The sequence below is a fragment of the Xenophilus sp. Marseille-Q4582 genome (assembly GCF_916700565.1).
Classification (GTDB): Bacteria; Pseudomonadota; Gammaproteobacteria; order Burkholderiales; family Burkholderiaceae_C; genus Xenophilus.
Genome location: NZ_CAKAKO010000006.1, coordinates 56258 through 494148, shown reverse-complemented (window position 1 = coordinate 494148; position 437891 = coordinate 56258). Strand labels below are relative to the sequence as shown.

At 66.4% G+C, this 437891-nt stretch carries 448 protein-coding genes, 18 tRNA genes, 11 pseudogenes and 2 other annotated features (1 of these 479 cut by a window edge); of the genes and pseudogenes, 261 read left to right on the top strand and 216 right to left on the bottom strand.

Going from position 1 to position 437891, the window contains the following annotated elements:
• Positions 1-8 precede the first annotated feature (8 nt).
• Positions 9-872: pseudogene (locus LG388_RS22540) on the top strand (class I SAM-dependent DNA methyltransferase); the annotation flags it as partial.
• Between the two features lie 410 nt (positions 873-1282).
• Here the strand turns inward: LG388_RS22540 and istB are convergent.
• Positions 1283-2098 carry an IS21-like element helper ATPase IstB gene (gene istB / locus LG388_RS22535; protein ID WP_225782451.1) on the bottom strand — a complete coding sequence of 272 codons (816 nt, stop codon included), beginning with the start codon at positions 2096-2098 and terminating at the stop codon, positions 1283-1285.
• Positions 2091-3617, bottom strand: a complete 1527-nt coding sequence (istA, locus tag LG388_RS22530; RefSeq protein ID WP_225782461.1) for an IS21 family transposase — start codon at positions 3615-3617, stop codon at positions 2091-2093. Before istA ends, istB begins: the two co-directional genes overlap by 8 nt.
• A gap of 157 nt (positions 3618-3774) precedes the next feature.
• Between istA and LG388_RS26735 the strand changes: the two genes are divergently transcribed.
• The 9 genes from LG388_RS26735 to LG388_RS22490 all read left to right on the top strand — a co-directional run bounded on the left by LG388_RS26735 (position 3775) and on the right by LG388_RS22490 (position 10918).
• A complete protein-coding gene (locus LG388_RS26735) occupies positions 3775-3897 on the top strand; it encodes a restriction endonuclease subunit S (protein ID WP_255632200.1) in 123 nt (40 codons plus the stop codon).
• A complete protein-coding gene (locus tag LG388_RS22525; protein ID WP_225784444.1) occupies positions 3894-4790 on the top strand; it encodes a GIY-YIG nuclease family protein in 897 nt (298 codons plus the stop codon). The genes LG388_RS26735 and LG388_RS22525 overlap by 4 nt, the downstream gene beginning before the upstream one ends.
• Before the next feature lie 127 nt (positions 4791-4917).
• On the top strand, positions 4918-5172 hold the full coding sequence (locus LG388_RS22520) for a type II toxin-antitoxin system ParD family antitoxin (protein ID WP_225784443.1): 255 nt from the start codon (positions 4918-4920) through the stop codon (positions 5170-5172).
• Complete coding sequence (locus LG388_RS22515) at positions 5169-5480, top strand: type II toxin-antitoxin system RelE/ParE family toxin (protein WP_225784442.1); 312 nt, start codon at positions 5169-5171, stop codon at positions 5478-5480. The genes LG388_RS22520 and LG388_RS22515 overlap by 4 nt, the downstream gene beginning before the upstream one ends.
• Before the next feature lie 382 nt (positions 5481-5862).
• Complete coding sequence (locus tag LG388_RS22510) at positions 5863-6417, top strand: hypothetical protein (protein ID WP_225784794.1); 555 nt, start codon at positions 5863-5865, stop codon at positions 6415-6417.
• Positions 6404-7087, top strand: a complete 684-nt coding sequence (locus LG388_RS22505; protein ID WP_225784793.1) for a hypothetical protein — start codon at positions 6404-6406, stop codon at positions 7085-7087. Before LG388_RS22510 ends, LG388_RS22505 begins: the two co-directional genes overlap by 14 nt.
• The gene (locus LG388_RS22500; RefSeq protein ID WP_225784792.1) at positions 7084-10200 is read left to right on the top strand and encodes a type I restriction endonuclease subunit R; all 3117 of its coding nucleotides are present in this window, start codon (positions 7084-7086) and stop codon (positions 10198-10200) included. Before LG388_RS22505 ends, LG388_RS22500 begins: the two co-directional genes overlap by 4 nt.
• The gene (locus LG388_RS22495; protein ID WP_225784791.1) at positions 10197-10349 is read left to right on the top strand and encodes a hypothetical protein; all 153 of its coding nucleotides are present in this window, start codon (positions 10197-10199) and stop codon (positions 10347-10349) included. Before LG388_RS22500 ends, LG388_RS22495 begins: the two co-directional genes overlap by 4 nt.
• 287 nt (positions 10350-10636) lie before the next feature.
• On the top strand, positions 10637-10918 hold the full coding sequence (locus LG388_RS22490; RefSeq protein WP_225784790.1) for a hypothetical protein: 282 nt from the start codon (positions 10637-10639) through the stop codon (positions 10916-10918).
• Positions 10919-10949: 31 nt separating this feature from the next.
• Here LG388_RS22490 and LG388_RS22485 read toward each other — a convergent pair whose 3' ends face one another.
• Complete coding sequence (locus tag LG388_RS22485) at positions 10950-12347, bottom strand: NAD(P)/FAD-dependent oxidoreductase (RefSeq protein ID WP_225784789.1); 1398 nt, start codon at positions 12345-12347, stop codon at positions 10950-10952.
• A 194-nt stretch (positions 12348-12541) separates the two neighbouring features.
• Between LG388_RS22485 and egtB the strand changes: the two genes are divergently transcribed.
• The 5 genes from egtB (at position 12542) to LG388_RS22460 (ending at position 16586) form a co-directional block, all read left to right on the top strand.
• The gene (gene egtB, locus LG388_RS22480) at positions 12542-13765 is read left to right on the top strand and encodes an ergothioneine biosynthesis protein EgtB (RefSeq protein WP_225785173.1); all 1224 of its coding nucleotides are present in this window, start codon (positions 12542-12544) and stop codon (positions 13763-13765) included.
• Positions 13765-14748 (top strand): L-histidine N(alpha)-methyltransferase, encoded by a 984-nt coding sequence (gene egtD, locus LG388_RS22475; protein WP_225784788.1) that lies wholly within the window; start codon positions 13765-13767, stop codon positions 14746-14748. The genes egtB and egtD overlap by 1 nt, the downstream gene beginning before the upstream one ends.
• 117 nt (positions 14749-14865) lie before the next feature.
• Entirely contained in the window at positions 14866-15150 is a 285-nt protein-coding gene (locus LG388_RS22470; protein WP_225784787.1) for a DUF427 domain-containing protein, read from the top strand.
• Positions 15151-15239: 89 nt separating this feature from the next.
• The gene (locus LG388_RS22465) at positions 15240-15986 is read left to right on the top strand and encodes a 2OG-Fe dioxygenase family protein (protein WP_225784786.1); all 747 of its coding nucleotides are present in this window, start codon (positions 15240-15242) and stop codon (positions 15984-15986) included.
• 156 nt (positions 15987-16142) lie between these two features.
• Positions 16143-16586, top strand: a complete 444-nt coding sequence (locus LG388_RS22460) for a universal stress protein (RefSeq protein ID WP_225784785.1) — start codon at positions 16143-16145, stop codon at positions 16584-16586.
• 31 nt (positions 16587-16617) lie between these two features.
• Here the strand turns inward: LG388_RS22460 and LG388_RS22455 are convergent, their stop codons facing one another.
• On the bottom strand, positions 16618-17292 hold the full coding sequence (locus tag LG388_RS22455; RefSeq protein ID WP_225784784.1) for an RluA family pseudouridine synthase: 675 nt from the start codon (positions 17290-17292) through the stop codon (positions 16618-16620).
• A 165-nt stretch (positions 17293-17457) separates the two neighbouring features.
• Here LG388_RS22455 and LG388_RS22450 point away from each other — a divergent pair, with 165 nt between their 5' ends.
• Positions 17458-18705 carry an MFS transporter gene (locus LG388_RS22450; protein WP_225784783.1) on the top strand — a complete coding sequence of 416 codons (1248 nt, stop codon included), beginning with the start codon at positions 17458-17460 and terminating at the stop codon, positions 18703-18705.
• A gap of 25 nt (positions 18706-18730) precedes the next feature.
• Here the strand turns inward: LG388_RS22450 and LG388_RS22445 are convergent, their stop codons facing one another.
• On the bottom strand, positions 18731-19912 hold the full coding sequence (locus LG388_RS22445; protein WP_225784782.1) for a hypothetical protein: 1182 nt from the start codon (positions 19910-19912) through the stop codon (positions 18731-18733).
• Between the two features lie 24 nt (positions 19913-19936).
• On the bottom strand, positions 19937-20218 hold the full coding sequence (locus LG388_RS22440; RefSeq protein WP_225785172.1) for a 2Fe-2S iron-sulfur cluster-binding protein: 282 nt from the start codon (positions 20216-20218) through the stop codon (positions 19937-19939).
• A gap of 122 nt (positions 20219-20340) precedes the next feature.
• On the opposite strand from LG388_RS22440, the gene LG388_RS22435 reads away from it, so the two are divergent.
• Entirely contained in the window at positions 20341-20862 is a 522-nt protein-coding gene (locus LG388_RS22435; RefSeq protein ID WP_225784781.1) for a GNAT family N-acetyltransferase, read from the top strand.
• A gap of 101 nt (positions 20863-20963) precedes the next feature.
• Positions 20964-21884, top strand: a complete 921-nt coding sequence (locus tag LG388_RS22430) for a DUF808 domain-containing protein (protein WP_225784780.1) — start codon at positions 20964-20966, stop codon at positions 21882-21884.
• Positions 21885-21920: 36 nt separating this feature from the next.
• On the opposite strand, the gene LG388_RS22425 is transcribed toward LG388_RS22430, so the two are convergent.
• Positions 21921-22121, bottom strand: a complete 201-nt coding sequence (locus LG388_RS22425; protein WP_225784779.1) for a hypothetical protein — start codon at positions 22119-22121, stop codon at positions 21921-21923.
• A 90-nt stretch (positions 22122-22211) separates the two neighbouring features.
• Positions 22212-22370, bottom strand: coding sequence for a hypothetical protein (locus LG388_RS22420; protein ID WP_225784778.1), 159 nt, complete (start codon positions 22368-22370; stop codon positions 22212-22214).
• A 290-nt stretch (positions 22371-22660) separates the two neighbouring features.
• Here LG388_RS22420 and LG388_RS22415 point away from each other — a divergent pair, with 290 nt between their 5' ends.
• The 5 genes from LG388_RS22415 (at position 22661) to LG388_RS22395 (ending at position 26884) form a co-directional block, all read left to right on the top strand.
• Positions 22661-23014: a hypothetical protein gene (locus LG388_RS22415; RefSeq protein WP_225784777.1), complete on the top strand. Its 354-nt coding sequence runs from the start codon at positions 22661-22663 to the stop codon at positions 23012-23014.
• Positions 23015-23053: 39 nt separating this feature from the next.
• Complete coding sequence (locus LG388_RS22410; protein ID WP_225784776.1) at positions 23054-23719, top strand: alpha/beta hydrolase; 666 nt, start codon at positions 23054-23056, stop codon at positions 23717-23719.
• Between the two features lie 263 nt (positions 23720-23982).
• Positions 23983-25542: a glutamate--cysteine ligase gene (gene gshA / locus LG388_RS22405; protein ID WP_225784775.1), complete on the top strand. Its 1560-nt coding sequence runs from the start codon at positions 23983-23985 to the stop codon at positions 25540-25542.
• Between the two features lie 104 nt (positions 25543-25646).
• A complete protein-coding gene (locus tag LG388_RS22400) occupies positions 25647-25955 on the top strand; it encodes a putative quinol monooxygenase (RefSeq protein ID WP_225784774.1) in 309 nt (102 codons plus the stop codon).
• Positions 25956-25975: 20 nt separating this feature from the next.
• The gene (locus tag LG388_RS22395; RefSeq protein WP_225784773.1) at positions 25976-26884 is read left to right on the top strand and encodes an SDR family oxidoreductase; all 909 of its coding nucleotides are present in this window, start codon (positions 25976-25978) and stop codon (positions 26882-26884) included.
• A 107-nt stretch (positions 26885-26991) separates the two neighbouring features.
• On the opposite strand, the gene LG388_RS22390 is transcribed toward LG388_RS22395, so the two are convergent.
• From LG388_RS22390 to LG388_RS22380, 3 genes are all read right to left on the bottom strand, one after another.
• Positions 26992-27531: a hypothetical protein gene (locus LG388_RS22390; protein ID WP_225784772.1), complete on the bottom strand. Its 540-nt coding sequence runs from the start codon at positions 27529-27531 to the stop codon at positions 26992-26994.
• Between the two features lie 217 nt (positions 27532-27748).
• Positions 27749-28579 (bottom strand): siderophore-interacting protein, encoded by an 831-nt coding sequence (locus LG388_RS22385; protein WP_225784771.1) that lies wholly within the window; start codon positions 28577-28579, stop codon positions 27749-27751.
• A gap of 4 nt (positions 28580-28583) precedes the next feature.
• On the bottom strand, positions 28584-29117 hold the full coding sequence (locus tag LG388_RS22380; RefSeq protein ID WP_225784770.1) for a PadR family transcriptional regulator: 534 nt from the start codon (positions 29115-29117) through the stop codon (positions 28584-28586).
• 159 nt (positions 29118-29276) lie between these two features.
• Between LG388_RS22380 and LG388_RS26875 the strand changes: the two genes are divergently transcribed.
• Together LG388_RS26875 and LG388_RS22370 are read left to right on the top strand one after the other, a co-directional pair.
• Positions 29277-29456: a hypothetical protein gene (locus LG388_RS26875; protein ID WP_370630223.1), complete on the top strand. Its 180-nt coding sequence runs from the start codon at positions 29277-29279 to the stop codon at positions 29454-29456.
• Positions 29457-29484: 28 nt separating this feature from the next.
• A complete protein-coding gene (locus tag LG388_RS22370; RefSeq protein ID WP_225784769.1) occupies positions 29485-30225 on the top strand; it encodes an SDR family oxidoreductase in 741 nt (246 codons plus the stop codon).
• Positions 30226-30406: 181 nt separating this feature from the next.
• Here LG388_RS22370 and LG388_RS22365 read toward each other — a convergent pair whose 3' ends face one another.
• From LG388_RS22365 to LG388_RS22355, 3 genes are all read right to left on the bottom strand, one after another.
• The gene (locus tag LG388_RS22365) at positions 30407-31735 is read right to left on the bottom strand and encodes a sulfatase (protein WP_225784768.1); all 1329 of its coding nucleotides are present in this window, start codon (positions 31733-31735) and stop codon (positions 30407-30409) included.
• Entirely contained in the window at positions 31732-32709 is a 978-nt protein-coding gene (locus LG388_RS22360; RefSeq protein ID WP_225784767.1) for a Bug family tripartite tricarboxylate transporter substrate binding protein, read from the bottom strand. The genes LG388_RS22365 and LG388_RS22360 overlap by 4 nt, the downstream gene beginning before the upstream one ends.
• Positions 32710-32851: 142 nt before the next feature.
• On the bottom strand, positions 32852-33886 hold the full coding sequence (locus LG388_RS22355) for an IS630 family transposase (protein WP_225784766.1): 1035 nt from the start codon (positions 33884-33886) through the stop codon (positions 32852-32854).
• A gap of 61 nt (positions 33887-33947) precedes the next feature.
• Here LG388_RS22355 and LG388_RS22350 point away from each other — a divergent pair, with 61 nt between their 5' ends.
• Positions 33948-34466: a MarR family winged helix-turn-helix transcriptional regulator gene (locus LG388_RS22350; protein ID WP_225784765.1), complete on the top strand. Its 519-nt coding sequence runs from the start codon at positions 33948-33950 to the stop codon at positions 34464-34466.
• Positions 34467-34498: 32 nt separating this feature from the next.
• Here LG388_RS22350 and LG388_RS22345 read toward each other — a convergent pair whose 3' ends face one another.
• The 3 genes from LG388_RS22345 to LG388_RS22335 all read right to left on the bottom strand — a co-directional run bounded on the left by LG388_RS22345 (position 34499) and on the right by LG388_RS22335 (position 39094).
• Positions 34499-35605 (bottom strand): mechanosensitive ion channel family protein, encoded by a 1107-nt coding sequence (locus LG388_RS22345; RefSeq protein ID WP_225784764.1) that lies wholly within the window; start codon positions 35603-35605, stop codon positions 34499-34501.
• An 85-nt stretch (positions 35606-35690) separates the two neighbouring features.
• The gene (locus LG388_RS22340) at positions 35691-38006 is read right to left on the bottom strand and encodes an FUSC family membrane protein (protein WP_370630222.1); all 2316 of its coding nucleotides are present in this window, start codon (positions 38004-38006) and stop codon (positions 35691-35693) included.
• Positions 38003-39094, bottom strand: a complete 1092-nt coding sequence (locus tag LG388_RS22335; RefSeq protein ID WP_225784763.1) for an inositol monophosphatase family protein — start codon at positions 39092-39094, stop codon at positions 38003-38005. Before LG388_RS22335 ends, LG388_RS22340 begins: the two co-directional genes overlap by 4 nt.
• Positions 39095-39322: 228 nt before the next feature.
• Here LG388_RS22335 and LG388_RS22330 point away from each other — a divergent pair, with 228 nt between their 5' ends.
• The 4 genes from LG388_RS22330 to LG388_RS22315 all read left to right on the top strand — a co-directional run bounded on the left by LG388_RS22330 (position 39323) and on the right by LG388_RS22315 (position 42941).
• Complete coding sequence (locus tag LG388_RS22330; RefSeq protein WP_225785170.1) at positions 39323-39634, top strand: DUF3649 domain-containing protein; 312 nt, start codon at positions 39323-39325, stop codon at positions 39632-39634.
• An 89-nt stretch (positions 39635-39723) separates the two neighbouring features.
• Positions 39724-41379 carry a PepSY domain-containing protein gene (locus LG388_RS22325; RefSeq protein WP_225785169.1) on the top strand — a complete coding sequence of 552 codons (1656 nt, stop codon included), beginning with the start codon at positions 39724-39726 and terminating at the stop codon, positions 41377-41379.
• On the top strand, positions 41376-41687 hold the full coding sequence (locus LG388_RS22320; RefSeq protein WP_225784762.1) for a DUF3325 domain-containing protein: 312 nt from the start codon (positions 41376-41378) through the stop codon (positions 41685-41687). Before LG388_RS22325 ends, LG388_RS22320 begins: the two co-directional genes overlap by 4 nt.
• A gap of 90 nt (positions 41688-41777) precedes the next feature.
• Entirely contained in the window at positions 41778-42941 is a 1164-nt protein-coding gene (locus LG388_RS22315) for a YncE family protein (RefSeq protein ID WP_225784761.1), read from the top strand.
• A 150-nt stretch (positions 42942-43091) separates the two neighbouring features.
• On the opposite strand, the gene LG388_RS22310 is transcribed toward LG388_RS22315, so the two are convergent.
• Entirely contained in the window at positions 43092-44180 is a 1089-nt protein-coding gene (locus LG388_RS22310) for an IS5 family transposase (RefSeq protein WP_225784760.1), read from the bottom strand.
• Positions 44181-44319: 139 nt separating this feature from the next.
• Between LG388_RS22310 and LG388_RS22305 the strand changes: the two genes are divergently transcribed.
• The 4 genes from LG388_RS22305 (at position 44320) to LG388_RS22290 (ending at position 49888) form a co-directional block, all read left to right on the top strand.
• Positions 44320-45354 carry an IS630 family transposase gene (locus tag LG388_RS22305; RefSeq protein WP_225784759.1) on the top strand — a complete coding sequence of 345 codons (1035 nt, stop codon included), beginning with the start codon at positions 44320-44322 and terminating at the stop codon, positions 45352-45354.
• A 238-nt stretch (positions 45355-45592) separates the two neighbouring features.
• Entirely contained in the window at positions 45593-46321 is a 729-nt protein-coding gene (locus tag LG388_RS22300) for an RNA methyltransferase (RefSeq protein WP_225784758.1), read from the top strand.
• Positions 46322-46671: 350 nt separating this feature from the next.
• Positions 46672-49038 carry a catecholate siderophore receptor Fiu gene (locus LG388_RS22295; protein ID WP_225784757.1) on the top strand — a complete coding sequence of 789 codons (2367 nt, stop codon included), beginning with the start codon at positions 46672-46674 and terminating at the stop codon, positions 49036-49038.
• Positions 49039-49207: 169 nt separating this feature from the next.
• Positions 49208-49888 carry a Fe2+-dependent dioxygenase gene (locus LG388_RS22290; RefSeq protein ID WP_225784756.1) on the top strand — a complete coding sequence of 227 codons (681 nt, stop codon included), beginning with the start codon at positions 49208-49210 and terminating at the stop codon, positions 49886-49888.
• Positions 49889-50086: 198 nt separating this feature from the next.
• On the opposite strand, the gene LG388_RS22285 is transcribed toward LG388_RS22290, so the two are convergent.
• The 6 genes from LG388_RS22285 to LG388_RS22260 all read right to left on the bottom strand — a co-directional run bounded on the left by LG388_RS22285 (position 50087) and on the right by LG388_RS22260 (position 53965).
• Complete coding sequence (locus LG388_RS22285) at positions 50087-51022, bottom strand: class I SAM-dependent methyltransferase (protein ID WP_225784755.1); 936 nt, start codon at positions 51020-51022, stop codon at positions 50087-50089.
• Positions 51023-51055: 33 nt separating this feature from the next.
• Positions 51056-51535 carry a DUF2269 domain-containing protein gene (locus LG388_RS22280; protein ID WP_225784754.1) on the bottom strand — a complete coding sequence of 160 codons (480 nt, stop codon included), beginning with the start codon at positions 51533-51535 and terminating at the stop codon, positions 51056-51058.
• Positions 51532-51945 carry a DoxX-like family protein gene (locus LG388_RS22275; protein ID WP_225784753.1) on the bottom strand — a complete coding sequence of 138 codons (414 nt, stop codon included), beginning with the start codon at positions 51943-51945 and terminating at the stop codon, positions 51532-51534. The genes LG388_RS22280 and LG388_RS22275 overlap by 4 nt, the downstream gene beginning before the upstream one ends.
• Positions 51942-52832 (bottom strand): NAD-dependent epimerase/dehydratase family protein, encoded by an 891-nt coding sequence (locus LG388_RS22270; RefSeq protein WP_225784752.1) that lies wholly within the window; start codon positions 52830-52832, stop codon positions 51942-51944. The genes LG388_RS22275 and LG388_RS22270 overlap by 4 nt, the downstream gene beginning before the upstream one ends.
• Positions 52832-53314, bottom strand: a complete 483-nt coding sequence (locus LG388_RS22265) for a thiol-disulfide oxidoreductase DCC family protein (protein ID WP_225784751.1) — start codon at positions 53312-53314, stop codon at positions 52832-52834. Before LG388_RS22265 ends, LG388_RS22270 begins: the two co-directional genes overlap by 1 nt.
• A 66-nt stretch (positions 53315-53380) precedes the next feature.
• A complete protein-coding gene (locus LG388_RS22260; protein WP_225784750.1) occupies positions 53381-53965 on the bottom strand; it encodes a GbsR/MarR family transcriptional regulator in 585 nt (194 codons plus the stop codon).
• Between the two features lie 218 nt (positions 53966-54183).
• On the opposite strand from LG388_RS22260, the gene aroC reads away from it, so the two are divergent.
• The 4 genes from aroC to LG388_RS22240 all read left to right on the top strand — a co-directional run bounded on the left by aroC (position 54184) and on the right by LG388_RS22240 (position 58338).
• Positions 54184-55323: a chorismate synthase gene (gene aroC, locus LG388_RS22255; RefSeq protein WP_225784749.1), complete on the top strand. Its 1140-nt coding sequence runs from the start codon at positions 54184-54186 to the stop codon at positions 55321-55323.
• Positions 55320-56522, top strand: coding sequence for an MFS transporter (locus LG388_RS22250; RefSeq protein ID WP_225784748.1), 1203 nt, complete (start codon positions 55320-55322; stop codon positions 56520-56522). The genes aroC and LG388_RS22250 overlap by 4 nt, the downstream gene beginning before the upstream one ends.
• A 66-nt stretch (positions 56523-56588) precedes the next feature.
• Entirely contained in the window at positions 56589-57614 is a 1026-nt protein-coding gene (locus LG388_RS22245) for an aldo/keto reductase (RefSeq protein WP_225784747.1), read from the top strand.
• Between the two features lie 34 nt (positions 57615-57648).
• Positions 57649-58338, top strand: a complete 690-nt coding sequence (locus LG388_RS22240; protein ID WP_225784746.1) for a DsbA family oxidoreductase — start codon at positions 57649-57651, stop codon at positions 58336-58338.
• Positions 58339-58362: 24 nt separating this feature from the next.
• On the opposite strand, the gene opgC is transcribed toward LG388_RS22240, so the two are convergent.
• Positions 58363-59544, bottom strand: coding sequence for an OpgC domain-containing protein (gene opgC / locus LG388_RS22235; RefSeq protein ID WP_225784745.1), 1182 nt, complete (start codon positions 59542-59544; stop codon positions 58363-58365).
• Between the two features lie 151 nt (positions 59545-59695).
• Here opgC and LG388_RS22230 point away from each other — a divergent pair, with 151 nt between their 5' ends.
• Both LG388_RS22230 and LG388_RS22225 read left to right on the top strand, forming a co-directional pair.
• Positions 59696-60748: a nitronate monooxygenase family protein gene (locus LG388_RS22230; RefSeq protein WP_225784744.1), complete on the top strand. Its 1053-nt coding sequence runs from the start codon at positions 59696-59698 to the stop codon at positions 60746-60748.
• Positions 60749-60799: 51 nt separating this feature from the next.
• Positions 60800-61912 carry a mandelate racemase/muconate lactonizing enzyme family protein gene (locus LG388_RS22225; protein WP_225784743.1) on the top strand — a complete coding sequence of 371 codons (1113 nt, stop codon included), beginning with the start codon at positions 60800-60802 and terminating at the stop codon, positions 61910-61912.
• A 75-nt stretch (positions 61913-61987) separates the two neighbouring features.
• Here LG388_RS22225 and LG388_RS22220 read toward each other — a convergent pair whose 3' ends face one another.
• The 17 genes from LG388_RS22220 to LG388_RS22140 form a co-directional block, all read right to left on the bottom strand.
• Positions 61988-63556 carry a SpoVR family protein gene (locus LG388_RS22220; protein WP_225784742.1) on the bottom strand — a complete coding sequence of 523 codons (1569 nt, stop codon included), beginning with the start codon at positions 63554-63556 and terminating at the stop codon, positions 61988-61990.
• Positions 63553-64845: a YeaH/YhbH family protein gene (locus LG388_RS22215; protein ID WP_225784741.1), complete on the bottom strand. Its 1293-nt coding sequence runs from the start codon at positions 64843-64845 to the stop codon at positions 63553-63555. The genes LG388_RS22220 and LG388_RS22215 overlap by 4 nt, the downstream gene beginning before the upstream one ends.
• A gap of 33 nt (positions 64846-64878) precedes the next feature.
• Positions 64879-66801 (bottom strand): PrkA family serine protein kinase, encoded by a 1923-nt coding sequence (locus LG388_RS22210; RefSeq protein WP_225784740.1) that lies wholly within the window; start codon positions 66799-66801, stop codon positions 64879-64881.
• Between the two features lie 756 nt (positions 66802-67557).
• A complete protein-coding gene (gene dnaJ, locus LG388_RS22205; protein ID WP_225784739.1) occupies positions 67558-68691 on the bottom strand; it encodes a molecular chaperone DnaJ in 1134 nt (377 codons plus the stop codon).
• Between the two features lie 120 nt (positions 68692-68811).
• On the bottom strand, positions 68812-70752 hold the full coding sequence (gene dnaK, locus LG388_RS22200; protein ID WP_225784738.1) for a molecular chaperone DnaK: 1941 nt from the start codon (positions 70750-70752) through the stop codon (positions 68812-68814).
• A gap of 114 nt (positions 70753-70866) precedes the next feature.
• Positions 70867-71448: a nucleotide exchange factor GrpE gene (gene grpE / locus LG388_RS22195; RefSeq protein ID WP_225784737.1), complete on the bottom strand. Its 582-nt coding sequence runs from the start codon at positions 71446-71448 to the stop codon at positions 70867-70869.
• Between the two features lie 214 nt (positions 71449-71662).
• Positions 71663-72013, bottom strand: a complete 351-nt coding sequence (locus LG388_RS22190) for an FKBP-type peptidyl-prolyl cis-trans isomerase (protein WP_225784736.1) — start codon at positions 72011-72013, stop codon at positions 71663-71665.
• A 133-nt stretch (positions 72014-72146) separates the two neighbouring features.
• Positions 72147-72494, bottom strand: coding sequence for a helix-turn-helix domain-containing protein (locus tag LG388_RS22185; protein WP_225784735.1), 348 nt, complete (start codon positions 72492-72494; stop codon positions 72147-72149).
• Between the two features lie 115 nt (positions 72495-72609).
• On the bottom strand, positions 72610-73485 hold the full coding sequence (gene asd / locus LG388_RS22180) for an archaetidylserine decarboxylase (protein ID WP_225784734.1): 876 nt from the start codon (positions 73483-73485) through the stop codon (positions 72610-72612).
• 94 nt (positions 73486-73579) lie between these two features.
• The gene (locus LG388_RS22175; RefSeq protein WP_225784733.1) at positions 73580-74584 is read right to left on the bottom strand and encodes a tripartite tricarboxylate transporter substrate binding protein; all 1005 of its coding nucleotides are present in this window, start codon (positions 74582-74584) and stop codon (positions 73580-73582) included.
• Between the two features lie 131 nt (positions 74585-74715).
• Complete coding sequence (locus tag LG388_RS22170) at positions 74716-75696, bottom strand: tripartite tricarboxylate transporter substrate binding protein (RefSeq protein ID WP_370630234.1); 981 nt, start codon at positions 75694-75696, stop codon at positions 74716-74718.
• Between the two features lie 243 nt (positions 75697-75939).
• Positions 75940-77517 carry a galactarate dehydratase gene (garD, locus tag LG388_RS22165; RefSeq protein WP_225784732.1) on the bottom strand — a complete coding sequence of 526 codons (1578 nt, stop codon included), beginning with the start codon at positions 77515-77517 and terminating at the stop codon, positions 75940-75942.
• Between the two features lie 43 nt (positions 77518-77560).
• Entirely contained in the window at positions 77561-78862 is a 1302-nt protein-coding gene (locus LG388_RS22160) for a TRAP transporter large permease (protein WP_225784731.1), read from the bottom strand.
• Positions 78863-78910: 48 nt separating this feature from the next.
• Positions 78911-79342 (bottom strand): TRAP transporter small permease, encoded by a 432-nt coding sequence (locus LG388_RS22155; protein ID WP_225785167.1) that lies wholly within the window; start codon positions 79340-79342, stop codon positions 78911-78913.
• A 125-nt stretch (positions 79343-79467) separates the two neighbouring features.
• Positions 79468-80433 carry a TRAP transporter substrate-binding protein gene (locus LG388_RS22150; protein ID WP_225784730.1) on the bottom strand — a complete coding sequence of 322 codons (966 nt, stop codon included), beginning with the start codon at positions 80431-80433 and terminating at the stop codon, positions 79468-79470.
• 57 nt (positions 80434-80490) lie between these two features.
• A complete protein-coding gene (locus tag LG388_RS22145; RefSeq protein WP_225784729.1) occupies positions 80491-81372 on the bottom strand; it encodes an SMP-30/gluconolactonase/LRE family protein in 882 nt (293 codons plus the stop codon).
• 17 nt (positions 81373-81389) lie between these two features.
• Positions 81390-82235, bottom strand: a complete 846-nt coding sequence (locus LG388_RS22140; RefSeq protein ID WP_225784728.1) for an NAD(P)-dependent oxidoreductase — start codon at positions 82233-82235, stop codon at positions 81390-81392.
• A 170-nt stretch (positions 82236-82405) separates the two neighbouring features.
• Here LG388_RS22140 and LG388_RS22135 point away from each other — a divergent pair, with 170 nt between their 5' ends.
• The 9 genes and pseudogenes from LG388_RS22135 (at position 82406) to LG388_RS22095 (ending at position 90593) form a co-directional block, all read left to right on the top strand.
• Positions 82406-83164 (top strand): FadR/GntR family transcriptional regulator, encoded by a 759-nt coding sequence (locus tag LG388_RS22135; protein WP_225784727.1) that lies wholly within the window; start codon positions 82406-82408, stop codon positions 83162-83164.
• A 139-nt stretch (positions 83165-83303) separates the two neighbouring features.
• The gene (locus LG388_RS22130) at positions 83304-84293 is read left to right on the top strand and encodes a tripartite tricarboxylate transporter substrate binding protein (protein WP_225784726.1); all 990 of its coding nucleotides are present in this window, start codon (positions 83304-83306) and stop codon (positions 84291-84293) included.
• Positions 84294-84356: 63 nt separating this feature from the next.
• Positions 84357-85274 carry a 5-dehydro-4-deoxyglucarate dehydratase gene (kdgD, locus tag LG388_RS22125; protein ID WP_225784725.1) on the top strand — a complete coding sequence of 306 codons (918 nt, stop codon included), beginning with the start codon at positions 84357-84359 and terminating at the stop codon, positions 85272-85274.
• A 66-nt stretch (positions 85275-85340) separates the two neighbouring features.
• Positions 85341-85697, top strand: a pseudogene (locus LG388_RS22120) (Bug family tripartite tricarboxylate transporter substrate binding protein); the annotation flags it as partial.
• Positions 85698-85719: 22 nt separating this feature from the next.
• A pseudogene (locus LG388_RS22115) lies at positions 85720-85914 on the top strand (2-hydroxyacid dehydrogenase); the annotation flags it as partial.
• 46 nt (positions 85915-85960) lie between these two features.
• Positions 85961-87298, top strand: a complete 1338-nt coding sequence (locus LG388_RS22110) for an enolase C-terminal domain-like protein (protein WP_225784724.1) — start codon at positions 85961-85963, stop codon at positions 87296-87298.
• A 55-nt stretch (positions 87299-87353) separates the two neighbouring features.
• A complete protein-coding gene (locus LG388_RS22105) occupies positions 87354-88457 on the top strand; it encodes an SMP-30/gluconolactonase/LRE family protein (RefSeq protein ID WP_225784723.1) in 1104 nt (367 codons plus the stop codon).
• A gap of 42 nt (positions 88458-88499) precedes the next feature.
• The gene (locus LG388_RS22100) at positions 88500-89936 is read left to right on the top strand and encodes an aldehyde dehydrogenase family protein (protein ID WP_225784722.1); all 1437 of its coding nucleotides are present in this window, start codon (positions 88500-88502) and stop codon (positions 89934-89936) included.
• Between the two features lie 66 nt (positions 89937-90002).
• A complete protein-coding gene (locus tag LG388_RS22095) occupies positions 90003-90593 on the top strand; it encodes an NADPH-dependent FMN reductase (RefSeq protein ID WP_225784721.1) in 591 nt (196 codons plus the stop codon).
• Positions 90594-90632: 39 nt separating this feature from the next.
• Here LG388_RS22095 and LG388_RS22090 read toward each other — a convergent pair whose 3' ends face one another.
• From LG388_RS22090 to LG388_RS22070, 5 genes are all read right to left on the bottom strand, one after another.
• Positions 90633-92093 (bottom strand): MFS transporter, encoded by a 1461-nt coding sequence (locus LG388_RS22090; protein WP_225784720.1) that lies wholly within the window; start codon positions 92091-92093, stop codon positions 90633-90635.
• A 55-nt stretch (positions 92094-92148) separates the two neighbouring features.
• Positions 92149-92613 carry an SRPBCC domain-containing protein gene (locus LG388_RS22085; RefSeq protein ID WP_225784719.1) on the bottom strand — a complete coding sequence of 155 codons (465 nt, stop codon included), beginning with the start codon at positions 92611-92613 and terminating at the stop codon, positions 92149-92151.
• Positions 92614-92718: 105 nt separating this feature from the next.
• Positions 92719-94260 carry a glycine betaine ABC transporter substrate-binding protein gene (locus LG388_RS22080; RefSeq protein ID WP_225784718.1) on the bottom strand — a complete coding sequence of 514 codons (1542 nt, stop codon included), beginning with the start codon at positions 94258-94260 and terminating at the stop codon, positions 92719-92721.
• A 35-nt stretch (positions 94261-94295) separates the two neighbouring features.
• Positions 94296-95771, bottom strand: coding sequence for an APC family permease (locus LG388_RS22075; protein ID WP_225784717.1), 1476 nt, complete (start codon positions 95769-95771; stop codon positions 94296-94298).
• 25 nt (positions 95772-95796) lie between these two features.
• The gene (locus LG388_RS22070) at positions 95797-96729 is read right to left on the bottom strand and encodes a class I SAM-dependent methyltransferase (RefSeq protein WP_225784716.1); all 933 of its coding nucleotides are present in this window, start codon (positions 96727-96729) and stop codon (positions 95797-95799) included.
• 334 nt (positions 96730-97063) lie between these two features.
• Here LG388_RS22070 and LG388_RS22065 point away from each other — a divergent pair, with 334 nt between their 5' ends.
• From LG388_RS22065 to ispF, 3 genes are all read left to right on the top strand, one after another.
• On the top strand, positions 97064-98119 hold the full coding sequence (locus LG388_RS22065) for an ROK family protein (RefSeq protein WP_225784715.1): 1056 nt from the start codon (positions 97064-97066) through the stop codon (positions 98117-98119).
• A 113-nt stretch (positions 98120-98232) separates the two neighbouring features.
• Positions 98233-98997, top strand: coding sequence for a 2-C-methyl-D-erythritol 4-phosphate cytidylyltransferase (gene ispD / locus LG388_RS22060; protein WP_225784714.1), 765 nt, complete (start codon positions 98233-98235; stop codon positions 98995-98997).
• Positions 98998-99004: 7 nt separating this feature from the next.
• Entirely contained in the window at positions 99005-99517 is a 513-nt protein-coding gene (gene ispF, locus LG388_RS22055) for a 2-C-methyl-D-erythritol 2,4-cyclodiphosphate synthase (protein ID WP_225784713.1), read from the top strand.
• 94 nt (positions 99518-99611) lie between these two features.
• Here the strand turns inward: ispF and LG388_RS22050 are convergent, their stop codons facing one another.
• Both LG388_RS22050 and ompR read right to left on the bottom strand, forming a co-directional pair.
• Positions 99612-101150 carry an ATP-binding protein gene (locus LG388_RS22050; protein ID WP_370630221.1) on the bottom strand — a complete coding sequence of 513 codons (1539 nt, stop codon included), beginning with the start codon at positions 101148-101150 and terminating at the stop codon, positions 99612-99614.
• A 4-nt stretch (positions 101151-101154) separates the two neighbouring features.
• Positions 101155-101886, bottom strand: a complete 732-nt coding sequence (ompR, locus tag LG388_RS22045; protein ID WP_225784712.1) for a two-component system response regulator OmpR — start codon at positions 101884-101886, stop codon at positions 101155-101157.
• Positions 101887-102052: 166 nt separating this feature from the next.
• Between ompR and LG388_RS22040 the strand changes: the two genes are divergently transcribed.
• Together LG388_RS22040 and LG388_RS22035 are read left to right on the top strand one after the other, a co-directional pair.
• Positions 102053-102421: a hypothetical protein gene (locus LG388_RS22040; protein ID WP_225784711.1), complete on the top strand. Its 369-nt coding sequence runs from the start codon at positions 102053-102055 to the stop codon at positions 102419-102421.
• Between the two features lie 146 nt (positions 102422-102567).
• On the top strand, positions 102568-103239 hold the full coding sequence (locus LG388_RS22035; RefSeq protein WP_225785165.1) for an SIMPL domain-containing protein: 672 nt from the start codon (positions 102568-102570) through the stop codon (positions 103237-103239).
• A gap of 123 nt (positions 103240-103362) precedes the next feature.
• Here LG388_RS22035 and LG388_RS22030 read toward each other — a convergent pair whose 3' ends face one another.
• Complete coding sequence (locus LG388_RS22030; RefSeq protein WP_225785164.1) at positions 103363-104136, bottom strand: 3-hydroxybutyrate dehydrogenase; 774 nt, start codon at positions 104134-104136, stop codon at positions 103363-103365.
• A 63-nt stretch (positions 104137-104199) separates the two neighbouring features.
• On the opposite strand from LG388_RS22030, the gene LG388_RS22025 reads away from it, so the two are divergent.
• From LG388_RS22025 to LG388_RS22015, 3 genes are all read left to right on the top strand, one after another.
• On the top strand, positions 104200-105147 hold the full coding sequence (locus tag LG388_RS22025) for an alpha/beta fold hydrolase (RefSeq protein ID WP_225784710.1): 948 nt from the start codon (positions 104200-104202) through the stop codon (positions 105145-105147).
• An 87-nt stretch (positions 105148-105234) separates the two neighbouring features.
• Positions 105235-107364 (top strand): bifunctional (p)ppGpp synthetase/guanosine-3',5'-bis(diphosphate) 3'-pyrophosphohydrolase, encoded by a 2130-nt coding sequence (locus LG388_RS22020; RefSeq protein WP_225785163.1) that lies wholly within the window; start codon positions 105235-105237, stop codon positions 107362-107364.
• Positions 107365-107419: 55 nt separating this feature from the next.
• Positions 107420-107496 (top strand) — tRNA-Val (locus tag LG388_RS22015).
• Between the two features lie 25 nt (positions 107497-107521).
• On the opposite strand, the gene LG388_RS22010 is transcribed toward LG388_RS22015, so the two are convergent.
• Both LG388_RS22010 and LG388_RS22005 read right to left on the bottom strand, forming a co-directional pair.
• Positions 107522-108724: a tyrosine-type recombinase/integrase gene (locus LG388_RS22010; protein ID WP_225784709.1), complete on the bottom strand. Its 1203-nt coding sequence runs from the start codon at positions 108722-108724 to the stop codon at positions 107522-107524.
• On the bottom strand, positions 108700-109008 hold the full coding sequence (locus LG388_RS22005; RefSeq protein ID WP_370630220.1) for a hypothetical protein: 309 nt from the start codon (positions 109006-109008) through the stop codon (positions 108700-108702). Before LG388_RS22005 ends, LG388_RS22010 begins: the two co-directional genes overlap by 25 nt.
• Positions 109009-109019: 11 nt before the next feature.
• On the opposite strand from LG388_RS22005, the gene LG388_RS22000 reads away from it, so the two are divergent.
• Positions 109020-109262 carry a hypothetical protein gene (locus tag LG388_RS22000; protein ID WP_225784708.1) on the top strand — a complete coding sequence of 81 codons (243 nt, stop codon included), beginning with the start codon at positions 109020-109022 and terminating at the stop codon, positions 109260-109262.
• Positions 109263-109319: 57 nt separating this feature from the next.
• Positions 109320-109562, top strand: a complete 243-nt coding sequence (locus tag LG388_RS21995) for a hypothetical protein (protein ID WP_225784707.1) — start codon at positions 109320-109322, stop codon at positions 109560-109562.
• A gap of 29 nt (positions 109563-109591) precedes the next feature.
• On the opposite strand, the gene LG388_RS21990 is transcribed toward LG388_RS21995, so the two are convergent.
• From LG388_RS21990 to LG388_RS21935, 12 genes are all read right to left on the bottom strand, one after another.
• Positions 109592-109774 carry a hypothetical protein gene (locus LG388_RS21990; RefSeq protein ID WP_225784706.1) on the bottom strand — a complete coding sequence of 61 codons (183 nt, stop codon included), beginning with the start codon at positions 109772-109774 and terminating at the stop codon, positions 109592-109594.
• On the bottom strand, positions 109774-110607 hold the full coding sequence (locus LG388_RS21985) for a DUF2303 family protein (protein WP_225784705.1): 834 nt from the start codon (positions 110605-110607) through the stop codon (positions 109774-109776). The genes LG388_RS21990 and LG388_RS21985 overlap by 1 nt, the downstream gene beginning before the upstream one ends.
• A gap of 51 nt (positions 110608-110658) precedes the next feature.
• Complete coding sequence (locus LG388_RS21980; RefSeq protein WP_225784704.1) at positions 110659-111030, bottom strand: hypothetical protein; 372 nt, start codon at positions 111028-111030, stop codon at positions 110659-110661.
• Between the two features lie 37 nt (positions 111031-111067).
• Positions 111068-111382: a KTSC domain-containing protein gene (locus LG388_RS21975; protein ID WP_225784703.1), complete on the bottom strand. Its 315-nt coding sequence runs from the start codon at positions 111380-111382 to the stop codon at positions 111068-111070.
• Positions 111383-111407: 25 nt separating this feature from the next.
• Entirely contained in the window at positions 111408-113243 is a 1836-nt protein-coding gene (locus tag LG388_RS21970; protein ID WP_225784702.1) for a lambda-exonuclease family protein, read from the bottom strand.
• Positions 113244-113253: 10 nt separating this feature from the next.
• Positions 113254-114234 carry a hypothetical protein gene (locus LG388_RS21965; RefSeq protein WP_225784701.1) on the bottom strand — a complete coding sequence of 327 codons (981 nt, stop codon included), beginning with the start codon at positions 114232-114234 and terminating at the stop codon, positions 113254-113256.
• Positions 114235-114236: 2 nt separating this feature from the next.
• Positions 114237-114590 (bottom strand): hypothetical protein, encoded by a 354-nt coding sequence (locus LG388_RS21960; RefSeq protein ID WP_225784700.1) that lies wholly within the window; start codon positions 114588-114590, stop codon positions 114237-114239.
• A complete protein-coding gene (locus LG388_RS21955; protein ID WP_225784699.1) occupies positions 114587-114982 on the bottom strand; it encodes a hypothetical protein in 396 nt (131 codons plus the stop codon). The genes LG388_RS21960 and LG388_RS21955 overlap by 4 nt, the downstream gene beginning before the upstream one ends.
• On the bottom strand, positions 114979-115443 hold the full coding sequence (locus tag LG388_RS21950) for a hypothetical protein (RefSeq protein WP_225784698.1): 465 nt from the start codon (positions 115441-115443) through the stop codon (positions 114979-114981). Before LG388_RS21950 ends, LG388_RS21955 begins: the two co-directional genes overlap by 4 nt.
• Positions 115444-115605: 162 nt before the next feature.
• Positions 115606-115917, bottom strand: coding sequence for a hypothetical protein (locus LG388_RS21945; RefSeq protein WP_225784697.1), 312 nt, complete (start codon positions 115915-115917; stop codon positions 115606-115608).
• A 1-nt stretch (position 115918) separates the two neighbouring features.
• Entirely contained in the window at positions 115919-116194 is a 276-nt protein-coding gene (locus tag LG388_RS21940) for a hypothetical protein (RefSeq protein ID WP_225784696.1), read from the bottom strand.
• Positions 116195-116215: 21 nt separating this feature from the next.
• Positions 116216-116935 (bottom strand): LexA family transcriptional regulator, encoded by a 720-nt coding sequence (locus tag LG388_RS21935; protein ID WP_225784695.1) that lies wholly within the window; start codon positions 116933-116935, stop codon positions 116216-116218.
• Between the two features lie 71 nt (positions 116936-117006).
• Here LG388_RS21935 and LG388_RS21930 point away from each other — a divergent pair, with 71 nt between their 5' ends.
• From LG388_RS21930 to LG388_RS21680, 52 genes are all read left to right on the top strand, one after another.
• A complete protein-coding gene (locus tag LG388_RS21930; RefSeq protein WP_225784694.1) occupies positions 117007-117318 on the top strand; it encodes a YdaS family helix-turn-helix protein in 312 nt (103 codons plus the stop codon).
• The gene (locus LG388_RS21925) at positions 117318-117494 is read left to right on the top strand and encodes a hypothetical protein (protein ID WP_225784693.1); all 177 of its coding nucleotides are present in this window, start codon (positions 117318-117320) and stop codon (positions 117492-117494) included. The genes LG388_RS21930 and LG388_RS21925 overlap by 1 nt, the downstream gene beginning before the upstream one ends.
• A gap of 27 nt (positions 117495-117521) precedes the next feature.
• Positions 117522-117806, top strand: coding sequence for a hypothetical protein (locus LG388_RS21920; RefSeq protein WP_225784692.1), 285 nt, complete (start codon positions 117522-117524; stop codon positions 117804-117806).
• Positions 117806-118063, top strand: coding sequence for a hypothetical protein (locus tag LG388_RS21915; protein WP_225784691.1), 258 nt, complete (start codon positions 117806-117808; stop codon positions 118061-118063). The genes LG388_RS21920 and LG388_RS21915 overlap by 1 nt, the downstream gene beginning before the upstream one ends.
• Positions 118063-118734 carry an NUMOD4 motif-containing HNH endonuclease gene (locus tag LG388_RS21910; protein WP_225784690.1) on the top strand — a complete coding sequence of 224 codons (672 nt, stop codon included), beginning with the start codon at positions 118063-118065 and terminating at the stop codon, positions 118732-118734. Before LG388_RS21915 ends, LG388_RS21910 begins: the two co-directional genes overlap by 1 nt.
• Positions 118731-119063, top strand: a complete 333-nt coding sequence (locus tag LG388_RS21905) for a DUF4406 domain-containing protein (RefSeq protein ID WP_225784689.1) — start codon at positions 118731-118733, stop codon at positions 119061-119063. Before LG388_RS21910 ends, LG388_RS21905 begins: the two co-directional genes overlap by 4 nt.
• Positions 119060-119347 (top strand): hypothetical protein, encoded by a 288-nt coding sequence (locus tag LG388_RS21900; RefSeq protein ID WP_225784688.1) that lies wholly within the window; start codon positions 119060-119062, stop codon positions 119345-119347. Before LG388_RS21905 ends, LG388_RS21900 begins: the two co-directional genes overlap by 4 nt.
• A gap of 29 nt (positions 119348-119376) precedes the next feature.
• Positions 119377-119859: a phage N-6-adenine-methyltransferase gene (locus LG388_RS21895; protein WP_225784687.1), complete on the top strand. Its 483-nt coding sequence runs from the start codon at positions 119377-119379 to the stop codon at positions 119857-119859.
• A gap of 26 nt (positions 119860-119885) precedes the next feature.
• Positions 119886-120746 (top strand): hypothetical protein, encoded by an 861-nt coding sequence (locus tag LG388_RS21890; RefSeq protein WP_225784686.1) that lies wholly within the window; start codon positions 119886-119888, stop codon positions 120744-120746.
• A complete protein-coding gene (locus tag LG388_RS21885) occupies positions 120743-121198 on the top strand; it encodes a hypothetical protein (RefSeq protein ID WP_225784685.1) in 456 nt (151 codons plus the stop codon). Before LG388_RS21890 ends, LG388_RS21885 begins: the two co-directional genes overlap by 4 nt.
• Entirely contained in the window at positions 121192-121407 is a 216-nt protein-coding gene (locus LG388_RS21880) for a hypothetical protein (RefSeq protein WP_225784684.1), read from the top strand. The genes LG388_RS21885 and LG388_RS21880 overlap by 7 nt, the downstream gene beginning before the upstream one ends.
• Positions 121404-121592, top strand: coding sequence for a hypothetical protein (locus tag LG388_RS21875; RefSeq protein WP_225784683.1), 189 nt, complete (start codon positions 121404-121406; stop codon positions 121590-121592). Before LG388_RS21880 ends, LG388_RS21875 begins: the two co-directional genes overlap by 4 nt.
• A complete protein-coding gene (locus LG388_RS21870) occupies positions 121585-122043 on the top strand; it encodes a hypothetical protein (protein WP_225784682.1) in 459 nt (152 codons plus the stop codon). Before LG388_RS21875 ends, LG388_RS21870 begins: the two co-directional genes overlap by 8 nt.
• Positions 122040-122258 (top strand): hypothetical protein, encoded by a 219-nt coding sequence (locus LG388_RS21865; RefSeq protein WP_225784681.1) that lies wholly within the window; start codon positions 122040-122042, stop codon positions 122256-122258. Before LG388_RS21870 ends, LG388_RS21865 begins: the two co-directional genes overlap by 4 nt.
• The gene (locus tag LG388_RS21860) at positions 122255-122632 is read left to right on the top strand and encodes a hypothetical protein (protein ID WP_225784680.1); all 378 of its coding nucleotides are present in this window, start codon (positions 122255-122257) and stop codon (positions 122630-122632) included. Before LG388_RS21865 ends, LG388_RS21860 begins: the two co-directional genes overlap by 4 nt.
• Positions 122619-123389, top strand: coding sequence for a metallophosphoesterase (locus LG388_RS21855; RefSeq protein WP_225784679.1), 771 nt, complete (start codon positions 122619-122621; stop codon positions 123387-123389). Before LG388_RS21860 ends, LG388_RS21855 begins: the two co-directional genes overlap by 14 nt.
• A gap of 5 nt (positions 123390-123394) precedes the next feature.
• Positions 123395-123838, top strand: coding sequence for a DUF1367 family protein (locus LG388_RS21850; protein ID WP_225784678.1), 444 nt, complete (start codon positions 123395-123397; stop codon positions 123836-123838).
• Between the two features lie 28 nt (positions 123839-123866).
• A complete protein-coding gene (locus LG388_RS21845; RefSeq protein ID WP_225784677.1) occupies positions 123867-124361 on the top strand; it encodes a nuclease domain-containing protein in 495 nt (164 codons plus the stop codon).
• Positions 124362-124382: 21 nt separating this feature from the next.
• Positions 124383-124458, top strand: a tRNA-Ile gene (locus tag LG388_RS21840).
• 397 nt (positions 124459-124855) lie between these two features.
• Positions 124856-124932, top strand: a tRNA-Thr gene (locus LG388_RS21835).
• Positions 124933-124955: 23 nt separating this feature from the next.
• Complete coding sequence (locus LG388_RS21830; protein WP_225784676.1) at positions 124956-125255, top strand: hypothetical protein; 300 nt, start codon at positions 124956-124958, stop codon at positions 125253-125255.
• A 112-nt stretch (positions 125256-125367) separates the two neighbouring features.
• The gene (locus LG388_RS21825; protein WP_225784675.1) at positions 125368-126102 is read left to right on the top strand and encodes a hypothetical protein; all 735 of its coding nucleotides are present in this window, start codon (positions 125368-125370) and stop codon (positions 126100-126102) included.
• Positions 126095-127618: a terminase large subunit domain-containing protein gene (locus tag LG388_RS21820; RefSeq protein WP_225784674.1), complete on the top strand. Its 1524-nt coding sequence runs from the start codon at positions 126095-126097 to the stop codon at positions 127616-127618. The genes LG388_RS21825 and LG388_RS21820 overlap by 8 nt, the downstream gene beginning before the upstream one ends.
• The gene (locus LG388_RS21815; RefSeq protein WP_225784673.1) at positions 127615-128103 is read left to right on the top strand and encodes a hypothetical protein; all 489 of its coding nucleotides are present in this window, start codon (positions 127615-127617) and stop codon (positions 128101-128103) included. Before LG388_RS21820 ends, LG388_RS21815 begins: the two co-directional genes overlap by 4 nt.
• Positions 128103-130439, top strand: a complete 2337-nt coding sequence (locus LG388_RS21810) for a hypothetical protein (protein ID WP_225784672.1) — start codon at positions 128103-128105, stop codon at positions 130437-130439. The genes LG388_RS21815 and LG388_RS21810 overlap by 1 nt, the downstream gene beginning before the upstream one ends.
• Positions 130440-130458: 19 nt before the next feature.
• A complete protein-coding gene (locus LG388_RS21805; RefSeq protein ID WP_225784671.1) occupies positions 130459-130707 on the top strand; it encodes a hypothetical protein in 249 nt (82 codons plus the stop codon).
• Positions 130708-130732: 25 nt separating this feature from the next.
• Entirely contained in the window at positions 130733-131719 is a 987-nt protein-coding gene (locus LG388_RS21800) for a hypothetical protein (RefSeq protein ID WP_225784670.1), read from the top strand.
• A gap of 2 nt (positions 131720-131721) precedes the next feature.
• A complete protein-coding gene (locus tag LG388_RS21795; protein WP_225784669.1) occupies positions 131722-131934 on the top strand; it encodes a hypothetical protein in 213 nt (70 codons plus the stop codon).
• 128 nt (positions 131935-132062) lie between these two features.
• The gene (locus tag LG388_RS21790) at positions 132063-133187 is read left to right on the top strand and encodes a N4-gp56 family major capsid protein (RefSeq protein WP_225784668.1); all 1125 of its coding nucleotides are present in this window, start codon (positions 132063-132065) and stop codon (positions 133185-133187) included.
• Between the two features lie 65 nt (positions 133188-133252).
• The gene (locus LG388_RS21785) at positions 133253-133699 is read left to right on the top strand and encodes a hypothetical protein (RefSeq protein ID WP_225784667.1); all 447 of its coding nucleotides are present in this window, start codon (positions 133253-133255) and stop codon (positions 133697-133699) included.
• A gap of 92 nt (positions 133700-133791) precedes the next feature.
• On the top strand, positions 133792-134505 hold the full coding sequence (locus tag LG388_RS21780; RefSeq protein ID WP_225784666.1) for a hypothetical protein: 714 nt from the start codon (positions 133792-133794) through the stop codon (positions 134503-134505).
• A 3-nt stretch (positions 134506-134508) separates the two neighbouring features.
• On the top strand, positions 134509-135195 hold the full coding sequence (locus LG388_RS21775) for a DUF6682 family protein (RefSeq protein ID WP_225784665.1): 687 nt from the start codon (positions 134509-134511) through the stop codon (positions 135193-135195).
• Positions 135192-135755 carry a hypothetical protein gene (locus LG388_RS21770; RefSeq protein ID WP_225784664.1) on the top strand — a complete coding sequence of 188 codons (564 nt, stop codon included), beginning with the start codon at positions 135192-135194 and terminating at the stop codon, positions 135753-135755. The genes LG388_RS21775 and LG388_RS21770 overlap by 4 nt, the downstream gene beginning before the upstream one ends.
• 2 nt (positions 135756-135757) lie before the next feature.
• Positions 135758-136102 carry a phage baseplate upper protein gene (locus LG388_RS21765; RefSeq protein ID WP_225784663.1) on the top strand — a complete coding sequence of 115 codons (345 nt, stop codon included), beginning with the start codon at positions 135758-135760 and terminating at the stop codon, positions 136100-136102.
• A complete protein-coding gene (locus tag LG388_RS21760) occupies positions 136099-136992 on the top strand; it encodes a hypothetical protein (RefSeq protein WP_225784662.1) in 894 nt (297 codons plus the stop codon). Before LG388_RS21765 ends, LG388_RS21760 begins: the two co-directional genes overlap by 4 nt.
• 10 nt (positions 136993-137002) lie before the next feature.
• Positions 137003-137449, top strand: a complete 447-nt coding sequence (locus tag LG388_RS21755; RefSeq protein WP_225784661.1) for a phage tail protein — start codon at positions 137003-137005, stop codon at positions 137447-137449.
• Between the two features lie 4 nt (positions 137450-137453).
• Positions 137454-138209: a phage neck protein fibritin gene (locus LG388_RS21750; protein WP_225784660.1), complete on the top strand. Its 756-nt coding sequence runs from the start codon at positions 137454-137456 to the stop codon at positions 138207-138209.
• A 2-nt stretch (positions 138210-138211) separates the two neighbouring features.
• On the top strand, positions 138212-138625 hold the full coding sequence (locus tag LG388_RS21745; RefSeq protein ID WP_225784659.1) for a hypothetical protein: 414 nt from the start codon (positions 138212-138214) through the stop codon (positions 138623-138625).
• Positions 138622-139329, top strand: a complete 708-nt coding sequence (locus tag LG388_RS21740; RefSeq protein WP_225784658.1) for an SGNH/GDSL hydrolase family protein — start codon at positions 138622-138624, stop codon at positions 139327-139329. The genes LG388_RS21745 and LG388_RS21740 overlap by 4 nt, the downstream gene beginning before the upstream one ends.
• On the top strand, positions 139329-140486 hold the full coding sequence (locus tag LG388_RS21735) for a hypothetical protein (protein WP_225784657.1): 1158 nt from the start codon (positions 139329-139331) through the stop codon (positions 140484-140486). Before LG388_RS21740 ends, LG388_RS21735 begins: the two co-directional genes overlap by 1 nt.
• Entirely contained in the window at positions 140483-140899 is a 417-nt protein-coding gene (locus tag LG388_RS21730) for a hypothetical protein (protein ID WP_225784656.1), read from the top strand. Before LG388_RS21735 ends, LG388_RS21730 begins: the two co-directional genes overlap by 4 nt.
• On the top strand, positions 140886-141920 hold the full coding sequence (locus LG388_RS21725) for an IS630 family transposase (RefSeq protein WP_225781239.1): 1035 nt from the start codon (positions 140886-140888) through the stop codon (positions 141918-141920). The genes LG388_RS21730 and LG388_RS21725 overlap by 14 nt, the downstream gene beginning before the upstream one ends.
• Before the next feature lie 80 nt (positions 141921-142000).
• Entirely contained in the window at positions 142001-143233 is a 1233-nt protein-coding gene (locus LG388_RS21720) for a hypothetical protein (RefSeq protein WP_225784655.1), read from the top strand.
• On the top strand, positions 143230-146025 hold the full coding sequence (locus LG388_RS21715) for a hypothetical protein (protein WP_370630219.1): 2796 nt from the start codon (positions 143230-143232) through the stop codon (positions 146023-146025). Before LG388_RS21720 ends, LG388_RS21715 begins: the two co-directional genes overlap by 4 nt.
• Positions 146026-146116: 91 nt before the next feature.
• On the top strand, positions 146117-146692 hold the full coding sequence (locus LG388_RS21710; RefSeq protein ID WP_225784654.1) for a GNAT family N-acetyltransferase: 576 nt from the start codon (positions 146117-146119) through the stop codon (positions 146690-146692).
• Complete coding sequence (locus tag LG388_RS21705) at positions 146689-147576, top strand: hypothetical protein (RefSeq protein WP_225784653.1); 888 nt, start codon at positions 146689-146691, stop codon at positions 147574-147576. The genes LG388_RS21710 and LG388_RS21705 overlap by 4 nt, the downstream gene beginning before the upstream one ends.
• Positions 147577-147581: 5 nt before the next feature.
• Positions 147582-148994, top strand: coding sequence for a methyltransferase domain-containing protein (locus tag LG388_RS21700; protein WP_225784652.1), 1413 nt, complete (start codon positions 147582-147584; stop codon positions 148992-148994).
• Between the two features lies 1 nt (position 148995).
• A complete protein-coding gene (locus LG388_RS21695; RefSeq protein ID WP_225784651.1) occupies positions 148996-150813 on the top strand; it encodes a transglycosylase SLT domain-containing protein in 1818 nt (605 codons plus the stop codon).
• A gap of 17 nt (positions 150814-150830) precedes the next feature.
• Positions 150831-165650 carry a PLxRFG domain-containing protein gene (locus LG388_RS21690; RefSeq protein ID WP_225784650.1) on the top strand — a complete coding sequence of 4940 codons (14820 nt, stop codon included), beginning with the start codon at positions 150831-150833 and terminating at the stop codon, positions 165648-165650.
• Entirely contained in the window at positions 165647-165769 is a 123-nt protein-coding gene (locus LG388_RS26730; RefSeq protein WP_255632212.1) for a hypothetical protein, read from the top strand. The genes LG388_RS21690 and LG388_RS26730 overlap by 4 nt, the downstream gene beginning before the upstream one ends.
• 81 nt (positions 165770-165850) lie before the next feature.
• Complete coding sequence (locus tag LG388_RS26870; protein WP_370630218.1) at positions 165851-165976, top strand: YHYH domain-containing protein; 126 nt, start codon at positions 165851-165853, stop codon at positions 165974-165976.
• 50 nt (positions 165977-166026) lie between these two features.
• Complete coding sequence (locus tag LG388_RS21680) at positions 166027-166740, top strand: SOS response-associated peptidase (RefSeq protein ID WP_225784649.1); 714 nt, start codon at positions 166027-166029, stop codon at positions 166738-166740.
• On the opposite strand, the gene LG388_RS21675 is transcribed toward LG388_RS21680, so the two are convergent.
• From LG388_RS21675 to LG388_RS21665, 3 genes are all read right to left on the bottom strand, one after another.
• Positions 166737-166991 carry a hypothetical protein gene (locus LG388_RS21675; RefSeq protein WP_225784648.1) on the bottom strand — a complete coding sequence of 85 codons (255 nt, stop codon included), beginning with the start codon at positions 166989-166991 and terminating at the stop codon, positions 166737-166739. The genes LG388_RS21680 and LG388_RS21675 overlap by 4 nt on opposite strands.
• Positions 166991-167191 (bottom strand): hypothetical protein, encoded by a 201-nt coding sequence (locus LG388_RS21670; RefSeq protein ID WP_225784647.1) that lies wholly within the window; start codon positions 167189-167191, stop codon positions 166991-166993. The genes LG388_RS21675 and LG388_RS21670 overlap by 1 nt, the downstream gene beginning before the upstream one ends.
• Before the next feature lie 73 nt (positions 167192-167264).
• Entirely contained in the window at positions 167265-167825 is a 561-nt protein-coding gene (locus LG388_RS21665; RefSeq protein ID WP_225784646.1) for a hypothetical protein, read from the bottom strand.
• A gap of 272 nt (positions 167826-168097) precedes the next feature.
• Between LG388_RS21665 and LG388_RS21660 the strand changes: the two genes are divergently transcribed.
• From LG388_RS21660 to LG388_RS21645, 4 genes are all read left to right on the top strand, one after another.
• Positions 168098-168703 (top strand): Rha family transcriptional regulator, encoded by a 606-nt coding sequence (locus tag LG388_RS21660; protein ID WP_225784645.1) that lies wholly within the window; start codon positions 168098-168100, stop codon positions 168701-168703.
• 78 nt (positions 168704-168781) lie between these two features.
• Complete coding sequence (locus LG388_RS21655; protein ID WP_225784644.1) at positions 168782-169099, top strand: hypothetical protein; 318 nt, start codon at positions 168782-168784, stop codon at positions 169097-169099.
• A complete protein-coding gene (locus tag LG388_RS21650) occupies positions 169096-169665 on the top strand; it encodes a lysozyme (RefSeq protein ID WP_225784643.1) in 570 nt (189 codons plus the stop codon). The genes LG388_RS21655 and LG388_RS21650 overlap by 4 nt, the downstream gene beginning before the upstream one ends.
• Positions 169658-170200 (top strand): hypothetical protein, encoded by a 543-nt coding sequence (locus LG388_RS21645; RefSeq protein ID WP_225784642.1) that lies wholly within the window; start codon positions 169658-169660, stop codon positions 170198-170200. The genes LG388_RS21650 and LG388_RS21645 overlap by 8 nt, the downstream gene beginning before the upstream one ends.
• Positions 170201-170214: 14 nt before the next feature.
• On the opposite strand, the gene LG388_RS21640 is transcribed toward LG388_RS21645, so the two are convergent.
• Positions 170215-170520, bottom strand: a complete 306-nt coding sequence (locus tag LG388_RS21640) for a hypothetical protein (protein WP_225784641.1) — start codon at positions 170518-170520, stop codon at positions 170215-170217.
• A 126-nt stretch (positions 170521-170646) separates the two neighbouring features.
• Between LG388_RS21640 and LG388_RS21635 the strand changes: the two genes are divergently transcribed.
• The 4 genes from LG388_RS21635 (at position 170647) to rimO (ending at position 174049) form a co-directional block, all read left to right on the top strand.
• A complete protein-coding gene (locus tag LG388_RS21635) occupies positions 170647-170991 on the top strand; it encodes a hypothetical protein (RefSeq protein WP_225784640.1) in 345 nt (114 codons plus the stop codon).
• Between the two features lie 604 nt (positions 170992-171595).
• Positions 171596-171979 (top strand): hypothetical protein, encoded by a 384-nt coding sequence (locus LG388_RS21630; protein WP_225784639.1) that lies wholly within the window; start codon positions 171596-171598, stop codon positions 171977-171979.
• Positions 171980-172073: 94 nt separating this feature from the next.
• Positions 172074-172607, top strand: a complete 534-nt coding sequence (phaR, locus tag LG388_RS21625) for a polyhydroxyalkanoate synthesis repressor PhaR (RefSeq protein WP_225784638.1) — start codon at positions 172074-172076, stop codon at positions 172605-172607.
• Between the two features lie 53 nt (positions 172608-172660).
• Positions 172661-174049, top strand: a complete 1389-nt coding sequence (gene rimO / locus LG388_RS21620) for a 30S ribosomal protein S12 methylthiotransferase RimO (RefSeq protein ID WP_225784637.1) — start codon at positions 172661-172663, stop codon at positions 174047-174049.
• Positions 174050-174191: 142 nt separating this feature from the next.
• On the opposite strand, the gene LG388_RS21615 is transcribed toward rimO, so the two are convergent.
• Positions 174192-174276, bottom strand: a tRNA-Leu gene (locus LG388_RS21615).
• A gap of 226 nt (positions 174277-174502) precedes the next feature.
• Positions 174503-174587, bottom strand: a tRNA-Leu gene (locus LG388_RS21610).
• A gap of 115 nt (positions 174588-174702) precedes the next feature.
• On the opposite strand from LG388_RS21610, the gene rnr reads away from it, so the two are divergent.
• Together rnr and LG388_RS21600 are read left to right on the top strand one after the other, a co-directional pair.
• Complete coding sequence (gene rnr / locus LG388_RS21605) at positions 174703-176985, top strand: ribonuclease R (protein ID WP_225785159.1); 2283 nt, start codon at positions 174703-174705, stop codon at positions 176983-176985.
• 35 nt (positions 176986-177020) lie between these two features.
• Positions 177021-177779: an SDR family oxidoreductase gene (locus tag LG388_RS21600; protein WP_225784636.1), complete on the top strand. Its 759-nt coding sequence runs from the start codon at positions 177021-177023 to the stop codon at positions 177777-177779.
• A gap of 71 nt (positions 177780-177850) precedes the next feature.
• Here LG388_RS21600 and LG388_RS21595 read toward each other — a convergent pair whose 3' ends face one another.
• The 3 genes from LG388_RS21595 to LG388_RS21585 form a co-directional block, all read right to left on the bottom strand.
• A complete protein-coding gene (locus LG388_RS21595; protein WP_225784635.1) occupies positions 177851-179320 on the bottom strand; it encodes an NAD(P)H-hydrate dehydratase in 1470 nt (489 codons plus the stop codon).
• A gap of 28 nt (positions 179321-179348) precedes the next feature.
• Positions 179349-180605, bottom strand: coding sequence for a D-amino acid dehydrogenase (locus tag LG388_RS21590; protein ID WP_225784634.1), 1257 nt, complete (start codon positions 180603-180605; stop codon positions 179349-179351).
• Between the two features lie 122 nt (positions 180606-180727).
• Positions 180728-182068, bottom strand: a complete 1341-nt coding sequence (locus tag LG388_RS21585) for an amidase (protein WP_225784633.1) — start codon at positions 182066-182068, stop codon at positions 180728-180730.
• 255 nt (positions 182069-182323) lie between these two features.
• Here LG388_RS21585 and rpsB point away from each other — a divergent pair, with 255 nt between their 5' ends.
• The 22 genes from rpsB (at position 182324) to LG388_RS21475 (ending at position 205952) form a co-directional block, all read left to right on the top strand.
• The gene (gene rpsB, locus LG388_RS21580; RefSeq protein WP_225784632.1) at positions 182324-183079 is read left to right on the top strand and encodes a 30S ribosomal protein S2; all 756 of its coding nucleotides are present in this window, start codon (positions 182324-182326) and stop codon (positions 183077-183079) included.
• 82 nt (positions 183080-183161) lie between these two features.
• Positions 183162-184085: a translation elongation factor Ts gene (gene tsf, locus LG388_RS21575; protein ID WP_225784631.1), complete on the top strand. Its 924-nt coding sequence runs from the start codon at positions 183162-183164 to the stop codon at positions 184083-184085.
• A 186-nt stretch (positions 184086-184271) separates the two neighbouring features.
• Positions 184272-184994, top strand: a complete 723-nt coding sequence (pyrH, locus tag LG388_RS21570; protein ID WP_225784630.1) for a UMP kinase — start codon at positions 184272-184274, stop codon at positions 184992-184994.
• Positions 184995-185081: 87 nt separating this feature from the next.
• Positions 185082-185642 carry a ribosome recycling factor gene (gene frr / locus LG388_RS21565; RefSeq protein ID WP_225784629.1) on the top strand — a complete coding sequence of 187 codons (561 nt, stop codon included), beginning with the start codon at positions 185082-185084 and terminating at the stop codon, positions 185640-185642.
• Between the two features lie 51 nt (positions 185643-185693).
• Positions 185694-186473 (top strand): polyprenyl diphosphate synthase, encoded by a 780-nt coding sequence (gene uppS, locus LG388_RS21560; RefSeq protein WP_255632235.1) that lies wholly within the window; start codon positions 185694-185696, stop codon positions 186471-186473.
• Between the two features lie 16 nt (positions 186474-186489).
• Positions 186490-187341, top strand: coding sequence for a phosphatidate cytidylyltransferase (locus LG388_RS21555; RefSeq protein WP_225784627.1), 852 nt, complete (start codon positions 186490-186492; stop codon positions 187339-187341).
• The gene (gene ispC, locus LG388_RS21550) at positions 187338-188525 is read left to right on the top strand and encodes a 1-deoxy-D-xylulose-5-phosphate reductoisomerase (protein WP_225784626.1); all 1188 of its coding nucleotides are present in this window, start codon (positions 187338-187340) and stop codon (positions 188523-188525) included. The genes LG388_RS21555 and ispC overlap by 4 nt, the downstream gene beginning before the upstream one ends.
• Before the next feature lie 29 nt (positions 188526-188554).
• Positions 188555-189982, top strand: a complete 1428-nt coding sequence (gene rseP / locus LG388_RS21545) for an RIP metalloprotease RseP (protein ID WP_225784625.1) — start codon at positions 188555-188557, stop codon at positions 189980-189982.
• A 37-nt stretch (positions 189983-190019) separates the two neighbouring features.
• Complete coding sequence (bamA, locus tag LG388_RS21540) at positions 190020-192503, top strand: outer membrane protein assembly factor BamA (RefSeq protein WP_225784624.1); 2484 nt, start codon at positions 190020-190022, stop codon at positions 192501-192503.
• Positions 192503-193021: an OmpH family outer membrane protein gene (locus LG388_RS21535; RefSeq protein ID WP_225784623.1), complete on the top strand. Its 519-nt coding sequence runs from the start codon at positions 192503-192505 to the stop codon at positions 193019-193021. The genes bamA and LG388_RS21535 overlap by 1 nt, the downstream gene beginning before the upstream one ends.
• A 12-nt stretch (positions 193022-193033) precedes the next feature.
• Entirely contained in the window at positions 193034-194026 is a 993-nt protein-coding gene (gene lpxD / locus LG388_RS21530) for a UDP-3-O-(3-hydroxymyristoyl)glucosamine N-acyltransferase (RefSeq protein ID WP_225784622.1), read from the top strand.
• Positions 194027-194059: 33 nt separating this feature from the next.
• Positions 194060-194521 carry a 3-hydroxyacyl-ACP dehydratase FabZ gene (gene fabZ, locus LG388_RS21525; protein ID WP_225784621.1) on the top strand — a complete coding sequence of 154 codons (462 nt, stop codon included), beginning with the start codon at positions 194060-194062 and terminating at the stop codon, positions 194519-194521.
• Between the two features lie 8 nt (positions 194522-194529).
• Positions 194530-195318 carry an acyl-ACP--UDP-N-acetylglucosamine O-acyltransferase gene (gene lpxA, locus LG388_RS21520; protein WP_225784620.1) on the top strand — a complete coding sequence of 263 codons (789 nt, stop codon included), beginning with the start codon at positions 194530-194532 and terminating at the stop codon, positions 195316-195318.
• Positions 195319-195389: 71 nt separating this feature from the next.
• Positions 195390-196508 carry a lipid-A-disaccharide synthase gene (lpxB, locus tag LG388_RS21515; protein ID WP_225785158.1) on the top strand — a complete coding sequence of 373 codons (1119 nt, stop codon included), beginning with the start codon at positions 195390-195392 and terminating at the stop codon, positions 196506-196508.
• Positions 196509-196564: 56 nt separating this feature from the next.
• Entirely contained in the window at positions 196565-197260 is a 696-nt protein-coding gene (gene rnhB, locus LG388_RS21510; protein WP_225785157.1) for a ribonuclease HII, read from the top strand.
• Positions 197257-198045 carry an RNA methyltransferase gene (locus LG388_RS21505; RefSeq protein WP_225784619.1) on the top strand — a complete coding sequence of 263 codons (789 nt, stop codon included), beginning with the start codon at positions 197257-197259 and terminating at the stop codon, positions 198043-198045. Before rnhB ends, LG388_RS21505 begins: the two co-directional genes overlap by 4 nt.
• A gap of 443 nt (positions 198046-198488) precedes the next feature.
• On the top strand, positions 198489-199298 hold the full coding sequence (locus LG388_RS21500) for a DNA/RNA non-specific endonuclease (RefSeq protein WP_225784618.1): 810 nt from the start codon (positions 198489-198491) through the stop codon (positions 199296-199298).
• A gap of 192 nt (positions 199299-199490) precedes the next feature.
• Entirely contained in the window at positions 199491-200675 is a 1185-nt protein-coding gene (carA, locus tag LG388_RS21495) for a glutamine-hydrolyzing carbamoyl-phosphate synthase small subunit (protein ID WP_225784617.1), read from the top strand.
• Positions 200668-203907: a carbamoyl-phosphate synthase large subunit gene (gene carB, locus LG388_RS21490; RefSeq protein WP_225784616.1), complete on the top strand. Its 3240-nt coding sequence runs from the start codon at positions 200668-200670 to the stop codon at positions 203905-203907. Before carA ends, carB begins: the two co-directional genes overlap by 8 nt.
• A 163-nt stretch (positions 203908-204070) precedes the next feature.
• Positions 204071-204550, top strand: a complete 480-nt coding sequence (greA, locus tag LG388_RS21485) for a transcription elongation factor GreA (protein ID WP_225784615.1) — start codon at positions 204071-204073, stop codon at positions 204548-204550.
• A 14-nt stretch (positions 204551-204564) separates the two neighbouring features.
• Positions 204565-204990, top strand: coding sequence for a DUF4149 domain-containing protein (locus LG388_RS21480; protein ID WP_225784614.1), 426 nt, complete (start codon positions 204565-204567; stop codon positions 204988-204990).
• 71 nt (positions 204991-205061) lie between these two features.
• Entirely contained in the window at positions 205062-205952 is an 891-nt protein-coding gene (locus tag LG388_RS21475; protein WP_225784613.1) for a Kdo hydroxylase family protein, read from the top strand.
• Positions 205953-205989: 37 nt separating this feature from the next.
• Here the strand turns inward: LG388_RS21475 and LG388_RS21470 are convergent, their stop codons facing one another.
• Both LG388_RS21470 and LG388_RS21465 read right to left on the bottom strand, forming a co-directional pair.
• The gene (locus tag LG388_RS21470) at positions 205990-206712 is read right to left on the bottom strand and encodes a glycosyltransferase (RefSeq protein WP_225785156.1); all 723 of its coding nucleotides are present in this window, start codon (positions 206710-206712) and stop codon (positions 205990-205992) included.
• 45 nt (positions 206713-206757) lie between these two features.
• Positions 206758-207228, bottom strand: a complete 471-nt coding sequence (locus LG388_RS21465) for a YhbY family RNA-binding protein (RefSeq protein ID WP_225784612.1) — start codon at positions 207226-207228, stop codon at positions 206758-206760.
• A gap of 20 nt (positions 207229-207248) precedes the next feature.
• Here LG388_RS21465 and LG388_RS21460 point away from each other — a divergent pair, with 20 nt between their 5' ends.
• The 6 genes from LG388_RS21460 to LG388_RS21435 all read left to right on the top strand — a co-directional run bounded on the left by LG388_RS21460 (position 207249) and on the right by LG388_RS21435 (position 213782).
• Positions 207249-207911: an RlmE family RNA methyltransferase gene (locus LG388_RS21460; RefSeq protein WP_225784611.1), complete on the top strand. Its 663-nt coding sequence runs from the start codon at positions 207249-207251 to the stop codon at positions 207909-207911.
• A gap of 443 nt (positions 207912-208354) precedes the next feature.
• Positions 208355-210271 carry an ATP-dependent zinc metalloprotease FtsH gene (gene ftsH, locus LG388_RS21455; protein ID WP_225784610.1) on the top strand — a complete coding sequence of 639 codons (1917 nt, stop codon included), beginning with the start codon at positions 208355-208357 and terminating at the stop codon, positions 210269-210271.
• A gap of 97 nt (positions 210272-210368) precedes the next feature.
• Positions 210369-211268 (top strand): dihydropteroate synthase, encoded by a 900-nt coding sequence (gene folP / locus LG388_RS21450; protein WP_225784609.1) that lies wholly within the window; start codon positions 210369-210371, stop codon positions 211266-211268.
• A gap of 75 nt (positions 211269-211343) precedes the next feature.
• The gene (glmM, locus tag LG388_RS21445) at positions 211344-212678 is read left to right on the top strand and encodes a phosphoglucosamine mutase (protein WP_225784608.1); all 1335 of its coding nucleotides are present in this window, start codon (positions 211344-211346) and stop codon (positions 212676-212678) included.
• Positions 212679-212736: 58 nt separating this feature from the next.
• Entirely contained in the window at positions 212737-213144 is a 408-nt protein-coding gene (locus LG388_RS21440; protein WP_370630217.1) for an MOSC domain-containing protein, read from the top strand.
• Positions 213145-213302: 158 nt separating this feature from the next.
• A complete protein-coding gene (locus LG388_RS21435; RefSeq protein ID WP_225784607.1) occupies positions 213303-213782 on the top strand; it encodes a GNAT family N-acetyltransferase in 480 nt (159 codons plus the stop codon).
• Positions 213783-214068: 286 nt separating this feature from the next.
• Here the strand turns inward: LG388_RS21435 and LG388_RS21430 are convergent, their stop codons facing one another.
• Positions 214069-214467 carry a DUF488 domain-containing protein gene (locus LG388_RS21430; RefSeq protein WP_225784606.1) on the bottom strand — a complete coding sequence of 133 codons (399 nt, stop codon included), beginning with the start codon at positions 214465-214467 and terminating at the stop codon, positions 214069-214071.
• Between the two features lie 119 nt (positions 214468-214586).
• Here LG388_RS21430 and LG388_RS21425 point away from each other — a divergent pair, with 119 nt between their 5' ends.
• Complete coding sequence (locus tag LG388_RS21425; RefSeq protein WP_225784605.1) at positions 214587-215381, top strand: crotonase/enoyl-CoA hydratase family protein; 795 nt, start codon at positions 214587-214589, stop codon at positions 215379-215381.
• Positions 215382-215523: 142 nt separating this feature from the next.
• On the top strand, positions 215524-216642 hold the full coding sequence (locus LG388_RS21420; protein ID WP_225784604.1) for a mechanosensitive ion channel family protein: 1119 nt from the start codon (positions 215524-215526) through the stop codon (positions 216640-216642).
• 32 nt (positions 216643-216674) lie between these two features.
• Here LG388_RS21420 and ilvB read toward each other — a convergent pair whose 3' ends face one another.
• Complete coding sequence (gene ilvB, locus LG388_RS21415; RefSeq protein WP_225784603.1) at positions 216675-218483, bottom strand: biosynthetic-type acetolactate synthase large subunit; 1809 nt, start codon at positions 218481-218483, stop codon at positions 216675-216677.
• Positions 218484-218573: 90 nt separating this feature from the next.
• On the opposite strand from ilvB, the gene LG388_RS21410 reads away from it, so the two are divergent.
• On the top strand, positions 218574-219038 hold the full coding sequence (locus tag LG388_RS21410) for an Lrp/AsnC family transcriptional regulator (protein ID WP_225784602.1): 465 nt from the start codon (positions 218574-218576) through the stop codon (positions 219036-219038).
• Between the two features lie 55 nt (positions 219039-219093).
• Here LG388_RS21410 and LG388_RS21405 read toward each other — a convergent pair whose 3' ends face one another.
• From LG388_RS21405 to LG388_RS21385, 5 genes are all read right to left on the bottom strand, one after another.
• Positions 219094-219780 carry a nitroreductase gene (locus LG388_RS21405; RefSeq protein WP_225784601.1) on the bottom strand — a complete coding sequence of 229 codons (687 nt, stop codon included), beginning with the start codon at positions 219778-219780 and terminating at the stop codon, positions 219094-219096.
• Between the two features lie 140 nt (positions 219781-219920).
• Positions 219921-220379, bottom strand: coding sequence for a PA2169 family four-helix-bundle protein (locus LG388_RS21400; protein WP_225784600.1), 459 nt, complete (start codon positions 220377-220379; stop codon positions 219921-219923).
• 232 nt (positions 220380-220611) lie between these two features.
• On the bottom strand, positions 220612-221055 hold the full coding sequence (locus LG388_RS21395) for an RNA-binding S4 domain-containing protein (protein WP_225784599.1): 444 nt from the start codon (positions 221053-221055) through the stop codon (positions 220612-220614).
• 52 nt (positions 221056-221107) lie between these two features.
• On the bottom strand, positions 221108-222523 hold the full coding sequence (locus tag LG388_RS21390; RefSeq protein WP_225784598.1) for a sensor histidine kinase: 1416 nt from the start codon (positions 222521-222523) through the stop codon (positions 221108-221110).
• 25 nt (positions 222524-222548) lie between these two features.
• The gene (locus tag LG388_RS21385) at positions 222549-223313 is read right to left on the bottom strand and encodes a response regulator (protein ID WP_225784597.1); all 765 of its coding nucleotides are present in this window, start codon (positions 223311-223313) and stop codon (positions 222549-222551) included.
• Positions 223314-223476: 163 nt separating this feature from the next.
• Between LG388_RS21385 and LG388_RS21380 the strand changes: the two genes are divergently transcribed.
• From LG388_RS21380 to LG388_RS21350, 7 genes are all read left to right on the top strand, one after another.
• The gene (locus LG388_RS21380) at positions 223477-224439 is read left to right on the top strand and encodes a tripartite tricarboxylate transporter substrate binding protein (protein ID WP_225784596.1); all 963 of its coding nucleotides are present in this window, start codon (positions 223477-223479) and stop codon (positions 224437-224439) included.
• Positions 224440-224618: 179 nt separating this feature from the next.
• Positions 224619-225161 (top strand): tripartite tricarboxylate transporter TctB family protein, encoded by a 543-nt coding sequence (locus tag LG388_RS21375; protein ID WP_225784595.1) that lies wholly within the window; start codon positions 224619-224621, stop codon positions 225159-225161.
• A 10-nt stretch (positions 225162-225171) separates the two neighbouring features.
• A complete protein-coding gene (locus tag LG388_RS21370; RefSeq protein WP_225784594.1) occupies positions 225172-226695 on the top strand; it encodes a tripartite tricarboxylate transporter permease in 1524 nt (507 codons plus the stop codon).
• A gap of 221 nt (positions 226696-226916) precedes the next feature.
• Positions 226917-228644, top strand: a complete 1728-nt coding sequence (locus LG388_RS21365; RefSeq protein WP_225784593.1) for a class I SAM-dependent DNA methyltransferase — start codon at positions 226917-226919, stop codon at positions 228642-228644.
• A 16-nt stretch (positions 228645-228660) separates the two neighbouring features.
• Positions 228661-230031, top strand: coding sequence for a restriction endonuclease subunit S (locus tag LG388_RS21360; protein WP_225784592.1), 1371 nt, complete (start codon positions 228661-228663; stop codon positions 230029-230031).
• On the top strand, positions 230028-231032 hold the full coding sequence (gene rhuM / locus LG388_RS21355) for a virulence protein RhuM/Fic/DOC family protein (RefSeq protein ID WP_225784591.1): 1005 nt from the start codon (positions 230028-230030) through the stop codon (positions 231030-231032). The genes LG388_RS21360 and rhuM overlap by 4 nt, the downstream gene beginning before the upstream one ends.
• Positions 231029-234181 (top strand): type I restriction endonuclease subunit R, encoded by a 3153-nt coding sequence (locus LG388_RS21350; RefSeq protein ID WP_225784590.1) that lies wholly within the window; start codon positions 231029-231031, stop codon positions 234179-234181. Before rhuM ends, LG388_RS21350 begins: the two co-directional genes overlap by 4 nt.
• Positions 234182-234195: 14 nt before the next feature.
• On the opposite strand, the gene LG388_RS21345 is transcribed toward LG388_RS21350, so the two are convergent.
• Positions 234196-235008, bottom strand: a complete 813-nt coding sequence (locus LG388_RS21345; RefSeq protein ID WP_225784589.1) for a PPK2 family polyphosphate kinase — start codon at positions 235006-235008, stop codon at positions 234196-234198.
• A 62-nt stretch (positions 235009-235070) separates the two neighbouring features.
• Positions 235071-236042 (bottom strand): LysR substrate-binding domain-containing protein, encoded by a 972-nt coding sequence (locus tag LG388_RS21340; protein WP_225784588.1) that lies wholly within the window; start codon positions 236040-236042, stop codon positions 235071-235073.
• A gap of 90 nt (positions 236043-236132) precedes the next feature.
• On the opposite strand from LG388_RS21340, the gene LG388_RS21335 reads away from it, so the two are divergent.
• The 4 genes from LG388_RS21335 to LG388_RS21320 are packed head-to-tail and all read left to right on the top strand — an operon-like array spanning position 236133 to position 241405.
• Positions 236133-237341 carry a CaiB/BaiF CoA-transferase family protein gene (locus LG388_RS21335; protein WP_225784587.1) on the top strand — a complete coding sequence of 403 codons (1209 nt, stop codon included), beginning with the start codon at positions 236133-236135 and terminating at the stop codon, positions 237339-237341.
• 23 nt (positions 237342-237364) lie between these two features.
• The gene (locus LG388_RS21330; RefSeq protein WP_225784586.1) at positions 237365-238636 is read left to right on the top strand and encodes a DUF1254 domain-containing protein; all 1272 of its coding nucleotides are present in this window, start codon (positions 237365-237367) and stop codon (positions 238634-238636) included.
• 34 nt (positions 238637-238670) lie between these two features.
• Positions 238671-239648 (top strand): tripartite tricarboxylate transporter substrate binding protein, encoded by a 978-nt coding sequence (locus LG388_RS21325; protein WP_225784585.1) that lies wholly within the window; start codon positions 238671-238673, stop codon positions 239646-239648.
• Positions 239645-241405, top strand: coding sequence for a carboxylesterase/lipase family protein (locus LG388_RS21320; protein WP_225784584.1), 1761 nt, complete (start codon positions 239645-239647; stop codon positions 241403-241405). Before LG388_RS21325 ends, LG388_RS21320 begins: the two co-directional genes overlap by 4 nt.
• 28 nt (positions 241406-241433) lie before the next feature.
• On the opposite strand, the gene LG388_RS21315 is transcribed toward LG388_RS21320, so the two are convergent.
• The 4 genes and pseudogenes from LG388_RS21315 to LG388_RS26750 all read right to left on the bottom strand — a co-directional run.
• Entirely contained in the window at positions 241434-244562 is a 3129-nt protein-coding gene (locus LG388_RS21315; protein ID WP_225784583.1) for an efflux RND transporter permease subunit, read from the bottom strand.
• A 49-nt stretch (positions 244563-244611) separates the two neighbouring features.
• Positions 244612-245889: an efflux RND transporter periplasmic adaptor subunit gene (locus LG388_RS21310; protein ID WP_225785155.1), complete on the bottom strand. Its 1278-nt coding sequence runs from the start codon at positions 245887-245889 to the stop codon at positions 244612-244614.
• Positions 245890-245921: 32 nt separating this feature from the next.
• A complete protein-coding gene (locus LG388_RS21305) occupies positions 245922-247523 on the bottom strand; it encodes an efflux transporter outer membrane subunit (protein ID WP_225784582.1) in 1602 nt (533 codons plus the stop codon).
• A gap of 112 nt (positions 247524-247635) precedes the next feature.
• Positions 247636-248334, bottom strand: a pseudogene (locus LG388_RS26750) (CerR family C-terminal domain-containing protein); the annotation flags it as partial.
• Between the two features lie 125 nt (positions 248335-248459).
• Between LG388_RS26750 and LG388_RS21290 the strand changes: the two are divergent.
• The 8 genes from LG388_RS21290 (at position 248460) to LG388_RS21255 (ending at position 256366) form a co-directional block, all read left to right on the top strand.
• Complete coding sequence (locus tag LG388_RS21290) at positions 248460-250025, top strand: sigma-54-dependent Fis family transcriptional regulator (RefSeq protein ID WP_304956862.1); 1566 nt, start codon at positions 248460-248462, stop codon at positions 250023-250025.
• A gap of 148 nt (positions 250026-250173) precedes the next feature.
• The gene (locus tag LG388_RS21285; RefSeq protein ID WP_225784581.1) at positions 250174-251361 is read left to right on the top strand and encodes a substrate-binding domain-containing protein; all 1188 of its coding nucleotides are present in this window, start codon (positions 250174-250176) and stop codon (positions 251359-251361) included.
• Positions 251362-251530: 169 nt separating this feature from the next.
• A complete protein-coding gene (locus LG388_RS21280; RefSeq protein ID WP_225784580.1) occupies positions 251531-252295 on the top strand; it encodes an ABC transporter ATP-binding protein in 765 nt (254 codons plus the stop codon).
• Positions 252292-253017: an ABC transporter ATP-binding protein gene (locus tag LG388_RS21275; RefSeq protein ID WP_225784579.1), complete on the top strand. Its 726-nt coding sequence runs from the start codon at positions 252292-252294 to the stop codon at positions 253015-253017. The genes LG388_RS21280 and LG388_RS21275 overlap by 4 nt, the downstream gene beginning before the upstream one ends.
• Positions 253014-254006, top strand: coding sequence for a branched-chain amino acid ABC transporter permease (locus LG388_RS21270; protein WP_225784578.1), 993 nt, complete (start codon positions 253014-253016; stop codon positions 254004-254006). The genes LG388_RS21275 and LG388_RS21270 overlap by 4 nt, the downstream gene beginning before the upstream one ends.
• A gap of 19 nt (positions 254007-254025) precedes the next feature.
• A complete protein-coding gene (locus LG388_RS21265) occupies positions 254026-255090 on the top strand; it encodes a branched-chain amino acid ABC transporter permease (protein WP_225784577.1) in 1065 nt (354 codons plus the stop codon).
• Positions 255087-255986 carry an alpha/beta fold hydrolase gene (locus LG388_RS21260; RefSeq protein WP_225784576.1) on the top strand — a complete coding sequence of 300 codons (900 nt, stop codon included), beginning with the start codon at positions 255087-255089 and terminating at the stop codon, positions 255984-255986. The genes LG388_RS21265 and LG388_RS21260 overlap by 4 nt, the downstream gene beginning before the upstream one ends.
• Positions 255983-256366, top strand: coding sequence for a phage integrase family protein (locus LG388_RS21255; RefSeq protein WP_225784575.1), 384 nt, complete (start codon positions 255983-255985; stop codon positions 256364-256366). Before LG388_RS21260 ends, LG388_RS21255 begins: the two co-directional genes overlap by 4 nt.
• On the opposite strand, the gene LG388_RS21250 is transcribed toward LG388_RS21255, so the two are convergent.
• Genes LG388_RS21250 through LG388_RS21240 form a run of 3 tightly spaced genes read right to left on the bottom strand, consistent with a single transcriptional unit; the run spans position 256310 to position 258164 of the window.
• Positions 256310-257128, bottom strand: a complete 819-nt coding sequence (locus LG388_RS21250) for a DUF2145 domain-containing protein (protein WP_225784574.1) — start codon at positions 257126-257128, stop codon at positions 256310-256312. The genes LG388_RS21255 and LG388_RS21250 overlap by 57 nt on opposite strands.
• Positions 257128-257616 (bottom strand): hypothetical protein, encoded by a 489-nt coding sequence (locus LG388_RS21245; RefSeq protein WP_225784573.1) that lies wholly within the window; start codon positions 257614-257616, stop codon positions 257128-257130. The genes LG388_RS21250 and LG388_RS21245 overlap by 1 nt, the downstream gene beginning before the upstream one ends.
• A 32-nt stretch (positions 257617-257648) precedes the next feature.
• On the bottom strand, positions 257649-258164 hold the full coding sequence (locus LG388_RS21240; protein ID WP_370630216.1) for a YiaA/YiaB family inner membrane protein: 516 nt from the start codon (positions 258162-258164) through the stop codon (positions 257649-257651).
• A gap of 325 nt (positions 258165-258489) precedes the next feature.
• On the opposite strand from LG388_RS21240, the gene LG388_RS26865 reads away from it, so the two are divergent.
• Positions 258490-258732 carry a hypothetical protein gene (locus LG388_RS26865; RefSeq protein WP_370630215.1) on the top strand — a complete coding sequence of 81 codons (243 nt, stop codon included), beginning with the start codon at positions 258490-258492 and terminating at the stop codon, positions 258730-258732.
• Between the two features lie 31 nt (positions 258733-258763).
• Here the strand turns inward: LG388_RS26865 and hemH are convergent, their stop codons facing one another.
• The gene (gene hemH / locus LG388_RS21230; RefSeq protein ID WP_225784572.1) at positions 258764-259837 is read right to left on the bottom strand and encodes a ferrochelatase; all 1074 of its coding nucleotides are present in this window, start codon (positions 259835-259837) and stop codon (positions 258764-258766) included.
• A gap of 15 nt (positions 259838-259852) precedes the next feature.
• Here hemH and LG388_RS21225 point away from each other — a divergent pair, with 15 nt between their 5' ends.
• Both LG388_RS21225 and LG388_RS21220 read left to right on the top strand, forming a co-directional pair.
• Positions 259853-260581 carry an HAD family hydrolase gene (locus LG388_RS21225; protein WP_225784571.1) on the top strand — a complete coding sequence of 243 codons (729 nt, stop codon included), beginning with the start codon at positions 259853-259855 and terminating at the stop codon, positions 260579-260581.
• 172 nt (positions 260582-260753) lie between these two features.
• A complete protein-coding gene (locus LG388_RS21220; RefSeq protein WP_225784570.1) occupies positions 260754-261212 on the top strand; it encodes an SH3 domain-containing protein in 459 nt (152 codons plus the stop codon).
• Positions 261213-261236: 24 nt separating this feature from the next.
• Here the strand turns inward: LG388_RS21220 and hpnE are convergent, their stop codons facing one another.
• From hpnE to hpnC, 3 genes are all read right to left on the bottom strand, one after another.
• A complete protein-coding gene (hpnE, locus tag LG388_RS21215; RefSeq protein WP_225784569.1) occupies positions 261237-262496 on the bottom strand; it encodes a hydroxysqualene dehydroxylase HpnE in 1260 nt (419 codons plus the stop codon).
• Between the two features lie 26 nt (positions 262497-262522).
• Complete coding sequence (hpnD, locus tag LG388_RS21210; RefSeq protein ID WP_225784568.1) at positions 262523-263365, bottom strand: presqualene diphosphate synthase HpnD; 843 nt, start codon at positions 263363-263365, stop codon at positions 262523-262525.
• A gap of 68 nt (positions 263366-263433) precedes the next feature.
• Positions 263434-264330 (bottom strand): squalene synthase HpnC, encoded by an 897-nt coding sequence (hpnC, locus tag LG388_RS21205; RefSeq protein WP_225784567.1) that lies wholly within the window; start codon positions 264328-264330, stop codon positions 263434-263436.
• Between the two features lie 167 nt (positions 264331-264497).
• Here hpnC and LG388_RS21200 point away from each other — a divergent pair, with 167 nt between their 5' ends.
• From LG388_RS21200 to LG388_RS21155, 10 genes are all read left to right on the top strand, one after another.
• On the top strand, positions 264498-265706 hold the full coding sequence (locus tag LG388_RS21200) for an efflux RND transporter periplasmic adaptor subunit (protein WP_225784566.1): 1209 nt from the start codon (positions 264498-264500) through the stop codon (positions 265704-265706).
• Positions 265706-268954 carry an efflux RND transporter permease subunit gene (locus tag LG388_RS21195; protein ID WP_225784565.1) on the top strand — a complete coding sequence of 1083 codons (3249 nt, stop codon included), beginning with the start codon at positions 265706-265708 and terminating at the stop codon, positions 268952-268954. Before LG388_RS21200 ends, LG388_RS21195 begins: the two co-directional genes overlap by 1 nt.
• Positions 268955-269087: 133 nt before the next feature.
• A tRNA-Leu gene (locus tag LG388_RS21190) sits at positions 269088-269174 on the top strand.
• A gap of 37 nt (positions 269175-269211) precedes the next feature.
• Entirely contained in the window at positions 269212-270525 is a 1314-nt protein-coding gene (tig, locus tag LG388_RS21185; protein WP_225784564.1) for a trigger factor, read from the top strand.
• A 114-nt stretch (positions 270526-270639) separates the two neighbouring features.
• Complete coding sequence (clpP, locus tag LG388_RS21180; RefSeq protein ID WP_225784563.1) at positions 270640-271248, top strand: ATP-dependent Clp endopeptidase proteolytic subunit ClpP; 609 nt, start codon at positions 270640-270642, stop codon at positions 271246-271248.
• A gap of 212 nt (positions 271249-271460) precedes the next feature.
• Positions 271461-272732: an ATP-dependent Clp protease ATP-binding subunit ClpX gene (gene clpX, locus LG388_RS21175; RefSeq protein WP_225784562.1), complete on the top strand. Its 1272-nt coding sequence runs from the start codon at positions 271461-271463 to the stop codon at positions 272730-272732.
• Between the two features lie 172 nt (positions 272733-272904).
• The gene (lon, locus tag LG388_RS21170; RefSeq protein ID WP_225784561.1) at positions 272905-275346 is read left to right on the top strand and encodes an endopeptidase La; all 2442 of its coding nucleotides are present in this window, start codon (positions 272905-272907) and stop codon (positions 275344-275346) included.
• Positions 275347-275462: 116 nt separating this feature from the next.
• Positions 275463-275538, top strand: a tRNA-Gly gene (locus LG388_RS21165).
• Between the two features lie 21 nt (positions 275539-275559).
• Positions 275560-275635, top strand: a tRNA-Gly gene (locus LG388_RS21160).
• Positions 275636-275861: 226 nt separating this feature from the next.
• Positions 275862-277805 carry an integrase arm-type DNA-binding domain-containing protein gene (locus LG388_RS21155; RefSeq protein ID WP_012614046.1) on the top strand — a complete coding sequence of 648 codons (1944 nt, stop codon included), beginning with the start codon at positions 275862-275864 and terminating at the stop codon, positions 277803-277805.
• 66 nt (positions 277806-277871) lie between these two features.
• On the opposite strand, the gene LG388_RS21150 is transcribed toward LG388_RS21155, so the two are convergent.
• Positions 277872-278513: a LysR substrate-binding domain-containing protein gene (locus tag LG388_RS21150; RefSeq protein WP_012614047.1), complete on the bottom strand. Its 642-nt coding sequence runs from the start codon at positions 278511-278513 to the stop codon at positions 277872-277874.
• Between the two features lie 104 nt (positions 278514-278617).
• Here LG388_RS21150 and LG388_RS21145 point away from each other — a divergent pair, with 104 nt between their 5' ends.
• Positions 278618-278911, top strand: a complete 294-nt coding sequence (locus tag LG388_RS21145; protein WP_024082527.1) for a helix-turn-helix domain-containing protein — start codon at positions 278618-278620, stop codon at positions 278909-278911.
• 26 nt (positions 278912-278937) lie between these two features.
• Here the strand turns inward: LG388_RS21145 and LG388_RS21140 are convergent, their stop codons facing one another.
• On the bottom strand, positions 278938-279831 hold the full coding sequence (locus tag LG388_RS21140; RefSeq protein ID WP_012614048.1) for a LysR family transcriptional regulator: 894 nt from the start codon (positions 279829-279831) through the stop codon (positions 278938-278940).
• A gap of 320 nt (positions 279832-280151) precedes the next feature.
• Positions 280152-280720 (bottom strand): annotated as a pseudogene (locus tag LG388_RS21135) (4-hydroxyphenylpyruvate dioxygenase family protein); the annotation flags it as partial.
• On the opposite strand from LG388_RS21135, the pseudogene LG388_RS21130 reads away from it, so the two are divergent.
• Positions 280716-280964 (top strand): annotated as a pseudogene (locus LG388_RS21130) (Lrp/AsnC ligand binding domain-containing protein); the annotation flags it as partial. The pseudogenes LG388_RS21135 and LG388_RS21130 sit on opposite strands and share 5 nt — an antisense overlap.
• Before the next feature lie 100 nt (positions 280965-281064).
• Positions 281065-281259, top strand: a complete 195-nt coding sequence (locus LG388_RS21125) for a heavy-metal-associated domain-containing protein (RefSeq protein WP_012614049.1) — start codon at positions 281065-281067, stop codon at positions 281257-281259.
• 74 nt (positions 281260-281333) lie between these two features.
• Here the strand turns inward: LG388_RS21125 and LG388_RS26860 are convergent.
• The 4 genes and pseudogenes from LG388_RS26860 to LG388_RS21100 all read right to left on the bottom strand — a co-directional run bounded on the left by LG388_RS26860 (position 281334) and on the right by LG388_RS21100 (position 285638).
• Positions 281334-282070, bottom strand: a pseudogene (locus LG388_RS26860) (MauE/DoxX family redox-associated membrane protein).
• Between the two features lie 223 nt (positions 282071-282293).
• On the bottom strand, positions 282294-282632 hold the full coding sequence (fdx, locus tag LG388_RS21110; protein WP_012614051.1) for an ISC system 2Fe-2S type ferredoxin: 339 nt from the start codon (positions 282630-282632) through the stop codon (positions 282294-282296).
• Between the two features lie 15 nt (positions 282633-282647).
• Complete coding sequence (gene cueR, locus LG388_RS21105) at positions 282648-283127, bottom strand: Cu(I)-responsive transcriptional regulator (protein WP_012614052.1); 480 nt, start codon at positions 283125-283127, stop codon at positions 282648-282650.
• Between the two features lie 15 nt (positions 283128-283142).
• Positions 283143-285638: a heavy metal translocating P-type ATPase gene (locus LG388_RS21100; RefSeq protein WP_017511447.1), complete on the bottom strand. Its 2496-nt coding sequence runs from the start codon at positions 285636-285638 to the stop codon at positions 283143-283145.
• A gap of 235 nt (positions 285639-285873) precedes the next feature.
• On the opposite strand from LG388_RS21100, the gene LG388_RS21095 reads away from it, so the two are divergent.
• Positions 285874-286230, top strand: a complete 357-nt coding sequence (locus LG388_RS21095) for a metalloregulator ArsR/SmtB family transcription factor (RefSeq protein WP_015912826.1) — start codon at positions 285874-285876, stop codon at positions 286228-286230.
• A 109-nt stretch (positions 286231-286339) separates the two neighbouring features.
• On the opposite strand, the gene lpdA is transcribed toward LG388_RS21095, so the two are convergent.
• The 6 genes from lpdA to LG388_RS21065 all read right to left on the bottom strand — a co-directional run bounded on the left by lpdA (position 286340) and on the right by LG388_RS21065 (position 294511).
• Positions 286340-287767: a dihydrolipoyl dehydrogenase gene (gene lpdA, locus LG388_RS21090; RefSeq protein WP_015912827.1), complete on the bottom strand. Its 1428-nt coding sequence runs from the start codon at positions 287765-287767 to the stop codon at positions 286340-286342.
• A gap of 105 nt (positions 287768-287872) precedes the next feature.
• The gene (locus LG388_RS21085) at positions 287873-288271 is read right to left on the bottom strand and encodes a hypothetical protein (RefSeq protein WP_015912828.1); all 399 of its coding nucleotides are present in this window, start codon (positions 288269-288271) and stop codon (positions 287873-287875) included.
• A 53-nt stretch (positions 288272-288324) separates the two neighbouring features.
• Positions 288325-291471 (bottom strand): efflux RND transporter permease subunit, encoded by a 3147-nt coding sequence (locus LG388_RS21080; RefSeq protein ID WP_012614056.1) that lies wholly within the window; start codon positions 291469-291471, stop codon positions 288325-288327.
• Between the two features lie 13 nt (positions 291472-291484).
• Positions 291485-292600, bottom strand: coding sequence for an efflux RND transporter periplasmic adaptor subunit (locus tag LG388_RS21075; protein ID WP_003821159.1), 1116 nt, complete (start codon positions 292598-292600; stop codon positions 291485-291487).
• Entirely contained in the window at positions 292597-293148 is a 552-nt protein-coding gene (locus tag LG388_RS21070; protein ID WP_225784560.1) for a hypothetical protein, read from the bottom strand. The genes LG388_RS21075 and LG388_RS21070 overlap by 4 nt, the downstream gene beginning before the upstream one ends.
• Positions 293149-293182: 34 nt before the next feature.
• Positions 293183-294511 (bottom strand): TolC family protein, encoded by a 1329-nt coding sequence (locus tag LG388_RS21065; protein ID WP_003821158.1) that lies wholly within the window; start codon positions 294509-294511, stop codon positions 293183-293185.
• 281 nt (positions 294512-294792) lie between these two features.
• Between LG388_RS21065 and LG388_RS21060 the strand changes: the two genes are divergently transcribed.
• The 10 genes and pseudogenes from LG388_RS21060 to LG388_RS21005 form a co-directional block, all read left to right on the top strand.
• On the top strand, positions 294793-295050 hold the full coding sequence (locus LG388_RS21060) for a metal-sensing transcriptional repressor (RefSeq protein WP_304956861.1): 258 nt from the start codon (positions 294793-294795) through the stop codon (positions 295048-295050).
• A gap of 9 nt (positions 295051-295059) precedes the next feature.
• Positions 295060-295672 (top strand): annotated as a pseudogene (locus LG388_RS21055) (MFS transporter); the annotation flags it as partial.
• Positions 295673-295734: 62 nt separating this feature from the next.
• The gene (locus LG388_RS21050; protein WP_003458619.1) at positions 295735-297108 is read left to right on the top strand and encodes an IS1182 family transposase; all 1374 of its coding nucleotides are present in this window, start codon (positions 295735-295737) and stop codon (positions 297106-297108) included.
• 65 nt (positions 297109-297173) lie between these two features.
• The gene (locus LG388_RS21045; protein WP_225784559.1) at positions 297174-297812 is read left to right on the top strand and encodes an MFS transporter; all 639 of its coding nucleotides are present in this window, start codon (positions 297174-297176) and stop codon (positions 297810-297812) included.
• Positions 297813-297945: 133 nt separating this feature from the next.
• The gene (locus tag LG388_RS21040) at positions 297946-298974 is read left to right on the top strand and encodes a cation diffusion facilitator family transporter (RefSeq protein ID WP_021205762.1); all 1029 of its coding nucleotides are present in this window, start codon (positions 297946-297948) and stop codon (positions 298972-298974) included.
• A 43-nt stretch (positions 298975-299017) separates the two neighbouring features.
• A complete protein-coding gene (locus LG388_RS21035; protein WP_058160189.1) occupies positions 299018-299395 on the top strand; it encodes a helix-turn-helix transcriptional regulator in 378 nt (125 codons plus the stop codon).
• A gap of 231 nt (positions 299396-299626) precedes the next feature.
• Complete coding sequence (locus LG388_RS21030; RefSeq protein ID WP_021204993.1) at positions 299627-300196, top strand: DUF4148 domain-containing protein; 570 nt, start codon at positions 299627-299629, stop codon at positions 300194-300196.
• 166 nt (positions 300197-300362) lie between these two features.
• Positions 300363-303107 carry a heavy metal translocating P-type ATPase gene (locus LG388_RS21015; RefSeq protein ID WP_082138084.1) on the top strand — a complete coding sequence of 915 codons (2745 nt, stop codon included), beginning with the start codon at positions 300363-300365 and terminating at the stop codon, positions 303105-303107.
• A gap of 111 nt (positions 303108-303218) precedes the next feature.
• Positions 303219-304457: an efflux RND transporter periplasmic adaptor subunit gene (locus tag LG388_RS21010; protein ID WP_225784558.1), complete on the top strand. Its 1239-nt coding sequence runs from the start codon at positions 303219-303221 to the stop codon at positions 304455-304457.
• A pseudogene (locus tag LG388_RS21005) lies at positions 304454-305422 on the top strand (efflux RND transporter permease subunit); the annotation flags it as partial. The gene LG388_RS21010 and the pseudogene LG388_RS21005, both read left to right, overlap by 4 nt.
• Before the next feature lie 8 nt (positions 305423-305430).
• Here the strand turns inward: LG388_RS21005 and LG388_RS21000 are convergent.
• On the bottom strand, positions 305431-306465 hold the full coding sequence (locus tag LG388_RS21000) for an IS630 family transposase (RefSeq protein ID WP_225781239.1): 1035 nt from the start codon (positions 306463-306465) through the stop codon (positions 305431-305433).
• 58 nt (positions 306466-306523) lie between these two features.
• On the opposite strand from LG388_RS21000, the pseudogene LG388_RS20995 reads away from it, so the two are divergent.
• The 4 genes and pseudogenes from LG388_RS20995 to LG388_RS20980 all read left to right on the top strand — a co-directional run.
• Positions 306524-308746: pseudogene (locus LG388_RS20995) on the top strand (efflux RND transporter permease subunit); the annotation flags it as partial.
• Positions 308747-308766: 20 nt separating this feature from the next.
• The gene (locus LG388_RS20990) at positions 308767-310272 is read left to right on the top strand and encodes an efflux transporter outer membrane subunit (protein WP_225784557.1); all 1506 of its coding nucleotides are present in this window, start codon (positions 308767-308769) and stop codon (positions 310270-310272) included.
• Positions 310273-310322: 50 nt separating this feature from the next.
• Positions 310323-310715, top strand: a complete 393-nt coding sequence (locus tag LG388_RS20985; RefSeq protein ID WP_019396549.1) for a MerR family transcriptional regulator — start codon at positions 310323-310325, stop codon at positions 310713-310715.
• Positions 310716-310806: 91 nt separating this feature from the next.
• Positions 310807-311988, top strand: coding sequence for an MFS transporter (locus LG388_RS20980; protein WP_225784556.1), 1182 nt, complete (start codon positions 310807-310809; stop codon positions 311986-311988).
• Positions 311989-312151: 163 nt separating this feature from the next.
• On the opposite strand, the gene LG388_RS20975 is transcribed toward LG388_RS20980, so the two are convergent.
• Complete coding sequence (locus tag LG388_RS20975; protein ID WP_017638772.1) at positions 312152-312724, bottom strand: TetR/AcrR family transcriptional regulator; 573 nt, start codon at positions 312722-312724, stop codon at positions 312152-312154.
• Positions 312725-312759: 35 nt separating this feature from the next.
• Between LG388_RS20975 and merA the strand changes: the two genes are divergently transcribed.
• Positions 312760-314301, top strand: coding sequence for a mercury(II) reductase (merA, locus tag LG388_RS20970; RefSeq protein WP_223656231.1), 1542 nt, complete (start codon positions 312760-312762; stop codon positions 314299-314301).
• A 382-nt stretch (positions 314302-314683) separates the two neighbouring features.
• On the opposite strand, the gene LG388_RS20965 is transcribed toward merA, so the two are convergent.
• Complete coding sequence (locus LG388_RS20965) at positions 314684-314872, bottom strand: hypothetical protein (protein ID WP_225784555.1); 189 nt, start codon at positions 314870-314872, stop codon at positions 314684-314686.
• 3 nt (positions 314873-314875) lie between these two features.
• Entirely contained in the window at positions 314876-315964 is a 1089-nt protein-coding gene (locus LG388_RS20960; RefSeq protein WP_225784554.1) for an IS5 family transposase, read from the bottom strand.
• Between the two features lie 81 nt (positions 315965-316045).
• Here LG388_RS20960 and LG388_RS20955 point away from each other — a divergent pair.
• Positions 316046-316849: pseudogene (locus LG388_RS20955) on the top strand (MFS transporter); the annotation flags it as partial.
• A 46-nt stretch (positions 316850-316895) separates the two neighbouring features.
• Here LG388_RS20955 and LG388_RS20950 read toward each other — a convergent pair.
• Positions 316896-317399 (bottom strand): ClbS/DfsB family four-helix bundle protein, encoded by a 504-nt coding sequence (locus LG388_RS20950; protein ID WP_003821138.1) that lies wholly within the window; start codon positions 317397-317399, stop codon positions 316896-316898.
• Between the two features lie 181 nt (positions 317400-317580).
• On the bottom strand, positions 317581-318123 hold the full coding sequence (locus tag LG388_RS20945) for a nuclear transport factor 2 family protein (RefSeq protein WP_015912832.1): 543 nt from the start codon (positions 318121-318123) through the stop codon (positions 317581-317583).
• A gap of 199 nt (positions 318124-318322) precedes the next feature.
• Between LG388_RS20945 and LG388_RS20940 the strand changes: the two genes are divergently transcribed.
• A complete protein-coding gene (locus LG388_RS20940; protein ID WP_003821135.1) occupies positions 318323-319018 on the top strand; it encodes a FadR/GntR family transcriptional regulator in 696 nt (231 codons plus the stop codon).
• A 155-nt stretch (positions 319019-319173) separates the two neighbouring features.
• On the opposite strand, the gene LG388_RS20935 is transcribed toward LG388_RS20940, so the two are convergent.
• Positions 319174-319584 carry a hypothetical protein gene (locus LG388_RS20935; protein ID WP_012614065.1) on the bottom strand — a complete coding sequence of 137 codons (411 nt, stop codon included), beginning with the start codon at positions 319582-319584 and terminating at the stop codon, positions 319174-319176.
• A gap of 180 nt (positions 319585-319764) precedes the next feature.
• On the opposite strand from LG388_RS20935, the gene LG388_RS20930 reads away from it, so the two are divergent.
• The 3 genes from LG388_RS20930 to kdsA all read left to right on the top strand — a co-directional run bounded on the left by LG388_RS20930 (position 319765) and on the right by kdsA (position 321781).
• Positions 319765-320466: a DUF305 domain-containing protein gene (locus LG388_RS20930; RefSeq protein ID WP_003821133.1), complete on the top strand. Its 702-nt coding sequence runs from the start codon at positions 319765-319767 to the stop codon at positions 320464-320466.
• 10 nt (positions 320467-320476) lie between these two features.
• Entirely contained in the window at positions 320477-320734 is a 258-nt protein-coding gene (locus LG388_RS20925) for a glutaredoxin family protein (RefSeq protein WP_003821132.1), read from the top strand.
• A gap of 201 nt (positions 320735-320935) precedes the next feature.
• Positions 320936-321781 (top strand): 3-deoxy-8-phosphooctulonate synthase, encoded by an 846-nt coding sequence (gene kdsA, locus LG388_RS20920; RefSeq protein WP_225785151.1) that lies wholly within the window; start codon positions 320936-320938, stop codon positions 321779-321781.
• A 50-nt stretch (positions 321782-321831) separates the two neighbouring features.
• On the opposite strand, the gene mobH is transcribed toward kdsA, so the two are convergent.
• Entirely contained in the window at positions 321832-323703 is a 1872-nt protein-coding gene (gene mobH, locus LG388_RS20915; RefSeq protein ID WP_003821130.1) for a MobH family relaxase, read from the bottom strand.
• 316 nt (positions 323704-324019) lie between these two features.
• Here mobH and LG388_RS20910 point away from each other — a divergent pair, with 316 nt between their 5' ends.
• From LG388_RS20910 to LG388_RS20900, 3 genes are all read left to right on the top strand, one after another.
• A complete protein-coding gene (locus tag LG388_RS20910; RefSeq protein ID WP_003821129.1) occupies positions 324020-324646 on the top strand; it encodes an integrase in 627 nt (208 codons plus the stop codon).
• Positions 324647-324658: 12 nt separating this feature from the next.
• On the top strand, positions 324659-325291 hold the full coding sequence (locus LG388_RS20905) for an RES family NAD+ phosphorylase (protein WP_012614066.1): 633 nt from the start codon (positions 324659-324661) through the stop codon (positions 325289-325291).
• Between the two features lie 84 nt (positions 325292-325375).
• Positions 325376-325741 (top strand): DUF3742 family protein, encoded by a 366-nt coding sequence (locus tag LG388_RS20900; RefSeq protein WP_003821127.1) that lies wholly within the window; start codon positions 325376-325378, stop codon positions 325739-325741.
• Between the two features lie 11 nt (positions 325742-325752).
• On the opposite strand, the gene LG388_RS20895 is transcribed toward LG388_RS20900, so the two are convergent.
• The 16 genes from LG388_RS20895 to LG388_RS20820 all read right to left on the bottom strand — a co-directional run bounded on the left by LG388_RS20895 (position 325753) and on the right by LG388_RS20820 (position 339810).
• Complete coding sequence (locus tag LG388_RS20895; RefSeq protein ID WP_003821126.1) at positions 325753-327273, bottom strand: conjugal transfer protein TraG N-terminal domain-containing protein; 1521 nt, start codon at positions 327271-327273, stop codon at positions 325753-325755.
• A 15-nt stretch (positions 327274-327288) separates the two neighbouring features.
• Complete coding sequence (locus tag LG388_RS20890) at positions 327289-327660, bottom strand: hypothetical protein (protein ID WP_003821125.1); 372 nt, start codon at positions 327658-327660, stop codon at positions 327289-327291.
• The gene (locus tag LG388_RS20885) at positions 327657-329054 is read right to left on the bottom strand and encodes an integrating conjugative element protein (RefSeq protein WP_003821123.1); all 1398 of its coding nucleotides are present in this window, start codon (positions 329052-329054) and stop codon (positions 327657-327659) included. The genes LG388_RS20890 and LG388_RS20885 overlap by 4 nt, the downstream gene beginning before the upstream one ends.
• Positions 329055-329063: 9 nt before the next feature.
• Positions 329064-330011, bottom strand: a complete 948-nt coding sequence (locus LG388_RS20880) for a TIGR03756 family integrating conjugative element protein (RefSeq protein ID WP_012614067.1) — start codon at positions 330009-330011, stop codon at positions 329064-329066.
• Positions 330008-330454, bottom strand: coding sequence for a TIGR03757 family integrating conjugative element protein (locus LG388_RS20875; RefSeq protein ID WP_003821119.1), 447 nt, complete (start codon positions 330452-330454; stop codon positions 330008-330010). The genes LG388_RS20880 and LG388_RS20875 overlap by 4 nt, the downstream gene beginning before the upstream one ends.
• A 162-nt stretch (positions 330455-330616) precedes the next feature.
• Positions 330617-331111: a JAB domain-containing protein gene (locus LG388_RS20870; RefSeq protein WP_003821118.1), complete on the bottom strand. Its 495-nt coding sequence runs from the start codon at positions 331109-331111 to the stop codon at positions 330617-330619.
• Between the two features lie 182 nt (positions 331112-331293).
• Positions 331294-332079, bottom strand: a complete 786-nt coding sequence (locus LG388_RS20865; RefSeq protein WP_012614069.1) for a thioredoxin domain-containing protein — start codon at positions 332077-332079, stop codon at positions 331294-331296.
• A gap of 13 nt (positions 332080-332092) precedes the next feature.
• A complete protein-coding gene (locus LG388_RS20860) occupies positions 332093-334969 on the bottom strand; it encodes a conjugative transfer ATPase (protein WP_003821116.1) in 2877 nt (958 codons plus the stop codon).
• Positions 334969-335409 carry a TIGR03751 family conjugal transfer lipoprotein gene (locus LG388_RS20855; protein ID WP_003821115.1) on the bottom strand — a complete coding sequence of 147 codons (441 nt, stop codon included), beginning with the start codon at positions 335407-335409 and terminating at the stop codon, positions 334969-334971. The genes LG388_RS20860 and LG388_RS20855 overlap by 1 nt, the downstream gene beginning before the upstream one ends.
• Entirely contained in the window at positions 335390-336808 is a 1419-nt protein-coding gene (locus tag LG388_RS20850) for a TIGR03752 family integrating conjugative element protein (protein ID WP_003821113.1), read from the bottom strand. The genes LG388_RS20855 and LG388_RS20850 overlap by 20 nt, the downstream gene beginning before the upstream one ends.
• Positions 336798-337715: a TIGR03749 family integrating conjugative element protein gene (locus LG388_RS20845; protein WP_003821112.1), complete on the bottom strand. Its 918-nt coding sequence runs from the start codon at positions 337713-337715 to the stop codon at positions 336798-336800. Before LG388_RS20845 ends, LG388_RS20850 begins: the two co-directional genes overlap by 11 nt.
• Positions 337712-338404, bottom strand: a complete 693-nt coding sequence (locus LG388_RS20840; protein ID WP_003821110.1) for a PFL_4703 family integrating conjugative element protein — start codon at positions 338402-338404, stop codon at positions 337712-337714. Before LG388_RS20840 ends, LG388_RS20845 begins: the two co-directional genes overlap by 4 nt.
• Positions 338401-338811, bottom strand: a complete 411-nt coding sequence (locus LG388_RS20835) for a TIGR03750 family conjugal transfer protein (RefSeq protein ID WP_003821108.1) — start codon at positions 338809-338811, stop codon at positions 338401-338403. The genes LG388_RS20840 and LG388_RS20835 overlap by 4 nt, the downstream gene beginning before the upstream one ends.
• 12 nt (positions 338812-338823) lie before the next feature.
• Positions 338824-339183, bottom strand: a complete 360-nt coding sequence (locus tag LG388_RS20830; protein ID WP_003821107.1) for a TIGR03745 family integrating conjugative element membrane protein — start codon at positions 339181-339183, stop codon at positions 338824-338826.
• 16 nt (positions 339184-339199) lie between these two features.
• On the bottom strand, positions 339200-339433 hold the full coding sequence (locus tag LG388_RS20825; RefSeq protein WP_003821106.1) for a TIGR03758 family integrating conjugative element protein: 234 nt from the start codon (positions 339431-339433) through the stop codon (positions 339200-339202).
• Positions 339430-339810: an RAQPRD family integrative conjugative element protein gene (locus LG388_RS20820; protein ID WP_003821105.1), complete on the bottom strand. Its 381-nt coding sequence runs from the start codon at positions 339808-339810 to the stop codon at positions 339430-339432. The genes LG388_RS20825 and LG388_RS20820 overlap by 4 nt, the downstream gene beginning before the upstream one ends.
• A gap of 208 nt (positions 339811-340018) precedes the next feature.
• Here LG388_RS20820 and LG388_RS20815 point away from each other — a divergent pair, with 208 nt between their 5' ends.
• Positions 340019-340948, top strand: a complete 930-nt coding sequence (locus tag LG388_RS20815) for a hypothetical protein (protein WP_003821104.1) — start codon at positions 340019-340021, stop codon at positions 340946-340948.
• A gap of 46 nt (positions 340949-340994) precedes the next feature.
• Here LG388_RS20815 and LG388_RS20810 read toward each other — a convergent pair whose 3' ends face one another.
• The 37 genes from LG388_RS20810 to LG388_RS20630 all read right to left on the bottom strand — a co-directional run bounded on the left by LG388_RS20810 (position 340995) and on the right by LG388_RS20630 (position 373685).
• Positions 340995-341756, bottom strand: coding sequence for a TIGR03747 family integrating conjugative element membrane protein (locus LG388_RS20810; protein WP_003821103.1), 762 nt, complete (start codon positions 341754-341756; stop codon positions 340995-340997).
• Positions 341753-343945, bottom strand: a complete 2193-nt coding sequence (gene traD / locus LG388_RS20805) for a type IV conjugative transfer system coupling protein TraD (RefSeq protein ID WP_003821101.1) — start codon at positions 343943-343945, stop codon at positions 341753-341755. Before traD ends, LG388_RS20810 begins: the two co-directional genes overlap by 4 nt.
• A gap of 4 nt (positions 343946-343949) precedes the next feature.
• Positions 343950-344489 carry an integrating conjugative element protein gene (locus LG388_RS20800; RefSeq protein WP_003821097.1) on the bottom strand — a complete coding sequence of 180 codons (540 nt, stop codon included), beginning with the start codon at positions 344487-344489 and terminating at the stop codon, positions 343950-343952.
• Positions 344486-345076, bottom strand: a complete 591-nt coding sequence (locus LG388_RS20795; protein WP_003821096.1) for a transglycosylase SLT domain-containing protein — start codon at positions 345074-345076, stop codon at positions 344486-344488. Before LG388_RS20795 ends, LG388_RS20800 begins: the two co-directional genes overlap by 4 nt.
• Complete coding sequence (locus tag LG388_RS20790) at positions 345058-345783, bottom strand: TIGR03759 family integrating conjugative element protein (protein WP_003821095.1); 726 nt, start codon at positions 345781-345783, stop codon at positions 345058-345060. Before LG388_RS20790 ends, LG388_RS20795 begins: the two co-directional genes overlap by 19 nt.
• 14 nt (positions 345784-345797) lie before the next feature.
• Positions 345798-346439 carry a hypothetical protein gene (locus LG388_RS20785; RefSeq protein ID WP_003821094.1) on the bottom strand — a complete coding sequence of 214 codons (642 nt, stop codon included), beginning with the start codon at positions 346437-346439 and terminating at the stop codon, positions 345798-345800.
• Positions 346436-347035, bottom strand: coding sequence for a PilL N-terminal domain-containing protein (locus tag LG388_RS20780; protein ID WP_003821093.1), 600 nt, complete (start codon positions 347033-347035; stop codon positions 346436-346438). Before LG388_RS20780 ends, LG388_RS20785 begins: the two co-directional genes overlap by 4 nt.
• Before the next feature lie 158 nt (positions 347036-347193).
• The gene (locus tag LG388_RS20775) at positions 347194-348063 is read right to left on the bottom strand and encodes a hypothetical protein (RefSeq protein WP_003821092.1); all 870 of its coding nucleotides are present in this window, start codon (positions 348061-348063) and stop codon (positions 347194-347196) included.
• Between the two features lie 113 nt (positions 348064-348176).
• Complete coding sequence (locus LG388_RS20770; RefSeq protein ID WP_021205692.1) at positions 348177-350456, bottom strand: helicase-related protein; 2280 nt, start codon at positions 350454-350456, stop codon at positions 348177-348179.
• Positions 350457-350558: 102 nt separating this feature from the next.
• Entirely contained in the window at positions 350559-350870 is a 312-nt protein-coding gene (locus LG388_RS20765; RefSeq protein WP_003821089.1) for a hypothetical protein, read from the bottom strand.
• Between the two features lie 103 nt (positions 350871-350973).
• The gene (locus LG388_RS20760) at positions 350974-352107 is read right to left on the bottom strand and encodes a DUF6094 domain-containing protein (protein WP_255632234.1); all 1134 of its coding nucleotides are present in this window, start codon (positions 352105-352107) and stop codon (positions 350974-350976) included.
• Positions 352108-352147: 40 nt separating this feature from the next.
• A complete protein-coding gene (locus tag LG388_RS20755; RefSeq protein WP_003821087.1) occupies positions 352148-352798 on the bottom strand; it encodes a hypothetical protein in 651 nt (216 codons plus the stop codon).
• Positions 352799-352874: 76 nt separating this feature from the next.
• Positions 352875-353135, bottom strand: coding sequence for a hypothetical protein (locus LG388_RS20750; protein ID WP_003821086.1), 261 nt, complete (start codon positions 353133-353135; stop codon positions 352875-352877).
• A 16-nt stretch (positions 353136-353151) separates the two neighbouring features.
• Complete coding sequence (locus LG388_RS20745) at positions 353152-353559, bottom strand: hypothetical protein (RefSeq protein WP_003821084.1); 408 nt, start codon at positions 353557-353559, stop codon at positions 353152-353154.
• A gap of 100 nt (positions 353560-353659) precedes the next feature.
• Positions 353660-353983 carry a hypothetical protein gene (locus LG388_RS20740; RefSeq protein WP_003821078.1) on the bottom strand — a complete coding sequence of 108 codons (324 nt, stop codon included), beginning with the start codon at positions 353981-353983 and terminating at the stop codon, positions 353660-353662.
• Positions 353984-354077: 94 nt separating this feature from the next.
• A complete protein-coding gene (locus tag LG388_RS20735; RefSeq protein ID WP_003821074.1) occupies positions 354078-354767 on the bottom strand; it encodes a DUF3275 family protein in 690 nt (229 codons plus the stop codon).
• Between the two features lie 57 nt (positions 354768-354824).
• A complete protein-coding gene (locus tag LG388_RS20730) occupies positions 354825-355742 on the bottom strand; it encodes a DUF3577 domain-containing protein (protein WP_031692692.1) in 918 nt (305 codons plus the stop codon).
• Between the two features lie 361 nt (positions 355743-356103).
• Positions 356104-356457 carry a DUF3085 domain-containing protein gene (locus tag LG388_RS20725; protein WP_003821070.1) on the bottom strand — a complete coding sequence of 118 codons (354 nt, stop codon included), beginning with the start codon at positions 356455-356457 and terminating at the stop codon, positions 356104-356106.
• Between the two features lie 78 nt (positions 356458-356535).
• Positions 356536-357339 carry a hypothetical protein gene (locus tag LG388_RS20720; protein WP_003821069.1) on the bottom strand — a complete coding sequence of 268 codons (804 nt, stop codon included), beginning with the start codon at positions 357337-357339 and terminating at the stop codon, positions 356536-356538.
• A gap of 284 nt (positions 357340-357623) precedes the next feature.
• Entirely contained in the window at positions 357624-357902 is a 279-nt protein-coding gene (locus tag LG388_RS20715) for a hypothetical protein (RefSeq protein ID WP_003821068.1), read from the bottom strand.
• 94 nt (positions 357903-357996) lie between these two features.
• Complete coding sequence (locus LG388_RS20710) at positions 357997-358734, bottom strand: hypothetical protein (protein WP_003821067.1); 738 nt, start codon at positions 358732-358734, stop codon at positions 357997-357999.
• Positions 358735-358814: 80 nt separating this feature from the next.
• Positions 358815-359501 carry a hypothetical protein gene (locus tag LG388_RS20705; protein WP_003821066.1) on the bottom strand — a complete coding sequence of 229 codons (687 nt, stop codon included), beginning with the start codon at positions 359499-359501 and terminating at the stop codon, positions 358815-358817.
• A gap of 143 nt (positions 359502-359644) precedes the next feature.
• Positions 359645-360037, bottom strand: coding sequence for a hypothetical protein (locus LG388_RS20700; RefSeq protein ID WP_003821065.1), 393 nt, complete (start codon positions 360035-360037; stop codon positions 359645-359647).
• A 21-nt stretch (positions 360038-360058) separates the two neighbouring features.
• Positions 360059-360271, bottom strand: coding sequence for a hypothetical protein (locus LG388_RS20695; protein WP_017640405.1), 213 nt, complete (start codon positions 360269-360271; stop codon positions 360059-360061).
• A gap of 332 nt (positions 360272-360603) precedes the next feature.
• On the bottom strand, positions 360604-361161 hold the full coding sequence (locus tag LG388_RS20690; protein WP_225784552.1) for a hypothetical protein: 558 nt from the start codon (positions 361159-361161) through the stop codon (positions 360604-360606).
• Positions 361162-361404: 243 nt separating this feature from the next.
• Positions 361405-363015 carry a DNA cytosine methyltransferase gene (locus tag LG388_RS20685; RefSeq protein WP_225784551.1) on the bottom strand — a complete coding sequence of 537 codons (1611 nt, stop codon included), beginning with the start codon at positions 363013-363015 and terminating at the stop codon, positions 361405-361407.
• A 537-nt stretch (positions 363016-363552) separates the two neighbouring features.
• A complete protein-coding gene (locus tag LG388_RS20680) occupies positions 363553-365565 on the bottom strand; it encodes a DNA topoisomerase III (RefSeq protein ID WP_058130698.1) in 2013 nt (670 codons plus the stop codon).
• Between the two features lie 273 nt (positions 365566-365838).
• Positions 365839-366291 (bottom strand): single-stranded DNA-binding protein, encoded by a 453-nt coding sequence (locus tag LG388_RS20675; RefSeq protein WP_017640401.1) that lies wholly within the window; start codon positions 366289-366291, stop codon positions 365839-365841.
• A gap of 73 nt (positions 366292-366364) precedes the next feature.
• Positions 366365-366892 carry a DUF3158 family protein gene (locus tag LG388_RS20670; protein ID WP_026083766.1) on the bottom strand — a complete coding sequence of 176 codons (528 nt, stop codon included), beginning with the start codon at positions 366890-366892 and terminating at the stop codon, positions 366365-366367.
• A complete protein-coding gene (locus tag LG388_RS20665) occupies positions 366889-367671 on the bottom strand; it encodes a PFL_4669 family integrating conjugative element protein (protein ID WP_017640399.1) in 783 nt (260 codons plus the stop codon). The genes LG388_RS20670 and LG388_RS20665 overlap by 4 nt, the downstream gene beginning before the upstream one ends.
• Positions 367672-367986: 315 nt before the next feature.
• The gene (locus tag LG388_RS20660; protein ID WP_225784550.1) at positions 367987-369249 is read right to left on the bottom strand and encodes an STY4528 family pathogenicity island replication protein; all 1263 of its coding nucleotides are present in this window, start codon (positions 369247-369249) and stop codon (positions 367987-367989) included.
• 2 nt (positions 369250-369251) lie between these two features.
• A complete protein-coding gene (locus tag LG388_RS20655) occupies positions 369252-369812 on the bottom strand; it encodes a DUF2857 domain-containing protein (protein ID WP_003821054.1) in 561 nt (186 codons plus the stop codon).
• A gap of 15 nt (positions 369813-369827) precedes the next feature.
• On the bottom strand, positions 369828-371465 hold the full coding sequence (locus LG388_RS20650; protein WP_033470938.1) for a ParB family protein: 1638 nt from the start codon (positions 371463-371465) through the stop codon (positions 369828-369830).
• A complete protein-coding gene (locus LG388_RS20645) occupies positions 371458-371706 on the bottom strand; it encodes a hypothetical protein (protein ID WP_003821044.1) in 249 nt (82 codons plus the stop codon). Before LG388_RS20645 ends, LG388_RS20650 begins: the two co-directional genes overlap by 8 nt.
• On the bottom strand, positions 371690-372565 hold the full coding sequence (locus LG388_RS20640) for a ParA family protein (protein ID WP_003821043.1): 876 nt from the start codon (positions 372563-372565) through the stop codon (positions 371690-371692). Before LG388_RS20640 ends, LG388_RS20645 begins: the two co-directional genes overlap by 17 nt.
• Before the next feature lie 42 nt (positions 372566-372607).
• Positions 372608-372820, bottom strand: coding sequence for an AlpA family transcriptional regulator (locus tag LG388_RS20635; RefSeq protein WP_003821041.1), 213 nt, complete (start codon positions 372818-372820; stop codon positions 372608-372610).
• A 118-nt stretch (positions 372821-372938) separates the two neighbouring features.
• A complete protein-coding gene (locus tag LG388_RS20630; RefSeq protein ID WP_003821040.1) occupies positions 372939-373685 on the bottom strand; it encodes a hypothetical protein in 747 nt (248 codons plus the stop codon).
• A gap of 27 nt (positions 373686-373712) precedes the next feature.
• Here LG388_RS20630 and LG388_RS20625 point away from each other — a divergent pair, with 27 nt between their 5' ends.
• From LG388_RS20625 to LG388_RS20610, 4 genes are all read left to right on the top strand, one after another.
• On the top strand, positions 373713-373853 hold the full coding sequence (locus LG388_RS20625) for a hypothetical protein (protein WP_153573857.1): 141 nt from the start codon (positions 373713-373715) through the stop codon (positions 373851-373853).
• A gap of 300 nt (positions 373854-374153) precedes the next feature.
• Positions 374154-374474, top strand: a complete 321-nt coding sequence (locus LG388_RS20620; RefSeq protein ID WP_074167576.1) for a transposase — start codon at positions 374154-374156, stop codon at positions 374472-374474.
• A 281-nt stretch (positions 374475-374755) separates the two neighbouring features.
• Positions 374756-374829, top strand: a tRNA-Cys gene (locus LG388_RS20615).
• 192 nt (positions 374830-375021) lie between these two features.
• Complete coding sequence (locus tag LG388_RS20610) at positions 375022-376140, top strand: site-specific integrase (RefSeq protein WP_225784549.1); 1119 nt, start codon at positions 375022-375024, stop codon at positions 376138-376140.
• On the opposite strand, the gene LG388_RS20605 is transcribed toward LG388_RS20610, so the two are convergent.
• The 21 genes from LG388_RS20605 to LG388_RS20505 all read right to left on the bottom strand — a co-directional run bounded on the left by LG388_RS20605 (position 376123) and on the right by LG388_RS20505 (position 388128).
• Positions 376123-376428, bottom strand: a complete 306-nt coding sequence (locus LG388_RS20605; protein ID WP_225784548.1) for a helix-turn-helix domain-containing protein — start codon at positions 376426-376428, stop codon at positions 376123-376125. The two genes, LG388_RS20610 and LG388_RS20605, sit on opposite strands and share 18 nt — an antisense overlap.
• Positions 376425-376853, bottom strand: coding sequence for a DUF6876 family protein (locus LG388_RS20600; RefSeq protein ID WP_225784547.1), 429 nt, complete (start codon positions 376851-376853; stop codon positions 376425-376427). Before LG388_RS20600 ends, LG388_RS20605 begins: the two co-directional genes overlap by 4 nt.
• Positions 376854-376920: 67 nt before the next feature.
• Positions 376921-377292 (bottom strand): H-NS family nucleoid-associated regulatory protein, encoded by a 372-nt coding sequence (locus LG388_RS20595; protein WP_225784546.1) that lies wholly within the window; start codon positions 377290-377292, stop codon positions 376921-376923.
• Complete coding sequence (locus LG388_RS20590; protein ID WP_225784545.1) at positions 377279-377467, bottom strand: hypothetical protein; 189 nt, start codon at positions 377465-377467, stop codon at positions 377279-377281. Before LG388_RS20590 ends, LG388_RS20595 begins: the two co-directional genes overlap by 14 nt.
• Entirely contained in the window at positions 377467-378177 is a 711-nt protein-coding gene (locus tag LG388_RS20585; RefSeq protein WP_225784544.1) for an SGNH/GDSL hydrolase family protein, read from the bottom strand. Before LG388_RS20585 ends, LG388_RS20590 begins: the two co-directional genes overlap by 1 nt.
• A 60-nt stretch (positions 378178-378237) precedes the next feature.
• Positions 378238-379266, bottom strand: a complete 1029-nt coding sequence (locus LG388_RS20580) for an AAA family ATPase (protein WP_225784543.1) — start codon at positions 379264-379266, stop codon at positions 378238-378240.
• A gap of 75 nt (positions 379267-379341) precedes the next feature.
• Positions 379342-380145, bottom strand: coding sequence for an AAA family ATPase (locus LG388_RS20575; protein ID WP_225784542.1), 804 nt, complete (start codon positions 380143-380145; stop codon positions 379342-379344).
• A gap of 8 nt (positions 380146-380153) precedes the next feature.
• Positions 380154-380348: a hypothetical protein gene (locus LG388_RS20570; protein ID WP_225784541.1), complete on the bottom strand. Its 195-nt coding sequence runs from the start codon at positions 380346-380348 to the stop codon at positions 380154-380156.
• Positions 380345-380653, bottom strand: coding sequence for a hypothetical protein (locus tag LG388_RS20565; protein WP_225784540.1), 309 nt, complete (start codon positions 380651-380653; stop codon positions 380345-380347). Before LG388_RS20565 ends, LG388_RS20570 begins: the two co-directional genes overlap by 4 nt.
• Positions 380654-380704: 51 nt before the next feature.
• Positions 380705-381058, bottom strand: coding sequence for a hypothetical protein (locus tag LG388_RS20560; protein WP_225784539.1), 354 nt, complete (start codon positions 381056-381058; stop codon positions 380705-380707).
• Positions 381055-381342 (bottom strand): hypothetical protein, encoded by a 288-nt coding sequence (locus tag LG388_RS20555; protein ID WP_225784538.1) that lies wholly within the window; start codon positions 381340-381342, stop codon positions 381055-381057. Before LG388_RS20555 ends, LG388_RS20560 begins: the two co-directional genes overlap by 4 nt.
• A gap of 1 nt (position 381343) precedes the next feature.
• Positions 381344-381586, bottom strand: coding sequence for a hypothetical protein (locus tag LG388_RS20550; RefSeq protein WP_225784537.1), 243 nt, complete (start codon positions 381584-381586; stop codon positions 381344-381346).
• A 112-nt stretch (positions 381587-381698) separates the two neighbouring features.
• Positions 381699-382727, bottom strand: coding sequence for an RNA ligase family protein (locus tag LG388_RS20545; RefSeq protein ID WP_225784536.1), 1029 nt, complete (start codon positions 382725-382727; stop codon positions 381699-381701).
• Positions 382728-382892: 165 nt separating this feature from the next.
• On the bottom strand, positions 382893-384170 hold the full coding sequence (locus tag LG388_RS20540; RefSeq protein WP_225784535.1) for a DNA-directed RNA polymerase: 1278 nt from the start codon (positions 384168-384170) through the stop codon (positions 382893-382895).
• 24 nt (positions 384171-384194) lie between these two features.
• A complete protein-coding gene (locus LG388_RS20535) occupies positions 384195-385103 on the bottom strand; it encodes a hypothetical protein (protein ID WP_225784534.1) in 909 nt (302 codons plus the stop codon).
• An 8-nt stretch (positions 385104-385111) separates the two neighbouring features.
• The gene (locus tag LG388_RS20530) at positions 385112-385249 is read right to left on the bottom strand and encodes a hypothetical protein (RefSeq protein ID WP_225784533.1); all 138 of its coding nucleotides are present in this window, start codon (positions 385247-385249) and stop codon (positions 385112-385114) included.
• A gap of 56 nt (positions 385250-385305) precedes the next feature.
• Positions 385306-385854 carry a hypothetical protein gene (locus tag LG388_RS20525; RefSeq protein ID WP_225784532.1) on the bottom strand — a complete coding sequence of 183 codons (549 nt, stop codon included), beginning with the start codon at positions 385852-385854 and terminating at the stop codon, positions 385306-385308.
• Between the two features lie 14 nt (positions 385855-385868).
• On the bottom strand, positions 385869-386228 hold the full coding sequence (locus tag LG388_RS20520; RefSeq protein ID WP_225784531.1) for a DUF4326 domain-containing protein: 360 nt from the start codon (positions 386226-386228) through the stop codon (positions 385869-385871).
• Positions 386229-386516: 288 nt separating this feature from the next.
• Positions 386517-386795 carry a hypothetical protein gene (locus tag LG388_RS20515; RefSeq protein WP_225784530.1) on the bottom strand — a complete coding sequence of 93 codons (279 nt, stop codon included), beginning with the start codon at positions 386793-386795 and terminating at the stop codon, positions 386517-386519.
• Between the two features lie 322 nt (positions 386796-387117).
• Positions 387118-387363 carry a hypothetical protein gene (locus LG388_RS20510; RefSeq protein ID WP_225784529.1) on the bottom strand — a complete coding sequence of 82 codons (246 nt, stop codon included), beginning with the start codon at positions 387361-387363 and terminating at the stop codon, positions 387118-387120.
• A gap of 495 nt (positions 387364-387858) precedes the next feature.
• Positions 387859-388128, bottom strand: coding sequence for a hypothetical protein (locus LG388_RS20505; RefSeq protein WP_225784528.1), 270 nt, complete (start codon positions 388126-388128; stop codon positions 387859-387861).
• Positions 388129-388323: 195 nt separating this feature from the next.
• Here LG388_RS20505 and LG388_RS20500 point away from each other — a divergent pair.
• The 12 genes from LG388_RS20500 (at position 388324) to LG388_RS20445 (ending at position 394526) form a co-directional block, all read left to right on the top strand.
• A protein-coding gene (locus LG388_RS20500) for an IS3 family transposase (protein ID WP_225784527.1) occupies positions 388324-389549 on the top strand; the annotation gives its coding sequence in 2 pieces (ribosomal slippage) (positions 388324-388612 and positions 388612-389549; 1227 coding nt in all).
• Positions 388602-388718 (top strand) — a sequence feature (AL1L pseudoknot). It overlaps the preceding gene by 117 nt.
• 183 nt (positions 389550-389732) lie before the next feature.
• Positions 389733-389807 (top strand) — tRNA-Glu (locus LG388_RS20495).
• 93 nt (positions 389808-389900) lie between these two features.
• Positions 389901-389977 (top strand) — tRNA-Leu (locus LG388_RS20490).
• A 9-nt stretch (positions 389978-389986) separates the two neighbouring features.
• Positions 389987-390063 (top strand) — tRNA-Leu (locus LG388_RS20485).
• Between the two features lie 6 nt (positions 390064-390069).
• Positions 390070-390147 (top strand) — tRNA-Pro (locus tag LG388_RS20480).
• A gap of 6 nt (positions 390148-390153) precedes the next feature.
• Positions 390154-390229, top strand: a tRNA-Asn gene (locus LG388_RS20475).
• A 6-nt stretch (positions 390230-390235) separates the two neighbouring features.
• Positions 390236-390321: transfer RNA gene (locus LG388_RS20470), tRNA-OTHER, on the top strand.
• 46 nt (positions 390322-390367) lie between these two features.
• Positions 390368-390444, top strand: a tRNA-Met gene (locus tag LG388_RS20465).
• Between the two features lie 72 nt (positions 390445-390516).
• Entirely contained in the window at positions 390517-391272 is a 756-nt protein-coding gene (locus LG388_RS20460) for a hypothetical protein (RefSeq protein WP_225784526.1), read from the top strand.
• Between the two features lie 62 nt (positions 391273-391334).
• The gene (locus LG388_RS20455) at positions 391335-392144 is read left to right on the top strand and encodes a hypothetical protein (RefSeq protein WP_225784525.1); all 810 of its coding nucleotides are present in this window, start codon (positions 391335-391337) and stop codon (positions 392142-392144) included.
• Positions 392144-393769 carry a hypothetical protein gene (locus LG388_RS20450; RefSeq protein WP_225784524.1) on the top strand — a complete coding sequence of 542 codons (1626 nt, stop codon included), beginning with the start codon at positions 392144-392146 and terminating at the stop codon, positions 393767-393769. The genes LG388_RS20455 and LG388_RS20450 overlap by 1 nt, the downstream gene beginning before the upstream one ends.
• 10 nt (positions 393770-393779) lie before the next feature.
• Positions 393780-394526 (top strand): hypothetical protein, encoded by a 747-nt coding sequence (locus tag LG388_RS20445; protein ID WP_225784523.1) that lies wholly within the window; start codon positions 393780-393782, stop codon positions 394524-394526.
• A gap of 59 nt (positions 394527-394585) precedes the next feature.
• Here LG388_RS20445 and dut read toward each other — a convergent pair whose 3' ends face one another.
• The gene (gene dut / locus LG388_RS20440) at positions 394586-395023 is read right to left on the bottom strand and encodes a dUTP diphosphatase (RefSeq protein ID WP_225784522.1); all 438 of its coding nucleotides are present in this window, start codon (positions 395021-395023) and stop codon (positions 394586-394588) included.
• 38 nt (positions 395024-395061) lie between these two features.
• Between dut and LG388_RS20435 the strand changes: the two genes are divergently transcribed.
• From LG388_RS20435 to LG388_RS20370, 14 genes are all read left to right on the top strand, one after another.
• Positions 395062-395205, top strand: coding sequence for a hypothetical protein (locus tag LG388_RS20435; protein ID WP_225784521.1), 144 nt, complete (start codon positions 395062-395064; stop codon positions 395203-395205).
• A 50-nt stretch (positions 395206-395255) separates the two neighbouring features.
• A protein-coding gene (locus LG388_RS20430; protein ID WP_225784520.1) for an IS3 family transposase occupies positions 395256-396481 on the top strand; the annotation gives its coding sequence in 2 pieces (ribosomal slippage) (positions 395256-395544 and positions 395544-396481; 1227 coding nt in all).
• Positions 395534-395650: a sequence feature (AL1L pseudoknot), on the top strand. It overlaps the preceding gene by 117 nt.
• Positions 396482-396589: 108 nt before the next feature.
• A complete protein-coding gene (locus LG388_RS20425; protein WP_225784519.1) occupies positions 396590-398554 on the top strand; it encodes a hypothetical protein in 1965 nt (654 codons plus the stop codon).
• 62 nt (positions 398555-398616) lie between these two features.
• Positions 398617-398964, top strand: coding sequence for a hypothetical protein (locus LG388_RS20420; RefSeq protein ID WP_225784518.1), 348 nt, complete (start codon positions 398617-398619; stop codon positions 398962-398964).
• Positions 398957-400132: a hypothetical protein gene (locus LG388_RS20415; protein WP_225784517.1), complete on the top strand. Its 1176-nt coding sequence runs from the start codon at positions 398957-398959 to the stop codon at positions 400130-400132. The genes LG388_RS20420 and LG388_RS20415 overlap by 8 nt, the downstream gene beginning before the upstream one ends.
• 21 nt (positions 400133-400153) lie before the next feature.
• Entirely contained in the window at positions 400154-401548 is a 1395-nt protein-coding gene (locus LG388_RS20410; protein WP_225784516.1) for a N4-gp56 family major capsid protein, read from the top strand.
• 89 nt (positions 401549-401637) lie between these two features.
• The gene (locus tag LG388_RS20405) at positions 401638-402201 is read left to right on the top strand and encodes a hypothetical protein (RefSeq protein ID WP_225784515.1); all 564 of its coding nucleotides are present in this window, start codon (positions 401638-401640) and stop codon (positions 402199-402201) included.
• A 16-nt stretch (positions 402202-402217) separates the two neighbouring features.
• Complete coding sequence (locus tag LG388_RS20400; RefSeq protein ID WP_225784514.1) at positions 402218-403216, top strand: hypothetical protein; 999 nt, start codon at positions 402218-402220, stop codon at positions 403214-403216.
• A gap of 72 nt (positions 403217-403288) precedes the next feature.
• Positions 403289-405601, top strand: a complete 2313-nt coding sequence (locus tag LG388_RS20395; protein WP_225784513.1) for a hypothetical protein — start codon at positions 403289-403291, stop codon at positions 405599-405601.
• Entirely contained in the window at positions 405585-406115 is a 531-nt protein-coding gene (locus LG388_RS20390; protein WP_225784512.1) for a hypothetical protein, read from the top strand. The genes LG388_RS20395 and LG388_RS20390 overlap by 17 nt, the downstream gene beginning before the upstream one ends.
• 128 nt (positions 406116-406243) lie before the next feature.
• Positions 406244-406621 carry a hypothetical protein gene (locus tag LG388_RS20385; RefSeq protein WP_225784511.1) on the top strand — a complete coding sequence of 126 codons (378 nt, stop codon included), beginning with the start codon at positions 406244-406246 and terminating at the stop codon, positions 406619-406621.
• 12 nt (positions 406622-406633) lie between these two features.
• Entirely contained in the window at positions 406634-406990 is a 357-nt protein-coding gene (locus LG388_RS20380; RefSeq protein ID WP_225784510.1) for a hypothetical protein, read from the top strand.
• A 49-nt stretch (positions 406991-407039) separates the two neighbouring features.
• Complete coding sequence (locus LG388_RS20375) at positions 407040-408746, top strand: hypothetical protein (RefSeq protein WP_225784509.1); 1707 nt, start codon at positions 407040-407042, stop codon at positions 408744-408746.
• 42 nt (positions 408747-408788) lie between these two features.
• Positions 408789-413864, top strand: coding sequence for a hypothetical protein (locus LG388_RS20370; protein ID WP_225784508.1), 5076 nt, complete (start codon positions 408789-408791; stop codon positions 413862-413864).
• Here LG388_RS20370 and LG388_RS20365 read toward each other — a convergent pair.
• From LG388_RS20365 to LG388_RS20345, 5 genes are read right to left on the bottom strand one after another with little or no spacing between them, the layout of a single operon-like run.
• A complete protein-coding gene (locus LG388_RS20365) occupies positions 413781-414284 on the bottom strand; it encodes a hypothetical protein (RefSeq protein ID WP_225784507.1) in 504 nt (167 codons plus the stop codon). The genes LG388_RS20370 and LG388_RS20365 overlap by 84 nt on opposite strands.
• A 2-nt stretch (positions 414285-414286) precedes the next feature.
• Complete coding sequence (locus LG388_RS20360) at positions 414287-414799, bottom strand: hypothetical protein (RefSeq protein WP_225784506.1); 513 nt, start codon at positions 414797-414799, stop codon at positions 414287-414289.
• 18 nt (positions 414800-414817) lie between these two features.
• A complete protein-coding gene (locus LG388_RS20355; protein WP_225784505.1) occupies positions 414818-416134 on the bottom strand; it encodes an ATP-dependent RecD-like DNA helicase in 1317 nt (438 codons plus the stop codon).
• A gap of 3 nt (positions 416135-416137) precedes the next feature.
• A complete protein-coding gene (locus LG388_RS20350) occupies positions 416138-417289 on the bottom strand; it encodes a VWA-like domain-containing protein (protein WP_225784504.1) in 1152 nt (383 codons plus the stop codon).
• 17 nt (positions 417290-417306) lie between these two features.
• Positions 417307-417516: a hypothetical protein gene (locus LG388_RS20345; protein WP_225784503.1), complete on the bottom strand. Its 210-nt coding sequence runs from the start codon at positions 417514-417516 to the stop codon at positions 417307-417309.
• 108 nt (positions 417517-417624) lie between these two features.
• Between LG388_RS20345 and LG388_RS20340 the strand changes: the two genes are divergently transcribed.
• The 3 genes from LG388_RS20340 (at position 417625) to LG388_RS20330 (ending at position 419071) form a co-directional block, all read left to right on the top strand.
• Positions 417625-417723: transfer RNA gene (locus tag LG388_RS20340), tRNA-Cys, on the top strand.
• An 85-nt stretch (positions 417724-417808) separates the two neighbouring features.
• Positions 417809-417901, top strand: a tRNA-Leu gene (locus LG388_RS20335).
• 144 nt (positions 417902-418045) lie between these two features.
• A complete protein-coding gene (locus tag LG388_RS20330) occupies positions 418046-419071 on the top strand; it encodes a site-specific integrase (RefSeq protein ID WP_225784502.1) in 1026 nt (341 codons plus the stop codon).
• On the opposite strand, the gene LG388_RS20325 is transcribed toward LG388_RS20330, so the two are convergent.
• From LG388_RS20325 to LG388_RS20245, 17 genes are all read right to left on the bottom strand, one after another.
• A complete protein-coding gene (locus LG388_RS20325) occupies positions 419034-419264 on the bottom strand; it encodes a helix-turn-helix domain-containing protein (RefSeq protein ID WP_225784501.1) in 231 nt (76 codons plus the stop codon). The two genes, LG388_RS20330 and LG388_RS20325, sit on opposite strands and share 38 nt — an antisense overlap.
• Positions 419261-419689 carry a hypothetical protein gene (locus LG388_RS20320; RefSeq protein ID WP_225784500.1) on the bottom strand — a complete coding sequence of 143 codons (429 nt, stop codon included), beginning with the start codon at positions 419687-419689 and terminating at the stop codon, positions 419261-419263. Before LG388_RS20320 ends, LG388_RS20325 begins: the two co-directional genes overlap by 4 nt.
• A complete protein-coding gene (locus tag LG388_RS20315; protein ID WP_225784499.1) occupies positions 419649-420344 on the bottom strand; it encodes a hypothetical protein in 696 nt (231 codons plus the stop codon). The genes LG388_RS20320 and LG388_RS20315 overlap by 41 nt, the downstream gene beginning before the upstream one ends.
• Positions 420341-420547, bottom strand: a complete 207-nt coding sequence (locus LG388_RS20310; protein ID WP_225783386.1) for a hypothetical protein — start codon at positions 420545-420547, stop codon at positions 420341-420343. Before LG388_RS20310 ends, LG388_RS20315 begins: the two co-directional genes overlap by 4 nt.
• A complete protein-coding gene (locus LG388_RS20305; RefSeq protein WP_225784498.1) occupies positions 420544-421035 on the bottom strand; it encodes a hypothetical protein in 492 nt (163 codons plus the stop codon). Before LG388_RS20305 ends, LG388_RS20310 begins: the two co-directional genes overlap by 4 nt.
• Complete coding sequence (locus tag LG388_RS20300) at positions 421032-422357, bottom strand: hypothetical protein (RefSeq protein ID WP_225784497.1); 1326 nt, start codon at positions 422355-422357, stop codon at positions 421032-421034. The genes LG388_RS20305 and LG388_RS20300 overlap by 4 nt, the downstream gene beginning before the upstream one ends.
• The gene (locus LG388_RS20295) at positions 422354-422509 is read right to left on the bottom strand and encodes a hypothetical protein (protein WP_225784496.1); all 156 of its coding nucleotides are present in this window, start codon (positions 422507-422509) and stop codon (positions 422354-422356) included. Before LG388_RS20295 ends, LG388_RS20300 begins: the two co-directional genes overlap by 4 nt.
• Before the next feature lie 49 nt (positions 422510-422558).
• Positions 422559-423059, bottom strand: a complete 501-nt coding sequence (locus LG388_RS20290) for a hypothetical protein (RefSeq protein ID WP_225784495.1) — start codon at positions 423057-423059, stop codon at positions 422559-422561.
• Positions 423060-423063: 4 nt separating this feature from the next.
• On the bottom strand, positions 423064-423663 hold the full coding sequence (locus LG388_RS20285) for a hypothetical protein (protein WP_225784494.1): 600 nt from the start codon (positions 423661-423663) through the stop codon (positions 423064-423066).
• A gap of 101 nt (positions 423664-423764) precedes the next feature.
• Complete coding sequence (gene recT, locus LG388_RS20280) at positions 423765-424730, bottom strand: recombination protein RecT (RefSeq protein ID WP_225784493.1); 966 nt, start codon at positions 424728-424730, stop codon at positions 423765-423767.
• 26 nt (positions 424731-424756) lie between these two features.
• Positions 424757-425689: a YqaJ viral recombinase family protein gene (locus tag LG388_RS20275; RefSeq protein ID WP_225784492.1), complete on the bottom strand. Its 933-nt coding sequence runs from the start codon at positions 425687-425689 to the stop codon at positions 424757-424759.
• The gene (locus tag LG388_RS20270) at positions 425686-425904 is read right to left on the bottom strand and encodes a hypothetical protein (RefSeq protein WP_225784491.1); all 219 of its coding nucleotides are present in this window, start codon (positions 425902-425904) and stop codon (positions 425686-425688) included. The genes LG388_RS20275 and LG388_RS20270 overlap by 4 nt, the downstream gene beginning before the upstream one ends.
• Positions 425901-426161 carry a hypothetical protein gene (locus LG388_RS20265; RefSeq protein ID WP_225784490.1) on the bottom strand — a complete coding sequence of 87 codons (261 nt, stop codon included), beginning with the start codon at positions 426159-426161 and terminating at the stop codon, positions 425901-425903. Before LG388_RS20265 ends, LG388_RS20270 begins: the two co-directional genes overlap by 4 nt.
• A 2-nt stretch (positions 426162-426163) precedes the next feature.
• Positions 426164-426385 carry a hypothetical protein gene (locus tag LG388_RS20260; protein WP_225784489.1) on the bottom strand — a complete coding sequence of 74 codons (222 nt, stop codon included), beginning with the start codon at positions 426383-426385 and terminating at the stop codon, positions 426164-426166.
• Positions 426382-426600, bottom strand: coding sequence for a hypothetical protein (locus LG388_RS20255; RefSeq protein ID WP_225784488.1), 219 nt, complete (start codon positions 426598-426600; stop codon positions 426382-426384). The genes LG388_RS20260 and LG388_RS20255 overlap by 4 nt, the downstream gene beginning before the upstream one ends.
• A 2-nt stretch (positions 426601-426602) precedes the next feature.
• Complete coding sequence (locus LG388_RS20250; RefSeq protein WP_225784487.1) at positions 426603-427067, bottom strand: hypothetical protein; 465 nt, start codon at positions 427065-427067, stop codon at positions 426603-426605.
• The gene (locus tag LG388_RS20245) at positions 427064-427267 is read right to left on the bottom strand and encodes a hypothetical protein (protein WP_225784486.1); all 204 of its coding nucleotides are present in this window, start codon (positions 427265-427267) and stop codon (positions 427064-427066) included. Before LG388_RS20245 ends, LG388_RS20250 begins: the two co-directional genes overlap by 4 nt.
• A 300-nt stretch (positions 427268-427567) precedes the next feature.
• Here LG388_RS20245 and LG388_RS20240 point away from each other — a divergent pair, with 300 nt between their 5' ends.
• A complete protein-coding gene (locus LG388_RS20240; protein WP_225784485.1) occupies positions 427568-427807 on the top strand; it encodes a hypothetical protein in 240 nt (79 codons plus the stop codon).
• A gap of 179 nt (positions 427808-427986) precedes the next feature.
• Here the strand turns inward: LG388_RS20240 and LG388_RS20235 are convergent, their stop codons facing one another.
• A complete protein-coding gene (locus tag LG388_RS20235) occupies positions 427987-428193 on the bottom strand; it encodes a hypothetical protein (protein ID WP_225784484.1) in 207 nt (68 codons plus the stop codon).
• Positions 428194-428610: 417 nt separating this feature from the next.
• On the bottom strand, positions 428611-429405 hold the full coding sequence (locus LG388_RS20230; RefSeq protein ID WP_225784483.1) for a S24 family peptidase: 795 nt from the start codon (positions 429403-429405) through the stop codon (positions 428611-428613).
• Between the two features lie 82 nt (positions 429406-429487).
• On the opposite strand from LG388_RS20230, the gene LG388_RS20225 reads away from it, so the two are divergent.
• A complete protein-coding gene (locus tag LG388_RS20225) occupies positions 429488-429730 on the top strand; it encodes a DNA-binding transcriptional regulator (RefSeq protein WP_225784482.1) in 243 nt (80 codons plus the stop codon).
• Positions 429731-429858: 128 nt separating this feature from the next.
• On the opposite strand, the gene LG388_RS20220 is transcribed toward LG388_RS20225, so the two are convergent.
• Positions 429859-430116 carry a hypothetical protein gene (locus tag LG388_RS20220; RefSeq protein WP_225784481.1) on the bottom strand — a complete coding sequence of 86 codons (258 nt, stop codon included), beginning with the start codon at positions 430114-430116 and terminating at the stop codon, positions 429859-429861.
• A gap of 192 nt (positions 430117-430308) precedes the next feature.
• Between LG388_RS20220 and LG388_RS20215 the strand changes: the two genes are divergently transcribed.
• From LG388_RS20215 to LG388_RS20150, 14 genes are all read left to right on the top strand, one after another.
• Entirely contained in the window at positions 430309-430689 is a 381-nt protein-coding gene (locus tag LG388_RS20215; RefSeq protein WP_225784480.1) for a hypothetical protein, read from the top strand.
• On the top strand, positions 430686-430883 hold the full coding sequence (locus LG388_RS20210) for a hypothetical protein (protein ID WP_225784479.1): 198 nt from the start codon (positions 430686-430688) through the stop codon (positions 430881-430883). Before LG388_RS20215 ends, LG388_RS20210 begins: the two co-directional genes overlap by 4 nt.
• Positions 430880-431422, top strand: a complete 543-nt coding sequence (locus tag LG388_RS20205; protein WP_225784478.1) for an HNH endonuclease — start codon at positions 430880-430882, stop codon at positions 431420-431422. The genes LG388_RS20210 and LG388_RS20205 overlap by 4 nt, the downstream gene beginning before the upstream one ends.
• Positions 431422-432276, top strand: coding sequence for a hypothetical protein (locus LG388_RS20200; protein WP_225784477.1), 855 nt, complete (start codon positions 431422-431424; stop codon positions 432274-432276). Before LG388_RS20205 ends, LG388_RS20200 begins: the two co-directional genes overlap by 1 nt.
• Positions 432248-432727 carry a hypothetical protein gene (locus LG388_RS20195; protein ID WP_225784476.1) on the top strand — a complete coding sequence of 160 codons (480 nt, stop codon included), beginning with the start codon at positions 432248-432250 and terminating at the stop codon, positions 432725-432727. Before LG388_RS20200 ends, LG388_RS20195 begins: the two co-directional genes overlap by 29 nt.
• Positions 432724-432933, top strand: coding sequence for a hypothetical protein (locus LG388_RS20190; protein WP_225784475.1), 210 nt, complete (start codon positions 432724-432726; stop codon positions 432931-432933). Before LG388_RS20195 ends, LG388_RS20190 begins: the two co-directional genes overlap by 4 nt.
• Complete coding sequence (locus LG388_RS20185; RefSeq protein WP_225784474.1) at positions 432930-433520, top strand: hypothetical protein; 591 nt, start codon at positions 432930-432932, stop codon at positions 433518-433520. Before LG388_RS20190 ends, LG388_RS20185 begins: the two co-directional genes overlap by 4 nt.
• Positions 433517-433972, top strand: coding sequence for a RusA family crossover junction endodeoxyribonuclease (locus tag LG388_RS20180; protein ID WP_225784473.1), 456 nt, complete (start codon positions 433517-433519; stop codon positions 433970-433972). The genes LG388_RS20185 and LG388_RS20180 overlap by 4 nt, the downstream gene beginning before the upstream one ends.
• A 199-nt stretch (positions 433973-434171) precedes the next feature.
• Positions 434172-434525, top strand: a complete 354-nt coding sequence (locus LG388_RS20175; RefSeq protein WP_225784472.1) for a hypothetical protein — start codon at positions 434172-434174, stop codon at positions 434523-434525.
• A gap of 35 nt (positions 434526-434560) precedes the next feature.
• Positions 434561-434920 (top strand): hypothetical protein, encoded by a 360-nt coding sequence (locus LG388_RS20170; protein ID WP_225784471.1) that lies wholly within the window; start codon positions 434561-434563, stop codon positions 434918-434920.
• A 93-nt stretch (positions 434921-435013) separates the two neighbouring features.
• A complete protein-coding gene (locus LG388_RS20165) occupies positions 435014-435559 on the top strand; it encodes a hypothetical protein (protein ID WP_225784470.1) in 546 nt (181 codons plus the stop codon).
• A gap of 58 nt (positions 435560-435617) precedes the next feature.
• Positions 435618-436181, top strand: coding sequence for a hypothetical protein (locus LG388_RS20160; protein ID WP_225784469.1), 564 nt, complete (start codon positions 435618-435620; stop codon positions 436179-436181).
• Positions 436174-437565 (top strand): terminase large subunit domain-containing protein, encoded by a 1392-nt coding sequence (locus LG388_RS20155; RefSeq protein ID WP_225784468.1) that lies wholly within the window; start codon positions 436174-436176, stop codon positions 437563-437565. Before LG388_RS20160 ends, LG388_RS20155 begins: the two co-directional genes overlap by 8 nt.
• Positions 437565-437891, top strand: the 5' portion of a protein-coding gene (locus tag LG388_RS20150) for a hypothetical protein (RefSeq protein ID WP_225784467.1). 1824 nt of this gene lie beyond the right edge of the window; 327 of the gene's 2151 nt are visible here — the first part of the coding sequence; the start codon lies at positions 437565-437567; its stop codon lies off the right edge, out of view. The genes LG388_RS20155 and LG388_RS20150 overlap by 1 nt, the downstream gene beginning before the upstream one ends.

The window sequence follows — 437891 nt, the reverse complement described above, 5'->3', positions numbered from 1 at the left end:
CCGGATCAATAGCCAAGATGCGCCCCGCGCAGGAAGGCGGCAGCCGCTTCGGCATCGTGCTCAACGGCTCGCCCTTGTTCACGGGCGGCGCGGGCAGTGGCGAAAGCGAAATCCGCCGCTACGTGCTGGAGAACGACCTGGTGGAGGCCATCGTGGGCTTGCCCACCGACATGTTCTACAACACCGGCATTGCCACCTATGTGTGGATCCTGTCGAACAAGAAGCCGGCCGTGCGCAAGGGCAAGGTGCAACTCATCGACGCCAGCAGCTACTGGCAGAAGATGCGCAAGAGCCTGGGCAGCAAACGCAAGGAGATGAGCGATGCGCACATCGCCACCGTCACGCAGTTGTTTGGCAGCTTTGCCGAAGCCGAGCAGGTCAGCGTGTTCGACGCGCAAGGGCAGCCGATGGGCGAGCCACAACTGATCGTGGCCGGCGCCGCGTGGCCCGCCGAGTTCCAGAATCTGCCCGAAGGTGGCCGCCTCAAGCGCGTGCCCATCTCGCGCATCTTCAAAAACCAGGACTTCGGCTACACCACCCTGACCGTCGAACGCCCCCTGCGTGATGAGGCAGGCGCCGTGGTGCTGGGGCAGAAGGGCAAGCAGAAGGGCAAGCCGCAACCCGACAGCGCACTGCGCGACACCGAGAACGTGCCGCTGACGGAAGACATCGACGCCTACTTCCAGCGCGAAGTGCTGCCCCATGCACCCGACGCGTGGATCGACACGGAGAAAAGCAAGGTCGGCTATGAGATTCCCTTCAACCGCCACTTCTACGTCTTCGAGCCGCCGCGCAGCCTGCAGGCCATCGACGAGGAGCTGAAGACAGTAACGGCCCGCATCATGAAGATGTTGGGGGAGTTGGCGGAATGACGTTGCCGAGGTATGACGAGTATCGAGACAGTGGGGTGCCTTGGCTTGGGGCTCTGCCATCGCATTGGCAAGTTGGCCGCCTCAAGTTCTTGCTGTCGGGCATGGGCTCTGGAGGAACCCCGGATACCGACCAAGCGGACTATTGGTCGGACGATGACAGTGGGACGCCATGGGTCGCGATTGGCGACTTGTCTGATCGAACTCATGTGCGCTTTACCGCAAAGCGTCTTACGAGTTCGGGTATTGAGAGTAAGCGCCTGAAGGTTTGGCCCGAAGGCACTCTGTTGTTCTCCATGTATGCGAGCCTCGGCCATGCGGCGCTGCTCTCTGTGCCCGCTTGTTGATTCATCAGCACAACTGAGCCAGTGATCACGTTGAATATTGAGCCACTGGGTTGATGGATTCTTTGACTATTCGGTTGTGGATAAGTCTATCGGGTCTGCTGTTTTTCGATCTCCTTTCTGGCTCTTTGGGCGTTGCTTTGGGGGAGCCGCGCCAGCGGCACTGGAGTGCTTGAATCGCCAGCTCTCGTTGCCCGTCTCGACGATGTGGCAATGGTGCGTGAGCCGGTCAAGCAAGGCCGTGGTCATCTTGGCGTCTCCAAAGACGCTGCTCCACTCCGAGAAGGTGAGGTTGGTGGTGATCACCACGCTCGTTCGCTCATAGAGTTTGGAGAGCAGGTGGAACAGCATCGCGCCGCCCGACTGCGTGAATGGCAGGTAGCCCAGTTCATCCAGGATCACCAGATCGACGTACATCAGGCGGTGCGCCATTTGCCCGGCCTTGTTCTGCGCCTTCTCCAGCTCCAGGGCGTTGACCAGCTCCACCGTTGAGAAGAAGCGCACCCGCTTGCCATGCATGCGAATGGCCTCGATCCCCAGGCTCGTGGCCAGGTGGGTTTTACCCGTGCCGGGGCCACCAACCAGCACCACGTTGTGCGCCGACTCCACGAAGCGAAGGGTGTGCAACTGGCGCACCAGTGCTTCGTCGAGCTGCGCGTGGGCGAAGTCAAAGCCGGCGAGGTCACGGTGCGAAGGGAAGCGCGCCACGCGCATCTGGTAAGCCATGGAACGCACCTCACGCTGAGCGGTCTCGGCCTTGATGAGCTGGTGCAGCACGGCCTCATGATCCAGCGACTTCATGCGGGCGGTGCCCAGTACCTCCGGCCAGGCACTGGCCATGCCGTGCAGGCCCAGCGCTTTGAGGGCATCAATGACGTCATGCATGGTCGGACTCCGGTGATGCCTCATGAGGCTGGACGTTGCGCAGTGCGTCGTAGCGCTGCAGGTTGGCCAGTGGCGGCGTGTTGAGCTTGAGCATCGTGGCCACCGGTGGCTCGGGCACGCGCTGCTCCTTCAGACGCGAGAGCACGTTGAGCACGTGCTCGGCACTCACCCGCCCGGACTGCAGCGCCAGCTCTACCGCCACCACCACGGCCTCCAGTCCATGCAGGCTCACCCCCATGAGCACCTGCGCCATCACCCTGTCGCCACCGCTGTGGCGCAGCAACTGGCGCTGCATTTCCTGCAGTGGCTCGGGCATGGTCTTGAAGGGCGCGCCGTTGCGCAGCGCGCCGGGCTTTCGCTCGATGAGCGCGATGTAATGCATCCAGTCGTAGAGCGTCTGATCACGTTCGAAGCTGCGCGCCAGGCGCACCTGTCGCCCATCGGGCCCGACCACCAGCAGGCCATCCGCGTAGGCCCGCAGACTGACCACCGCATGAATCCATTCACACGGCACGCTGTAGCGGTTGCGCTGGAAGTGGATCAGTGCGGTCGCAGAGACCCGTACCGGCTGCTCCACGTAGCCATCAAACGCACGGGGGTTGGGCATGAGACGAGCACGTTCGTCCTGCCAGACATCGGCCACCGTGAGCTGAGTCCATTCCGGGTGACTCATCTCAGCCCAGGCCTTCACGCAGGCCTGCTGCAACCAGTCGTTGAGTTCACCAAGCGTCCCCCAGCGCCGCTCGCTGGCCTCACGCCAGATGTCCTTGCGCCGATCCTGAACGTTCTTCTCCACGACCCCCTTCTCCCAGCCGGCGGCCCGGTTGCAGAACTCCGGCTCGAACAGGTAGTGCCCGGTCATCGCCTCGAAGCGTGCATTGACGCTGCGCTGTTTGCCATGGCCGACCTTGTCCACAGCGGTCTTCATGTTGTCGTAGATGCCCCGCCGGGGCACGCCACCGAAGAGGGCGAACGCCCGTGCGTGCGCATCGAACAGCATCTCGTGCGCTTGGCTGTAGTACGCCACCAGGCAGAAGGCGCGACTGGCCGCCAGCTTGGTGTGTGCCACTTCCAGGCGGCGGCGCAGCCCGCCGATGAACAGGTACTCGCAGCTCCAGTCGAACTGGAACGCCTCGCCCAACTCGAAGCTCAGCGGCACGAACCCCGCACCACGCGCAGCGTTGCCTTGCTCTTGCTGCCAGCGCTGGGCAAAGGCGTAGACCGGCCCTCGGCTGCCGCTGTAGCCCTGCGCGCGCAGCGCCTCAAACATGGCCTTGATCCCGCGTCGATCGCGTTTGCTGCGATGGCTATCGGCCTTGAGCCATTGGCTCAACTGCTCCTTGTACGGATCCAGGATGCTGGGGCCCGACACCCGCTGCGGGTATCGGGGTTCGGCCATCTGCCCGTCTTTGAGCCACTTGGTGGCTGTGTTGCGCGAGATGCCCAGGCGCCGGCTGGCCTCGCGCACCGACACGTCCTGCCTCAGCACGAGGCGGCGTAACTTGCTCAATGTGCTCACGTTGATCACTCCTGCTCCCCCGTGCTGAAAAATTCAGCAGGATAGAGCGGCAACGTGGCTCAAATTTCAACGTGAATGCGTCCCGAAATGGCCCAGCTTTGGAAATGAATCAACAATCACAGCCGCACTCGTCAAGGCCACCGCCAAGATTGATGCATTGCGCGCCAGCGCCGAGCACGCCATTGGCTTGCTGCGCGAGCGCCGCTCCGCCCTCATCGCCGCCGCCGTCACCGGCCAGATCGACGTGCGCGGTGTCGTTTCTGCGAAGGAGCCTGCATGAGTCCCGTCAGCCCAAAAACCATCCAGGTCTTCCTGCCCACCGGTGAGCCCGCAGGCATCCGCGTGGCCGAGATGACCACGCGCATCGTGCAGGTGGTCGACGTGCCGCTCAATGGCTTGCAGTCCTTCTTCAAGATGCCCGAGAGCCAGCAGGTGGGCGTGTATTTCTTGCTGGCATTGCCCGACGATGGCAGCCTGCCGCAGGTCTACATCGGCCAGACTGGCGACCTGCGCACGCGGTTGGCCGAACACGCGAGCAAGAAGGACTTCTGGCAGCGCGCCGTGGTGCTGCTGTCACGCACGCAGTCGCTCACACAGACCCATGCGCTGTACCTGGAATGGCTGAGCATCGACACCGCGCGCCGGTTGGGGCGCTTTGCCGTGCTCAATGGCAATGCAGGCAGCCGGCCCTACACGCCTGCGCCCATGGAGGCCGACTGCCGCGAAGTGTTCGAGACAGGCGAGATCCTGCTGAACACGCTGGGCTACCCGCTGCTGTCGTCACCGATGGCGGCGCATTCGGGTCAGGGCAGCACCGCCGCCCCAACAGGCGCCGCTGACCTGTTCTTCTGCAAGGCCGGTGGCGCCGAGGGGCGGGGCGTGTTCACCGATGAGGGTCTTGAGGTGCAGGCCGGCTCGGTCGGCCGCCGGGCCAATGTGCCCTCCATCCAGAACACCAGCGACGGGGCCTTCCGTGAACGACTGATTGCCGACGGCGTGATGAAGGTGGAGGGCGACACCGTGGTGTTCACCCGCGACCATCTGTTTCGCTCGCCCAGCACGGCGGCGGTGGCGCTGCTGGGCCGCACGGCCAATGGCTGGCAGGAATGGAAGAACGCAGCCGGGCAGACGCTGGACGCGGTCAAGCGGCAGGGGGTCGGCGGCGTGGGCTGATGTATGCGGTCGTGGATCGCGAACAGTGAATGAGCCTGGTCGCCTTGGGGGTCAAGGCGGGTGCATGATGGCACCTCTGCGCGCCGAAGTTCTTGCCAATTTTTGCCATTCCCCGCAGACTGGCGCCATGAGCACCATGAACATTTCCCTGCCCGACCACCTCAAGGCCTTTGTGGATGCGCAGGTGGGGGAGCGCGGTTTTGGCACCAGCAGCGAGTACGTGCGTGAACTGATTCGCCGCGATCAGGATCGGGTACGGCTGCGGGAGCTGTTGCTGGCCGGCGCCGGGTCGCGGCCGGGCGAGCCTGCAACGGCCGACTACTTCGAGGGTTTGCGTGCCCGCGTCGGCACCGCGGGCAAAGGCGGGCGCGCGACCCGGTGAAGGCCAAGCCGGTCATTCCGCGTCAGGCCGCCCTGCGCGACGTGGAGGAGGCGCTGAGCTGGTATCTGGAGCAAGGCGCGCCGGCGGCAGCGCTGGGCTTCATCGACGCGCTGGAGCATGCCTATGGTCACATCGGCCGACATCCGGCCACCGGTTCGCCGCGCTATGCACACGAACTGAATCTTCCAGGCCTTCGCTTCTGGCCGCTGTCGCGCTACCCGCACCTTGCTTTCTATGTCGAACACAACGACCACGTGGATGTGTGGCGCGTGCTGTCCAGCGAGCGCGACTTGCCTGAGAAGGTGTGAACGAACCCCACATGCCCGCTCATCCCGCCCAGGTGCACGCCCTCATCGTTGCAAATGCTCGCCATAGCCCGAGCTATGGCTGCGCTTTGCGCCTCGATGGCGCACCCCTGGACGGTCTGCTCGGCCACGCGGGATTCATTCACACCTTCTGAGTGGTTGCGTGGAGCGTCCGGCCCGGAGGGCGAGCTTTGACAAAGCTGCTCCAGGAACACGACTTCGAGCGCGAGCGCTGCGCCCCCAGGGCGTCCCCTGGCTGGCTGCGGCACATTGCCGTCACGCTGGATGGACAGGCTGAGGCCCGTCTGTTCAGGCCGCATATCGCTTGCCAAGCGTGGTGACATCGGTGATATTCGCAATTCGCGAATACCGAATATGACCCCCCATGGAGCTCAAGCCCCAAGACTTGCTGGTGCTGCTGAAGGTGGCGGCCCATCCGCCGCAGCGCTGGACCTATGCCGCGCTGGGTGAGGCGCTGGCCATGAGCGCGTCGGAGGTGCATGCCTGCGTGCGGCGCGCCGTGGCCAGCGGCTTGGCGGTGGCGCCCGCGCGCGGCGAGTGGTCGCCGGTGCGGCCCAATCTGCTGGAATTCATGCTGCACGGCGTGCGCTACATCTGGCCCGCCACGCAGGGGCCGGCAAAGCGCGGCGTGCCCACCTCTTTCGGTGTCGAGCCGTTGGCCGGGAAGGTGACGGTGGCGCCGGGTGAGGCGCCCGTGTGGGCACACCCGGCGGGCCCTGCCAAGGGGCCGACGCTGTCACCGCTGTACCGCACGGCGCCGCAGGCGGCACTGACCGACCCGGCCTTGCACCGCCTACTGGCGCTGCTGGACGCATTGCGCACCGGCCGGGCCCGCGAGCGTGCGCTGGCCGCCCAGCTCTTGCAGGCGGCCCTGAGCGACGAGGCCGCCGAGCCGGAAGGTGCCGATGCGCGCGAATGACCCCAACTTGCCGCATCTGAGGCGCATTGCCGAGGCGCTGGGTGAACTGCGTGAGCAGGTGGTGTTTGTGGGCGGCGCCGTGGCCGGCCTGCTGGTGACCGACCCGTTGGCCGAAAGCGTGCGAGCCACGCGCGACGTGGATGCGGTGGTGAATGCGGATGGGCTGGCCTTTCACCGCATCGAGGAGCAGGTGGCGCAGCGCGGCTTTGTGCGCGACGCCAGCAGCGAAGTGATCTGCCGGTGGGTACACAAGCCCTCGGGCCTGTTGTTCGACCTGATGCCGGTGCAGCCTGAAGTGCTGGGCTTCTCCAACCGCTGGTATCCCTATGCCGTGGAGACGGCGGAGCGGGTCGATCTGGGTGAGGGCGTCACGATCCGGCTGGTCAGTGCGGCGGCCTTTGTGGCCACGAAGCTGGAGGCCTTTGCCAGCCGAGGCGGTGGCGACTTTTTGAGCAGCCATGACCTGGAGGATGTGCTCAACATCGTCGATGGCCGTGAGGAACTGGCTGATGAAGTGGCCGCCGCGCCGCGCGAACTGAAAGAGGCGGTGGCCGCAGCCTTTGCCCGACTGCTGGCGCACGCGGATTTCGCCAACGTGCTGCCCGGCCTGATTGCCGAACCGGAACGTGCGGGCCTGTTGATGGCGCGCCTGAGGAACCTGAGCCCATGAGCAACCTGCACCAGGAACACCACTTCGAGCGCGAGATCTGCGCCCACCTGGCCGCCCACGGCTGGCTGCATGCCGAGGGCGACGCGGCGCTGTTCGACCGCGCGAACGGCCTGTTCATGCCCGACCTGCTGGCCTGGCTGCAGGCCACTCAACCGCAGGCCTGTGACAAGCTGAGCGCCACGCATGGCCCGGCGCTGCAACAGGCGCTGGCCGAGCGGGTGCGCAAGAGCCTGAACGAGCGCGGCACGCTGGACGTGCTGCGCCGGGGCGTGGAGATGCTGGGCTTGAAGGAGCCGCTGATGTTGGCGCAGTTCAAGCCGGCGCTGGCGATCAACCCGGAGACGCAGGCGCGCTACGCGGCCAACCGGCTGCGCGTGGTGCAGCAGGTGGCCCATTCGCCCAACCGGCCGAAGGACGAACTGGACCTGGTGCTGTTCCTCAATGGGGTGGCGGTGGCGACCGCGGAGCTGAAGTCCGAGTTCACGCAGGGCGTGCAGGACGCGGTGGACCAGTACCGGCTGGACCGGCCGCCGCACCCCAAGGGCGGTGTGCCGGAGCCTCTGTTGGCCTTTCCTGGCGGGGCGCTGGTGCACTTTGCCGTGAGCCAGCGCGAGGTGATGATGAGCACGCGGCTGGAGGGCGCGACCACCTACTTTCTGCCCTTCAATCGGGGCAACGCGGGTGGCGCGGGCAATGCGCCCAACCCGCAGGGTTTCGCCACGGCCTACCTGTGGGAAGAGGTGTGGTCGCGCGAAAGCTGGCTGGACATCCTGCACCGCTACCTGATCGGCAAGCGCGACGACAAGAAGCGCCCGAAGGCGCTGATCTTCCCGCGCTACCACCAGTTGGACGCGACACGCCGACTGGTCGCCGATGTGCTGGCGCAGGGCGCGGGCCAGCGCTATTTGATCCAGCATTCGGCCGGCTCGGGCAAGACCAACTCCATCGCCTGGACGGCGCACTTTCTGGCCGACCTGCACGACGCGCAGCACCGCAAGGTGTTCGACAGTGTGCTGGTGGTGAGCGACCGCAATGTGCTGGACGCGCAGTTGCAGGAGGCGATCTTCGACTTCGAGCGCACCACCGGCGTGGTGGCCACCATCACGGGCGAACACGGCAGCAAGAGCGCGCAGCTGAGCGAGGCGCTGAAGGCCGGCAAGAAGATCATCGTTTGCACGATTCAGACCTTCCCCTTCGCGTTGGAGGCTGTGCAGAAGCTGGCGGCGGCGGAGGGCAAGCGCTTTGCGGTGATCGCCGACGAGGCGCACAGCTCGCAGACCGGCGAGGCGGCCTCCAAGCTCAAGCAACTGCTCAGTGCCAAGGAGTGGGCGGAGCTTCAGGACGGCGGCGAGGTCGATACCGAGGTGCTGCTGGCCGCGCAGATGGAAGCGCGCGCGGGCGCATCGAAGGGGCTGACCTACATCGCCTTCACGGCCACCCCCAAGGCCAAAACGCTGGAACTGTTCGGGCGGCCCGGCGCGGATGGTCTGCCGCAGCCGTTCCATGTGTACTCGATGCGGCAGGCCATCGAGGAGGGCTTCATCCTCGATGTGCTGAAGAACTACACCAGCTATCAGATGGCCTTCAAGCTGGCGCATGAGGGCCAGGAATGGACGGACCAGCAGGTCGAGCGCAGCACGGCCATGAAGGGCCTGATGCAGTGGGTGCGGCTGCATCCGTACAACATCGCCAGCAAGGTTCAGGTGGTGGTGGAGCACTACCGCGAGAACGTGCAGCCCTTGCTGCAAGGCCAGGCCAAGGCGATGGTGGTGGTGGGCAGCCGCAAGGAGGCGGTGCGCTGGCAGAAGGCGATCCGCGCCTACATCGAGCGAAAGGGCTACCCCTTGGGCGTGCTGGTCGCCTTTTCGGGCGAGGTGCTGGACGAAGACAGCTACCCGGAAGCCGTGACCGAGACGAGCGCGCAACTCAATCCGGGTTTGAAGGGGCGTGACATTCGCGAGGTGTTCAAGGAGCCCGAGCATCACCTGCTGCTGGTGGCCAACAAGTTCCAGACCGGCTTCGACCAGCCGCTGCTGTGCGGCATGTACGTGGACAAGCAACTCGGCGGCATCCAGGCGGTGCAGACCTTGTCCCGCCTGAACCGGGCGCATCCGGGCAAAGACACGACCTACGTGCTGGATTTCGTGAACGAACCGGCGGAAATCCTCCAGGCCTTCAAGACCTACCACGAGACGGCGGAGCTGGAGAGCACGACCGACCCGAATCTGGTGTACGACCTGCGCGCCAAGCTGGACGCGAGCGGGCACTACGACGAGTTCGAGGTGGAGCGGGTGGCCACGGTGGAACTGGGCGGCGCAGGCACGCAGAAGGCGCTGGACGCGGCCATCGCGCCCGTGGCTGACCGGCTGTTGAAGACCTACAAGGCGGCGCAGGCGGCGAAACAGGCCGCTGACGATGCGGGGGATGCGAAGGCGGCGCAGGCGGCCAAGGACACACTGGACGCCCTGCTGTTGTTCAAGAGTGACGTGGGCGCCTACCAGCGGCTGTACGCCTTTCTGGCTCAGATCTTCGACTATGGCAACACGGCCATCGAAAAGCGCTTCATCTTCTTCCGGCGCCTGCTGCCGCTGCTGGAATTCGGCCGCGAGCGCGATACCGTCGACCTGAGCAAGGTGGTGTTGACGCACCACACGCTGAAAGACCGGGGCCGCCAACCGATGGGGCTCAACGCCAACGGCAGCTACAAGCTGGCGCCGATGGACGGCGTGGGCAGCGGCAGTGTGCAGGAGAAGGAGCAGGCCTATCTGGCCGAGATCATCGAAAAGGTCAACGGCCTGTTCGAAGGCGATCTGAGCGAAGGCGACCAGTTGGTCTATGTGAACGGCGTGCTCAAGGGCAAGTTGCTGGAAAACGAGACGCTGGTGCAGCAGGCGGTGAGCAACAGCAAGGAGCAGTTCGCCAATTCGCCGGACCTGAAGACGGCGCTGGTGGACGCCATCATGGACACGCTGGAGGCCTATGGCTCGATGGGTTCTCAGGCACTGAATTCGGTACGCGTGCGCGATGGCTTGCAGGACGCCTTGCTGGGACCAGCGCAGTTGTATGAGTCGTTGCGCGCCCACCATCGTGCCGCAGGCGGGGCACGTGCATGAGTGAGATGGGCGCTTTCGACATCATCGGCGACATCTGCGTCTGCGGCCAGGCCAGCACGCTGCGGGTGCTGCGGTCCTTCCACGACAAGGACGGGCATGCGCGGCATGAGGTGCGCACGCAGTGGTCGCTGGCCTTCCACCGTCGATAGCCGAGCCGGCCACGGGCGTGCATCCGCCGCCCGGCCTGCTGCGGTGAGACGACGCAGGACCGACCTTCTCCGGCCACTGCGGGATAAAGGGAACCCCGCGCCTGCAGCCTGCAGTCGCCCCACCGGGCCTGCGTGAACCACAGCGCTCGCGGGGCCGAGGGCGTTCAGCAGTTGCGCAAAGCGTGAAATATCTGCAAGTCCTTCTTGCACAAGGTGTTGCGCGCCTACACGCGCATCCTTCGCGCGATTCCAGACTGGCTGCATTCCCACCCGTTCAGGAGGTTGCCATGTTCGACCACATCTTCAAGCCCGATCCCAACGCATACCTCAAGCGTGCGCAAACCATGCTCCACGAGGCCAACATGGCGCGCGTCGAGCACCAGGCTGCGGCAGAGCACCATGGCGCGCTGGCCCAGATGTACGCGGAACGCGTGGCGCGGCTGGAGCGCGAGATCTACGGCTCGCGCCCCATGCCCTGGCACGACGAACCGGTCGAGGAGCCGGCGGCCGCCTCCGAGAAGGTGCGCCATTACCCCTTTGGCGGCGACCGTCGCCTGGAGCGCGGCTGAGCCGTGGGCCGCGCGGGCGTGCGTCGGCCGGCTATTCGGACAGTGCGTCCAGGGGCGGGCGCGGCGCCTCCACGTCATGCACCACGCGCGCATGGCGGCGGAAGGTCCAGTAGGCGCTGGCCCAATCGGTGAGCACGATCATCCGGTTGCGGAAGCCGATCAGGAAGAAGATGTGCACGAAGAGCCAGAAGAGCCACGCCGGGTAGCCTGAGAAGCGCAGCGGCCCGAAAGGCGTGGGCACGTCGGCCACGGCCGAATGGCGCCCGATGGTGGCGAGGTTGCCCCAGTCCTTGTAGCGGAAGGGCCGCGTGGGCAGTTTGGACAGGCGCAGCAGCACGTTGGCCGCGGCGCACCGGCCCATCTGCTTGGCGCCCGGCGACACGCCGGGCACGGGCCGCGGCGGCTGGCCCGGCGCGTGGCTGAAGGCCGCGGCCAGGTCGCCGACCACGCTGATCTCCGGATGGCCGGCCAGGCTCAGGTCCGGCTCCACTTTCACGCGGCCGGCGCGGTCGCATTCGGCCCCGGTGGCCTGGGCCACCAGGCGGCCGAGCGGGGAGGCGGCGACGCCCGCGGCCCAGGTCACGCAGCGGCTCTCGATGAACTCGGTGCGCGCCTGCGGCGTGTCGGCGTCCAGCGCGATTTCCAGGCCGTGGCCGTCGATGCGGGTCACGCGCGCGTTCAGCCGCACGCGCACGCCCAGCGCCTCCAGTTGCTCGCGGGCCCGCTCGCTCAGGGCCTCGGGCATGGCCTGCAGCACACGGGCGCCGCCTTCCACCAGCAGCACCTGCGCATCGGCCGGGCGGATGCGGCGGAACTCGCCCGTGAGCGTGTGGCGCGCGATCTCGGCCAGCGTGCCGGCCATTTCCACGCCCGTGGGCCCGGCGCCGATGACCACGAAGGTCAGCAGCGCGGCCCGGCGCGCCGGGTCATGCTCGCGCTCGGCCGCTTCGAAGGCCAGCAGCACGCGGCGGCGGATCTCGAAGGCGTCGGCCAGCGTCTTGAGACCCGGCGCATGGGGCGCCCAGTCCTCATGGCCGAAGTAGCTGTGCGTGGCGCCGGCCGCCACGATGAGGTGGTCGTAAGGCAGGCTTTCGCCGTCGGCCAGCGTCACGCGCCGGGCCGCGGCATCGATCTGCGTCACCTCGCCGAGCAGCGTGGTCACGTTCGACTGGCGGCGAAACAGCATGCGCACGGGCGCGGCGATCGACGGGGCCGCCAGCCCGGCCGTGGCCACCTGGTAGAGCAGCGGCTGGAAGAGGTGGTGGTTGGTCTTTTCGACCACCGTGACGTCCACGTTCTCGCCCGCCAGGGCGCGGGCCGCCTCCAGGCCGCCGAAGCCGCAGCCCACGATGAGCACGCGCGGGCGGGTCGCGGCGTTGGGCGGGGCGGCGAAGGCCGCGGTCGAAGGGGCAGGGCTCGCATGGGGCATGGCCCATTATGGTCAGCGACCCGGTTCACGGTGCGCATGTCCTGGGCCGAGCCGGGGCGGTCTGCGTAAGAAAAGGTGGCCGGGCTTTCGTCCTACGCGGCGCGCCCCCGGCCTTGCCTACAACCGCGGTTGTGCCGCCGCCCACGCCCCTCGCCAGCTCCGCCGCCACCTCCTTGCCTGAAGCCCAGGTGCCGATGGCCCCGCTGCTGTCCCGCTGCCGCGCCGTGCGTGCACGCAGCCTCGCACTGGCGGCGCCGCTGTCGGAAGAAGACCAGGGCCTGCAGTCCATGCCCGATGCCAGCCCGACCAAGTGGCACCTGGCGCACACCACGTGGTTCTTCGAGGCCTTGCTGCTGGCGCGGGAGGCCTCGGGCTACGCGCTGTTCAACCGGCACTGGCACTACCTCTTCAACTCCTATTACGAGGCGCTGGGCCCGCGTCATCCGCGCGCGCAGCGCGGGCTGCTCAGCCGGCCCTCGCTGGCCGAAGTGATGGCCTGGCGCACGCACGTGGACGAAGGCATGCAGGCCTTTCTGGAAGGGGCCGACGGCCCGAAGCTGGCGGCCGTCGAGCCGCTGCTCACCCTGGGCCTGCATCACGAGGAGCAGCACCAGGAACTGCTGCTTACCGACATCCTGCATGCCTTTTCGTGCAATCCGTTGCTGCCCGCTTATCGCGCACCGGCCGCGCCGGCGCTGCGCGTGGCCACGCAGGCCGCAGCGCCGCAGTGGCTTGCGCACCCGGGCGGCGTGGTGGAAGTGGGCCATGACGGCACCGGTTTCGCCTTCGACAACGAAGGCCCGCGCCACCCGGTGCTGCTGCAGCCCTTCGCCATCGCCGACCGGCTCGTGAACTGCGGGGAATATGCGCAGTTCGTCGCCGACGGCGGCTACCAGCGGCCCGAGTTGTGGCTCTCCGATGGCTGGGCGATGGTGCAGGCGCAGGGCTGGCGCCATCCGGCCTATTGGCTGGCGCCGGACGATCCCCGGCTGGAGATGCATGGCATCGGCGGCGCGGCGGGGTGGCAGGTCTTCGGCCTCGACGGCTTGCGCCCGCTGCGGCCCGAGGCGCCTGTCATGCCATTGAGTTTCTACGAGGCGGCCGCCTATGCCGAATGGGCCGGCGCCCGCCTGCCGACCGAGTTCGAATGGGAGGCCGCGTGCACCTTGCCCGGCTTTGCCGAACGCGACGACCAGGCCTGGCAATGGACCCGCTCGGCCTACGCGCCTTACCCGGGCTTTCGCCCGCTGCCGGGCCTGGCGGCCGAATACAACGGCAAGTTCATGGTCGGCCAGATGGTGCTGCGCGGCGGCAGCCTGGCGACGCCGCCAGGCCACAGCCGGCCCAGCTATCGCAATTTCTTCCCGCCGGCCGCGCGCTGGCAGTTCAGCGGGCTGCGGCTCGCCAAGGAGCCCTGATGTCCGCACACCTGGCCTTGCAAGCGCCCTTTTTCGAGGGCGCCGGGGAGCAGGAGGAGGCCCGCCGTGCCTTTGCGCGCGACCTGGTCGCCGCGCTCGACGCCCGGCCGCGCCGCATCTCGCCCAAGTATTTCTACGACGCGGCGGGTTCACGGCTGTTCGACCGCATCTGCACGCTGCCGGAGTACTACCCGACGCGCACCGAGGCAGGCATCCTGCGCGAGCGGGCCGGCGAGATCGCCCGGCACATCGGGCCGGGCGCCGAGATCGTGGAGTTCGGCGCGGGCTCGCTGCACAAGGTGCGGTGGCTGCTCGATGCGCTGCAGGCGCCGCGCGGCTACCTGCCCATCGACATCTCGGGTGAACACCTGGCCGAGGCGGCGCGGCAGTTGCGCGAAGAGCGCCCGGGCCTGTCGGTGCACCCGGTGGTGGCGGACTACACGCAGCCCTTCGCGCTGCCGCAGCCGGCGCCCGGCGCAAGGCGCGTGGGTTTCTTTCCCGGCTCCACGCTGGGCAATTTCGACGAGGCCGAGGCTTTTTCGTTCCTGTCGCGCGCGGCGCAGCTGCTGCGCGGCGGCGGGCTGCTGCTGGGCGTGGACCTGGTCAAGGACCCGGCCGTGCTGCACGCCGCCTACAACGACAGCCAGGGCGTCACCGCGGCCTTCAACCGCAACCTGCTGGTGCGGGCCAACACCGAACTGGGCTGCGACTTCGACATCGACGGCTTCGCGCATGCGGCCTTCTACAACGCGCCGCTGCAGCGCATCGAGATGCACCTGCAGAGCCTGCGCGCGCAGACCGTGCACCTGGGCGGCGTGGCCTGGCGCTTCGAGGAGGGCGAGACGCTGCACACCGAGAACTCGCACAAGTTCAGCGTCGAGGGGCTGCGCGCGCTGGCGCTGCGCGCGGGCTTCGGCATCGGCCCGGTGTGGACCGACGCGGACCGCCTGTTCAGCGTGCACTGGCTGCCGGCTGCACAATAGCCGGTCCGTGGCGGGCCTTGTCGGGCCTCGCACGGATTGCCGCGCAGGGCCGCGCGCGCCGGACCTGCCGGGGGCAGCACGGCCGCGGCGGGCCCTTGTTTCCTCATGAGGTCCTGCATGAAAGCCATCTGGAAGGGCGTGACCATCGCCCAGAGCGACGACACCGTGCTCGTCGAAGGCAACCACTACTTTCCCGCGAGTTCGCTGAACCGCGACTACGTGAGCTTCAGCAACCACCGCACCACCTGCCCGTGGAAGGGCACGGCGAACTACTACTCGCTGCTGGTGGACGGTGAACTGAACGCCGATGCCGTCTGGTACTACGCCGATCCCAAGCCCGAAGCCGAGATGGTGCGCGACCGCGTGGCCTTCTGGAAGGGCGTGCAGGTGGTGGAGGGCTGAGATGTTGATCCCACGCTCTCCCGCTTCGCGCGGTCCGCTGCCTCCCGCGGTGGCGCCTCAGTGCCTTCGGGCGGCCGGGCACCCCTGAGATGGCGCACGAAGTCTTCAGCCCCCCCTACACGCCGCCCGAGGAACTGGGCCCCGCGCTCAGGCAGCAGGGCTATGCCGTGCTCAGCCCCAAGGGCACGGCCGACTGGCTGCAGCGCCCGCTGGACGAGCTGGACGCCCTGCGCGCCGACTGGGACGAGCTGCCGCCCGACGAATACCTCAAGGACGGCGGCCGCTACCGCCAGCGCCGGCATGCCTGCTTCATCGCCGAAGGCGGCGCGCTGATCGCCGCCCCGCACCGGGCGCACTGGCAGCCGGTGGAATACAACGCGCTGCACGGCGGCATGCAGCGCTGGTTCGCGCCGATGGAAGCGGCGACCGTGGCACTGCCCGTGTGGCGCGCGCTGCTGCTGCGCCTGGCCGGCGCGGCCAGCGCGCTGCGCGGCGAGCAGCGCTGGTACATCGAGGCGCACCAGTTCCGCATCGACACCGAAGGCGGCATCGGCCGGCCCACGCCCGAAGGCGCGCACCGCGACGGCGTGGACCTGGTGGCCGTGGCGCTGGTCGGGCGCCACAACATCAAGGGCGGCGAGACGCGGGTCTTCGAGGGCCGGCGCGGCGAGCGCTTCACCATGGACCAGCCCTGGGCGCTGATGCTGCTGGACGACGCGCGCGTGATCCACGAGTCCACCCCCATCCAGCCCCTGACCGAGGGCGAGCCGGGCTGGCGCGACACGCTGGTGCTGACCTGCCGCGCACGCGCCTTCCAGGGCGATCCCGAGCCCTGAGCCCATGCGCCGCGGCGGTGCCCGCGGGCCTGCGTGGCCGGCCGTCGCCCCCGCGCTTGCCGTGCTCGGTCGGCCCGGCCAAGGGGCGTCCTACAGGGCCCGGCGAAGGCTCAGGGTAAAGTGCGCAGGAATTCCAGACCAGAGAGAGGTACGTCCATGTTCAATCACATCCTCGTCCCCGTCGACGGTTCCGAAACTTCGATGCTGGCCGTGAGCAAGGCCAGCGGTCTCGCGCTGGCCTTCGGCAGCCGCATCACGCTGATCCACGTGATCGACAACTATCCCTTCATCGGCGTGGGGGCCGATTACGCCCTGGGCCAGAACGAATACCTGGCCGCCGCCACGTCGAGCGCCAATGCCGCGCTGGCGCGCGGCGTGGCGGCCCTGGCGGCCGAAGGCCTGCACAGCGACCAGCGCGTGATCGACGGCCACGTGGTCCATGAAGGCATCGTGGACACCGCCGTGGCGCTGAATGCCGATCTGATCGTCATGGGCTCGCACGGCCGCTCGGGCATCGAGAAGCTGCTGCTGGGCAGCGTGACCCAGCGCGTGCTGCAGGAAGCGCCAATGCCGGTGCTGGTGGTCAAGGCCGAGGGCTGAGCGCCGGACACGGACGCGACCCGGGCGCGGCTCAGAACGGCGCCGGGCTTTCGACGCGCAGCGCCGCCCCGGTGGCCGGGTGGCGCAGCTGCAGCACGGTGGCATGCAGCATCAGGCGCGGCGCGCGGGCCTGCACGCGCGCATCGCCGTACAGCGCGTCGCCGAGGATCGGGTGGCCGATGAAGGCCAGGTGCAGGCGCAACTGGTGCGAGCGGCCGGTGTGCGGCTCCAGCAACAGGCGGCTGGCGCAGGCTTCGCCGGGCGCCCCCTCCCGCACCTCCAGCGTGCGCCAGCGCGTGAGGCTGGGCTTGCCGGCCGCATCGATCTTCTGCAGCGGCCGCCGCGGCCAGTCGGCCATCATGGGCGCGTCGATGGTCTGCCAGTGCGCCTCGTCGGCGCGGCCGTCGACCAGGGCCTCGTAGCGCTTCCACACCTGCCGCGCGGCGAAGGCATCGCCCAGTGCGCGCTGCGTGGCCGCGTCGCGCGCCATCAGCACCAGGCCGCTGGTGCCCATGTCCAGCCGGTGCACCACCCGCGCCTCGGGCCAGCGGCGCTGCACGCGCGCGCTCAGGCAGTCCTGCTTGTCTGCCCCGCGGCCGGGCACGCACAGCAGGCCCGCGGGCTTGTCCAGCACCAGCAGGTGGGCGTCTTCGTGCAGCAGCGTGAGGGCGTCGGGCGACGTGGCGGGGGCGGCAAGGGGGGTCACGGCCGCCAGTGTAGAAAGACCCGCGCCAGCGCTTTGCGGCGGGGCTCGCTATGCTGGCGGCCCCGCTGCCGCGCCGATCCGCCCTGGGGGCGCCGCGCTTGGCCTGCCCGCCAGGCGCACCCCCGGACCGGCCATCCCTTGCACCGCAGCGCGCCGCGCCTTCCCATGACTCCCGACCCCTCGCCCTCCCACAGCTTCGCCGACCTGCGGCGGCAGCAGGCCTTCATGCGGCTGTGGGCCGCGCGCCTGGCGGGCACGGCCGCGCAGCAGATGCTGATGGTGGCGGTGGGCTGGCACATGTACGCGCTCACGGGCTCGGCCTGGGACCTGGGCCTGGTCGGCCTGTACCAGTTCGCGCCCGCGCTGTTGCTGGCGCTGTATGCGGGCCACGTGGTGGACCGCTACCACCGCGGCCGCATCCTGGCCGCCTGCCTGGCGGTGCAGGGCGCGGTCGCGCTGGCGCTGCTGGCGGCGCAGGCCGGTGGTGCGGATTCGCGCGGCCTGCTGCTGGGCCTGTCGCTGGTGCTGGGCGCGGTGCGGGCCTTCCAGATGCCGGCGCAGCAGTCGCTCACGCCGCTGCTGGTGCCACCCGTCATGCTGCCGCGCGCCATGGCCTTCAGCTCGGCCGGGCAGCAGGCGGCCGTGATCGGCGGGCCGGCGCTGGGCGGCTTGCTGTTCGTGGCCGGCATGGAGACGGTCTATGGCGTGAGCCTGGGCCTGTTCGTGCTGGCCTGCGTGCTGTCGGCGCTGCTGCGCTATGCGCACCAGCCGCCTGCGCGCGAGCCCGTCACGGCCGCCACGCTGCTGGCCGGGGTGCGTTTCATCTGGCTGCGCAAGCCGGTGCTGGGCGCCGTGTCGCTCGATCTGTTCGCGGTGCTGCTGGGCGGCGCGGTGGCGCTGCTGCCCATTTATGCCAAGGACATCCTGCACACGGGCGCCTGGGGCCTGGGCCTGCTGCGCGCCGCGCCGGCCGCGGGCGCGCTGGCGATGTCGATCTGGCTCACGCGCGCGCCCGTGGAGCGGCACGTGGGCCGCACGCTGCTCGTCGCCGTGGCGGTGTTCGGCCTGTGCATGGTGGTGTTCGGGCTGTCCACGAGCTTCTGGCTGTCGCTGGTGGCGCTGGCCCTCTCGGGCGCGGCCGACATGGTCAACGTGGTCATCCGCCAGACGCTGGTGCAACTGGAAACGCCCGACGCCATGCGCGGGCGCGTGAGTGCGGTGAACGGCATCTTCATCGGCGCGAGCAACCAGCTGGGCGAGTTCCGCTCGGGCGCCACGGCCGCGCTGATGGGACCGGTGGGGTCGGTCGTGCTGGGCGGCGTGGGCGCGGTGCTGGTGGCGCTGGCTTGGTTCCGCGTCTTTCCGGCGCTGGCGCGGCGCGACCGGATGTCCTCGCCGCCTTCCGGCGCTTGAGCGGGGCGGGCCGGCGCGCCGGGGCTCAGCCGGGCGGCAATCGCAGGTCGGCCGTGCCGGGGCACACCCAGCGCAGCTGTTCGCGCGTGCTGTCGACGCAGCCGCCGTCGGCATACACCCCGCGCGGGTCGCGATAGCGCTGCATGCGCGCCAGGATGCGCTGCATTCCCGCCGGGTCCTCGCGGGTGCGCGCCACGGCCTCGGCCACGCGCGCCTCGTCGATCTGCGCCTCGCCTTCGGCGTCATGCCACAGGCCGTCGCGCCAGTGGTAGACCTCCAGGCACTTGGCCTCGAAGTCGAAGGGCCGGTCCTTCTGCCAGAAGTTGCAGAAATGGCCGCCGCCCAGGTAGATCACCCAGGAGCCCTCGAAACCGGCCGCGTCGGCCGAGGCCTCGTCGGGGTTGCGGAACCACACGCGGTCGCCGGGCACGTAGTAGCGCGGCGGCAGCGGCGCCTCGGGGCTGCCGGTCTCGCGCAGGAAGACCTCGTGGAACTCGGCCGAGACGATGGCGCGGCGCTGCCACAGCGCCTCGAGCGCGGCATACAGCGGCGGATTGGCCTGCCGCAGCTCTTCGGCCAGGCCCAGCAGCAGCACGTATTCGGTGGCGCGGTAGCAGCTGAAGGCGTAGCGCCCGCCACTCACTTCGGGCTGGGTGGCCTGGCGCAGGGCGTCGACGAGCGACACGCCTTCGCGGATGTGGAAGCCGTGCGCCTCGTCATGTTTCCAGAAGGCCCAGGGCCGCTCCACGGCCTCGGTGTGGAAGTCGAGCATGGTGCGGGCCGCGGCGCGCGCGACGTTGGCGCGGATGCGCAGCGCGCTGGCCAGCTCGGCCGCGCTCGGGAAGAGCTGCCACTGCGGGCCGAGCAGCAGCGCGGCGGCGGTCTCGGGCGCATCGCCGGCCTCCTGGCCCGGGCGGGCGGCGGGCAGCCCCAGCCGCTCGCCCAGGCCCAGGGTGTCATGGCCGGGCGCCAGCGCCTGTTGCACCGACAGCGGCCAGCGCACCTGCACGCCGCGGGGGGTGCTGCGCAGATCCAGCTGCGCGGCCCGGGCATGGCCCTGGAAGGCCTGGTCCAGCACCTGCCGCACCGCGGCCAGGGCGCCTGGCCCGGTCTGTGCGACGTCGATGCCGCCGGGCGCCCAGCCCCCTGCGGGCGGGTGAACGGCTTCGCGGGCAGGGTGCGCAGGCTCGGGCGGAAGGGGGGCCATGCCCGCAGCATCTGCCATTTCGGCTCATTCGTCGAACAGGGCGAATGCCGATGGCGCGTCCAGCACCAGGTCGCTGCAGGCTTCGGCCACGCAGGGCAGCAGCCAGCCCTCGGCCTTTTCCTCGGCCGAAACACCGGGCCAGTCGATCAGGTGCCGCGCCTGGCCCTGGACGGCGCGGCACAGGCAGGTGCGGCAGGTGCCGTTGCGGCAGGAGCTGGGCAGCTCGATGCCCGCGTCTTCGGCCGCGCGCAGCAGCGACTGGCCGGGCGCCGCGGCAAAGCGCCGGCCCAGCGGCTGCACCCGCACGCTGTGGGCGGTCGGGACGGGGTGCGGATCGGGGCCGGCCGCCGCCTCGGGCGTTGGCGGTCCGGCGACAATGGCGCGCTCTTGCATTCCTGCATTGTCTTTTTTCCTGTCTGCATTCCCGCATGTCCCCCTACGAAGTTCTTCCCGCCGAACTGCGCGACGCCAAGGCCATCGCCGACCTCCATGCCGCCGCTGTGCGTGCCGCTTACCGGGGCATCGTGCCCGATGAGCAACTGGACGCGCTGGCACCGGCCACGCGCGAAGCGAAATGGCGCCAGGCCATCGAGTTCGCCGAGCCGCAGGTGCATGTGGCCGTGCAGGGCGACACGGTGGTCGGCTTCGTGGGCTTCGACCGCTCGCGCGACCCCAAGACCAAGCCCACCGACGGCGAGATCTGGTCGCTGTACGTGCACCCCGACCACTGGGGCAAGGGCGTGGCCCTGCAGCTGTGGGAAGCCGCCGAGGAGGGCCTGGAAGAGGAGGGCTGCACCACGGTGTCGGCATGGATTCCGCTGCGCAACGAGCGCGCGCTGCGCTTTTTCGAGCACCAGGCCGGCTTCAAGCGCGACCTGAAGACCGCGCGCACCACGCCCTGGGGCGCCGTGCGCATCGAAGAGGTGCGCGCCAAGCGCTCGCTGGGCTGAGAAGGCGGGGCGGCGGCTTCAAGGCGCGCCTTCCGACAGGGCCGCGTCCCCGCGCGCCGCTACCATCCGCCGCTTCCTGACTACACACTCAGAGGGAAACCATGGCCACCAGCCTGCTGCTGCTGCTCGACGACATCGCCACCGTGCTGGACGACGTGTCCGTGCTCACCAAGGTGGCGGCCAAGAAGACGGCCGGCGTGCTCGGCGACGACCTGGCGCTCAACGCGCAGCAGGTCACGGGCGTGAAGGCCGACCGCGAGCTGCCCGTGGTGTGGGCGGTCGCCAAGGGCTCGGCGCTGAACAAGGCCATCCTGGTCCCCGCCGCCCTGGCCATCGCCGCGTTCCTGCCCTGGCTCATCACGCCGCTGCTCATGGTCGGCGGCGCCTTCCTGTGCTTCGAAGGGGTGGAAAAGCTGCTGCACAAGTTCCTGCACAAGGAGGAAGCGCAAGCGGACACGGTGCGCCATGCGCAGGCCGTGGCCGACCCGGCCATCGACGTGGTGGCGATGGAAAAGGAAAAGGTCAAGGGCGCCATCCGCACCGACTTCATCCTCTCGGCCGAAATCATCGTGATCTCGCTGGGCGCCGTGACGGGCCAGCCCTTCGCCACGCAGCTGGGCGTGCTGGCGGCCATTTCGGTGGCCATGACGATCGGCGTCTACGGCCTGGTGGCCGGCATCGTGAAGCTGGACGACGCGGGCCTGTACCTGAGCCAGCGTGAAGGCAGCGGCGCCCGCGCCCTGGGCCGCGGCATCCTGGCCTTCGCGCCCTGGCTCATGAAGGCGCTGTCGGTGGTGGGCACCGCGGCCATGTTCCTGGTCGGCGGCGGCATCCTGGTGCATGGCGTGCCGGCCGTGGGCCATGCACTGGAAGACTGGGCCCGCGTGGCGGGCGGCGTGGTCGGCCCGCTGGGCACGATGGGTGCCAACCTCGGGGTCGGCATCATCGCGGGCGCGGTGGTGGTGGGCGTGGTGGAACTGTTCAAGCGCCTGCGCGGCCACAAGGGCGCCGCCGCGCATTGACGGGCAGGGCCGGGCGCAGCGCCGGCCCGTCCCGGCTCACTTGCGCGCCTTCATCCGGCGCACCAGCGCGACCCCCATCAGCGCCACCCCCAGCACCAGCGCGAACCAGCCCACGGTCTGCGCGCCGGCCACCATCTCGCGCCAGCCGGGCGAGCGCATCACGTGGGGCCCCAGCAGCACCGCCACGCCGATCAGGGCGCAGGCCATGCCACGCAGCAGCATCTGGTCGTTCTTCATTCGCGTCTCGCAAGCATCTCGGCCAAGAAGAAAAGGCGCCTCGCGGGCGCCTCGGCAGGTCCGGCAGCGGCAGGCACTGCCGGGCCGGCATCAACCCTGGTGGGCGCGCTTGCCGGGGTTCTTCTTGCTGCGCGTGGCGGTGCCGCGCTCCAGGCTGCGCTTCTGGCCGACGCCCTGACGGGCGACGGTGGCGCCCGGCAGGGGCTTGGTGGCTTTGCGGTCTGCTTCGGTGACGATCTTGTTGCCCATGACGGGTCTCCTTGAAGTGGGTGGAAAAGAAAGCGAAACCCCGTATTGGGCCACAGATGGAGCGCCTTTACGGCCGCGCCGGAGCGCGGGGGCGGTTTTTTTGCGCACACGCCCCGGTTCCGGGGCCGTTTTGCGCTCCAATCGGGGCCAGCAGCCCTGCGGCTGTGCCTGCTTCCGGCTTGTCGCACCGCTTGCTGCCTCCTTCCGATTCCCGCCGCCCGTCCCTCCGTCGCATGCCCGCTTTCCGCACCTTCCGCTTCCGTCCGGGTCCGGCCCTTGCCGGCGCTTGGATGGCCCTGGCCGTGTCGTCCGCATCGGCCCAGGCCGACCCGGCCGCCTTTCCTGCGGAGGCATCGCGTTTCGTCGAAACGGAATGGCCGGCCATGAGCGCGGCCGTGGCCGCGCGGGACCGCAGCTATTTCGAGGGCGCCATGGCCCGCACCGTGGACCTGGCCGAGCGCTGGGGCTTCAAGACGCGGGCCAATGCGGCGCTGGCGCCCTACGAGGCCTGCACGCAGGCGGTTTCCGACCTGGTGGTGGTGGGGCTGTGCCAGCTCACGCCCCAGGCCTCCGAATGCACGCCCCACCTGGCGAGCGGCTTCGAACGCCACCGCGCGCAATGCCGCGCGCTGGCCGGCCGCTGAGCCATCGCTGCGTCGCCCCTCGCTTCCTGCAGTCCTCCCATGTCCCTGCTTCCTGCCCTCGAATTCGAAACCGGCCCGCATCCACGCGCGGCCGTTCTCCTCATGCACGGCCTGGGGGCTGACGGCGGTGACTTCGCCCCCCTCGTTCCCGAGCTGGCGCCCGTGCTGGCGGCCGCCGGCGGCGTGCGCTTCGTGTTCCCCCATGCGCCGCAGCGGCCCGTGACCGTCAACGGCGGGTACGTGATGCCGGCCTGGTACGACATCCTGGGACCCGGCCGGCCCGAGGACGAGGCCGGCCTGCGCGCCTCGCGCCTCCAGGTCGAGGCGCTGATCGCGCGCGAGAAAGCGCGCGGCCTGGCCGCGAACCGCATCGTGCTGGCGGGTTTCTCGCAGGGCTGCGCCATGGCACTGCTGACCGGCCTGCGGCATGAGGAGCGGCTGGCGGGCATCGTCGGCCTCTCGGGCTACTTGCCATTGGCGGCCAGCACGGCGGCCGAGCGCCATCCGGCCAACGCGCAGACCCCGGTCTTCCTGGCGCATGGAAGCGAAGACGCGGTGGTGGTGCCGTCGCGCGCCGACGCCACGCGCGAGGCGCTGCAGGCGCTGGGCCAGCCCGTGGAATGGCACAGCTACCCCATGGGCCACAGCGTCTGCCCGCAGGAGATCGCCGACCTGGGCCGCTTCCTGGCACGGGTGCTCGGTTGAGGCGCGGCGCGCGTGCGCCCGGCGCCCGGCACCGCATCCAGCCGGTCGCGCGCATGCCCCGCCGCGCCTAGCGTGCGGCCCGGCGACCTGCCGGCGTAAGGGAAATGGCGGGTTGGAACCGAGGAATGCGGCTGCCGGAGCGCCGCCATTGCTTTGAAAATAGGAGCGTCGGATGCGGCTGCGCAGGTGGCGCCCCGGCGCAAGCAGAGCGGCGCCGGTGGTGTTACCGTGCGCCCCCACCCCAGAGCAAAGAGATTCGAAGCATGAGCACATTGCAAGAACGGCTGAAGGCCCTGCCGGCGTCGCGGATGCTGGGCATGCGCCGGGGCATCGAGCGCGAAAGCCTGCGCTCGCAGCCCGACGGCAAGCTGGCCCTCACGCCGCATCCGGCGGCGCTGGGCAGCGCGCTCACGCATCCGAACATCACGACCGACTTCAGCGAGTCGCAGCTGGAGCTGATCACGGGCGTGCATGCCGACGTCGAGGCCTGTCTGGCCGAGTTGCGCGAGGTGCACCAGTTCACCTACCGCACGCTGGCTGCGGCAGGCGATGAATCGATGTGGCTGGCCAGCATGCCCTGCGGCCTGCCCTCGGACGAAACCATCCCGCTGGGGCGCTATGGCACCTCCAACGTGGGCCGCGCCAAGAGCGTGTACCGCATGGGCCTGTCGCACCGCTATGGCCGGCGCATGCAGACCATCTCGGGCGTGCACTACAACTGGTCGCTGCCGGAGGTGACGAGCGAAGAGTACTTCGCGCTGATCCGCAACTTCCGCCGCCATGCCTTCCTGCCGCTGGTGCTGTTCGGCGCCTCGCCGGCCGTGTGCGCGAGCTTTGTCGAAGGCCGCCCGCACGAGCTGCAGCCCATCGGCGAGTACACCATGCACATGCCGCACGGCACCTCGCTGCGCATGGGCCGCCTGGGCTACCAGAGCGAGGCGCAGGCGTCGCTGGCCGTGAGCTACAACAGCCTGGACGGCTACGGCGCTTCGTTGGCCGACGCGCTCACACGGCCCTATCCGGCCTATGAAGCCATCGGCGTGCGCAACCTGGGCGGCGAGTACAACCAGCTGGCCACCACGCTGCTGCAGATCGAGAACGAGTTCTACGGCACCATCCGCCCCAAGCGCGTGATCTTCCCGGGCGAGCGCCCCCTGCATGCGCTGCGCGAACGCGGCGTGGAGTACGTGGAAGTGCGGCTGCTGGACCTGGACCCGTTCTCGGCCGTCGGCATCCAGGCGCAGACCATGCGCTGGCTGGACGTGTTCCTGCTGCATTGCCTGCTGGCCGACAGCCCGCCCGATTCGCGCGAGGAGATCGCGGAGATCGGCCACAACCAGCACCTCACGGCCGCGCGCGGCCGCGAACCCGGACTGCACCTGCACCGCCACGGCCAGGCCGTGCCGCTGGTGGCGTGGGGCGCGCAGATCCTGGCCGAATGCGAGCCCATTGCCGCGGCGCTGGACGCGGCCCATGGCGGGCATGCGCACCAGGAGGCCGTGGCCGCCGCCCAGGCGGCACTGGCCGCGCCCCAGACGCTGCCGTCGGCGCGCGTGCTGGCCGCCATGGCCGAGCGCCACGGCCACAGCTTCATCGACTTCACGCGCGAGCGCTCGAAGGCCGCGCGCGACGAGCTGCTGGCGCTGCCCTGGAGCCAGGCGCAGCAGCAGGACTGGGAGGCGCGCAGCGCCGAATCGGTGGCGGCGCAGGCGCGCATCGAGGCCGCGGACACGATGCCTTTCGAGCAGTACCGCGAGCAATACGTGTCGCCGGACCGCCTGGGCCTGCGGCCGTTGCGCGGCGAGGCGCTGCTGGCGATCTGAGCGCCGGGCGCGGCGGGCGGCGGGCCCTTGTCCGCCACCGGACAGGCGCGCCGGCGCGCTCGTGGAACACTGGCCGTTTTCACACGTTCAGGAGACCTTCCGCCATGATCCATGTCGTCGCCACCGTGGACCTCAACCCCGGCACCCGCGAAGCCTTCCTCGCCGAGTTCAACAAGCTCGTGCCCACCGTGAAGGCCGAGGCCGGCTGCATCGCCTACGTGCCGACGGTGGACTTCGAGCCCGCCATCCCGGGCCAGACCGCCATGGGCGCGGACCGCGTGGTCGTGGTCGAGCAGTGGGAGAGCATCGAGCACCTGGCCGCGCACGGGTCCGCGCCGCACATGAAGGACTACCGCCGCGCCGTGAAGCCGTACGTGAAAGGCATGGAACTGCGTATCCTCCGGGGCGCCTGATCAATTCTTACGGACACAGCATGAGCATCGATTTCAAGGGCCGCGTGGCCATCGTCACCGGCGCGGGCGGCGGCCTGGGCCGCCAGCATGCACTGGCCCTGGCCGCGCGCGGCGCCAAGGTGGTCGTCAACGACCTGGGCGGCGCGGTGGACGGGCAGGGCGGTTCGCTCACGGCCGCGCAGCAGGTGGTGGAAGAGATCCGCGCCGCGGGCGGCGAAGCCATCGCCAACGGCGCCTCGGTCACCGACTTCGCGGCCGTGCAGGCCATGGTGCAGCAGGCCGTGGATGCCTGGGGCCGCGTCGACATCCTGGTCAACAACGCCGGCATCCTGCGCGACAAGAGCTTCGCCAAGATGGAGCTGGCCGACTTCCAGCTGGTGGTGGACGTGCACCTGATGGGTGCCGTGAACTGCACCAAGGCCGTGTGGGCGCTCATGAACGAGCAGAAGTACGGCCGCATCGTGATGACCACCTCGTCCTCGGGCCTGTACGGCAACTTCGGCCAGAGCAACTACGGCGCCGCCAAGCTGGCGCTGGTGGGGCTGATGCAGACGCTGAGCCTGGAAGGCGCGAAGAACAACATCCACGTGAACTGCCTGGCGCCCACGGCCGCCACGCGCATGACCGAGGGGCTGATGCCGGCCGAAGTGCTGGCTGCGCTCAAGCCCGAAGCCGTGGTGCCGGCCATGCTGGTGCTGGCGCACGAAAGCGCGCCCACGCGCACCATCCTGTGCGCCGGCGCGGGCACCTTCGAGGCGGCCCACATCACGCTCACGCAGGGCCTGCACCTGGGGCTGGCGCCGGATACGCCCGAGCAGCTGGCGGCCCAGCTGGCCCAGGTGACCGACCGCAACGGCGAACAGGTGCCGCAAAGCGGCGCCGCGCAGGGCACCAACGAGGTGACGAAGGCGATGGCGGCACGCGGCTGAACGCATGCGGGAAGCCGGGCCGCGGGAAAGACCTGCGGCCCGCCATGCCCGGCGCCGCGGCACCGAGCGTCGGCCGCCGGGAGCGCCCGGTCTTTCACTCCGCAGGATCAGGCGCGGCGGCTGTCGAGCGCTTGCAGGTCGCTGTGCGATTCGCGGTGGCGCCGCGCCACGCGCACGGCGTCCACCCACTGGCCCAGGTTGAAGGCTTTGCCGGTGCGGTGGTTGCGCACTTCCACGATCCGCTCCAGCGGGTAGATGCGCGGGTCGTAGAGGCTGTTGCCCTTGGCCACGATGGCCTGGCGGTGCAGGTCCACGCGCTCCACCTCGATCACGCGCTCGGCCAGCTTGCCGTAGGCGTCGGTGTAGCGGATGCGCAGGGTGGGGTGCTCGTCCACCACCCGCGGCTTGCCGTCCTCATGGCCCAGGTTCGCCCAGCTGGTGGTGGGGTCGCCCAGGTCGCCGTGCGTGGTGGGAATGTCCAGCGGCACATGGCCGGAGCGCACGCGTGCGGCCACGATGCGCTTCTTCTGCTGCCGGCGCGCGTGCGTGCTGCTGGCCAGGCGGTAGAGCAGCGCCAGGGCGCCCACCGCCACGAGGGCGATGAGCATCCAATGCTGCCAGTTGGCAAAGTCGGTCGTGGTGCGCATCGTCAGCCTGCAGGTCGAGAACCGCCTTTCCATCCCCTGCGAACTTCGCGGTTCTCATGTAGTCATTAGAACTACAGGGGGCGCGATTCTGCGGCGACCGGCAGGCAGCGTCAATTCGTCCGGATGGCCGATCGGCGCGGGCGGTGGCGCACGGCGGGCCGGATGGCTGCGCGATCGCCGCCCGGCCGCATGGCCGGCGCCGGGCGGTGCCGCGCTTTCAGTCGCCGTGGCTGTCGTGCGTGCCGGCGGCTCCGCGGCGCCAGTAGCCCGAGGCACGGATCCATTGCGGGTTGGCCTGGCAGTCGTGCACCAGATGCGCACGCAGGGCCTTGGCCGCGGCCGATTCGCAGCCGATCCAGGCATGGAAGGCCCCGGTGGGCAAGGGCGTGCCGCGCAGCGCGGCCAGCAGCGGGAATTCGCCTTCGGCCGGGCTGCTGTCGCGGTGCACCCACACGACCTGGGCGCGCGCCGCCGTGGGCAGCGGCACCTGGTCGGCCGCACTGTCCACTTCGGCCAGCACCAGCACGCGGGCGTCGGCCGGCAGCTCGGCCAGGCGGCGCGCGATGGCCGGCAGGGCGGTGTCGTCGCCGATCAGCAGGTGCCAGTCGAAGTTCGTGGGCACGATGAAGGAGCCGCGCGGTCCGCCCACGCCCAGCAGGTCGCCGGGCCGGGCCTGGCGTGCCCAGGCGGTGGCGGGGCCGGCCTCGTGCAGCGCGAAGTCCACCTGCAGCGTGCCGGCCGCCGGGTCGTGATGGTGCGGCGTGTAGTCGCGCGCGATGGGCTTGGGGCCTTCGGGCCAAATCGGACCGTCGGGGCCGGCCGTGGGCAGTGTCAGCGCGCCGGTCTGCGGGTCGGGAAAGAACAGCTTCATGTGGTCGTCGAAGCCGGGGCTGGTGAAACCTTCCAGTTCCGGGCCGCCCAGCGTGATGCGGATCAGGTGCGGGGTGGGATGCTCGGTGCGCAGCACGGTCAGGCGCCGGAAGCGCAGGGTGTGGCGCACGCGCTGCGCGCGGCGTTCGGGGGAGGCGGTCAGGGTGTGATCGGTCATGGAATCAGATTCGTTCGATGTGTTGCGCGGCTTGGTCGAGCACGGCCGCAAACGCGTGCGCCTGTTCATCGCTGAGGGGTTCGCGCGCGAGCCGCATGCGCATCGCGAGCTTGAGGTTTTCGATGGCCCGTGCCACCTGCGGCGGCCGGCCGGCGCGCAGGCCCGCGCCGTCCACCCCCGCGTGCATGCGGGCCATCAGTTCATCGGCGGCCTGTCGTTGTTCGGCCAGGAAGGCCAGCCCGGCCGGGGTCACGCGGTAGCGCTTGCGCCCGCCGTGGTCGGGGGCGTCCACGATCACCAGCCCAGCTTCTTCCAGCCAGGTCAGCGTGGGGTAGACCACGCCCGGGCTGGGGCTGTAGCGGCCCCCCAGGCGCTCCTCGATGGCCTTGATCAGCTCGTAGCCGTGGCGAGGCGCATCGGCGATCAAGCGCAGCAGCACCAGCTTGAGGCCGCCGCGCCCGAAGATGCGGTGCCCCCCGCCGCCGCCGTGCCGTGCGCCGATCGTCGGGTCCTGGGGAAAGAGTTTCGTGGACGTCATGGCATCGATTTATATCTGGAATAGAAAAGATATATCGAAAAAGGTCTTGCGCAAGCCCTGGCCGACAAGGCCTGGTCCGGCCGTCACAGAGGGCTGCGCTGCCGCGTCTTGGGAGGGACACCGTTTAAACCTTCCCGATTCACTCCAGAGGACATCCCCATGAAACAACGTCTCAACGCCGGGCAGCAGGCCCCGAGCTTTTTCAAGAAGCCGGTCGAGTTCAGCCTGACCCGCAAACTGATGGGCATCCACGCCCGGAACCGCCTGAGCGTGGCCTTTCGCACCGCGCCCGGCTCGGCAGACCCGGCCTTCGGGTTGGACATGGCGCAGCTCGCCTGAGCCGCCCCTCTTTTCAGCAGGAGCTCTCATGAAGATCGTCGTCATTGGTGGCACGGGCCTGATCGGCCGGCAGCTGGTTCCCCTTCTGCAGCAGCGCGGTCACGAGGTGCTCGCGGCGTCGCCGAACACCGGCGTCAACACCCTCACCGGCGAGGGCCTGGCGGCCGCACTGGCCGGCGCGCAGGTGGTGGTGGACGTGGCGAACTCGCCGTCCTTCGAAGACGCTGCGGTGCTGGACTTCTTCCGCACCTCGGGCCGCAACCTGCTGGCGGCCGAAGCGCAGGCCGGGGTGCGGCACCATGTGGCGCTGTCGGTGGTGGGCACCGGCCGGCTCCAGGAAAGCGGCTATTTCCGGGCCAAGCAGGCGCAGGAGGACCTGATCGAAGCCGCCGGTGTGCCGTACACCCTCGTGCAGGCCACGCAGTTCCTGGAATTCCTGGGCGGCATCGCGCAATCCGCCGGCGCGGGCGACGAGATTCGCCTCTCGCCCGCCTTCATCCAGCCGATCAGCTCCGATGAGGTGGCCGCCATGCTGGCCGAGGTGGCGCTGGGCGCGCCGCGCAACGGCCGCGTGGAAATCGCCGGCCCCGAACGCTTTCGGCTGGCGGAGCTGGTGCAGCGCTACCTGGATCTGAAGCAGGATGGGCGGCGGGTGGTGGCCGACCCGCATGCCCTGTATTTCGGCGCGCCGCTGGACGATGCGACGCTGGTGCCCGCAGGCGCCGCGAGGCAGGGCCGCATCACTTTCGCGCAGTGGATGGCACGCTGAAGGCGGTGGCAGCGCTGGCTCAGAACGTGCGGATGAATCCGGCGTGGCCGAGCAGACCACCCAAAGGTGCGCCATCGAGGCGCAAAGCGCAGTCATAGCTCGGGCTATGGCAAGCATTTGCAACGATGAGGGCGTGCATTTGGGCGGGATGAGCGGCCATGTCGGATTCGTTTACAGCTTCTCAGCGCTGGGGCATGTCCTTAGCCGAGTAGCCCAGGCTCACCGTGGCTTCTTCCGGAATGGGCGGCATGCCGGCATTCCAGGCCTCCCAGTCCGCACGCATGCGCGCCAGCCGCTCGCTCTGCCGGCCTGCCAGGTTGGCGCGCTCGCGCTCGTCGGCCGGGAGGTTGAAGAGGTAGTCGTGGCCGTCCACCCGCAGGTACTTCCAGTCGCCCTCGCGCAGCGCGCGCTGGCCGCGGTGGTTCATGCGCCAGTGCAGCGGGCGCGCAAAGGTGTGGCCCGGTTGCTTCAGCACGCCGAGCAGCGACACGCCGTCGAGCGGGTAGTCCGGGTGCGCCGCCACGCCCGCGGCATCGAGCATCGTGGCCGACCAGTCCATGGTCATGCACAACTGGCGACTCTGCGTGCCCGGCGCGATCACGGCCGGCCAGTGCGCGATCCACGGCACGCGGATGCCGCCCTCGGTCAGGTCCATCTTGCCGCCCACCAGCGGCCAGTTGTCCGAGAAGCGTTCGCCGCCGTTGTCGCTGGTGAACACGATCAGCGTGTGGTCGAGCTGGCCGTTCCTGCGCAAGGCCTCGACGATCCAGCCGATGCCCTCGTCCATGTGGTGGATCATGCGGCGGTAGACGTGGATGTTGCCGCCGGCCAGATCGAAGAGGTTGTCCTTCACGGCCGGGGCGCGGTCCGCGTCCTCGCGCGTCTCCCAGGGCCAGTGGGGCGCGGTGTAGTGCAGGCTGAGGAAGAAGGGCCGATCCGCATCTTCGCCCTGGGCCATGCGGTCCACGTAGTCCACGGCGCGGCGCGAGAGCAGGTCGGTGAGGTAGCCCTCGGCCTTAGACGCCTCGGTGCCGTCGTACAGGTCGTGCGTGCCGCGCGAGTCGCAATGGGTGAAGTAGTCCACCCCGCCCGCCATCGGCCCGAAGAACTCCTCATAGCCCGAGCGCAGCGGGCCGAAGTGCGGCGGATGGCCCAGGTGCCACTTGCCGATGAGGGCGGTGCGGTAGCCCGCGTCCTTGAGCAGCGAGGGCAGCGTCGGGTGTTCGGGCGGCATGCCCAGGGTGTCGCTGCCGCGGCTCTTGCTGTTGATCGGCTCTTCGGCCGCGCCGCGCAGGCGGTACTGGTAGCGCCCGGTGATCATGCCGAAGCGCGTGGGCGAGCACACGGGCGAGTTGGCGTAGCCCTGCGTGAAGAGCGCGCCCTGCGCCGCCAGCCGGTCCAATACCGGCGAGACGGGGCCGAAGTTCGCCTCGCGGCCACCGTAGCAGCCCAGGTCGGCGTAGCCCAGGTCGTCCGCGACGATGAAGAGGATGTTGGGCCTGGCGCTCATGGGTTGTACCCCGAGGTCTTGACCACCGGCGCCCACTGCGCCCGGTAGGCCTTGAGCATGGCTTCGGTCTGTTCGCGCGTCGCGACCACCGGCACCAGCTTGCTGTCTGTGAAGCGGCGCTGCACTTCGGGCTCCTGCATCACCTCGCGGATCTCGCGCGCCAGGCGCTCGACCTTCTCGCGCGGCATCGAGGCCGGCGCGAAGAAGGTGTTCCAGCCCGAGGCGGCCAGGTCCAGCCCGGCCTCCTTGAAAGTCGGCACGTCGGGCGCGAAGGGCGAGCGCTTGACGCCCGACATCGCCAGGATGCGCATCTTGCCCGCCTGGTACTGCGGCAGCTGCACGTCGAAGGTGTCGACGGCGATCGGCACCTGGCCGCCGATCAGGTCGGTGATCACCGAGGCCGAGCCCTTGTAGCCCACCACCTCGGTCGGCACCTGGGCCTTCTGGCCCAGCATCAGCGCGAAGAAGTGCGGCAGGCTGCCCGTGGCCGGCACGCCGACGTTGGCCTGGGCCGGGTGGGCACGCATCCAGTCGAAGAGCTGCTTGAGGTCCTTGGCCGGCACCTGCGGGCTCACGGCCAGGCCGAAGTCGTAGTCGTTGACGTGCGCGACGGGCTGGAAGTCCTTCTCGGGGTCGTAGCCGTTGTCCTTGAAGACCAGCGGCGCCACCACCATCACGGCCGGGTTGGCGACCATCAGCACGTTCTGCCCGGCCGGTGCGGCCTTGACCTGCTGCGCCGCCAGGCGGCCGCCCGCGCCGGGCTTGTTGTCGACCAGCACCGGCACGCCGAGCTTCTGCGCCAGCCGGTCGCCCACGAAGCGCGCGACCATGTCCGTGGCGCCGCCGGGCGCGTAGCCGACGACCACGCGCAGCGGGCCGTCCAGCGGCTGGGCGGCGGCTGCGGCGACGGTGCCGATCAGGGTGGCCGCGATGGCGCTGTGCAGGGCCAGGCGGCGGGTCGGTGAGTGCTTCATGGGGGTGCTTGTCTCCGTCGTGTCGATGGTGCGCCCGTGCCGGACATGCGGCGGGCATCTGGCCGCGATTCTGGAAGTCCCACAATCGATTGTTCAAATCAACTGTTGTGCGGACTATTGATCCGGCCTCAATGAACTTGACTCAAGCCGCATAGCGTACCGTGGCGTGCTCGAAGTACTTGCGGATGCGCTCGGGCTGGCGTTGCACGCTGCGAAGGTGCTTGGCTGTGGCTTTGGCCAGTTGCAGCTTCGTTCGCGCCGGTGCCAGCTTCGTGACCGCCTGCTTGATATCCGCATTGGCCATCTCATCCGGGTTCAACTCCGGGCTATAGCTCGGTAGGTAGAACACCTCGATGGCATCGGCATGCTCGGCCAGCCAGGCCTTGACCGGTTTGGCATGATGCACCCGCAGGTTGTCCAGGATCAGGAACACCTTCTTGGTCTGTCCCTTGATCAGCCGGCGCAGGAAGTCGATCAGGATTGTGGTGTTGAGCGCCCCGTCAAAGATGCGCCAGCGCATCTGCCCTTTGTTGGTCACGGTGGAGATGACCGCCAGGCTGTGGCGCTTGTTGTTGACCCGCACCACCGGCGTCTGGCCCTTGGGCGCAAAACCACGGCCGCGTACATCGTCGCTGCGCAGTCCACTCTCGTCGCCCCAGTGAATTTCGGCTCCCTCGGCCTTGGCCCGCGCGGCAATGGCGGGGTAGTCCTCGTCGAGCCACTTCTTGACCGCCGCCGGTGACTGCTCGTAGGCCTTCTTCATCGGCTTTTGCGGCGTGAAGCCCCAGCGCGCCAGGTACTTGCCCATGGTGCGCACTTGCAGTCGCAGCCCAAAGCGCTGTTCGATGAGTTGGGCCACAGCGGCGCGGGTCCACAGCGCGTAGGGCATCTTGAGCTGATCGGGCGTCTTGTCGGCGATGAGCTTGCGCACCAGGGCCTCCTGGGCGGGGTCGAGCAAGCGGTTTTCGCCGAGCTTGCGCCCGCCAATGGCGTCGTGCAGCGCCTTGGCACCGAGCGCCTCATGGCGTTTGCAGATGTTGAAGACGCCTGTGCGACTCAGGCCGGTGAGCGCGGCGATCTTGTCGTAGGTGTTGCCGGCCTTGCGTAGCCGGATGACCTGAACCCGGCGCTCATGCCGCGCTTCGTGGCTCAACGATCTCATGTCAGTTGCTTGCATGAATCCGAGTTGGGGGCGGTGCAGATAAATTCAAGTGCACAAGGGCCGAATCAATAACCCCATGACCCTGTCGACCGTGCCGCCCCGTGAAGGCGAGGGCGCCCGCGCGCTGGACGACCTGCTGCTGTACCGCCTGAGCCGGCTGCTGGGCGTGGCGGGCAGCATGGTGATCCGGCTGTGCGAGGGCCGCTTCGGCATCACGCGGCGCGAATGGCGGCTGATCGCGACGCTGGCCAGCCGTGGGGCGCTCAGCTCCTCGCAGCTGGCGGCGCATGCGCAACTGGACCGCGCGCGGACCTCCAAGGCCGTGGGCTCGATGGTGGCCAAGCAACTGGTCTCGCGCACGCAGCCGGGCGGCGACCGGCGCCACGTGCTGCTCAGCCTCACGCCCGAAGGCCGGGCGCTGTACGACGCGCTCTATCCGCTGGTGACGGTCATCAACGCGGAACTGCTGGCCGTGCTGGACGATGCGCACGTGAAGGCGCTGGACGAGGCACTGGAGGCCCTGCAGCGCCGCGCCGAGACGCTGGTGGCGGCGGCGGAGCTGCCGAAGGCCGACCGGCGGCGCGGGCGCGGCTGAGCGCCGCCCGTCACCGCCGGCGGGGGGCGGCGTCAGGGGCTCGGGCTCGCCGGCACGGCCGTGAACGGCGCGCGCGTGGGCGAAGTTTCCGGGGTTTGCGGGCCGCCCTCGATGCGCAGGCGCGGCAGGTGCTCGGGATATTCGCGCTGCATGAAGTCGATGACGCCTTCACGCACGCGGCAGCGCAGGTCCCAGGCCAGGCCCGAACTGGCGGCCGTGCACAGGATGCGCAACTGCATGCTGCGCTCGGTGGCGTCGGTCACAACCAGATTGAAGAAGCGGCCGTCCCACTCGGGCGCGCTCTTGACGATGCGCTCCACCGCCTCGCGCAGCGGCGCCAGCGGCGTCGTGTAGTCCACGTACAGGAAGACCGAGCCCAGCAGCTGGGCGCTGTTGCGCGTCCAGTTCTGGAAGGGCTTTTCCATGAAGTAGTTCAGCGGAATGATCAGCCGCCGCTCGTCCCAGATGCGCAGCACGACGTAGGTGCCGGTGATCTCTTCCACGCGGCCCCATTCGCCTTCGACGATGAGCACGTCGTCGATGCGGATGGGCTGCGTGAGCGCGATCTGGATGCCTGCGATCAGGTTGCTGAACACCGGCTTGGCGGCCAGGCCGCCGACGATGCCGATCACGCCGGCCGAGGCCAGCAGGCTGGCACCCACCTGGCGCGCGCCCGGGAAGGTGATCAGCATCATGGCGGCGCCGATGATGCCCACGATCACCATCGCGGTGCGCGAGAGCACGCGCGTCTGCGTGTGGATGCGGCGCGCCTGCATGTTGTCTGCCACGTCGACCGGGTGGCGCCGCAGCACCGCGTCCGCAAAGCCGTTGATGAGCTGCAGCGCCAGCCAGGTGAAGCTGGCGATCAGCGCCAGCGCGTTGAGGTGGCGCAGGCCCGACAGCCCCGGCAGCCCTTCGGGCGCCGCCTGCCACACGCCCTGCAGCGCCAGCAGCGGCAGCAGGCAGCGCGCAGCCGGGCTGGCGGCCTGCACCAGCAGGTGGACGGTGGGCAGCGGGCGCGTCACGCGCAGCAGCACCAGCGAGCCGACGCGGTGCACGATGAGCGCGACGGTCAGCGCGATGAGCGCCGCCACGCCGGTGGCGAACCAGGGATGGGAGGTCAGGGTGTCGAAGGTCATGCAGGAATAAAGTCCTCGAGCGCGGGGGAAAAAGGGCGCCTGGGGCGCCCCCGGCGGCCGGCTGCCGCGTGCGAGCGCCGCGCCTTCAGCGCAGCGTCGTCGGGGGAGGGAGCCCCGCCCCGGCCGGAGGTTCCCCGGCTTGCGCCGGCAGTGCCGCATCGTCGGCCTTGTCCTGCAAGGCGCGCAGCGTCTGCTGCGCATCGCTGCCCAGCTGCTGGGCCAGCCCCACGGCCAGGTCGAGCCGGCGCAGCAGCCAGGGGCTGATGTCGTTCTCGAACGGGTCGGGCAGCCGCACGGGCCCGGTGGGCAGCGAGGGCATGGCGCCCGCGTCGGCTTGCGCGGCCGCGGCCGCCTCCGGGCCGGCGAGGCCGGCCGCGCCGATGGCCTGCTCGATGCGCTGCGCGGCGCGCTGCATCGGCCCTTCGACACTGGGCAGCGTGAGGCGGTCGCGCCGCTGCACCAGCATGGTCTTGACGGCACTGAGCTGCGCGAGCAGCTGGTAGCTGTGGGCCTGCAGGCGCTGCAGCAGGGCCAGCGGCGGCTGCACGGCGCGCGGCTCCGACAGCGCGCGCTGGGTGGCCTGCACCAGGGCCGAGAGGCTGTCGAAGGCCTCGCGGCGCGCCAGGCGCCAGGCCAGCTCGGGCGCGTTGTCCAGCGCCTGCAGCTGGCCCAGCGACAGCGCATGCCGCGCATGGCGCGCCTGCGCGGCGAGCGTGCGCTTGAGCAGCGAGGGCAGCTGCGTGCGTTCCCACGAGGGCAGCACGTAGCAAAAGCCCCAGGCCAGCGCCGCGCCGATCAGCGTGTCGGCGATGCGCTCCACGAGCGCGAAGGTGGGGGCCGCACCGGCATTGAGCAAATGCGCCTGGCCCAGGCCCAGCACGGTGGCGGCGATGGCCGTCCATACGTACTTGCGCACTGCGAAGCCATGCGCCACCGACTGCGCCAGCGCCATGATGAGCAGCATCTGCAGCGGCCCCGGGTGCGCGGACAGCACGGCCACCGCGAGCACGCTGCCCAGCAAGGTGCCGGCCACGCGCTCGTTGCGGCGCTCCAGCGTCTGCGCCAGGCTGCCGCGCAGCACCACCACGATGGTCAGCAGGATCCAGTAGTCGTGCGAGCCCCAGGGCATCAGCACCGCGATGAGGTAGCCCGTGCCCAGCGCCAGCGCGGCGCGGATGGCGTGGCGCAGCGGCGGCGCGTCCCAGTGCCACAGCGCGAGGAAGGGCGCGGGCGACCAGTCGGTGGGGCTGACGAACATCTGCCAGTTGGCGCGCACGATGGCGAGGTCGGGCGCGCGCTCGCCGCGCGCGAGTTCGGCCAGGCGCCGCACCTCGTCGTTGAGGTGGCCGATGCGGCTGGCCAGCCCGCGCGCCAGCATGGCCGGCGAGGGGCCGTGCAGCGCGGCATGGTCCTCGGCCTGCGCCGCGTGGATGGCGGCCAGCTGGGGGCGGCGGTCGGCCACCGCGTCGGGCCGGCGCAGCAGCAGCAAATGGTCGGCCATGGCCTCCACGTCCTCGGCCAACGCCTGCATCACCTCGCGCATGGTGGCCAGGGCGGCGGCGTGGCGCGGGTGCTCGCGCAGGCTGTCCAGGTCCAGTTCGCTGGCCAGCAGGTGGTCGCGCATCTCCAGCACGGTGATCAGCATGCCGGCCAGGCGCTGGCGTGCGGGTGTGCGCGGGGATTCGAGCACGAGGTCGCGCGCCGACTGCATCTGGTCGGCCAGCGCGGCCTGCGTGGCCAGCAGGCGGCCCAGCAGCGGCTCGGCCACCTCGCGCACGTCGCTGGATTCGTCGCGCGCGCTGAACTGCCGTGCCTCGGTGCGCATGAGCGCCGCCACCGAGAACAGCAGGTCGGCCATGGCCAGTTGCCGGTAGCGCGCGTTGAGCACCAGATTCACCAGCGTGGCCCAGAGGGCGTAGAGCGCCGCGCCCAGCGCCATGTGGCCGGTGCGCACCAGCGCCTCGTGCGCGCTGGCCGGCGCCGGCATCGCCATGGCGAAGACCATGGCCAGCATCACGGCGATGGCGACCGGGATGCCGCGCTTGCCCCAGGCCATGGCCAGGAAGGCGAGGAAGGTGGCTGGCACCAGCAGCAGGCCCAGCTGCCAGGGCATGCCGTGCAGCAGCTGCACGGCGAAGAAGAGCGGAATGCCCAGCAGCGGCGCCGGCAGCATCTGGCGCAGCTTGCCGCGCCGCGGGGCCGCGCGGTCGGGCGGGCTCGCCACGATCACGCCGGTGGAGGCGGCGGCGCCGGCCGCGGCGCCCAGCCACAGGTGCACGCCGCCCGAGATCAGCAGCAGCCCGAGGGCCACCGTGAGCCCGTTGAGCACGTCATGGCTCAGCGCCACGCGCAGCGCGGCGCGCGTGCGCTGCACGGCGGCACCGGGCTGCAAGGGGGTCACGACTCGGCGGTGGGCGGAACCGAGGGTTGCGCGTCGTCGGCCGCGGGGCGCTTGGCGCGGATCATCTTGCGCGGGGCCTTGGCGGGTGCCGGGGCGGCAGCCTCTTCCTGGCGGGAGGCGGCTTCTTCCTGCAGGCCCACGGTGGAGCGTGCGTACAGGTCGACCTCGCCGCCATCGGCCGCCACGCTGCTGCTGCTGATCGCGCCCGTCATGCGGCGCGAGCCCCCCGTGCCGCCCACGCTGCGCACGCGCTCGGTGGCGGCAAGCTTGTCGTCCACGCCCGCGAACTTGGAGTACTTGGTCAGGATGGGCACCAGCTGGCCGTAGATGCGGGGGCTGCCGGCCAGGCATTCGCGCTGCTCCAGGTACTCGCCTTCGCCCGTGAAGTTGCCGATCAGGCCGCCGGCCTCGGTCACCAGCAGCGAGCCGGCGGCCACGTCCCAGATGTTCAGCCCGGTCTCGAAGAAGGCGTCGGCATAGCCGGCGGCCACGTAGGCCAGGTCCAGCGCGGCGGCGCCCGGGCGGCGCAGGCCGGCGGCGCGCGGCATCAGGTCGGCCATGATGGCCAGGTACTGCTTGAAGTTGTCGCCGGCGCGGAAGGGGAAGCCGGTGGAAATCAGGCTCTGGTTGAGCTGCGTGCGCTTGGACACGCGGATGCGGCGTTCGTTGAGAAAGGCACCGCGGCCTTTGGAGGCCGTGAACAGGTCGTTGCGCGTGGGGTCGTAGACCACCGCCTGCTCGATCTTGCCGCGGAAGGCCAGCGCGATGGACACGCAGTAGACCGGGAAGCCATGGATGAAGTTGGTGGTGCCGTCCAGCGGATCGATGATCCACTGGTAGTCGGAGTCCTTGGCGCCATGCTCGCTGCCCGATTCCTCGGCCAGGATGCCATGGCCCGGGTAGGCCGTCAGCAGCGTCTCGATGATGGCCTGCTCGCTGGCGTGGTCCACCTCCGTCACGAAGTCGTTCACCTGCTTTTGCGACACGCGCACGGCCTCCACATCGAGGGCGGCGCGGTTGATGATGGCGCCGGCGGCGCGTGCGGCCTTGATGGCCACGTTGAGCATGGGGTGCAGGTTGGACGACATGAATTGTTTCGCGTGAAGGGAGCCGCGAAAGACGATCCGCGGGTCGGGACAGCAGCAGGAGCGGGAGGCGGCCCCCGCCTGGACGAGCCGGCGGGCCGTTGCCGCACGGCGATGCGCGCGGACGAAACCAGCGATTTTACCGGGAGTGCTGTTCTTGCGCCGCCGGCTGCAACTACAATGAGAATTGTTCTCAATGAGTTTGCCATGACTTCATCCTCTGCTGCGGCCATGGCCGCGGCGCCGCGGCGCGCGCTCGGAACGCTGCGGCGCACGGCGCCCCTGATCTCGCGCATCGTTGCGGCGCTCTTCGGCGGCTACGCGCTGGCGGCGCTGGGCAGCGTGGCGGCGCTGGCGCTGCCCATGGACAAGGTGCAGGCCGTGCTCACCGGCATGCAGGCCAGTTTCCTGATTTACACGCTGGCCGTGGTCTGGGTTTTCGCCGTGCGCTCGGCCCTGCACGCCTGGGCGGGCCTGTTGGCGGCGGCCGTGCCCCTGGGGCTGGCCGCGCTGTGGGCGTGGAAAGGGCAGGGGGCTGCATGAGCACCGCCGGGCCGCCCCCAGGTGCTCGCTCCGCAGCCGAAGGCGAAGGTACTCCAGTGAGCGACGCCACACCGCAGCGGGCCGAACCGATGCCGAAGAAAGCGCCGAAGGCGCCGGGCCTGCGCCAGACCATGTCGGACCTGCACATCTGGACCGGCCTGCTCATGGGCTGGTTCCTGTATGCGATGTTCCTCACGGGCACGGTGAGCTACTTCAAGGAAGAGATCTCGCAGTGGATGCAGCCCGAGCTGGCGCACCAGTCGCAGGTGCCGGAGCTGGCCGGCGTGGCGCAGCGCGTGATCGATACGCTGGCCGTGCAGGCCGCGGGCAGCCCGCAATGGAGCGTGGGCCTGCCCGACGAGCGCACCAACGTCGCTTCGGCCTTCTGGCGCAAGCCCCAGGTGGAAGGCCGCCGCGGCTTCGAGAACGCGCGCTTCGACCCCGCCACGGGCGAGAAGGTGAGCGCGCGCGAGACCGCGGGGGGCGAGTTCTTCTACCGCTTCCACTTCCAGTTCCACTACATGCCGGTGGCGTGGGGGCGCTGGCTGGCGGGCTTGGCGGCCATGTTCATGCTGGTGGCCATCGTCAGCGGCGTGATCACGCACAAGAAGATCTTCATCGACTTCTTCACCTTCCGCTGGGGCAAGGGCCAGCGCTCCTGGCTCGACGCGCACAACGCGCTGTCGGTGTTCGGGCTGCCCTTCCACCTCATGATCACTTACTCGGGCCTGATCACGCTGATGCTGATGTACATGCCCTGGGGCAACGACGTGGCCTTCAAGACACCGGCCGAGCGCCGCGAGATGACCTCGCAGATGAGCGCCTTCGTGCCGGCCGAGAAGCCCACCGGCCAGAAGGCGGCGCTGCTGCCCGTGGGCCCCTTCGTGCGCGAGGGCGAGGCCCGCTGGGGCGTGGGCAACGTCAACCGCATCACGGTCAACAACCCGGGCGACCGCAGCGCGCGCGTGATCGTCGCGCGCGGCGACGACGGCCGCGCCTCGTACAGCCCGCAGTACCTGCTGTTCGACGGCACCACGGGCGAGCTGATCGAGGCCAGGGACCAGGTGGGCGCCGCGGCCGAGACGCGCGGCGTGCTGTATGCGCTGCACCTGGGCCGCTTCGCCGACGATGCCTTGCGCTGGATGTACTTCCTCGTGAGCCTGGCGGGCACGGCGATGGTGGGCAGCGGGCTCGTCATGTGGACCGTCAAGCGCCGCGCCAGGCTGCCCGATCCCGACAAGCCGTACTTCGGTTTCTGGCTGGTGGAGCGGCTGAACATCGCGGCCATCGCGGGCCTGTCCATCGGCATGGCCGCCATGCTGGCCGCCAACCGCCTGCTGCCGCTGGAACTGGCGGGCCGCCGCGAATGGGAGATCCACGCCATGTTCATCGCCTGGGGCGCGGCGCTGCTGTGGGCCTTCGCGCGTCCGGCGAAGAAAGCCTGGATCGAGCTGCTGTGGGCCGGGGCGGCGCTGCTGGCGCTGCTGCCCGTGCTCAATGCCTGCACGACCGAACGGCCGCTGTGGTCCAGCCTGGCGGCCGGCGACTGGGTGTTCGCGGGCCTGGAGCTGAGCCTGCTGGCCCTGGCCCTGCTGCATGCCGCGCTGGCGATCCGCACGAAGCGGCACCAGCCCAAGGCGCGCCCGGTGCGCAGGGCGCCCGCCAAGGCAGGGCCGGCGGCGGCGCCTGAGCCGGTGCCGGCGGGTGTTGAGGCTCAGCCCGCGCTGCGGGAGGCCGCGCCGTGACCGCCGTCCACGGGCTGGCCCTGCTACTGTGCGTGCCGGGCTTCGCGGCCCTGGCCCTGGCCATGGAGCGCCACCAGGAAGACCTGTTCAAGGCTCCCCTGTCGCCTGCGCGGACGAAACTGCTGCGCTTGGCGGGCTGGGCGCTGCTGCTGCTGGCGCTGGTGCTGCTGGTGCGCACGCGCGGCTGGTCGCTGGGGCTGGTGTCCTTCTCGGGCCACACGAGCTTCGCCGCCGGCGTGGTCTTCCTGGCGCTGATTGGCACTGAGCGCTGGCGCCTGCGCCGCGCGGCTCCGCGTGGCGCGCGTTGAGCGGCGGCGCGTGCCCACTGTCTCTCTTTTCCGCACCCGGCCTGTGGGCCGGGCCCGTCCTTCTTTCCCTCTCCTGAAAGGTATTGCTACATGATGTTCCGATCCTCCCTGCTGGCCGCTGCGGCCCTGAGCGTGCTGCTGGCCGGTTGCGCAGGCAACGCCCCCACCGCGACGGGCGCCGCGTCCCAGGCGGCTGCCCAGCCGGCCCAGGCCCAGCGCCAGGCCGTGGCCCGCGGCATCTACGAGCTGGCCTACAGCCCGCGGCAGAACGCCGTGTTCGTGGCCTCGTCGGGGGGCTTCGGCGCCGATGCGGCCCCGGCCAAGGTGCTGCGCCTGAACCCGCAGACGCTGGCCGTCGAGCGCGAGATCCCGCTGGCGCGCAAGGGCTTCGGCGTGACGCTGGACGACGCGGCCGGCCGCCTGTACGTGGGCAACACCGTGGACCTGTCGGTCACGGTGGTGGACATCGTGAACAACCGCGTGGTCGGCGTGGTGCAACTCGAAGAGAAGGTCGCCGGCAAGGACCGCAACGGCAAGGACGTCCAGCGCTACGCGCGGGACCTGCGCGAGCTGGCCGTCGATCCGGTCAACAAGCGCCTGTTCCTGCAGGGCCACGGCGGCGGCGAGACCGCCAGCGTGTTGTACGTCGTGAACACCGAGACGCTCAAGGTGGACAAGGTCATCCCGGGCCTGGGCCTGGCCAAGGCGCCGGGCCTGGCCTTCGACGCGGCGGGCCAGCGCCTGTTCGTGACCAACCTGCTGGGCGAGCTGATCACGATCAGCACCCGCACGCTCGAAGTCACGCAGCGCATCCAGACCGACGCCGAGCAGCCGATGAACATCGCCTTCGACGCGGCGACGCAGCGCCTGTTCGTGACCGACCAGGGCGCGGAGAACATCCGCAAGTACCAGGGCAGCAGCATCCCGGGCTTCGTGTCCAAGCACCCGGGCAACCGCGTGGCCGTGTTCGACGCCAACACCGGCCGCCAGCTGCACAGCTTTGCGACCGGCGCGGGCCCGATGGGCATCCTGCTGGACGCGCCGCGCAAGCGCCTGTACGTGACCAACCGCGAAGCCGGCACCGTGAGCCTGTACGACAGCGCCAGCTATGCACCGCTGGGCACGGTGAGCCTGCCCACGCACCCGAACAGCCTGGCGCTGGACGCGCAGCGCAATGTGCTCTACGTGTCGGTCAAGAACGGCCAGAAGGACCCGAAGGACGCCGCCGAGAGCGTCGCCCGCATCGCGTTTTAACAGGCCGTTGAAAAAATGCTCATCGAACGCGCCAGGGTCGTGGATTTCGAAGAAACGGATCGCCCAAACTGGCCTGCGCAGCGATTGGAGCGGCCATTTCGGCCTGTTTGCAGGCCGTTTTGCCCGTTCCGGGCGCACGTATCCCATGGTTCACGCATGATGCGCGTCCCACCAGCCGCCCAGACTGCCCATGCGCACCAGGTTGTAGGTGGCAAAGCACAGCAGCGCCTGGCCCGCGAGCTTGGCCTGACCGATCAATTTGGTCTTGGCCAGACCACCCACTGTCTTGATCCAGCCAAAGGCCTCCTCGATGCGCTTGCGCACTTTGAGGCTGGTCTTGTAGCCCTCGTGGCGCCGGATGCGGCCATCGACCGCCGAGTGCTTGTCCTTGGCCGCCACGTGTGGCGTGACTTTGAGCTTTCGGCAGCCCTTGATGAAGGCCTGGCTGTCGTAACCTTTGTCGGCCCCGACCGTGGCCCGCTTGTTCTTGTTTCCCCGGCGTTTGAGCATCGCCAGCGCCGCCTCGCGCTCGGCGGGGCCACTGGCATGTGTGATCTCCACATCCACGATCAGCCCGTTGCGGTTCTCCATGAGGATGTGCCCCATGTGGCACAGGCGAGATTTGTCGCCCGCGCTCTTCTTGAACAGCCGGGCATCGGCATCGGTGGTGCTGGCGTGGGTGTCGTTGCAGCGCTCCTGCCCTTTGAAGTTCACCTCGGGGTTGCGTCCGGGTGGCGTGCCGCTGTCGTCGTCTTTGCGTTTGAAACTCTTGTGCGAGGCCCAGGCCTCAATCAGCGTGCCGTCCACGCTGAAGTGTTCGTCGCTGGCAAGCCGGCCCCACTGGGCGCTGAGCTTGACGCGCTCGAAGAAGGCGCGCGCCAGGTCTTCGTTGAAGAGGCGTTCGCGGTTGGCGCTGAAGGTGGAGTGGTCCCAGACCTTGTCTTCAATGTTCAGGCCCACGAACCAGCGGTACAGCAGGTTGTAGTTGACCGCCTCGACCAGCTGGCGTTCGCTGCGGATGGAGAACAGGATTTGCAGCAGCAAGGCCTTGAGCAGCATCTCCGGCGGCACCGAGGGGCGGCCACGGCGGGCGTACACCGCTTCGAACTCGCTGTTCATGCTCGACAGCAGCGCATCCACCACGGCGCGCAACTTGCGCAGCGGGTGTGCCGCTGGCACTCTTTCTTCAAGGCTGATGTAGCTAAACATCGCCCCCTGGAAGTCTTGGTTGCCTCTCATCTTTCTTGTCGCAGTTGTTCCGGGATGGCTTCAGATCGTAGCGGCCGACGCGGACGCTCGCAGGGGATTTTTCAACGGCCTGTTATTGATTCGGCCCTTGTGCACTTGAATTTATCTGCACCGCCCCCAACTCGGATTCATGCAAGCAACTGACATGAGATCGTTGAGCCACGAAGCGCGGCATGAGCGCCGGGTTCAGGTCATCCGGCTACGCAAGGCCGGCAACACCTACGACAAGATCGCCGCGCTCACCGGCCTGAGTCGCACAGGCGTCTTCAACATCTGCAAACGCCATGAGGCGCTCGGTGCCAAGGCGCTGCACGACGCCATTGGCGGGCGCAAGCTCGGCGAAAACCGCTTGCTCGACCCCGCCCAGGAGGCCCTGGTGCGCAAGCTCATCGCCGACAAGACGCCCGATCAGCTCAAGATGCCCTACGCGCTGTGGACCCGCGCCGCTGTGGCCCAACTCATCGAACAGCGCTTTGGGCTGCGACTGCAAGTGCGCACCATGGGCAAGTACCTGGCGCGCTGGGGCTTCACGCCGCAAAAGCCGATGAAGAAGGCCTACGAGCAGTCACCGGCGGCGGTCAAGAAGTGGCTCGACGAGGACTACCCCGCCATTGCCGCGCGGGCCAAGGCCGAGGGAGCCGAAATTCACTGGGGCGACGAGAGTGGACTGCGCAGCGACGATGTACGCGGCCGTGGTTTTGCGCCCAAGGGCCAGACGCCGGTGGTGCGGGTCAACAACACGCGCCACAACCCGTCGGTCATCTCCACCGTGACCAACAAAGGGCAGATGCGCTGGCGCATCTTTGACGGGGCGCTCAACACCACAATCCTGATCGACTTCCTGCGCCGGCTGATCAAGGGACAGACCAAGAAGGTGTTCCTGATCCTGGACAACCTGCGGGTGCATCATGCCAAACCGGTCAAGGCCTGGCTGGCCGAGCATGCCGATGCCATCGAGGTGTTCTACCTACCGAGCTATAGCCCGGAGTTGAACCCGGATGAGATGGCCAATGCGGATATCAAGCAGGCGGTCACGAAGCTGGCACCGGCGCGAACGAAGCTGCAACTGGCCAAAGCCACAGCCAAGCACCTTCGCAGCGTGCAACGCCAGCCCGAGCGCATCCGCAAGTACTTCGAGCACGCCACGGTACGCTATGCGGCTTGAGTCAAGTTCATTGAGGCCGGATCAATAAGCAAAGCAACCCCCAGGCGGCTTCGCCGCTCCCCCTTCTGCTGCGCGAAGGGGGCGCACCCAGTGGCCGGGCGAAGCCCGTTCCACGGGTGCCCTGAGGGTATCGCCGCAGTTTCCGGAGGGCGCCATGGCTGCGAGGGTCACGCGGCCTTCGCGGGGCCAGGGCAGGGCGACAATGCGCGGTTTCCTTCTGTCCCGCCGCGCGCCCCGCATGAAAACCCGCTTCATCCTGATCCAGACCAGCCATGCCGGCAACGTGGGCGCCGCGGCGCGCGCCATGCGCACCATGGGCTTCGACGATCTGGTGCTGGTGGCGCCGCGCTGGCCCAACGTGCTGCGGCGCGAGGAGACGATCCAGCGCGCCAGCGGGGCGCTGGATGTGCTGGAGAAGGCGCGCATCGTCGACACGCTGGACGAGGCGCTGGACGGCCTGACGCACCTGTGCGCCACCGCCATGGTGCCGCGCGACTTCGGCCCCCCCACGCGCGCGCCGCGCGCGCATTTCGAATCGCTGGTGGCGGCCGGCACGCCGCAGCATGTGGGGCTGCTCTTCGGTTCCGAGCGCTTCGGCATGCGCAACGAAGACGTCTACCGTTGCCATGTGGCGCTGTCCATTCCCACCGATCCGGCCTTCGGCTCGCTGAACCTGGGCGCGGCCATCCAGGTGCTGGCCTATGAATGGCGCACCGCGCTGGGCGGCTTTGCCGTGCGCGAGGCCGTGCCCGCACCGCAGGCGGCCGACGCCGCCGCGCTGGCGGGCATGCTGGCGCATTGGGAGCGCTCGCTGGTGGACATCGGCTTCCTCGACCCGAAGGCGCCCAAGAAACTGATGCCGCGTCTCGCGCAGCTGTTCAACCGCGCCCAGCCGACGGTGGAGGAGATCCACATCCTGCGCGGCATCGCCAAGGCGATGAGCGAGACCCGCACCCATCCGCGCTGAGGGGCCAGACGCTCGCGGGGGGCGCACATCGGCGCGGGAGCGCCGGTCCGCCCCTGTCTTTCTCATCCCCTTTTTTCGGTGATCGTGGCCGCCCGCATGCAGGGCGGCCCGACCGCGCAATCATTGCGTTGCGCTCAAGCGACATCTGCCTTCATTTGTCTTGCTGTGGCGCTTTGTGTCGCATTGTGTTTATGGATGCGAATCAATATCATTATTTCTCCTGAAATCGGCCCTGCTGAATTCACCGTCCGGTCACGCGCTTCCAACATGCGCGCCCAGCGCCTACGCCTGCGTCCGGCGCGGGCAGGCGAATCGAGGGCCGATTCCCATTCCTCGATCCCGGAGAAGAGATGTCCCATATCAAGAGCCGCAAGCACACCGTCGTGCGTGCGGCGCCGCCGCTGACCGCCGCTGCCACGTTCGTGGCGCTGGCCCTGCCCGCTGCCGCGCAGCAAGCCCCGAGCCTGCCGCCGGTCCAGGTGCAAGATTCGGCAGCGGCCGATTACAAGGTCGAGAAGTCCGCCAATCCCAAGTTCACGGCGCCGCTGGTCGACACGCCGCAGACCATCACCGTGATCCGCAAGGAAGTGCTGCAGGAGCAGGGCGCGGTCTCGCTGGGCGAAGCCCTGCGCAACACGCCGGGCATCACCTTCACCATGGGCGAGAACGGCAACACGCAGTCCGGCGACTCCATCACGATGCGCGGCTTCGACACGCAGGGGAGCATCTACATCGACGGCGTGCGCGACCTGGGCTCCGTGACGCGGGACACCTTCAACATCGAGCAGGTCGAAGTGGTCAAGGGCGCGTCGGGTGCCGACGTGGGCCGCGCTTCGGCATCGGGCTACATCAACCTCGTGTCCAAGGTGCCGCAGGCCGAGGACTTCTTCCTCGGCAGCGCTTCTTTCGGCTCGGCCGACCGCCACCGGCTGACGGCCGACCTGAACCGCAAGCTGTCGCTGGGCGGTGGCACCTCGGCCGTGCGGCTGAACCTGATGGAGCAGAACGGCGGCGTGCCGGGCCGCGACTGGGTCAAGAACAAGTCGGTCGGCATCGCGCCGTCCTTCGCCTGGGGCCTGGGCACGCCCACGCGCGTGTATGTGTCGCACCTCTACACCAAGCAGGACAACCGGCCCGACGGCGGCGTGCCCACGGTCGGCCTGCCGGGCTACTACTATTCGATCACGCCCAGCGGCGACGCGGCCAACCGCGCCCTGCAGGCCCGCCAGAGCTTCGCCGGCCTCACGGCGCCGGCACCGGACTCGTCGAACTTCTACGGCTCGCTGCAGGACTTCGACAAGATCGAGGCCAACATGTTCACGGCCCGCGTGGAGCATGACCTGGCCCCCGGCACCACGATCCGCAACACCTTCCGCTACGGCAAGACCGAGCAGTTCCGCATGGTGACCAGCGTGATCGGGCCGACCTTCACCGTACCGGGCAACCCCTTCACCTACACGGTCGCGCGCAACCGGTCCGACGGCCAGAACCGCGCCAGCGACGGCGGCCAGGGCCGCTTCCAGACCAACGAGATCCTGACCAACCAGACCAACCTCTCGACCGAATTCATGACCGGGTCGCTGAAGCACAACCTGAGCGTCGGTCTGGAGTTGATCCGTGAGAAGCAGGACAAGGACCACCTGATGTTCGCCACCGGCGGCACGGGCGCCAACAACGGCACCGTGCCAGCCGCGAACCTCTACAACCCCGACCCGAATTTCCCGCTGGTGGGTTACGCGCCCACGCGCAACGGCTCCTACGACAAGGGCGAGACGACGACGATCGGCCTGTACGCCTTCGACACGCTGAAGATCAGCGAGGCCTTCCAGCTGACCGGCGGCGTGCGCGTGGACAGGTACCGCACCACCTTCTCGAACCTGCGCATGCCCGTGGGCGCGGCGGGTACCACGCCCGCCACGCCGCTCACCACCGCGCGCATCAAGGACTCGGACACGCTGTTCAGCTGGAAGCTGGGTGCGGTCTACAAGCCGGCGCCGAACGGCAGCATCTACCTGTCCTATGCGGCCTCGCAGCGTCCGCCGGGCGGGGACGCCTTTACGCTGAGCACCAGCAACACCAGCGGCGACAACCCGATGTTCAATCCGCAGAAGGCCCGCAACATTGAGCTGGGCACGAAGTGGGACTTCCTGGACAGCCGCTTGGCGCTGACCGGCGCGATCTTCGACACCGTGAACCGCAACGAGAACGTGACCGACTCGGTGACGGGCCTGTCGGAGCAGATCGGCAAGCGCCGCGTGCGCGGGCTGGAACTGGGCGTCGTGGGCCAGATCACGCCAGCGTGGCAGGTCACGGCTGGCTATGCCCACCTGGACGCCAAGATTCTGCGCGGCACCGTCGGCAGCGCCACGGCCACCACCGACGGCCCGCTCCAGTGGACGCCCAAGAACGCTTTCACCGCCTGGACCACGTACCGCCTGCCCATGGGCCTGACCCTCGGCGGTGGCGCGCGCTACCAGGACGGCGTGACGCGCTCCAGCGCGGCCAATCCGGCCGCGGCCAACGGCATCTACAGCAGCGAAAGCTACTGGGTGGTCGACGCCATGATCGGCTACGAGATCAACAAGAACGTTTCGCTGCAGTTCAACGCTTACAACCTGTTCGACAAGAAGTACGTCGAGCGCTTCAACAACGGCGGCTCGCGCTACCAGCCGGGCGTGCCGCGCTCGTACATGCTGACGGCCAACGTCAAGTTCTGACGCAGCGCAGGGCCGGTGCGCCTGCGCGGCGCCGGCCGTGCGAGACTGGCGGCCCCGGCCTTCGAGCCGGGGCTTCTTTCGTTCGGGCCGCCCGCAGACGAAGGGAGCGGCGCCCCGCTGCGCGCGCCCGCCGTGGCGCGGGGCAGTTTCTTGCATGGAGTGAACTTCGATGATGCTGCATGTGCCGCAGGTGCTGACCGTCGAGGAGGTGGCGCGCGTGCGCACGCAGCTCGACGCGCAGCCCTGGGTCGACGGCCGGATCACCGTGGGCGCGCAGGGCGCCCAGGTCAAGAACAACCGGCAGATCGACGAGCATTCGCCGGTGGGGCGCGCCATCGGCGAGCAGATCGTGGCGCGCCTGATGAAGCACCCCCTGTTCTTCTCGGCCGCGCTGCCGCTGCGCATCGTGCCGCCGCTGTTCAACCGCTACGGCGTGGGCGAGACCTACGGCTTGCACGTGGACGGCTCGGTGCGCACGGTGCCGGGCACGCAGCAGCAACTGCGCACCGACCTGTCGTGCACGCTCTTCCTGTGCGAGCCCGAGGAATACGACGGCGGCGAGCTGGAGGTGGTGGACACCTACGGCAGCCACGAGGCGAAGCTGCCGGCCGGCGACCTGCTGCTCTACCCGGCCAGCAGCCTGCACCGGGTGCATCCTGTCACGCGCGGCGAGCGCGTGTGTTCCTTCTTCTGGGTGCAGAGCCTGGTGCGCAGCGACGCGCAGCGCGCCCTGTTGTTCGACATGGACCAGAGCATCCAGAAGCTGCGTGCGCGCCTCGGCGACGTCGAGGAGACGCTGTCGCTGACGAGCAATTACCACAACCTGCTGCGCATGTGGTCGCAGGTGTGAGCGGCCCCGACCGACCTGTCGGCCGGGCACGGCCCGCCGGTGACGCTGAACGGGGGGCTGGAAGCCCGGCGCCCCCTTCATCCCATCGCCTCGCGCACGCGCACGCCGGCGCCTTCCTCGGGCCGCAGCTCGGTCACGCCGTGCACGGGCATGGGCACGCCACCGGGGCAGGCGGGGCGGCCTGGCGGCTTTCGTCGCTCATCGGGGCTCCTTGTCGCGGCACCGCACGGCCGTGACCCTGCCGTAGGCGAAATCGCGCCAGAACATGCCGAGGGCCAGCGCGCAGTAGCTGGCCAGGATGTGCTTGCGCCGCCAGGGGCTCAGGCGGCCGCGGGCCTTCCACAACTCGGCGATGGCGAAGCGCGTGGCCAGGAAGGGCACGTGCAGCGCGCTGGGCGCGATGCGCCAGCGCAGCGAGCGGAACTGCACCTGCTCGAAGCCTTCGGCGCGCAGGGCGGCCAGCAGGTCGTCGCGCCGCGCCAGCGTGGGCACGGCCCAGCTGTCGGCCCACAGGCGGTGCAGCCAGCCGGCGACGCGGCCGGGCCGCTCGCGCAGCAGGAAGCCGTCGACCACCACCAGCCGCGCGCCGGGCTTGAGCAGCCGCGCGGCCTCGCGGCAGAAGGCGCGCTTGTCGAAGCCGGGCGCGTAGCAGGCGCTTTCCACCGCATACGCGCCGTCGGCCTGCGCGGCCGGCAGGCCGGTGCGCGTGAAGTCGGCCTCCAGGTGCACGGCGCGGTCGGCCACGCCAGCCTGGGCGTCCAGCGCGTGGGCGATGCCGTTCTGCACGGCGACATTGGTCACCGTGACGGCATGCAGATTCGGCCAGCGGCGAAGCAGCGAGCGGGTGGTGGCGCCGGCGCCGCAGCCCAGGTCCACCACGCAGGCGGCGGCCGACAAGTCCAGTTGCAGCGCGTCGCCCACCACCTGGTTCATGGCGTCCAGCATGGGCTCGCGGCGCATCGGATTCAGCCCCAGGCGCCAGTGGCCGAAGTGCATGTTGTAGGCCGGGCTCCAGGCGTGGTAGTCGTGCGCCACTTCGGTGAAGTAGGCCTGCGTGTCGCGCGGCGTGATCGCCGGGCCAGCGGCCTTCGGAGCAGGGGCGGCGCCCGGCAGCTTCAGGGATGAATGGGTCACGAGACAGCTCCTTTCACAGATGAGGGTCGTGCGTCATTGCGCCCACAACGCGGGCTTGTTCACCATGAGCGCATAGATGGCCAGCATGGCGACGAAGGCCGGGTAACCCAGCGCTTCCCAGAGGCGGGCGTAGCGCCGGTAGTCGCCGGGCAGGGCCTGGCCGCGGGCGGCGGCGTCCTCGGCCATGCGAGCCATGCGCACCTGCAGCCACAGCACGGGCAGCCAGCAGGCGCCGGCCAGCCCATACAGGCCCAGGGACAGCGCAAGCCAGGGCGTGGCCAGCGTCCAGCCCGCCAGGTGCATCAGCAGCAGGCCGCTAAGCGGCTGCACGAGGGCGGCCGGCGTGGTGAACCACAGGTCGGCGCGCACCACCAGCCGGCTGACCACGGCCTGCGCCTGCACGTTGTCGCTGCGGTTGGCGAAGAAGAGGTAGAAGGCCGAGCCGAAGCCGGTGCCCACCAGCAGCACGCTGGAGAGGATGTGCACGGTCTTGAGCAGCAGGTAGGTGTTCATGCATGTCTCCCGGGTGGCTGAGCGGGCTGCGTGCGCATCAGATGCAGCAGCGCGGCCGCGATCGGCAGATTCTTGAGCAGCGGCCCGAGCGGATGCAGCCACAGCGCGGGTTGCAGCACGGTGGCCGCCACGGTCATCACGGCCATCAGGCCCAGGGCCGCGGAGCCGCTGGCGCGGCCGGGGCGCCAGGCCAGCCACAGGCCGACGAGCAGGTCCGCCGCGCTGCCGCCTGCGATCAGCACGGCCTGCCAGCGCGGGTCGTGCAGGCCGGCGTCGGCCAGCAGCTGCACGCTCTGGCCGCGCAACTCCAGTGCGCTGACGGCGGCCGTGCCCAGCCAGACGGTGACCAAGCTGGCGTGCAGCCAGCGGTCGGCCGCAGCCACGGGGGTGTAGGCGAGGGCACGGGTCATGCGGCCTGGGTCCGTGCGTCATGGCCGCGCAGCGTGGCAAGCAGGGCGCCGGGCGGGCAGGGCGCACGGCCCAGCAGAGCGGCCAGGGCGCCGGGCGCGGCGACGTTGTCGGTGGCCAGCAGCGCCAGCGTTTCGCTGCACCAGGGCGAGACCGGTACCGCATCGCCCACGCGCGCGCTCAGCCGGGTCAGCCAGCCGGGCAGCGGCAGCGTGCGGGCCGGCGCCGCGCCGCGCTGCGCACGCAGGCTGGCGATGAAGTCGGCCAGGGTCAGGGCCTCGGGTCCGCCCAGTTCCATGAGGCCGCGGCGCGCGGGCTGCGCAATCAGCTGCGCCACGGCTTCGGCCAGCTCGGCCACGGCCAGCGGCTGCACGCGCGCCCGCAGCACCGGCCGCGGCAGCAGCAGCACGGGTAGCTGCGACAGGCCCACGAAGAGCTGGCTGCTGGCGCCGCCGGGGCCGAAGACCAGGCTGGGCCGCAGCACCAGGCCGTCGAGCCGGCCGGCCTGGTTCAGCCGCAGCAGGTGTTCGTCGGCGGCGCGCTTGGTGCGGGCGTAGCGGGTGGGGTTGGCCTCGATGCCCAAGGCGGAGATGTGCAGCACGCGGCGCACGCCGGCTTCGGCGCAGGCGTCGAAAAGCGCCTGCGGCACGGCTTCGTGCACGGCGGCCATGGGCGCGCGAGCCGAATCGCGCAGCACGCCGACGGCGTTGACCACGGCATCGATGCCGGCCAGGTGCGCACGCCAGTCGGCGGCGCGGGTGGCGCGGGCGAAGTCCAGGGCCGGCCTGCTGCGGCGGCTGCGTGCCACCATCTCGTGGCCGGCCGCCTGCAGGGCGAGGGCGATGGGGCGGCCGATGAAGCCGCTGGCGCCGCACAGCAGGATGCGCATCACCGGCCTCCTTCCGTGGGGCCCGCGGGCCGGGTGCAGGCGCCACCGTGGCAGGCCGCGCTGCGTTGCTGTGCACGCTCGGCGGCGCGGCGGCTGGCGCGCTCGAACAGGGGCTCGATCAGCCAGGCGGGCAGGCGGTAGCGGTTTCGCACCAGCACCGGGTAGGCGCGGGCGGCCCACTGGCGCACGCCGGGCAGGCCGAGCAGGGCGCTCAGGCCGTCCAGCCCGACGGCGGCGTAGGCCACGCGGAAGGTCGGCACGCCGACATAGACCTGCCCGGCGGCATCCACTGCGTGAATGGCGTCCATCAACGCCGCGCGCGGGGCCGGGCCGTGGGTGAAGCCTTCGGGCGAGCAGTCCACGAAGCGCAGGCGGCCGGCATGGTCGCGCGTCTGCAGGTTGCGGATCTCGGCCGAGCACAGGCGGCAACTGCCGTCGTAGTACAGCGTGAGCGGGTAGACGGGGATGGGCAAGGCTTGCATGACGTGTCTTCCGAAATTTCAGTCAAAACAGAAATAATCAGGCAAGAAAAAGGGGGCGCCATTCCCTCAGATCATCGGCAGGCTAGCATGGTGCGCGTCGTCGCCCTTGTCACCGGCGGGCGTGGCCGGGCCGCCGCGCACGAAGCGCTGCACGCTGGCGCCCAGGCTCAGCACCTTGTCCAGCGTGCCGGGCGACAGGCGCAGCATCTCGTCGGCCCAGCTGCCCAGCTTCTGCATCAGCTCCATCGTGGCGCGGATGCGGTCCTGCGCATCGGGCGCCTCGCGCGCGAAGTCGGGGCTGGCCACGATCTCCTGCAGCAGGCGGGTGGTGGGGTCGAACTCGCGTTCCTTGCGCTCGCGGATCACGGTGCGGAACAGTTCCCACACGTCCACGCTGGTCTCGAAGTAGTCGCGGCGGTCGCCCAGCACATGGGTCACGCGCACCAGGTTCCAGGACTGCAGTTCCTTGAGGCTGTTGCTCACGTTGGAGCGCGCGACGTTCAGCGTCTCGGACAGCGCCTCGGCATGCAGGGGCTTGCCGTGCACAAAGAGCAGGGCATGGATCTGCGAGACCGTGCGGTTCACGCCCCACAGCGAGCCCATCTCGCCCCAGTGCAGGACGAACTTGCGTTGCAGATCGGTGAGTTCCATGCGTTGCAGTGTATGACTTCCGATATTTCTGTCAACACGGAAATTTCGTCTCGAAGTGCCGAGTGCTCGAGGCACAGCGGGCCTTGCTCGGCCAGCGGCCCGGCCATCCGGCCTTTGTACGGATAATCCGGCGGCATGAGCGCCGTGCAGTTTCCCCCCCTGTTCCGTGCCGCCCCCGACGGCGGTTTCGTCCACGATCCAGCGCGGGGACCGGCGGCATGAGCGGCAACACCTTCGGCCAGCTGTTCGCCGTCACCAATTTCGGGGAATCGCACGGCCCGGCCATCGGCTGCGTCATCGACGGCTGCCCGCCCGGCCTGGCGCTGAGCGAAGCCGACATCCAGCCCGACCTGGATCGCCGCCGTCCCGGCACCAGCCGCCACGTCACGCAGCGCAACGAGCCCGATGCCGTGCAGATCCTGAGCGGCGTGTACGAAGGGCGCACCACGGGCACGCCGATCGCGCTGCTGATCCAGAACACCGACCAGCGCAGCAAGGACTACGGCAGCATCGCCCAGCAGTTCCGCCCCGGCCATGCGGACTACACGTACTGGAAGAAGTACGGCATCCGCGACCCGCGCGGCGGCGGGCGTTCGTCCGCCCGTCTCACGGCGCCCATGGTGGCGGCCGGCGCGGTGGCCAAGAAATGGCTGTTCGAGCAGTACGGCACCACCTTCCGCGGCTGCATGACGCAGATCGGCGAGCTCGAGATTCCCTTCTCGTCCTGGGACTACGTGAGCCAGAACCCCTTTTTCGCGCCCATCGCCGACGTGGGCCCGCTGGAGTCGTACATGGACGCGCTGCGCAAGGCCGGCGATTCCTGCGGCGCGCGCCTGCGCGTCACGGCTTTGGGCGTGCCGGCGGGCCTGGGCGAGCCGCTGTTCGACAGGCTCGACGCCGACATCGCCTACGCCATGATGGGCATCAACGCCGTCAAGGGCGTGGAGATCGGCGCGGGCTTCGCCAGCGTGTCGCAGCGCGGCACCACGCATGGCGACTCGATCACGCCCGGGGGCTTCCTCACCAACAACGCGGGCGGCGTGCTCGGCGGCATCAGCACCGGGCAGGACCTGGAAGTGAGCATCGCCATCAAGCCCACCAGCTCCATCATCAGCCCGCGCCAGTCGGTGGACGTGAACAACCAGCCGGTCGAGGTGGTCACCAAGGGCCGCCACGACCCCTGCGTGGGCATCCGCGCCACGCCCATCGCCGAGGCCATGCTGGCGCTGGTGGTGATGGAACACGCCCTGCGCCAGCGCGCGCAGTGCGGTGACGTGGGCGACGGCCTCGCGCGCCAGCGCGCCGCCGCGGCAGGCACTTCGGCCGCCTCCGAGGGCCCGCAGTCCTCCTTCCTGTGAGCGGCCCCGGGCCTGCTCCGGCCACGGCGCCCGCCACGCGCGGCTCGCTGCTGGCCTTCGCGGGCCTGTCGGCCAGCTATTTCGCGCACATCGGCTTTCTCAACCCCTACCTGCCGCTGTGGCTGCAGAGCCTGGGGCTGCCGCTGATCACCATCAGCCTGCTGACCTCGGTGCAGTCGCTCACGCGCGTGTTCGCGCCCTATGCCTGGGGCGCGCTCAGCGACCACCTGGGCGACCGGGTGCTGCTGCTGCGCATCAGCGCGGCGGTGGCGCTGGTCGCCTCGCTGGGCCTGTTCTGGAACGGCGGGCCGTGGTGGATCTTCCTCGTGCTGCTCGTGATGTTCATCCACACGGGCTCGATGATGTCGCTGACCGAGGCGGCGCTGGCCCAGCTGGTGGCCGGCGACTGGGGCCGCTATGGCCGCATCCGCATGTGCGGCTCGGCCGGTTTCCTCGTCACGGTGTTCGTGGCCGGCGTCTGGTTCGACCGCTTCGGCATGGGCCATTTCCCGGCCACCGCCCTGCTCACGCTGGGCCTGCTGCTGCTGGCGACGCTGCGCCTGCCCGCGATGCGCGAGCCGCGTGGTGCGCACAGCGGCCCGCGCGAGCCGGTGATGCCGGTGCTGCGCCAGCCGGCGGTGCGCTGGTTCTTCGCCTCGCTCTTCTTCCACGTCACGGCGCATTTCTCCGTCTACGGCTTCGTGTCGCTGTACCTCGATGCCCTGGGCTACAGCAAGGGCACCATCGGCTTGCTGTGGGCGGTGTCGGTTGTGGCCGAAGTGCTGTGGTTCTGGCTGCAGGGCCATGTGATCGGCCGGCTGCGCATGCCGCAATGGCTGCTGCTGTGCGGCGTGGCGGCGGTCCTGCGCCTGGGGCTGACGGCGGGGATGGCGCACTGGCTCTGGGCCGTGGTGCTCGCGCAGCTGCTGCATGCGCTGAGCTTCGCGGCCCATCACACCACCTGCGTGGCGCTGGTGTCGCGCCATTTCACGGGCCAGCTCAGAGGCCGTGGCCAGGCACTGTTTACCGTGATCGGCTATGGTTTCGGCGGTGTGATCGGCGTGCTGGCCGGCGGCGCCGCGGCGCAGCGCTTCGGCTTCGCCGCGATGTTCGGCGCCGCCACGGCGCTGGCCGCCATCGGCAGCCTGTGCGCCTGGCGCGTGCAGCGGCTGGAGCGGCCGGCGGCGCGGCATCGATGAGCCGCCGTCCAGCCGCCTGGGCTGCTGCCGGTCGACGCCATCCCTTCCGCTGTTCGGAGCAAACACATGAAGTACGTGAAGCTGGGCCGCACCGGCCTGACCGTCTCGCGCATCGCGCTGGGCATGATGACCTACGGCACGCCGAACTGGCGGCCCTGGGTGCTGGAAGAGGCGCCTTCGCGCGCGGTGGTGCGGCATGCGGTGGAGCAGGGCATCAACTTCTTCGACACGGCCGACATGTACTCGGCCGGCGAGTCCGAGGTGCTGACCGGGAAGTTCGTGCGCGAGTTCTGCCGCCGCGAAGAGGTGGTGATCGCCACCAAGGCCTACTACCCGGTGTCCCTGGACTTCAAGGGCGGCAACAGCGCGGCCGCCAAGCCCGACCGCGTGCCCAATGCCGACGGCCTGTCGCGCAAGCGCCTGTTCCATGCGGTGGACGAGTCGCTCAGGCGCCTGGGCACCGACTACATCGACCTCTGGCAGATCCATCGGCTGGACCACGACACACCCATCGAGGAGACGATGGAGGCGCTGCACGACATCGTCAAGAGCGGCAAGGTGCGCTACATCGGCGCCTCCAGCATGTTCGCCTGGCAGTTCGCCAAGGCGCAACAGGTGGCCAAGGAGAACCGCTGGACGCGCTTCGTCGCCATGCAGAACCACTACAACCTGGTCTACCGCGAGGAAGAGCGCGAGATGATCCCGCTGTGCCAGGATCAGGGCGTGGGCCTGATCCCCTGGAGCCCGCTGGCGCGCGGCTTCCTGGCCGGCAACCGCAAGGCGGACGATGCGAAGGCTGGCGAGACCCGACGTGCGCAGACCGACGACATCGCGCAGAAGTACTACTACGCCGACAGCGACTTCGCCGTGGTGCAGGCGCTGACCGGACTGGCGCAGGCGCGCGGCCTGAGCAATGCCACGCTGGCCTATGCCTGGCTGCTGCACAAGGGCATCACCGGCCCCATCGTGGGCGCGAGCAAGACCTGGCAGATCGACGAGGCCGTGGCGGCGCTGGACGTGGCGCTGAGCGCCGATGAGATCGCGAAGCTGGAAGCGCCGTACCGGCCGCATCCCATCCTGGGCCATGTCTGAAGGCTGGCTCCTTCACCCCACACCGGAGAGATTCATGAGCACCCCGCAGACCCCTGCCACCCTTCGCATCGACTTCGTTTCCGATGTGTCCTGCCCCTGGTGCGCCGTGGGCCTGGCCTCACTGCAGACCGCGCTGGAACGTGTGGCGCCCGCCATCACGGTCGACCTGCACTTCCAGCCCTTCGAGTTGAACCCGCAGATGGCGCCCGAGGGTGAAGATTCCATCGAACACCTGCAGCGCAAGTACGGCATCAGCGAGGAGCAGGTGCGCGCCAATGGCGAGGCGCTGCGCCAGCGCGGCGAGGCGGTGGGCTTTCCCTTCAACCTGGCCGTGCGCAAGCGCGTGTGGAACACCTTCGACGCGCACCGCCTGCTGCACTGGGCCGGCACGGTGGGCGCGGCGCAGCAACTGGCGCTCAAGAAGGCGCTGTTCAGCGCCTATTTCATCGAAGGCCTGAGCCCCGCGGATCACGCGGTGCTGCTGAACAAAGCCGAGGAAGCCGGCCTGGACGGGGGGCGCGCCCGGCAGATCCTGGACAGCGATGAATTCGCCGAGCAAGTGCGGCAGGACGAAGCGATGTTCACGCAGGCCGGCATCCATTCGGTGCCGGCCATCATCATCAACCGCCAACACCTCATTTCGGGCGGGCAGCCGCCCGAGGTCTTCGAGCGGGCGCTGCGCCAGATCGCCGGCGCCCAGCCGCCGGCCGTGATGACCGCCTGAGCGGCCGGCCTCACGCCGGACGGTTCAGCGTGCCGCCGCCCAGGGCGCGGGCGGCGCTGGCGGTCCGGCCCGGCCCGAGGCGGGCGGGCGGCGCTCCATGCGCAGCACCGCCCAGGCCACCGCATAGAGCGAGAGAAAGACCGCGCTCATCAGCAGCACGTCGCCCCACCAGGGCCGGGCCTGCGTGTCGCCGCCCCAGGCGAGCAGCACCAGCAGCACCACCACCAAGTGGGCGCAGAACACGGGCAGGGAGGCGCGGCCCAGCGTTTCGAGCGCACGCGGCCGGGGCAGGCGCCGCGCGAGCGCCGGGCCGTAGTGCACGGCGACGATGCCGATGGCCGCCAGGTCCAGCAGGCGCAGCGGGCCCAGGCGCCACTTGTCGAACAGCAGGTTCATCGACTGCCAGTCGCCGAAGGGCGCCTGGCCCGTCGGCCCCAGATGGCGCCACAGGAGAACGAAGGTGGCGATGCCCAAGGCCCCGCGCGCGAGACGGGGCGTGATTGGCAGCGGCTTCGCATCCGGCGCCTCGCGCCCCGCGCCCAGCGCCAGCCCGACCACCCACAGCAGCTGCCAGGCGAAGGTGTCGAAGGAGCCGGTCTCGTCGAAAGGCACCGGCAGGCGCAGCAGACCGCGCGCCTGCTCGTAGATCCATGGCGTGAAGCCGAACTGCGCCAGGGCCCACAGCAGCGCGCTCGCCGCCAGCGGCCCCCGCCATCCCCGCGCCATGCCCCAGGCCATCACCCAGGGACTCAGCAGCATGAACAGGATGTACAGCGGCAGGATGTCCAGCAGCGCCGGCTGGTAGACCAGCAGCAGCGAATAGACGAAGCCTTCGCGCGGATGGGTGAGGTAGAAGCCCAGCAGCTTGTGCACCACCGGGTTCTCGATGCGCAGGCTCAGCGCCGTGATCACCGTGAACAGGAAGAGCAGCGTCGCCGCCTGGCACATGTAGACGGTGAGGGCCCGGCGCCAGAAGGCGCGCCGCATGGCCGCGGGGCCCGCGCGGTGGCCGATGCGCGCGTACACGAGCCCGGAGACGAAGGCCGACAGCAGCACGAAGCCTTCGGCCGCCGACACGAAGCCGAAGGGCTGCCCGACCGGATCGGTCAGGCGGCTGGGCACGTGCGTGATGGTCATCAGCACCAGCATGAGCCCGCGAAGCGCGTCGATCTCCCACAGCCGGGTGGAGGGGGACGAGGAAGTCATCGTGCCCGACTGTGCGCGGTGCGGTGGCGCGGCCCCTGTCGTCCAAGGCCTTGTTTACATGGCGATGCAGGCGCCGCACCGCCTGCCGACAATGGGGCGGCCCGGGCGTCCCGTGCACGCTTTCAGGGCCCATTCGATGAAGGACCGCGTCATGACGAACGAACTGTGCACCCTGCTGGGTGTGAAGCTGCCCCTGATCCAGGCCCCGATGGCCGGCGTGCAGGGCAGCCGGCTGGCCATTGCCGTCGGGCAAACGGGCGCACTGGGCTCGCTGCCCTGCGCCATGCTGGCCCCCGATGCGTTGCGCGCCGAACTGGAAGCGCTGCGCGCCGGCCTGGGCGAGCTGCCCTGGAACCTCAACTTCTTCTGCCACGTGCCGCCGGTGCCCGATGCGGGCCGCGAGGCGGGCTGGCGCGCCGCCCTGGCGCCGTACTACGCCGAACATGGCATCGACGCCGCGAGCATCCCGGCCGGACCGGGCCGCCACCCCTTCAGCGCCGAGATCGCGGATCTGATCGAGCCCTTCCGCCCGCCCGTGCTCAGCTTCCACTTCGGCTTGCCCGAGGCCGGCCTGCTGCGCCGCGTGAAGGCCTGGGGCGCGCGCGTGCTGGCCTCGGCCACCACGGTGGAGGAGGGCCTGTGGCTGCAGGCGCACGGAGCGGACGCCGTGATCGCGCAGGGCCTGGAGGCTGGCGGCCACCGTGGCCATTTCCTGTCGCACGACCTGACGCGCCAGCTGGGCGTGTTCGCGCTCGTGCCTCAGCTCGCCGCGGCGCTGCGCGTGCCCGTCATCGCGGCGGGCGGCATCGCCGACGCCCAGGGCGTGACCGCGGCGCTGGCGCTGGGCGCCGCGGGCGTGCAGGTGGGCACGGCCTTCATGCTGTGCGACGAGGCCACGACCAGCCCCCTGCATCGCGCCGCGCTGCAAAGCGAAGCGGCGCGCCACACGGCCCTGACCACGCTGTTCACGGGCCGGCCGGCACGCGGCATCGTCAACCGCGTGATGCGCGAGCTGGGGCCGCTGAACCCGGCCGCGCCCGAGTTTCCGCTGGCCACTGCGGCCATCGCGCCGCTGCGCGCCAAGGCCGAAGCCGCCGGCAGCGGCGACTTCACCTCGATGTGGGCGGGGCAGAATGCCTCGGGCTGCCAACCGCAGCCGGCGGCGCAGCTGGTGCATGCGCTGGCCGCGGGTTTCCCGCGCTGACGCCGCGCGAAGGCCGCAGGCGCCCCAAAGAACGAGAAAGGAGACAACACCATGCAGATCACCCGGGTCACCCCCTTCATCCTGCACGTGCCCGTCACGGGTTCGCAGATCGCCGACAGCACGCACAGCATCACCCACTGGGGTGTGGTGGGCGCGAAGATCGACACGGCCGACGGCCTGTCGGGCTATGGCTTCACCGGCACGCATGCACATCTGCCCAGCGACCAGCTCATCACGCGCTGCATCGAGACCTGCCATGCGCCGCTTTTGATCGGCGAAGACGCCCATGATGTGCATCGCCTGTGGCGCAAGCTCGCGAGAGACCCGGCGCTGCAGTGGATCGGCCGCGCGGGCATCACCACGCTGTCGCTCGCGGCCATCGACGTGGCGCTGTGGGACCTGAAGGCCAAGGCCGCGGGCGTGCCGCTGTGCAAGCTCCTGGGCGGCCAGGTGCGCGAGAAGGTGCGGGCCTACAACACCGACATCGGCTGGCTCAGCATCGCCGACGGCCAACTGGTCGAAGGCGCGCGCCGCGCCGTGGACCAGGGCTTCACGGGCATCAAGATCAAGGTCGGCTCCACGGTGGAGCGCGACCTGCGCCGCCTGGCCGCCGTGCGCGAGGCCATCGGCCCCGACGTGACGCTGGCCGTCGACGGCAATGGCAAGTGGGACCTGGCGAGCTGCCTGCGCTTCTGCCGCGGCGCGGCGCCCTTCGACGTCTTCTGGTTCGAGGAGCCGCTGTGGCACGACGACGTCAAAGGCCATGCGCAGCTGGCGCGCAGCACGCACATCCCGGTCGCGCTGGGCGAGCAGCTCTACACCGCCGACGCCTTCAGCGAGTTCTTTGCGCAGCAGGCGATTCACTGGGTGCAGCCGGATTGCACGCGCATGGGCGGGCTCACGGAGGTGCTGCAGGTCTGCGAGGCCGCCCATGCCTTCCGCCTGCCCGTGGCGCCCCACGCCGGCGACATGAGCCAGGTGCACGTGCATCTGAGCTACGCCCATCCGGCCTGCGAGGTGCTGGAATACATCCCCTGGATCAAGGACTGCTTCACCGATCCGGCCGAGGTGGTGGACGGCCACTTCCGGCTGCCGCAGCGGCCCGGCGCCGGCACCACGCCCACGGACGCGGCCTGGTCGCGCTACCGGCAGCCGACGGCATAGAAGGGTGCCACCCGGCCGAGCCGGGTGCAGATGCGCCACGTGAACATGAGCGCGAGATTGCGGCCTCGCGCTCTCTCAGCCGCGCTTGGGACTCACGGTGCGGCGGGCGCTGGCCACGCCCTGCGCGTCCACGCTTTCGAGGTGAACGTCGAAGCCCCACAGCCGCGCCACGTGCTTGAGCACTTCGGGCGTGTCCTCATGCAGCGGGCGGCGGTCGCGCACCGTGTGGCGCAGCGTCAGCGAACGGTCGCCGCGCAGGTCCGCGTTCCAGACCTGGATGTCGGGCTCGCGGCTGGCGATGTCGTACTGGCGCGACAGCGATTCGCGCAGCGCGCGGTAGCCGCCCTCGTCGTGGATGGCCGAGACCTCCAGCTCGTCCTCGTCCTCGTGGTCGCGGATGGCGAACAGGCGGAAGTCGCGCATCACCTGCGGGCTCAGGAACTGGCCGATGAAGCTCTCGTCCTTGAAGTTGCGCATGGCCCAGTCCAGCGTCTGCACCCAGTTGCTGCCCGCGATGTCGGGGAACCAGTGGCGGTCTTCGTCGGTCGGCTTCTCGCAGATGCGGCGCAGGTCCGTGTACATCGCGAAGCCCAGCGCATAGGGGTTGATGCCGCTGTAGGCGCGGTGGCCGACGGGCGGCTGGTAGACCACGGCGGTGTGCGAGGCCAGCCATTCGACCATGAACCCGTCGGCCAGCAGTCCCTGGTCGTACAGCGAATTGAGCAGCGTGTAGTGCCAGAAGGTGGCCCAGCCCTCGTTCATGACCTGCGTCTGGCGCTGCGGGTAGAAGTACTGCGCGATCTTGCGCACGATACGCACCACCTCGCGCTGCCAGGGCTCGAGCAGCGCGGCGTTCTTCTCGATGAAGTACAGCAGGTTCTCCTGCGGCTCGGGGGGAAAGCGCCTGGCCGCGGCGGACTCGGCCTCGGCGCCGGTGCTGCCGCGCGGCACGGTGCGCCACAGGTCGTTCACTTGCTGCTGCAGGTGCCGCTCGCGTTCTTCGCGCAGCGCGATTTCCTGGGCGAGCGAGCGCTTCTGCGGGCGGCGGTACCGGTCCACCCCGTAGTTCATCAGTGCATGGCAGGAGTCCAGCAGCTCCTCCACCGCGTCGATGCCGTGCTTCTCCTCGCATTCGGCCACATAGTTCTTCGCATAAACCAGGTAGTCGATGATGGACGAGGCATCCGTCCACATGCGGAACAGGTAGTTGCCCTTGAAGAAGCTGTTGTGGCCGTAGGCGGCATGCGCGATCACCAGCGCCTGCATGGCCATCGTGTTCTCCTCCATGAGGTAGGAGATGCACGGGTCGGAGTTGATGACGATCTCGTAGGCCAGGCCCATGAAGCCGCGCCGGTAGTTCTTCTCGGTGGCGATGAACTGCTTGCCGTAGGACCAGTGGCGGTAGATCACGGGCATGCCCACGCTGGCGTAGGCGTCCATCATCTGCTCGGCCGTGATGATCTCGAGCTGGTTCGCATAGGTGTCCAGGCCGAAGGCGCGCGCCGTGCGCGCGATCTCGCCGTGGTAGGTCTCGATCAGCTCGAAGCTCCAGTCCGCCGGGCTGGGCAGGCGCTGCGGCGCGCGGGCGAAGACGGGCGGCAGCCCTTGTTGTGAGGCGCGCGGGCGCTCAAGAACGCTGCTCATGCGGGGCTCCCTTCCTTCTTGAACAGCTCGCGGAACACCGGGTAGATGTCCTGCGCGCCGTGGACCTTGCGCATCGCGAAGTGCCTGTGCTCGCCCTCGAGCTGCGCGTATTCCTGCCAGAGGTTCTGCTCGGCCTCGGCCACCTGCACGTAGGCGTAGTAGCGCACCAGCGGCAGGATGTCCTGCGCCAGCAGCTCGCGGCAGCGGCCGCTGTCTTGGTGCCAGTTGTCGCCGTCGCTGGCCTGCGCGCCGTAGATGTTCCACTCGCTGCTGGGGAAACGCGCGCGGATGATGTCCCGCATCAGCACCAGTGCGCTCGACACCACGGTGCCCCCCGTCTCCGTGGCGTGGAAGAAATCGTCCTCGCTGACTTCCTGCGCCTGCGTGTGGTGGCGGATGAAGACCAGCTCGATCTTCTCGTAGTGCCGCGTGAGAAAGAGGTACAGCAGCATGAAGAAGCGCTTGGACATGTCCTTGCGCGCCTCGTCCATCGAGCCCGACACGTCCATGAGGCAGAACATCACGGCCTTGGCGCTGGGCACCGGCGTGCGCACGCGGCTGCGGTAGCGCAGGTCGATGGGGTCGATGTAGGGCACGTGCCGCGCGTGTTTGCGCAGTTCGTCGATGGCCAGCTCGGTCTCGTGCCGCTCCTTGCGCAGCAGCGGGCTGTCGGCCTCCGGGTGCAGCTCCAGGGCCGTCAGGTGCTGCACCAGGCGGCGCAGTTCCTTGCGGTCTTCGCCGCCCAGCGCGATGCGCCGGGCCAGTGCGCCGCGCATGGAGCGCACCACGTGCAGGTTGTTGGGCGTGCCGTCGCTCGTGAAGCCCGCGCGGTGGCTCTTCCATTCCGGCACTTCGGCCAGCTGGGTGCGGATCAGGTGGGGCAGGGCGAGGTCTTCGAAGAAGACCTGCATGAATTCCTCGCGCGTGAGGCGGAAGACGAAGTCGTCCTCGCCTTCGCCGCCGTCGCTCGCTTCGCCGCTGCCCGAGCCGCCACCGGCCTGGCCCCTGGGCCGCTCGATGCGGTCGCCCTTGACGTACTCCTGGTTGCCCGGATGCACGTACTCGCGGTTGCCGCCCTGGGCATGGCCGAAGGTCGGCTCCGACACGTCCCGGCGGGGCAGGGTGACGTCCTCCCCCTGTTCCAGCTCGCGGATGTTGCGGCCCGCGACGGCCTTGCGCACCGCATCGCGGATCTGGACGCGGTAGCGGCGCAGGAAGCGCTCGCGGTTGCCCACCGACTTGTTCTTGCCCGAGAGGCGGCGGTCGATGATCTGCTGGAGCACGGCCATGTCAATCTCCCGATGCGCGCGAGGGAAAGAGGATCACGAACTCTTTCTCACGCGCAGGTACCACTCGCACAACAGCCGCACCTGCTTGGCCGTGTAGCCCTTCTCGACCATGCGCGTCACGAAGTCCTCGTGCTTCTTCTGCTCGTCGGCGCTGCTCTTGGCGTTGAAGCTGATCACGGGCAGCAGCTCCTCGGTGTTGGAGAACATCTTTTTCTCGATCACCGAGCGCAGCTTCTCGTAGCTGGTCCACAGCGGGTTCTTGCCCGCGTTGTTGGCGCGCGCGCGCAGCACGAAGTTCACGATCTCGTTGCGGAAGTCCTTGGGATTGGCGATGCCCGCGGGCTTCTCGATCTTCTCCAGCTCGGCATTGAGGGACGCGCGGTCGAAGACCTCGCCGGTGTCCACGTCGCGGTACTCCTGGTCCTGGATCCAGTAGTCGGCATAGGTCACGTAGCGGTCGAAGATGTTCTGGCCGTACTCCGAATAGCTCTCGAGGTAGGCGGTCTGGATCTCCTTGCCGATGAACTCCGCATAGCGCGGCGCCAGCAGCTCCTTGATGTAGCCGACGAACTTCTGCTCGGTCTCGGGCGGGAACTGCTCGCGTGCGATCTGCTGCTCCAGCACGTACATCAGGTGCACCGGATTGGCCGCGACTTCGGAGCTGTCGAAGTTGAAGACCTTGGAGATGATCTTGAAGGCGAAGCGCGTGGACACGCCGCTCATGCCTTCGTCGACGCCCGCGTAGTCGCGGTACTCCTGCAGCGACTTGGCCTTCGGGTCCGTGTCCTTGAGGCTCTCGCCGTCGTAGACCTGCATCTTGCTGAAGAGGTTGGAGTTCTCGGGTTCCTTCAGGCGCGTGAGCACCGAGAACTGGGCCATCATCTTCAGCGTGCCCGGGGCGCAGGGCGCGGCCGACAGCGAAGAGTTGCGCACCAGCTTGTCGTAGATGCGGATCTCTTCGGACACGCGCAGGCAGTAGGGCACCTTGACGATGTAGATGCGGTCGAGGAAGGCCTCGTTGTTCTTGTTGTTGCGGAAGGCCTTCCATTCGCTTTCGTTGCTGTGCGCGAGCACGATGCCGTCGAAAGGAATGGCGCCGAAGCCCTCGGTGCCCTTGAAGTTGCCTTCCTGGGTGGCCGTCAGCAGCGGGTGCAGCACCTTGATCGGTGCCTTGAACATCTCCACGAATTCCAGCAGGCCCTGGTTGGCCAGGCACAGGCCGCCCGAGTAGCTGTACGCGTCGGGGTCGTCCTGGGCATAGGTCTCCAGCTTGCGGATGTCCACCTTGCCGACCAGCGAGGAGATGTCCTGGTTGTTCTCGTCGCCGGGCTCCGTCTTGGCCACCGCGATCTGCCGCAGCACCGAGGGGTAGCGCTTGACCACCTTGAACTGGCGGATGTCGCCGCCGTACTCTTCCAGCCGCTTCACGGCCCAGGGCGAGAGGATGCGCTGCAGGTAGCGGCGCGGGATGCCGTATTCCTTCTCCAGGATCTCGCCGTCCTCGGCGGGGTCGAACAGGCCCAGCGGCGACTCGTTCACCGGCGAGCCCTGCAGCGCGTAGAAGGGCACCTGCTCCATGAGCTGCTTCAGGCGCTCGGCGATGGAACTCTTGCCGCCGCCCACCGGGCCCAGCAGGTAGAGGATCTGCTTCTTCTCCTCCAGGCCCTGCGCGGCATGGCGGAAGTACGAGACCACCTGCTCGATCGCGTCTTCCATGCCGTAGAACTCGCGGAAGGCCGGGTAGAGCTTGATGACCTTGTTGGCGAAGATGCGCGACAGGCGCGGATCGTTGCGCGTGTCGACCAGTTCGGGATCGCCGATGGCCTGGAGCATGCGCTCGGCCGCCGTGGCGTAGGCCGTGGCGTCCCGCTTGCAGATGTCCAGGTACTCCTGGAGCGAAAGAACCTCTTCACGGGTGCGCTCGTAACGCGCTGCGAAGTTGCTGATGACATCCATAGGGCACCTCCATCGGGTCAACAAGGCTCTGCGCCGGGTCCGGTGTCGGGCTGCCGCGTCGACTCTGGCGAGAGCACGCGCTCCGAAAAGCAGCGTGTGGCGGCGGCCTGTCCCCCGGATGAACTCCCCATCTGCAGATTTGGTGAGCCCAGCATAAGACAAATAACGCGGCAGTGTCATTGGCCGTTGGCGTGATTTGCGAATTTACAAATCCGATTTCACGCCGGCGCCAACGCTCTGCATCCCACCATCGGCAGCAAAAGACGTGCCGGGTTACAAATGGCGGGTTCCAAACCTGCAGCCGGCGCGCCGTGCAATTCGGTGCAAAAGGCCGCCGGGCGGCGCTGGCGGGGCCTCGCCGCCCAATGGCAGGGGGCCCCGGAGCGCGTTCGCGGCGGGCCTGCTCAGAAACCCGCCGATTTGATGTTACCGAATATTACCCGGCTAGAAGAAAAACAATCCGGATGAAATTGATTTGCTTCGCGGGTTTGGCCTATGCCCATGGATTGGACGCTCCGACAAGGCGCGTAGGAGGATCGCCCAATTCCGGCGGCAGCGGGGGCGCTGGGGCCAATTGGCCGCGCGTGCGCGCCGGGCGGCCGGGGCGGGCGCGCCAATTGGCCGCATGGGCCGGCGGAAAGGATTGCCGCAAAAGCGGCAGCCGCGGGCCCAAAGAAAAAGAGACCGCCGCGGCGGTCTCCATGCGGGGCGCGAAGCCGGCGGCCATGCGGCCGCAAGCCCCGGCAGGCGGCGGGGTCAGCTGAAGAACTCCTTCGCCTTGTCGAACCAGCCCTTGTCGTTGGGGCTGTGCTTCGTGCCCCCCTTCTTCAGCGATTCGTCCAGTTCCTTGAGCAGCTTGCGCTGGTGCTCGGTGAGCTTCACCGGCGTTTCCACGCGGATGTGGCAGTACAGGTCGCCCGGGTAGCTGGAGCGCACGCCCTTGATGCCCTTGCCGCGCAGGCGGAACTGCTTGCCGCTCTGCGTGCCATCGGGAATGTCGATGGCCGCATGCCCGCCCAGCGTGGGCACCTCGATCTCGCCCCCGAGCGCGGCCGTCGTCATGCTCACGGGCACCACGCAGTGCAGGTCGTCGCCGTCGCGCTCGAAGACCTCGTGCTTCTTGATGCGGATCTCGATGTACAGGTCGCCCGGCGGCCCGCCATTGGTGCCGGGCTCGCCATTGCCGGTGCTGCGGATGCGCATGCCGTCGTCGATGCCGGCCGGGATCTTCACTTCCAGGGTCTTGGTGTTCTTGATCTTGCCCTGGCCGTGGCAGGTGGTGCAGGGCTCGGGAATGATCTTGCCGGTGCCGCGGCACTGCGGGCAGGTCTGCTGCACGCTGAAGAAGCCCTGGCGCATCTGCACCGCGCCGGCGCCGTGGCAGGTGGTGCAGGTGATGGGCTTGGTGCCGGGCTTGGCGCCGCTGCCGTGGCAGGTGCCGCAGTCGTCCCAGCTCGGGATGCGGATCTGCGCGTCCTTGCCCTCGGCGGCTTCCTCGAGCGTGACCTCCATCGCATAGCTGAGGTCGTTGCCGCGGTAGACCTGGCGTCCGCCGCCGCGGCGGGCGCCGCCGCCGAACACGTCGCCGAAGATGTCGCCGAAAGCCTCGGCGAAGCCGCCGAAACCTTCCGCGCCGGGACCGCCGCGCATGTTCGGGTCCACCCCCGCGTGGCCGTACTGGTCGTAGGCGGCCCGCTTCTGGCCGTCAGAAAGCATCTCGTACGCTTCCTTGACTTCCTTGAACCTGGACTCGGCGTCCTTGGCCGCATCACCCTGGTTGCGGTCCGGGTGGTACTTCATGGCCAGCTTGCGATAGGCCTTCTTGATTTCGTCGTCCGAGGCGTTCTTGGGCACACCCAGGATTTCGTAGTAGTCGCGTTTGGTTGCCATGGATTTGCCTGTGAAGGGCGGTCAGCAATGCCTCGGGCCGAGGCAGAAACAGAGGGAGCACAAAGACGAAAGGCCGGAGCGCCCCTGCAGGTGCTCCAGCCTCGCGTCCGGGCCGGGCCGTCAGCCCTTCTTCACTTCCTTGACCTCGGCGTCCACGACGTTGTCGTCCGCGGGGGCGCTGGCGGCTTGCGCGCCGGCCGATGCACCGGCCGCATCGCCTGCCGCGCCGGCCGCGGCCTGGGCGTCGGCGTACATCTTCTCGCCCAGCTTCTGGCTGGCGGTCATCAGCGCCTCGGTCTTGCCGTCGATCGCGGCCTTGTCATCGCCCTTGAGCACGTCTTCCAGCTCCTTGGCGGCCGTCTCGATCTCGCTCTTCTCGGCCGGCGACAGCTTGTCGCCGTGCTCGGTGAGCGACTTGCGCACGCTGTGCACCAGCGCCTCGCCCTGGTTGCGCGACTGGGCCAGCTCGACCTTCTTCTTGTCCTCGGCGGCGTTGAGCTCGGCGTCCTTCACCATCTTCTGGATTTCCTCCTCGGAGATGCCCGAGTTGGCCTTGATGGTGATCTTGTTCTCTTTGCCCGTGGCCTTGTCCTTCGCGCCCACGTGCAGGATGCCGTTGGCGTCGATGTCGAAGCTCACCTCGATCTGCGGCGTGCCGCGCGGCGCCGGCGGGATGCCCTCGAGGTTGAACTCGCCCAGCAGCTTGTTGCCCGCGGCCACTTCGCGCTCGCCCTGGAACACCTTGATCGTCACGGCCGGCTGGTTGTCGTCGGCCGTCGAGAAGGTCTGCGCGAACTTCGTCGGGATCGTGGTGTTCTTGGTGATCATCTTGGTCATCACGCCGCCCATCGTCTCGATGCCGAGCGACAGCGGGGTCACGTCCAGCAGCAGCACGTCCTTGCGGTCGCCCGACAGCACCTGGCCCTGCACGGCCGCGCCCACGGCCACGGCTTCGTCCGGGTTCACGTCCTTGCGCGGCTCCTTGCCGAAGAACTCCTTGACCTTCTCCTGCACCTTGGGCATGCGGGTCTGGCCGCCGACCAGAATCACGTCGCTGATCTCGCTCACGCTCACGCCGGCGTCCTTGATGGCCGTGCGGCAGGGGGCGATGGTGCGCTCGATCAGGTCTTCGACCAGCGACTCCAGCTTGGCGCGGGTCAGCTTGATGTTCAGGTGCTTCGGACCCGTGGCGTCGGCCGTGATGTAGGGCAGGTTCACGTCGGTCGCCGCGCTGTTGGACAGCTCGATCTTGGCCTTCTCGGCCGCTTCCTTCAGGCGCTGCAGCGCGAGCACGTCCTTGGACAGGTCCACGCCCTGTTCCTTCTTGAACTCGCCGATGATGTAGTCGATCACGCGCTGGTCGAAGTCCTCGCCGCCCAGGAAGGTGTCGCCGTTGGTCGACAGCACCTCGAACTGCTTCTCGCCGTCGACGTCGGCGATCTCGATGATCGACACGTCGAAGGTGCCGCCGCCCAGGTCATACACGGCGATCTTGCGGTCGCCCTTGTCCTGCTTGTCCAGACCGAAGGCCAGCGCGGCCGCCGTGGGCTCGTTGATGATGCGCTTGACGTCCAGGCCGGCGATGCGGCCCGCGTCCTTGGTGGCCTGGCGCTGGCTGTCGTTGAAGTACGCGGGCACCGTGATCACGGCCTCGGTCACCGGCTCGCCCAGGTAGTCCTCGGCGGTCTTCTTCATCTTGCGCAGCACCTCGGCGCTGATCTGCGGCGGCGCCAGCTTCTTGCCGCGCACTTCCACCCAGGCGTCGCCGTTGTCGGCCTTGGTGATGGTGTAGGGCATCAGGTCGATGTCCTTTTGCACCTCTTTCTCTTCGAACTTGCGGCCGATCAGGCGCTTGACCGCATAGAGGGTGTTCTTGGGGTTGGTGACGGCCTGGCGCTTGGCCGAGGCGCCGACCAGCACCTCACCGTCTTCTTGGTACGCAATGATCGAAGGCGTGGTGCGCGCGCCTTCCGAGTTCTCGATCACGCGGGTGTTGTTGCCCTCCATGATCGCCACGCACGAGTTGGTCGTGCCCAGGTCGATGCCGATGATCTTGCCCATGTTGTGTACTCCTGAATCTGCAAAGAATCTTGTGCTTAACGTGTGGATAAGTCCGCCGGATTCAAGGGATCGAGCGGGGACTTCCTGTGTGTTTCTGCGAGCGGGGCGCGGGCCTCACTTGGGCGCGCTGACCGTGACCAGCGCGGGGCGCAGCACGCGTTCGGCGATGGTGTAGCCCTTTTGCAGCACAGACACGATGGTGTTCGCTTCCTGCTCGGAGGGCACGGCGGCGATGGCCTGGTGCTGGTGCGGATCGAACCGGTCTCCCACGGCCGGGCTCACGGCCAGCACCTTGTTGCGCTCCAGCGCGCTTTGCAGCTGGCGCAGCGTCGCTTCGGAGCCTTCGCGCAGCTGTTCCACCGTCGCTTCCTGCACGGCGAGGCCGGCCTCGAAACTGTCCAGCACGGGCAGCAGCGATTCGGCGAAGGCTTCGAGCGCGAACTTGCGGGCCTTGCTGACCTCCTCGTCGGCGCGGCGGCGCGCGTTCTGCACGTCCGCCTGCGCGCGCAGGTACTGGTCCGACAGTTCGGCGTTCTTCGCCTGCAGGGCGGCCAGTTCGGCTTCGAGGTTCTGCGCCTGGGCCTGGCTGGCTGCGGCATCGGCCGCGCTCGCGGCGGCCGCGGCTTCGAGTTCTTCGGGGCTGGGGGCGCCGGTCAGGGCGTCCGTTTGGCTCGGGGGAATGGGGTTCTCCGACATGTCCTTGAGTCAATGGGAAAAAGCTGCCTCGCAGCTAGGGCCCTGAAAGCCCTTTTCAAGACAGGGCGATCGTTCCGGGCACAAGAAATTCTCAATCGATCGCTGCTTGGCGATCAATTCCGGGATCCATGGAAGGCGCGGTGGGCCGGGCAGCCCGCAGGGGCCCTGCGGCCTGCCACCCGGGGGCCGCGCCCGGCCCAGGCGCGGCAGGGCGTCAGTGCGTGTCGAGCAGCTCGACGTCGAACTTGAGCGTGGCGTTCGGCGGAATCACGCCGCCGGCCCCGCGGGCGCCATAGCCCAGGGCGGCAGGGATGATCAGCGTGCGCTGGCCGCCCACCTTCATGCCGGCCACGCCCTCGTCCCAGCCCTTGATCACATGGCCCGCGCCCAGCGGGAAGGAAAAGGGCTGGCCGCGGTCCCGGCTGGAGTCGAACTTGGCGCCCTGCTGGCCGTCGTTGTAGAGCCAGCCCGTGTAGTGCACGTGCACATGGTGGCCGGCTTGCGCCTCGGCGCCTTCGCCGACGACGGTGTCTTCGTACTGCAGGCCGGAAGAAGTGGTGGGCATGGAAGCTCCTCAGGGAAGATGGGAAAGAGGCGGGCACACCGTCGGCGCGCCGCAAGGCCGGGCAGTGTAACGAGGGTGTTCCGGGGCGGCAGGCGCCGCGGGCTCGGCAGCCGCGGCGCGCACCTGCCGGGCTTCAGTCCGGCCGCCCGGGCGGGGGCGCACCGGGTGCCGCCGCGGGCCCCGCCGGCTGGCTGGCCCGCCAGCGGGTGGCGAAGGCCGGCAGGTCCGACAGGCGCCGGGCCAGGTCCAGCCCCGCCGGCGTGAGCACGTAACCGTCGGGCGCCCGCGTCAGCAGCCCGGCGGCGCGCAGTTCCTTGATGCGGGTGTTGAGCGTGTTGGGCGTGATGCCGCCTACGCTGTCCTGCAGCAGGCGGAAGGTTTGGGCATGGCTGTCGCGCAAGGCCCAGAGCACACGCAGCGCATAGCGCGCTTCGAGCAGGGCGAACAGGGCACTGATCGCAGCGTTGTCCTTGGAGCTCATGGCCAGTCCTTGCGAAGACGCGTGCGCCAGTCTATCCCCGCCGCGGGAGCGCCGGACACGGCCCCGGGGCGCGCGGTCCTGCGGGGCGGCCGGTCTCGCCGCGCTGGGCTGCCGCTCAGGCGGGCAGCTGCGTGTCGTAGGCCATGGCCTCGCCCAGCCGGATCGCGCGGCCGGGCGCCCAGTCGGGATGGAAGGCCAGCGCCGGGCGCGGGAACAGCATCACCACCGTGGAGCCCAGCAGGAAGCGGCCCATTTCCTCGCCCTGGCGCAGCACGATGGGCGCCTGGCCGGCGGCGTCATAGCGCCAGTCGCGCAACTGGCCCGTGCGCGGCGGGTTGACCACGCCGTGCCACACGGTCGCCATGCTGCCGACGATGGTGGCGCCCACCAGCACCAGCACGAAGGGCCCGCGCGCGGATTCGAAGACGCAGACCACGCGCTCGTTGCGCGCGAACAGGCCCGGCACGCCGCGCGCCGTGACCGGGTTGACCGAGAACAGCTCGCCCGGCACGTAGACCATGCGCATGAGCCGCCCGTCGCAGGGCATGTGGATGCGGTGGTAGTCGCGCGGGCTCAGGTACAGCGTGGCGAAGCTGCCGCCGGCGAAGCGCGCCGCCAGCTGCGCGTCGCCGCCCACCAGCGCCGTCGTGCTGTAGTGGTGGCCCTTGGCCTGGAAGACCTGGTCGCCCGCCGCGCCCGTGAGCGCGCCGAACTGGCTGATGGCGCCGTCGACCGGGCACACGAAGGGCGCCTCGGCGATGGGCCGCGCGCCGGGCTTGAGGGCGCGCGTGAAGAAGTCGTTGAAGCTGGTGTAGTGCGCGGCCTCGGGGTGCACCGCCTCGGCCATGTCCACGCCGTACCGGGCGATGAAGCGCTCGATGATCCAGGTGGTCAGCGCACCGCGTTCGCCGCGTGCCACCCATCCGGCGAAGGCCGTGAGGGCTTGTTTGGGATAGAGGTACTGCGGCAGGACGGCGAGGCGATCGGACAAGAAGGCTCCAGGCAGGGGCAGGACGGACGGCCTGCGATTCTAGGAGGCCGCCGCGGGCGCCATGGCCGTGCCGCGCGGCCGGGCGCCCTGCCGCTTACTCAGGCTTGATGTTCGCCGCCTTGATCACCTGCGCCCACTTGGCCACCTCGGCCTTCTGGAACGCCGCGATCTCGGCCGTCGTCATGTCGGCCGGCTGCATGCCGAAGCTCTTGAGCCGCTCCTGCATGTCGGGCTGGGCCAGGATGGTGCGGATCTCCTTGTGCAGGCGGTCGACGATCGGCGCCGGCGTGCCGGCCGGCACGAAGATCGCCTGCCAAGACAGCACCGAATAGTCCGCCAGGCCCGGCACGCCGGACTCGGCCACGGTCGGCACGTCGGGCAGCGACTCCAGCCGCTTGGGGGAGGTGACGGCGATGGCGCGCAGCTTGCCGCTGGCGATGTGCGGCGCGGCGACGACGGTGGTGTCGAACATCATGTCCACCTGGCCGCCGATCACGTCCTGGATCGCCGGGCCGCTGCCCTTGTACGGCACGTGGTTGAACTTCACGCCCGACTTGTAGGCCAGCAGTTCCAGCGACAGGTGCTGCGAGGTGCCGATGCCGGCCGAGGCCGAGGACAGGCCGCCGGCCTTGGCCTTGCTGGCCTCGACGACGTCCTTGAGCGTCTTGTAGGGGCTGTTGGCCGGCACGACGAGCACCGTGGGGTTGGTGCCGATCAGCGTCACGGGCGCGAAGGAGGTGACCGGGTCGTAGCCGATCTTGGGATACAGGCTCACGTTGATGGCATGCGAGCTGACGGTGCCGCCCAGCATCGTGTAGCCGTCGGGCGCTGCGCGCGAGGCGATCTCGGAGCCCACGCTGCCGCCGGCGCCGCCCTTGTTGTCGATGACCACGCTGGTGCCCAGCGCCGTGCCCAGCTTCTGGCTGATCAGGCGGCCCAGCACGTCGGTGGTGCCGCCGGCCGGGAAGGGCACCATGTAGGTGATGGCCTTGCCCGTGGGCCAGCTGCCCTGGGCGAAGGCGGTCGTGGCCGGCAGGGCGGCCGCGGCCATCAGGGTGCCCGTGACGAGGGCGCGTTGGAGGAGGGTACGGCGTTGCATGAAGGTCTCCAGATTGAAAGAAGAAGGACCCCGAAGGGCGCATGCCGCGCGGGCCTGTTGTCGTTGGAGTCGGCGGCGCGCGGACCGGGATTCGCCCTTGCACGGCCGTTCGGGCCGTGCGGGCGCGGCTTTCAGGGCTTGAGGTTGAGCTTGCCGATCAGGCCCTTGAAGTACACGTCGTCCTTGGCCAGCGTGTCCTTGAAGATCGCGCCGTCGGTGTAGACATAGCCCAGGTTCTGCTTGTCCATCACCTCGTGCATCAGCGGCTCGGCGGCGGTCTTGGCCGTGATCTCGCGCAGGCGCGCCATCACCTCGGGCGGCGTGTTCTTGGGCGCGCCCAGGCCGCGCCAGGTGCCGATGGCCAGGTCGATGCCCTTTTCCTTGGCGGTGGGCACCTTCTCGAAGCCCTTCACGCGTTTGTCGGCCATCACCATCAGCGTCTTGAGCTTGCCGGACTGCACATGGGTCGTGACCTCTGCCGGGCTCACCGTCACGGCCTCGATGTGGCCGCCCAGCAGCGCCAGCACGGCGGGCGCCGCGCCCTGGAAGGGGATGTGGTTGAACCGGGTGCCGGTCTTGTCCTCCAGCGCCGCGGCGGCCAGGTGCCAGATGGAGCCGTTGCCCGAGTTGCCGATGCGCATCTGCTCGGGCTTCTTCTTCGCATCGGCCAGGAACTCCTCGATCGTGTTCCAGGGCGCGTCGGCCTTCACGGTCACGGCGGCCGGGTCGGCGTTGAGCTGCGCGATGGGCTGGAAGTCGTCGTACTTGAACTTGGCCAGGCCCAGGTGCGGCAGCGTCAGCAGTTCCACCGTGAGCACGGCCAGCTTGTAGCCGTCGGGCCGGGCGTTGATCACTTCCTGCCAGCCGATGGCGCCGCCGGCGCCTGGGCGGTTGACGATCACGATGCTCTGGTCGATGTGCTTGCGGCTGGCGTCGGCAAAGGCACGGGCCAGGCCGTCGGTGCCGCCGCCGGGCTGGTAGGGCACCAGCAGTTCGATGGGCTTGCTGGGGAAGGTGCTCTGGGCCTGTGCACCGAAGGTCAAGCCCAGGCCGAGGCCCAGGGCGGCCAGCAGGACGGCGCGGCGGGCCGGTGCGAAGCGAAGGGAGGGGATGCTCACGGTTTTGTCTCTCTTGGGGTTGTGAATCTGGGGAACGCGTGACGAAAGAGGGGGGCAACTCAGTGCATGGACTTCAGGGTTTCCAGGTGTCTTCCTTGTGGCGGCGCGTGGGGACGGGGGCGCATGCAGGGGCGTGTGTTGGCGCGGGGGCACGCGTCCGTCGCGCGGGCGTGACCCCGCGCGAGGGCGCGCGCGCGGTGCGAACAGCGCTGCGAGGGCCGAGGGACTGCGGCCGTCTCATGTCACGGGCGCCGGGTTGAACAGCACGAGGGCGTTGTGCAGCTTCCACTGCTCGGCCCAGGTCTTCTTGCGGCCGCTGGCCACGTCCAGCATGAGCTGGAACATCTCCCAGCCCACGTCGGCGATGGTCTTCTCGCCCGTGGCGATGGTGCCGGCGTTGATGTCCATGAGGTCGTGCCAGCGGCGCGCCAGGTCGTCGCGCGTAGCCACCTTGATGACGGGCACCTCGGCCAGGCCGTAGGGCGTGCCGCGGCCCGTCGTGAACACGTGCAGGTTCATGCCGGCGGCCAGCTGCAGCGTGCCGCAGATGAAGTCCGATGCGGGCGTGGCGGCGTAGATCAGGCCCTTGTGCTGGAGTTTCTCGCCCGGCGCGATCACGCCCGAGATCGGCGAGGAGCCGCTCTTGACGATGGAGCCCATGGCCTTCTCGACGATGTTCGACAGCCCGCCCTTCTTGTTGCCGGGCGTGGTGTTGGCGCTGCGGTCCACGCGGCCCTTGTCGAGGTAGGCGTCGTACCAGGCCATCTCGCGGACCATGGCTTCGGCCACCTCGGGCGTGCTGGCGCGCGAGGTCAACTGGTCGATGCCGTCTCGCACCTCGGTCACCTCGCTGAACATCACGGTGGCGCCGGCGCGCACCAAGAGGTCGGTGCAGTAGCCCACGGCCGGATTGGCGGTCACGCCGCTGAAGGCATCGCTGCCGCCGCACTGCACGCCGACCACGAGCTCGCTGGCCGGCACGGTCTCGCGCCGGCGCGCGTTCAGGCGCTCGAGGTGCTCCTCGGCCTGGCGCATGATGGACTGCACCATGGACATGAAGCCCACGTGCGCATCGTCCTGCAGGCAGACCACGTCGAGCTTGGCCTCGGCCGTGTCGCCCACGTCGGCCACGTTGCGCTCGTCCACGATGGGAATCGACCCCGGGGGAAGAAGTCGTTCGGGCTGCAGCTTCTCGCAGCCCAGGCTCACCACCATCACCTCGCCGCCGAAGTTCGGGTTCAGGCTGATGTTGCGCAGCGTGCGGATCGGAATGATCGCGTCCGGCGCGTCAATGGCCACGCCGCAGCCGTAGGTGTGCGCGAGCGCCACCACGTCGTCCACGTTCGGGTACCTGGGCAGCAGTTCGGCCTTGATGAGCTGCACCGCGAAGTCGGTCACGCCGGCCACGCACTGCACGGTCTGCGTGATGGCCAGGATGTTGCGCGTGCCGACCGAGCCGTCCGCGTTGCGGTAGCCCTCGAAGGTGTAGCCTTCCAGCGGCGGCTGCGGCTCGGGCTTGACGGTGGCGATGGGCAGGCCTTCGAGCGCGCGCGCCTCGGGCAGGGTCAGCAGGCGCTCGTGCACCCAGCTGCCGCGCGGCAGCGGCTTGTTGGCGTAGCCGATGGTCACGTTGTAGCGCCGCACGGCGCCGCCCTCGGGAATGTCCTGCAGCGCGACCTTGTGCGCCTGCGGCACCTTGTCGACCAGGGTCAGGCCGTCCGGGAACACCGTGCCGGCCGGCAGGCCGCCGTCGTTGGCGACGATGGCCACGTTGTCGGCCGGGTGCATGGTGATGTAAAGCGGGGCGCTGCGCATCGGGGGAACGGGGGTGGATGGCGAGGGTGGAAGGCGTGCGCAGCTACTTCAGCGGAGCGTTCAGGAGCGTGGGCAGCCAGGTGGAGAACAGCGGCACGTAGGTGACCAGCATCAGGCACACGATCAGCGCGCCGTAGAAGGGCAGGATGGAGCGCATCACCTCGCCCACCGACACGCCGCCGATCGCGCACCCGATGAACTGCGTGGTGCCCACGGGCGGCGTGTTCAGCCCCAGCGCGCAGTTGATGAGCATGACGATGCCGAACTGCACCGGGCTCATGCCGAATTCCATCGCGATGGGCAGGAAGATGGGCGTGCAGATCAGGATCGTGGCCGCCATGTCCAGGAAGGTGCCCAGCAGGAAGAGCAGCACGTTGATCATCAGGAAGATGACCCAGGGGCTGCTGGAGACGCTGGTCATCAGCTCGCCGGTCTTCTGCGGCACTTCGTACAGCGCCATGAAATAGCCGAAGGCGGAACTGATGCCGATCAGGAGCAGCACCACGCCGGTGGTCTTGCAGGCCTTGGCGCAGGCCTTGAGGAAGTCCTTCCACGAGAGCGAGCGGTAGACCAGCACCGTGACCAGCAAGGCCCACATCACGGCCGTGGCGGCCGACTCGGTGGCCGTGAACACGCCCGACAGGATGCCGGCCAGGATGATGACCACGATCAGCAGCCCCGGCAGCGCGGCGATGAAGGCCGCCAGCACCTCGCCCCAGCCGGGGAAGGCGCCGCGGATCGGGTAGCCGCGCTGGATGGCCACCCAGTAGGCGGCCGCCAGGTTGCACACCGTGAGCAGCAGCGCCGGCACCAGCCCGGCGAGGATCAGGCTCAGGATGCTGACCGAGGCGATGCCCGTGGTCGCGAGCGTGAAGATGATCAGGTTGTGCGAGGTGGGCATCAGCGCGCCGACCAGAGCCGCGTGCGTGGTCACGTTCACCGCGTAGTCGGCGTCGTAGCCCTCCTTCTTCATCAGCGGGATCATCACGGAGCCCATGGCCGAGACGTCGGCCACGGGCGAGCCCGCCACGCCGCCGAACAGGGTGCAGCCCACCACGTTGCTCATGCCCAGGCCGCCGCGCACATGGCCCACCAGGCTGTTGGCGAAGCGCACGATGCGCTGCGCGATGCCGCCGTAGAGCATCAGCTCGCCCGCGAACACGAAGAAGGGGATGGCCAGGAAGGAGAAGATCTGCATGCCGCCGACCATCTTCTGGAACACCACCGCCACCGGAAGGTCGGCATAGAGCACGGTGGCCACCGAGGCCAGCCCGATCGAAAAGGCCACCGGCACGCCCAGCACCAGAAGGGCCAGGAAGCTCAGGGCAAGGATTGCCAGTTCCACTGCAATGTCTCCGCGTCTTGTCTTTTGTTATCGGTACGGAAGGGGTGATCAATGCCAGGACGGCTCGACGTCCTCGCCGCGCAGCAGCGCCACGATGTGCTCGATGGAGAACATCACGATCAGCGCGCCGGCTACCACCAGCGCAAGGTAGTCCATGCCCACGGGCACGTGCATCATGGGTTTCATGTCGCTCCACTTGAGCACGGTCCACTCCCAGCCGCTTTCGACCATGATGGCGCCGAAGAGCGCCACCAGCGCGTGGATCAGCACCTCCAGCTTCAGCCGCAGGCCCTCGGGCAGCAGCGAGACCAGCGATTCGAGCCCGATGTGGCCCGCGTCCCGCACGCCCACCGCCACGGCCAGCGCCGTGACGTAGAGCACCAGCTGCAGCGCCAAGCCTTCGGCCCAGGTGGGCGTGTCGTTGAAGATGTAGCGGCCCACCACCTGGTACTGCACGGCGAGGATGATGGCGATCAGCATCACCACCGCGAGCACCAGGCTGGCCTTGGACAGGGCGGCACACAGGCGCGTGTAGGCATGGCGCGCCGTGGGCCGCAACGACTCCGGCTCGGTGAGCCCGGCCGCCAGTTCCTCGATGGGATGGGTCACTTGTTGTCCTGCACGGCCTTCACCAGCCGCTTGAGGTCGGGCGTGGTGATGAACTTGTCATACACCGGCGTCATCACGGCCTTGAAGGAGGCCTTGTCCACGTCCTTGACGATGGTGGAGCCGGCCTTGACCACGATGTCCAGCGCCTTGGCTTCCTGCTCGTCCCACTTCTGGCGCTGGAAGGTCACCGATTCCTTGGCGGCCGCACGGAACAAGTCCTGGTCGGCCTGGGACATCTTGTCGAACACCTTCTTCGAGATCACTAGCACCTCGGGGGCCATCGAATGCTCGGTGTGCGAATAGAACTTCACCGCCTCGTAGTGCTTGAAGCCTTCGTAGGAGGGGATGTTGTTCTCGGCGGCGTCGATCAGACCGGTCTTGAGCGCGGTGTAGACCTCGCCGGCGGGCATGGGCGTGGCGTTGGCGCCCATGGCGGTGACCAGCGCCACCCACAGGTCGGACTGCTGCACGCGGATCTTCAGGCCCTTGGTGTCGGCCACGGTCTTGACCGGCTTCTTGGCGTAGATGGAGCGGGCGCCCGAGTCGTAAAAGGCCAGGCCGACCAGACCTTCGTGCTCGCAGCCCTTCAAGATCTCGTCGCCGATCGGGCCGTCCAGCGTCTTGCGCATGTGGGCGATCGAGTCGAAGAGGAAGGGCATGGTGGGCACCAGCGTCTTCGGGCAGATGGAGTTGAGCGCGCTGATGTTCACGCGGTTCATCTCCAGCGCGCCGATCTTCACCTGGTCCAGCGTCTCCTTCTCGGAGCCCAGCGCGCTCTTGTTGAAGACCTTGATCTTGTACTTGCCGTTGCTGCGCTGCTCGAGCAGCTGGCTCATGTGCTTGACGGCGGCCACCGTGGGGTAGTCGTCGCTGTTGTGCACGTCGGCGGAGCGGAAATCGCGCGCCTGCACGCCCAGGCAGCACGCGGCGGCGGCCAGGCCCATCAGAGTGGTCTTGAACATGGCTTTGTCGTCCTCTTTCTCTTGGTGGTGTGGATGTTTTCTTCTCTCGGGAGCCGCTCAGCCCGCGAAGGCCGGCTCGGGCAGCCCCTGCGTGCCCGGCCGCAGCGCGAACACGCCGCCGGCCAGCGGCTGGTCGCTCAGGTCGCCGCCCGGGCGGATCGACGTCACGTAGAGCGTGTCCAGCCGGGGGCCGCCGAAGGCGCACATGGCGGGCTTCTTCACGGGCACGGGCAGCGACTTGTCGAGCCGGCCGTCGGGCGTGAAGCGGTGCACCAGCCCGGCGTCGTTGCCGCAGATCCAGTAGCCGCCGTCCACGTCGATGGCGGCGCCGTCGGGGCGGCCGGGCAACGGATTCATGTCGACGAACAGGCGGCGGTTGCTCGGCGTGCCGCTGTCCGTGTCGTAGTCGAAGGCCCAGATGGCCTGCACGCTGGGATGCGAGTCCGACACATACATCGTGCGGCCGTCGGGGCTGAAGGCCAGGCCGTTGGGCACGATGAAGTCGTCGAGTTGTGCGGGCAGGGCGCTGTCGCCGGCGCCGAAGCGGTACCAGGCCCCCGCGCGGATGCCGGCCGCCATGTCCAGGCTCATGGTGCCGGCCCAGAAGCGGCCCTGGCGGTCGCAGCGGCCATCGTTGAAGCGCATGGCGGGCGCGGCATGCGCGACCGCGGCGCGCCGCGTGGCGCGGGCACGGCTTTCTTGCCCGAGGCTCAGCTCGAACAGCCCGCTTTCCATGCCTGCCAGCCAGCGCCCGGGCGTGGCCGTGGCGGCCAGGCAGGCCGGCATTTCTTCGGTGGCCCAGTGCCGGTGCCCCTCGGCTTGGGACCAGCGATGGATGGCGCGGCCGGGGATGTCGACCCAGTACAGCGCCTGTTCGGCGGCATGCCACACCGGGCTTTCGCCGGTGCCGTTGCGCGCATCGAGCACGAGTTCCGCCATACGGACTTCCTTGGCGTTCAGTCGCCGAAGGGGCCTTGCGCGGTGAAGGCGCCGCCCTGGTAGATGGCGTTCGGATCGGTGGCGGCCACGGGCGGCTGGGCTTCGACCCGCGCGCGGAAGGGCTCGGAGCTGTCCTTGGGCACGAAGCCCAGATGCGCGGCGGCATGGTTGTCCCACCAGACTTCGGCGTTGGCCGACATGCCGTAGACCACCGTGTGCTTCACGCCGGGCGTGAACAGCGACTTCTGGACCAGCTGCGTCAGATCGTCGTAGCTGAGCCAGGTGCTCATCATGCGGCGGTTGGCCGGCTCGGGGAAGGACGAGCCGATGCGGATGCTCACGGTCTCGATGCCGTAGCGGTCGAAATAGAACTGGGCCATGTCCTCGCCGAAGGACTTGGACAGGCCGTAGTAGCCGTCGGGCCTGCGCGGGGCGTGGGCGTCCAGTCTCTCGGTCTGCCGGTGAAAGCCGGTCACATGGTTGGAGCTGGCGAACACCACGCGCTTCACCCCCCGGCGGCGCGCCGCCTCGTAGATGTGGAAGACGCCCTTGATGTTGGCCTCCAGGATTTCCTCGAAGGGCCGCTCCACCGACACGCCGCCCAGATGCACGATGGCGTCGCAGCCCGCGACCAGCCCATCCACGGCCTGCTTGTCGGCCAGGTCGCAGGGCATCACTTCCTCGTGTGCGCCGCGCGCTTCGCCCAGCGCGGCGATGTCGGAGACACGCAGCACGCGGGCAAAGGCCGGCAGGCGTTCGCGCAGCACGCGCCCCAGGCCGCCGGCGGCGCCGGTCAGCAGCAGGCGGGGGATGGGCGAGGGCAGGGCGTCGGCGGGCGCTGCGGGAGGAAGCGGGGCGGGCAAGAGAAGTCTCCGGTGTTCTGGCTGTACGTCATCGGTTGTCGTACAACATGCGCGGCGATTATGATGAGCCCATGTCCAGCGTGTCAACGGGGATGCCCCCGCCCCCCGAATCTGGCGAGGCCTGGTCCGGTCCGGTCCGCCCGGCGGCCTCTGCGGGCGCGCCCGGTGGAATGCCCCGGCGCCGTGGCCGCAATTTGGCGCAGGGCCTGGTGGAGGACCTGGGCGACAAGATCCGCGGCCAGCAACTGCGTCCCGGCGACAAGTTGCCCACCGAATCGGCCATCATGCAGAGCTACGGCGTCAGCCGCACCGTGGTCCGGGAGGCGCTCTCCAAACTGCAGGCGGCCGGGCTGGTCGAAACGCACCATGGCATCGGCACCTTCGTGCTGCAGCCGCGCGGCGGCGGCATGGCCGGCATGTTCAGGCTGGAGGCGGCGGACATCGCCGCCACGGTGGACGTGCTCGCCGTGCTGGAACTGCGCATCAGCCTGGAAACCGAATCCGCCGGGCTGGCCGCGCTGCGCCGCACCGAAGAGCACCTGCTGGGCATGCGGGAGGCGCTGGACGAGTTCGAGCGCAACGTGGCGGCGGCCGGCGACACCGTGTCGCCCGACTTCCGTTTCCACCTGCAGATCGCGCAGGCCACGGGCAACCCGTATTTCGCGGACATCATGACGCACCTGGGGACCACCCTCATTCCGCGCACCCGCGTCAACGCCATCCGCAACCACCACCGGGGCGGGGAATACCTGAGTCGCGTGAACCGCGAGCACGAGGAGATCTTCGCCGCCATCGCACGGCGCGACCCCGATTCGGCCCGCGCGGCCATGCGCATCCACCTGACCAACAGCCGCGAGCGCCTGCGCTTGGCGCAGGAGGCCGCGCAACGCGAGGGTGCGCCGGGCGGCTCGGCGTCGGCGGCGCGCTGAACGTTCCCGCCCGCGCCGGGCGGCCTGGGCGTTTTTTCATGTGCAGGGGCTTGGCAAAGGGTCGTTCCTGGTTGTACGATGACTGACAATGAGTGGCGGTTGCGCTGCTCAGTTCCACCCGACAACTGGAGACAAGGCAATGACTCTGAACCGACGCCAATTGCTGGGCCGCGCGCTGGGCGGTGCCGTGGGCGCCGCCGCCGTGGCCGCGCCGTGGGCCGCACAGGCGGCCGACAACTGGCCCAGCAAGCCGATCCGCATCGTGGTGCCATACCCGCCGGGCGGCTCCTCGGACATCATTGCGCGCGCGATCAGCCAGCCGCTTTCGGACGCGCTCAAGCAGCCGATCGTGATCGACAACAAGCCCGGCGCCAACGGCAACCTGGGCGCGGACTTCGTCGCCAAGTCGGCCCCCGATGGCTACACGCTGCTGCTGTGCGACGTGGGCGCGCTGGCCATCAGCCCCTCGATCTACACCAAGCTGTCCTTCGACCCGTCCAAGGACCTGCGCGGCGTGACCATGCTCGCGTACTCGCCGCACCTACTGGTGGTACATCCCTCGGTCAAGGCCAACAATTTGCAGGAGCTGGTGGCGCTGTCCAGGAGCAGCGACCTGAACTTCGCCGTCACGGCCACCGGCAGTGCGCCGCATCTGGCCGGTGTGGCGGTGGAGCGCGCCACGGGCGCCAAGTGGGTCTACGTGCCCTACAAGGGCGGCGTGCAGTCCATCCAGGACACGGTGGCGGGCCAGACGCAGGTGCTGATGAACGGCATGCTGGCCACCTTGCCCCATGTGCAGAGCGGCAAGCTCAAGCTGCTGGGCGTGTCCAAGGCCACGCGCATGCCGCTGATCGGCAGCGTGCCCACCATCGCCGAGCAGGGCGTGCCCGGCTTCGAGTCCGGCACCTGGCAGGGCGTGCGGGCACCGCGTGGCACGCCCGACGCCATCGTCAACCGCCTGAACCGCGAACTGATCGCCGTGATCCGCTCGGCCGACATCCGCTCGCGCCTGGCGGGGCAGGGCGCCGAGGTCGTGACCATGGCGCCGGCCGAGGAAGAGCAGTTCTTCCACAAGGAACGCGCCCGCTGGGCGCAGCTGGTGAAGGACGCGAACCTGCGCATCGACTGAAACCCGGGGCGTCCGTCGGCGCCCTTGGCTCCCCTTTCAAGAAACCTTTCACGGAACACCCCCATGAGCTTCACCCCCCAGGAACTCAAGTCCATCATGAGCTCCGGCTTGCTGTCCTTCCCGATCACGGACTTCGATGCCCACGGCGACTTCGACCGCGACGGCTACGTCAGGCGCCTGGAGTGGCTGGGCCCCTACGGCGCCAGCGCGCTGTTCGCCGCCGGCGGCACGGGCGAATTCTTCTCGCTCACGCCCGAGGAATACCCCGAGATCATCCAGACGGCGGTGGACGTGTGCCGCGGCACGGTGCCCATCATTGCCGGCGCTGGCGGCCCCACGCGCCAGACCATCGCCTATGCCCAGGCGGCCGAGAAGGCCGGCGCGCACGGCATCCTGCTGATGCCGCACTACCTGACCGAGGCCAGCCAGGAAGGCCTGTTCCACCACGTGAAGGCGGTGTGCGACAGCGTCAAGTTCGGCGTGATCGTCTACAACCGCGCCCAGGCCAGGTACAAGCCCGACACGCTGGCCCGCCTGGCCGAGGCCTGTCCCAACCTGGTCGGCTTCAAGGACGGCGTGGGCGACATCGAGGCCATGGTCTCGGTGTTCCAGAAGATGGGCGACCGCTTCAGCTACTTGGGCGGCCTGCCCACGGCCGAGGTCTATGCCGCGGCCTACAAGGCGCTGGGCACGCCGGTGTATTCCTCGGCCGTCTTCAACTTCATCCCCAGGACGGCGATGAAGTTCTACGAAGCCGTGCGCGACGACGACCTGCCGACGCAGCACCGCCTGCTCAAGGACTTCTTCATGCCCTACCTGGACATCCGCAACAGGAAGCAGGGCTATGCCGTGAGCATCGTCAAGGCCGGCGCCCGGATCGTCGGCCACGGCGCGGGCCCGGTGCGCCCGCCGCTGTCGGACCTGAGCGACGCGGAAAGCCAGGAACTGGCGGCGCTGATCGAGAAGCTCGGCCCGCAGTAAGCCGCGCCGCCAAGAGGAAAGCGGCCGGCGTCCGAGCCGGCTGCGCCCATCCACCGGAGACAAGACATGCAACGACGCACCGCAGGCCTGGCCTCGCTGGCGGCGGCCCTGGCGCTGGCCGTTCCTTTCATCACGCAGGCGCAGGGCCGCTGGCCCGAAAAGCCCGTGACCATCGTCGTGCCCTTCCCGGCGGGCGGCTCCACCGACATGGTGGCGCGTGCCCTGGCGCAGGAAATGGGCCACCAGCTGGGCCAGAGCTTCGTGGTCGACAACCGGCCCGGCGCCACCGGCACGCTGGGCGCCGGCATGGTCAAGCGCGCGGCGCCCGACGGCTACACGCTGCTCGTGTCCTCGCTGGGCGCTTTCGTGGTCACGTCGCACCTGCTCAAGGGCGTAGCCTATGACGCGACCCAGGATTTCGACGGCACAGCATGGCAAGCTGCCGCTGCCCCAGCTCGAGGATGAGCCGCGCCCGCGGCCCGCACTGCTGACGCTGGAGAACGTGCTGCTGGCCCCGCACGTGGCCGGCGGCACGCACGAGACGCGCCGCGCCATGGCTGACCTGGTGCTGCGCAAGCTCGCATCCTTCCTGGCCACCGGCCGGCCCGAGGCCGAAGTGCCCGGGTCCGCCGCCCAATGACCCGGCAGCGATGATGCCTGCCCCCTGTACACCCCTGGATCCGACCATGTCCCACACGCCCACCATCACCCAGATCGAAGTCATTCCCGTGGCCGGCCGCGACGGCATGCTCATGAACCTGAGCGGCGCGCACGGCCCGTATTTCACGCGCAACGTGCTGCTGGTGCACGACAGCGCCGGCCGCACGGGCGTGGGCGAGGTGCCGGGCGGCGAGGGCATCCGCCAGGCGCTGGAAGACAGCCGGCCGCTGCTCGTCGGCCAATCGGTGGGCACGCACCTGCAACTGCTGCAGCGCGTGCAGCAGGCCCTGGCCGGGCGCGACCCGGGCGGGCGCGGCCTGCAGACCTTCGACCTGCGCATCGGCGTGCATGCGGTGACGGCCATCGAGTCGGCGCTGCTGGACCTGCTGGGCCAGCACCTGGGCGTGCCCGTGGCGGCGCTGCTGGGCGAGGGCCAGCAGCGCGAGCGCGTGGAAGTGCTGGGCTACCTGTTCTTCGTGGGACCGAGCGACAAGACCGGTCTGCCTTACCTCCAGCCCGGCGAGGATGCCACCGGCACCGACGACTGGACGCAGGTGCGCCACATGATGGCCATGACACCCGAAGCCATCGTGCGCCAGGCCGAGGCGGCGCATGTGCGCTACGGCTTCAGCGATTTCAAGCTCAAGGGCGGCGTGCTGGCCGGCGATGCGGAAGTCGATGCCGTGGTGGCGCTGCACGAGCGCTTTCCGCAGGCCCGCGTCACGCTGGACCCGAATGGCGGCTGGCTGCTCAAGGACGCGATCCGCCTGGGCCAGCGCATGCGCGGCGTGGTGGCCTATGCCGAGGACCCATGCGGTGCCGAAGGCGGCTTCTCGGGCCGCGAGGTGATGGCCGAGTTCCGCCGCGCCACGGGCCTGCCCACGGCCACCAACATGATCGCCACCGACTGGCGGCAGATGACGCATGCGCTCGCGCTGCAGTCGGTGGACATCCCGCTGGCCGACCCGCATTTCTGGACCATGGCCGGCTCGGTGCGCGTGGGCCAGACCTGCCGCGACTGGGGCCTGACCTGGGGTTCGCATTCGAACAACCACTTCGACATCTCGCTGGCCATGTTCACCCACGTGGCCGCCGCCGTGCCCGGCAAGGTCACGGCCATCGACACGCACTGGATCTGGCAGGACGGCCAGTTCCTGACGAAGAACCCGTTCCCGATCCGCGGCGGCTTCATCGACGTGCCCCAAACGCCGGGCCTGGGCGTGACGGTGGACCGAGAGGCGCTCAAGCGCGCCAATGCGCTGTACCTGGCGCACGGCCTGGGCGCGCGCGACGACGCCATCGCGATGCAATCCCTGATCCCGGGCTGGAAGTTCGACAACAAGCGGCCCTGCATGGTGCGCTGAAGATCCGCGCGCGGCGGCATCGGAAAAAGATCAACAACAGAAGGAGACAAGAGCCATGACACACAGAACCCTCAACCGCCGCCGCCTGCTGCAGAACGCAGGTGCGACGGCCCTGGGCGCGCTGGGCGCCGCCGCGGGCGCGCAGCAATTCGACTTCAAGCCGGCCCAGCGCTACCCCGACCCCAACGTCTTCATCCTCGACCCGAGCTTCGCCAAATACCGCATCTACAGCAGCACCCTCGAGCAGCTGGGCAGCGGCATGCGCTGGGCCGAGGGGCCGGCCTACTTCCCCGAGACCGGCACACTGATCCTGTCGGACATCCCGAACAACCGGCTCATGAAGTACGAGGAGAAGACCGGCAAGTTCTCGGTGCACAAGGAAGGCGTGAACTACGCCAACGGCAACACGCGCGACCGCCAGGGCCGGCTGATCAGCTGCGAGCATTCGGTCACGCGCCGCGTGGTGCGCACCGAGAAGGACGGCAGCCTCACGGTGCTGGCCGACCGCTTCGAGGGCAAGCGCCTGAACGCGCCCAACGACGTGGTCGTGAAGTCCGACGACAGCGTGTGGTTCACCGATCCGCTGTTCGGCATCAACGGCGAATGGGAAGGCGCGCGCGCCACGCCCGAGCAGGCCACCACCAACGTCTACCGCGTCGGCAAGGACGGCGCGGTCAAGGCCGTCGTCACCGACATCTTCAACCCCAATGGCCTGGCCTTCTCGCCCGACGAGAAATACCTCTATGTGGTGGAGTGGAAGGGCACGCCGAATCGCAGCATGTGGCGCTTCGAGGTCTCGGCTGACGGCACCACGCTGTCGAACAAGACCAAGCTGATCGATGCCGACGGCCCCGGCGCGCTGGACGGCTTTCGCGTGGACCGCGACGGCAACCTCTGGTGCGGCTGGGGCTTTTCCGGCGCCTTCGCGCCCGAGGCCACCGACATCGGCGGCGGCATGAAGGCACACTTGCCCCTGGCGCGGTCGGACGAGATGGATGGCGTGAAGGTGTTCAACAAGGACGGCAAGCCCATCGGCTTCATCCGCCTGCCCGAGCGCTGCGCCAACCTGGAATTCGGCGGCCCCAAGCGCAACCGGCTCTACATGGCCAGCAGCCACTCGCTCTACGCGCTCTATGTGGAAGCGCATGGGGCGGTGTGAGCAGGCGGACTCTGATCACTGCAACCTTCAAGGATCCTTCCGATGAGTGAATTCAAGAACCTGATCAACGGCGAATGGGTCGCCGGCAAGAGCTACAGCCCGAACGTCAACCCCAGCAACCTGGCCGACGTGCTGGGCCAGTACGCGCAGGGCGACGCGGCGCAGGTCGATGCGGCCGTGGCCGCTGCCGCCGCCGCCTTCCCGGCCTGGGCCACGGGCTCGGTGCAGGCGCGCAGCGACGCGCTGGACAAGATCGGCACCGAGATCCTGGCCCGCAAGGAAGAGCTGGGCACGCTGCTGGCCCGCGAGGAGGGCAAGACCCGCGCCGAAGGCATCGGCGAAGCGACCCGTGCCGGCCACATCTTCAAGTTCTTCGCGGGCGAATGCCTGCGCCTGGCCGGCGAGACGCTGCCTTCGGTGCGCCCGGGCATCGGCGTGGAGATCACGCGCGAGCCGGTCGGCGTGGTGGGCCTCATCACGCCCTGGAACTTTCCGATCGCCATTCCGGCCTGGAAGATCGCGCCGGCGCTGGCCTTCGGCAACTGCGTGGTCTTGAAGCCCGCCGACCTCGTGCCCGGCTGCGCCTGGGCGCTCGCGGAGATCATCAGCCGCTCGGGCATCCCTGCGGGCGTTTTCAACCTGGTCATGGGCCGCGGCAGCGTGATTGGCAATGCGCTGGTGCAGCATGCGGGCGTGCACGCGATCAGCTTCACGGGCTCGGTGGGCGTGGGCCGTGCGCTGGCGCTGGAATGCGTCAAGGGTGGCAAGAAGGTGCAGCTGGAGATGGGCGGCAAGAACCCGCAGGTCGTGCTGGACGACGCCAACCTGGACCAGGCCGTGGAGCTGAGCGTACAGAGCGCCTTCTACTCCACGGGCCAGCGCTGCACGGCGTCGAGCCGCCTGATCGTCACCGAAGGCATCTACCCGAAGTTCATCGAGGCGATGAAGGCCCGAATGGCCAGGATCAAGGTCGGTGACGCGCTGGCGCAGGGCACGGACATCGGCCCGGTCTCCAGCCAGAGCCAGCTCGACCAGGACCTGGCGTACGTGCAGATCGGCAAGGACGAGGGCGCCACGCTGGCCGTCGGCGGCGAGCGGCTGAAGCTGGAGACGGAGGGCTACTACATGAGCCCGGCGCTGTTCAGCGAAAGCGCCAAGACCATGCGCATCAACCGCGAGGAGATCTTCGGCCCGGTGGCCAGCGTGATCCGCGTGAAGAACTACGAGGAAGCGCTGGCCACGGCCAACGACACCGAGTTCGGCCTGTCCGCGGGCATTGCCACCACCAGCCTGAAGTACGCCACGCACTTCAAGCGCCACAGCCAGGCCGGCATGGTCATGGTGAACCTGCCCACGGCCGGCGTGGACTACCACGTGCCCTTCGGCGGCCGCAAGGGCAGCAGCTACGGCCCGCGCGAGCAGGGCCGGTACGCGCAGGAGTTCTTCACCACGGTGAAGACGGCCTACACGCAGGCCTGATTCCGCCGCACCCGCCCCGGGGCCCGATCAGGGATGATCGGGCCCTTCCTTTTTCCAGGAGCCCGCATGCCCGACAAGATCCTCGTCTTCTACGGTTCGTACCGCGCCGACCGCATGGGCATCCGCCTGGCGGACTTCATCGTGAAGGGCCTGCAGGCGCGCGGCGCCGAGCCGGAGCTCATCGACGCCAAAGCCGTCAACCTGCCCATGCTCGACCGCATGTACAAGGAGTATCCGAAGGGCGGCGCGCCCGAGGCGCTCGAGACCCTGGCGGGCAAGATCCGCGCGGCCGATGCCTTCGTCTTCGTCACCGGCGAATACAACTGGGGCGTGCAGCCGGGCCTGAAGAACCTCACCGACCATTTCCTCGAGGAATGGTTCTGGCGGCCGGCCGCCATCGCGAGCTATTCGGCGGGCCGCTTCTCGGGCGTGCGCGCGGGCACGGCCTGGCATTCGATCCTCTCGGAAATGGGCATGGTGGTGGTGTCGAGCACGCTCGCGGTGGGCCCGATCTCGCAGACCCTCGATGCGCAGGGCGAGCCCACGGGCGATGCGGGCGGCAGCCTCAAGCGCGCCTTTCCGCGTTGGGCCGACGACCTGGCCTGGTGGACGCAGGCCGCCCGCGCACAGCGCGCCGTGCAGGCGCCGCCGTACTGAGGCGGGCCGGGCGCGGCCAGCGCGCACCCGCCCGCTGCTTCAGTTGCCGGGCCGGTGCATGCCCAGCGGCGGCGCGATGTCCTCCAGCGCGCGCCGCTCGGCATTGACCGCGAAGCGCAGCGCCAGCAGGCCCGCGGCGATCACCAGCGCCGCGCCGATCGCGTAGCCCACGGCCACCGCGCCGCGGCTGCCGGTCTCGATCAGCGCGCCGAAGAGCCAGGGCGCCGCGAAGCCGCCAGCGCCCGTGCCCACCGCGTAGAAGAGCGAGATGGCCAGGGCGCGCATCTCCAGCGGGAACACCTCGCTCACCGTGAGATAGGCCGAGCTGGCCGCCGCCGAGGCCAGGAAGAAGACCGCCGACCAGGCCAGCGCCTGGCTGCGCGCGTCCAGCAGTCCGGCCATGAAGGCCCAGCCGGTGAGGCCCAGCCCGAGGCCGGCCCCGACGTAGGTCAGCGCGATCATGCGACGGCGGCCCACACGGTCGAACAGCGGGCCCAGCAGCAGGGGCCCCAGCACATTGCCCAGCGCGAACGGGAAGATGTACAGCGCCACCCGCGCGTCGGGCACGCCATGGAAGCGCGTGAGCACCAGCGCGTAGGTGAAGAAGATGGCGTTGTAGAAGAAGGCCTGCGACAGCATCAGCGCCAGGGCCACGGCGCTGCGCTGGCGGTAGTGCGTGAACAGCACGCGGGCGATCTCGCGCACCGACGGTGCGGCGCGCGACTGCAGCGACAGCCGCCCGCCGGCCGGTGGCAGCGGCCGGCGTTCGCGGCCGACCTCGGCCTCGATGGCCGAGACGATGCGCTCGGCTTCCTCCGCGCGGCCGTGCATCAGCAGCCAGCGTGGGCTTTCGGGCACGTGCCGGCGCACCAGCACGATGGCCACCGCGAGCAGCGCGCCGAGCGCGAAGCCGGCGCGCCAGCCCCACACGGGGCCCAGCACGGCCGGGTCCAGCAGCACCAGGCTCAGGCCCGCCCCCAGCGCGGCGCCGAGCCAGAAGCTGCCGTTGATCGCCAGGCTCACCCGCCCGCGAACGCGCGCCGGCACCAGCTCGTCGATGGCCGAGTTGATGGCGGCGTATTCACCGCCGATGCCCAGGCCGGTGAGGAAGCGGCAGGCGGCGAAGAAGGCGAAGCCCGGCGAGAAGGCCGTGGCGAAGGTGGCGGCCGCATAGAGCGCGAGCGTGATCATGAACAGCCGCTTGCGGCCCCAGCGGTCGGCCATGCGGCCGAACAGCAGCGCGCCCAGCACGGCCCCGCCCACGTAGAGCGAGCCGGCCAGGCCGATCTGGCTGGCGCTCAGCGCCAGGGTGTCGCCGCGCTCCAGCACGCCGCCCAGCGAGCCGACCAGCGTGACCTCCAGCCCGTCGAGCACCCAGGCTGTGCCCAGCGCCAGCACCACGCGCCAGTGCCAGGCCGACCAGGGCAGGCGGTCCAGCCGGGCCGGGATGTCGGAATGCAGGACGGCGGCGGCATCCGCCAAGCGCGCGCCGGCGGTCATGGGGACGTGCAGGCCTGGGGCCGGGGCCACACGCGCGGCAAGCCGGCCCGCGCCATCAATCCGCCTTCACCGCACAGTCGGCGAGCTTTTGCAGCACGCCGGCCCAGGCGGTGGTGCAGAAGGCCAGGAACCTCGAGCCCTGCGGCCATCCCTCGTGCGTGAAGCTCAGCACGGTCTGTACCGGGATGCGCCGGGCCCAGTCGGCGCGCGCGGCCGGCGAGGATTCCCGGGGGCCCAGGCGGAAGCTGATCGTGGTGCCGGTCCATTCGGAAGCCGGCGTCGCCGCATCGTGGGTGCTGATGCATGTCCATTGCAGCAGCGTGTTCGGCTCGCGGGCCACCACCCGCATGCGCACCGTGCCGTGCGCGGGGCCGGGGGTGTGTTCCCACACCGTGCCTTCCGGGGTTTCGCGCTCGGACTGGTGGTCCCACCAGCAGCTCACCCCCTCGGCGCTGCCCAGCAGCGCCCAGACTTGCTCGACGGGCGCATCGATCCAAAGCTCGTGCCGGATGGCGGCCATTGCATCCTCCAGGGTGTTGGGCCCGATCCTAGGCACGCCGGCGCGCGCGGCGGCGTAGGCCAAGCCCGCACGCGCAAGGCAGGCCGGTCGCGCAGCCCCGCCCGCTCAACGCGCGCGCCGCAGCAGGGCTTCCAGCCCCTCGAACAGGAGTTCGCTCAGCAGTGCCAGGGCAGCGGCCGGCAGGGCGCCGGCCAGCAGCAGGGCGCGGTCGTTGAGCGCGAGCCCGGTCACGATGCGCTCCCCGAAGCCGCCCGCGCCGATGAAGGCCGCAAGGGTCGCGGTGCCGATGGCGATGGCCGTGGCGGTGCGGATGCCCGCGACCAGCGTGGGCAGCGCCAGCGGAAGCTGCACCAGCCGCAGGTTCTGCCGCCGCGTCATGCCCAGCGCCGTGCCCGCCTGCTTCACGCCCCCGGGCACCTCGGCCAGTCCGGTGACGGCGTTGCGCATGATGGGCAGCAGCGAATACAGCGTGAGCGCGATCAGCGCGGGCAGCGTGCCGATGGCGCCCAGCAGCGAGATGAGGACGGCCAGCAGCGCGAGCGAGGGCACGGTCTGCAGCAGGCCCGTGAGGCCGAGCACGAAGGCGCGCAGCCGCAGGTGCGGAAAGACCCCGATGGCCAGCGGCACGCCGATCAGGGTCGCCAGGCCCACCGAGGCCGCCACCAGCATCAGGTGCTGGCGCGCGAGCCGCGGCAGGTCGGGCCCCAGCAGCTTGGCCACGAAGCCGGCCGAGGCGCCCGCAGGGGCCGCCGGCGCCGCGCCGCCTGCGGCGAGGAAATCGCGCGCGATGGCCGCGAAGCCCGCGCCCTGCAGTTCGGCCCGTGCATTCATGCCGATCATCGCGGCTTCGTCGATGCGGCCTTCGAGCTTCTGCAAGGCGGCCCAGGCCTGCGGAAGGCGCCGGGGCAGGTCGAGCCGGTGCAGCACCACCGCGTCATAGCGCGGGAAGTGGGCGAGGTCGTCCTCCAGCACGGTGAGGCCCAGATGGCCGATCTTCGCGTCGGTGGTGTAGATGTCGATCACGTCCACCTGGCCGGCCGCGATGGCGTCGTAGGCGATGCCATGGTCCAGCCCGGTCGGCGTCTGCGGCAGGCCATAGCGCGCCGCCACGCCGCGCCAGCCGTCGGCGCGGCCGATGAACTCGTTGCTCAGGCCCAGCCTGAGCCCGGGGTGCCTTGCCAGGTCGCTCAGCGTGCGGATGCCCAGGCGCCTGGCCTCGGCGGCGCGCATGGCGAAGGCATAGCCGTCGTTGAAGCCCAGCGGCACCGCCAGGCCCAGGCCCAGCGGCCGCAGGGCAGCCTGCATCGCCTCGCGCGTCAGCGGCTGCGGGCTCTTGAGGATCTCCAGCGCGATCGTGCCGGTGTATTCGGCGTACAGGTCGATGCTGCCGCTGCGCAGCGCCTCGTAGACGATGGCCGTGTTGCCCAGGCCCTGCCGCACGACAGGCGGCTGGCGCAGGTGCGGCGCGGCCGTTTGCGCCAGCACTTCGGCCAGGATGTACGACTCGGTGAAGCGCTTGGAGCCGATGCGCAGCGGGCCTTCGTCGGCGAAGGCGCCGCCCGCGGCCAGGACGGCCAGCAGCAGGGCCAGCCTTTGCAGCCAGCGCCGCAGGAGGGGCCGGGCCGGGAGCAGGAGCGTTCCGCGCATCGCGGCAGTGTAGGGGGCGGCGCGCCCCCGCACCTTCACGGCGGCGTGTCCCGCGGCAGCGGCTGCGAAGGCGCTGCCGGCCTGCCCATCAGGCGCATGAGCAGCAGGCCGCTGGCCAGCACGCCCACGCCGACCCAGGCCGCGTTGAGGCCGGCCACCTGGTGGCTGCCCACGAAGGCCAGGCTGGCCCCGAGCATGGCCAGGCTGCTGGCGCAGAACAGCAGCGGCACCCACGGATAGAGCGGCACGCGAAAAGGGCGGGGCACATGCGGCTCCAGCCGGCGCAGGCGGAACAGCGCCAGGCCGGTGAGAAAGAGGAACAGCCAGAACACCGGCGCCGTGTACTCCACCATGGCCGTGAAGCCGTCGTCGTAGACGGCGCCCAGCGCGATCAGCACCAGCGCCAGCGCGCACTGCAGCACGAAGCTGTTGCGCGGCACCCGGCGTTCGGGACACCAGGCGCCCAGCACGCGCAGCGCGGGCCAGTCGCGGCCCATGGCGCAGGCGGTGCGCGCGCCCACGATCAGCGTGGCGTTCATCGAGGCCAGTGCGGCGACCGCCACCAGCAGCGCGATCAGCTGGCCCGCCACGGGGCCCAGGCTCACCGCCAGCATCTCGGCCGCCACCGCATCGGCGCTGGCCATGCCGTCCAGGCCCAGCGTGGCCCAGTAGGCCCAGTTCACCAGCAGGTACAGCACGGTGATCAGTCCCACCGACAGCAGCAGCGCCCAGGCGATGGCGCGGCGGTGCGGCAGGTCGGCGCTGATGTAGGCGGCGTCGTTCCAGCCGCCGAAGGTGAGCAGCACGAAGACCATGGCCATGCCGATGCCCGCGAGGGACAGCGGCACGCTCGGGTTGCTGCCCTGGCCGCCGGCCCACGGCGGCGCCGCCGGGCCGGACGGGGCCGATGCCGTGGCCGCGAGGGCGTCCGTGCCGCCGCCCAGCCACAGCCAGGCGCCGGCGCCCACGATCAGCGCCAGCCCGGCCACGTCGAGCGAGGTGAGCCAGGTCTGCGCCCGTGCGCCTTCGCGCAGCCCGCGCACGTTGAGCGCCGTGAGCACCAGCACGGCCGCGGCCGCGTAGACCGCCGGTCCGTGCGGGCCCAGCGGCAGCAGCTGCGCCATGTAGTCGCCGAAGAGAAAGCCCAGCAGCGCGATGGAGCCCGTGGTGATGACCGAGAAGCGCGCCCAGGCATAGAGCAGGGCGGTGGCGCGGCCGAAGGCGCGCGAAAGGAAGTGGTACTCGCCGCCCTGGCTGGGGTAGGTGGTGGACAGCTCCGCATAGCACAGGGCGCCGATGATGCTGAAGAGCCCGCCGGCCAGCCAGACCGCGAACAGCCAGCCCGCCGAGGGCACGTGGGCCGCGACCATCGAAGGCGCCTTGAAGATGCCCGCGCCGATGGCCACGCCCAGGATGATGGCAATCGCATGCCACAGCCCGAGCGGGCTGCCGCCGGGTGCGGAATGCGCATCGCAGGACGCAGCGGGCGGGCGGCCGCGCCAGGCGCTCATCCGGCCATACCGCCTGGGCGCGGCCTCATGTGCCGCCCTCGACGTAGGCGCTGCCGACGATGGTGTCGGGCGGGCCCGTGCGCTCGGCCTCGAAAGGCTGCGGCGGCGCCGTGCCGCGCTGGTAGCTGCCGCGCAGGCGGTTGCCCTGCACTTCGGCGCGCAGCTTCACCGCGCGGCCGGCACTGTCGCGCAGGCCGAACTGCAGGGTGCGGCCGTCGATGCGCGGCTCGATGAGCGCGGCCGTGAGCGAGCCGTCGCTGGCCTCGGCCTGCAGCTTCTGGAAGGTCTGGCGCACCTGCATCGACTGCGGCAGGCCGCTGCCGGCCGCGGCGTTGAAGCGCCAGTGGCCTGAGACATTGGCCGGGATGCGCCACAGGAAGAGTTCGCCGCTGCCGATGCGCGAGCGCTCGTCGGGCTGCCATTCGCCCATGCCGAAGGAATGCGAGACCACGCGTGTGCCGGGCGGCAGCTCGAAGAGCCGGGGGCGCAGGCGCAGGTTCAGTTCGGGCAGCAGGTAGAGCGTGACCACCGTGGCCTTCGAGAAATCGGCTTCGAAGATGTCGGCCTTCTCGAAGCGCACGCGCTCGTGCACGCCGGCCTCGCGTGCCAGGCGGCGCGACAGCTCGACCATGCGCGGATCGAACTCCAGCCCCGTGGCCAGGGCGCCCGCGCGGCCGGCGGCAATGGCGATTTTGCCGTCGCCCGAGCCCAGGTCGTACACATGGTCGTCGGCCTGCACCTCGGCCATCTGCAGCATGCGCTGCACCAGCGCGTCGGGCGTGGGAATCCAGATCACGTCCTTGCCGGCCTGGCCCCGCGTGGGCTCCCAGCTGCCGCCATGGCCGGGCTCGCGCAGCTGCGCCAGGGCGGGTACGGGCAGCGCAGTTGCGGCGGCCAGACTGCCGAGCCGGCCCAGGCGCAACAGCGCCTGGCGGCGAAGGAGGAGATGTGGGCGCATGGGGCTCTCCGGCAGGGAGCGCGCCGCGCTGCACGCGCGCATGGCGCGGTGCGGACGCGGGGCGGCGTCAAGAAAGGGGACCACACGGCGTGGTGTGGCGGCCATTCTGCGCAGCCCGGGCCCCGCGCGCATGACACAGCCTTGCGCACCGTGGGTACTTGGAAGGGCGTGCGCCTACAGACGCTGCCGGTGCGTGCCGATGCGCGGCGTGCTCGAGCCCCGTCGGGCCGGGGCCGCGGGCGCTGGCATGCTGCGGCCAATGCCCAGGACCGCTGCCCCCGCACCCCCCGCCGCCGCCAGACGCAACCGGCGTGCCCCGCCTCCGCCGAGCATCGTGGGTGCGCACCACGGCGCCACCGAACTGGAACACGTGCAGATCGCGGGCTACAACCTGGAAGTGGAGGATGCCGACGGCTTCATCGGCGACCGCGCGAGCCAGACCGCCTTTCGCGCCTTACTCGACGAGTGGCGCCGGCGCTATCGCGAGAAAGGCCGGCCCGACCCGCTGGGCAAGCGCCCGTCCTCGGCCCTGGGCAAGAAGGTGCTCGACAAGGCCATCGCGGCCAGGAAGGCGTCGCCCGCGGCGGACATCGTGCACGGCGCGATCGAGGAGTTCGCCGTCGAGCTCGCGCAGGTCATCCAGCGCTTCATGCGCCAGAAGAGCTGGAAGGGCGTCAAGCGCATCGTGATCGGCGGCGGCTTTCCGGAAAGCGACGTGGGCGAGCGCGCCATCCTGCAGGCGGCGGCGCTGTGCGAGGCGGCGGAGCTGCCCGTGCATCTGGCGCGGCTGCGGCACGACGTGGACGACGGCGGCCTGATCGGCTGGGTGCATCTCGCGCCGCCCACGATCACCGAGCACCATGACGCGCTGCTGGCCGTCGACCTGGGCGGCACCAATGCCCGCTGCGGCATCGTGAGCTTTCGCCGCCACAAGGCCGCGGACTTCTCGCGCGCCCGCGTGGAGCGCCGGGTGAAATGGCGCCATGCCGACGACGACCCCAGCCGCACCGGCCTGGTCGCGGGCCTGGTGCGTCTGCTGGAGGAACAGATCGCCTGGGCCCAGCGCCACAAGCTGCGCCTGGCGCCCTTCGTGGGCATCGCCTGCCCGGGCCTGATCCGCGCCGACGGCAGCATTGCGCGCGGTGCGCAGAACCTGCCCGGGAACTGGGCCGCCGACAGCTTCCACCTGCCCACGGCGCTGCGCGATGCGCTGCCCGTCATCGACGGCCACGCGACCCAGGTGCTGATGCACAACGACGCGGTGGTGCAGGGCCTGAGCGAAGTGCCCTTCATGCGCGACGTCAAGCGCTGGGCGGTGCTGACCATCGGCACGGGGCTGGGCAATGCCAGCTACGTGAACCGCCGCGTGCAGGACCGCGCGGCCGACTGAGCCTGGCGTTCGCGCTCCTAGAATGGCGCCCCCCGCCGGGGCCGCGCTTGTGTTGCGGCACCGGCCCCATTGTTCCTTGTGGCCGCGCCGCAGCGCCGCGCCGCCTTCCCGCCGTGTCCCCTGCCGCATCCCCCCGTCTCCATGTGCTGATTCCCGCTGCCGGCGTGGGTGCGCGCGCGGGCGGCCACGGCCCCAAGCAGTACCAGCCGCTGGCCGGCCGCGCGCTGGTGGCGCACACGCTGGACGCCTTTCGCGCCCTGGGGGCGCAACTGAGCACGCTGGCGCTGGTGGTGGCGCCCGAAGACGCCCAGGCGGGCCACGCGCTGCCGGGCTTTCCTGCTACCGCCCAGGTCCAGGCGGGCTGCTGCGAGGAACTGCTGCTGCGCGCCGGCGGCGCCACGCGCGCCGACAGCGTGCGCCAGGGGCTGGCGGCACTGCAGGCGCGGGGCGCGGCGGCCGAAGACTGGGTGCTGGTGCATGACGCGGCGCGCTGCCTCGTGACGCCCGCGCAGATCCGCGCGCTGATTGCTGCCTGTCTGCCGGATCCTGTGGGCGGATTGCTGGCCCTGCCGCTGCCCGACACGCTCAAGCAGGCTGACGCGCAGCAGCGCGTGGCCGCCACCTTGCCCCGCGAACGGAAATGGCTGGCCCAGACGCCCCAGATGTTCCGCATCGGCCTGCTCGCGCGGGCGCTGGACGCGGCGCAGCATTCGGGCCTGCCGGTGACGGACGAGGCCAGCGCCGTCGAAGGCCTGGGCCTGGCGCCGCTGCTGGTGCCCGGCAGCGCGCGCAATTTCAAGATCACCTATCCCGACGATTTCGCCCTGGCCGAGGCCGTGCTGCAGGCACGGCAGGCGGCGGGCGCCTGCGTCCGCTGACTTCGCCATGGCCACTGCTTCCCACACCTCTTCCTCGCCTTCCTTTGCCATCCGCGTCGGGGAGGGCTGGGACGTTCACCAACTGGCCGCCGGCCGCAAGCTGATCCTCGGCGGGGTCGAGGTTCCGCACACCGTGGGCCTGCTCGGCCATTCGGACGCGGACGTGCTGCTGCACGCGATCACCGACGCGCTGCTGGGCGCGGCGGGGCTGGGGGACATCGGCCGCCACTTTCCCGACACCGATCCGCAGTTCCGCGGCGCCGATTCCACCGTGCTGCTGGCCGAGGCGGCGCGCCGCGTGCGCGCCCAGGGGTGGCAGATCGGCAATGTGGACAGCACGGTGATCGCGCAGGCGCCCAAGCTGGCGCCGCACATTCCGGCCATGTGCGCGCGCATCGCGCAGGCGCTGGACCTGCCCGTGGCGCAGGTCAACGTCAAGGCCAAGACGGCCGAGAAGCTGGGCCCGGTGGGCGAGGGCCGGGCGATGCAAGCGCGCGCCATCGCCCTGCTGCACCGCTGAGCGCACGGCCGCACGGGGATGAAGTGCGCCGCGCCGGTGCGCGCGGCAGCGGACATCCGCCTGCAGGCATTCCTGCGTGCAGGCGCTGCGGCTTTCAGGCGTGCGAGGGCTCGCCGTCCGCCGGCTCCGCGCCGGGGCCGGCGGCTGCCAGCGGCTGCGGCTGCGACTCGCTGGCCTCGAGCGGCATGTCGGCCGCGCGCTGCAGCCGGATGTGGGCCGCGAAGCCGCGCCCCGGCGTGCTGGTCAGCGCGAAGGTGCCGCCCATGCGCTCCACGTTCTTGGCCACGATGGACAGGCCCAGTCCGGCGCCGGCCGCCGAGGTGCGCGCCACGTCGCCGCGGAAGAAGGGCTTGGTGAGCTGGGCCAGCGTGGCCGGCGCCACGCCCGGGCCATGGTCGCGCACTTTGATCAGCACCGCGTCGCCGTGCGCATGGGCATGGATCATCAGCTCGGCCTGATCGGTGCCGGGCGTGCGGCCGTAGCGGCGCGCGTTCTCCAGCAGGTTCGAGATCACGCGCGTCAGTTCCACCTCGTCGGCCTGCACGGCCACCGAGTCGGGCATGTCCACCGTGATGACAACGTCGTCATGGTCCTGCACGGCATAGGCGCAGGAATTCACCACATCGCGCAGCCGCACCGGCGTGAGCTTCACGTGGTCGGGCCGCGCATAGTCCAGGAACTTGTCGATGATCGCGTCCAACTGCTGGATGTCGGCCGCCATGTGGGCGCGCGCGTCCTCGTCGGCCACGCTCATCTCGGTTTCCAGCCGCAGCCGGGCCAGCGGCGTGCGCAGGTCGTGCGAGATGCCGGCCAGCATCACGGCACGGTCCTGCTCGATCTTGGCCAGCTGGTCCGCCATGCGGTTGAAACCGATGTTCACCGCGCGGATCTCGTTGGTGCGCGCATGCTCGTCGAGCCGGTGCGCCTCGTACTCGCCTTCGCGCACCTGCGTGGTGGCACGCGACAGCTGCTTGAGCGGCCGGTTGATGAAGCGCGTGATCAACGCCGAGCCGGCCATCGACAGCACGATGGCCGTGACCAGCCAGGTCAGCCAGGTGCGCCCGCCCACGCGCGAGAAGCGCGTCGGGTCCAGCAGCAGCCAGTAGTTGTCGCTGTCGATGTTGAAGCCGATCCACAGGCCTGGCTCGTCATTGACCTGGCTCGCGATGGTCGTGCCTTCGCCGAGCCGGTCGACCAGCTCTTCGGTCACGCGCCGGTCCAGCGTGCCGCTGGTGTAGGGCTCGAAGCGGTCACCCGGCTCGCGCGGCAGGATCCGCACGCCTTCCTGGTCGGCCAGCGTCTTGATCAGCGACACGCGCGTGATGGCGTCCGAATACAGCAAGGCCGCGCGGGTCAGGTTGACCAGCGAGGCGATCTGGTGCGCGGTCTGCACGGCGCGCGGCTCGTCCTCGAACGCGCGGAAGGTCTGCAGCCATCCGAAGATGCAGACCATCAGCAACAGGGCCAGCAGGAAGAAAGTGCGCCAGAACAGGCTGAAGGCCACGCGCGGCCACCACCAGCCGCGGCGGTGCGCGCCGGTGCCCGATTCCAGCGGGCTCGCGAGCGTGACCGAGCCGCCGTCTTCCTCGAGCGGGCTGGGCTGCGTCGTGTCCCGTGTGGCGGTGGCAGTCACCCGCTCAGGCCGTACCGTCCGGTACGAAGACGTAGCCCACGCCCCACACCGTCTGGATGTAGCGCGGGGCCGCCGCGTCGGATTCGATCAGCTTGCGCAGGCGCGACACCTGCACGTCCAGGCTGCGGTCGAAGGGCTCGAATTCGCGGCCGCGGGCGAGCTGCGCGAGCTTTTCGCGCGACAGCGGCTGGCGCGGGTGGCGCACCAGCGCCTTGAGCATCGCGAACTCGCCGGTGGTCAGCGAAAGCTCCTCGCCGTCCTTCTTGAGCGTGCGCGATCCGAGGTCGAATTCGAAGGGGCCGAAGCTCACCGTCTCGTTCTCGGTGGAGGGGGCGCCGGGCGCCTCCTGCGGCGGACGGCGGCGCAGCACCGCATGCACGCGCGCCAGCAGTTCACGCGGGTTGAAGGGCTTGCCGAGGTAGTCGTCGGCCCCGACCTCCAGGCCCACGATGCGGTCCACGTCCTCGCCCTTGGCGGTGAGCATGATGATGGGCGTGCGGTCGTTGGCGGCGCGCAGCCGGCGGCAGATGGACAGGCCGTCCTCGCCGGGCATCATGAGGTCCAGCACGATCAGGTCGACCGTGTCGCGCAGCAGGATGCGGTTGAGCGCCTTGCCGTCCTCGGCCACGATCACCTCGAAGCCTTCCTGGGTCAGGTAGCGGCGCAGCAGGTCGCGGATGCGGGCGTCGTCATCGACGATCACGATCTTGTCGGTGCGGGCAGGTGTTTGTGTCATTGGGTCAGCACGGATGCCAGGAATTTGTAACAGCGACAGATTCTGGACCGGTTGAAAGCCGAAACTCTGCAAAAGAGCGGTTGTCTGACACTAAGTTACAGAACTTGCTCTCGCTCGCTCAAGGACAGACGGAACGACATGAAGCGGTGGCACAGTGCAGCCCGTGATGTCGAAGCGCTGCGTATCCCCCTTTCTGGCCTGGACCACCTGCCTGGTGGTCAGTGGCGTCCTGGCCGTGCCCGCCACGGCGCAGGCGCTGGGTCAGGACTCGTCCCGGCGCCAGCCGCCGCCCACGCGCGAGCAACTGCGCGAGGCGGTGAAGCTCCATCGGGCCGCCGAGCAGGAACAGATCCAGCGGGATGAAGCCCTGGCCGGACGGCGCCTGACGCCCGCGGAACGCGCCGAACTGCGCGAACAGCTGCGCCAGGAGTGGGCGCAGCGGCCGACCGCGGCGCCGCTGCCCGAGCCGCCGCCCGCCGCCACGGCGCAGAAGACCGGCTGGTCCTGGCGCGATATCCTGCCCTGGGGCCGCTAGGTCCTGCCGGGCCTGCGCCATCCGGACCGACCTGTGCCGGCCGGACTGCGCACATGGGTGTGCCGCGCGGGCACAGTCCGGTGTTTTCATTTTTTCTTGGGAGAGATGCATTGAATGTTCTGAAGCTCATCGTTGCCGGTGTCGCCATGGTGGTGGCGGGCTCGGCCCTGGCCCAGAACGGGGCCGCCCCCGTGCCGCAGAACGTGCTGCAGCTGTCGGCGCAGGGGAGTGTGGAGGTGCAGCAGGACCTGCTGCAGATGACGCTGGTCGCGACGCGCGATGGCGCCGATGCGGCCGTGGTGCAGTCGCAGCTCAAGGGCGCGCTCGACGCCGCGCTGCAGGAAGCCAAGAAGCAGGCGCAGGCCGGCCAGATGGACGTGCGTACGGGCAACTTCAACCTGTCGCCGCGCTACACGCGCGAGGGCAAGATCAATGGCTGGCAGGGGCGCGCCGAGCTGGTGCTGGAAGGGCGCGATTTCCCGCGCATCACGCAGGCGGCGGGCCGCATCACCACGCTGAACGTGGAGCACGTGGGCTTCGATCTCAGCCGCGAGCAGCGCCAGCGCTCGGCCTCCGAAGCGCAGAAGCTGGCCATCGACAGCTTCCGCCAGAAGGCGCAGGAGCTGGCACGCGGCTTCGGCTTTGCCGACTACACGCTGCGCGAGGTGTCGGTCAGCGACAGCCAGGACAGCATCGGCCGTCCGCGCATGATGGCGGCGGCGCAGGCCAAGTCCTTCGCCGCGGATGCGCCGGTGCCGGTCGAAGCGGGCAAGACCACCGTGGTGGTCACCGTCTCGGGCTCGGTGCAGTTGCGCTGAACGCTTCGTGATTCGAGAGGCCCGGCGGTGCCCTGAAGCGCGTCGCCGGGCTGCATTCCGTCCAGGCCCGTCCAGGACGCGTGCCGGTCTGCCGGCCGCACAGAGGGCAGGCCGGCAGCGCGCTTACTGGGCCGTCCAGCCGCCGTCCATGGCCCAGGCCACGCCGCGCACCTGATCGGCCGCCGGCGAGCACAGGAACACGGCCAGGCCGCCCAGCTGTTCCACGGTGGTGAACTGCAGCGAGGGCTGCTTCTCGCCCAGCAGCTCCTTGTTGGCCTGCGCCAGGCTGATGCCCTCGCGCGCGGCGCGGTCGTCGATCTGCTTTTGCACAAGCGGCGTCAGCACCCAGCCCGGGCAGATGGCATTGGCCGTCACGCCGGTGGTCGCCGTTTCCAGCGCCACCGCCTTGGTCAGGCCCACGATGCCGTGTTTGGCCGCCACGTAGGCCGACTTCTGGGCCGACGCCACGAGCCCATGCGCCGAGGCGATGTTGATGATGCGGCCCCAGTTGGCCGCGCGCATGGCGGGCAGCGCCAGGCGCGTGGTGTGGAAAGCGCTGGTCAGGTTGATGGCGATGATGGCGTCCCACTTCTCGACCGGGAAGTCCTCGACCGGCGCCACATGCTGGATGCCGGCGTTGTTGACCAGCACGTCGACCCGGCCGAAGGCCTGCGCGGCGGTCTTCATCAGGTCTTCGATCTGGTCCGGCTTGCTCATGTCGGCCCCGTGGTACGCGGTCTTCACGCCCAGGGCCTCCACTTCGGCCTGCGCGGCCTTCGCGTCGCCGAAACCGTTGAGCACGATGTTGGCGCCCTGCTGCGCCAGCGCCTTGGCGATGCCCAGCCCGATCCCGCTGGTGGAGCCGGTGACGAGTGCCGTTTTTCCTTTGAGCATGATGACCCTTGTTCCAATCAATTAGGATGAGACAGGACCATTATCTGCAGCCGCGTGCCGTCTTCCATGACCGATCCCGTGCTTGATTTCGTGCAGTGCCCGGACGCGGCGGGCGGCCACCGGATGGCTTTCTGGCAATGGGGCGCGCCCGACGCGGCGCATGCCGTGCTGTGCGTGCATGGGCTCACGCGCCAGGGGCGCGACTTCGACGTGCTGGCGCAGCGCCTGGTGGCCGATGCGCCGCATCCGCTGCGCGTGATCTGCCCCGACGTGGTGGGCCGCGGGCGCAGCGACTGGCTGGCCGATCCCATGGCCTACCAGGTGCCGCAGTATGCGAGCGACATGGTGGCCCTGCTGCAGCAGCTTCACGCGCGCCACCCCATCGCGCAGCTGGACCATGTGGGCACCAGCATGGGCGGGCTGATCGGCATGGTGCTGGCCGGCCATCGCGAGCTGCCGCTGCCCGTGTCGGTGCGGCGCCTGGTGCTCAACGATGTGGGGCCGGCCATCCAGGCGGCGGCGATCGCGCGCATCTCGGCCTATGTGGGGCAGGGCGCGGTCTACGAGAGCCTCGAAGCCGCGGCGGCGGCGATGTGGACCCTCTCCACCGGGTTCGGGCCGCACACCCCGGCGCAATGGCTGGCGCTCAGCGCGCCGATGGTGGTGCCGGCTTCGGCGCGTTCGGCCGATGGCCGCACGCGGCAGGCCCCGGTACCGGGCGACACGCGCGTGCGCCTGCACTACGACCCGGCGCTCGCCGTGCCGCTGCACGCCCTCACGCCCGAAGCGATCGTGCAGGCCGAACAGGCGGCCTGGGCCTTGTACGACGCCATCTCCGCCCCCACCTTGCTGATTCGCGGCGCCGAATCCGACCTTCTGTCGGCAGCCACGGCGGCGGCGATGCGCGAGCGCGGGCCCCGGGCCCGGCTCGTCGAGTTCGAAGGCGTGGGCCATGCGCCCACCTTCGTGCCACCCGCGCAGTCGGACGCCGTGAGCGCCTTCCTCCTGAACTGAACACAAGAAGAACGATCACCGGTGTCCGAGATTTCCGAACCTGCAGCTGCCACGCACGCCCTCTCGGTCGCGACGGCGTCCGCGCCCGTGACCGACCGCATGCTGGAGAAGGCGCGTGCCTTCGCCGTGCCATTGATCGCGGACGAGACGCTGGACAGCGGCGAGAACACCCTGGCGCATGCCGATGCCGTGGCGGGCATCGTCGCGGCCATGGGCGGCTCCGAGGCCATGCAGGCGGCCAGCTACCTGGTCTATGCCTGCCATCACTTGAACCGGCCGCAGGAGGTGATCGCCAAGGCCTTCGGCCAGAACTTCGCGCTGCTGGCGGTGGAAACCACCAAGCTGATCCAGGTCCAGAAGCAGACCCGCGCCGCCCATTCGGGCGAGGGCGCGGGCGCCCAGACGGAAAGCGTGCGCCGCATGCTGCTGGCCTTCTCCCGCGATCTGCGCGTGGTGATGCTGCGGCTGGCGTCGCGGCTGCAGACGCTGCGCTACGCGGCGGCGGTCAAGCAGCCCGTGATCGAGAGTGTGGCGCGCGAATCGCTGGAAGTGTTCGCGCCGCTCGCGAGCCGCCTGGGCATCTGGCAGGTGAAGTGGGAACTGGAAGACCTGTCCTTCCGCTTCCTGGAGCCCGAGACCTACAAGCTCATCGCCCGCCTGCTCGATGAGAAGCGCATCGAGCGCGAGGACTACGTGGCGCATCTGCGCACGCGGCTGGAGTCCGACCTCAAGGCGCAGGGCATCCATGCCACCGTGCAGGGCCGGCCCAAGAACATCTACAGCATCGTCAAGAAGATGCGCGGCAAGTCGCTGGACTTCGGCCAGGTCTTCGACATCCTGGCGCTGCGCGTGATCGTGCCCGACGTGAAGGATTGCTACGCGGTGCTGGCCTGGGTGCATTCGCACTTCCTGCCCATCGTGGAGGAGTTCGACGACTACATCGCGCGGCCCAAGGCCAACGGCTACCAGTCGCTCCATACCGTGGTGCGCGACGTGGAAAGCGGCCGGCCCGAGCGGCCCATCGAGATCCAGATCCGCACCGAGGAGATGCACGACCATGCCGAGCATGGCGTGGCGGCGCACTGGGCCTACAAGGAGGCCGGCACGCGCGGCTATGCCGGCGTGTGGGCAGGCGGGGAATACGACGCGAAGATCGCCGTGCTGCGCCAACTGCTGGCCTGGGAGCGCGACCTTTCGCATTCGCGTCAGGGCCAGGGCCTGTTCGAGGACCGCATCTATGTGCTCACGCCCGATGCCGCCATCGTCGAGCTGCCGCAGAACGCCACGCCCGTGGACTTTGCCTACACCGTGCACACGCAGCTGGGGCACCGCTGCCGCGGCGCGCGCGTGGACGGCGCCATGGTGCCCCTGAACACGCCCCTGCAGAACGGCCAGACCATCGAGATCATCGCGGCCAAGGAAGGCGGACCGTCGCGCGACTGGCTCAACCCGGACCTCGCCTACCTGGCCAGCCATCGGGCACGCGCGAAGGTGCGTGCCTGGTTCAATGCGCAGGCCACGCACGAAACGATCGCGCGCGGACGCGAAGCGGTCGAGAAGCTGCTGCAGCGCGAAGGCCGCACGGCCATCAAGCTGGAGGACCTGGCCGGCCAATTGGGCTTCCGCTCGGCGGACCACCTGTTCGAAGTGGTGGGCAAGGACGAGTTCTCGCTGCGCAACATCGAGAACCTGCTGCGCCCGCAGGAAGCGCCGAGCCCGGTCCACGAAGCCCCGCTGATCCGCAAGCCGTCCAAGGACGCGGCGGCGCGCGGGGGGGTGCTGGTGGTGGGCGTGTCGTCGCTCTTGACGCAGCTCGCCAAGTGCTGCCGGCCTGCGCCGCCGGACGCCATCCGCGGCTTCGTCACGCGCGGCCATGGTGTGAGCATCCACCGTGCGGATTGCAGCAACTTCCGCCAGATGGCCGCGCGCGAGGGCGAACGCGTGATCGAGGTGGAATGGGGGCGTCCCAAGGACGGTGCCGACGCGGTGTACGCCGTGGAGGTGGCCGTGGAGGCGGCTGACCGGCAGGGCCTGCTGCGCGACATCTCCGAAGTGTTCGCGCGCGAGAAGATGAACGTGATCGGCGTGCAGACCCAGTCCGTGAAAGGCACGGCCTGGATGACCTTCACCGTGGAAGTGGGGCACACGGGGCGGCTGGCGCAGGTGCTCGACACCGTGTCCGGCGTGGCCGGCGTGCGTTCCGCGAGAAGGCGCTGAACAAATTTCAGGGAGCCGTCGTTTCTCTGCTATCATTGCGGTCTCGAATGAATGCAGGCGCGTAGCTCAGCTGGTTAGAGCACCACCTTGACATGGTGGGGGTCGTTGGTTCGAGTCCAATCGCGCCTACCAAATTTCCCCTCTGAGGAAACCAGCCTCAGGATCTGGCGGGAGATTTGTGGGAGATAGCCCGGCCTTGCGCCGGGTTTTCTTTTTTCAGCGCCGCCTCGATCTTGGCGCGCTCGCGGCCCCGGTCGGCCCCGTCGATCCACTTCGCGTAGACGGTGAAGAGCATCTTCGCATTCTTGTGCCCCATCTGCCGCGCGATGTACGCCGGGTTGGCGCCGGCCATCAGCGCCGTGGCGGCGTAGGTGTGCCGAGTCTGGTATGCGCGCCGGTGCCGGATGCCCAGGCGCCGCAGGGTAGGCGCCCAGTAGTGGTCCCGCTGGCTGCGCTCGTCGTTCCATGGCCGGTTCGTCACCGGGTTCTGGAACACATAGCGGCCCATCAGCTCATCCTCCTTCGTCTCCCCGCCCAGCTGCGTCCAGGGCTTCATGACCAACAGCGCCTCCCGGGCCAGTTGCACGAGATCGACGTCCCGGGCGTTGTACGTCTTGAGGTCCTTCACCTCGTTCTTGGTGCGCGCGCGCTCGACGCGGATGGTCTGGTGGTTCCAGTCCACGTCGCCCCAGCGCAGCACGATCATTTCCTCGGGGCGTAGTCCCGTCGCGAACGCGAACGCGAAGTAGGCGTGGACGCGGGGGTCGAAGTTCTGGCGCATGTACGACAGGATGTCTGCCATCTCCGTCAGGCTGAGCGGATCAGGCGGCGGGGGCTGGTGCTTGCTGTTCTCGATTCCTTCCATCGGATCGCGAGCCAGATTGAGCTCCCGGCCGGCCAGTGCGAACACCCCTCGCAGAGGGATCAGGTAGTTGTTCAGCAACTTCGCCGACTTCCATGGGTGGTCGCCCACCGCCGCGGCGATGACCGCGTGCGTCAGCTGCTCCATCGGCTTGTCCTTGCCCAGCAGTTCCTTCCAAATCTCGAGCGCGTTCCTGTACTGGGCGAGGGTGTTCTTGGCCAGCCGTCCTTTGGTCTTGAGCCACAGGTCGCACCACTCGCCGAAGCTGTGCGCCGGCTTCGTCTTCTTGGCTTGGGGCGAGTCGGGGAAGTAGTCGGCCCACTCGAAGGTGCCGCGTGCCACGGCCTTGCGAACGCGGTCGACCAGCTTCTCGGCGTAGCGCTCGTTCGCCGGCGTGGGTGGGAGCGGCAGGCGCACGCGCTGCCATTTGCCGTCGAGGGTGAAATTCACCCGGATGGACTTCTCTCGCAGTTCTACCCCGCGGCCTTCTCGACCCATTTTTCGTATTCCTTGATGTCTATGAAGATGCCGCCGTCCTTGCGGCGGAAATGCTTGCCTTCCAGCCACACGCCGCGGGCGATCTTGCCCTCGATGGCGCGGACGGTCAGGCCGGTGATGTGGGCGGCCAGCTTGATCGTGACGAAGCGCGACGCGTTGACGGCCAGCAGTGGGCCGTTGGCGGCCTCGCGCTGGCGCAGCGCCGCGGGCATCGTCTGGACCTCGCCGACGGCCAGGCCCTGGGGCACGGCCGTGGCCGACGGGGTCAACTGGGCTGCGGGCATACTTGCCCCCCATGGCAAAGCCGACCCGTACAGCGAGACAGCTGAAAGAAATCCTGATCGAGCGCATTGAAGCGCTCCCCGGCATGCGCGGCCAGATCACGGACGTGCACACCGGGGGCGTGCGCTGGGTCGATGCCGAGCCCGGCAACCCCAACTGGTACGTGCCGGTGGGCGTGCAGCGGGAGGACTACCGGCTCGACGTGGCGCGCGTCATCAAGCAGACCCAGCTCGAATTCGACATGGACACGGACTGACTGCGCGGCGGCTGGCACGCGTCGGTCAACTTGCATTCCATTCTTTAGGAGCCCTTCATGGCTAGAACCCCGATCACCGCGGAGCGCATGGTGGCTGAGCTGAATGCTGCACTTGAAGCTCAGCCCGACTACGACGCCGAGAATCGCTTTCAGCCGTTCCCACAAAACGCGTCGGGCCAGGGCATCATGGGTATCACGACCCGGCATCTCTGGACAGCAGCGCACTTCCGGGCTCAGAACGACGTGTACGCGAAGTTCGAGTTTGATCCGGGGACAGAGCACGGGCCTGCGCCACAGTAGCCCAGAGCGGGGTGCGTCTAGGTTTCGCTTCACGCCCTCGCCTCGATGGTTTCCAGCGCCCAGCGCAGGGCGGCTGCCTCTGCGCGGTCGCGGTGGTGCTTGCCTGCGGTGTCGCTGGCCAGCCGCTGGTCCAGGTGGGCCAGCCGCCGGCGCAGGGCCGCGAGCCGCCGCGCCCGCAGGCGTGGGTTGATGAGCACGGCGGCGGCGTTCATCAGCTCGGCTGGCCGACCAGGATGGACAGACCGGTGCCGGCGGCGATCTTTTCGCGCAGGTCCTTCACCGCGGCTTCGATCACCTTGGCGGGGCGCACCAGCTCGTACCAGATGCTCAGCTTGCCGCCGTCGGCGATGCGGTAGCGCAGGCGGGCTTCCACGCGCCACAGGTCGCCGTTCTCGAACACCGGGATGGCCAGCACGAAGATCTCGGGCACCTTGAGCGCGCCCTTCTGTGCGGTGCCCTGGATGTCCTCCTCGTAGGTGAACTGGGTCGCGCCGTCGGACAGGCGGACGCTGCTGGCGAAGTTCACCTTCTTCTTCGCTTCCAGCGTGCGGGACACCTCCAGCACGTCGGCGCCGTTGGGCTCGGCGATGTCCGGCAGGTTCGTTTCGATGAACTGCGCGAAGTCGGACTGGGTCTGCGCCTTGCCGCTCTGGCCCAGCCACGTCTGCCATTCCGGCGACAGGGGCGCGTTGTAGACGGCCTGGTGATCACGCCAGCCGGCGATGGTCGCGTTGTCGTTGAACACCGCCAGGAACGTCGGTGGGTTGACCGTCGAGTAGAGGCGGGTTTCGTCCTTCTTCTGGTCGTTGACCACGGCGATGAAGCTGACCATGTCGTTCAGCGTCGTGCGGCCGCGCTTGCGCAGGGGCACGGGCAGGTGCTTTTCCAGCGCCTCGACCTTGTAGCCCGCGGGCAAAACGGCCACAGGCAGGGCGCCGTCGATCGCCAGCTTCTCGGGGCTGATCGACTGCAGTGCGGCGATGGCGCTGCCAGCGTCGATGGCTGCCTGTACGTCGCCGGTCAGGATGGTCTTGTCGTTGCTCATTGGGGTCTGAGGTTCGTTGCGGGAGGTGGATGGGCTGGCGGGGGCCAGGGCTCAGGAGACGGTCCGCAAGGCGCGCTGCTCTTCGGCGACAGACTTCACGCCGTCCAGCGAGCGCTGGCGGGGGTCTTCGCGCTGCAGGTTGTTGTCGGTGGTGGCGAACAGGATCTGCACCTCGCGCACCGGCTTCGGCTTCTTCACCTTGAGGTCGTTGGTGACTTCGATCTGCGAGCCCTTGCCGACCGGCTTGAACTTGAGCGTCAGGGTCAGCTCGCCGGCCTTGCCGGTCTCGGTGCAGGCGTGCACCAGTTCGTTCAGCTCGTTGGTGGCTTCGATCTCGACTTCGCCGTAGCCGAGCATGGCCAGGGTCTCGGCGAAGCTCTTGCGCTTCGCTTGCGGCGTGGGGGACTTGAGTGCTTCGGACATGGTCACCTTTCAGGGTGGTTGGGGGGAGGTGCAGCGCTCACTCGGCTGCCGCGGCTTCCGGCGCCGGCGCGGCGGCAGGCGGCGCGAACTTCTTGAACGGCAGCTTCTGGATGTGCATGCCGAAGAACTTGCCGATGGACTCGGCGCTGATGAAGGCCGCGTGCAGCTCCTTGGTCACGCCGGAGTAGTGGTAGACGGCGCCCACGCCGTGGTTGAAGGTGACGGCCAGCGTCTCGGTGGCCGGGTCGTGGCCGATGGCTTTGATTTGGTTGGACTGCACGGGCGTCATGGGGATGTCGCGGTAGTCCTCGGGCTTGTCGTAGGGCGCGGGGGCGGCGTACTGCTTGGGCATGCTGGTGCTCCTGGTGGTGGCGGGGTCAGGCGGCCATGCGCTGCGCGTGCGCGGCGGCGGCTTCGGTGGCGCGCTGCGCGATGGCGGCGCAGATTTGCGGGAACTGGTGCTCGTGGAAGAGCGTGGCGCCGCGCTCCTTGGCGGCGGGCTCGATGCCCAGGCCGCGCAGCTGCTCGGCGGTCATCGTCCAGCCCAGACGGTTGGCGATGTCGCCGATGCGCAGGGTGGGCACGGCGCCGGCCGAGGGCAGATCGTTGGAGGCAGGCGCTGCGGCGGCCACGGGCTGCAGCAAGGGGGCGGGCTGTAGCGCCGGGGCCGGCGCTGGCGCGGCCGGTTGCGCGGTCAGGCGGCGCTCGGCGTCGATGGCCTGCTGCGTGCGCTGGGCGCGCTCCTCTTCTTCGGCGCGGATGCGGGCGCGGTCGGCTTCCAGTTGGCGCTGGCGCTCTGCTTCGGCCGCGGCATTGATGCGGTCCTGCTCAGCGCGCGCGGCGGCTTCGGCCTTGGCACGCTCCTCGGCCGCGATGCGGGCGCGCAGCTGTTCCTGCGCCGCGCGTTGCTCTGCCTCGTGCTGAGCGATGCGCGACGAGATGACGGCGCGCAGGTCGTCAATCTGCTTCTGCACCAGCGCCTTCACGTCCGGGAACAGACCCGCGAACTCCTGGTGCTCTGCCAGCAGCTTGAGATTCGCGTCGATGCCGTCGGCGGCCTGGTTCGCCGCGATCTTGTACTGGGTCAGCACCGTGCCCACGGCGTCCTGCATGCTCTCCAGGTTGCGCTTGCCCTTCACCGCCCCGGCGAAGTCGGCGGGCAGGGCCGGCAGGTAGTCGCCGCCCAGGCGCTTCACCAGCGCTGCGGCGTGCTCGCGCTGCGCGGCGATCGCACGGTGCACGATGGCATCGCGGCGGGCCTCCTTCTCCGACTTCACCAGCTTCTCCAGTGCCAGGCCCTTCGCATCGAACGCCGTGGCGATCTCGCGCACCGTGCTGATGGCGGTGTTGATGTCGCCCATCTGACCCATGGCCTGCTCGATCGCCAGCTTCAGCTTCGAGGCCGACTCGCGGCAGAACTTGGCATCGGCGTCCGCGTCGGCGAAGTCCTGGTCGGTGATCAGGTCGGTGTTGATCGCGGCGATGTAGGCCAGGGCGGCGGGCTTGTACTGCTCCAGGTTGCAGGAGATCAGGCGGCCTTCGACGCGCATGTCCAGAACCACGGGCAGGCTGGCGACGACCTTGGCGACGGGGGCGGGCGCTGCGGCCGGCGCCGGCGCGTAGGCGGCCACGTCCTGCTCGAACTGCTCCCAGCCGGCAACGATGCGCGCGCGCAGCGCCAAGTTGGGCTCGTAGAAGCAGTGGCGCTCTTCGATCAGCGTGCCGTCGTCGGCCCACTTCGAAGCCATGAACAGCACGCGCTCGATGCTCGGGCACACCATGCACTGGTGCTCCATCTGCACCTGGTAGGGCATGGGAAGGTCGGCGCCGATGCAGCCTTCGACCATGGCGGCGCGCAGCGTGTCGTTCAGCGCCTTATGTTCAAACGCCTGGTCTTCCATCAGCGTCAGGCCGTCGAAGCTGGCCGAGTAGGGGCCTTCGTCGGCTACGCCCACCAGAGGTGACAGGTCTTCGCCCAGGATCTGCTCGGCCAGCGGGCGGGCCAGCGCCTCGGCGCGGTGGCCCACATCGAAGCGGCGCTGCTGCGATGCATCCACCTCGGCGGCGAGGCCGGTCGCGCGCTCGCGCACCAGCTCGGCGCGGGTCTTGTAGGGGCTGCAGCCCATCATGGCCGGCGCATCGCTGGCGTTCAGGAATTGCGCGCGGTGGGCGTGCCACTCGGCGCTGCCCTGGATCAGTTGAATGGTCTTCATGGTGGTAGGCTCAGTCGAAGGCGGGGAGCTCGTCGCGGCGCTGGTTGACCAGGGCGGCCAGCTCTTGGCGCTGCTGCGCGTCGGGCACGGCGCCGATGTGCTCGGCCAGGTCGTCCAGCTCGGCGTGCTTCTGGGCGGCGTTGATGCGCGCGGCGATCTGCGCGAACGTCAGCGCGGGCGCTGCGTTCTTGACCACGGCGTCCGTGGGCTGATCGGCAGGCCGCACCTTCACCGACAGCAGGCGCGCCTTCTGCTCTTCGGTGAGCGGGTTTCCCTTGGCCTCGATGAAGTGGATGAGGTCGGCCGGCTTCTTACGGCCACCGGCGATCACCTCGGACCACTTGGCGAAGTTGGCATCGAACTGGGCCTGGTCGTAACTGGCGGCCGGCGCCGTCGGCGCACCGACGACATCGGCCGTCCCCATGTTTCGCTCGACCGGAATGTCCATGACCTCTTCGGCACCGGGCAGGCCGCGCAGGAGGTCGCTGGCGGCATCACGGGCCGCGAACCAGAAGGCGCGCCAAGCCATCTGGCGCCACGGATAGTTGCGCCACGGACCTTCCTTGTTCCAGAGGCCGGCGGTCTTGGCGTTCTCGACCGAGAACGTGCGCTCGGTAGGGGGGCGGCCTGGGCGCGTGATCTTGCATCGGGCGCGGCCGTTGCTCTCCACCACTGCAATGTCGTCCTCTTCGATGACGCATCCTGCCGACAACAGCAGCGCTTTGCCTGCGTCTCCGTAGAGGCCGGGCTTGCCGTTGATCGTTGCGATGCTCTGCAGGGCCTGCAGCGGCTTCAACCCGACCTCGAAGCCCCATTGCATCGCGATCAGGCAGTCGCCGGGCTTGTTTCGGTAGGCCTTGGGCACCATCTCGCTGTCGGCGAGGTATTTGGCGAAGGTCAGCGCCTGGTCGAAGGTCTGCGGGCTCAGGTCGAACTGCTGCCGCGGCGCGACGGCGAGCGCGTTGTTTTCGGATTGCGTGGTGGCGTTCATGGTCAGGCGTTGGTGAAGGGCAGGGCGATGGAGAAGAAGTTGGTGGCCTCGGGCCAGAAAAAGACCAGCGCTGCGCCGGCGGCGGCGATGGCGCCGAAGAGCACGGCGAGCACGGGGCTGGCGTCGTAGAACTCGGGCGTGCGCCGGCGGGCCAGCAGCGCGGCCTGCAGACGCTCAGCGTGGAGGCCGATGTCGTCGGCCGGCTGCTCAGGGGTGCCTACGATCAGCGCACCGCTGCAGGTTTCCAGGCCGCGGCCCTTGGGGGTGGGCGGCGCGTAGTCGGCGCAGACGATGGCGCCGTTGGGAAGGCGACGCGCGGGCTGCTGCACAAAGGAGCGGCGGGCGAGGGTGTTCATGCAGCGCTCCCGGTGGTTTTGGCGATGGCGGCCCGCAGGTCGGCAAGGACGCTGGCCCGGCTCGATGCGTCATCGGGGTAGCCCCATCGACGAGCGATCAGCTCCTCGGCTGCCGACAAGGCGCTCAACAGTTCCTTGCGCTCGCTGCTGAGGTGGGCGATCTTGCGACTGAGCTTTTCAGGCGTGTTCGGGCCCGCTGATTTGGGAAGCTGGACTGCCTGTTCTTCGTAGGGCTCGCCGCGCACTGCGCGGTCCGCCCGCAGTTCGATCCAGCGCAGGCGGCGTGTCTGGCTGCGACTTTGACGCGCGGCCTTCGCGATGTGCTCCAGTGCGCCGCGCATCAGCTCGAAGTGCTCGGGGGAAGGTCCCAGCGGTGGACGACGGGCGCTCACGCTGCGCTCCCAGCCAGCAGCCCCAGGCGGAACTCCACCGGTGCGTACTCGTTCCAGATCGCGCCGTCCGTGTCCAGGCGCTTTCGCATGGCCTGCAGGCGGCCCAGCGAGTTCACGCCGGCGGTCCAGACACCGTGATCGTCGGAGCGCTCGAAGTGCCAGTCATGCACCGCCAGCGCGGCGCGGTATTCGGCTTCGGTGGCTACTGTGCTGTGCAGCACGCGCGCCGGAGCCGGAGCAGGGCGCGCGGCCGCGGCGGCGCGGGCCTTCGCGGCGCCACGAGCCTTGATCTCGTCGGCCATGCCCTGAGCCTCCGCGCACATCGCACGGAAGCCGGCGGCACGCTCATCGTTGGCCGCGACACGGGGATGGGGAACCACCTGCGCTTCGCCGCTGATCGCGGTCAGCGCCGGCAGGAATGCCGGGTGGATGTGGGCGCTGGGCCCATGGGGTTGCTGCATCTTGCGCTCCTTGAGGGCCGTTTGGTGGCCTGGAGCGAATTACAAATCAACTTGTATCCGGTGTCAACAAGAAGATTTGTAGAAATGCAGAACCGTTTGTAGAGGAAGCCGGCTGAGCTACAAAAACGCCCTCGTGTTGCGGGCGTTCTGGTCAGAGTGGGCTCATTGCCCGCGGCACTGAATCAATAGGTTGCGGCTCACTAGACCGCCCGCAGTGGCGGAAACAGCTGCGCCTGACGCGTTCGCATAGCCGTTGGAGACGCCGAATGGCGTCACGCTGCCGTTCTGGGAGATCACGTCGTAGCCCGCTGAGCCGCATGCGGCTCCCGCGTTCTCATAGCAGGTCGCCCAGCTGCGTGCGGCGCCGTGGCAGGTGAGGCTGTGGGCTTGCTTGCCGCTCGGACCGTAGGTCGGGGTGGAAGTGGCGCAGCCAGCCAGCGCGGCAACTGCAAGCAACGGTGCGAGAGCCTTCATTTCATTCGCACCTGAACTGCACTTCGGCAGAGGCGTAGCGACCGGACAGCGTCGCGTCCTCGCCCTTGGAGTTGACCGGCTTGAGCGCCTTGCCTTGCTTGGAGCAAAACTCGTTGGCTTCCTTGAACAGCTCGGCTTTGATGCCGCCCGACGACCAAGCCATGTAATCCATGTTGGACGCCATGTAGAGGCCGTCACCGATGGGGACGATGCCGGTCTTGCTGGCGCAGCCTGCGAGGCCCAGGGCCACGGCCGCGATGATCATGCTCTTACGCACGCTCTTCTCCATTCTTGGGTTTCAAACTGGGCGCCACGCGCTGGGCGGCACGATAGGGCCCACGGCCTGGATGCTGTCGAGATCAGCCTTCTCAACCGTGAACCTTTTGGCTTCATTCACCGACATGACTTCGAAGCTGCCAGGTCGCTCGAACAGCAGTTCCTTCAGCATCTTTCGGCCGTCGCGTAGCTTGATGAGGACGTACTCCCCCTCTGTCGGCCGGCGGTTCGGCTCGACCACCACATACCAGCCATCGCGCACTGCCGGGAACATGCTCATGCCGCGGCACCGTAGCCCGTAGGCGTTCGGATCCGCCGTTGCGATTTCGATGTGACCGTCTCCTGCGCCTGGGATGTCGCTGATCTCTTCGTAGAAGCCGTCGTCGCCCATCTTTGCTGTCCCCACGATAGGGATGCGCCGCACCTGAATCGGAGGCGGCGCGACCTCGGTTAAGTCATCCGGCGCGGGCGGCGCTGTGTCGATCGCATCCGGCGTTCCCTCTCCGGTGGCCAGCCAAACGGAATTCACTCTGAGCGCTGAGGCCAATGCGGCGACGTGCTTGCTGCCGGTGGCGGCCTTGGCGACATCGATGAGATGCTGGATCGCCTGCGGTTTGACGCCGATCTCTCGCGCCAAGGCGCTTTGATTCGTCTTGTTGGCCTTGTCCATGGCCCACCGCAGCCGGCCGGCCAGCGAAGACCAATCGGGCGTGCCATCGGGAAGTAGCAGGGTCAGGGACATGGCCTGATGCTACAAAGTCGTTTGTTGCCGGGGTTGCAAATTGGTTTGTAGTCATGTACAAACCGGCTTGTATGGACACCACATCCCACCCCCCTCGAACGGCCATCGACCGCGCCGTGAAGGTGCTCGGCAGCCAAACCGCGCTGGCGCAGGCCTGCGGAAAAGCGCAGGGCCACGTTTCGCACTGGCTCAAGGTCGGCCGCATTCCGCCGGAGTACTGCCCTGCGGTGGAGCTGGCGACGCACGCCCGGGGTGAGCTCGTTCCATGCGAGGACCTGTGCCAGGGTGAGCCGTGGCGCCGCATTCCCGACAAGTCCTGGCCTCACCCGAAGGGCCGCCCTGTTCTGGACTTCGCGTCTGCCGGCATGAAGGAGGCGGCCTGATGCACATCCGCCCCCTGACCGCGCTCACCCACGCCGAAGTCGTGGAACTGGCCGCCGCGGCTGCAGACCGCGGCGACCACCACCAGCGCGCCAACCCGTTCCCCCCGGACTGCTGGCGCCACCGCACCTTCAACGACGCATTCCAGGCCCGCGCTGCTGAGCTGCAGCCGGCTTGACCCATCCCCCTGCCAAACGAGTTCCCCATGAACCAGAGTGACCAAGACGGTGACCTCCCAGCGTTTGCCCGCTCCATCCTCGGCGGCAAGAAAACGTCCAAGCTGGAGGCACGCATCAGCGATGAGGTGAAGGAGGCGGTGCGCCGCCGCTGGGTGGACCTGGGCTTCGGCTCGGAGTCCGAATACCTCGAAACCCTCGTGACTGTGGACGTGTTCGGCAAAGCGCATGTCCGCATGGTGCAGGAACGCCGGCTCGCCATGGTCGGCGGCGCGTCTGACACGGGGCCGACGGGCCTGGGGGCGCTGTCGTGATGGCCGAAGCGATCCGAACCATCCACCTCGACCAGCCGCTGCCGGCCGAGATCCCCGCGCGCGCGGCCCAGCCCATCAGCCTGTACTCATGGTTCCGGCTGCCGAGCGGCCAGATCGTGGAGCTGCGCAAGATCACCGGCGACCGCAACCCCGAGGTCGTGGTGCGCAACGTCAACTTCGACGGCGAGATGGCCGCCGGGGAATACAGCCTCACGCTGCGCTTCCTGCGCACGCGCTGCGAACTGGTGGCGAAGTGATGGCCGCGTATCCGCTCCCCCACGCCCAGCGCGCTGCCACGGCGCGCAAGCTCAGCACTGAGGCCGCCAACGCGGCCGAGTTCTACGCAAGCGCGGCAAACGATCCGCGCTGGGCCGCCGTGCTTGGCTACGAAGGGCGCTACGACGTCTCCGAGCGAGGCCACGTTCGTTCCATCAGGTCAGGGCGCCTCATTGCTCAGCAGATCAGCAACAGCGGTTACCTGTACGTGAGCTTGTGGGCGCAAAACAAGGGCCGCGGATTGTTTGTGCATCGCCTAGTAGCAGGCGCATTTCTCCCCAAGGGCACTGATCCCGCACTGCAAGTAAATCACAAGGACGGCGACAAGCTGAACAACGCACTGGCGAACCTGGAGATGGTGACGCCAAGCGAGAACCGGAAGCATGCGGTGCATGTGCTGGGCTTCCGCCCGCCGGTGATGCGAGGGGTGGCGAATCCAAATGCCAAGCCCGTGGCCCGCTACTCGCTGGCGGGTGAGCTGCTCGAAATCTATGCCTGCCAGGCTGATGCAGTGGCGGTCGGGTTCCGGGCCTCGTGCATTACCGAATGCTGTCAAGGCACTCAGAAGACGCATGGCGGATATCGCTGGGCGTTCGCTGATGCTGCCGGCACCAGTGGCGGGAAGCTGTACGTGCGGGGGGACGACGCGTGACGGCCCGCTGGTACATCGCTGGCCCGATGACCGGGCTGCCCGAATTGAACTTCCCCGCCTTCCATGCGCGGGCCGCCGAGCTGCGCGCCGCTGGCTTCGAGGTGGAGAACCCCGCCGAGATCAACGCCGATCCGAAGGCCAAGTGGGAAGACTGCATGAAGGCCGACATCGCGCGCCTGGTGACGTGCGACGCCGTGCTGCTGCTGCCGGGCTGGGAGAAGTCTCGCGGCGCAAGGCTGGAGGCGCACATCGCCCAGGAGCTCGGGCTGCAGCTGGTGGCCTATCACCTGGAGGGCGCGGGCAGCCCGCGCGCGGAGGTGCCAGCGTGACCGTTCGCCACATCCTCCCCGTGGGCGCTGACCCACGCTGGCCCGCCGGCCGCCCGGCATCTGCGCGCAGCGCCTTCTTCCAGTCCCAGGACGGCAGCGTGATCGGCGGCGAGCTGGAGATCACCGAGCGCGCCCGCCGCCGGAGCACCCGCTCCGTCGAGCGCTTGCGCCGCCAGGGCCGCGACAACAGCACGATCGTGGGTCTGACGATGAAGCAGATCAAGCGCGAGATGGCTTCAGCCACGAAGACCGCCGCGGGCTACATGAGGAAAGCGGGGTCGTGATGGGCCTCAGTTCCCACCAGTCGGCGCGGATGAAGAACGATGAGTGGCTGACGCCGCCTGAGATCGTCCGCGCGCTCGGCCCATTCGACACAGATCCTTGTTCTCCTGTTGTTCGGCCATGGCCGACGGCCGGCGTGCACTTCACCCGTGAAGATGACGGATTGGCGCAAGCCTGGCGCGGACGTGTGTGGCTGAACCCGCCCTTTGGCCGCGAGGCCTCGAAGTGGCTGGCGCGCCTCGCGGATCACGGCAACGGCGTGGCGCTGATCCCCGCGCGCACCGAGACGGCAATGTTCCGCGACTACGTGTGGGCGCGTGCTGATGCTGTGCTGTTCATGCTGGGCCGCCCCCACTTCCACTTCGTGGACGGAGCTCGCGCTGCGGCCAACAGTGGCGCGCCGATCTGCCTGGTGGCCTACGGCCACGACAACGTGCGGGCGCTGCACAGTTCTGGCCTCGGGCCTGTCGTGAAGGGATGGCAGATGCCAGCGCTGCAGTCGGAGGTGGCGTGACACGACCCATCCCATACCCCGCCGACGTGCGCGCCAAGGGCTGGCGCTTCGAGATCGACTACGAGCAGGTGGAGCAGAGCGACACCTGGGACGTGGCATCGGAGGTGCCCATGGCCCAGCACGCGCTGCTGTTCATGTGGATGACTGCCTGGACGCAGGTGCCCTGCGGCTCGCTGCCGGCCGACGAAGACATCATCCGCGCGAAGTGCCGCATCCCTGCGAAGTTGTGGCCCGCCATGCGCCCCGTGCTGATGCGCGGCTGGTGGCAGGCCGAGGACGGCCGGCTGTACCACGACACCATCGTGAAGCGCGTGGGCGAGATGCTGGAGTACCGCCGGAAGGAGGCGGAACGCCGCAATCGGAACCGCGTGAAGCCATCGCCTGTCCCGCCAATGTCCCGCGGGACAAACGCGGGAGATGCACCGGACACCACCGGTACGCCCGACACCGGAACCGGAACCGGAACCTTACCTTCCACACTTCGTGCGGAAGGTAGCGCGCGCCCGACGCCGGGTGAGGCCTGCATCGCGATGAAGGGCGCGGGCATGGCCGTGGTCAGCCCATCGAGCCCGAAGCTGCTGGCGCTGCTGGAGGCCGGCATCACCCTGCCGGAACTGGTCGACGCGGCCCGCGATGCGGTGGCCATCGGCAAACCGTTCGCCTACGCCCTGGCGACAGCCGAGGGCCGCCGACGCGACGCCGCCGTGGCGCCTCTGCCCGCCGCCCGCCGCTCGGCGGCCAACGCGCAGTCCTTTGCCGAGCGTGACCGCGACGCCAGCATGGCCCGCTGGGAGGAGATGACGGGCCGCGTACACCCCGACCGTCAGCCGGGCGGCGCCGCCGTCATCGACATCACCCCCACACACCAACGCCTGGAGGCCCCATGAGCCTGCCCATCCAAGCCGTCGACCGCATCTTCATCCGCATGGCCGCCACCTACGGCGCCGCGTGGGACCGCAGCCTCGGCGCTGCGCCGCTCGGCGACGTGAAAGCCGCGTGGGCACACGAGCTGGCCGGCTTCTCGGATCGGCTGGGTCTGATCGCCTGGGCGCTGGAGAACCTGCCCGAGCAGGTGCCCAACGTGATCGTGTTTCGCAACCTCTGCCGCCGCGCGCCGGTGGAGGACGCGCCGCGCATCGAGCACCAGCCGGCGAGCCCGGAGCGCGTGGCCGCTGAGCTGCGCAAGCTGGGCCCGACGCTGGCACGGCCGCCGGCCAGTGCGAACAACCGCGCGTGGGCGCACCGGATCCTGTCGCGCCACGAGGGCGGCGCACGCATCACGCCCGCGGTGCTGGAGATGGCGCGCGACGCGGCCGGCAGGGGAGGCGCAGCATGCTGATCCGACAGATCGCCGACGTGGCCGTCGATGCTCAGCGCGAGCTGATGCAGGCCAACGATGTCGCCCGCTCGCCGCAGGTGCCGGCGGGCCCGCGCCAAACGCTGGCCCGGTATGCGGCGGTGCAGCGCGCCAGGCTCGCGGTGTGCGCCGAGCATTTCGCCGCGCTGCAGCCCGCCAACGATCCCGCGATGGAGGCGGTACCAGCATGACCCGCGCATACGCTGCACGCCAGTTGCTTCGCCTGGGACCGCTGACGCTGGGTGAGTTCGTCACCTGCACAGGCTGGCCCATCGCCGCCGCGCGCAAGACCCTGGCCGCGTTGGTGGAGGCCGGGCAGGTCGTCTACCGTGGCAACACCCAGCGCGGCGTCTATGAAGTGCCCGCCCATGGCTGATCGCAAACGCGCGGCCGCGCGCCGCCACCGCCCGCAGCGCCTGAGCCTGATCGAGCGCGCGCTGATCGAGAAGGAATGGCACGACACCGCCGTGCGCGCTCAGATCCACGCGATCCTGGGCGACGACGGCCACCAGTTCGTGAACGCTGCCGGCCGCGTGCTCTACGTGGTGCTGGGCGCGCTGGCCGCCGGCGAGGTGGATGGTGAGGTGCCGGAGGGCCGCATCATCCGCGGCGCGTGCAACGCGCTGTACGAGCAGGCAGGCCGTCCCGAGATCGACGACGCGCGCCGCGCGGCCATCAACTCTGGCCTGCAGGCCGCCGAGCGGCTTCTGCCCGCGCTGCGCCGCGGCAGCCTGATCGAGGCCGCCTGTGACCTCAAGCTCAAGCTGCGCTTCGGCCATGTGAACTGGAGCGACTTCCAGCAGGTGATGGAGGGCGCGCCGGCATGAGCACCTGCATCAACTGCGACCACTGGGATTTGAAGGGCTCGCCGCTTCGTAGCGAGGGCTTCGGGCACTGCAAGGTGGAACCGAACGACCTGCTGCGCAAGGCGAAGACGACCAGCGCGCAGAACGTGTGCCGCCTGGACCGCTTCAAGCCGGCGACGCAGCGCGCGATCGACAACCGCGTCAAGGCGCTGGCCGCGCAGGGGTCCGCATCGTGATCGCCGCCAGCGTGCCCCTGCGCACCACCAACGGCCAGAACGTGCGTGAGCACCACTTCACCCGCGCACGGCGCGTGAAGAAGGAGCGCGAGGCCGTGCTCTGGCGCCTGGCGCCCACGCGTCCGCCGGCCGGGCCCGTGCGCGTGCTGCTAGTGCGCGTGTCGCCGCCCAGCGCCACCGGCCGCTGGCAGCCGCTGGACGCGCACGACAACCTGCGCGGCGCGCTCAAGGCGCCCGTCGACGCTGTGGCCGAGTGGCTGCGCCGCGACGACGCCGACCCATCCATCACCTGGGACTACGGCCAGCGCCAGGGTGCGCGGGGCGAGTGGGCGGTGGAGATCCACATCACGGAGAGAGCAGATGAGCACCCATAGCACGACTGTCCGGCGCTTTGAGCGCAACACCCAAGGGCGAGACCTGATCATCGGGGACGTCCATGGCCACTTCACGAAGCTGCGTGCCGCGCTGGACGCGGTGGCCTTCGATCCTGCGGGCGGTGATCGCATCTTTTCCGTGGGCGACTTGGTCGACCGTGGGCCCGAGTCCGCACAGGCGCTCGAGTGGCTGGCGCAGCCGTGGTTCTTCGCAGTGCGCGGCAACCACGAGGACATGGCCATCGCCTACGACGACGGGGTCATGGACGGGCGCCTGTACGCGGCGAACGGCGGCGCTTGGAACCTGGATGCGACGTCAGCAGAGACTGCAGCCATCGCCGCGACATTCCGGATGCTCCCCATCGCCATGGAGTTGCAGACGGCGGCCGGCACGGTGGGCATCGTGCATGCCGACTGCCCGTGCCGCTCGTGGCCCGAGTTCGTCGCAGAGCTGGAGGGGCCGACGGGGCAGGGCGACTACGAACGGCAGCACGTCATCGAAATGGCGATCTGGAACCGGGCACGCATCGAGGAGGGCGTGACGGACGCCATCGAGGGAGTGCACGCCGTGGTGGTCGGCCACACCCCCGTTGAACGCGTCACCAGCTTGGGCAACGTGCACTACATCGACACGGGCGGCTGGCTGCCTGTTCACCAGGACGGGCACTTCACCGTGCTCAACGCCGAGACGCTGCAGCCCGAGCGGGGCCGCGTGGCGGCGAACGACGGCGCCGTGCTGTGGGAGGCTGCAGGATGAAGGCCATGCTCATCAAGACGCCCACCGGCCTGCGCGGCGCCACGCCGGCCGACCAAGACGCCTGGGCCAAGTTCCGCCGCCGGCTGGAGACGATGGCGCCGGGCAAGTGGCTGCGCTTCGAGTGGGCCAGCCCGCGCAACGGCGCGCACCATCGCAAGATGTTCGCCCTGCTGCAGCTCGTGGCCGAGAACAGCGAGCTGTACGAGACGCCGGAGAAGGCGCTCGTGGCGGTGAAGCTGGCCGCCGGCTTCTACGACCCCATCGTGGACCCGCGAACCGGCGAGATCGTGCCCAACCTGCACAGCATCAGCTACGAGAAGATGGGGCAGGAGGACTTCGAGCGCTTCTACAGCGCCGCGCTGGATGGCGTGCTGCAGGTGATCCTGCCAACGATGGACCGGGCCACGGCGGACCGGCTCATGGGCATGATCGTGGAAGGCTGGGCATGAAGCGCAGTGCCCCCTGAAGCGCACGCCTATGCAGCGCGCGCAACCCGTCGGCGAGCAGCGCCCCGAGCGCATCAAGCCCGTGGCCGTGCCGCTCACGCGCCCGCCGGTGTACTGGCACCCCGCCAATGAGCCGGTGCACGCCATCCCCAAGACCGAGCCCCAGCGCAACCGCGCGCTGCTCGACCTCGCGCGCGGCGCTCCCTGCCTGCTGCGCATCCCCCGCGTGTGCAACGACGACCGGGAGACGACCGTGGCCGCGCACAGCAACCTGGGTCAGCACGGCAAGGCCGGTGCGCGCAAGGCGGACGATCAGTACTCCGTTTTTGCGTGTGCGCGCTGCCATTCGTGGCTGGACGGCAGCTACAGCGCGACGCTCGAGCAGAAGCGCGAGGCCTTCCTGATGGGGCACGCCCGGCAGGTGCATGCCTGGCGGAAGGTGGCGGCGGACGCCGGCCGGCCTGAGCGAGACCGGGCTGCTGCGCGATGGGCGCTGGATCGCATCGACCCCCCTTGCACTCCCTGAATTCGCTGGCAATATTCCAGACGCGGTGTAGCTCAGACAGACGAGCACCGGGCTCATAACCCGACCGACGAGGGTGCGAGCACCTCCACCGCAACCAGACAACCGTAGAGAGAGTTCCCGAGAGGGCAAGCCGCCGCCGAAGGCCCCAACGTGGACACCTTCGGCGGCGCCGGGCGGCAACCGGCACCAAAACTCGTAGAGCGGAACTGCCGCACCTACCTGCATTCGACCCGGGCAACGGGTGAAGGGACCGGAGGAAGGAACAGGGAAAGCCGGCGAGCAGGCGCCGGCCCGAGGAAACCCCCGGGAGGGGCCCATCACGCATGGCGATGGCCGCAAAAGGGAGTTGGGCGTTCCTGCCCATTCCGTCGCCAGCCGTGATGGTGAATGCGCAGGCTGATGCGCAACACGTACGTGGGCCGCGACCTTTCTACGGGCGGGTCAAAGCCGTAGCCCATATGCCGGAGATCAGTGCCGGCCACCATCAGGTCATCGCCGCCATAGCTCAGCAGGCAGAGCATTCCCCCTGTAAGGGACAGGTCGCGGGTTCGAATCCATGCTGGCGGCACCAGACACCCGGGAGAGAATCCCGGCGTGCGCACCTCTGAACTTTCCGGAAAGGCCCTCGAGGCCCTGATCGCCCAGGCGCTGGGCGATCCCCCTGGCAGCCAGTACCTCACCCGCTGGCCCGACATGGACCAGGTGCTGGAGCGGTTCGCCATCCAGGTCGCGCCGATGGCTGGCAAGAACTGGATCTGGTGTGCGGTGGTGGTCGGCAAGCCCGGTACCGGCATCGAGGCCGGCCCATGGATCGAAGGCCAGACCATCCGCATCGCGGTAGGCCGGGCCATCGTCGCTGCGCGCTACGGCCGCGAGATACCCGACCCCCCTTGAATCCGAGCCTCCACACGGGCTAAATCCCACCGTCTCCAACGGTTGGGAAGCACGACCACCGCGTACCCAGCTTTCCCCCAGGGCGCTCCCCTGGGGGCTTTTCATTCCGGGATTGGCAGCACGCAAGACGTCGCGCGCAGAGAACGAGCAAAAGGCACCGACGCCGAAGGGCAAGGCCGCCGCAAAGAAGACGCCGCCGGCCGCGAAGAAGGCCAAGGCCAATCCCCCCACACCCCCGAAGAAGACAGGCGCCTCTCCATGGCGCACGGTCAAGCCTGAGCCCGAGAAGGCGCCAGAGCCTGGCCGCGCACTCATGGTGATCCCGCAGCCTGAGCCGCCGCCCCCAAAGACGCCGTGGCAAGAGTTCAAGGCCGGCCTCCCTGATTCCTTGAGTGACTTCCTCGGCTTCATTGTGCGCGGCGGACACATGGCCGCTTGGTGCGGCGAGCGTGGGATTCCGTACACCACGATGCTGACGTTCATCAGCTCCGACCCGCGCCGTTCCGAGATGTACCTGCGCGCGCGCGAGGACCGGGCCGACGTCTTGGCCGACGAGATCGTGGCGATCAGCGACGAAGACACGTTGGAAGTCAAGGAGTTGGCGCCGGGCGTGAAGGTTGCGGTATTCGACAAGACCGCAGTCGCCCGGAATCGCTTGCGGGTCGAAGCCCGCAAGTGGGTGGCCGCGAAGCTGCGCCCGCGCGTGTACGGCGACAAGCTGGAGGTCGAGAGCACCGTCAACCACAAGGCCGTGCCCGATGACGAGCTGCTGGCGCGCCTAGCTGCGCTGGGCGTGGTGCTGCCGAGCGTGATGCCGCAGCAGGGCGGGGAGGGCGGCAATGCTTGACCTCGCCACCCTGACCCACGATCAGCGCGTGGAGCTGACCGGCCTGCTGGCTGAGCTGGAGCGCCGGCGCAAGCAGCGCATGCTGCAGACGATGTTCCCGGACCGCGGCCCGCTGCGCCGCGAGCTGTACCCGAAGCACCTGGAGTTCTTCCGCTCGCTGGCCCCGAAGGCGCTGGGCACCCCGCCCGGGCAGAAGACCGGCGTGGCCCGGGCCAGCGAGCGCGTGTTTATGGCCGGCAACCGCGTGGGCAAGACCATGGCGGCCGGCACGGAGATCGCCTACCACCTGACCGGCCAGTACCCGGAATGGTGGGACGGCCACCGCTTCGACAAGCCCATCCGCGCGCTGGCCAGCGGCGACACGCACGAGACGACACGGGACATCATCCAGCTGAAGATGCTGGGGGCCACGACGGACCGGCCCGAGGCCTACGGCACCGGCCTGATCCCCGGCGAGTCCATCCTGGGCGTGGTGCCCCGCTCGCACGTCAAGGGCGCCGTCGAGAAGATCGTCGTGCGCCACGTCAGCGGCGGCGAGAGCGAGCTCTGGTTGCGCAGCTACGAGCAGGGCCGCGAGATCTTCCAGGGCTTCGAGCTGGACCTCTTCTGGGCGGACGAGGAATGCCCGCAGGACGTGTACGAGGAGGCGCTGGTGCGCCTCATGACGCGCAACGGCCTGTCCATCCTCACCTTCACGCCGCTGAACGGCCTGACGCCGCTGGTGCAGGAGCTGACGAAGCCCGCCGAGGCCTACACCGACGAGGACGACCCGGACGGGCTCAAGCGCCTTGCCGCGGCCGACCGCCTGATCGTGCAGTGCGGCTGGGAGGACGTGCCCCACCTGTCCGCCGAGGCCAAGGCGAAGTTGTTGGCCAAGCTGGCGCCGCACCAGCGCGAGGCGCGGACCAAAGGCGTTCCGGCGCTGGGCTCTGGCGCCATCTACCCCGTGCCCGAGGGCGACATCGTCGTTGACGACTTCCCCATCCCCGATCACTGGGTGCGCGCCTACGGCCTCGACGTGGGCTGGAACCGCACTGCTGCCGTGTGGGGCGCCCTGGACCGCGACACGGACGTGCTCTACCTCTACGCCGAGCACTACCGCGGCCAGGCCGAGCCCAGCATCCACGCCGCCGCCATCAAGGGCCGCGGCGACTGGATAGCCGGCGCGATCGACCCGGCCAGCCGGGGCCGCAGCCAGAAGGACGGCGAGCAGTTGCTGCAGAACTACCGCGATCTGGGCCTCGACGTGAACGAGGCCGACAACGGCGTGGAGAGCGGGATCTACGACGTGTGGGAGCGCATGTCCACCGGCCGCCTCAAGGTGTTCCGCAGTTGCCGCAACTGGGTCGACGAATACCGCATCTACCGGCGCGACGACAAGGGCCGGATCGTCAAGGAGCGCGACCACCTGATGGACGCGACCCGCTACCTCGTGAAGACGGGCATCTACATCGCCCGCGTCAAGCCGCGCGAGCGGTCCAACCGGGGCCGCACAGGCTCTTGGAGAGTTGCATGAGCGAAATTTCCCTACTCGGCCCGCGCGGCACGCCCCTGGTGGAACTGGGCGGCGAGCGCGCCTGGCGCAGCTTCACCAAGGGCGACATGGTGTGTAGTTTGCAATGGCTGGACCTGCAGGCCCACGATCCCGAGTTCCCCGAGGCCGGCCCGGTGCCCTGCATGGTGCTGTACCACGCATTCCGACGCGTGGAAACCGGCGCACACGTCATCCCTCAGCACTACGCCTACCTGTACGGCGCGCGCGAAGGCAAGCCGACCTTCCACTTCTTCCGCGGCGTGTGCGACGCCTGCGAGACGCTGGGCTTCGACCGCAACGACAAGGCGGCCCAACACCGCATGATGGACCTGGTGATCGAGGCCATGCCCGACCTGATCCTGATGCCGTCCGAGCAACCCAGCGCGCTCGAGGTGCAGCGCCACAAGCTGGGCATCGAGGTCAGCGTCAAGGCCGCCGGCCAGACCATGCACACGGAGGTGATGTGATGTTCGACGACGGGCACACCACCATCGCGCCCCCCAAGGACCGGCCGAAGCAGCAGGACATCCACGATCCTGCGGCGCTGGCCAACGACCCCACGGTCATGCAGGTGCATGGCCCCAGCGCCAAGGACGCCAGCGCCGAGGAAGCGAAGATGCACCGCCATCACGTCCTCATGGACCTGCTGGACTACGAGGCCGAGCGCCAGGCCGAGGAGCGCATGCAGGCGCAGATCGACGAGGACTACTACGACCATCTGCAGTGGCGGCCCGAGGATGCACAGGAGCTGATCCGGCGCGGGCAGGCCCCTTTGGTGTTCAACCAGTCGCGCCAGACCATCGACTGGCTGTCGGGCACCGAGAAGCGCATGCGCAAGGACTTCAAGATCCTGCCGCGCGAGCCGGGCGACGAGGCCGGCGCCGAGCTGAAGACGAAGCTCGTGAAGTACACCGACGACGCGAACCTCACGCAATGGCACCGCAGCCGCGCGTTCAAGCAGGCGGCCACGGCCGGCCTGTCCTGGCTGGAGGAGGGCGTCAACCCGGACCCCGAGGCCGAGATCGTCTACAGCGGCTGGGAGGACTGGCGCAACGTCTACCGCGACAGCCACAGCCGCAACATCGACATGAACGTGGATGCGCGCTACCTGTTCCGGGCCCGCGTGCTGGACCTGGACTATGCCAAGGCGCTGCTGCCGGGCAACGATGAGCACCTGAACGCCGTCGCCGGCCGCATGGACGAGGACGCCGAGGGCGACGACATCTGGTACATGGGGCAGAAGCTGACCGGCGCGAGCGAGACGGAGTGGGGCGGTCTCACCAGCCTGTCGAGCATGAGCGAGCGCGCGGCTTACATGGGCCGCAACGGCTACTACGACTTCTCCCGGCGGCGCAGCGTGCGCCTGATCGAGTGCTGGTACCGCGTGCCGGAGCGCGTGAAGGTTTTCGCGGGCGGACCGTTCCAGGGGCGCATCGTCAACCCCATGGTCACCGGGCACCAGCAGGCCCTGAACGACCATCAGCCGGTCTACGAGGCCGTGAAGATGCGCATGCGCGTCATGATCGCCACGAAGTACGCGGCGCTCAGGGACCAACCCAGCCCGTTCCGCCATGGCCGCTTCCTGCTGGTGCCGCTCTATGGCTACCGCCGGGCCCGGGACGGCGCCGCCTACGGCGTGATGCGCGGCATGCGCGACATCCAGGACGACCTGAACAAGCGCCGCAGCAAGGCGCTGTTCGCGCTGTCGTCCAACCGGGTCAAGGCTGAGGAGGGCGCGTTTGAAGACCCGGAAGAGGCGCGCGACGAGGCCGCCCGACCGGACATGCTGCTGATGTACAAGCGTGGGCACAAGGTTGAGTTCGAGAAGCCGGTGGGCGACTACCAAGGCAACCTTGAGCTGGCAGCGCAGAACGTGCAGCAGCTGCGCGAGGTCGGCGGCGTCACCGGGGAGAACCTGGGCTACGACACGCGCGCACAGTCGGGCAAGGCCATCATCGCCAAGCAGGACCAGGGCTCGCTCACCACGGGCGAGCTGTTCGACAACCTGCTGCTGGCAATCCGCCAGACCGGCCGGCTGCGCCTCTCCCACATCGAGCAGTTCTGGACCGAGGAAAAGGCCATCCGCATCGCTGGCGAAAACAAGCCGATCGAGTGGCTGGAGATCAACAAGTTCGACCCGGCCACGGGCCAGATCCTGAACGACATCACGGCGCGCGAGGCGGACTTCATCGTCGACACGCAGGACTACCGCTCCACGCTGGCGCAGGCCGCCCTGGAGCAGATGTTCGCGCTGCTGGGCCAGATCGCCACCTTCGCGCCGCAGGTGGTGTTGGCGGTGCTGGACCTGGTGGTGGACTCGGCCGAGATCAAGAACAAGGAGGAGTGGGTCAGCCGCATCCGCAAGCTGAACGGCCAACGCGACCCCACGAAGCCGCCCACGCCCGAGGAGCTGCAGGCCGAGCAGGAAGCCGCGGCGAAGCAGGCCGAGGCCGAGCAACTGCAGGTAGACACGGCGAAGGCTCAACTCGCGCAGATCCAGACCAACATCGACTTGATGCGCCAGCAGATGGGCAAGCTGGACGCCGAGGAAGTGCTCAAGCGCGTCGAGGTGATGTTCCAGTCGCTGCAGACCGCCCAGGCCGCCGCCACCACGCCGGGCCTGACGCCCGCCGCCGACGAGATCAGCAAGAGCGCGGGCGGCGTGGACAAGAACCCCGGAGGCATGCCCCCCATGCCGCCCGCGGCGCCCGCAGCCGAGGTGCCGCCAGAGGCGCCGCCGGACGCAGAGCCGGCGCTCCCCGCCGAACCTATCCCCCCGGCCGATCCGGCCATCCCTCAGTGACCACGAAAGGCAAGACGCCATGACGCAAGACAACGCTTCCGAGTTCAAGCTCAGCATCGACATCACCGTGACGGGCCTCGGCGACCGATACAAGGCCGATGTCGTGAACGACGTGCTGCAGGAGTTGACCAATCGCATTGAGTTCCGCAACGGGACGATCCAGCCCGGGCGAGTGATCGACCACCGGATGGATCACAACGCCGTCCGGGTGACGGTGGACCTCAACCGCCTCACCACGCAGCAGCTGACACCTGTGCACAGCTCGTAAGCCATTCGAACCAGGAGCCCATCTCATGACCATCGACCTGAACGACGACGACCTGCGCGGCCTGAGCGCCGCGGAGCGCGAAGCCCTGCTGCAGGCAGCCGAAGACGACGCCGACGGCGACATCGCCGAGGCCTTCGGCAAGACCGCGGGCACAGCGGCAGAAGCACCAGCGCCCGCAGCGCCGGGCGGCGACGAGGCCGAGACCGACGCGGAAGAGGATGCCGCTGCGGCGGCGGCAGCGGCCACAGCGGCGACGGCGGCTCCTGCTGCGCCCGCTCTTGCGCCGGCAGCCGAGCCCGCCCCGGCGCCCGCGCCCGAGGCGCCCGAAGAGCCGGCGCCCACCGCGCCGCGCGCCACGCCCGACGACATCGAGGACCAGCGCAAAGCCCTGAACGCCCGCGAGGACGAATCGCTGCAGAAGCTCATGGACGGCGAGATCACGCCCGAGGAGCACGGGAAGGTGAAGGCCGAGGTGCGCGCCGGCCTGGACAAGCTGCTGCTGGCCGAGGCGACGGACCGCGCCGCGGCCGAGGCGGACATGCGCGTCATGGTGCGCCAGTACGCGACCGACCGGGCCAGCACCGCAAAGGATGCCAAGGCGGCCGGCCTGGACTACTCGCCGACCAGCGACGCGGGCAAGGAGTTCGATGGCCTGGTGGCGATGTTCAGCAAGGAGCTGCTGGGCCGCGGCATCGCCGACACGCCGGGCAACCTCGCCAACAGCAAGGAGGCGCTGCGCCAGGCCCACCAAGTCATGCTGATGCGCCACGGCAAGGCCGCCTCTGCAGCGCCGGCCGCGCCTGCGGCTGCGCCCGTTCCGGCGAAGGGCCCGCGCCCGCCGGTGAACCGCAGCGAACTGCCGACGACGCTGGCCAACACGCCCGCGGCAGCCGACGCTTCGGTGGCTGGCAACAAGTTCGCGCATCTCGACGCGATCGAGAACCCGGCCGAGCTGGAGCGCGCCCTCGCGCGCCTGACGCCCGCCGAGCAAGAGGAATACCTGGGCGCCTGAGCATGTCGAAGACCATCAACCTGATCCGTGACCTCAAGGTGAACGAGTGCATCTCGTTCGATGGCGGCCGGCTGACCGTGTGCCTGCGCGAGAAGAGCGGCCGCAGCGCGCGCCTCAAGTTCACGCTGCAGGAGGCGGTGGTCATCGACAAGCCGCGCCAGGCCGCGAACGACGAGGGGCCGGCACCGACCCCCCTTGAAATCCCGCAATCGTGATATAGGCTTCCTCCACTGATTCCGCAGACGCGCGCACGACGTTGGGAGCGGAGCCAGGGCCACCGGGGGCCACACCCGGTTTATGAGCGCAAGACGTGCTCCATGCCGAAAGGCGAAGGAGTGCGTCTATGCGGACGTTCATCGGGGTCAACGATCCCCAAGCAGTGAAGAAGTGGTCCTCGCTGATGGCGGTGGCCATCAACAAGGCCAGCTACTGGGCCAAGAAGTTCATCGGCGAGGGCAAGGATTCCCGCTTGCCCATCCAGCGCATCGACGATCTCGAATCGGGCGCCGGCGACGAGGTCACCGTTGACCTGCTGATGCCGATGAACATGGAGCCGCTGATCGGCGACCAGACCCTCGACGGCAAGGAACAGCCGCTCAAGTACTTCACCGACCGGCTGCGCATCGACCAAGTGCGCGGCGGCGCGGACCTGGGCTCGCGCATGTCCAAGAAGCGCACCCTGCGCAACCTGCGCTCGGACGCCAAGCGCGCTCACACCGACTGGTGGAAGCGCCTCATGGATGAGCTCTATTTCATCTACCTGTCGGGCTCACGCGGCACCCAGGGCGGCTACGTGTGGAGCGCGAACAACCCGTTCTTCACCGTCAACCCCCTGACCGCCCCGGACGCCATGCACCAGATGTACGGCGGCACTGCCACGTCGGCGGCCTCCATCACGGCGGCCGACAGCTTCAAGCTGCGGCTCATCGACAAGGCCGTGGCCAAGTCCGAAACGATGGGCGGGGACGGCACCGACGAGCTGTCGATGATCCCGATCAACATCGAGGGCGGCGACCACTACGTCGCCCTGATGCACACGTTCCAGGCCGACTCGCTGCGCCAGGATGCGGGCACCGGCGGCTGGCTGGACATCCAGAAGGCCGCCGCTGCTGCCGAGGGCGCGAAGAACCCCATCTTCACCGGCGCCATGGGTATGTACAACGACGTGATCCTGCACAAGCACCGCAACGTCGTGCGCTTCAACAACTACGGCGCCGGCTCGAACCTGCCTGCCGCCCGTGCCCTGTTCCTGGGCTCGCAAGCCGCCTTCGTGGCCTACGGCGACAACGAGAGCGGCACCCGCTACCGCTGGACCGAAGAAACCAAGGACCACGGCAACAGCGTCGCCATCGGCACTCACTCCATCCTGGGCGTGAAGAAGGCCACCTACAAGTCCAAGGACGGCCAGACCGTGCGCGACTTCGGCGTGGTCGCGATGGACACCTACTGCGCTGACCCGAATGCCTGATGAGGCGCGCCCGGCTTCGGCCGGGCGCATCTCCGGTTCAACGCTCAACCTCAAGGAGTCCCCTCATGGCCCGCATCCTCTCCGAACAATGGACCGGCAAGAAGTCGGTCCCGCAACCGGCCAGCGCGTGCATCACGCTCGTGCCCATCACGGTCGTGCTGCCCGCCGCGGTGGCGCTGAACGACATCATCGCGCTGCATGAACTGCCGCCCGGTGTCGAGCTGGTCGACTACGACCTGATCGCGCCGCAGCTGGACAGCAACGCCACGCCCACGGCCACGTTCAGCCTGGGCGTCGAGAACGCCGCCGGCACCGACCTGGCCACGGTCTACGAAGCCGGCCTGGAGTTCGGCCGCACGGCGGGCGGCTCGATCGCTCGCGCGACGGCCGGCGCAGCTGCCGCTGCTGATGCCACCACGGCCCGCCGCATCGCCCTCAAGGTGACCGCGGCCTTCGCCACCTACGCCGGCTCGGGCAAGACCCTGCTGGCTGTCCTGCACCTCAAAGGCTGACCAACCGCGGCCCCGGTGTGTGCGAGGGGCGCTGCTGCGAGGTGGCGCCCCTCTTTTCTTACCCCAACAGCCCCATCCCCCAGGAGCGCAAGATGCAGATCCACGCCTACCGCCGCAAGGAGCCGACCCCCGTCGAACTGTTCGGGCTGAACTACGTGTTCGCCCCCAACGCACAGGGCCACTGCGTGGCGACCGTGGAAGACGAGCGCGCTGTTGCACGTCTCCTGGCGATCCCGGAGGCCTATCGCGAATACTCCGGCGCGCCGGCGGCGGGGCACTCGGCGCCCCAGTCGCACACCTTGCCAGTGACGGTCAACCCGGATGGGAGCACTTCGATAGCAGGCGTCAAGGTGCAGGCGCAAGCCCAGGCGGACGATGAAGACGACGCCGACGAGCTGCTCAAGGGCTCGGATGTGCAGCCGCCGCATGTGACGATCACCGAAGGCGCCGATCCGGTGCCGCTGGGCGAGATCGTGGCCGAGGCCTTCAAGCGCTCGGGCCTCAAGATCGCCGAGTGGAACGACAACGACGATGACGACCGCGAAGCCCTGATCCAAGGCGAGATCACGCGCCGCGTCATCGAAGCCGAGCAGGCGAAGAAGGACGCCGAAGCAGCCGCAGCCCCGGCGGAGCCCGAGAACCCGCTGATCCTGACCAACGGCGACCAGACCATCGACCTGTCCAATTGGACGGCCAAGCAGGTACGCGACTTCGCCGCCTCGAACGGCGTTGACCTGCCCAAGGGCAACAGCACCCCGGTTGGCGAGTTGCGCCTCCTGCTGGCCAAGGGCCTGCGCGGAGAGTAAGCCGTGGCGACGCCAGTGTCCCTCGTGCTGCGGCGCGCTATCGACATCCTGCAGGACACCACCAGCATCCGCTGGCCGGTGCCTGAGCTTGTGCGCTGGTACAACGCTGCGCTCAACGAGGTGATGCTGCATCGACCGGATGCATTCAACAAGTCGGCCACGATGGTTTGCGTGGCCGGCACGAAGCAACTTCTGCCGGAAGACGGCGTGAAGTTGATCGACGTGCAGCGCAACTCCAGCGGCAAGGCCGTGCGTTTGTGCAACCGCGAGATCCTGGATGCGCAGATCCCGGCATGGCACTCGCTGCCCCAGAAGGCCGAGATCGTGCATTTCATGTACGACGAGCGTGAGCCCCGGTCCTTCTGGGTGTACCCGCCAGCGACCTCGACCGCGTCCCTGATCATCAACTACGCGGCCGAGCCGGCACTGGCCACGGTTCCGGCCGAGGGCGCAGAGCTTTCGGCGGTCACCGGAGACATCCCGTGCGACGACGTTTACGGCAACGCTCTCACGGACTACGTGCTGTATCGCGCCTACAGCAAGGATGCTGAGTATGCGGGCAACGCTGAGCGCGCCGTCGCGCACTACACGGTGTTCGCGAACGCGCTGGGCATCGAACTGCAGCGCACGGTGGGCGTGGCGCCGCGCTCGCGCAACAACCCGAACGCCGCAGCGGCGCAATCCCAGTGAAGCCTTGGAGCACCTTCTTCCCGGACGTGCTGCCTGCAGTCGTGGGCCTGGGCCTGCCCGAGCCGACCGTGGAACACCAGATCAAGCGCGCTGCGCAGGAGTTCTGCCGTCGCACGCGCGCGTGGCGCGTGACGCTGGATGCGGTCTACACCAGCGCGAGCGGACGAGAGTACGACATCGAACTGGAGCCCCGCTCGGAACTGGTGCGCCTGGAGTCCGCCGCACTTGACGGTCACCGCATCGCGGTTTGGCGGGACCGGGATGGCCGCGGTCGCTTCGTATTCACGTCCGATGGGCGCACAGTGGCGTTCAGCGAACAGCCAGGGCAGGGTCAGCAGTTGGTGCTGACCGCATCATTGCGCCCCGCCGACAGCGCTACGGGCATTGAGGACGCATTGGCAGAGCGCTACAGCGAGGCCATCGCACGCGGCGCGGTGGCGCGGCTCAAGGGCGACCCCATTCTGCAGCAGTCCTTCGAGGGCGAGTGCGATCGCATCAAAGTTGCACTCTGGCGTGGCAACGCCCCCATCAATCCGCGCGTGCGCGCGCAATGGTTCTGACCATGGCCGACAAGATCAAGCTCGTCCAGCGCGACACGCGGCCCCAGCTCAGGGCAACGCTGACCTACGAAGGTGATGCGGACCCCGCAGTGCCGGTAGACATCACCGGCGGTACGCCGCGTCTGTACTTCCGTCGTGCCGGCGAGACGGCCCTGCTGGACACGTTGGTGGGCACGGTGCTGAACGGCCCGGCTGGAATCGTCGTGTTCGACTGGGGCCCGTCCACGCTGGACGTTGCGCCAGGCGCCTACGAAGGGCAGATTGAGGTGACGTTCGCCGACGGCGGTCGTCAGACGGTCTACGACATCCTGAAGTTCGCGGTGCGCGGGGAGTTCGACGCGCCATGAGCGTGCGCGGCACGATCATGGCCAGCGCCATCCAGGCGAGCATTGACGCGGCCGCCCTGCGCGCGGGAGTCAATGCCGCCCCGATCCGGGCCGCCGTTGAGGCGGGCCTGTTCCTGCGGTTGCTGCGCATCGAGGACGCCGTGATGGTGACCGATGTACTGGCCAAGAGCCTGGGCCTGTCCGCGCAGGACGCAGCCGTCGTCGTCGATGCCCTGGCCATGGCGCGAAGCCGCGACGTGGGCGATGCCGCTGGTGCATCCGATGCGCTGGCCCTGCTGCTGGCTCGAGGTCTGGGCGACAGCGCAGCCGCGGTCGATGCCACCAGCATCGCCATGCACAAGGCGGTTGCCGAAGCGGTGGCAGCCGACGATTCGGTGGCCTTCGTGTTGGAGCGCACCGTGAACGAGGCCTCGGCGGCGGCCGACGCCATCGACATCGCCCTGCAGCGAGGTGTGGCGGAAGAGGCGCAGGCTCTGGATGCAGTTGCCCGGGTGTTCCGCAAGGTCGTGCGGGATGCCGTGACCGCAACGGATGCGCTGTCCTTTGGCGACCTCACGAACATGGGCGAGGCCGACGAGGCTGGAGCCAGCGACTCGCTGGCGCTGCTGCTGCACCGATCCCTGGCGGACGTGGCAGCCGCCGCAGACGCCGCCTCGATCGCCGTGGCCCGCAGCTTGAGCGATGCCGCCACCGCAACGGACGCGATTGCCAAGCTGCTGCAGCGCGCCTTGGCCGACGCGAGCACAGCCAACGCTTCCCTGGCCCGGCTGACCGCGCGGCCCGTCTCCAACTCTGCCGCCGCTGCTGATGCCGGCCAACTCCGCGGGCAGGGCTACTCCGATTTCAGCTACTTCGCCGAGAACTACGTCGGCTACTCCGAAACCTTCTGAGGACCAACCCATGACCATCAAAGATCCCATCAAGGCCACCGGCGACGTGCTGCTGACCGTCATCGGTGCAGACGGCAAGCTGAAGGAGCGTCGCGAGATCAAGAATCTCGTGGTCACCGTTGGTCGCAACTTCATCGCCAGCCGCATGCGCGGCGCCACGCCTGCCGTGATGAGCCACATGGCCCTGGGTTCGGGCAACACTGCTGCAGCCGCAGGGAATACCGCGTTGGTCGCCGAACTGGGACGCGCGGCGTTGGACAGCACGGGCGGCACGGGCAACCAGGTGATCTACACCGCCACCTTCGGCCCGGGCGTGGGTACAGGCGCCGTCGCCGAGGCCGGCGTTTTCAACGCGGGCGCCGCGGGCGACATGCTCGCGCGCACGGTGTTCAGCGTGGTCAACAAGGCTGCCGACGACACCATCGTGCTGACCTGGACCGTGACGATCAACGGCTGATCCCATGGCGACTATCCTCACGCGCGCTGAGAAGGGCTCGCCTCTGAGCAACTCCGAGGTGGATGCCAACTTCACCAACCTGAACAGCGCCAAGATCGAAGACGCCCCCTCAGACGGCAAGCAGTACGCGAGAAAGGATGGGGCGTGGGATGAGATTGCTGAGGTGGCAAAGCGCCTCTACACCGTCTGGCTGACCAGCGGCACGACTTGGGTGGTCCCGCCTGGCTGCACGGAGATCGTGGCCGAGGGGGTCGGGGGTGGTGCATCGGGACGCAACAACAACAACACCAACGGCGGCGGCGGCGGGGGCTTCGGGGCGTACTTCCTGATCCGTCGTGAGGTCACTCCTGGGCAGGTGCTGAACTACAGCATCGGGGCCGGGGCGGCCGGAGTGCCTCTCGGCACGGCTGCGAACGGCAGCGACGGCGGAGACACCACACTGACCATCGGCGGCGACACGGCAATTGCGGGTGGCGGCAAACGGAACTCGTCCAGCAGCAACAACGGCAACGGCCCCGGCGGCACCGCCACGGGTGGGGACATCAATTTGCCCGGGCCGAATGGCCTTTTCGGTGGGTCGGCCGCCAATGGCGGGGCTGCGAATGTGTACGGGCATCTGGGTGGGTGGTGCGCTGGGCCGTGGGGCGATGCCACGCCGCGTAACGGTGGCCCCGGGGCCGGCGGCCACGCCGGCACGACGACTCTTGCGGGTGCCAACGGCACCAACGGCGCAATCAAGCTCACTTTCCTGGCGGCATGACCATGACCACAGCAGCAATCCTTGACGCCGCTGGCGTCGTGATCAACATCATCGTGGCCGATCCCGCAGAGGTGCCGGGTTCGGTGCCGGGCGAGGGTGGGGCCATCGGCGACACCTGGGACGGCTCCGGCTTCGTGCGCCCACCTCAGCCCGAGGCTGAGCCCGTGGTGCCCGAGAGCGTCACCCGGGCGCAGGGTAAGGCGGCGCTCGTGCAGGCGGGCCTGTGGGCGGGCGTGCTTGCCTACGTCGCGGGCATCGCTGACCCCACGCAGCAGGCCCTGGCCGAGATCGCGTTGCACGACACGCTGGAGTGGCGCCGCGACTCGCCATTCCTCGCGGCAGCGGCTGCTGGCCTGGGCCTGACATCGGCCCAGCTCGACGCGCTGTTCATCTCTGCTGTGGAGATCGTTCTGTGATCGCGCTCCTGTTGACCCGCCGCGTGTGGCTCCTCGCCTCTGCCGCGCTTGCTGCCTGTGGCGGTGGCGGTGGCTCGCCGGGCATGGCCCCCGTGCTGCCTGTTCCCACGCCAGAGCCCGCGCTGCCGCCGGCACCTGAGCCGCGCGAGGTGGTCTATGCCCATTACGGCGACAGCCTCACCGCTGGCGGCACCGTGCCGCGGATTCAGTCCCACATGCCGGGCACGTTTCACATCGATCGCTCGTATGGCGGCACGATGGTCCGCTATGTGCTCGACGGGCGCGAGCCCTGGGCGCGCGAGCCGTTCGCACAGGCGATCCAGCGTGATGGTGCGGACTGGATCGTGATGCGCTGGGGCGGCGAGGTCGGGCCGTTGCGCCTGCCGGTCGACATCGTCGCGGACGTGTCCGTCATGGTGGACATCGCCCTGGCGGCCGGCAAGCGCGTGGCGCTGGTGGGCGCGTTCGACGCGCCGCTGACCGACGCCATCACGCCGGAGATCCGGGCGCTCTACATGGAGGTCGATGAGCGGCTGCGCGTGCTGGCCGCCGAGCGCGCCATCACCTTCGTGGAGTTGCTCAGCATCCCCGTACCGCCCGAAGACATGTACGACACGGTGCATCCAGGCGCTGCGGCGCAGGAGCGGCATGCTCGGCACATCGCGCGGCAACTCGTCTCGCTACTTCCTCCGCGGAGCCACTGATGGCCGTGCTGCGCATCACCGCGTTCAAGGGCATTTTCCCCTCCGTGTCGCCGCGTGCGTTGCCCGACGACGCGGCGATGGTGGCCGAGAACATCAGCTCGCGCGTGGGCGAGTTCCTGCCGCGCGGCACTGACCAGGATCTCGCCGCGGGCCTGTTGGGAGCGAAGACGATCTACCGCCACTCGCGGACAGCGTCGGGCGGCTTCCATGCGGACCTGACGACCGGATGGCGCACGAACGGCAAGGCGATGAACATCGCCAAGGGCCAGATCAACGACAACACCGAGGACCGGCTGTACATGACGGCCATGGACGGGTCCGAGCCAACGAGCGTCATCACGGCGGCCGGCGCGTTCCGGCTGGTCGGGGTGCCTGCGCCGGCCGGCATTCCCGCGGCCACAGTCAATGTCGTCGACGAGCTCACCTGGGAGGAGCGCAACAGCGGGTACGAGACGGCGCTGACCGCGGCGGAGCAGGCAATCCGCGCCAATCTCTCTGAGAAATGGGTGGGCATTCCGCGGCCCGGCGTGGGCACGCCCGGCGTGGTGGACGTGAGCCTGACGCACTTCCCGGAGGCGGTTCCGTTCATGGTCGGCCGGCTCTACCGGCTGGCGAGCAGCGACGGCCAGATCAGCGACGCGTACACCGGCGCGGATCCCACGGTGATGTCTTGGGTGATGGATCCGATGCTCAAGGGCTTGAACGTGGGCGTGTTGACCAGCCCGCCGGCGTGGGCCGGATCGAGCCCGCACTACGGCCTGGGCCTGTACGCCTACGGCCGGGCCTACAGCATCGACAAGCCGGCCGCCGCCGCCGCGCTGGCCACCATCACGCTTCCGGGCGGGGAGACGATGTTCCCGCCTGACCAGATCGCCACCATCGTGAACGGCATCGAGTCCGTGCTGGACGACAACCAGGGCACGGTGCGCTCCAGCAAGGACGCGATCACCAACAAGATGAACGAGGTGCTGGGCCTGCTCGCGGGCGGCGCCCGGTCCAACCTCATCGCCGCGACGGCAGAGTTCTACGCGAAAGGCGACGTGGCGGGGGCGATCAATAGTGCGCTGGATACCTTCACCAGCGAGGTCTACAAGCAGGCCGTGCAAGTGTGGAGCACCCCGCCGACGCCGGTTTATGACCCGGGAGGGGCGCCGTGAGCGACGTATACGCAGGGGGGAATCAGGCGGTGGCGCGGGCCGCGATCAAGGCCGCCGCGCTGGCACGCATCACCACGGATGCCGATGGATCGAAGACGCTGGACGTCGAAGGCCTGGTGGCATGGCTGAACACCGAGTTCGCCAAGATGTACCCGGACGATGAAACGGACAGCCCGGACGCCTACACGCGGGTGCCAACGCGGGCGCTCGTCAATAACCTGTGGAACGCGATCCGCAAGGAGGCCTTCGAGGGCCGCGCCGACTACCCCAAGGCGGCCGAGATCCTCACCGGCACCGCACTGCTGACAGCGACCCGCGACGGCCAAGCAGAGCTGCAGCGCATTATTGATTCGGCCCTTGTGCACTTGAATTTATCTGCACCGCCCCCAACTCGGATTCATGCAAGCAACTGACATGAGATCGTTGAGCCACGAAGCGCGGCATGAGCGCCGGGTTCAGGTCATCCGGCTACGCAAGGCCGGCAACACCTACGACAAGATCGCCGCGCTCACCGGCCTGAGTCGCACAGGCGTCTTCAACATCTGCAAACGCCATGAGGCGCTCGGTGCCAAGGCGCTGCACGACGCCATTGGCGGGCGCAAGCTCGGCGAAAACCGCTTGCTCGACCCCGCCCAGGAGGCCCTGGTGCGCAAGCTCATCGCCGACAAGACGCCCGATCAGCTCAAGATGCCCTACGCGCTGTGGACCCGCGCCGCTGTGGCCCAACTCATCGAACAGCGCTTTGGGCTGCGACTGCAAGTGCGCACCATGGGCAAGTACCTGGCGCGCTGGGGCTTCACGCCGCAAAAGCCGATGAAGAAGGCCTACGAGCAGTCACCGGCGGCGGTCAAGAAGTGGCTCGACGAGGACTACCCCGCCATTGCCGCGCGGGCCAAGGCCGAGGGAGCCGAAATTCACTGGGGCGACGAGAGTGGACTGCGCAGCGACGATGTACGCGGCCGTGGTTTTGCGCCCAAGGGCCAGACGCCGGTGGTGCGGGTCAACAACAAGCGCCACAACCTGTCGGTCATCTCCACCGTGACCAACAAAGGGCAGATGCGCTGGCGCATCTTTGACGGGGCGCTCAACACCACAATCCTGATCGACTTCCTGCGCCGGCTGATCAAGGGACAGACCAAGAAGGTGTTCCTGATCCTGGACAACCTGCGGGTGCATCATGCCAAACCGGTCAAGGCCTGGCTGGCCGAGCATGCCGATGCCATCGAGGTGTTCTACCTACCGAGCTATAGCCCGGAGTTGAACCCGGATGAGATGGCCAATGCGGATATCAAGCAGGCGGTCACGAAGCTGGCACCGGCGCGAACGAAGCTGCAACTGGCCAAAGCCACAGCCAAGCACCTTCGCAGCGTGCAACGCCAGCCCGAGCGCATCCGCAAGTACTTCGAGCACGCCACGGTACGCTATGCGGCTTGAGTCAAGTTCATTGAGGCCGGATCAATAGCGAGGGCATCACAGCGCACTACGACGGCCTGCTGCGCATCCTCGGGCAGGAGGTGCGCCGCTTCGCGGTGCTCAACAGCACCGAGAAGCGCATGCCCGATGGTGTGGACCGTCTGGTGGACTCGCGCGTCTACCGGGCAACCTACGTCACCGACTGGGGCGAGGAATCGGCCCCGAGCGATGTGTCGGTGCTGGTGAACGTCGATCAGAACGACACCGTCACCATCTCCATCCCAGCGCCCCCGGCGGGCCGCAACATCACGAAGTGGCGCCTATACCGCAGCAACACGGGCACCGCGTCCGCCGCCTACCAGTTCGTGGCCGAGTACGACATTGGCACGCTGAGCGTGACCGACTCGAAGAAGGGGGAGCAACTGGGCGATGTGCTGAAGACGGAAGGATGGTTTGAGCCGCCGGCCGGCCTGGCGGGCCTGGTAGCCGTGCCGAACGGCATCATGGCGGGCTTCGTCGGGAACACGGTCTGTTTCAGCGACCCTTACCACCCCTACGCCTGGCCCATCGAGTTTCAGGTGACGCTTCCATACCCTGTGGTCGGCCTGGGCGTGATCGGCCAGGGCGTGCTGGCGCTGACGCGCGGCGGCGTGTACCTGCTGACCGGGGCTGACTCGTCCCAGATGACGGCTCAGGAGATCGATTCGGGTCAAGCCTGCGTGAACCCGCGCACGATCGTTTCGATGGATGCCGGCGTGATCTTCGCGACCCCTGACGGCCTGTGCTTCTGCGAGGGCACCAGCGTGCGTCTGCTGACCGAGCAGCACATCACGCGCGAGGACTGGCGCGCGCTGGGCCTATCCGACCCCGCTGCATTCGCTGTGGAGCACGAGGGCTGCTACTTCATCTTCTCGGCCACGGGCTGCTGGGTGTTCGACCTGGCGTCCAACCAGCTCATGAACGTCGGGGTGATCGCCACGGCCGCCTGGACGGACAAGGTGACGGACACCCTGTGCGCCGCGGTCGGCAACCGCATCCACGGCCTCTTCATCGGAGCCGGAAAGCGCACGGGGAAATGGCGAAGCAAGCTCGCCACGCTGCCCGCGCAGGCGCCGCTCGCCTGGATCACCGTGGCGAGCAACTTCGAGGCTGGCCCCGTCACCGTGCGCTGGTTCGGTGACGGCGTGTTGCGGTACACGGCGACCTTCACGAGCATCGAGCCGCAACGGCTGCCGCCGGGGCGGTGGCTGGAGCACCAGGTGGAGGTCGAGTCGCAATCCCGCGTCACGCTGGTGTTCCTGGCCAGCAGCACGCGCGAACTGCAGGCGGTGTGAGCATGGTGAGCCCATCTCGCGGACCCGCACGCCTTCCCGGCATTCCGCCGGCGCGCGACCTGCCGTCCGCTTTGCGCGCCATCGAGGCGCTGCGCGAGCATGCCGAAGCGCGGCAGGGCGCGCGCGGCGACCCTTACGAGCGCGTGCTGACCGTGCGCGACCTGACCGACGCAGGCCTCATGCGCATCGGAAAGCTGGCTCCCGGCGCCACGGGCGTGCTGACACTGCAGCCCGACGGCCGGTACCGGCTCTCCGACCCGGACGAATTCGCCAAGGGCATCATGAACTCGCGGCTCTTCCGCGACCTGATGAAGCGGCTGGACGACCCCACGCGCTTCGATCTGATGCCCGAGGAGGTGCAGAAGCTCCTGAAGATCGACTGGGCATCGGAGGCGGCGAAGCGCGGCGCAGACATCCGCCGCATCGAGTCGCTGGAGCAGAGCGCCAGCAAGTCGCTGGCCATCCTGTCCGAGCAGGTGACGGCGGCCGTGGACGGCGCCAACGCGGCCGTGCAGCAGCTGATCTACGCCTACGCCGCCCCTGGCATGGCCAGCGCCGCGATCGTGAACCAGATCCGCGTGCGGCTGGACGAGTTCGGCGGCGCGAATGTGACGCTGGAAGAGGTCATGCTGGGCTACGCCGACAACGCGGGCGTGCTCGGGCAGTGGACGCTCAAGATCAACGCGGGTGGGGCGGTGGCCGGCATCGGGCTGGCGGCCGAGGATGACCTGGCGGGCAACACCACCAGCAAATTCATCGTTGCGGCCGACAGCATCGCGTTTGTCGGCCCCGGCGAGACGATCGGCACAGGGCCCGGCCAGGTCGACCCTCAAAATCCAGGCGCCGGCCGCATCCCCTTCGGCGTGGACACCGTCAACGGCGTGGTCTACGTCAACGGCCAGTTGCGCGTGAATGCGAATGGTCCGCGCCTGGTGGACCTCGCCGCAGAGGCTGGCATTTCCATCACGGGCACGGCCGAGGCGTGGCGGGTCGACCAGACCGGCGCCAACATTAACACGGCCATCGTGCTGACCGCGAATCTCGCGGCGGGCCTGACTGGGAATGTGACGTGGAGCTACAGCGGCGGCAGCTACACGGGCAGCGTGCCGGGCGCCGGGACGACGAATAGCTGGGACATCTACGCCTCCTCTCAGCTCACCGACGTGGTGAGCTACACGGCCACTCTGGTGTCGGGCGGTGTGACCTACACCGACACAATCACCATCCCGCGGCTGAGAGATGGTGTCAGCGCAATTACCGCCCTACTCACGAACGAGACACACACCGTGCCAGCATCTGCTGCCGGCGTGCCCAGCAGCTTCACAGGGGCCAGCGGCAACATGCGGGTGTACCGTGGGACAACGCTGCTCAACACTGGCGTGGCCTACTCTGTCGCATCGAATCCTGATGGTGTGACGATCAGCATCAACGCGAGCAGCGGGGCCTACTCTGCGACTGCTGCGGGCACCTGGGCAGCATCGTCAAACACCACCGCTATCACGCTTCGGGCGACTGTCGGCGGCGTGCAGTACGACAAGATTTTCACGCTCACAAAGGCCTTGACTGGGGCGGCCGGGGCAGAAGGGCAGCGCGGCTCGCTGAACACGTATGGCGTGCTGGCCACGCTCATCAACTACCCGGCGCGGCCATCCGGGCTGGCGAAGTGGGCTAGCACGACGGCGAGCTCTGGCGGCGCCACTGCGGCCGACAACACAGCTCGCAATCTGGTGTGGACAGCGTTGGGCAATACCGGCACGCCTTCGAACAACGACCATCTGCGCATCGGCGATGAAGTGACCTTGTCCAACGGGGCGGGGACCGTCTCGGTCACTGGCTACTACGGAGGCGGTGGAGTTTGGCTCGATCCTGGCGTGGTGATCGACGGCAACCTGCTGGTGAAGGGCACTGTGAGCGCTGACACCTTCCGAGCCGGCACCACGGGGACTCTGGAAGGTGTGGAGATGACGCTGGGCGATGGTGCTGGCCTGTATGGCTACAAGGCGGGCGCCAGCTTCCGGGCAAACTCTGGCGCTGCCATCGGCTTGATGGGTCTGAACCGGCAACAGGGGTACGGTGTGGCTGCGGCCAATCTCCCGTCGGCTGGAGCGCCAGTTGGCGCGCTCATCGCCGTTGCGTCAAACAACAGCACCTTCACGGCATTTCGCACGGGCGCAGAGCTAGGGCGCTATGGCGAGGCGGGTCTGTTTCAGGGAAGCTCTACAGGTCAGCTTGGAACCGGGACGCTGCGGCAGTTGCGTGTTGCAACCAATGGCCGAGCGCTGGAGAACGTCGCTACAGAGGGTGCAGCCTACATCCCCGACGGATACCTGCCCTTCACGGGGTCGCACATCGGCATTGCGCCGGCGGGCGCCGAGTGGCAAGTCGGCATGATCGTGGTGGACGATGAACTGGTGGCCGCGACGGACATCAGCAACACCACCTTCACCTACAAGCCCAGCAGCGCCGCCAACGAGCGCGGCGCCGTGGGTGTGCTGGCGCGCTTTGAGGACATGGCCGGGCTGACCGACCTTCCCTACGAGTGCTGGTGGCAGCACTGCGATGGCCGGGCGGCTGTGGTGAACGCGGTGGGCGAAGGGCAGGTGCTGGTGTGCGGGCAGGGCGGCGACATCGAGCGCGGCGACCTGATCGTGGCCAGCGACATGCGCGGCATCGGCATGCGCCAGGATGACGACATCGTGCGCTCGCGCACGGTCGCCAAGGCGCGCATGGCCGTGCGCTTCGCATCGCCCGATCAGGTGCTGCTGGTGCCCTGCATCTACCTCTGCGGCTGACCCGACCCCCCTTGAACCGGGGATCGGGCGCCCGTAGGCTTGCCGGATGCGCGGAGCCCTTGCTGCATCGCTGGCGCAACGAGTCGGGCAGGTGCTCACGCTTGAGGCCGCCCGCCAGATCATGCGGGAGGTGCTGAACGGGGACGACCGTTCGATCTCGCCATCGGTGGTCCCAGCCGAGCCGTGGGGCCACTACCTCGTGCAGTGCGAGGCCATCGACCAGGTGCTGCCCGAGCTGGCGCGCCACCACGCCGCCTACCACGCCGAGGTGAACGCCGACGGCCCGCCTCTCGACTACGACTATCCCCGGCTGCTGGACATCTGGCGTGCGGGCCGAGCATTCCTGGTGACAGCGCGAGCCGACGGCGCCATGGTGGCGAGCCTGCTGGTGTTCGTCGGCCAGCGCATTGACACCCGCACCGCCATCACCCAGGACGACCGATTCTGGATCGACCCCGAGCACCGCGGCGGCATGCTCGCGGTGAGGGTGTGGCGTTTCGTTGAACGCGTGGTGCTGGCGCTGGGCATCCGCGAAGGCTGGATCGAGTCTCGTGACGCGAATGGCGCGGGCCGCATGGCCGAGTTCATGGGCTACCGCCGCGTGGCCACCAAGTATGTGAAAACGGCTGCGCAGGACGCTTGCGGCCCCGAAAGGAGCAAGCCATGAGCCGATGGCACAAGACCGAGTTCGACATGCTGCCCGAGCGGGCCTTTCAGCCGCGCGCAGGAGGCGGCATGACGCTCGAGGGCGGGGGAGGCGGCAGCAGCGCGATGGACCAGATGTCCATCATGACCGCCATGAGCCAGGCGAAGCTTTCTGCCGAGCAGTTGGCCTGGGCCAAGGAGTTGTACGCCGCCGAGGCGCCGGCACGGGACTATGCGACGGATCTTGCCAACCAAGTATCCGCGGCTCAACTGGCGCAATCGCAGTCTCAGACCCGGATGGCCGAAGAGGCCTACCAGGACTACAAGACGAACTACCAGCCGCTCGAACAGCAGCTGATCCAGGACGCGCGCAGCTACGACACCGAGGACCGCCGGGAAGCCGAGGCGGGCCGGGCCATGGCGGACGTGTCGCAGCAGTTCACGGCCGCCGGCGAGGCAGCCATCCGAGACATGCAGCGCTCGGGCGTGAATCCCAGTGACGGCAAGATGCTCGGGGCCCGGCAGGCGCTGGTCGCGCAGGAGGCGCTGGCGCGCACCGCGGCTGCGAACACCGCCCGCCGACAGGTCGAAACCGTGGGCGCCGCCAAGATGGCCGACGCTGCCAACCTCGGCCGAGGCATCGCATCGAGCCAAGCCACCAACGCATCGCTGGCGCTGCAGCAAGGCAATTCGGCTGTGGGCAACGCCTCGGCGGCGCTGGCGGCAGGCCAATCAGGCGCCGGCCTCGTGCAGGGCGCCTACGGCACGGCCATCCAGGGGATGGGCGCCGCGGGCAATGCCTTCGGGAACATCTCGGCGGCGCAGGGCGCTGCATCGGCGCAAAAGGGCGCGAACACCGCGGCGGGAGTGGGCGCTGTGGCGTCCGTGGCTGCCATCGCCATCTGAACGTGATGAAGACCCTCATGAACCCCGCCGCCGTGGACGCGGCCACCGAGCAGGTGCTGGCCCAAGACATCCGCGTGCTGAACGGCTCACTCTACGCGCCCGACGAGGCCGGCCATGTGGCGGTACTGCTGGCCGCGCTGGCGCCGCAGCAGGGCGCGCGCGTCATCGACGCCGGCTGCGGCTTGGGCGAGATGGCTCGACTGATGGCGCAGGCCCGGCCGGACCTGGACTTCCTGCTGGTCAACAGCAGCCAGGCGCAACTGGACCTGTGCCCCGCGCAGTTCGACCGCCTGCGCTGCGACTTCCACGACATGCCCTTGGTCGACGGCTGTGCTGACGCCATCGTGTTCAGCTACTCGCTATGCCACTCGCCCGACTGGCCGGCGGCGCTGCGCGAAGCGCGGCGCGTGCTTCGTGACGGCGGCGTGCTGCTGGTGAACGACATGGCGCGCGTGGCCGGTGACAACGCCGAGCTGGAGCGCGTGCTGGGTGCGCGCGCCCAGGCACCGGAGGATGTGATCGATTGGGCGGCGCGCGCCGGCTTCCGGCTGGACTCGGCCCAGGCCCCGGTCGCGGTGGTCGACCGGCTCGCCGACGTGCTGGTGCAGGACGGCGTGTCGCCGTCGATGCTGGACGACTGCGTGCCGATGGTGTGGCGCTTCATCGCTGTGCCGGCGGATGAGGCGCGCTGGCTGCGACACCGCGGCCGCGTGGGCTTCCAGTTCAGCGGCGGGCGCGACAGCACCGCCGCCCTGTACCTGCTGCGCGCGCGCTGGCCCGACATGACGGTCTACCACCTGGACACCGGCGACCAGTTCCCCGAGACGGGCGACATAGTGCGCCGCGTGCGCGAGGACGTCGAGGCTGCCGGCGGCGCGTTCATCACCGTGACGACCGACGTGAAGGCCTACCGCGCCACCGTGGGCTGGCCCAGCGACATCGTACCGACCTTCAACACCCCGCTGGGACGGCGCGTGAGCGGTGAGGCGCAGCCGCTGGTGGACCGCTACCAGTGCTGCTGGGACAACCTGATGTGGCCGATGTACGAGCGCATGCGCGCCGACGGCATCACGCTGCTGGTTCGCGGAACGCGCGACGACGAGTTTGCCGCCCCGGTGCTGCGCGACGGCGACGTGGCCGATGGCGTGGAGGCGCATTACCCCATCGGCGGCTGGACCGCAGCGCAGGTGGATGCGTACCTGGCCGCCGAAGGCCTACCGGTGGCCCCGTACTACGCGCGCGGGCTGACGCGGGCGCCGGAGTGCATGGGCTGCACGGCCTGGCTTGATGAGGGGCGGCTGCGCTACATGCGCGACCACCATCCGAAGCACTGGGGCTCCGTGGTTGAGCGCCTGGAGACGATCAACGACGAGGTGGGCCGGGCGGTTCACTGGCTCAAGCACGAGATGGAGGCCTGACATGGCAAAGGGATGGGGCTTTGCGCTGCAGAGCGCGGTGGACGGGTACATGCGAGGGCAACGCATCGTCGATGCTCAGGCTGATCGCGAATACCAATTGCAGCAACGCCAGCGGCTTACCAAAGAGCAGGCGGAGGCTGACGCACTGAAGCAGGGTCTCAAGGACGCAGCCCAGCCTGTGCAGGTACAAGAGACGGGTGGGCCAAACCAACTGCCGGACTGGGCGGACAGCCGGGACGCAGGATCCGCAGAAATGCAGGCGCTGCCAAACGCAGGCCTCGTCGACAAGCCCGTGGGCTTCTCGGTGGCTGGCCAGACCTACGCGGATCGCGCAGCGGCCGATGGCGCCGCTACCAAGGCGAATGCTCCGGAGGCGGTGGCAGCGCGCGCGGCGCAGGTCTACCGTCAGCACGGCCAGTTGGACAAGGCCGCAGCCCTGGAGTCCAACCAGCGCCAGGCCGAACTTCAGAAGATGCAGATCGAAGAGACGGCACGCACCCTGAAGAAGAACGGCGTGATGGATGCGCTGGCGCAGTTCCGAGCAACCGGCGATGCGGCTTCTGCGACCAAGGCGTTGGCCGGCGCTGGATTCCAGATCGACGGGGAGGTGAGCGTCGCGCCTGTGGAGCTTGACGTTCCCGGCCTGGGCAAGATCAAGACCTATGAGGCTTCCTTCGGCATGAAGGACGGCGACAAGGTCGTGCCCATCAAGCTGAATGCGCACCAGGCGACCATGGCCATGATGCCGTACGAGCAGGTGATGGCGCAGCAGGCGCGAGCGGCAGAGACGGGGCGGCAGCAGGCCAATGCCGACCGCAGCTTCTATGAGGGCGTGCGGCAGTTCAACATCAGCAACGATCGTGCGAACCGCACGGCAGACCGCCAGGACCGGCTGGCGGACACCCAGATCAAGACGGCTGAGCTCGCCCTCTCTGAGGCGCAGAACAACGCCAAGATCCCTGCCGCCGTCAAGACCCGCGTCGATGGTCTGCGCAAAGAAGCCGACACCATCGGCGCTGCGATCGTGAAAGCGCAGGCGGAGGGCTCTTGGTCTGCCGAAGCCCCGGGCGCTCGCCAGCTACTGGAGCGCCGCGCTGTCATCACCGAGCAGATTAACCAGGCGCTGGCGCCTTACATGCCCGAGAAGAAGGGCGAGGACGACGACCCGTTCCTGTTGCGCAAGGGCGGCGCGCCAGGCAAGGCAATCCCCTTCAATTCGCCGGCGTGGGACGGGGCGGAGGCTGCAGCTGCGAAGAAGGTCGGCGTGCCGGCCGAGGTGCTGCGCACGATCCGAACCGTGGGAGAGCGGAGCAACGGTGACCAGGTGTCGCCCAAGGGCGCACGCGGCGTCTACCAGTTCATCCCCGCCACCCGAGAGGCCTTCCAGAAGAAATACGGCGTCGACGCCTATTCCGACGACCCCAACGAGCAAGCACTTGCCGCGGCCTACCACCTGAAAGAGAGCTTTGACCGCACCGGCTCCTGGGACAAGGCGATGGCTGGCTACAACGGCGGCATCAGCGGGGAGCGGGGCACGAATCCAACGGCCGAGAACCGCAACTACTCCGCGCGAACGAGCGCCGCACTTGCCGCCGCAGCAACGGCCGCAGACCCGATGGAGGCCGTCTACCGGAAGCAGGTCGACGAGCTCAACAAGGGCACGCGCGTGGACCTGAGCAGCGACGTGAAGGACTGGATGAGGCGCCGCGACGACGACAAGAAGCAGCGCTTCAGCGCCGCACAGGCCGCCTATCTCCAGCAGGAGAAGGAGCGTGCACAGCGCGAATCCAAGGCCCTGGCTGCCCAGGCCCGTTCTTGAACCAGACCCGCACGCACATGGACATCAATCAGATCCGCCAGCAGAAGCCCGAGTGGAGCGACCTCGACGACACCCAGGTCGTGAGCGTGCTGCGGCAGGTGTACTACCCCGACATGGCAGACGCCGACATCGCAAAGGCGATCGGAGTTCAAGCCCCTAAAGCACCCGCGCCTGAGCGGACGGCGCTTGGCACTGCCGGCGATGTGGGCCTGTCGCTGGTCAAGGGCGCGATCAGCGTGCCTGAGGCGGCCATCGGGCTGATGGACATCCCGACCATGGGCCTCGCCGGCAAGGGCGCCGAGGCGCTGGGGTTCCGGCCGAAGGAGGCCAAGGCTTTCCTCGACGAACAGTACAGCGGTGCGCAGCAGGCAGCCAATCAGCGGTTGAACGAGGCTGAGGGCTTCGGCGGCAAGTTCGCCGCCGCTCTGCAGAACCCGTCCGTGATCGGGCATGCCGCCGTCGAGTCCCTGCCGCTGATGGGCGCAGGCGGGGTGGTGGGCCGCGGTGTCGCGGCACTTTCCCCTCGCGTGGCGCCGTGGGCAGCGGCTGCCGCAGGCGAGGGGGTCGTGGGTGCGGGCTCGGCCGCCGAGCAGATCCGGCAGGAAACGCCTGATGGCACGTTGACGGGTGGCCAGGTCGGCGCCGCGCTGGCCAGCGGCGCCGGCACTGCTGCTTTCGGGGCGTTGGGCGGCAAGATCGCGCGCTCGCTGGGCATCGCCGACGTGGACACCATGATCGTCCAGGCCGGGCGGAGCCAGGCCACCGGCAAGGGCGTGGTGCGCCGCGTGCTGGAGGGCGCTGTTGCCGAGGGTCTGCTGGAGGAGCTGCCGCAGTCGATCCACGAGCAAGTGATGCAGAACGCGGCGCTTGGCCGCCCCCTCGATGAGGGCGTTGACCAGGCTGCAGTGCTGGGCCTGCTGACCGGCGCGGCCATGGGCGGCGGCGCGAACGCGCTGGCGGGCAGCGGCCGGCCAGCAGCGGCGAATGATCCGAGCGATACCACCATTCCTGCCGCGAACGACCCTGCGGTTCCCACGCTTGCGCTTCCAGCACCAACCATTGCGGTCGGGCCGGACGGCGTGGCGGCCACCGCCGATCAGCGGCAGCAGGCGCGCAATGAACTTGCGGCGCGTCAAGGTCAGATCGTCGAGCGTGGGCCGCTGTCGCGCGCCACGGCAGCGGCGCTCGGCGCCGGAGGCGTGACGGACGTGGCCTTGAAGCCAGCGAGCGCTGCTGTCGCCGCTGCGGCCACCGATACGGGCTTTGCAGCGGCAGATCCCTTGGCCGGTCAGGTCACAGAGCCTGCCGAAGTGATGGCCGACCCGGAACCGCCGGTTCTTGACTATGCCGACCTGAGCGACGAAGACCGCTCGGCAGTCGATGACTACTACCGGCTGCTGGACGACCAGACGGCCGCTTCGCTGGGCGACGCACTGAGCGATGCCGACATCCCCGACTTCGGCGCGGCCAGCAACGTGTCCGAAGAAGACTTTTTGCGCGCTTTGGGCGCGAGCGAACAGGAGATTAAAGATGCCCTTTCAGCTTCCGCAAGACCCGACGGAGCGATCCAAGGTGCTGCAGGCGATGCTGCGACTCAAACGAATGTCACCGCTGGCGCGAGCCAACGTACTGAGCCAGAACCGGCCATTGCAGAACCAGCCGCCCGAAGCGGTCCTGCCGCCCGAGCCGAGCCCAAGCGAGCCCCTGAACCTGGTGCAGGTTCTGTAGCGCCTACCGCAGCCGTTGGCGGCGCCCAGGAGGGGGACATCACCAACAAGAAGGGCAAACCCTTCACGGTGCGCCTGCCGGCCATCAATGCCGCGAAGGCCGCAGGCCCCGGTCACGAGGTTGTTGCGGTGGAGGGCGGGTTCGTGGTGCGCAAGCCAGCGTCTGCCGCAGCACCTGCGATTGAAGGCGAGGACCGTGGCGACGGCTGGACGGCCTTCGCCAAGGAGTCCGGCACGTTGGGCGTGCCCCGCGCCGAGATGCCGCAGATCAAGGCCGAGCATCGCGGCGCCATGGCCAACTTCATGAACGCCCGCGGCGTGGCGCACGCGGAGGAGGAAGTCGCAGCGGACAGCCTCAAGCCGACTCAGGCCGAGTTCAGCCGCGAAAAGGTGGAGAAGGCCAAGGCGTTCACGGGCGGGAATCGTGCGATCCTGGTCTCCCGGGACGGCCATGTCCTCGATGGGCATCACCAGTGGATGGCCGCACGCGAGGCTGCACAGCCGGTGCGGGTCATCCGGCTTGACGCCCCCGTGCAGGACTTGCTGACGCTGGCTCGGGAGTTCCCCAGTTCCACGACCGATGCAGCAAGCGCCGGGCAGGAGGGAGAGCAGCCGCCGGCGATCGTTGAGCACACCACGGGCCGCGGCAAGGTGCTGCGCGGCGTGGTGCGCACTGACCTGGATGAGCCCGCTGCCAAGGCGATCGACCCCTACACCTTCAAGAAGGACGGTGGCTGGTTCATTCGCGAGAAGCACCTGGGCGAAGCCGGCGCTGCTGTTGAGCAGGAGCCGATGGGCGAGCGGCCCGCGCAGGCGTCCTCTGCGCAGGTCGAAGAGGTTGGATGGGAGGGCATGACGCCCAACCAGCGCCGCCGCTCTCGGCTGGAGCGCGAAATCGCCACGGGAGAGACGAACAATGGCGGCGTGACCGCCGCGCTGCGACCCGCGGCCATCGAGAAGCGCCGGCAGGAGCTGGCGGACATGGGTGACAAGGGCCAACTGCCCGCGGCAGCGCCCGCAGCGCCGCAGCCGGCCGTGAAGAAGGACACGCCGAAGCAGCGTGCGCAGGCGAAGCAGCAGGCCATCGCAGACCACTACGCCCCCGGCAACATCGTGCGCAGCTACGGCGGCGGGCATGACCGGGTATTGGCGTTCACCCCGCCAGATGCCGAGGGCCGCTGGTCCGTGCAGGTGCAGGCGGTGGAGCGCGATGGCGACGGCTGGCGCGAGGTTGCGGGCAGCCGGCCGCGCACGCATGGCACCGAGCCGAGCGCCCGCGAACTGACGGCCGGGCCGGTGGAGATGGCGCACGCGCCAGCCAATGAACCCCAATCGTCGACCAATCCGAGCACCAATGCGCAGCAGGTGACGCAAGAGCCGGCGCGGCCTACAAGCGAAGCGCCCGCCAACAGCGAGCCCGAATCAGGCCCAAATCCGCCCCAATCGTCGACCGCGGCACAAGCCAATGCGGAGCCGGCCGCGGCGCCCGCCGAATCCAGCGCCCCGCCGGCGGCGGTCGTTGAGCCCGTCACCTCGCTGCATACCGGCAAGCCCGACCCGGACAACAGTGGGGCCATGGCCGAGCTGGAGGGCTTCCAGCCGGGCGACGCGGTGGATGTGGAGGGCCGCACCATCGGCCGCAGCACCATCGAGGCGGTCTTCCGCCGGGCCATGAAGGGCATCGGCATGGTGGACATGGCGCGGGTGGTGGGGGCGGACGGCAAGAAGCTGGACGTGCTCATCAGCAACCTGCGCCGGCCGGATGTCGCCTCAGCCCCAGCGAAGGAAGCGCCAGCAGCGCCGGCACCCGACAAGGACGGCAACACCATCGTCGGGCGGCGCGCCGACGGCGTGATGATCCGCCAGGACGCGCGCGGCGTGCGCTGGTACGCGAAGGACGGCGTGCGCATCAGCGAGACGGTGAGCACGCGCCCGACGCGCGAAGGCATCCAGATCGTGCGCGGCGAACTGAAGCCGGAATTCATGACGGCCCAGGAGTTGGCCGAGTCTGGGCAGAACGACGAGCTGGACGCCGAGATGCGCAGCTACGAGGCCAAGGCCGACCAGCCGCAGGCCAAGCCTGGCACGGTGAGCGTTCCGCCTGCCGTGGACGCGGCCCTGACCGCCGACATGGAAAAGCAGCAGGCGCGCGTGAAGCGCCTGCGCACAGCCGCAGCGGCCGACGGCCTGACCCTGGATGAGAAGAAGGCCGCCCAACTCAAGGTGACGGCAGCGGAGACGACGCTGCGCGTGATGCGCACCAAGCGCTTCGACGCCGAGGACGCGGCCGTCAAGGCGGTGGCCGACAAGGATGCGCAGGCATTCGCCGAGTTCGCCGACCTGTTCCCTTCCGCAGCCGAGGCGGTGCAGGCGCTGATGCCGGCCAAGAAGCCTGCCACCAAGAAGAAGCCCAGCGCCGAAGAAACCCGCGCCAAAGCTGACTTGATGAACGCGCTGGCCGACCTGGGCGACATCCTGGGCAAGTCCACCCGCATGAACATCGTGCCGGAGCAGGAGCAGAAGCTGCTGCCCGTGCTCACGCGCGTGCTGGACGCGGCTTTTCGCCTGGGCTACCACAAGTTCAAGGACTCGGCGAAGTTCGCCCTGGACCAGATCCGCCAGCACCTGGGCGATGATGCGGCCGAGGCGCTGACACTGGACCACCTGCAAGGCGCCTACATCGCCATGGCCGGCGGCAAGCAGGGCGCGGACACCAAGCGCGCGGTCATCGACGTGGAGGAGAAGTCGGAGATCGAGCGGCACGAGGCCGTCGCAGTCGAAGAACAACCCTCGGAAGCTGAGCCGGCGGATACTCAGGCCGAATCGAAGGAGAGCAATGATGCAGCACGCCAACTGGATCGCGCAGGCGCGCGCCCACTGGAAGGAGCACCTGCCGAAGATGTACGCCCGGCTGGAGAAGGCCGGAGCGCTGGACAAGGCGCTGACGGAGGCCGCGGAGGCGACCAGCGCGGGCGTGCGAGCGCTGACGACGCAGGGGGCGACCTGGCAGGAAGCGTGGGAGCAAGTGCGCGAGCAGTACCTGTTCCTGCCGGAGGAGCCCGCGCAGACGCCGCGGATGCGAAAGAGCGCCGGGTTCCGCGCGCACGCCGACCTGATGCAGGGGCTGTCGGACTTCGACCCCAACAGCAAGGACTGATCCCCGAGGGTGGGCCCAATCCGGCCCCGAATGCGCCCGTCATCCCTGCGCCGCAGGCGACCGACTTCACCATCGACGCCGACTTCGCACTCGGCGAGGGCGGGCAGAAGACCAAGTTCAAGAACAACCTGGCGGCGATCCGCCTGGCCAAGGCGTTCGACGCCGACCCCGACCGCTGGGCCACGCCGGAAGAGCAGCGCACCCTGGCGCGCTACGTCGGCTGGGGCGGCCTGGCGCAAGCCTTCGACGCGAACAATGCCGACTGGGCACGGGAGCACGCCGAGCTCAAGGAACTGCTCACGCCTGAGGAATACGCCGACGCGGCCCGCTCCACGCGCTACGCCCACTACACGAGCCGCGAGGTGATCGTGGACGGCATCTACGCCGCGCTGCGCCGCTTCGGTTTCGCCGGCGGCAAGATCCTCGAGGCCGGCGCCGGCGTGGGCAACTTCCTGGGCTTGATGCCGGCCGACATGCGCAGCGCCACGCGGTTCACCGCCATCGAGCGGGACCGCCTTTCCAGCACCATCGCGCGCCAGCTGTACCCCAAGCAGAACGTTCAGCGCGCGGACTTCACCGAGTTCAAGGGCACCGACGCCTACTTCGACGCCGCGGTGGGAAACCCGCCGTTCGCCAGCGACCCGCAGACGGACACGAGCGGCCGGAAGCACCTGTCCGGCCTGAGCCTGCACAACTACTTCTTCGCCAAGGCGGTGGACATGCTGCGCGAGGGCGGCGTGCTGGCGCAGGTGGTGACGAACAGCTTCCTCGACGCCAAGGCGGACGCCGCGCGGCGCTACATCGCTGACCGCACGGTGTTCCTGGGCGCCATCCGGCTGCCGAACAACGCCTTCTCCAAGAACGCCGGCACCGAAGTGACGACGGACATCATCTTCCTGCAGAAGCGCCCCGACGGCGAGATCGGCGGCCGAGCCGCGAAGCAGGACGCCAAGAGGTGGCTGAACGTCGGCACCCACACGGATGCGAAGGGCCGCGAGGTGGCCCTCAACCAGTACTTCATCGACAACCCGGACATGATGCTGGGCGAGTTCGGCGCCTACGGGACCATGTACCGGGGCGACATGCCTGCGCTGGTGGCCCGCGAGGGGCAGGATACGGCTGCGCTGCTCCGCGAAGCGGTCCAGCGACTGCCGGAGGGCGTCTACACATCAATCGCCGACACTGCAAGCACGGGCCAGCAGCAGGCGGCCATCGTGGCGCTGCGCAATCCGACGGTGCAGGAGGGCGGCTACTACACAGCCGAGGACGGCAAGCTGATGCAGCGCCTGCCCGACCTGGGCGGCGAGGCGCGGGCGCAGGAGATCACGCCGGCCACCCAGTGGACCGAGAAGACGACGCTCGGCGACACCGGCTTCGCGCGCATCAAAGCGCTGTCCTCCATGCGCGCCACGTTGCGCGGGCTGATCGCGGCAGAGATGGCCGACGACGACAAGGGCATGGGCCAACTGCGTGCACGGCTCAACGAGCAGTACGACGGCTACCGAAAGGAGCACGGGCTCATCAACGACCCGAGCACCCTGCGGGTGTTCGAGGACGACCCCGATTACCCCCTGCTGGCCTCACTGGAGCACGGCTACACGCCGGGCGTCGGACCCGCCGCAGCGAAGCGACAGGGCATCAAGCCCACGAAGAGCAGCGCGAAGAAGGCGCCTATCTTTGATCGCCGCGTGGTGGCTGCGCGCAAGCCCGTGCGCAAGGTCGACTCGCCGGCCGATGCGCTGGCCGTTTCGATGGCCGAGCGCGGCAAGCTCGACGCCTCGTACATCGGCAAGCTGCTGGGCCGCGACCCCGACGATGTGCTGCGCGAACTGGCCAGCGGCGACAAGCCCGCCCTGTTCCGCGACCCCGCCACCGATGAGTACGTGCTGCGCGACGCCTACCTCTCGGGTAACGTGCGCGCAAAGCTCGCCCAGGCCCGCGCGGCTGGCGTCATGGCTAACATCCGCGCCCTCGAAGAGGTCCAGCCGGAGGATGTCGGCGCCGACCAGATCGTCGCCCGCGTGGGTTCGCCGTGGGTGCCCACGAAGGTGTACGAGGACTTCGCGAGCCAGTTGTTCGGCGACGGCACCGAGGCCCGGATCACGTACGTGCCGCTGAACAGCAGCTTCCAGGTAAGCGTGAAGCCGGGCAACAACGTGGCGTTCACCTCCACCTTCGGTACTGCCGCTGTAGACGGCGAGGCGCTGCTGGCCGCGTTGCTGAACAACCGCCCCATCAAGGTCACCTACAAGGATTCTGAGGGAAAGACACACGTCAACGCCGAGGCCACCGAGCAGGCGAACAACAAGGCGCAGGAGATCAAGGAGAAGTTCAGCGACTGGCTTTTCGCGGACAGCGACCGCTCCGAAATGTTGGTGCGTGCTTACAACGACACGAACAACAACTATGTGACCCGGGTGTACGACGGCAGCCTGATGGACTTCCCCGGCAAGGTGCCGGACGAGATCATCAAGTTCCGCCGCCACCAGCGCAACGCCATCGCCCGCACGGTGCAGGACCGGACTGTGCTCTACGACCACGTCGTCGGGGCCGGCAAGACCTTCACCGTGGTGGCCAGCGCGATGGAGTTGAAGCGCACCGGTCTGGCGCGCAAGCCGATGGTTGCCGTCCCGAATCACTTGGTGAAACAGTGGGCGGCTGACTTCTACCGCCTGTACCCCGGCGCGAACATCCTGACCGCCACCAAGAAGGACTTTGAGCGGGCGAACCGCCGCCGCTTCCTGGCCAAGATCGCCACCGGCGACTGGGACGCCGTGGTCATCGCCCACTCGTCGTTCGGCTTCATCAAGCCGGCGCCCGAGTTCGAGGCCGCGTTCAATCGCCAGGAGATTGCAAAGATCACCCGCACCATCGAGCAGGTGGGCGGCGGCACGGGCGATGCGGGCCAGAAGAAGCGCACGGTCAAGCAGCTGGAGGGCCTGAAAGAGCGGCTGGAGAACCGCATCAAGGCGCTGCGCGACAAGCCGATGGATGACCTGCTGGACTTCGAGCAGATCGGCGTCGACCAGCTCTTCGTGGACGAGTTCCACCTGTTCAAGAACCTGATGTTCAGCACGAAGATGCAGAACGTGCAGGGCCTGGGCGACAGCCAGGGCAGCCAGCGTGCCTACGACATGCTGGTGAAGATCAACCAGATCTTCGCAAAGAACGGCCGCGACCAGGGCTTCGTGGCGGCCACCGGCACGCCGGTGTCCAACTCGTTGGCCGAGATGTACCACATGATGCGGTACCTGATGCCGACCCAGATGCGCGAGCTGGGGTTCGAGTCGTTCGACGCCTGGGCCAACACCTTCGCCAGCGTCGATCAGGTGTGGATGCAGAAGCCCAGCGGCGACGGATTCAAGGCCTCGTCGCGGATGGCGAACTTCGTCAACACGCCCGAGCTGCTCAAGATGTTCGACCAGGTCTGCGACACGGTGACCATGGACGACATCAAGGCGGCGTATGCCGAGGAGAACGACGGCGCGACCTTCCCGCTGCCGCGCCTGAAAGGCGACCGCCGCACGCCCGTGTCGCTGGAGAAGACGCCGGCGCAGGAAGCCTACATGGAAGACCTCGCGCGCCGCGCCCAGGTGCTGGAGGCCAGGAAGGGCCCGCCGAAGAAGGGCGAGGACAACGTGCTGGTCATCATGGGCGACGGCCGCAAGGCGGCGATGGACATCCGACTGGTGGACCCGAAGGCGATCGAGCGCGAGCCCGGCGGACGCATCGACCGTGCCAGCGATGAAATCGTGGCGCGCTACCAGCGGTTTGCCCACGTCAAGGGCACGCAGTTGGTGTTCTCCGATCTGGGCACGCCCGTGAAGCACGCCAAGGCCGAGCTCAAGGAGTACGAGGCGCTGCAGGGCCGCATCACGGCGGCCAGCGAGGACATCCTGGCCAGCGCAACTCTCGGCAACGAGGCGGCGCAGGCGATCGCGGAAGACGCCGAGGCGGCACAGCAGGAGATGGACGCCAAGGGCGCCGACTGGCTGGATGCGGTGCGCGCGGCCGAGCGTGGGTTCAGCGTGTACGACGACCTGCGGGCGGCGCTCATCGAAAAGGGCGTGCCCGCCGAAGAAATCGCCTTCATCCACGACTTCAACACCGACGAACAGAAGGCCGCGCTGTTCCGCAAGGTCAACGCGGGCGACATCCGCGTGGTGATGGGCTCCACCCCGAAGATGGGCGCCGGCACCAACGTGCAGGAGCGCCTAGTGGCGCTGCACCACCTGGACGTGCCATGGAAGCCGTCGGATGTGGAGCAGCGCGAGGGCCGCATCATCCGGCAGGGCAACGTCCTGGCGCACGGCCCGGCCGCGCTGCCCGACTTTGAGGTCGAGGTGCTTGCCTACGTCACCAAGGACACGCTGGACATGCGCATGTGGCAGGTCCAGGAGACGAAGCTCAAGATGATCAACCAGCTTCGTGCCCGCAAGGTGGGCCGCGAGGTGGACAACGCCTTCGAGGATCTGGAACTGTCGGCCGGCGAGATGCAGGCCGCAGCGACGGGCAACATCGACCTGCTGCACGAGATCCAGCTGCGCACGGACGTGAAGAAGCTCGAGCAGCGCAAGCGCGCTTTCGATGCCAGCCGCAACGAACTGGAATCGCGCCGCCGACGCGCCGCCGAAGTGCTGCAGCGCCTGCCGGCGGAGATCGAGGCCGCCGCGCCGCTCGTTGAGCAAGTTCGCCAGTACCAGCAGGACGCCCAGGAACGCCTGGAGGCTTTCAGCGCAACGATCGATGGCCGCGAGTTCACGAACTGGCGCGAGGCTCAGACCTACCTGCACGAAATCGATTCCCGCAAGGTCACGACGCAGGACAAGGACGGCAAGGAGGTTGAGCGGGCCGCTCCCATCGATGTAACGATCGACGGGGAGCGCTACACGGCGCGCGCGCCCATGGCGGAGGCCTTCTCCGACCTGCGCGGCGACGTGGACCCGATCGTCTGGACTGTGGGCGGCGAGGAGTACCGCCGCCGTGCTCGCATTCAGACCGCCATCCGACAGCCGGTTGTCGACGCGATCGCCGACCAGACGCAGAAGCCGCTGGGAACCATCGGCGGCTTCGAGGTGACGGCGGAGGGCAATGTGGGCCGCGATGGCTCGAATCGCCTGGAAGTGACGCTGTCGCAGAGCGGCAAGGTCGTCGCGTCGCGCGATGGCGAGATCCTCGACTCCATGCAGGCGCCGGCCACCGTGGTCCGCTGGGTGGACGCAATGCTGAACGGCCTGGTGTCGGAGCACAGCTACCTGAGCGCACGCCTCCAGCGCGCCCAGAAGGAGCAGGCTGACCTGGACAAAACCGAGGCGGCCGGCGATTGGCCCGACATGGCGAAGCTGGAGGACGCCCGGGGCAAGCACAAGGCGGTGCTGGCGCGCCTGGCTGGGAAGGGCGCGAAGGATGCAGCAGCTGGTACTGACCCGGCATTCAGCCGCGGCGCGGGCGCCGGCATCGGCGTCGAGCAGGTGGCGAAGGCCGTCCAGTCGCTGGTGAAGGACTGGGCCAACGCGCCCAAGATCACGGTCGTGGCTTCGATGTCCGACCCCAAAGTGCCCGAGCGCGTCCGCGCGCACAACGAGGGGCAGAAGGCCCAGGGCGCAGAGGGGGAGCCGGAAGGCTTCTTCTACCGTGGCGAGGTGTTCATCGTGGCCGACCAGATGAACAGCACCGAGGACGTGACGCGGGTGCTGTTCCATGAGGTTCTGGGGCACTACGGCCTGCGCCACGTCTTCGGCGCGGACCTGCAGGCCATCCTTGCGCAGCTGGCCACCGTTCGGCGCGGCGAGGTGGCCGCGAAGGCACGTCAGTACGGCCTGGACATGGACAACGATGCTCAGCGACTGATGGCCGCGGAAGAGGTGCTGGCCGAGATGGCGCAGACCGCGCCGGAACTGGGCTTTGTGAAGCGGGCAATTGCGGCAGTGCGCACCTGGCTGCGCGAGCGTGTGCCGGCCTTGCGCGGCATGCGCATGACCGATGAAGAGATCGTGCGCAACTTCATCCTGCCGGCGCGGCGGTTCGTGCAGCGCGGCGGCCCAGGCGGCGGACCGCGCGGGGGCGTGCCAGCATTCAGCATGGCGGAAGACGGCGAAGCGGGCGCGCTGCGCGCGCTGGCCGAGGTGGACGACTTCTTCGCGCTGCCCAAGCCGGCAGGGACGACGCTGGAGGAGATCGTCGCCGAGGTGAACCCAGCCTTCAAGGTGCGCAAGATGCCAGCGTTCGCCGGCCGCACGGACTACCAGATCACCGCGCCGGACGGCATGACGGCCCGGCTGATGGTCCGCGCGCCCAATCCCTACGGCCCCCAGCTCTACGGCTACGACGTGGTGGACGGGGACATGTCGGGCCAGGTCACGCAGCGACCAGGGCTGAACCCGGAAGATGTTGAGCCGACGGGCGACGTGTGGATCGATGTGTCGTTGATGAGCGAGGGCCAGTACGGCGCCGAGGTCTACCAGATGGCTGCGGCTTTCGCGCACAACACGGGCCGCATCTTCATCGGCGATCCGGCGGGCCTGAGCACGGTTGCGCTGCGCCGCCGGCTGGAGCAGATGATCTCCAGCGCGCTGAAGTTCGGCACCACGGCGCACCTGGCCCCACACCCCGACCAAATCCGCGGCGGCGAGGGAGTGCCGCCGCTGACCTGGATCTACGGTGACCACGTTGGCAACGTGAGGCGCATGATTGCTGCGTCGGTGGCGGCTATGGATAATGCCTTCCCCGCCTCGCGCAACATCACTTTCGACCTCGCCAATGGACGTTTCCACCGCTCGGACACTGGAGCTGCAGTCTCGCTTGGACAGCTTGGTGGGAACGGCGCGCGAGAACGATCCACTCGAAGCCGCTCTGCGCAAGCGGCACAGGCTGGTTGGCGAACTGTGGCGCGCACAGCTGTCTTCCGAGCCCTTCTTCGCGAAGGAAGCGGCGGAAGCCGAGGCCAGGACGGGCGACCCGCTGCACTACTGGGTGGGCTACTCGCAAATGCACCCCAACTCAGTTCCCCTGACCGCTCCGGCCGGATTTTCTATTCCCGCTCTGCTGCAGCAGCTGATCGAGCAGGAACAGAGCGCACTGCCGGCCTGAACGATCCCCGCGACTTCCGCGCCAAGGCGCAGGACGCGGTCAATGACCTGTTTCGCTCCCCCGGGGTTGTTTCCTGGTGGCACAAGTCCGTCGGCACCATGCACGATCTGGCGCAGCGCGCGCCGGCGTTCAAGCGGGTGTACGACGCCGTGCAGGACTTCCTGCAGGACGTGAGCTTTTACGCCACCGAGGCCGCCGACCTGGCGCCGCGCATCCTGCCCAAGCTCGACAGCATCGCTGACCTGAAAAAGACGGCGCTGTCGGCTGAGGACACCAAGGCACTGAGCCGCCCAGTGTTCGAGGGCACGCTGATCTGGGCACGCGACGAGAGCGGCAAGCTCACCAAACTGGCGGACTTGGAGGCGCGCTACGCGCAACTGTCGACCCAAGACAAGGCGCAGATGCTGCTGCGCCGGCGCCGCGTGACGCCTGAGCAGCTGCAGCGCTGGCAGGCTTCTAAGCTGGACGTCTACGAGGGCGCGGTACGCAACCGTTTCGAAGCCGAATTCCTGCAGGCCGGCGTGGTGTTCACCGATGCCGAGCTGCGCCAGGAATTCGGCGCGACACCGCACCACATCAGCCTGTACCGCGAGTTTCGCGCGGCGGCCGACAAGAGCCTGAACCGCCTGGGCCAGGCCGAGATGCTGCGCTTCGGTGGCAAGGATGTGGCCGAGCTGCGCGACATGGTCATGGACGCCGCCAGCGCCTACGACGCAGCCGAGATCCTGCGAGATCACCTGCATCGCATGGCCGACGACCAGCCGCAGCGGCGCGACGTGCTGCTGGACACCGCGAACAAGATCATCGAGAAGGGCGATCGGATCAACGACTTGGTGCGGCGCGGCTACGCCCCGCTGTCTCGCTTCGGCTCCTACACGCTCGACGTGGTGGACGCCAACGGCGAGCGTGTGTACTTCGGGATGTTCGAAGGCCGGCTGGAGCGTGGAGCTATGGCGCGCCGCATGCGCCAGAACTTCCCGGGCGCGACGGTGACGATGGGCACGAACTCCGAGCAGTCCTACAAGCTCTTCAACGGGATCACGCCGGAGACGCTGGAACTGTTTGGCGAGATGGTGGGCCTGGAGGCCGAGGGCGACGACGCCCAGCACCAGATGTTCCAGCAGTACCTGAAGCTGGCCAAGTCGAACCGCAGCGCGATGAAGCGGCTGATCCAGCGCAAGGGCATCGCCGGGTTCAGCGAGGACGCCGGCCGCGTGCTGGCTGGCTTCGTCTACTCGAACGCGCGGCTGTCGTCGCAGAACCTGCACCAGGGCGAGATCACCCGGGCGACCAATGACATCCCGAAGAGCGACGGTCAGCTGAAAGACATGGCCGTGCGGCTCACCGACTACGTGCGCAACCCGCAGGAGGAGGCGCAGGCGCTGCGCGGCCTGCTGTTCACGCAATACCTGGGCGGCTCGCTGGCATCGGCCATGGTCAACATGACCCAGCCCTTCGCAGTCACCATGCCCTACCTGTCCCAGTGGGCCGGCGTGCGTGGCGCGGCCACCCAGATGAAAGACGCGCTGCGCGACGTGATGCGCGCGAGCACCGGGGACGCGAAGCTGGACGCGGCGCTGAAGAAGGCAGAAGGCGAAGGCATCGTTGCGCCGCAGGAGGTGCACCAGCTGCTGGCGCAGGCGCGCGGGCAGGCTGCGCTGAAATCCGGCGATGGGACCACGACCGGCAACGCCCGGGCCGCAGCGTCCAATGCGCTGAGCAAGCTGGCGCTGGCGTGGGGCAAACCGTTCAGCCTGGCCGAGCAGTTCAACCGGCGGGTCACCTTCATCGCGGCCTACCGCACGGCCGTTGCGAGCGGAATCGCCGAGCCGGCACAGTTCGCAGAGAAGGCGATCGCCGACACGCAATTCGTCTACAACAAGGGCAACAAGCCGCAGTGGGCACGCGGCCCGGTGGGCGCACTGGCCTTCACCTTCAAGCAGTACAGCATCAGCTACACGGAGCTGCTGCACCGGCTGGCCACGCGCGGCGGGCCCGAGGGCAAGCGCGCGGCGGCGTTCATGCTGGCGATGCTGTTCCTGATGGGTGGGGCCGGCGGCCTGCCGTTCGTGGAGGACGCCGAGGATCTTCTGGACGGGATCGCCCAGCGCCTGGGCTACTCGTTCAGTTCGAAGCAGGCGCGCCGGCAGTTCTTGGCCAGCGTACTGGGCGAGAGCGCGGGCGCGTTCGTGGAGCGCGGCGTGTCCGGCCTGCCGGGCGTGCCGATCGACGTTGCGGGCCGCCTGGGGATGGGCGACCTGCTGCCCGGCACGGGCCTGCTGACCAAGAAGGAGGACTACAGCCGCGACGTGGCCGAGTTCGTCGGCCCCTCGGCCGACCTGGCGCAGCGGATGTTCCAGGGCGCGGACAAGGCGCTGCAGGGCAGCCCGCTCCAAGGCGCACAGATGATGGCCCCGCGCGCCGCCGAGAACCTGCGTAAGGGCGTCGAAATGATGATCGACGGGGAGTACAAGGACACCCGCGGGCGCAAGGTGGTCGACACGACGCTGTCGGAAGCCATCACCAAAATGATCGGGTTCCAGCCCACTGATGTGTCGAAGGTCCAAGAGGCGACCTTCCAGACCCAGCGCATGGTGTCGCAAAATAGGCTGGCCAAGCAGGAGTTCGCGGACGAGATGGCCAAGGCTGTCTACGACCGGGACTACGCCAAGCAGCAGAAGGTGCGCGAATCCGTGCGCGAGTGGAACCGTCGGAATCCCCACTCTCCCATCACCATTGACATGGCGGCCGTCCGGCGCCGCGTCGTCGCGATGCGGGCGGACAAGGCTACACGGGTCGAACAGGCAGCGCCGAAGGCGATCCGTGCGGAAGTGCGCAAGCAGCTGCAGGAGAGCGGGTCATGAGATTGAGTGGAGCGTTCGTGGCGCTGGGGTTGGCAACCGTGGCGCTGGCCGACTGGCGCGCCGCGCTGGCACTGGCGGCCATCGGGGTAGGGGTCTGGGCCTGGCTGCGCCGACAGTAGCCTTTTTGCGAAGCCGGGGTTACCCCGTACCAATCGAAGACACAAACTGTCACAGTTGTGTCTTCACTACTGGAGAACTCCATGAAGAAGGTTGCGCTTTACTTGGCTCTGGCGATGGCGTGCGGGGCGGCGCTGGCTCACTCTGGCGGCACTGACAGGCAAGGTTGCCACGTCGACAGTCGGACGGGGGTACGCCACTGCCACTGAGCCCTTTGAGGAAAGGAGTTTGTCCAATTGAGGCGGCGTAGTATCCGCCCATGTGCAGCAACTACGAGCCCGTCACCCGCGCCGACCGCCTGTTGTCGTTCTTCGACGTGCTGCACAAGGATTCGCCCAGCATCGTGGCGTTTCCGACAGGGCTGGCGCCGTTCATCCGGCTTTCGGCGCTCGGCCACCGCGAGGCGCTGGATGGTCGGTTCGGCTTGCTGCCGTACTGGGCTAAGGAGGTGGCCTACGGCCGCCGTACCTACAACGCCCGATCGGAGACGGTGGCCACACTGCCGAGCTATCGGGCCGCGTGGAAGAAGGGCCAGCGGTGCATCGTGCCGGCCGAGACCATCTTCGAGCCCAGCTACGAGACGGGCAGGGCCGTCCGCTGGGGCATCCAGCAGCCCGGCCAGGTGCCTTTGGGCATCGCCGGCATCTACGAGAGCTGGAAGAACACCCAGACGCAGCAGGAGGAATTCAGTTTCTCCATGCTCACCGTCAACGCCGACGGGCACCCGGTCATGCAGCGCTTCCACAAGCCCGGCGACGAGAAGCGCATGGTCGTGATCCTGCACCCCGAGGACTACGACGACTGGCTCACATGCGCAGTCGACGAGGCGCCGAGGTATTTCAAGCAGTGGATGGGCCCGCTCGACACGTTTCCTGCGCCGCTTCCGCCGCGAGCACCCCGCACGAAGGCGGCCAACGACGAGCCGCCGCCCGTGGACAAGATCTCGGACGACGACGAGCCGCAGCTGTTCTAGAGGTCCAGCGGCACTTCCGTGCCATCGACGCTGACCAGCGCGGGCGCAGCGCCTTCCTGGCGCTCGATCTTGCAGCCGAGAAAGATGCCGGGGTTCACCGGCTCCATGCCCGCGCGCCCGATGGTCACGAGCCGCACCAGGTCGTCATGCTGGGCCGGCGTCAGCACGATGCGCTGCGGGTATTGGCCGTCGTGCGCCTGCCAGTGCGCGCGGATGGCCTGGGTCAGGACGTGATGAGTGCCGGCCGACATCAGGCGGGCACCACGGTGACGGGCCCGATGCCGCTGTAGACGGTCGCGCCCTTGGAGTCGGTGACGGTCCATCGCCCGTCGCGGCCGACGCCGGGAGTGACCTTGTAGTCGCCGACGCTCAGGGGGAGGGCGCGTTCTTCAAAAACGCTGTCGCTGTACCAGGTGGGGTGGCGGAGGGTGGCTGTGCCGAAGAGATCCATTTGACGATTGTCGCCCGCCAGACAACTGGCCCACCGCGATAGGCGAAAAAGCTCCCGACCGCGAACCGCGGGCTCAGATGCCGCGCACAAATTGCGCCTCAAGGGCGGCCGCTGTTGCCGTTTCCAGGGATGGGTAGCGCTCGATCATCTGTCTTGCAGTGATTCTCGAAATCACCGGCTCAATCATTCTCAGCTCTCGAATAGCGTTTGGGTCTATTGCCAACAGCTCGTCCGCGAGTTCGGCTGCGTGCTGATAGCTTGCTATCGTGGTGTTTATCTTGGCACCAAACACTTCGGAAACGTAATTGCGCGCGAAGCACGTAGCCAACCCTTCTTCAAGCACGTTCGCTTGAGAACTTCCGGTGGGCGACAAGAGATGAATGCACTCGTGCGCCAACTGGTAGCAGCCCAGAACCATGTCGTTTGCGGCATCGAAGCTGAGTTGGATCGCGATGAAATTGCAATTTCCAGGAAACCAAAGCTTAGGGCCTGATGCCTCGAATTCGATTCCCAGGATCGTATAGCTCATGTCGCGCGCTCCATGCGCTTGCTCTGCAAGCCTCAGCATATGCCCCAGCCGAGTGGTTAGCGTAAAGGAATAGCCGTTCTGAATCGGTTTGGCGATAAGCGTCATGCACCCAGTATGCAGGTTTTTGCGGGCAACTACGCGACCCCCCTTGAACCAGCCGCACCTCGCAACATAATGGGTCTCCGCCACGGGTCGCACCACGGCTTTTGACGGATCAGAGCCCTCAAGCTCTTGCAGTTCTGCCCCGAAAGGGGGTCATGGCTTTCCGTCATGCCGACCGCGACCCCGGAACTGCAAGACCTTGAGGGCTTTGTCGTTCCTGGCCGCTGCCCGCGGCGCTCGCGGGGTGATGCGCCTGTCGGCGCGAAGGAACGGCTTTGGACCAGATCGAAGACTTGACGATGTTCATCACGCGCGATGGCGCGGACCTCATTACCGATTCGCGCGCCGTGGCACTGGCGTTCAAGAAGCGACACAAAAACGTGCTGCAGACCATCGACCGGATGCGCGCCAGCGAGCATCCTGAGATCGCGGAGCATTACCGGCTGAATTTTCAGCCCACATCCTTTTCGGTCCCCGGGCCCAAGGGCGGCGTTCGCGTGGAGCCCATGTATCGGATGACCGCCAAGGGCATGTCCGAACTGGCGATGAGCTTCACGGGCGACGAGGCGCGCGTGGTGCGCATCCGGTTCGTGAACGCCTTCGAAGAGGTGGCGAACCGTTTGGCCCGAGCCGAACAGACGCTCACCGAACGCCTGCACGAGTTTGAGCGTCGCGCCATCCCTTCAGCGGCCAAGGGAAAGATCGGCTCGCGCCTGATGCACGAGCGCCGAAAGGAAAAGAAGGGCTTGGACCTCGAGGAGGCGATGCTCAAGGCGCAGGCACAGCCGGCCTTGCAGGGGCTGGCCCCGGCTCCTGACCTGGAGCGCCTGGGCCACGAACGCGCAGCGGCCAACGACGCGGAGAAGGACCAGCAGGCTTGACCCCCCTTGCCGCCTATGCGGGGCGGCCCGGACAATTCCGCTCGCACACACCGGGCTCGCGGTTCCCCAAGGAACCCCATGCCCACCCAATCGACGGCGCCGGCCGGACCCGGCAAATCCATCACCGCTACTGAGTTGGCGGTGATCCATGAGCGACTGGATGCCGGCGACAGCCGCATGCAGCGCATCGAGGAACGCATCGACGAGCAAGCTGCTGCTGCTCGCGCCAATGCCGAGAGCACCGCCGAACTGGTGGAGATGTTCAAGGCCTTCCAGGGCGCGTTCCGCGTTCTGCAGTACTTCGGCAAGCTGGCAAAGCCGTTGGGCGCCATCGTCGCGCTGCTGGCCGCCGTGGCCGGGCTCTGGACGGCGGCGAAGGGCGGTGGGCTGCGATGAGCGGCAAGCTGCGTTATTTCCCGCACCTGGCCGGCTCCCTTGTTCTGGTCGGGGCCGGAGTGCTGGGCCTGCTGAACAAGTGGGAGCCCGACCACGAGAACCCCGGCCTCGTCTACCCGGACACGCTGGCCGGCGGCCTGCCGACCGTCTGCAACGGCATCACCAAACACGTCACGGACGAGCCGCTGATCCTGGGCGACGTCTGGAGCGCGGAGCGCTGCGCCGAGGTGGAGGGCCGGGCGATCGAGAAAGGCCAGGTGGCGCTGGCGTGGTGCTTCAAGCGCCTGCCGCCCCAGTCGGTCTTCGACGCGGCCAGCTCGCACGCCCACAACGTGGGGATGGCCAATACCTGCGCGAGCCGCGCGATGGGGCTGTTCAACGAAGGCCGCTGGCGGGAGGGCTGCCTCGCATTGAGCCGCGCGCCCAACGGAACGCGCGTGTGGGCTTCGGTGAAGACCGGCAAGCGCCTGACCAATGGCAAGCCGGAGTACCGCGAGGTGCGCGGGCTGGGCCTGCGGCGCGACGACGAGACGGCGCACTGCTTGGGCGGCTTGGGCCATGCCTGACATCCGCAACCTGGCCATCTGGATCCTGCTCGCGCTGGCCGTGGCCGGCTGGGGCGGGGCCTGCGCTGAGCGCACGCGCGCGGGCGTGGTGACGAAGCAGCGCAACGATGCGCGCGAAGAGGCCAAGGGCCTGCGCGGCGCCATCGATGCCCAGAAGGCCGAGGCGGCAGCCACGCTGCGCACCCTGAACGCCAGCGTGCTGGCGCAGCAGAAGCGAATCGACGCCGCGCACGCGGCTCAGGAGAAGAACGATGCCCAGAACCTTGCGACTGTTGGCGCTCTGCGCGATCAGCTGCGCCGCGAGCGCATGCAACGTGGCGCCGAAGCAGCCGGACGTGGGGATGGTGGTGGTGGCGCCCCAGGCCAAGCCGGCGCCGGTGCCCACGCTGGTGCAGCAGGTGCAGCCCAAGCCGGTGGGCCACTTCCAGACGAGACTGCTGCAGAGGCGGAAGAGCGCGACGCCTACGACGCCGACGAACTGAACGAGGCCTATCGGTCGTGCCGCGTTCGGGTCATGCAACTTGCTGATCGGTAAGACAAAGGCCGCCATCAGAGATCAAGGATGTTGACATCGTGACCGCTTTTCGCGATCTCGACCTGAAGGGCCGCATCAACTATGTCAGCAACGCGCCTTGCAGAGACGGCGCAAGACCTTGAGGCGATAAAAGACAGCACGGTCAACACCGCAAAAGTTGGCGCGCCAAAGAGCCCCCATCCTTCCAGCGGCATTCTCCCGAAGGCCAGGCTCGCCACGAGCGATACCAAGCCCCCGATTGCCAGAGCATGCGACGCGTGTCGATTTCGGGTTTCGATAATGCCGAGGAGCACAACGAAGCGCTCGCTGTCCCTTGCCATTACGACTGCAGTCAGAAAATTAGCCTGCTTCGCCGCGGCGCGCGAGCTGCAGCGCAAGCCCGACCTGGCCGAGCTGCCGCCTGCGGACGCGGTTGCGCGGTGGCTCAAACCTGTGGAGGCACGACCATGCGGCTGACCGCGCCAGGTGCGACGCCTGAACAACTGGCCGCAGGCGAAGCCGCGGCCCGTGCCTATCTCGACGCCCAGGGCGTGACGCTGGAGCAAGTGTGCGAGGCCTGGGCGATCTACGAGAACTGGGTCACGGGGGCCCGGAAGCGGAGCGACCGGCCGCCCAAGGAGGGCGAGGACATCCGAGCCATCTTTGCAGAGGCCGGCCGCATCGCGGTCGACACCGCATTGCCGGAGCAGGCAGGTTCGGGTCACTGGCGCGGCCAGTTGGAGCCGTTCGAAGTGGGGCCGACTGTCGACCGGTGGCGGGGCTCGTTCGACCCGGACAGCGTGCCCTTCTGATGCGGAAGGGTGCACGCCGTGGGAGATTTCGGCGGGAGATTGGCGAGTATTCAGGGGTATCTCAGGGGGTCGAAGTGGCCTTGCCTCCCTGTAAGGCGTTGATGCGCAACGGGTGTCTCGTTGGTTCGAGTCCAATCGCGCCTACCAAGATTTCCGTTCTGAAACTGACCAGATTCAGACGCTGCAGGAAGTCTTGAAGAACTGAAAAGTTCGACTGCAGATAAAGCCGCCCTCACGGGGCGGCTTTTTCATTGGAGGTCCGAGTGGCATGCGCAATTCTTGGCATGCGTGCGATCGGTGTGCGGATGCCGGATATGCGCCGACAGCGCAACCGTTCAAGGCGCTCCATACTGCAGGTCTGTATGGACAAAGGAGCATTCCATGAAAAGAGTCCTTGCGCTGATTTCCGCTGTCTTGCTGATAGGGGGATGTGTGCATGTGCATGAAGGTCCTGGCGGCTATGGACCTTCCAAGCCCCATCCGCACGGTTGCCCGCCGGGACAGGCCAAGAAAGGCAACTGCTGAACGCAAGGCGGCGCCGGGCGGCGTGGACTCTGTGGTAGCTTGTGAACCGCTATCGTTTTTCTTGAGCAGGAAGCCGTTCATGGGTCCTGATGAAGAAGAGCCCGGCGTGTCAGCGGCCCCTGCGCAGGCCCGAGAGCGCTGGGTGGCGGCGCTGATGCGCCAGGCGCCGCTGGAGTTTGCGCGCGTGGTCTACGGGCTGGGTGACCGCGCGCATGGCCGCACGGGAACGGCGGCGGCAGCGGCCGTGCAGCGCGCGCAGCAGCAAGGCCTGAAGGTGACGCGCGAACGCGCAGAGCAGCGCGCGCGGGCGTATCTGCCGGTGGCGGGGCATGAGCACTGCCCGCGCTGCTGGGTGCTCGGCGGCGCCAAGAACCTGCTGCAAATGACCGTGGTGCGCCAGGAGGAAGGGCTGCAGACAGCGCGCTGCCCGCACTGCGCGGCGGAATACGTGAACGCGCCTTGAAGCGGTTCGCGCGCTCAGGGTAAACCTTGGCGCAGTGCAGCAATGCCGCTTCCTAGAATGAATCGAGCCCAACCCCGGTGCAGGAGTGTCGTAAGTGCAGAGCAAGAAGGCCGCTTCCAAATCGCCGATTCGCGTGATCAAGAAGTACCCGAACCGCCGGCTCTACGACACCGATTCCTCTGCCTACATCACGCTCGCCGAAGTCAAGCAACTGGTCATGGACCAGGCGCCTTTCGTGGTGCGCGACGCGAAGAGCGGCGATGACCTGACGCGCAGCATCCTGCTGCAGATCATCCTGGAGGAAGAGGCCGGCGGTGCGCCGATGTTCACCGAGCAGGCGCTGGCCGGCATCATCCGCTTCTACGGCCATGCCATGCAGAGCTTCATGGGACCGTACCTGGAGAAGAACATCCAGGCTATGGCCGAGGTGCAGAAGCAGCTGGCGCAGAACGCCCAGCCGCTGACGCCCGAGATATGGGCGCAGTTCATGACGCTGCAGTCGCCGGCATTGCAGGGGGCGCTGGGCACCTATGTCGAGCAGTCCAAGAGCATGTTCACGCAGCTGCAGGAGCAGATGCAGAAGAACGCCGATCAGATGCTTGGCGCGTTCGGCATCAAGCGGCCCTGAGTCGCGCGCAACGCCGCCGCCCGCTCCATGGGCGGAACTGGGACAATCAGGGGATGAGCGAAGTAGCCACCCCTGAACGAAGCCAAGCCGCCCCACGCGTGGGCTTCGTGAGCCTTGGATGCCCCAAGGCTCTGACCGATTCCGAACTGATCCTCACGCAGCTGAGCGCCGAGGGCTACCAGACCTCCAAGACCTTCGAAGGCGCCGATCTGGTGATCGTCAACACCTGCGGCTTCATCGACGACGCCGTGCGCGAGAGCCTGGACACGATCGGCGAGGCGCTGGCCGAGAACGGCCGCGTGATCGTCACGGGCTGCCTGGGGGCCAAGGCCGGCGAGGACGGCGGCAACCTGGTGCGCCAGATGCACCCGAGCGTGCTGGCCGTGACCGGTCCGCACGCCACGCAGGAAGTGATGGATGCCGTCCATGCCAACCTGCCGAAACCGCACGATCCCTTCGTGGACCTCGTGCCCCCCATGGGCATCAAGCTCACGCCCAAGCACTATGCCTATCTGAAGATCAGCGAGGGCTGCAACCACCGCTGCACCTTCTGCATCATTCCGTCGATGCGCGGCGACCTGGTGTCCAGGCCCGTGGGCGACGTGCTCAAGGAGGCGCACGCACTCTTCGAAGGCGGCGTGAAGGAACTGCTCGTCATCAGCCAGGACACCTCGGCCTATGGCGTGGACGTGAAGTACCGCACCGGATTCTGGGAGGGCAAGCCCGTCAAGACGCGCATGCTGGAACTGGTGCGCACGCTGGGCGAGATCGCCGAGCCGTACGGCGCCTGGGTGCGGCTGCATTACGTCTATCCCTATCCCAGCGTCGACGAGATCCTTCCCCTCATGGCCGAGGGCCGCGTGCTGCCGTACCTGGACGTGCCGCTGCAGCACAGCCATCCCGACGTGCTGCGCCGCATGAAGCGCCCCGCGAGTGGCGAGAAGAACCTCGAGCGCATCCTTCGCTGGCGCGAGCAGTGCCCGGAACTGGTGATCCGCAGCACCTTCATCGCCGGCTTCCCCGGCGAGACCGAGGCCGAGTTCGAGCACCTGCTCGATTTCATCCGCGAGGCCGGCATCGACCGCGCGGGATGCTTCGCCTACAGCCCGGTGCAGGGTGCCACGGCCAACGAACTGCCGGGCATGCTGCCCGAGGCCGAACGCGAGGCGCGCCGCGCGCGCTTCATGGCGGTGGCCGAAGCCGTGTCGACCGAGCGGCTCAAGCGGCGCATTGGCGCGCAGATGCAGGTGCTGGTGGATTCGGCGCCTGCGCTGGGCCGCAAGGGAGGGGTGGGGCGCAGCTATGCGGATGCGCCGGAGATCGACGGCATCGTGCGCCTGCTGCCGCCCGAGAAGATCAGCAAGCAACTGCGCGTGGGGGAGTTCACGCGGGCGCGCATCGTGGGCACGCAAGGGCACGACCTGGTGGCCGTGCCGGTCTGATTCGAGAGGCAAGGGATTCACGGCGGCCCGACGGGCCGTCGCGGTTGGTTGCCGAGGCCGCCGGTTTCGCCCGCAGCGGTCTGCGCGCAAAGACAGCAGGCAAGAAAAAAGCCACTGACCGAAGTCAGTGGCTTTCTCTTTTTGGTGCCCAGGAGAGGACTCGAACCTCCACGATGTTACTCGCTAGTACCTGAAACTAGTGCGTCTACCAATTCCGCCACCTGGGCATGAAGTCAAGAAGCTTCGCTTCTCATCTTCTGTGTTTCAGCAAGCCTTAGATCATAGCACAAGAAAAATCAGTTTGAGAAATTTTCCTTGCGGCTTGAGCAATGTGCCCCCGATCAGGCCCTGCTTGCGTTCTCACGCGTCTGTTCTGAATGCGCCTTGCCGCGAAGCCGCGGCGCTGGAGCCGTTAAAAAAGCCACCGCACATGCCGGTGGCTCTTGTCTTGTCTGGTGCCCAGGAGAGGACTCGAACCTCCACGATGTTACTCGCTAGTACCTGAAACTAGTGCGTCTACCAATTCCGCCACCTGGGCCTCACACAACTGAAAGACCGTTGCTCCTGAGGATTCATTCGCCTGGTTTTTCAGTTATGTTCTGTGTTTCAGAACAGAAGGTGATCATATCAAAAGTTTGGCCCCCTCCGGCAGTCTGCTGGAAGAATTCGAAGGAACGGTCCTGGGTCATCGTGACGGCCACGGTTTCGTGCAGCGTGACGATGGCGAGGCCGATGTCTACCTCCCCCCCAATGAGATGCGCGCCGTCCTGCACAAGGACCGCGTGAAGGCGCGCGTGGTGCGCACGGACCGGCGCGGCCGTCCCGAGGGGCGCGTGGTCGAAATCGTGGAGCGCCCCGAGCAGCCGCTGATCGGCCGCCTGCTGCATGAAGGCGGCATCTGGCTGGTGGCGCCCGAGGACAAGCGCTACGGGCAGGACGTGCTCATCCCCAAGGGGGCGACCGGCACGGCCAAGACCGGCCAAGTCGTGGTGGTGCAGCTGACCGAGCCGCCGGCGCTCTTCGGCCAGCCGGTGGGGCGCGTGACCGAGGTGCTGGGCGAGATCGACGACCCGGGCATGGAGATCGAGATCGCGGTGCGCAAGTACGGCGTGCCCCACGAATTCTCCGAAGCCTGCCTGGCCGAGGCGAGGGCGCTGCCCGACAAGGTGCGCGCCGCCGACAAGCGCCACCGCGTGGACCTCACGGACGTGCCGCTGGTCACCATCGACGGCGAGGACGCGCGTGACTTCGACGATGCGGTGTACTGCGAGCCGATGAAGATCGGCCGCGGCAAGTCGGCCAGGAATGGCTGGCGCCTGCTGGTGGCGATCGCGGACGTCAGCGCCTACGTGAAGACGGGTTCGCCCATCGACATCGATGCGTACGACCGCGCGACCAGCGTGTACTTCCCGCGCCGTGTCATTCCCATGCTGCCGGAGAAGCTGTCGAATGGCCTGTGCTCGCTGAACCCCGAGGTGGACCGCCTGTGCATGGTCTGCGACATGGTGGTCAATGCCGAGGGCGAGATCGAGGCCTACCAGTTCTACCCGGCCGTGATGTGGAGCCATGCGCGCTTCACCTATACGGAGGTCGCGGCCATCCTGGCCAACACGCGCGGCCCCGAGGCCGCCAAGCGCAAGGAGCGCGTGCAGGACTTGCTGAACCTCGCGGACGTGTACCGCGCGCTGCTCAAGCAGCGCGGCAAGCGCGGCGCGGTGGACTTCGAGACCACCGAGACGCAGATCGTCTGCGACGAGGCCGGCCGCATCGAGAAGATCGTGCCGCGCGTGCGCACCGAGGCGCACCGGCTGATCGAGGAGGCCATGCTCGCGGCCAACGTGTGCAGCGCCGACTTCATCGCGCAGGGCAAGCACCCGGGCCTGTTCCGCGTGCACGAAGGCCCGACGCCCGAGAAGAAGGAGATCCTGCGCAACTACCTGCGCGCCATGGGTGTGGGCATGTCCATCAGCGACGAGCCGCGCCCCTCCGAGTTCCAGGCCATCGCCGAAGCGACCAAGGAGCGGCCCGACGCGCAGCAGATCCACACCATGCTGCTGCGCTCCATGCAGCAGGCCATCTACACGCCCATCAACAGCGGACACTTCGGGCTGGCGTACGAGGCCTACACGCACTTCACGAGCCCGATCCGGCGCTACCCGGATCTGCTCGTGCACCGCGTGATCAAGGCCATCCTGAGCAAGACGCGCTACCAGCTGCCGCTGCTGCCCACGCCGGGCGAGGCGCATGCCAAGCTGGCCAAGCGCCTGGCCGCGCGCGTGAAGGCGCCCACGGCGCGCCTGGCCAAGCCGGCGGGCGACACGCCCAAGGACATCCAGGGCTGGGAAGCCGCGGGCCTGCACTGCAGCGCCAACGAGCGCCGCGCCGACGAGGCCAGCCGCGACGTGGAGGCCTGGCTCAAGTGCAAGTACATGCGCGAGCACCTGGGCGAGGAGTACGGCGGCGTGGTCACGGCCGCGACCACCTTCGGCATCTTCGTCACACTGGACGCCATGTACGTCGAGGGCCTGGTGCACATCACCGAGCTCGGCGGCGAATACTTCAAGTTCGATGAGGCGCGGCAGGAACTGCGCGGCGAGCGCACCGGCATCCGCTATGCCATCGGCACGCGCGTGCGGGTGCAGGTCAGCCGCGTCGACCTGGACGGGCGCAAGATCGATTTCCGGCTGGTGCGCGATGGCGAGGAGCTGGCCGCGCGCGCGCTGCGCGACAAGGGCGTCGCGCCGCCTTCCGGTGTGCCGGCCAAGGCCTCGGACAAGAAGCGGCAGTCGCGCAGCAAGGCGCGGGACGGCCGCGAGGGTCGCGACGGACGCGACGCGGCCGGCGGCCGCGCGGTGTCGCCCGTGCAGGCACTGAAAGCCGCGGTCAAGTCGGCCGCCGGCAAGGTCAAGAACAAGCGCAAGGGTCCGCGCGCCTGAGCGGGCGGTGCGCAACAAGCAAGCAGGAGATCGGCATGAGTGAGAAGACTTCCCGCGTGGCCATCGTCACCGGCGCGGGCACGGGCATCGGCCGCGCCGCGGCGCTGGCTTTGCTGGACGACGGCTGGACCGTGGCCCTGGCGGGTCGCCGGCCCGAGCCGCTGGAGGCGGTGGCCGACGAATCGGGCGCCGGTGCGCGCGCCTTCGCGGTGCCCACCGACGTGGCCCACCAGCCTTCGGTGCAGGCGCTGTTCACCGCCGTGGTGGAGCGCTGTGGCCGCGTCGACCTGCTGTTCAACAATGCCGGCGTGAGCAACCCGCCCGGGCCTTTCGAGGACTGGACGGCCGAGCAGTGGAAAGGCGTGGTCGACATCAACCTCAACGGCATGTTCTATTGCCTGCAGCAGGCCTTCCGCACCATGAAGGAGCAGTCGCCGCGCGGCGGGCGCATCATCAACAATGGCTCGATCTCGGCCACCACGCCGCGCCCCAATTCCGAGGCCTACACGGCCACCAAGCATGCCGTGGCGGGGCTGACCAAGACCGCATCGCTCGATGGCCGCAAGTGGGACATCGCGGTGGGCCAGATCGACGTGGGCAACGCGATGACCGAGCTGGCTGCGCGCATGGCCAAGGGGGTGCCGCAGGCCAACGGCGAGATCGCCATCGAGCCCATGATGGACGTGAAGATCGTGGGCCAGTCGGTGCTCTACATGGCCAACCTGCCGCTGGAAGCCAACGTGCTCTTCCACACGGTGATGGCGACCAAGATGCCCTTCGTGGGGCGTGGCTGAGCGCGCGCCGGGCGCTGCAGTCATGCCCCGGCGGGCCGGGCCATCGGCGCCTTGCAGGCCCGCTCTGCCTTTCAGGCCGGCGCAGCGACCTCGGAGCCCGGCCAGCGTTGCGCCAGCGCCGAGGCGGTGAGCGCCGTGCCGGCGGGCCAATGGTCGGCCAGCGCGCCGTGGCGCCATGCGGCCTCGCAGGCGGCGTCCTGCGCATCCCGCCCTTGGGCCAGCAGGGCGCCGATGAAGCCGGCCAGCACGTCGCCGGTGCCGGCGCTGGCCAGGCGCGCGTTGCCCGTGGGGTTGAGCACGGGCAGGCCGTCGGGGGCCGCGATCACGCTGCCGGAGCCCTTGAGGACGACCGCGCTCTCGAACTGCCGGGCCAGCGTGCGCGCGGCCTGCAGACGATCGGCCTGCACCTGAGGCGTGTCACTGCCCAGCAGCCGGGCCGCTTCCAGCGGGTGCGGGGTGAGCACGGTGGGCGCTTGGCGCTGGTGCAAGGCGGCCTGAAGCGCCGGCTCGGCCGCCAGCGCGTTCAGCGCGTCGGCGTCGAGCACCAGGGGGCCCGCGTGCTGCAGCAGCCGGGGCAGGTGCCCGGCGACCGCCGTGCCGCCCCCGCAGCCGCACACGACCGTCTGCCCGGGCAGCGGCAGCGCGTCGGCGCTGCGGAACATCAGCTCGGGCAGGACGGGGTCCAACGCTGGCGCAGCCGCATCGAGCGCGCCGATGAACACGCGCCCGGCGCCCGCGTGCAGTGCGGCCATGGCGGCCAGCAAGGCCGCTCCGGCCATGCCGGGCGCGCCGCCGATCACGGCCACGTCGCCATAGCTGCCCTTGTGCGAGCCATGCATGCGGGGGCGGACGGCGGGCGCGCCGGCCAGCCGGGCGTCGGCCAGCGCAAGCGCGGCCTCGCGGCCGGCGCCCAGGTCGTCGAACCAGAGGGCGCCGCAGCGGTCGCGGCCCTGGTGCGTGAACTGGCCCGGCTTGAGGCTCAGCAGGCTCAGGCAGTGGCGCTGCGCCGCCTGGGGCAGGGCGGGGGCCCGGCTGCCGCCGGTGTCGGCGTCCAGCCCGCTGGGCAGGTCGACCGCCAGCACGGGCGCGTCGGCTGCATGCATGCGCTGCAGCCAGTCGGCCAGGTGCCCCTGCGGCGCGCGGCGCCCGCCCAGCCCGAGCAGCGCGTCGATGGCCAAGTCCCACCGGGCCGGCGGCGTGTCGCTGAAAACCACCCCCGCCGATTGCGCACGCTCAAGGGAGGCGCGCGCATCCTGCGGCAGCCGCGCGGCGTCGCCGCGCCAACTGACGAGGGGCGCGAAGCCGCGCCGCAGCAGCTGCAGGGCCGCCTCGAAACCGTCGCCGCCGTTGTTGCCCGGGCCGCACGCCACCCACACCGTGCGCGCATGCGGCGCCAGGGCCATCGCCAGGCGCGCCACGGCCAGTCCGGCGCGCCGCATCAGCGTGTGCGGCGGCAGGGCAGCGGCGGCCTGGGCTTCCAGCTGGCGCGTGGCGGCCGTGCCGAGCAGCGGGGCGGCCGTGTGGGCGGTGATGCGTTGCATGGCCGCATTGTGCGGCGCAGCTGGGGCCTCAGCGCCCTTGGAAGCGCTCCAGGCCCAGTCCTTCGAGATCGATCTCCGGCGCGCGGCCGGCCACCAGGTCGGCCAGCACGCGCGCGCTGCCGCAGGACAGCGCCCAGCCGCTGGAGCCATGGCCCAGGTTCAGCCACACGCCGGGCACGCCGCTCGCGCCGATCAGCGGCGGGCCGTCGGGCAGCATGGGGCGCGCGCCTTTCCAGTGCTGCACGCCCGAATCGAGCTGCGCGGCGCCTGGGAACCAGTCGTGCAGCACCTTGTAGAGCGTCTGGACCGCGGCCGGATGCTGGGTGGCGGCGTCACCGCCCAGTTCCGCGCTGCCGGCCACGCGCACCCGCAGGCCCAGGCGCGAGATGGCGACCTTGAAGCGCTCGTCCATGATGGCGCTGCGCGGCGCATTGAGCGGCTCGCGGATGGTGGCGGTGATGGAATAGCCGTAGACCGGCACCACGGGCAGCTGCAGGCCCAACGGGCGCAGCAGCGCCGGCGATTCCACGCCCGCGCAGACGATCACGGCGTCGTAGGGCACGGCGTCGGAGCCGGCCGCCAGGCGCAGCGAGCGCGGCTCGGCCGGGCTCAGCGGCGCGATGTGCGAATCGAAGAAGAATTGCACCCCCAGCGCCTCGGCTTCGCGCTTGAGCAGCAGCGCGAACTGGCGGCAGTTGCCCACCTCGTCCTCGGGCAGGTGGATGGCGCCGAGCAGGGAGGTGTGCGTGGACAGGGCGGGCTCCAGCCGGCGGGCCTCGTCGGCGTCGATCTCGCGGAAGACCGCGCCCGCTTCGCGCAGCACGTCCAGCCCCGGGCGCACCAGCTTCTGCTCGCGCCTGTCGCGCAGCAGCACCAGGTAGCCGTCGCTGCGCTCGTAGGCCAGCTCGCGCTGCGCCACGATGTCGTGCAGGCGCGACCGGCTGTAGAAGGCCAGGCGCTGCAGGCGCGCGCGGTTGGCCAGGTAGTTCTCCAGCCTGCAGGCGCGCCGCCACTGCTGGATCCAGCGCAGGTGCTGGCCCGCAAGCGGCCAGCGCAGCTTGATCGCGCCATGACCGGACAGCAGCGACTGCAGCACCTTGCGCTGCATGCCCGGAGCGGCCCAGGGCGTGACGTAGCCGGGCGCGACCACGCCGGCATTGGCAAAGCTGGAGGCTTCGGCCGCGGCGCTGCGGCGGTCGAAGACCTGGACCTCGTGGCCGTCGCAGGCCAGTTCCCAGGCGGTGGTGACACCGACGATGCCGGCGCCCACGATGGCGATCTTCATGATGGTGGGGAAAGCAGCGCAGCGCCGTGCTGCGGCAGGACGGGGCGCTCAAAGGCACGCCCATGCGTGCCGGGACGGCGAGCATAGTCGAGGCGGCGGCCCGGCCGGCGCCGGCCGGGGACTCAGGCGCCTTGCGGCCCGGCCAGCAGCGCTTCGACCTGCAGCGCGATGCGCAGCACCGCCTCATCATGCAGAGCGGCGTGCCAAATCATCAGGCCCACCGGCAGCTCGCCGGCGACATGGCAGGGAAGGGAGATCGCGCAGCCGTCCAGCATGTTGACCACGGACGGATTGCGCAGCAGCAGCGCGTTGATGCGGAAGAACTCGGCGTCGCGTTCCTCGCCCGGAGCCACGCCGGCCAGCGCAGGCGCGGTGATGGGCACGGTGGGCGACAGCACGGCGTCGTAGGGCGCCAGGGCCTGCGTCATGCGCGCGATCCAGGCCGCCCGCGCGCGCACCAGGTCCAGGTATTCCCAGGTCTTCATGGTCGCGCCCTTGAGGATGCGCTGCGCCACGCGGGGGTCGTAGCCGGCGCCGCTGCGCTCGAGCAGCAGGCGGTGCCAGGCGTAGCTTTCGGCGGCCGAGAAGCCGCCGGTCGCATTGAGGCCGGGCAGCTCGGCCAGCGGCGGCAACTCGATCGTGTCGATGCGCGCGCCGTGCGCACGCAGCCGCGCCAGCGTGCGCTCGAAGGCCCCGCGCACGGTCGCGTCCGCTTCGTCCAGGAAGAGCGGCTGCACCACGGCCAGGCGCAGCGCAGCCAGCGCCGGGCCTTCGCGCCGCACGCGGCGATCGGCCAGGATCTCGTGCACCAGGATCGCGTCGCGCACCGAGCGCGTCATCGCGCAGGCGGTGTCGAGCGTGGTCGACAAGGGCAGGGCGCCGTCGGTGGGCACCAGGCGGGCCGTGCTCTTGAAGCCCACGATGCCGTTGAGCGCGGCCGGGATGCGGATGGAGCCGCCCGTGTCCGAGCCCAGGCCGACGAAGGCCGCGCCCGTGGCGACCGAAATGCCCGCGCCGGACGAGGAGCCGCCGGGCACGCGCACCGTCTGCGCATCGGCGGCGTTGGCGGGCGTGCCGTGGTGCGGGTTCACGCCCACCCCCGAGAACGCGAACTCGGTCATGTTCGTGCGGCCGATGAGCACGCCGCCGGCGGCGCGCAGCCGGGCGACGGCGACGGCGTCGCGCTCGGCCGGCGCCGCGTGGGCCAGCACCTGGGAGCCCGCCGGCGTCGGCTGGCCCTGCACGTCGAACAGGTCCTTGACCGAGAACGCGAGGCCGGCCAGCGGCTGGCCCGGCCGCGCGGCGAAGGCCTCGCGCCGGGCACTGTCGAAACAGGTGCGCACGAAGGTGTGGGCATTGGCGGGCGACTGGGCGCTGGCGATGGCGGCGTCCAGGCATTGCACCGCATCGGTGCGGCCGGCCCGCAGGGCCTCGCGGGTGGCATGAAGATCGAGGGGGGACACGGTGCGCGAATGTGAAGGTGGAAAGCGAAGACGGAAAAGGAGGGAAGGGCGCGGGGCGGCCGGCCCAGCCCCGGATGCTATACTCCGCGGGTTTCGCCGAGCGCCGTGCGCTGCATTTTTGACGATGCAAGCCATGCGCCGCGGCGGAATCCATCCGCGAACCCGCCCCCTCAAGGTGTTCGTTGCCATCCGGCCCCGGCCGGATGCCGCCACGAAAACGGGCGGGCTTCAAGACCCAACCTTTGGAGAAATTCAATGTCGACCACCATGCGCGAAATGCTGGAAGCCGGTGTCCACTTCGGTCACCAGACCCGCTTCTGGAACCCCAAGATGGCCCCGTACATCTTCGGCCATCGCAACAAGATCCACATCATCAACCTGGAAAAGTCGCTGCCGCTGTTCCAGGAAGCGCAGAAGTACGCCAAGCAGCTGGCGGCCAACCGCGGCACCATCCTGTTCGTGGGCACCAAGCGCCAGGCGCGTGAACTGGTGGCCGACGAGGCCCGCCGTGCCGGCATGCCCTACGTCGAGACCCGCTGGCTCGGCGGCATGCTGACCAACTTCAAGACCGTCAAGACCTCCATCAAGCGCCTGAAGGACATGAAGGCGCAGCAGGAAGCTGGCCTGGAAGGCCTGTCCAAGAAGGAACAGCTGACCTTCACGCGCGAGATCGAGAAGCTCGAGAAGGACATCGGCGGCATCCAGGACATGGGCGCGCTGCCCGACGCGATCTTCGTGATCGACGTGGGCTTCCACAAGATCGCCGTGTCCGAAGCCAAGAAGCTGGGCATTCCGCTGATCGGCGTGGTGGACTCCAACCACTCGCCCGAAGGCATCGACTACGTGATCCCCGGCAACGACGACTCGTCCAAGGCTGTGGCGCTGTATGCGCGCGGCATCGCTGATGCGATCCTCGAAGGCCGTGCCAACGCCGTGAACGACGTGGTCAAGGCCGTGTCCGAAGGCGGCGACGACGAGTTCGTGGAAGTCGAAGAGGGCGCTTCGGCCTGATTGCGGCCGGACGCACGCCTGAAGAAGGGGCTTCGTTGCCCCTTTTTTTTAACCAAATTCTGAAGACAGACGGAGTATTCAAATGGCTGAAATCACCGCAAAGATGGTCGCCGAGCTGCGCGCCAAGACCGACGCCCCGATGATGGAGTGCAAGAAGGCCCTGACCGAGGCCGGCGGCGACCTGGAAAAGGCCGAGGAACTGCTGCGCGTCAAGCTGGGCAACAAGGCCGGCAAGGCCGCCGCCCGCATCACGGCTGAAGGTGTGGTGGCTGCCTTCATCGAAGGCAACACCGGCGCGATCATCGAAGTCAACAGCGAAACCGACTTCGTCAGCAAGAACGATTCGTTCATCGCCCTGGCCCAGGCCGCGGCCGAACTGATCGCCAAGAACAATCCGGCCGATCTGGCCGCGCTGGGCGCGCTGCCCTACAACCAGGACGGCTTCGGCCCCACGCTGGAAGACGTGCGCAAGGGCCTGATCGGCAAGATCGGCGAGAACATGAGCTTCCGCCGCTTCAAGCGCTTCGACGGCGGCGCCAAGCTGGCTTCGTACCTGCACGGCACGCGCATCGGCGTGATCGTCGAGTTCGAGGGCGACGACGTGGCCGCCAAGGACGTGGCCATGCACGTGGCCGCCATGAAGCCCGCGGCGCTCACGGCGGCGGACGTGCCGGCCGAGCTGATCGAGAAGGAACGCGCCGTGGCCGCCGGCAAGGCCGAGGAAGACCGCAAGGCCGCCGAAGCGGCCGGCAAGCCGGCCCAGCCTGCCGACATCGTCGCCAAGCGCATCGAAGGCGGCGTGCAGAAGTTCCTCAAGGAAGTTTCGCTGTTCAACCAGGCCTTCGTGAAGAACGACAAGCAGACCGTGGAGCAGATGCTCAAGGAAAAGGGCACGACGGTGAAGAGCTTCACCCTGTACGTGGTGGGCGAAGGCATCGAGAAGAAGGCCGACGACTTCGCTGCCGAAGTGGCTGCACAGGTGGCTGCCGCCAAGGCCGCGGCCTGATCGCCGCCAGGGGCGGGAGGTGTGGACGCGTCCGGGACGCGTTCCCGCCCCCGCCCTTTTTCGTGGCCGGCCCGGGCCGGCCAGACGCATCCCCTTGTGGGACCGGGCCGCGATGGCGCGCCCGACGGGGCTTTTGCCTCCTCCCAGAATTAAACTTCCCAACCGCTCATTTCCAGGATCTTGCCCATGACCGCACCGCAGCCCGCCCACAAACGCATCTTGCTGAAGTTGTCGGGTGAGGCCCTGATGGGCGAGGATGCCTTCGGCATCAACCGCGCCACCATCGTGCGCATGGTCGAGGAAGTGGCCGAGGTGGTGAACCTGGGCGTGGAGGTGGCGGTGGTGATCGGCGGCGGCAACATCTTCCGCGGCGTGGCCGGCGGTTCTGTGGGCATGGACCGCGCGACGGCGGACTACATGGGCATGCTGGCGACGGTGATGAATTCGCTGGCGCTGGCCGATGCCATGAACAAGCAGGGCCTGACGGCGCGCGTGATGTCCGCGATCGCGATCGACCAGGTGGTCGAGCCCTATGTGCGGCCCAAGGCGCTGCAGTACCTGGAAGAGGGCAAGGTGGTGGTGTTCGCCGCCGGCACGGGCAATCCCTTCTTCACCACCGACACGGCGGCCGCGCTGCGCGGCGCCGAGATCGGTGCCGCGCTGGTGCTCAAGGCCACCAAGGTGGACGGCGTCTACAGCGCCGACCCCCACAAGGATCCGTCCGCGAAGCGCTATTCGCAGCTCAGCTTCGACCAGGCGATCGCGCAGAATCTCGGCATCATGGACGCGACGGCTTTCGCCCTGTGCCGCGACCAGAAGCTGCCGATCAAGGTGTTCTCGATTCTCAAGAGCGGTGCGCTCAAGCGCGTGGTGATGGGCGAGGACGAAGGTACGTTGGTGCACGTCTAGGACAGGACCGGCGCAGGGCCGTGCGCGTGCCCCGCAGAAGAAGCGGCCTTGCCTCTTGTTTGCGCGAGTCCTCCAGGAGTTTGAGAAATGACCATTGCTGATATCCGCAACCAGACCGAAGCCAAGATGAAACAGTCCATCGCGGCCTTCCAGAACAACCTGTCCAAGATCCGCACGGGGCGCGCCAACCCGGCCCTGCTGGACGCGATCCATGTGGAGTACTACGGCTCGCAGGTGCCGCTTTCGCAGGTCGCCAACGTGGCCCTGATCGACGCCCGCACCATCAGCGTGCAGCCCTGGGAAAAAAACATGGCCGCGAAGATCGAGAAGGCCATCCGCGAGAGCGACCTGGGCCTGAATCCCGCCAGCATGGGCGACCTGATCCGCGTGCCGATGCCGCCGATGAGCGAGGAGCGCCGCAAGGAGATGACCAAGCTCGCGCGCAACGAGGGCGAGAACGCCAAGATCGCCACGCGCAACCTGCGCCGCGACGCCAACGAGTCGGTCAAGAAACTGGTCAAGGACAAGCTGGCGTCCGAGGACGACCAGAAGCGTGCCGAGGCCGAGGTCCAGAAGATCACCGACCGCTTCATCGCCGAGATCGACAAGCTGGTTGCCGCCAAAGAGGCGGAGATCATGGCGGTCTGAGGCGCCCTGGCCGTGGTGAATGGCTTGGGCCTAGGTCTGAAGAAGCGCTCGCTGTCCGGGACGCAGGCGCGGCCGCCGGCGGCAGCGGTGCCGCACCATGTCGCCATCGTGATGGACGGCAACGGCCGCTGGGCCACCCGCCGCCTGCTGCCCCGCGTGGCCGGCCACAAGCAGGGCGTCGATTCGCTGCGCCGCTGCGTGCAGGCCTGCGCCGCCCGCGGCGTGGGCGTGCTGACCGTGTTCGCCTTCTCCTCGGAGAACTGGAACCGGCCGGCCGATGAAGTGTCGGGCCTGATGGAGCTGCTGGTCGCCGCTCTGGGCCGCGAAGTGCCGCGCCTGGCGGCCGACGGCGTGCAGCTGCATTTCGTGGGCGAGCGCGCCGGCCTGTCGCCGCGCATCGCCGAAGGGCTGGCGCAGGCCGAAGCGGCCACGGCGCACAACCAGCGGCTGGTGCTCAACGTGTGCTTCAACTACGGCGGGCGCTGGGACATGGCGCAGGCCGCCGCCAAGGTGGCGGCCCAGGGCCTGCCGCTGACCGAGCTCAACATCGACCGTGCCATGGCGCTGGCCCACGTGCCCGACCCGGATCTGCTGATCCGCACGGGCGGCGAGCAGCGCCTGTCCAACTTCCTGCTGTGGCAAGGCGCCTATTCGGAACTGTTCTTCAGCGACCGGCTGTGGCCCGAGTTCGACGAGGCGGCACTGGACGAGGCTTTTGCCGCCTTCGCCAGCCGGGAGCGGCGCTTCGGCCAGACCTCGGCGCAAGTCGCGGCGGGCCCGGCGGGCACGCCGTCCCCCGGACCGGGCGTGCTGGATTCGGCGTCCCACTGATCCTCGCAAGGCGCCCATGCTCAAGCAACGCATCATCACCGCGCTGGTCCTGCTGGCCGTGCTGCTGCCGGCGCTGTTCTATCCCTCGCCGGAACCGTTCACGCTCGTCATGCTGGTCGTGATCGCCGCGGCGGGCTGGGAATGGGGGCGGCTCAACGGCTACGGGCCGGGCATGAGCTATTTCCTGGGGGCGGAAGCGCTGGCGCTGTGCGGCCTGAGCTGGTGGCTGGGGCTGCCCGGCCGGGCCTTGCCCGGCCTCTGGCTGGTGGCGGGCTCGGCCTGGGTGCTGGCCGTGGTGCTGCTGCTGCGCGGGGGCGTGGCCGGCTGGCCGCGCGTGCCGCGCGCGCTGCGCATGGTCGGCGGCCTGCTGGCGCTGTGGGCCGCCTGGCTGGCGGCCGTGCAGGCGCGCATGCTGGGCATCAACTTCCTGCTCTCGATCCTGGTCCTGGTCTGGGTGGCGGACGTCTTCGCGTATTTCGCCGGGCGGGCCTTCGGCCTGCGCTTCACCCGCAACAAGCTCGCGCCGGCCATCAGCCCGGGCAAGAGCTGGGAAGGCGCGTGGGGCGGCATGCTGGGCGTGCTGGTGCTCGCGCTGTGCTGGGTGGGGGCCGATGCGCATTGGCAGGCCTCGGTGCCCAGTCTCTACACCGCATTGGCAGCGCGCGGCTGGTGGCTGCTGGTGCTGGCCGCGATCTTCCTGTGCACCATGAGCGTGGCGGGCGATCTGGTCGAATCCCTCATCAAACGGGCCGCCGGCGCCAAGGACAGCAGCCAACTGCTGCCCGGCCATGGCGGCGTGCTGGACCGCGTGGATGCGCTGCTGCCCGTGCTGCCCGTGGCCCTGATGCTCTACTCGCTGAGTTCGTGACAAGTTCTCCCCAACGCGTGACCGTGCTCGGCTCGACCGGGTCCATCGGCGTGAGCACGCTGGACGTGATCGCGCGCCACCCGGGCCGCTTCGAAGTCTTTGCCCTGTCGGCCGCCACGCGCGTCGACGAGTTGCTGGCGCAGTGCCTACGCTTTCGCCCGCGCTTCGCGGTGATGGCGAGCGATGCGCATGCGGCCCGGCTGGCCGATGCGTTGCGCCGGCATGAGCTGCCCACCGAAGTGCTGCGCGGCGCCGATGCGCTGTCGCAGATCGCCGCGCACGAATCCGTGGACGCCGTGATGGCCGCCATCGTCGGCGCGGCGGGCCTGGCGCCCTGCCTGGCCGCTGCGCGCGCCGGCAAGCGCCTGCTGCTGGCCAACAAGGAGGCGCTGGTGGTGGGTGGCGACCTCTTCATGGAGGCGGTGCGCCAGGGCGGGGCCCCCTTGCTGCCCATCGACAGCGAGCATTCCGCCGTCTTCCAGTCGCTGCCCGAAGACCCGTCCACCTGGGCGCGGCGCATCGACAAGATCATCCTCACCGCCTCGGGCGGGCCCTTCCGCCTGCGCGAGCCGCACACCCTGCAGGACGTGACGCCCGAGGAGGCCTGCGCCCATCCCAACTGGGTGATGGGGCGCAAGATCTCGGTCGATTCGGCCACCATGATGAACAAGGCGCTGGAGGTCATCGAGGCGCGCTACCTGTTCGGCGTGCAGCCGGCGCAGATCGAGGTGGTGATCCACCCGCAGAGTGTGATCCATTCGATGGTGCAGTTCACGGACGCCTCGGTGATGGCGCAGCTGGGCACGCCCGACATGCGCGTGCCCATCGCTTGCGGGCTGGCCTGGCCCGAGCGCATCGAAAGCGGCGCCGAACGGCTGGACTTCCAGCACCTGGCCGGCCTGAGTTTCGAGGCGCCGGACCCGCGGCGCTTCCCCGGCCTGGAGCTGGCCTGGCAGAGCCTGCGCGCCGCGCCGGGGACCACGGCCGTGCTCAACGCCGCCAACGAGGTCGCCGTGGAGGCCTTTCTGGCACGGCGCCTGCGTTTCGACCACATTCATGCGGTGAACGTGGAAACTCTGGAGCGGGTGTCCGCCTCCAAGCCGGGCTCGCTGGGCGAGCTGCTCGAGCTGGACGCCCGCGCGCGCGATTGCGCGCAACAGGCGGTGGCACGCAGGCCGGCCTGAGCTTCACCGCTTTTTCGGGGAACCGATCCATGCTCACCGTCCTTGCCTTCGTCCTTGCGCTGGGCCTGCTGATCGCCGTGCACGAGTACGGCCATTACCGCGTGGCGGTGGCCTGCGGCGTGAAGGTGGAGCGCTTCGGGGTGTGCACGCTGCCCCTGGGCAGCCGCGACGCCAGCTCGCGCTTCGAGCGTTTCCTGTGGTGGATCAGCAAGCCGGTCTTGCGCTGGAAGCCGCGCCGCCAGCACCCGGGGCAGGACACGGAGTTCTGCGTCGGCCTGTTCCCCTTCGGCGGATACGTGTCCATGCTCGACGAGCGGATCGCGCCGGTGGCGCCCGAAGAGCGGCACCGCGCCTTCAACGCACGGCCGCTGCGCCAGCGGGCGGCCATCGTGGCCGCCGGGCCGCTGGTCAACCTGCTGCTGGCCGTGGTGCTCTACAGCATCGTCAACTGGGTGGGCGTGCAGGAACCGCGTGCCGTGCTGGGCCAGCCCGTGGCCGGCTCGCTGGCGGTCGAGGCGGGGCTCAAGGGCGGCGAGACCGTCACGCGCGCCGGCTTCGGCGGCGAATTGAGCGACGTGAGCTCGTTCGAGGACCTGCGCTGGCGCCTGACGCGCGGCGTGATCGACGGGCGGGACATCACGCTCGAAGTCGCGGGGCAGGGCGGCCAGGCCGCACGCACCGTGGTGCTGGCCCTCAGCCGCATGGGGGCATCGGAGGCGGATCCGCAGATGTTCCGCCGCATCGGCCTGCTGGCGCCCTGGACGCGCCCCGACATCGGTGAGGTGATGGCCGGTGGCGCCGGCGAGCGGGCCGGCCTGCGCGAGGGCGATCGTGTGCTTGCCGTCGGCGATGCGCCGGCGGTGGACGGACAGCACCTGCGGGAGCTGATCCGTGGCTCGGTGAACGGCACCGAGCCGCGCACCCAGCGCTGGCGCCTGCTGCGCGATGGCCAGGAAATGAGCCTGGAGGTGACGCCCGAGGTGCGGCAGGAAGGCGAAGCCTGGGTGGGCCGCATCTCGGCCTACGTGGGCAGCACGCCCGAGATGGTCACGGTGCGCCGCGGCGCCCTCGACGGGTTGTGGCGCGGCGTGGTTCGGACCTGGGAGGTGTCGGCCCTCACCGTGCGCATGCTGGGCAAGATGCTCATCGGCGAAGCCTCGCTCAAGAACATCAGCGGCCCGCTGACGATTGCCGACTATGCGGGCAAGTCCGCGAGCCTGGGACTCACGCAGTACCTCGTCTTCCTGGCCCTCATCAGCGTGAGCCTGGGAGTGCTGAACCTCATGCCGCTGCCGGTCCTCGATGGGGGGCACCTGATGTATTATCTTTGGGAGGGCCTGACCGGCAAGGGCGTCTCCGATGCCTGGATGGATCGGCTGCAGCGCGGGGGCTTCGCGGTGCTGCTGGTCATGATGTCGATTGCACTCTTCAACGACGTGACTCGACTCTTTGGTTAACTCAATGCCGGCCCGAGCGCGCCGGCCCAACTCACACATGAACCAACACTTCAGTCGCTTTCGTCTGCGTCGTGTGGCCGCGCTCGTGGTCGGCGCACTGGCTGCAGGCGCGGCCTGGGCCGTCGAGCCCTTCACCGTGCGCGACATCCGCGTCGAGGGTCTGCAACGCGTGGAGCCGGGCACCATCTTCGCCTCGATGCCCATCCGCGTCGGCGAGACCTACACGGACGAGCGCGGCTCGGCCGCCATCCGCGCACTGTTCGACCTGGGCCTGTTCACCGACGTGCGGCTGGACGTGAACGGCAACGTGCTGGTGGTGATCGTGGAAGAGCGCCCGACCATCGCGTCGGTGGAATTCTCCGGCACCAAGGAATTCGACAAGGAAGCGCTGACCAAGGCGCTGCGCGACGTGGGCCTGGCCGACGGCCGCCCCTACGACAAGGCGCTGGCCGACCGCGCCGAGCAGGAGCTCAAGCGCCAATACGTCTCGCGCGGCCTGTACAGCGCCGAGGTGGTGACCACGGTGACGCCCATCGAGCGCAACCGCGTGAACCTCACCTTCTCGGTGGTGGAGGGCGAGTCGGCCCGCATCCGCGACATCCGCATCGTCGGTGCGCAGGCCTTCAGCGAATCGACGCTTCTGGGCCTGTTCGACCAGGACACGGGGGGCTGGCTGTCCTGGTACACCAAGTCCAACCAGTACTCGCGCGCCAAGCTCAACGCCGACCTGGAGACACTTCGCTCTTACTATCTGACGCGCGGCTACATGGAGTTCCGCGTCGAGTCCACGCAGGTCGCCATCTCGCCGGATCGCAAGGACCTGTCGGTGACGGTGAACATCCACGAAGGTCCGAAGTACGTGGTCTCGGGCGTGCGCCTGCAAGGCAATTTCCTGGGCCGCGAGGATGAGTTCAAGTCCCTGGTGACCATCGAGCCCGGCGAGCCCTACAACGGCGACCAGGTGACGGCCACCACCAAGGCCTTCAGCGACTATTTCTCGACCTTCGGCTATGCCTTCGCCCGCGTGCAGGCGCAGCCCGAGATCGACCGCCAGAACAACCGCGTGGCGCTCGTGATCCAGGCCGAGCCCGTGCGCCGCGTGTACGTGCGCCGCGTGAACGTGGCCGGCAACAACAAGACGCGCGACGAAGTGATCCGCCGCGAGTTCCGCCAGTACGAGGCCTCCTGGTACGACGGTGACCGCATCAAGCTCTCGCGCGACCGTGTGGACCGCCTGGGCTACTTCACCGAAGTCAATGTCGACACGCAGGAAGTGGCGGGCACGCCCGACCAGGTGGACCTGGTGATCTCGGTGGTCGAAAAGCCCACCGGCAGCCTGCAGCTGGGGGCCGGCTTCTCCAGCGCCGAGAAGGTCTCGTTCAACTTCGGCATCACGCAGGAGAACGTGTTCGGTTCGGGCAACTACCTGGGCCTGAACATCAACACCAGCAAGTACAACCGCGCGCTGTCGCTGACGACCACCGACCCGTACTTCACGCAGGACGGCATCTCGCGCACGCTGAGCGTCTACCACACGACCTCGCGCCCGTACTCGGAGCTGGACGGCAGTTACTCCATCGTCAACGAAGGCGGCTCCATCCGTTTCGGCGTGCCCTTCAGCGAACGGGACACGGTGTTCTTTGGCGCCGGTCTGGAGCGCTTCAAGTTCAAGCCGGAGCAGTCGGACGGGCTCTACTACCTGTCGCTGTTCAACCCTGCCTATGCGGACTACTACCGCTACGCGTACCGCCAGATGGTGCCCAATGCCTACCTGCAGTACTTCGGGTGCTCCGAGCCCAACCTGACCAACTTCACGACCGAATGCGCGAATGACAGTGTCTGGGGCATCCCGCTGACCATCGGCTGGGCGCGTGACAGCCGCGACAGCGCGCTCGTGCCGACCACGGGCCGCGTGCAGCGCGCGAACGTGGAAGTGGGCGTGGGCGGCGACATGCGCTACCTCAAGACCAGCTACCAGTTCCAGCAGTACATCCCGATCAACAAGCAGTACACCTTCGCGGTCAACGCCGAACTGGGGTACGGCAAGCCCTTCGGCGGCAAGGACTACCCGATCTTCAAGAACTTCTACGCGGGCGGCCTGGGCTCGGTGCGCGGCTTCGAGCAGAACTCGCTGGGCCCGCGCGACGCGCTCACGCAGTCGCCGCTGGGCGGCACGAAGAAGGCCATCTTCAACTTCGAGCTGAGCTCGCCCTTCCCGGGCGCCGGCAACGACCGCACGCTGCGCATGTTCACCTTCCTGGACGTGGGCAACGTGTTCGGCGACCGCCCGACCAGCGGCTTCCTGACGGTGTCCGACGAGGCCTGGAAGGCGTCGAAGAAGTGGCGCGCCTCGGCCGGTGTGGGCATCAGCTGGATCTCGCCGCTGGGCCCGCTGCGCCTGGCCTATGCCGTGCCCATCCGCCAGCAGAAGGAAGTGACGGACCCGAGCAACCCGTTCATCCCCCTGATCCCGGGCGATAGAATTCAACGCGTCCAATTCCAGATCGGAACCTCTTTCTGATGAAGTCTTTTTCTCAATGGATCGGCCCTGCGGTGCTGATGGGTGCGGTCCTGTCGGCGCCGGCTTTTGCGCAGGACGCCTTCCGTTTCGGTGTGGTGAATCCCGACCGCGTGATGCGCGAGGCGCCCGTGGCCAAGGCCGCGCAGACGCGCCTGGAGCAGGAATTCCTCAAGCGCGAGCGCGACCTCAAGGACCAGGAAGCGGCGCTGAAGGCCGCCTCCGAGAAGCTGGAGCGCGAGGCGCCCACGCTGTCGGAATCGCAGCGCACCACGCGCCAGCGCCAGCTGGTGGACCAGGACCGGGACTTCCAGCGCAAGAGCCGTGAGTTCCAGGAAGACCTGAACCTGCGCCGCAGCGAAGAACTGCAGAAGGTGTACGAAAGCGCCCAGCGTGCCATCAAGCAGGTGGCCGAGGCCGAGAAGTACGACGTGATCCTGCAGGACGCCGTCTACGTCAACCCCAAGCACGACATCACCGAGAAGGTGATCAAGGCCCTCAACGCCAGCGGCGGCAAGTGAGGGCCGGCACCCATGGCCCTGCGGCTGGGTGACATCGTTGCGGCGCTCGGTGGCGAGCTGCACGGCGACGAAGGCCTGAACATCGAGCGCCTCGCGCCCCTGGCGACAGCCGGGCCCGAGGCGCTGGCGTTTCTGAGCCACCCCAAATACATCAAGGAACTGGCCGCGAGCCAGGCGGCCTGCGTGATCGTCTCGCCGGCGATGGCCGATGCCGCCGCGGCGCGCGGGGCGTTCATCGCCACGGCCGACCCGTACCTCTACTTCGCGCAGCTCACGCAGCTGTGGCGGGCGCGGCATGCGCCGCCGGCCGGCCCGCGCATCCATCCGAGCGCGGTGATCGATCCGCAGGCCGAAGTGGCGGCCACGGCGCGCATCGGCGCGCTGTGCGTGGTGGAGCGGGGCGCGCGCATCGGCGAGCACACCGTGCTCAAGTCGCGCGTGACGGTCGGCGAGGACTGCGTCATCGGTGCGCGCGGCCTGCTGCATCCGGGCGTGGTCATCGGGGCCGACGGCTTCGGCCTGGCGCCGCACGAAGGCGCCTGGGTCAAGATCGAGCAGCTGGGCGCGGTGCGCATCGGCGATGACGTCGAGATCGGTGCCAACACCTGCATCGACCGCGGTGCGCTGGAGGACACGGTGATCGAGGACGGCGTGAAGCTGGACAACCTGATCCAGATCGGCCACAACGTCCACGTGGGCCGCCACACGGCCATGGCCGGTTGCGTGGGCGTGGCGGGCAGCGCGCGCATCGGCGCCGGCTGCACGCTGGGTGGCGGCGCGATCGTGCTCGGCCACCTGGAGCTGGTGGACGGCGTGCATGTGTCGGCGGCCAGCGTGGTCACGCGCTCCATCCTCCAGCCCGGCCAGTACACTGGCATGTTTCCCATTGATGACAACGCGGCCTGGGAAAAGAACGCCGCCACGCTGCGGCACCTGCACGGGCTGCGCGAGCGCATCAAGGCGCTGGAGAAGGCGCTGGGACGGGCCGCCCCCGTGCGCGGATAGAACAGGCAAGAGCCGGCGAGAGCCGAAACCACCATGACGACCACCCCTCATCAGATCGACATCCACGAGATCCTCAAGCTCCTGCCGCACCGCTACCCCTTCCTCCTGGTGGACCGCGTGGTGGACATGGAGCTGGGCAAGCGCATCACGGCGGTCAAGAACGTCACCATCAACGAGCCCTTCTTCAACGGCCACTTCCCGCACCGGCCGGTGATGCCCGGCGTGCTGATGCTCGAAGCCATGGCCCAGGTGGGCGCCTTGCTGTCCTTCAAGTCCGGCCATGTGACGCCCGACGACAGTTCGGTCTACTACTTCGCGGCCGTGGACGGCGCGCGCTTCAAGCGTCCGGTGGAGCCGGGTGACCAGCTGATCGTGGAAGTGGAGTTCGAGCGCTCCAAGGGGGGCATCTCCAAATTCCGCGGCAAGGCGCGCGTCGGCGACGAACTGGCCTGCGAAGCCGAACTGATGTGCGCCATGCGGCGCGTGGACCGCTGAACGGCCCGATGACGCAGATCCATGCCACGGCGGTCGTCGATCCGCGTGCGCAGCTCGATGCGACGGTGCAGGTGGGGCCTTATGCCGTCATCGGCCCGCATGTGCGCATCGGCGCGGGCACCCGGGTGGGCGCCCATTGCGTGATCGAGGGCCGCACCACCATCGGGCAGGACAACCAGATCTTCCAATTCGCGTCGCTGGGCGCCATTCCGCAGGACAAGAAGTACGCCGGCGAGCCCACCGAGCTGGTGATCGGCGACCGCAACACGATCCGCGAGTTCTGCACCTTCAACCTGGGCACCGCGCAGGACGCGGGGGTGACGCGCGTGGGCAGCGACAACTGGATCATGGCCTACGTGCACATCGCGCACGACTGCCAGCTGGGCAACCAGATCACGATGGCCAACAACGCCACGCTGGCCGGCCATGTGCAGGTCGGCGACTGGGCCACCGTCGGCGGGCTGGTGGGCGTGCTGCAGCGCATGCGCATCGGTGCGCACGCCATGGTCGGCTTTGCGGGCCATGTGAACAAGGACGTGCCGCCTTTCATGGTGGTGGACGGCAATCCGCTGGCCGTGCGCGGCGTGAACCTGGTCGGCTTGCGCCGCCGCGATTTCTCGGCCGAACGGCTCGCGGCCATCCGGGAAATGCACAAGCTGCTCTACCGCCAGGGCAGGACGCTCGAAGAGGCGCGCGCCGGCATCCAGGCGCTCGCGGCCCAGGGCGGGGGCGTGGAGGCCGACGTGGCGCTGATGGACGCCTTTCTCGACAGCGCGGCCTACGGTATTGCGCGATGAGTGAGCGTGAGCTGGGCGAGGACGGGGCGATGGACCTGCGTCCCGCGTCCTCTTCGTCGTCGGTGTTCGGCATGGTGGCGGGCGAGCCGTCGGGCGACCTGCTGGCCGGGCTGCTGATGGACGGCCTGAAGGCGCGCTGGCCCGAGGTGAGCACCGTGGGCATCGGCGGCCCGCAGATGCTGGCGCGCGGCTTCCAGAGCTGGTGGCCCATGGACAAGCTGGCGGTGCGCGGCTACATCGAGGTGCTGCGCCACTATGCCGAGATCGCGGGCATCCGCCGCCAGCTCAAGGCGCGCCTGCTGCGCGAATGGCCGCAGCTTTTCATCGGCGTGGACGCGCCCGATTTCAATCTGGACCTGGAAGCGGGCCTGCGAGGCCGCGGTATCCGCACCGTGCACTTCGTGTGCCCCTCGATCTGGGCCTGGCGTCCGGAGCGCATCGACAAGATCCGCGCCGCAGCCGACCATGTGCTGTGCATCTTTCCCTTCGAGCCGGCGCTGCTGGCCGCGCAGGGCGTGCAGGCCAGCTACGTCGGCCATCCGCTCGCGCAGGTCATTCCGCTGCAGCCCGATGCGCGGGCCGCCCGGCGTGCGCTGGGCCTGCCGGAACAGGGGCCCATCGTGGCACTGCTGCCCGGCAGCCGGCGCTCCGAAATGCGCTACCTGGCCGCGCGCTTCTTCGAGGCGGCGGCGCTGATGCGCAAGGCCCAGCCGCAACTGCGGTTCATCTGCCCGGTGGTGCCCAGCCTGCAGGCCGAGATGGCGCAGCTGCTGCAAGCCAGCCCCATGGCCGGCCAGATCACGCTGCTGCAGGGCCAGTCGCACGCCGCGCTCGCGGCCTGCGACGCGACCCTGATCGCCAGCGGCACGGCCACGCTGGAGGCGGCACTGTTCAAGCGGCCGATGGTCATCGCCTACAACATGAATCGCCTGTCCTGGCGGCTCATGCATCGCCAGCAGCTGCAGCCCTGGGTGGGGTTGCCCAACATCCTGTGCGAAGACTTCGTGGTGCCCGAGCTGTTGCAGGACGCGGCCACGCCGCAGGCGCTGGCGGAGGCCACGCTGGCCTGGCTGCAGTCGCCCGGCGACGTGCAGGCGCTGCAGCAGCGCTTCACGCAGTTGCACGAGCTGTTGCGCCGCGACACGCCCACGCTGTGCGCGCAGGCCATCGCCGGAGTGCTGTCCCGATGAGCACGCCCATCCCCGCCACCCCGGCGCGCCCGCGCCGCCGGCGCACCGCTGCCGCCATGCCGGTGCAGGCGCCCCTGAACTGGAGCGCGCCCGGCCTGCTGGCCGGCGTGGACGAGGCCGGCCGCGGCCCGCTGGCCGGGCCCGTGGTGGCTGCGGCCGTGATCCTGAACGAGCAAAAGCCCATCCGCGGCCTGGCCGATTCGAAGGTGCTGACGGCCGCGCGGCGCGAGCGCCTGCACGACGAGATCCTGGCCAAGGCGCTGTGCTGTTCCATCGCACAGGCCAGCGTCGAAGAGATCGACCGGCTCAACATCCTGCAGGCGACGATGCTCGCCATGCGGCGCGCCGTCGAAGGCCTGCGGCTCAAACCCGCCCGGGTGCTGGTGGACGGCAACCGGCTGCCCACGCTGGACGTGCTGGCCGAAGCCGTCGTGAAGGGCGATGCGCTGGTGCAGGCCATCTCGGCCGCGTCCATCGTGGCCAAGGTGCATCGCGACCGGCTCTGCGCCCAGCTGCACGAAGAGTTTCCGCACTACGGATTCGCGGGCCACAAGGGCTACGGCACGCGCGAGCACCTGGAGGCGCTGCAGCGCCACGGCGCCTGCATCCACCACCGCCGCTCGTTCTCGCCCGTGGCGCAGGCCCTGACGCTCAAGCCCATCGCGACCCTGGCCGACGCTCCCGAGGCGGTGCCCGCGGTGCTGGCCGTCCCCATGGCCCTGCCGGCGGCGATGCCGGAGGCCGCGCCGTGAACGCGCTGCGCTTCACCGCCATCCAGTCGCGCGACAACCCCTTGCTGAAGGAACTGCGCCGGCTGGTGCAGGACCCGGGCGCCTACCGTCGCCTGGGCCGGCTCTGGATCGAAGGAGACCACCTGTGCCGCGCGGCGCTGCAGCGCGGCGTGCAACCGGCGATGGCGCTGTTCAGCCAGTCGGCCTGGCCTTCGCTGGCCCCCGAATGGGGCGATGCCGCGCCACGCACCCTGGTCGTCGACGACGCGCTGTGGCCCGCGCTGAGCACGCTGGAGTCGCCCGCGCCCATGGGCTTCGTGCTGGACCTGCCGGTCCATGCCGGGCTGCAGCCCGGCCTGCCGACGGTGGTGCTCGACCGCCTGCAGGACGCCGGCAACGTGGGTTCGGTCCTGCGCAGCGCCGCCGCCTTCGGCTTCGCGCAGGTGCTGGCCCTCAAGGGCACGGCCGCGCTGTGGTCGCCCAAGGTGCTGCGCGCAGGCATGGGTGCGCATTTCGGTCTGCACCTGGTCGAAGGCCTCGCGCCCGCCGAGTTGGACCGCCTGGCGCTGCCGCTGCTGGCCACCAGTTCGCACGGCGGCGAGCTGCTGCACCGCGCGCGCCTGCCCTGGCCCTGTGCCTGGCTCCTGGGGCATGAAGGGCAGGGCGTCTCCGCGGCCCTGGAAGCGAAGGCCGCGCAGCGCATCCGCATCGCCCAGCCGGGCGGGGAAGAGTCGCTCAACGTGGCCGCGGCCGCCGCGATCTGCCTGCATGCCAGTGCAGCGCAGGCGATGGGCGAGCCCGGCTGATTCCGCCGGTTGCGCGCACAAGGGCCGGCGCAGGCGCATGCCCCATGCCCAGGCCGCCGGGCCGGTCCGGCCGGCCATGCCCGGGCGACACGCTGGCCCTTGACCCCTGGCACGGCGCGCGCAGGGCCCCTGCGCACTCCCCGGGCGCCGCTGCCTGGTGCACTGCCTGGCGTGTGGTGCATCCGGCGCGCGTGCTCTCTCTTTCCTCCTTGCTCACCCGCTCGCAGGCTGCGCGGCGCTGCGTGAGCGCGCGCTGCCTGTCCCGGCGGGCGGGCGCGGCTCCCTTTGCGGCGCGCCGCTCGCCAACCCTTGTTGCCGCAGCGGCGGGGTCGCACGGCCTCGGCGGCGGCCTGCGCCTTTCCGTTCACCGGGTGCCGCGCTGCTGGCGTGCCCGCACGCGCCGTTCCTCGTCCCCCCTCGAAAAAACGATCTGCCGACCTGCCATGTGGTTGAAGAAGCAAGAAGACCCGCAGCCAGGCCGCGCCTGGATCGGGGCCGCGGCCGCCATCGGCCTGGCTGCCTGGCTGGCCCTCGCGCCGGCCGCGGCGCGCAGCCCGGCCGGCCGGGCGGCCCCGGCGGGCGCCACGGCCACCGGCTTCGCGAACTGCCCGCAGTTCTTTGCCGGCGGCCGGGCGCCCGCGGTGGCCCTGGCGGGCCGCCTGCGCGAACTGTGCTACGACGGCTTCGCGATCCTGCATTCCGGCGAATCCCGCACGCCCGTGTACGTGGCGCAGCGGCTCAACCGCGACATCGTGCTGCGCGCCCGGCGCATCGAGCGCCAGGGCCGCTTCTTCGCCGATGCGCGCCTGCGCAGGGGCGAGCGCGCCGAGCTGGAGGACTACCGCGGCTCCGGCTGGTCGCGCGGCCACATGGCGCCCGCGGCCGACATGCCGACCGAGCGCGCCATGGCCCAGTCCTTCAGCCTCGCCAACATGGTGCCGCAGGACCCGCGCCAGAACGGCGGCCCCTGGGCGCGCATCGAGGAGGACACGCGCAGGTACGCGCTGCGTGCGCGCGGCGACGTGTACGTGCTGACCGGCCCGGTGTTCGCCGACCGGCAGGTCATCGGCCCGAACCGTGTGCACGTGCCCACGCACCTGTTCAAGCTGGTCCACGACGCCGTGACGGGCCGCACCTGGGTGCACTGGCAGCCCAACAGGCCCGACGCCAAGGTGAACCCGCCGCTCAGCTACGCCGGATTCCAGCGCTGGCTGGGGCTGGACCTGCTGCCGGGGGTGGAGGAGATGCACTGATTTCGGGCGCCACCTGGGGAAAACACCCGGTCCGCAGGCTATAATCAGCGGCTTTTCGCCTCGACCTTCGCCCACTGCGCGCACAAGCCTCATCCTCGACGAAAGCCGCAACCTTCACGTCCGCTGGCCACCTGCAGCCTGGCCGGGCACCTTGGGTTCGCTTTGGGCGTCATCCATCCAACGGAGAACCCAGTGCTTTCATCCCTCCAGGGATCCTTCCCGCCCGCCATCCTGGCGCTCGCAGACGGCACGGTCTTTCTCGGCAAGTCGATCGGTGCCACCGGCACCACGGTCGGTGAAGTGGTATTCAACACCGCCATCACCGGCTACCAGGAAATTCTCACCGACCCCAGCTACTGCCAGCAGCTCGTCACCCTGACGTACCCGCACATCGGCAACTATGGCGTCAACGAGGAAGACATCGAAGCCGACAAGATCCATGCCGCGGGCCTGATCATCAAGGACCTGCCGCTCGTCGCGTCCAACTTCCGCAAGAGCGCCACGCTGTCGGACTACCTGGTGCGCGGCAACACCGTCGCCATCGCCGGCATCGACACGCGCAAGCTCACGCGCCTGCTGCGCACGAAGGGCGCGCAGAACGGCGCGATCGTGGGCCTGGCCGCGGGCGAGGCGCCCACGCAGACGCGCATCGACGCTGCGATCGCCGCCGCGAAGGCAGCACCCTCCATGGCCGGGCTGGACCTGGCACAGGTCGTGTCGGTGCAGCAGACCTACGAGTGGACGCAGACCGAATGGAAGCTCGGCGCCGGCTACGGCGTGCAGATCACGCCGCGCCACCACGTGGTGGCCTATGACTATGGCGTCAAGAAGAACATCCTGCGCATGCTGGCGCAGCGCGGTGCGCGCATCACCGTGGTGCCGGCCAGGACGCCGGCCGCCGACGTGCTCAAGCTCAAGCCCGATGGCATCTTCCTGTCCAACGGCCCCGGCGACCCGCAGCCCTGCGACTACGCCATCGCGGCCACGCGCGAGCTGATCGAGACCGGCATCCCGACCTTCGGCATCTGCCTGGGCCACCAGATCATGGCGCTGGCTTCGGGCGCGAAGACCTTCAAGATGCAGAACAGCCACCATGGCGCGAACCATCCCGTCAAAGACCTGGACAGCGGCCGCGTGAGCATCACCAGCCAGAACCATGGCTTCGCGGTGGACGAGAAGACGCTCCCGGCGAACTTGCGCGCCACGCACGTCAGCCTGTTCGACCACACGCTGCAGGGCCTGGCCCGCACGGACAAGCCGGCCTTCTGCTTCCAGGGGCACCCGGAAGCCTCGCCCGGCCCGCACGACATCAGCTACCTGTTCGACCGCTTCACTGCGCTCATGGACCAATACAAGGCGGAGGCCGCGAATGCCTAAGCGCACAGACCTCAAGAGCATCCTCATCATCGGCGCCGGCCCGATCGTCATCGGCCAGGCCTGCGAGTTCGACTACTCCGGCGTGCAGGCCTGCAAGGCGCTGCGCGAAGAAGGCTACAAGGTCATCCTGATCAACAGCAACCCGGCGACGATCATGACCGACCCGGCCACGGCCGACGTCACCTACATCGAGCCGATCACCTGGCCCACGGTCGAGAAGATCATCGCCAAGGAGCGCCCCGACGCGATCCTGCCCACCATGGGCGGCCAGACCGCGCTGAACTGCGCGCTGGACCTGTGGCGCAACGGCGTGCTCGACAAGTACCAGGTCGAGCTGATCGGCGCCACGCCCGAGGCCATCGACAAGGCCGAGGACCGCCTGAAGTTCAAGGACGCGATGACCAAGATCGGCCTGGGCTCGGCGCGCTCGGGCATCGCCCACTCGATGGAAGAGGCCTGGGCCGTGCAGAAGCACGTCGGCTTCCCCACGGTGATTCGCCCCAGCTTCACGCTCGGCGGCACGGGCGGCGGCATCGCCTACAACCCCGAAGAGTTCGAGACCATCTGCAAGCGGGGCCTGGAAGCCTCGCCCACCAACGAGCTGCTGATCGAGGAATCGCTGCTCGGCTGGAAGGAATACGAGATGGAGGTGGTGCGCGACAAGGCGGACAACTGCATCATCGTCTGCTCCATCGAGAACCTCGACCCGATGGGCGTGCACACCGGTGACTCGATCACCGTGGCGCCCGCGCAGACGCTGACCGACAAGGAATACCAGATCATGCGCAACGCCTCGCTGGCGGTGCTGCGCGAGATCGGCGTCGACACCGGCGGTTCCAACGTGCAGTTCTCGGTCAACCCGAAGGACGGCCGCATGATCGTCATCGAGATGAACCCGCGCGTGTCGCGTTCGTCGGCGCTGGCCTCCAAGGCCACGGGCTTCCCCATCGCCAAGGTCGCGGCCAAGCTGGCCGTGGGCTACACGCTGGACGAATTGCGCAACGAGATCACGGGCGGCGCCACGCCGGCGTCGTTCGAGCCCTCGATCGACTACGTGGTCACCAAGATCCCGCGCTTCGCTTTCGAGAAGTTCCCGGCCGCCGATTCGCGCCTGACCACACAGATGAAGTCGGTGGGCGAAGTTATGGCCATGGGCCGCACCTTCCAGGAATCGTTCCAGAAGGCGTTGCGCGGCCTCGAGGTCGGCGTCGACGGCATGAACGAGAAGACCCAGGACCGCGAAGTCCTCGAGAAGGAGCTGGGCGAGCCCGGCCCCGAGCGCATCTGGTATGTGGGCGACGCCTTCGCCCAGGGCATGAGCGTCGACGAGGTCTTCGCGCTGACCAAGATCGACCCGTGGTTTCTCGTGCAGATCGAGGAGATCGTGAAGATCGAGCTCGAACTCGAAACGAAGACGCTCGACGACATCGACGCCGACACGCTGCGCCTGCTCAAGCAGAAGGGCTTCTCCGATCGCCGGCTGGCCAAGCAGCTCAGGACCACTGACACGGCGATTCGCGAGAAGCGCCGCGCCTTGGGCGTGCGCCCGGTCTACAAGCGCGTGGACACCTGCGCGGCCGAGTTCCCGACCAACACGGCCTACATGTACTCCACGTATGACGAGGAGTGCGAGGCCGAGCCCACCGACAAGAAGAAGATCATGGTGCTGGGCGGGGGCCCGAACCGCATCGGCCAGGGCATCGAGTTCGACTACTGCTGCGTGCATGCGGCGCTGGCGATGCGCGAGGACGGCTACGAGACCATCATGGTCAACTGCAATCCGGAAACCGTCTCGACGGACTACGACACCTCGGACCGCCTGTATTTCGAGCCGCTCACGCTGGAAGACGTGCTGGAGATCGTCGACAAGGAAAAGCCGGCAGGCGTGATCGTGCAGTACGGCGGCCAGACGCCGCTGAAGCTGGCGCTGGACCTGGAGGCCAACGGCGTGCCCATCATCGGCACCAGCCCCGACATGATCGACGCGGCCGAAGACCGCGAGCGCTTCCAGAAGCTGCTGCAGGACCTGAACCTGCGCCAGCCGCCCAACGCCACCGCGCGCACCGAAGCCGAGGCGCTGGAGAAGGCCGCGGCCCTGGGCTACCCGCTGGTGGTGCGCCCGAGCTACGTGCTGGGCGGCCGCGCGATGGAGATCGTGCACGAGCAGCGCGACCTGGAGCGCTACATGCGCGAGGCCGTGAAGGTGAGCAACGATTCGCCCGTGCTGCTGGACCGCTTCCTGAACGACGCCGTGGAATGCGACGTGGACTGCCTGCGCGATGCCGAAGGCCAGGTGCTGATCGGCGGCGTGATGGAACACATCGAGCAGGCCGGCGTGCATTCGGGCGACTCCGCCTGCTCGCTGCCGCCCTACAGCCTGAAGGCCGAGACCATCGCCGAACTCAAGCGCCAGAGCGCCGCCATGGCCAAGGCGCTGAACGTGGTCGGCCTGATGAACGTGCAGTTCGCCATCCAGGAAAAGGACGGCCAGGACGTGATCTACGTGCTGGAAGTGAATCCGCGCGCCTCGCGCACCGTGCCCTACGTGAGCAAGGCCACCGGCATCCAGCTGGCCAAGGTCGCGGCGCGCTGCATGGCCGGCCAGTCGCTGGCCTCCCAGGGCATCACGAAGGAAGTGACGCCGCCGTACTTCAGCGTGAAGGAGGCGGTGTTCCCCTTCGTCAAGTTCCCGGGCGTGGACACCATCCTCGGCCCCGAGATGAAGTCCACGGGCGAGGTGATGGGCGTGGGCAAGACCTTCGGCGAGGCCTTCGTGAAGAGCCAGCTCGGCGCGGGCACGCACCTGCCCACCTCGGGCAAGGTGTTCATCTCGGTCAAGAACAACGACAAGCCGCGTGCGGTCGAGGTCGCGCGCGGCCTGGTCGCCCTGGGCTTCGAGCTGATCGCGACCAAGGGAACGGCCGCCGCCATCAACGCCGCCGGCATTGCCTGCGCGACGGTGAACAAGGTGGCCGAAGGCCGCCCGCACATCGTGGACATGATCAAGAACAACGAGATCGCGCTGGTCATCAACACGGTGGAGGAGCGCCGCAACGCGATCGCCGATTCGCGCCAGATCCGCACCTCGGCGCTGCTGGCGCGCGTGACCACCTTCACCACCATCTTCGGCGCCGAGGCGGCGGTGGAAGGCATGCAGCACATGGGTGCCCTTCAGGTCATCTCGGTGCAGGAAATGCACGCGCAACTGGCCGATCAGTTGGCCGCTGCCTGAGCGACAGGGTCCCGGCACGCGCGGGCTTGCCGCGCGTGCCGGCCACGGCATAATCAGGCGCATTCGACACCGCCAGGCGGCAACGCCCGGCGGTTTTGCTTTTGTGCAAGCGTCGGCGCGCAGCAGCGCCGCCGCTTTCCAATCAGAACGGAGAACTTCAGCAATGGCTACGACCCTTCCCATCACCAAGCGCGGTGCCGAGATGCTGCGCGAGGAACTCCATCACCTGAAGACGGTGGAGCGTCCCGGCGTGATCAACGCCATCGCCGAGGCGCGCGCGCAGGGCGACCTGAGCGAGAACGCCGACTACGACGCGGCCAAGGACCGCCAGGGCTTCATCGAGGGCCGCATCCAGGAAATCGAGGGCAAGCTGTCGGTGGCGCAGATCATCGACCCGAGCGCCCTCGACGCCGGCGGCAAGGTGGTCTTCGGCGCGACGGTGGAGCTGGAAGAGGAAAGCACCGGCGAGGCGGTGAAGTACCAGATCGTGGGCGAGGACGAGGCCGACCTCAAGAAGGGCCTGATCAACGTCTCCAGCCCCATCGCGCGCGCGCTGATCGGCAAGGAAGAGGGCGACGTGGCGGTGGTGCAGGCGCCCGGCGGCGAGAAGCGCTACGAGATCGTGGCGGTCAGCTACCGCTGAGGCGCGCGGCCGCCATGAAGCAGCGCCTTGCCCTGATGAGCGCGGCCCTGTGGTGGGGCAGCCTCACGGTCATCGGCTTCGTGGCCGTGCCGATGCTGTTCGCGCATCTGGCCACGCCCGCGATGGCCGGCGCCATGGCGGCCCGGCTGTTCACGGCGCAGAGCTGGATGTCCGTCGGCTGCGCGCTGGTGCTGCTCATGGCCACGACGCGGCGTGACACGGACGCAGACGATGCACCCTCCGCGCCGCCGCCGGCCGTGGTGATGCCCGTCGTGGCCGGCCTGCTGCTGGCGCTGCTGCTGGAGTACGCCGTGGCCCCGCGCATCGTGGCGCGGGAGAATCTGAAGCTCTGGCACAGCGTGGGCACGGGCATGTACTTCGTGCAATGGCTGTGTGCCGGGGCCGTCCTGTGGCGCCTGGGGCACGCGAAGCCGCGATGAACGCCGGCACGCGAGGCCGGCCCCGGCGCACCGCCCGGCGTGCATCGATCGAGTGAATCGGAGTGTGTGCGATGGAATCCCAGATCCTGAGCCTGGAAGCCCCCGATTGGCAGGGCGTGCCTTCCCGCCGGGAATGGACCGCGGCCCTGGAAGCGGGCAAGGTGCTGTACTTTCCGCACCTAAGCTACGAGCTGGAACCGGGCGAAGCCGCGCTGCTGCGCCCCGAGGTGCGCGACCCCAAGTCGCGCAACATCAGCCTGGGCGTGGACGACCGGCTCAAGGGCGCGGCAGGCGACGAGGCCACGCAGGCGGCTGTCGCGCGCATGGTGCGGCGCTTTCGCGGCCAGGCCCATGCGCTCATCGAAGGGCTGCTGCCCGACTACGTGCCCAAGCTGCGGGCGGCGCCGACGAGCTTCAGGCCTATGCAGGTGGAAACGCGCGCGCAGTCCTGGCGCGCCGACGACCGCCGGCTGCATGTGGATTCCTTCCCCTCGCGTCCGAACTACGGCGAGCGCATCCTGCGCGTGTTCACCAACCTGAACCCCGAAGGCGCGCCGCGCGTCTGGCGTGTGGGTGAGCCTTTTGAAACCGTGGCCCGGCATTTCCTGCCGCGCGCCAAGCCCTATGTGGCCTGGCAGGCCCGGGCGCTGAAGGCGCTGCACGTGACCAAATCGCTGCGCAGCGAGTACGACCACCTGATGCTGCAGCTGCACGACGGCATGAAGAGCGACCTGGACTACCAGGCCCATGCCCCGCAGGAGACCATGCCTTTCCCGGCCGGCTCCACCTGGGTCTGCTTCTCGGACCAGACCTCGCATGCCGTGATGTCGGGCCAGTACATGACGGAGCAGACGCTGTACCTGCCCCCGGGCCAGGAGTACGACCCCTCGGCCAGCCCGCTGGCCATCCTCACGCGGCTCATGGGCCGTCCGCTGGCCGGCGTGCGCGCGCCGGCCTGGTGAAGCCGGCGCGCGGCGGCGGCGCAGGCCCGACGGTGGCCTATTCCTTCCAATGCTCCGCGATCCAGGTCGCGGGCTCGATGTGTGCAAAGCGCTTGTTGCGCCGGCCCACGAGCGCGTCGGGCGGGTTGCACTCGCCATGGAAGATCACGATGCGCGCATCCGGCGGCACGAAGGGCGGCTTCCAGTAGTTGCTGGGCCAGGCCGGAATGCCGTGGTACTTGAAGCTCGGGCACCAGGCCGCGGGCCAGTAGCCCAGCTTGCCCTGGCGGTGCAGGAAGTCCGACAGGAACGCCTGTTCGTTGCGGAACTGCCGGGGCACCTCGTCCATGTGGGCGCGAAAGTACGCCAGCACGTCGGCATGGGCGCCCAGCTCGAAGCGGTAGACCGAGGAGTTGCCCGTCACGCGCTCGCCGAAGCGCCAGAAGCGCGGGTAGTCGTGGATGATCAGGAACTCGCCCGGCAGGGTGAAGAAATCGTCGAGCGAGCCGACGATCACCACGTCCAGGTCCAGGAAGAGGGCGGTGCCGCGCAGGCCGTGCAGGTCGGCCTCGAAGGTGGTCAGCTTCTTCCACGCGCGGTCCGGGGCGCCGGGCCTGAGCTCCAGCGCCAGCGGCGGAATGGGCAGGCAGTGCACCTCGGGCCGGATGCCTTCGCTGCGGTCGGTCAGGCAGACGAAGTTGAAGTCGCCGCGCAGATGGCGGCGCACCATGCCGTAGAGGCGGTTGACGTATTCGGGGCCGTACTTGGTGCCCCATTTCATGCACAGGATGTGGCGCTGTGGCTGGCTCACGATGCGGCCCGGCTACTAGCCCAGGCGACCTTTCTTCAGTGATTTCTGCTTGGGCTTGGCGCGCTTGATGGTGCCGCCGGGGGTCAGGCGCTGGTTGCCCAGCACGCGCAGCACCTTGACCTCGGGGCGCTGGCCGCCCTTGCCGTACTTGAGCACCTTGACGTCCTTCGGGCCGGGCATGCGGTCTTCGTCGACCGTGCGCTCCTTGGCCGGCTTGGGGCGCCAGAGCACGAGCAGCTTGCCGATGTGCTGGATTGGGGCGGCGTTCAGTTCGTCGGCCAGCTCGGCCAGCATGGCGTCGCGCGCCAGGCGGTCGTCGGAAAAAACGCGGATCTTGATCAGCCCGTGGGCCTTGAGGGCGGCATCGGCCTCCTTCTTGACGGCCGGGGTGAGCCCGTCGCCGCCGATCATGACGATCGGATCGAGGTGATGGGCGTCAGCGCGGTGCACCTTGCGCTGCGCGGGGGTGAGTTGAATGGCGGGCATGCGCCTATTATCGAGTGGCAATGAAGGTGAAAACAAAGAGCGCCAAGGTCAACAAGGCCTGGCTCAACGACCATGTCAACGACCCCTGGGTCAAGCAGGCCCAGAAGGAGGGCTACCGCGCGCGCGCCGCGTACAAGCTCAAGGAGATCGACGAGACCCTGAACCTCATCCGGCCCGGCCAGGTGGTGGTGGACCTGGGCTCCACGCCCGGTGCGTGGAGCCAGTACGTGCGCCGACGGCTGTCGCCGCAGGGTGCGGCTGTGGGCGCACTGGATGGCGCCATCATCGCGCTGGACCTCCTGCCCATGGAGCCCATCGAGGGCGTGACCTTCATCCAGGGCGATTTCCGTGAATCCGAGGTGCTGGCGCAGCTCGAAGCCGCCGTCCAAGGCCGCGCGGTGGACCTGGTGGTCTCGGACATGGCGCCCAATCTCTCGGGCATCGGCTCGGCGGACGCGGCCCGCGTCGTGAACCTGGTGGAGCTGGCGGTGGATTTCGCCCGGGCGCATCTCAAACCCGAAGGCGCTCTGGTGGCCAAGGTCTTCCACGGCGGCGGCTATGACGAGCTCGTGCGCCTGTTCAAGGCGAATTTTCGTGTCGTGAAACCGATGAAACCCAAGGCCTCGCGCGACAAGTCGGCCGAGAACTTCCTCGTCGGTATCGGTTTGAAACCCCAGGCCTGAGAGCCTGTTCAGTGTCTCCAAGGGGTCGCGCAGCCGCCTTGCCGGGTGGCCTGCAAGGCGCAGCGCGCCGCTCGTAGCGATCTACGCGCAAGCGCTGCAACGCCGCAGGACGCCCGGCAAGGCGACTGCCCGAAGGGTTGGGACGAAATCGGGCCCGCTCAGCGCCGCGTCGCTTACATGGGCACAAGCCCATGCGGCGCGCCGCAGCACTGATCGCATCCCGATTGCGCCCCAACGCGACCCCTTGGAGACACTGAACAGGCTCTGAGACCGCATGCAAGCGCTGTGGCAGGGTGTGTCAGATGACCGCTTCGTCCGCGCCGGCCCTATGGCCACCATAGGGATTTCAGCCGTTTTCGCAGCTTGAAAAGCCTAGAATCCCGCCCATCTGACTGCCAGTGGGGGCGCTTCTGTCATCCCCACGTCATCGACTGGAGCATCGTTTGAACAATCAGTGGTTTTCCAAGGTCGCCGTCTGGCTCGTCATCGCGATGGTGCTGTTCACTGTGTTCAAGCAGTTCGACACCCGTGCCGGTGGCGGCGCCGGCACGGTGAGCTATTCGGAATTCATCGACCAGGTCCGCAACAACCAGATCAAGAGCGCCACCATTCCCGAAGGGCTGGGCGGCGGCGAGATCGTGGCCATCACCAATGACGACCGCCGCATCCGCACCAACGCGACGGTGCTGGACCGGGGCCTGGTGGGCGACCTGATCGATCACAACGTCAAGTTCGACGTCAAGCCGCGCGAGGAAGGCTCGCTGCTCATGACCCTGCTCGTGAGCTGGGGCCCCATGCTGCTCTTGATCGGCGTGTGGATCTACTTCATGCGCCAGATGCAGGGCGGCGGCAAGGGCGGGGCGTTCAGCTTCGGCAAGTCCAAGGCGCGCATGCTCGACGAGAACAACAACACCGTCACCTTCGCCGACGTCGCCGGCTGCGACGAGGCCAAGGAAGAGGTGAAGGAAGTCGTCGACTTCCTCAAGGACCCGCAGAAGTTCCAGAAACTGGGCGGTCGCATCCCGCGCGGTCTGCTGTTGGTCGGCCCGCCGGGCACCGGCAAGACGCTGCTGGCCAAGTCCATCGCGGGCGAGGCCAAGGTGCCCTTCTTCTCGATCTCCGGTTCGGACTTCGTGGAAATGTTCGTCGGCGTGGGCGCGGCCCGCGTGCGCGACATGTTCGAGAACGCCAAGAAGAACGCCCCCTGCATCATCTTCATCGACGAAATCGACGCCGTGGGCCGCCAGCGTGGCGCCGGCCTGGGCGGCGGCAACGACGAGCGCGAGCAGACCTTGAACCAGATGCTGGTCGAGATGGACGGCTTCGAGACCAACCTGGGCGTGATCGTGGTCGCCGCGACCAACCGCCCCGACATCCTGGACGCGGCCCTGCTGCGCCCGGGCCGCTTCGACCGCCAGGTCTACGTGACGCTGCCCGACATCCGCGGCCGCGAGCAGATCCTGAATGTGCACATGCGCAAGGTGCCGCTGGGCCAGGACGTGAACGCAAGCATCATCGCGCGCGGCACGCCCGGCATGTCGGGCGCCGACCTGGCCAACCTGTGCAACGAGGCCGCCCTGATGGCCGCCCGCCGCAATGCCCGCGTGGTCGAGATGCAGGACTTCGAGAAGGCCAAGGACAAGATCTTCATGGGCCCCGAGCGCAAGAGCATGGTCATGCCCGAGCACGAGCGCCGCAACACCGCCTACCACGAGGCCGGCCATGCCCTGATCGGCAAGCTGCTGCCCAAGTGCGACCCGGTGCACAAGGTCACCATCATCCCGCGCGGCCGCGCGCTGGGCGTGACCATGAGCCTGCCCGAGAACGACCGCTACAGCTACGACCGCGAGTACATGCTCAACCAGATCAGCATGCTGTTCGGCGGCCGGATCGCCGAAGAAGTGTTCATGAACCAGATGACCACGGGCGCGAGCAACGACTTCGAGCGGGCGACGAACCTGGCGCGCGACATGGTCATGAAGTACGGCATGAGCGAGGCCCTGGGCCCGATGGTCTATGCCGAGAACGAGGGCGAGGTGTTCCTGGGCCGCTCGGTGACCAAGACCACCAACATGAGCGAGACCACCATGCAGAAGGTGGACGCCGAGGTGCGCCGCATCATCGACGAGCAGTACGCGCTGGCCCGCCGCCTGATCGAAGAGAACAGCGACAAGATGCACGCCATGGCCAAGGCCCTGCTGGAGTGGGAAACCATCGACACCGAGCAGCTGGACGACATCATGGCCGGCCGCGAGCCGCGTCCGCCCAAGGACTTCACCCCGCGCACGCCGCCCTCGGGCAGCGGTGGCACGGGCGGCTCGGCCGCGGTCAAGCCGGATCCGGCGCCCACGGCGGCCTGATGCCATCAGGCGCCGGACGGCAGCAAACGGGGCTCAGGCCCCGTTTTTCGTTGGCGCGCCCGGTGCGCCCGTCCTGTCCCTCGCGCCCACCGCTCGCATGTCCCTGAGCCCCGATCCCGCTTTCGCGCGCTGGCAGACCAGCCGCTTCCTCATTGACCTGCGCCGTCCGCAGGTCATGGGCATCGTCAACGTCACGCCCGATTCCTTTTCCGACGGCGGCGCCCACGCCAGCACGGCCGCAGCCCTGCGGCACTGCGAGCAACTGATCCGGGAAGGCGCCGACATCCTGGACATCGGCGGCGAATCCACGCGGCCCGGCAGTCCCCCCGTGTCGCTGGAAGAGGAAAGCGCCCGCGTGTTGCCCGTGGTACGCGGCGCCCTGCGCCTGGGCGTGCCGCTGTCCATCGACACCTACAAGCCCGAGCTGATGCGCGCCGTGCTCGACCTGGGCGCCGACATCGTGAACGACATCTGGGCCCTGCGCCAGCCCGGCGCGCGCGAAGCGGTGGCGGCCCACCCGGGCTGCGGCGTGTGCCTGATGCACATGCACCGCGACCCGCAGACCATGCAGGCGGCCCCGATGGAGGGCGATGGCGTGCCCACGGTGCGCGACTTCCTGGCCGACGCCGCGCGGCGGCTGCGCGCGCAGGGCGTGGCGGCCGAACGCATCGTGCTCGACCCGGGCATCGGCTTCGGCAAGACGGTGGCGCAGAACTTCGCGCTGCTGGCCCGCCAGCGGGAACTGCTGGCGCTGGGCTATCCGCTGCTGGCCGGCTGGTCGCGCAAGTCCTCGCTGGGCGCCGTGACCGGCGTGCAGGAAGCTGGCCAGCGCAAGGTGGCCAGCACCGCGGCCGCCGTGCTGGCGGTGGAGCGCGGGGCCCGCATCGTGCGCGTGCATGACGTGCGCGAGACGGTCGAGGCGCTGGCCGTGTGGCGCGCCATGCAGGCACAGGATGCCGGCGCGGCCGGCGGCGCCAGCCCCGACAATCCCGCCTGAACGGGCGGGGCCCCGATCCACGGGCCGGCCGCGGCCCGGCCCCCTACATCGAAGAAGACACAGGAGAGCGACGCCATGACGGCCAGCAGACAGTATTTCGGCACCGACGGCATCCGCGGCACGGTGGGCCAACCGCCGATCACGCCCGACTTCGTGCTGCGCCTCGCGCATGCCGTGGGCCGCGTGCTCAGGAAGACCGAGGCGCGTCCCACCGTGCTGATCGGCAAGGACACGCGCATCTCGGGCTACATGCTCGAATCGGCGCTCGAATCGGGCTTCAACTCGGCCGGCGTCAACGTGGTGCTGCTGGGCCCGCTGCCCACGCCCGGCGTGGCCTACCTCACGCGCGCGCAGCGCGCCAGCCTGGGCGTGGTCATCAGCGCCAGCCACAACGCCTTCCCCGACAACGGGATCAAGTTCTTCAGCGCGCAGGGCACCAAGCTCAGCGACGAATGGGAACTGGCCGTCGAAGCCGCCCTGGCCGAGCCGCCCGTGTGGGCCGATTCGGCCGCGCTGGGCCGCGCGCGCCGCCTGGACGACGCGGCCGGTCGCTACACCGAGTTCTGCAAGAGCACCTTCCCGGCGGCGCTGAGCCTGCGCGGCCTCAAGCTGGTGGTGGACGCGGCGCATGGCGCGGCCTACCAGGTGGCGCCCAACGTCTTCCATGAACTGGGCGCCGACGTCAGCAGCATCGGCGTGCAGCCCGACGGCCTGAACATCAACAAAGACGTGGGCGCGACGCATCCCGAGGCGCTGATCGACGCCGTCAAAGCGCAGGGCGCGGACTACGGCATCGCGCTCGATGGCGACGCCGACCGCCTGCAGCTGGTGGACGCGCAAGGCCGGCTCTACAACGGCGACGAGCTGCTGTGGCTGATGGCGGCCGACCGCATCGCGCAGGGCCGCAAGCCCGAGGGCGTGGTGGGCACGCTGATGACCAACAAGGCCGTGGAAATGGCTTTCAAGGGCGCAGGCGTCGAATTCGTGCGCGCCAAGGTCGGCGACCGCTACGTGCTGGAAGAACTGGACAGGCGCGGCTGGCTGCTGGGCGGCGAAGGCTCGGGCCACCTGCTGGCGCTGGACCGCCACACCACGGGCGACGGCCTGGTCAGTGCGCTGCAGGTGCTGCAGGCCTGCGTGCGCAGCGGCCGCACGGTGGCGCAGCTGCTCGAGGGCGTGGCGCTTTTCCCGCAGACGCTGATCAACGTGCGCCTGACGGAAGGCCAGGACTGGAAGTCCAACTGCGCGCTGGCCGAGGAGAGCGAGCGCGCCGAGATCGCGCTGGGCGACAGCGGCCGTGTGCTGATCCGCGCCAGCGGCACCGAGCCGCTGCTGCGCGTGATGGTCGAGGCCAGCGATGCGCAGCAGGCGCAGGACTGGGCGCGCCGCATCGCCGCCACGTTGGCATGAAGCGCGTCCCCCTGCACCGGATGCGCCGCGCCGCGCCTGCACGCAGGCACCGCCCGGCATGGACGTAGTGGGTCCGGCCGCCGGGCCGCCGCCGCGCGTGGTGGCGGTGCATGCCAGCCCGGTGCACCGCTTCAGCAAGCAGCCGGTGCTTCAATTGGTGCTGGCCGAAGGCCTGGGCGCCGTCGGCGATGCCCATGCGGGCCTGACCGTGAAGCACCGTTCCCGCCTCGCGCGCACCCCGCAGCTGCCCAACTTGCGGCAGGTCCACCTGCTGCAGGCCGAACTGTTCGGGGAACTGGCCCAGGCCGGCTTCGTGGTGCGGCCCGGCGAGCTGGGCGAGAACCTGACGACGGGCGGCCTGGACCTGCTCGCCTTGCCCGAAGGCACGCGTCTGCGCGTGGGGGACGAGGCCGAAGTGCAACTCACCGGCCTGCGCAATCCCTGCGTCCAGATCGACCGCTTCTAGCCCGGGCTCCTGGCGGCCGTGCTCGGCCGCGACGCAGCCGGGCGCCGGGTGCGCAAGGCCGGTGTCATGGCCATCGTCACGCGCAGCGGGACGGTCCACGCCGGCGATACCCTGTCAGTCATCCTTCCCCCCTTGCCGCATCGTGCCCTGGAGCCCGTGTGATTCAGATTTCCCTGGTGGATTACCGCAACCCCGTCCATGCGCAGGCGCTGGTCGAACTGCTCGATGCCTATGCGCGGGATCCCGCAGGCGGCGGCACGCCGTTGACCGAGCGCGTGAAGGCCGAGCTGCCGGCGGCGCTCGCGGCCCGGCCGCAGGCTTTCAGCGTGTTGGCTTTCGACGGCGAACAGGCCGTGGGCCTGATCAACTGCGTCGAGGGCTTTTCCACCTTCGCGTGCCAGCCGCTGGTGAACGTGCATGACGTGGTCGTGGCGGCCAGCCACCGCGGCCAGCGCGTGGCGCAGCGCATGCTCGAGGCCGTGGAGGCCGAGGCGCGCCGCCGCGGCGCGTGCAAGCTCACGCTGGAAGTGCTGGCCGGCAATGCGCCGGCCCTGCGCGCCTACGAGCGCGAGGGCTTCGCGGGCTACCAGCTGGACCCGGCCTTCGGCCAGGCCCTGTTCCTGCAGAAGAAGCTCTGAGAACGTGTTCAAGGTCTCGCAGGGGTCGCGTTGGAGCGCAATCGGGATGAGTTCGCAGGCCGGTCGCGCCGCATGGACTGGTGTCCATGCAAGCGAACGGCCGAAGAAATCGCCCGATTTCGCTCCAACCCGTAGGGCAGCCGCCTTGCCGGGCGTCCTGCGGCGTTGCGCTGCTTGCTCGTAGATCACTACGAGCGGCGCAGCGCGCCTTGCAGGTCCACCCGGCAAGGGGGCTGCGCGGCCCCTGCGAGACCTTGAACACGTTCTGAGCGCCGCAGGGGCGGCGTCAGCCGACGATGTCCGCGCCGCGCTCGGCCAGCAGGCCGCGCAGCAGGCTGCGGTGGCAGCGCGATTCGTCGTCGCAATAGCAGCCCACCGACAGCGCCGTGTGGTGCGACAGCGCGGCCAGCAGGTCCAGGCTGCGGCTCGCGTCCGGCTCGGCCATTTCCGCCTTGTAGCGGCGCGCGAAGGCCGTCCAGTCGGCGGGCGCCTGCGAGGCCTGCGCCGCCTGGCCCAGCTTCATCGTCTCGGCCGAGGGCGCGAGGTTCGGGTACCAGACGTCGTACCAGTTCTGGCGCGCGAACTCCGCCTTCGGCACGCCGCGCGGCGGCCGGCGCACGGTGCCGATGCGCAAGCCCTCGTCGGGGTGCCGCGCGCTGCCCAGTTGCACGATGCGGATGCCCATGGTCTGCCTCCTTCGGGCGCTCGGCCCTCGTCTGTTCTGCGCCGCACTGTAGCTGTAGCGCGTGCGATAGGCCATGGAGAAGCTCGCGCGGATACTGGCGCGCAGGAGAACGACGAGCCATGACTGAACGCATCCAGACGATCCGCCACGACGATGGCGTGGTGGAACTGCACCTCGTGCGCGAGGACAAGATGAACGCGCTGAACAGCGCCATGTTCGACGCGCTGATCGCGCATGGCGAGCAGCTGCGCGAAGACCGCAGCGTGCGCGCCGTGGTCAGCGCGGGCCGCGGCCGCGCCTTCTGCGCCGGGCTGGACATGGAATCCTTCGCGAAGATGGGCGAGGGCGGCAACATGGACCTGCTGCCGCGCACCCACGGCATCGCCAACAAGCCGCAGTACATCGCCACCGTGTGGCGCGACGTGCCGGTGCCCGTGATCGCCGCCGTGCACGGCGTGGCCTTCGGCGGCGGCCTGCAGCTGGCGCTGGGCGCCGACCTGCGGCTGGTGACGGCCGACACGCGCCTGTCGGTGATGGAGATCAAGTGGGGCCTGGTGCCCGACATGGGCGGCCTGCCGCTGCTGCGCCCGCTGGTGCGCGACGACGTGGCGCGCGAGCTGACCTACACCGGCCGCATCGTGCAAGGGCAAGAGGCCGTGGCGCTGGGCCTGGCCACGCGCGTGGTGGCCGACCCGCTGGCCGAGGCGCAGCGCCTGGCGCACGAGATCGCGGGCCGCAGCCCCGACGCCATCCGCGCCGGCAAGCGGCTGATGAACGCCATGGCGGACGCGCGCGTGAGCGACGCGCAACTGCTGATGGCCGAATCCGAGGAGCAGCAGAAGCTGATCGGCAGCCCGAACCAGACCGAGGCGGTGCGCGCGAACCTGGAGAAGCGGGCGCCGCGCTTCGTCTGAGCGGTCGGACACGCGCATGGCCGGCCCGCGTCGCTTCGCGGGCCGCGCGCGACGGCATGGCGATCGGGCGGCAGGCGGCATGGTCTGTGCCCGATAACCGGTACCCAACGCGGGCAGGGCCCCGCGTTTAGAGTGCCGGCCCATGAATCGTCTGAGTCTCTTTCTGAGCGAGCGCCTGGGCCTGGAACCCTGGCTCGCCTCGCTGGTGGCCATCGCGCTGGCCACCTTTCTCGTCAACCTCGTCGCGCAGGCCCTGCTGAGCCGCATCGAGCGTCTTTCGGGCAAGACCGCCACCGTGTGGGACGACGCCCTCGTGCAGGCCGCCCGCAGCCCCTTGCGCGTGCTGGTCTGGGTGGTGGGCCTGGACTTCATGGCCACCGTGCTGCAGCGGCAGGTGGATGCCGACTTCCTGCAGGACGTGCGCCGCACCCGCGACGTGCTGGCCGTGATCTGCGTGTCCTGGTTCCTGCTGCGCTTCGCACGGCTGGTGGGCCGCAACGTGGAGGCGCGGTGCCGCGGCCGGGGCGAGGAGGTGGACACCACCACCATCGACGCGCTGGTGAAGCTGGCCTGCCTGATCGTGGTGGTGGTCGCCACCATCACGGTGGCGCAGACGCTGGGCTTCCAGATCAGCGGGCTGCTGGCGCTGGGCGGCGTCGGCGGCATCGCGGTGGGCTTCGCGGCCAAGGACCTGCTGGCCAACTTCTTCGGCGGCCTCACCATCTACCTGGACCGGCCCTTCAGCGTGGGCGACTGGATCCGCAGCCCCGACAAGGCCATCGAAGGCTCGGTCGAGCACATCAGCTGGCGCCACACGCGCATCCGCGGCTTCAACAAGAACCCGATCTACGTGCCCAACTCGGTGTTCACGCACATCGTGGTGGAGAACCCCTCGCGCATGTCGCACCGGCGCATCCGCGAGACCATCGGCCTGCGCTTCGAGGACTTCGACAAGGTCGAGGCCATCGTGGACGACATTCGTGCCATGCTGGCCGCGCACGAGTCCATCGACGGCACGCAGACCACCATCGTGAACTTCAACGGCTTCGGGCCAGGCACGCTCGACCTCATGGTCTACGCCTTCACGCGGACCACCGGCTGGGTGGCCTACCAGCACATCAAGCAGGACGTGCTGCTGCGCATCGGGCGCATCGTGGCCGCGCACGGCGCGCAGATCGCGCTGCCGGCGCGGTCCCTGCACATGGCGCAACAGTCATCTTGCGCGCCCGGCGCCGGGAGGGAGGCGCTGGCCTCCCCCTGAGACCGGCCGGCGCCGGAAGCGGGCGCCTGCGCTCAGGCTGCTTCGTCGGCTTCGTCGACGTACCACCGGTCCTTGCCCAGCATCACGCGGTGGTGGCCCGCGCCGGCCGGCATCATCGGGAAGCAGTTCTCCTGCGCCGCCACCTGCACGTCCAGGAAGAAGGGGCCGTCGTACGCCAGGCATTCGGCCAGCGCCGCATCGAGCTCGGCCGGATCGGACACGCGCCGCGCGCCCCAGCCGAAGGCCTTGGCCAGCGCCACGAAGTCGGGCAGCGCGGCGTTCCAGCTGTGCGAGAGGCGGTTGCCGTGGATCAGCTCCTGCCACTGCCGCACCATGCCCATGTAGCCGTTGTTGGACAGCACGAGCTTGACGGGCGTGGCGTGCTGCACGGCCGTGGACAGCTCCTGGATGTTCATGAGCACCGAGGCGTCGCCGCTCACGCAGACGCACAGCGCATCCGGGTGTGCCACCTGCGCGCCGATCGCGGCCGGCAGGCCGTAGCCCATGGTGCCGGCGCCGCCCGAAGTCAGCCAGCGGCGCGGCCGCTCGAAACGCAGGTACTGGGCGGCCCACATCTGGTGCTGGCCCACGTCGGTGGAGACGATGGCGTCGCGCCCGGCGATCTGCGCCTGCAGGCGGGCCATGAGCTGCTGCGGCAGGATGGCGTCCGGCGCGGGCGTGAAGTCCAGGCAGCGCTGGGCGCGCCAGCGCTCCACACGCTGCCACCAGGGTGCGAGCCGTGCCGGGTCCAGGCCCCGCAGTTCGGGCAGGGCCAGCAGCGCGTCGAGCACGGCGCCGCAATCGCCGACGATGGGCACGTCGACCTTCACGGTGCGGTGGATCGCGCTGGGGTCGATGTCGATGTGGATCTTGCGCGCATGCGGGCAGAACTCGTCGAGCTTGCCCGTCACGCGGTCGTCGAAGCGCGCGCCCACGTTGATGACGAGGTCGGCTTCGTGCATGGCCAGGTTGGCCTCCAGCGTGCCGTGCATGCCCAGCATGCCGACGAATTGCGGATCGGAGGCGGGGAACGCGCCCAGCCCCATCAGCGTGAGCGTGCAGGGGCCACCCACCTGGCGCACCAGCTGCGCGAAGGCGGCGCAGGCGGCCGGGCCCGCGTTGACGAGGCCGCCGCCGCCGTAGAACACGGGCCGGCGCGCGGTGGAGATCAGGTCGGCCGCGCGCTGCAGGCTGCCTGCGCGCGGCGGCGGCATCGGACCGCTCAGGGCCTCGCGCAAAGGCCGCGCCTGCACGGGCGCGCCCACCGGCGCGAGCTGAACGTCCTTGGGCACGTCCAGCAGCACCGGGCCCGGGCGGCCGCCGGCGGCCACGGCCAGGGCGCGGCGCACGGCATCGGCGACCTGGGCCGCGCTGCGCGGCTGGCAGTTCCACTTGGTCACGGGCCGCGACATGCCCAGCGCGTCGCTTTCCTGGAAGGCCTGGGTGCCGATCACGGCCGTGGCCACCTGGCCGCTGATGCACAGCACGGGCATGGAATCGCTCATCGCGTCCAGCAGGCCCGTGATGGTGTTGCCCACGCCGGGGCCGGAGGTGACCAGCACCACGCCGACCTTGCCCGTGCTGCGCGCATAGCCCTCGGCTGCGTGTACGGCCGCCTGCTCGTGGCGCACGAGGATGTGGCGCAGGCGCGGCTCGCCGTGCAGCGCGTCATACAGCGGCAGCGCGGCACCGCCGGGATAGCCGAACAGCGTGTCGACACCGCATTCGACCAGGGTGTCCAGCAAGGCCTGCGCGCCGTTGCGCACGGTGGGCGCCGCGGCAGCGCCCGGGTGGGGGGCGGGCGCCAGGGCGGCGGGAAAGAGGGCGGCGGAAGAGTTCATGCCTCAATTCTTCCGGCATTGGCGCAGAATTGGCTTCTGGAATTTCGATGTTCCGGCCTCTGATTCAGAAAAAAATTCGGAAAAACTAGCGTGAGCGAAAAAATCTTCGACAAGATCGACCTGGCCATCCTGCGCATCCTGCTGCAGGACGCCCGCCGAACCCTGCAGGACATCGGCGCCGAGGTGGGCCTGTCGCCCACGAGCTGCTGGAGCCGCATCAAGCGGCTCCAGGACGAGGGCGTGATCAGGCGCTATACGGTGGAGGTGGACCCCGCCCGCCTGGGCTACCAGGACCAGGTGATCGTGCAGCTCACGCTGGAAAGCCACACCGAGGACACGCTCTACGCCTTCGGCCAGGTGCTGGCCACCATCCCCGAGATCCTGGAGGCCTACCTGGTCTCGGGCGATTACGACTACTACATCCGCATCGCCGTGCGCGACACGCGCGACTACGAGCGGCTGCTGCGCGAGAAGCTCTACAAGATCCCGGGCATCCGGCACAGCCAATCGCATTTCGTGCTGCGAGTGCTGAAGGAGGCGAAGGTGCCGGTCTGAGCCCGGGCAGGGCGCGCAGCATGCGCCGGTGAAGGGCAGCGGCGCGGAGGAGGCCTCAGCAGCCGTGGAAACGCGCCCACGCGTCCAGCGGCGCGCGCTCGCTGCGCACGCCGTTGACCGGGTGTGCCGGGTCACGCCGGCCGATGGCCATGCCGCAGAAGATGACGCGGTCCGCGGGCCACTGCAGGAAGCCGGCCACGGTCTGGGGGTACAGCGCCCAGCATTCCTGGGCGCAGCTGTCCAGCCCGTGCTCGCGCAGCAGCAGCATCAGCGTCTGCAGGAACATGCCCAGGTCCGACCATTGCGGCGGGCCCATGCGCCGGTCCACCGAGCACATCAGCGCCAGCGGCGCGCCGAAGAAGTCGAAGTTGCGGGCGAACCAGCGCAGGCGGGCCGCCTTGTCCTCGCGCGGAATGCCCAGCCGCGCGTACATCGCCTCGCCGATGGCGAAGCGCCGCGTGCGCCAGGGCTCGGGCAGGGCCGGCGGATAGATGTCATAGGCCGGCGCTTCCGGCTGCGCACCGGGCGCCAGCCGCTCGCGCATGCGGGCGCGCAAGGCGGCGAGCGCGCCGCCCGCCAGCACGTCGATGTGCCAGGGCTGCAGATTGCCGCCCGAAGGCGCGCGCGCCGCCTGGGCCAGCAGGTCGCGGATCAGCGCCGGCGGCACCGGCTCGGGCAGGAAGGCGCGCACCGACAGGCGCGAGCGCACGGCGTCGGACACGCAGGAGGAGGGCGCGGTCATGGCGCCACTCTAAACCGCGAGGCCCCCGCGCGGCTGCAGCCTGCGCGACCCGGCGGCAGAGCTTGGGCACAAAAAAGCGCGCCGGCGGCGCGCTTGGGAGGGCGTGGCGGCCGAAGCCGCCCGCCCTTCACCCCCGGCGGTCAGCTGTGCGCGCGGGCTTCGTCGCGCAGCAGCTTGATCTGGTCATGGTTGTGCTGCGCGCCCTGGGCCTGGCGCTCCACCAGCGCGCGCACGTCGGCGGGCAGGTCTTCCTTCAGGGCCTTGCGGTAGCGGGCGATGGCGGCGTCCTCACCGCGCTCGGCCTCTTCCAGCATGGACACTTCGCTGTCGGCGCCCACGGCGCCCTTGACCTTGACCCAACCCCGGTGCAGGGCCCCGCTGGCCGTGCCGCCGTCGGCCGGCTTTCCGCCCTGGGCGCGCACCCATTGCGACAGCTCCTGCGCGGCCTGCGCGCATTGCACGGCGCGGTCCGAGAAAACCTGCTTGAGCCGCGCGTTCTGCACGCGCTCGGCCAGGGTGCGGAAGCCGTATTCGCCGTCGTGGGAGTTTTCGATCAGGTCGTTGAGAACGTCGATGACGTCGGAACGTAGTTCTGCCATGGGAGATCCTTTCGTTCTTGCGAACAGGGAAGTGGAACAACAACAGGCACCGGCCCTTGCAGCCGCTGCGCCGCCACCGCGGTGCAGCCCGCTGCGGTGCCGACATGCTGGTCCCATGCTGCGCAAGGCTCCGGCCGCGTGGCGTCGTCGGGGCTCGCGTGGGCCTGTAGTCCTGCCCGCACGGCGCCTGCGCGTGCCCATGCATCCGGCAACAGGCGGCGCACGCGCCGGCTCAGTCAGGCTCGCCGCGCAGGTCGTCGATGCTGGCGCTCCAGCGCTCGCCCCAGCCGGCCGGGGCGCCGCGGCGCGCGGTGTCCAGCTGGCGCCGGTCGCGCTTGGTGGGCCGGCCCTGCTCGATGCTCAGGGCCGGCTCGCGCGCCAGGCGCCGCTGTTCGCGCGCGGCGGCCTGCGCCGCCAGGCTTTCTGCCGTCTCTTCATAAAGCTGCTGCGCCACCGGCGCGGGGCCGCGCTGGGCGCTGAGGCCGCGCACGTTCACCGTGCGGGTGACGGGGCCCTGGCGCAGGGCCACCGTGTCGCCCACCTTCACTTCGCGCGCGGGTTTGGCCACGTCGCCGTTGACCTGCACCCGGTGCCTGCCGATTTCCTCCGCGGCGAGGGAGCGGGTCTTGTAGAAGCGGGCGGCCCACAGCCACTTGTCGATGCGCATGCGCTCCATGAAGGAAAGAGGTTCTCCGGTCCGGTCGTGAGAAAGGAATGTGGCGCCGCGCCTAGCTTCTTGCAAGGGGCAGCCGCACCTGCGCGTCCAGCCCCGGCATCTGGCGTGCCCGGTCGCGATTGTCCAACGCGATCTGGCCGCCCAGCGTGTGCACGATCTCGCGGCAGATGGCCAGCCCCAGGCCCGATCCGCGCGCGCTGTCGCCGGCCGCGAAGGGCGCGAACAGGCGCCGGCGCAACTCGGGCCCGATGCCGGGGCCTTCGTCGGCGATCGCCAGCTCGGCCACCTCGCCGAGCGCACGCACGCGCACGGTGAGCGCGCCCCCTTCGGGGCTGTGCTTGATGGCGTTGTGCAGCAGGTTGCGCGCCAGCTCCTGCAGCATCCACCGGTGGGCCTGCACGAAAGCCGGCTGCACGTCCAGCTCGAAGTCCAGCGCCTTGCCCGCGATGAGCGGGGACACGTCCAGCGCCACCTGGCGCACGGCTTCGGCCAGGTCCAGCCGCTCGAACTCGGGCACCTGGCGCAACTGCTCAATCTTGGCCAGCGACAGCATCTGGTTGGCCAGCACCGCCGCGCGGTCCACGGTGGTGGCGATCTCCGCCAGCGCCTGCTCGGGTGGCATGTCGCCGCGGCGCGCGGACTGCACCTGCACCTTGAGCACGGCCAGCGGCGTGCGCAGCTGGTGCGCCGAATCGCGCACGAAGCGCTTCTGGTGGTCCAGCAGGCCCTGCAGCCGGCCCATCAGCGCCGTCAGCGCCTGCACCACCGGTTGCAGCTCGCGCGGCAGGTCGGGGGCCTGCACGGGCGACAGGTCATCGGCGGCGCGCGTTCCCAGCGTCTGCCCCAGCGCCCGCACGGGCCGCGTGGCCCACTGCACCACGAAGACCACGGCCGCCGCCACCACGGCCAGCAGCAGCAGCTGGCGCCACAGCATGTCCAGCAGCAGGCGGCGCGCCAGGGTCTCGCGCAGCTCCAGCGTCTCGGCCACCTGCACCACGGCCATGCTGCGGCCGCGTTCGCTGGCCACGGGCTGCAGCAGCACGGCCACGCGCACCGGCAGGCCGCGAAACACGTCGTCGTAGAAATCCACCAGGGCGGAATAGGGCGGCCGGTCGGGGATGCTGCCGCGCCAGAAGGGCAGTTCGGCAAAGCCCGAGACCATTTCGCCGTCCAGGGCCGACACGCGGTAGTACATGCGGCTCTGGTTGTCGGCCTCGAAGGCTTCCAGCGCCGAGTAGGGCACCTTGGCCTGCAGCGAGGCCGCGCCGTCGTAGCCCTCGACGTCCAACTGCTCGCCGATGGTCTTGGCCGAAGCCAGCAGCGTGCGGTCGTAGGCGGTGGTCGCGGCGCCCAGGGCCTGGCGGTAGATGCTGATGCTGTTGAGCACGATGAACAGCACCACCGGCACCAGCAGGCCCAGCAACAGGCGAAAGCGCAGGGAGGTCGATGCGAACACGCGACGCTTCATCTCGAACCAGAGACGGCGAGGACGGTCAGGGCGCCCGAGGAACCGGCGCGGCCGGGCCGTCGGGAGCGCCTCCCTTGCCTGGCGCAGGGGAGAGCGGCGAGGCCGCCTGGGGGGTGCTTCTGAGCAGGTAGCCCAGGCCGCGCAGCGTGACCAGTTGCACGCCCGTGTCCTGCAACTTCTTGCGCAGGCGGTAGACCACGACCTCGATGGCCTCGTACTGCACGTCGGTCTGGCCCGGGAACACCAGTTCGAAGAGCCGTTCCTTGCTCACGGCATGGCCGGGCTTGGGCATCAGCGCGCGCAGCAGGGCCAGCTCGCGCGGCGTCAGTTCCATGGGCTGCCCGCGCAGGTAGATGGCGCCTTCGGGCTCCCCGTGCAGCGCGCCCACCTGCCAGTGCGCGGTTTCGGCGGGCGGCAGCCCCGCCTGCGCCGGGCTGCGCCGGCGCAGCGCGCGCAGCCGCGCTTCCAGCTCGTCCAGGTCGAAGGGCTTGGGCAGGTAGTCGTCGGCCCCGGCATTGAGGCCCATGATGCGGTCGCCCACCGTGCCGCGGGCCGTGAGCAGCAGAACCGGCGTGCGCAGGCCGGCGGCGCGCGCCTGGGCCAGCACCTGAAGGCCATCGAGGCCGGGCAGGCTCAGGTCCAGCGCCACCACCTCGGGCTCGTGCGCGCGCCACTGCTCGAGCGCGCGCAGGCCGTCGCCGCACACGCGCACGTCGATCTGGCGCCGCCCGAGGGTGCGCTGCAGTGTCATCTGCATGGTGGGATCGTCTTCGATCAGCAGCAGCTTCATCGTGTCTTGCGTGCGGGCCGGGCGCCTGGCTTGGTGTTAACCCCAAGCGGGCGGACAGCCAACTGACAGGCGGGGCGCGCATCATAGCCACGCGACAGGGCGCCGGTCAGGTGCTGGTCAGCCCGGCCTTCGTGCCTTCTTTCGAACCAACCAGGAGACCTTCATGCGTCGTGACACTTTCCTGAAATCGCTGGCCGCGCTGGCGGCCGCCGGCGCGCTGCCGCTGTCGGCACGCGCGGCCCCGCACGTCAAGATGCTCATTCCTGCCAACCCCGGCGGCGGCTGGGACATCACGGGGCGCGCGCTGGGCAAGGCCATGACCGACGCCAAGCTGGCCGACTCGGTGAGCTACGACAACAAGGGCGGCGCCGCCGGCGCCCTGGGCCTGGCGCAGTTCGTCAACGGCTCCAAGGGCGACCCGAATGCGCTGATGGTCATGGGCGCCGTGATGCTGGGCGGCATCATCACCGGCAAGCCGCCGGTGAACCTGACGCAGGCCACGCCCATCGCGCGCATCACCAGCGAATACAACGTGTTCGTGCTGCCTGCCAACTCGCCGTTCAAGACCATGGCCGACGTCGTCGCCCAGCTCAAGAAGGACCCGGGCAGCGTGAAGTGGGGCGGCGGTTCGCGCGGCGCTACCGAGCACATCGCCGCGGCCATGATCGCGCAGAAGGCCGGCGTGGACCCGGCCAAGATCAACTACGTCGCCTTCCGCGGCGGCGGCGAGGCCATCGCCGCCATCCTGGGCGGCAACGTGAGCATCGGCGGCAGCGGCATGAGCGAATTCGCGCCCTACATCGCCGACGGCAAGATGAAGGCCATCGCCGTCACTTCGGCCCAGCGCCTGGAAGGCAGCAACGTGCCCACGCTCAAGGAGCAGGGCATCGACGTGGAGATCGGCAACTGGCGCGGCGTGTACGGCGCGCCCGGCATCAGCGCCGACCAGCGCAAGGCGCTGACCGAGATGGTGCTGGCCGCCGTCAAGAGCCCGTCCTGGGCCGACGCCGTGAAGAAGAACGACTGGACGCCCGCCGTGCTGAGCGGCCCGGACTTCGACAAGTTCGTCGAGGCCGAATTCGCCAACCTGCGCGACGTGATGACCAAGGCGGGGATGGTCCAGTAACAGCGAACAACCCCCCAAGCCGCTTCGCGGCTCCCCCCTTCTGCTGCGCGAAGGGGGGCGCACCCAGAGGCCTGGCAAAGCCAGTTCCTCGGGTGCCCTGAGGGCTTCGCTGCGCTCGCCGGCTGGGATGCAAACCGGGCGAGGTGTGTTTCAGAGGCTCGATCACTCGAGGAACTCCCATGACAACAGATACATCGAGCGCGCCGGCGGGCGCCGCTGGGGGCAAAGGGCCGCAGACGCTGGTGGGCATCGCGGTCACGCTGACCGGCATCGGGCTGGGCATCGGCGCGCGCGGCATCTCGTCGGACGCGGGCTATGGCGGCGTCGGCCCCAACTTCATGCCCTGGCTGTGCGCGGTGGTGCTCACGCTGTGCGGGCTGTGGATCACCTGGGAAGCGCGCACCGGCGGCTTCCGCGAAATGGACGCCGAGGCCGGCCCGGCCGAGCCGCCGTACTGGAGCGGCTTCATCTGGGTCTGCGCCGGGCTGCTGCTCAACGCGGCGCTCATCACGCACCTGGGCTTCGTGTTCGGCTGCACGCTGTGCTACCTGCTCGCGGTGCAGGGCCTGCGCCGCTCGCAGGGCCAGCCGATCGCCAACAGCCCCGCTACCTGGGCCAAGGACCTGATCACCGGCCTGGTCATTTCCGCGCCCGTGTTCTGGATGTTCACCAAGTTCCTGGCCATCAACCTGCCGGGCCTGACCGGCAGCGGCTGGATCTGAAGGAGCTGCCGTGGACATCTTCAACGCATTGCTGCAGGGCTTCGCCCAGGCCATCACCGTCTCCAACCTGCTGTGGTGCCTGGTCGGCTGCGCGCTGGGCACCGCTGTGGGCGTGCTGCCCGGCATCGGCCCGGCTGTCGCCGTGGCCATGCTGCTGCCCATCACGGCCAAGGTGGACGTCACCGCGTCCATGATCTTCTTCGCCGGCATCTACTACGGTGCGATGTACGGGGGCTCCACCACCTCCATCCTGCTGAACACGCCGGGCGAGACCAGCTCCATGGTCACGGCCATGGAAGGCAACAAGATGGCCAAGAGCGGGCGCGCCGGCGCGGCGCTGGCCACCGCGGCCATCGGCTCCTTCTTCGCGGGCACCATCGCCACGGTGATCGTGACGCTGTTCGCCCCCAGCGTGGCCGAATTCGCGGTCAAGCTGGGCCCGCCCGAGTACTTCATGCTCATGGTGCTGGCCTTCACCACCGTGAGCGCGGTGCTGGGCAAGAGCACGCTGCGCGGCATGACGGCGCTGTTCATCGGCCTGGCCATCGGCTGCGTGGGCCTGGACCAGATCTCGGGCCAGGGCCGCTACATCGGCAACGTGCCCGAACTCATGGACGGCATCGACATCGTGCTGGTGGCCGTGGGCCTGTTCGCGGTGGCCGAGGTGATGCATGCCGTGCTGTTCGAAGGCCGCGTGCGCGAGACGCAGAACAAGCTCAGCCGCGTGCACATGACGGCGCGCGACTGGAAGCGCTCCATCCCGGCCTGGCTGCGCGGCACCGCCATCGGCACGCCCTTCGGCTGCATTCCGGCCGGCGGCACCGAGATCCCGACCTTCCTGAGCTACGCGACCGAGAAGAAGCTGGTGAAGGACCCGCAGGACAAGGCCGAGTTCGGCACCCGCGGGGCCATCGAAGGCGTGGCCGGCCCGGAGGCCGCCAACAACGCCACGGTGACGGCCGCCATGATCCCGCTGCTGACGCTGGGCATCCCGACCAGCAACACCACGGCCGTGCTGCTGGGCGCCTTCCAGAACTACGGCATCCAGCCGGGGCCGCAGCTGTTCACCACCAGCGCGGCGCTGGTGTGGGCGCTGATCGCCTCGCTCTACATCGGCAACGTGATGCTGCTGGTGCTGAACCTGCCGATGGTGGGCCTGTGGGTCAAGCTGCTCAAGATACCCAAGCCGCAGCTGTACGCGGGCATCCTGATCTTCGCGACCGTGGGCGCCTACGGCATGCGCCAGAGCACCTTCGACCTGTACCTGCTGCTGGCCATCGGCATCCTGGGCGTGGTGATGCGGCGCTTCGACTTTCCGACCGCCCCGGTCGTGGTGGGCATGATCCTCGGGCCGCTGGCCGAGGCGCAGCTGCGCAATGCCGTGTCCATCGGCGAGGGCAGCGCGATGGTCTTCCTGCAGCGCCCCATGTCGCTGTTCCTGATCGTCGTGGTGCTGGCCGTGCTGATCCTGCCGCGCCTGTTCAAGCACCTGTCGCAGCGCAAGCTCAGGCGGCTGGAGCAGCTGGATGCGTAGGCTGCCGTAGCGTTGGCACCTGCCCCTTGAAGCCCGGCCTTGGCCGGGCTTTCTTTTTTGCTTCAATGCCCAAGCTGCCAAGACGCGGCCACGACCGTAACCACAACGTGGTGGCGGCCGTTACAGTCAGGTACATAACTCCCTTGCGGCGCTTGTCATGCCACCAGGCATTGCGCCGAGCCTTGAACTTCTTTGTACTTTTTTCTAACTGAACTTTCCGCATGAGACCTATTGAGCAGCAGTTCTTCAACGACCTGGAAAAGAAACTCTGGACCGCCGCCGACAGGCTGCGCTCCAACCTCGACGCCGCTGTTTACAAGCACGTCGTGCTCGGGCTGATCTTCCTCAAGTACGTCTCCGACGCCTTCGAGGAACGCCAGCGCGAGCTGCGCGAACAGTTCACCAACCCGGATCATGACTACTACATGGACCCGGACGAATACGGCGGCGCAGGCACCCAGGAATACGAAGAAAACATCGCCGCCGAACTGGAAGTACGTGACTACTACACCGAGAAAAACGTGTTCTGGGTGCCGTTGGAAGCCCGTTGGCAGACCCTGCGCGACTGCGCGCAACTGCCGCCTAAGGCCGCGCTGCCGTGGAACAAGCCGGGCAAGGACGAGCCGGAGGAAATGCGCTCGGTCGGCTGGCTGATCGACAACGCCATGGAAGCCGTCGAGCGCGAGAACGCCCGCCTGAAGAACGTGCTCAACAAGGACTTCGCCCGCGTGCAGCTCGATTCCAGCAAGCTGGCCGGGCTGATCAGCCACTTCTCGGATACCGACTTCGCTGCCCGCGAATACAAGGGGCAGCCGCTGGACCTGAAATCCAAGGACATCCTCGGCCACGTCTACGAATACTTCCTCGGCCAGTTCGCCCTGGCCGAAGGCAAGAAGGGCGGCCAGTACTACACGCCCAAGAGCATCGTCACCCTGATCGTGGAAATGCTCCAGCCATTCAAGGGCCGCGTGTATGACCCAGCCATGGGCTCCGGCGGCTTCTTCGTGCAGAGCGAGGAGTTCATCGAGCAGCACGGTGGCAAGGCCGCCAATGGCCAAGGCAAAAAAGCCACCGGGCAGATCAGCGTCTACGGGCAGGAGAGCAACCCCACCACCTGGCGGCTGGCCGCGATGAACATGGCCATTCGCGGCATCGACTTCAACTTCGGCACCGGCCCGGCCGACACCCTGCTGGGCGACCTGCACCCGGACCTGCGCGCCGATTTCGTCATGGCCAACCCGCCCTTCAACATGAAGGAATGGTGGAACGAAAAGCTGGCCAACGACCCGCGCTGGATCGCCGGCACGCCGCCGCAGGGCAACGCCAACTTCGCCTGGCTGCAACACATGCTCTGGCACCTGGCCCCCACCGGCAGCATGGCGCTGCTGCTGGCCAATGGCTCCATGAGTTCCAACACCAACAACGAGGGCGAAATCCGCAAACGGCTGGTCGAGGACGACTACGTGGAATGCATGGTCGCGCTGCCCGGCCAATTGTTCACCAACACCCAGATCCCGGCCTGCATCTGGTTCCTGACCCGCGACAAGCAGAACGGCTTCGCGCTGGACAAGAAAAAGCGCGACCGGCGCGGCGAATTCCTGTTCATCGACGCCCGTCAGATGGGCTACATGAAAGACCGCGTGCTGCGCGACTTCACCGCCGAGGACATCCAGAAAATCGCCGATACCTTCCATGCCTGGCAGCAGGGCGAAGGGTACGAAGATGTGCCCGGCTTCTGCCATTCCGCCAAGCTGGAAGGCGTGCGCAAACATGAACATGTGCTGACGCCAGGCCGCTATGTAGGTGCAGCAGAGCAGGAAGACGACGGCGAACCCTTTGCCGAGAAGATGCAGCGGCTGACGGCACAACTGGCGGAGCAGTTTGTGGAGAGTGCGAAGCTGGAAGCGGAGATCAAGAAGAATTTGGCGGGGCTGGGATATGGCGTCTAAATCGCTGGAGCAACTAATGCTCTACGCCATTGGTGGCGGATGGGGAGATGAGCAACCCGGAGCGGGAAAAGTACGCGTTGCGGTGATTCGCGGAACAGACATACCAAAGTTGAGGGGTGGTGATCACTCCTCTGTACCATTTCGCTATGAGTCCGAGTCGAAGGTCAGAAGCCGTCTCCTACAAGTTGGGGATATCGTTATAGAAGTATCAGGCGGTAGTGCGGCAAGTAAGCAACATACGGGAAGAGCACTTCTTGTAACTGCTGAGATTCTACAGAGCCTAGGTGGTGAAGTAATACCTGCAAGCTTTTGCCGCTTGTTAAGGCTTGACGCCCAGCAGGTCCATCCCGGATTTATGGTCCGACAAATTGACTGGTTTCACCAGTCCGGAGAAATAGCTGAGTTCGAGAACCAATCGACTGGCATTGCAAATTTCCAGTTCAATAGGTTTGTCGAAGAAGTTCACCCAGTAATTAAAGAGCTTGATGCACAGGCTGCTATTGCCGACTACATTTCCTCTTTTGATTGTCTGATCTCTCTCAACCGCCGCATCAACCAAACCCTCGAAGCCATGGCGCAAGCCATCTTCAAGTCCTGGTTTGTCGATTTCGACCCGGTCAAGGCCAAGATCGCCGCCATCGAACAAGGCGAAGATCCGCTGCGCGCCGCCATGCGCGCCATCAGCGGCAAGACTGACGCCGAACTCGACCAGATGCCCCGCGAGCATCACAACCAACTCGCCGCCACCGCCGCGCTGTTTCCCGATGCAATGGAAGAGTCGGAATTGGGGGAAATTCCGAAGGGGTGGACCATTAAATCAGTTTCTGATTTGACACGGTTTGCAACTGGAAAGATTGAAGTATCTTCCCTGACCGTTGATAACTACATCTCCACAGAAAATATGCTTGAGCAACGGAGGGGCATAAGTCGCGCGACTTCTCTCCCGGCAGTCGCTACCGTGCCAACCTTCAACAGTGGACACGTTTTGATTTCTAACATTAGGCCATATTTCAAAAAGATATGGTTGGCACGTTTTGACGGAGGACGATCAAATGATGTGCTTTGTTTTGAAACGAAAGAAAAAGGCTGCCAAGAATTTCTGTACAACCTGCTCTATCAGGATGATTTCTTTGAGTTCATGATGCGCACATCCAAAGGCGCAAAAATGCCAAGGGGGGACAAGGATGCAATCGCTGGCTGGAAATTTCCTTGCGCATCCTTGGAGTTGAGGCACGCCTTCTCGGAAAAGGTGCGCACCTTTTACTCGTTCATCGAGAATCTCAATCTGGAATCGCAACAGCTATCCCAACTCCGCGACACCCTCCTCCCCAAACTCCTCTCCGGTGAGCTGTCGGTGGCCGCGTCAGATGCGAAGAGCCAAGCATGAGCCAACTCATCATCTTTGAACAAGGTAATCAGCCGGTGGAAGTGCGGCTGGAAGGTGAGACGGTGTGGCTGACGCAGCGCCAGATGGGCGAGGCCTTCGGCACCACGCCAGAGAACGTGCTGATGCACTTGAAGCGCATCTATGCCGAGGGTGAACTGGAAGAGGCGGCAACTGCTAAGGATTTCTTAGCAGTTCGCCAGGAAGGTGCCCGTCAGGTTCGGCGGCGGCTCAAGCACTACAACCTAGATGCCATCGTCTCCGTGGGCTACCGCGTCAGTTCAGCGCGGGCCACGCGGTTCCGCCAATGGGCCACCGGCGTGCTGCGCCAGCATCTGGTCGAGGGCTACACGCTGAACCAGCGCCGTTTGGCCGAGCGCGGCATCGAGTTCGAGCAGGCGGTGAGCCTGCTTGCGCGCACGCTGACCAACCAGCAACTGGTTTCGGACGAAGGCCGGGCGGTGTTGCAGGTGATTGGCGACTACGCCCGCAGCTGGAGCCTGCTGCAAGGCTATGACGAGCAGAGCCTGGGCGAGTTGAACACCCGCCAGCAGGACATGCGCGGGTTGGCACTGGAAGATGCCTTGGCGGCGATGGCGCACCTGAAGGCGGAGCTGATCGCCAAGGGGGAAGCCACGGAACTGTTCGGGCAGTTGCGCGGCGACGGGCTGGCCTCCGCCATTGCCACCATCGAGCAAGGGTTCGGCGACGAGTGGTTCTACCCCAACGTGGCCAGCCGGGCCGCGCATCTGCTGTATTTCGTCATCAAGAACCATCCGCTGGCCGATGGCAACAAGCGCACCGGCTCGTTCCTGTTCCTGTGGTATTTGCGGCTGAACCAGCATCTGCTGGCGCGGCCGGTGGAGCAGCTCATCAATGACAACACGCTGGTGGCGCTGGCGCTGCTGGTGGCCGAAAGCCTGCCCGAGCAGAAGGCGCTGATGGTGCGGCTGATCGAGCACTTCGTGCTGTTGAAAGGCGATACGGACGACCAGACGACATGAGCATCACCGAACAGCAACTCGAAGACGCCGCCATTGGCTGGTTTGGCGAACTGGGCTGGCAGTACGCCAACGGCCCGGACATTGCACCGGACAGCGATGCTCCTGCACGCTCCGACTACCGCCAGGTGGTGCTGGGCGAGCGCCTGCTGGCGGCGTTGGCGCGCATCAACCCGCACATCCCCGTCGCGGCGATGGAACAAGCCGCGCATGAGTTGCTGACGGTGAGCGAGCCGCTGCTGATCGCCCGCAACCGCCGCGTGCATCGGCTGCTGCTGGCAGGCATTTCGGTCGAGTTTGCCGTTGGCGATGAGAAGCGCAGCGACCTGGTCAACCTGATCGACTTTGCCAACCCGCGCAACAACGACTTCCTGCTGGTCAGCCAGTTCACCGTGACCGGCACCAAGCAGCCTCGCCGTCCGGATTTGGTGGCCTTCGTCAACGGCCTGCCGCTGGCGGTGATCGAGCTGAAGAACCCGGCCAACGAGCAGACCGACATCTGGGATGCCTTCAACCAGATTCAGACCTACAAGGACGAAATCAGCGACCTGTTCAACACCAACGTGGCGGTGGTGATCAGTGACGGTTCTAACGCCAGGATCGGTTCGCTCACGGCCAATCAAGAGCGCATGATGCGCTGGCGGGCGATTGCCAATGAGGATGACCGCCCGCGGCTGGAATTCGAGCTGGAAACGCTGGTGCGCGGCTTCTTCGAGCCTGCGCTGTTTCTCGACTATGTGCGCCACTTCGTGCTGTTCGAGCAGGACGCCGACCAGATCATCAAGAAGATCGCCGGCTATCACCAGTTCCATGCCGTCCGTGAGGCGGTCAAGGCCACGGTGATCGCCGCCAGCAACCCGAACAAGGGTCTGCTGGAAGTGCAGGAGCCGCGTGCCACCTACGGCAAGGAAGTGCAGCCCGGCAGCCGCAAGGCCGGCGTGGTGTGGCACACGCAGGGTTCGGGCAAGAGCATCACCATGGCCTGCTACGCGGGCAAGCTGTTGCAGCAGCCGGAGATGAAAAACCCCACGCTGGTGGTGGTGACCGACCGCAACGACCTGGACGGGCAGTTGTTCGGCACCTTCTGCGCCGCCGAAGACCTGCTCCGGCAGACGCCAGTGCAGGCCGGCAGCCGCGAAGAACTGCGCGAAATGCTGGCCTCGCGCGAGGCGGGCGGCATCATCTTCACCACGGTGCAGAAGTTCGCCTTGCTGGACGACGAAGAACAGCACCCGCTGCTGTCGGATCGCAGCAATATCGTGGTGATTTCAGACGAGGCGCACCGCAGCCAGTACGGCATGAAAGGGCGCCTGGATACCAAGACCGGCAAGTACGTATTTGGCTACGCCAAGCACATGCGCGATGCGCTGGCCAACGCCACCTTCATCGGCTTCACCGGAACCCCCATCGCCCTGGAAGACAAAGACACGAGGGCAGTGTTCGGCGATTACGTCAGCATCTACGACATTCAGGACGCGGTGGACGATGGCGCCACGGTACCGATCTTCTACGAAAGCCGCCTGGCCAAGCTGGACGTGAACCAGGCCGAGATCGACGCACTCAATGCCCAGGTAGATGAGGTCATCGAGGACGAGGAAGACATCACCGCCCGCGAAAAGACCAAGAGCGATTGGGCTGCGCTGACCAAGCTGGTCGGCGCGCAGCCCCGTCTGGAACAGGTGGCTGCCGACTTGGTGCAGCACTTCGAGACGCGCACGGCCACGCTGGAAGGCAAGGCGATGATCGTCTGCATGAGCCGTGATATCTGCGCCGAGCTGTACAACGCCATTGTCGCCCTGCGCCCGGACTGGCACGACGCCGACCCGGAAAAGGGCGCGATCAAGGTGGTGATGACCGGCTCGGCAGCGGACAAGCCCTTGCTGCAGCCGCACCTGTACAGCCAACAGGTGAAGAAGCGCCTGGAGAAGCGCTTCAAGGACCCGGCGGACCCGTTGAAGCTGGTGATCGTGCGCGACATGTGGCTGACCGGATTCGACGCACCCTGCTGCCACACCATGTATGTGGACAAGCCCATGAAGGGCCACAACCTGATGCAGGCCATTGCCCGCGTCAACCGGGTGTTCCGCAACAAGCCAGGCGGATTGGTGGTGGATTACATCGGCATCGCCAACGAACTGAAGGCGGCACTCAAGACCTACACCGAATCCAAGGGCAAGGGTGACCCGGCGCACAACGCGGCCGAGGCCCTGGCTGTGCTGCTGGAAAAGCTGGACATCGTGCGCGGGCTGATGCACGGTTTCGATTACAGCGGGTTCGAGACCGATGCGATGAAGCTGCTGGTGCCGGTGGCCAACCACATCCTGGGGCTGAAGGACGGCAAGCAACGCTTCCTCGATGCCATGCTGGCTGTGAGCAAGGCTTTTTCCCTGTGCAGCACGCTGGATGAAGCTGCGGCCTTGCGCACGGAGATTGCCTTCTTCGCTGCCGTCAAGGCCGCTATCGTCAAGTTCACCACCGTGGATCGCAAGCGTTCCGACGCGGACAAGAACAGCGCGCTCAAGCAGATTCTGGACAACGCCATCGTGGCCGACGGCGTGGCGGACATCTTCGCCCTGGCGGGCCTGGACAAGCCCAACATCGGCCTGCTCTCGGAAGAATTCCTTGAAGACGTGCGCAACATGCCGAGCCGCAATCTCGCGGTGGAATTGCTGGAAAAGCTGTTGCGTGACGAGATCAAGGCGCGGGCGCGCAATAACGTGGTGCAGGAGAAGAAATACGGCGACCGCCTGCTGGAAACCCTGCGCAAGTACCACAACCGGGCGGTGGAAACGGCGCAGGTCATCGAGGAGCTGATCCAGATGGCCAAGGACTTCCAGGCGGCGCTGGCACGTGAAGCCGCGCTGGGGCTGAATCCGGACGAGATCGCTTTCTACGATGCACTGGCCAACAACGAAAGTGCGGTGCGCGAACTGGGTGACGACACGCTGAAGAAGATCGCCGTCGAGATCACCGAGAAACTGCGGGCCAGCACCACGGTGGATTGGCAGGTGCGCGAGAGCGTGCGCGCCAGGCTGCGCATTCTGGTGCGGCGCACGCTGAAGAAGTGGAAGTACCCACCAGTGGGGGAGGATGCCGCCATCGAGCTGGTGCTCAAGCAGGCCGAATCACTGTCGAACGCCTGGTCGAAGTGATGGCCGCATGACCCTCACTCCACCTTCAGCCCCTTGAGCTTCGGATCGCCCACCGGCGTGGCGATCTTCATGCCCTTGAGCGTCTGGATCAGCAACTGCGCCACCATCAGGTTGCGGTGCCGCTTGCTGTCGGCCGGGATGACGTGCCAGGGCGCATGCGCGGTGGAGGTGGCCGGCAGCAGCTTCTCGTACGCGCGCTGGTAGTCGCCCCATTTCCTGCGCGCGTCGATGTCGCCCAGCGCGAACTTCCATTGCTTGTCCGGCTCGTCGATGCGCGCCTGCAGGCGCTTGCGCTGCTCGTCCTTGCTGATGTGCAGCATGCACTTGACGATCACCGTGCCGGTCTCGGTCAGCAGCCGCTCGAAGTCGTTGATCTGCGCATAGCGGCGCTGCGTTTCATCCTGGTCGATCCAGCCCTCGACCACCGGCACCAGCACGTCTTCGTAGTGGCTGCGGTTCCAGACCATGATCTCGCCCGTGCGCGGCACCACGGCATGGCAGCGCCACAGGTAGTCCCGCGCGCGCTCGTCCTCGCTGGGCGCCTTGAAGGCCGACACCCGCACGCCCAGCGGCGAGGTGCGCGAGAACACCCAGCGGATCGTGCCGTCCTTGCCGCTGGTGTCCATGCCCTGCAGCACGAGCAGCAGCTTGCGCCGGTTCTCGGCATGCAGCAGGTTCTGCAGCTCGTCGAGCTGCTGCGCCAGGGTGTCGAGCAAGGCGATCTGCTCCTCCTTGCTGCCTTCGGCAAAAGGCTTGGCGCCGGGGTCGATGCTGGCAAGGCTGAAGGCGCGGTCGGGGTCCACGCGGAAGCGGCGGAGGTCGGGCATGGCGCAAGAGGGAAGTGAGCGGAGGTCGGGCCATTCTCCGTGCAATGCCGGCCGGCCTCCGCTCACGTTCCGCGGCGCGGGGCTGCGAGGCGCGCGGCGGCGGCCCTCACCGCGTCGGCGAAGGCCAGCAGCACCGGCGGGCGCTCCATGCCGTCGCGCCGGAAGAAGAGACCGAAGGAGGGCAGCGGCACCTTGGGCGCGATGTCGAGGCGGCGCACGCCGCCGCGCGCGATCTCGTCCATGGCGTGCTCCAGCCGCACGGCGCACAGCAGCGAGCGGTCCTGCCGCATCAGCGCGCCGATGGTGACGGACGAGATCGCCTCGATGACCGGCACCGGCGGCGTCGCGCCGTCGTTGAGGAAGGCGGTTGCAAAGGCCTGGCGCACCAGCGTGTCCTTGGGCGGCAGCACCCAGGGCGCGGCGCCGAGATCGCGCCAGCGCAAGCGTCGACGCCCCACGCCGGCGCCCTTGGGCGGCGCTGAAGCCAGCACGCAGAGTTCGTCCTGCAGCATTGCCACGGGCTCCAGCAGCGGCGTGATGTCGGCGGTGATGAGCTCGGGCGTCACCGCGCCATAGACGCAATCGAGCTCGCCGGCCAGCAGGCGCTGGATCAGCTCCTGCACCCGACCTTCGCGGATCTGCACCGCGGCGCCGGGCATGCGCTCGCGCAGCCGGGCGATGGCCGCAGGCACCGTGGCCGTGACGGACGGCGCGCCCAGGCGCAGCACGGCCTGCGCGCCTTGCTGCATCGCGCCCACGTCCTCGGTGGCGCGCGCCAGCTGGTTCAGCACCGCCCGGGCGTGGAACACCGCTCCGGCGCCCAGCGCGTTCGGCTGGATGCCCTGGTGGCTGCGTTCGAACAGCCGCGCGCCGAAGCAGGCCTCGATCTCGCCGAGCATCTTGCTGATGGCTGGCTGGCTCAGATGCAGTTGCGCGGAGGCGCTGCGCATGGTGCCGGCCTGGGCGAGCACGGCCAGCAATTCGAGGTGGCGCAGCCGAAGCTGGCGCACGAGGCGCCCGGTCGTGGGGTCCATGGAACTGTTCTCGCATCGATCACGGATCGTGATCACTCCCTCACGATTATCGAATTTTCAAGAATAGGCGGCCGGGATAAGGTCCTGTCCATGCATCTTCCGAACAAAGACAGAGCCCAACCGGCCGCGCCCCTGAAAGGCGTGCGCGTGCTGGACCTGGGCCAATACATCGCGGGCCCCGGCGCGGCGATGGTGCTGGCCGAGCTCGGTGCCCAGGTCATCAAGGTCGAACCTCTCACGGGCGACCAGGCCCGGCACATCGGCAGCTACGGCGAATCGATGATCCGCGCCTACAGCCGCGGCAAGCAGTCGATCGCGCTCGACCTCAAGAGCGAAGCCGGCCGCGGGATCGCCTGGCGGCTGATCGGCGAGAGCGACGTGCTGATCCAGAACCTGCGCCCGGGCGCGATCGAGGCGCTGGGCTTCGGGCCGGATGCGGTGCGCGAGCGCTTTCCCGCGCTCATCTACCTCTCGATCTCGGGCTTCGGCCACCGGGGCCCGTCCAGCGAGCGGCCCGGTTACGACATCGCCGCGCAGGCCGAGAGCGGCCTCATGTCCGTCACCGGCGAGCCGGACCGGCTGCCGCAGAAGGTGGGCGTGCCCATCATCGACGCTGCCGCGGCCCACCTCGGCGCGCAGGCCGTGCTGGCGGCCCTGTTCGGCCGCACCCGCACCGGCCGTGGCGAGACGCTGCGCACCTCCCTGCTCGAGGTGGCGATGCACCTGCAGGCCACGACCTGGTGCGATTACCTGGGCGGTGCGCCCGAGCCGGCGCGCATCGGCGACGGCCAGCCCAACAACGCGCCCGCCGCCGAGGTGCTGCCCACGCGCGACGGCCACATCGTGCTGTCGGCCTACGCAGAGGAGCACTGGGCCCGCTTCTGCCGCGTCGTGGGGCGCGAGGACCTGATCACCGACCCGCGTTTTCGCAGCAACGCGCTGCGCGTGCAACACCGCACCGAACTGCGGGCCGTGCTGCGCGACTGCCTGTCGGCCATGAGCAGCGAGGAATGCGTGGCGCTGCTCAGCCGCAACCAGATCGTGGTCGGTGCCGTGCGCAGCTACGCGCAGGTGCTGCAGAGCCCCGACGTGCAGGCCAGCGGCATGCTGGTCGACGCAGCGGCCGCCGACGGCACCCGCCACGCGGCGCTGGCCCTGCCCTACACCCTCGGCGACGCGCCGCGTGCCACGCCGCCGGCGGCGCCGGCCTGTGGCGCCGACACCGACGCCGTGCTCGCCGCGCTGGGCTTTGCCGCCGGCGAGATCGCCGAACTGCGCCACCAGGGCGCCGTGGCCTGACGCCCCCCAGCAACCGCACCCCGATGACACTCGACACCCGATCCGACCTTGCCACGGCGGCCGCCGAAGCCGCCGTGATCCAGACCCTGCCCCTGTTCGAGATGATGCGCATGCGCGCCGCCACCACGGCGCGCCGCCACCCGACCCTGGGCTTCGCATCCGGCGAGCCCGGATCGTCCTGGCGCTGGGTCAACCAGTTCACCCACACCCACCGCCGGCTGGGCCCGGACGACCGGGAGGTCGTGAGTCCGAACAACGACACGGTCTACAGCAACGCGTGGATCGACCTGTCCGAAGGCCCGGTGTTGATCGAGTCGCCCGACGTCGGCGATCGCTACTGGACGCTGGGCCTGCTCGACGCCTGGACCAACCCCTTCGCCTACGTCGGCCGGCGCACGACCGGCAACCGCCCGCAGCGCACGCTGGTCCACGGCCCGGGCTGGCGCGGCGAGGTACCGGCCGACGTGACGCACACCATCGCGGCGCCCGGCCACGACGTGTGGCTGATCGGCCGCTTCCTGGTCGACGACGACGGCCCCGATGCCGAGCGCGTGCGTTCGCTGCAGCAGGCCCTGCGCATGCGGCGCCTGGATGGCCGCGACGCCGCGATGCGGGTGGACACCGCCCTCGACGGCCGCGACACGCGCATCCCCTCCGCCCGGCTGTACCGCGCCACGGTCGACGCGGCGCTGCGCGGCAATCCGCCACCCGCGGGCGAGTCGCTCGACTGGCCACCCACGGAAGACGCCCTGGCCGAGGCCCTGCCCGCCGTGTACAAGCGGCTGCGCAACGCCGGCCAGCCCCACGACCTGGGGGGCGGCTGGGCCATCCCGGTGATGGTGCGCACGCACTGGGGCCATGATCACCTCACGCGGGCCCGCATCGCGCGCAACTTCATCGGCGCGCTGGGCGTGGACGAAGCGATGTACCCGACGGCAGAGGTGGACGTCGAGGGCCAGCCCCTGCATGGCTCGAAGTGCTACGAGCTGCGCTTCGCGCCGGGCCTCGGGCCGCGCGTGGACGCCTTCTGGTCCCTCACGATGTACCGGCGCAGCGACTGCCTGTTCGTTGCCAACCCGATCGACCGCTACTCGATCGGCGACCGCACCCCCGGCCTGCGCACCGAACCCGACGGCAGCCTCGTCATCCGGCTGCAGGCCGACGATCCCGGCCCGGGAATCAACTGGTTGCCCGCGCCGCCCGGCGATCTCTTCTACGTGGTGCTGCGGCTGTACCAGCCGCGAGCCGAGCACCTGGAACTGCGCTTCGACTACCCGCCGATCCGGCCGATCTGACGCACGATTTCAACAAGACGGAGACAGAAAGACCATGCACATGAACCGACGCCACCTGCTCGCCTCGGCCGCCGCCGGGCTGGCGCTGCCCTGGAGCCTGAACGCCACCGCGCAGGCCTGGCCCGCGCGGCCGATCCGCCTCGTGTCGCCTTATGGCGCCGGGGGTTCGAACGACATCCTCACGCGGGTGCTCGGCGACTTCCTTTCACGCCGGCTGGGCCAGAGCCTCGTGGTCGAGAACAAGGCCGGCGCCGGCACGCGCATCGCCAACGAGTACGTGGCCAAGTCCGCGCCCGACGGCTACACGCTGCTGCACGCGGCGGCGCCCATCGCCATCGGCGAGGCGCTGTACAAGGACCTGCCCTACGACGTGCACAAGAGCTTCACCGCGATCGGCAGCACGGCCATCGCGCCGCTGTTCCTGGTGGTCAACGCCCAGGCGCCGTACAAGACCCTGGCCGAATTCATCCAGCATGCGAAGACCGACCCGAAGGGCGCCACCTTCGGCTCGCCCGGCGCCGGCTCGGCCCCACACCTCACGGCCGAGCTGCTGCTGCGCGCCGCCGGCGCCAAGGGCATCGTGGTGCAGTACCGCGGCGACGCGCCGGCCTACACCGAGCTGCTGGCCGGCCGCATCGATGCCACGCTCACCGCGATCTCGACCGCGGTGCCGCACATCCAGGCCGGCAAGCTGCGCGTGCTGGGCGTGGCCAACGAGGAGCGCACGCCGCTGTATCCCGACGCCCCGACCCTGCGCGAACAGGGCCTGCCCACGGTCGTCGGCTACGGCTGGTACGGCATGCTGGCGCCGGCGGGGACGCCCGCGGATGTGGTGGCGCGCATCCACGCCGAATTGACGACTGCGCTGGCCGACGCGGACGTGCGGCGCAAGGCCGAGGCCGCCGGCCTGCAGCTGCGCGGCGGCACGCCCGCGGAGTTCAGCGCCTTCATCGCGAGCGAGACGCGCAAGTGGGCGCAGATCATCCAGGCCGCACAGATCACGGCGGAATGATGGGCACGCCGCATCGCAGGGGCCGCGCGTGGCCCGCCTTCGCCGCCGCGCTGCTCGCGCTGTGGCTCGCCGGCTGCGCGTCGCCCGATTCGGGCGAGCCAGCGATGCAGCGCCGCACCACCTCGGGCCCGGTGGTGGGCAGCGACGATTCGGCCGTGAACGGCACCTGGAGCTGGAAGGGCGTGCCGTACGCGCAGCCGCCGGTCGGCGCACTGCGCTGGCGCGCGCCGCGCGATCCGCAGCCCTGGAGCGCGGCGCGTCCGGCCCGCTCCTTCGCGCCGGCCTGCGTGCAGACCCAGCGCCTCTACGGCCCGGGCCTGAACAACCGCTACGACGAGACGGTGGGCAGCACGCTGGGCCGCACCGTGGGCGACGAGGACTGCCTGTACCTCAACATCTGGACCCCCGCCTCGCGCCCGGCCGCGCCGCGGCCGGTGATCGTGTTCGTGCACGGCGGCAGCAACATCACGGGCTACACCGCCGACCCGGTGTACGACGGCGCCGCGCTGGCGAAGCACGAGGATGCCGTGGTGGTCTCGGTCAACTACCGGCTGGGCATCTTCGGCTTCCTCGATGCGAAGGCACTCAAGACCGGTGGGCGCGAGGAAGACTCGGGCAACTTCGCGCTGCTGGACATCGTGAAGGCGCTCGAGTTCGTCGCCGCCAATGCGCCCGCCTTTGGCGGCGATCCGCAACGCGTGACGCTGATGGGCCAGTCGGCCGGTGCCGTCAATGTCTATGCGCTGCTCACCTCGCCGATGCTGGTGGCGCGCGGCCGGCCGCTGTTCCACCGCCTGGCCGCGCTCAGTGGCGGCCTGTCGACCGCGGCATCGCTGCCGCCCGGCGGCATTCCGGCGGTGCTGCCCGCCCCGGTTTGGGCGGCGCGCGGCGAAGCGCTGGTGCTGGAATCGCTGGTCGCGGGCCGGCAGGCCGCCGACGCCACGCAGGCCCGCCAGTGGGAGGCCGTTGCCGGCCCCGAGCGCACCGCGGCCTGGCTGCGCAGCCAGTCGCCCGACGCCCTGCTGCAGGTGGTGCGCACACGGCTCGCGGCGCGCGGCATGGCGGCCAGCAACCCGATCCCCGATGGCTGGGTGCTGGCGCAGGACCCGATCGCGGCCGTGCGCGCGGGCAAGTACCTGCGCATGCCGGTGCTGGCCGGCCACACGCGCGACGAGACCAAGCTGTTCCCGCAGCTCTTCGCCCTGAGTCCGGCGCTGGGCGGCACCAGTGGCCGCCTGCTCGACGACGGCGCCGTGTTCTCGCTCGCCGCGCGCTACGACCCCGAGGCGCCGCCGCAGACCGCGCTGGCGCAGTGGATCCCGCCGGCCTACCTGCCGGTCGACGCACCCGGCACCGGCTTCGACGCCCGCGCCCGCCAACTCGATGCGCTGTGGTTCTCCACCATCCGCGACGACATGCTCAATGCCCTGCGCACGCGGCAGGAGGCCGTCTGGGCCTACGAGTTCGAGTGGGACCGGCTGCCGCCGCCGCTGAACCAGATCTTCGGCGCCGCCCACACCTTCGATCTGCCCTTCGTCTTCGGCAACTTCGGCCCCTCGTTGTATTCGCGCTTCATGTTCACGCGTGCCAACGCGCCGGGGCGGCAGGCGCTGTCCCAGGCCATGATGCGCAGCCTCGGCGCCTTCGCACGGCGGGGCGACCCCAACGATGCCGGCCTGGGCGCGCGCTGGCCGGCGTGGCCCGGGCGCCTGGTCTTCGACGCCGACCTGCAGCGCACGGCGATCCGCGTGCGCTGAGCCGCGCCGCTCCACTCGGCTGGATGGCTCAGTGCCCGCTGGCCGGACCGGGCTGTGCGTCGAGCGCCGGCGCGGATTGCGCCTGCGGCTGCGCCGGGTGCCGGCGCAGCCGCCCGAACTGCCGCTTGAGCCACTGCTCGAAGTCGTCCACATAGGTGAACACGGCTGGCACCACCAGCAGGCTCAGCACCGTGGAGGTGATGAGCCCGCCGATCACCGCCGTGGCCATGGGCGAGCGGAAGCTGGCATCGGCCGCGCCCCAGCCGACGGCGATGGGCAGCATGCCCGCGCCCATGGCCAGCGTGGTCATGATGATGGGGCGCGCGCGCTTGTGGCAGGCGTCCAGCAGCGCGTCCCAGCGGCTCAGGCCATGCTCGCGCCGCGCCATGATGGCGTACTCCACCAGCAGGATCGAGTTCTTGGTCGCGATGCCCATGAGCATGATCAGCCCGATGAGCGAAGGCATGGAGAAGCTCTTGTTGGCGATCAAGAGGCCCACGAAGGCGCCGCCCAGCGACAGCGGCAGCGCCGCCAGGATGGTGGCGGGCTGCAGGAAGTCCTTGAACAGCAGCACCAGCACGATGTAGATGCACACGATGCCGGTCAGCATGGCCAGGCCGAAGCCGGTGAACAGCTCGCCCATGGCTTCGGCGTCGCCGATGTCGATGATGCGCACGCTGGGCGGCAGGTTCTTCACGGCCGGCAGCTGGCGCACGGCTTCGGTCAGGTCGCTCAGGCCGCGCGCGCCCAGCTCGATCTCGAAGTTCATGTTGCGCGCGCGGTCGTAGCGGCTGATGACGGCCGGGCCGCCGGCCAGTTCCAGTGTGGCCACTTCGCCCAGCCGCACGGGGCCGCGTGTGCCGGGCACCGTCAGGCGCTCCAGCTGCGCCAGGTCTTCGCGCGCATCGTCGCGCAGGCGCACCATGATCGGCACCTGCCGCTCGGCCAGGTTGAGCTTGGGCAGGTTGTTGTCATAGTCGCCCATGGTCGCCACGCGCAGCGTGTCGGCGATGGCGGCGCTGGTCACGCCCAGGTCGGCGGCGCGCGCGAAGTCGGGCCGCACCACGATTTCCGGGCGCACCAGGCTGGCCAGCGAGGTGACGTTGCCGATGCCGGGCAGGGTGCGCAGTTCGCGCTCGACGGCCGTGGCGGCCTCGCGCAGGGCGTGCGGGTCCTGGCTGGACAGGGCCAGCACGTACTTGTCGTTGGAGCCGCCCAGTCCGACGCCGAAGCGCGCGCCCGGCAGGTCCTGCAGGGCCTCGCGGATCTGCGCCTCGATCACCTGCTTCTTGGGCCGCTCGCCGCGCGGCGACAGCTGCAGCGTGAGCGTGGCCTTGCGCGCTTCGACGAAGTTGCCCGAGAACGGATCGGCCCCCGCGCTGCCGGCGCCGATGGCGGTGTAGATGTCGTGGATGTGGTCGATCTTGAGCAGCCGCTGACGCACGCGCTCGGCCATTTCCATGGTCTGCTGCAACTTGGTGCCGGGCGGCAGTTCCACGCGCACCTGCGTCTGCACGTTGTCGTCGGGCGGGATGAAGCCCGAGGGCAGCAGCGGGATCATGGCGATGGAGGCGAAGAAGAACACCGTCGCGCCGACCATGGTCAGCATGCGGTGGCGCAGGCAGGCCTGCACCCAGCGCATGTAGGTGGCCAGCCAGCGCGGGTTCTTTTCTTCCTTGCCCACCAGCGGCTTGAGCATGTAGGCCGCCATCATGGGCGTGAGCAGGCGCGCCACGACCAGCGAGGCGAACACCGCGAGCGAGGCCGTCCAGCCGAACTGCTTGAAGAACTTGCCCACCACGCCGCTCATGAAGGCCGTGGGCAGGAACACGGCGATCAGCGTGAAGGTGGTGGCGATCACGGCCAGGCCGATCTCGTCGGCGGCTTCCATGGCCGCCTGATACGGCGTCTTGCCCATGCGCAGGTGGCGCACGATGTTCTCCACCTCCACGATCGCGTCGTCCACCAGGATGCCCACCACCAGCGACAGCGCCAGCAGCGTGATGATGTTGATCGAAAAGCCCAGCAGGTACATGCCGATGAAGGCCGGGATCACCGACAGCGGCAGCGCCACGGCCGACACGATGGTGGCGCGCCAGTCGCGCAGGAAGAGCCACACCACCAGCACGGCGAGGAAGGCGCCCTCGTAGAGCAGCTTCATCGAGGCGTCGTATTCCTCGGCCGCGATCTTCACGAAGTCCAGCGTGCGCGTGAGCTGGATGTGCGGGAAGTCCTTCTGCAGCTGGGCCAGCGCCTTTTCCACGCCGGCGCCCACCTCCACCTCGCTGGCGCCGCGGCTGCGCGCCACTTCGAAGCCCACCACCTGCCGGCCGTTGAGCAGGGCGGCGGCGCGCTGTTCGGCCGTGGTGTCCTCGATGGTGGCCACGTCGGCCAGCGCCACGCGGCGCCCGTCCGACAGCGGGATCTGCAGGCGCCGCAGCTCGTCGGCCGAGGCCACGGTGGCGATGGTGCGCACGGGCTGCTCGGTGTGGCCCAGGTCGGTGCGGCCGCCCGCGCTTTCCTGCTGCACCGAGCGCAGCTGGCGCGACACGTCGGCCGCCGTGGCGCCCAGCGCCTGCAGGCGCGCCGGGTCGATGGCGACGCGGATCTCGCGCGTCACGCCGCCCACGCGGTTGACGGCGCCCACGCCGGGCACGGCCATGAGCCGGCGCGCGACCGTGTCGTCGACGAACCAGGACAGCTGCTCGTCGTCCATGCGCTCGGAATGGATGGCGAAGGCCAGGATCGGCTGCGAGGCCAGGTCCAGCTTGGTGACGATGGGGTCGCGCAGGTCGGCCGGCATGTCCGAGCGCACGCGGCTCACGGCCGAGCGCACGTCGTCCACGGCTTCCTGGATGGGCTTCTCGAGCACGAACTCGGCCGCGATCGTGGCCGAGCCGTCGGTCAGCGTGGTCGTGACGTGCTTGAGGCCCTGCAGGGTGGCGATGGCGTTTTCGACCTTGCGCGCGACGTCGTTTTCCAGCTGCGCGGGCGAGGCGCCGGGCAGGGCGGCGGTGACGATCACCACCGGCAGGTCCATGTCGGGGAAGTTCTGCACCTTCATCTGCTTGAAGGCGAACAGGCCCGCCAGCGTGAGCAGCACGAAGACCATCGCCGCCGGAATGGGGTTCTTGATCGACCAGGAAGAGAGGTTCATGGGCAGGGCCCCTTGAAACAGGTGAGGGTGGGCATGCGGTGCGGCAGGCTCAGCGGCCAGGGGCGGCGGCCGGCACGCCTGCGGGCGCGGAAGCCGATGAGGCCGGCGACGCCGGGGCGGTCGGCGCCGCAGGTGCCGCAGTTGCCGCGGGCGCAGCGGGCGAGGTGGATGCGGCCGCTGCCGGGGCTTGCGACACGCGCACCAGGTCGCCGTCGTTGAGGAAGCCGGCGCCTTCCACCACCACCTGCGACCCGGGCGTCAGCTGCTCGCCGTGCACCTCGATGCGGTCGCCGATGCGGCGGCCGGCCTGCACGCGCGTCAGGCGCACGCGCTGGTCGTCCTGCAGCACCATCACGGTGTTGAAGCCGTCGCGCGGCACCACGGCCACCTGCGGCACGGTGAGCGCATCACTCTTGCCGATGAGGAATTCGCCGCGCGCGAACATGCCGGCCTTCACGCCGGCATTGGCCTGCACGTCGGGAATGTCGACATAGACCAGCGCATTGCGCGTCTGCGGATCGACCGTGGGCGCGATGCTGCGCACCTTGCCCTGCACTTCGGCGCCGCCCGGGGCGGTCACGGTCGCGCTCATGCCCACGGCCAGGCGGCCCAGCTCGGCGGCGCCGACCTCGGCGCGCCATTCCAGGCGGCCCTGGCGGATCAGCTTGAACAGTTCCGTGCCGGCAGCCACCACGCTGCCCACCGTGGCGGTGCGCGAGGAGATCACGCCGTCGTCGGGGGCCAGCACCTGCGTGTTGCGGCCACGCACCTGCTGCGCGGCCAGCACGGCCTCGGCCGCTTCCACCCGGGCCTTGGCGGTCTGCTCGGTGGTCTGGTACTGATTGATCTGCTGCTGGCTCAGCGCGCCGGTCTGGGCCAGCGTGCGGGCGCGGGCGGCGTTGCCCGCCGCGTCGGCGGCGGCGGCGCGCGCTTCGGCCAGCGAGGCGCGGGCCTGGGCCACGTCGGCATTCACCGTTTCGGGCGAGAAGGTGGCCAGCACCTGGCCCTTCTTCACGCGGTCGCCCACGTTCACGCGCACGTCGGCCAGGCGCAGGCCGTTCGATTCGGAGCCCACGCTGGCTTCCTGCCAGGCGGCAATGTTGCCGTTGGCCACCAGCGTGATCGGCAGCTCGGCCGGCTGCGGGCGCGCCACGCTCACGGTGAGCGCGGGCCGCGCGCCCGCCGCCTCGGGGGTGGTGGCGCCGCCGGCGGGTGCCGGCGCAGGGGCCGCGCCCTCGCCGCGCGGGCGCAGGAAGGCCAGGGCCGCCAGCACGAGCACGGCCACGGCGACGAGGATCAGGACGAGACGCTTCTTTTTGCTTGTCATGGTGCGTGTGGAAGAAAGTCGCTGGCGGGCGCTCAGGGACGGGCGGCCGGGGCTGGCGGGTTGGAGGGCGTGAGGGATGCAGGGGAGGGGGCCGCGGCAGCGGCCAGGGCCTGGCCGTCCGCGCGCTGCCAGCCGCCGCCCAGGGCGCGGTACAGCAGCACCCAGGCTTCGGCGCGCTCGCGCTGCAGCGCCACGCGCGCCGTCTGCGCGGCAAAGAGCGTGCGGCGCGCATCTTCGAGCTCGAACTGGCTGGCCAGTCCGCTGTCGTAGCGCGACTGGGCGGCGCGCAAGGCGGCGTCGTAGCCGGCCACGGCGGTGTCGGCATCGCCGGCGCGGGCGTCGGTGTCCTGCAGCTTGAGCAGGGCCTCCTCCACCTCGCGCACGGCCTGGCGCACCTTGGCGCGGTACTGGCTCGCGGCTTCTTCGTAGCGCGCCTGTGCGGCCTCGGCATTGGCGCGGCGCGTGCCGCCGTCGAAGATCGGCACGGTGAGCGAGACGGGGCCCACGCTCCAGGTGTCCAGCGTCTGGCGGAAGTCGCCGCTGCGCAGCTGCAGCCGGCCGATGTTGCCGCTCAGCGTCAGGCGCGGGTAGCGCTGGGCCTGGGCCGCGCCCACCTCGCCGCTGGCCGCGGCCACGGCCTGTTCGGCCGCGAACACGTCGGGGCGCTGGGCCAGCACGCGTGCGGGCACGCTGTCCACCGGGTGCAGCGCCGGCAGCGCGAGCTGCACCGGCGCGGCGGCCAGGCGCGTGCCCAGCGTGCCGGCGTCCATGCCGGTCAGCGCGACCAGGCTCTGGCGCAGCAGCGCGCACTGGGTGCGCTGCTGCGTGAGCCGCGCGGCCGCGTCGGCGGCGCCGGCGCGCGCCAGTGCCGCGTCGGCCGGCGCGGTGAAGCCCGCATCGGCCGAGAGCTGCGTGAGGCGCGCGCTTTCGCGGCGCGAAGCGGTGTCGGATTCGGCCACCGCCAGCTGGCGCGTGCAGGCGCGCTCGGCGAAATAGGCGTTGGCGGTTTCGGCCGCCACCGACACGCGGGCCTCGTGCCATTGCGCCTGGCTGGCGTCGAGGCGCGCGGCGGCGGCATCGCGGTTCGCGCGCAGGCCGCCGAAGAGGTCGATCTCCCAGCCTGCCTGCAGGCCGGCCTGCAAGGTGGTGAGGGCGGGCAGCGCGGTGCCGGCGCCGCCCGCGGCCGTGCCGCCGGTGCCCGCTGCGGCGCCGGTGCCCGTGCCCAGCCCGCCGCCGCTCGCGCCGAGGCTGTTGCCGCGGCTGGCGCTCAGCGAGCCGTCCAGCGTGGGCAGCAGGGCCGCGCCCGCCTGCACGCGCGCCGCGCGCGCTTCGGCAATGCGCGCCGCCGCGCTGGCCAGGCTGGGGCTGGCCGCCTGTGCGGCCTCGATCAGCTCGGCCAGCAGCGGATCCCCCGCGCCCCGCCACCACTGCGCCAGCTCGGCGCGCGAGCCCGCATGGGGCAAGGTGGCAGCGGCCTCGGGCAGGGCGGCCTGCCAGGCGGGCGGCACGGGCGCCTGCACCTGTGCGGGCGGCCGCGTGAGGCCGCAGCCGGCCAGGATCAGCGCCAGGGTGGGCAGGGCCGCGCGCGCGCGGTGGCGCAGCGGCGATGACGATGAAGCAGCAACACGGTTCATGGCGAAGAAGCGCGGGCGCCGCCGTCGCCGCGCGCCGCCGGACTTCGTCGTCCAGCAGCGCATGGGCGTACTGCACCAGCTGCGCGGCCCAGCGATCGATGCCCGCAGCGTCGCGCATCAGCGAGGGCCGCAGCAGGCCGACGAAATCGTGGATGACGAACAGTTGCATCGCCAGGCCGGTGATGGCGAAGGCGAGCCGGTGCACATCGTCGTCGGGCTTCACGCCCAGGTGCCGGCTCAGGATCTTCACCAGCACCCGGTGCGGGCCCTGGATGTCGCGCTCGACCTCGCGGGCCCACTGACTGGTCGGCTCCAGCATCTCCCGCAAATGCAGGCGCGTGCACTGGCGCATGATCTCGCCCTGCTTGAGCGGCTCCACGTAGCCGGTGAGGAAGCGGCGCAGCGCCTCGTGCGCGGGCAGGTCCGCCGCATCGCCCAGCGCCTGCAGCTCGCCGGCGTCGCTGCGCAGCGGCTCGGCAAAGCAGGCGGCATACAGGCCGGCCTTGTCGCCGAAGTAGTAGCTGATGGCCGCGATGTTCGCGCCCGCTGCCTGCGCGATCTCGCGCGTGGAGGTCTTGGCGAAGCCTTTCTCGGCAAAGAGGGCGAGGGCGGCGAGCAGCAGGTGCTGGCGCGCCTCCTGCCCGTCGCTGCGCGCGGCACGGCGGGCGACGCGGGGCAGGGCGGTGGCGGCATTCGCGCTGCGGCCGCGGGCCCCCGGGGGGCGCGGCCGGGAAGACACGGCAGGGGCGGCCGGCGTGCGTCGTGCGCGCAGTCCGGTCGCGGGGCGGGAAGGCGTGGGGGTGGTCGGCATCTGGGCGCGTATTGAAACACAAGATCAAACGTTTGATTGATCTAGGCGGACGGACATGCGGCCGGGCGCGGCAGGGCACGGCGTGGACGGGATCGGGAGGCGGCGCGGCGCACTACGATTCCGCCATGCCAGATGCTTCAGACGCACCCGCCACCGCCGCCCCGCTGGCGCCCGCCTTCACGCTGCCGCCGGACGGCGCACGCCTGCCGCTCGAGGCGCAGGGCATCCTCGCGCTCGCGGCGCGCTCCATGTTCCAGCTGTTCTCCAGCATCAGCCAGGGCATGTTCCTGATCGACCACACGGGCCGCATCGTGTGGATCAACGAGGGCTATCGGCGCTTCCTGCCCGCGCTGGGTTTCGAGCGCGTGGACCAGTTTGTGGGTCACATGGTGGAGGACGTGATTCCCAACACGCAGATGCGCCGCGTGCTGGAGACCGGCGAGCCGGTGCTGGTGGACCTGCTGACCAACAAGGCCGGCACCTTCGCCGTGAGCCGCCTGCCGCTGCGCGAGGAGGCCGCCGACGGCAACGGCCGCGTGATCGGCGCCATCGGCATCGTGCTCTTCGACCATGCGCAGACCGCCCTGCAGCCGCTGATGGCCAAGTTCGCGCTGCTGCAGCGCGACCTGGACGAGGCGCGGCGCGAGCTGGCCAGCCAGCGGGGGCGCGCGACGCGCGCGGGCGAGCCGACGCGCCAGGCCAAGCACAGCTTTGCCAGCTTCATCGGGGTGAGCGCGGCGGCGGTGGAGGTCAAGCGCCAGGCGCGGCGTGCGGCGCAGTCGAGCAGCCCGGTGCTCCTGTTGGGGGAGACCGGCACGGGCAAGGAACTGCTGGCCCATGCGATCCATGGCGCGTCGCCCCGCGCGGCCGGGCCTTTCGTCAGCGTGAACATCGCGGCCGTGCCTGACACCCTGCTGGAAGCCGAGTTCTTCGGTTTCGCGCCCGGCGCCTTCACGGGGGCCGACCGGCGCGGGCGCGAAGGCAAATTCAAGTTCGCCGACGGCGGCACGCTGTTCCTGGACGAGATCGGCGACATGCCGGTCACGCTGCAGGCCAAACTGCTGCGCGCGCTGCAGGAAGGCGAGATCGAGCCCCTGGGCTCGAACCAGCTGGTGCGTTTCGATGCGCGGGTGATCGCCGCCACCTCGCGCGACCTGCCGGAGCTGGTGCGCCAGGGCCGCTTTCGCGAAGACCTGTATTACCGCCTGAACGTGCTGCCCATCCGCGTGCCGCCGCTGCGCGCGCGGCAGGGCGACATTCCGGCGCTGGTCGAGGCGCTGGGCGACGACGTGGCGCAGCGCACCGGCGACGCGCCGCCCGAGTTCACGCCCGAAGCACTGGCGCTGCTGGCCGGCCAGCACTGGCGCGGCAACATCCGCGAGCTGCGCAACGTGCTGGAGCAGGTGGCGATGCGCGCCGATTCGCTGCGTGTGGACGCGCCGCAACTGGCCGCGCTGCTGCGCGAATCAGGCGTGGACGTGCTGGCGCCCGCGGCGGCGCCGCGGCCCGAAGGCGCGGGCGACGCCCCCGCGCCGGACCTGCGGCCACTGGCGCAGCAGGTGGCGGCGCTGGAGCAGCGCGCCATCGCGCAGGCCCTGGCCCACACGGGCGGCAACAAGCTGCAGGCCTCGCGGCTGCTGGGCATCTCGCGCGCGACGCTCTATGAACGCCTGGAAAACCCTGTTCGCTGATTGGGCAAATGTCTGAAAATCAAGCAATTCAATTGGCTGAAAATTTGACAATCGGAACAGGGCGGGGTGCCAAGTCATTGAATTAAAAGAGAAGAGGTCCTGGCACGGCCTGTGCAATAAGTGGTCACACTTGAACAGGAGACTTCCCATGCATCGTCGCCATCTCATCGCGCTGGCTGCCGTCGCGGCCTCGGCCGCAGCCTTGCCGGCCGCTGCCCAGTCCAGCGAGATCCGCATCGCCCACGTCTACAGCAAGACCGGCCCGCTGGAGGCCTACGGCAAGCAGACGCAGGTCGGTCTCATGATGGGCCTGGAGTACGCCACGGGCGGCACCATGATGGTCAACGGCAAGAAGATCGTCGTCATCGAGAAGGACGACCAGGGCAAGCCCGACCTGGGCAAGTCGCAGCTCGCCGCCGCCTATGCCGACGACAAGGCCGCGCTGGCCATCGGCCCCAGCTCCTCGGGCGTGGCGCTGGCCATGCTGCCGGTGGCCGAGGAGTACAAGAAGATCCTGATCGTCGAGCCTGCGGTGGCCGACTCGATCACGGGCGACAAGTGGAACAAGTACATCTTCCGCACCGGCCGCAATTCCAGCCAGGACGCGATCAGCAACGCCGTCGCGCTGGACAAGGAAGGCACCAGCATCGCCACGCTGGCGCAGGACTATGCCTTCGGCCGCGATGGCGTGAAGGCCTTCAAGGACGCGATCAAGAAGGCCAAGGTGGTCCATGAGGAATACCTGCCGCAGAACACCACCGACTTCACGGCCGGGGCGCAGCGCCTGATCGACAAGCTCAAGGACCAGCCGGGCCGCAAGATCATCTGGATCGTGTGGGCGGGCGCGGGCAACCCCTTCAAGATCGCCGACCTGGACTTGAAGCGCTACAACATCGAGGTGGCGACCGGCGGCAACATCCTGCCGGCCATGGCCAGCTACAAGCAGTTCCCGGGCATGGAAGGCGCCACCTACTACTACTTCGGCATCCCCAAGAACCCGGTGAACGAGGCCATGGTGGCCGCGCACTACAAGCAGTTCAAGGCTCCGCCGGATTTCTTCACGGCCGGCGGCTTCACGGCCGCGATGGCCGCGGTGACGGCGCTCAAGAAGACGGGCGGCGACACGAACACCAACAAGCTCATCTCGGCCATGGAAGGCATGAGCTTCGACACGCCCAAGGGCACCATGACCTTCCGCAAGGAAGACCACCAGGCCCTGCAGAGCATGTACCACTTCCGGATCAAGAACGACCCGGCCTTCGCCTGGGGCGTGCCGGAGCTGGTGCGCGAGATCAAGGCCTCCGAGATGGACGTGCCGATCAGGAACAAGCGATAAATCGGCAGGCAACCCCCAGGCCGCTGCGCGGCTCCCCCTTCTGCTGCGCGAAGGGGGCGCACCCGGTGGCCTGGCAGAGCCAGTTCCACGGGTGCCCTGAGCAGGGCACCTCTTCCACACCTCGTTGCAATGCCTGTCCGGCGCCTTCGGCACCGGGCACGGGACACCCATGCTTGAAACCCAGGATCTGACCATCCGCTTCGGCGGGCATGTCGCGGTGAATGCCGTGAGCTGCCGCTTCGAGCCCGGCACGCTCACGGCCATCGTCGGCCCCAACGGCGCGGGCAAGACCACCTACTTCAACCTGATCTCGGGGCAGCTCAAGGCCACGGCCGGCCGGGTGCGCCTGAACGGGCGCGATCTGTCGGGCCTGCCGGCCTCGGCACGCACGCGCGCGGGCCTGGGCCGCGCCTTCCAGCTCACCAACCTGTTTCCCAACCTCACGGTGCTGGAGAACGTGCGGCTGGCCGTGCAGGCGGCGCATGCCGGGCCGCACCGCCGCGGGCTGAACCTGTGGAGCATCTGGAGCGACCACCGCGCGCTGACCGAGCGCGCCGATGCGCTGCTCGCCTCCACGAACCTCAAGTCGCGTGAGCATGACGTGGTGGCCAGCCTGCCGCATGGCGACCAGCGCAAGCTGGAAGTGGCGCTGCTGATGGCGCTGGAGCCCGAGGTCTTCATGTTCGACGAACCCACGGCGGGCATGAACGCGGCCGAGGCGCCGGTGATCCTGGATTTGATCCGCCAACTCAAGCAGGACAAGTCCAAAACCATCCTGCTGGTCGAGCACAAGATGGACGTGGTGCGCGAACTGGCCGACCGCATCATCGTCTTGCACAACGGGACGCTGGTGGCCGACGGCGAGCCGGCCGAAGTGATCGCCTCGCCGGTGGTGCAAGAGGCCTACCTGGGCGTGACGAAGGAGGCGGCATGAGCGAAGCGCTGCTAAAGCTGGAAGACGTGCACACGCACATCGGCGCGTACCACATCCTGCATGGCGTCGACCTGCAGGTGCCCAAGGGCCAGCTCACCATGCTGCTGGGCCGCAACGGCGCGGGCAAGAGCACCACGCTGCGCACCATCATGGGTTTGTGGCATGCCTCGCAGGGCCGCATCCGCTTTGCCGGCCGCGACATCACCGCGTTCAGCACGCCGCAGATTGCCGACCTGGGCATCGCCTACGTGCCCGAGACCATGGGCATCTTCGCCGACCTGACGGTGAAGGAGAACATGCTGCTGGCCGCGCGTTCGGCCAAGCGTGCGCAGGACATGGACGAGGCGCGGCTGAAATGGATCTTCCGGCTCTTCCCTGCGGTGGAGAAGTTCTGGAACCACCCGGCCGGCAAGCTCTCGGGCGGACAGAAGCAGATGCTGGCGGTCTCGCGCGCCATCGTGGAGCCGCGCGAGCTGCTGATCATCGACGAGCCCAGCAAGGGCCTGGCGCCGGCCATCATCAACAACCTGATCGACGCTTTCGCGGAACTCAAGGCCAGCGGCGTCACCATCCTGCTGGTGGAGCAGAACATCCACTTCGCGCAACGCCTGGGCGACACCGTGGCCGTGATGGACAACGGCCGCATCGTGCACGCGGGTTCGATGGCCGAGTTCTCGGCCGATGCACAACTGCAGCAGCGCCTGCTGGGGCTGGCACTATGAATATCCTCAAGACGGATCTGGACTGGAAGCCGCTGGCCCTGGTGCCGGTGCTCGCGCTGCTGGCGCTGCCCCTGGTGGGCTCGCCCAGCACCTGGCTCACGCTCACCGTGGCCGGCCTGGCGATGGGCATGATCGTGTTCATCATCGCCTCGGGCCTGACCTTGGTCTTCGGCCTGATGGACGTGCTGAACTTCGGCCACGGCCTGTTCATCGCGCTCGGCGCCTTCGTGGCCACCAGCGTGCTGGGCGCCATGGGGGACTGGACGCAATCGCAATCCATCCTCACCAACCTGATGGCCATCGTGCCCTCGATGGTGGTCGCCATGCTGGTGGCCAGCGCCGTCGGGCTGGCCTTCGAGCGCTTCATCGTGCGGCCGGTGTACGGCCAGCATCTGAAGCAGATCCTCATCACCATGGGCGGCATGATCATCGGCGAGGAGCTGATCAAGGTGATCTGGGGGCCGGCGCAGATCCCGCTGCCGCTGCCCGAGGGGCTGCGCGGCTCCTGGCTGTGGGGCGACGCGGCGGTGGAGAAGTACCGCGTGCTGGCGGTGGTCGTGGGCAGCCTGGTCTTCGGCGTGATGGCCTTCATGCTGGCGCGCACCAAGATCGGCCTCTTGATCCGCGCCGGCGTGCAGGACCGCGAGATGGTCGAGTCGCTGGGCTACCGCATCCGCGTGCTCTTCGTGGGCATCTTCGTCGTGGGCAGTGCGCTGGCGGGCCTGGGCGGCGTGATGTGGGGCCTGTACCAGCAAAGCGTGATCCCGCAGATGGGCGCGCAGGTCAACGTGCTGATCTTCATCGTCATCATCATCGGCGGCCTGGGCTCGACCACGGGCGCGCTGATCGGCGCGCTGCTGGTGGGCCTGATGGCCAATTACACCGGCTTCATCGCGCCCAAGGTGGCGCTGTTCTCCAACATCGCGCTGATGGTGGCCATCCTGCTGTGGCGCCCGCAAGGTGTGTACCCGGTGGCCGGCAGCCGTTGAAAAGAGCAGGGAGCACACCATGATCCGACGACTTCTTTCCGACGACCTGCCGCGCAGCCGCGTGCTGGCCGTGCTGCTGCTGGCGGTGCTGCTGGGCCTGGCCTTCGCGCCCTTCATCTTCCCGGGCGTCAAGGCGCTCAACGTGGCGGCCAAGATCCTGGTCTTCATCGTGCTGGTGGCCAGCTTCGACCTGCTGCTGGGCTACACCGGCATCGTGAGCTTCGCGCACACCATGTTCTTCGGCATCGGTGCGTACGGCATCGCCATCGCCGCCTCGCGCATGGGCGCGGGCTGGGACGCCATCGCCGTGGGCCTGGTGGGCGCGCTGGCGGTCTCGCTGCTGCTGGCGCTGGTGATCGGGCTGTTCTCGCTGCGCGTGCGGGCCATCTTCTTCGCCATGATCACGCTGGCCGTGGCCTCGGCCTTCCTCACGCTGGCCTCGCAGCTGTCGGAGTTCACGGGCGGCGAAGACGGCCTGACCTTCCGGCTGCCCGAGATCATCTCGCCGAGCTTCGAGTTCAGCGACGAGCCCTTTCTGGGGGTGTCGCTGGACGGCCGGCTGCTGTGCTACTACCTGCTGTTCGTGGTCACGGTCGGACTGATGCTGGCCATGCTGCGCATCGTCAACTCGCCGTTCGGCCGCGTGTTGCAGGCGATTCGCGAGAACGAGTTCCGCGCCGAGGCCATCGGCTACCGCGTGGTGGTCTACCGCACGCTGGCGGCCGTGCTGTCGGCCCTGTTCGCCACGCTGGCCGGCGCCATGCTGGCGATCTGGCTGCGCTACAACGGACCGGACACCTCGCTGTCTTTCGAGATCATGGTCGACATCCTGCTGATCGTGGTGATCGGCGGCATGGGCACGGTGTACGGCGCGGCCATCGGTGCCGTGCTCTTCGTGATCGCGCAGAGCTACCTGCAGGACCTGCTGCGGCTGGGGCATGAAGCCACGTCGGCGTTGCCCTGGCTGTCGGCCCTGCTGTCGCCCGACCGCTGGCTGCTGTGGCTGGGCCTGCTGTTCGTGCTGTCGGTCTATTACTTCCCGACGGGCATCGTCGGCAAACTGCGTGCGAGGGCCCTGCAATGAGCGCCGGTGTGACTGCCACTTCCTGCTACGCCCGGCTGTGCGGGCGCGAGATCCACTGGATGGCGTGGAGCCCCGCGGAGGCGCGCGATGCGCCCGCCGTGATCGCCTGGCACGGCCTGGCGCGCACCGGACGCGACATGGACGAACTGGCCGTCCACCTGGCCGAACGCGGCTACCGCGTGATCTGCCCCGACACGCTGGGCCGCGGCCTGAGCCAGTGGAGCCCGCAGCCGGACGAGGAGTACCAGCTGCGCTTCTATGCCCGGCTGGCCGAAGCGCTGTGCGCGCACCTGCAGCTGGAACAGGTGCACTGGGTGGGGACTTCGATGGGCGGCGCCATCGGCACGGTGTGCGCCTCGGGCCTGTTCGAACCCGCCATGCAGCGACGCATCCGCAGCCTGGTGCTCAACGACAACGCCCCCGAGCTGGCCGCGCCGGCGCTGGCGCGCATCAAGGCCTATGCGGGCCAGCCGCCGGCCTTCGACACGGTGGCCGAGCTGGAGGCCTTCTTCCGCACGGTCTACCAACCCTATGGCTGGCTCAGCGATGCGCAGTGGCGCCGGCTGACCGAAACCTCCACGCGCCGCCTGCCCGACGGCCGCGTGACGCCGCACTACGACCCGGCCATGGTGCGCCAGTTCACGGCGCACGAGAACGACTACCTGATCTGGCCGCATTACGACGCTTTGCAGGTGCCGGTGCTGCTGCTGCGCGGCGCGGAGTCGGACCTGGTGCTGCCCGAGGCCGTGGCGCGGATGCGCATGCGCGGCCCCGGTGCAGCAGGACGGCTGGAGGTGATCGAGGTGCCCGACTGCGGCCATGCGCCGGCGCTGAACGTGCCCTCGCAGCTCGATGCGGTGCTGGCCTTCGTCCGCAGCGCGGAGCAGCATCCGTGAGCGCGTTGGCCGGATTCGGTGAGACCGAGGGGGCCGTGCCCTGCGCGGCCGATGCCGTGGAGCGCTGGTTCGAGCCCCTGCTCGCCCGGCGGCTGGCGCAGGCCGGCATGGGCACGCTGGGCGCGCTCGCGCAGCGCATCAATGAAGCTGGCGCGCGCTGGTGGTACCCGGTGCGCGGCATGGGGGTGACGCGTGCCGCGCGTGTGGTGCAGTGGCTGCAGGCGCAACCGGGCGCCTTGGGGCTGCGGGCGCCGGCGGTGAACGCGGTGCTGGGCGAGAGCGGCGTCGGGCGCGGCGACAAGGCCGCGCCGCGTGTGGCCGGCTCACAGGCGCTGGATTGGGCCGGCCAGCTGGGCGCGCTGCAGCCAGTCGAACACTGAATCCACCGTCACCGTCTCGATGCGGTCCGAGAAGCGCTTCTCGTTCGGATGGTCGTCGAAGGCGATGTGCGCGCTGCCGACCCGCCCGCCCAGGCGCGTGAGCGGGCCCAGCCGCAGGGCGGTCGGCTCATAGCCCTTGAAGCGAAGCCAGGCCTGGGCCTGCTCGCGCGTGCGGATGGTGGCGGGCTCCATCGCGCCGGCCATCGTTTCGGCGGCCCACTGGTTCGACTGCTGGTACTTCTGGCCCCAGGCGTAGCTGACCATGCTGTAGGCGGGTTGATGCAAGGCCTTGGCGCGGACCCGGTCCGTCAGCACGGGCAGCATCCGCTGCTGCGCCTCGCGCGTCGGTACCACCCAGGCGGCTTCATGGCGCCACAGGTCGTCCAGGAAGAACTCGCCCAGCCCCTGCCGATAGATCTGCGCCACGGCCGTGCCGCACTGGTTGAGCTTGTGCACCACGCGCCAGTGGCCGTCGGGCGTGCGGTAGGCCCAGCCCAGGTGCGAGTAGTGCAGCCGGTACTTCGACAGGTCCTGCCCCGCGCGGGCCAGCACCACCACCTGCGTGCCGCTGCGCGCGTACTCGGCATCGAGCGCGCGCGCGGTGCGCTCGGCCAGCCGCATGCCCTGTTCGATGCGCGCGGGCGTGGGCGGCCGGGTGTCGCAGGCGCGGCCGGCATGGGCGGCGCCCGCCACGGCCACCAGCACCAGGGCTGCAAGGAACCGCGCGCGGCGCGGATGGATTCGGACGGCACGGGCGTGCATCACAGCACCTCGTTGTGCAGCAGCGCGCGGCCCAGCGCATTCGGGATGAAGGCCAGCACCTCGCCGGCCGCCGACAGGATGACGCCGGTGCCGATCACGCTGCAATGAACCACCGTGCCCACGCCGTGGGCGGCGGCCGAGGCCGCGCGCCCGGAGAGCTCGATGCTGGCCTGCGCGCCGTCGGAGGCTCGCTCCAGCACATACACCGTGCCGCGGGCCGAGGCGTCGACCGCGACGACGGTGAGCACCGCGCCGCCCACCGACAGCGCGACCGGCAAGGCCATGGCGGCGCCGGCCACCGAGCCGGCGACAGCCGAACCGGCCGCCGCGGAGCCGACGACCGAGGCCACGGGCATCAGCGACAGGGCGGCGGAAGCTTCGCTCTGCGCCTGGGCCGGCGCGATGGCGGTGGCGAGCAGGGCGCCGGCCAGGCCCAGATGGGCGGCCAGGCGCTTCAGGGGAGAAAGGGGACCGGAAAAGGCGCGCATGGAGGGCTCCTGAGGCAAGGCGGGCGCGGCAATCAGGCCGCGTCGCGTTCACGCTCGCGCTCGATGGCGGCATGCACGGACAGGCGGGCTTCGGCCAGGTCGGCTTCGTGGCGGTCCCGCAGCATCTTGGCCAGCGTGAAGGCCGTGGTGATCAGGTACAGCCAGCTCACGCCCAGGAAGGCCTTGTAGGTGACGTTGATCGCCATGCCCAGCAGGCCCCAGCCCGTGAGGCCCATGGCGACCGCGAAGCCGCCCCAGACCACCAGCTTCCACATCGGCGTGTCGCCCGCGCTGCGGCGGGTGGACTGCTGGTCGCGCACGAACTTGGCCAGCACGAAGGCGGCCGAGAGGCAGAACACATAACCCATGACCATGAAGGCCTGTTCCAGGCGTTCGCCCGGCAGCCAGGCCAGGCCGGTGGCGCACAGGAAGACGGCGATGCCGAAGGAGATCCACACCTGGAGTTGCCAGGCGCGGGTGTCGCGGGGAACGGCGGAAGCGGCGGGATGCGGCATGGAAGCGGTGCCCGGTGGGCGGCTGTTGAACATGACGCGATGTTCTCCAGCTTGTTCGATCGAAGGATCGTTTCGATGTCCATGTGGATCCGTGAGAGACGTTAGGTATCTCCATTCGATACCTTCGAGGGGTGGCGACCAGTGCCAGCGCGGCGTTCCGCACGCGGGGACGCAGGCGGTGCTCTACTTGGCCGCTCGTTCCGCTTCCATGCCCGTCATGTCGTCTCGCATCACCGCTGACCAACTCCGGCTTCTGGCTGCCGCGGCGCCGCCCACCGCGGATGAGGCTTGCACCTGCCGCATCCTGCAGGCTGTGGCGGCCTGGGAGAGCGTGACGGACGCGCGCTAGCCCGAAGGCATGGAACTGCTGGGCACGCTGCGCGCCGAGGAAGAGGCCGAGCCGACCTATGAAGAGTTCCACCCGGCCGGCACGCGCTATGACTCGCCGCAGGCGCCGATCGCGGTGGACTGGTTTCCGTTCAACCGAAGCGACGTCTATCGCTGCGCTCGATGCCAGCGCCTCTTCCTGCGCTACACGGAATACGGCGGCTACTACATCGATCACCGGGTGCGCAGGGTCGATGCGGCGCTGATCGTCTGACGGCGCCTGCGAGCGGGCTGCGTGAACCGGCTCAGGCGGGCGCATTCCGGCCGGTCGGCCAGCCCGCAAGATGCCGCTCGGCCAGGTCGGCCAGGGCCGTGATCCAGTGGCGGTCGTCGTTGAGCGCGGGGATGTAGTGGAATTCCTTGCCGCCGCTGTGCAGGAAGGCTTCGCGGCCTTCCATGGCGATTTCTTCCAGCGTCTCCAGGCAGTCGGCGGGAAAGCCCGGGCACAGCACGTCCACGCGCCCGAGGCCCGAGGCGCCCAGCTCGCGCAGCGTGGGCTCGGTGTAGGGCTCCAGCCATCGGGCGCGGCCAAAGCGTGACTGGAAGGTGCAGCGCCAGGCGCTGGCGGGCAGTTGCAGGCGCTCGGCCAGAAGCCGGGCGGTGCGCAGGCATTGGTCCTGGTACGGATCACCCAGCGCGATGTTGCGCGCCGGAATGCCATGAAAGCTCATCACGAGCTGGTCAGGGCGGCCGTGGTGCTGCCAGTGCGCGAGCACGCTGCGCGCGAGTGCGTCGATGTAGCCGGCGTCGTCGTGGTAGTCGTTGACGAAGCGCAGTTCCAGCTGCCTGCGCTGCCGGGCCTGCCAGGCGTTGATGGCATCGATGGTGCTGGCCGTCGTGGTGGCCGAGTACTGCGGATAGGCCTGCATGACCAGCACGCGCGTCACGCCCTCGGCCACCAGCGCGTCGAGCTGGCTTTCCAGCGAAGGCTGGCCGTAGCGCATGGCGTCGCGCACGGCCACGCGGTGGCCGCGCTCGCCGAGCCAGCCGCGCAGCAGGGCGGCCTGCTTGCGCGTCCACACCGAGAGCGGCGAACCGTCGGGCGTCCAGATGCTGGCGTACTTCGCCGCCGACTTGGCGGGCCGGGTGCGCAGGATCACGCCGTGCAGGATCGGCAGCCAGGCGGCGCGCGGAATTTCGACCACGCGCGGGTCGCCCAGGAACTGGGCGAGGTAGGGACGCACGGCCGCCGCCGTGGGCGACGCGGGCGATCCGAGGTTGCACCACAGCACGGCGGTGCGCGGTGCGGGGGGCGGGGCGGTGGAGGCGGGGAGGGGGGCGGCCGGGGCGGCGCCGGGCGCGGTGGCAGAGCGGGGCATGCGATATTCTGGGCCATGACTTCCGCCGATCCGGCCCCGACGGCGCTGACACTCGACGTGCGGCGCATCCAGGGCATCACCCTGGACCTCGACGACACCCTGTGGCCCATCTGGCCCACCATCGAGCGTGCCGAGCGCGTGCTGCACCGATGGCTGCAGGTCCATGCCCCGCGCACCGCCACCCTCGTGACCGATCCGGCCGTGCTCCGTGAACTGCGCGAAGCGACGGCGCGCGAACGCTCCGACCTCGCGCACGACCTGGCCGCGCTGCGGCGCGAATCCATCCGCGGCGCGCTGCGGCGCGCCGGCGAGGATACGGCGCTGGCCGAGCCGGCCTTCGAGGTCTTCTACGCCGAACGCCAGCGCGTGCAGCTCTACGACGACGCCTTGCCGGCGCTGCGCTGGCTCAGCGAGCGCTACCCACTGGTTGCCGTCTCCAACGGCAACGCCGACCTGGAGCGCACGGGCGTGGCGCGCTGGTTCCGCACCGGCTTCAGCGCCAAGGCCTTCGGCAGCGGCAAGCCGCATGCGCCCATCTTCCGCGCGGCGGCGGCCTCCATCGGGCTGCTGCCGCGCGACGTTCTGCACGTGGGCGACGACGCCGCGCTGGACGTGGCCGGCGCGCTCAATGCCGGCATGCAGGCCGCCTGGCTGGTGCGCGACGAGCGCCCCTGGGCCGAAGGCACGCGGCCGCAGCTGATCGTGCCCAACCTGCATGCGCTGTGCATGGCGCTGGACGGCTGAGGCGCTTGCGGGGCGCATGCGGCGCGCGCCGATGCGTGCCACCGGTTGAAGAACCTTCGCTTTCACCGGGAACCATTCGCAACACAGGCACACCCACAGGGCGCCGTCTTCCGCCCCGAAGCGGGAAGGCGGCGACTTTCTTGTCCTGTTTTGAATGAAAGGCTTGTTCCGCATGTCCATCGCGCTCCGTCGCCTGCCCGCCCTGTTCCTGCTTCTGTGCACCCTGCTGCTGGCGTTGCCGGCGGCCCATGCGCAACAGATGGTGGCGGCCGCGCGCGACGGCGTGATGCTGCGCGCCGCGGCCAGCCAGCGCGCCGAGGCCCGCTGGTCGGTGGACAAGGGCTATCCGCTGCAGGTGGTGAGCCGCAAGGGTGCGTGGCTGCGCGTGCGCGATTTCGAAGGCGACCGCGCCTGGGTGCTGAGCTCGCGCACCAACCGGCAGGCGCACATGGTGTCGAAGGTGCAGGCGCTGAACGTGCGCGCGACGCCGAGCGCGCGTGCGCGCGTGGTGGCGCGCGCCGGCTATGGCGACGTGCTGCGCACCGTGGAACGGCGCGGCGACTGGGTGAAGGTACGCACCAAGGGCGGCACCGTGGGCTGGGTCTCGCGGCGGCTGGTCTGGGGCTGGTGAGCCGGCCGGGCGCCGCGCGGGCCTTCAGGGGCGCGCCGCGGCCGCGCCGCTGAGCACCGCGCCTTCCAGCGTGGCCGGGTAGGGCCCGGCCACATAGTCGCCACAGGCCCGCAGGCCGGGTGCGATCTCCATCCCGGGCCGCTGCACTTCGGGCGTGCAGGCGAAGGTGGCCCGCTTCTCGACGAGGGTCTGCAGCACCCGCAGGCCGCTCCAGCCCAGTTGCACCTGGGCCTGTGCCAGCACGCGGGCCTGCAGTTCGTCGCGCGCCAGCGTGCTGGCGCTGACCACGAAGGCGGCCAGGCCGGCCGGGCCGCCCAGCCGCGCGCGGTCGAAGACGAACTGCGCGGGCGCGCGGTGGGGGTCGCTGCGCAGGGCGCACATCGGCCGCCCGCCAGGCAGTGGACCCGCGTTCGTCACATACACGGTGGCGATGGCTTCATGGCCCAGTGCACGGGCGGCGCCCAGCCATTCGGCGGCCTCGGGCAGACGGGCCTGCTGCACCAGCCGCGCGCTTTCCCAGGCCGGCGTGGCCAGCAGGACGCGGTCGAACAGCGCCTCGTCCACGCGCCAGCGCGCGCCTTCGCGCGCCAGCGATTGCACGCGCCGGCCCAGGGCGGTCTGCGCGCCGCGGGCGGTGAGCCACGCAAGCGCCGCATCGGGCAGCAGGGCGCCGAGGTCCGCGCGCGGCAGCAGCAGATCGGCGCCGCCGGCTTCGCCGAACAGCGCGTCGCGCAGCACGCGCAGGAAGACCGCGCCGCTCGCGCGCCCGGGCGGCACGTTGAGCGCCGACACGCACAGCGGCTCGATCAGCTCGGCCATCACGCGCGCGGACAGCGGCGCACAGAGATCGGCCACGCTGTGCCCGGGCGCGCAGGCGAAGCCGCGCAGCCGCCATTGCAGGGCTGCGCGCACGAGGCCGTATTTGTCGCGCAGCGTCCAGCCGCGCGCGCCCCAGATGCCGGCCAGAAGATCCATCGGCGGCTTCAGGCCCGCCGGCACTTCGAGGCCGCCACCGTCCGCAAAGCGCAGCGCCAGGGGCATGCGCAGCAACACCGCGTCGGGCGGCACGCCCACCTCGCGCATCAGCGCCAGGGTGGCGCGGTAGGCGCCGATCAGGATGTGCTGCCCGTTGTCGAGCACCGTGCCGTCTTCGGCCACGACGCGGCGCGCGCGGCCGCCCGGCGTTCGCGCGGCCTCGAACAGCGTCACGGCCTCGCCGGCCTGCGCGGCCCGCACGGCGGCCGCCAGGCCGGCCCAGCCGGCGCCGATGACGGCGGTGCGCATCGGCGCCGCGTGGGGCGCTGCGCCGCTCACATCCGCCCCAGCGCCTGCACCTTCCACGCCAGCCACAGCTTGCGCAGGGGCGTGAGGGCGATGCGCTGGTGCAGCACCTGGAAGTTCTCGTCCTCGATCTCGCGCAGCAAGGTCCGGTAGATGCTGGCCATCATCAGGCCCGGCTTCTGCGCGCGCCGGTCGGCGGGAGGCAGCAGGGCCAGGGCTTCGTCGTACAGCGACTGGGCGCGCTGGGCCTGGAAGCGCATCAGCGCCACGAAGCGCTCCGAATGCACGCGGCCGAGGATCTCGTGGGCCTTGACGTCGAACTGCTGCAGCTCGTTGACGGGCAGGTAGATGCGCCCGCGCATGGCGTCCTCGCCCACGTCGCGGATGATGTTGGTCAGCTGCAGCGCCAGGCCCAGCTTGTGGGCGTACTGCGAGGTCTGCGCTTCGGCCTGACCGAAGATGCGGGCCGAGACTTCGCCCACCACGCCGGCCACCAGGTGGCAATAGCGCTGCAGGCCTGGCCAGTCGAGGTAGCGGGTCTGCTGCAGGTCCATTTCGCAGCCCTGGATCACTTCCTGCAATTGCCGTTGCTCGATGCCGAAGGCGGCGGTGTGCGGCATCAGCGCCTTCATCACCGGATGCGTGGGGCGGCCGCCGAAGGCGTTGGCCACCTCGCCGGCCCACCAAGCCAGCTTGGTGGCGGCCACACCGGCGTCGGTGGTGTCGTCGACCACGTCGTCCACTTCGCGGCAGAAGGCATAGAAGGCCGTGATGGCCGCGCGCCGCTCGGGAGGCAGGAAAAGGAAGGCGTAATAGAAGCTGCTGCCCGAGGCGGCGGCCTTGTTCTGGACGTATTGCTCGGGGGTGCTCATCGGCGGGGCGCGGGTCTCATGGCAGGCGATTGTCGCGGGGTGGCGCAAGGGGTGCCCCGGGGCGGGGATCAGCGAACGGGCCTCATGCGCAGCGCGCGCCACAGCAGGCGGGGGGCGTCCCGGCGCGTGACGGTGGGCCGCTGCGTGAAGGTGTCGAAACCCAGCGCCTCGATCTTGTCGAGGATGGCGAGTCCGCCCTGCACGACCAGGCGCAGCTCCCATCCCATGCGGCCGGGCATGCGGTGCACCAGCGGGGCGCCGTCGTGCATCAGGTCGCGCGCCCATTGCACCTCGCGTGCGACGAGCGCGCGGGCAGACTTGGGCGGCCGGGCATCGCCCAGCGGCAGGAAGCTGTGGAAGTCCGAGGGGCTCAGCCCGTGCGCGGCGCAGTCGGCCAGCGGCAGGTAGAAGCGCCCGCGTGGCAGGTCGACGGACAGGTCCTGCCAGAAGTTGATGAGCTGCAGCGCACTGCAGATCGCGTCGCTCTGCGCGCGCGCATGGGCGTCATCCACGCCGGCCAGGTGCAGCAGCAGGCGCCCGACCGGGTTGGCGGAGCGGCGGCAGTAGTCGAGCAGCTCGGGCGCGTCGGCATAGCGGCGGGCGGCCTGCGTCCAGGCCACGTCCTGCCGGAAGGCGTCGAGCAGGTCGCCCAGCGGCGCTTCGGGCAGCGCGAAATCGGCGATGGCCCGCGCGAGCGGGCCGAAGACCTGGGGCCAGCGGGCCGACGCGCCGTCGCCGCGCACGGCGCGGGCCAGGTCGTCGCCGTAGAGCTGCAGATCGGCCAGGCGCTGCGCCGCCGGGGCATCGCCTTCGTCGGCGATGTCGTCCGCGGTGCGCGCGAAGGCATACAGGGCGGCGATGGGCGGGCGCAGCCGCGGCGGGCACAGCCAGGAGGCGACGGGGAAGTTCTCGTAGTGAGCGGGCGGGGCGGCCTGCGCGGGCGCGACGGAGGGGGTGAGCGGCACGGGCGCGATTGTCGGGGCAGCGCCCGGCCGGGCGGCCGTGGTGCCGGCGGGGTCGCGCGTTGACAGCCGCCCCTGGCCTCGCCTAAATTACTAACCCTTCGGTCATTAACTCGGCGGGGCGATGTTGCTCTGCCTGCCAACGGCCTGCGCGAGCGGGTGTCTTTCTCATGGCTCTGGTCCCTGAACTGCCCGCGCCCGCGGCGCCTTCCCGCGCACCGCGCTCGCGCCTGTCCCTTCTTCTGGCGCCGGCGCTCGTGGGCCTGGCGCTGGCCGGCTGTTCGCGCCCGGCGCCCCCGCCGGAGCCGGTGCGGGCCGTGAAGGTGATGGAGGTGGGGTTGCGCCCGGTGGACAGCGGTGCCGAGTTCTCGGCCGAGGTGCGGGCGCGCGTGGAATCGCGCCTGGGCTTCCGCGTCGCGGGCAAGATCACGCGGCGCCCCGCCGAACTGGGCCAGCCCGTCCAGCCGGGCCAGGTGCTGGCCCAGCTCGATCCACAGGACTACCAATTGCAGGCCGAGGCCGCGCGCGCCCAGGCCGTGGCCGCGCAGACGCAGCGCGACCTGGCGGCGGCAGACCTGAAGCGCTACCGCGAGCTGCGGGCGCAGAACTTCATCAGCAGCGCGGAGCTGGAGCGCCGCGAGGCCAGCCACAAGTCGGCGCAGGCGCAGCTGGAGCAGGCCCAGGCGCAGGTCGCGGCGCAGGGCAACCAGGCGCGCTACACCACGCTGGTGGCCGATGTGGCGGGTGTCGTCACGGGCATCGAGGCCGAGGTGGGCCAGGTGGTGTCGGCCGGCACGCCCGTGGTGCGCATCGCGCAGGACGGCGCGCGCGACGTGGTGTTTTCCGTCCCCGAGGACAAGGCCGCGCTGCTGCGCCCCGGCTCGGCCGTGCAGGTGCGCGGCTGGACGCCTGGGGAGGAGCTGGAAGGCAAGGTGCGCGAGGTGGCGGCCAGTGCCGACCCGGTGACGCGCACCTACCTGGTCAAGGTGCAGATCGACGCGGCCACGGCGCCGCCGCTGGGCGCCACGGTCTATGCGCGGCCGCAGGCGCTGTCGGCGCAGGGCGCGCCGGTCATCAAGCTGCCGACCAGCGCGTTGCGCCAGGAGGGCAACGGCAGCGCCGTCTGGGTGCTGGACATGGACAGCATGCGCGTGCGTTCGCAGCCCGTGCAGGTGGGCTCGGTGGACGGCAACGAGGCCGTGGTCACCGAAGGGCTCACGCCGGGCCAGCGTGTGGTGACGGCGGGCGTGCATGTGCTCGCGCCGGGGCAGACGGTGAGCATCTACCGCGAGCCCGGCGCCGCTGCACCCGCGCCCGCACTGGTGCCGACGCCCCCGGCGTCGGCACAGCCCGCCACACCGGCCACCGGAGCCCGCTGATGACGGCCCAGAACAAGGGGCAGGGCGGCTTCAACCTGTCCAAGTGGGCGCTGGACCACGGCCCGCTGACCCGCTACCTCATGGCGGTGCTGATGGTGCTGGGCATCGCGGCCTACTTCCAGCTGGGGCAGGACGAAGACCCGCCCTTCACCTTCCGTGCGATGGTGGTGCGCACCTACTGGCCCGGCGCCACGGCGCAGCAGGTGGCCGAGCAGGTCACGGACAAGATCGAGCGCACGCTGCAGGAAGTGCCCTACGCCGACAAGATCCGCAGCTATTCCAAGCCCGGTGAGTCGCAGGTCATCTTCGAGATCAAGGACAGCTCCAGGCCCGCCGAGGTGCCGCAGGTCTGGTACACGGTGCGCAAGAAGATCGGCGACATCCGCTATACGCTGCCGCAGAACATCCAGGGCCCCTTCTTCAACGACGAGTTCGGCGACGTCTACGGCGTGATCTATGCGCTGCAGGGCGACGGCTACAGCTATGCCGAGCTCAAGACCTTCGCCGACGACGTGCGCCAGCAACTGCTGCGCGTGAAGGACGTGGCCAAGGTCGAGCAGTTTGGCGTGCAGGACGAGAAGGTCTGGATCGAGGTGTCGCACAAGCGCCTGGCGCAGCTGGGGCTGGACTTCAACCAGGTGCTGCAGCAGCTGGGCGCGCAGAACGCCGTCGAGAGCGCGGGCGCGATCCAGTCGCCGCAGGACGTGGTGCAGGTGCGCGTGGGCGGCCAGTTCACCGACGTGGAGCAGCTGCGCGCGATGCCCATCCGTGGCAGCTCGGGGCTGCAGCTGCGGCTGGGCGACATCGCCGAGGTGAAGCGGGGCTACGTCGACCCGCCCTCGGTCAAGGTGCGCTTCCAGGGGCAGGAAACTATCGCGCTGGGCATTTCCATGGCCAAGGGCGGCGACATCATCGGCCTGGGCAAGGCGCTGCGCGAGGCCACGGCCCGCATCGAGGGGACGCTGCCCGCGGGCCTGACGCTGGCGCAGGTGCAGGACCAGCCGGCCTCGGTGTCGGCTTCGGTCAACGAGTTCGTCAAGGTGCTGATCGAGGCGGTGGTGATCGTGCTGGCCGTGAGCTTCGTCTCGCTGGGGCTGCACAAGGGCGGGCGAAACAGGATCTTTGGCGGCTGGTACATCGACTATCGGCCAGGCCTGGTGGTGGGCATCACCATTCCGCTGGTGCTGGCCGTCACCTTCCTGGCCATGCACTACTTCGACATCGGCCTGCACAAGGTGTCGCTGGGCTCGCTGATCATCGCGCTGGGCCTGCTGGTGGACGACGCCATCATTGCGGTGGAGATGATGGTGCGCAAGATGGAGGAGGGCTACGACAAGGTGCGCGCCGCCACCTTCGCGTATGACGTGACGGCCAAGCCCATGCTCACGGGCACGCTGATCACGGCGGCCGGCTTCCTGCCCATCGGCATCGCCAAGTCGGTGACGGGCGAATACACCTTCGCCATCTTCGCGGTGACGGTGATCGCGCTGGTGCTGTCGTGGATCGTGTCGGTGTACTTCGTGCCCTACCTGGGCACGCTGCTGCTGAAGGTGAAGCCGCATGATCCGCAAGGAAACGCCGGGCCGTCCCAATTTTCCTTGTCCCCCTCGGGGGGCGGTCTGGGCGAAGCCCAGGCCTCGGGGCTCATGACTTCGCCGCACGAACTCTTCGATTCACCTTTCTACAAGCGCTTCCGCGGCGCCGTGGGCTGGTGCGTGGACCACCGCTGGCTCACCATCGCGGCCACGGTCGTCATCTTCGGCCTCGGCATCTTCGGCATGACGCGCGTGCAGCAGCAGTTCTTTCCCGATTCGAGCCGGCCCGAGATCATGGTGGACCTGTGGTTCCCCGAAGGCACCTCGCTGGCCGCCAACGAGGCGGTGGCGCAGCGATTGGAGCAGCGCCTGATGCGCGAGGAGGGCGTGGTCAACGTGGCGAGTTGGATCGGCTCCGGCACGCCGCGCTTTTACCTGCCGCTGGACCAAGTCTTCCCGCAGAGCAACGTGTCGCAGTTCATCGTGCTGGCCCAGGACCTGCCCACGCGCGAGCGCCTGCGCCGCGAGCTGCAGACCGTGCTGGCGCAGGAGTTCCCCGAGGCGCGCGGCCGCGTGAAGCTGCTGCCCAACGGGCCGCCCGTGCCGTACCCGGTGATGTTCCGCGTGATCGGCAGCGACCCGGCGCGGTTGCGCCAGCATGCCGACGAGGTGAAGGCCTATGTGCGCACCCATCCGGCCATGATCGGCACCAACGACAACTGGAACGAATCGGTCAAGACGGTGCGGCTGGAGGTGGACCAGGCCAAGGCGCGCGCGCTGGGCGTGAGCAGCCAGGCCATCGCGCAGGCCTCGCGCACCCTGTTCACGGGCACCACCGTGGGCCAGTACCGCGAGAACGACAAGCTGATCGACATCGTGCTGCGCCAGTCGCCCGACGAGCGCGAGGCGATCTCGGACATCGCCAACGCCTACCTCCCCACGGCCTCGGGCCGCTCCATTCCGCTGACCCAGATCGCGCGTCCGGTCTTCGCCTGGGAGCCCGGCGTGATGTGGCGCTGGAACCGCAACTATGCCGTGACGGTGCAGGGCGACATCGCCGAGGGCCTGCAAGGCGCCACGGTGACGGCGCAGCTGCTGCCGGGCCTGCGCGAGATGGAGGCGCGCTGGCACGCGGCCGGCGAAACGGGCTACCGGATCGAGGTGGCCGGCGCGGTGGAAGAAAGCAGCAAGGGCTCGTCCTCCATCGTGGCGGGCGTGCCGATCATGCTCTTCGTGGTGTTCACGCTGCTGATGCTGCAACTGCACAGCTTCAGCCGTGCGCTGCTGGTCTTCCTGACCGGGCCGCTGGGTATCGCGGGCGTGGCGGCGGCGCTGCTGCTGCTGAACCGGCCCTTCGGCTTCGTGGCGCTGCTGGGCGTGATCGCGCTCATGGGCATGATCCAGCGCAACTCGGTGATCCTGATCGACCAGATCGAGAGTGACCGCGCGGCCGGCGTGCCCGCGCGCGACGCGATCATCGAGTCGGCCGCGCGGCGCCTGCGGCCCATCGTGCTCACGGCCGCGGCGGCCGTGCTGGCGATGATTCCGCTGTCGCGCAGTGTGTTCTGGGGGCCGATGGCGGTGGCCATCATGGGCGGCCTCATCGTGGCCACCGTGCTCACGCTGCTGGCGCTGCCGGCCATGTATGCCGCGGCCTTCCGCGTGAAGCGCGAGCCCGACGCCGGCGCCGGCGCCGGCGCCGGCGCGCCGTAGCGGCCCCGGCTTTGATCCGGCGCCGCGCAGGTGCGAGGCGGGGAAGGCCCTCGATTGCGCATAAAATGCTCGGTTGACCGATTTCGACGGGCGGTCCATACCGGACGGCCCGTTTTTCGTTTTCATCGACGCTGCGCGGGTGGCGAAATTGGTAGACGCACCAGGTTTAGGTCCTGACGCCAGCAATGGTGTGGGGGTTCGAGTCCCCCCCCGCGCACCACCGTCGATTCCAGGCGATCTTCATAAGGATTAGACACATGACCGTGAATGTTGAGACGCTCGAGAAGCTCGAACGCAAGATCACGCTGACGCTGCCTGTGGACAGCATCAAGAGCGAAGTGGACTCGCGCCTCAAGCGCCTGGCCCGCACCGTCAAGATGGACGGCTTCCGTCCCGGCAAGGTGCCGATGACGGTGGTGGCCCAGCGTTACGGCTATTCGGTGCAGTACGAGGTCGTGAACGACAAGGTCGGCCAGGCCTTCTCGCAGGCCGCCAACGAAGCCAATCTGCGCGTGGCGGGCCAGCCCACCATCACCGAGAAGGAAGGCGCGCCCGAAGGCCAGCTGGCTTTCGACGCCGTGTTCGAGGTCTTCCCCGAAGTGAAGATCAATGACCTGTCGGGCGCCGAGATCGAACGCGTGTCCGCCGAAGTGGGCGACGAAGCCATCGACCGCACGCTGGACATCCTGCGCAAGCAGCGCCGCACCTTCGCCCAGCGCGCCCAGGACGCGGCCGCCGAGGATGGCGACCGCGTGACCGTGGACTTCGAAGGCAAGATCGACGGCGAGCCCTTCGAGGGCGGCAAGGCAGCCGACTTCCAGTTCGTGGTCGGCGAAGGCCAGATGCTCAAGGAGTTCGAGGAGGCCGTGCGTGGCATGAAGGCCGGCGACAGCCGCACCTTCCCGCTTGCCTTCCCCGCCGACTACCATGGCAAGGACGTGGCCGGCAAGACGGCCGACTTCCTGGTCACGGTGAAGAAGATCGAGGCTTCGCACCTGCCCGAAGTGAACGAGCAGCTGGCCAAGTCGCTGGGCATCGCCGAAGGCACCGTGGAAGCGCTGCGCGCCGACATCCGCAAGAACCTGGAGCGCGAAGTCAAGTTCCGCCTGCTGGCGCGCAACAAGAACGCCGTGATGGATGCGCTGATCGCCAACGCCGAGCTGGACCTGCCCAAGTCCACCGTGCAGGCCGAGATCGACCGCATGGTCGAGGGCGCGCGTGCCGAGCTGAAGCAGCGCGGCATCAAGGACGCCGACAAGGCCCCGATCCCGGCCGACATCTTCCGCGAGCAGGCCGAGCGCCGCGTGCGCCTGGGCCTGGTGGTGGCCGAAGTGGTGCGAGCCAACGAGCTGCAGGCCAAGCCCGAGCAGATCAAGGCCCACATCGACGAGCTGGCCGCGAGCTATGAAAAGCCGGCCGACGTGGTGCGCTGGTACTACGGCGACAACCGTCGCCTGGCCGAAGTCGAGGCCGTGGTGATCGAGAACAACGTCACCGACTACGTGCTGGGCAAGGCCAAGGTCACGGACAAGGCCCTGTCCTTCGACGACCTCATGGCGCAGCAGGCCTGATGGGCCGTTCACGCCCGCGGGCGTGAAGACATGGGGCTTGTGCCGCACGGCACAGGCCCCATTTCATTAGGACTTACAGTTCGGCTCACAGTAGCGGCTCTTCCGGAGAGAAACATGAGTGCACACGAAACCCAGGCCCTGGGCCTGATCCCGATGGTGATCGAGCAGTCGGGGCGCGGTGAACGTTCCTTCGACATCTATTCGCGCCTGCTCAAGGAGCGCGTGATCTTCCTGGTCGGCGAAGTGAACGACCAGACCGCCAACCTCGTGGTGGCGCAGTTGCTGTTCCTGGAAAGCGAGAACCCCGACAAGGACATCTCGCTGTACATCAACTCGCCCGGCGGCAGCGTGACGGCCGGCATGTCGATCTACGACACCATGCAGTTCATCAAGCCCGACGTGTCGACCATGTGCCTGGGCTTCGCGGCCAGCATGGGCGCCTTCCTGCTGGCGGCCGGCGCCAAGGGCAAGCGCTATTCGCTGCCCAATTCCAAGGTCATGATCCACCAGGTGCTGGGTGGCGCGCGCGGCCAGGCGACCGACATCGAGATCCAGGCGCGCGACATCCTGCGCACCAAGGACCAGATGAACCGCATTCTGGCCGAGCGCACGGGCCAGCCGCTGGAGAAGGTCAAGGCCGACACCGAACGCGACTACTACATGACCGCCGACGAATCCAAGGCCTACGGCATCGTCGACCAGGTCATCGCGCAGCGCAGCTGACGCAAGGCGGGCGCCACTGCGCTCCCCCCGGCGCCCGAGCCGTCCGTCGGACAACGGCGTTTTCCGCCAGGAAAGAGCCGTTTTTCCTTCGCCGCTGGCGCCAGAATGGAAAAAGCCCCGGCAATACCGGGGCGGCGCACTCCGCGAAGCGGGGGCGTGGGAGGCTTTTTTCATTCGTTATCATTGATCGATCCCCCTGTAGAGGCATGTCCATGGCCGAGAAAAAAGGCTCTTCCAGCGAAAAGACGCTGTACTGCTCCTTCTGCGGCAAGAGCCAGCACGAGGTCAAGAAACTCATCGCGGGCCCGTCGGTCTTCATCTGCGACGAGTGCATCGACCTGTGCAACGAGATCGTGCGTGAGGAAATGCCCGCCGGCGACGCCCAGCGCGAGGCCCGCGGCGACCTGCCCACGCCGCAGGAAATCAAGTCCAACCTGGACAACTACGTGATCGGCCAGGAAGCGGCCAAGCGGATGCTGGCCGTCGCGGTCTACAACCACTACAAGCGCCTGCGCCACAAGGAAAAGGGCGACAAGGCCAAGGACGAGGTGGAACTCAGCAAGAGCAACATCCTGCTGATCGGGCCCACGGGTTCGGGCAAGACGCTGCTGGCCCAGACGCTGGCGCGGCAGCTCGACGTGCCCTTCGTGATGGCCGACGCGACCACGCTGACCGAAGCGGGCTACGTGGGCGAGGACGTCGAGAACATCATCCAGAAGCTGCTGCAGAGCTGCAACTACGAAGTCGAGAAGGCGCAGCGCGGCATCGTCTACATCGACGAGATCGACAAGATTTCGCGCAAGTCCGACAACCCGAGCATCACGCGCGACGTGTCCGGCGAAGGCGTGCAGCAGGCGCTGCTCAAGCTCATCGAAGGCACCATGGCCAGCATCCCGCCGCAGGGCGGGCGCAAGCACCCGAACCAGGATTTCCTGCAGATCGACACGACCAACATCCTGTTCATCTGCGGCGGCGCCTTCGCCGGGCTGGAGAAGGTGGTGGAAGCGCGCACCGAGGCCTCGGGCATCGGCTTCGGCGCCAGCGTGCGCAGCAAGCAAAGCCGCAGCCTGACCGAGGTGTTCCGCGACGTGGAGCCGGAGGACCTGATCAAATTCGGCCTCATCCCCGAACTGGTGGGCCGCCTGCCCGTGGTGGCGTCGCTGGCCGAACTCAGCGAGGACGCGCTGATCCAGATCCTGACCGAGCCCCGCAATGCGGTGGTCAAGCAGTTCTCGCGCCTGTTGCAGATGGAGGGCGTGGAACTGGAAGTGCGCCCGGCCGCGCTGCGCGCGATCGCGCGCAAGGCGCTGGCCCGCAAGACCGGTGCGCGCGGCCTGCGGTCGATCCTGGAGCAGTCGCTGATCGACACCATGTTCGACCTGCCCAATGCCAGCAACGTGGAAAAGGTGGTGGTCGATGAATCGACCATCGAGGAGAACCAGCCGCCGCTGCTCGTCTACCGCGAGGCGGCCAAGAAGGCCTGATTGGGGCCTCGGCGGTTCAAGGGATGCTTTCGCGGGACTCGTGGACGGCATCCCTGATTTGACCCTTCTGCCTGCGCGTGCTGTCGGCACGCGTCCCGATGGCGGTGCGCGCGATGGCTTGAAAATCGTGCGTTGCCGCTCATCTGTGTACCGTCTTTCCTGAAGGATTCTCATGTCCGGTCACAAGCCCCTGCCTTCCGATCCCCTGGACCTGCCGCTGCTGCCGCTGCGCGACGTGGTGGTGTTCCCGCACATGGTGATCCCCCTGTTCGTCGGCCGCCCCAAGAGCATCAAGGCCCTGGAACTGGCGATGGAGACCGAGCGCCGCATCATGCTGGTGGCCCAGAAGGCCGCCGCCAAGGACGAGCCCGCCGTGGACGACATGTTCGAGGTCGGCTGCGTCTCCACCATCCTGCAGATGCTCAAGCTGCCCGACGGCACCGTGAAGGTGCTGGTCGAAGGCCAGCAGCGCGCGCGCGTGCAGCACATCGAGGATGCGCAGAGCCATTTCACGGCCACCGTCGTGCCGCTGGAAGTGGCCGCTGGCGCGGACGTGAACGAGGTCGAGGCGCTGCGCCGCGCCGTGATGCAGCAGTTCGACCAGTACGTGAAGCTCAACAAGAAGATCCCGCCGGAGATCCTCACGTCCATCTCCAGCATCGACGACCCGGGCCGCCTGGCCGACACCATCGCCGCGCACCTGCCGCTCAAGCTCGACAACAAGCAGGCCGTGCTCGACCTGTCGGATGTGCAGGCGCGGCTGGAGAATCTCTTCGGCCAGCTCGAGCGCGAAGTCGACATCCTCAACGTCGACAAGAAGATCCGCGGCCGCGTGAAGCGCCAGATGGAGAAGAACCAGCGCGACTTCTACCTCAACGAGCAGGTCAAGGCGATCCAGAAGGAACTCGGCGAAGGCGAAGAGGGCGCCGACATCGAGGAGATCGAGAAGAAGATCATCGCGGCCAAGATGCCCAAGGAGGCCCGCAAGAAGGCCGAGGGCGAGCTCAAGAAGCTCAAGCTGATGTCGCCCATGTCGGCCGAGGCCACCGTGGTGCGCAACTACATCGACGTGCTGGTCGGCCTGCCCTGGAGCAAGAAGACCAAGATCAAGCACGACCTGACCAATGCCGAGAACGTGCTCAACGAGGACCACTACGGCCTGGAGAAGGTCAAGGACCGCATCCTCGAGTACCTCGCGGTGCAGCAGCGCGTGGACAAGGTCAAGGCGCCGATCCTGTGCCTCGTCGGTCCGCCGGGCGTGGGCAAGACCTCGCTGGGGCAGTCGATCGCGAAGGCGACCGGCCGCAAGTACGTGCGCATGGCCCTGGGCGGCATGCGCGACGAGGCCGAAATCCGCGGGCACCGCCGCACCTACATCGGCGCGCTGCCGGGCAAGGTGCTGCAGAGCCTGAACAAGGTGGGCACGCGCAATCCGCTGTTCCTGCTGGACGAGATCGACAAGCTGGGCACCGACTTCCGTGGCGACCCGTCGTCGGCCCTGCTGGAAGTGCTCGACCCCGAGCAGAACCACACCTTCGGCGACCATTACGTCGAGGTCGACTTCGACCTGTCGGACGTGATGTTCGTGGCCACCTCGAACTCGATGAACATCCCGCCGGCGCTGCTGGACCGGATGGAAGTGATCCGCCTGTCGGGCTATACCGAGGACGAGAAGACCAGCATCGCGCTGAAGTACCTGCTGCCCAAGCAGATGGAGAACAACGGCGTCAAGGATGCGGAACTGCACGTGACCGAAGAGGCCGTGCGCGACATCGTGCGCTACTACACCCGCGAAGCCGGCGTGCGCTCGCTGGAGCGCGAGCTGTCCAAGATCTGCCGCAAGGTGGTCAAGGGCCTGCAGCTCAAGAAGCTCGAACCCAAGGTCATGGTGACCAGCGAGAACCTCAACGAGTTCCTGGGCGTGCGCAAGTACAGCTTCGGGCGCGCCGAGCAGCAGAACCAGGTGGGGCAGGTCGTGGGCCTGGCCTGGACCGAGGTGGGGGGCGACCTGCTGACCATCGAGGCCGCCACCGTGCCGGGCAAGGGCATGATCACGCGCACGGGCTCGCTCGGCGACGTGATGAAGGAGTCGGTGGAGGCGGCACGCACGGTGGTGCGCAGCCGCGCGCAGCGCCTGGGCATCAAGGACGAGCTCTTCGAGAAGAAGGACATCCACATCCACGTGCCCGATGGCGCCACGCCCAAGGACGGCCCGAGCGCGGGCGCTGCGATGACCACGGCCTTCGTGTCCGCGCTGACCGGCATCCCGGTGCGCAGCGATGTGGCCATGACGGGCGAGATCACGCTGCGCGGCGAGGTGACGGCCATCGGCGGCCTGAAGGAAAAGCTGCTGGCGGCGCTGCGCGGCGGCATCAAGACCGTGCTGATCCCGGAAGAGAATGCCAAGGACCTGCAGGAGATTCCCGAGAACGTGAAGAACGGGCTCGAGATCGTGCCGGTCAAGTGGATCGACAAGGTGCTGGAGATCGCGCTGGAGAAGATGCCCGTGCCGCTGACCGACGAGGAGGTGGCGGTTTCGCAGGCCGCCGCGGCCGAGCTGGCCCGGCAGCGCGCGGCCGCGCCGGCGCGCGACGGCGATCCGGTCAAGCACTGACAACTTTTTTGCCGGGAAGCTGTTCGGGGCCCAGAAAGAGGTATATACTGCAGGGCTTCCGACAAACGGAAGAAACAAACAGAAGCCAGGACTTGAAAGGGTTTTGGCGACTGAATGCGGGAATAGCTCAGTTGGTAGAGCGCAACCTTGCCAAGGTTGAGGTCGACGGTTCGAGACCGTTTTCCCGCTCCATGTTTCTTTCGCGTCAGAGATGCGGGAATAGCTCAGTTGGTAGAGCGCAACCTTGCCAAGGTTGAGGTCGACGGTTCGAGACCGTTTTCCCGCTCCAGATAGTGATCTACAGACTTCTACTGACGTCTGTAAGTCGTTGAAAAGAGGGGCTTTGGCCCCTTTTTTCATTCCAGCGAGCGCCACGGAAATCCACCCACAGCTACCGTTTTTGAGTGACCAATTGAGGCACAAGAATACGGTTGGGACGGCTACCGGATAGTTGCTGGGGCTGAGCGGGAACCATGACGAGCATTAGGCCTAAGTCATAACTTAGGAGCCTCGAAATGGCACTCTCTGATCTGACAGTCCGGCAGGCAAGAACCACCGGCAAGCGCTACACCCTCTCCGATAACGACTGCCTGGGCCTGATGGTCTCTGCCGCAGGCGGCAAGTCGTGGATCTTCCGATACTACTGGCTGGGCAAGCAAAAGCGCATGTCCCTGGGTGGCTATCCCGCCCTCAGTCTGCGCGAGGCCCGCGCCGAGCGGGACAAGGCTCAGGTTCTGCTCGCCAAGGGCATTGATCCCCAAATCGAACGCGACCAGCGCCGGCACGCGGCCAAGCTGGCGGGCGAATACACCTTCAAGAACGTCTTCGATGCTTGGGTCGAGCATCGCCGCAAGGAACTCAAGGAAGGCCGTCAGAGCACGCTTTCGCAGATCCTGCGCATCTTCAACAAGGACGTGCTGCCTACCCTGGGGAAGATGTCGATCTACGACATTCGACGGCCCCAGCTCGTGGGCGTCGTGGCGGCGATCGAGAAACGCAAGGCGTTCACCACCGCCGAGAAGGTCCGCACCTGGTTCAACCAGATGTTCCGCTATGCCCTGGTCATCGCCGAAGGGCTGGAAGTCAATCCGGCCGCGGACCTGGACGTGGTGGCCGAGCCCAAGCCCCCGGTGGCCCACAACCCCTATCTGCACCTGCCCGAGCTGCCCGAGTTCCTTCAGAAGCTCCGGCGCTACAACCCCCGGGGCTGGCAGACCCAGCTTGGCGTCCGGCTGCTGTTCCTGACGGGGGTGCGCACGGGCGAGTTGCGCCTGGCCGAGCCTGAGCAATTCGACCTCGACCGCGGCTTGTGGATCATCCCGCCGCAGGTCGTCAAGCAACTCCAGGACGAAATGCGCAAGGCCGGCAAGCGGCCGCAGGACGTGCCGCCCTACATCGTGCCCCTGTCCCTGCAGGCCATCGAGATCGTGCGCTATCTCCTGGGCGTGATGCGTCCAGCGCAGAAGTACCTGCTGTCGCATCGCAGCGAACTCAAGAAGCGCATCAGCGAGAACACCCTCAACAAGGCCGTGCAGCTCATGGGCTACGAGGGGCGCCTGACCGGCCACGGCATCCGCGGCACCATCTCGACCGCGCTCAACGAGATCGGATACCCGAAGATTTGGGTGGACGCTCAGCTTTCGCACTCCGACCCCAACAAGGTGAGTTCGGCCTACAACCACGCCAAGTACGTGGAGCCTCGGCGTCGCATGATGCAGGACTGGGCAGACCGTCTTGACCTGCTCGAACAGGGTGAAGTCGAAGCCGCGAGCGCGCATCTGACCATCCGTATCGACGGGGTGCCGGCAATGGCGGAAGTGGAGGAAGTGGTGGGCGCGGTCTCCACGACTGCTGAGCCTGTTGTCCCCGGCGTGCCGCCCGTGGTGGCCACGCCTATCGTCGTGACCCCCAACAGCGGCGGAATCATGTTCCAGCGGCTGTCGCAGGTGCCGCCGCCTCCGGTGCATGCCCCGGAGCCGGAAGTCTCCGCGATCCAGCGCGAGCGCGAGGAAATGCTGGCCATCTACGAGTCGCCGAACAATCTGCCGGTCCCGCTGTTCGGCAAGCTGGCCGGGAAGTCCAAGGACCAGATCAACCGCGAGCTGAAGGCGGGCAAGCTGCTGTCGATCAGCCTGGGCAACCGGGGGCAGCGGGTTCCCGACTGGCAACTGGTGCCGCTCAAGCACAAGCTGGCCCAAGTGCTCATGAACCAATGCCCGCACGCCGATTCGTGGGACCTGTACCGCATGCTGACCCAGCCTCACCCCGACCTGGGTGATCGTGCGGCCATTGATGCGGTCACGCCAACGAACGTGCCCGCAATCATCCGGGTTCTCATGGGCGACTACCAGCACCATGCGGATGTGCCCGAGGCCGTTGCCCCGCGGCCCATCCCCGAGGACGTGCGGCAGAGCGTCCGCCGACTGGTGGACAGCGCAGCGGTGCTTGAAGGGGTCTAGTCCGGTCTAGTCCCATGCTGCAACCTATGGCCGGGATGAGACGGCTCCGGCCTATAGGAGTGCCTGCTACAGGGCGCCTGCCTCGGCGATCTGCAGCGCCCTGCGCTCGAAACGCTTGGCAGCAGAATCTGCTTGCGCGTGGGGCCGTTGGAGGTACGTCACGATCTCATAGGGGCCATCGGCGAGCGGTCGCATGCTTACCCCCCATTGATGGGCACGCTCGATGCGCGATTGCGCGCATACGCCGATGCCGTAGCCGGCTGAAACCCACAGCGCCATCATCTCGAATGAAGTTGCAGGCAGGATGTTCTCTTGGTCCACTGGCATCAGGGAGGCCAACCTCTCGTCCAGCAAGGGACAAGCCTCCGCCTGCCAGCGATAGATTGGATAGTCCTGAAGATCGGAGATGGTGAGCTTCGCCTGATCAACCAAACGGAACCGCGGTGGTATCGCGACGGCCATGCTTTCGCACCACAGCCTCCGGCTACTCGTCAGGTGATCCCCCGCACTGCTAAGAGATAGCCCCGCGTCGTAGCGGCCCTCATGCAGGCCCGTTACCAGCTCTTGATCCGAAACTTCACGCACGGCGATCGCGACACCCGGCTCGTGCGCTCGCTGCAGTGCAAGCAGCGCCGACAGCCGTGAAGACGGCACACCTGGCGCTATGGCGAGTGTGAAATTCGGGGACGGTCTGATGGCGTTGTGCATGGATGCCCCCAAGAGGCAACGGGATCGAAAAGAGCAGCCGACATCATACTCAAGAGATATCTTTAACGTGGTTAAAGATCAGTGATTCCATGACGCTTCTGCGAATGCAGAAGCGCACTATTCGGCCTGGACGGCCCGCCGGAGTAACCACCTATGAGTCCGCACCGGCGTTGGCGTTCGGGCAAGCGGTGCGAGCCGCTCGCCTGGCTCAGGGGATTGCTCAGGATGAGTTCGCGGGCTTGGCGGGGATCGCGCGCTCGCACATGGGCAAGATTGAGCGCGGCGAGCACATGCCGACACTCGCTCTCATTCTAAAAATTTCCCTGGCTCTCAAGATCAGCTCGGCCGAACTGATGACGGCCACGGAGCGCAACCTCTACCTTCAGGGCGATGCGTGACGCCGGATGTGGCGCAGGCGTCGTAGCTAATCGCTCTTTGGCGAACGCAAACGCTCGATGAAGCGCTCTACGGGTGCGGATAGTCCGCTACCGCCTTCGGGCCGAAGCAGGTAGGTGATGATGACGGCCGAATCGAGCGCCAACGGCCGGATCACCACGTCGGGACGTTGACACGCCGCGATTCGGGTCGCCGTTGCGAAGCCGATGCCGTAACCAGCTCCGACCAATGTGAGCATCATGTCCAGCGACGAGACATGCTCAACGATGGTGGACTCGCGCTCCAGGGGATGTAGCAGCCGGGTCAATTCGCGGCAGTAGCCCTCGCAAAGCTGCGGATCACACATCACCAGCGGGTAACTCACGAGTTCACGTAGCGACACTTCCTTGTGGGCCAGCAACGGGTGCCGGATCGGCACGGTCACCACCAGCGGGTCCTGCCAGATGGGCTCCGTCACCAGTCCGTCGCCGACGTCCGCGGTGTGTGCGAAACCGATCGCGAAGTCGCCGGATCGCAGTCCCCGCAACTGTTCCGCCAGGGTGACCTCGGAGAGCCGTATTTCGATCTCCGGCTCCTCCTGGCGGCACAGGGCAAGAAGTGCAGACAGCCGCGGGTCGATGGCGCCATCGGAGATGGCGATGCGCACGCTGCCTCTTAGGCCTGCGGCGATCGCCCTGACGTTTTCTCGTGCCTGCTCCAGGTTGGTGAACAGCCTGCGAATGTCCTGAAGGAAGGTGGTGCCCGCTGGCGTCAACCGCGTTCCCCGCCGATCGCGGTCAAAGAGCAGCACCCCCAGTTCGTCTTCCAATTCCTTGATCGTGCGGGACAGCGGCGGCTGCTCGATGTGCAAGCGCTCCGCAGCACGGGTGAAATGCAGCTCTTCGGCGAGAGCCACGAAGCAGCGCAAATGACGAAGTTCCATGGGCACGTCCTTCAGCAATCCTGGTCATTGGGTTGGCCACGGCGCATTGCTGCCGAAGTGCGCTTAGAGGGGGCGACGTAGTGCTGGGTCCCTCTTCAGGGCGAGGAAAAAGGCCATCGGTGTATCTGAATAAGAATACATATGTTCATGTATTAACTCAAGTCAAGGGCGGTAGCAACTGTTTCGGAACGTGACGCCGAAGCCAACCCGCTCAATGCTTGAGCGGCTAAGGCAGTACTGACGCCAAAGTAGCGCGAGCCCACAGAGGGGCTCGCGAGATGTAGGACTGAAGGCGCTCTGCCTTCATGGAAAGGCCCAAATCAGGCCGGGTTGATTTCCAACGAGCCACGGTTGATCTGGTCGCGTTCCATCGACTCGAACAAGGCACCGAAGTTTCCTTCGCCGAAGCCCTCGCGGTAGTTGCCCTTGCGCTCGATGAACTCGAAGAACACCGGGCCAAGCAGCGGCTCGGAGAATATCTGCAGCAGCAGGCGGGGCTGGCCGCCTTCGGTCGTGCCGTCGAGCAGAATGCCGCGCGCCTGCAACTCGGGTACGGGCTGGCCATGGCCGGGCAGGCGCTTTTCCAAGTTTGCGTAATAGATGTCGTTGGGGCGGTCAGCAGCGGGATACCGGCCATCTGCACGCGGTCGAGCGCATCGAGTAGGTTGTCGCACAGCAGGGCGATGTGCTGGATGCCCTCGCCGCTGAACTGCATCAAGAATTCCTCAATCTGGCCGCCGCCCTGGCGTGCTTCCTCGTTCAGCGGGATGCGGATCAGGCCGTCCGGCGCGCTCATCGCCTTGGAGGCTAGGCCGGTGTACTCGCCGTTGATGTCGAAGTAGCGGATCTCTTGGAAGTTGAAGAACTTCGTGTAGAAGTCGGCCCAGTACTCCGACTCGCACAAGCGCAATCCCATGGACGTGTTCCGCGCGTCTGTCCAGAACTGGCCAGAGGTTGTGGAGTGCCATGCGCTGACCGGCGACATGGACTATCTGCTGCGGGTGGTCGTCATGGACATGGCTCACTACTCCCGCTTCGTGCTCGACACGCTGCTCAAGCACCCCAGCGTGCAGGACTGCAAGACCAGCTTCGTGCTGGATCGCGTAAAGAGCACCACGGCCTTGCCCCTATGAGCATTCGGCCGGTTGGTGTGGCGGGGATGCAAATAGCGATTGACCTTCCAACGGTGGCAAGGAGCACACTTCAAACACCCCAACCCGAAAGGAGTTTTCCATGCAATTCCATCTCGAAGACATGACCTGCGGCGGCTGCGCCCGCACTGTGACGAAAACGATCCAAATGATCGACCCCAACGCCAAGATCGTCACGGACCCGCCGACCCGCCGTGTCGAGGTCCAGACCTCGGCCTCGCAAGAGCAGATCGCCGCGGCCCTGAGCGAAGCTGGCTTCCCGCCGCGCGCGCAGTAACACCGCATCGTGGCCGGCATGCACACAGGACGGCCGATGCGAGCACGTGCGCTGCGCCGTACCTGGCGCGGCGCTCAGTGCATCCCAAGGTAGGCCGACCTTGGCCACAGGGCCATCGCCACCATCATCAGGTTCTCGGTCAGGGACACGAAGCCCAGCGGCACGTTGCTGTCCCCGCCCACGCAGGCGCACTTGAGTTCCCGGCGATCGACATAGACCGCCTTGAAAACCGACACGGCCCCGACGGTCCCGATGAACAGCGCCAACGGAATCGACACCCACATCCCCACGCCCGCGACCATCTGGACGCCTGCGATGGCCTCCGCGAACGGGTAGAAATAGGCATACCGAACCCAGCGCTTGGCCAGCAGGTCGTCGCGAAGCCGTCCACGTCCTTGAGCTTCTGCAGCGCCAGGAGGCACATGGCAAAGGCCACGAACCACTCTGCCGCCTGAATGCTCTAGACTTGGCCGAAGGCCGCCCAGCTCGCCGCCAGCGCCATTGCGGCCGCCGTGGCGAACAGCGCGATCACAGGGGTCTAGGTCACGGCGTTCTTGTCCTTCACGGACATGCCGAAGAATTTGCGTAGGTCGTCGTAGCCGCCCACGCGCCGCCCGTTTATGAAGACCTGGGGCGTGGTCTCGATGCCATGCTCCTTCTTGAACGCATCCGTCTGCTCGCGGCTTGCCAAGTGTTTGTCCTCGACCTCGTAGCCCTTGCGGTTGAGCAGATCGAGCGACTTCAGCCCGTAGGGGCAGGTATGGCCGGGCATGACCATTCGGTAGAGCGTGGCTAGCTTGGGCGCAGACATGCAGGACTTCTCCTGTGGGACTTTCCATGGGCCGGCCGTCACGGATTTAAGGACGTTGATGACCTTTCCAGCCTAACCGACGACCGTGCAAAGGGAGTGTAGACACCTGGCTCGCGGGTTGGTCTGGCCCACGGGTTGGTTATCTGGCGGCAATGCCGTCAGTCCTCCATCTGCCAGAGCAACCCTGCCGCAGGCCGGTGCGCCTGAGGCAGCACGCAGGCTCCTAGTGGTTCTCCTTGGCATGGTTGATCGTGTACTTGGGGATCTCGACGGTCAGGTCTTCGGTCGCAACGATGGCCTGGCAGCTCAGCCGCGACTGCGCCTCCAGTCCCCAGGCCCGGTCGAGCAGATCGTCCTCGCATTCCTCGACTTCGTTTAGAGAATCGAACCCCTTGCGCACGATGCAGTGACAGGTCGTGCAGGCACAGCTCATGTCGCAGGCATGCTCGATCTCGATGCCGTTGTCCAGCAGGGCCTCGCAGATCGAAGTGCCTGCTGGCACGTTCAGTTCGGCTCCCTCAGGCGCCAGTTCAGGATGGGGCAAGACGGTGATTTTGGGCATATCTCTCCTGGCTGCTCAGTGCGCACACGGCTTTTTTCCTGCTGCGTTGGCTCGCGCGCGGCGCGGCACTGCGCCAGTGCGCGCTTCGGGCTTGTTGTCACTGATATCGGGCTGCTCCAGCGTGTGCAGGATCGGGCAGTCGGGCCGTTCGTCGCCGGCGCAACACCGGATCAGCGCCTTGAGCGTCGCGGCCATCTCCAGCATGCTCTCGATGCGCCGGTCCAACTCGTCGATGTGTTGCTGGGCCAGACGCTTTACATCAGCACTCTGGCGCGACTTGTCATTCCACAGTCCCAGCAAGTCCGTGATCTCGGCCACCGAGAAGCCGAGGTCGCGCGAACGCCGGATGAAATGCAACCGGTGAACGTCGTCCTGGGTATAGGCGCGGTAGCCCGAATCGGTGCGGTCAGCCGGAGGGATCAGACCGATTTGCTCGTAGTAGCGGATCATTTTGGCCGAGACCTTCGAGGCCTTGGATGCTTCACCGATGTTCATGGTGTTCCTCCTTTCTCAATGAGCGGTATCCGCCGCCAGCGGCGGCTGGAAGCGGCGCAGGCGCAGCGCGTTGCCGAGCACGAACACGCTGGACAGCGCCATCGCGCCAGCCGCGAAGATCGGCGACAACAGCACACCGTATGCGGGGTACAGGACGCCAGCGGCCACCGGGATCAGGGCCGTGTTGTAGCCAAACGCCCAGAACAGGTTCTGGCGGATGTTGCCGATGGTCGCCTTGGACAGCGCGATGGCGTTGGGCACGCCCTGCAGGTTGCCCGACATCAGCACTACGTCGGCCGACTCCACCGCCACGTCGGTGCCGGTGCCGATGGCCAGGCCCACGTCGGCCTCGGCCAGCGCCGGGGCGTCGTTGATGCCGTCGCCCACGTAGGCGATCTGGCCGTGGCTGGCTTTCAGCCGGCGCACGGCTTCGACCTTGCCCTCGGGCAGCACTTCGGCCACCACCTCGTCGATGCCCAGTTGCTTGGCGATGGCCTGCGCGGTACGCGCGTTGTCGCCGGTGATCATCGCCACCTTCAGGCCGAGCTGGTGCAACGCGGCAATGGCCGCGGGCGTGCTGGACTTGATCGGATCGGCCACCGCGATGATGGCGGCCAGCCGGCCGTCGATCGCGGCGTACAGCGGTGACTTGCCCTCGTTGCCCAGGCGCTCGGCCGTGCGAGCGAAGCTGCCCACGTCCAACCCCAGCTCACGCATGAAGCGATCGGCACCGACCTCGACACGCGCGCCGTCCACGGTGGCGCGCACGCCCATGCCCGTGACCGAATCGAAGTCTGTCATCGTCGGCAGCGCGATGCCACCTTCCACGGCCGACTCGACGATGGCGCGTGCGATCGGATGCTCCGAGCGCGATTCGACAGCGGCGACCTTCGCCAGCACCTGGTTGCGGTCAAAGCCGTCGGCAATCTCCAGGTCGGTCAGGACCGGGCGGCCCTCGGTCAGCGTGCCGGTCTTGTCCACGGCCACCACCTTGGCGTCCTTGAGCAGTTGCAGGGCTTCACCCTTGCGGAACAGCACGCCCATCTCGGCGCCCCGGCCCGTGCCGACCATGATGGAGGTCGGCGTCGCCAAACCCATGGCGCAAGGGCAGGCAATGATCAGCACCGCCACGGCATTGACCAGCGCGAAGGACAGCGCGGGCGACGGGCCGAACACCAGCCAGACCAGGAAGGTCAGCACCGCGGCCAGCATGACGGCGGGCACGAACCACAGCGTCACCTTGTCCACCACGGCCTGGATCGGCAGCTTGGAACCTTGCGCCTGCTCGACCATGCGGATGATCTGCGCCAGCATGGTCTGACCGCCCACGGCGGTGGCACGCAGCGTCAGCGCACCCTTCTGGTTGACGGTGCCGCCGACCACGGTGCTGCCTTCCGCCTTTTCGACGGGAATCGGCTCGCCGGTGATCATCGACTCGTCCACGAAGCTGCGGCCCTCGGTCACTTCACCATCGACCGGCACGCGCTCGCCGGGGCGCACTTCCACGATGTCGCCCTGCGCCACGTCGTTGATCGGGATGTCCACGATGCGGCCGTCGCGCAGCACGTGCGCCTCCTTGGCCTGCAGGCCGATCAGGCGCTTGATGGCCTCGGAGGTGCGGCCCTTGGCCCGTGCCTCAAGAAAGCGGCCCAGCAGGATCAGCGCCACGATGACGGCTGCCGCCTCGTAGTACACGTTCACCGTGCCGGCCGGCAGCAGACTGGGCGCGAACGTGGCGACCATCGAATAACCGAAGGCCGCGGCCGTGCCGACCGCGACCAGCGAGTTCATGTCGGGACCCAGGCGGAACAGCGCCGGGAAGCCCTTCTCATAGAAGCGCCAGCCCGGAATGGCGAGCACCAGCAGGGTCAGCACGAACTGCAGATACCAGCTCTGCTGGATGCCAATGGTGGAAGCCACCCACTCGTGCATGCCGGGAATCATGTGCGAGCCCATTTCGAGCACGAACACAGGCAGCGCCAGCACGGCGGCCAGGGTCAGGTCGCGCTTGAGTTCGGCGCGCTCGGCGTCCTTTTTCTCGGCAGCTTCCTCGTCGGCCTGCATGCCTGTATCGACCGGGCTGGCCTCGTAGCCGACCTTATCGACAGCAGCAATCAGATCCTGCACGGATGCTACGCCACGCACGGTAGCGCGCTCGGTCGCCAGATTGACCACAGCCTCAGTGACGCCCGGCACCGCCTTGAGCGCCTTCTCGACGCGGCCCACGCACGAAGCGCAGGTCATGCCTCCGATCGCCAGCTCGATGGTGCCCTGAGGCACGTCGTACCCTACCTTCTCGATCGCCTGGATCAGCGCCATGCGATCGACAGGACGGTTCAGGCGAATGTCCGCTCGCTCGGTGGCGAGATTGACAGACACGCTTGCCACGCCCTCGACCTTGGCAAGGGCGGCCTCGACTCGGCCGACACAGCTTGCGCAGGTCATGCCCTCGATGGGCAGGCTGATTGCCGCTGCTTGGGCGCCAGCACTACTCGTTGTTGCCATGCTCATGGTGTGCTTCCCATAGTTGAAATTCGACATGGAGGGAGCTTAGGGTTTACCATCGTGGGAAGGTCAAGCGCTTTTTCGGATGCTGTCAGGTTTCAGAAATGACCCGGTGCACGGGGAACGGAGGCCTTGCCTGCCAGGCTCGCACTGGTTCTTTGCTGCGCGCGCCTAAGCGGCCGCTGCCTTGTTAATTCTGAAGGGCGAAAACAGCCATTCGAGGTTAGGAAATATTTTAAAAATGAATACAAGTAAGCCATTCAGTACCCCACCGAAGGGTCCCAGCGCCGATTTGGAATCGCTGTCACAGAATGACGTGACCATCTTGGCTGAGACATTCCGCCTCCTGGGTGACCCGTCCCGGCTGAGAATCATGCTGTGCTGCATGAAAGGCTCTTCCTCGGTCGGGGACATCGCTGAAACCCTCGAACTCTCGCAGTCGCTGGTGAGCCACCACCTGCGGCTGCTGCGCGGTGCTCGCCTGGTCAAGGGCGTGCGCCAAGCCAAACAGATCTTCTATGAGGTGGCGGACAAGCACGTGAACCAGGTGCTGCTGGATATGGCCACCCACATCGCGGAAGACCACAACGACGAGTAACTGTTGGGCATAGCATGCCGTTGCGGCGTGGCCTACGTTCCATGGCGATATGCGCCCCACCGCCCGCAGCTGCGTTCGGTGAGGTGGTTTGGATGCCGCTTCCGATCAATCAGAAGTTGAGCGCGCGCTTGTCCACGGCCAGCGAGGCCTCTTTGAACGTCTCGGAGAGGGTCGGATGGGCAAAGCAGATGCGGGCGATGTCTTCGCTGCTGGCCTTGAACGCCATGGCGATCACGGCCTCGGCCACCAGTTCACTGGCCTGCGGGCCGACCACATGCACGCCGAGTATCTCATCAGTGGCAGGATCGGCGATCACCTTGACGAGGCCCGGCGTGTCGCCCAGCGCACGCGCGCGGCCATTGGCCATGAACGGGAAGGAACCGATTCGATAGGCGGTGCCCTGCTCTTTGAGCTGCTGCTCGGTGCGGCCTACCCAGGCAATCTCTGGGCTGGTGTAGATGACGTTGGGGATCGTATTGAAATCGACGTGACCGTGCTGGCCGGCAATGCGCTCGGCCACTGCGACACCTTCCTCTTCCGCCTTGTGCGCCAACATCGGGCCACGCACCACGTCACCGATGGCCCAGATGCCGGGCACACTGGTGCGGCATTCATCGTCCACCAGCACGGCGCCGCGCTCATCCAGTTGGAGTCCCACGGCGGCCGGATTCAGGCCTTCGGTGTTGGGCACACGGCCGATAGCCACGATCACTTTGTCTGCCTGCAAGGACTGCGTCTGGCCCTGGCTGTCGGTGTAGTGAATAGTCACGCCAGCCTCGGTTGCATTGACTTCGCGAACCTTCGCACCTAGTTCGATCTTCAGGCCTTGCTTGTCGAACGCCTTCTTCGCCTCCTTGGCGATGGCTTGGTCGACGATTGGCAGGAAGCTGGGCAAGCCTTCGAGGATCGTGACATCCGCCCCCAGGCGGCGCCAAACGGAGCCCAGCTCCAGGCCGATCACGCCGGCACCGATGACGGCCAACCGATCGGGCACGGCCGCGATGTCCAGCGCGCCGTCGTTGGAGAGCACGACCCGCTCATCGAACGGTAGGTTGGGGAGTGGCCGCACGTTGGAGCCTGTGGCAACGATGATCTGCTTGCCCACCAAGGTAACAGCCTCATCGGCGGCGACGCTCACCTCGAAGCCACCATCGACAGTCCTGGTGAAAGACGCCAGGCCGTTGAAAAACTGGACCTTGTTTTTGCGGAACAGATAAAGGATGCCTTCGTTGCTGGACTTCACGACCTGATTCTTACGTTCCAACATCGTGGTCACATCCATGCGCAGATCACCCGTGGAGATGCCGTGCGTGCCAAAGTGGTGCTTGGCTTGTTCAAAGTTCTCTGACGACTGCAGTAGCGCTTTCGAAGGGATACAACCGATGTTGTTGCAGGTGCCGCCAGGTGCTGGCTTTCCGTCCTTGTTCTTCCAGGCATCTACACAAGCGACCTTCATGCCTAATTGGGCAGCGCGAATGGCCGCGATGTATCCGCCTGGGCCGGCACCGATAACAATGACGTCGAAATGCATTTCCATGATTTACATCTCCAAAGTTTTTGAGGAAATAGTGAGCGCCTATGTCGCGCCTTTTGTCAGGTGGTCGCCAGATTACAGCTCGTTCCCTGACGATCACGTTGAACACTACGGCAGAACGAACCGGGCGCTCGCGGTATTGCCCCCACGTTCGACTTGGACGACGGCCTTCGTGCCCTTGGCTGCGGCGAAGGTCCCGCTGCCTTCGAGGCGGCTTCCGTCCGCGGCAGGCGTGAGTTGCACCTCCTGCTTTTGTGAGCCGGTCAACAGTGTGAGCTTGGCTTTGGTGTTGCTTACATTGACCTGCTTGCCGTGGTCGCGCAGGTAGAGTTGCGCTGCTGCGGGCTGAACGACCAACTCGTAGTCCACGTCCCGGACTTCGGTCACGACGCCACCATGCAGCGGCTTGTGGTCATGCGCGTGGTCATGGTCGCCTGCGGCGAAGGCGGTGACGGATGCCAGGGCGAGGGCGGTGCCGGCCGTGAGGGAACGAAATCGAACAGACATGAAAGCTCCTATAGGGTTACGGTGGTTGAAATCGGGTGACAGAAGGCGTTGCATCAGAATGCCTCCGCGTCGCGGTCGTCCAGCAGGCGTTCGGCAGGCTTGCGGCCGAACAGCCAGAACATGGCGGGTGTAAGGAAGGTGTCTAGCAGCGTGGAGCTGACCAGCCCCGAGAAGATCACCACCGCGACGGGGTGCAGGATCTCAGTACCGGGTCGGGACGCCTCGAACAGCAGCGGGGCCAGCGCGAAGGCCGTGACCAGCGCGGTCATCAGAACCGGGGAAAGCCGTTCGAGCGAGCCACGCACGATCATCTTCTGGTCGAAGTCCTCGCCCTCCATGCGCATGAGGTTGAGGTAGTGGCTCACCTTCAGGATGCCGTTGCGCACAGAAATACCCGCGAGCGTGATGAAGCCGACCAGGGCGGCCACGGACAACGGCTGGCCAGACAGCCACAGCCCCAACACGGCGCCGACCAGGGCCAATGGAATGTTCACCATGATGAGCGCTGATAGGACGACCGACTTGTAGCGCGTGTACAACACCACGAACATGAGCGTCAGGGAGACGATGGACAGCAGGCCCACCAGTCGCGAGGCTTCCTCTTGTGCCTGGAACTGGCCGCCCAGCGTGATGAAGTAGCCTTCGGGCAAGCGCACTTCTTGGACGACGCTGCGTATGTCGGCCACTACTTCGGACAGCGGCCGTCCCTGAGCGTTGGCCGACAAAACTATGCGTCGACGGCCATCGTCGCGGCTGACCTGGTTGGGGCCGTCGCTGTCTTCGATGGTGGCAAGGCGCGACAACGGGACCCGACCCATGGGCGTGTCGATGAGGATGCGGCTCAAGCCCTCAATCGACCGCGCCTGCTCGGGCAGGCGAACCACCAGCGCGAAGCGGCGGTTGCCCTCGATGACCTCGGTGATCTTTTCGCCTTCGACCAGGCTTTGCAGCGTGGACAGAATTTGCGGTGCGGCCACGCCGTAGCGTCCCGCCGCCGCATAATCCACGCGGATTTTGATCTGCGGCGCTAGGACCTGCTTTTCGATCTCCAGGTCAGCAAGCCCCGGAATTCCGGCCAGCTTGGCGCGCAGCAGATCCGCCTGCCCGCGCAGGACGTCCAGGTCCTCGCCGAACACCTTGATGGCGATCTGCGAGCGCACCCCCGACAACATGTGGTCGATGCGGTGCGAGATCGGCTGGCCAATGCCGATGGAGCCGGGCAAGTGAGCCAGACGCGAACGGATGTCGGCGGTGATCTCCTCCATGGAGCGCTTTAGCTCCGAGGCGGGCAGCAGGCCCACGTCCAGCTCGCTGACATGCACGCCTTCGGCATGCTCGTCCAGCTCGGCCCGTCCGCTGCGCCGGCCCACGTGCTGCACCTCTGGCACCTGCGCGACCAGCAGCTCGGCTTGCTGGGCAAGCGCCGAAGATTCGGCCAGCGTCACACCGGGATTCAGGCGCAGGCCCACCAGCAACGTTCCTTCATTGAACGGGGGCAGGAACGTGGTCGGGAAGAATGGCACCGCGGCGACAGCCAGTGTGACAGCCACAGCGGCCATGCCAAGGGCGGCACGCGGCCGCTGCAAGACCCGCTGCAGGCCGCCCTGATAGCGCGTCTTCAACCAGGCTAGAAGCCGAGTGTCGCCATGGTCCAGCGTCCTCATCTTGGGCAGCAGGTAGTACGAAAGCACCGGAGTGACCGTCACAGAGACCAGCAGCGAGGCCAGCGTGGAGACGATGAAGGCGATGCCCAGCGGCACGAACAAGCGCCCCTCCATCCCCGGCAGCGCGAACAGGGGCAGGAACACCAGCACAATGATCATCGTGGCGTAGAGAATCGCCGAGCGAACCTCCATCGAGGCCCTGGCAACGATGACCAGGGGCGTCAGCCGGTTCTCAGGGTGGCGGGTGCGGTCCTCCTTGAGCCGCCGCATGATGTTCTCCACATCGACCACAGCATCGTCCACGAGACCGCCGATGGCGATCGCCAGCCCACCGAGCGTCATGGTGTTGATTGATAGGCCGAAATAGTGGAACACCAGCCCGGTCACGAAGATCGAGGCAGGAATCGCGGTCAACGCGATCACCAGGGGGCGCAAAGTGCCCAGGAAGAAGAACAGGATCACCGCCACGAAGACCGATGCGCCGATGAGCTTGCCTTGCAGCGTGCTGATGGACGCCTCGATGAAGTTGGCTTGTCGGAAGGTCACCTGTGGCTCGGCCATGCCAGCCGGCAGTGAGCCCTTCATGTCCGCCAACGCTGACTCGATCGAGCGGGTCAGTGCAATCGTATCGGCCGTGGGCTGCTTTTGGATGCCCAGGATCACGGCTGGCAGGCCCTCGAAGCCCGCATCGCCGCGCTTGATGGCTGGCGCAAACTGAACATCGGCGACCTGGTGGAGCAGGATGGGTTGGCCCGCACGCACCGCGAGAGGCAGGTTACGCAGGTCGTCGAGTCGGGACGTGCGGCCCAGGTTGCGGATCAGGTACTCGCGGCCATTGATCTCCAGGAAGCCGCCGGAAGTGTTCGCGGAGAAGCCCTTGAGAGCCGCATCCAGATCGGACGCAGTCACGCCCAGCTCTGACATTCGCGTGGTGTTGGGCTGGACCTGGAACTGACGGACCTCGCCTCCGATCGGGATGACTTGGGCAACACCAGGTATGGCCATCAGCCGGGGGCGTAGCACCCAGTCCGCGTACTCGCGAGTGTCCATGGCCGACAGCGGCGGGGCTGCGTTCTTCTGCCCTGAGGGCTTGGCACCGATGGGGATTGCAATCTGCATGATCTCGCCCATCACTGAGCTGATTGGCCCCATAGTGGGCGTCACGCCCGGGGCTAGCCCTTCCTCCATGGACGTCAGGCGTTCGGAGACCATCTGGCGCGCCCGGAAGATGTCGGTCTTCCAGTCAAATGTCACGTAGATGAAGGAAAGCCCGGCGCTGGAGACCGAGCGCACGCTTTCGACGCTGGGCAGGCCGTTCATGGCCGTTTCGAGCGGGAACGTGATGAGTTGCTCGACTTCTTCGGCAGCCATGCCGCCAGCCTCCGTCATGAGAGTGACGGTCGGCTTGTTGAGATCGGGAAAGACATCTACCGGCGTGCGCGTCAGGGTGAACGCGCCATACGCCATCAGCACCAGCGCCCCGATGATGACCAGGAGCCGGTTTCGTAAGCTATTTTCGAGAAGCCACTTGAACATGGAATGGTGCCCCTCAACGAACTTGATTGATCAGGGACGCGCCCTCGACAACCACGCGGTCGCCGTCCGCCAGGCCCGAAGTGACAGCGATGGATGCACCATCCAAAGGAGTGATGTTCACGACACGCGGCTCGAAGCGCTCGGCCTGGTCTTTGACCCAGACGATGTTCTGGTTGGCAGGGTTCTTCATCAGCGCACCGGAAGGCACGCGGTAGCCAGGTACCGTCGTCGCCTCTTGCACGAAGACCACCACCGGCATACCGACCGCCAAGCGCGAGAGGCTTTCGCTGGTGCCCTTGAACAGCATGGGCAGGGCCTGCTCGCGCAGGCTGCTGGCGGCACCGACGAAGCTCAGCGGCACCTTCTGACCGCCTACTGCGAGTGCAGCACCGGCCAGGTTCTGTGCCATTGCCGGATCGTAGGCAAGCGCCTCGATGCGCAGTTGGGTCGGATCGACCACCTCAAACACCAGTTCGCGCGCATCCACGACCTGCCCGGCAACTGCGGGGCTGGATGCGATGACGCCGCTGACTGGGGCCTTCAGTACGTCCCTGCCGGCGAGGCCCCCGCTCAAGGCGCGGGCGCGTTCGGTCAGGCTGTTCACTTCGCTTTCGGCTGCTTCGATCTCCTTGCGGGGCACGGTCTCCGACAGCTCGCGCAGCCGGGCCAAGCGCTTCTGCGCGAGCGCTTGGCCCGCACGCAGCTCGGCAACCTGGGCCATCTGGCCTGAGCGCTCCAGCACACCGCTGGCCGGTTCGATGTAAGCCAGCACCTGGCCCTTGCGCACGGATTGGCCGATCTGCGGCAGACCATCCGGCCCGGGCACCAGCCGGCCCATTACCATTGCCTGGACCTTGCCGCCTGTCGTCGGGTCCATGATTACTTTGCCAGCCAGTTCATGGCTGCGGGCCAAGGGCTCCTGCTTGATCAGCTGGGTGCGTACACCGATCTGACGTTGCGACGGTTTCGGAAGAAACACGCTGCCATCAGGCTGGCGCTGGGGGCCATTGGAAGACGCAGCCGGCGCTTCGTCGCCGTGGTCATGGCCGTCGTGAGCGAACGCGGGAGCAGCCAGAGCCAATGCAGCCGCCATGGCCGTCGTCATTAGGAAACGGAAGTTGCGCTTCATGCTGCACCTCGCAGTGCACCGTTGGTGCGTGTACGTCTGCGCAGCGCCCACGCTAGGACACCGACGCCGAGGACTGCGGCACCGCCACCTAGTACGACCACACGGCCGGATGCGACGGCATGCTCGTGTTCGGCGTCTTCGCTATGAACATCGAGAACGCCCGTCAACAGGTCCGATTGGCCCTGCGCAGTAACAGTGGCCATGATTGAGGTCTCGCCATCGGATAGCGGCTCAGTCAGATCGGCCTCGAACTCTCCAACCCCGTGTGAGCTGACCTTTACCTGTTGACCACCCAGCTCGAGGGTCAGCTCGCCATCGGTCACCGGCCGGTTGTCGGCAGCATGGTCGAGGTAGAGTGTGAGACGCTGGCCGTTCAGCACACCCACCAGTTCGAAGTCATCGGAAACTGCGGCAAAGCGCGGAAGCGCGGCCGCTGCGGGGGCAGGAGCGGCTTCGCCATGGTCATGGCCGTCGCCGGCCCACGTTGCGCTACTGCCAAGCAGGAGGCTGGACAAGGCAGCTGCACGCCAGAAAGAGGATTGCGACATTTCTAAGGTTCCAGGATGGTTGAGCGCGCGCCGATCAGCGCGTGCCGGAGATGTCAGTGAAAGTCTCGGTCGGCTGCGGCAGCGTGCCTTGTGCCTGCAACAGGGACGAGATGGCCGCGGCATGCTCCACCTTGGCGAGCAGCGCCGCGCGCTCGGCCTCGGTGGCCTCCTGCTCGATGCGAAGGCGTGTCGGCATGTCCGTCTCGCCCATCGCGAACGACTTTTGGTAGAAGGTGCGCGTTTGTTGGGCTAGTCGCTGGCGCTCCGAAGCGGCCTGCATCTGGGTGCTGGTTGCCAGTTCGCGCGATTGGGCAGTTCGAATTTCCGAGAGTAGCCGGGTGCGCTGGGCCGCGAGTGCCGACTCAGCCTCCAGTGCCTGCGCATTGGCGCTGGACAATTGCTCGGTATGACGGCTACCCGTACCGAAGGGAATGCGCACACCCACCGTGATCGTCTGGTTGTAGCGTTCGCCGTAGCCGCCCCGATCCCGCGTGGTCGCCAGGGTCAGTTCGGGGTTGGCGTACTTCTGATGGGACACCAGTTCCGCAGAGCGGCGGGCCGCCAGCGCCTTGTGCTGCAGTTCCAGCAGCGCAGGGTGGTTACCCAACAACGCGCCGGACGGCTGTGCCGATGCCGGTTGAACTCGGACACCTGACTGCTCCGGCTGCGCGGAATCGGCCTGCGACGGGATACTCTCGATGCCGGTCAGTGCCAACAACGCCTCGCGCTGCGTGATTTCTTCGGCCTGAGCAATGGCCAGGGCACTACGAGCCGACGCCAAGGCGCCATCGGCCTGGTTTCTGTCGGCTTGCGCCAGGTCGCCCGCGCGAACCCGGCGAGCCACATCTTGCGCCAACTCGTCCGCGCTGCGGGTGCGATCCTGCGCCGCCACCAATTCGGCCTGGGCACGCTGCCATGCCCACCATGCCTGGCGAACCTGTCCGGCCGTGCGTAGCTTGGCGGCCAGCATCCGGCTGGATAGCGCGAGGCTTTCCGCGTCCGCCCAGCGTGCCGACGAGGCGCGCTCACCAGGCATCCAAAGGGGAATAGCCACCCCGACTTCATATTCGCGCTGTCCGTTGCGGTTGTTGAACCGATCAGTTTTGGTGGAGGCTTCCAGCGCCATCGGACCTGCCACCCAACTGCCGGCCGTCTCTTGGCGTGCTTGGGCGGCCTGCTGCCAGGCGCCTTCTCCAGCGGCTTCTGGCTGCCGCTGCCAAGCTGACTCCCACAATTGGGCGACCATATGGCTGTCTGGTCTGGATGGGACGTGAGGGGCGGCTACTGGCTGGGCTAGCACGGTGCCGGCCCAAAGCGTGGATACCGCCCATATCCATCCCTTGCGTATGTCTTTGCGAAGCATTCAATTCTCCATCGGTGTTGCATCAGTACTTACCCCCGGCTGGGTGTTCTCTTTCCGAGCAAGTGCTTGTCGTTGAAAAGCCACTGTTCACTGGCTCAGATATGAACAATTGTATATCTATTCATATGAATGGGAAAGAAAACCTTACATCCTTTGAGCACCAATCGCCTTAGAGAGGGCGTCGGGCGCAAGACATCGAGAGGCGAGGTGGGGCTAATCCACTGCGCAAACAGCTATGCAGACTCCTTGAGCATATCCCCCGGGGGGGATATGATTGCTGCATGAAAGAGATGCACAAGCACACCAGCCACCCAGATCTCGTGAAACGGCTCAAGCGCGCCGAGGGTCATCTGCGACACGTCATCGGGATGATCGAAGGAGAAGAAACCTGCCTGGACATCGCTCGCCAGCTCGCTGCGGTGGAGAGCGCCGTCACAGCGGCCAAGCGCGTCCTGATCCATGACCACATCGACCACTGCCTGTCTCATGGTGAGGACTCCGTTCTGGCCGAAATGAAGGCACTAACCAAACTGCTCTGAGGTCTCTCGATGCTCTCCGTCCTAAAGAACCGCACCTACCGCCACCTGTTCACCGCGCAGGTGATCGCACTCGTCGGCACAGGCCTTCGCCGACCAGTTCCCGCGACGGTCATTACTCGTAGCGCTGGACCTGGTACGAGCGGTTGTCGCGATCTGTTTGCCATTTGTCACCGAGGTCTGGCAGATCTATCTGCTGATCTTTGTCCTGCAAGCGGCATCCGCCGGCTTCACGCCGACTTTCCAAGCCACTATCCCGGACATCCTTCCCGATGAAGAGGACTACACGAAGGCGCTGTCGCTGTCCCGGCTGGCCTATGACCTGGAAAGCCTGATTTCCCCGATGCTGGCTGCTGCGCTGCTGACCGTCATCAGCTTTCACAACCTGTTCGCGGGAACAGTGCTCGGTTTCCTCGTTTCAGCCGCGCTCGTGGTCAGCGTGCGGTTGCCCACAACTATTCCCGGACCGCGCCGCGGCATTTGGGATCGCACGACCCGCGGCACACGCATCTATCTCGCTACGCCACGCCTGCGGGGCCTGCTGGCGATCAGCTTGGCCGTCTCGGCGGCGGGCGCCATGGTGATCGTGAACACGGTGGTTCTCGTGAAGGCGCGCTTTGGCCTAGCAGCCTGTCGGACTTTTCCCCTCGCCGGTAGAATTGCGCATCGCTCCTGGAACCTGACTGTATGAGCCGCTTTCGACCGATAAACCGCGAAATCGACTACTTGCTCCCGCCGTCGGTGCAGGACTGGCTGCCCGAGTCACATTTGGCGCGCTACGTGGTGGAGGTCGTAGAGGGCCTGGATCTGTCGAAGCTGGAGAGCGTCTATGCGGGCCGTGGCAGCGCTGCCTACCATCCGGCTATGTTGCTGTCGTTGCTGATCTACGGCTATGCCACGGGTGCGTATTCAAGCCGCAAGATCGAGCGAGCCAGCTATGACTCCCTGGCGTTCCGGTTTATCGCCTGCGACCAGCACCCGGATCACGACACCCTGGCCAGCTTCCGCCGTCGCCACGGAGAGCAGTTCGCCGCGACCTTTGTGCAGGTACTGCAAATCGCGCGCGAGAACCAAGTCTCGCGTTTTGGCACGGTCAGTCTGGACGGCACCAAGATCCACGCCAATGCCTCGCGGCACAGCGCCCTGTCCTATGCTCACGCCGAGAAGATCGAGGCCCAGCTAAAGGCCGAGGTCCAGGAGATGCTCAAGCTGGCAGAAGCGGCCGATCAGAGCGACCTCCCCGACGGGGTCAGTCTGCCCGACGAGATCAAGCGGCGCGAAGACCGCCTGGCCGCCATAGCAGAAGCCAAGACCAAGATCGAAGCGCGGGCCAAGGAACGCCTCGAGCGCGAGCAGGCCGAGTATCAAGCCAAGCTGGACAAGCGCGAGGCCAAGGAAAAGGCCAACGGCAAGAAGCCTGGAGGCAAACCGCCGAAGCCGCCGCAGGTGGGCCCGCGCCCGGACGACCAGATCAACCTGACCGACGAAGAGTCGCGCATCATGAAGGTGGCTGGTGGCGGCTTCGAGCAGTGCTACAACGCCCAAGCGCTGGTCGATAGCGAATCCATGTTGGTCATGGCGCCGCATGTGACCCAGGCGGGCAACGACAAGGAACAGGTCGTACCGATGCTGGCCAAGCTTCAAGCGCTTCCCGAGGAGCTGAACCAGCCGGAGAAATTCCTGGCCGATAGCGGCTACTTCAGCGAGAAGAATGTCGAAGCCTGCGAGGCCGCCAGGATCGAGCCCCTGATTGCCGTGGGCCGCGACGCCCACCATCGGCACTGGCGCGAGCGTTTCGAAGAGCCGGCAGCGTCATCGGAGCCGACCAGTCCGGTCGACAAAATGAAGCACCGACTCAAGACCAAGGCCGGGCGCGCGGCCTATGGGCAGCGCAAGCAGACGGTGGAACCGGTATTCGGAATCATCAAGTCGGTGATGGGCTTCCGTCAGTTCCTGCTGCGCGGTCTGGCGAATGTCCAGAACGAATGGACCCTGGTGTGCCTGGCGTGGAACTTGAAACGCATGGCCACGTTGCGCCCGCATTCCGTTCAAAATGCGTGAACAGAGGCTGAATCCGCTCGAATTCAGGAAATTCAGGGCAACAACCGGTTAAAAACGCTCAAATAGTGGGCAATTCGCTTTGTCTTTGTCGCGCTCTGTCCATTTATGAATTCAAGTCCGACAGGCTGCTAGGCGAGGTCGAAGTGGCGTCGGCACTGGCGGCATTCGGAGGCGGTTCGATGGTGGCAGCCTTCGTTCTGCCATCCTTACTGGAAAAGGTGGCCGACCGAACCGCGATGCTCACCGGCGCTACCGTACTGGTCGTGGGCACGGGGATCGGCGCACTGCTGCCGAGCTATGCATTGTTGCTGCCGCTGTGGTTGATCATCGGCTTTGGCTACAGCGTGGCGCAAACGCCATCCGGCCGTCTTCTGCGCCGCTCGGCCCATGCCGAGGACCGTCCTGCGATCTTCGCGGCACACTTCGCGCTGTCGCACGCCTGTTGGCTCATCTGCTACCCACTTGCCGGCCGCTTCGGCGCGGTCATGGGCTTGCCATCGACCTTCATTGTCATGTCCCTGGTCGGCTTGGCCGGCGTGGCGCTGACGCTCTGGCTGTGGCCGGCCAGCGACCCTTCTGACGTGGCGCATGACCACCCCAGCTTGCCGCCGGATCACCCTCATTTACGCACACACGCAGACCAAGGCAGGCACCATCACCAGCTGATTCTGGATGACCTGCACCGTATCTGGCCGAAAGGATAGGCACATTTTCTCGTTGCGGCATCACAACGCATGGCTTCGGAGGCTGAGAAGGGTGAGCCAAAATATATCAAATGAACACATATTCATGTGTTATATTTCACCATAGTCAAACACTCAACCAGCAGAGGCGCCCATGTCCCAATCCAATGCACATGATCATGGTCACGACCATGATCACGACCACACCCCCACAGTGACCAGCGCCAACGAGCGCAAGGTTCTGGTTTCCTTCTTCCTGATCTTCGGCTTCATGCTCGTGGAAGCTGTCGGCGGCGTGCTGTCGGGCTCGCTAGCCCTACTTGCCGATGCTGGCCACATGCTGACCGACGCCGTGGCACTTGCCCTGGCTTACGCTGCCTTCCGATTCGGTCGCCGCGCAGCCGACAGCAAACGCACATTCGGTTACCTGCGCTTCGAGGTCATCGCCGGCTTCCTGAACGCCGTGACCCTGTTCGCGATCGTCGCATGGATCGCCTACGAGGCGTGGGAGCGGCTGCAGGCGCCGCCCGTCATCCTCGCCGGCCCGATGATGATCGTCGCCGTGCTCGGCTTACTGATCAACGTCCTCGTGCTGTGGATCATGACCCGCGGCGAAACCGATCACGTCAATGTGAAAGGTGCCATCCTCCACGTGATGGGTGACCTGCTCGGCTCTGTCGGCGCCATCGTTGCAGCGATCGTCATCTACTTCACCGGCTGGACTCCGATCGACCCCATCCTGTCGGTTCTAGTAGCGGCGTTGATTCTGCGCAGCGCCTGGAAGCTCCTGGCCAAGTCGATCCATATCCTGTTGGAGGGTGCGCCAGAGGACGCTTCGCCGGAAAAGGTGGAACAAGGCCTGATGAGCACTGTGCCCGGCCTGGCGGCTGTCAGCCATGTTCACGTGTGGCAACTCACTTCCGGTCGCACGATGGCCACGCTACACGTTCGACCCAACGTGGACGAGGAGGCGCGAGCTGTGGTCAAGCGCGTCGAGGCGGTGCTGCGAGAGCAGTTCAGCATCGAACACGCCACAGTCGGAATCGACTGGAACTCGGAGGCTGACGAGAACATCTGCAGCCTGCAACCCACGACAGGCCGTCAGGACCACAGCGGCCACGACCACAGTGAGCACAATCATGACCATGACCATGACCACTCCGCTCCCGGTCACAAGCATTGAGGCCGTGCTAGACGGTTCGCAGTTCACTTGAGGGTTTGAATCCATGACATCCCGCAAAACCACCAGCGCCGCTATTGTGCAATGTTCGACCTCTAACCACGGCACGACCACTGATGTCCTCGCACTATCGCAAAGTGACGTCGCTGTTCTGGCAGAGACCTTCCGCCTGCTGGGCGACCAATCGCGATTGAAAATCCTGTTGCTGTGCATGCGCGGATCGGTCGTAGTGGGCGACATTGCTGGCTCGCTAGACCTGTCGCAGTCCTTGGTCAGCCATCACCTGCGCCTGTTGCGCGGCGCGCGCCTCGTGCGCGGCGAGCGCCAAGCCAAGCACATCTTCTACGGCATTGCCGACCAGCACGTCAGCCAGGTACTCCAGGACATGGCGGTTCACATTTCGGAGGACAGACACGACGATTGACTGAACATGTGAGTGCGCGCCGGCCTACTCCTTCAAGGGGTAGGCTTTTTTTGGCTATCAATCTAGAGAGACACCGGCGCGCCTTGCTGAATGCCTAGAAGACCCCACAAGCAAAAAGCACTCTAAAAATAAACACTTGAACATATCTTCATGTGTGTTATTATTTGTCTACGGGGTATCCGAAAGGCGTAAGGACCACGCCATTATTTTTAACGTCAAGGAGTATTGACCATGTCCAAGAAAATTCGCTTTGCTGTTCTGCTTTCCGCACTTTTTGCTGCTGGAGCAAACGCTCAACCGTTCGCCGCAGATATGACACGGCAACAGGTCCAAGAAAATCTGACTGCTTGGAGGCAATCTGGGCTGGAAGCGTTGTCTCGCGGCGAAAGCGGCCCGGATACGTCCAGCCCTCAATACCAGGCTGCCTTTCAGCGCTACTTGCAATTGACCCAAGGTGATATGTATCAGGCGCCCTCAGCAGGAAAGACTCGTGCTGAAGTGATGGCTGATTTGGAACTGTGGAAAATCTCCGGCATGCACGCGCTCACCTCGCGCGGAATCACCACCGCTTCGCACACCCAAGCCTACCAACAAGCCTACGAGAGCTACCTCCAGCTCAAGCTGGGTGCGGCTTACAAGGCTCCGGTGGCATTGACTCGTGCTCAAGTAAAGAGTGATTTGGCAGATTGGCAGGTTGCGGGAATGGCTGGATTCTGGGCTGGTGAGCAGACGCCTGATACCTATAGTGATGCCTACCGCACCGCATTTGAAACCTACCAGATGCTGCGCAACAAAAAATGACTTAATGGCAGCAGCATAAAGCAGCGGTCGGATGGTTCAGCCAGAAAGAGATTCTTTCTTTTTTTTGAATAAACATACAAACAAGTGTTCATTTGTTTGTATAACATTCCGATCGCTGATTTGTGCGTCCTGCCACGGCGATTACTCAGAGAACCAGGAGATTGATATGTCTTTGGAAACAAAGGACGGCACAGGAGCGCAGGACGAACAACTGGGCTTTCGGGTCGAAGGTATGGATTGCGCCAGTTGCGTCGGCAAGATTGAAACAGCGCTTGGTCGAATTGATGGCGTATCAAATGTACAGGTTAATTTTACAAATGAGACGCTGACGTTGACGCGCAGCACAAGTAGCCGAAATACTGCACGCGACATTGCCAAGAAAATCCGGTCCCTGGGCTTCGACGTGCAGGCACTGCCCGCGTCCGAAATGTCCGCAGCACCTGCACCGCGCCATGCGGCCCACGCGCATGACCACGCCGGCTGCGGCGGCCACCATGACCATGGGCATGCCCACGACCACGGGCACGATCATTCGCACGGCAAAGCGTGCGGTGATGACCATGGGCATGCCCATGGTCACGGCCATGCCCATGACCATGGGCATGCCCATGGTCACGGCCATGCCCATGACCACGGTCACGATCACGGGGCCTGCAGTGGGCATGACCATGCGCCGGCCTCTGCCTCCCGTGGAGCACCCAGCACGCCCCCCAACGTGTCCATGCGCGTCGAGGGCATGGACTGCGCCAGTTGCGTCGGCAAGATCGAAACGGCCCTCGCTCGCATGGATGGCGTGTCCGATGCCCGCATCAACTTCACCGCAGAAACGCTGGAATTGACGCTCGCGTCTGGCGGCCCCACGCAGCTCGGCCACATCGAGAAGACCATCAAGAGCCTGGGCTTCGGCGTCTCCGACGTGCGCCGCCATGATGGCTCAGCACCCGCGGCCCCAGCAGCAGCATCGACGGCGCGCCATCAGCGCTGGTGGCAGACGAAGAAAGGCAGGCACGTGCTGGGCCTGGGCGGCCTGATGGGCTCGGCCTACGCGATCGCGCAGTTCGTTCCTGGCTACGCTGAATGGATCTTCGCCGCTGCGGTGATCGCGGGCGTGCTGCCGTTCGCTCGCAAAGCCTTCGCGCTGGCTGTGTCAGGCTCGCCGTTCTCTATCGAAACGCTGATGGTCGTCGCCTCGCTGGGCGCGCTCGTGATAGGCGAGGCCGAGGAAGCTGCTGCCGTGGTGTTCCTGTTCGCGATCGGCGAGCTGCTGGAAAGCGTGGCCGCCGGCCGCGCGCGCGCCGGCATCAAGGCGCTGGCCTCCCTGGTGCCTAAGACGGCGGTACTGCTCGATGCCGCGGGCGGGCAGCGCGAAGTGCCCGCCGCTTCCCTGCGCGTGAGCGACCGCGTGCTGGTGCGCCCTGGTGACCGGGTGCCTGCGGACGGCAAGATCCTCCGCGGTGAAAGCAGCCTGGACGAGTCGCCTATCACCGGCGAGTCCGTACCGCGTCAAAAGGCTATCGGTGCCGACGTGTTCGCCGGCTCCATCAACGTCGATGGCGTGCTCGAAGTACAAGTCGAGAAGACGGCATCGGACAACACCATTTCTCGCATCATCCAACTGGTGGAGCAGGCGCAGTCCTCCAAGGCGCCCACGGCTCGCTTCATCGAAAAGTTCAGCCGCTACTACACCCCTGCCGTCATGGCCATCGCGGCGTTGATCGTGGTGGTTCCGCCACTTGCCATGGGTGGCGACTGGGGTACCTGGCTGTACCGCGGCCTCGCACTGCTGTTGATTGCCTGCCCATGTGCGCTGGTGCTCTCCACACCGGCGGCCATCGCCTCGGGCCTTGCGGTGGCCACACGACGGGGCCTGCTGATCAAGGGTGGCAACGCGTTGGAAACCATCGGCCGCGTGCGCGCAATTGCCTTCGACAAGACTGGCACGCTGACCGAGGGCAAGCCGCGCATCACCGAGGTCCTGCCCTTCGGGCTGTTCAAGCATCAACAGGTCCTTGCGCTTGCCGCCGCTGTCGAGTCCGGCTCAAACCATCCCTTGGCGAAGGCCATTGTCGCCCATGCCAAGAGCCTGGACGTGGCGATTCCCCAGGCCACGGGCGCATCGGCCATTGCCGGCAAGGCGGTGCGCGCCACCGTGAACGGCAGTGCGCTCGCTGTCGGATCGCCCGCCCATGCGGAACAGACGGCCACGCTGACAGCCGCGCACCGCAGGGAAATCGACAAGCTGGAGGATGGCGGCAAGACCGTGGTGGTCCTGTTCGACGAAGCCAGCAAGAACGTTCTGGGCCTGCTGGCCCTGCGCGACGAGCCCCGCCGCGACGCGCGCGAAGGCGTGGCCCAGCTCAACGCCATGGGCGTGCGCTCGGTCATGCTGACCGGCGACAACCGCCGCACCGCGCAGGCGATCGCCGGCAAGCTGGGCATCGAGTGGGAGGCCGAGCTGCTGCCGCAGGACAAGCTGCGCTTGGTCAACGAGATGAAGCGTGATGCCAAGGTGGCGATGGTCGGCGACGGCATCAACGACGCGCCGGCCTTGGCGACCGCCGACGTGGGTATCGCCATGGGCGGCGGCACGGACGTGGCGCTGGAAACCGCCGATGCCGCGCTGCTCAAGAGCCGCGTCACGGACGTGGCCCACCTGGTGGCCCTGTCGCGGGCGACGATGGCCAACATCCACCAAAACGTCGTATTCGCCATTGGCCTCAAGGGCTTGTTCCTGGTCACCACCGTGTTGGGTATCACCGGCTTGTGGGTTGCCGTGCTGGCCGACACCGGCGCCACGGCCCTGGTCACGCTGAACGCACTGCGCCTGCTGCGCTTCAAGGGCGCGCCGGAGGCCAACCACGGCGACGACGCCGGGCGTCCCACCACCTTGCCCGTGCCGTCTGCCCGCTGAGGCAACAAGAGGGCTTGACCTTGCCTTCGTTGTAACGCCTAGCCTCCACACAAATTTCTGCAGAGCGCTTCGGAAGGGCCGGAGTCCTGCATCCAAGAAAGGGGCACTTCCATGCGTAAAAAAATCAGAATCGTTGTGGTGGCAGGCGTCATCGCAGCCGTCGGGGGCATAGCGATTGCCGCCCGCGACGCCAAGGACGAGGGCAAGGCCGCGGCGCCCCCGGCGGGCGCGCCGATGGCGCCGCAGGTGCCCGTGGCCGAGGTCATCACCCGCACGGTCGCGCCATCGGCCGAGTACACCGGCTTCCTGGCCGCGCCCAAGACCGTCGAGCTGCGCTCGCGGGTCGGCGGCGCCGTCGATGCGGTGAGCGTTCCCGAAGGTAGCCTCGTGCGCAAGGGCCAACTGCTGTTCCAGATCGACCCGAGGCCGTTCCAGGTTGCGCTCGACACGGCCGTGGCGCAACTGCGTCAGGCCGAGGTGCTGGCCAGCCAGGCCCAGGCCGACTTTGACCGCGCCGAGCGCCTGGTGGCGACCGGCGCCGTCGCGCGCAAGACCTATGACGATGCCGCCTCCGCACGCAACGCGCGCCAGGCTCAGGTGCAGGCGGCTAAGGCCGCCGTTGCTGCGGCTCAGCTGGACCTGTCCTACGCCCGCGTCACTGCGCCCATCGCCGGGCGCGTCGACCGCGTGCTCGTGACCGAGGGCAACTTGGTCAGCGGTGGCGGCGCCGGCGCGGCCACGCTGCTGACCACGATCGTATCCATCGACCCGTTGCACGTGTACTTCGACATTGATGAGGCCACCTATCTCAACGTCGTCAGCCGCTCGCGGCCCGCTGCGGGCGCCGGCGGCAAGGCCTCGCTGCCCGTGCAGGTCGGGCTGACCACGGACAAGGGTTTCCCGCACAGGGGCGCGCTCGACTTCGTGGGCAACACCATTGACCGAAGCACCGGCACGATCCGCGCGCGCGCCGTTGTGCCCAACCCGGATGGGCGCATGGCACCCGGCATGTTCGCCCGGGTCAAGCTGTCCACCGGCGCGGCGCGCGAGGCCGTCCTGATCGACGATCAGGCCGTGGGCACCGACCAAGGGCGCAACTACGTGCTGGTCGTGGGCGAGAACAACCAGGCCCAGTACCGGCCCATCGAACTGGGGCCGGTGGTGGACGGGCTGCGCGTCATCAACGGCAGCCTGCAGGCCGGTGAGAAGATCATCATCAAGGGCCTCGTGCGCCCCGGCATGGCGGTCACGCCGCGCATGGTGCCCATGCAGCCGCCCGCGGCACCGGCCGCCGGCGCGGACCCCGCCAAGGCTGACGGCGCGGCCGGCTCGGCGGAGGCCCGCAAATGAATTTCCCCCGCTTCTTCATCAACCGGCCCATCTTCGCCATCGTCCTGTCGGTGCTGATGCTGATCGCGGGCGCGATCAGCTACTTCCAGCTGCCGCTGAGCGAATACCCGCAGGTCACGCCTCCCACGGTGCAGGTCACCGCTAGCTATCCCGGTGCCAACCCGCAAGTGATCGCCGATACCGTGGCATCACCGCTGGAGCAGGCGATCAACGGCGTAGAAGGCATGATGTACATGCAGTCTCAGATGTCCACCGACGGGAAAATGGTGCTCACCGTCTCCTTCGAGCAGCATATCAACGCCGACATTGCGCAGATCCAGGTGCAAAACCGGGTCTCGCGGGCGTTGCCGCGCCTACCGCCTGAAGTTCAGCGCATCGGTGTTGTCACCGAGAAAACGTCGCCGGACGTTCTCATGGTGGTGCATTTGCTTTCGCCTGGAGGTCGATATGATCCGCTGTACGTCTCCAACTACGCCACACTTCATGTGAAGGATGAGCTGGCTCGTACGCCAGGCGTCGGCGATGTCCTAGTCTGGGGCGCCGGGGAGTATTCGATGCGGGTCTGGCTCGAACCCGCCAAGGTCGCTGCTCGTGGGCTGATCGCGAGCGACGTGGTTGCCGCCATCCGCGAGCAGAACATACAGGTTGCCGCTGGTTCGGTTGGTCAGCAGCCGGATGCCTCGGCGGCGTTCCAGGTCACGGTCAACACTCTGGGCCGACTGTCGAGCGAGGAGCAATTCGGCGAGATCGTCGTGAAGACGGGCGCCGACGGCCAGGTAACTCGCCTGCGGGATGTCGCCCGCATCTCGATGGGGGCCGATTCCTACTCTTTGCGCAGCCTGCTCAATGGCGAGCCGGCGGTGGGGATACAGATCATCCAGAGCCCGGGCGCGAACGCGCTGGATGTGTCTAGCGCGGTGCGCGCGGCAATGGACCGACTTCAAGCTATTGATCCGGCCTCAATGAACTTGACTCAAGCCGCATAGCGTACCGTGGCGTGCTCGAAGTACTTGCGGATGCGCTCGGGCTGGCGTTGCACGCTGCGAAGGTGCTTGGCTGTGGCTTTGGCCAGTTGCAGCTTCGTTCGCGCCGGTGCCAGCTTCGTGACCGCCTGCTTGATATCCGCATTGGCCATCTCATCCGGGTTCAACTCCGGGCTATAGCTCGGTAGGTAGAACACCTCGATGGCATCGGCATGCTCGGCCAGCCAGGCCTTGACCGGTTTGGCATGATGCACCCGCAGGTTGTCCAGGATCAGGAACACCTTCTTGGTCTGTCCCTTGATCAGCCGGCGCAGGAAGTCGATCAGGATTGTGGTGTTGAGCGCCCCGTCAAAGATGCGCCAGCGCATCTGCCCTTTGTTGGTCACGGTGGAGATGACCGACAGGTTGTGGCGCTTGTTGTTGACCCGCACCACCGGCGTCTGGCCCTTGGGCGCAAAACCACGGCCGCGTACATCGTCGCTGCGCAGTCCACTCTCGTCGCCCCAGTGAATTTCGGCTCCCTCGGCCTTGGCCCGCGCGGCAATGGCGGGGTAGTCCTCGTCGAGCCACTTCTTGACCGCCGCCGGTGACTGCTCGTAGGCCTTCTTCATCGGCTTTTGCGGCGTGAAGCCCCAGCGCGCCAGGTACTTGCCCATGGTGCGCACTTGCAGTCGCAGCCCAAAGCGCTGTTCGATGAGTTGGGCCACAGCGGCGCGGGTCCACAGCGCGTAGGGCATCTTGAGCTGATCGGGCGTCTTGTCGGCGATGAGCTTGCGCACCAGGGCCTCCTGGGCGGGGTCGAGCAAGCGGTTTTCGCCGAGCTTGCGCCCGCCAATGGCGTCGTGCAGCGCCTTGGCACCGAGCGCCTCATGGCGTTTGCAGATGTTGAAGACGCCTGTGCGACTCAGGCCGGTGAGCGCGGCGATCTTGTCGTAGGTGTTGCCGGCCTTGCGTAGCCGGATGACCTGAACCCGGCGCTCATGCCGCGCTTCGTGGCTCAACGATCTCATGTCAGTTGCTTGCATGAATCCGAGTTGGGGGCGGTGCAGATAAATTCAAGTGCACAAGGGCCGAATCAATAAGTTCCCCGACGGCATTGAGTATAGGATCGCCTACGACCCCACGGTCTTCGTGCGCGCCTCGCTCCAGTCCGTCGCCGTCACGCTGCTGGAGGCCATCTTCCTGGTGGTGATCGTGGTGGTGCTGTTCCTGCAATCCTGGCGCGCGTCGATCATCCCGCTGATCGCCGTGCCGGTCTCGCTGGTCGGCACGTTCGCGGTGATGCACATGTTCGGTTTCTCGCTGAACACACTGTCGCTGTTCGGACTGGTGCTGTCCATCGGCATCGTGGTGGATGACGCCATCGTGGTGGTGGAGAACGTGGAGCGCCACATAGCGCTGGGCGAATCACCCAAGGACGCGGCGCGCAAGGCGATGGATGAAGTGACTGGCCCGATCCTGGCCATCACCTCGGTGCTGGCAGCGGTCTTCATCCCCTCGGCGTTCCTGTCGGGGCTGCAGGGCGAGTTCTATCGCCAGTTCGCGCTAACCATCGCGTTCTCGACCATCCTGTCGGCGATCAACTCGCTTACGCTGTCGCCAGCGCTGGCCGCCATCCTGCTCAAGCCGCACCACGGCGCGGCCAAGCCCGATCGCGTCACGCGCATCATCGACGGCGTGTTCGGCGGCTTCTTCCGCCGCTTCAACCGCTTCTTCGACCGCGCCTCGAATTCCTACGTCGGGGGCGTGCGCCGCGCGGTGCGCGGCAGCGCCATCGTGCTGCTGCTCTACGTCGGCTTCCTGGGCCTGACCTGGCTGGGCTTCCACAAGGTGCCTGCGGGCTTCGTGCCCGCCCAGGACAAGTACTACCTCGTGGGCATCGCCCAGCTTCCGACCGGCGCCTCGCTGGATCGCACCGAGGCGGTCGTCAAGGAGATGACCAAGATCGCACTGGCTGAGCCGGGCGTCGAGAGCGTGGTGGCCTTCCCGGGCCTGTCGGTCAATGGACCGGTGAACCAGCCGAACACCGCGCTGATGTTCGCCATGCTCAAGCCCTTCGATGAGCGCAAGGACCCGTCGCTGTCGGCCTTCGCCATCCAGGGCAAGCTCATGGGCAAGTTCAGCCAGATCCCGGACGGCTTCGTCGGCATCTTCCCGCCGCCGCCGGTGCCGGGCCTGGGTTCTATGGGCGGCTTTAAGCTGCAGATCGAGGACCGGGCGGGCCTGGGTCCCGAGGCGCTTGCACAAGCACAGGGCCAGATCATGGGCAAGGCCATGCAGGCGCCCGAGCTGGCGAACATGCTCGCCAGCTTCCAGACCAATGCGCCGCAGTTGCAGGTGGACATCGACCGGGTGAAGGCCAAGTCGCAGGGCGTGTCGCTGACCGAGGTGTTCGACACCCTGCAGGTCAACCTTGGCTCGCTCTACGTCAACGACTTCAACCGCTTCGGTCGCACCTACCGGGTAATGGCCCAAGCCGATGCGCAGTTCCGCATGCAGGCTGAGGACATAGGCATGCTCAAGGTGCGCAATGCAGCGGGCGACATGATCCCGCTGAGCGCGTTCGCGACCATCGAGCGCAGTTCCGGCCCCGACCGGGTGATGCATTACAACGGCTTCCCCTCGGCGGACATCAGCGGCGGGCCAGCGCCGGGCTACTCATCCGGCCAGGCCACCGCCGCGATTGAGAAGATCGTGAGCGAATCGCTGCCTGACGGTATGACCTACGAATGGACGGACCTGACTTTCCAGGAAAAGCGAGTTGGCAATACTGCTATCTATATCTTCGCGCTGGCGGTGCTGCTCGCCTTCCTGTTCCTGGCGGCCCAGTACAACAGTTGGTCGCTGCCGTTCGCTGTGCTGCTGATTGCACCCATGGCGCTGCTCTCGGCGATCGCCGGCGTCTGGCTCTCTGGGGGGGACAACAACATCTTCACGCAGATCGGTTTCGTGGTGCTGATCGGCCTGGCCGCCAAGAACGCGATCCTGATCGTGGAGTTCGCCCGCGCGAAGGAAAGCGAAGGGGCCGATCCGCTGGCAGCCGTGCTCGAAGCCGCGCGCTTGCGGCTGCGCCCGATCCTGATGACGTCGTTCGCCTTCATCGCTGGCGTGGTGCCGCTGGTGCTGGCCAGCGGTGCGGGCGCCGAGATGCGCCACGCCATGGGCATCGCGGTGTTCGCCGGCATGCTGGGCGTGACGGTATTCGGCCTGGTGCTGACGCCGGTGTTCTACGTCGTGGTGCGCAAGCTGGCGCTGCGCCGCGAAGCGCGCCATGCCCGTGTCGGCATGACCGACCAGCACGCATGACGGCCAGGAGGACATACGACATGAAAACATCTTTCGCATTCACACGACCCGCCAGGACGCTGGCGCCGCTCGCCCTCGCGGCGGCGTTGACTGGCTGCTCCATGGCACCGAAGTATGACCGGCCCGCAGCGCCGATCGACACGGCTTATCCCTTGGGCGCGGCCTATGTGGAACCGGCGGCCGCGACGCCCGACGACGCGATCATGGCCGAGATCGGCTGGCGGGACTTCTTCCGCGACCCGCTGCTGCAGCAGTTGATCGGCATTTCACTGGAGAACAACCGCGACATGCGCAAGGCCGCGCTCAACGTGGAGGCGGCTCAGGCGCTGTACCGTATCCAGCGTGCCGAGATGCTGCCGAACCTGGGCGTTTCCGCCCGCGGCGCGTCAGAGCGCGTACCGGCCGACCTCAGCACCACGGGGCAAAGCGACGTGCTCCGGCGCTACGACGTGGCCGGGGTGACGGCCGCCTGGGAACTGGACCTGTGGGGCCGCATCCGCAGCCTCAGCGACCGGGCGCTGGCGTCCTACCTGGCCCTCGACGAGACCCGCATCGCCACGCAGATGAGCCTGGTGTCCGAGGTGGCCAGCGCCTACCTCACGCTGCGTGCCGACCAGGAACTGCTGCGCCTGACGAGCGACACCCTCGCCACGCAGAAGCGCTCCTACGGGCTGACCACCCAACTGGTGGAAGCGGGCAACTCCACGCAGCTCGACCTGCGCCGCGCAGAGATCGCGTTGCGCACCGCCGAGGCCAACCATGCCGCCTACACACGGCAGGCGGCCAAGGACCGCAACGCGCTGGTGCTGCTGTTGGGCCAGCCGCTGACGCCGGAGCTGTCCCGGCAGCTTGACGAGGCCATGGCGCTGCCGGACGACATCGTGCCGACCGGCCTGCCGAGCGGCCTGCCGTCCGAACTGCTCGCGCGCCGGCCGGACATCCGCGCCGCCGAGCAGATGCTGATCGGCGCCAACGCCAACATCGGCGCGGCGCGGGCCGCGTTCTTCCCGACGATCAGCCTTACGGGCTCGGCGGGCACGGCCAGCGCTTCGCTGGACGGCCTGTTCGATTCGGGCTCGCGGGCCTGGAGCTTCCTGCCGCAGATCACGCTGCCCATCTTCCGCGGCGGCGCGCTGCGCGCCAACCTGGACGTGGCGCACGTACAGAAGCGCATCGAGATCGCCAACTACGAGAAGTCCATCCAGGCGGCCTTCGCCGAGGTGGCCGACGGCCTGGCGGGCAAGCGCACGCTCGATGAGCAGATCCGCGCGGAGCAGCTCCTGGTGGCGGCCAGCCAGAAGGCCTACGAGCTGGCCGAGCAGCGCTTCCAGGAGGGCGTGGACGACAACCTCACTGTACTCGACGCGCAGCGCACGCATTACGGCACGCAGCAGACCCTGGTGCGCACGCGCCTGACGCGGCTGAACAACCTCATCCATCTGTACAAGGCGCTGGGCGGCGGCTGGACTGAGCACACGGTGCAATCGGGCGCCACGGCGCAGCAGTCCGCCCGGTCGCCGGGATGAGGGCCGGCGCGCAGCGGTGGCGTCCCCCATCGCTGCGCGCGGAGAGCTGGATGAGGATTGGTGAACTCGCGCGCTTGACCGGCACGCCCCCTGAGAACATCAGGTTCTACGAACGGGAGGGCCTGCTGCCCGCTCCCGAGCGGTCCCGCAACAACTACCGGCGCTATGGCCCGGCCCATGTCGAGCGGCTTTACCTGATTCGCAACTACCGCGCGTCGGGCATCGGCCTGGATGACATGCGCAACTTGCTGGGCTGGACGCATCGCGAGTCCCCGGAACCCGAGCTGCTGACGCAGGCTGTCCGGGACCATCTCGCCTATGTCGAGGAACGCATGGCGCAACTGACCCGGGTGAAAGAGCACCTGCTCGCATTGGAACGGCAGGCTGTTCCTTCTGCCGCTCGGGAGATTTGCGAGGAGCGACCAGGTTGCGGCGGTTCATGAGCATCGCATGGCCGAATCATGGTCGGATAACTGAACATATATTCATGCGTGTAATATTTCCGGCCAGACAAACGAACAAGAAAGACCGCCCATGACCGACCAGAGCATCACGCGCCGAAACATCGGCGTTCTCACCGCCGCGCAGGCGCTCGGTGGCGCCAGCGCGCCCATCGTGATGTCGCTGGGCGGGCTGGTCGGCCAGCAGCTTGCCAAGGACTCGGCCTGGATCACCTTGCCCGTGAGCCTGTTCGGCCTGGGTCTTGCCATCGGCACCTTGCCTGCGGCGTTCATCATGCGGCGCCATGGCCGCCGCAACGGATACGTGGTCGGGGTCGGCTTCGGCGTGGCCTCGGGCCTGATCGCCGCGCTGGGCATCATGCTGGCCTCGTTCTGGATCTTCTGCGCCGGCACCTTCCTGGCGGGCTTCTACGGCGCGTATGTGCAGAGCTACCGCTTCGCAGCCGCCGACACCGCCGAGGACGCGCTCAAGGCCAAGGCGATTTCCTGGGTGATGGTGGGGGGTCTCGCGGGTGCCATCATCGGGCCGCAGTTGGTGATCTTCACGCGCGACGCGGTAGCGGGCACGCCCTACGTCGGCAGCTTCCTCAGCCAGGCGCTGCTGCCGCTGATCGCCCTGCCGATCTTGCTGATGCTGCGCACGCCGCGCCAGACCCCGGCCGAAGCCGCCGCCGACAGCGGCCGCACGGTGCTGCAGCTCCTGGCGATGCCGCGCTACGCGCTGGCCGTGGCCGCGGGCGTGGTGTCCTATGGGGTGATGGCGTTCGTGATGACCGCCGCGCCGGTGGCGATGGTCAACCACGGGCATTCGGTGGACAACGCCGCCCTGGGCATCCAGTGGCACCTGCTGGCGATGTTCGGGCCGAGCTTCTTCACTGGGCGGCTGATGGTGCGCTACGGCAAGGAGCGCGTGACCGCCGTGGGCATGGTGCTGCTCGCCGCCTCCGGGGTGGTGGCCCTGGGCGGGCTCGGCCTGTCCCACTTCTGGGGCTCGCTGGCGCTGCTGGGCATCGGCTGGAACTTCAGCTTCATCGGCGCGACGGCGGTGGTCACCGATTGCCACACCCCGGCCGAGCGCAGCAAGGCGCAGGGCATGAACGACTTCTTCGTCTTCGCCGCCACGGCGGCCGTGTCGTTCCTCGCGGGCTCGATCCTGCATAGCTCGGGCTGGCAAGCGGTCAACTGGATGATCTTCCCGGCCTTGGCGCTGATCTTGGTGCCGCTGCTGTGGCAGGGGCGGTACGGTTGCAACTGACTTGACTTGGGGCATTGATCGAGGACTGGAAGCCGATAAGTGGCCCGTTCCGGCACTACACGACTTGTCTCCACTGCTGAAACTTCGGAAAGCTACTTTGCCGTTCCACCTTTATTGATGGTCAAAGAGTTGTATGGACAGATGAATTTAGTTAGTTAGTTAGTTAGTTAGATTTATCAAGAAGCAGTTTAACCACGGCTTTGGCTTTGCGAGCAGCGTGCAGATCTCCAAGAACGTGAGCCTGAATAATCGCCCCTTCAAGCAACATAGCAATTGTTTCAGAGATTTGAACTATCGATTCTCTGGACGTTATGACAAGTGAAGTGTGGTGTGTGATCCATCGCAGCATAGCCTCTTTGTTTCGGGCGCAAAGCTTATGTATATCATGATCCGGATTGCTGAATTCGGCGCTGACATTAATGAAATAACAACCCAAGAAAAGTGGCTTGGATTGATCGAGACCCTGAAACAGATCGTCAAAAGCATCAAGCATGGCATACAAGGCGTCCCTACCTGGCGTCGCTTCGTGCAAACGCAAATCGAGCCAAGAGAAATACTGCTGATCACAATATTCGACGGTCGCAGCAATTAGATCTTCCTTGCTGGAGAAATGGTTATATAGCGTTTTCTTGGCAATGCCGGACTCTTCAAGTACCCGATTGATGCCAACAGCATGAATGCCGTACTTATAAAAAAGGTTAAAGGCAGTTGCGACTAACTGTTCTTTTTTGTCCATGATGTTATTCATCGTTGTGAGGATTCATACGCGACATGTTGACACAAGGAGACAGGGTTGTCTACAATCCCTCAAGGAGACCGATCTGTCTCTTTCTTTGCAATTTCCTTGAGGCTTCTTTTATGAACACGACAACAGCGGCTTCCGCACAACAGCCCTCCGTCATCTATGATCTAGTCACGATAGGTTCCGGTTCGGCGGCTAGAGCCGCAGCGAACGAAGCACGTAGGCTCGACAAAACAGTCGCCATGATCGAACAGGGGTTGGCAGGAGGGACCTGTCTCAATGTAGGATGCGTTCCTTCAAAGACGTTGCTTGCGGCGGCTTCTGCTCGCATGTCTGCTGCGCATGGGAAGTTCCCAGGTATAGCGACCTCGGCCGGGCCTGTCGACTTGTCTTTGCTTGTCAGAGATAAAGATCAAATGATCGGGCACTTCCGGCAGTCTTTCCATGTACAAGCACCCAAGGATGCAGGTATTGCGGTATTTCGCGGCAAGGCGACCTTTGTAGCGTCAGATGAGCCAGATATCGTAGCGCTCGTCGTCGCGGACTCAGACGGAAACACAAACCTGGTGTACGCCAAGCAGGTACTGATCGCCAGTGGGGCAGCGCCATTCATTCCTTCCATTCCTGGCCTCAGTGAGGTGGACTTTCTCACTTCCGGCTCGGCCATGTCCCTTGAGCAGGTGCCTGAGTCCATGCTGGTCGTCGGCGGCAATGCGATCGGTCTGGAGCAAGGTCAATTGTTCGCTCGACTGGGCAGCAAGGTTGAAGTGGTCGAGATAGCTCCTCGAATTGCACCGTTCGAGGATCCCGCGATTTCTGCGGCACTGGAGCAGGCGCTGTCAGCGGAGGGCATCATGTTCCATACTGGCGCCAATCTGACAAACGTCGTACCACACGAGAGCGGGGTGCTTGCAACTGTCGTCGCCGAAGGACGTACTCAGCAAATTTTCGCCCATAAGATTCTCATAGCGACGGGGCGCCGTCCGGCAACTGAAGGACTCAACTTGGATGCTGTCAATGTGTCCAGGGGCGATCGAGGCGAAATAATTGTGGACGAACATCTGCGAACCTCAAATCCTCGCATCTGGGCAGCGGGCGATGTCACTGGTATGGCTCAATTAGTGTATGTCGCTAGTGCGCAGGGGACCGTGGCCGCGAGCAATGCTCTGGGCAACGAGCCTCGGTCCCTAGACTACACCGCCTTGCCCCGCGTCATTTTCACGTCGCCCGAGATGGCTGCTGTCGGCATGACTCCTATGCAGGCTGAGGCGGCCCAAATTGCCTATGATGTTCGTGAAATTCCGGTTTCCTTTGTTCTACGTGCTATTGTAAGTCGTCACGACAAAGGGATAATCAAGATGATATCCGAGCGTGAGACAGGAAGGATTCTGGGTATTCATATGGTAGGCGAATCTGCTGGAGAGGTTATTGCAGCTGCAACCTATATTATCTCCGCAGGACTTACGGTTGACCAACTTGCAAAACAGTGGTCTCCGTACTTCACTATGGCGGAGTCGCTTAAAAACGTAGCAAGCAGTGCGCCAACTTTGGAAGATTCGGCTAATGGCTAAATCTTATTATTACTATGCGCTTAAATTTCAAGGGATCGTTTCAGGGTAAAGTTTCCTGATGTGAGCATGTTTGAGTTTTTTGCTATGGCGGGATCGCTCAATGGGCTTCCCGCCTTTTTTGTGGTGAATCATTAAAGAATTTGCCGATCTTGAATATATGCATAAAAACTCAGGGGGTGCCGTTCAGTCTGTTGACGAGAAAGATAGGATTCTTTTACTGAGAAATTCCCGTCAGAACTTCAATTTATCTTCTCTAAATTTGAAAGGTTGTCAGGCAATTCATGCGCGATGAGTAGACACGCTGGCCTGCTTCAGTGCCCCCGAGTACTGCGACCAGAAGGAAAGGGGTTATTCGTTTCATAGTTCGATTTCCTGCTGTGGGCTACTGCTTCGCAGCCGCCGTCACCGCCGAGGACGCGCTTAACAGGCCGTTGAAAAAATGCTCATCGAACGCGCCAGGGTCGTGGATTTCGAAGAAACGGATCGCCCAAACTGGCCTGCGCAGCGATTGGAGCGGCCATTTCGGCCTGTTTGCAGGCCGTTTTGCCCGTTCCGGGCGCACGTATCCCATGGTTCACGCATGATGCGCGTCCCACCAGCCGCCCAGACTGCCCATGCGCACCAGGTTGTAGGTGGCAAAGCACAGCAGCGCCTGGCCCGCGAGCTTGGCCTGACCGATCAATTTGGTCTTGGCCAGACCACCCACTGTCTTGATCCAGCCAAAGGCCTCCTCGATGCGCTTGCGCACTTTGAGGCTGGTCTTGTAGCCCTCGTGGCGCCGGATGCGGCCATCGACCGCCGAGTGCTTGTCCTTGGCCGCCACGTGTGGCGTGACTTTGAGCTTTAGGCAGCCCTTGATGAAGGCCTGGCTGTCGTAACCTTTGTCGGCCCCGACCGTGGCCCGCTTGTTCTTGTTTCCCCGGCGTTTGAGCAGCGCCAGCGCCGCCTCGCGCTCGGCGGTGCCACTGGCATGTGTGATCTCCACATCCACGATCAGCCCGTTGCGGTTCTCCATGAGGATGTGCCCCATGTGGCACAGGCGAGATTTGTCGCCCGCGCTCTTCTTGAACAGCCGGGCATCGGCATCGGTGGTGCTGGCGTGGGTGTCGTTGCAGCGCTCCTGCCCTTTGAAGTTCACCTCGGGGTTGCGTCCGGGTGGCGTGCCGCTGTCGTCGTCTTTGCGTTTGAAACTCTTGTGCGAGGCCCAGGCCTCAATCAGCGTGCCGTCCACGCTGAAGTGTTCGTCGCTGGCAAGCCGGCCCCACTGGGCGCTGAGCTTGACGCGCTCGAAGAAGGCGCGCGCCAGGTCTTCGTTGAAGAGGCGTTCGCGGTTGGCGCTGAAGGTGGAGTGGTCCCAGACCTTGTCTTCAATGTTCAGGCCCACGAACCAGCGGTACAGCAGGTTGTAGTTGACCGCCTCGACCAGCTGGCGTTCGCTGCGGATGGAGAACAGGATTTGCAGCAGCAAGGCCTTGAGCAGCATCTCCGGCGGCACCGAGGGGCGGCCACGGCGGGCGTACACCGCTTCGAACTCGCTGTTCATGCTCGACAGCAGCGCATCCACCACGGCGCGCAACTTGCGCAGCGGGTGTGCCGCTGGCACTCTTTCTTCAAGGCTGATGTAGCTAAACATCGCCCCCTGGAAGTCTTGGTTGCCTCTCATCTTTCTTGTCGCAGTTGTTCCGGGATGGCTTCAGATCGTAGCGGCCGACGCGGACGCTCGCAGGGGATTTTTCAACGGCCTGTTAAGGCCAAGGCCATTTCCTGGGTCATGGTGGGCGGTCTCGCGGGCGCCATCATCGGGCCGCAGTTGGTGATCTTCACGCGCGATGCGGTAGCGGGCACGCCCTACGTTGGCAGCTTCCTCAGCCAGGCGCTGCTGCCGCTGATCGCCTTGCCGATCCTGCTGATGCTGCGCACGCCGAGCCAGACCCAGGCCGAAGCAGTCGCCGATAGCGGTCGGACGGTGCTGCAGCTCTTGGCGATGCCGCGCTATCTGCTGGCCGTGGCTGCGGGCGTGGTGTCCTATGGGGTGATGGCGTTCGTGATGACGGCCGCGCCGGTGGCGATGGTCAACCACGGGCATTCGGTGGACAACGCCGCCCTAGGAATACAGTGGCACCTGCTGGCGATGTTCGGGCCGAGCTTTTTCACAGGACGACTGATGGTGCGCTACGGCAAGGAGCGCGTGACCGCCGTCGGCATGGTGCTGCTCGCCGCCTCCGGGGTGGTGGCCCTGGGCGGGCTCGGCCTGTCCCACTTCTGGGGCTCGCTGGCGCTGCTGGGCATCGGCTGGAACTTCAGCTTCATCGGCGCGACGGCGATGGTCACCGATTGCCACACCCCGGCCGAGCGCAGCAAGGCGCAGGGCATGAACGATTTCTTCGTCTTCGCCGCCACGGCGGCCGTGTCGTTCCTCGCGGGATCGATCCTGCACAGCTCGGGCTGGCAGGCGGTCAACTGGATGATCTTCCCGGCCCTGGCGCTGATCCTGGTGCCGCTGCTGTGGCAGGCCGCGCGAAAGCCGGCGCTGCCAGCTCCGGTCTGATCGGAGCGGTGCAAGAGGCGCTCCGCGCAGTGGGTCGCCTCGGCCGCTACAGCACCTGCTTCCACTGGCGCAGCCTCGACAGCGCGTCGTCGTAGGCGGTGGAGGTGAAGAACTGGATCTTGCGCCCGAGGGTCTTCATCGGGCTCAACGCGGGATCGAAAAGCGAGGCGTTCGAATGGTGCGCCACGCAGTCGAGCACCCGGTCCTGTCCCTCCGTGAGCATGGCTTCCAGCTCGCGAAGGTCTCTGCCCGCGAAACGGCGCTGGAAGCCGGCAGAAAGACGCTCGGCCCGCTGCGCCATCGCACTCGGCGAGTAAAAGGACGCCGAAGGTCCAGGCGTCCGATCATGCGCGAACTGCAGGATCATCGTGTTCCAGACGATGACGTCCACCAGGACCATCGCAGCGTTGGTATGCAGGCGCGGCTCCTGCCAGATCATGGCCGTGTGCCGGTAGTGGCTGGCGGGAATGGTGGCAGCTTCTACCCCGAGCTTTCGGTGGCTGGCGCGAACCTTGTCAAGGAGTTCCTGCTTCGTGGTTGGTAGTTTCATTCGGGATTTCTATTTCATCGAGACAAGGCTCGATAACCGGCGTGTCAGATATTCATCAAGTCACCAGCGCAATTACCTTGGATTGAGGAAAAGCGCTTGCCTCACCGCTGCGCTGGCGGCGCCGAGGGCTTGTGCATGATGAAGCGGGACATGTCGGTGATTTCCTGTTTGCGGATTTACGTTACTGCTGAAGCTGCTTCTGCATGGTGTTGTGGTTGTAGTAGTCGCTGGCATAGACAATCTTTCCGTTCGAAACACGGAAGAAGCTCGCGCCGAAATAACTGATGGTCGAACTGGAGGGCGACGTCCCGCCATTGCTGTTCTTGGTGGCGGTGAATTCCCACTCGATCGCCACACCATCGCCGGAGGCAACCGGCTGCGAACGGATTTTCATTTTTCGGTCGGGCAGGATTTTCATCAGAAACTGCGAGACTTCGGTAATGGCTTGAGGCCCAGTGCGGGACGCTTCATTGCTGGTATTGAAATAGACGACGTTGGAATCGAGCACTTTTTCCATCGCGTCGGTTCGCCCGCCATTCCAGGCGTCAAGGTATTGCCGGACCACCTTCACGTTCTCTGGCTCATCTGCCGCCTGCGACGTGACGCTATAGGCGAGTGAAGCCAGCCCGAGGAATATCGCTCCCAAAGCCTGCACCGGACGGCAGCGCAAGCCGTCTGAAGAACGAAGGGGCCTGAATGACAGGGCGTGCTGCATGTTGTTCATGGTCGAAATACTCCAAAAGGTGTTGAAAAAAATCCCGCTCGCACGGGCGTGGTGGAAAATCGCATGTCGCGCGCAACGAAGCACAGGCCGTCGGCAATTGCTCTTTTGTCAAATACATAGAATCATCCTATGTATAAGGCCTGAGTTGCTACAATCGAGGTCCGATGGGCTCCCGTCTCTACGTCATTTGAGAACCGCGATGAATAACCGCTTCACACTCCCACAGGCGCCGCGGCGTTCGCTCGTCGATTCGACGATTGAGCTGATCCGCGGCCAGATCGAGGGAGGCGCCTGGAAGGTCGGCGAGCGCATCCCCAGGGAGCAGGAACTGGCCGAGATGCTGGAGGTTGGCCGCAACACGGTGCGGGAAGCCATTCGCGTGCTCTCGCACGGCCAGGTCCTGGAAGTCCGCCAGGGTGATGGCACCTACGTGCGAACCAATATCGATCCGGCCGAGGTCATGCGCCGTGTCGGGCGTTCCGGCTTGCGAGAGCACTTCGCGTTGCGCTGCATGCTGGAAACCGAGGCGGCCAGGTTGGCCGCGGTGCATCGGTCCAAGGCGGACGTTGGGCTGCTGCGCCGACTGTTGAAGGCCCGCGGCGAGCAGGAGCAACACGCATCGAGCGCGGCCTTTGCCGAGGCCGATACGGCTTTCCACTGCGCGATCGCCGGGATGTGCGGCAACGGCGCGCTGGCTGAGCTGTACCGCTACTTCGCGAACTCGGTCCGCATGAACACGCTGACTGCGCTGAAGGACAAGGAACTGCCCGAGCCGGGTCTCGCGACCCATGAGGCGATCGTGGATGCTATCGAGCGCCAGGATGGAGAAGCAGCTGCGGCGGCTGTGCGGAACGTGGTCGCTCCGCTGATTGCGGCACTTGAGAAATCGGGTTGATCCGAGCGCGACTCCCGCGCTGGCAATGCCGCTTTCCATCGAGCAGCCGGTCGCCGGCCCCGTTGATCGGAACGCGGGTTGTTTCCCGGAGAGCACGCGGTAGCCGGTCCTCATGGATAGGCCCTTGGTGCGCTACAGCGACCGGACGGTGCTGTTCATATCGAATCTTCGACGCGACCACCCGCCAGGACATACCGGGCCAGCGCCTCGGCATCGGCGTGGGTGGCCCGGGTGGACTGCGGTGTACCGAAAGCCTGGACGAGCTTTGGCAGCATGGCCTCCAACTGGGCTCGCTTATCCGAATCCGGTTCGACGTGGATGAGCGCGAGCAATGTGCCGCCAAGCGTCTCCTTGTGAGTCTTCAGCCAGACGCCGCGCTGAGCGCGATCGTCGAGAGTCTCTTCTGGCCCTCCCGCGACGTAGATAAGCACGAAGGGCTTTCCGCAGGCGACGAGTTCATCCATTTCCGCGCACCAGGCGCTGCTGTATCCGTTGTAGATGCTTGCGCCGTCGAAGCGGACGATGGGGAAATCGCTGGTGTCGTGAACTTTCGGTTGCTGGGACATGATCCTGGACTCTCGCTATTAACGTCCTAACATCCTACCTTTGTTGAGAATTACTTGCAACTGAAATGGGCATGGGCACACCGCCGTGCAGCGCCAAGTGACGGGCGAAATAAGGGCTTGACCTTCCAACAATGGGAGGCCCTACAGTGAACCCATCAACCTCATTCAAGGAGTTTTTTCATGAAGGTCAACAAGTTCAGCCTCTTGTTCATTGCGGGCGCCGTCGTGGTCGCCGCCGGCCTGATGGCCGTCCAGAAGAAGGTGGTCGTCCCGTCGGGTGAAGCGATGCAGGCCAGTGCGGGCGGAGGTCACCAAGGGCACGCGATGCCCTCCAGCGCCTCGGCCAATGACAGTCCTTCCACGACCGCGTATCGCGCCGTGAACGACCAGATGCACGCCGGGATGGGAGCGCAGTTCACTGGCAACGCCGACGTCGATTTCATGCGTGGCATGATCCCGCACCACCAGGGCGCGATCGACATGGCCAAGGTGGCGCTGCAGTACGGCAAGGACCCGGAGGTTCACAAGCTGGCCCAGGAGGTCATCACCGTGCAGGAAGGCGAGATCGCCATGATGAACAAGTGGCTGGGCGACAACGGCCAGCAGGCGGCGGCCGGCAGCTCGGGCGATGCCTCGACGGCCGCCTACCGTGCCGGCAACGACCGCATGCATGCGGACATGATGATCGACTTCAGCGGCGACGCCGATGTGGACTTCATGCGCGGCATGATCCCGCACCACCAGGGTGCGATCGACATGGCCAAGGTGGCGCTGCAGTACGGCAAGAACCCGGAGGTCCGCAAGTTGGCTCAGGAGGTCATCTCCGCGCAGGAAGGCGAGATCGCCATGATGAAGAGTTGGCTTGTCGCTCGGGGCAAGTGAAGGCACGACCATGAACCAAGCCAACACCCCGCGCATCCTCATCTATAGCACTCCAACTTGCCCGGACTGCCGGGCACTAAAGGAGTGGTTGTCCCAGCAGGGCATCGCGTTTGAAGAGCGCGACCTGACCGACCCGAAGATTTCCGCGGAGGCCAAGTCACGAACCGGCGTGCGCGTGGCCCCGATCACGATCGTCGGCGACGAGGTCTTCTATGGCACCTTCGCGAGCCAGAAGCCGAGGCTGATGAAGGCGCTCGGTCTTCAGTGAGCCGCTGAAGGAAGACCGTGGTCACGGGCGGAGTCGCCGGTGCGGACCCCGGTCGGACCCTGTAAGCGCTGTTGTGGACGCGTCTGCACGCAAAGCTCAAGACCGTGAGGCATTCTTCGCCGACGACGCTCGGCGCTTTCGCCTGCGGTCGTTGACATCACGAGAGGAATTTTTATGCGATCGACATCATCAGCCACCTCCCTGCACGTCGCCATTTCCGAGGGCATCACAGTCGCCAACGACCTGCCGTTCGTGCTGTTCGGCGGCATCAACGTCATCGAGGATCTCGATACGACCCTGGCTGCGGCTGAGCGCTTCGCGGAGGTGACGCGCAAGCTGGGGATACCCTTCGTTTTCAAGGCGTCGTTCGACAAGGCCAATCGCTCGTCGATCCATTCTTTCCGAGGTGTCGGCCTGGAGGAAGGGCTGCGGGTCCTCGATGCGGTCAAGTCGCGGTTCGGATGCCCAGTCTTGACCGACGTGCATGAGGTTGAGCAGGCCATGCAGGTCGCTGCCGTTGCCGACGTACTGCAAGTTCCGGCCTTCCTGGCCCGGCAGACCGATCTGGTGGCCGCCATTGCCCGCACCGGTCGGGTAGTGAATGTCAAGAAGCCGCAGTTCCTCAGCCCGGGCCAGATCAGGCATGTCGTCCACAAACTGCACGAGGCTGGCAACCCGCGCGTCCTGCTGTGCGAGCGTGGCACGCAGTTCGGCTACGACAATCTCGTCGTGGACATGTTGGGCTTCCGCGAAATGAGCGTTGCCAGCAGTGGCCTGCCACTGGTGTTCGACGTAACCCATAGCCTGCAGCGGCGAGAAGCGGATGCGTTGGCTTCGGGTGGGCGTCGCCAACAGTTGCCCGAACTCGCGCGGGCCGGCATGGCGGTCGGCATTGGCGGTTTGTTCCTCGAAGCACACGCCGACCCGGCGCATGCACGTTGTGACGGACCCAGCGCTCTGCCACTGGACACGCTCGAACCGCTGCTGCGGCAGGTCAAGGCGGTGGACCAACTCGTCAAGTCGTTCGAGCCTCTTCGGATCGACTGAAGCCTGCCACCCGTTCAAACAGAACGTGTGGCACTTCCCCTCTTAGTCGGCTATTTGAGCGACAGATAAGGATTGTTCGGTGGAACGGCATCGAATATGTGCGATGGGTCTTCGAGCAAATAGCCATGCACCTGGCGCGTTTTGCGCGGTCCCATGACCTCGCACGTCCTGATGTTCAGACCCGATGGCTGTTTCCTGTGGAGTCCGAGTTTTTCAAAGCGCTTCTGCACCCACTGCCAGTCCTGCAGGGCCGCGTCCTTCGCAAGCGGCCCAATGGTTGGATGCTCTTGTGCGTAGCGCTGGAAAACACCAGGGCTGATCAGGTAAACCGTGTCGGACACGGTATGTACCAGGGCCTTGGCGTCATTGATGATGAGCTTGCGGGTCTGGACGGCCTGTTTCAGCCAGGCCATGAAATGCTCGCCCGATGGCCGCCCGGTAAATGAGGCGAAATCGTGCGGCGCAGGCGCGGCGGTCGGCGCCGAAGGACCTGGGGCCGATGCGGGAGGGTCGAGCGGCACCGCTGCATCGTCGGCACCCTCTGGCGGGGCTTCGACGGACTGCTCCGGCTCAGGCGTTGTCTCGAACATCGCCAGCATGCTTTCCAGTGGGTCGGCCGGATTGCGCTGCGTGCTGGGAGGTATGGCGTGACTTCCGCCCGACTGATCTGGACGGCTGCTTGCTGCGGGCTCCTTCTCCGTTGCCACCGCTGCTCCAGGTAGCAATGCAGCGTCGGGTGCGGACGGGCGCGGCCCGTCCTCGGCCTCGCCGGCGTTGTCCACGGTCACGGTTCCCGCAAATGGGCTGGGTCGCTCCGAGGGCTCCCAGATCAGCGCCGGGGCCAGGCGCAGGAGCGTGAAGGCATGGGACCAGCCACTCTCACTGGTAATAGTTGCGCGCCAGATGGCCTTGCCGGAGGCGGTGGGCTGCAACATGGCATGATCCTGTAGCACGTTGAACACGGCCGTGTTGTTCGCGGGGATGCCATCGACCCCCTGGGACAGCAGGTGCGCGCGCAGCTTGTCCGAGACTGTCTTGCTCACCAGCCACAGCGCGTCCTCGGTGAGCCAGCCATCGGAGGCCTCCGGCTGGTTCAGTTTCAGCTCTTCCTTGAGCAGGTAGCGCAGCCCGTTGACCAGCTTGCGTTGGAGCGAGTGCTTGGGCGCGGCCATGGCGCGCGCGGGATCGCCGCCCAGCTCCTGGGCGACGGAGGCGCGGTCGGCCTGCACGACAAGCTCGCCCAGAACCCCGGCGTGCTCGTACTGCCCAGCCAAGACGTAGAGCAGCGGCGCCCACAAGGATGGATAGCCACTGAGCCAGTCCAGCAGATCGCGATTGAGCAATTGCTGGTACAGCAAGCCTGTCGCGGCGCTATGAAGCCGGTACTCGCGGTCGTCGCGGTAGCGGAAGCGGTACGGTTGGCGCAGCGGGCCGTGCCATGGGTGCCAGGTGCTGCCGTCGGCCAGCTCGACGTGCAGATCGACGGCCACCTTGCCGATGTCATGGAGCAGTGCGGCATAGGCGACGGCCGCAGTCCAGGCTTCGGCCTGCGCCGCCTGGTCTTCGGGGCTGGCCCCGATGGGCAGCAGATGGGACTGCCGCAGCTTTAGGCTGTAGGCGACGATTTCGAGGCCATGGTCGAGCATGCCGCCCGGGTAGGCATGGTGATGCGCTTCGGAAGCCGGGAAGGCCTGGACCAGCTCGGCGTAGCGCTCCAGCGGCGCGCGGTACAGGGAGGCGAACTGCTTGCGCGAAAGCGAGGTGCGCTGCCAGATGTGTTCCAGCAGCTTCTGCCGGCGCGGGGTGGCGAGCAACGATGCGGCCGACTCCGGCCGCATCAACCCTTTCGGGAGGTCGGTGGCGGGTGCTGGCGACGGCGCGGCAGCGACCGGGGGCCGTTTTCGCTGGAACAGGGAGAGCATGTCGGTGTCCTGATGGCGGGCCGGGCGGGAGGCCTTTTGGCCTTTTCAAGGTAGGGCCTTTCCCCTTGCACCCCATTCCCTTGCCGTTTCGACCCTTTGGCCTTTAACCGTTTCGGTATAGCGGGGCCTGGGCTGCGGCTCCAGCGTCAATGCGGAACCCGCACGAATGGATTAGACGGCGACCTGGCGCTGGGCCCCGGCCTATGCTGCCGGGGCGCTACACCGCCAGGTAGGCTCCCACCCGGGCGACTAAGTTGACAAATGCGACAAAGGAGACTAGAGTGAATCCTGTCTCAAACCTACCTGGGAGCTGACCATGCCCACTGCGATCGAATTCATTGCCGACCGGCTGCCGCGAGTCACGGTGGAGGATGTGCGACGCTTCGCCGATACCGTCGAAATCCGGGATGCACCGGCGTTCGCGGCTGAGTTGCAGGCGTTCATCCACGAGCGCGTGGAGGCGGTGACGCTGCCCGCCAACCTGGAAGGTGAAACGGTGGCGCAGGCCTTGCAGCGCAAGGCGGCCGCGTTGCGCTCCGACACGCGCTGGACACCGGCTGAAACCGATGTCCAGCGAGGCCGCGCCTTGCTGCTGGAAGCCTTCAACCAGCCGGACAACCTGCCGCCTGCCGAGTTCGCCAAGCTGGCGGACAAGTCGCGCCAGCAAATCTACAAGGACATCCTCGCCCGTCGGCTGCTGGCGCTGAACGTGGGGCCGCGCGGCCAGAAGCTGCCCGACTGGCAGCTCGACCCGGTGAAGCAGCAGTTGACCCAAACCGTGCTCCAGGAGGTCGAGGGCATCGACCACTGGACGATCTACCGCGCGCTGTCCGAACCCCTCGAAGGCCTGGGTGGTCGCTCGCCCGTGGATGCGGTGACGCATGGCACGATCGATGACGTGGCCGAGGCCGTGTTCAACGTGCTGGGCGTCCAGGTGCATTGAAGCGAGACCGCCATGAGCCACGAGCTGCCTTCGTTCCTGATCGATGCCGGTGAACTGCTCCAGCATGTGAGCCGCGTCGTCTATCGGGGCAGCCCGCTGTACTATGGCCGCAGCAGCACGAATCGCTACGATGACCCAGCGGGGGCCTACGGCGTGCTCTACCTGGGGCGCGACCTGCCCACGGCGCTGATGGAGTCGGTGTTTCACAAGCACCAGTGGCTTGCGGACACGCAACGCTCGATCGCGCTGAAAGAAGTCCAAGCCCGGATGGTGCGCGCAGTAGGCGTGATGGACGACGTGTTTCTGGCCGATCTCACGGCGCAGGGCGTCATGGCGGGCTACTTCGGCCTGAACCTGGAGCAGTTGGCCAGCCGCGACTACACGCACACGCAGCGGGTGTCCGCCCAGGTGCATGCGATGCTCGGAGATGATGGCCAGGCGCTGTTCGACGGGGTGCTCTATCCGTCGCGCAACAACTATCCCGCCAAGAGCATCGCCCTGTTCGAGCGTGCGGGAGCGAAGGTTGGCGTCATCGAGGACATCGACCTGGTGGACCATGTGGACTGGCCGCGTTTCGTTGTTACCTACCGCATCGGCGTTGAACCCGACCCCGGCCCGGTGGGGCCGGATGACGAAGCGTCCTGAAGCAGCAAGAAAACACATTGAAGCCGCAAACCGAATGAAGTGGAGCAAACTGGAATAGGCATTCCTCAACAGCAGGAGACGACCATGAACACGACGACCCGCACCAGCACCGCAGAACGCCTCGGCCGCGCCTTTGGCCGCGGATGGCGTGCCTATGCGCGACGCGAACGGCGGGCGTCGAACTGGTTGGTGTCCAAGGGCATGCCGCGAGCTGGCGCTACCGCGCTCGTGTGGGTAGCCAAGCTGGCTGTACTGGGGGTGCTGCTCTACGTTGCGTTTTGGTTTGCACTCGTGATGCTGGGCGTTGCGGCGGCGGGATGGGCTGCTGCTGCAAATACTTCGGATGAGGACGAGTGGCCTTTCACCGACCTCACCGAGCTGCGCAAGACGCCGGGCTACGATCCCAACCTGTACAACGACACGTCGCACGAGTTGTACACCGACGACTGACCGGCCTCGCGCTATTTCAGTTTTCCTCCGGTGAGCGCCCCGGCACCCTTGCCGCCAGCTTGGCCGGCGCTCTTGCTGCCATCGGAAAGTCCCTGGATGACGTGCCCGGCCCGAATCCCAACCCAGGTAAGGCTCGCCAGCCAGAATCCCGGCAGAACCAGGAACATCGTGCCCATGACGAACATCAGGAGCATGTCGCCGAAGGCGTTGTTCAACCCTACCAGCGGGTCAAAGTTGGTGTGCGGCCGGTTCCAGCCAAAGCCCCAGCCATAAAGCGCGTCCAGAATCGTTGAATCGATCCAGCGTGCGAGCTGGAACCAGAAGTCCGTGAAGAACAGCGCGAACTGCACGACGCTGACGGTGACGACCGTCTTCAGGTCGTAGGTGCCCACAACCAGCACGAGCGGGATGCAGATGACCAGCGCCATCTTCAGTAAGGCGAGGATCATGGGCAGGGATTGGCGCACGACATCCATGGCAGGAAACGCGGCAATCGCGCCGACTGCCATCCCCACGTCGCCCGTGGCGCGCGTCACGATGTTCGGCAGGGTCTTGTCGATCTGGCCGCCGTAGTCCGTATAGACGCTGCCCTGGTTCAGTTTCTGCTGCCGCGGTGACGCGATGGCGCGGATCACCGAATCGTCCACCTCGGCCCGGCTGAGGAACCCGGCCCAGCCCGCCAGGCGATTCAGCAGGGTCGGGTCCACTTGCCCCAGCAGCCGCGCGCGCAGGCCGTTGCTGCCGTCTGACCACCACTGCCTGCAGGTCGGGTAGCCGCCACCATTGGCAACCTGCGCGAGGCCTGCATCGCGGGTGTCGTCATAGGGCCATGCCTCGCGCGCCGTGCTGGAGCGGTAGCTGTCGTAGTAGCCACCCGTGTCCGTGAAAAAGCGCGAGCCGATCCAGGTTACGTCGTGCATCTGCTGCTCATCGAGATCCGGGCGCTGCATGAACAATTTGGCCCGCGCAGGCCCATAGCAATCCCGCGAGAAGTCCGCGACCTCCTGAGCCAGTACCGGGTCGTCAATGCGGGTCGCGTCGATCTCCATCCTCATCTGCCGCAGGTCCGTACCGCACGGGATCGCCGCTACCGAGGCGCTCGTGACGGCGCGCGAGAGCGCGTGCATGAAAGCCCACCAGACCGGCACCTTCGCCGACTGGTTGTTGATGGTGCTGAAGGACTGCGACCAGCCGGTTTCCGTGGGCTGCGGCACGCTGACCTGGCACTGCGCCGAGCGCGAGCTGTCGTACTGGATGGTGCTGAGGTCCACGTCGATGAACGGAATGCCCGCGAACATCACCACCACGATCGCGACGAACACCCGGTTCTCGATACGGGCGGCACTCAGAACGCCTTTGTTGCCCTCGTCAGCGCCTTCCGCGCGGGCCTTCAGCCACTCCTGCACGACGATGGCGACGAAAGGCAGCGCGAACACCCCGCTGGACACCAGCACGGCCCAGATACCGTTGTTGACGATCCAGGACACGAGGGTGAGGTAGTACTCCAGATAGTCGGTCGTGAAGAGCGTCATGGCCCCGATCTCCCCTCAAGCGGCCTGCATCAACAGGCTGGCTTCCAGCGCGACGATGGCGACGACGCCGGCGACCTCGGTACGGATCAGCCGGCGCCGCGCCTGCCCATCTGTCCCGCTTTGGTCTTCGCGGGCCAGCACCCGGCGGCGCATCCAGAACCATCCATAGGCCGTTGCCGCGTACACGCACAGCCGCCAGATGAAGAAATACCCTGCGGAGGCCGCCAGCCACCGTTCCCAGCCTGCAACGCTGCCGACCAGGTTGATGCCCGCGACGTTCGCCCCCACTGCGGCGGCAACGATAAGCACCAGCCACAGCAGCGTCTTCGCCGCGCGCCGGCTGAACAACCAGCGCAGCGGCCGCCAGGCCATGCGCGCCGGGCTCATGGCCGACTCCCCGGATTGCCCTTCTGGAGCTGGTCGAGACGGTCCGGCACAGGATCGCCCTCGTAGATGCCGCGCGAACCGGCCGCGCGCGCGCCGTGGCGCTGGATGATCGCCATGGGCGAGTTGTTCGCCAGTTCGCGCCGCAGCTCCAGTTCGGTCTTGAGGTTGCGAATCTCACGGTCGAGCGTGTCGCTCTCGTGGTTCACCGCCTCCACGGCAAGTTCGTTCGCCGCGACGTTGGGCTCCTTCTTGCCCGTGAGCAGCGTGCGCTGCAGCAGCAGCGCTTTCTCCAGCACGGATGCCAGCGCGACCTCGGACGCGAGGCGCTGCGACAGCAGGTGCTGGTCGGGCTCGTCGCGCAGCGCCTCGATCACGCCGCGCGTGATCGGCAGCGACGCACTGCCAGCTTCGCGCAGGTTCTCCGGCGTCGTGTTCTTGGCCTTGGTTACCAGGTCCTGGAGCGCCTGCAGCTTGGCGTCGTACTCCTCCTGGATCAGCGGCGTGAGCCCGACGCCCGGCGTCGTCTCGGTCTTGGTGCAGGCATCGCACGTGCGCTGCTCCTTCTCGCCGAGCACGCGCGTGGCCCACTCGACGGCAGCCTGCGGCGAGGTCCAGGTCTGGCACGAGAGACTGCTGCAACTGGCCGGCGCAATGGACGAGGTGTCGGTCACGCCGCGGCCGTTGACCAGGTTGTAGCCAGCGCGGGTGACATCGCCGACGACCTTGATCGCGGGCTGGCCGGAGCCGCCCGCGTTGCTGCCCCCGACCCACGGCACGCCGTCATTGCCGCGGCGCGTCTCGGCCTGCTCGATGGCCGAGACCGCATCCGTGCTCGACACGGCATCGCGCAGCGCCAGCCCTTCGGCCATCTGGCTCCAGCCGAGTTGGCCGCCCGCCGTTTCGGCCATCTTCTCGGCCATGGCACGGCACGTCAGCTTGCTGCGGTCGAAATCCAGCCGCGCCTGCAGCACGCCATTGGTGAGCAGGTTGTACAGACCGGGATCGGCCCGCTGGATGATCAGTGCGGGCAACGATGCCACCGCACTGGTGGCACTCTGGATCACCGACGACATGATTTGCTGGAAGCCGTTGGTAATGCCGTTAAGTTGGTTCTTCAACGTGGTCTGGATGCTCATGTCGCCGCAGATCAAGTTGCTGTTCCAACCCACGCCGACACCGATGGAGCGCATGCCGGCTGCACGTCCCATCGACACGGCGTTGCCGCCACCGATCGAGTACATGACGTCATCGCCGATGACGCTGCCGCTGGTCTGGTATCCCAGTTGACCCCAGGCCACGCCGCTGCCCAGCGCGAGCGCGCCGGCCAGTGCCAGGACGATCTCCGTGCGACGTACCCGGCGGGAGAACGGATTGAATGCAGGACGGAACTTCATGGCACCCCCTCAGAGGAAATCGACGCTGCCCAGGAACACCTGGCCCCGGCGCTCGCAGCAGGCATACGGCCGCCACAGCGCCCATGCGTAGTCGCCTTGCTGGGCCTGGGTAAGGAAGCCGCTGCGCGGGAAGACCGTGCAGGACGAGGACAGGACGGGCGTGAGTTCTTGCCACTTGCCGGTCGAGGCATCGCCCTCCATCAGCGCGCCGGCCGGCCAGTAGCCGTCACGGGAGTTGGCAAGCAACGGCTGATAGACGTGGATCTGCCCGCGGCGCGTGACCACATCGCCCGCACGCTGGGCCACCACTGCGCCGGCCTTGAAGTCGTCGGTCTGGTGCAGGAAGCCGCCACGGGGATACACGTTGCCCCAGAGATTCATCGTGGTACGGGCACCGACTTCGCGCCGGCCCGGAATCAGCGCTTCCGGGTAGGCCATCTCGGGCACGTTGTAGCGCCAGGCCAGCGTATCCAGGGTGCTGAGCAAGTACGGCATAAACGCCGTGCCCGCGCCCTCACAGAAGTAGCCTGACGAAGAGACGAACTGGTTGAACACCTCTGCGCCGGGGTGACCGATGACATCCGCGTTCTTGAATTTGGCGAGGCTGTTTTCGTGATCCTCGTTCGTCGTTCCGTCGCCGCCAGCTTGGGCGGACGGGTTGGGCGTGCTCATTGCCTGGACTTCGACCCAGGGGTTTTCTCCGGTATTCGAGTACGACGACACCACTGCATCGGGGATGTAGTGGCGCACCTTGATCGACGTGCGCACGGTGCAGCCCGTCCATGTGCAGTAGAGCCAGTAGCAGATGCCGACGACGCGGTATTCGAGGCAATCGGGCGATGCCACCGAGCCGATGATGGTCGCTGTATTGAGGGCGTAGCTGCCCGTGGCGCTGAGCAGCAGCAACGAAGCCACGCCAGCGCGCAGGCGGCGCATCAGGTCGAATGGTCGGGTCACGGCTGGGTCCTCCGGTGCTGCTCGATGCGCGCGACAGCGCGAGCCACATCCGGCTCGCCATAGACCACATAGCGCCTGTCCACCACCACGGCCGGGAGGCTGGTGATGCCGAGGCTCCATGCGTCGGTAACGCCTTGGTATGCGGAAGCGATGCGTCGCTGCAGATCGGCACCGCCGCCATTCAGCCGGCGCTTGACGATGGCCGTCGCCTGTTCGGGGTCGGTGGGCAGTCCCGCGGAAAGCTCCGCTTCAATCCTGTGGGCTTCGTCCAGCTCGATCAGCCGCTCGCCGCCCATGGTCTTGACCGGGTGGCGGCTGTCGGTGACGACCACCACGTCGGCGGCGAAGGTGGCCGGGCTGAAAACGGCCAGGGCTGCCGGCAGCGCCACGGCCCGGCCGAGGGTTCGCCAGCCCGGCGCGAACCTGGAAAGGGATGCTGTCATGTCGCGTGCCCTTGAAGTTGATCAGAGCAGTAGTCAAACGCGAAGCCGACGCGGCCCCAACAAACAATGCGCATCGCGCACTGCCCGCATACCTGCTTGTCTCGCGCCCATGAAAAAGCGGAGGCCGAAGCCTCCGCGTGGATCAGGGAGCCGATGCCGTCGCTACAGCAGGCCGGATTCCGCGAACGAGTACGGCGTGCCCTGGCCGACGATGAGGTGATCCAGCACCCTCACGTCGATCAGCGACAACGCGGCCCTCAGCGTTTGGGTCAACGCACGGTCCGCGCTCGACGGCTCCGTGCAGCCCGAAGGGTGTTGGTGAGAAAAAATGACCGCTGCCGCATTCAGTTCCAAGGCACGCTGCACGATCGGACGCGCATGCACCGAGGTCGAATGGATCGTGCCTCTGAACATCGGCTCGTAGGCCAGCACCTCGTGCATGCTGTTGAGGAACACGATGGCGAAGACTTCATTGGGCTCGGCGGCCAGTTTCAGGCGCAGGTAGTCCTTGACGGCGGCAGGCCTCTCCAGGGATGGCCCCTTCTTGAAGACCCGCTGCTCCAGCAGCGCGATGGCTTGCCGGATGATCCAGTCATCGGATTGGGACATGGGGGCAAAACGTGGCTCCACGCAGGAGTCGTTGGCGACGAGAGACATGGCGGACCTCCAGAAAGTGAGCGGAGGGCGCCACCCTGGGAGGGCAAGCCCTCCTGGGGATGGAAACAGCGGAACAAGGTGCATCCATCACCGCGCGGCGGTGATTGTTCGCGGCCAGGATGCGAAAGCGAACGGGTAGCGGTCAGCGCGGCGAGCCGCGCCGTAGCCTTCAAGACCGAGGGCTACCTGGGCATGTCGCCGACAACGTCGGCAGGCATTTCGGATGTGGGGGTGGCGGGCGAACCCGGCGCGTCGCTGGCCATTTCCCCGGCCGCCAGCAGGTCCATGGCCGAGAGCAAGGCATCGCCCTCGATCGGCCCCTGCAACAGGATGGCCTGGCCCGTCTGGCGATCGAGCAGTCGCAGCGACGGCGTGGCGGTCACGCCGCTCTTGGTGGCTTCCGCGGCCTGCGCGCGGATGGCCACGTTGGGGCGCTCGCTAGCCATGCACTGTTCGATGGCTGACGTTGTTTCGGGGTAACGCAAGCCATCGGGCAAGCCCTGGCCGTCGCTGCGCGTGTGGGCATAGACCCATTCGACCGCCTGCCAGAACGCCGCATGCCCGCCCGCTTCGGCGGCGCACTCGGCCAGACGTGCCTCGGCCGACGCGGCAGGCTCGTGCGCGGCCAGCGGCTGGTGATGCCATTGCAGCGCCACGTCGGTGTTGTTGCCGACCCAGCGCTTGAGCTGCGGGAAATACTCCCGGCAGAACGGGCATTCCAGGTCGGCATAGAGCGTCAGCGTGAAACGGCCTTCCGGGTTGCCCATCTGCCAGGGTGGCCCAGCGACCTGCGCCGTGCTGACCGGCGCGCGCGACGGCGCTGAGGATTCGCCGGGCGTCCGGGACACCAGCCAGATCAGCAGCAGCGCGACCAGCGCAGCAGCCAATACCCAGGGCCAGCGAGGCCGCCAGCGGCGACGGCGGAACGCCTGGACCTGCATCGGAATGGAAGGACGTTTCTGTTCCATGGCGTTCTCCGGTTTACGACAGTTCCAGGGCCGGCGACTCGATGCCGCGGGCCTGGTCGATCTTCTCGGCCACCTTGAAAGCCGCTTCCAGTTCGGTGCAGCCGTACTGCTGCATGAGCTGGTAGCGTTCGGCCTTCTCCTCGGGTTCTGTCTGCGCGAGGGCGAGGTACAGGGACGGCGGCACGGCGCGGAACAGCACTTCCATGCTCTTGGAGAGGATGACGCCTTCGGTGAATTTCCCCGCTTCCTTGCGCGCCGAAAGCATCAGCGCCTTCTGCGCGGGCGAGAGTTCGCGGAACCGCGCGATCTTCTCAACTTCATCGGGCGGCATGCTGAGACAGATCCACCACTCGATCATGTTGAGCATGGGCTCCGCGGCGCGCGGCAGGTCGTCGATGTTCTGCGTCGCGAGCCAGAACCAGGCCCCCAATTTCCTCCACATCTTTGTAATTTTCACGACGTAGGGCGCGAGCAGCGGGTTCTTCGTGATGATGTGGCCTTCGTCGGTGACGTTGATGATCGGGCGTCCCAGGTATTGGTCGCGCTCGGCGATGTTGTTCACCGTGCTGATCAGGCTGATGTAAGCGATGGAGAGCTGCGCGTTGTAGCCCTCGCGGGCGTATGTCGCGAGGTCAACCAAGGTGATGTCGGCTTCGGGCCACGGCGTGCCGTCGCGGTCGAACATTTCGCCGTCCGTGCCTTGACAGAACATGTCCATCGCATCCGCCATCTCCAGCAGCCGCACGCGGCGCATTTCGGGCAGCGTCGGGTCCTGGCCGCGGGCGCGCAACGCGTTGCGCACGTCGCGCGTAAGCACCGTGCGTTTGTCGGCCACGCAGTGCTCGGCGGCGTCGAGGATGCACTGACGGATCAGCGAGCGGTCAGCCCGCGTCATCCGGGCTTCCTCCTTGTCCTCTCCGCCCGTGATCATCAGCCGCGCCGTGATCTCCAGTTCGCCGAGCACGTCGCGCTGCTCGTCCGCCTCCATGGCCGAGGCATCTGGTGGCGGGTCTTCATCCAGCGCGTCGGCGTCGAGCGTCTGCACGTCGCTGGGCGTCTCGATCAGCCGACGCGCGTCTGCGAATGGCGCGAGGCTGATGCCCGAACCTGGGGCCAGCTTGACCCGGTTTACCGTCAGCCCGAGCATGCGTGCGAAGTCGCTGAACAGGCCGAAGCTGTTGCCAGCCTCCACGATGAACAGCCGCGGTCGGTAGATGGCCGTGACCTGATTCAAGAGGTTGTTGAGCGTGGCGCTCTTGCCGGAGCCGGTGGGGCCGAACAGGAACAGATGGGCGTTCATCTGCCGATCCAGGCGGCTGAGCGGGTCGAAGGTGATCGGCCCGCCACCGCGGTTGAACATCGTGATGCCCGGGTGCCCCGTACCTTGAGCGCGGCCCCACACCGGCGACAGGTTCGCCGCGTGCTGAGCGAACATCAGTTGGGTGTACCACTTGCGCCGATCCTGGCCGGGGTTGTAGCAGCATGGCAGCCACCGCAAGTAGCTGTTGAGCGGCGCCACCTCGTCGTCCTCGCGCACCGGCTGCAAGCCAGCATTGAGCATCACGTTCGCCAGGTCCAGGCCGCGCCGGTCCAGTTCCGCTTCGTCGCGTCCGCGCAGGTAGAATGCCAGCGTCCCCCGGTAGAGCTTGTGTGCGCTGCCGATGAGGGAGCGGGCTTCCTGCACGTCCTTCAACGTCTGCTCCGACGCCAGCGTCTCGCCCACGGCCTTCTTCGCCAGGTGGTTGAGATCCGCTTCCAGGACATCCTGCGGCGTGGCGACCATCGTGAGACACAGCAAGGTGTCTTCCGGCATCTGGTCGAACAGCGTGTTGATGGCATCCCCTTTGCGGGTCTCGCCGGTCAGGTGTCCGGTGCCGGGCGGCATGCGCAGCCGGTCGGTGATCAGCACGCGGTGCGGCATGCCGTCGAAATACCAGGTGCCGTGCTCCACGTCGGAGCGTGGCTGGCCGAAGAACAGCCGCTGGCTGAAATCCCGCCCGCTCGCCAGCTCGATTTCGCCGGCCTCGCTTTCTTCGGTGCTGTCGGGGTAGCGCGCCAGCGCGTAGAAGCGCTCCCGGTCCTCTGCACTCGGTCCAAGCATCGCCGGGCGCGGATTGAACCACCGCAGCAGCCAGTCGTGGACGTCGGCTGCGACCATGCGCCGTGCCTGGATGCCGGCGTTCGCCAGGCCGCCGCACAGGCGGTCGCAGACGATGTTCAGCATCTGCTCGGGCGTCTGGCCGCGGCGGCTTGCCTGCCCAGTTGCACGGCGATAGATCACCATGCGCACCCGCCGCGTCTGGCCGCGCCAGCGCAGCCGCGTGACCACCGTGTCCTCGAACAGGCCGCCCGGCTTGGCGACCGCGCGCAGGTGGTGGCCGAAGAAGCGCAAGTAGAACTCGGTGAAAGCGGTGCCGCGGGCACGCGGCTGCACGTAGTCGCGCAGGGTCTGCATGTACTGGTCGAAGCTGGGCTCGTCCTGGGCATAGAGCTGGAGTACCCAGGGGTTTTCGTCCAGCTCATCGAACGAGTCCTGGAGCGCGTTCTCCAAGGCATCGCGGGCATGCGCGAGCCAGCCGGGCTCCCGCCCCTCGGTGCCCAGCGGCACCAGCTCGTAGAAGGCAGCGACCGACTGCCCATCCTCCAGCAGCATGGACTTCGACTGCGGCAAGAACTCCACCCAAGGCAGCAGTTCCGCGAACGACGGCGCGACGTCGTACAGCGCCTGCTCGTCGGCTACCGTCGCCGGCCTGCGGCCCTGGACCGCTGCGCCGGGTTCAGGGACGCCGGCCTGGCGCAAGGCCTCGACGTGGCGCTGCCAGCCGTCCGGCTTCTCTTCGTCGCCGGTGCCGGATGCGGCCAGCTTCGGCCAGGGAAGTTCCCAGCGCATCAATAGTCCTCCAGCCGTTCACCGGGCATGGCGTACTGCACGCGCTGGTACAGGGGGAAGACCGTCGTGTAGCCCGGAACCGGCACGGGGTCCGTGCCCGCCAGGTGCGGGTACACATACATGACGAGATCGGGGTTGGGCAGGCGCTGGAACTGGCGATAAACCTCGTTGCGCGCCGTGCGCGTGTAGCGCATCTGCTCGACGGGCGCAGCCTGCACATCGGCGTCGGTCAGCGGCCGGCGCAGGCTCTGGCGCGCGTCGAGCAACTGCCGGCGCGCGACCTGGCCGGTGCCACTGCCGCCGCCACCCGTTTCCTGCTGCCAGATGTCCATCATGGTGCGGTCGCTATGGGTCAGCAGTTCTTCCTTGCTGGTGGCGCAACCGCTGAGCACGGCGACGGCCGCGGCCAGCGCGAGGCCCTTAATCGAGTTCGAGCGCATGGCTTTCTCCTGCACGGTGATCGACGCGCCGGCCTTCGGGGTCGTGATCGATGGCCAGCGGCTTTTCGAGGTGGACGGCGACCTTGGCGCCTGGCTGCACATAGACGGCGGCGAAAGCCTGTCCGTAGAGCTTGTTGACCCAGGTCGACATGTCCCGGACGCCGCCCGCGAGGATCTGGCCGACTGCTTCCTTGCCGCTGATGCCCACGGTGCCGATGGCGCCGTCCGAGCCGACGTAGGACATGCGGCCGCTGTCGCTCTCGATGAGCGAGGCCACGCCGGCTCCGGCCGCGGTGATCAGAGCTTGCGACCCGAGGTACTGCTGGGCGTTGCTGCGCCGTTCGCCGCTGACGCACGGGATGCCGTGCGGGTCGCTGATCCAGCCCAGGCCGTCGCGCTGCTGGTTGTTCTGCTGGTTGCCTTCGCGGTCTTCGGGAATCGTGCGGATCGTGCCGTCGTTGAAGACGAAGGTGATGCTGCGAACCTGGCCGCGCACGCACGAGAGCGTCCAGTCGCCCGATGCGGTTCCGGAGAACACCGCGCCGGCCACGTCGGGAATGTCGATGCCGTTGGCAGTCAGATTGTCCGGCCCGACCAGCACCTTGAAGGGGTACGGATCGTTCACCGTCCCGTCGATCGGCACGCGCCCAATCAGCGCCGTCATCGCCACGGAGCCCATCAGTGTCGAGTTGGTCGGCACGGTATAGACCGGCTTGGCGCTCTTGACGCCTGCCGCACCTGCGCCGGCGTTCGCCACGGTTTCCGCGGTGGTTTCCAGTGTGCTTTGTGCCGGGCCGAAGCTCGTCGGGAAGCTCATGCCGCTGCCTGCGCCACGACTGCCATTGCGGCCCTCGGCCTTCTTCGCGTCGTCCGGTTCGACCCAGCGCATGCCGCCTTCCATGCCGGCCTCGTCGCCGCCGCGCAGCCCCAGGCCCACCGGCAGATCAGCGTGACCGCCGCCGCGCCCGCCAATGCTGTCCAGGCGCCGCTGCAGGTCGGCGAGCAGCCCCTCGGTCTGCTGGCGCGCGCTGGCCGCCTGTTCCTGGTCGCGGCGCAGGTTGGAGCGCTCGGATTCGAGGGCCGAATTGATGCGCTGATCAATGGAGTTCTCCCGCTGGCGCAGCCGCTGGTTTTCCTCGCGCTGCGACTTGTTGTCGGTCAGCGCGGTCTGAAGCTCGGTGCGCAACTGTTTCACCTGGGCGACGAGCGTTGCCACGGTATCGCGCGGGGTATCGCCTTCGATGCCCAACGCCTTCATTTCCTCGGGCGTGAGCTTGGAGCCAGCATCCGCGGCGGGCGGTGCCGACGTGCTTCCACCGGAGAACAGCCGGATGGCAACGAACAGCACCAGCAAGGCGACCGGGATCATCAGCCACTTGAGCAAGCCGTTACTGCGCATGGCGGGCCTCCTTGCCATCGTCGGCTTCAGCTTCCCGCTGCGGCAGATGCACGGCCGGGTCGAAGCGGTGGATCGCCGGCAGCAGCGATTGCGCGAGGCCGTGCCCGCGCGTCACCAGGTACAGGACGGTCGTGTCCTCGGGCGTCCCGCGCGGTCCGAGCGCTTCGTGCTGGAAGGTGGCGGTGAGGAAATCGCCTTGCAGCACGCGCGGGTCGAGCGTGACCCAGCCGCTGCTGCTGTTGGTCAGGCGCACGGCCGTGACCCACTGGTCTTCCAGACGCCACGACGCGAGCGCGACCGCGCGCACCGGCAGCGTCGGCATCAGCGTGCCGAGGTCGAGGTCACGGCGCAGGTTCACCCGCATGACGCCAGGCAGCGACTCCACAGTGCGCAGCGGCGCGTAGAGGTTCTGCGCGGCGAAGCGCGTCAGGACGACCGGAACCGGGGTTTCGCGCCGGGTCGCCCGCGTACCTGCTTGGTCCTGGGCGCGTGCCGGGGCCTCATCGGCACCGCCTGGCTGATCGCCGTAGCGCGCAGGGGTGCTGCTGCCCTCGACGATGCGCACCGGCTCCAGCTCGGCTTCGCCGTCTTTGGGCGGCTCGGCCGCAATGTCGAGCAGGATCAGCGCGCCCGTGTCGGCGTCCTGCAATTGCAGCCGCGTGGGCTCGATCGGCTCGCTGGCGCGCAGGTACACCGCGCCACCTGCGCTCTGCACGCGCAGGCGTTCGCCCACGCCTGCGGGCACGCCCACGCGGACGTTCCGGTCGATGAACACGATGCGCTCCTGGCCGACCTTCAGCGGCACCGCCAGCGGCATGCGTTCCCACCGCAGAATCTCCACAGCATGGGAGACGGGTGCCGCGGCCACGGCCAGCAGCCCCAGCAGCACGAGTACAGGATGCTTCATGGGGTGTTTCCTCCTTGGGGCGCTTGCGGAGACAGGCCGCCAGGTGCCGGGCGAGTCGGCTCCGGTGCGCTGATGCGCTGGGGCGCGCCGTCGTAGCAGTCCAGCGCCAGGCCGAAGGGGTTGCGGGCGGGATCGACGTCCACCCGCGTGACCTTCACCGGGTAGCGCACGAGCGCGCGCTTGACCTGCTCGGCGCCGTAGTACTCGTCGGCGGTGATGTCGAGCGTCACCACCCAGTCGCGGTCGGAGACCACGCGCACGCGCGCCGTGGGGTCGTCGCCGTAGCCGCGGCCGGGGATCTCATAAATCCCGCGCACGCGCTGGCGCAGCTCGCCCGTGGAACGGCGGTAGTCGTAGTCCGCGCGCAGGAAGGCCTGGCAGGACGGGGTAAGGTACGGCGAGAGCGTGTGGAGGTTGCGCGGATAGTCCTCTTCGCCGTTCGTCGGCCAGCGGTTGAGGGTCTGGAACACGTAGAACGTGAACGCATAGACCGATTCGGGCGGCACTTCCCACCACTTGCGGGTACTGCCCGAGCGCAGGTCGGGCGGGACGTGGATGGTCAGGTCGCGCGGCGCGCTCCACCAGCCACCGCCCATGACCAGGGCGACGATGACCAGCGCACCAGCACCCAGGCGAAGCGTCTTGATGTGCGCCTGCAGGTGGGTGATCTCGTTCTTGAAGCGGCTCATCGTGCCCCCCTTGCAACGGACCTTCGGGTGGACCAGAAGCCGGAGCGCGAGATCAGCACGTGGCCGCCTACCCATCCCGCCATCAGTGGATGGCGCGTGGCGATGCGCCATTGCAGTTGCCGGTACAGCCAGGTGTCGGGGCGCCCGCGCTTGAGCCGGCGCAGGATGCCGCCGCCGATGAAGACGCCCAGGGCCACGCCCAGGACGACGAACGTCGGCGCGATGGCGATCGTGCGGAACACCCAGGACAGCGGCGCGCCGACCAGCAGGCCGGCGGCGCCGGACAGGCCGCAGCAGATCCACAGTTCGTCGGCGGTGAGGCCGCGCACGACAACAGGGTGGCGGTTGAGCCGATGCGGAAGGAACGTGACCGTCCCGTCCGCACGGACGTGCTGCTGCTCGGACATACCGGCCTCGCCTTACAGGATGCCGGTGGCTTCGGTGAGCAGCCAGATGCCGATCACGAGCAGCACGGCACCGATCGCGACGGTGAGGCCAAACTGGCCCCAGGTCTTGCGGCCGGTGTGGATTTCCGCGTAGGTGCCGTAGGCGTGGTAGCAGACGCCGATGAACATCGACGCCACGACCAGGAGGGCTACGAGCATGATGATGTCGTAGCCGTAGTTCCTGATCGTTTCCATGATGCCGTTGCCGGTGCCGCGGGTCGGGTTTTCCAACTGCGGCAAGCCTTGCGCGAACGACAGCGCGGGCAGCGCGGCGGAGCCCAGTGCCACAGCGGCGCGCTGGGCAAGGCGGGAATGGAGGATGCGGTTTTGCATGGTCGTGCCTTTCAGGTCAGGAGAGGAGGAAGAAGCTCAGGACGAGGTACATCGCGACGAAGCGGATGCAGACGCCGAGGAACTGGCGCTGGTTGAGGCGGCTCTCGGACCACCCCACGTAGGCCGTTCGGATGGCCCAGACGCCCCAGACGAGGAGCACCGCGAACACGGCGCCGACCAGGACGGTCGCCATCGCCGAAGGCGCGATGCCGCTGTTGGCTTGAAATGCCGAGACCTGGGCGCCGTTCATGGCTTGGCTTCCGTAGTCGTCGGCGATGGCGAAGCGGACCGCTCGGTGCGGTAGTCGCTGGCCAGTTCGGAGGGGTCGCGCGGCTGGGCACGCGACGGTGTGAGATGGGCCTGGATGCCGGCGCGCACGCGCGCCAAGTCAGCCAGCAACCGCGGGTAATCGAAGTGGTAGCGCTCGCCCGGCTGGATGGGGGCACGCGCGGCGCTGTCGGCGACGGTGCGCTCCAGCGCGTCGAGTTGGCGCAGCGCGGCGACCAGCTCCTGGCGCTGTGCGGGGGACTCGGCCAACGCCATCGGGGACTGACCCAGCAGCAGGGCCGTCACGAGAAAAATGGGCACGCCGCGATGCGCGGCGCGCTGCCAGATCGGAGCCAACATCGCGCCATTCCTGTGTGATCAGAATAGTGCGATGGTGGAGTTCAGGGTGACTGCAGGCAGCAAACAATAGGAAACTGCGCTGATCGGTTTGATTGGCAGCGTGCGTCCAGTTCGCTCAGGGAGTGGTCGTCAGGCCAGAATTCAAGAAGGGAATTTCCACCGGCCGCGTGGCAAAATATCAACGCTCTTACAAAGATCCAGGATAAAAATGCAAGGACTGACCTTTAGAACTGATCAAGATTTTGAGGAAATTTGCTGCTACCTCATGAGGGACTGGGTCGCGCGGAATATGAGGTATGACGTGCAATTCAGAAGATACGGCGGAAATGGGCAAAGGCAGCATGGCATTGACATTTTTCCTGCCGTTGGCGGCTACTCAGTGTTTGGGCAGGCAAAATTTGTTAATCAACTAAACTCTACAGACGTTACGGCTGAGTTGAGTAAGACCGATTCCTTCCCTGAGCCGATTGGTTGTTATGTGATTTTCACAACGGCAAATCGCCATACCAGCATAAATCATCATCAGTTCCATGGCACTCAACACAAAAGGCTGGATGGATCGATTTTTCCGGTTCACGTGGTCTATTGGGGTGAAATTTCTGATATTAGTTTTATCCCACAAGATGTCTGTAAGAGAATTTTCCCATCAGCATTTCAAGTTGCCAGGAGCGCATTAACGCCTCAGCAGATGGCGGATTCCATAGCCACACTTCAAAATATTGTTCCTTCATATTTCAGGTCTGACTTTCTCGACTGGCTCGAAACATGGGACTTTTCATGTGGTTACATTCCATCTGTGCATTATGACGCCGTGGACAATCTTTACATTGAGTTGGATCGGGTAGGATGGGGAATGAAGGGTGTCAATGATTTTTTATATGCCCAAGGTCGCATTGACTTATCTCGTGCGCTTCCGGCTGGCGATGCCTTCTTTTATGCTCTCACTGAATTTCGAGATTCAATATATAACTACATAGCTTTTGTACGCGGACAGGATGGGCAGGGCTACGTTACATTGCAAGGAATGGATGGGCGCGGCGCAACAGATTTCCCAAAGATTACAGAGCAGTGGAGCATGAGGGCGCGCCATTTGGCCAATATGTATCGCGAGAAAATCCTTGGTCAGCAAATTCAATAAATAAGAAATACTGAATGAGTTGCCTAATGATCTGGTTTCTCTGTCATCACAAGTATTTTTTGAAGCTGCCCGCAGTCAGGCTCACGGCCAGTCCCAGCAAGGCTGCGCTGGGCAGCAGGATCAGCAGTGGATGCACAGAGATCGGCAAGGCCAGGTACGTGACCCACGGCAGCACGGCCAGCGGCATCAGGCTCGCCTTCGCGCGGTGGTAGATGAAGCCGGATTCCCGGCCTGCGCCGAACCGGCGCACGTCCCGCCGCACAAGACCGTCGATCAGGCCGACGAACGCCGCGGTGCAGATCAGCGGCAACGTGAGCACCAGAACCAGCAGGCGCACCAGAAACGTGAGGGTGGTGAAGGCCGCGGCAATCAGGTAGTTCTCGGTCCAGACATAGACCTGGCTGATGTAGTAGCGAAAGTTGCGCCCCCCGTCCTGGATCCTCCCGTGGCTCGGCGCGCGGGCGCGCTCGGCGGTCTGGCTCATGCGCTCCAGCAGCCCGGAGCGAACGAATACCCATTCGTAGCCGGTATCCACCAGTTCGTGCGCGGTGCGCCCCGGCTCCTGCACGACGACGCTGCGCGTGAAGTGGCTGGACAGGTGCCCCAGTTCGTACTGCAACATCTGCTGCGAGTGCCGCCAGCCCTGGTCCTTCCAGAACAGGTGCATGCCGACGCACTCCACGACGATCGAGAACAGCAGCGAGCCGATCAGCACCCCGAGCAGCCGGAACGGCAAGGTGATGGTGCCGACGATCAGGCCCTGGCGCTGGTTCTGCTCCCGTTGTGCAGTCGAGGCGGCGTCCTTCATGGCGAGGCCTTGTTGCCGGTGTCCTCGTCGGTGGCAATGGCCACCGCGGGAGGTTCGGCCGCAGCGGCGTCATCCAGCAGGTCGTCGGGCAGGCCCGTGTCCTGCAAGGCGGGGGAACTGGTGAACTCCCACCACTGCGTCGCTTCGCTGTAGCTCTGGCGCATGTACCCGGCCAGTTGCTGCAAGTCTGCCGGCATCACTTCGTCCGGGTCCGGCGCCGGCAGCGGCATGCGCACTTTCCAAAGCTGGCCGCCCTGCAGCAACGCGAAGCACTGGCCTTTCGGCAGGCCGACGACGTGCGACGGCTCGATCATCGGCACGCTGGACATGCTGATGCGGTCCTGAGTGTTCGACGTGAAATCCGTCGCCCCGCGAATGTCCGAGCTGTCGGTCGCGCCGCTGACGATGGTGGTCGTATAGACCTCGACCTTCGGCAATTGCCGGGTCAGCAGTTCGGCGGTCGCGGTCTCGCGCACGCGCAGCATGAACAGGTTGTTGAAATTCCCGATCACCTGGCCTGCCTTCGCGCGGTTGCCGATGCGGGCCTCGATGTCCGACAGGGTCTGCGTGTACGCAGTGACTTGCAGGCCGGCACCGCCGCCCTTGTTGATCAGCGGGATGAACTCGTCGCCCATCAATTCGTTGAACTCGTCGGCATGGACGTTGATCGGCACGCGCGCACCGGCCGATGCGCCCGGCAGGCCATCGTCGATCCCATGCTTGTAGATATGCCCGGCGACCGACACGAGATCGCTGAACATCGAGTTGCCGACCGCGGTGGCGACCTCGGCGTCGGAGAGCGCATCCAGGCCCACATAGACGATGGCCCTCTTACGGATGATCTGCATCCAGTCGAAGATCGGGCGCGGGTCGGCCAGGTCGGAGTAGTTCGGGGCCAGGAGCTGCGCGATCTTGCCGCTAGTGAGCTTCTCCAGCAGCGGCAGCAGCGATGCGACGATCTTGTCGAAGTACGTCTTGTCGTAGCGAACCGCCGAGCGCAGGCCATCCAGCACCGGGTCGTAGTTGCGCGCCTGCGAGAGGTACTGCTCCAGCGCCACCACGCGCTTCTCGCGCCCGATCATGTTGCGCGGGATGTTCTTCTCGTTGAGCTTGGCCTCGATCTGGACGATCACCTCCCAGGCCCTGGGCTCGGTCTTGGCGAAGTAATGCTGGGCGTACTCGATGAACAGCGCGTCGATGTTGATGACGTGCCGTTGGATCAGCATGTAGTCGGGCCGCTGTCCCAGCTCCACCAGGGCGCGGGCAATGATGTTGACGAACCGCCACGCAAACTCTCGGAAGGCGGCCGAGTTGCCTTCACCGGAAAGCTGCCCCGCAACGCGGGTGGCGACTTCCGATATACGCCCGAATCGCCCCACGGCGTTGTAGCGCGCGGAGATGTCCGGCCATCCCAGGTGGAAGACGTAGAACTCGCCTTCGCGGCCGGCGCGCTTAGCCTCGACGTACATCCGCTTCAGGAGATCGGCATCGCCCTTGGGGTCAATGACGATCACCACCTCGTGCTCGCCCGCGGCGTTCACGCGCCGGATGTCCTGGGTCACGAATAGTTCGGCCAGCCGGGTCTTGCCGACGCGCGTCGTGCCCAGCACCAGCGAGTGGCCGACGCGCTCGCCCAGCGGCAGGCTGACGTCCATCTCCTCGGGTTCGATGCCGTGCAGGCGCGGCAGGCCGCCCACAGGCGGCAACGGCCGCACCGGGTTGAAAGGTACGTCCCAGCCGGTGAGTTTCGACAGCCGGGACAGCGGGAACGGCGCGTACTCCAGCCGTTCTTCCAGCCGTCGCGCCAGCCGGTAGGCTGGTGTGGGCTCGACGTAGCGGCGGAACTCCGGCCGGTACGTTTGCATGAGCCTATGGGTGTGCTTCTGCTCCCACAGGAACCCGCGCCCCACGAACAGCCGCTGCTGGCTGACCGGCACGTCCTTGCTGGTCATCACGTAGCGCGGCAGGCGGCGGATGTTGCGCCGGTAGCGCAGGATGACGCGGGCATCGCGGTAGCGGATGGCACCGTAGGCGCCGAACGCCAGCGCGCTGCCGACGCCCATGGACGGGCTCAGCGCGAGCGACCATGGGGCCACCAGGGACAGAAACGCGGCGCCCGCGCATGCGGCAACGGTGTATAGCTCCACCGCTGGGCGAAGCAGTACCTCGACCGGCTGTTTCCCCGACATGGCTTCATTGCTCGATGCCGGTGGCTGTGATCAGCACCGGGTAGTGCCGCAGGCCCAGGCGCTCGGCCAGGTCGTCGCCGGACATGGGCGCGAGGGGTACGCCGGGCACCAGGGTGCGCAGCCGCGCCAGGCCCTGCACGGTCTCGACGTTGACCACCAGACCGACCGCGCCGCGCTCGCGCAGCGCGGCTGCCTGGCTGCGCAGCCAGGCCCGAGATGCCTCGTCGTCGCCGACGACAACGAAAGGCCGCAGACCCGGAGCCTCGATGACACGCCGCGGGACGGTGCCGGGGGTGAGCTTGGCGCTGCGCACCGGCAGCATCGCGGCCTCGTCCGCCGGCGTGGCGGGAACCTGGGGCGTCGGGATCGGCGGCCGGGCCGGTGCGTTGGTGCGCGGCTGGAGGTTCAGGGCTTCGTAGTACGGCAGCGCCGACGCGCCGCCGCGGTCTTCGACCACGATCAGCGGCTCGCCGGCAAGCGAGGCCAGCGGCAGACCCGCCAGCAGTACGAGCAGGCCACGCAAGGCCAGATGGGATGTCGTCATGGGGATGTCTCCTTGCGTGCGGCGAGAACCGCGGCGGTTGGGCGTGCGCCCTGCACCCGGGCGAGGTGGCGCGACACGCTGCGCCGGTAGCGGGCGGCGGGCTCGCCACCCGCGGGGCGGTGGTAGCGGCCCATCGCCAGCAACCAGTCCTCGCCGGGGGCGTGTTGCTCGCGCAGGATCTCGGCAGCGATGGCGAGATTCCGGTACGGGTCGAGCAGGTCGCAGGCGCTGGCGTAGCGCTGCTGGTGGTAGCCGAGGTTGATCTGGCCCAGGCCCGCGTCGATGCGCGTGTGCGGCGTGGAGCGCATCGCCTGCTGCAAACCCGCGCAGGCATCGGCGCGGGTCGCATAGCGGCGTGATTGGCCGGCGACGTTGAGGGACCACGGCCACGGGACGATGCGTCCGTTACGGCGGATGCCACTCTCCTGCAAGGCCACGGCGTAGAGCACCGTCGAGGGGATGCCTGCGCGCTGCGCGGCGAGCTGGTAGGCCGGTGGCGGAACCTCCTGGGCTTGGGCGACGCAGGCGCATAGGCCAGCGGCGAGCACCAGTGTGCGCAGGGGGGCGGCTATGGCTGGCGCTGCCATTGGCCGTTCACCTCGCGCACGACCGCCGGCAGGTCGCCGGGTACCCCCAAGGTCAACCAGCGGCCGCCGTCGTGGTTGAGCGTGATGCTGCCGCTGCGCACGCGCGCCGGATCGACGTTCGCGCGCTTGGCCCAATCGCGGATGCGCGCGTCGTCCTGGCGGCTGCCGACCATGTACAGGTCGAATTCGGCGCCCGAGGATTGCAGGCGCTGCACGAGCTGGCCGCAGGCCACGCAGTTATCTTTCACGAACACTGCCGTGCGGCCGGAGCCGCGCGTGGCCCCGGCGACCGGCTTGTCGTCCGGCAGGTTCACCCGCTGCATCCCGGGGTTCAGGCGCTGCCAGGCCTCGTCATAGGCCCGCTGATAAGCGAGCAGTTTCTCCACGCGGCGCGCTTCGACCTGCACCTGCAGCTCGGCGTAGCGTCGCCGTTCCTCTTCGGTACGCGCCTCGATGCCCAGGGCCGACAGCGGGTCCAGGTTGGGCGAATAGATGCCCAGTGGACCGTCCATCAGTTCGCGATAGCGCGCCCACTCCTGAGGTTGAAGGCCCCAGTCGCTCGCCACCCGGTCGTCCAGAATGCGGGCGACCAGCGGGCGTTCCTGACTCTGCGCATTGCGGGCGGGAGCCGTGGCGGATTGCTGCGCCCACGCGGGCAACTGGGTGGACGCCAGCAGAAGCGCGGAAAGGATGATCGACGGCTTCATGTGGTGTGCTCCGTTCAGGGGATCGCCACGTGGCGGGTCTGGTCGCCGGCCTGGAACACCGCAGTGCTGCCCTCGACGGCCTGCAAGCGCCACGGGCCGACCGCATCGCCGGGTAGCAGCACCTGAAGCTGGTCGGGCGTGAAGTCGCCATTGCTCGGCGCGACGGACACGCTGCGCTCGCCGGCACGCAGTTCGGCACCGACGATGCGGAACGGGAGCGGCGTCGGTTCGGGCTTGGCGGTGGGCTTGTTCCTGGTGCGCGGCTGGGCGGGTGCAGCGGCGCGCGCAGCGGTCTGCCGCGCCTTGATTTGCTCGACTTCGGCGCGCAGTGCCTGAAGGTCGTCGGCGGAGGCATAGGCGCTCAGCGATTTCTCGACCTGGGCCGCGCGTGCTTCCAGGATTTGGCGGGTGTCTTTGAGGTCTGCCGCCGTGGCGACGGCTGGACGCTGCTGGATGGCCTCGACGGTCTCGGCCAGGCCTGTTGCCTGCGCTTCGAGGCGTTGCAGGCGGGAATCGAGGCGCTCCTGGTCGGCCTGGTCGTTCATCGTCTGGTAGCCGAGGGCAACGAGGACACTGAGGCCGATCAGCCAGAGCCACATCAGGCTCTGCACCACCACGGCGGCCGTTGAACGATGGGCGGGCTGCGGGGCGTTCATGGCTGGCCTCCCGATGCCGCGGGCGCCAGCGGGAACGTCTGCACCGCCTCGGTGGCAGGCGGCGCGGGTACGTTGTCGGCGGTCATGCTGTCGCCGGGCCGCTCGAAGCAGATTTGCCGCGCGCGGTCATCCGCGTGCAGTTCCCAGGCCGAACCAGCCAGGGTGAGCAGCGCATCCCGCAGGGTCATGGGGCCGAGGTGCAGGTGGGCCGCCGGCAGCGGCAGTGCGTACAGCTCGATCACCGCGTGCGTCGTCTGGCACAAGCCGTAACCGCTGCGCTTGAGCACATGCCGTAGCCCGTCGCCGACCGTAGCGCGTGCATCCTCGGGCATCGACACGTCGATGGTCTGCAACAGCAGGTCGCGCTGCGCTGCTGTCGGTGCCAGTTCCACGAGGGTGTAGCGGCCGTAGCGCACAACGGGGATGTATTCGGGCGCCTCGGGTACGGGTGCGGCCGAGACTTCCTCGATGGTGTCGGGCGCGACCGGCGCGCTCGTCGTCGCGCAGCCGCCAGCCAGCACCGACCAAAGCAGGCCGAGAAAACCCGCCAGCAGACGGCGTTCGGGATGGTGAAACCAAGGTGGAGAGGGGCACATGGCGCGTCGTCCTGAAACATCGAGCCCTCACCATCGCCGCTCGGGCCACGAGCGGCAGCAAACAATGCGAACCAGGCAGCGCCCGATTTCCCGGCAGCCTCCCTCCAAAGGAAAAGGCCCCCGAAGGGGCCTGTGAAAACGCATCGGGCTTCGCCCGATCAATCCCGAGCCAGCTTCAGGCCGGGATCGACCCGTGCCAGTTGGGTGTGCGACCAGCAGCGCACGAACTGCCCGTTCTCGCCGAGCGGCCGGTTCGCCACCGCCGCCGAATACTCGTCAGTGTCGCTGGTGTCGTAGCAGATGACCTTGATCTCGCCGCTGTCGCAGCGGATGGAGTGGATCTGGCCGTCGGTCATATCGACCACGACGACCTGCGGAACGAGGCCAAGTTCGCGGGCGGCCGACAGGATGGGGCCATATTCGGCGGCGTCGAAGCAGATGAACGGCCCTTCGTACCGGGCCTCTTCGGCCAGGTCCCTGGCCTTGTCGTAGTGGATACCCAGGTCGTATTCCTCCTGGGTGATCCTGACCTTGAAGACCGGCACGTTGGGGCTACCGGAGGCACCGATGCAGACGACCGCGACTTGCATCTCGATCTCACCGCCGTCGGCAGGTTCGGTCGAGGGGATGACGGCTCGGCCCGTGGGGGCGTCGTCTTCCATGCCCATGCGCTCGCGCATTTCGTCGATGAAATCCTCGGGGGCCATCAGGCCATAGCTCGCCAGGCGCAAGGGAATGTCCTCTGCACAGAGGTTGCCGTCCCCGATGCGTTGCTGCATGAAGGCGGCGATCTCGGCTTCGAGCGCATCGCTGTTAGTCGCCGAGGGCAACTCGGTCACCTCGATCGACCAAACATCCACCTTCGCGGCGGTCTCATCGATTAGCAACCTCTCGCCGATGGCGCGGACCCACATGCGTTGCAGCCGTGCCAGTATTTCCGACGCGGCCTCGCCGTTGAGCAAACAGGTCACGTCCAGCGTCAGGCGGGCCTTCACGTTTTCGGGCGTGGATTGGGTATGGGTGTTCATGGAAATCTCCTTGGAATGAAAAATGCGCAGCCACGTCCACGGAGACCGTGGGCGTGGCTGCAAGGTGGGAACAATGGAAAGCCGGCGGCGCGAGGCCGGCGTTGGCGTGGGGATCAGGCGGCGACCAGTTGCCGGGCCAGCGCGACCTCGACGGAATCACCGTCCTGGTTGAGCACATCCAGGCCCGATTCGGGCACGTCGCCCGAGGTGGACTGCGAGACCATGATCTTCTTGGCCATCAGCTCCAGGCAGGTCATCTGCGAGGAACCGGCGTAGCCGAGGTAGATCACGCGCACCGGCTGTTTCTGTCCGATGCGCCAGGAGCGGCGTGCCGCCTGCTGGAGCGAGTACACGTTGTAGCCCGACTGCATGAAAACGATCGTCGGGAAGTCCAACAGGTCCAAGCCCGTCTTGACCAGCTCGGGGTTGGTGATGAGCACGTCGATGCCACGGTCCAGTTGCTCGGCGATCCAGTCCTCGCGGCGGCTGGCGTCCACGCTTGCGCGCAGCACCGCCACCCGAAAACCTTCCTGCTCCAGCAGCACCTTCAAGCGCGACGTGGTGTCGCGCGTGCCGGTATAGACCGTGTAGGCCAGGACCTTGCGGCCCTGCGCCTTCTCTTCTTTGCAGATGTCGATCAGCTCGCGCTCTTTCGGCGTCACCTCAAACTCGTTGAACTGAGCCGGGACGAACGCCAAGGTGTTGCGCGTGCGCGGATGCACCACGGTTTCCGACCGGAAGCAGCAGTCCGGCCAGGCCAGCAGCACGTTGAGCACCACACCCAGCAGCGTCGTATCGCGTCGCGCCAGAGCCTGTTTCAGCTCCGCGGTCAGCCGACCCGCCAGGTCGCGGTAGGCCGCGGCTTGCGCCGTGTCCATTGCGACTTCACGGAACTCCTCGTCATACGGCGGCAGGACGTTGCCGCCGATGTCCTTGAGCTTGAGGAAGATCGTGAACGGCAGGATGCACCGCAAGACCCCTTTCGGCCCGAAGCCGGGAGCCTTGACCGTGCGCACCGATACCTTGGTGCCCCTGGCCGTCTTGTGCGCCGTGCCGGTGCTTTCGGAGTAGATGTCCTTGAGGACCCCGTGGTCCCTCATGAACGCCATGGCCGCCGAGGTCATGCTGCCGCTCGTGGTCGGGCGGTAGCCGTCTTCGATCATCCGCCCAGGCAGGGCTCGGAACAGCAGGTAGAACAGGTCGTCCCCGTAGCCGCCCATCAGCGTGCCTGTCAGCAGCAAGGTCTTGCGAGCCTTCGCCGCCAGCACGCCCATGGCCTGGCCCTGGGCACTGCCACCGTTCTTGTACTCGTGGGCCTCGTCCGCGATGCACAGGTCGAACGTGCCTTGAGGCAGGTAGCGCTTGATGAACTCGGACGGCTGGTAGCCGCCTTCGCCGAAGCCGAACTCCATGTTCGCCATCGCTCTTTCCATGCGATGCGCCTGGCGGTCAGAGAAGACCAGTTCGCCGTTGCCGTCCATGAGGTTGATGAACTCATGGATGTTGTCGCCCAGCATCGACGCGAGGAAGCCTTCGCCGAACTTCTGCATCAGCTTCTGCGCGGTGACTTCCCCGATCGTCGGGATGCGCTTGAGGGCTTTCAGCACGGCCGAGGACTGGTCGCTGCCGGACAGGCTGCGCGGGCGGATCAGCGTCCACAGGGGGGCGGCGCAATGGCTGCACTTCCTGCGGTATTCCTCGGCTTGGAGCGCGACCGGATTGACCGGCTCGCCGTCGAGGTCGGTGATGACCGTGCCGCAGTCCGGGCACGCCGCCACGTTGCCGTGACGGGTGCGCCGCTGGGTGAAGACGGGCTTCCAGTGGAACCCCATCCGCATCCTGACCCGGCCCAAGACGAAGAACTCCTGGCCCGTGGGCTGGACATTCAACTGCTCGCGCAGCTTGATGAGCTTGATGAGCGTGTCCGGCCCGTTGAGCACCCACACCTTGGCGCCTGCCACCGTCTCCTGGATCTCGCGCCGCCACTTGTAAACAAGGTGCGGCGGCGAAAGAACCAGGGTGCGGCGATAGCCTTCGGCGTTGAGCACGGCGGCCGTGGCGATGCCGACGGTCGTCTTGCCGCAGCCCATTTCGCCATTGACGATCGCGGCGCGTTCGCCACGGTCGATCAGCAGCTCGGCGGCGGCGTGGACGACTTCGGCCTGGGCCGGAAACAGCTTGCGCTTGAGGCTGGCGACGACGAGTTGCCGGTGCGCCTGCGGCTGGCCGTTATAGACCGGCGGGTTCGCGCTGTTGAGGGCGTCGAGCAGTTCGTCGCCGAACTCGCCGACGAAATCCTGAAGGCTCAGGGTCAGAGGGGAAGATTCCGCATCGAGCAGTTCGCCCTGTACGGGCGCGGCTTCAGCGGCAGTGGTTTCGAGATCGAGGGACATGGTGATGCTCCAAAGAAAATGGGGCATGCACCACCCCCGCGGGGCGATGGCATGCCCCGTGGTGGGATGAAGAGACGGCAGGCGGCCGTCGTCTGGGAGAGATCAGTACTCGCTGGGCAGTAGCAGCGTGGTCACGCTGCGATCCCATTCGGTGATAATCCAAAGCTGCAGGCCGGGTGCGACCTGGTAGGAAGAGAAAAGGCGGTCCTCGCCGGACTCCAGCGCGGCATCGTTCTGCCGCTTGTCGTAGTCGTCGAGGTCGCCCCAGTCGCCATTGAGGTGGCGGTGCAGATACGGCACCGGGTTGAGCCGGCCCTGCTGGACCAGGGCGTCAACGCCACAGGTCACGACGGTCTCGCCAGGGAAGAAGCGCCGGCTCGATGCTTGGCCGATGGGAAGTGCTTGGGCTGCCATGGAAAGGCTCCTTGAAGATGAAGGGGCCACGGCGCCCCCTCGGGGCGACTGGACCCCGGTGGGTGGAGGAAGCCGACGGTGACCGTCAGCGGTAGAGAAGCGATCAGCGGATGGTCAACACCTCGCCCCGCGTGGCGGAGCCGGGCGTCATGTCCCACGCGCGGATGACGGGCACGAACTTGTCGGTGAGGATGCGGGTCTCGGCGATGGAGCCGTCTTCGCGTTCGGTGAATTCCCGCTGGAGCGTCTTGTCCTTGTGGGTGTCACCTTTGACGACGAGCACGCGCCCGGTCTTGGAGCGCACAACCCCCGAGATCGCGCCCGCGGCCAGAGCCAGGGCGAGATGCCAGTGGGACAAGGCACGCGCCGGTGGACGCAGCGACTGCTGCGCGGCCCCCAGGTGCGTGTCCTGCGACGGCCAGAGGCCTTGCAGCCGGCCGACTTCATCGGCGAACTGCTCTGGCTCCATCGTCACGCGGAAGAAATGCTCCGGCTCGGCCGGACTGGCGGGGACGATGTACGGCAGGAACGGCCATTCGCTCGGCAGTTCCTCGGCTTCGACTTCACCAAGCCCGATCTGCAGCAGCAGATTGCGCACGGCCTTGAGACCATCGGGTGCCAGCTCGCGCTGGCGCACCCTGCGGCCGAAGATCACCACCTGCTTGAACTGCGTTTCCACCGCTCGGTAGATGCGTAGGTCCGTGTAGTGGCGTGTCAGCCAGCCGACCAGCTCGGCGTCGAGCACGTAGCCAGGGACGATGAAGACCAGCACGCCGCCATACTGCAATAGCGAGAGGCTGCGCTGATAGAAGAGCTTCTCGAAGCGGGCACGGCCCTGGCCCTGATAGCCGATGTTGCCGTTGACGTCCTTGGACAGATCGCCATACGGTGGGTTGAGCCAGAGCAGCCCGAACGACTGCTTTGAGATCATCGTGTCCATCAGGTCCGCGTGCAGGCAATGATCGACCAGGCCGCGGGCATGGCGTGCCCGCTCCGCGTCGAACTCGACGGCGAACGCCTTGGCTTGCTCGCGCCCGAGAGCATGAGCGGCTTCGGCGATCGCCACGCCTTCGCCGGCGCAGGGATCGAGGATGCACATCGGGCCATCGCTGGGCATCAGTGCGTTGAGGGCTCTTTCGAGCGTGGGTTCGTCGGTCGGGTAGTACCCGTTCTTGGAGAAATTGCGGGCGAGCCGCGGGAACATGAGGGCCATGGAAGTCTCCTGGTTGGCGGGGATGAAGTGCGAAAGCACGCCTTGGCGTGCTCTCGCGGGCGGGTCAAGCCGCTACCGCTTCCGGCGTCCAAATCTTGGCCGGATACGGATAGGCGGTGAGCACGTCACTGCGGATCAGGGAGCCCAGCGCCAGGGTCAGCGCCGGCACGTCGATGGCGAGCCGATGGCCTTCCAGCGACCCGAGGGCGAACGGAAGACGGGCCAGCATCTCGCGGGTCTGTAGCAGCTCCAGCACGGTTTCGCGCCAGTGGTCGAGCAGCGGCAGTGGGCAGGTGTCCCGCACCAGCATCCACAGGCGGTCAAGCCGGTGGGCGCTGCCCTTGGGCAGCAATGCCAGTGCGCTGGCGTTGGCCTTGTCGGGCTTGACGCAGCGGCGGTCGAACAGCCACACGTTGGACAGCGAACCGAACAGCGTTCGCCGGTAGGCGCGGGTCATGCGCTTTTCCAGACGATCGACGTTGCTGACGAACACCGGGACGCTGCCGCCCTGGTCGGTGATGACGTGGAACTGGTCCAGGCCCTGTTCGTCGCGCCCGAGGGTCAGACGAGCGAGGAACTGCTGGACGGCGGTGTCGCGCGCCCAGATCGACAGGAAGATCAGATTGCCCTGGTCATCGCCGACGCAAGCATCGGCCATCACGTCGGAGCATTCGTCGATGCGATACAGCGTGGTGGAAGAAGTGTTTTCGGGCATGGTGGTGTCCTCGGATGAACGGGAACAGCACCGCCCGCTGGGGCAAGTACTGCCCCAGGGGGTGGAAGAAAGCCGCTCAGTCCGGCTCGAACTGCCGGGTGTGCGGGTTGAAGTGAAGCGCCTCATCTACCGAAGTGATTGGCGTGAAGCCCTCCAGGTAGATGTTGTTGAGGTACTGGTCGCGGTGGGTCAGTGCCTGCCGTGCCTGTGCCTCGGTGAGGCCGTTGCTGATGAAGTACTCCAGCATTTCCTCGTCGGAAGAAACTTCGTCGTTGGACAAACTCCCTTCAACGAGCTTCAACAGCGAGGGCGGAAGCGCAGCCAGGATCGGGTCCATGTCGGTTCCTCCTGGCTCAGGCCATCAGCGCTGCGGTGGGTGCCGCAGGTGCCGTGGGTGTGCGCCGCCGCGCGTGGTAGGCGCGAACGCCTGCACGCCAGTCGGCGGACTGCTCTGGTGCGAGGTCCAGATAGGACAGCGGGCACGTGTAGTAGTACGGGTGCATGGACTCGTCCAGTGGCTTGTAGCCCCACTGGTCGCCGCTGCGTTCGAGAAGATCGCAGCGGATGTAGCGCAGGGATTGGCCTGGCGCCAGATGACGATGCACGCCTTCGACCTTGGCCGTCACTTCCGTGACGGACCACAGGACGTTGCCGCGCAGCGCGTGGGCGATGACCTTGACGCTGGCGCGCTCGGTCTCTTGCGGTGCGATCAGTTCCGCGATCAGTTCAGACCGCGATTGGGGGGAGAAATACCAGCCCATGAAAGGCCTCCTGAAGAATCGAGCCGGAGGCCTCCCCGTGGGGGAGAGCCCCCAGCGGGTGATGGAATGCCGCGCGTGCGGCGATGGAGTCCGGTGCGGACTAGGAGCCGCAACCGGCTGGGCAGTAGCCCAGTTCGATGCCATGGGAGCAGTAGCCGTTCGCAGCGTTCCACTCCTGCGTTTCCTGCCGTTCGGCAGGGGTTGCGTAGTCCCATTCCTGGGTCGCGATTTCCAGGGCCTGAGCCCGCTGGGTTTCCGGCAACCGACTGGCTTGCGCGTCGATCTCCGAACTGAAAAGCGTGACCCAGTGATCCCAGGACAGGCCGCAACCACGCTGGGCGTGCTCGGCGGCCGTCTTGCAGACAGCGCGCCACGCGGGTTCGTCCAGCGTGCAATGAGGTGCATCGCAAGCGATGGTGGACATGATGGAGACCTCCAGAAGAAAGTCGGAGCCTCCCCCGCATGGGGAAGGAACCCCGGCGGATGGATCAAGAACACCGCGGATGCGGCGTCTGCGATCACGCAGGTTGCAGTTCGGCCTGGCGGCTCCACTCCTGCGTCTTGAAGTCCAGCGCGTAGCCCAGTTCACCCAGGCGGGCGATCTGCGCGCGCAGGGTGCGGCGGTCGATGGTCGAATCCAGTTTCACGGACTCTCCCAGCGGCCAGAGCAGCCCGAACAGCGCGGCGTCGCCATCTTCGGTGCTGCCGGGGGCAGCAGCCGCAGCGGGCGGCGGGGCATCCACACCAAAAGGCGTGGTATCGATCAGCGGGTCCGCGGACGCCTGCACGGATGCGGGCTTGGCGGGTCTGGATGCCTTGGCGGGCTTGGCCGGCGTTGACGCAGGCTGCGCGCCCAGTTCTTCATCGAGCGGATCGACTTCCTGGGTGGTGAAGCTGCGTGCCTCGTCACGGCTCAGTTTGTCGATGCCGTTGAGCGTCATCCCGTCCAGGTTGGCACGGATCTCGAACCGCATGCCGTCGCCGACGGGATAGGACTTCGGGAAGATGTAGCGGATGACGAACTCCCCGTCGTACTTGCCTTCGGGGTACTGCTCCAGCTCCGCATCCTTCACCGCGAACTTGCCGATGGGGGTGACAAGTCGGCCGACGTTGAAAGGGCCGTTTCTTCCGCGGATCGTGCGCAGCGTGAGTTGGCCTGGGACGGTGATGGGCGAACCCGATTGGTCGGGCGCCGATGTGACTGCCATGATGGTTCTCCTTGGGGAATAGGAAAAAGGCAAGGCCCCGTGAGGGGCCATGCCGGATCAGAACGAAGCAGCCAATGCCGGCTCCTGCTCCTCGACTTCACCTGCGGGCTCGCGCACGGCGGGCTCGACAGGCTGGTCGGCAGCGGTGTCGGCGGCAACCTCGGCTTCGGGCGCGGGTGCGTCCTCGGCTTGCGGCGCCTCGGCTTGCGCCTGGCTCGTCGGATAGACCTGGGTGCCGTCGATCTTGATGAGACCGATGTGGACCAGCGTCGATTCCAGGCTCGCTCCCGGTTCCCCGGCGCGCTCGCCCTTGGTGCGGATGTACGGATCGATCTTCATGTCGTTCAGACGGAAGGCGATCAGCACCTTGCGGTCCCCTTCGATGGCCTGCACGCACCGGCGAACCAGGTGCTCGGCTTCAGGGGTGGCGACGATGGTGTCGAAGTACCGATATTCCGGTTCACCGACAGGTCCGGCCAGCGCCGCGACGCAGCACGACAGGAACGGATCGCCATCCTTGGGGGAGACGTCCTTCGGGCGGCTGAGGTAGCCGATGCCGCGGGTGATCAGCTCGTGCAGCTTGATCGAAGCCAGTTCGGCCCGGTCAAGCGGCTCGGCCTTCAGCAGTCGCGCCTTCAGAGACGCGGCGGCCTGGCCCTTGTGCTCACCCTTGTCGCGGATGTACGCATCGCCCCAGAGGTCGCCGAGGCGGAAGCGCACCAGCGGCCGCTGCTTGGGATCGTCAACGCCGATGTAGCGCTCGACCAGTTTCTTGGCCTCGGCACCCGAGACCTTGACGTCGAAGTAGCGGTAGCTGGGGTCCTTGGCGGAGCCGACCAGCGCGGCGATGGTGCATGCCAGGAAGGGCTGCGCACGGCGGCCGCCCCGGACGGGAACCTCGCGGACACGCTGGATGTAGCCGATGCCCGAGGTGTGGAGGTCGAAATACGATTTCTCGTTGGACGTGGTGCTCATGGTGAATCTCCATTGGGATGAAGCGGAGACACACCGGCCCCACGCATGCGGGGAAAGGTGCGTAACCCCGCGGTGGGTTGATAAGGCGAAAGCATCCGCCACCAGGACTGGTGGCCGCTCGCGGATGGATGCGGTGCGAGCTGGCTCGGTCACGCAGTGGAAACTGCGCGGCAACCTCGAAGACCGATGGTTGCCTGGCATGTCGCTGACAACGTCAGCAGGCATGGGGGCAGCATGGACGGGCTTCGCGCGCGCGGCAGTAATCAATCGGCATCCGGACGCTTCCCTTTGTCCATGCCGCCAGCGCCGCAAAAAAAGAAGCCCCCATGAAGGGGGCCGTGAGGGGACAGTGGTATTCGCACTACATCGATGGCACCACCTCCAGCGACAGGTGCGTCGTGGTGGCGGATAGCATCAGATCGTCCATGCCGCGCAGGATGCGGGCGAAGACGCCTTCCTTCGGATCGAAGAACTCGCCGAAGTCGTCGCCACCCAGCTCGGCACGCGCCAGTTCCCACCAGCCGTCAAACGGGTCGGTATCCGGGTTGCAGCCGACGGCATAGGCCAGCAGCTTCACGCGGCCATCGGGACGGCGCTCTCCCTGCTCGGCGAGGAAGTACACGCCCTGGTCCTTGGCGAGGACGACGCGGCATTGGTTGGCAACGGCCTCGGCCAGCACGGGGCGCAGGTCGGAACCTTTGAATCGCAGTGACATGGTTGATCTCCTGAAGAAAAAGGCCCTCCACCCGAATGGATGGAAGGCCTATGGGGGCAAGTCGCCGGTAGGCTGCGGTCAGCCGTAGCGCCGCTTGGTTGCCTTGGCGTCGATGACGCTCACGTCGATCAGACGCCAGTGCCCGTCGTCGATAAGCCGCTCCAGCACTTCACCGAGCATGTCGAAATACACCTCGTCGTGCCGATCGACCAGTTCGCCGTCGCGGCTCAGTTCCACCGCGTAGGTGTCGCCGCCGCGGTCGTAGAGGATCGTCACCTGGCCCTCGAACTTCGAGGTCGAAACCGAGAAGCTGATCGCCGGGGGTGTCTCGATGATCTTGGACGGCTTCGGATCGACCCAGGTGAAGTCGCGGGCACCCGCATCGACCAGCATGTGGGTGATGCGCCGGAACCCATCGGGAGCCGGCATTTCCTCCAACTGCTGGATGAGCTGTCCCAGTTCCATGCACTGCGGCTCGGGGATGGGCAGCTTGGCAGGCGCGGAGCCGAGGATGTGCCTGGTGATGGTGTAGGGAACACCGTCCGCGGTCTTCTCGGTGATTACTTCCGGGGTGTCCGCGCGCAGGCCGTCGAAGCGGCGGCGGGCATACGGTTGGACATGCACCTTGGCGCCTTCGCTGGGAAGGGTGGTCACCAGGTGGGGGTCGAGCACCGCGAACTCGCTGGGCTTGAGCTTGACGACGATGGCGTCGTCGCTGGCCGCGACCACCTTGCCGTCGAAGGGCTGGGGGTCGATGGCGAAGCCCAGCGTCGAGGACTGCGGCTGATCATCGAACACGCGATACTTGAACGACCGCACGTTGCGGGGCACATGGCCTGCGACAAGCGAAGGCATCATGGATTTGATGAGGGAACGGTCCATGGGAATCTCCTTGAGGAAGAACAAGGGATTCCCCGCCCGCAAGGGAGAGGTCCCTTGTGGGTGGATGGACGCGGTGCGTCCGTAGGAAGAAACAACCAGCGCGGTTTCCCGTGCTTGCAGCCTCGAAGGTCTCGGCTGCCTGGGCATGTGTCGGCAACGCCGACGAACATGGGGGCAAGGATGGCCCTGGGCCGGGCTACCCGCCCGCATGAAACGGCACTGCGCCGCACCCGGTTTCCCGCGCTGGGGACAAGAAAAAGGCCCCTCGAAAGGGGCTGGTTGGATCAGGCTTGGTACACGAAGTAGTGTTCGCGCTGACGCGGGAAGAACACATGCTTCCACGTGTCGCCGCCGGTGTTGCCACCGTCGAAGACGACCATCTCGTAGTCGTCAATGTCGGTGTCCACCAAGTCGGCGCCGGCGATATGGCGCATGTGCAGCGTGCCGTGCGTGCGCTCGAATACCAGGATCTGGCCGATGGCGTCGTCCTGGCTCATGGCGTTGACGCAGGCTCCGAGCTGGTGCTCGAAGTCCGGTGCGCGCGAAATGAGGTTGGGGAACATGAGGTTGCTCCTATGAAAATGGACCAGCCCGACTCTTGGGGGAGACGGGCTGGCATGAGGGGACAAAGAGGAAGACCCGCGTGTCGCGCGGCTGCTAGCCCTCGGCCAGCGGCAGGCCCAGCAACGCGGGTGCGTCTGCATCGAGGATGAGGATGCGCACATCGGCCTGGCCAGCCAGTTCAAGGATGTTCGCCAGGTCGTCCGGCATGCCCTTGTTCCGGTGCTCCTGTCGAAGCTGCTCGGCGGTGATGCCCTCGGCGTGCTCCAGGTTCTGGTCCGTCCAGGGCGTGGAAATCAGCTTGACGCCGATCGCCGGGCTGTACGGCACACGGAAGGCGATGAACAACATGGCCTCCGGCGTGGCGATGTCCGCCAGGCCGGCGAGGTAGTGCCAGCTATCGACCGTGATGTGCTCACGGCTGATTTCCCAGCACCGGCTGTAGTAGCCGGTCTCGAAACTCAGGCGCTGCATCGCTTCCCGCGCGGCCTCGGCCGAATAGGCGTCACCGACGTGGACTGGGCGGCCGTCGAAGTCCTCGCCATGGATGGCATAGACCACGGCACCGATCACACCTTCGCCGCTGACGCCTTCACCGGCATCGCATTCGGCCAGTACCTCGGCGTTCACGGCTTCGCGGCCATCGCTGACCACGGCGAAATCGTTGGCGACGATGCAGGACGATGAAACCAGTTCCTCGTCGGAGAGGTGTTGCTGGCTCGCGTGGATGTTGCGCCAGACATGCGGGCTTCCGTCCTCGTAGCTGATGCACAGCGTGCGGACGATTTTCAGATTCCAGTAGCCACGGTGAAAGGGATTGGGTTTCTGGGACATTGGGAACTCTCCAGATTGAATAATGGAGCCAATTCCCGCCACCGGGAATTGGACCCGGTGGGTTGAAAATGGAAAATGCGTCAGGCGGCGCTGATCGTTGGCATCTGGGCCAGTCGGTCGGCGACGCGACGGCGCACATTCAGGCGGAACTGCTCGTCGTTGATGCCTGCGAGCAGGTTGGCGGCCTCCAGCGCGATCAATGCCGAGGCCTCTTCGATGTCGGCGGACAGGATCGTCTTGCGCAGTTGGTCGCCGAGTTGGAGCGCCTGCGAGGACGTTCTGAAGACCTGGACCTCGCGGCTCAGGTAGCAGCCGTTGCCGCCGAACTCGAACAGCCTCGGCCTGCTGCAATGCCAGCAGCCTTCGAACTGGATGGCGGTCAGGCGATGGCCGTCATCGAAGCAGGAAGCGATCAGAAGCAAGGCTTCCAGGTCGGCGCTGTCCTCGAACTTGTGGTGCTCGATCAGGTTCTCCAGCTCCGCGTCCTGCTCGGCACCGAAGTGCGCGGCCAGCCGTTCGAGCAGAGGTGGAATCGACAACTCTTCGTCGTCGGGCATGGGGATGCCGAGTTGTGCGGCCAGGTCTTCCAGGCCGTCCAGCACATCCGTCCAGCGCGGATCATTGGTCTCGGCGATCTGGGCGATGTAGGCCTGCCCGTTGCCGGGATGGCCTTCGTTCAGCGCGAAGGCGCCGAACAGCGCCTTGATGACGGGGGTGACACGCTCCAGCACGAGAACGCCCGTGCCTTCGTAGTAGTTGTTCGCCATGGTGGCTCCTTTCGAGAAAGCGGAGCCAGCCCATGCGGACGATGGCATCCGCAGGGTGATGGAGAAGAAATTGAGGGACATGGCCTTTTGGGCGCATGTCCCTCTCGGGGGGAACGAAAGACAGTGGTGTGCCGGAGACCGGCTCACCAACCGTTGTAGTTCACGAGCAGGTCGGCGATGACCTTGCGGCGTTGCAGGTCGAGACCGTCGAAGTCCGACAGCCCGTGGAAGTGGCAGCGCTTGAGCATGGCACCGCCCTCACGCGCGTTGTAGAAGCTGACCATGGCAGACAGGAACATGCGTTCGCCGCTGCTCAGGACGCCGAGGGCGTCGTTGAGCCGCAGCATGTTGGGACGCAGATCCCACTTGCTCTTGGCCTGGTTCAGACCTTCACGGGTGCCGTCACCGAACCATTCGGGGCCAGCGATCTCGACACCGCGCTTCCAGGCCTCGAAGAAGGCTTGGGGCGCGGCAGCGAAATGCTGTTCTTCCCGCATGATCTGATCGACAACTTCCCGGGGCAGTAGCTGGTTCATGACGTGATTCCTCCAGTTGGATCAGGGAATGGCGAGCTGGGACCAGCCGCCTCTTTCGAGGGCACGTTGAGCCGCGGCATAGCTGCGGAAGTACTCGCGGGATTCCCGCGAAACAGGGCCTTCGGTATCGCGCGTGCCGATGTAGTGACCGGCGGCGCTTTGCAGGACTTCGAGCGGCAGGAACTTGCCGCAGTAGGTCGAGGCTAATTCGCCAAAAGAGGCTTGCTGGGACATGGACGGGCTCCTTGGAAAAGCGGGGCCTTGTCCCTCACGGGATGGCAGCTCCCGCACGCGGTGGATAAAAAGCATCGACGTCACGGGGACGCGCGTCCGCAGACCTGATGCGATGCGGACTGGTGGGCAACGCGGGAGAGACCCGCGGCAGCCTGGAACCCTGGCTGCTGGCATGTGCTGACCGGAATCAGCGAACATGCGGGCAGCTTCGTGCGCGGGCCGTGCCGCGTCAGTTGGAAAACGGCATCCGGTCCAGCCCCGATTGCTGGGCTCGGAGAAAGAAAAAGCCCTGCACGAGTGCAGGGCTGTCAGGAGGGTGCGGTGGCGCTGGGTCAGTCGGGCTTGTCGCCCAGGACATGCTGCTTCCACAGGTCAAATGCCTGCTCGGGCGAAAGCTCGGCGAGGATGACGATGGGCTGGGCCTGCCTGGCGCGCAGCGAAGCGAAGTACGCCTTGCGGTCGGCGATGGCCTTGAGCTTGATGCCTTTGATGAACAGCAGTTTGCCGTCCTTGATGAACAGCACCTTGTTGCCGATGTCGCGGTTGAACGCGGCTCGCACCTTGCGTTCTGCGTGCATGGCATCGGCCAGTTCATCGACCAGGAAGTCGAGCGTCATGTCGATGTAGTGAGGGTCTTCACCCTCCTGGCCGAGGTCGAGCGGCGCAGGCGGCAGTCCCTTGGCGAAGGTTTCGGCCTGAGCCAGCAGCGCCGCCTTGCCATTGAGCGCGCGCAGGAACGTCGAGCCGCCGTGGCCGTCGTTGCGGGCCTCGGCGATGGGAGTACCGTCGAACACGACGGTTGCGTTGAAGCACAGTGTTTCCTCGCTGGCGAAGTCGGCCACCTTGAGGTTCTTCAGCGTAATGCGGTCTTGCTTGGTGATGTTGTCCATGGGGAAGTCCTGAGATCGACCGGGTGGCGACATGCTCCTGACGGGACGTGGCGGCCATCCCGTGGGTTGGAGAAATGAGGCATCGATGCCCAGTGGGCAGCGTTCGCCGGTGAGATGCCGAGGCGAACTGGCGGGTGGCGTGGGTGAAACCCGCGGCAGCCTTGACACCCTGGCTACGGGCTGTTGCCGAACCATCGGCAATGCAAGAGGGAGAATGGAGTGGCCCGCAGGCTGCGTCGCCGATCAATCCGAAGCGGTCGAGCCCGTCTTGTGCAGGTACTGCACCAGGCGCTGGCCCAGCCACGCCATGCACGGGACGGCCATGGAGTTGCCGATCGCCTTGTAGCGCGGAGCATCTGCAGCGGGCTTGCCGCGGTACGGGATCAGCGTGTAGTCGTCGGGCATGCCTTGCAGCCGCTCGCACTCCACGGGCATCAGCCGCCGCACGCGCCAATGCGACCAGTCGCCGGGGCCGGGGTCGTTCCAGTCGTAGCGGAAATGCGCCTCGAAGTCGGGGGTCAGCACATGGGGCTTGTCCGCGCCCCCGCCGCTGGTGCGCAGGGCGGCCGATACGTTGCCGCCCAACTCGGCGGCAAGACCCTGCTCCCGGCCGCGCAGGGACACGCAGGCCACCATCGGCACCCCGTAGCCCGGCTTGCCGTTGGACAGGACGGTGCAAGCGACCTGGCCATGACCTGACTCGAAGCGCACTTCACCGCGATTGTTCTGCGCGAAGGCAATCGCGGGCACGACACCCGCGTTCGCATGGCTGTTGCGGTGGCCGCCAGCGCGCAGCGTCGGCGTCAGGTCGAGCGTGGCATCGGCGCCGCTGCCCTGAGCGGTGAAGGCGATGATCGGAACTCCCTTGCCGGTGCCATCCTCGCTGCTGCCCTTGCCGTTGTTGGCGGTGTCGAGGGTGTGGGCGATGCTGCCAGCGACCGACTGCACCATGAACGTCTCGGTGCGAATGTCGTGCTTAGGGCCAGCGGCTATGAGGCATGCCGCCACATCGACGGGGCCAATGCCGCCGCTGAATCCGAACGTCGTCGTGACCTTGCCGTAGAACTGCTTCAGTCCTGCGAATCCTGCGAGGCCTGCGCCTGCTGATTCAGTACCCGGTCCAGCAGCGCTGGCAACTTCTTGCCACGGCGCGCGGCCCGCACAAGAATCCCCGAGCAGGCCTGCGCGCTCAAAAAGTACTTCTGCGGGATCGAGGTCATCTCCACCACTTGCCACAAGAAACACGCGCTTGCGGCGTTGGGCGACGCCGAAATATTGAGCGTCGAGCACGCGCCAGGCGATGCGGCGGCGGGGTCCAGACACACAACCAGCGTGCGCCCATTTTTCCCCTGGCGGCTGGAGCGCACGGCTTTCTCCGGCCAATGCGCCCAGGAAATGCCCGAAGGCATTGCTGCGGTCGTTGAGGACGCCTGGGACGTTTTCCCAGACGAGCGTTGCCGCCGGGCGGCGGTCTTGATGGCGGGTTTGGTCGATGGCATTTGCAAGCTCCACATAGGCAAGGGAAAGGGCTCCGCGCGGGTCATCCAGCCCGCGGCGGCTACCTGCAACGCTGAACGACTGGCACGGCGTGCCGCCGACCAGGATGTCGGGCGCCGGCACGGTGCCGGCACGCACCTGGCGGGCGATCGCGGTCATGCCGCCCAAATTGGGCACGCGGGGGTAACGGTGGGCGAGCACGGCGCTCGGGAACGGCTCGATCTCGGCAAACCATGCGGCTTCGAGGCCGAGGGGTTGCCAGGCGAGGCTCACGGCCTCGATGCCGCTGCACACGCTGCCGTACAGCAGTGGCGCGGGCTGGGGCGCACCGCGTGGGGTGCGAGGTTGCGGGTTCATGGCGTGTCTCCTGTTCGTGTGGCCCTGGACCGTTTGGCCGGGCCGGGACGTTGATCGGCAGGAGAAAGGCGCCGAAGGCCCAGCGGCCTTCGGCTCGGGAGGACAGAACCACCCGTGGGCTGATTGGCAGGCCCGGTCGTCGCTAGAACCGTCTGCTGTCAGCAATCGCACCCGGCGCATGTCGTGGTTGGCGCCGGTATCTTCTGGCGCACATCCGCGCACAAAAGGAGCCCAGTTTTTCGCCGTTGGGCACGGCATCGAATACCGCTGACCGTGAAGGGTCTCCGGGTGGCTCGCAGCCTGGCAAGCCATCGGGGGACCCTTCGCAGGGGCGGAAAAATGCAGATCAACAGAAGGCGCCGGGAAACCCCGAGCATGGTTCGCGGAGAAGCTACCTTCAGGTCCCGCAGCCGGGTACGGCTGGGCGGGACGCGCACACGGACAAGAGAAGGCGTTGCGCGCTGGGCATCCCGCAGGGCGTGCGGGACATTGGCCACGCCGCCGATGGCGGGCACGGCTCTCGGGAAACGGGGTCGGTCAAGAGCCTTTGCGGCCGCTACTGCGCGGGCGCGAGGCACCGCGCTTGGACGCGCCGGTTTCGACCGGCAGCGTGCCTTTGCAGTCGGGGTAGCGACTGCACGACCAGAAGGGGCCGGTCTTGCCGGTGCGTTGGCGCGTCGGTGCGCCGCACTGCGGACAAGCAGGCCCCTGGGGAACCTTGATGGACAGCGAGGTGCTGCCGTACTGCGCGATCAGTTGCGAAATCCATGCGGCCTGCTTGCCGATGAACACGTCCAGGGTGAGTTGTCCGGCCTCGATCATGTCGAGCGCCTGTTCCCACACGGCGGTGGTTCCGGGGTCGGCAATCGCCGCGGGTACGGCATCGATTAAGGTGAACGCCGCATCCGATGCGCGAATGGAGCGCCCCTTCTTCACGATGTAGCCGCGGGTGATCAGCCCGCTGATGATGTTGGCCCGTGTCGCCTCGGTGCCGATGCCGACCGTATCCTTGAGCTTCTGCTTCAGGCGCGGGTCTGTCACCAGCTTGGCGACCCCCTTCATGGATTTGACCAGTTCGCCTTGCGTGTAGGGCTTGGGCGGCATCGTCTTGAGCGCCTTGATCTCGGCCTCGGCCACCTGGCACGCCATGCCCTGGCGCAGCGCGGGGAGTACCTGGCTGCGCGCGGTGGTTTCCCTGTCCTCGTCCGCTTGCGGCTCGGCCAGCACCAGGCGCCAACCCTGGGCGGCCACCTGCTTTCCGGTGGCCACCAGCTTCTGCTGGCCGCAGGACAGCTCGGCGATCGTGCGGTCGAACTCGTGGTGAGGGAGGAACTGCGCCAGGTAGTGCGCGCGGATCAGCCGGTACACCGCCAGTTCCTTCTCGCTCATGGCCGAGAGGTTCGCGGGTTCCAAGGTGGGAATGATGCCGTGGTGCGCCGTCACTTTGCCGTCGTTCCAGGCGCGCGAGCGCTGGGAGCGGTCGAGCTGGTCCATGATCGGGCGCAGCGAAGGATCGGTCTTGAGCAGACTGTCGAGAACCGTGGGCACCTCGGCGAACATGCTTTCGGGCAGGTAACCGGAATCCGAACGCGGGTACGTCGTGGCCTTGTGGGTCTCGTACAGGGCCTGGGCGATCTCCAGCGTCTCTTGAACATCCAGCCCAAGCTGCTTGGAACAAACCTCCTGGAGCGTTCCCAGGTCGAACAGCAGCGGCGGGCCTTCGCGCACGCGCTCGGTTTCGACCGACACCACCTGGGCAGCACCTGCGGCGCGGATCTGCTGCGCGGCCTGCTGGGCGATGGGCTGGTGCAAGCAGCGGCCGGCGTCGTCGGTGCAGCCATCGGGCGGAACCCACTGCGCGCTGAAAGCCTGACCGCCCGCGGACAGGGACACGTCGATGGCCCAGAACGGCACCGACTTGAAGGCCGCGATCTCGCGGTCGCGGTCCACGACGAGCTTGAGCGTCGGCGTCTGGACGCGCCCGACCGAGAGCACGCCGTCATAGCCCGCCTGCCGCCCGAGCACGGTGAACAACCGGCTGAGGTTCATGCCCACCAGCCAGTCGGCGCGTGAGCGCGCCAGCGCCGAGTAGTACATCGGCAGCGTGTCGGACGATGGCCGCAGCTTGCCGAGCGCGGTGCGGATGGACGCATCGTTGAGCGCGGACAGCCACAGGCGTTCAATGGAACCGCGGTAGCCGCACAGGTCGATGATCTCGCGGGCGATCAGCTCGCCCTCGCGGTCGGCATCGGTGGCGATGACCAGATGGGTCGCCTTTGCCAGAAGCGCCTTGACGACCTTGAATTGCGTGGCAGTCTTCGGTTTGACCTCGACCCGCCATTGCTGGGGAATGATGGGCAACTGCTCCAGCGACCAGCGCTTGAGGGCCGCGTCATAGACCTCGGGGGTTGCCGCTTCCACGAGATGGCCGATGCACCAGGTGACGGTGACGCCGGAGCCGCTGAGACAGCCTTCACCGCGCTGCGTCGCGCCGAGAATCCGGCCTATGTCCTTGCCCTGGGAGGGCTTCTCGCACAAAAACAGCCGCATGTCCGTCCATCCGAATTCCGTGGTTCATGGAGTTGCTGGAATCGAGGATGCCGAGCGCCACCAGGGGCAGCAGCAAACAAGCCGCATGCGGTGGCGACCACTTTCACGGGGTGGGATGGCTGGGAGGGGAGTAGCGTGCGGCCGGGGGTACGTGGGCCGGGAGTCGCGATTTTCGGGGGCGCGTGGAAGTTGGTGGACGTTGATGGAGCTATCCCCTGGGGATAGCTCGCGAGGGCATGGGGCGACGGACAACCGCCGCCGCCCCATGTCGGGTCACTTCCTGCGCTTCGGCTCCTTCGGCGCGGTCGGTTCCTGGGCGGGCTGGGGTTTCGGCTGCACGTCCTGTGCGGTCTCCTGCTGCCTGGGGCTGAGGGTCACGGACTCGATGCGGAACGGCAGGATGCCGACGCTGCGCGCGTTGATCTGCCAGGTCTCGCGCGGCTGATCCTCGTTGTCCGTCCAGGGTTCGCGCTCCATGCGGCCGACGACCAGCACGCGCATGCCTTTCTGGTACAGGTCCTTCCAGTGCGCGGCGTCGCGGTGCCAGATTTCCACCGGCGCCCAGAAACCGCCGCGGTCCTCGAAGTCGCCGCCCTTGGTGGGGACGGGGTTGTCGAAATAAACGTTCAGCCGCAATAAGCGCCGCGGCTCGTCGTTGCCGTTGGGGAATTCGCGGTACTCCGGTGGCGAGCCGATGTTGCCCTCGCCAGAAAAATGCGTGCTCATGGTGTGATCTCCGTGGTGGTTGAAATACCCGCACCTGGTCGGCGTCGGGCGCGTGCTGGGATACCTGGCGCAATCACCGATCGCGCATGGCGGCGGGAATGGACTTGAGCCGGCGCAGGTAGGCGCCTTCCGCCTCGGCCGCCTTGCTGGCGCACTCCTGCGCCTGCCTGCCCAAGGTGTGCAACAGGCTGATCTGCATGTTCAGCGTGATGCGCTGAAGCTCGATCGCGTGCAGGTCTGCCAGCAGGTTGACCGGCGTGCTGGTGCTGGCCATCAGCTCCTGCCACAGGGCCACGCCCATGGCCGACCTGTCGTGCTTGCGCCAGCGCAAAAACGCCGTGCCTGCGCCAGTGGTCTGCAGGGCCAGTTCGATGGGCAGCAGGTGGAAGGGATGCCCGGCGGCCTGTGGCAGCACCTGTCGCTGCGCCAAGCCAATCAACTCGTCGCGCATGGCGAAGCACTGGCTGGCCCAGGCCTCCAAGTCCCCTTTACCTTTAAAGGGCTTTAAAAGGCCTTTTAGAGAGGCGGCGTGTTCCAGCCGCATGAAGGCGGTCTGTTGCAGCGGACGGAAGTAGCGGGTGTCGCAGTTCGGGTCGCTCATGCCTGCGCGTCCTCGCCCGCAGTGGTCTCGGGTGCCTCGGTGGTGGTGGCCTCGTCGGTGGGGGCATCGGCTGCGGCAGGAGCCTCACCGCGCTGCTGCAGGCCACGGCGCACGATGGGCGGCGCGAACTTCGAGCGGCGCGTGCCTTCCAGCACGTCCTGCGGCAGCTCGCCGAACTTCTCCAGCGCCGCGCGTGCTGCTGCGTTCTTCTCCGCGAAGTCGTCGCGGGTGCAGCCCGAATAGCGGTACTGCTGGGCCAACGAGAACAGGCTGCGCAGTGCATGCGCGCCTTCGTTGAGCCAGCGTTCGAGCGTCGAGCGATCGATCAGCGCGGTGTGGTGCGCGAGGATCAGCTTGCGGGCGATATCGTCGTAGTCGGCGAGCAGGTACACGGCGGCAAAGCCGAGCTGCGCATTGACGAACAGCGGCAGCTTGACCGGCTGGACGTTGAGATTTTCGCCCAGGGTGAGTGCCGGCGGCACGCTCGCCAGGGCCTGGTCCACCTGTTCGCGCAGCGATTGCAGCGTGGCCTTGGTCTGGTCGAGCTTGTCCTCGATGCGGAGCATCCAGAAGTCGCTGTACGGGTCGTCCTGCTCCGAGCCGCGCCGCATCTTGTTCATCTGGGCGATGTAGCCGTTCAGGCCGACGATGCCCGGTCGCCCTTCGGCGGCGGCGCGGCCGTGCCAGATGCGCGAGGCGTGGTGCGTGTGCAGCGTCAGCGACATCGCGCTGCGCAAGGAGCCGAGATTCAGTTGCAGGGGTTCGTTGGTGGTTGCCATGGTGTCCGCTCGTTGTTGGAAAAGAGCGGACAGCTTCGGCAGGTAGCGGAAGGCAGTCAGTCAACAAACCGAAACCCGCCCGTCCCCGGTTCACGGCGCGGTGGGTGCATGCGTCGCGAGCTATCCCCTGGGGATAGCGCCATGGAGCGCCAAGGAACGCTGCACACCCGGATCAGCGCGAACAAGGCCGATCCCGCTGCAGGCGATCGAGGCCTGGCGTGCAGCGGTTCGACGTGTAGCCGTCAGTGGAACTATCCCCAGGGGATAGCTCTACTGGAAGCCACCGGCATCCACTTCACCACCTTGCAGGCCCGCTCACTTGCTGGCGAGCAGGTTGCGCAGCCGCTCGATGTGCTGCCTGGCGACTTCTGGCGGCACAGGCTTGCCCTGCGGCTGGGATGGTGGCGGTGCTGGTGGTAGCGGCCGCTCGTTCGGCGCAACGGGCGCCGATGGCGCGTCCTTCTTGGCCCAGGCGTTGAACTCGCCATGGATGGCCCGCTGGATGATGCCGAACAGATACCCTGCAGGATTGCGGATGCCATGGTTGCTGCATCGTGCAGCCCATTCGTCCAGCACGGCCTGCCTCAGCGCAGCATCGACCTGCTGTAGTGCCACCCTCGCACCTGTCTGCTGCTCTGCCTTCAGTTCCGCGAAGCGTTTGGGCCATTGCAGGTCGCCCAGCGCGCGCGCATGCGCTTGTGCCTGCGCGGTAGTACGTACTTCATTAATACGACTACTACGTACTGTACGGGCCTGCTTCGGATTCCGAAGAGAGGCCTCTGGCGCGGGTTTCGACCCTGCTTCGTATTCCGAAGTGGGATCGTCAGGACTCCGAAGAAGGCTCGTCGCCCCTTCTTCGGATTCGTGCGTGGCGTCCTCCTGTGGATAACTTTCGTGCGCCCCGACGCCCTGGCTGGCGAGGCGTTCGGCCAGGACTTGCAGCCTCGATGGCAGGGTGCGCCCGGCCAGCATCGGGTCTTCGCCGATTTCCTTGAGGGTGTGCAGGCCTACGATCTGCACGGCTTTGGCCGAATGGCCGAGAGCCTGGCTGACGAGTTGCAGGTAGTCCGGGTCGAGCTGCATCGCTTCAAAGGGGGTCAGCGGCTCGTCGTGCAGGACATAGAGGTTGCCGAGGATGCGGCCGGTCTTGGCGTCGCGCCGTCGCCGCACCAGGCTCAGCCATCGAGTCAGCCGCAGCAGCGTCAGTGCTCGCGCCACGGTTTCGTGCGAGGCTTGCCCGGCGCAGGGCATCGACGCCAGCCAGGGCCGAAGCTGTTCATACGTCGGGAACGCCGTCACGCCATCGTCGTTGAGCATCAGCCGGAAGACCTGCCAGGCATTGCGCTCCAGCGGCGTCAGGCGGCGGTCGAGGAACAGCCGTCGCGGTACGGTCTCGTGCCGGTTGCCGCTGAACAGGAAGGCATCGCCAGACGCCGGACCAGTGGGCATCGCGACAGGTGTAGGTGTGGGCGGGGGCGCGTCGGCGTTGGGCTTGGGCACAAGGTCTTTCAGCGCAGCGTCGAACAGGTCTGCGAGTGCGATGGGGCCACGACGTGGTGCGGTGTCGTCCACGGCCATGGTTAACCCAATCCTTGATCGACCCAGCTCTTGATCGAAGCCCAGACCACCGACAGAGGCAGCGACATGCCTTCGGCGAGGTCCATGGCGGCATCGAGGATGGAGGTTTCGTCTTCGAGATCGACGTTCCTGCTGCTGGTCACGGCCTTCCATTGCCGCCACAGCTCCGTGTCCTGCTTCTCGTCCAGCACGGGATGGCGACCCTTGCGCTTGGGCAGGCCGAGGATTTCGCGGCGAAGCGCCACTTCCTGGTGGGTCAGGCCGTAGAAGCGGCTGACCATTTCGGTGCTCGCGCCGAGGCGCAGCATGCGATCGACCGTGGCGATCTCCTTCTCCACATCCTGCGCCTGCCTGAGCAGACGCCGGAGCACTTCGCGGTTGACCGTCACCGAGCACCACGAGACGTTGGCGTTGGCCAGCACGCTGATCAGCGCGGGATGCTTGAGGGCGTCCAGCTCTTCCTCGCCAAACCCCATCAGCTTGCAGCGGCGCAGTTGCCCATTGCGCAGGTCATAGAGGGCCTGGGCGATGACGGCCTGGTTGAGTGGGTGTGGTGCGGACATGCTGGTCTCCCTCGGTCACGTTCCAGGGTCCGCAGCGCCGGCGTCCAGGTCGAGCAGACGGCGGGCCAGCCGCAGCAGCCGGAACAGCTTGACCAGTGCGGTGTCGCTCAGTCGCCGGGTTGCGTCGCCTTGTCCGTGCAGCAACGCCGACAGGTCGATGACGAATTGCCTGTTATCCAAGCCGACGTCGGCGGGCTGCTGACCGGCCATGCATGCCAGCAGCGCCAGGACGGCACGGCCCAGCGGCTCCAGGTCTTGGGCGTGGGCACGGCAGGCGAAACCGATGCCGTCTGGACGGTCATCGATGCACTCGTCCAGGCGAGCCTCGCCCGCGATCTCGCGGGCGAACTGCGCGACGTGGATGCGCAGGCGCTCGGGCGTGTCCAGGCTCGCGTCGATGTGCCAGACGTCGGAAATCGGGTAGAGACCGCCTGCTTGGACGGGAATGGACTGCAAGACGTTGGCCGAGAAATCGGGCAGCGCATCCCCCAGCTCGTCGGCGACCATCCGCTGAATGGATTGCAGCCGCTCCGTCGTCGGTGCAGGCGAAACGATGTGCCCCTGCAGCCGATCACCAGGAGCAGCCATGGGGCTTCCTGCGGGTGAGCCGTCCGACCCTGAGCCGCCCTCGCGCTCGCGCGACCCAGGTGTGGTTGCCGGCGTCGGGGCCGATGGGGCCGGCGCCGCGGGCGGGCGTGCCATGGTGTCAGGCTCAGGCAGCGTGGGGGGTGCCGTTGGTGGGGTCGGATCGCTGACCAGGGCGCGATGGCGGCTTTCGGATTCGGTGAGGTCGAGCGCCAGTACGTCGTAGTCGATGCCGAGCAGTTCGGACATTTGGCCGATCAGCTCGTCCTGCACGCGCTGGGGGGCGAACTCGTCGGCCTGCGTGTCGAACTGCGACAGCACCTCCTGAAAGAAGTCATCGAAGTCCTGTACCAGTAGTGTGCGGCCTTTGGCGTAGCGCTCCCACGCGAGCATGCAGGCCTTGCGCATGACCGACAGGCGTTCGACCTGGTGGCGGCCGAGCCCGCCATAGAGCACGGTCGGGATCGCCGGCAGGAGGTAGCGCACCGCGTCGTTCATCCGGCTGATGTGCGACTGCTGGACCGGGAAACCATCGGCGGCGAGGCGGCGTGCCAGTTCGGACTGGCTCAGGGCGGCGCCGCTTTCCTGCTCGTAGAACTCGCGCGCCTTCTCGACGCCGAGGGCGCGCTCGATGAACGTCAGGCCTCCACGCAATTCGTTCTCGGCCAGGTGGCCGGTCAGCATGACGACTTCGCCGCGGCTGGGCCACGGCCGGAACAGGCACGATATGCGAAAGAACCGCTCGTCCTTGGTCTCCGACCACAGTTCGCGCAGGATCGCCAGGCGCGTGTTGCCGCCGTTGCGAATGATGTAGTGGTCCTCGCCCGGGCGCCGGGTGATCGCCGGGGCTGCGTCCAGGCCGCGCTCGCGGATGGACGCCTTGATGTCCTCGTAGGCCGGGTTGCGCTTCTTCCTGGGATCGTGGTCGTAGGGGCGCAACTGGTCCAGGGTCACGACCATGGGCGTGTCGGCGATCGGGTCGCTCAAGGCCGAGGTGGACGGGCCGCTGCGCTCGAACCCGGCCGCGAGCAGCTTGCCGGCCATCTGCTGGGAGGTCATTTCAGCCATGGCGGCCTCCCTGCACTGGGGACCGGGCCTCGCGCTCGGCGCGGCGGATCTGCGCGCGGGCGTTGAGGGCGGCCCGGTGGTCACTGGCCGTCGAACTGGTGTAGATCGCGGCGCAGCCGGCCTTGGTGAATTTGAGGTGGCCGCCCGGCGTGCGCTTGACGTGCCAGCCCTCGCCGACGGCGAATTCGATCAGGGCGCGCAGCCGCTTATGGCCTCGGGCCAGTTCATGTGCGCTCGCCATGGGGCCTCCCGGTATCCAGAGGAAATGGCGGGCGGCCGGACACCGTGGCAAATCGGTGCTGCCATTGCGGGAACAGTTCGCCGGCGAGGCCGCGGATGGTGTCGAGCGCGGCGGGGGCGACTCTGCCCGGTGGCTGGCGGTATTCGACCCGATGCACTGGCAGGCCGCGCGTCGCGGCGCGCGGATAGGCTTCGATGGCCGGCACGTCGGTGGTCAGCACGCGGATGCCGGCGTGGTCCTGGAACAGGTCGCGCAAGGCCTGTTGGATCAGCCGGGCGTTCGCCGACACCGGGTGGACCCTGTTGATGAGCAGATGCAGCGGCGGCGGCTCAATGCCCAGGTGCCGGTACGGAGCGATGTCCTCCAGCAACTGCATGGTGCCGCGCCGCAGTTCGCGGGCGGCGAGGATTTCCGGGGTCACGGGTGACAGCGCGAGATCGGAAGCGAGCACCGCCATCTCCAGCGTCACCGAACGCGCGCCCTGGGTGTCGATCAGCACCAGGTCGTAGAGAGGAGCCAGCATGGGCAGCAGGTGCCGCAGCCGCAGGCGCCCATCCGGCGCGTGCAGCAACAAGGTGCTCAGCTCGCCCCGGTGGTCGTTGGACAGCACCAGGTCCAGACCCGTAATGATCGTGCGGGACACGAGCTGGCCGAGGTCGCGCTCGTTGAAGGCCAGCAGCTCATAGATGCCACCAGGCGCACGGTGTCCCAGTTCGTAGTAGGACGACAAGGTGGGCTGCACGTCGAGATCGAGCAGCAGCACGCGCAGCCCCGCGTCGGCGACGAGCCCGCCCAGGTTCGCGGCAGTGGTGGTCTTGCCGACGCCACCTTTCGTTGAAATGATGGATACAACCTGCATGGCGTTCTCCGTGTGAGGATGGAAGGTCCGCGGGAGAATGGGTCAGGCCCGGTTGTTGACGCGCTCGGCGATCCACTGATCGATTTCGATGGAATCCCAGCCGACGGCGCGCACACCCAGGCGCAGCGCCTTGGGGAACTTGCCCGCGCGCATCAGGTTGTAGAGGTGGGCGCGCTTGAAGCCGGACTTCGATTCGACTTCTTCCAAGCGCAGGATGCGGCGCTCGTTGGGCGGCAGAACAGGTGTTTGCGACATGGTGGTCACTCCTGAACGCTCAGTGGCGTTTGTTGGCGTGACCTCTATTCAATAGACATGGCTACGGAAAGACATTGCAAATGCAATCTCCGCGACTGCACATACAAGCTGGCAATCCTCAGAGGGTGGCGCTATGCAGCCGGCGTCTGGCCGTGGCGAACTTGCCGTTCAACGTCCGCTCGGCGATCCCCATGACGCCGTGGTGATGGGCGACCAATGCGCTTACGACAGCCTCTTGCGTTTTGAAGCTGGAGTACGGTGTGCCCGAGGGCGATTGGCCGAGCATCAGCTCCAATATGCCGCCGATGATGTTCAGGTAGGTGGCTTCGGCCCGATCACTGATTGGGTACTGCGCGCAGGCCGGGATGATTTTGGACTGTTTGAGCAGTGCGTCGTGCTTGTCTTGCAGCTCGCGGAGTTGGCGCTTGGACTGCTCCAGGGCAGATTTGAGGGCCAAGCGCTCGACCAGCATGGCCTGCCCGGTTTCCAGAGAGATGGAGGGATGGGCGATGCGCTCGCTGCGCGAGAAGAGAAAGCCGGGGCGCTGTTCGGGGTAGTGCTGGCGCATCCAACGCTTCAGATCGACGTGACGGACAGTGAGATCAGGGGAGTCGATCAGCGCGGTGTCGTGCGTCGTGATGCCGTTCCTCCCGAAAGGAAGTTCCGCATTGAGGATGCCATCGTAGATGCGTTCGGTATACAGCCTCAGCTCACCCCAACGTGGGCAATCCAACGACTGTGGCAGGTTCCTTGACGACGAGACCGAAGTGAGGATGACATGCTCAAACCGCAGAAGCCCAGCCCACCGGAGGGAGGCTTCGATCGGACGATAGAACACCTTCGATGCTGGTGCATTGTGGTTCATGCTCCCATCTCCTTCCAGGAGAACTACATGGCCGACTCCTTTGGCGCCAACCTCATGGCCGGGCAGTTGTCTGTGGATGAAGCGAGTCCCGAGTCTCGCTTCTTCATGAGCCCTGAGCACTTTTCAGTAGCTCAAGTCAGTGGTAGCCGCCATGTGCTCAATGTGTAAGAATCCGTGAGTGGTAGGTTGATCGGTCCTGTCGCTGATCAACACGAAGAATGGCGCTCACACTGGCAGCGTCATGCGTTACCGCAATCTCATCAAGAGCAATTTGTCATGGTGTGATACCCCTGCGGTTTCACAGGGCGCAATAGGCGCGCAGTGGCTTCTAGATGCCAAGGCAGGCGTACTGATCCCGAGCCTGTCATGCGTTCCCAGGTATCCTGATATACCGATAAAGAATCGCGCATCCAGTCCCAGTGACAAGCGTATGGGTTCTTCCCGCGCAACTTGCGCAGACGGGTATGGGTGGTCGCTTCTGCAGCGAGCCGGTGTGCCGAACAGCTCAGGCACGGCGAGAGCCATGCAGTCCAACCTTGGTCGCCGGGAGGCGCTAACGACGACAGGCGTCTGCCGCCAGACAACAACCGCGTCGAGAGGCAAATTCGTCCAGTGGCACTTCAAAGGGCGAACCAGTTGTTCGTCGGTAGCTTGCGTGCCGGTCAGCGCGCTGTTTCGGTGATGAGCCTGGTGCGCTCGGCTCGGCCCAACGGGCATGACCTCTATGCGGACTTGCGTGACGTGCTCGAATGCCTTTCGACGCAGCTAGCCAAGCATATGGAAAGGTGATCATTGGTGAGTTCGAGACCACCGTAGCCGGCGATGAACGAGGTGTGGGGACGATGCGCTGAGGAGGTGTCCTTGGACCTTACTGGAAGTTTCTGGACGAACTTGTTGCCGAGGGTGAAAAATGAGGCTACAATTAAGGTCTTCGCTAGTCAAGCCAGCGAAGAAAGTGATTGGGAAACAACGGCTTACGGTCTTAGTAAACGTCTCGTTTCCCGCTCCAAATTCGAAAAAGGGAAGCGCAGGCTTCCCTTTTTTACAGGGCCGGCCGTCCGGCCCCGCGTGGCGCGATAGCAAAGCGGTTATGCCCCGGATTGCAAATCCGGTTAGACCAGTTCGACTCTGGTTCGCGCCTCCAGATTTTCCTTGTATATCAAGTACTTAGACGCCTCGGACCTCCGAGGCGTTTTCGTTTCTGCAGTCAGAATCAGCCAGATTCAGTGGTTCTGCTACCCGAATGGGTAGCATTGCTACCTTCCATCGGATCACTTTGCGCGGTTAGTCGGGTTGGGATACAGTCGCACCCCTCAACGAGTGACCGGAGCGATTCATGGCATCCATCCAGCCGCGGGGGAGCAAGTTCCAGCTGCGCATCAAGCACAAGCTGCTGCCCAAGCCGTTCTTCTTCACCTTCAACACTGAGGCTGAGGCGGTCGCCTACGGCAACCAGCTAGAAGCCCTTCTGGACAAAGGGTTGATCCCCCAGGAGCTTCTGACGCCAAAGAAGGGGGATGCTGTACAGCCGCTGCTCTTGGACGTGGTGAACGGGTTCACCAAGGATCCGCATGTACTGATCGCGCAGACGGAACTGCCGACCCTGGAACTGCTGGTCAAAGAGTGTGCAGGTCTTCGCATGAGCGACCTGACCTTCGACTACGTGAACAAGCTGATCGCCAAGTACAAGGAACGAAAGCTCGCACCCGGCACAATCCGCAAACGCATTGGTGCTTTGTCGAAGGTCGTGGATTGGTACTGCCGCACCTATCAGGAGGATGGGAAGGTCGTGCACACGAACGTGCTCAAGATGCTCCCAAGGGGCTACAGCCAGTACGCGAATCGGGAGGTCAAGGATGAGCACCGCGACAGGCGCCTCACTCCAGAGGAGGCTGCACGTATTCAGGCGGCTTTGGCTGGTGAGAAGCGTGAAGGACGTGAAAGGGCCTGGGGGCCAGACCCGGACTTCGAGATGCTCTACGAGTTGTTGGTTGAGACGGGTCTGCGGTTGAAAGAGGCTTTCTCATTGCCCATCGAAAGGATAGACACTCAGAAAGCAATCATTCATCTGGCGGGCTCCAAGGGCCACCACGGAGCGGAAAAACCTCGCACGGTGCCTCTGAAGAAGGCACTGAGGGAAAAGCTCAAGACCTACATTGAAGGAAGGTCAGGGCTCGTCTTTCCGTTCTGGGATGGCACCAAGGAGGATGTGAAGAGGTGTCAGCTGCGACTGTCTTCAAGGTTCAGTACCTTGTTCGATTTCGCACAAATCCCCGACATCACCACGCACGATCTTCGGCACGAGGCATGCTGCCGATGGATCACGTTGCGTGATGAGAAGGGGTGGATCTTCAACGAAATGGAGATCTGCAAGATCATGGGCTGGACAGACCCAAAGATCATGCTTCGCTACGCTTCCTTGCGAGGCGAGGATCTCTCAAGTCGGCTGCTGTAGCTGTACCAGGTTGGACAAATCAGGCAGCGTTGGGGCTGCCTTTTTTCTTGGTGTTGGGACCACGATCGGCGTTCCTTGTGACGGTGCAGCACCGGGCTTCTTTAGGGTGAGACCGTCCCTTGCCATTTCGTTCAGGCGCTCGATGAGCGCATCCCTGGGGAAGATCCGGTCATGACCGAATTTCACACTGGGGATGGCTCCGTCCCGTGCAGCTTGGTCCACAGTGGAAGGCTGGCACTTGAACAGCTTGGCCAGGTCTTCCGTGTAGAGGATCTCCGGCAGAGTCATCGTTCACTGGGAAGCATCAAGACGATGGAGGTGTGTACGTCGTCCAGGTAACCCAGTTCCATGAAGAACAGCCACGGAGGTTCGCTGTCATCCTGGGTTGCAGGATGAGGAGGGCAGTCGGTGTATTCGATGTCACGAAAGTAGACGAGGTTGCCATTGCCGTCATCCACAGTGATGGTGCATCCGCCTTTTTCAGGGGGGTAGACCTTCAGGCGTACCGATGCGAAGCTGTCCTTGCGGAAGTGGTTTTGAATCTTGGGCTCAGTTGCCAGGATGTCCAGGAACCAGTACGCCCCGCCACCGGCATGCTGGGCAAATGCCCGGACGCCTTCGGTGTAGGTGAAGCGGCGCACGAACGAGTGACGGAACAGGCGTGCGGAGCCGGTGAAGTTGGTCAACAGTTGCTTGAGGGATGGGCCGTCCATGATGCGTCCTTCCAGAAAAAGAAAAAGGCCCCGAAGGGCCTTTGATATGGTTGGTTTGATGTGAGGCTCAGTTGGCCTCGAATTCCTCGGCAGGGCTGCCGGCGTTGAGCCGTTCCTGAAGCCAGCCGACGATGCGTCCGCGCGTTCCTGCAGTCCAGGTTTCACCGTTCTGAGGATTGCGGTAGGTCACGCCTTCTTTCACCGGTCTTGGTGCCGGGGGAGGGACACTGCCGCGGGGTGCGCGATTCTTCTTGGCGTAGGGCTTCACGGCCTTGATTCCTTCGTCGAGGGTGAAACCAGCGGCCTTGAGCTTCAATGCGTACTGATCGGCCAGTACCTTCAGCTCTTCAGCCTTTTTGGTGTTCAGGGCCTGAGTCGCATGCTCGATCAGTTGCTGCAACTCGGTGTAGCTCAATCTGGAAATGTCAGGCAGGGCCATTGGGGATCCTCTCGATTCGATGTGCCGATGGTACGCCACTCAATTCAGCGGCATCGGTGGGCTTGCTGGTGCAGGAGCCAACGAGTGCCACGAACAGGATGACGCAGAGGGTAGTGGATTTGTTGCTGTCTCCGATGGAGATCAGCCAGGCACAGAAGATGAGGGCGGTGAGCATCACGCACACTCCGGCTTAGCGAGATCCAGAATCTCAGTCAGGCGTGCAATCAAGCGGGTGCTGTATTCTTGATTGGGGTGGACACCATCAGGCACGTCACCGTCGTGGAATTCCACCGATCCCCAGTCGGCAAAGTACACCCCGTATTCGACTGCCAGCCTCTCGGCTATGGCGTTGTACGGCTCTCGATTGGGAATTCCCCCCTGGCTGATGCCAGTGATCATCACGATCTTTTTCATCGCCTGCGCACGCTCGATCATCGAGCGCATGCTTGTCTCGTAGGGGAAGTTGTGGCCTGCGTCATTGATGCCGTACTGGATGACCACGACGTCTTCTTCGTGTTCGGCCGACAGGAAGATCGGCAGGAAATAGAAGGCGCTGGCTCCGTTCTGCGAGTGGTCGGTAACGGTGTACTGCGGTCGCAGGGTCTTGAGCGTCATCGCAGGCGGGCTGCTCAGGCGCTTCACCAACTCATAGCCTCCGTACATCACCGAATCACCCCACAAGGCTACGGTGCAGTTCTCGGGGTTGGTTTCCGGTGTGGACGTGCTGGGATCCGTCACCGGCAATTGAATGGGCGCTCCGATGATGGGCATGCCTGCACCAGGCCCACTACCTCCGCCACCGCAACCCACGAGCAGGATGATGACAGTCAGCAGCAGCGTTCCAATGACAAAAGAGACGAGGATGTTGTAGAGGTTCTTGAGCATGTTTCAGGCATGAAAAAAGCCCGCTCAGTTGCCTGGCGGGCTTTGGTGGGAAGGGAAGGATCAGAAGTAGACGGACAGGGTGTCCAGGAACTCCAAGAAGCTGGGCAGCTTCGTGATCTCGCTGTTGCGCCCTCGTGCTTCCTTGAGCGTTACCACCTGAAATTCAGGCGGCATGCGCAGCACGAACTTCATGGCGTTGTCGAAGTTGCTCTTGTCCATGCGCGCTGCAATAGCCCCGGAAAGCGCATAGAGCACCGAAGGTTCTTGGGGCACTTCCGTGGTCAGCGGCGCACGCAGGATGGCGTCGAACGTGGGCAGTCGCGTGTGTACCTCCAGGAAGGACATGAACTCGCTGGCGATGCCATCGGTGACCACGCCACCCAGGGTGCTTCGCAGCAGCGGGTTCTTCTCTTCCATGATCTTCAGCAGACGGTCTGCCATTTCCCAGGTGCGGGGACAGGCGTAGGTCTTGTCCGAGTGATCGGGCTTGAAGGTGTAGAGGCGCTGCGGCAGATGCCGGATATAGGAGGTGATCCGGTAGTCGATGCCCTTTTTCATGGCCCAGGTGAGCCAGGAATCCACGTCACAGCGCAGTTCCAGATGGGCCATGCGTGACTGCAAGGCCGTGCTCATGTCGTGAACGATCGCGTTGTCGGTGGCCAGGTTGCCGGCTGCCACGATTGCGCATTTCTGGTGCAGGGGCTTCATGCCGGCTGCCCGGTCCAGGATGAGCTTGTAAGCGGCAGCTTGCACCGCGGGTGCGGCCGAGGTCAGCTCGTCCAGGAAGAGAAGCCAACCACTGTAACCATCGGGGATGGGGTCTGCCTCCAGAGGGAAGTGAGCCATCGGAAGGTATTCAGCGCGTGAACCATTGAGGTTGGCGAAGCCGTTGATCTCGGTGGGGTCGTACTGTGCGAGCCGCAGGTCGATCAGCTTCAGGTTGTACTCACTGGCCAGTTGCTCAGCGATCTGGCTCTTTCCGATGCCAGGGCTGCCGTGGATCATGGGAACGATGCGGGCTCGGATGTAGGCAGCCATCATCTCGGCCGCTTGGGTGGCCGTAACAGCGTATTGGGAAGTGGGCGTCATGATTTGGTGTCTTGTTCGGATTCGAGTTGTTCGATGAGCCAGGACAGGAGAGGGTTTTTGATCGCAGGTATGAGATCAAGCCGTCGTCAGCGACAGGGTTCGTTGGAAGGTGGTCTTCTTCACCTGCTTCTCCTTCAGCCCTCCCTGGATGAAGTACTGGTGGATCAGGGTGTTGACCAGCCGCACGCCCAGGGTGTTCTTGTCGTAGTTCTGCTTGACGACTTCCATCACCTTGTCGGTGACGGTCTTCTTCTTCACGTCCTTGAACAGGGCCAGGTAGTCGTGAAGCAGCGGACTGTTGTCCAGGATCTTCTGCAGATCACCCAGGGTGGGCTTGCTCATGCCAAAGGCCAAGCCAACACGACCCAGGAACTCGGTCTTCACGCCCATCTCGCGTAGGCGGTCGATGTCGATGTTCTCTTCGCCGTTGAAGGCACCTGCGAAGATGAAGAGCACCTTGTCTGTCTTGACCGGGATGTACTTGCCATAGTCACCGAAGACCGATGCGCTGCCTTCGAGCACCTTCAGGAACTCGTTCTGCACGCCGTTGGTGGATTCATGGGCCAGGTCGCTGTTGTTGTTGCCGCTGATGAAGAGCTTGTCGAACTCATCAACGAAGCAGATGCAGGGCGAACCCCCTGCTTGCAGCAATGGGGTGAGTGCTTTACTCAGGCTGTTGCCCGAGATCCCTTCCTTGGTCAAACTGGCAGCGTTCACATCGAAGTAGGGCAGCTCCAATTCATCAGCCAGTGCTTGGATGGTGTGGCTCTTGCCGCTACCGCTGGGGCCTGTCAGCATGAAGTGCGGTCGAATGGCACCTTCACTGGACTCGAAGATGTTGAAGATGCGGCGAATACTCTCGACGGATTCCACGGACATGGTTGTTCTCAGCTTTGTTGTGCGCTCAGTTCTTTGAGCAAGGTGTTGTGGTAGATGAAGAGCAGAGAGCGCACTTCATTGCGATCAATGACGGGGAGTCGGGACTCGCTGTAGCGCACCACGCTGTCCAACGAGTCCATTGTTGGGAAGAGCCCCATTGGCACCGCCCGGATGGGCGGCTGAGAGCCCGCTGTCAAGCTCATGCAGGCACCTTGTTCCTGAAGAGCTTGTTGAGGTAGTTCAGTACCTTGCGCAACTCGGAAGGAGTAGGCGCGTTCTCATCGCTTTCCTCACGCTGGAGCAGAGGGATTTGCTTTTGCTCCGTGGTGAGTTTGCGCGAGCGACGATGATTGATCTTCACGTCAATGCCGCGCTCCACCAGCATGCGGATCACGGTTCTGCGGGAGGTTTCGGTTTCTTCTGCGATTTCGTTGATCGTCATTGCGTTGGAGACGTAGCAACGGCAGTAGTACATCTGCGTTGCCAGGGGAATGCAGCGCACGGTCATGTCAATTCCTTGTTTTGTTGGTTTCAGGAAACCTTGAGCTACGCTCTTGGCTTATTCCACGATTTCAATAGGGTAGGCTTTGCCACCAATTCGTTTAGGTGAGGCAAATCTGTCGGCTTCAGATTCAGATATGTACCACTGGGCACCAACGCGCATACCCGGATAGAGATTCACCCAGACTGTCTTTTTGGTTTCTTCCATGAATAGATCATCGGGGTGGAAGACCTTTTCCGAGAAAACACCATTCTTGTAAGCGTGTCGAATCGAAACTTCCCCATCAATTCGGAACAAGACTTGTTGTGAGGGAATTCCCTTGGCGTCGTAGGCGATGAAGGAGACCTTCTTACCAGATCGAGTCACGACAGGAGCCCCTTTGAGGGCTTCAACGAGGTTAAAAAATTTCATGCGGTGATCTCCTGATCCTGGGTCTGTTGTTCTTGGTTTTGGGGGTCAGTCTTGGGAAGTTTGCGCAGCCACGAAGCCGGGTAGTCCGCCCAGCCGACCTTGATATAAGTGCCTGCGTCGGTCAGTTGCTGAATCTCGGGGTTGGTGCAGCGCCAAATACGTCCGAGCTGGCTGTGTTCTCCACGGATGTATTCCACTTTGACGTGCAATCCGAGGTTGGGGCTGCGTCCCTGGCCGAGGCCGTTGATGACCTCGCAGATGTCACCGGCTTTGATGGGCTCCATTTCAGTTCACCGAGGTCATAGTGATGGAACACTTGATCCATTTTTCAGAATCGAAAGGGATCCACACCCCAGAATCATTCCCGGTAGGCGAGCCGCTGATTGCGACACCTTCCTTCGGGGCCGTAAACAGGACCACAAGAGGGTTCGAGATCCCTTTTTCGTAATCTTCTTTCCACATACGCAGCGCAGGAAACTGCTCAGGCTCTGCGTTACCGACCTGATTGACTTTGATCTTAATAGCCACGGTTTTCCTTGCCAGCCTATCGGCTGGATATAGTCAAAAAAAGAAAAACCGATGTAGTTAGTACATCGGTTTAGAAGTTTTGAGAACTTCTGGAGAAGTTCTCGGGAAGGGGTTAGGCCGTGACTGCCTCTTCCATCTTGGTGACGTACCAGGCTTTGGCCTTGCGTGCGATCGGGCCACCGATCTTCTTGTGCTCGATGCCGTTGGCGATCAGGGTGTCGGATTCCTCTTTCACCACGTCCGCATGGACCCAGCGGATGAAGTCTCCGATGCTGGTCATGTCGAAGGGCTTGAGCTGTTCGTTCAGCAGGTTCTGTAGCCCTTGTTCCAGTCGGGCTTCCGTGACAGTGGCCTCGATGAATTCGTTGATGTTGGCCAGAGCTTCGAGATCGGGGGAAGCCAGGGTCTTCACCTTCGAGGCGCTGTGCTTCTCGCCCTTGACCTTGAACCAGTATTCGGGGTCCAAGTCATCACTGCGGAACCAGACCACGCCTTCGCCGATCCCCGAAACGCCGAGAGCACGGCCCACAGGACATTCGGCTTCGACGTCTTGGGTGATCGAAGTCAAAGCTGCTTGAGCAACCTCCGGCTGGTTGAAGTCGATCCAGAGGCTGTAAGTCGGGAACTCGTAGATCGAGTGGATGCTCGGGTCGATGCCACGCAGGTTCACTGCGGAGATGTCGAGCCACTGCTCACCGATCTTGGCGGCGAACACCACAAACATCTTGGGCAGTTGGGTCAGAGCCACGTTGCGCTGAATGTTCCCTCCGCACCATTCACCGTAGATGGCCAGGCTGTGGCCTTCCGTCTCTACGTGAGGCGCGATGGCATCCCACACGCGATCCACCAACTCCATGACTTCCTCACGACGGCTGCTCATGTGGGTGCAGAAGCCAGCGTTGTCCTGCTCATAGGAGAGAACACGCTCGCGGGACTGGAAGGACAGTTCGGCATAAGGACCATAAACGACTGCTGCGTTGGTGCCGTGCAGCTTCACCAGCCCGGTGAATTTCAGCTTGGGATAGGCGCCAGGATCTTGGAATACCGGGTTGCCGGCCTCGTCTTTGCCGACATAGCTGGCCTTGTGCTTGACGTTCTGCACAACATTGCGGAACTGGCCGATGGAAGGGAACTTGATCATTGGTTTGGTAGGGATGACTGTCTGTGGTGTCCCGATCCAGCCACGATGAGGCTTGGTGAAATCGGGATAAAAAAAGGGATGAGCAGACCTATTGGTCCACTCACCCCATTCATAGAAGCGCCCGGAGGGCGCAGTGCCGTTTACTGCTCTGTTGGGATCACCTGATCAGCTCAGGGCGTACTCGCTTTCGCGGATTTGCTCGGCCAAGTTGAAGCTGTGCTTATCGAACGTGCCTGGCATGCCGTAGATCTGGCTGAGGATGTCGTCGAGCACGTTGCTCTCGGCAACATCCGCCAGGATCTGCTTGTATTGCCAGCGAACCCAGTTCAGGTTGTTCGGGTGAGCCTTGAACTCGTCGTGCACCGTGATGAGCGGGAACGGCTTGTACTGAAGCATCCCTTCGATGATCTTGTGCAGCTTCGACAGGTGCTCATCATCCAGGTGCTGGACAGTGCGCTCGTCCAGGTAGGGCAGGATCACCACGTCTGCGATGGTGCTGCGCTTGTACTGTTCGATGTAGTAGGCGATGCGCTTGGGAGCTTGCTCCAACTCACGCTTCACACCGAACTTGCGGGCCATCAGCTCAGCGTCGATAGCTGCGGCAGCCTTTACTGCGACCTCACGGTCGTAGTTGCAGCGACGCTGCATGCTGCGCAGAACCCAGGCATCCATGCTGTGGGTGACGTTTGCCACGTTGGACAGGCCCTTCTCCTGACCGATGTTCTCGTCGAACTCGTAGGAGAAGGTGGAGTGGTTCAACTCGTCCACCTCGATGCGCACCTCACGCTTGGTCATGACCTTGATCACCGCGTCGAAGCCGTCAGGCAGCTTCCAGCTGTGAGCCAGGGCGTAGGGTTGCCAGGAGGCCAGCAGCACTTGCAGCAGCTCCCAGGCACCAGGCGCAACCTGTTGCATGGCCTCGTAGAAGGCTTCCAGTTCAGGCGTGCCCTCACCGAAGATGCGCTTCGGGGTTGCCTTGGAGCCATAGAAGCTGGTCATCACAGCGGACTTGGCATCCTTTCGGTTGACCGCCAGAGGGTTGGCCAGAAGCTGCCCCATTGCATCGGTGACGATCGTGTAGGCGTCTGCACGCACACCCTTGTCCACCATGCCTGTGGCACGAGAGCCCGAGACACAGCCGGTCATCGCAGACATGACTTGCATGCCCGAGCAGCAGGCGTCCAGGCCAACCAGGTGTCCAGAGGGCAAGCCCTTCTGCGCCTTGCGCACAGCCAGCACGGCTGCGAAATACAGCGGTGCTTCCTTCCACTTCTGGTCATTGGGCAGTGCTGCTTCATCTTCCATGCGCTTGCGGCCCAGGTCTTCGAGCACGCTCAGGTTGTCCGTGGTCCATTGAATGCGCTCCTCGAAGAGCTTCTTGTCCAGGCCCCATTGATTGGCCACGTCGATCAGCAGGTATTCCCAGCCGGTGAAGAACTTCATGATGGATCCTTGAGGTTTGTTGGTTTAGACGGGTGCGCCAGTGACGATTTCTTCGTCGGCCAGTTGCACCGCAGCTTTCTTGAACGCAGTGCCTTGCGTGCTGATGTGGTAGCCCTGGGCGTAGATGCGGCCGCGCTTATCGACCTTGTTGGTCAGGTAAAAGCGGTTGCCGTTCTGCACCATCAGGTCGTAGAAGACATACGACTGCTTCTTGAACTCGGTCCAGTTGTCCACCTTCTGCTGGGTGTCCAGCTCGAAGGTGGGCTGTTCCTCAAACTCGGACACCAGTTCGGTGTTGAGCTTGAGAGGGACGCGGTTCATGAGGTTGAGCACGTCCAGGCAGAGATCACCGTCATGGTGGTTGCCAGATCCGAGCACCAGCGAATCGTTGTGGGTGAGGTAGCCGCTGCTGTAGTTGTGGGTCAACTCCAGTGGCTCACAGACCATTGGCGGCAGGTACTCCGAATTGAGTACGAACTCCACCAGCTGGTCGCTCAGAGGAATGCGCGACTGGACATACAGGCTGGCCTGCTTATCCTCTTTCGTGACGTCGCACAAATCCACCATTGCCATGATGGCCACCATTTCAGCAATGGTCTTGATCGAGTCAGCTTTGTCGCTGAACTTCAAGCGGTTAGCCAATTGGGCAGTGGCCGACGTATACAGCTCAGGACCGTAGAAGTAGGAGATACCGACCATCATTTCCATGACCAGTTCGTCCAGATCCAGTAGCTTGAGCTGAGCAATGCGCTCGTTCTTGGAGGCGTAGAAATCCTGGGCCATCCATTCATTGAGTGCGCTGACGCACTCGGCATGTTTGGCCTGCATTTCTGCGCTGTCCAAGATCTCTTTCCTGATCTTCGCGTCGATGTGCTTGCGGTTGTACCGCTGCTCGATCATCTCCTGCTTGATGACATCAGCAAAGGTTTCCATGTACTACCTCACTTTCTGTTCAAAAGACGCAGCAATACATTGGCCTCATTCTTGTCGTTGAGGTAAGCAATGTGCTTGCCTCCTTGTGCGTAGACAAGCTCGTACTTGGTACGCCCATGCAATGTAATTTCGACAATCTTGAACACAACTATCTCCTGTGAATTTGGTTTGGCGAGAGCGCCCGGAGGACGCCCTCTGTGAATCAGACAGAAGCCAGCGAGTAGTGAAACTTCTTATTGCTGGCGATCAAGTCCCAGGTGTGCTTGGTGCCACCATCAGCAGGCACATCACCCTCACCGAAAGTGAAGGCGAGAACACCACCAGTTGCAGTAGCAGCAACCTTGCGGTTGCGCGTGAACATTGCGCTGTAGCCAGGCGCTGCTGGCTCAAACGTGCCAAAGCAACGGTCATCCTGTGAGGCGTCAAACAATTCCGCGCGGGTGTCTTCGCCCAGGGCTTGGCTGAACTGGTGGTGGTAGTAATTTGCAGCAGACCCAGCACTCTTACGAACACCAACGAAACTGAAATCAGTCTCATCCATAGGCGCAGGCAAATGCAGCGTCAGTGCTCCGGCATGACCCAGAGTCAGCAGGCGCACAGCAACATGGTCTGCCCAAGCAGCACCACCACTCACCACATGACGGCCAGCAGGAATCACTTCCAATGCAGTGGCCACCATGAAATCCCAATGAGCCTTGGTCAATGGGGTGCCACGACCAGCCGTCCCAATGATTGCAATTGGCTTATTCATACAAAACCTCCTAGTTAGCTGTTTGCGAGCTTCAGCAAATACTCTGCATGGCAGCGTGCAGGAGCACACCAGCACACCAGATCCTTGCCTTTCAACTCAGCGCGAATCCTGTTAATTGCGTCAGGATCACGCCGAAGAATCTCGTCGATCCACTTGATATGGGCATCGCATGCTTCATCACGGGTTGCGACCTTGTGATGAGCAAGCGTTCCGTGATCCAGATGCGAAAAAGGATTGCCCCATTTCGATGGACGACCGACGTAAACAGAACCTTCAGGCATGCCACTCACACGCTTATTCAGCACGCGAGGCTTAGTCCCTTGAACAGGCACCACTGGTTCTCGCTTGACGCGATAGGGCGTATTCCAGGCCATGTCTTTCTCCTTGGTTTCCCAGACCGTGACTGCACAGCGCAGCCACTCCAACGCATTTGCGGAGCACTCGAAAGGCAAGAAAAAAAGCCACGGCCCAGAGGTACGAAGCGACTTGCGCGTTACCGTGCAAACGTGGCCAGAATGTGAACCAGTAGGATAAATCCTACGTAGTCACTAGGGTAATGTCAGGCCCTGATGGCTCAGGTGACGTGCCTGTCTGTGTGTGTGTGCGAGGCGAAAAGAAAAAACCACATCCCCGAAGGGATGCGGTCAAGTAACACGAAGGTGTTAGAAGTCGAGCTTGAACTCCGAACCTGCCTTCGGCTCAGCGAGGTTGAACTCGACGATCAGCACATCCTTCATGCGGCCGGCTGCCTCGGGCTCTGCCTGCAGCTTCTCGAAGAGCTGGCGCTCGAACTGCTGGCTGACGCGCAGCGGGATGCCGTACAGCTTGCGCTTGCCTCCAGCGGCAGTGGGCAGGTACAGGTTGATGAAACCAGCAGCCTTGTCCTTGTCGTCACGAGCAGCGGCAGTGTTGTTGGAACGAGCGTTGAAATTCAGACCCATGATGAAACTCCAAAGATGAAACAGGATGAAGCGGCACATACCGCCACCTCATCGGCGGTAGCCGTACTACCGCGATACAAGACAGACGCGAACTACCTCAGATACCGCATGCCAACAAGATGCCTATGCCTCCATAAACAAGAACGGTTGCCACAAACTGCAAGAGATTATGTGTGTCGAACGAGCAACGGATTTTCATACAAGTCGTTAACAAGGTGATGCATGGTCGGCTGAGGGCTGTTGTTCAGACCTCAACTGCTTGACCGGGATAATTGAATAGGGGAATTGCGACCTACAAGAATTGGTAGGTCGCAAATCCCAGTTACTGTTCTAGCGGAAATCGCAGCGTTACCTTGAGGTAATAGCGTTCGGTGCGCAGTCCCTTTTGAACGGTGACAGACCAACCACCACCATTCATAGCGCGACGTGTGCGAAGGGCATCGTCTTTGTTGGCCAAGACGAATACCGCGTGGCTTTCAGAAGTACGAGCAACCAGGCAAGAAGGTGTGCGCTTGGAAAGAGCAATGAGCTTGTCGATTTCGGAAGCAGCAGACATTTGGTTGAGCATGAGAACTCCAGAAGGTTGTTGAAGATGTGGAGATGTGTTTGTTGATCTCCTTCTCATTAGCGGAGCTGTTAGCAGTTGGTATATCGGTTGGGTATCGGAAAAGAAAAAAGCACCCGAAGGTGCTTTGTGAGTGGGAACTGCGATTCAGAAGGGTAATGACGTGTCGTCATCCTTCTTCGGATGCAGGCATTGCTTTGCTCGCTCCTGCCTTGTTCTTGCAAGCTCTCGCTCTGCGATTTGCAGCCTGCGATACGCTTCCCTGGTCATACGTGGATACACGTATGCAACAGGAGTGGGCAGATCAATCAGGCGAATTGTGGGTTGAGACATGGCACAAACTCCTAATGATCAGCGATGGCTGACCTTCCAGTTATATGCGGTAGCATGAATTGGATAGAGCTTGGTGATCTCTCTAATGACTCACTGTCTTGGTGTGTTTGTGTAATGTGTAATGTGTAAAAGGCTCAAGCCTCCGAAGAGGCTTGAAGCTGGGGATTACTGGACTTCGATCTTGGGCAGATCGGTAGTCAGAGCAGGTTGCTCCAGACCAAGGCGCCGACGACGTTCACGACGAGCAGCAGCACGTTCGAGAGAGGCCATCTCGATGTCATGATCGACATCCTTTACCCAGGAATCAGCGTGCTTTTCACACCATTCACCGGTCTTGGCGAATGCATTGGCATAGTGATTGACACCACGAAAGAGAGTGGAGGCAGCAGATGCAGCATCACCAATGGCTCCGATGACAGCACGGAACGAACTCATATAAAACTCCTACAGGGGTTGAGGGAACGACGGACATGCACATCCGCCATCTCATTAGCGGAGCAGGGTAGGTAAGGCGAGAACGCAGGAACGAAGCATAGGGGGGGGGGTGGATTCGGATTTACGGGTTCACGTATGTAAGTGAACCGCCCCGGTTTTCGCGGAGGCTCCCTCGTTTGAGAAGATGGAGCCATCATGAGGAAGTCAGTGAAGTTTTCGCCGGAGGTTCGCGAGCGTGCGGTGCGCATGGTGTTCGAGCACCGAGAGGAGCACGAATCGCAATGGGCGGCGGTTGTATCGATCGCCGGCAAGATCGGCAGCACGCCGCAGACGCTGCTGAACTGGGTGCGTCAGCACGAGCGTGACACGGGTCAACGCGAAGGCGTGACCACGGCCGAGGCCAAGCGCGTCAAAGAACTGGAGCGCGAAGTGCGCGAGCTTCGCCGCGCCAACGAGATCCTCAAGCTGGCCAGCGCGTTTTTCGCCCAGGCGGAGCTCGACCGCCGGCTGAAGTGATGTACGCCTTCGTGGACCGGCACCGCCAGCGGCATGGGGTCGAGCCGATCTGCAGGCTGCTGCAGATCGCCCCATCGGCCTGCCGGCGGCACGCTGCCCGGCAGCGCGATGCGGCCTTGCTCAGCGGCCGAGCCCAGCGAGACCAGGAACTGATGGCCCACATCGAACGGGTGTGGCAGGCCAACCTGCGGGTCTACGGCGCTGACAAGGTCTGGCGGCAACTGCAACGCGAAGGCCACACGGTGGCGCGCTGCACCGTCGAGCGCCTGATGCGCCGCATGGGGCTGCGTGGGGTCGTGCGCGGCAAAGTGGTGCGCACAACGATCGGCGATGCGCGAGCGCCATGCCCGCAGGACCTGGTCAACCGGCAGTTCAGCGCGCAGCGCCCGAACCAGCTGTGGGTGAGCGACTTCACGTACGTGTCCACCTGGCAGGGCTGGCTGTACGTGGCCTTCGTGATCGACGTGTTCTCGCGGCGCATCGTGGGCTGGAGGGTGAGCACGAGCATGCGCACGGACTTCGTGCTCGATGCCCTGGAGCAGGCCCTGTACGCCCGCCAGCCCGGCCAGGAAGGCTCGCTCGTGTGTCACAGCGACCGCGGGTCGCAATACGTCAGCATTCGCTACACCGAGCGGTTGACCGAGGCCGGCATCGAGCCATCGGTGGGCAGCAAGGGCGACTCCTACGACAACGCTCTGGCAGAGACGATCAACGGGCTGTACAAGGCCGAGTTGATCCATCGCCGGGCGCCCTGGAAGACCAGAGAGGCGGTGGAGTTAGCGACCTTGGAGTGGGTGTCCTGGTTCAACAACCATCGGCTGATGGCCCCGCTGGGCTACGTGCCGCCCGCCGAGTTCGAGACCACCTACTATCGCAATCTTGAGCGGCAGGCCAGCTCGGCCTGACTCAAGCCAACCAGCCTCCGCGAAAGCCGGGGCGGTTCAAAGTCCTACACCCGTACCCAGAATAAAAAATCACAAAAAACCTGCGATCCTGGATTTTTTATATATACTGCGAACCCTCTTCCCGGCGCTTCTGTTGTGAATTGCAGTTTCGATAGTGGGTTCAGTAGTACCTGGAAGAGATCTGCTGCTATCGTCTAACGGCTAGGACAATTGCCTTTCGAGCAATTAACCAGGGTTCGATTCCCTGTAGCAGCTCCAAGAATTCGGATGCGTAGACCCGTAAGGAGCGGGGGGAGTCTGTAAAACTCCTGTCGATGGCCCACTTGGTTCGATACCAAGAGCATCCACCATGTCCTGTTGGCGGAATAGGTAGACGCAGCACCCTCAAAAGGTGATAGTTCTAGGTTCGAGTCCTAGACGGGATACCAGAGATAATTGCCCCGGTGGTGGAATTGGCAGACACGCCGGTCTTAGAAACCGTATGCTGAGAGTTCGAGTCTCTCCTGGGGCACCAAACAATCTGTGTGTAGCGCAGCTTGGTTAGCGTACTCGCCTTGGAAGCGAGATGTCGGTGGTTCAAATCCATCCACACAGACCAAACAATTGGCATGTAGCTCAGTTGGTAGAGCACCCGGCTGTTAACCGGAAGCGCAGTGGTTCGAGGCCACTCTTGCCAGCCAGATGAAGGGTGGTGCCGTGCAGGGCACAAAGCGGGCTTGAACCCCGTGGCATCTAGGAATAGGTGATGGTTCGATTCCTTCACCACCCGCCAGTTAGTTAGCTACGGCCTGGTGCCGTTTATTCATTAGTTCTACCATTGCGGGATAGCTCAGTTTGGTAGAGCAGCGGGCTCATAATCCGCGTGTCGAGGGTTCAAATCCCTCTCCCGCATCCACTCACAAAGGGGCCTTATTGGCTCCTTTTTTATTTGGTTTACTATACGCAGCCTATATTCTGATTAGCTGCTATGACTACAACCAATAATTCTCCTGCGCCGGTGCCTTCCGGCAGTTCCGGGCCGATGCCTCTTTCGCTGGAGCAGTTCCGACAGGCATTGCCGGAAAAGCTCAAGAAGTCCATCAACCAGGAACTGATCGACCAGATCAATACCACGCTGAGCAATCCAGAGGAGTTCGAGGCGTACCGCAACAACCTGCTGAGCTACACCAAGGTGATGGCAGATGGGCGGTTCAAGGTTTCTGAGTACATCAACGCGGTGCGTTACGTGAGCTTCAAGCTCATGGGCATGTCGAACATTGATGCCTACAGCCGAACCTTCCCGGACAAGATTGCACGATTCAGTGCCCAAGGCGTGCAATCCAAGGACGTGGCTTCCTACGTCACGGCCTACAACAAGTCCAAGCTGGTGAACTTGATCTTCGAGCAGACACTGGTTCCGATCTGGGTGTTGAATGCCGACCTGGTTCAAAGAGCCCTCAATGTCCAGGCCGAATTGATGATTTCGGCCAAGAGTGAGAAGGTGAGATCGGACGCTGCCAACTCACTCCTGACGCACCTGAAGCAGCCTGAGAAGCAGGAAGTCCAACTCAATATCGGCGTACAGGACGACGGGGCCATTGCAAAGTTGCGTGAGGCAACGATGGAATTGGCACGGGCTCAGCGACTTCAGGTTGAATCTGGGGCTGCAAATGCCCAGGAAATTGCGCATTCAAAGATCCACTCAGTGATTGATGTGGAAGCAAAGGAAGTCGTTCCACGTTGAATTTCTGAATAGCCAATTACACTATTGCAATTGCAATAGTGCTTGGTTTCAGAAATTCAAAGATGGCCTCCAAAGGAAAATCTGCACCTGCAGCAATGCCTGCTGATGTTCGGGCATTGCTCGACGCAGCGGACAAAAGACACGGCTTTCCTGCTGGCCTGATGGCGGCAGTGATGCAGCAGGAAATTGGGGGGAACTACGACAAGTACCTCACCGACCCGACCCAGTACCACTATGCCGCAGGGCCTGATGGCCGACGCATTGCTCCCCACACTGGGCAGGTGTCCACGGCCTTCGGTCCCTTCGGGATCTTGGAGAGCACGGCCGCCAAGCCTGGGTATGGGGTGCGGCCTCTGGCCAGCAAGGATCTGGCTGAGCAGATTCGATTTGCGTCGGATTACCTGGCGGGACGCATCAAGCAGGCCGGCAGCATCGAAGCGGGCCTTGCTGGTTATGGGGAAGGGCGCAAGTACGCCAGCTCTGTGATGGGGCGCCTGGGCCAGCCGATTCCTGTGAGAGCACCGACCCAAGAAGCTGCCCCTGTTGTGGTGGCCCAGCCTGGCCGCACCGTCGATACCTCTGCGGTCCCGCCTCCTGTGCTGCCTATGCAGCCCGACGAATCTCGTGTCGTGCCCATGCTGGCGGAGATCGGAAACCGTGCCGCCCCTCCTGTTCTGGATGGTCGGGATCCCTGGCAAGAGTTCCTGTTGGCAAGCCAAGCGGCTCAATCGCCAGCGCAATCCAAGAGGGTTCTTCCCTCCGACCTCGACTTTGCTTCCAAGGCTGCAGTTCCAGCCCCGGTACTGACCGTGGCCGACATGCAAACCAACCCCAATTTCAACCTGTTCCAAGGATGGGACACAAGGATCTGATGCAAGAGAAAGCACCCCTGACGCCGACTGGCGATGACGGGATGCCGTGGAAGGTTGAGGACTACCTCAACAACACGGACTATTCGATTGATCCCGACTACGTGCCGAGCGACTTTGCTCTTGGCTTCGTGACCTTCATCAAGCTGGTGAACGGCTCCCAAGGCGAGGAAAACCTCACGCCTGTCGTCCACTACAAGATGCTCGACACGATCACACATCGTGGCAACCGAGTCATCAACCTGTGTCATCGCGGTATTGCCAAGACAACCGTGATGGCTGAGTACCTGTTCCTCTACATCGCCACCTATGGGGAACTGCCTGGCTTCGGTCTGATTGACCTGGCCATCTATGTGTCTGACTCCATCGAGAACGGGGTCAAGAACATGCGCAAGAACCTGGAGTACCGCTGGGAGAACAGCGACTTCCTGAAGAAGTTCGTGCCCAAGACTCACTTCACCGACATCCGGTGGGAGTTCCACAACGCGGACGGAAAGGTCTTCATCGTCAAAGGCTACGGCGCGAAGACGGGTGTTCGTGGTGCGAAGGAATTGGGCAAGCGTCCTCAGCTGGCGGTGCTCGATGACCTGATCTCCGACGAGGATGCACGCTCGGATACCGTGATCGCGGCTGTGGAAGACACGGTTTACAAAGCCGTGAACTACGCCTTGCATCCGAGGAAGAACATGATCATTTGGTCAGGTACTCCCTTCAATGCAAAGGATCCTCTCTACAAAGCCGTGGAGTCCGGTGCCTGGAAGGTCAACGTCTTCCCGGTGTGCGAGGTCTTCCCTTGCTCGCCGGAGGAATTCCGTGGTTCATGGCCTGATCGTTTTACCTATGAGTACGTCAAGGACCAATACGACCGGGCTGTGATGCTCGGGAAAGTGGATTCCTTCAACCAAGAGCTGATGCTGCGAATCATGTCGGACGAAGACCGACTGATTCAGGACAGCGAGATTTCTTGGTACAAGCTAAGCAATGTCCTTTCTAACCGGGACCGCTTTAACTTCTATATCACTACCGACTTCGCTACTTCTATCAAGCAGAAGGCCGACTATTCGGTCATCAGTGTCTGGGCTTTGAACTACAAGGGCGATTGGTTCTGGGTGGATGGCATCTGCAAGCGGCAATTGATGGACAAGAACATCTATGACTTGTTCAGGTTGGCGCAGGAGTACCGCCCTCAATCGGTTGGTATTGAGGTCACTGGTCAGCAGGGTGGCTTCGTCACTTGGATTCAGAACCACATGATGGAGCGCAACATCTATTTCACCTTGGCTTCCGAGGGGAACGACAACAAGCCGGGTATCCGTCCCAACTCCAACAAGATGGTGCGATTCAACACCATGCTTCCCATGTTCAAGGCGCACAAGATGTTCTTTCCTATCGAGAAGAAGAACGAAGCGCCCATGCAGGAAGCCATCAATGAACTGAGCCTCGCGTCCGTGAGCGGCTTCAAAAGCAAGCACGACGACTTCATCGACACGATCTCGATGCTCAGTTCCTTGCAGACCTGGCGGCCGAGCGAGACGGTTGCCATGGCCCGCAGCAATGACGCTGACGTGTGGACGGTGGACGACGACATGCACAGCGTCGAAGACCGCCTGGCCTCTTACATCGTGTGAATTCAACCAAATGAACCTTCAAGACATCTTCGATCAACTCTCCGTGGGGGAGTTTTCACAGCTGAGCATCGGTGGCCAAGAGCAGGGCGTGGTCAACGAATCCAATTGGGCTCGGATCCTGCCGCATGTGAACCTGGGGCTTACAGCCCTGTTCACCCGGTTCAACCTGCGACAAGGGCGACTGCGCCTCTCGCTGATTCCGCCCCGGACGACGTACCCGCTGGTGAGCGACTTCGCCCTGAGCAACCTTCGCTCTCCGCAAGCTGATCGCTTCATCCTGGATTCCGCTGAGGATCCATTCCTCGACGATCTCATCAAGGTCGAAAAGGTGACGGTGGTGGGGGGCGAGACACTTTCTCTCAATGACGCCGCGAACCCGCTGTCGGTGCTGACGCCGAAGATGAGCGTCCTGGCGGTTCCGGCACGCCTGGTTGAGCAAGACGTGACGCTGCCTCCCGAGCTGCGAGGTTCCACCTTGGAAGTGGTGTACCGGGCTCGGCATCCCCGACTCGAAATCCCACTCGGTTACTTCAACCCGGCACGTGAGGAAGTGGATCTGCCCGAATCGCACCTGGCGGCGCTGCTGTACTTCATCGCCAGTCGGGTACACAACCCGATCGGCATGGTGGAGGAGTTCCATGCCGGCAACAGCTACGCTGCCAAGTACGAGCAGGAATGCGCACGGCTGGAGCTGCAGGGTGTTCAGATTGACGCGGGTCAAGGCAACGATCGTTTCGAGCGCCAAGGGTTCTGCTAAGCAGATGAAGAAAGGGCTCCAATCGGAGCCCTTTTGGTTTTGGTTTCTCGGCCGAGTGATTAGCCCAGCGAATTCGTGCCGCTGGAGCCGAAGCCACCCGCACCGCGATCGGTCGATTCAAGCTCGTCCACCAATTCAAGCTGACCGGTATAGACCGGAACCACGAAGAATTGGAGAACTCGCTCGCCAGCCTTCCATTCAAAAGGTTTTCCGCTCTTGGTACGCAGTGCTGCCTTCCATTCCCCGCGGTAATCGCTGTCGATCACGCCACAGGTGTTGTTGAGTTCCAGTCCGTTCTTTGCGCCGGTGCTGGAGCGCGGCTGAATCAGTGCAACGAATCCCTTTGGGATTTCAGTAGCAAAGCCGAGCGGAAAAAACTTCGACTCACCATCTGCAATTCCGGCTTCGGGCATATGAATATCCCAAGCTGCGGCATCTGCGCTACCCTTTGCGGGCATAATAAAATTCGGATGCAATCCTTTGATTCGCATTTCCATTCTCTGGTTTATTTACTGCTGCCTTTTGGCAGAGCTACATGACTGACGTTAATACGGTTGAAGAACAACCAGTCGCTAAATTGGTGGATTGGAGTAATCCACCGAACCTGAGCGATCTTAAAGCAGATCTGCAAGGTGCGAAGTCGCACCACAACGCAAAGGTCGCTCAAATTGATGAGTGAACCGCCCCGGTTTTCGCGGAGGCTCCCTCGTTTGAGAAGATGGAGCCATCATGAGGAAGTCAGTGAAGTTTTCGCCGGAGGTTCGCGAGCGTGCGGTGCGCATGGTGTTCGATCACCGAGCAGAGTACGAATCGCAGTGGGCGGCGGTGGTGTCGATCGCCGGCAAGATCGGCAGCACGCCGCAGACGCTGCTGAACTGGGTGCGTCAGCACGAGCGTGACACGGGTCAACGCGAAGGCGTGACCACGGCCGAGGCCAAGCGCGTCAAGGAACTGGAGCGCGAAGTGCGCGAGCTTCGCCGCGCCAACGAGATCCTCAAGCTGGCCAGCGCGTTTTTCGCCCAGGCGGAGCTCGACCGCCGGCTGAAGTGATGTACGCCTTCGTGGACCGGCACCGCCAGCGGCATGGGGTCGAGCCGATCTGCAGGCTGCTGCAGATCGCCCCATCGGCCTACCGGCGGCACGCTGCCCGGCAGCGCGATGCGGCCTTGCTCAGCGGCCGAGCCCAGCGAGACCAGGAACTGATGGCCCACATCGAACGGGTGTGGCAGGCCAACCTGCGGGTCTACGGCGCTGACAAGGTCTGGCGGCAACTGCAACGCGAAGGCCACACGGTGGCGCGCTGCACCGTCGAGCGCCTGATGCGCCGCATGGGGCTGCGTGGGGTCGTGCGCGGCAAAGTCGTGCGCACAACGATCGGCGACGCGCGAGCGCCATGCCCGCAGGACCTGGTCAACCGGCAGTTCAGCGCGCAGCGCCCGAACCAGCTGTGGGTGAGCGACTTCACGTACGTGTCCACCTGGCAGGGCTGGCTGTCCGTGGCCTTCGTGATCGACGTGTTCTCGCGGCGCATCGTGGGCTGGAGGGTGAGCACGAGCATGCGCACGGACTTCGTGCTCGATGCCCTGGAGCAGGCCCTGTACGCCCGCCAGCCCGGCCAGGAAGGCTCGCTCGTGTGTCACAGCGACCGCGGGTCGCAATACGTCAGCATTCGCTACACCGAGCGGTTGGCCGAGGCCGGCATCGAGCCATCGGTGGGCAGCAAGGGCGACTCCTACGACAACGCTCTGGCAGAGACGATCAACGGGCTGTACAAGGCCGAGTTGATCCATCGCCGGGCGCCCTGGAAGACCAGAGAGGCGGTGGAGTTAGCGACCTTGGAGTGGGTGTCATGGTTCAACAACCATCGGCTGATGGCCCCGCTGGGCTACGTGCCGCCCGCCGAGTTCGAGACCACCTACTATCGCAATCTTGAGCGGCAGGCCAGCTCGGCCTGACTCAAGCCAACCAGCCTCCGCGAAAACCGGGGCGGTTCAGAGTGGCTGGACAACCTGAATGTCTCAGGTAAAGCCAAGCCGAAAACGGTGAAGGGCCGTTCATCTGTGGTGCCACGCCTGATCCGCAAGCAGGCCGAATGGAGATACCCCGCACTGACAGAGCCCTTTGTCTCTACGGATGAGCTGTTCAATGTCACTCCGGTGAGTTGGGAAGACCGCAAGGCGGCCCAGCAGAACAAGCTCGTTCTCAACTACCAGTTCCGCACGCAGATCGACCGCACCGCCTTCTTCGATGAATTCGTGCGCGCTGCCGTGGACGAAGGAACGGCGATCGTTCGCGTCGGCTGGGAGTTCGAGGAGGAAGAGTACGAGGACGACTTCCCTCAGTTCCGCTACGTGGTGGATCCGGCCCAGGCTGCGGTGCATGAGCAGTTGGCACAACTCAAGCAGGAATCGCCTTCCGACTTCTTCAAGCAGGTGCCTGAAGAGATGCAGCGTGCCCATGACCTGACCCTGACGGTCGGTCAGCCCATCATCCCGGTGCCCACGGGCATCAAGCGGGAGAAGCGCACCCGGGTGCTGAAGAACCGTCCGACCCTGGAAGTCTGTGACTACCGCAACACCATCGTTGACCCGACGTGCAACGGTGACCTGTCGAAAGCCAACTTCATCATCTACAGCTTCGAGACATCGCTTTCGGAGCTGAAGAAGGAAGGGGCGAAGTACAAGAACCTGGACAGCCTGGAGATCGTCAGCGAATCCATCCTGGGCCGGCCGGATCATGAGGCCAGCGAAGGGGTCAAGACCTTCAATCTCAAGGACAAGCCCCGCACGAAGTTCGTGGCCTACGAATACTGGGGCTACTGGGACATCGACGGTTCTGGCATCACCAAGCCGATTGTGGTGACCTGGGCAGGAAACACGATCATCCGAATGGAAGAGAGCCCGTTCCCTGACAAGGAACTGCCCTTCGTCCTTTGCCACTACCTACCCAAGCGCAAGAGCACACACGGTGAGCCCGATGGTGCTCTGCTGGCCGAGAACCAGCAGATTGCAGGGGCTGTGACCCGCGGGATGATCGACATCCTGGGTCGCTCGGCCAACGGCCAGACAGGCATCCGCAAGGACATGCTGGACGTGACCAACCGGCGCAAGTACGACCTGGGCCTGGACTACGAATTCAACCCCCAGGTGGACCCTCGCCAGGGCGTGTACATGCACACGTTCCCGGAGATTCCTCAATCAGCTCCACTGATGCTCCAGTTGCAGACCGTCGAGGCCGAGTCACTCACTGGTGTGCAGTCCTTCGGGCAACAGGGCATGAACGCGGGCAGCCTGGGAGATGTGGCAGCCAGTGTCCGAGGGGTGCTTGATGCAGCGTCCAAGCGAGAGATGGCCATCCTGCGCCGGCTGAGCAACGCGGTGGTGAAGATCGGTCGAAAGATCATTGCGATGAACGCAGTGTTCCTGTCCGAACGGGAGGTCATCCGCCTGACCAACGAAGAGTTTGCGGTCATCGACCGGGAAGACCTGCCTGGGAACTTCGACCTGAAGCTGAGCATTTCGTCGGCGGAGGAAGATGCCAACAAGGCGCAGCAGTTGTCCTTCATGTTGCAAACCATCGGCAACAACATGGACCCGGAAATGCGCAACATGATCCTGTCGGATATTGCGCGTCTCAACAAGATGCCGGATCTCGCCAAGAGGATCGAGAACTATCAACCCCAACCGGATCCCCTGCTGCAACGCAAGATGCAGCTTGAAATCGAATTGCTCGAAGCCCAAGTGGAATCTGAGCGTGCAAAGGCTGCGGAGTTGTCGGCCAACGCAATACTCAACCAGGCAAAGACTGGTACTGAGCAAGTCAAGCAAGGGAATATCCAATCCGATACCGACATCAAGAACCTCGATTTCGTTGAGCAGGAAAGTGGTGTGAAGCAAGAGCGAGAACTGCAAAAGCAGGGGGCTCAAGCCAGGGCGCAGACCGAAATGAAAATGATCGACCACGGCTTCAAGCAGCAATTGCAGGGACAAAAGATTGCGGCTGATTTGCTAAAGCATCGCAACAAATAATTCGGTTATAGTTGCGGCTTAACTTAATTAACTGGTTTAGTAATTACCTACTGCGTCGTTCTATGAGTGACATTCAACTCAAGGCGTTGGACAAACAGGATCAAGACAACCGCCAGCTCGTCGAGCTGGGGGATTCCTTGAATCGTCTGCGTACCAACCGTGACTTCAAGCGCGTCATCTCCCAAGCGTATTTCAAGGACGAGGCTGTTCGCCTGGTTCATCTGAAATCTGATCCGAACATGCAGGACGCTGAAAAGCAAAAGAGCATCGTCGCCCAGATCGACGCAATTGGCTCTTTCAGCGCATTCCTGAACACCGTGATGGCCAATGCGGCCCACGCTCGTCGAGCTTTGAGCGAGAGCGAAGCTATGCGCGAGGAAATCCTGGAGCAAGGGGACGACAATGAGTGACGCTACGCAGTCTCAGGAAGTGAACTACCTGCAGCTCTCCGACGAGGAAGTGATGGGCATGCAAGAGCCTGTCGCAACCATCTCTCCTGAATCCGCCGGCAATGAGATCCCGGCCCCTGATACCACTACCGACACTGCTGACGGCAGCAATCAAGCTGGTGATGATGGGCGTGATGGTGAAGCTGCCAACGGCGAAGGCTCCGACGAGGCGGCAGGCGACAAGCCTGCTGACGAGGAAGGAGCAGAAGCCGGTGGCAGCGAAGCATCAGACGCAAAGGATGAAGGTGGAAATCAGGCTGAAGATGGGCCTGCGAAACCTGCTGCAGACACACCTGCACCCATCGACTACGAGGCCGAATACAAACGGCTGATGGCCCCTATCAAGGCAGCCGGCAAGGAAATCCAACTCAAGAGCATCGACGACGCAATCTCGCTGGTGCAGAAGGGCGTTGGTTTCACGGCCCGCATGGCAGCCCTCAAACCTCATCTGAAGCTCCTGAAGCTGTTGGAAAACAACGGCCTCATGAGTGAAGAACGAATCAGCTACCTGATCGACCTGAATAACAAGAACCCAGGCGCGATCAACAAGCTGGTTCAGGAAAGCGGAATTGATCCGATGGACATTTCCGCTGAAAAGGCAAGCGAGTACAAGCAGACCGCATACGCTGTCGATGACCGCGAGCTTGAGCTGGATATGGTCCTGGACGAGATCAAAGACTCGCCGGCCTACACCCAGACGCTCAAGGTGATCGGTAGCCAGTGGGATGCTGCAAGCAAGCGGCAAATCGCGGACGCACCCCAGCTGATCCAGATCATCAATACGCACATCGAGCGCGGCATTTATGACCTGATCGCCAAGGAGGTGGAGAACGAGAAGCTGTTTGGCCGCTTGAACGGACTTTCCGACATCGAGGCGTATCGCCAAGTCGGGGATCGCTTGAACGCTTCCGGCGCTTTCGCTCATCTGGTGGCCCCCACCAGTGCGCAAGCAGGTAAGCGCGAAGTCACGCCCCCTCAGCCGAAACGCGATGAAGGCAAGGTCAAAGATCTGAAGCGTGCCGCAAGCTCCACCAAGAGCACGGCAAACAAGGCACCAGCCGCCGAATTCAATCCTCTGGCAATGTCGGATGCTGAATTCGAGAAGCTGGCAAGCAGCCAATACCTCTAATCTAGTTCCAGTTACCTAAAAATGACTCAGGCATATAACGCCCCTCCGGCCTCTGCATCAAGCATCGGCCCGCAAATCCGCACGGACTTCTACATCAAGAAGGCTCTGATCGAAGCCGACAAGGAAAAGTACTTCAGCCAGCTGGCTGATGTGACTTCAATGCCCAAGCATCACGGCAAGAAGATCAAGCGCTTCCACTACATCCCGATGCTGGACGACGCCAACCTGAATGACCAGGGTATCGACGCCGCAGGCGTGACGATCTCTGCATCCAGCTACTCGGTCACCATGCCGTTGGTGAGCACGTTCACTGTGGAAGCTGACGCTACCGCAGCGGCTGCTGCGGTGAACGCCGTGGAAGCTGGCACTGCCGTCAAGTCAGGTTCTGCTTCGCCGTGGACCGTGACCGTGAGCAAGCGTGTGTCGAAGTTCACGACCGACGTTCTGTCGGCTGCTGTCGTGGCTGCTCTGCCTGGCTCGTTCCGTGCCCAAGGCTCCGGCAACCTGTATGGCTCCAGCAAGGACGTCGGCACCATCTCAGGCAAGCTACCGACACTGGGTGAGCACGGTGGCCGCGTGAACCGTGTTGGCTTCAAGCGCAAGGAACTGGAAGGCACCTTCGAGAAGTTCGGCTTCTTCGATGAGTACACCCAGGAATCGCTGGACTTCGACACGGACGAAGAACTCGATCAGCACGTTCACCGCGAGATGATCCGAGGCGCCCACGAAATTACCGAAGACGCCCTGCAGATCGACCTGCTGAGCAGTGCCGGTGTCGTGGTGTACGCCGGCGCGGCCACTTCCAACGCAGGTATGGATGCCACCTCTCTGGTCACCTACGGCGACCTGATGCGGACATCCATCCTGCTGGACAACAACCTGACGCCGAAGTACACCAAGATGATCACGGGCACCCGCTTCGTGGACACCAAGGTGATCCCAGGCGCTCGTGTGGCCTACATCGGCTCGGAACTGCTGCCCACGCTGCGTGCGATGAAGGATCTGCATAACGAGCCGGCCTTCATCCCTGTGGAGCGTTACGCCGCTGGCGGCAACGTGCTGCGCGGTGAGGTGGGTTCCATCGACGCCATGCGCTTCGTGGTCGTGCCGGAGATGATGAAGTGGGCAGGTGAAGGTGCTCCTGTGGGCAACAACACCGACACCTACGAGACCAATGGTCGCTTCGACGTGTTCCCGATCCTGATCGTGGGTGCGGAGAGCTTCACCACCATTGGTTTCCAGACCGATGGCAAGTCGGTGAACTTCAAGATCCTGCACAAGAAGCCCGGCGAAGCCACGGCCGACAAGAACGATCCCTACGGCGAAACCGGCTTCATGTCGATCAAGTGGTACTACGGCTTCATGGCTCTGCGTCCTGAACGCCTGGCCCTGATCAAGACCGTCGCCAAGCTGTAAGCCTGGCCGCAGCATGACCGAGTGGGGGAGGACACCCTCCCTCACTCGGTTTCCGGTCCTGACCGCACCAACCAATTCCCCTCATTCCAATGTCTGACCTCGAAATCTCTCCGGCCGATGAACTGGCCGCACTGAAGTCACGCGCCGATCTTCTGGGTGTGAAGTACCACCCGAGCATCAGCGCCGAGAAGCTGCGCGAAAAGATCGCCGCTGCGCAAGCCGAGCAACCTCAAGCCCAGAACCAAGCATCTACCGCTGCCGAGACCGGCGTTGTGGCTGAGACCGCCAATCAAATGCGCAAGCGCCTGAAGGATGAAGCGCTGCGTCTGGTACGCATCCGCCTGACCTGCATGAATCCGGCGAAGCGCGAATGGGACGGTGAAATCTTCACCGTGGCCAACTCTATGATCGGCTCGGTGAAGCGTTTCGTGCCCTTCAATGCCGAAGACGGTTGGCACGTCGAACACATCCTGTACGAGTTCCTGCGCGATCGCCAGTGCCCGATCTACGTGAATGCCAAGGACAGCCGTGGCAACACCATCCGCAAGCACAAGATGATCAAGGAATTCGCCATCGAGATCCTGCCCGCGCTGACTTCTGAAGAACTGCAGGAACTGGCAGCCCGCCAGGCTGCAACGCGCGCGATCGACTAAACCAAGCCCTGTAGACATGGCGACTCTCCCTGCAATCCCTCCGCTGAATCTGTCGGAGCTGACCACGACAGTGGTGGACGGTACTGGTGTGTTCGACAAGCTGATGACAGCTTTCCACAACCACATCGACCGTGAGTTCAAGCTGAACCGCATCAAGGGACCGGAGTATTCCCAGGTCTACCTGGGTGGCGTTCAGACCATCCTCGGAACTTCGCTGGAGTTCCTGACCCGTGGGCGCAAGGACTTCCTCGAAGCACAGCTGCTGCAGCAACAGATCCTGTTGGCACAGGCTGAGGTGGAGAAGGCCGGTGTTCAGCTGCTGATCGCACAGGCTGAACTGGAGAACACCAGAGCCCAACTGCCGCTGCTGCAAGCCCAGAAGGATAAGCTGGACGCTGAGATCATCCTGCTGGAAAAGCAGGGCCTGAAGATTCCGGCTGAGATCGCGCTGCTGGAACAGCAGAAGCTGAACTTGGTGGACGAGCTGCTGACCACTGCGAAGCAACGTGACAAGCTGGATGATGATCTGCTGACTGCTGTGAAGCAGAGGGATCGTCTGGATCAGGAGATCCTGAACCTGGCAGCGCAAGAGAGTCAGATCACGTCCCAGACTGCCCACATTGAACAGCAGACGCTGACCGAGGTGGAGAACACCAAGGTGGCGGTGGCAACCGAATGCAAGTTGCGTGCTGAGTACGAACTGATCACTGCGAACGTCACCAAGTCCGGTGCCGAAACGACGCTTCTGGCACAGAAGCTGGCAACGGAACGTGCACAGACGGATGGCTCTGGTGTGGCGACCAACAGTGTCCTGGGCAAGCAGATCGCGCTGTACACGGCTCAGGCCGAAGGCTTCGCACGAGATGCGGAACAGAAGGCCGCGGACATCCTGGTGAAGTCGTGGATCGTGCGGCGCACCACGGACGAAGGCACCGAAGCCAACAGCACCAACCGTCTGGGCGACTCTCACATCGGGTCGGCGGTGCAGAAGCTGCTTTCCGGTGTTGGGGCCTGAGCCTTTCAGTCGTTCACAAGGGGAGCCGGAGGCTCCCTTTTTTTCTTCTTTCAGATCTCAGAGATTCCCGGCATGGGCCTGTTCAGCTCCAAATACAAGACCTACGTGGGCACCTCAGCCCAGCGCGTCATCGAGGACGACAACCTCCCTGATGCCTCCAAGCAAGCCATCCTCAATGCGGTGCTGACGAACACCGACATCGTGGATTCGCTGCTGGAGTTCTTCAACGGCAGTGTCGGGGCGAAGCTGGAAAAGGTGTACGAATACGCCAAGACCAACTACCCGATCGGCTTGCCCAGCTCCTACACGAAGAACCAGAACCACGGGCGGGAAGCTGCGCAGGCTGTGATCGAACAGGCTGAAGGGCAACCTGTGACGGTGGAGTACTGCCGTGTCGGGCCACCCAACATGCTGCACATCGGTTGGGCGCGCTTGCAAAGCGAGTTCGGCTACCAGGTGGAAACCAACACGCTCAAGCCCCCTGGTATGCCAGCCGACCTGGAGTACTGGCTGGTGGATATGCGTCCCGTCATCGGATCAGCGCAGGCCGAAAACCTGACATCTCAATCGCTCGCCACCTGGGGCAAGTCTCCCAAGGCTGGACCGACGCCTGAGAGACGCTGGGAAACGACAGCCATCGGCAAGTGGAACTACAACCCCGCACTCGACAGTGTTGGCTTCACCGAGCCGCTGGTGAAGTCTGGCCTGATCGGTGAGTACATGGAAGTCACGTACACCTTCCGTCATCCCGACGATCGACAGGTGAGCCCGTTCGGGGTGGAAACCTGGCCCTATCGACAGGACACGTTCCAGATCCCCGTGTCGGGCTACGACCCCGAGGCGGACTACTTCCACGTCTGCTACCTGGTGGACACCCAGGTGAAGTACGTGCTCTACAAGGTGGGCGAGGGCACCTACCCGACGCTGGACGCCTATTACGACTTCCCCGAGGAGGAGGGGGAGTTCTTTCCGCGAATCTATTTCCGCTTCATGAAGCTCTCGATGGAATTGCAGAAGGATACGCCCCACTACAAGACCTCGAAAAAGATGCTGAAGATGCTCGGCATGGATTACGCACAAACAATTGAGGCAATCCATGAGAACCCCGACATCAAGGACATTGAAACTGCCTTCATGCACGTAGCAGTGCCTGCTGTCAGCGAGAACAGGATCGTCAATAGATACCTGTACGAATTCTTTGATGTGATGTTCTATCGGCAGGATCACCGGGAGCGCGACAAGTTGAATCTATTTCAGAGGTTTGCGCTCGATCCTACGAATTTCAGCTCGTCCACGGATATTGGAATCATGGACGCCTGGATGCGAACCGGCGTGCAGCACAACGGCATCACCAAAAAAAGGATGGCCGGCAAGATCGGTCCGAAGGGAACCTATATCAGCGAGGAATCTGGCTACTTCCAGTCCACCACGTATTACGTGGACACGGAATCAGGCATTCCAATGGAGCAGGTCGAGACCACCTGGGTGCCTGTTTTCTATTACCGCTATCAGGCGTCGGAAGATACGTACTTTGAAATTGCGGTAATTCAACTGCTGGTCGTGTATTGGATTCAGGACAAGGTTGCTATTGCGGTTGACGAAGACGAGCTTGGAAGAAAGTTCAATGTCCTGCACATTCCTGTTGATCGCTCGATCTGCAAGAACTACCCGGCAAAAGACAAGGAAGATCTCTACGCAATTGGCCTTCACTTCGTCTTCAACAGCCTGATCGTCCAGAAGATCAAGTGGTATCAGTCCAGCTGGTTCACTGCACTGATGGGTGCAGTTGGGGTGGTCCTTACCGTGATTGGCTTTGGCTACGGGATGGAAGGCTTCCTCGCTCAGCTAGGCACAGCGATTACTACGGGAACGGTGGTGCAGTTGCTGGTCAACACCGTATTGAAGTTGGTAATCTCAAACGTGGTCACCGATGTCATCGTCAAGGCAGTCGGGCCTCAACTGGCTGGTGTCCTGGGCATCATTGCTGCTGCGGTTGGATACCTTGGAAAGACGACACGAATCGGAATTCCGATGGCCACCGAATTGCTGGCGATGGGGAATTCGCTCATCACCAAGGCAGGCGAAGCTGTGGGTGAATTGCTCCAGGCCCTGAAGGTGGAATCGGACACCTTCAACATGATCGCCGAATTGCAACTGAATCAATTGGAGGAAATCAATAAGCAATTGGATGCCGGCGTGACGAACCTGATTGATCCACTGGTGATTTTTGGAGAGACGCCTACCGACTATATGAACCGAACTGTTCACTCCGGTAACATCGGAGCTTTGACTTTTGATGCGCTACACAATTACGTGGACGTGGCGCTTCGACTACCTTCTTTTAACGACACTCTCGGAAATACGCTAAATGGCAACCGCGTTTGATTACCGCTCTCAGGCGTTCAACAGTATTCCTTCTGTTGGCTTGATGGAGTCCTTGGCCAACTATGGAACGACCCCTATCAACGTATTGACAGGAGGAACGGCGTTGGGGAACACAAATTTGGTTGCCCCTTCGGTAGTGGCCAATCCTCTCGGCTATGCTCCAAGCCCTTCGGCAATGCTGACGGCAGGTCCATCAACTCTAGGTTCTGAGGCCGTTCCTAGCACAAACTGGTGGGGGTATACCGATCAAAAAACAGGGGCGTACTCTCCTGGAATTGTTCAACAAGGGCTGGGCATCGCCCAAGGCATCGGCAACCTGTACCTTGGGATGAAGCAGTACGGCTTGCAGAAGGACATCTTCGAGAACAACAAGCAGCAGTACGCCCAGAACTACGCAGCCCAGCGGACACTGACGAACGCTCGCCTAGAGGATCGTCAGCGTGCTCGTGTGGCAGCCAACCCAGATGCATACGAAAGTGTTGGTTCCTACATGGCACGCAACAGGATCGTGTAACCGTAAGTCGCACTTCTGGTATAAGGGCTCCCTTCGATAGAAGAGGAGCTTTTTTCATGCGTGGTGTCAGTTCTATGGTCGCTGCTGCCGTGTTCTTGGTATGTGGAGCAGCTCATGCTGACCTACCCATGAACAGCCAACTCTACGATCGCTTTGGTGCTCAATGGGTTGACACTTACCGATGCACAAAAAACAACCATATCTCTGAAGCAGAGGCAGAAGCTGCCCGTGAACGCATTGATAAAAACCTCCAGCGATATGATTTTGACCAGGCGACCTTACAGAAAAGCGTGGATAGAGAAGAACGGACTCCTCAGCCGAGTTACGAGAGATGCTTCAGTCTTCTAACTGCTGAGCACCAGCACATGAGGAATATGCTGAATGCGCAACGTGCGGCGAATAGCATTGCGTCTCAACAGCAATTCCAACAGCAGTTTAATCAGAACGCAACTAAGACGACTTGGTGCAACAGATTTGGTCAGCAAGTGATGTGCACCACGTACTGAATAATTTTCTGTATGCAGTTCCTCAAAGATCTCGGTTCGATCCTGAAGAACTCTTCTCGCATTGCCGCCCATTCTGTTCACAGAACTGCAGTTCGGCTGGAAGAGATTAACGAACAATCAAGACCTCAAATCGTCAGAAGTCCTACGCCTTGTCAGCATGAATCGCTTCACCAAGTTGAGGAAGCCTTGGCCTTTGGATTGACCAAAGAGCAAATTCATTATCTCGGGGTTCCTATCAAGGCAATCGCTTACTTGGTTAAGTACCGGGTATCCAAAGATGAGCTGGCTGCCGCATTGAGTCGAAAGAAGATCAAAGGCGCTTTCTGCGGAGATATTCTGTGGGTGGAGGACAAAAAATTTACCAAGTAAATAGGTGAGACAATACATGCCATTTATCTACTTCCACTACGGAACCTAAATGGCATCCCCTATCACTTGGCAAAACGTCACTGGGCCTCGGAACGATGAAGTGTTCCGGGGCCTTGCCGCAGCAGGCACCAGCATCAACGCTGGTTTCGATCAATTCAACAAAGTCATTCAGCAAAGGGCTGATGCTGAAAAGGCAGCTCTTGAAGCCAACAGCGCCTATGCACGCGAGCAGCTGCTGAACACCCTCCAGGGAGCCAGGACTCCCGAGGATATTGTGAAGCTCCAGGAATCAGGTCAACTCGACCAGATGCGGGCAGGGCTGATGACCAAGGATCTTGCTGCCGTCCGCGGTGCTGAAGACGCTCGCACGGCAGCAGTTCAGAAGGTCATTACCGAGCGCCAAGCGTTCGAGCAGAACCAGCTCGCTCAGAAACAGTTGCCCCAAGTCAACGAGATCAAGAAGCGAATCGCAGGTGGAGACTTCGCTGGTGCGCGGTCCTTGCTGCAGGCAAGCCCGGACCTTATCGAAGGCGCTGCACTGGCTCAAGCAGCCACCGAGGCTGAGCGTGCTGGCAAGCGTTTTGGCTGGGAATCCGATCGTGCGGCCGACGAGCAGCAGATGCGTCCTTTGCAGCGTCAGGCGACCGAGCAGCAAATTGCGGCCAGCAAGGCTCAGGTCACTCGTGCCAATCAAGAAAGCGAAGATCGTCGGCAAGCCCGTCTGGATACGGAAGCAGCCAAGGCTGCAGAGCAGGTGCAGAAGTTGACCGAGAAGCTGACGCAGCAGAACAACGGGCTGATCGGCTCGGAGGCTGGGCTGAAGGCAGTTACCGATTCGTTGAGCACCGTGTTCGGTAAGGATTCAGAGAAGCTGCAGATGGCTGTTGGAAGCCTGAACCGGGCACTGGAAAAGAATCCGGCCCTGCGTGAGCTACCTGTCGATGCCGTTCAATCGGCCGTACTAAAGCTCGCCGATAGCATCAAACCTGGATGGTTGTGGAACAGCGACTATTCGACGGAGATCGGGAAGGCCCTTGATGCCGCGATGGAAACGCAGCAGCCGGGCATGTTGGCACGCCAAGCCGTGCGGGAAGATCTTCTGGCCAAAATCCAACGAGCCCGAGGTGTTGCTGACCGCGCCGACCGACGTGCCTACCCGGATCTGTTCGGTACTGCTGAACCCTCCAGTTCAACCGCTCAGGGCGAGCGTGCACGAAACTCGAATGATGACAATCCCGGCACTGTTGTCGCTCCCCGGGGATCACGTGATCCCGAACCCAGTACGTCTCAGGGCCTTGGTTTGGATGCTGCACGCCCGAATCCAGCTATTGCAGCAGAGCAGGCAATTCAACGTCGCCTCTATGACGTGGAGACTGCTGAAATCGCGGCAGGCGAGCGTGACAGCTATTCAGCCGAAGCACAGAAGTTCTTGGATGCACGTACCGCAGCTGATCGCCAGGCCATCATTTCCGGGGTCAATACCGCAGGGGATGCTGCACAGAACCTGAATGCCGCAGCCCTGGATTTGGTAACGATGATCCCCCGTGGTTTGATGGGTGCAACAAACACTGCAATTCGTGGCCTCAACGCATTGGGCGCCCCGGTGCCTTATTTGCCCGACGAGGGATACCTGAGCAGTCTCACCCCTTACAGTGACAGACTCGCCCTCAGCCGCAATTCCCTGAGCAAGGAAGAACTGGCTAAACAGCGCAAGCAGTTGGAAAAGGAATTGGCAGAGCTTCGCAAGAAGAATTAACGTCAAATCAAATACACTCGCCTCTAATTAATAGAGGCGTGTATGTCCGATTTCGATATTGATACCTACCTGAACCGACGAGCAGCATCAGACCAAAAGCTCCAGGCTCTTGCTGCTGCGTCGGCAGCCAAGAAAGCCGCTCTGGCTCCTATTTCCACCCCGGCTATTCCTGAATCGCCTCAGACTTCTCCTTGGTCGGAAAGCCTGGGCTTGCTGCCTGGTAGTTTTGTTGCGAATCGGGTCAATGACGCAGCCTCTTTGGTTTCCGGTGCTACCCGGCTGGTGGGCGATATTGCCGCATTGCCTTTCACCGCAGCCGGTGAAATGCAGACGACGGGTCTACAGCCCCAGGATTACGAGGCATACAACCGCCTGAAGACCAATCAGGGCACGGAAGAAGACGTCGCCCGCATGCAGGCGCCTGTCGGCAACTCGGGTACAGCTCTGGAAAAGCTGGAAGCCTCGATCGCAAATCGCCAGCGCGCACGCTCGGTCAACAAGTTCTTCGACACCTCCAGCATCGTCGATCAAACCAATCGCAATGCACTGCAGGAAGACCTGAAAGATGGCTTTCAGCCTGCATGGGATCAGGTCAAGGATGGCTGGGACGCCAGCAATTACGGTGACATTGCCAAGGGTGTGGCCACGCTCCTGATGAATGCCGGAGGTGCACTGGCCTCCAACGGTGCAGGTGTGCGTGAGTACGCGATCGAGAACGCGCCCCAGTTGTTCATTGGCTTGTTCGGCAAGGCCGGTCAGGCTGCGCTCGCAGCCAGCAACGTGGGCTATGCCGCCAATGTCTTCCAGGAAGGCATGGAGAAGTTCGCCAAAGAAAACAACGGCCAGTTCCCTTCGCTGGAACGTCAGCGCGAGATGGCTGTGCAGGCGGCCTCCCTGGCTCTGGCAGAACAGGCCGGTGACGTGGTGAGCCTGGGTGCTGGCCGTGTGGCTCGCACGTTGACCGGTGCAGCAGAGGATACGGCTCGCAAGGGCTTCATGGACTCCATGCGTGCAGTTACCGGCGCAACTGCCCGTGGTGCGGCTACCGAGGCTCCTACCGAAGGTTTCCAGACCTACATGGAAGGCGAGGTCAAGGCAGAGCCGGCGAGTGCGGAGGATGTCTTCGTGGGTGCTGCCATCGGTGCAGCTTCCGGGGGTCTCTTGTCCGGTGGTATCCAGGCCAGTGAGGTGCCTGGGGCTGTGCTGAGAAGCCTCAAGGAGTCAGGTAAGGAGTCAGGTAAGGAGTCAGGTAAGGAGGCAGGCAAGGAAACCAAGAACAATGAGCCCTCGGCCATCGAAGCCGCAATTTCCAAGCTCACCCCCGAGCAACGCAAGGCTCATGAAGCGGTTGTGGAGTCCGGTGATGTGTCGAGCTACACCGATGCCACTGGCCCCAACTACTCGCCTTCGTTGGCGATCTCCGCCCTGTTCGGTAACAGCCAGAAGGCTGATGCGACTCCGGAGCAGAAGCAAGCCAACTTCGAGAAGGCTCAGGAAATCAAGACGAATGCTGAAGAGCAGTACCGCGAACTGACTTCACGCATTCAGGATCGTCAAGATCTGGAATCTATGGGGGTAACCGCCGCAGAGCTTCAAGCGGATCTTGATGCTTTCAGGAGCAACCCTCCGGCGTCCATGACGGAAGAGGACGTAGCCCAAGAAGTTCGATCTCTCGAACGCGACATCGAGATTGTTTCGGCTACCCCGAATGAGGTCAGTGCCTGGAAGAAGCAACTGGACTTCCTTCGTACCGAGATGGACAGCACAGCCGCTGCCATCACGGCAATGGAGCAGAAGGCAGCGCCGGCGAATGTGGCAGAACTGCGCAAGACCGTCAAGGTGGATCTGTCCCAGGCCAAGGCTGTCGTGGACGTCAAAGATTCCGCGGCCGTCGCAAAGGCCAAGGCTTCGGCTGAACGGGCGATCACTCTGTCGATGGCTTCGCCTACCTCGCTGTCGGCGGAAGATGCACGGGCCATTGCAGACAACCAGAGCAACGGGCTGACCAAGGACCAGCGCAGCTACCTGCGCACGTTCTCCGAAGCACGGGTAGCACAGAACATGCTGCTGGACATGGATGGGGTGGAACGCCGGATCATCCAAGGCTTCGGCCGAGACATTGGCCTGCGCCAGTACGAGGCACAGATTGGTACTGCTCTTGGCACCAACAGGTACGCGGAAGCCTCCCGCCTGGTGGAACAGCTTGCCCGCTTCGAGCAAAGCCACAAGTCCAAGGCTGCAACCCTGCGGGAAGCTATGGAACAGGGGCCTGGTACGCAGATCGCCAAGAACCGTCGCACGAACCAGTGGGAGATCCTGCAAGAAGAGGTGAGCCCTGCCAAGCTGCGCAGGCTGGGCGGCCTGGCTGCGAACTCCCAGAAGCTGGTTGATGGGGTGTCTGCTGAAGCGAAGGCCATCACCGCCACGCTGAAGGCCATGCGCAGTGCGCTGCGCCTGAACACGCCCAAGGCAGTTACGTCTGCCGCCGCCGCAGCTACTTCTTCTACTACCCCTAACGCTACTGCTACGCCTGGAGCTACCAATGTCAAGAACTCGGCACCGTCACAAGGACGTCAAGGCGAAGGAGCCAACGCAGTTTCGGCGGCGGTGCAGGCTGCAACAAGCCCTGCAGAGGTTGCCTCTGCGCCTGCGGTCGTTGGAACTGCAACCGAAGTGGCGGCTGCTGCTGATTCTGCGGTCCCGGTACGGTCGGAACGGGCTGAGTCGGTCGAGGCCGGCCCTTCGCGCGTGAGTTCCACTGAATCCCAGTCCACTTCAGTAGATTCTCAGAAGAATCAACTGCCCTCCGGGCAGTCTGATGAAGTTCCAGTCACAGTTGAAGAGGGAACTACAGGAGATAACCAGTCTACTGACGAATCTACCACAACTGCGGATGATCAGACTGAGGCTCAAGCCCCTGACGAGCAGCCGGAGGCTGCATCTGAGACTGCGGAACAGGCTAAAACTCCCTCTCTGGAGAGTGGGAAGCTCAGCATCTTCAGCAAAATCTCTGAAGAAGGTACTCCGTACCTGCTGAAGAACCGCATTGCTGAGTATTTCACTCAGTCTTCAGGCTCTGGCACTCGACCTCTGGTGGAAATCAAGGATTTCCGTAGTGCATTGGCGCAGAAACTGACGTCCCTGGGACGTTTTCTGACCCTGGACCGTCCGACTGCAGCCCACCAGCGCGCAGTGAACGTGTTTTTCCGTCAGGCAGCCGCCTGGAGCGAGGTGATCAAGGACAACCTTCCCAAGATCGCCAAGGAAGACTTCCGCCATGAGGATCTGATCCAGGATTTCTTGGTGCAGAACGATGATGGCAGTGTCGATCTGGAAGAGAACGTCAAGACCGCCATCGCCTACGCTGCTTTCACATGGGCGGGCGAGAACGCCACGAAGCCGTGGAACCTGAAGGACAAGCAGATCAACAGCATCCTCGGTCGTGACAGCGACCGTCCGGTGTCGCAACGTGCCCGCGCAGTTCTCGGTCAGGTTGGTACGTACCACCACCATGTCATCGACTCCCTTGGTGGCAAGGTGATGGATGCGCTTGGTTTGAAGGCCAAGGACGAGGCATACCTAGATCTAGAAGCACGTCTTCGCATGACTCTGGGCTCGCATGCCCTCAAACTTCTGGAACGTGAAGGGCTGGCTCAACGCACGGAGGTTGCCGGCGACGAGATTTCAGCACTGCGTGAAGAAGGTCTTAGCGAGAAGGCTGTTGCACGCCTGCGTCAACGCAACAAGGGCTTTGACACCGCCAATGCCCGGCATCAGTTCATCGCCGTCGCACGTGACGACAAGGGCGCTCTGCGCCCGCCAGTCGTCGGAGTGCGAGAGGCGATGAAGGGAAGCAACTCCATCCTCGACAAGATCTTCAAGACCACCCCCGGTGTGGAGTTCCCTTCTCTGGAGCCGATCACCCAGGTACAGAAGACTACCTCGGGCACTAATCAGAAAGTTCCGAAGGAACTGCGTGAGACGCTGCTCAAGAACCAGGCACGTCCTCGGGTCGTGCGCAAAAACCTGATGCTCCTGCTGGAGCAGTTCGACGAGCGTGCCCAGCTGGAGATGATGGGTGTACGGCCTGTCAATGAGAGCGTCACCCACGTCACCGAGCGCGCTTCCATCGAAGCGAAAAACGAAGGGTTGGTGCGCGAGTGGGAGCTGTTCAAGGAGTTCACGTCGGACATCCTGGGCAACACCGAAGGAATGCTCGACACCCCATTCTTCCTGCGCTTCAACGTCTGGAAGCAGCAGCGTGTGGGCATTTCTTCGGCTATCAATCCGCAAGCCAGCAAGATCCATCGGCAGCTGATCAAGTCACCGGAGTGGGACACGCAGATCTCGTGGGATGACGGGGCCATGCGTGCAGCTTTCATCCTCCGCGTGGGTGAAGGTCTTGGTTTCAAGACGGAGCGCAAGGACAACTTCGAGAGCATTTCGGAGATCCTCCAGGCTCTCGAAACGCCTGTGTATGCATCTGCTGTGCAGGCATTGCGCAGCGCACAGGCAGGCAATGTCCTGAACGCTCAGGAGCAGGCCGCCATCGCAGAAGCCGTGCGCAAGGGCGGGGAGAACCTGCATAGCCTGAGCGCTCTGCAGGAGTTCGCCAAGTACGCAACCCTGCGTGACCGTATGGAAAGCGAGGGCAGCACCGGCCAGGATTTCTTCACGACCGATCTCATGGGTGAAGTTGATGGGGTGGCGAACGGAACCATGCTCAACACCCTGACTTTGGGCGCTGCAGTTGACGGCGACGCACTGGCACAGCGATTGGAGCAGGGTGGTTTCTATACCGAAGGCTCCTCGGCTTCGCAATACAACCAGTGGCGTGGAACGCCTGGCAACTTCGACGTGTACGAAACCACGGGCAAGAAGGTTCACGAAGCCCTGGCAAGCAGTACCACTGAGCGAACCAAGCCACTCATGGCTGCGGTCTGGGGAATCGTCGGAAACCTCTACCAGGACAACCAGGTCACGAAGGTAGGTCGCAACCTGATGAAGGATGCGATGAACCCGCTGGCCTTTGGTTCAGCCGTGTCCACGATCCGAAGCAACATGGCTGAGGGGGCTGTACGTTCCCAGGAAGACCTGGGCCAGGGTGTCCAGGCTTAGATCGAGCTTCTGCTGCACGGAGGGGTTGTGGATCAGCTGGTGGTGGTTCACCCCCAGGATCACCCGCATGTGCTCGAAACCTTTGACCTTGCAGGGCAGGTTGTAGCCGAAGTGGGGATCGGCCTTGCTCTGTCCTGCCAGCACCTTGAAGTACGAAGCATCTGCTACGTACAGGAACTTCACGCCCAAGGCGTTCAGTTCCGGCAGTAGTTGCGACAGGTAGTCCTTGATCAGGGCTGCTGGAGCTTTGTTGGCTTCGTTGTAGGTGAGGTTGAAGGCAATGACCTCGCCGGCTGGGACACCTCGTTCGGCCAAAGGCTTGAAGTAGTGTTGACCCACATCCGCTTTGTTGAACGAAGTGTGCTTGATGAGGACAGCCACGGAATAGCTATCCGAGGTTTCAAAGAGGATGTGTCGCATGCCTAAATCAGGAGGTTGTGGACCAAACGTCGTTTCAGCAATGCAATCGGCTTTTGATTGTTTTGCTGGATCTTTTCCACCCGTGCCTGGGATAACTTGCTATTCCTGCAGGGACAGGAATCCACAATCTTCTGCAAGATCGGATGACAGGCTTCAGGCAACAACTTGAAGTAATCCCCAAAGTCATTGGAAGCATTGAGCACCTGGTTGATGTAGGTGATCACGGGGGACATTTCCTCAGTGTTCAGAGCCGAAAGCTCCGAGAGGTAGTCCTCCATTTCTTGCCTGAACTGCGGAGCGAGCTTATTGCGGGTACGGGACAACGTGTCTTCGCTCGAATACAGGTTGCCCTTGTAGACGAACGAGCGATGCCCGTAACCGCAAGCGATCGTGTTCTTCAGGATCAGGGAATCAAGTCGAGCCCTGAATTCACGCTGCACGGGGGAGTACAGGAAATTGTAGAGTTCTTCCTTGATGGTTTGTTTTGTCCGAGGGTCGTGGTTCAAATGGTCCATTTTTAGACTGGGTTGGCATTAGGCCAAATCACCAGTCAAAAAGACTTGATGTCTGGCACGAGTCACAGCTACATAAAGCAATCGGGCGATAGTATTACCGTTATTGCAACGGGCCACGTCCGATAGGTCGATGAAGACTTTATCGAAGGTGCTTCCCTGCGATTTATTGATCGTGCATGCATAAACCGGCCGCAGGTCAGCCCAATCAGTTTCCATTTTCAGAGCGTCGCTATAACGCTCTTGCTCTCGGGCCAATTTAATTGCTTGCTTCTTGGCTTCCAGGCTGTAGGGTACGAAAACCTTGCCCTTGTCCAATTCGATGTACCGGCCCAGAACACCGAATTGATGAATATCGGGGTAGACGGCCTTGACGTGAACGAGTTCGTCGGTTTTCAGAGAGCCTCGGGAGGCTTTGACAAAGGAATTCACGGTGCAGTAATCCCCTTCGGAGATATTGGCATCTCCCATTGCGATTTCGCGCACTGCGTTATTGAACTCGGTGACGCGCTTATTCGTCCACGCAAGGAGCTTTGCATCCTTATATCCCCAATCAGGACGACTGAATTCCTTGCGGACCTCTGCAGAAAAATCGTCCCAATTGAGGTGCTTGACGAAATTGCCATCCACGGGGAATTGGCGGGACCAGTCCCCATCCACAACAACATCACGGAAAGCCATGCCCAATTCGGTAATCGGGTGCAACGTAGAACTACCATCGGCTGCACGTTGGCGAACCACTTCGGTCAATTCCGCGCCTTTATAGCGACCATCGAATACTGGTGCATCTTTTGCATTGACCTGAACAATTTGCTCAGGGTCTCCCACGAAGATAACTTTGCAGTCCTTCATGCAGCTCAGAATGAGCTTGAGAAATTTCCAGTCGATAAAACTGGCTTCATCAATTACGACTACGTAATCCCGCGCCTCCGACATGGGGCTGGGAACCATCTCGATTTCGCCGGTCTTGAAATCCTTTTGGGGACGCAAGTAAAGGAACGAATGAATCGTGAGCACCTCATTCCCAGTAAGCAAATGAAGTGCTTCCGCTGCCTTGTTCGTTGTCGCAGTTAATTGGAGATCCTTTTCCTTGAAATTCGGATCCACCAATTTGTATGCAGCAACGAATTTGGGGTATCGCTTAACGAACTCCTTCATGAGCGTTGATTTGCCACATCCAGAATTGCCGCGCAACACAAAAATGCTTTCCTGACTGTCGATCACGAAGCTGAGCATTTGATTAAGGGCCTTGTTCTGGCCCTCGGTCAATTTCAGTTCCGAAGTTTTTGCGGGGATACTTTGCTCGATGGATTCTTCGTGGTCGATGGCGTCCAGCATTTTCTATTCCAATTGATAGTGAATCACCTTTCCAAACGGAGCGGTGAAATTCTTGTTGTTGTGAATCAGCCAGATAACGTCGGATCTGGGCCTGATATTGCGCGGCATATTGAAATAGCCGTCAGTAAAGATGAGCAGCAGTTGCGGCTTTTCTTGAATCGCCCAATCAAGCACCGGCGTGATGTTAGTGCCACCCCTGCCTGTGAAACTGCATTTGCGCAATTCAGTGAGGTTCTTGATCGGAGTGACTTCCCGGATCACCGTGTCGAAAGGCACCATTGTGATTTTTCCGGGCTTGAGTACCCGCATGGCCGAATTGACTTCGGAAACCATGTGAGTGAATTCAGCGTCGGAAACAGATCCTGAACAATCAACAGCGACTGAAAAATCAACCATTGCTTCGTTCAGAAGGCCAGGCAGAAAGAGTTTGGGCAAATAGCGGCGTCTAGGCTTGCGCAGCGTGTAATCGCTCTTGGCGTACTTTTGAAGGTATTTGCGCAGGATCATTTGCCAAGGCAATTTCGGGTCAACCAGGTTATTGAGCATGACCTGGATGTCTCCTGGAATTGTTCCCGGCTTATCTCCCATCATTGCGGACTGCATTGCTGCCCGCATGACGATTTGCGTCACCTTTTCTTCAACCTCTTTTGCGGCTCCCAGATCTGCAGACTCTTCCAAGTCGTTCATCACGTCACTGAAGTCTTCGTCCTTGGGGAACGAGTTGTAGACTTGTTCTGCCGACATTCCCCGATATTTCTCATCGAGAAGACCGTCTTTAGGCATTTTGAAGCCACGGTCCACGAGCATCAAATTGATGACGTAATCGCAAGCCGCATTCCATGCATAAGGGTCTCTGCCATTACGGCGACCCATGTGCAAATAGGCAACGTGAAGCGTTTCATGCAGTACGAGGAAAAGCCGTTCATCGGCATTGAGCTGCATGAAGAATTCCGGGTTGTACCGAACCTTCGCTCCGTTAGTTGCTGCTGTGGGAATGCCGGTGTCGAATTCATGCGCCAGGCTAAAACAGACTGTCGCAAAGAATACCGAATCGGGCTTTTGCATCAAAGCAATCTTTGCTTTGGAGAGTGCGTGTTCGTGCGCTTCCATAATTCCTATGTAATTCAAGAAACCGAAGAAGCGCAGAATGCGCAACTGGGTTTAATCCAATTTCACTGGATTTGTTGAGATTGCGTTGTTGCGCTTTTCAAGCGCTGAATACGCTCTTCGTAGAACTCAGCCATCTTTTGGGAAAGAGCAGCTGTTTCGGTGTAATCAATGAGCTGGTGTTCGGCTTCCGCCAGCAGGCGTTTGACCTTTTCCTCCGCGCTCATCTGACGGAAGGGATTGGCGCTGTTGATCAGCGCTTTGAGAACTTTCATGGTGTTTGTCTGTGGTTGGTTTTCTGCTGCGCATGGGCGCACCAAAAGAGTGCCCGGAGGGCACTTCATATGAGGAGGTATCATCTGGGCTCACTGCCCGAGAGTTGGGGAGCGATCCGGGTAGCGGCGTCGTAAGATGTTGATTTGCATAGGGGATTTCCGATTGCAAATCCGGTTAGACCAGTTCGACTCTGGTTCGCGCCTCCACTTTCTTCGGACAGCCCCGTTCAACGGCGATCCCGGTGAACGGGGCTGTTCCGTTTTTTGGGTTATCGTCGTCCATCCCCCGGACGCCCGGATGGTGAAACTGGTAGACACTGCGGACTTAAAATCCGCCGCTTTCCTGCGAAGGGGCATGCGGGTTCGATCCCCGCTCCGGGCACCAGAGATGAATGCAGGCCAGTGCAACGCTGGCATTGATCTGCACAAAATCAAGGGGTTAAGGCACTGGCAGGGGTGATACAGTGCGCCCGCTGCAAGCCTTTGCACAACGGACGCCCCCAATTTCCCCCCAGAACTCCCCCCAATCGTGGCAACCCCCAAGCAGACAGCCGCCGGCACGTGGCGCGTGCAGATCGAAGTGCGTGGCGAGCGCGACGCGGGCACCTTCAACACTAAGCGCGAGGCGACCGAGTGGGCGGCCCGCCGCAAGGCTGAACTGCTGGCTGTCCGCTCTGGCCGGGCAGGCGAGGTCCGCACTGTCGCAGATGCCCTGGACAGGTACGGCGAAGAAGTCTCCCCCCGTAAGCGCGGCGAGACGAAAGAGCTTCTGCGCTTCGAGGCGTTCAAGAAGCACCCGGACTTTCCCGCCAAGGTACTGCTGTCGGACCTGACCAGCGAGCATCTGGCCGCCTGGCGCGATGCTCGCCTCAAGATCCGGTCGAACGGCGCGGTGATCCGCGACATGGTGCTTCTGGCCGATGTGCTGGAGGTGGCGCGGCGCGAGTGGCGCTGGCTGGCAACGAACCCGATTCGGGATGTGCGCAAGCCCGCAGCTGCACCTCATCGGGAGCGCATCATCCAACCGCACGAGACGCGGCGCCTACTCCGCGCACTGGACTGGTCCATGAAGCGGCCCGTCCGCAGTGTGCGCCAAGCGGTAGGCCACTGCTTCGTGGCGGCATTGCAGACGGGCATGCGAGCGGGTGAACTGTGCGGACTGGAGTGGGCCGATGTGCGCGTCGACCACGTGCTGCTGCACGCCAACCGGACGAAGACGGGGAGGGCGCGCCAGGTGCCGCTGACGCCCGAGGCTGCGCGAGTGATCGAGCGCATGAAGGGCTTCGATGAGGTGTTGGTGTTCGGCATCCCCGCGCGCAGCCTGGATGCCATGTTCCGCAAGTACCGCGAGCGGGCCGGCCTGGAGGGGTTCACCTTCCACGATGCCCGGCACACCGCGGCTACTCGGCTGGCGCGCAAGGTGGACGTGCTGGACCTGTGCAAGATCTTCGGCTGGGCGGCCACCACGCGCGCGCTCACCTACTACAACCCGACCGGCAGCCAGATCGCAAAGCGCCTCAGCGGCGGCGCTGCTCCCAGTCCACGATCTCGCTGAGCAGCCACTTCCCGTCAGTTCCGGGCCGTGGGATCGACTTGTCCGTGGCCAAGCGGTGTCGGAGCGTGTTCCGGTGGATTCCCATGCGCTCGGCCAGCTGAGCGCGATCCAAGCGCGTTCCCAGGGCCTTGGCCATCAGGTGCACGGCGCTGGTCATCTTGTCCAGGCGCTCCATCAACTCGGTTTCGCTCATCGCCCACCCCCTCCCGCGCCGGGCGCCACGTTTTCGAAAATCACCAGCACCTCGTCCGGCGCATCCATCCGAGTGGCAATGCCACGGTTCTCGAGGTAGTCGATGGCCTCCTCCAGCGCTGGCGCGGATGCGATCTCATCAGCATCCAAGCTGATCGTGACGTGATCGACGCGCATGCCGTGGCCCTCTACCAATTCGCGGCTTGCTTCGTCCGCAATGCGCCATGCCGCTTGTAGCGTGGCGTTCTCGGCCTGCTCGCGGTCACTGTCGCGCTTCGCGGCGTGCCATGCGTGCTGCCAGTGGTCCCACGCCACATCGGTCTGAATGTCGATGTCAGAATCGAGCGGAGAGAGACCAAACCATCTCGAGAATGCAGTGATGCATTCAATGGTGGCTGGCGGGTGTTTTGTGAGTATCACTGCCATGTGAAATCCTGTAGTCCTTGAAAACCGCGCCCGCGCTCTCGTCGCCGACGCGGCATGACTTGACCCACACCAACTTCCCGCCCGGATGCCTGCGCCAGTGCCCGCGCCGGTCGTGTGCGCGCGGACTTGCGTGCGTTCCGCCCTGCGGGGTTGATGGCCTGCTGGGCTGCACGACGACAGTGCGCCATGTGTAGTGAATCGGGCGCTTGCCCTTGCGCATGCGCTCGCGGTTGATGGGGTGCTCTGTTATCACGGGCTGATAACCACTGAGGCCCGATGTGTCCAGGCGTGTGAGCCATTCATCCACCATCACCACGGCGGCACGGGCCTGGGTTTCGTCACTCGCTCGATGCAGCGCGAGTGATCCATCTTCCAACCGCATGATGGCGAACGCATCCATGTAGACGATGCCGGCGCGCGCCCTTGTCAGTCCCGCGATGGCCAGGCTGTTGTGGCCTTCTGTGGTTGTCAGCACGAATAGATCTCCGTCCGCATCCCGCCCACAGATGGCGCAACGGTCGAACGGTGGATGCATCAACCGCTCTGCGTCGACGGGGCGATCAGCAGAGTATTCGGGCACCTGGCCAACGTCGAACCACATCACGCGCGTGGGGTCGCTGGTGAGCCTGCTGGCCGCGCGAATGTCAGGTGTCATTCCTGGCGCTCCAGGCTGGCCGCGCACACCGGGCAGACGTAGGTGACGGTGCGTTTTGGCTGATGTGGCGGATGCAGGTACAGCGGTTGCGCGTCGATGTGCTCGGTTTCGCGCCATCCGCCCACGCTGCTCAATTGCCATCCGGCGTCCGGCAAATCCTTCCAGCGCCAGCGCCATGCGACGGGGGTGGTGGCGTCCGTCATGGCATCTTCTCCCCGATGTTTGCGCGCAGTGCGGCGTCGATTGCGGCGTCGCAAAACTCGGCCACTTGTTCCGGCTCCGGCCAACCTTGGATGGCCGCAGGAAGATTGATTGCATGCATAGCGCATGTCCCGTCGCCGTTGCCGGTCAGGCACAGCTTGCGGCGGATGTGTCGCCACCGCGCCGCGTCTTCCGCATTGCGCTCGTGGTCCGGGTGGATTTCCAACGTGTCGGCGTCAGGATCGACGACCTTGTTGCGCGGGTCCAGCACCACGGTCATGCCGAACGTGACTCGAAACATGCTGCCCTGGTCGGCTGCATCGAGGATCGCCGCCAATGCACGCCGGCACTGATCGGCGTCGTCTCGGTCGAAAAATTCGACTCCCTCGTCGTCCTGGCCAGGCATGTACCCACGCTCCAGATCCTCGATGATGCGTGACACATCGAGCGCCGCCTTCAGATCGTTCTCGTCTGCGCGTGCCATCTTCATTCCGCACCCCCTTCGCCCTGACGGGCAGCGTCGATTGCGGCGTCAAGGCTGTCCGGATCGGTGTCCCAGCCGTCGTCTTTGCTGACGAGGTACACGCTTTCGACCTGCGGCCCGCTGCCGGTGTATGTCTCGCTCACATATCCCCAGTTGTCCCGCAGCCAGCGATACCGCTCCGCATCGGCCAGCAACTGCGCCTCATCGCCTGGCGCGGCAAACGCGGCCTTGCTCTTCGGAGCGCGCAGGAATGCTGCAAGCACGGCGGTTTTCAGATCGCGACGCAAGATGCGGATGCACTCCGGATCGTCTTCGTCTGCTGGCTCCGTCTCGCATGCCTCCTGCACGACCAGCCACGCGAAGTCCTCGCGATCACACGGTGCGCCCTGCGCACTCGGCGGCGCGCTATCCGCCTGTGTGGGGGCGGGCTGACCACGCAAATGCTTGCGCCACACCGTGGCAGCGGCATAAAGGTCAGATTGCGCCGTGCTGCCGGCAGCTTGCGCATCAGCCATCAGATCGAGGCGATCAGCAAGTGACCTCGGCTCATCTGCCTCATTGCCAACAGGTGCTGGTCCCCACTCCGTGGTCTGCACACGAAGTTTGTCCAGGGCTGCGATGGCGATCTGGCCGGCTCGATAGCCTTCGCTCCATCGGTCGAAGGTCATGGCGGCAATAGACTCCAGCGCCTGCACTGCTGCATCGCTGATCCCCGACCCCGCAGCGGGGCGCAGTGCGAGGAACGCACCATCCAGAAACGCGCCGGTGAACTTGGCGGCCATGTTCTGGCACTCAACCTCGCGGCCGGTGTAGAGCTGCTGCGTGCCATCGCCTGCCACCACTGCATGCGACCAGAACATGCTGCTGTGCGCGGGGACGACCTTGTAGCGCGCCACTGCCACTGCCTCAAGCGCTGCCTCGATCTCGCCCACCGTCGCAGGGGCGGGGCGGGAGGCGAGGATGTCCTGGACGAAGGCGCGCACCTGTTCGAATGCCTGGACGCCACGCCCGTTGGACGTGATGCCGTGCTTGTCGCGCAGAGCGGCGATCTGCTCATCACTGATCCCCGACCCCGCAGCGGGGCGTTCGCGCATCATGCGCAGCTCGCTGTTCTTCGCGTCAAGGCGCTGCGTCAGCGTGTGAACCTGCAGTCGCAGGGCCGCCAGCTTTGCCTCGTGCTCGACTTCGAGCTGATCACTCGCAGCGGGGCGGCCCAGGTCGTAGTAGGCGCGCATCTGGTCGGCGGTGTAAAGGGGAAGGTCTTCGGGCGATGCTTGAGAGCCCCAGTAGTCGGCAAGGGGCAGCTCAGGGTAGGCTTTGTCGGTCATGGCTTTTCCTTCTGCTCCCATGTAGCAAGTCCTCGCCAATGGGTCGGGGTGTAGTAGACGTACATGCTGCCGTCGGGGAAGTACCAGAGGCGGCCTTGGCGCTTGAGGCGCTGTTCGTTTCGGACGCTACCGCCCTCGTCAATCTTGGTCATGACGACCTCGTTCTCAGATGGCAGATGGTCCTGCGTGTTGAGCCATCCATCAGCCATTGCCCACCTCCCGCTCTGCGGCAGCCTCTGCGGCTGGCGAGGGAGGGAGAGGCTGCCAAGCGATGGGCTCGGCCTTGACGTATGGCCACACCCAGCAGCCATTGCCGGCGTACGCCTTCTTCTCCCAAAAGCCGTCTGCATGCCGAGCATTGCGACCGAGCAGCAGGACACTTCTGCCATCCTTCGGCGCCGTGCTGATGTCCTGCCAGCAGGCAGATGCAGAGGCCAGGGCGTGGAGGCGCTTCAACTTGATCAACGCATCGGCAAGCGCACGGTGTCGTCCGAGCAACTCGCCAGCGCGAGTGTGGCCGGTCAGTTCATCCTCCCCGAACTTCCCGACTTTCACCTTGTGCTCCCATCCCAGGCATTCAGGGCGGCGCATTTTCTCGATGTAGTCGCAGTACGCGCGATCCGATGACGCCTCAAGGTCAGCGATCACGTCGGCCAGCTCATCAGCAAGGCGCAGCGCTTCATGTTCGGGGGCGGGCGGCATGGTCTCAGCCCTCGTCCATCCCAAGGACTGCGGCGAAGGCTTGGGCCGGCGTCTGGCGCGTGTCCTTGCGCGGCTCGTCCTGCTGCTCCAGCGGCTCTTGCGTCTGCTCGGGAGCCGTCAGGATGATGTGCACGTCGTGCTTGACCAGGCCGCACAGCTTGGCCATGGCGCGCTCGTCGGGGTGGCTCTTCTGCACCTTGAAGGTCAGTTCAACCGTGCCGCCCTCCTTGGCCTTGATGCTGAAATCGGTGGCCGTGCAGTCGCTCAGCTCGATGTTCGACTCGCCGCCGAGCCCATAGTCCACGGTCAGCGTCATGCCGGCCTGGTCGACCATCCAGGCGAGCGGGGCCAGCTTCGGGAAGCGCAGGGCGGTGAGGTCCGACACCGGGGCTACGCCGTCGAGCGAGCCTTGCGGCGACTCGCTGGCTTCGCTCTTCGCGTACAGGAACGCGCGCAGCATGGGGTGGAACTCGCTCAGCACCTCGTTGGCGGCGTCGACCGTGAACTTGAAGTCAGCAGCCGGCACGGGCTCCTTGCCGTGCAGTTCGGCGCGCACGTTGACAGAGGACAGCTTGGCCTTGGTAGCGGTGGTCAGTTCGAACATTCAGGGCTCCAGGTGGGAAGGAAAGAAGAGGCGCCGCCGAAGCGGGCCAGCCCAAGGTGCATAGGAGGAGACGGACGGGCTGGCGCTGCGCCGAAAGGGGGTCAGAAGGGCAGCTCGGCCGCGAGCTTGCGCAGGTCGTTCATCTGGTCTTCAGGCAGGTGCGTCGCTTGGGCCAGGACGGCTTCGGCTTCTGGCACAGTCGTCGCCTTTGTCACCATGTCGGCGAGTTGGGCGTAGCTGAGTTGGTCCCCTGCGGGGGCGGGCAGCTCACCAGCCGGCGCCCCGTACTCGCCCGTTTCCATGTCGATCACGTTGTGGTCTTGACGGATGCCCGCCTCGCCCTGCTCGTCGATGGTCACGGCGCGCTGCATCTCGATGCTGACGGGCAGGTACTTGAACAGGCGGCGGATGGCGGTCTTCTTGGCCATCTCTTCGAAGTGGGTCACCCAAGGGCCGTTGTCCTTGGCCTTGCTGGCGGCACGCACCTTCTCAATCTCGGCCCGGCTCATCACTTCGAACTGCACACCGCCGTCCTTGAGCTTGGCCACGGCGTACACGTGCGTAAGGTTGCCGCGCTCGCCGTCAGCGGGGATGTGCTCGATAGACTCATCCAGGCCGAAGCGGTAGTTGAAGCGGTCGTTCGTGAACACGGCGCGCGCGCTCAGGCTCACGATCTGGCCGCTGCGGCGGGCCAGGTCGATCATTCCGCGGTAGCCGATGATCAGCTGGCAATCGATGCCCACGGTCTGCCACGAGCCATTGACCTTGGCGCGCTTGTCGAAGGGCAGCAGGTAGGCATGGCCCAGGCCGTTGCCTGGCTCCAGTCCCAACTGGCTGCAGGTCATGACTGCGCCCAGCAGGGAGTCCCGGCCGCACTCGGCCAGCTTGGGCACGCGGCGGATCTCGGTCAGGACGATGCGCGCCATGCGATCAGGGTTCAGGTGCTTGGGTAGCGCCATGGCCATCTGCGGCTTCATGGCGACGATCAGGTCGCCGACTTTGTCTTCGCGGGTCTTGGGGGCGGCCACTTGGCCGGTGGTTGCTGCGCGCAGTGCGGTGTTGCTCATGGTGCTTTCCTCTGGTGGTGGTCGGGTCACTTCAAGCGCAGGACGCGGCTCTCGGTGGTCTTCATGAACAGGGCGGCCAAGTCGGGATGGGCGGCCTTGAATGCGGACTGGTCAAAGCGCGTGGCGCTCTGCGTCTTCCAGGAGGCGATCTCCTGGCCATCCATCAGCAGGCGGGCCGCCGGCCCCATCGCGGCGCGCAGCGTGTCCTGGTGCTCTTCGATGCGCGCTTCCAGTTCCTTCAACTGCGGGCGCAGGGCCTTGATCTCGTTGTAGGCGATCAGGGCGGACTCTGTGGCTTCCACGGCCGTGCCAATGTCCTTGGGAAACATGCGGGCCAGGTCGTCGGGGTTGACGGCCGGAGGCGGCGTCAGGGTCTCGACGTAGTCGCGCCAGAAGGACACCTCGCGCTGGCGCAGCGCGGCGATCACTTGGTCGTCACGCTCGACGCGGTAGACGCGAAAGTCGTCGCCGCCGATCAGCACGCCGAAGACGCACACCGGGGCGCCGGTGATCATCAGGCCGTGCTGCGCCTGGGCCGTGTAGTGCACAGGGATGGCGTCGGTGTCCATCTCGCCCCACTCGGAGGCCTTGAACGGGCTCACGGTCTTGATCTCGACGTTCTCGCCTGTGGCGGCCTCTGCGTCGATCTCGGCCGCCAGGAAAGGAAACTCGGGGTCGATGTAGCGCTGATTGCGGCGAGTGATCTGCAGGCCTGTTTCCTCGCTCAGCAGGTCGACCACATAGGGCTCCATGCGGTGGCCGCGCTTGAAGATGCGCTGCTTCTGCGGCGTGATCACTTCGACTTCGTCGAAGGGTTGGGTCTTCTGCTGCCACAGCTGGAAGGGCGTCTTCCACGGGCTGATGCCCAGCACAGAGGCGGCGTCGGAGCCGCCCAGGAAGTGGCGACGGTCTGCTGCAACTGCGGCGTCGCGCACGGGTTGTTCGGCAACTGCGTTCATTTCGGCATCTCCGGAAAGGCCCAGGTCACGATCCCTGCGGCGATGAGGGAAAGGGCGGTTATCAGCAGCACCACGAACGCCGGCCAGCTCACCAGCGGCGCGTGCGTGTCCCGCGTGCGCCGCACGTTCTCTGCGTGCCGCGCGTTGTGGTCCTGCTGGCTGCCGATCTCAAGCTCGGCAAGGGCGGTTGGGGAGAGGTCCGTGAGGTCGCTCATGGCTGTGCTTCCTGTTGAGCGCCGCGTAGGGCACGTGCAAGCCTGATGTCAGCGATTCGGCGGGCCTTCCGGAACAAGAAGTGCCGTTCGATCAACCCGATGGTCTTGGGCGTGCCGTCATAGCCCTGGAAGAAAAAGCCGCCGTTGGCCATACAGAACTCATGGCCGGTGTTCTTGTGAAGAATCGTGTATCGGGTCACTTCCCACTGGTCCACGTCATCAAGCAGCTTCCACAAGGCCTTGCCTGTCTTGCTCATGCTCAACTCCAAATGAAAGGCGCCGCGCAGAGCAGCAGAAAGATGCACGCGGCCACGAACCGGCGCTCGGTGCGACGCTGCGCTGCGATCTCGGCCGCGTCGCCGCTGGTGTCAGTGGTGAGGCACACGCTGCCGCTGCGCAGGTAGGGGTGGTGCTGGTCGAGGCTGCGCGGATGGCGCAGGACCGTGTTGGACACGTCGGCGGGGAAGGGGACGCGGATCACGATTGCGCCTCCCCGGTGGCCTGAGAGGCAGCTCGTTGCTCTCGTGCAGATTCGACCTGCCTGCAGTCACGGATGCACTCCATGACCATCTGATTCATGCCGACGCTGAAATCAGCGCCGTACTGCTGCTTCAGCTTCAGCAACAGGAAGCCAGCGCCGACCACGATGCCTTCCAGGCGCTCGATGCGTTGAGTAGGTGATTTCTTCTTCGCCATGATCAGCAAGCCTCCGAGGGGATGCGGTTGTCGGTGCGGGCGCGCAGCGTTTCCAGGTAGTGGTGTCGCTCGGCCGCTTCCTCGATCCGCTTCTTGATGGGGAAGACCAGCTCGGTCACGTCGAAGGGGCCCAGGTAGGCGCGCTCGAGGTACATGCCGCCCCCGTCGTCCACCTCCATGAAGCACAGCAGGTCCGCCGGCGCCTCCGCGTCGTAGCGGTACTCGTACAGGCCGCGGCGCTCGGGCTCGTCCTTGCGCCACTGCGAAGCCGCGAAGTGGAGCGCGTCGGCCACGTACTCGCGGTACGACAGGTCCGTGCTGAACGCGTCGTCCGTCGCGCCCACTGCGAGGCACATCTTCTGGTCGATCAGAGCGCGGCGCTTGTTCTGCAGCGGCGCCTGGGCACTGCGCAGCGCCGCAAGCTGCACGCCCATCGCGTCGAAGGCGGGGATCGGGAGGGCGCTCATGCCCGGCTCCCGAAGTACAGCGACACCGGGCTGCCGAACCACTCAGCGAACTTGCGCGCTTCGTCGTCCGTCAGGCCTTGAATCACGAGGTCCGGGAGGTCGGCGCCGCGGTCCAGGCGCACGCTGTTGCTGTGCAACTCGATGGACTGCGCCACCTCGCGGACGTCGCCGCCTCCGATCTTGGTCATCTGTTCATCCATCACGTCTCTCCTGTGTTGATGGATGAATATTAGTCCGACTGTTTTGTGGTGTCAACAGTCGGACTGATAATTTGTGCGGTGGCTTGGCAACAGGTCGACGCAGCCCGCGCGCCGCGGGCATTGAAAAAGCCGCCTTGGGGGCGGCTTCAAGCGGGGTTGCGGCGAGCCCAGCGCCGCCATCGGCGCCATGGGTGCTCGGAGAGGTCGAAGGCGATGGTGAAGGCTACTGCCGCGGCGCCCCACACCCGGAAGCGCCACAGGCCCGGCGAAACGCTACCGGGGTCCGATGTTGCGGCGTAGATGGCCGCCGAGATGAACGCAAGCCAGGAAGGCCACGTGAAGAACAGAACGAACAGAACTCGAGATCGCCTGCGCCGAGCCAAGCGAATCACCATCTTCGTGATCCTGGGCGCCTGGAGCGTGGACTTTTGCTTCCGCTTGAACAGCGATCTGAGCTTGTTCCTGAGCCTGCTGATCATCGGATTGACGGGAGTGGCACTGAGCCTATGGGTGTGGCTGCGGGTAGGCCCCCACCATTGAGCGACATCGGGAGGGCAGCGGCGCAGAATGGCGGCTTTCTATGGAGAACCGAATGATCAGACTGCTACTGCCCTTGCTCGCGGCTCTCAAGTACCGTGGCTCAGATCACTACCCGTTCAGCGGGCAAGAGTTCGCGCGCGCATATCTCGACTGCAAAGACGAATTACGCGCGGATGCGCTCAGGCGCCAGGCGGGCGGCCGGGGAAGCGCTGCTGCCTAGCCCGGTTTTTGATCTCTTGGGAAGCAATCTCCAGCACGTCGTAGGTGCTCAGAAAAATTGTCTTTAGCTCGGTGGTGGCATTCGTATCGTTGATGAATTTCTGAGGCTCGGATGCCACCTTTGCGGCCATGATCGTGGCTGCAGCTTGAAAAACTACTGGGTCCATCTCTCTTCTCCTAAATGACGCGGGCGTCGGGTTATTGGCAGACCATGCTGCGGCCCTGCGCGGAGCAGAAGGCGCCGTCCTGGCGAAAAAACGTCCCGTTCTGGTTCATGTTGTAGCGGGTGCCCATGATGTCCCAGCACCCACGTGCGTCGCAGCGGCTGACCGTCGCAGATTGCGGCGCGCGAGCCGGCGGTGGCGGCGGCTGGTACTGTGGTGCAGGGGCTGGGACAAACGTCTGCGGCCCATACCCACAAGCAGCGGCCATTTCATCGTAGGCCCTCTGCACCATGGCCACATCGGGGCGCATATTGTTCCGAGATACCTCGAAATTGCGTGTGGCCAATCGGCAGTCCGCTTGGGCAATTCCGCTGGCAGCGATCAGAGCCGCGCCGATAAGAAAATTCCGCATCCTCGCTCCTATAGTTTTACGCCGTTCCAAGCCCACAGCACGCGGCCCCGACATTCGACCGGAGTATTCCCGTCGAGCACATCAATAGTCTTGACTTTCGGGTTATCGCTGCTGATCTCAAATTCGCCATTGATCCGCTGCCGCACGCGCTTGATGTAAATCCGGTCATTGGCCTCAAGAACGTAGACGCCATCAATTCGCGGATCCTTGACGCCGATGTCCACCAGAAGGATGTCGCCGTCTTCGAACGTCCCCTTCATGGAGTCGCCGTAGCCGTGAATGAAGCGGAGGTTCTGCAGTGAAGTCGGCTTGAGCGTTCTCAGAGCCCATTCAGGCGACACAGGCAGGCTGCCCGTCATCACCTCCTCGTGCAGCTGATCGTCGCCCTGGCCCATGCTTCCGCTGTTGGCCAACAGGGGAACACTCATCTTCTCGAAACCAGGGAGGTAGTCGGTAGCGACCGCCGGCGGGCCGCCGGCTCCAGGCAAGCGCACGTTCCTGGCAGCACCGCCAAGCACGGTCCTTGCCGTGATCTGCGCAATCTCCTCCGCGGCAGCTTCGCTGAAGTCCCCAACCTCCACCCCAAGCAGCTGCGCGAACTTCGAGGCCGCCTCCGGGTTGAGTGGAATCTTGCCGTTCAGGTACTGGTTGAGCGCGCTCTGCCCGAATCCCATCTGCTCGGCGGCCCACTCCTGCGAAGACTCCGCACCCTGGATACGGCGAGCAGCCTGCCAGTGGCGGAAAAGGCTCTTCAGCTCGGCCGCATCGGCAAGTTGTCGTTCGGTCAGTGGCTTCGCTGGCATGCCATGAGCCTATTAGCGCGCCTCATACGGCACAAACAGTCGGACTGTTGACGGAACGAATCAGTCGGACTAATAATTAGGCATGAACCCAATTCGAGCGATCCGCGACCGCCTGCGCGTCACACAGGCAGTTCTGGCTGACGGCATGAAGTGCTCGCAGAGCAATGTGTCGTTCTACGAGAAGGGGCAGACGGTCCCCCCGGACGCGGCCAAGGCCCTGATCGCATTCGCCAACGAGCGCGGCCTGGCCATCGGCTTCGACCACATCTACGGCAGCGCGGAGCTGCCGGAGCCCACCGCCCCCGCCGAGGTGGCGAATGGCTGAGGCGGCAGGCCCGAGCAGCGCCGAGCGCCTGCAGTGCCCATCGTGCGGGCATGCGTGGGTGAGGGTGAAGACAGGGCTGCGGGTGATCGCAGAGAGGCCCTGCGCGCCAGCGCTGCTGGCGGACGAGATCAACCGGGCGTGGGTCCTTGCTGGTGGTCGCCTTGACCCGTCATCCGGTCTTCCAGCAGCTCCAGCATCACGCTGGATCGCAGGGCTGACTCGTGGCCTGACAGTTCTAGGCTGCGCCGCGCTGATTGCACAGCTTGCAGCGCGTCGGAGTCGGTCATGACTCCCAGCTTCACCAGCTTGTCCATGAGCGCCACGTTCAGCTCGAACGCTGCTTGCGCCACGGCAAGCGCCGTCCTGATCGATTCCGACTCGTTCATTTCGTCCGCCCCTCGCGGGGTCCAGGTTGGGGAATCTGGACTCTACCCCGCGAGGGTGCGGACGCCCCTGCAACGCCATCTCCAGGCCGCGCAGGGCCGCGTCGTACACGTGTTCCATGCGAAAAATTTTTGTCGCATGGAGCCTCTCAACACCACTCAACTGAATTGAGGCCCCTTGTGAATCAAGCCGGCATGCCCACCGAAGTCACCCCTGCAGAGGTGGCCCGCGAGAAGACCCTTGGAGCCGCCATCGCCCTGTGCGCGCGCGCCGCCGGCTACGAGCCCAAGGAAATGACCGACGCGCTCAAGATGGACAAGGCCCAGTGGTCGCGCTGGGAGTCCGGCCAGGAGGGCGTCATTTGGCCCAAGCTGACCGCCGTCATGGACCACTGCGGCAACGACGCGCCGCTGCTGTGGATGCTGCAGGCCCGCGGCTACGACCTGACCAGCCTGCGCAAGCGCGAGACGCTGCTCGAGCAGAAGCTGCGCCAGGCCGAGGAACGCATCAAGGAGCTGGAGCACGCCCGCCAGATCGAGCGCGCCCTGTTCCGCGACCTGCGGGTGTCTGCATGACCAGCGCGCAGAGGGAACGCCTCATCGCCGCCTGCGGCCGGCACATGCTGGCCTGCTACGCCGCGGGCGACCGCGAGATGGCCAAGTGCTGGCTGGCGGCGCAGAACGCGGCGATCAGGGAGCGCGACCAGGGCTGCTTTTTCATGCTGGAAGGCGACAAGGCGCGCGCGGCCGCGCGTGGAGGTGAGGCATGAAGCGCCAAACCGTATCGAAGAAGACCCGCTTCGAAGTGTTCAAGCGTGATGCCTTCACGTGCCAGTACTGCGGCGCTCACCCGCCAGGCGTCCTGCTGCACGTGGACCACATCCACCCCGTCGCAGAGGGAGGTACGAACGAGATCGACAACCTGGTGACGGCCTGCGAGCCCTGCAACGCCGGCAAGGGCGCGCGGCTGCTGAACGTCGCGCCTGAAACGCTTGCTCAAAAGGCTGCCCAGGTGGCCGAGCGTGAAGCACAGCTCCAGGGCTACGCCGAGATCCTCGAGGCGAAGCGTCAGCGGCTGGATGCAGACGCTTGGCGCGTGCTCGAGGTCCGCTACGGCAAGGACGTGAAGACCGCCCCGCGCACCGAGATCACCAGCATCAAGCGCTTCATCGAGAAGCTGGGTGTGCACGAAGTGCTCGAGGCGATGGACATAGCCATGGGGTCGCGCGTGAGCGAGTGGAAGGTGTTCCGCTACTTCTGCGGCGTCTGCTGGAACAAGGTCCGTGAGCAAGAAGGGGGAGCCGACTGATGGCCCGCGCACGCAACATCAAGCCCGGCTTCTTCAAGAACGAAGACCTCGCCGAGTGCACACCCTGGGCCCGCCTGTGCTTCGCTGGCCTGTGGTGCCTCGCCGATCGTGAAGGCCGCCTCGAGGACCGACCGAAGCGGATCAAGGGCGAGCTGTTCCCGGCTGACACCGTGGATGTGGAGCCTCTACTCCAAGAACTGCAGCGCTGGAAATTCATCCTGCGCTACGAAGTGGACGGCCTTCATGCCATCCAGATTCTGAAGTTCAAAGAGCACCAAACTCCCCACTACTCCGAGAAGCCAAGCGTCATCAAGGCGCCATCACTCCAGGAATTTTCGCCCATCAAGAAGCCATCAGACCCGGATGACTCCGGGAATGACGATGGCATGAAGAGGGGGTCACAACCCCCTGATTCTCTGAATCCTGATTCTCTGAATCCTGATTCCGGAAAGAAGACAGCGCGCAAGCGCGCACCTCCCGCGCCGGTCATGGACTGCCCAGACGACGTGGAGCCGCAGACCTGGGCCGACTGGCAGCAACTGCGCAAGGCCAAGCGGGCGCCGGTCACGGACACAGTTCTGGCCGAAGCCCGGCGAGAGGCAGGCAAAGCCCGGCTGACGCTCGAGCGATTCCTGCGGATCTGGTGCGTTCGAGGCTCGCAGGGTCTGCAGGCGGACTGGCTCAAGCCCAACGAGCTGGGGCAGGGCGCAGCACCTGCCGAACCCGACTGGCGCCGCGAGCAGCGCGAGCGCATGCAGCAGGCCGCGCCCTACGCAGCCGCGCGCCGGCCGCAGCAATCCGCATTCCCTGACACCGAGGTGACCGATGCACTACCGCACGCCCCCGCTCGCTGACGAGGTGATCGACCGCCTTTTCTCGGCGCTCGTGCTCAAGTACGGCGCGCCGTTCCTCGACCGCTGGCGCGACCTGGATCTGGCCGTGGTGAAGGGCGACTGGGCCCGTGAGCTGGCCGGCTTCGCCAACAACCTGGAGGCGATCCGCTGGGGCCTGGACCACCTGCCCGAGAAGCCGCCGACGGTCATGGACTTCAAACGCTGCTGCCAGGGCGCGCGCGACACGTCGCCCTACGCGATCGAGCACAACCCTAACCTGCGCGGCCCCACGCAAGCCGAAGCCGCGGCGCTCGCCAGCCTGGGAAAGCCCCCGGCCAACAAAGACCCGCTGCGCTGGGCCCGCGAAGTACTCGCCCGCCACGAAAGCGGCACGCGCAAGGCCACTCAGACCGCCCTGCGCATGGCGCGCGAAGCACTCGCCGCTGGATCAACCCTGACGGAGAACCCATGACCCGCACCCACGCCGCCCGCCAGTTGCTGGCACTCGGCCCCCTCACCATGCCCGACTTCGTCGTCATCACCGGCTGGCCCCGCAAGGCCGCGCGCAAGACGCTCGCCCATCTGGTGGAGGCTGGGCATGCGGTCTACATCGGCACCCGGCAGCGCGGCATCTACGCGCACCATTCCGCGCGCGCGAGCTTCGGGGGTGCGGCATGAAGGGCTACTCCCTGTCGGCGAACCCGACCCAAGCCACGCTCGAGCGTGAGACGCTGGAACTGATGCGCCTGACCGCACGCACGGAGGAGGTGGGCGACTGCCTGATCTGGACCGGCGCGCTCAGCAGCCCGGGCGACAACGGCGCCGGCCGCGGCGGATATCCCATCATCCGCCTGACCCATGGCCACGCCTGCAAGACCGTGCGGCGCGTCATCGTGGAGCTGTTCGGCGACAAGGACGGCCGGCGCGACCTGGCCGCGCGGCAGCCGGTGGAGACGACGTGCGGCGACCGTCTGTGCATCGCCCAGGCCCATCTGGTCATCAGCTCCCCGAAGAAGGTGGGCAAGCGCGCGGCGAAGGCTGGCAAGTTCTCGAGCATCGCCCGCCGCGCGAAGATTTCCGCGGCCCGCCGTGGCCACATGAAGCTGACCGCCGACCAAGCCGCCGAGATCCGCGTCAGCAACGAGCCGGGCCCGGTGCTGGCCGAGCGCTACGGCGTGAACCGCAGCCTGATCAACGGCATCAAGCGCGGGGATGTGTGGCGGGACTACAGCAGCCCGTTCGCTGGCCTGGGGGCGCGCGCATGATCACGCTGACGCTGCCGTACCCCATCAGCGCGAACAGGTACTGGGCCTCGCGCGTGGTCACCGTCAAGGGCCGCCAGATGCCGCTGACCTACGTCACGCCCGAGGCGAAGACGTTCAAGGAGGAAGTCGGCCTCAAGGCCCGCGCCGCCGGTTGCCGCCAGCCCCTGGCCGGCCGCATCGCCGTGCACCTGCAGCTCTACCCGCACCGCCCGCAGGACTGGCAGACCCGCCAGCGCAAGCACGGCGCCGCGTGGGACGACACCGTCCAGTGCATCGACCTCACGAACGCCGAGAAAGTCCTGATGGACGCCCTCAACGGCATCGCGTTCGGCGACGACAAGCAGGTGCGCCGCTACTCCGCCGAGCGCATGGAACCCGACGACAAGGGCGCGCGCTGCGTGCTGACCATCGAACCGATTGCCGCGGCTGCGGTGCAGGAGACGTTGTGCTGACCACCGACCAAGAGATTCAGGCACTGCGGGAAGAGATCGCGAAGCTCCGTGAACGTGTGGCGTGCCTCGAAGGTCGCAACACCTACATCCCGCCCCAATTCGTTGGCGCGCCGAGGGTTGGAACTCCAGGGCCTGTCGTGCCGATGACTGAGCCGGCGCCATGGCAACCGCCATACCGGGTCACATGCGGTGGCAAGCCATGACCAACCTCACCCCACCCGCGCGCGACCGCGAGACGTGCGACTACTGCGACCGCGCCCAAGCCGAGGCGGATTGGCCGCTGTACCGCGCCCAGTGCGTCGGCTGCGCCGTGCGCGCGCTCGCACAGGGCCCGCTCTTCCACGCAGCCGGCGTCGAGGGCTCCATCGCCGCGCCGTACCGCAAGGCGCTCGCCCAGGTCTTCGGCGACGACTGGCGCAACGGGCACGAGCGCGTCAAGGCGGAGCACGCGCGGATCAAGGCGGCCCGCGATCTGACGCGATCCGCGAGCGGTTCTGACGCGCCTAAGCCGTTGTCGCGCCTCAACTCTGTCACGCAGCCAGGGTTGATCTGAACAGGTTTCCCACCACCGACGAAAGGAACGTCACCATGTACGAAGCGATTCAGAGCAAGAGCAGTACCGAGAAGGCCGATTGCGCTGTCCTCGGCTCCCTGAGGCCGCAATGTGGGCGAGATATGCAGCACAGCGACCCCGTGCGCGACCGCTCCATCATCGAACGCGAAGTTGACCGACTGAACGAAGCACTGGGCGAGTTGGGCATGACGATGGCCGAACACACCGACCGCCTGTCCCCAGTGCTGATGTCGGCCAGCACCAAGCAGGCTGCAGAGGGCATCGCAGCCGAGGAAGACCTGGGCCAGCTCGGCAACCAACTGCGGGAATGCACTCGCCGCGTGCGCGGTGTGCTCGCGCAGTTCGCAGACCTGCGCTACCGCATCACGATCTGACCCGAAACGAAAAACCCCGAGTGCCTGCCAGCGCCCGGGGTTTTGGATCAATGCTATGGAGTCGAGGCCCCCATTGTATTGAGGTCGTTTCACATGCAGCAAGCCAGTGCGTTCACCCTCGCAGCGCAACAACCCACGCAGCAGCCCCGCCGCGAGCAGCGCCGCGACCTCAATCCGCTGATCTACCAGACCGTCCTGGACCTGAACAACGCCGGGCGCCAGGCTTCGCGGCAGGTGCTCATGGAGTCGCTGGACCTCAAGTACCAGGTGATCGACGACCATGTGAAGCGCCTGGTGGACGACGGCAAGCTGCGCCGCGTCGCCAACGGCGTCTTCGAGGCCATCGTCGACTACCCCGAGGCCGAAGCCGTCAGCTGCACCGACATGCCCGACGGCTGCGTCAAGATCGAGAAGGGCGACGGCGTCATGACCTTCACCCCGCCCGAGGTGCGCCGCCTGGCCACGCTCCTGGCCGGCTACCAGCTCCAGGCCGCCGGCTCGCAGCAGATGCGCGACCTGACCGACGCGCTGGCCACGATTGCGCGCGCCCATGGCGAGCAGCAGGCCACGCTGGCTACCCTCGCCGACGACGTGCGCAGGCTCAAGGGGGAGCCGGTGCAGATGCAGTTGGTGGGGTAGTTTCCAAAGCCCCCACCAAGGTTTCCAGTTTCCAGCTTGGAAACCAATCATCCGGGGCGTGGAAACCAACACCCCGAAGCCATCTACCCGCACCGCTGCCGACTGGGAAGCGATCCAGCGGGACTACCGCGCAGGCATCAAAACCCTGCGCCAAATGGCTGATTTCCACGGGGTGAGCCACACAGCCATCCGCAAACGCGCTGATCGGGAAGGCTGGGTCAAGGACCTGTCAGGAGAGATCGCAGCGAAGGCTGAGGCCCTGGTCTCGAAGGCCGTCCTGACCCCCGAAGTTTCCAGCGGCAAGCATTTTTCTGACGCCGAGATCGTCGAGGCCAACGCCACTGCCATCGTGCAGGTTCGGGTGCGCCATCGCCAGGACGTGGCCCGCCTGACCGCGACCATTGCCCGGATCAACAAGGCGCTGGACAGCGAGGAAGGCCAGAGGCTGCCGCTGAACGTGCAGGCGAAGTCTGCCAAGGCACTGGTGGACGCGCAGAACAGCCTGATCGCGCTGGAGCGCCAGGCCTTCGGCATCACGACCGAGGCGCCCAAGGACGACAGCCTGTCCGACATCGCCACGGCCGAGCTGCTCAAGCTGCGCGCGAGGATCGCCAATGGCTGACCTGAGCGCGGCCATGCTGGCCGAGATTGACAAGGAGCTGGCTCGCCGCCGGCTGGATCTGTACTCGCCATACGCGAAGCAGCGCGCATTCCATGCCGAGGGGGCCGGGAAGCGCGAGCGCCTGTTCATGGCGGGCAACCAGCTCGGCAAGTCGCTGTCCGGCGCGGCCGAGATGGCGATTCACCTCACCGGCCAGTACCCGGACTGGTGGGAGGGCCGCCGCTTCGACAAGCCAGTGACGGCCTGGGCGTCTGGCGTCACGGGCGAATCGGTGCGCGACACGGTGCAGCGCCTGCTGGTGGGCCGCCCTGGTCAGTACGGCACGGGCTTCATCCCCGCAGCCAGCTTCGAGGGCGAGCCGAAGAAGGCAATGGGCGTTCCGGACCTGCTGGACAGCGTGGCGGTGAAGCATGCCAGCGGGGGCGTGTCGCGCCTGTACTTCAAGCGCTACGAACAGGGTCGCGAGAAGTGGCAGGGCGAGACGCTGGACATCGTGTGGTTCGACGAAGAGCCGCCGGCCGACATCTACACCGAGGGGCTGACGCGCACCAACGCCACCGGCGGCATGGCCTACATGACGTTCACGCCGCTGCTGGGCATGTCGCAGATCGTGATGCGCTTCCTGCACAGCAAGAGCGCCGACCAGTCGGTCACGAGCATGACCATTGACGACGTTGAGCACTACACGGAAGAGCAGAAGCGCACCATCGTCGAAAGCTACCCACCCCACGAGCGCGAGGCCCGCGCCAAGGGCATCCCCACGCTGGGCAGCGGTCGCATCTTCCCGGTGCCCGAGGAAGACATCAAGGTTGCGCCCTTTGCTGTGCCGGCGCACTGGCCGCGCATCAATGGCCTGGACTTCGGCTGGGACCACCCGACCGCCGCCGTGCAACTGGCCTGGGACCGTGACGCCGACTGTGTGTACGTCATCAAGGCCCACCGCATGCGCGAGGCCGTGCCGGTGATCCACGCCGCCACCGTCAAGGCCTGGGGCGAATGGGTGCCCACCGCCTGGCCACACGACGGCCTGCAGCACGACAAGGGCAGCGGCGACCAGTTGGCCAAGCAGTATGCCGCGGCCGGCCTGCTGATGCTCAAGGAACAGGCGAGCCACGAGACGGGCGGCAACGGCGTCGAGGCCGGACTGATGGACATGCTGGAACGCATGCAGACCGGCCGGTTCAAGGTGTTCTCCAGCCTGGGCGACTGGTTCCAGGAGTTCCTGCTGTATCACCGCAAGGACGGCAAGGTCGTGAAGGAAATGGACGACCTGATGAGCGCCACCCGCTACGCGCTGATGATGAAGCGCAAGGCGAAGGTGCGGCCCATCCCCACACAGACACGCGCGGCCTGGCAGCCGCTTGACGCAGAGGTAGGCTACTGATGGCACGCCAAGACACCGACGCCGAACGCCAAGAGCCGGCGGACGACCTGCGCGCCCAGCTGCGCACCACCCTGATCGACAAGCGGTCGGAGGCCATCAGCGCGCGCCAGTCCTCGGGCATCGAGTCCGACTGGGAAGAGGACGAAGAGCACTACCAGGGCATCGACGACGCGAATCGGAAGTTCCAGGCAGCGTTCCGCACGCGCAGCACCAAGAACTTCTTCGAGGCGCGCGAGAGGGACACCGGCGCGCGCTCGGTGCTGTTCCTGAACATCACACGCCCCTACGTCGATGCTGCTGCCGCGCGCGTCGCGGACATGTTGCTG

What these genes read in the sequence shown, in the direction of transcription:
- istB (WP_225782451.1), bottom strand. Translation starts at nt 2,098, where the DNA reads ATGCATGACGTCATTGATGCCCTCAAAGCGCTGGGCCTGCACGGCATG.
- LG388_RS22525 (WP_225784444.1), top strand. Translation starts at nt 3,894, where the DNA reads ATGAGTCCCGTCAGCCCAAAAACCATCCAGGTCTTCCTGCCCACCGGT.
- LG388_RS22520 (WP_225784443.1), top strand. Translation starts at nt 4,918, where the DNA reads ATGAGCACCATGAACATTTCCCTGCCCGACCACCTCAAGGCCTTTGTG.
- LG388_RS22510 (WP_225784794.1), top strand. Translation starts at nt 5,863, where the DNA reads ATGGAGCTCAAGCCCCAAGACTTGCTGGTGCTGCTGAAGGTGGCGGCC.
- LG388_RS22505 (WP_225784793.1), top strand. Translation starts at nt 6,404, where the DNA reads ATGCGCGCGAATGACCCCAACTTGCCGCATCTGAGGCGCATTGCCGAG.
- LG388_RS22500 (WP_225784792.1), top strand. Translation starts at nt 7,084, where the DNA reads ATGAGCAACCTGCACCAGGAACACCACTTCGAGCGCGAGATCTGCGCC.
- LG388_RS22495 (WP_225784791.1), top strand. Translation starts at nt 10,197, where the DNA reads ATGAGTGAGATGGGCGCTTTCGACATCATCGGCGACATCTGCGTCTGC.
- LG388_RS22490 (WP_225784790.1), top strand. Translation starts at nt 10,637, where the DNA reads ATGTTCGACCACATCTTCAAGCCCGATCCCAACGCATACCTCAAGCGT.
- LG388_RS22485 (WP_225784789.1), bottom strand. Translation starts at nt 12,347, where the DNA reads ATGCCCCATGCGAGCCCTGCCCCTTCGACCGCGGCCTTCGCCGCCCCG.
- egtB (WP_225785173.1), top strand. Translation starts at nt 12,542, where the DNA reads ATGGCCCCGCTGCTGTCCCGCTGCCGCGCCGTGCGTGCACGCAGCCTC.
- egtD (WP_225784788.1), top strand. Translation starts at nt 13,765, where the DNA reads ATGTCCGCACACCTGGCCTTGCAAGCGCCCTTTTTCGAGGGCGCCGGG.
- LG388_RS22470 (WP_225784787.1), top strand. Translation starts at nt 14,866, where the DNA reads ATGAAAGCCATCTGGAAGGGCGTGACCATCGCCCAGAGCGACGACACC.
- LG388_RS22465 (WP_225784786.1), top strand. Translation starts at nt 15,240, where the DNA reads ATGGCGCACGAAGTCTTCAGCCCCCCCTACACGCCGCCCGAGGAACTG.
- LG388_RS22460 (WP_225784785.1), top strand. Translation starts at nt 16,143, where the DNA reads ATGTTCAATCACATCCTCGTCCCCGTCGACGGTTCCGAAACTTCGATG.
- LG388_RS22450 (WP_225784783.1), top strand. Translation starts at nt 17,458, where the DNA reads ATGACTCCCGACCCCTCGCCCTCCCACAGCTTCGCCGACCTGCGGCGG.
- LG388_RS22445 (WP_225784782.1), bottom strand. Translation starts at nt 19,912, where the DNA reads ATGGCCCCCCTTCCGCCCGAGCCTGCGCACCCTGCCCGCGAAGCCGTT.
- LG388_RS22435 (WP_225784781.1), top strand. Translation starts at nt 20,341, where the DNA reads ATGTCCCCCTACGAAGTTCTTCCCGCCGAACTGCGCGACGCCAAGGCC.
- LG388_RS22430 (WP_225784780.1), top strand. Translation starts at nt 20,964, where the DNA reads ATGGCCACCAGCCTGCTGCTGCTGCTCGACGACATCGCCACCGTGCTG.
- LG388_RS22425 (WP_225784779.1), bottom strand. Translation starts at nt 22,121, where the DNA reads ATGAAGAACGACCAGATGCTGCTGCGTGGCATGGCCTGCGCCCTGATC.
- LG388_RS22420 (WP_225784778.1), bottom strand. Translation starts at nt 22,370, where the DNA reads ATGGGCAACAAGATCGTCACCGAAGCAGACCGCAAAGCCACCAAGCCC.
- LG388_RS22415 (WP_225784777.1), top strand. Translation starts at nt 22,661, where the DNA reads ATGGCCCTGGCCGTGTCGTCCGCATCGGCCCAGGCCGACCCGGCCGCC.
- LG388_RS22410 (WP_225784776.1), top strand. Translation starts at nt 23,054, where the DNA reads ATGTCCCTGCTTCCTGCCCTCGAATTCGAAACCGGCCCGCATCCACGC.
- gshA (WP_225784775.1), top strand. Translation starts at nt 23,983, where the DNA reads ATGAGCACATTGCAAGAACGGCTGAAGGCCCTGCCGGCGTCGCGGATG.
- LG388_RS22400 (WP_225784774.1), top strand. Translation starts at nt 25,647, where the DNA reads ATGATCCATGTCGTCGCCACCGTGGACCTCAACCCCGGCACCCGCGAA.
- LG388_RS22395 (WP_225784773.1), top strand. Translation starts at nt 25,976, where the DNA reads ATGAGCATCGATTTCAAGGGCCGCGTGGCCATCGTCACCGGCGCGGGC.
- LG388_RS22390 (WP_225784772.1), bottom strand. Translation starts at nt 27,531, where the DNA reads ATGCGCACCACGACCGACTTTGCCAACTGGCAGCATTGGATGCTCATC.
- LG388_RS22385 (WP_225784771.1), bottom strand. Translation starts at nt 28,579, where the DNA reads ATGACCGATCACACCCTGACCGCCTCCCCCGAACGCCGCGCGCAGCGC.
- LG388_RS22380 (WP_225784770.1), bottom strand. Translation starts at nt 29,117, where the DNA reads ATGACGTCCACGAAACTCTTTCCCCAGGACCCGACGATCGGCGCACGG.
- LG388_RS26875 (WP_370630223.1), top strand. Translation starts at nt 29,277, where the DNA reads ATGAAACAACGTCTCAACGCCGGGCAGCAGGCCCCGAGCTTTTTCAAG.
- LG388_RS22370 (WP_225784769.1), top strand. Translation starts at nt 29,485, where the DNA reads ATGAAGATCGTCGTCATTGGTGGCACGGGCCTGATCGGCCGGCAGCTG.
- LG388_RS22365 (WP_225784768.1), bottom strand. Translation starts at nt 31,735, where the DNA reads ATGAGCGCCAGGCCCAACATCCTCTTCATCGTCGCGGACGACCTGGGC.
- LG388_RS22360 (WP_225784767.1), bottom strand. Translation starts at nt 32,709, where the DNA reads ATGAAGCACTCACCGACCCGCCGCCTGGCCCTGCACAGCGCCATCGCG.
- LG388_RS22355 (WP_225784766.1), bottom strand. Translation starts at nt 33,886, where the DNA reads ATGCAAGCAACTGACATGAGATCGTTGAGCCACGAAGCGCGGCATGAG.
- LG388_RS22350 (WP_225784765.1), top strand. Translation starts at nt 33,948, where the DNA reads ATGACCCTGTCGACCGTGCCGCCCCGTGAAGGCGAGGGCGCCCGCGCG.
- LG388_RS22345 (WP_225784764.1), bottom strand. Translation starts at nt 35,605, where the DNA reads ATGACCTTCGACACCCTGACCTCCCATCCCTGGTTCGCCACCGGCGTG.
- LG388_RS22335 (WP_225784763.1), bottom strand. Translation starts at nt 39,094, where the DNA reads ATGTCGTCCAACCTGCACCCCATGCTCAACGTGGCCATCAAGGCCGCA.
- LG388_RS22330 (WP_225785170.1), top strand. Translation starts at nt 39,323, where the DNA reads ATGGCCGCGGCGCCGCGGCGCGCGCTCGGAACGCTGCGGCGCACGGCG.
- LG388_RS22325 (WP_225785169.1), top strand. Translation starts at nt 39,724, where the DNA reads ATGCCGAAGAAAGCGCCGAAGGCGCCGGGCCTGCGCCAGACCATGTCG.
- LG388_RS22315 (WP_225784761.1), top strand. Translation starts at nt 41,778, where the DNA reads ATGATGTTCCGATCCTCCCTGCTGGCCGCTGCGGCCCTGAGCGTGCTG.
- LG388_RS22310 (WP_225784760.1), bottom strand. Translation starts at nt 44,180, where the DNA reads ATGAGAGGCAACCAAGACTTCCAGGGGGCGATGTTTAGCTACATCAGC.
- LG388_RS22305 (WP_225784759.1), top strand. Translation starts at nt 44,320, where the DNA reads ATGCAAGCAACTGACATGAGATCGTTGAGCCACGAAGCGCGGCATGAG.
- LG388_RS22300 (WP_225784758.1), top strand. Translation starts at nt 45,593, where the DNA reads ATGAAAACCCGCTTCATCCTGATCCAGACCAGCCATGCCGGCAACGTG.
- LG388_RS22295 (WP_225784757.1), top strand. Translation starts at nt 46,672, where the DNA reads ATGTCCCATATCAAGAGCCGCAAGCACACCGTCGTGCGTGCGGCGCCG.
- LG388_RS22290 (WP_225784756.1), top strand. Translation starts at nt 49,208, where the DNA reads ATGATGCTGCATGTGCCGCAGGTGCTGACCGTCGAGGAGGTGGCGCGC.
- LG388_RS22280 (WP_225784754.1), bottom strand. Translation starts at nt 51,535, where the DNA reads ATGAACACCTACCTGCTGCTCAAGACCGTGCACATCCTCTCCAGCGTG.
- LG388_RS22275 (WP_225784753.1), bottom strand. Translation starts at nt 51,945, where the DNA reads ATGACCCGTGCCCTCGCCTACACCCCCGTGGCTGCGGCCGACCGCTGG.
- LG388_RS22270 (WP_225784752.1), bottom strand. Translation starts at nt 52,832, where the DNA reads ATGCGCATCCTGCTGTGCGGCGCCAGCGGCTTCATCGGCCGCCCCATC.
- LG388_RS22265 (WP_225784751.1), bottom strand. Translation starts at nt 53,314, where the DNA reads ATGCAAGCCTTGCCCATCCCCGTCTACCCGCTCACGCTGTACTACGAC.
- LG388_RS22260 (WP_225784750.1), bottom strand. Translation starts at nt 53,965, where the DNA reads ATGGAACTCACCGATCTGCAACGCAAGTTCGTCCTGCACTGGGGCGAG.
- aroC (WP_225784749.1), top strand. Translation starts at nt 54,184, where the DNA reads ATGAGCGGCAACACCTTCGGCCAGCTGTTCGCCGTCACCAATTTCGGG.
- LG388_RS22245 (WP_225784747.1), top strand. Translation starts at nt 56,589, where the DNA reads ATGAAGTACGTGAAGCTGGGCCGCACCGGCCTGACCGTCTCGCGCATC.
- LG388_RS22240 (WP_225784746.1), top strand. Translation starts at nt 57,649, where the DNA reads ATGAGCACCCCGCAGACCCCTGCCACCCTTCGCATCGACTTCGTTTCC.
- opgC (WP_225784745.1), bottom strand. Translation starts at nt 59,544, where the DNA reads ATGACTTCCTCGTCCCCCTCCACCCGGCTGTGGGAGATCGACGCGCTT.
- LG388_RS22230 (WP_225784744.1), top strand. Translation starts at nt 59,696, where the DNA reads ATGACGAACGAACTGTGCACCCTGCTGGGTGTGAAGCTGCCCCTGATC.
- LG388_RS22225 (WP_225784743.1), top strand. Translation starts at nt 60,800, where the DNA reads ATGCAGATCACCCGGGTCACCCCCTTCATCCTGCACGTGCCCGTCACG.
- LG388_RS22220 (WP_225784742.1), bottom strand. Translation starts at nt 63,556, where the DNA reads ATGAGCAGCGTTCTTGAGCGCCCGCGCGCCTCACAACAAGGGCTGCCG.
- LG388_RS22215 (WP_225784741.1), bottom strand. Translation starts at nt 64,845, where the DNA reads ATGGCCGTGCTCCAGCAGATCATCGACCGCCGCCTCTCGGGCAAGAAC.
- LG388_RS22210 (WP_225784740.1), bottom strand. Translation starts at nt 66,801, where the DNA reads ATGGATGTCATCAGCAACTTCGCAGCGCGTTACGAGCGCACCCGTGAA.
- dnaJ (WP_225784739.1), bottom strand. Translation starts at nt 68,691, where the DNA reads ATGGCAACCAAACGCGACTACTACGAAATCCTGGGTGTGCCCAAGAAC.
- dnaK (WP_225784738.1), bottom strand. Translation starts at nt 70,752, where the DNA reads ATGGGCAAGATCATCGGCATCGACCTGGGCACGACCAACTCGTGCGTG.
- grpE (WP_225784737.1), bottom strand. Translation starts at nt 71,448, where the DNA reads ATGTCGGAGAACCCCATTCCCCCGAGCCAAACGGACGCCCTGACCGGC.
- LG388_RS22190 (WP_225784736.1), bottom strand. Translation starts at nt 72,013, where the DNA reads ATGCCCACCACTTCTTCCGGCCTGCAGTACGAAGACACCGTCGTCGGC.
- LG388_RS22185 (WP_225784735.1), bottom strand. Translation starts at nt 72,494, where the DNA reads ATGAGCTCCAAGGACAACGCTGCGATCAGTGCCCTGTTCGCCCTGCTC.
- LG388_RS22175 (WP_225784733.1), bottom strand. Translation starts at nt 74,584, where the DNA reads ATGCAACGCCGTACCCTCCTCCAACGCGCCCTCGTCACGGGCACCCTG.
- garD (WP_225784732.1), bottom strand. Translation starts at nt 77,517, where the DNA reads ATGCGCAGCGCCCCGCTTTACATCACCATGCACCCGGCCGACAACGTG.
- LG388_RS22155 (WP_225785167.1), bottom strand. Translation starts at nt 79,342, where the DNA reads ATGCTGATCGCCATCATCCTCGCCGTGCAGTACCAGGTGGTGGGCCGC.
- LG388_RS22150 (WP_225784730.1), bottom strand. Translation starts at nt 80,433, where the DNA reads ATGTTCAAGACCACTCTGATGGGCCTGGCCGCCGCCGCGTGCTGCCTG.
- LG388_RS22145 (WP_225784729.1), bottom strand. Translation starts at nt 81,372, where the DNA reads ATGGCGGAACTCGTGCTCGATGCGCGCAACGGCACCGGCGAAAGCCCG.
- LG388_RS22135 (WP_225784727.1), top strand. Translation starts at nt 82,406, where the DNA reads ATGCCCCGGCGCCGTGGCCGCAATTTGGCGCAGGGCCTGGTGGAGGAC.
- LG388_RS22130 (WP_225784726.1), top strand. Translation starts at nt 83,304, where the DNA reads ATGACTCTGAACCGACGCCAATTGCTGGGCCGCGCGCTGGGCGGTGCC.
- kdgD (WP_225784725.1), top strand. Translation starts at nt 84,357, where the DNA reads ATGAGCTTCACCCCCCAGGAACTCAAGTCCATCATGAGCTCCGGCTTG.
- LG388_RS22110 (WP_225784724.1), top strand. Translation starts at nt 85,961, where the DNA reads ATGTCCCACACGCCCACCATCACCCAGATCGAAGTCATTCCCGTGGCC.
- LG388_RS22105 (WP_225784723.1), top strand. Translation starts at nt 87,354, where the DNA reads ATGACACACAGAACCCTCAACCGCCGCCGCCTGCTGCAGAACGCAGGT.
- LG388_RS22100 (WP_225784722.1), top strand. Translation starts at nt 88,500, where the DNA reads ATGAGTGAATTCAAGAACCTGATCAACGGCGAATGGGTCGCCGGCAAG.
- LG388_RS22095 (WP_225784721.1), top strand. Translation starts at nt 90,003, where the DNA reads ATGCCCGACAAGATCCTCGTCTTCTACGGTTCGTACCGCGCCGACCGC.
- LG388_RS22090 (WP_225784720.1), bottom strand. Translation starts at nt 92,093, where the DNA reads ATGACCGCCGGCGCGCGCTTGGCGGATGCCGCCGCCGTCCTGCATTCC.
- LG388_RS22085 (WP_225784719.1), bottom strand. Translation starts at nt 92,613, where the DNA reads ATGGCCGCCATCCGGCACGAGCTTTGGATCGATGCGCCCGTCGAGCAA.
- LG388_RS22080 (WP_225784718.1), bottom strand. Translation starts at nt 94,260, where the DNA reads ATGCGCGGAACGCTCCTGCTCCCGGCCCGGCCCCTCCTGCGGCGCTGG.
- LG388_RS22075 (WP_225784717.1), bottom strand. Translation starts at nt 95,771, where the DNA reads ATGAGCGCCTGGCGCGGCCGCCCGCCCGCTGCGTCCTGCGATGCGCAT.
- LG388_RS22070 (WP_225784716.1), bottom strand. Translation starts at nt 96,729, where the DNA reads ATGCGCCCACATCTCCTCCTTCGCCGCCAGGCGCTGTTGCGCCTGGGC.
- ispF (WP_225784713.1), top strand. Translation starts at nt 99,005, where the DNA reads ATGGCCACTGCTTCCCACACCTCTTCCTCGCCTTCCTTTGCCATCCGC.
- ompR (WP_225784712.1), bottom strand. Translation starts at nt 101,886, where the DNA reads ATGACACAAACACCTGCCCGCACCGACAAGATCGTGATCGTCGATGAC.
- LG388_RS22040 (WP_225784711.1), top strand. Translation starts at nt 102,053, where the DNA reads ATGTCGAAGCGCTGCGTATCCCCCTTTCTGGCCTGGACCACCTGCCTG.
- LG388_RS22035 (WP_225785165.1), top strand. Translation starts at nt 102,568, where the DNA reads ATGGTGGTGGCGGGCTCGGCCCTGGCCCAGAACGGGGCCGCCCCCGTG.
- LG388_RS22025 (WP_225784710.1), top strand. Translation starts at nt 104,200, where the DNA reads ATGACCGATCCCGTGCTTGATTTCGTGCAGTGCCCGGACGCGGCGGGC.
- LG388_RS22010 (WP_225784709.1), bottom strand. Translation starts at nt 108,724, where the DNA reads ATGGGTCGAGAAGGCCGCGGGGTAGAACTGCGAGAGAAGTCCATCCGG.
- LG388_RS22005 (WP_370630220.1), bottom strand. Translation starts at nt 109,008, where the DNA reads ATGCCCGCAGCCCAGTTGACCCCGTCGGCCACGGCCGTGCCCCAGGGC.
- LG388_RS22000 (WP_225784708.1), top strand. Translation starts at nt 109,020, where the DNA reads ATGGCAAAGCCGACCCGTACAGCGAGACAGCTGAAAGAAATCCTGATC.
- LG388_RS21995 (WP_225784707.1), top strand. Translation starts at nt 109,320, where the DNA reads ATGGCTAGAACCCCGATCACCGCGGAGCGCATGGTGGCTGAGCTGAAT.
- LG388_RS21990 (WP_225784706.1), bottom strand. Translation starts at nt 109,774, where the DNA reads ATGAACGCCGCCGCCGTGCTCATCAACCCACGCCTGCGGGCGCGGCGG.
- LG388_RS21985 (WP_225784705.1), bottom strand. Translation starts at nt 110,607, where the DNA reads ATGAGCAACGACAAGACCATCCTGACCGGCGACGTACAGGCAGCCATC.
- LG388_RS21980 (WP_225784704.1), bottom strand. Translation starts at nt 111,030, where the DNA reads ATGTCCGAAGCACTCAAGTCCCCCACGCCGCAAGCGAAGCGCAAGAGC.
- LG388_RS21975 (WP_225784703.1), bottom strand. Translation starts at nt 111,382, where the DNA reads ATGCCCAAGCAGTACGCCGCCCCCGCGCCCTACGACAAGCCCGAGGAC.
- LG388_RS21970 (WP_225784702.1), bottom strand. Translation starts at nt 113,243, where the DNA reads ATGAAGACCATTCAACTGATCCAGGGCAGCGCCGAGTGGCACGCCCAC.
- LG388_RS21965 (WP_225784701.1), bottom strand. Translation starts at nt 114,234, where the DNA reads ATGAACGCCACCACGCAATCCGAAAACAACGCGCTCGCCGTCGCGCCG.
- LG388_RS21960 (WP_225784700.1), bottom strand. Translation starts at nt 114,590, where the DNA reads ATGAACACCCTCGCCCGCCGCTCCTTTGTGCAGCAGCCCGCGCGTCGC.
- LG388_RS21950 (WP_225784698.1), bottom strand. Translation starts at nt 115,443, where the DNA reads ATGCAGCAACCCCATGGGCCCAGCGCCCACATCCACCCGGCATTCCTG.
- LG388_RS21945 (WP_225784697.1), bottom strand. Translation starts at nt 115,917, where the DNA reads ATGAAGGCTCTCGCACCGTTGCTTGCAGTTGCCGCGCTGGCTGGCTGC.
- LG388_RS21935 (WP_225784695.1), bottom strand. Translation starts at nt 116,935, where the DNA reads ATGTCCCTGACCCTGCTACTTCCCGATGGCACGCCCGATTGGTCTTCG.
- LG388_RS21930 (WP_225784694.1), top strand. Translation starts at nt 117,007, where the DNA reads ATGGACACCACATCCCACCCCCCTCGAACGGCCATCGACCGCGCCGTG.
- LG388_RS21925 (WP_225784693.1), top strand. Translation starts at nt 117,318, where the DNA reads ATGCACATCCGCCCCCTGACCGCGCTCACCCACGCCGAAGTCGTGGAA.
- LG388_RS21920 (WP_225784692.1), top strand. Translation starts at nt 117,522, where the DNA reads ATGAACCAGAGTGACCAAGACGGTGACCTCCCAGCGTTTGCCCGCTCC.
- LG388_RS21915 (WP_225784691.1), top strand. Translation starts at nt 117,806, where the DNA reads ATGGCCGAAGCGATCCGAACCATCCACCTCGACCAGCCGCTGCCGGCC.
- LG388_RS21910 (WP_225784690.1), top strand. Translation starts at nt 118,063, where the DNA reads ATGGCCGCGTATCCGCTCCCCCACGCCCAGCGCGCTGCCACGGCGCGC.
- LG388_RS21895 (WP_225784687.1), top strand. Translation starts at nt 119,377, where the DNA reads ATGAAGAACGATGAGTGGCTGACGCCGCCTGAGATCGTCCGCGCGCTC.
- LG388_RS21885 (WP_225784685.1), top strand. Translation starts at nt 120,743, where the DNA reads ATGAGCCTGCCCATCCAAGCCGTCGACCGCATCTTCATCCGCATGGCC.
- LG388_RS21880 (WP_225784684.1), top strand. Translation starts at nt 121,192, where the DNA reads ATGCTGATCCGACAGATCGCCGACGTGGCCGTCGATGCTCAGCGCGAG.
- LG388_RS21875 (WP_225784683.1), top strand. Translation starts at nt 121,404, where the DNA reads ATGACCCGCGCATACGCTGCACGCCAGTTGCTTCGCCTGGGACCGCTG.
- LG388_RS21870 (WP_225784682.1), top strand. Translation starts at nt 121,585, where the DNA reads ATGGCTGATCGCAAACGCGCGGCCGCGCGCCGCCACCGCCCGCAGCGC.
- LG388_RS21865 (WP_225784681.1), top strand. Translation starts at nt 122,040, where the DNA reads ATGAGCACCTGCATCAACTGCGACCACTGGGATTTGAAGGGCTCGCCG.
- LG388_RS21855 (WP_225784679.1), top strand. Translation starts at nt 122,619, where the DNA reads ATGAGCACCCATAGCACGACTGTCCGGCGCTTTGAGCGCAACACCCAA.
- LG388_RS21850 (WP_225784678.1), top strand. Translation starts at nt 123,395, where the DNA reads ATGCTCATCAAGACGCCCACCGGCCTGCGCGGCGCCACGCCGGCCGAC.
- LG388_RS21845 (WP_225784677.1), top strand. Translation starts at nt 123,867, where the DNA reads ATGCAGCGCGCGCAACCCGTCGGCGAGCAGCGCCCCGAGCGCATCAAG.
- LG388_RS21820 (WP_225784674.1), top strand. Translation starts at nt 126,095, where the DNA reads ATGCTTGACCTCGCCACCCTGACCCACGATCAGCGCGTGGAGCTGACC.
- LG388_RS21815 (WP_225784673.1), top strand. Translation starts at nt 127,615, where the DNA reads ATGAGCGAAATTTCCCTACTCGGCCCGCGCGGCACGCCCCTGGTGGAA.
- LG388_RS21810 (WP_225784672.1), top strand. Translation starts at nt 128,103, where the DNA reads ATGTTCGACGACGGGCACACCACCATCGCGCCCCCCAAGGACCGGCCG.
- LG388_RS21805 (WP_225784671.1), top strand. Translation starts at nt 130,459, where the DNA reads ATGACGCAAGACAACGCTTCCGAGTTCAAGCTCAGCATCGACATCACC.
- LG388_RS21800 (WP_225784670.1), top strand. Translation starts at nt 130,733, where the DNA reads ATGACCATCGACCTGAACGACGACGACCTGCGCGGCCTGAGCGCCGCG.
- LG388_RS21795 (WP_225784669.1), top strand. Translation starts at nt 131,722, where the DNA reads ATGTCGAAGACCATCAACCTGATCCGTGACCTCAAGGTGAACGAGTGC.
- LG388_RS21790 (WP_225784668.1), top strand. Translation starts at nt 132,063, where the DNA reads ATGCGGACGTTCATCGGGGTCAACGATCCCCAAGCAGTGAAGAAGTGG.
- LG388_RS21785 (WP_225784667.1), top strand. Translation starts at nt 133,253, where the DNA reads ATGGCCCGCATCCTCTCCGAACAATGGACCGGCAAGAAGTCGGTCCCG.
- LG388_RS21780 (WP_225784666.1), top strand. Translation starts at nt 133,792, where the DNA reads ATGCAGATCCACGCCTACCGCCGCAAGGAGCCGACCCCCGTCGAACTG.
- LG388_RS21765 (WP_225784663.1), top strand. Translation starts at nt 135,758, where the DNA reads ATGGCCGACAAGATCAAGCTCGTCCAGCGCGACACGCGGCCCCAGCTC.
- LG388_RS21760 (WP_225784662.1), top strand. Translation starts at nt 136,099, where the DNA reads ATGAGCGTGCGCGGCACGATCATGGCCAGCGCCATCCAGGCGAGCATT.
- LG388_RS21755 (WP_225784661.1), top strand. Translation starts at nt 137,003, where the DNA reads ATGACCATCAAAGATCCCATCAAGGCCACCGGCGACGTGCTGCTGACC.
- LG388_RS21750 (WP_225784660.1), top strand. Translation starts at nt 137,454, where the DNA reads ATGGCGACTATCCTCACGCGCGCTGAGAAGGGCTCGCCTCTGAGCAAC.
- LG388_RS21745 (WP_225784659.1), top strand. Translation starts at nt 138,212, where the DNA reads ATGACCACAGCAGCAATCCTTGACGCCGCTGGCGTCGTGATCAACATC.
- LG388_RS21735 (WP_225784657.1), top strand. Translation starts at nt 139,329, where the DNA reads ATGGCCGTGCTGCGCATCACCGCGTTCAAGGGCATTTTCCCCTCCGTG.
- LG388_RS21725 (WP_225781239.1), top strand. Translation starts at nt 140,886, where the DNA reads ATGCAAGCAACTGACATGAGATCGTTGAGCCACGAAGCGCGGCATGAG.
- LG388_RS21705 (WP_225784653.1), top strand. Translation starts at nt 146,689, where the DNA reads ATGAGCCGATGGCACAAGACCGAGTTCGACATGCTGCCCGAGCGGGCC.
- LG388_RS21700 (WP_225784652.1), top strand. Translation starts at nt 147,582, where the DNA reads ATGAAGACCCTCATGAACCCCGCCGCCGTGGACGCGGCCACCGAGCAG.
- LG388_RS21695 (WP_225784651.1), top strand. Translation starts at nt 148,996, where the DNA reads ATGGCAAAGGGATGGGGCTTTGCGCTGCAGAGCGCGGTGGACGGGTAC.
- LG388_RS21690 (WP_225784650.1), top strand. Translation starts at nt 150,831, where the DNA reads ATGGACATCAATCAGATCCGCCAGCAGAAGCCCGAGTGGAGCGACCTC.
- LG388_RS26730 (WP_255632212.1), top strand. Translation starts at nt 165,647, where the DNA reads ATGAGATTGAGTGGAGCGTTCGTGGCGCTGGGGTTGGCAACCGTGGCG.
- LG388_RS26870 (WP_370630218.1), top strand. Translation starts at nt 165,851, where the DNA reads ATGAAGAAGGTTGCGCTTTACTTGGCTCTGGCGATGGCGTGCGGGGCG.
- LG388_RS21680 (WP_225784649.1), top strand. Translation starts at nt 166,027, where the DNA reads ATGTGCAGCAACTACGAGCCCGTCACCCGCGCCGACCGCCTGTTGTCG.
- LG388_RS21675 (WP_225784648.1), bottom strand. Translation starts at nt 166,991, where the DNA reads ATGTCGGCCGGCACTCATCACGTCCTGACCCAGGCCATCCGCGCGCAC.
- LG388_RS21670 (WP_225784647.1), bottom strand. Translation starts at nt 167,191, where the DNA reads ATGGATCTCTTCGGCACAGCCACCCTCCGCCACCCCACCTGGTACAGC.
- LG388_RS21665 (WP_225784646.1), bottom strand. Translation starts at nt 167,825, where the DNA reads ATGACGCTTATCGCCAAACCGATTCAGAACGGCTATTCCTTTACGCTA.
- LG388_RS21655 (WP_225784644.1), top strand. Translation starts at nt 168,782, where the DNA reads ATGCCCACCCAATCGACGGCGCCGGCCGGACCCGGCAAATCCATCACC.
- LG388_RS21650 (WP_225784643.1), top strand. Translation starts at nt 169,096, where the DNA reads ATGAGCGGCAAGCTGCGTTATTTCCCGCACCTGGCCGGCTCCCTTGTT.
- LG388_RS21645 (WP_225784642.1), top strand. Translation starts at nt 169,658, where the DNA reads ATGCCTGACATCCGCAACCTGGCCATCTGGATCCTGCTCGCGCTGGCC.
- LG388_RS21640 (WP_225784641.1), bottom strand. Translation starts at nt 170,520, where the DNA reads ATGGCAAGGGACAGCGAGCGCTTCGTTGTGCTCCTCGGCATTATCGAA.
- LG388_RS21635 (WP_225784640.1), top strand. Translation starts at nt 170,647, where the DNA reads ATGCGGCTGACCGCGCCAGGTGCGACGCCTGAACAACTGGCCGCAGGC.
- LG388_RS21630 (WP_225784639.1), top strand. Translation starts at nt 171,596, where the DNA reads ATGGGTCCTGATGAAGAAGAGCCCGGCGTGTCAGCGGCCCCTGCGCAG.
- rimO (WP_225784637.1), top strand. Translation starts at nt 172,661, where the DNA reads ATGAGCGAAGTAGCCACCCCTGAACGAAGCCAAGCCGCCCCACGCGTG.
- LG388_RS21600 (WP_225784636.1), top strand. Translation starts at nt 177,021, where the DNA reads ATGAGTGAGAAGACTTCCCGCGTGGCCATCGTCACCGGCGCGGGCACG.
- LG388_RS21595 (WP_225784635.1), bottom strand. Translation starts at nt 179,320, where the DNA reads ATGCAACGCATCACCGCCCACACGGCCGCCCCGCTGCTCGGCACGGCC.
- LG388_RS21590 (WP_225784634.1), bottom strand. Translation starts at nt 180,605, where the DNA reads ATGAAGATCGCCATCGTGGGCGCCGGCATCGTCGGTGTCACCACCGCC.
- rpsB (WP_225784632.1), top strand. Translation starts at nt 182,324, where the DNA reads ATGTCGACCACCATGCGCGAAATGCTGGAAGCCGGTGTCCACTTCGGT.
- tsf (WP_225784631.1), top strand. Translation starts at nt 183,162, where the DNA reads ATGGCTGAAATCACCGCAAAGATGGTCGCCGAGCTGCGCGCCAAGACC.
- pyrH (WP_225784630.1), top strand. Translation starts at nt 184,272, where the DNA reads ATGACCGCACCGCAGCCCGCCCACAAACGCATCTTGCTGAAGTTGTCG.
- frr (WP_225784629.1), top strand. Translation starts at nt 185,082, where the DNA reads ATGACCATTGCTGATATCCGCAACCAGACCGAAGCCAAGATGAAACAG.
- LG388_RS21555 (WP_225784627.1), top strand. Translation starts at nt 186,490, where the DNA reads ATGCTCAAGCAACGCATCATCACCGCGCTGGTCCTGCTGGCCGTGCTG.
- rseP (WP_225784625.1), top strand. Translation starts at nt 188,555, where the DNA reads ATGCTCACCGTCCTTGCCTTCGTCCTTGCGCTGGGCCTGCTGATCGCC.
- bamA (WP_225784624.1), top strand. Translation starts at nt 190,020, where the DNA reads ATGAACCAACACTTCAGTCGCTTTCGTCTGCGTCGTGTGGCCGCGCTC.
- LG388_RS21535 (WP_225784623.1), top strand. Translation starts at nt 192,503, where the DNA reads ATGAAGTCTTTTTCTCAATGGATCGGCCCTGCGGTGCTGATGGGTGCG.
- lpxD (WP_225784622.1), top strand. Translation starts at nt 193,034, where the DNA reads ATGGCCCTGCGGCTGGGTGACATCGTTGCGGCGCTCGGTGGCGAGCTG.
- fabZ (WP_225784621.1), top strand. Translation starts at nt 194,060, where the DNA reads ATGACGACCACCCCTCATCAGATCGACATCCACGAGATCCTCAAGCTC.
- lpxA (WP_225784620.1), top strand. Translation starts at nt 194,530, where the DNA reads ATGACGCAGATCCATGCCACGGCGGTCGTCGATCCGCGTGCGCAGCTC.
- lpxB (WP_225785158.1), top strand. Translation starts at nt 195,390, where the DNA reads ATGGTGGCGGGCGAGCCGTCGGGCGACCTGCTGGCCGGGCTGCTGATG.
- rnhB (WP_225785157.1), top strand. Translation starts at nt 196,565, where the DNA reads ATGCCGGTGCAGGCGCCCCTGAACTGGAGCGCGCCCGGCCTGCTGGCC.
- LG388_RS21500 (WP_225784618.1), top strand. Translation starts at nt 198,489, where the DNA reads ATGTGGTTGAAGAAGCAAGAAGACCCGCAGCCAGGCCGCGCCTGGATC.
- carB (WP_225784616.1), top strand. Translation starts at nt 200,668, where the DNA reads ATGCCTAAGCGCACAGACCTCAAGAGCATCCTCATCATCGGCGCCGGC.
- greA (WP_225784615.1), top strand. Translation starts at nt 204,071, where the DNA reads ATGGCTACGACCCTTCCCATCACCAAGCGCGGTGCCGAGATGCTGCGC.
- LG388_RS21480 (WP_225784614.1), top strand. Translation starts at nt 204,565, where the DNA reads ATGAAGCAGCGCCTTGCCCTGATGAGCGCGGCCCTGTGGTGGGGCAGC.
- LG388_RS21475 (WP_225784613.1), top strand. Translation starts at nt 205,062, where the DNA reads ATGGAATCCCAGATCCTGAGCCTGGAAGCCCCCGATTGGCAGGGCGTG.
- LG388_RS21470 (WP_225785156.1), bottom strand. Translation starts at nt 206,712, where the DNA reads ATGAAATGGGGCACCAAGTACGGCCCCGAATACGTCAACCGCCTCTAC.
- LG388_RS21465 (WP_225784612.1), bottom strand. Translation starts at nt 207,228, where the DNA reads ATGCCCGCCATTCAACTCACCCCCGCGCAGCGCAAGGTGCACCGCGCT.
- LG388_RS21460 (WP_225784611.1), top strand. Translation starts at nt 207,249, where the DNA reads ATGAAGGTGAAAACAAAGAGCGCCAAGGTCAACAAGGCCTGGCTCAAC.
- folP (WP_225784609.1), top strand. Translation starts at nt 210,369, where the DNA reads ATGTCCCTGAGCCCCGATCCCGCTTTCGCGCGCTGGCAGACCAGCCGC.
- glmM (WP_225784608.1), top strand. Translation starts at nt 211,344, where the DNA reads ATGACGGCCAGCAGACAGTATTTCGGCACCGACGGCATCCGCGGCACG.
- LG388_RS21440 (WP_370630217.1), top strand. Translation starts at nt 212,737, where the DNA reads ATGGACGTAGTGGGTCCGGCCGCCGGGCCGCCGCCGCGCGTGGTGGCG.
- LG388_RS21430 (WP_225784606.1), bottom strand. Translation starts at nt 214,467, where the DNA reads ATGGGCATCCGCATCGTGCAACTGGGCAGCGCGCGGCACCCCGACGAG.
- LG388_RS21425 (WP_225784605.1), top strand. Translation starts at nt 214,587, where the DNA reads ATGACTGAACGCATCCAGACGATCCGCCACGACGATGGCGTGGTGGAA.
- LG388_RS21420 (WP_225784604.1), top strand. Translation starts at nt 215,524, where the DNA reads ATGAATCGTCTGAGTCTCTTTCTGAGCGAGCGCCTGGGCCTGGAACCC.
- ilvB (WP_225784603.1), bottom strand. Translation starts at nt 218,483, where the DNA reads ATGAACTCTTCCGCCGCCCTCTTTCCCGCCGCCCTGGCGCCCGCCCCC.
- LG388_RS21405 (WP_225784601.1), bottom strand. Translation starts at nt 219,780, where the DNA reads ATGACCGCGCCCTCCTCCTGCGTGTCCGACGCCGTGCGCTCGCGCCTG.
- LG388_RS21400 (WP_225784600.1), bottom strand. Translation starts at nt 220,379, where the DNA reads ATGGCAGAACTACGTTCCGACGTCATCGACGTTCTCAACGACCTGATC.
- LG388_RS21395 (WP_225784599.1), bottom strand. Translation starts at nt 221,055, where the DNA reads ATGGAGCGCATGCGCATCGACAAGTGGCTGTGGGCCGCCCGCTTCTAC.
- LG388_RS21390 (WP_225784598.1), bottom strand. Translation starts at nt 222,523, where the DNA reads ATGAAGCGTCGCGTGTTCGCATCGACCTCCCTGCGCTTTCGCCTGTTG.
- LG388_RS21385 (WP_225784597.1), bottom strand. Translation starts at nt 223,313, where the DNA reads ATGAAGCTGCTGCTGATCGAAGACGATCCCACCATGCAGATGACACTG.
- LG388_RS21380 (WP_225784596.1), top strand. Translation starts at nt 223,477, where the DNA reads ATGCGTCGTGACACTTTCCTGAAATCGCTGGCCGCGCTGGCGGCCGCC.
- LG388_RS21375 (WP_225784595.1), top strand. Translation starts at nt 224,619, where the DNA reads ATGACAACAGATACATCGAGCGCGCCGGCGGGCGCCGCTGGGGGCAAA.
- LG388_RS21365 (WP_225784593.1), top strand. Translation starts at nt 226,917, where the DNA reads ATGAGACCTATTGAGCAGCAGTTCTTCAACGACCTGGAAAAGAAACTC.
- LG388_RS21360 (WP_225784592.1), top strand. Translation starts at nt 228,661, where the DNA reads ATGCTCTACGCCATTGGTGGCGGATGGGGAGATGAGCAACCCGGAGCG.
- rhuM (WP_225784591.1), top strand. Translation starts at nt 230,028, where the DNA reads ATGAGCCAACTCATCATCTTTGAACAAGGTAATCAGCCGGTGGAAGTG.
- LG388_RS21350 (WP_225784590.1), top strand. Translation starts at nt 231,029, where the DNA reads ATGAGCATCACCGAACAGCAACTCGAAGACGCCGCCATTGGCTGGTTT.
- LG388_RS21345 (WP_225784589.1), bottom strand. Translation starts at nt 235,008, where the DNA reads ATGCCCGACCTCCGCCGCTTCCGCGTGGACCCCGACCGCGCCTTCAGC.
- LG388_RS21340 (WP_225784588.1), bottom strand. Translation starts at nt 236,042, where the DNA reads ATGGACCCCACGACCGGGCGCCTCGTGCGCCAGCTTCGGCTGCGCCAC.
- LG388_RS21335 (WP_225784587.1), top strand. Translation starts at nt 236,133, where the DNA reads ATGCATCTTCCGAACAAAGACAGAGCCCAACCGGCCGCGCCCCTGAAA.
- LG388_RS21330 (WP_225784586.1), top strand. Translation starts at nt 237,365, where the DNA reads ATGACACTCGACACCCGATCCGACCTTGCCACGGCGGCCGCCGAAGCC.
- LG388_RS21325 (WP_225784585.1), top strand. Translation starts at nt 238,671, where the DNA reads ATGCACATGAACCGACGCCACCTGCTCGCCTCGGCCGCCGCCGGGCTG.
- LG388_RS21320 (WP_225784584.1), top strand. Translation starts at nt 239,645, where the DNA reads ATGATGGGCACGCCGCATCGCAGGGGCCGCGCGTGGCCCGCCTTCGCC.
- LG388_RS21315 (WP_225784583.1), bottom strand. Translation starts at nt 244,562, where the DNA reads ATGAACCTCTCTTCCTGGTCGATCAAGAACCCCATTCCGGCGGCGATG.
- LG388_RS21310 (WP_225785155.1), bottom strand. Translation starts at nt 245,889, where the DNA reads ATGACAAGCAAAAAGAAGCGTCTCGTCCTGATCCTCGTCGCCGTGGCC.
- LG388_RS21305 (WP_225784582.1), bottom strand. Translation starts at nt 247,523, where the DNA reads ATGAACCGTGTTGCTGCTTCATCGTCATCGCCGCTGCGCCACCGCGCG.
- LG388_RS21290 (WP_304956862.1), top strand. Translation starts at nt 248,460, where the DNA reads ATGCCAGATGCTTCAGACGCACCCGCCACCGCCGCCCCGCTGGCGCCC.
- LG388_RS21285 (WP_225784581.1), top strand. Translation starts at nt 250,174, where the DNA reads ATGCATCGTCGCCATCTCATCGCGCTGGCTGCCGTCGCGGCCTCGGCC.
- LG388_RS21280 (WP_225784580.1), top strand. Translation starts at nt 251,531, where the DNA reads ATGCTTGAAACCCAGGATCTGACCATCCGCTTCGGCGGGCATGTCGCG.
- LG388_RS21275 (WP_225784579.1), top strand. Translation starts at nt 252,292, where the DNA reads ATGAGCGAAGCGCTGCTAAAGCTGGAAGACGTGCACACGCACATCGGC.
- LG388_RS21270 (WP_225784578.1), top strand. Translation starts at nt 253,014, where the DNA reads ATGAATATCCTCAAGACGGATCTGGACTGGAAGCCGCTGGCCCTGGTG.
- LG388_RS21265 (WP_225784577.1), top strand. Translation starts at nt 254,026, where the DNA reads ATGATCCGACGACTTCTTTCCGACGACCTGCCGCGCAGCCGCGTGCTG.
- LG388_RS21260 (WP_225784576.1), top strand. Translation starts at nt 255,087, where the DNA reads ATGAGCGCCGGTGTGACTGCCACTTCCTGCTACGCCCGGCTGTGCGGG.
- LG388_RS21250 (WP_225784574.1), bottom strand. Translation starts at nt 257,128, where the DNA reads ATGCACGCCCGTGCCGTCCGAATCCATCCGCGCCGCGCGCGGTTCCTT.
- LG388_RS21245 (WP_225784573.1), bottom strand. Translation starts at nt 257,616, where the DNA reads ATGCGCGCCTTTTCCGGTCCCCTTTCTCCCCTGAAGCGCCTGGCCGCC.
- LG388_RS21240 (WP_370630216.1), bottom strand. Translation starts at nt 258,164, where the DNA reads ATGTTCAACAGCCGCCCACCGGGCACCGCTTCCATGCCGCATCCCGCC.
- LG388_RS26865 (WP_370630215.1), top strand. Translation starts at nt 258,490, where the DNA reads ATGGAACTGCTGGGCACGCTGCGCGCCGAGGAAGAGGCCGAGCCGACC.
- hemH (WP_225784572.1), bottom strand. Translation starts at nt 259,837, where the DNA reads ATGCCCCGCTCTGCCACCGCGCCCGGCGCCGCCCCGGCCGCCCCCCTC.
- LG388_RS21225 (WP_225784571.1), top strand. Translation starts at nt 259,853, where the DNA reads ATGACTTCCGCCGATCCGGCCCCGACGGCGCTGACACTCGACGTGCGG.
- LG388_RS21220 (WP_225784570.1), top strand. Translation starts at nt 260,754, where the DNA reads ATGTCCATCGCGCTCCGTCGCCTGCCCGCCCTGTTCCTGCTTCTGTGC.
- hpnE (WP_225784569.1), bottom strand. Translation starts at nt 262,496, where the DNA reads ATGCGCACCGCCGTCATCGGCGCCGGCTGGGCCGGCCTGGCGGCCGCC.
- hpnD (WP_225784568.1), bottom strand. Translation starts at nt 263,365, where the DNA reads ATGAGCACCCCCGAGCAATACGTCCAGAACAAGGCCGCCGCCTCGGGC.
- LG388_RS21200 (WP_225784566.1), top strand. Translation starts at nt 264,498, where the DNA reads ATGGCTCTGGTCCCTGAACTGCCCGCGCCCGCGGCGCCTTCCCGCGCA.
- LG388_RS21195 (WP_225784565.1), top strand. Translation starts at nt 265,706, where the DNA reads ATGACGGCCCAGAACAAGGGGCAGGGCGGCTTCAACCTGTCCAAGTGG.
- tig (WP_225784564.1), top strand. Translation starts at nt 269,212, where the DNA reads ATGACCGTGAATGTTGAGACGCTCGAGAAGCTCGAACGCAAGATCACG.
- clpP (WP_225784563.1), top strand. Translation starts at nt 270,640, where the DNA reads ATGAGTGCACACGAAACCCAGGCCCTGGGCCTGATCCCGATGGTGATC.
- clpX (WP_225784562.1), top strand. Translation starts at nt 271,461, where the DNA reads ATGGCCGAGAAAAAAGGCTCTTCCAGCGAAAAGACGCTGTACTGCTCC.
- lon (WP_225784561.1), top strand. Translation starts at nt 272,905, where the DNA reads ATGTCCGGTCACAAGCCCCTGCCTTCCGATCCCCTGGACCTGCCGCTG.
- LG388_RS21155 (WP_012614046.1), top strand. Translation starts at nt 275,862, where the DNA reads ATGGCACTCTCTGATCTGACAGTCCGGCAGGCAAGAACCACCGGCAAG.
- LG388_RS21150 (WP_012614047.1), bottom strand. Translation starts at nt 278,513, where the DNA reads ATGCACAACGCCATCAGACCGTCCCCGAATTTCACACTCGCCATAGCG.
- LG388_RS21145 (WP_024082527.1), top strand. Translation starts at nt 278,618, where the DNA reads ATGCAGAAGCGCACTATTCGGCCTGGACGGCCCGCCGGAGTAACCACC.
- LG388_RS21140 (WP_012614048.1), bottom strand. Translation starts at nt 279,831, where the DNA reads ATGGAACTTCGTCATTTGCGCTGCTTCGTGGCTCTCGCCGAAGAGCTG.
- LG388_RS21125 (WP_012614049.1), top strand. Translation starts at nt 281,065, where the DNA reads ATGCAATTCCATCTCGAAGACATGACCTGCGGCGGCTGCGCCCGCACT.
- fdx (WP_012614051.1), bottom strand. Translation starts at nt 282,632, where the DNA reads ATGCCCAAAATCACCGTCTTGCCCCATCCTGAACTGGCGCCTGAGGGA.
- cueR (WP_012614052.1), bottom strand. Translation starts at nt 283,127, where the DNA reads ATGAACATCGGTGAAGCATCCAAGGCCTCGAAGGTCTCGGCCAAAATG.
- LG388_RS21100 (WP_017511447.1), bottom strand. Translation starts at nt 285,638, where the DNA reads ATGAGCATGGCAACAACGAGTAGTGCTGGCGCCCAAGCAGCGGCAATC.
- LG388_RS21095 (WP_015912826.1), top strand. Translation starts at nt 285,874, where the DNA reads ATGAATACAAGTAAGCCATTCAGTACCCCACCGAAGGGTCCCAGCGCC.
- lpdA (WP_015912827.1), bottom strand. Translation starts at nt 287,767, where the DNA reads ATGGAAATGCATTTCGACGTCATTGTTATCGGTGCCGGCCCAGGCGGA.
- LG388_RS21085 (WP_015912828.1), bottom strand. Translation starts at nt 288,271, where the DNA reads ATGTCTGTTCGATTTCGTTCCCTCACGGCCGGCACCGCCCTCGCCCTG.
- LG388_RS21080 (WP_012614056.1), bottom strand. Translation starts at nt 291,471, where the DNA reads ATGTTCAAGTGGCTTCTCGAAAATAGCTTACGAAACCGGCTCCTGGTC.
- LG388_RS21075 (WP_003821159.1), bottom strand. Translation starts at nt 292,600, where the DNA reads ATGAAGCGCAACTTCCGTTTCCTAATGACGACGGCCATGGCGGCTGCA.
- LG388_RS21070 (WP_225784560.1), bottom strand. Translation starts at nt 293,148, where the DNA reads ATGTCGCAATCCTCTTTCTGGCGTGCAGCTGCCTTGTCCAGCCTCCTG.
- LG388_RS21065 (WP_003821158.1), bottom strand. Translation starts at nt 294,511, where the DNA reads ATGCTTCGCAAAGACATACGCAAGGGATGGATATGGGCGGTATCCACG.
- LG388_RS21060 (WP_304956861.1), top strand. Translation starts at nt 294,793, where the DNA reads ATGAAAGAGATGCACAAGCACACCAGCCACCCAGATCTCGTGAAACGG.
- LG388_RS21050 (WP_003458619.1), top strand. Translation starts at nt 295,735, where the DNA reads ATGAGCCGCTTTCGACCGATAAACCGCGAAATCGACTACTTGCTCCCG.
- LG388_RS21040 (WP_021205762.1), top strand. Translation starts at nt 297,946, where the DNA reads ATGTCCCAATCCAATGCACATGATCATGGTCACGACCATGATCACGAC.
- LG388_RS21035 (WP_058160189.1), top strand. Translation starts at nt 299,018, where the DNA reads ATGACATCCCGCAAAACCACCAGCGCCGCTATTGTGCAATGTTCGACC.
- LG388_RS21030 (WP_021204993.1), top strand. Translation starts at nt 299,627, where the DNA reads ATGTCCAAGAAAATTCGCTTTGCTGTTCTGCTTTCCGCACTTTTTGCT.
- LG388_RS21015 (WP_082138084.1), top strand. Translation starts at nt 300,363, where the DNA reads ATGTCTTTGGAAACAAAGGACGGCACAGGAGCGCAGGACGAACAACTG.
- LG388_RS21010 (WP_225784558.1), top strand. Translation starts at nt 303,219, where the DNA reads ATGCGTAAAAAAATCAGAATCGTTGTGGTGGCAGGCGTCATCGCAGCC.
- LG388_RS21000 (WP_225781239.1), bottom strand. Translation starts at nt 306,465, where the DNA reads ATGCAAGCAACTGACATGAGATCGTTGAGCCACGAAGCGCGGCATGAG.
- LG388_RS20990 (WP_225784557.1), top strand. Translation starts at nt 308,767, where the DNA reads ATGAAAACATCTTTCGCATTCACACGACCCGCCAGGACGCTGGCGCCG.
- LG388_RS20985 (WP_019396549.1), top strand. Translation starts at nt 310,323, where the DNA reads ATGAGGATTGGTGAACTCGCGCGCTTGACCGGCACGCCCCCTGAGAAC.
- LG388_RS20980 (WP_225784556.1), top strand. Translation starts at nt 310,807, where the DNA reads ATGACCGACCAGAGCATCACGCGCCGAAACATCGGCGTTCTCACCGCC.
- LG388_RS20975 (WP_017638772.1), bottom strand. Translation starts at nt 312,724, where the DNA reads ATGGACAAAAAAGAACAGTTAGTCGCAACTGCCTTTAACCTTTTTTAT.
- merA (WP_223656231.1), top strand. Translation starts at nt 312,760, where the DNA reads ATGTTGACACAAGGAGACAGGGTTGTCTACAATCCCTCAAGGAGACCG.
- LG388_RS20965 (WP_225784555.1), bottom strand. Translation starts at nt 314,872, where the DNA reads ATGGGATACGTGCGCCCGGAACGGGCAAAACGGCCTGCAAACAGGCCG.
- LG388_RS20960 (WP_225784554.1), bottom strand. Translation starts at nt 315,964, where the DNA reads ATGAGAGGCAACCAAGACTTCCAGGGGGCGATGTTTAGCTACATCAGC.
- LG388_RS20950 (WP_003821138.1), bottom strand. Translation starts at nt 317,399, where the DNA reads ATGAAACTACCAACCACGAAGCAGGAACTCCTTGACAAGGTTCGCGCC.
- LG388_RS20945 (WP_015912832.1), bottom strand. Translation starts at nt 318,123, where the DNA reads ATGAACAACATGCAGCACGCCCTGTCATTCAGGCCCCTTCGTTCTTCA.
- LG388_RS20940 (WP_003821135.1), top strand. Translation starts at nt 318,323, where the DNA reads ATGAATAACCGCTTCACACTCCCACAGGCGCCGCGGCGTTCGCTCGTC.
- LG388_RS20935 (WP_012614065.1), bottom strand. Translation starts at nt 319,584, where the DNA reads ATGTCCCAGCAACCGAAAGTTCACGACACCAGCGATTTCCCCATCGTC.
- LG388_RS20930 (WP_003821133.1), top strand. Translation starts at nt 319,765, where the DNA reads ATGAAGGTCAACAAGTTCAGCCTCTTGTTCATTGCGGGCGCCGTCGTG.
- LG388_RS20925 (WP_003821132.1), top strand. Translation starts at nt 320,477, where the DNA reads ATGAACCAAGCCAACACCCCGCGCATCCTCATCTATAGCACTCCAACT.
- mobH (WP_003821130.1), bottom strand. Translation starts at nt 323,703, where the DNA reads ATGCTCTCCCTGTTCCAGCGAAAACGGCCCCCGGTCGCTGCCGCGCCG.
- LG388_RS20910 (WP_003821129.1), top strand. Translation starts at nt 324,020, where the DNA reads ATGCCCACTGCGATCGAATTCATTGCCGACCGGCTGCCGCGAGTCACG.
- LG388_RS20905 (WP_012614066.1), top strand. Translation starts at nt 324,659, where the DNA reads ATGAGCCACGAGCTGCCTTCGTTCCTGATCGATGCCGGTGAACTGCTC.
- LG388_RS20900 (WP_003821127.1), top strand. Translation starts at nt 325,376, where the DNA reads ATGAACACGACGACCCGCACCAGCACCGCAGAACGCCTCGGCCGCGCC.
- LG388_RS20895 (WP_003821126.1), bottom strand. Translation starts at nt 327,273, where the DNA reads ATGACGCTCTTCACGACCGACTATCTGGAGTACTACCTCACCCTCGTG.
- LG388_RS20890 (WP_003821125.1), bottom strand. Translation starts at nt 327,660, where the DNA reads ATGAGCCCGGCGCGCATGGCCTGGCGGCCGCTGCGCTGGTTGTTCAGC.
- LG388_RS20885 (WP_003821123.1), bottom strand. Translation starts at nt 329,054, where the DNA reads ATGAAGTTCCGTCCTGCATTCAATCCGTTCTCCCGCCGGGTACGTCGC.
- LG388_RS20875 (WP_003821119.1), bottom strand. Translation starts at nt 330,454, where the DNA reads ATGACAGCATCCCTTTCCAGGTTCGCGCCGGGCTGGCGAACCCTCGGC.
- LG388_RS20870 (WP_003821118.1), bottom strand. Translation starts at nt 331,111, where the DNA reads ATGTCTCTCGTCGCCAACGACTCCTGCGTGGAGCCACGTTTTGCCCCC.
- LG388_RS20865 (WP_012614069.1), bottom strand. Translation starts at nt 332,079, where the DNA reads ATGGAACAGAAACGTCCTTCCATTCCGATGCAGGTCCAGGCGTTCCGC.
- LG388_RS20860 (WP_003821116.1), bottom strand. Translation starts at nt 334,969, where the DNA reads ATGCGCTGGGAACTTCCCTGGCCGAAGCTGGCCGCATCCGGCACCGGC.
- LG388_RS20855 (WP_003821115.1), bottom strand. Translation starts at nt 335,409, where the DNA reads ATGCGCTCGAACTCGATTAAGGGCCTCGCGCTGGCCGCGGCCGTCGCC.
- LG388_RS20850 (WP_003821113.1), bottom strand. Translation starts at nt 336,808, where the DNA reads ATGCGCAGTAACGGCTTGCTCAAGTGGCTGATGATCCCGGTCGCCTTG.
- LG388_RS20845 (WP_003821112.1), bottom strand. Translation starts at nt 337,715, where the DNA reads ATGAAGCATCCTGTACTCGTGCTGCTGGGGCTGCTGGCCGTGGCCGCG.
- LG388_RS20840 (WP_003821110.1), bottom strand. Translation starts at nt 338,404, where the DNA reads ATGAGCCGCTTCAAGAACGAGATCACCCACCTGCAGGCGCACATCAAG.
- LG388_RS20835 (WP_003821108.1), bottom strand. Translation starts at nt 338,811, where the DNA reads ATGTCCGAGCAGCAGCACGTCCGTGCGGACGGGACGGTCACGTTCCTT.
- LG388_RS20830 (WP_003821107.1), bottom strand. Translation starts at nt 339,183, where the DNA reads ATGCAAAACCGCATCCTCCATTCCCGCCTTGCCCAGCGCGCCGCTGTG.
- LG388_RS20825 (WP_003821106.1), bottom strand. Translation starts at nt 339,433, where the DNA reads ATGAACGGCGCCCAGGTCTCGGCATTTCAAGCCAACAGCGGCATCGCG.
- LG388_RS20820 (WP_003821105.1), bottom strand. Translation starts at nt 339,810, where the DNA reads ATGTTGGCTCCGATCTGGCAGCGCGCCGCGCATCGCGGCGTGCCCATT.
- LG388_RS20815 (WP_003821104.1), top strand. Translation starts at nt 340,019, where the DNA reads ATGCAAGGACTGACCTTTAGAACTGATCAAGATTTTGAGGAAATTTGC.
- LG388_RS20810 (WP_003821103.1), bottom strand. Translation starts at nt 341,756, where the DNA reads ATGAAGGACGCCGCCTCGACTGCACAACGGGAGCAGAACCAGCGCCAG.
- traD (WP_003821101.1), bottom strand. Translation starts at nt 343,945, where the DNA reads ATGTCGGGGAAACAGCCGGTCGAGGTACTGCTTCGCCCAGCGGTGGAG.
- LG388_RS20800 (WP_003821097.1), bottom strand. Translation starts at nt 344,489, where the DNA reads ATGACGACATCCCATCTGGCCTTGCGTGGCCTGCTCGTACTGCTGGCG.
- LG388_RS20795 (WP_003821096.1), bottom strand. Translation starts at nt 345,076, where the DNA reads ATGGCAGCGCCAGCCATAGCCGCCCCCCTGCGCACACTGGTGCTCGCC.
- LG388_RS20790 (WP_003821095.1), bottom strand. Translation starts at nt 345,783, where the DNA reads ATGAAGCCGTCGATCATCCTTTCCGCGCTTCTGCTGGCGTCCACCCAG.
- LG388_RS20785 (WP_003821094.1), bottom strand. Translation starts at nt 346,439, where the DNA reads ATGAACGCCCCGCAGCCCGCCCATCGTTCAACGGCCGCCGTGGTGGTG.
- LG388_RS20780 (WP_003821093.1), bottom strand. Translation starts at nt 347,035, where the DNA reads ATGTGCCCCTCTCCACCTTGGTTTCACCATCCCGAACGCCGTCTGCTG.
- LG388_RS20775 (WP_003821092.1), bottom strand. Translation starts at nt 348,063, where the DNA reads ATGAACACCCATACCCAATCCACGCCCGAAAACGTGAAGGCCCGCCTG.
- LG388_RS20770 (WP_021205692.1), bottom strand. Translation starts at nt 350,456, where the DNA reads ATGTCCCTCGATCTCGAAACCACTGCCGCTGAAGCCGCGCCCGTACAG.
- LG388_RS20765 (WP_003821089.1), bottom strand. Translation starts at nt 350,870, where the DNA reads ATGGCAGCCCAAGCACTTCCCATCGGCCAAGCATCGAGCCGGCGCTTC.
- LG388_RS20755 (WP_003821087.1), bottom strand. Translation starts at nt 352,798, where the DNA reads ATGCCCGAAAACACTTCTTCCACCACGCTGTATCGCATCGACGAATGC.
- LG388_RS20750 (WP_003821086.1), bottom strand. Translation starts at nt 353,135, where the DNA reads ATGGACCCGATCCTGGCTGCGCTTCCGCCCTCGCTGTTGAAGCTCGTT.
- LG388_RS20745 (WP_003821084.1), bottom strand. Translation starts at nt 353,559, where the DNA reads ATGGGCTGGTATTTCTCCCCCCAATCGCGGTCTGAACTGATCGCGGAA.
- LG388_RS20740 (WP_003821078.1), bottom strand. Translation starts at nt 353,983, where the DNA reads ATGTCCACCATCGCTTGCGATGCACCTCATTGCACGCTGGACGAACCC.
- LG388_RS20735 (WP_003821074.1), bottom strand. Translation starts at nt 354,767, where the DNA reads ATGGCAGTCACATCGGCGCCCGACCAATCGGGTTCGCCCATCACCGTC.
- LG388_RS20730 (WP_031692692.1), bottom strand. Translation starts at nt 355,742, where the DNA reads ATGAGCACCACGTCCAACGAGAAATCGTATTTCGACCTCCACACCTCG.
- LG388_RS20725 (WP_003821070.1), bottom strand. Translation starts at nt 356,457, where the DNA reads ATGTCACTGCGATTCAAAGGTTCCGACCTGCGCCCCGTGCTGGCCGAG.
- LG388_RS20720 (WP_003821069.1), bottom strand. Translation starts at nt 357,339, where the DNA reads ATGGACCGTTCCCTCATCAAATCCATGATGCCTTCGCTTGTCGCAGGC.
- LG388_RS20715 (WP_003821068.1), bottom strand. Translation starts at nt 357,902, where the DNA reads ATGTTCCCCAACCTCATTTCGCGCGCACCGGACTTCGAGCACCAGCTC.
- LG388_RS20710 (WP_003821067.1), bottom strand. Translation starts at nt 358,734, where the DNA reads ATGTCCCAGAAACCCAATCCCTTTCACCGTGGCTACTGGAATCTGAAA.
- LG388_RS20705 (WP_003821066.1), bottom strand. Translation starts at nt 359,501, where the DNA reads ATGGCGAACAACTACTACGAAGGCACGGGCGTTCTCGTGCTGGAGCGT.
- LG388_RS20700 (WP_003821065.1), bottom strand. Translation starts at nt 360,037, where the DNA reads ATGAACCAGCTACTGCCCCGGGAAGTTGTCGATCAGATCATGCGGGAA.
- LG388_RS20695 (WP_017640405.1), bottom strand. Translation starts at nt 360,271, where the DNA reads ATGTCCCAGCAAGCCTCTTTTGGCGAATTAGCCTCGACCTACTGCGGC.
- LG388_RS20690 (WP_225784552.1), bottom strand. Translation starts at nt 361,161, where the DNA reads ATGGACAACATCACCAAGCAAGACCGCATTACGCTGAAGAACCTCAAG.
- LG388_RS20685 (WP_225784551.1), bottom strand. Translation starts at nt 363,015, where the DNA reads ATGAACCCGCAACCTCGCACCCCACGCGGTGCGCCCCAGCCCGCGCCA.
- LG388_RS20680 (WP_058130698.1), bottom strand. Translation starts at nt 365,565, where the DNA reads ATGCGGCTGTTTTTGTGCGAGAAGCCCTCCCAGGGCAAGGACATAGGC.
- LG388_RS20675 (WP_017640401.1), bottom strand. Translation starts at nt 366,291, where the DNA reads ATGAGCACGCATTTTTCTGGCGAGGGCAACATCGGCTCGCCACCGGAG.
- LG388_RS20670 (WP_026083766.1), bottom strand. Translation starts at nt 366,892, where the DNA reads ATGAGCGACCCGAACTGCGACACCCGCTACTTCCGTCCGCTGCAACAG.
- LG388_RS20665 (WP_017640399.1), bottom strand. Translation starts at nt 367,671, where the DNA reads ATGGCAACCACCAACGAACCCCTGCAACTGAATCTCGGCTCCTTGCGC.
- LG388_RS20660 (WP_225784550.1), bottom strand. Translation starts at nt 369,249, where the DNA reads ATGGCCGTGGACGACACCGCACCACGTCGTGGCCCCATCGCACTCGCA.
- LG388_RS20655 (WP_003821054.1), bottom strand. Translation starts at nt 369,812, where the DNA reads ATGTCCGCACCACACCCACTCAACCAGGCCGTCATCGCCCAGGCCCTC.
- LG388_RS20650 (WP_033470938.1), bottom strand. Translation starts at nt 371,465, where the DNA reads ATGGCTGAAATGACCTCCCAGCAGATGGCCGGCAAGCTGCTCGCGGCC.
- LG388_RS20645 (WP_003821044.1), bottom strand. Translation starts at nt 371,706, where the DNA reads ATGGCGAGCGCACATGAACTGGCCCGAGGCCATAAGCGGCTGCGCGCC.
- LG388_RS20640 (WP_003821043.1), bottom strand. Translation starts at nt 372,565, where the DNA reads ATGCAGGTTGTATCCATCATTTCAACGAAAGGTGGCGTCGGCAAGACC.
- LG388_RS20635 (WP_003821041.1), bottom strand. Translation starts at nt 372,820, where the DNA reads ATGTCGCAAACACCTGTTCTGCCGCCCAACGAGCGCCGCATCCTGCGC.
- LG388_RS20630 (WP_003821040.1), bottom strand. Translation starts at nt 373,685, where the DNA reads ATGAACCACAATGCACCAGCATCGAAGGTGTTCTATCGTCCGATCGAA.
- LG388_RS20625 (WP_153573857.1), top strand. Translation starts at nt 373,713, where the DNA reads ATGGCCGACTCCTTTGGCGCCAACCTCATGGCCGGGCAGTTGTCTGTG.
- LG388_RS20610 (WP_225784549.1), top strand. Translation starts at nt 375,022, where the DNA reads ATGGCATCCATCCAGCCGCGGGGGAGCAAGTTCCAGCTGCGCATCAAG.
- LG388_RS20605 (WP_225784548.1), bottom strand. Translation starts at nt 376,428, where the DNA reads ATGACTCTGCCGGAGATCCTCTACACGGAAGACCTGGCCAAGCTGTTC.
- LG388_RS20600 (WP_225784547.1), bottom strand. Translation starts at nt 376,853, where the DNA reads ATGGACGGCCCATCCCTCAAGCAACTGTTGACCAACTTCACCGGCTCC.
- LG388_RS20595 (WP_225784546.1), bottom strand. Translation starts at nt 377,292, where the DNA reads ATGGCCCTGCCTGACATTTCCAGATTGAGCTACACCGAGTTGCAGCAA.
- LG388_RS20590 (WP_225784545.1), bottom strand. Translation starts at nt 377,467, where the DNA reads ATGCTCACCGCCCTCATCTTCTGTGCCTGGCTGATCTCCATCGGAGAC.
- LG388_RS20585 (WP_225784544.1), bottom strand. Translation starts at nt 378,177, where the DNA reads ATGCTCAAGAACCTCTACAACATCCTCGTCTCTTTTGTCATTGGAACG.
- LG388_RS20580 (WP_225784543.1), bottom strand. Translation starts at nt 379,266, where the DNA reads ATGACGCCCACTTCCCAATACGCTGTTACGGCCACCCAAGCGGCCGAG.
- LG388_RS20575 (WP_225784542.1), bottom strand. Translation starts at nt 380,145, where the DNA reads ATGTCCGTGGAATCCGTCGAGAGTATTCGCCGCATCTTCAACATCTTC.
- LG388_RS20570 (WP_225784541.1), bottom strand. Translation starts at nt 380,348, where the DNA reads ATGAGCTTGACAGCGGGCTCTCAGCCGCCCATCCGGGCGGTGCCAATG.
- LG388_RS20565 (WP_225784540.1), bottom strand. Translation starts at nt 380,653, where the DNA reads ATGACCGTGCGCTGCATTCCCCTGGCAACGCAGATGTACTACTGCCGT.
- LG388_RS20560 (WP_225784539.1), bottom strand. Translation starts at nt 381,058, where the DNA reads ATGAAATTTTTTAACCTCGTTGAAGCCCTCAAAGGGGCTCCTGTCGTG.
- LG388_RS20555 (WP_225784538.1), bottom strand. Translation starts at nt 381,342, where the DNA reads ATGGAGCCCATCAAAGCCGGTGACATCTGCGAGGTCATCAACGGCCTC.
- LG388_RS20545 (WP_225784536.1), bottom strand. Translation starts at nt 382,727, where the DNA reads ATGATCAAGTTCCCTTCCATCGGCCAGTTCCGCAATGTTGTGCAGAAC.
- LG388_RS20540 (WP_225784535.1), bottom strand. Translation starts at nt 384,170, where the DNA reads ATGAAGTTCTTCACCGGCTGGGAATACCTGCTGATCGACGTGGCCAAT.
- LG388_RS20535 (WP_225784534.1), bottom strand. Translation starts at nt 385,103, where the DNA reads ATGGAAACCTTTGCTGATGTCATCAAGCAGGAGATGATCGAGCAGCGG.
- LG388_RS20525 (WP_225784532.1), bottom strand. Translation starts at nt 385,854, where the DNA reads ATGAATAAGCCAATTGCAATCATTGGGACGGCTGGTCGTGGCACCCCA.
- LG388_RS20520 (WP_225784531.1), bottom strand. Translation starts at nt 386,228, where the DNA reads ATGGCCTGGAATACGCCCTATCGCGTCAAGCGAGAACCAGTGGTGCCT.
- LG388_RS20515 (WP_225784530.1), bottom strand. Translation starts at nt 386,795, where the DNA reads ATGGGTCTGAATTTCAACGCTCGTTCCAACAACACTGCCGCTGCTCGT.
- LG388_RS20510 (WP_225784529.1), bottom strand. Translation starts at nt 387,363, where the DNA reads ATGCTCAACCAAATGTCTGCTGCTTCCGAAATCGACAAGCTCATTGCT.
- LG388_RS20505 (WP_225784528.1), bottom strand. Translation starts at nt 388,128, where the DNA reads ATGAGTTCGTTCCGTGCTGTCATCGGAGCCATTGGTGATGCTGCATCT.
- LG388_RS20460 (WP_225784526.1), top strand. Translation starts at nt 390,517, where the DNA reads ATGACTACAACCAATAATTCTCCTGCGCCGGTGCCTTCCGGCAGTTCC.
- LG388_RS20455 (WP_225784525.1), top strand. Translation starts at nt 391,335, where the DNA reads ATGGCCTCCAAAGGAAAATCTGCACCTGCAGCAATGCCTGCTGATGTT.
- LG388_RS20450 (WP_225784524.1), top strand. Translation starts at nt 392,144, where the DNA reads ATGCAAGAGAAAGCACCCCTGACGCCGACTGGCGATGACGGGATGCCG.
- LG388_RS20445 (WP_225784523.1), top strand. Translation starts at nt 393,780, where the DNA reads ATGAACCTTCAAGACATCTTCGATCAACTCTCCGTGGGGGAGTTTTCA.
- dut (WP_225784522.1), bottom strand. Translation starts at nt 395,023, where the DNA reads ATGGAAATGCGAATCAAAGGATTGCATCCGAATTTTATTATGCCCGCA.
- LG388_RS20435 (WP_225784521.1), top strand. Translation starts at nt 395,062, where the DNA reads ATGACTGACGTTAATACGGTTGAAGAACAACCAGTCGCTAAATTGGTG.
- LG388_RS20420 (WP_225784518.1), top strand. Translation starts at nt 398,617, where the DNA reads ATGAGTGACATTCAACTCAAGGCGTTGGACAAACAGGATCAAGACAAC.
- LG388_RS20415 (WP_225784517.1), top strand. Translation starts at nt 398,957, where the DNA reads ATGAGTGACGCTACGCAGTCTCAGGAAGTGAACTACCTGCAGCTCTCC.
- LG388_RS20410 (WP_225784516.1), top strand. Translation starts at nt 400,154, where the DNA reads ATGACTCAGGCATATAACGCCCCTCCGGCCTCTGCATCAAGCATCGGC.
- LG388_RS20405 (WP_225784515.1), top strand. Translation starts at nt 401,638, where the DNA reads ATGTCTGACCTCGAAATCTCTCCGGCCGATGAACTGGCCGCACTGAAG.
- LG388_RS20400 (WP_225784514.1), top strand. Translation starts at nt 402,218, where the DNA reads ATGGCGACTCTCCCTGCAATCCCTCCGCTGAATCTGTCGGAGCTGACC.
- LG388_RS20395 (WP_225784513.1), top strand. Translation starts at nt 403,289, where the DNA reads ATGGGCCTGTTCAGCTCCAAATACAAGACCTACGTGGGCACCTCAGCC.
- LG388_RS20390 (WP_225784512.1), top strand. Translation starts at nt 405,585, where the DNA reads ATGGCAACCGCGTTTGATTACCGCTCTCAGGCGTTCAACAGTATTCCT.
- LG388_RS20385 (WP_225784511.1), top strand. Translation starts at nt 406,244, where the DNA reads ATGAACAGCCAACTCTACGATCGCTTTGGTGCTCAATGGGTTGACACT.
- LG388_RS20380 (WP_225784510.1), top strand. Translation starts at nt 406,634, where the DNA reads ATGCAGTTCCTCAAAGATCTCGGTTCGATCCTGAAGAACTCTTCTCGC.
- LG388_RS20375 (WP_225784509.1), top strand. Translation starts at nt 407,040, where the DNA reads ATGGCATCCCCTATCACTTGGCAAAACGTCACTGGGCCTCGGAACGAT.
- LG388_RS20370 (WP_225784508.1), top strand. Translation starts at nt 408,789, where the DNA reads ATGTCCGATTTCGATATTGATACCTACCTGAACCGACGAGCAGCATCA.
- LG388_RS20365 (WP_225784507.1), bottom strand. Translation starts at nt 414,284, where the DNA reads ATGCGACACATCCTCTTTGAAACCTCGGATAGCTATTCCGTGGCTGTC.
- LG388_RS20360 (WP_225784506.1), bottom strand. Translation starts at nt 414,799, where the DNA reads ATGGACCATTTGAACCACGACCCTCGGACAAAACAAACCATCAAGGAA.
- LG388_RS20355 (WP_225784505.1), bottom strand. Translation starts at nt 416,134, where the DNA reads ATGCTGGACGCCATCGACCACGAAGAATCCATCGAGCAAAGTATCCCC.
- LG388_RS20345 (WP_225784503.1), bottom strand. Translation starts at nt 417,516, where the DNA reads ATGAAAGTTCTCAAAGCGCTGATCAACAGCGCCAATCCCTTCCGTCAG.
- LG388_RS20325 (WP_225784501.1), bottom strand. Translation starts at nt 419,264, where the DNA reads ATGAGCGAAACCGAGTTGATGGAGCGCCTGGACAAGATGACCAGCGCC.
- LG388_RS20320 (WP_225784500.1), bottom strand. Translation starts at nt 419,689, where the DNA reads ATGGCAGTGATACTCACAAAACACCCGCCAGCCACCATTGAATGCATC.
- LG388_RS20315 (WP_225784499.1), bottom strand. Translation starts at nt 420,344, where the DNA reads ATGACACCTGACATTCGCGCGGCCAGCAGGCTCACCAGCGACCCCACG.
- LG388_RS20310 (WP_225783386.1), bottom strand. Translation starts at nt 420,547, where the DNA reads ATGACGGACGCCACCACCCCCGTCGCATGGCGCTGGCGCTGGAAGGAT.
- LG388_RS20305 (WP_225784498.1), bottom strand. Translation starts at nt 421,035, where the DNA reads ATGAAGATGGCACGCGCAGACGAGAACGATCTGAAGGCGGCGCTCGAT.
- LG388_RS20300 (WP_225784497.1), bottom strand. Translation starts at nt 422,357, where the DNA reads ATGACCGACAAAGCCTACCCTGAGCTGCCCCTTGCCGACTACTGGGGC.
- LG388_RS20295 (WP_225784496.1), bottom strand. Translation starts at nt 422,509, where the DNA reads ATGACCAAGATTGACGAGGGCGGTAGCGTCCGAAACGAACAGCGCCTC.
- LG388_RS20290 (WP_225784495.1), bottom strand. Translation starts at nt 423,059, where the DNA reads ATGCCGCCCGCCCCCGAACATGAAGCGCTGCGCCTTGCTGATGAGCTG.
- LG388_RS20285 (WP_225784494.1), bottom strand. Translation starts at nt 423,663, where the DNA reads ATGTTCGAACTGACCACCGCTACCAAGGCCAAGCTGTCCTCTGTCAAC.
- recT (WP_225784493.1), bottom strand. Translation starts at nt 424,730, where the DNA reads ATGAGCAACACCGCACTGCGCGCAGCAACCACCGGCCAAGTGGCCGCC.
- LG388_RS20275 (WP_225784492.1), bottom strand. Translation starts at nt 425,689, where the DNA reads ATGAACGCAGTTGCCGAACAACCCGTGCGCGACGCCGCAGTTGCAGCA.
- LG388_RS20270 (WP_225784491.1), bottom strand. Translation starts at nt 425,904, where the DNA reads ATGAGCGACCTCACGGACCTCTCCCCAACCGCCCTTGCCGAGCTTGAG.
- LG388_RS20265 (WP_225784490.1), bottom strand. Translation starts at nt 426,161, where the DNA reads ATGAGCAAGACAGGCAAGGCCTTGTGGAAGCTGCTTGATGACGTGGAC.
- LG388_RS20255 (WP_225784488.1), bottom strand. Translation starts at nt 426,600, where the DNA reads ATGGCGAAGAAGAAATCACCTACTCAACGCATCGAGCGCCTGGAAGGC.
- LG388_RS20250 (WP_225784487.1), bottom strand. Translation starts at nt 427,067, where the DNA reads ATGAGCGCCCTCCCGATCCCCGCCTTCGACGCGATGGGCGTGCAGCTT.
- LG388_RS20245 (WP_225784486.1), bottom strand. Translation starts at nt 427,267, where the DNA reads ATGGATGAACAGATGACCAAGATCGGAGGCGGCGACGTCCGCGAGGTG.
- LG388_RS20240 (WP_225784485.1), top strand. Translation starts at nt 427,568, where the DNA reads ATGGCCGCCGAGATGAACGCAAGCCAGGAAGGCCACGTGAAGAACAGA.
- LG388_RS20235 (WP_225784484.1), bottom strand. Translation starts at nt 428,193, where the DNA reads ATGGACCCAGTAGTTTTTCAAGCTGCAGCCACGATCATGGCCGCAAAG.
- LG388_RS20230 (WP_225784483.1), bottom strand. Translation starts at nt 429,405, where the DNA reads ATGCCAGCGAAGCCACTGACCGAACGACAACTTGCCGATGCGGCCGAG.
- LG388_RS20225 (WP_225784482.1), top strand. Translation starts at nt 429,488, where the DNA reads ATGAACCCAATTCGAGCGATCCGCGACCGCCTGCGCGTCACACAGGCA.
- LG388_RS20220 (WP_225784481.1), bottom strand. Translation starts at nt 430,116, where the DNA reads ATGAACGAGTCGGAATCGATCAGGACGGCGCTTGCCGTGGCGCAAGCA.
- LG388_RS20215 (WP_225784480.1), top strand. Translation starts at nt 430,309, where the DNA reads ATGCCCACCGAAGTCACCCCTGCAGAGGTGGCCCGCGAGAAGACCCTT.
- LG388_RS20210 (WP_225784479.1), top strand. Translation starts at nt 430,686, where the DNA reads ATGACCAGCGCGCAGAGGGAACGCCTCATCGCCGCCTGCGGCCGGCAC.
- LG388_RS20205 (WP_225784478.1), top strand. Translation starts at nt 430,880, where the DNA reads ATGAAGCGCCAAACCGTATCGAAGAAGACCCGCTTCGAAGTGTTCAAG.
- LG388_RS20200 (WP_225784477.1), top strand. Translation starts at nt 431,422, where the DNA reads ATGGCCCGCGCACGCAACATCAAGCCCGGCTTCTTCAAGAACGAAGAC.
- LG388_RS20195 (WP_225784476.1), top strand. Translation starts at nt 432,248, where the DNA reads ATGCACTACCGCACGCCCCCGCTCGCTGACGAGGTGATCGACCGCCTT.
- LG388_RS20190 (WP_225784475.1), top strand. Translation starts at nt 432,724, where the DNA reads ATGACCCGCACCCACGCCGCCCGCCAGTTGCTGGCACTCGGCCCCCTC.
- LG388_RS20185 (WP_225784474.1), top strand. Translation starts at nt 432,930, where the DNA reads ATGAAGGGCTACTCCCTGTCGGCGAACCCGACCCAAGCCACGCTCGAG.
- LG388_RS20180 (WP_225784473.1), top strand. Translation starts at nt 433,517, where the DNA reads ATGATCACGCTGACGCTGCCGTACCCCATCAGCGCGAACAGGTACTGG.
- LG388_RS20175 (WP_225784472.1), top strand. Translation starts at nt 434,172, where the DNA reads ATGACCAACCTCACCCCACCCGCGCGCGACCGCGAGACGTGCGACTAC.
- LG388_RS20170 (WP_225784471.1), top strand. Translation starts at nt 434,561, where the DNA reads ATGTACGAAGCGATTCAGAGCAAGAGCAGTACCGAGAAGGCCGATTGC.
- LG388_RS20165 (WP_225784470.1), top strand. Translation starts at nt 435,014, where the DNA reads ATGCAGCAAGCCAGTGCGTTCACCCTCGCAGCGCAACAACCCACGCAG.
- LG388_RS20155 (WP_225784468.1), top strand. Translation starts at nt 436,174, where the DNA reads ATGGCTGACCTGAGCGCGGCCATGCTGGCCGAGATTGACAAGGAGCTG.